The sequence below is a fragment of the Georgenia satyanarayanai genome, assembly GCF_023715365.1.
In the GTDB taxonomy this organism is placed as follows: Bacteria; Actinomycetota; Actinomycetes; order Actinomycetales; family Actinomycetaceae; genus Oceanitalea; species Oceanitalea satyanarayanai_B.
This window is the reverse complement of record NZ_JAMBNZ010000004.1, coordinates 1-363,619: the sequence shown is the minus strand read 5'-3', so window position 1 is coordinate 363,619 and position 363,619 is coordinate 1. Positions and strand designations below refer to the sequence as shown.

General features: G+C 72.5%; 335 protein-coding genes, 5 tRNA genes, 1 pseudogene and 2 riboswitches. Of the genes and pseudogenes, 253 read left to right on the top strand and 88 right to left on the bottom strand.

Features of this window, described 5'->3' with window-relative positions:
- Window positions 1–93 precede the first annotated feature (93 nt).
- Both M3148_RS07745 and M3148_RS07740 read right to left on the bottom strand, forming a co-directional pair.
- Entirely contained in the window at window positions 94–1,383 is a 1,290-nt protein-coding gene (locus tag M3148_RS07745) for an isochorismate synthase (protein WP_251304089.1), read from the bottom strand.
- A gap of 11 nt (window positions 1,384–1,394) precedes the next feature.
- Window positions 1,395–2,084: a demethylmenaquinone methyltransferase gene (locus M3148_RS07740; protein WP_251304088.1), complete on the bottom strand. Its 690-nt coding sequence runs from the start codon at window positions 2,082–2,084 to the stop codon at window positions 1,395–1,397.
- Between the two features lie 143 nt (window positions 2,085–2,227).
- Here M3148_RS07740 and M3148_RS07735 point away from each other — a divergent pair, with 143 nt between their 5' ends.
- The 18 genes from M3148_RS07735 to htpX all read left to right on the top strand — a co-directional run bounded on the left by M3148_RS07735 (window position 2,228) and on the right by htpX (window position 23,336).
- A complete protein-coding gene (locus M3148_RS07735) occupies window positions 2,228–3,520 on the top strand; it encodes a geranylgeranyl reductase family protein (RefSeq protein ID WP_251304087.1) in 1,293 nt (430 codons plus the stop codon).
- Between the two features lie 70 nt (window positions 3,521–3,590).
- On the top strand, window positions 3,591–3,950 hold the full coding sequence (locus M3148_RS07730) for an NADH-quinone oxidoreductase subunit A (RefSeq protein ID WP_251304086.1): 360 nt from the start codon (window positions 3,591–3,593) through the stop codon (window positions 3,948–3,950).
- Between the two features lie 10 nt (window positions 3,951–3,960).
- Window positions 3,961–4,515 carry a NuoB/complex I 20 kDa subunit family protein gene (locus tag M3148_RS07725; protein ID WP_251304085.1) on the top strand — a complete coding sequence of 185 codons (555 nt, stop codon included), beginning with the start codon at window positions 3,961–3,963 and terminating at the stop codon, window positions 4,513–4,515.
- Window positions 4,512–5,318 carry an NADH-quinone oxidoreductase subunit C gene (locus tag M3148_RS07720; protein WP_251304084.1) on the top strand — a complete coding sequence of 269 codons (807 nt, stop codon included), beginning with the start codon at window positions 4,512–4,514 and terminating at the stop codon, window positions 5,316–5,318. The genes M3148_RS07725 and M3148_RS07720 overlap by 4 nt, the downstream gene beginning before the upstream one ends.
- Window positions 5,318–6,661, top strand: a complete 1,344-nt coding sequence (locus tag M3148_RS07715) for an NADH-quinone oxidoreductase subunit D (RefSeq protein WP_251304083.1) — start codon at window positions 5,318–5,320, stop codon at window positions 6,659–6,661. The genes M3148_RS07720 and M3148_RS07715 overlap by 1 nt, the downstream gene beginning before the upstream one ends.
- Window positions 6,661–7,482 carry an NADH-quinone oxidoreductase subunit NuoE gene (gene nuoE, locus M3148_RS07710; protein ID WP_251304082.1) on the top strand — a complete coding sequence of 274 codons (822 nt, stop codon included), beginning with the start codon at window positions 6,661–6,663 and terminating at the stop codon, window positions 7,480–7,482. Before M3148_RS07715 ends, nuoE begins: the two co-directional genes overlap by 1 nt.
- A complete protein-coding gene (gene nuoF, locus M3148_RS07705; protein ID WP_251304081.1) occupies window positions 7,479–8,795 on the top strand; it encodes an NADH-quinone oxidoreductase subunit NuoF in 1,317 nt (438 codons plus the stop codon). Before nuoE ends, nuoF begins: the two co-directional genes overlap by 4 nt.
- A complete protein-coding gene (locus tag M3148_RS07700) occupies window positions 8,792–11,428 on the top strand; it encodes an NADH-quinone oxidoreductase subunit G (protein ID WP_251304080.1) in 2,637 nt (878 codons plus the stop codon). The genes nuoF and M3148_RS07700 overlap by 4 nt, the downstream gene beginning before the upstream one ends.
- Window positions 11,425–12,798 carry an NADH-quinone oxidoreductase subunit NuoH gene (nuoH, locus tag M3148_RS07695; RefSeq protein WP_251304079.1) on the top strand — a complete coding sequence of 458 codons (1,374 nt, stop codon included), beginning with the start codon at window positions 11,425–11,427 and terminating at the stop codon, window positions 12,796–12,798. Before M3148_RS07700 ends, nuoH begins: the two co-directional genes overlap by 4 nt.
- Before the next feature lie 91 nt (window positions 12,799–12,889).
- Entirely contained in the window at window positions 12,890–13,516 is a 627-nt protein-coding gene (gene nuoI, locus M3148_RS07690) for an NADH-quinone oxidoreductase subunit NuoI (RefSeq protein WP_251304109.1), read from the top strand.
- Window positions 13,517–13,524: 8 nt separating this feature from the next.
- The gene (locus M3148_RS07685) at window positions 13,525–14,490 is read left to right on the top strand and encodes an NADH-quinone oxidoreductase subunit J (protein ID WP_251304078.1); all 966 of its coding nucleotides are present in this window, start codon (window positions 13,525–13,527) and stop codon (window positions 14,488–14,490) included.
- Window positions 14,487–14,786, top strand: a complete 300-nt coding sequence (gene nuoK, locus M3148_RS07680; RefSeq protein ID WP_251304077.1) for an NADH-quinone oxidoreductase subunit NuoK — start codon at window positions 14,487–14,489, stop codon at window positions 14,784–14,786. Before M3148_RS07685 ends, nuoK begins: the two co-directional genes overlap by 4 nt.
- Before the next feature lie 17 nt (window positions 14,787–14,803).
- Complete coding sequence (nuoL, locus tag M3148_RS07675; protein ID WP_251304076.1) at window positions 14,804–16,762, top strand: NADH-quinone oxidoreductase subunit L; 1,959 nt, start codon at window positions 14,804–14,806, stop codon at window positions 16,760–16,762.
- A gap of 17 nt (window positions 16,763–16,779) precedes the next feature.
- Complete coding sequence (locus M3148_RS07670; RefSeq protein WP_251304075.1) at window positions 16,780–18,369, top strand: NADH-quinone oxidoreductase subunit M; 1,590 nt, start codon at window positions 16,780–16,782, stop codon at window positions 18,367–18,369.
- Window positions 18,366–19,928 carry an NADH-quinone oxidoreductase subunit NuoN gene (nuoN, locus tag M3148_RS07665; protein ID WP_308203224.1) on the top strand — a complete coding sequence of 521 codons (1,563 nt, stop codon included), beginning with the start codon at window positions 18,366–18,368 and terminating at the stop codon, window positions 19,926–19,928. The genes M3148_RS07670 and nuoN overlap by 4 nt, the downstream gene beginning before the upstream one ends.
- The gene (locus M3148_RS07660; RefSeq protein WP_440136908.1) at window positions 19,925–20,929 is read left to right on the top strand and encodes a polyprenyl synthetase family protein; all 1,005 of its coding nucleotides are present in this window, start codon (window positions 19,925–19,927) and stop codon (window positions 20,927–20,929) included. Before nuoN ends, M3148_RS07660 begins: the two co-directional genes overlap by 4 nt.
- Before the next feature lie 164 nt (window positions 20,930–21,093).
- The gene (locus M3148_RS07655; protein ID WP_251304074.1) at window positions 21,094–22,461 is read left to right on the top strand and encodes an FAD-dependent oxidoreductase; all 1,368 of its coding nucleotides are present in this window, start codon (window positions 21,094–21,096) and stop codon (window positions 22,459–22,461) included.
- Window positions 22,462–22,463: 2 nt separating this feature from the next.
- On the top strand, window positions 22,464–23,336 hold the full coding sequence (gene htpX, locus M3148_RS07650; protein WP_251304073.1) for a zinc metalloprotease HtpX: 873 nt from the start codon (window positions 22,464–22,466) through the stop codon (window positions 23,334–23,336).
- 140 nt (window positions 23,337–23,476) lie between these two features.
- Here htpX and M3148_RS07645 read toward each other — a convergent pair whose 3' ends face one another.
- The gene (locus tag M3148_RS07645; RefSeq protein WP_251304107.1) at window positions 23,477–23,980 is read right to left on the bottom strand and encodes a YajQ family cyclic di-GMP-binding protein; all 504 of its coding nucleotides are present in this window, start codon (window positions 23,978–23,980) and stop codon (window positions 23,477–23,479) included.
- A gap of 99 nt (window positions 23,981–24,079) precedes the next feature.
- Here M3148_RS07645 and M3148_RS07640 point away from each other — a divergent pair.
- The 8 genes from M3148_RS07640 to M3148_RS07605 all read left to right on the top strand — a co-directional run bounded on the left by M3148_RS07640 (window position 24,080) and on the right by M3148_RS07605 (window position 27,999).
- Window positions 24,080–24,161, top strand: a tRNA-Tyr gene (locus tag M3148_RS07640).
- Window positions 24,162–24,291: 130 nt separating this feature from the next.
- A tRNA-Thr gene (locus M3148_RS07635) sits at window positions 24,292–24,364 on the top strand.
- A gap of 61 nt (window positions 24,365–24,425) precedes the next feature.
- Window positions 24,426–24,499, top strand: a tRNA-Met gene (locus M3148_RS07630).
- A gap of 52 nt (window positions 24,500–24,551) precedes the next feature.
- Window positions 24,552–24,722, top strand: a complete 171-nt coding sequence (gene rpmG / locus M3148_RS07625) for a 50S ribosomal protein L33 (RefSeq protein WP_251838743.1) — start codon at window positions 24,552–24,554, stop codon at window positions 24,720–24,722.
- 15 nt (window positions 24,723–24,737) lie between these two features.
- A complete protein-coding gene (locus M3148_RS07620; protein ID WP_251304071.1) occupies window positions 24,738–25,211 on the top strand; it encodes an FAS1-like dehydratase domain-containing protein in 474 nt (157 codons plus the stop codon).
- Window positions 25,211–25,627, top strand: a complete 417-nt coding sequence (locus M3148_RS07615) for a MaoC/PaaZ C-terminal domain-containing protein (RefSeq protein ID WP_251304070.1) — start codon at window positions 25,211–25,213, stop codon at window positions 25,625–25,627. The genes M3148_RS07620 and M3148_RS07615 overlap by 1 nt, the downstream gene beginning before the upstream one ends.
- Entirely contained in the window at window positions 25,624–26,844 is a 1,221-nt protein-coding gene (locus M3148_RS07610) for an MFS transporter (protein ID WP_251304069.1), read from the top strand. The genes M3148_RS07615 and M3148_RS07610 overlap by 4 nt, the downstream gene beginning before the upstream one ends.
- 9 nt (window positions 26,845–26,853) lie before the next feature.
- Window positions 26,854–27,999, top strand: a complete 1,146-nt coding sequence (locus tag M3148_RS07605) for a UDP-N-acetylmuramate dehydrogenase (protein WP_251304068.1) — start codon at window positions 26,854–26,856, stop codon at window positions 27,997–27,999.
- Here the strand turns inward: M3148_RS07605 and M3148_RS07600 are convergent.
- Window positions 27,996–29,012, bottom strand: a complete 1,017-nt coding sequence (locus M3148_RS07600; protein ID WP_251304067.1) for an adenosine deaminase — start codon at window positions 29,010–29,012, stop codon at window positions 27,996–27,998. The genes M3148_RS07605 and M3148_RS07600 overlap by 4 nt on opposite strands.
- A 75-nt stretch (window positions 29,013–29,087) precedes the next feature.
- On the opposite strand from M3148_RS07600, the gene M3148_RS07595 reads away from it, so the two are divergent.
- The 3 genes from M3148_RS07595 to M3148_RS07585 all read left to right on the top strand — a co-directional run bounded on the left by M3148_RS07595 (window position 29,088) and on the right by M3148_RS07585 (window position 31,219).
- Window positions 29,088–30,302, top strand: coding sequence for a phosphotransferase (locus M3148_RS07595; protein ID WP_251304066.1), 1,215 nt, complete (start codon window positions 29,088–29,090; stop codon window positions 30,300–30,302).
- 94 nt (window positions 30,303–30,396) lie between these two features.
- Window positions 30,397–30,759 (top strand): hypothetical protein, encoded by a 363-nt coding sequence (locus tag M3148_RS07590; protein ID WP_251304065.1) that lies wholly within the window; start codon window positions 30,397–30,399, stop codon window positions 30,757–30,759.
- Between the two features lie 97 nt (window positions 30,760–30,856).
- A complete protein-coding gene (locus tag M3148_RS07585) occupies window positions 30,857–31,219 on the top strand; it encodes a hypothetical protein (protein ID WP_251304064.1) in 363 nt (120 codons plus the stop codon).
- A gap of 159 nt (window positions 31,220–31,378) precedes the next feature.
- On the opposite strand, the gene M3148_RS07580 is transcribed toward M3148_RS07585, so the two are convergent.
- The 3 genes from M3148_RS07580 to M3148_RS07570 all read right to left on the bottom strand — a co-directional run bounded on the left by M3148_RS07580 (window position 31,379) and on the right by M3148_RS07570 (window position 34,869).
- Window positions 31,379–32,053 carry a response regulator transcription factor gene (locus tag M3148_RS07580; RefSeq protein WP_251304063.1) on the bottom strand — a complete coding sequence of 225 codons (675 nt, stop codon included), beginning with the start codon at window positions 32,051–32,053 and terminating at the stop codon, window positions 31,379–31,381.
- Window positions 32,054–33,559 (bottom strand): sensor histidine kinase, encoded by a 1,506-nt coding sequence (locus tag M3148_RS07575; RefSeq protein ID WP_251304062.1) that lies wholly within the window; start codon window positions 33,557–33,559, stop codon window positions 32,054–32,056. It lies immediately after the preceding gene.
- Between the two features lie 83 nt (window positions 33,560–33,642).
- Window positions 33,643–34,869 (bottom strand): pyridoxal phosphate-dependent aminotransferase, encoded by a 1,227-nt coding sequence (locus tag M3148_RS07570; protein WP_251304061.1) that lies wholly within the window; start codon window positions 34,867–34,869, stop codon window positions 33,643–33,645.
- A gap of 190 nt (window positions 34,870–35,059) precedes the next feature.
- On the opposite strand from M3148_RS07570, the gene M3148_RS07565 reads away from it, so the two are divergent.
- The 42 genes from M3148_RS07565 (at window position 35,060) to M3148_RS07360 (ending at window position 73,989) form a co-directional block, all read left to right on the top strand.
- Window positions 35,060–35,132, top strand: a tRNA-Trp gene (locus M3148_RS07565).
- Window positions 35,133–35,194: 62 nt separating this feature from the next.
- Window positions 35,195–35,464, top strand: a complete 270-nt coding sequence (gene secE, locus M3148_RS07560; protein ID WP_251304060.1) for a preprotein translocase subunit SecE — start codon at window positions 35,195–35,197, stop codon at window positions 35,462–35,464.
- Window positions 35,465–35,512: 48 nt separating this feature from the next.
- Entirely contained in the window at window positions 35,513–36,310 is a 798-nt protein-coding gene (gene nusG, locus M3148_RS07555; RefSeq protein WP_440136907.1) for a transcription termination/antitermination protein NusG, read from the top strand.
- Between the two features lie 92 nt (window positions 36,311–36,402).
- On the top strand, window positions 36,403–36,834 hold the full coding sequence (gene rplK / locus M3148_RS07550) for a 50S ribosomal protein L11 (RefSeq protein ID WP_251304059.1): 432 nt from the start codon (window positions 36,403–36,405) through the stop codon (window positions 36,832–36,834).
- A gap of 106 nt (window positions 36,835–36,940) precedes the next feature.
- A complete protein-coding gene (rplA, locus tag M3148_RS07545; RefSeq protein ID WP_251304058.1) occupies window positions 36,941–37,657 on the top strand; it encodes a 50S ribosomal protein L1 in 717 nt (238 codons plus the stop codon).
- A gap of 299 nt (window positions 37,658–37,956) precedes the next feature.
- A complete protein-coding gene (gene rplJ / locus M3148_RS07540; RefSeq protein WP_251304057.1) occupies window positions 37,957–38,481 on the top strand; it encodes a 50S ribosomal protein L10 in 525 nt (174 codons plus the stop codon).
- A gap of 75 nt (window positions 38,482–38,556) precedes the next feature.
- Window positions 38,557–38,946, top strand: a complete 390-nt coding sequence (gene rplL / locus M3148_RS07535; RefSeq protein ID WP_251304056.1) for a 50S ribosomal protein L7/L12 — start codon at window positions 38,557–38,559, stop codon at window positions 38,944–38,946.
- Between the two features lie 325 nt (window positions 38,947–39,271).
- Window positions 39,272–42,787, top strand: coding sequence for a DNA-directed RNA polymerase subunit beta (gene rpoB, locus M3148_RS07530; RefSeq protein WP_251304055.1), 3,516 nt, complete (start codon window positions 39,272–39,274; stop codon window positions 42,785–42,787).
- A 93-nt stretch (window positions 42,788–42,880) separates the two neighbouring features.
- Window positions 42,881–46,771, top strand: a complete 3,891-nt coding sequence (locus tag M3148_RS07525) for a DNA-directed RNA polymerase subunit beta' (RefSeq protein ID WP_251304054.1) — start codon at window positions 42,881–42,883, stop codon at window positions 46,769–46,771.
- Between the two features lie 279 nt (window positions 46,772–47,050).
- A complete protein-coding gene (rpsL, locus tag M3148_RS07520) occupies window positions 47,051–47,425 on the top strand; it encodes a 30S ribosomal protein S12 (protein ID WP_110852524.1) in 375 nt (124 codons plus the stop codon).
- The gene (gene rpsG / locus M3148_RS07515) at window positions 47,425–47,895 is read left to right on the top strand and encodes a 30S ribosomal protein S7 (protein ID WP_251304053.1); all 471 of its coding nucleotides are present in this window, start codon (window positions 47,425–47,427) and stop codon (window positions 47,893–47,895) included. Before rpsL ends, rpsG begins: the two co-directional genes overlap by 1 nt.
- A gap of 47 nt (window positions 47,896–47,942) precedes the next feature.
- The gene (gene fusA / locus M3148_RS07510) at window positions 47,943–50,045 is read left to right on the top strand and encodes an elongation factor G (RefSeq protein ID WP_251304052.1); all 2,103 of its coding nucleotides are present in this window, start codon (window positions 47,943–47,945) and stop codon (window positions 50,043–50,045) included.
- A 121-nt stretch (window positions 50,046–50,166) separates the two neighbouring features.
- Window positions 50,167–51,360, top strand: a complete 1,194-nt coding sequence (gene tuf / locus M3148_RS07505) for an elongation factor Tu (protein ID WP_251304051.1) — start codon at window positions 50,167–50,169, stop codon at window positions 51,358–51,360.
- 715 nt (window positions 51,361–52,075) lie between these two features.
- Window positions 52,076–52,384, top strand: a complete 309-nt coding sequence (rpsJ, locus tag M3148_RS07500; protein ID WP_110852528.1) for a 30S ribosomal protein S10 — start codon at window positions 52,076–52,078, stop codon at window positions 52,382–52,384.
- A gap of 11 nt (window positions 52,385–52,395) precedes the next feature.
- Window positions 52,396–53,064: a 50S ribosomal protein L3 gene (rplC, locus tag M3148_RS07495; protein ID WP_251304050.1), complete on the top strand. Its 669-nt coding sequence runs from the start codon at window positions 52,396–52,398 to the stop codon at window positions 53,062–53,064.
- A gap of 2 nt (window positions 53,065–53,066) precedes the next feature.
- Entirely contained in the window at window positions 53,067–53,723 is a 657-nt protein-coding gene (rplD, locus tag M3148_RS07490; protein ID WP_251304049.1) for a 50S ribosomal protein L4, read from the top strand.
- Window positions 53,720–54,025 (top strand): 50S ribosomal protein L23, encoded by a 306-nt coding sequence (gene rplW, locus M3148_RS07485; protein ID WP_110852531.1) that lies wholly within the window; start codon window positions 53,720–53,722, stop codon window positions 54,023–54,025. Before rplD ends, rplW begins: the two co-directional genes overlap by 4 nt.
- A gap of 34 nt (window positions 54,026–54,059) precedes the next feature.
- Window positions 54,060–54,896: a 50S ribosomal protein L2 gene (rplB, locus tag M3148_RS07480; RefSeq protein WP_251304048.1), complete on the top strand. Its 837-nt coding sequence runs from the start codon at window positions 54,060–54,062 to the stop codon at window positions 54,894–54,896.
- Window positions 54,897–54,914: 18 nt separating this feature from the next.
- Window positions 54,915–55,196 carry a 30S ribosomal protein S19 gene (rpsS, locus tag M3148_RS07475; protein WP_110852533.1) on the top strand — a complete coding sequence of 94 codons (282 nt, stop codon included), beginning with the start codon at window positions 54,915–54,917 and terminating at the stop codon, window positions 55,194–55,196.
- Window positions 55,197–55,246: 50 nt separating this feature from the next.
- A complete protein-coding gene (gene rplV / locus M3148_RS07470; protein ID WP_110852534.1) occupies window positions 55,247–55,645 on the top strand; it encodes a 50S ribosomal protein L22 in 399 nt (132 codons plus the stop codon).
- Window positions 55,645–56,472 carry a 30S ribosomal protein S3 gene (rpsC, locus tag M3148_RS07465; protein ID WP_251304047.1) on the top strand — a complete coding sequence of 276 codons (828 nt, stop codon included), beginning with the start codon at window positions 55,645–55,647 and terminating at the stop codon, window positions 56,470–56,472. The genes rplV and rpsC overlap by 1 nt, the downstream gene beginning before the upstream one ends.
- A 5-nt stretch (window positions 56,473–56,477) precedes the next feature.
- Complete coding sequence (gene rplP, locus M3148_RS07460; RefSeq protein ID WP_110852536.1) at window positions 56,478–56,897, top strand: 50S ribosomal protein L16; 420 nt, start codon at window positions 56,478–56,480, stop codon at window positions 56,895–56,897.
- The gene (gene rpmC, locus M3148_RS07455; protein ID WP_110852537.1) at window positions 56,897–57,136 is read left to right on the top strand and encodes a 50S ribosomal protein L29; all 240 of its coding nucleotides are present in this window, start codon (window positions 56,897–56,899) and stop codon (window positions 57,134–57,136) included. Before rplP ends, rpmC begins: the two co-directional genes overlap by 1 nt.
- An 8-nt stretch (window positions 57,137–57,144) precedes the next feature.
- A complete protein-coding gene (gene rpsQ, locus M3148_RS07450; RefSeq protein WP_152187619.1) occupies window positions 57,145–57,429 on the top strand; it encodes a 30S ribosomal protein S17 in 285 nt (94 codons plus the stop codon).
- 73 nt (window positions 57,430–57,502) lie between these two features.
- Window positions 57,503–57,871 (top strand): 50S ribosomal protein L14, encoded by a 369-nt coding sequence (gene rplN / locus M3148_RS07445; RefSeq protein ID WP_110852538.1) that lies wholly within the window; start codon window positions 57,503–57,505, stop codon window positions 57,869–57,871.
- Between the two features lies 1 nt (window position 57,872).
- Entirely contained in the window at window positions 57,873–58,214 is a 342-nt protein-coding gene (gene rplX / locus M3148_RS07440; protein ID WP_251304046.1) for a 50S ribosomal protein L24, read from the top strand.
- Window position 58,215: 1 nt separating this feature from the next.
- On the top strand, window positions 58,216–58,782 hold the full coding sequence (rplE, locus tag M3148_RS07435) for a 50S ribosomal protein L5 (protein WP_251304045.1): 567 nt from the start codon (window positions 58,216–58,218) through the stop codon (window positions 58,780–58,782).
- 1 nt (window position 58,783) lies between these two features.
- Entirely contained in the window at window positions 58,784–58,969 is a 186-nt protein-coding gene (locus tag M3148_RS07430; protein ID WP_110852541.1) for a type Z 30S ribosomal protein S14, read from the top strand.
- A gap of 54 nt (window positions 58,970–59,023) precedes the next feature.
- Window positions 59,024–59,422, top strand: coding sequence for a 30S ribosomal protein S8 (gene rpsH, locus M3148_RS07425; protein ID WP_110852542.1), 399 nt, complete (start codon window positions 59,024–59,026; stop codon window positions 59,420–59,422).
- A gap of 18 nt (window positions 59,423–59,440) precedes the next feature.
- The gene (gene rplF, locus M3148_RS07420; protein WP_251304044.1) at window positions 59,441–59,980 is read left to right on the top strand and encodes a 50S ribosomal protein L6; all 540 of its coding nucleotides are present in this window, start codon (window positions 59,441–59,443) and stop codon (window positions 59,978–59,980) included.
- Complete coding sequence (gene rplR / locus M3148_RS07415; protein WP_251304043.1) at window positions 59,980–60,351, top strand: 50S ribosomal protein L18; 372 nt, start codon at window positions 59,980–59,982, stop codon at window positions 60,349–60,351. Before rplF ends, rplR begins: the two co-directional genes overlap by 1 nt.
- Before the next feature lie 34 nt (window positions 60,352–60,385).
- Entirely contained in the window at window positions 60,386–61,063 is a 678-nt protein-coding gene (gene rpsE, locus M3148_RS07410; RefSeq protein ID WP_251304042.1) for a 30S ribosomal protein S5, read from the top strand.
- Window positions 61,063–61,245, top strand: coding sequence for a 50S ribosomal protein L30 (gene rpmD / locus M3148_RS07405; protein ID WP_110852546.1), 183 nt, complete (start codon window positions 61,063–61,065; stop codon window positions 61,243–61,245). Before rpsE ends, rpmD begins: the two co-directional genes overlap by 1 nt.
- Window positions 61,246–61,247: 2 nt before the next feature.
- A complete protein-coding gene (rplO, locus tag M3148_RS07400; RefSeq protein ID WP_251304041.1) occupies window positions 61,248–61,724 on the top strand; it encodes a 50S ribosomal protein L15 in 477 nt (158 codons plus the stop codon).
- Window positions 61,725–61,880: 156 nt separating this feature from the next.
- A complete protein-coding gene (gene secY, locus M3148_RS07395; protein WP_251304040.1) occupies window positions 61,881–63,185 on the top strand; it encodes a preprotein translocase subunit SecY in 1,305 nt (434 codons plus the stop codon).
- Window positions 63,182–63,754 carry an adenylate kinase gene (locus M3148_RS07390; protein ID WP_251304039.1) on the top strand — a complete coding sequence of 191 codons (573 nt, stop codon included), beginning with the start codon at window positions 63,182–63,184 and terminating at the stop codon, window positions 63,752–63,754. Before secY ends, M3148_RS07390 begins: the two co-directional genes overlap by 4 nt.
- On the top strand, window positions 63,754–64,581 hold the full coding sequence (gene map, locus M3148_RS07385) for a type I methionyl aminopeptidase (RefSeq protein WP_251304038.1): 828 nt from the start codon (window positions 63,754–63,756) through the stop codon (window positions 64,579–64,581). Before M3148_RS07390 ends, map begins: the two co-directional genes overlap by 1 nt.
- Window positions 64,582–64,588: 7 nt before the next feature.
- Window positions 64,589–67,063 carry a helix-turn-helix transcriptional regulator gene (locus tag M3148_RS07380; RefSeq protein ID WP_251304037.1) on the top strand — a complete coding sequence of 825 codons (2,475 nt, stop codon included), beginning with the start codon at window positions 64,589–64,591 and terminating at the stop codon, window positions 67,061–67,063.
- A gap of 80 nt (window positions 67,064–67,143) precedes the next feature.
- Entirely contained in the window at window positions 67,144–69,582 is a 2,439-nt protein-coding gene (locus tag M3148_RS17830) for a LuxR C-terminal-related transcriptional regulator (protein WP_285883584.1), read from the top strand.
- A 129-nt stretch (window positions 69,583–69,711) separates the two neighbouring features.
- Window positions 69,712–70,725 (top strand): glycosyltransferase, encoded by a 1,014-nt coding sequence (locus M3148_RS18125; protein ID WP_251304036.1) that lies wholly within the window; start codon window positions 69,712–69,714, stop codon window positions 70,723–70,725.
- A 186-nt stretch (window positions 70,726–70,911) separates the two neighbouring features.
- Window positions 70,912–72,261 (top strand): right-handed parallel beta-helix repeat-containing protein, encoded by a 1,350-nt coding sequence (locus M3148_RS07365; protein WP_251304035.1) that lies wholly within the window; start codon window positions 70,912–70,914, stop codon window positions 72,259–72,261.
- Window positions 72,262–72,381: 120 nt separating this feature from the next.
- Window positions 72,382–73,989, top strand: a complete 1,608-nt coding sequence (locus tag M3148_RS07360; RefSeq protein ID WP_308203223.1) for a lipopolysaccharide biosynthesis protein — start codon at window positions 72,382–72,384, stop codon at window positions 73,987–73,989.
- Here the strand turns inward: M3148_RS07360 and M3148_RS07355 are convergent.
- The 7 genes from M3148_RS07355 to M3148_RS07325 are packed head-to-tail and all read right to left on the bottom strand — an operon-like array spanning window position 73,972 to window position 81,052.
- On the bottom strand, window positions 73,972–74,928 hold the full coding sequence (locus M3148_RS07355) for a glycosyltransferase family 2 protein (protein ID WP_251304033.1): 957 nt from the start codon (window positions 74,926–74,928) through the stop codon (window positions 73,972–73,974). The genes M3148_RS07360 and M3148_RS07355 overlap by 18 nt on opposite strands.
- Before the next feature lie 4 nt (window positions 74,929–74,932).
- Window positions 74,933–75,778: a glycosyltransferase family 2 protein gene (locus tag M3148_RS07350; RefSeq protein WP_251304032.1), complete on the bottom strand. Its 846-nt coding sequence runs from the start codon at window positions 75,776–75,778 to the stop codon at window positions 74,933–74,935.
- Window positions 75,775–77,025 (bottom strand): Coenzyme F420 hydrogenase/dehydrogenase, beta subunit C-terminal domain, encoded by a 1,251-nt coding sequence (locus M3148_RS07345; protein ID WP_251304031.1) that lies wholly within the window; start codon window positions 77,023–77,025, stop codon window positions 75,775–75,777. The genes M3148_RS07350 and M3148_RS07345 overlap by 4 nt, the downstream gene beginning before the upstream one ends.
- Window positions 77,022–78,338 (bottom strand): polysaccharide pyruvyl transferase family protein, encoded by a 1,317-nt coding sequence (locus tag M3148_RS07340; protein ID WP_251304030.1) that lies wholly within the window; start codon window positions 78,336–78,338, stop codon window positions 77,022–77,024. Before M3148_RS07340 ends, M3148_RS07345 begins: the two co-directional genes overlap by 4 nt.
- Before the next feature lie 53 nt (window positions 78,339–78,391).
- Window positions 78,392–78,649 (bottom strand): hypothetical protein, encoded by a 258-nt coding sequence (locus tag M3148_RS07335; RefSeq protein ID WP_251304029.1) that lies wholly within the window; start codon window positions 78,647–78,649, stop codon window positions 78,392–78,394.
- A complete protein-coding gene (locus tag M3148_RS07330; protein WP_251304028.1) occupies window positions 78,646–79,599 on the bottom strand; it encodes a glycosyltransferase in 954 nt (317 codons plus the stop codon). The genes M3148_RS07335 and M3148_RS07330 overlap by 4 nt, the downstream gene beginning before the upstream one ends.
- Window positions 79,586–81,052: a sugar transferase gene (locus tag M3148_RS07325; RefSeq protein ID WP_251304027.1), complete on the bottom strand. Its 1,467-nt coding sequence runs from the start codon at window positions 81,050–81,052 to the stop codon at window positions 79,586–79,588. The genes M3148_RS07330 and M3148_RS07325 overlap by 14 nt, the downstream gene beginning before the upstream one ends.
- A 594-nt stretch (window positions 81,053–81,646) precedes the next feature.
- On the opposite strand from M3148_RS07325, the gene M3148_RS07320 reads away from it, so the two are divergent.
- Together M3148_RS07320 and M3148_RS07315 are read left to right on the top strand one after the other, a co-directional pair.
- The gene (locus M3148_RS07320) at window positions 81,647–82,351 is read left to right on the top strand and encodes a hypothetical protein (protein ID WP_251304026.1); all 705 of its coding nucleotides are present in this window, start codon (window positions 81,647–81,649) and stop codon (window positions 82,349–82,351) included.
- Window positions 82,348–83,820, top strand: a complete 1,473-nt coding sequence (locus tag M3148_RS07315) for an O-antigen ligase family protein (RefSeq protein ID WP_251304025.1) — start codon at window positions 82,348–82,350, stop codon at window positions 83,818–83,820. Before M3148_RS07320 ends, M3148_RS07315 begins: the two co-directional genes overlap by 4 nt.
- Here the strand turns inward: M3148_RS07315 and M3148_RS07310 are convergent.
- Complete coding sequence (locus tag M3148_RS07310) at window positions 83,774–84,694, bottom strand: glycosyltransferase (protein WP_251304024.1); 921 nt, start codon at window positions 84,692–84,694, stop codon at window positions 83,774–83,776. The genes M3148_RS07315 and M3148_RS07310 overlap by 47 nt on opposite strands.
- A 240-nt stretch (window positions 84,695–84,934) precedes the next feature.
- On the opposite strand from M3148_RS07310, the gene M3148_RS07305 reads away from it, so the two are divergent.
- From M3148_RS07305 to M3148_RS07235, 15 genes are all read left to right on the top strand, one after another.
- Entirely contained in the window at window positions 84,935–90,436 is a 5,502-nt protein-coding gene (locus M3148_RS07305; protein ID WP_251304023.1) for a VWA domain-containing protein, read from the top strand.
- 521 nt (window positions 90,437–90,957) lie between these two features.
- Window positions 90,958–93,198, top strand: a complete 2,241-nt coding sequence (locus M3148_RS07300) for a DUF7507 domain-containing protein (RefSeq protein WP_251304022.1) — start codon at window positions 90,958–90,960, stop codon at window positions 93,196–93,198.
- 84 nt (window positions 93,199–93,282) lie between these two features.
- Complete coding sequence (locus tag M3148_RS07295; protein WP_251304021.1) at window positions 93,283–93,921, top strand: alternate-type signal peptide domain-containing protein; 639 nt, start codon at window positions 93,283–93,285, stop codon at window positions 93,919–93,921.
- An 82-nt stretch (window positions 93,922–94,003) separates the two neighbouring features.
- Window positions 94,004–94,591 (top strand): signal peptidase I, encoded by a 588-nt coding sequence (locus M3148_RS07290; RefSeq protein ID WP_251304020.1) that lies wholly within the window; start codon window positions 94,004–94,006, stop codon window positions 94,589–94,591.
- Entirely contained in the window at window positions 94,588–95,205 is a 618-nt protein-coding gene (locus tag M3148_RS07285; protein ID WP_251304019.1) for an alternate-type signal peptide domain-containing protein, read from the top strand. The genes M3148_RS07290 and M3148_RS07285 overlap by 4 nt, the downstream gene beginning before the upstream one ends.
- Window positions 95,202–95,906, top strand: coding sequence for a hypothetical protein (locus M3148_RS07280; protein ID WP_251304018.1), 705 nt, complete (start codon window positions 95,202–95,204; stop codon window positions 95,904–95,906). The genes M3148_RS07285 and M3148_RS07280 overlap by 4 nt, the downstream gene beginning before the upstream one ends.
- A complete protein-coding gene (locus M3148_RS07275) occupies window positions 95,903–96,643 on the top strand; it encodes a hypothetical protein (RefSeq protein WP_251304017.1) in 741 nt (246 codons plus the stop codon). Before M3148_RS07280 ends, M3148_RS07275 begins: the two co-directional genes overlap by 4 nt.
- 329 nt (window positions 96,644–96,972) lie before the next feature.
- Window positions 96,973–97,194, top strand: coding sequence for a translation initiation factor IF-1 (gene infA / locus M3148_RS07270; RefSeq protein ID WP_110851913.1), 222 nt, complete (start codon window positions 96,973–96,975; stop codon window positions 97,192–97,194).
- 58 nt (window positions 97,195–97,252) lie between these two features.
- The gene (gene rpmJ, locus M3148_RS07265) at window positions 97,253–97,366 is read left to right on the top strand and encodes a 50S ribosomal protein L36 (RefSeq protein ID WP_110851912.1); all 114 of its coding nucleotides are present in this window, start codon (window positions 97,253–97,255) and stop codon (window positions 97,364–97,366) included.
- A 137-nt stretch (window positions 97,367–97,503) separates the two neighbouring features.
- Window positions 97,504–97,878, top strand: coding sequence for a 30S ribosomal protein S13 (rpsM, locus tag M3148_RS07260; RefSeq protein WP_251304016.1), 375 nt, complete (start codon window positions 97,504–97,506; stop codon window positions 97,876–97,878).
- 73 nt (window positions 97,879–97,951) lie between these two features.
- Complete coding sequence (gene rpsK, locus M3148_RS07255; protein WP_251304015.1) at window positions 97,952–98,359, top strand: 30S ribosomal protein S11; 408 nt, start codon at window positions 97,952–97,954, stop codon at window positions 98,357–98,359.
- A gap of 135 nt (window positions 98,360–98,494) precedes the next feature.
- Window positions 98,495–99,511 carry a DNA-directed RNA polymerase subunit alpha gene (locus M3148_RS07250; RefSeq protein WP_251304014.1) on the top strand — a complete coding sequence of 339 codons (1,017 nt, stop codon included), beginning with the start codon at window positions 98,495–98,497 and terminating at the stop codon, window positions 99,509–99,511.
- A gap of 30 nt (window positions 99,512–99,541) precedes the next feature.
- Entirely contained in the window at window positions 99,542–100,159 is a 618-nt protein-coding gene (rplQ, locus tag M3148_RS07245; RefSeq protein WP_251304013.1) for a 50S ribosomal protein L17, read from the top strand.
- Between the two features lie 241 nt (window positions 100,160–100,400).
- Window positions 100,401–100,652, top strand: coding sequence for a PqqD family protein (locus tag M3148_RS07240; protein WP_251304012.1), 252 nt, complete (start codon window positions 100,401–100,403; stop codon window positions 100,650–100,652).
- 19 nt (window positions 100,653–100,671) lie between these two features.
- A complete protein-coding gene (locus M3148_RS07235) occupies window positions 100,672–102,537 on the top strand; it encodes an ABC transporter ATP-binding protein (RefSeq protein ID WP_251304011.1) in 1,866 nt (621 codons plus the stop codon).
- Here the strand turns inward: M3148_RS07235 and M3148_RS07230 are convergent.
- From M3148_RS07230 to M3148_RS07215, 4 genes are all read right to left on the bottom strand, one after another.
- The gene (locus tag M3148_RS07230) at window positions 102,525–103,481 is read right to left on the bottom strand and encodes a hypothetical protein (protein WP_251304010.1); all 957 of its coding nucleotides are present in this window, start codon (window positions 103,479–103,481) and stop codon (window positions 102,525–102,527) included. The genes M3148_RS07235 and M3148_RS07230 overlap by 13 nt on opposite strands.
- Complete coding sequence (locus tag M3148_RS07225) at window positions 103,478–103,927, bottom strand: lasso peptide biosynthesis B2 protein (RefSeq protein WP_251304009.1); 450 nt, start codon at window positions 103,925–103,927, stop codon at window positions 103,478–103,480. The genes M3148_RS07230 and M3148_RS07225 overlap by 4 nt, the downstream gene beginning before the upstream one ends.
- Window positions 103,924–105,102: an asparagine synthase-related protein gene (locus tag M3148_RS07220; protein ID WP_251304008.1), complete on the bottom strand. Its 1,179-nt coding sequence runs from the start codon at window positions 105,100–105,102 to the stop codon at window positions 103,924–103,926. The genes M3148_RS07225 and M3148_RS07220 overlap by 4 nt, the downstream gene beginning before the upstream one ends.
- Before the next feature lie 86 nt (window positions 105,103–105,188).
- Window positions 105,189–105,341, bottom strand: coding sequence for a lasso RiPP family leader peptide-containing protein (locus M3148_RS07215; protein WP_251304007.1), 153 nt, complete (start codon window positions 105,339–105,341; stop codon window positions 105,189–105,191).
- Window positions 105,342–105,636: 295 nt separating this feature from the next.
- Between M3148_RS07215 and M3148_RS07210 the strand changes: the two genes are divergently transcribed.
- A complete protein-coding gene (locus tag M3148_RS07210) occupies window positions 105,637–106,776 on the top strand; it encodes a nucleotidyltransferase domain-containing protein (RefSeq protein WP_251304006.1) in 1,140 nt (379 codons plus the stop codon).
- Window positions 106,777–107,117: 341 nt separating this feature from the next.
- Entirely contained in the window at window positions 107,118–107,855 is a 738-nt protein-coding gene (locus tag M3148_RS07205; protein WP_251304005.1) for an alpha/beta fold hydrolase, read from the top strand.
- Here the strand turns inward: M3148_RS07205 and M3148_RS07200 are convergent.
- A complete protein-coding gene (locus M3148_RS07200) occupies window positions 107,833–108,630 on the bottom strand; it encodes an ROK family protein (protein WP_251304004.1) in 798 nt (265 codons plus the stop codon). The two genes, M3148_RS07205 and M3148_RS07200, sit on opposite strands and share 23 nt — an antisense overlap.
- Window positions 108,631–108,657: 27 nt before the next feature.
- Here M3148_RS07200 and M3148_RS07195 point away from each other — a divergent pair, with 27 nt between their 5' ends.
- From M3148_RS07195 to M3148_RS07170, 6 genes are all read left to right on the top strand, one after another.
- Complete coding sequence (locus M3148_RS07195; protein ID WP_251304003.1) at window positions 108,658–109,548, top strand: tRNA pseudouridine synthase A; 891 nt, start codon at window positions 108,658–108,660, stop codon at window positions 109,546–109,548.
- Between the two features lie 49 nt (window positions 109,549–109,597).
- Window positions 109,598–110,068 carry a DUF5709 domain-containing protein gene (locus M3148_RS07190; RefSeq protein ID WP_251304002.1) on the top strand — a complete coding sequence of 157 codons (471 nt, stop codon included), beginning with the start codon at window positions 109,598–109,600 and terminating at the stop codon, window positions 110,066–110,068.
- A 224-nt stretch (window positions 110,069–110,292) separates the two neighbouring features.
- On the top strand, window positions 110,293–110,736 hold the full coding sequence (rplM, locus tag M3148_RS07185) for a 50S ribosomal protein L13 (protein WP_251304001.1): 444 nt from the start codon (window positions 110,293–110,295) through the stop codon (window positions 110,734–110,736).
- Window positions 110,737–110,780: 44 nt separating this feature from the next.
- Window positions 110,781–111,272 (top strand): 30S ribosomal protein S9, encoded by a 492-nt coding sequence (gene rpsI, locus M3148_RS07180; protein WP_251304000.1) that lies wholly within the window; start codon window positions 110,781–110,783, stop codon window positions 111,270–111,272.
- Window positions 111,273–111,506: 234 nt separating this feature from the next.
- Window positions 111,507–112,859, top strand: a complete 1,353-nt coding sequence (gene glmM, locus M3148_RS07175) for a phosphoglucosamine mutase (RefSeq protein WP_251303999.1) — start codon at window positions 111,507–111,509, stop codon at window positions 112,857–112,859.
- A gap of 96 nt (window positions 112,860–112,955) precedes the next feature.
- Entirely contained in the window at window positions 112,956–113,654 is a 699-nt protein-coding gene (locus tag M3148_RS07170) for a DedA family protein (protein WP_251303998.1), read from the top strand.
- On the opposite strand, the gene coaA is transcribed toward M3148_RS07170, so the two are convergent.
- Window positions 113,651–114,622 carry a type I pantothenate kinase gene (gene coaA, locus M3148_RS07165; RefSeq protein WP_251303997.1) on the bottom strand — a complete coding sequence of 324 codons (972 nt, stop codon included), beginning with the start codon at window positions 114,620–114,622 and terminating at the stop codon, window positions 113,651–113,653. The genes M3148_RS07170 and coaA overlap by 4 nt on opposite strands.
- A 92-nt stretch (window positions 114,623–114,714) precedes the next feature.
- On the opposite strand from coaA, the gene glmS reads away from it, so the two are divergent.
- The 8 genes from glmS to rimI all read left to right on the top strand — a co-directional run bounded on the left by glmS (window position 114,715) and on the right by rimI (window position 122,309).
- Window positions 114,715–116,565 carry a glutamine--fructose-6-phosphate transaminase (isomerizing) gene (gene glmS / locus M3148_RS07160; protein ID WP_251303996.1) on the top strand — a complete coding sequence of 617 codons (1,851 nt, stop codon included), beginning with the start codon at window positions 114,715–114,717 and terminating at the stop codon, window positions 116,563–116,565.
- Window positions 116,562–116,915, top strand: a complete 354-nt coding sequence (locus tag M3148_RS07155) for a holo-ACP synthase (protein ID WP_308203222.1) — start codon at window positions 116,562–116,564, stop codon at window positions 116,913–116,915. The genes glmS and M3148_RS07155 overlap by 4 nt, the downstream gene beginning before the upstream one ends.
- A 157-nt stretch (window positions 116,916–117,072) precedes the next feature.
- Complete coding sequence (locus M3148_RS07150) at window positions 117,073–118,614, top strand: NAD(P)H-hydrate epimerase (RefSeq protein ID WP_251303995.1); 1,542 nt, start codon at window positions 117,073–117,075, stop codon at window positions 118,612–118,614.
- A gap of 31 nt (window positions 118,615–118,645) precedes the next feature.
- The gene (gene alr, locus M3148_RS07145; protein WP_251303994.1) at window positions 118,646–119,794 is read left to right on the top strand and encodes an alanine racemase; all 1,149 of its coding nucleotides are present in this window, start codon (window positions 118,646–118,648) and stop codon (window positions 119,792–119,794) included.
- Window positions 119,791–120,312, top strand: a complete 522-nt coding sequence (tsaE, locus tag M3148_RS07140) for a tRNA (adenosine(37)-N6)-threonylcarbamoyltransferase complex ATPase subunit type 1 TsaE (RefSeq protein ID WP_251303993.1) — start codon at window positions 119,791–119,793, stop codon at window positions 120,310–120,312. The genes alr and tsaE overlap by 4 nt, the downstream gene beginning before the upstream one ends.
- On the top strand, window positions 120,309–121,115 hold the full coding sequence (locus M3148_RS07135) for a hypothetical protein (protein ID WP_251303992.1): 807 nt from the start codon (window positions 120,309–120,311) through the stop codon (window positions 121,113–121,115). Before tsaE ends, M3148_RS07135 begins: the two co-directional genes overlap by 4 nt.
- Before the next feature lie 31 nt (window positions 121,116–121,146).
- Entirely contained in the window at window positions 121,147–121,851 is a 705-nt protein-coding gene (gene tsaB, locus M3148_RS07130) for a tRNA (adenosine(37)-N6)-threonylcarbamoyltransferase complex dimerization subunit type 1 TsaB (RefSeq protein WP_251303991.1), read from the top strand.
- Window positions 121,848–122,309 carry a ribosomal protein S18-alanine N-acetyltransferase gene (rimI, locus tag M3148_RS07125; protein WP_251303990.1) on the top strand — a complete coding sequence of 154 codons (462 nt, stop codon included), beginning with the start codon at window positions 121,848–121,850 and terminating at the stop codon, window positions 122,307–122,309. Before tsaB ends, rimI begins: the two co-directional genes overlap by 4 nt.
- 3 nt (window positions 122,310–122,312) lie before the next feature.
- On the opposite strand, the gene M3148_RS07120 is transcribed toward rimI, so the two are convergent.
- A complete protein-coding gene (locus M3148_RS07120; protein WP_251303989.1) occupies window positions 122,313–122,921 on the bottom strand; it encodes a malonic semialdehyde reductase in 609 nt (202 codons plus the stop codon).
- 97 nt (window positions 122,922–123,018) lie between these two features.
- On the opposite strand from M3148_RS07120, the gene tsaD reads away from it, so the two are divergent.
- The gene (tsaD, locus tag M3148_RS07115) at window positions 123,019–124,062 is read left to right on the top strand and encodes a tRNA (adenosine(37)-N6)-threonylcarbamoyltransferase complex transferase subunit TsaD (RefSeq protein WP_251303988.1); all 1,044 of its coding nucleotides are present in this window, start codon (window positions 123,019–123,021) and stop codon (window positions 124,060–124,062) included.
- 99 nt (window positions 124,063–124,161) lie between these two features.
- Here the strand turns inward: tsaD and M3148_RS07110 are convergent, their stop codons facing one another.
- A complete protein-coding gene (locus M3148_RS07110) occupies window positions 124,162–125,298 on the bottom strand; it encodes a glutamate--cysteine ligase (protein ID WP_251303987.1) in 1,137 nt (378 codons plus the stop codon).
- A 57-nt stretch (window positions 125,299–125,355) separates the two neighbouring features.
- Window positions 125,356–126,564, bottom strand: a complete 1,209-nt coding sequence (locus tag M3148_RS07105; protein ID WP_251303986.1) for a class I SAM-dependent methyltransferase — start codon at window positions 126,562–126,564, stop codon at window positions 125,356–125,358.
- Window positions 126,565–126,760: 196 nt separating this feature from the next.
- Between M3148_RS07105 and groES the strand changes: the two genes are divergently transcribed.
- The gene (gene groES / locus M3148_RS07100) at window positions 126,761–127,057 is read left to right on the top strand and encodes a co-chaperone GroES (protein WP_152187742.1); all 297 of its coding nucleotides are present in this window, start codon (window positions 126,761–126,763) and stop codon (window positions 127,055–127,057) included.
- Between the two features lie 72 nt (window positions 127,058–127,129).
- On the opposite strand, the gene M3148_RS07095 is transcribed toward groES, so the two are convergent.
- Window positions 127,130–127,420, bottom strand: coding sequence for a WhiB family transcriptional regulator (locus M3148_RS07095; protein ID WP_251303985.1), 291 nt, complete (start codon window positions 127,418–127,420; stop codon window positions 127,130–127,132).
- A 280-nt stretch (window positions 127,421–127,700) separates the two neighbouring features.
- Here M3148_RS07095 and M3148_RS07090 point away from each other — a divergent pair, with 280 nt between their 5' ends.
- The 4 genes from M3148_RS07090 to M3148_RS07075 all read left to right on the top strand — a co-directional run bounded on the left by M3148_RS07090 (window position 127,701) and on the right by M3148_RS07075 (window position 132,485).
- The gene (locus M3148_RS07090) at window positions 127,701–128,579 is read left to right on the top strand and encodes a MerR family transcriptional regulator (RefSeq protein ID WP_251303984.1); all 879 of its coding nucleotides are present in this window, start codon (window positions 127,701–127,703) and stop codon (window positions 128,577–128,579) included.
- 43 nt (window positions 128,580–128,622) lie between these two features.
- On the top strand, window positions 128,623–130,131 hold the full coding sequence (guaB, locus tag M3148_RS07085; RefSeq protein ID WP_251303983.1) for an IMP dehydrogenase: 1,509 nt from the start codon (window positions 128,623–128,625) through the stop codon (window positions 130,129–130,131).
- A gap of 67 nt (window positions 130,132–130,198) precedes the next feature.
- Window positions 130,199–131,659 (top strand): NAD-dependent succinate-semialdehyde dehydrogenase, encoded by a 1,461-nt coding sequence (locus M3148_RS07080; protein WP_251303982.1) that lies wholly within the window; start codon window positions 130,199–130,201, stop codon window positions 131,657–131,659.
- Window positions 131,660–131,756: 97 nt separating this feature from the next.
- A complete protein-coding gene (locus M3148_RS07075) occupies window positions 131,757–132,485 on the top strand; it encodes an exonuclease domain-containing protein (RefSeq protein ID WP_251303981.1) in 729 nt (242 codons plus the stop codon).
- A 70-nt stretch (window positions 132,486–132,555) separates the two neighbouring features.
- Here the strand turns inward: M3148_RS07075 and M3148_RS07070 are convergent, their stop codons facing one another.
- Window positions 132,556–132,972, bottom strand: a complete 417-nt coding sequence (locus M3148_RS07070) for a ubiquinol-cytochrome c reductase iron-sulfur subunit (protein WP_251303980.1) — start codon at window positions 132,970–132,972, stop codon at window positions 132,556–132,558.
- A 38-nt stretch (window positions 132,973–133,010) separates the two neighbouring features.
- Here M3148_RS07070 and M3148_RS07065 point away from each other — a divergent pair, with 38 nt between their 5' ends.
- The 4 genes from M3148_RS07065 to aspA all read left to right on the top strand — a co-directional run bounded on the left by M3148_RS07065 (window position 133,011) and on the right by aspA (window position 137,380).
- Entirely contained in the window at window positions 133,011–134,141 is a 1,131-nt protein-coding gene (locus M3148_RS07065; protein ID WP_251303979.1) for a GuaB3 family IMP dehydrogenase-related protein, read from the top strand.
- Window positions 134,142–134,149: 8 nt separating this feature from the next.
- Window positions 134,150–134,419 (top strand): HPr family phosphocarrier protein, encoded by a 270-nt coding sequence (locus M3148_RS07060; protein WP_251303978.1) that lies wholly within the window; start codon window positions 134,150–134,152, stop codon window positions 134,417–134,419.
- Window positions 134,420–134,504: 85 nt separating this feature from the next.
- Window positions 134,505–135,863: a class II fumarate hydratase gene (locus M3148_RS07055; RefSeq protein ID WP_251304104.1), complete on the top strand. Its 1,359-nt coding sequence runs from the start codon at window positions 134,505–134,507 to the stop codon at window positions 135,861–135,863.
- Window positions 135,863–137,380, top strand: a complete 1,518-nt coding sequence (gene aspA / locus M3148_RS07050; protein ID WP_251303977.1) for an aspartate ammonia-lyase — start codon at window positions 135,863–135,865, stop codon at window positions 137,378–137,380. Before M3148_RS07055 ends, aspA begins: the two co-directional genes overlap by 1 nt.
- Before the next feature lie 103 nt (window positions 137,381–137,483).
- Here the strand turns inward: aspA and M3148_RS07045 are convergent, their stop codons facing one another.
- The 3 genes from M3148_RS07045 to M3148_RS07035 all read right to left on the bottom strand — a co-directional run bounded on the left by M3148_RS07045 (window position 137,484) and on the right by M3148_RS07035 (window position 143,359).
- Complete coding sequence (locus tag M3148_RS07045; protein ID WP_251303976.1) at window positions 137,484–138,671, bottom strand: acetate/propionate family kinase; 1,188 nt, start codon at window positions 138,669–138,671, stop codon at window positions 137,484–137,486.
- Window positions 138,668–140,740, bottom strand: coding sequence for a phosphate acetyltransferase (gene pta / locus M3148_RS07040; RefSeq protein WP_251303975.1), 2,073 nt, complete (start codon window positions 140,738–140,740; stop codon window positions 138,668–138,670). The genes M3148_RS07045 and pta overlap by 4 nt, the downstream gene beginning before the upstream one ends.
- A 129-nt stretch (window positions 140,741–140,869) precedes the next feature.
- A complete protein-coding gene (locus M3148_RS07035; protein ID WP_251303974.1) occupies window positions 140,870–143,359 on the bottom strand; it encodes a phosphoketolase family protein in 2,490 nt (829 codons plus the stop codon).
- 113 nt (window positions 143,360–143,472) lie between these two features.
- On the opposite strand from M3148_RS07035, the gene M3148_RS07030 reads away from it, so the two are divergent.
- Window positions 143,473–144,303 (top strand): SURF1 family protein, encoded by an 831-nt coding sequence (locus M3148_RS07030; protein WP_251303973.1) that lies wholly within the window; start codon window positions 143,473–143,475, stop codon window positions 144,301–144,303.
- Between the two features lie 17 nt (window positions 144,304–144,320).
- Here M3148_RS07030 and M3148_RS07025 read toward each other — a convergent pair whose 3' ends face one another.
- Window positions 144,321–146,117 (bottom strand): glycerophosphodiester phosphodiesterase family protein, encoded by a 1,797-nt coding sequence (locus M3148_RS07025; RefSeq protein WP_251303972.1) that lies wholly within the window; start codon window positions 146,115–146,117, stop codon window positions 144,321–144,323.
- 179 nt (window positions 146,118–146,296) lie between these two features.
- Between M3148_RS07025 and M3148_RS07020 the strand changes: the two genes are divergently transcribed.
- Complete coding sequence (locus M3148_RS07020) at window positions 146,297–146,788, top strand: DUF1269 domain-containing protein (RefSeq protein WP_251303971.1); 492 nt, start codon at window positions 146,297–146,299, stop codon at window positions 146,786–146,788.
- Between the two features lie 65 nt (window positions 146,789–146,853).
- On the opposite strand, the gene M3148_RS07015 is transcribed toward M3148_RS07020, so the two are convergent.
- A complete protein-coding gene (locus tag M3148_RS07015) occupies window positions 146,854–148,587 on the bottom strand; it encodes an ABC transporter ATP-binding protein (protein ID WP_251303970.1) in 1,734 nt (577 codons plus the stop codon).
- On the bottom strand, window positions 148,587–150,359 hold the full coding sequence (locus tag M3148_RS18285; RefSeq protein WP_251303969.1) for an ABC transporter ATP-binding protein: 1,773 nt from the start codon (window positions 150,357–150,359) through the stop codon (window positions 148,587–148,589). Before M3148_RS18285 ends, M3148_RS07015 begins: the two co-directional genes overlap by 1 nt.
- Before the next feature lie 107 nt (window positions 150,360–150,466).
- Here M3148_RS18285 and M3148_RS07005 point away from each other — a divergent pair, with 107 nt between their 5' ends.
- From M3148_RS07005 to M3148_RS06990, 4 genes are all read left to right on the top strand, one after another.
- A complete protein-coding gene (locus tag M3148_RS07005; RefSeq protein ID WP_251303968.1) occupies window positions 150,467–150,886 on the top strand; it encodes a DUF3817 domain-containing protein in 420 nt (139 codons plus the stop codon).
- A 2-nt stretch (window positions 150,887–150,888) separates the two neighbouring features.
- On the top strand, window positions 150,889–152,502 hold the full coding sequence (guaA, locus tag M3148_RS07000) for a glutamine-hydrolyzing GMP synthase (RefSeq protein WP_251304103.1): 1,614 nt from the start codon (window positions 150,889–150,891) through the stop codon (window positions 152,500–152,502).
- Window positions 152,499–153,680 (top strand): glycosyltransferase family 4 protein, encoded by a 1,182-nt coding sequence (locus tag M3148_RS18280; RefSeq protein ID WP_251303967.1) that lies wholly within the window; start codon window positions 152,499–152,501, stop codon window positions 153,678–153,680. Before guaA ends, M3148_RS18280 begins: the two co-directional genes overlap by 4 nt.
- Before the next feature lie 207 nt (window positions 153,681–153,887).
- Window positions 153,888–154,406 (top strand): aromatic ring-opening dioxygenase LigA, encoded by a 519-nt coding sequence (locus M3148_RS06990; RefSeq protein WP_251303966.1) that lies wholly within the window; start codon window positions 153,888–153,890, stop codon window positions 154,404–154,406.
- Between the two features lie 190 nt (window positions 154,407–154,596).
- Here the strand turns inward: M3148_RS06990 and M3148_RS06985 are convergent, their stop codons facing one another.
- Both M3148_RS06985 and M3148_RS06980 read right to left on the bottom strand, forming a co-directional pair.
- A complete protein-coding gene (locus M3148_RS06985) occupies window positions 154,597–154,806 on the bottom strand; it encodes a hypothetical protein (protein ID WP_251303965.1) in 210 nt (69 codons plus the stop codon).
- Window positions 154,803–156,392 (bottom strand): PspC domain-containing protein, encoded by a 1,590-nt coding sequence (locus M3148_RS06980; RefSeq protein WP_251303964.1) that lies wholly within the window; start codon window positions 156,390–156,392, stop codon window positions 154,803–154,805. The genes M3148_RS06985 and M3148_RS06980 overlap by 4 nt, the downstream gene beginning before the upstream one ends.
- A gap of 147 nt (window positions 156,393–156,539) precedes the next feature.
- Between M3148_RS06980 and M3148_RS06975 the strand changes: the two genes are divergently transcribed.
- Together M3148_RS06975 and M3148_RS06970 are read left to right on the top strand one after the other, a co-directional pair.
- Window positions 156,540–157,784, top strand: coding sequence for an ATP-binding protein (locus tag M3148_RS06975; protein WP_251303963.1), 1,245 nt, complete (start codon window positions 156,540–156,542; stop codon window positions 157,782–157,784).
- Between the two features lies 1 nt (window position 157,785).
- Window positions 157,786–158,460, top strand: a complete 675-nt coding sequence (locus M3148_RS06970) for a LuxR C-terminal-related transcriptional regulator (RefSeq protein WP_251303962.1) — start codon at window positions 157,786–157,788, stop codon at window positions 158,458–158,460.
- A gap of 107 nt (window positions 158,461–158,567) precedes the next feature.
- Here M3148_RS06970 and M3148_RS06965 read toward each other — a convergent pair whose 3' ends face one another.
- The 4 genes from M3148_RS06965 to M3148_RS06950 all read right to left on the bottom strand — a co-directional run bounded on the left by M3148_RS06965 (window position 158,568) and on the right by M3148_RS06950 (window position 160,450).
- Entirely contained in the window at window positions 158,568–158,801 is a 234-nt protein-coding gene (locus M3148_RS06965; RefSeq protein WP_251303961.1) for an OmpA family protein, read from the bottom strand.
- Window positions 158,802–158,836: 35 nt separating this feature from the next.
- Window positions 158,837–159,175 carry a hypothetical protein gene (locus tag M3148_RS06960; RefSeq protein ID WP_251303960.1) on the bottom strand — a complete coding sequence of 113 codons (339 nt, stop codon included), beginning with the start codon at window positions 159,173–159,175 and terminating at the stop codon, window positions 158,837–158,839.
- Window positions 159,176–159,180: 5 nt separating this feature from the next.
- Window positions 159,181–159,816, bottom strand: a complete 636-nt coding sequence (locus M3148_RS06955; RefSeq protein WP_251303959.1) for a hypothetical protein — start codon at window positions 159,814–159,816, stop codon at window positions 159,181–159,183.
- 76 nt (window positions 159,817–159,892) lie between these two features.
- On the bottom strand, window positions 159,893–160,450 hold the full coding sequence (locus M3148_RS06950) for a hypothetical protein (protein WP_251303958.1): 558 nt from the start codon (window positions 160,448–160,450) through the stop codon (window positions 159,893–159,895).
- Between M3148_RS06950 and M3148_RS06945 the strand changes: the two genes are divergently transcribed.
- Entirely contained in the window at window positions 160,443–160,655 is a 213-nt protein-coding gene (locus tag M3148_RS06945; RefSeq protein WP_251303957.1) for a hypothetical protein, read from the top strand. The two genes, M3148_RS06950 and M3148_RS06945, sit on opposite strands and share 8 nt — an antisense overlap.
- On the opposite strand, the gene M3148_RS06940 is transcribed toward M3148_RS06945, so the two are convergent.
- Together M3148_RS06940 and M3148_RS06935 are read right to left on the bottom strand one after the other, a co-directional pair.
- On the bottom strand, window positions 160,633–161,088 hold the full coding sequence (locus M3148_RS06940) for a protein kinase domain-containing protein (protein WP_251303956.1): 456 nt from the start codon (window positions 161,086–161,088) through the stop codon (window positions 160,633–160,635). The two genes, M3148_RS06945 and M3148_RS06940, sit on opposite strands and share 23 nt — an antisense overlap.
- A 116-nt stretch (window positions 161,089–161,204) precedes the next feature.
- Window positions 161,205–161,738, bottom strand: coding sequence for an RNA polymerase sigma factor (locus tag M3148_RS06935; protein WP_251303955.1), 534 nt, complete (start codon window positions 161,736–161,738; stop codon window positions 161,205–161,207).
- 64 nt (window positions 161,739–161,802) lie between these two features.
- Between M3148_RS06935 and M3148_RS06930 the strand changes: the two genes are divergently transcribed.
- The 12 genes from M3148_RS06930 (at window position 161,803) to M3148_RS06880 (ending at window position 174,243) form a co-directional block, all read left to right on the top strand.
- On the top strand, window positions 161,803–162,591 hold the full coding sequence (locus M3148_RS06930; RefSeq protein WP_251303954.1) for a class I SAM-dependent methyltransferase: 789 nt from the start codon (window positions 161,803–161,805) through the stop codon (window positions 162,589–162,591).
- Between the two features lie 9 nt (window positions 162,592–162,600).
- Window positions 162,601–162,945: a hypothetical protein gene (locus tag M3148_RS06925; RefSeq protein WP_251303953.1), complete on the top strand. Its 345-nt coding sequence runs from the start codon at window positions 162,601–162,603 to the stop codon at window positions 162,943–162,945.
- A 7-nt stretch (window positions 162,946–162,952) separates the two neighbouring features.
- A complete protein-coding gene (locus tag M3148_RS06920; protein WP_251303952.1) occupies window positions 162,953–163,438 on the top strand; it encodes a DUF456 domain-containing protein in 486 nt (161 codons plus the stop codon).
- A 40-nt stretch (window positions 163,439–163,478) separates the two neighbouring features.
- Window positions 163,479–165,926, top strand: a complete 2,448-nt coding sequence (pcrA, locus tag M3148_RS06915) for a DNA helicase PcrA (protein WP_251303951.1) — start codon at window positions 163,479–163,481, stop codon at window positions 165,924–165,926.
- Between the two features lie 170 nt (window positions 165,927–166,096).
- Window positions 166,097–167,977, top strand: a complete 1,881-nt coding sequence (locus M3148_RS06910; protein WP_251303950.1) for an acyltransferase family protein — start codon at window positions 166,097–166,099, stop codon at window positions 167,975–167,977.
- On the top strand, window positions 167,970–168,563 hold the full coding sequence (locus tag M3148_RS06905) for a DNA-3-methyladenine glycosylase I (protein ID WP_308203220.1): 594 nt from the start codon (window positions 167,970–167,972) through the stop codon (window positions 168,561–168,563). Before M3148_RS06910 ends, M3148_RS06905 begins: the two co-directional genes overlap by 8 nt.
- A 73-nt stretch (window positions 168,564–168,636) precedes the next feature.
- The gene (locus tag M3148_RS17800) at window positions 168,637–168,768 is read left to right on the top strand and encodes a hypothetical protein (RefSeq protein WP_285883540.1); all 132 of its coding nucleotides are present in this window, start codon (window positions 168,637–168,639) and stop codon (window positions 168,766–168,768) included.
- A 175-nt stretch (window positions 168,769–168,943) separates the two neighbouring features.
- Complete coding sequence (locus tag M3148_RS06900) at window positions 168,944–169,549, top strand: class I SAM-dependent methyltransferase (RefSeq protein WP_251303949.1); 606 nt, start codon at window positions 168,944–168,946, stop codon at window positions 169,547–169,549.
- A gap of 32 nt (window positions 169,550–169,581) precedes the next feature.
- Complete coding sequence (locus M3148_RS06895; RefSeq protein WP_251303948.1) at window positions 169,582–170,541, top strand: aldo/keto reductase; 960 nt, start codon at window positions 169,582–169,584, stop codon at window positions 170,539–170,541.
- 171 nt (window positions 170,542–170,712) lie between these two features.
- Complete coding sequence (gene sucC, locus M3148_RS06890; protein WP_251303947.1) at window positions 170,713–171,873, top strand: ADP-forming succinate--CoA ligase subunit beta; 1,161 nt, start codon at window positions 170,713–170,715, stop codon at window positions 171,871–171,873.
- Window positions 171,874–171,889: 16 nt separating this feature from the next.
- Entirely contained in the window at window positions 171,890–172,810 is a 921-nt protein-coding gene (sucD, locus tag M3148_RS06885) for a succinate--CoA ligase subunit alpha (RefSeq protein ID WP_251303946.1), read from the top strand.
- Window positions 172,811–172,968: 158 nt separating this feature from the next.
- Window positions 172,969–174,243 carry a cell division protein PerM gene (locus M3148_RS06880; protein WP_251303945.1) on the top strand — a complete coding sequence of 425 codons (1,275 nt, stop codon included), beginning with the start codon at window positions 172,969–172,971 and terminating at the stop codon, window positions 174,241–174,243.
- Between the two features lies 1 nt (window position 174,244).
- On the opposite strand, the gene M3148_RS06875 is transcribed toward M3148_RS06880, so the two are convergent.
- Both M3148_RS06875 and M3148_RS06870 read right to left on the bottom strand, forming a co-directional pair.
- On the bottom strand, window positions 174,245–174,793 hold the full coding sequence (locus tag M3148_RS06875; RefSeq protein WP_251303944.1) for a type 1 glutamine amidotransferase domain-containing protein: 549 nt from the start codon (window positions 174,791–174,793) through the stop codon (window positions 174,245–174,247).
- Between the two features lie 74 nt (window positions 174,794–174,867).
- Window positions 174,868–175,281 (bottom strand): hypothetical protein, encoded by a 414-nt coding sequence (locus M3148_RS06870; RefSeq protein WP_251303943.1) that lies wholly within the window; start codon window positions 175,279–175,281, stop codon window positions 174,868–174,870.
- Between the two features lie 38 nt (window positions 175,282–175,319).
- On the opposite strand from M3148_RS06870, the gene purN reads away from it, so the two are divergent.
- The 4 genes from purN (at window position 175,320) to purH (ending at window position 180,353) form a co-directional block, all read left to right on the top strand.
- Entirely contained in the window at window positions 175,320–175,928 is a 609-nt protein-coding gene (gene purN, locus M3148_RS06865; RefSeq protein WP_251303942.1) for a phosphoribosylglycinamide formyltransferase, read from the top strand.
- 4 nt (window positions 175,929–175,932) lie between these two features.
- Window positions 175,933–176,499: a DUF6434 domain-containing protein gene (locus tag M3148_RS06860; protein ID WP_251303941.1), complete on the top strand. Its 567-nt coding sequence runs from the start codon at window positions 175,933–175,935 to the stop codon at window positions 176,497–176,499.
- A 105-nt stretch (window positions 176,500–176,604) separates the two neighbouring features.
- A complete protein-coding gene (locus tag M3148_RS06855) occupies window positions 176,605–178,605 on the top strand; it encodes a hypothetical protein (RefSeq protein WP_251303940.1) in 2,001 nt (666 codons plus the stop codon).
- A gap of 59 nt (window positions 178,606–178,664) precedes the next feature.
- A riboswitch (ZMP/ZTP riboswitch) is annotated at window positions 178,665–178,754 on the top strand.
- Window positions 178,755–178,784: 30 nt separating this feature from the next.
- Complete coding sequence (gene purH, locus M3148_RS06850) at window positions 178,785–180,353, top strand: bifunctional phosphoribosylaminoimidazolecarboxamide formyltransferase/IMP cyclohydrolase (protein ID WP_308203219.1); 1,569 nt, start codon at window positions 178,785–178,787, stop codon at window positions 180,351–180,353.
- Window positions 180,354–180,560: 207 nt separating this feature from the next.
- Here the strand turns inward: purH and M3148_RS06845 are convergent, their stop codons facing one another.
- Window positions 180,561–181,814 carry an NAD(P)/FAD-dependent oxidoreductase gene (locus M3148_RS06845; RefSeq protein ID WP_251303938.1) on the bottom strand — a complete coding sequence of 418 codons (1,254 nt, stop codon included), beginning with the start codon at window positions 181,812–181,814 and terminating at the stop codon, window positions 180,561–180,563.
- A gap of 23 nt (window positions 181,815–181,837) precedes the next feature.
- Here M3148_RS06845 and M3148_RS06840 point away from each other — a divergent pair, with 23 nt between their 5' ends.
- From M3148_RS06840 to M3148_RS06780, 13 genes are all read left to right on the top strand, one after another.
- Window positions 181,838–182,104, top strand: a complete 267-nt coding sequence (locus M3148_RS06840) for a hypothetical protein (RefSeq protein WP_251303937.1) — start codon at window positions 181,838–181,840, stop codon at window positions 182,102–182,104.
- A gap of 51 nt (window positions 182,105–182,155) precedes the next feature.
- Window positions 182,156–183,490 (top strand): hemolysin family protein, encoded by a 1,335-nt coding sequence (locus M3148_RS06835; RefSeq protein WP_251303936.1) that lies wholly within the window; start codon window positions 182,156–182,158, stop codon window positions 183,488–183,490.
- 113 nt (window positions 183,491–183,603) lie between these two features.
- A complete protein-coding gene (locus M3148_RS06830) occupies window positions 183,604–184,821 on the top strand; it encodes an NADP-dependent isocitrate dehydrogenase (RefSeq protein WP_251303935.1) in 1,218 nt (405 codons plus the stop codon).
- A gap of 22 nt (window positions 184,822–184,843) precedes the next feature.
- Entirely contained in the window at window positions 184,844–185,824 is a 981-nt protein-coding gene (locus M3148_RS06825; protein ID WP_251303934.1) for a malate dehydrogenase, read from the top strand.
- Window positions 185,825–185,971: 147 nt separating this feature from the next.
- A complete protein-coding gene (locus M3148_RS06820) occupies window positions 185,972–186,703 on the top strand; it encodes an AIM24 family protein (RefSeq protein WP_251303933.1) in 732 nt (243 codons plus the stop codon).
- A 103-nt stretch (window positions 186,704–186,806) separates the two neighbouring features.
- The gene (pulA, locus tag M3148_RS06815; RefSeq protein WP_251303932.1) at window positions 186,807–192,848 is read left to right on the top strand and encodes a pullulanase-type alpha-1,6-glucosidase; all 6,042 of its coding nucleotides are present in this window, start codon (window positions 186,807–186,809) and stop codon (window positions 192,846–192,848) included.
- Between the two features lie 131 nt (window positions 192,849–192,979).
- The gene (gene purU / locus M3148_RS06810) at window positions 192,980–193,837 is read left to right on the top strand and encodes a formyltetrahydrofolate deformylase (protein ID WP_251303931.1); all 858 of its coding nucleotides are present in this window, start codon (window positions 192,980–192,982) and stop codon (window positions 193,835–193,837) included.
- A 247-nt stretch (window positions 193,838–194,084) separates the two neighbouring features.
- A complete protein-coding gene (locus M3148_RS06805) occupies window positions 194,085–194,582 on the top strand; it encodes a GNAT family N-acetyltransferase (RefSeq protein WP_251303930.1) in 498 nt (165 codons plus the stop codon).
- An 18-nt stretch (window positions 194,583–194,600) separates the two neighbouring features.
- Window positions 194,601–194,689: riboswitch (ZMP/ZTP riboswitch) on the top strand.
- A 51-nt stretch (window positions 194,690–194,740) separates the two neighbouring features.
- Window positions 194,741–196,039: a serine hydroxymethyltransferase gene (gene glyA, locus M3148_RS06800; RefSeq protein ID WP_251303929.1), complete on the top strand. Its 1,299-nt coding sequence runs from the start codon at window positions 194,741–194,743 to the stop codon at window positions 196,037–196,039.
- Complete coding sequence (locus tag M3148_RS06795) at window positions 196,036–196,911, top strand: bifunctional methylenetetrahydrofolate dehydrogenase/methenyltetrahydrofolate cyclohydrolase (RefSeq protein ID WP_251303928.1); 876 nt, start codon at window positions 196,036–196,038, stop codon at window positions 196,909–196,911. The genes glyA and M3148_RS06795 overlap by 4 nt, the downstream gene beginning before the upstream one ends.
- On the top strand, window positions 196,908–198,107 hold the full coding sequence (locus tag M3148_RS06790; RefSeq protein WP_251303927.1) for an MFS transporter: 1,200 nt from the start codon (window positions 196,908–196,910) through the stop codon (window positions 198,105–198,107). The genes M3148_RS06795 and M3148_RS06790 overlap by 4 nt, the downstream gene beginning before the upstream one ends.
- A gap of 101 nt (window positions 198,108–198,208) precedes the next feature.
- Window positions 198,209–200,704, top strand: coding sequence for a gamma-glutamyltransferase (gene ggt, locus M3148_RS06785; protein ID WP_251303926.1), 2,496 nt, complete (start codon window positions 198,209–198,211; stop codon window positions 200,702–200,704).
- Window positions 200,705–200,785: 81 nt separating this feature from the next.
- Entirely contained in the window at window positions 200,786–201,601 is an 816-nt protein-coding gene (locus tag M3148_RS06780; protein WP_251303925.1) for an exodeoxyribonuclease III, read from the top strand.
- Window positions 201,602–201,729: 128 nt separating this feature from the next.
- On the opposite strand, the gene galK is transcribed toward M3148_RS06780, so the two are convergent.
- From galK to M3148_RS06765, 3 genes are read right to left on the bottom strand one after another with little or no spacing between them, the layout of a single operon-like run.
- Window positions 201,730–202,962 (bottom strand): galactokinase, encoded by a 1,233-nt coding sequence (galK, locus tag M3148_RS06775; protein WP_251303924.1) that lies wholly within the window; start codon window positions 202,960–202,962, stop codon window positions 201,730–201,732.
- Window positions 202,959–204,155 carry a galactose-1-phosphate uridylyltransferase gene (gene galT, locus M3148_RS06770; protein ID WP_251303923.1) on the bottom strand — a complete coding sequence of 399 codons (1,197 nt, stop codon included), beginning with the start codon at window positions 204,153–204,155 and terminating at the stop codon, window positions 202,959–202,961. Before galT ends, galK begins: the two co-directional genes overlap by 4 nt.
- Complete coding sequence (locus M3148_RS06765) at window positions 204,148–204,984, bottom strand: DeoR/GlpR family DNA-binding transcription regulator (protein WP_251303922.1); 837 nt, start codon at window positions 204,982–204,984, stop codon at window positions 204,148–204,150. Before M3148_RS06765 ends, galT begins: the two co-directional genes overlap by 8 nt.
- 272 nt (window positions 204,985–205,256) lie before the next feature.
- Here M3148_RS06765 and M3148_RS06760 point away from each other — a divergent pair, with 272 nt between their 5' ends.
- Window positions 205,257–206,543, top strand: a complete 1,287-nt coding sequence (locus M3148_RS06760; RefSeq protein WP_251303921.1) for a YihY/virulence factor BrkB family protein — start codon at window positions 205,257–205,259, stop codon at window positions 206,541–206,543.
- A gap of 63 nt (window positions 206,544–206,606) precedes the next feature.
- Here M3148_RS06760 and M3148_RS06755 read toward each other — a convergent pair whose 3' ends face one another.
- Genes M3148_RS06755 through M3148_RS06745 form a run of 3 tightly spaced genes read right to left on the bottom strand, consistent with a single transcriptional unit; the run spans window position 206,607 to window position 210,034 of the window.
- A complete protein-coding gene (locus tag M3148_RS06755) occupies window positions 206,607–207,350 on the bottom strand; it encodes a succinate dehydrogenase/fumarate reductase iron-sulfur subunit (RefSeq protein ID WP_251303920.1) in 744 nt (247 codons plus the stop codon).
- Window positions 207,347–209,320: a fumarate reductase/succinate dehydrogenase flavoprotein subunit gene (locus M3148_RS06750; RefSeq protein ID WP_251303919.1), complete on the bottom strand. Its 1,974-nt coding sequence runs from the start codon at window positions 209,318–209,320 to the stop codon at window positions 207,347–207,349. Before M3148_RS06750 ends, M3148_RS06755 begins: the two co-directional genes overlap by 4 nt.
- 21 nt (window positions 209,321–209,341) lie before the next feature.
- Window positions 209,342–210,034, bottom strand: coding sequence for a succinate dehydrogenase cytochrome b subunit (locus M3148_RS06745; protein WP_251303918.1), 693 nt, complete (start codon window positions 210,032–210,034; stop codon window positions 209,342–209,344).
- A gap of 103 nt (window positions 210,035–210,137) precedes the next feature.
- On the opposite strand from M3148_RS06745, the gene M3148_RS06740 reads away from it, so the two are divergent.
- The 11 genes from M3148_RS06740 (at window position 210,138) to deoC (ending at window position 221,696) form a co-directional block, all read left to right on the top strand.
- Window positions 210,138–211,232 carry a mannose-1-phosphate guanylyltransferase gene (locus M3148_RS06740; protein WP_251303917.1) on the top strand — a complete coding sequence of 365 codons (1,095 nt, stop codon included), beginning with the start codon at window positions 210,138–210,140 and terminating at the stop codon, window positions 211,230–211,232.
- A gap of 20 nt (window positions 211,233–211,252) precedes the next feature.
- Window positions 211,253–212,539, top strand: a complete 1,287-nt coding sequence (locus tag M3148_RS06735; RefSeq protein ID WP_251303916.1) for an amidohydrolase — start codon at window positions 211,253–211,255, stop codon at window positions 212,537–212,539.
- Window positions 212,540–212,691: 152 nt separating this feature from the next.
- Window positions 212,692–213,816, top strand: a complete 1,125-nt coding sequence (locus M3148_RS06730; RefSeq protein WP_251303915.1) for a BMP family lipoprotein — start codon at window positions 212,692–212,694, stop codon at window positions 213,814–213,816.
- Window positions 213,817–213,934: 118 nt separating this feature from the next.
- The gene (locus M3148_RS06725; RefSeq protein ID WP_251303914.1) at window positions 213,935–215,512 is read left to right on the top strand and encodes an ABC transporter ATP-binding protein; all 1,578 of its coding nucleotides are present in this window, start codon (window positions 213,935–213,937) and stop codon (window positions 215,510–215,512) included.
- Complete coding sequence (locus M3148_RS06720; RefSeq protein ID WP_440136906.1) at window positions 215,509–216,813, top strand: ABC transporter permease; 1,305 nt, start codon at window positions 215,509–215,511, stop codon at window positions 216,811–216,813. Before M3148_RS06725 ends, M3148_RS06720 begins: the two co-directional genes overlap by 4 nt.
- Window positions 216,810–218,087: an ABC transporter permease gene (locus M3148_RS06715; RefSeq protein ID WP_251303913.1), complete on the top strand. Its 1,278-nt coding sequence runs from the start codon at window positions 216,810–216,812 to the stop codon at window positions 218,085–218,087. The genes M3148_RS06720 and M3148_RS06715 overlap by 4 nt, the downstream gene beginning before the upstream one ends.
- A gap of 42 nt (window positions 218,088–218,129) precedes the next feature.
- Window positions 218,130–218,537: a cytidine deaminase gene (locus M3148_RS06710; protein ID WP_251303912.1), complete on the top strand. Its 408-nt coding sequence runs from the start codon at window positions 218,130–218,132 to the stop codon at window positions 218,535–218,537.
- Window positions 218,538–218,629: 92 nt separating this feature from the next.
- A complete protein-coding gene (locus M3148_RS06705; RefSeq protein WP_251303911.1) occupies window positions 218,630–219,919 on the top strand; it encodes a thymidine phosphorylase in 1,290 nt (429 codons plus the stop codon).
- Between the two features lie 91 nt (window positions 219,920–220,010).
- Window positions 220,011–220,718 (top strand): hypothetical protein, encoded by a 708-nt coding sequence (locus M3148_RS06700; protein ID WP_251303910.1) that lies wholly within the window; start codon window positions 220,011–220,013, stop codon window positions 220,716–220,718.
- Window positions 220,719–220,792: 74 nt separating this feature from the next.
- The gene (locus M3148_RS06695) at window positions 220,793–220,999 is read left to right on the top strand and encodes a hypothetical protein (RefSeq protein ID WP_251303909.1); all 207 of its coding nucleotides are present in this window, start codon (window positions 220,793–220,795) and stop codon (window positions 220,997–220,999) included.
- A 37-nt stretch (window positions 221,000–221,036) separates the two neighbouring features.
- On the top strand, window positions 221,037–221,696 hold the full coding sequence (deoC, locus tag M3148_RS06690) for a deoxyribose-phosphate aldolase (RefSeq protein ID WP_251303908.1): 660 nt from the start codon (window positions 221,037–221,039) through the stop codon (window positions 221,694–221,696).
- Between the two features lie 88 nt (window positions 221,697–221,784).
- Here the strand turns inward: deoC and M3148_RS06685 are convergent, their stop codons facing one another.
- Window positions 221,785–222,420, bottom strand: a complete 636-nt coding sequence (locus tag M3148_RS06685) for an O-methyltransferase (protein ID WP_251304100.1) — start codon at window positions 222,418–222,420, stop codon at window positions 221,785–221,787.
- Window positions 222,421–222,546: 126 nt separating this feature from the next.
- On the opposite strand from M3148_RS06685, the gene sigE reads away from it, so the two are divergent.
- From sigE to M3148_RS06665, 4 genes are read left to right on the top strand one after another with little or no spacing between them, the layout of a single operon-like run.
- Window positions 222,547–223,107 carry an RNA polymerase sigma factor SigE gene (gene sigE, locus M3148_RS06680; RefSeq protein ID WP_251303907.1) on the top strand — a complete coding sequence of 187 codons (561 nt, stop codon included), beginning with the start codon at window positions 222,547–222,549 and terminating at the stop codon, window positions 223,105–223,107.
- Window positions 223,104–223,940 (top strand): zf-HC2 domain-containing protein, encoded by an 837-nt coding sequence (locus M3148_RS06675; RefSeq protein WP_251303906.1) that lies wholly within the window; start codon window positions 223,104–223,106, stop codon window positions 223,938–223,940. Before sigE ends, M3148_RS06675 begins: the two co-directional genes overlap by 4 nt.
- Window positions 223,941–223,977: 37 nt before the next feature.
- Window positions 223,978–225,648 carry a S1C family serine protease gene (locus M3148_RS06670; protein ID WP_251303905.1) on the top strand — a complete coding sequence of 557 codons (1,671 nt, stop codon included), beginning with the start codon at window positions 223,978–223,980 and terminating at the stop codon, window positions 225,646–225,648.
- Between the two features lie 21 nt (window positions 225,649–225,669).
- Window positions 225,670–225,987: a twin-arginine translocase TatA/TatE family subunit gene (locus M3148_RS06665; protein ID WP_251303904.1), complete on the top strand. Its 318-nt coding sequence runs from the start codon at window positions 225,670–225,672 to the stop codon at window positions 225,985–225,987.
- 111 nt (window positions 225,988–226,098) lie between these two features.
- Here M3148_RS06665 and M3148_RS06660 read toward each other — a convergent pair whose 3' ends face one another.
- From M3148_RS06660 to M3148_RS06650, 3 genes are all read right to left on the bottom strand, one after another.
- Window positions 226,099–227,220: an Mrp/NBP35 family ATP-binding protein gene (locus M3148_RS06660; protein WP_251303903.1), complete on the bottom strand. Its 1,122-nt coding sequence runs from the start codon at window positions 227,218–227,220 to the stop codon at window positions 226,099–226,101.
- 94 nt (window positions 227,221–227,314) lie between these two features.
- On the bottom strand, window positions 227,315–227,812 hold the full coding sequence (locus M3148_RS06655; protein ID WP_251303902.1) for a DUF1003 domain-containing protein: 498 nt from the start codon (window positions 227,810–227,812) through the stop codon (window positions 227,315–227,317).
- The gene (locus M3148_RS06650; RefSeq protein ID WP_251303901.1) at window positions 227,805–229,103 is read right to left on the bottom strand and encodes a magnesium transporter MgtE N-terminal domain-containing protein; all 1,299 of its coding nucleotides are present in this window, start codon (window positions 229,101–229,103) and stop codon (window positions 227,805–227,807) included. The genes M3148_RS06655 and M3148_RS06650 overlap by 8 nt, the downstream gene beginning before the upstream one ends.
- Before the next feature lie 108 nt (window positions 229,104–229,211).
- On the opposite strand from M3148_RS06650, the gene M3148_RS06645 reads away from it, so the two are divergent.
- Window positions 229,212–229,934, top strand: coding sequence for a general stress protein (locus M3148_RS06645; RefSeq protein ID WP_251303900.1), 723 nt, complete (start codon window positions 229,212–229,214; stop codon window positions 229,932–229,934).
- Window positions 229,931–230,734, top strand: a complete 804-nt coding sequence (locus M3148_RS06640; protein WP_251303899.1) for a sugar phosphate isomerase/epimerase family protein — start codon at window positions 229,931–229,933, stop codon at window positions 230,732–230,734. Before M3148_RS06645 ends, M3148_RS06640 begins: the two co-directional genes overlap by 4 nt.
- A 117-nt stretch (window positions 230,735–230,851) precedes the next feature.
- Here the strand turns inward: M3148_RS06640 and M3148_RS06635 are convergent, their stop codons facing one another.
- A complete protein-coding gene (locus tag M3148_RS06635; RefSeq protein ID WP_251303898.1) occupies window positions 230,852–232,186 on the bottom strand; it encodes an APC family permease in 1,335 nt (444 codons plus the stop codon).
- An 87-nt stretch (window positions 232,187–232,273) separates the two neighbouring features.
- Between M3148_RS06635 and M3148_RS06630 the strand changes: the two genes are divergently transcribed.
- Genes M3148_RS06630 through M3148_RS06620 form a run of 3 tightly spaced genes read left to right on the top strand, consistent with a single transcriptional unit; the run spans window position 232,274 to window position 235,284 of the window.
- Window positions 232,274–232,426: a hypothetical protein gene (locus M3148_RS06630; protein ID WP_251303897.1), complete on the top strand. Its 153-nt coding sequence runs from the start codon at window positions 232,274–232,276 to the stop codon at window positions 232,424–232,426.
- Between the two features lie 12 nt (window positions 232,427–232,438).
- On the top strand, window positions 232,439–233,656 hold the full coding sequence (locus tag M3148_RS06625) for a zinc-dependent alcohol dehydrogenase (RefSeq protein ID WP_251303896.1): 1,218 nt from the start codon (window positions 232,439–232,441) through the stop codon (window positions 233,654–233,656).
- Complete coding sequence (locus M3148_RS06620; protein WP_251303895.1) at window positions 233,653–235,284, top strand: NAD-dependent epimerase/dehydratase family protein; 1,632 nt, start codon at window positions 233,653–233,655, stop codon at window positions 235,282–235,284. Before M3148_RS06625 ends, M3148_RS06620 begins: the two co-directional genes overlap by 4 nt.
- Window positions 235,285–235,395: 111 nt before the next feature.
- On the opposite strand, the gene M3148_RS06615 is transcribed toward M3148_RS06620, so the two are convergent.
- Window positions 235,396–236,910: an aminopeptidase P family protein gene (locus M3148_RS06615; RefSeq protein WP_251303894.1), complete on the bottom strand. Its 1,515-nt coding sequence runs from the start codon at window positions 236,908–236,910 to the stop codon at window positions 235,396–235,398.
- Between the two features lie 137 nt (window positions 236,911–237,047).
- Here M3148_RS06615 and M3148_RS06610 point away from each other — a divergent pair, with 137 nt between their 5' ends.
- Window positions 237,048–237,827 carry a PHP domain-containing protein gene (locus M3148_RS06610; RefSeq protein WP_251304099.1) on the top strand — a complete coding sequence of 260 codons (780 nt, stop codon included), beginning with the start codon at window positions 237,048–237,050 and terminating at the stop codon, window positions 237,825–237,827.
- A complete protein-coding gene (locus tag M3148_RS06605; protein ID WP_251303893.1) occupies window positions 237,824–238,447 on the top strand; it encodes a MarC family protein in 624 nt (207 codons plus the stop codon). Before M3148_RS06610 ends, M3148_RS06605 begins: the two co-directional genes overlap by 4 nt.
- A 28-nt stretch (window positions 238,448–238,475) precedes the next feature.
- Here the strand turns inward: M3148_RS06605 and M3148_RS18275 are convergent, their stop codons facing one another.
- The 3 genes from M3148_RS18275 to M3148_RS06590 all read right to left on the bottom strand — a co-directional run bounded on the left by M3148_RS18275 (window position 238,476) and on the right by M3148_RS06590 (window position 241,724).
- On the bottom strand, window positions 238,476–239,348 hold the full coding sequence (locus M3148_RS18275; protein ID WP_251303892.1) for a copper resistance D family protein: 873 nt from the start codon (window positions 239,346–239,348) through the stop codon (window positions 238,476–238,478).
- 111 nt (window positions 239,349–239,459) lie between these two features.
- The gene (locus M3148_RS06595; RefSeq protein WP_251303891.1) at window positions 239,460–239,975 is read right to left on the bottom strand and encodes a hypothetical protein; all 516 of its coding nucleotides are present in this window, start codon (window positions 239,973–239,975) and stop codon (window positions 239,460–239,462) included.
- A gap of 117 nt (window positions 239,976–240,092) precedes the next feature.
- On the bottom strand, window positions 240,093–241,724 hold the full coding sequence (locus tag M3148_RS06590; RefSeq protein ID WP_440136905.1) for a DEAD/DEAH box helicase: 1,632 nt from the start codon (window positions 241,722–241,724) through the stop codon (window positions 240,093–240,095).
- A 234-nt stretch (window positions 241,725–241,958) separates the two neighbouring features.
- On the opposite strand from M3148_RS06590, the gene M3148_RS06585 reads away from it, so the two are divergent.
- Window positions 241,959–242,618 (top strand): ferritin-like fold-containing protein, encoded by a 660-nt coding sequence (locus M3148_RS06585; protein WP_251303890.1) that lies wholly within the window; start codon window positions 241,959–241,961, stop codon window positions 242,616–242,618.
- A 1-nt stretch (window position 242,619) separates the two neighbouring features.
- Here M3148_RS06585 and M3148_RS06580 read toward each other — a convergent pair whose 3' ends face one another.
- A complete protein-coding gene (locus M3148_RS06580; RefSeq protein ID WP_251303889.1) occupies window positions 242,620–242,841 on the bottom strand; it encodes a DUF3107 domain-containing protein in 222 nt (73 codons plus the stop codon).
- A gap of 150 nt (window positions 242,842–242,991) precedes the next feature.
- Here M3148_RS06580 and M3148_RS06575 point away from each other — a divergent pair, with 150 nt between their 5' ends.
- From M3148_RS06575 to prfB, 7 genes and pseudogenes are all read left to right on the top strand, one after another.
- On the top strand, window positions 242,992–246,234 hold the full coding sequence (locus M3148_RS06575) for an ATP-dependent DNA helicase (RefSeq protein WP_251304097.1): 3,243 nt from the start codon (window positions 242,992–242,994) through the stop codon (window positions 246,232–246,234).
- The gene (locus M3148_RS06570) at window positions 246,231–249,494 is read left to right on the top strand and encodes an ATP-dependent helicase (protein ID WP_251303888.1); all 3,264 of its coding nucleotides are present in this window, start codon (window positions 246,231–246,233) and stop codon (window positions 249,492–249,494) included. The genes M3148_RS06575 and M3148_RS06570 overlap by 4 nt, the downstream gene beginning before the upstream one ends.
- 3 nt (window positions 249,495–249,497) lie before the next feature.
- A pseudogene (locus M3148_RS06565) lies at window positions 249,498–249,927 on the top strand (organic hydroperoxide resistance protein).
- Between the two features lie 68 nt (window positions 249,928–249,995).
- Complete coding sequence (locus tag M3148_RS06560) at window positions 249,996–251,210, top strand: multidrug effflux MFS transporter (RefSeq protein WP_251303887.1); 1,215 nt, start codon at window positions 249,996–249,998, stop codon at window positions 251,208–251,210.
- On the top strand, window positions 251,207–251,341 hold the full coding sequence (locus M3148_RS17790) for a hypothetical protein (RefSeq protein ID WP_285883518.1): 135 nt from the start codon (window positions 251,207–251,209) through the stop codon (window positions 251,339–251,341). Before M3148_RS06560 ends, M3148_RS17790 begins: the two co-directional genes overlap by 4 nt.
- A 10-nt stretch (window positions 251,342–251,351) precedes the next feature.
- A complete protein-coding gene (locus tag M3148_RS06555) occupies window positions 251,352–251,954 on the top strand; it encodes a LysE/ArgO family amino acid transporter (RefSeq protein WP_251303886.1) in 603 nt (200 codons plus the stop codon).
- A 49-nt stretch (window positions 251,955–252,003) separates the two neighbouring features.
- Window positions 252,004–253,125 (top strand): peptide chain release factor 2, encoded by a 1,122-nt coding sequence (gene prfB, locus M3148_RS06550; protein WP_251303885.1) that lies wholly within the window; start codon window positions 252,004–252,006, stop codon window positions 253,123–253,125.
- Window positions 253,126–253,141: 16 nt separating this feature from the next.
- On the opposite strand, the gene M3148_RS06545 is transcribed toward prfB, so the two are convergent.
- The 5 genes from M3148_RS06545 to M3148_RS06525 form a co-directional block, all read right to left on the bottom strand.
- Window positions 253,142–254,383 carry a sensor histidine kinase gene (locus M3148_RS06545; protein WP_251303884.1) on the bottom strand — a complete coding sequence of 414 codons (1,242 nt, stop codon included), beginning with the start codon at window positions 254,381–254,383 and terminating at the stop codon, window positions 253,142–253,144.
- 4 nt (window positions 254,384–254,387) lie between these two features.
- A complete protein-coding gene (locus tag M3148_RS06540; protein ID WP_251303883.1) occupies window positions 254,388–256,520 on the bottom strand; it encodes an MMPL family transporter in 2,133 nt (710 codons plus the stop codon).
- Window positions 256,521–256,585: 65 nt separating this feature from the next.
- Complete coding sequence (locus tag M3148_RS06535) at window positions 256,586–257,224, bottom strand: response regulator (protein WP_251303882.1); 639 nt, start codon at window positions 257,222–257,224, stop codon at window positions 256,586–256,588.
- 37 nt (window positions 257,225–257,261) lie between these two features.
- A complete protein-coding gene (locus tag M3148_RS06530) occupies window positions 257,262–258,941 on the bottom strand; it encodes a DHA2 family efflux MFS transporter permease subunit (protein WP_251303881.1) in 1,680 nt (559 codons plus the stop codon).
- 30 nt (window positions 258,942–258,971) lie between these two features.
- Window positions 258,972–259,466 (bottom strand): DUF2871 family protein, encoded by a 495-nt coding sequence (locus tag M3148_RS06525; RefSeq protein WP_251303880.1) that lies wholly within the window; start codon window positions 259,464–259,466, stop codon window positions 258,972–258,974.
- Window positions 259,467–259,665: 199 nt separating this feature from the next.
- On the opposite strand from M3148_RS06525, the gene ftsE reads away from it, so the two are divergent.
- Genes ftsE through M3148_RS06510 form a run of 3 tightly spaced genes read left to right on the top strand, consistent with a single transcriptional unit; the run spans window position 259,666 to window position 262,749 of the window.
- Window positions 259,666–260,355: a cell division ATP-binding protein FtsE gene (ftsE, locus tag M3148_RS06520; protein ID WP_251303879.1), complete on the top strand. Its 690-nt coding sequence runs from the start codon at window positions 259,666–259,668 to the stop codon at window positions 260,353–260,355.
- A gap of 5 nt (window positions 260,356–260,360) precedes the next feature.
- Window positions 260,361–261,275, top strand: coding sequence for a permease-like cell division protein FtsX (ftsX, locus tag M3148_RS06515; protein ID WP_251303878.1), 915 nt, complete (start codon window positions 260,361–260,363; stop codon window positions 261,273–261,275).
- A 1-nt stretch (window position 261,276) separates the two neighbouring features.
- A complete protein-coding gene (locus M3148_RS06510) occupies window positions 261,277–262,749 on the top strand; it encodes a M23 family metallopeptidase (RefSeq protein ID WP_251303877.1) in 1,473 nt (490 codons plus the stop codon).
- 67 nt (window positions 262,750–262,816) lie between these two features.
- Here M3148_RS06510 and M3148_RS06505 read toward each other — a convergent pair whose 3' ends face one another.
- The 4 genes from M3148_RS06505 to M3148_RS06490 all read right to left on the bottom strand — a co-directional run bounded on the left by M3148_RS06505 (window position 262,817) and on the right by M3148_RS06490 (window position 269,363).
- Window positions 262,817–263,413, bottom strand: a complete 597-nt coding sequence (locus M3148_RS06505; RefSeq protein WP_251303876.1) for a GDSL-type esterase/lipase family protein — start codon at window positions 263,411–263,413, stop codon at window positions 262,817–262,819.
- A 79-nt stretch (window positions 263,414–263,492) separates the two neighbouring features.
- Complete coding sequence (locus tag M3148_RS06500) at window positions 263,493–267,341, bottom strand: multifunctional oxoglutarate decarboxylase/oxoglutarate dehydrogenase thiamine pyrophosphate-binding subunit/dihydrolipoyllysine-residue succinyltransferase subunit (RefSeq protein WP_251303875.1); 3,849 nt, start codon at window positions 267,339–267,341, stop codon at window positions 263,493–263,495.
- A 166-nt stretch (window positions 267,342–267,507) separates the two neighbouring features.
- Window positions 267,508–268,623, bottom strand: a complete 1,116-nt coding sequence (locus M3148_RS06495) for a sensor histidine kinase (RefSeq protein WP_251303874.1) — start codon at window positions 268,621–268,623, stop codon at window positions 267,508–267,510.
- Window positions 268,620–269,363 carry a response regulator transcription factor gene (locus M3148_RS06490; protein ID WP_251303873.1) on the bottom strand — a complete coding sequence of 248 codons (744 nt, stop codon included), beginning with the start codon at window positions 269,361–269,363 and terminating at the stop codon, window positions 268,620–268,622. The genes M3148_RS06495 and M3148_RS06490 overlap by 4 nt, the downstream gene beginning before the upstream one ends.
- A gap of 241 nt (window positions 269,364–269,604) precedes the next feature.
- Between M3148_RS06490 and M3148_RS06485 the strand changes: the two genes are divergently transcribed.
- The 6 genes from M3148_RS06485 (at window position 269,605) to M3148_RS06455 (ending at window position 276,100) form a co-directional block, all read left to right on the top strand.
- Window positions 269,605–270,918, top strand: coding sequence for a hemolysin family protein (locus tag M3148_RS06485; protein ID WP_251303872.1), 1,314 nt, complete (start codon window positions 269,605–269,607; stop codon window positions 270,916–270,918).
- Window positions 270,915–271,961 (top strand): hemolysin family protein, encoded by a 1,047-nt coding sequence (locus M3148_RS06480; protein ID WP_251303871.1) that lies wholly within the window; start codon window positions 270,915–270,917, stop codon window positions 271,959–271,961. Before M3148_RS06485 ends, M3148_RS06480 begins: the two co-directional genes overlap by 4 nt.
- A 112-nt stretch (window positions 271,962–272,073) precedes the next feature.
- On the top strand, window positions 272,074–273,192 hold the full coding sequence (locus tag M3148_RS06475; RefSeq protein WP_251303870.1) for a M23 family metallopeptidase: 1,119 nt from the start codon (window positions 272,074–272,076) through the stop codon (window positions 273,190–273,192).
- 108 nt (window positions 273,193–273,300) lie between these two features.
- Window positions 273,301–274,626, top strand: coding sequence for a M23 family metallopeptidase (locus tag M3148_RS17785; protein WP_285883512.1), 1,326 nt, complete (start codon window positions 273,301–273,303; stop codon window positions 274,624–274,626).
- Window positions 274,611–275,468, top strand: coding sequence for a glycerophosphodiester phosphodiesterase (locus tag M3148_RS06460; RefSeq protein ID WP_440136904.1), 858 nt, complete (start codon window positions 274,611–274,613; stop codon window positions 275,466–275,468). Before M3148_RS17785 ends, M3148_RS06460 begins: the two co-directional genes overlap by 16 nt.
- Before the next feature lie 41 nt (window positions 275,469–275,509).
- Window positions 275,510–276,100: a TetR/AcrR family transcriptional regulator gene (locus tag M3148_RS06455; RefSeq protein WP_251303868.1), complete on the top strand. Its 591-nt coding sequence runs from the start codon at window positions 275,510–275,512 to the stop codon at window positions 276,098–276,100.
- A gap of 29 nt (window positions 276,101–276,129) precedes the next feature.
- Here the strand turns inward: M3148_RS06455 and M3148_RS06450 are convergent.
- Window positions 276,130–276,202: transfer RNA gene (locus M3148_RS06450), tRNA-Arg, on the bottom strand.
- A gap of 162 nt (window positions 276,203–276,364) precedes the next feature.
- On the opposite strand from M3148_RS06450, the gene M3148_RS06445 reads away from it, so the two are divergent.
- From M3148_RS06445 to M3148_RS06390, 12 genes are all read left to right on the top strand, one after another.
- A complete protein-coding gene (locus tag M3148_RS06445; RefSeq protein ID WP_251303867.1) occupies window positions 276,365–277,249 on the top strand; it encodes a hypothetical protein in 885 nt (294 codons plus the stop codon).
- Between the two features lie 42 nt (window positions 277,250–277,291).
- Window positions 277,292–278,941 (top strand): arginine--tRNA ligase, encoded by a 1,650-nt coding sequence (argS, locus tag M3148_RS06440; RefSeq protein ID WP_251303866.1) that lies wholly within the window; start codon window positions 277,292–277,294, stop codon window positions 278,939–278,941.
- Window positions 278,938–280,308: a diaminopimelate decarboxylase gene (gene lysA, locus M3148_RS06435; RefSeq protein ID WP_251303865.1), complete on the top strand. Its 1,371-nt coding sequence runs from the start codon at window positions 278,938–278,940 to the stop codon at window positions 280,306–280,308. The genes argS and lysA overlap by 4 nt, the downstream gene beginning before the upstream one ends.
- 248 nt (window positions 280,309–280,556) lie before the next feature.
- Complete coding sequence (locus M3148_RS06430) at window positions 280,557–281,882, top strand: guanine deaminase (RefSeq protein WP_251303864.1); 1,326 nt, start codon at window positions 280,557–280,559, stop codon at window positions 281,880–281,882.
- Window positions 281,879–283,315, top strand: a complete 1,437-nt coding sequence (locus M3148_RS06425) for an NCS2 family permease (RefSeq protein WP_251303863.1) — start codon at window positions 281,879–281,881, stop codon at window positions 283,313–283,315. Before M3148_RS06430 ends, M3148_RS06425 begins: the two co-directional genes overlap by 4 nt.
- 271 nt (window positions 283,316–283,586) lie before the next feature.
- Window positions 283,587–285,053: a xanthine dehydrogenase small subunit gene (locus M3148_RS06420; RefSeq protein WP_251303862.1), complete on the top strand. Its 1,467-nt coding sequence runs from the start codon at window positions 283,587–283,589 to the stop codon at window positions 285,051–285,053.
- Complete coding sequence (gene xdhB / locus M3148_RS06415) at window positions 285,050–287,440, top strand: xanthine dehydrogenase molybdopterin binding subunit (RefSeq protein ID WP_251303861.1); 2,391 nt, start codon at window positions 285,050–285,052, stop codon at window positions 287,438–287,440. The genes M3148_RS06420 and xdhB overlap by 4 nt, the downstream gene beginning before the upstream one ends.
- On the top strand, window positions 287,440–288,246 hold the full coding sequence (gene xdhC, locus M3148_RS06410) for a xanthine dehydrogenase accessory protein XdhC (RefSeq protein WP_251303860.1): 807 nt from the start codon (window positions 287,440–287,442) through the stop codon (window positions 288,244–288,246). Before xdhB ends, xdhC begins: the two co-directional genes overlap by 1 nt.
- 431 nt (window positions 288,247–288,677) lie before the next feature.
- Entirely contained in the window at window positions 288,678–291,050 is a 2,373-nt protein-coding gene (pucD, locus tag M3148_RS06405) for a xanthine dehydrogenase subunit D (RefSeq protein ID WP_251303859.1), read from the top strand.
- A complete protein-coding gene (locus M3148_RS06400; RefSeq protein WP_251303858.1) occupies window positions 291,050–291,976 on the top strand; it encodes an FAD binding domain-containing protein in 927 nt (308 codons plus the stop codon). The genes pucD and M3148_RS06400 overlap by 1 nt, the downstream gene beginning before the upstream one ends.
- Entirely contained in the window at window positions 291,967–292,446 is a 480-nt protein-coding gene (locus M3148_RS06395; protein WP_251303857.1) for a (2Fe-2S)-binding protein, read from the top strand. Before M3148_RS06400 ends, M3148_RS06395 begins: the two co-directional genes overlap by 10 nt.
- 20 nt (window positions 292,447–292,466) lie before the next feature.
- Window positions 292,467–293,561, top strand: coding sequence for an XdhC family protein (locus M3148_RS06390; RefSeq protein WP_251303856.1), 1,095 nt, complete (start codon window positions 292,467–292,469; stop codon window positions 293,559–293,561).
- A 118-nt stretch (window positions 293,562–293,679) separates the two neighbouring features.
- On the opposite strand, the gene M3148_RS06385 is transcribed toward M3148_RS06390, so the two are convergent.
- From M3148_RS06385 to M3148_RS06360, 6 genes are all read right to left on the bottom strand, one after another.
- Window positions 293,680–294,681, bottom strand: coding sequence for a CobW family GTP-binding protein (locus M3148_RS06385; protein ID WP_251303855.1), 1,002 nt, complete (start codon window positions 294,679–294,681; stop codon window positions 293,680–293,682).
- Complete coding sequence (locus M3148_RS06380; RefSeq protein WP_251303854.1) at window positions 294,681–296,063, bottom strand: UbiD family decarboxylase; 1,383 nt, start codon at window positions 296,061–296,063, stop codon at window positions 294,681–294,683. The genes M3148_RS06385 and M3148_RS06380 overlap by 1 nt, the downstream gene beginning before the upstream one ends.
- Entirely contained in the window at window positions 296,060–296,686 is a 627-nt protein-coding gene (locus M3148_RS06375; protein ID WP_251303853.1) for a UbiX family flavin prenyltransferase, read from the bottom strand. The genes M3148_RS06380 and M3148_RS06375 overlap by 4 nt, the downstream gene beginning before the upstream one ends.
- Window positions 296,683–298,146, bottom strand: a complete 1,464-nt coding sequence (locus tag M3148_RS06370) for a nucleobase:cation symporter-2 family protein (protein WP_251303852.1) — start codon at window positions 298,144–298,146, stop codon at window positions 296,683–296,685. Before M3148_RS06370 ends, M3148_RS06375 begins: the two co-directional genes overlap by 4 nt.
- 355 nt (window positions 298,147–298,501) lie before the next feature.
- Window positions 298,502–299,209 (bottom strand): GntR family transcriptional regulator, encoded by a 708-nt coding sequence (locus M3148_RS06365; RefSeq protein WP_251303851.1) that lies wholly within the window; start codon window positions 299,207–299,209, stop codon window positions 298,502–298,504.
- Between the two features lie 147 nt (window positions 299,210–299,356).
- Window positions 299,357–300,373 carry an amidohydrolase family protein gene (locus M3148_RS06360; protein ID WP_251303850.1) on the bottom strand — a complete coding sequence of 339 codons (1,017 nt, stop codon included), beginning with the start codon at window positions 300,371–300,373 and terminating at the stop codon, window positions 299,357–299,359.
- A 364-nt stretch (window positions 300,374–300,737) separates the two neighbouring features.
- Between M3148_RS06360 and M3148_RS06355 the strand changes: the two genes are divergently transcribed.
- The 4 genes from M3148_RS06355 (at window position 300,738) to moaA (ending at window position 305,622) form a co-directional block, all read left to right on the top strand.
- Window positions 300,738–302,126 carry an amidohydrolase family protein gene (locus M3148_RS06355; protein WP_251303849.1) on the top strand — a complete coding sequence of 463 codons (1,389 nt, stop codon included), beginning with the start codon at window positions 300,738–300,740 and terminating at the stop codon, window positions 302,124–302,126.
- Between the two features lie 121 nt (window positions 302,127–302,247).
- Window positions 302,248–303,621, top strand: coding sequence for a uracil-xanthine permease family protein (locus M3148_RS06350; RefSeq protein ID WP_251303848.1), 1,374 nt, complete (start codon window positions 302,248–302,250; stop codon window positions 303,619–303,621).
- A 222-nt stretch (window positions 303,622–303,843) separates the two neighbouring features.
- A complete protein-coding gene (locus M3148_RS06345) occupies window positions 303,844–304,422 on the top strand; it encodes a nucleotidyltransferase family protein (protein WP_251303847.1) in 579 nt (192 codons plus the stop codon).
- Between the two features lie 177 nt (window positions 304,423–304,599).
- Window positions 304,600–305,622 carry a GTP 3',8-cyclase MoaA gene (gene moaA / locus M3148_RS06340; protein ID WP_251303846.1) on the top strand — a complete coding sequence of 341 codons (1,023 nt, stop codon included), beginning with the start codon at window positions 304,600–304,602 and terminating at the stop codon, window positions 305,620–305,622.
- Between the two features lie 61 nt (window positions 305,623–305,683).
- Here moaA and M3148_RS06335 read toward each other — a convergent pair whose 3' ends face one another.
- Window positions 305,684–306,139, bottom strand: a complete 456-nt coding sequence (locus tag M3148_RS06335) for a SufE family protein (protein ID WP_251303845.1) — start codon at window positions 306,137–306,139, stop codon at window positions 305,684–305,686.
- A gap of 8 nt (window positions 306,140–306,147) precedes the next feature.
- Complete coding sequence (locus M3148_RS06330; protein ID WP_251303844.1) at window positions 306,148–306,900, bottom strand: IclR family transcriptional regulator; 753 nt, start codon at window positions 306,898–306,900, stop codon at window positions 306,148–306,150.
- A 243-nt stretch (window positions 306,901–307,143) separates the two neighbouring features.
- Here M3148_RS06330 and uraD point away from each other — a divergent pair, with 243 nt between their 5' ends.
- The 11 genes from uraD to allB all read left to right on the top strand — a co-directional run bounded on the left by uraD (window position 307,144) and on the right by allB (window position 320,069).
- A complete protein-coding gene (gene uraD, locus M3148_RS06325) occupies window positions 307,144–307,647 on the top strand; it encodes a 2-oxo-4-hydroxy-4-carboxy-5-ureidoimidazoline decarboxylase (protein WP_251303843.1) in 504 nt (167 codons plus the stop codon).
- Window positions 307,644–307,982 (top strand): hydroxyisourate hydrolase, encoded by a 339-nt coding sequence (uraH, locus tag M3148_RS06320; protein ID WP_251303842.1) that lies wholly within the window; start codon window positions 307,644–307,646, stop codon window positions 307,980–307,982. Before uraD ends, uraH begins: the two co-directional genes overlap by 4 nt.
- A gap of 65 nt (window positions 307,983–308,047) precedes the next feature.
- On the top strand, window positions 308,048–308,980 hold the full coding sequence (pucL, locus tag M3148_RS06315; protein ID WP_251303841.1) for a factor-independent urate hydroxylase: 933 nt from the start codon (window positions 308,048–308,050) through the stop codon (window positions 308,978–308,980).
- Window positions 308,981–309,017: 37 nt separating this feature from the next.
- The gene (locus M3148_RS06310) at window positions 309,018–310,754 is read left to right on the top strand and encodes a nucleobase:cation symporter-2 family protein (RefSeq protein WP_251303840.1); all 1,737 of its coding nucleotides are present in this window, start codon (window positions 309,018–309,020) and stop codon (window positions 310,752–310,754) included.
- A gap of 67 nt (window positions 310,755–310,821) precedes the next feature.
- On the top strand, window positions 310,822–312,267 hold the full coding sequence (locus tag M3148_RS06305) for an NAD-dependent malic enzyme (RefSeq protein WP_285883492.1): 1,446 nt from the start codon (window positions 310,822–310,824) through the stop codon (window positions 312,265–312,267).
- Window positions 312,264–313,526 carry a DUF6986 family protein gene (locus M3148_RS06300; protein ID WP_251303839.1) on the top strand — a complete coding sequence of 421 codons (1,263 nt, stop codon included), beginning with the start codon at window positions 312,264–312,266 and terminating at the stop codon, window positions 313,524–313,526. Before M3148_RS06305 ends, M3148_RS06300 begins: the two co-directional genes overlap by 4 nt.
- A gap of 125 nt (window positions 313,527–313,651) precedes the next feature.
- A complete protein-coding gene (locus M3148_RS06295; protein ID WP_251304095.1) occupies window positions 313,652–314,455 on the top strand; it encodes a hydroxypyruvate isomerase family protein in 804 nt (267 codons plus the stop codon).
- Between the two features lie 30 nt (window positions 314,456–314,485).
- Window positions 314,486–315,364: a 2-hydroxy-3-oxopropionate reductase gene (locus M3148_RS06290; protein WP_251303838.1), complete on the top strand. Its 879-nt coding sequence runs from the start codon at window positions 314,486–314,488 to the stop codon at window positions 315,362–315,364.
- Between the two features lie 23 nt (window positions 315,365–315,387).
- The gene (gcl, locus tag M3148_RS06285) at window positions 315,388–317,163 is read left to right on the top strand and encodes a glyoxylate carboligase (RefSeq protein ID WP_251303837.1); all 1,776 of its coding nucleotides are present in this window, start codon (window positions 315,388–315,390) and stop codon (window positions 317,161–317,163) included.
- A 1-nt stretch (window position 317,164) separates the two neighbouring features.
- Entirely contained in the window at window positions 317,165–318,313 is a 1,149-nt protein-coding gene (locus tag M3148_RS06280) for a glycerate kinase (RefSeq protein ID WP_251303836.1), read from the top strand.
- A gap of 106 nt (window positions 318,314–318,419) precedes the next feature.
- Window positions 318,420–320,069 (top strand): allantoinase AllB, encoded by a 1,650-nt coding sequence (gene allB / locus M3148_RS06275; protein ID WP_251303835.1) that lies wholly within the window; start codon window positions 318,420–318,422, stop codon window positions 320,067–320,069.
- 22 nt (window positions 320,070–320,091) lie between these two features.
- Here the strand turns inward: allB and M3148_RS06270 are convergent, their stop codons facing one another.
- Window positions 320,092–320,934 carry a bifunctional allantoicase/(S)-ureidoglycine aminohydrolase gene (locus M3148_RS06270; protein WP_251303834.1) on the bottom strand — a complete coding sequence of 281 codons (843 nt, stop codon included), beginning with the start codon at window positions 320,932–320,934 and terminating at the stop codon, window positions 320,092–320,094.
- Between the two features lie 127 nt (window positions 320,935–321,061).
- On the opposite strand from M3148_RS06270, the gene bcp reads away from it, so the two are divergent.
- From bcp to thrB, 6 genes are all read left to right on the top strand, one after another.
- Window positions 321,062–321,535 (top strand): thioredoxin-dependent thiol peroxidase, encoded by a 474-nt coding sequence (bcp, locus tag M3148_RS06265; protein ID WP_251303833.1) that lies wholly within the window; start codon window positions 321,062–321,064, stop codon window positions 321,533–321,535.
- A gap of 35 nt (window positions 321,536–321,570) precedes the next feature.
- On the top strand, window positions 321,571–323,160 hold the full coding sequence (aceB, locus tag M3148_RS06260; RefSeq protein WP_251303832.1) for a malate synthase A: 1,590 nt from the start codon (window positions 321,571–321,573) through the stop codon (window positions 323,158–323,160).
- Window positions 323,161–323,315: 155 nt separating this feature from the next.
- Window positions 323,316–323,858: a hypothetical protein gene (locus tag M3148_RS06255; RefSeq protein ID WP_251303831.1), complete on the top strand. Its 543-nt coding sequence runs from the start codon at window positions 323,316–323,318 to the stop codon at window positions 323,856–323,858.
- Window positions 323,859–323,949: 91 nt separating this feature from the next.
- The gene (locus M3148_RS06250) at window positions 323,950–325,251 is read left to right on the top strand and encodes a homoserine dehydrogenase (protein ID WP_251303830.1); all 1,302 of its coding nucleotides are present in this window, start codon (window positions 323,950–323,952) and stop codon (window positions 325,249–325,251) included.
- Window positions 325,251–326,327, top strand: a complete 1,077-nt coding sequence (gene thrC, locus M3148_RS06245) for a threonine synthase (RefSeq protein WP_251303829.1) — start codon at window positions 325,251–325,253, stop codon at window positions 326,325–326,327. Before M3148_RS06250 ends, thrC begins: the two co-directional genes overlap by 1 nt.
- Window positions 326,328–326,329: 2 nt before the next feature.
- Window positions 326,330–327,226: a homoserine kinase gene (gene thrB / locus M3148_RS06240; RefSeq protein WP_251304094.1), complete on the top strand. Its 897-nt coding sequence runs from the start codon at window positions 326,330–326,332 to the stop codon at window positions 327,224–327,226.
- Window positions 327,227–327,244: 18 nt separating this feature from the next.
- On the opposite strand, the gene M3148_RS06235 is transcribed toward thrB, so the two are convergent.
- Genes M3148_RS06235 through M3148_RS06220 form a run of 4 tightly spaced genes read right to left on the bottom strand, consistent with a single transcriptional unit; the run spans window position 327,245 to window position 330,133 of the window.
- Entirely contained in the window at window positions 327,245–327,841 is a 597-nt protein-coding gene (locus M3148_RS06235) for a hypothetical protein (RefSeq protein ID WP_251303828.1), read from the bottom strand.
- Window positions 327,838–329,562, bottom strand: coding sequence for a hypothetical protein (locus tag M3148_RS06230; protein ID WP_251303827.1), 1,725 nt, complete (start codon window positions 329,560–329,562; stop codon window positions 327,838–327,840). The genes M3148_RS06235 and M3148_RS06230 overlap by 4 nt, the downstream gene beginning before the upstream one ends.
- Complete coding sequence (locus tag M3148_RS06225) at window positions 329,559–329,867, bottom strand: hypothetical protein (protein ID WP_251303826.1); 309 nt, start codon at window positions 329,865–329,867, stop codon at window positions 329,559–329,561. Before M3148_RS06225 ends, M3148_RS06230 begins: the two co-directional genes overlap by 4 nt.
- A complete protein-coding gene (locus M3148_RS06220; protein WP_251303825.1) occupies window positions 329,864–330,133 on the bottom strand; it encodes a hypothetical protein in 270 nt (89 codons plus the stop codon). Before M3148_RS06220 ends, M3148_RS06225 begins: the two co-directional genes overlap by 4 nt.
- Window positions 330,134–330,507: 374 nt before the next feature.
- Here M3148_RS06220 and rho point away from each other — a divergent pair, with 374 nt between their 5' ends.
- The 4 genes from rho to prmC all read left to right on the top strand — a co-directional run bounded on the left by rho (window position 330,508) and on the right by prmC (window position 334,910).
- The gene (gene rho / locus M3148_RS06215; RefSeq protein WP_251304093.1) at window positions 330,508–332,472 is read left to right on the top strand and encodes a transcription termination factor Rho; all 1,965 of its coding nucleotides are present in this window, start codon (window positions 330,508–330,510) and stop codon (window positions 332,470–332,472) included.
- Between the two features lie 132 nt (window positions 332,473–332,604).
- The gene (gene rpmE, locus M3148_RS06210) at window positions 332,605–332,814 is read left to right on the top strand and encodes a 50S ribosomal protein L31 (RefSeq protein ID WP_251303824.1); all 210 of its coding nucleotides are present in this window, start codon (window positions 332,605–332,607) and stop codon (window positions 332,812–332,814) included.
- Window positions 332,815–332,971: 157 nt separating this feature from the next.
- Window positions 332,972–334,063 carry a peptide chain release factor 1 gene (gene prfA / locus M3148_RS06205; RefSeq protein WP_251303823.1) on the top strand — a complete coding sequence of 364 codons (1,092 nt, stop codon included), beginning with the start codon at window positions 332,972–332,974 and terminating at the stop codon, window positions 334,061–334,063.
- On the top strand, window positions 334,056–334,910 hold the full coding sequence (gene prmC, locus M3148_RS06200; RefSeq protein WP_251303822.1) for a peptide chain release factor N(5)-glutamine methyltransferase: 855 nt from the start codon (window positions 334,056–334,058) through the stop codon (window positions 334,908–334,910). Before prfA ends, prmC begins: the two co-directional genes overlap by 8 nt.
- On the opposite strand, the gene M3148_RS06195 is transcribed toward prmC, so the two are convergent.
- Window positions 334,870–335,232, bottom strand: a complete 363-nt coding sequence (locus M3148_RS06195; protein WP_251303821.1) for a VanZ family protein — start codon at window positions 335,230–335,232, stop codon at window positions 334,870–334,872. The genes prmC and M3148_RS06195 overlap by 41 nt on opposite strands.
- A gap of 51 nt (window positions 335,233–335,283) precedes the next feature.
- On the opposite strand from M3148_RS06195, the gene M3148_RS06190 reads away from it, so the two are divergent.
- The 16 genes from M3148_RS06190 (at window position 335,284) to M3148_RS06115 (ending at window position 348,929) form a co-directional block, all read left to right on the top strand.
- Window positions 335,284–335,970, top strand: coding sequence for an L-threonylcarbamoyladenylate synthase (locus M3148_RS06190; RefSeq protein WP_308203217.1), 687 nt, complete (start codon window positions 335,284–335,286; stop codon window positions 335,968–335,970).
- Window positions 335,967–337,079, top strand: a complete 1,113-nt coding sequence (locus M3148_RS06185) for an MraY family glycosyltransferase (protein ID WP_251303820.1) — start codon at window positions 335,967–335,969, stop codon at window positions 337,077–337,079. The genes M3148_RS06190 and M3148_RS06185 overlap by 4 nt, the downstream gene beginning before the upstream one ends.
- Window positions 337,076–337,510: a hypothetical protein gene (locus M3148_RS06180; RefSeq protein ID WP_251303819.1), complete on the top strand. Its 435-nt coding sequence runs from the start codon at window positions 337,076–337,078 to the stop codon at window positions 337,508–337,510. The genes M3148_RS06185 and M3148_RS06180 overlap by 4 nt, the downstream gene beginning before the upstream one ends.
- A 355-nt stretch (window positions 337,511–337,865) precedes the next feature.
- A complete protein-coding gene (gene atpB, locus M3148_RS06175; protein ID WP_251303818.1) occupies window positions 337,866–338,663 on the top strand; it encodes a F0F1 ATP synthase subunit A in 798 nt (265 codons plus the stop codon).
- 85 nt (window positions 338,664–338,748) lie between these two features.
- Window positions 338,749–338,958: an ATP synthase F0 subunit C gene (gene atpE / locus M3148_RS06170; protein ID WP_413452315.1), complete on the top strand. Its 210-nt coding sequence runs from the start codon at window positions 338,749–338,751 to the stop codon at window positions 338,956–338,958.
- Window positions 338,958–339,542 carry a F0F1 ATP synthase subunit B gene (locus tag M3148_RS06165; RefSeq protein ID WP_251303817.1) on the top strand — a complete coding sequence of 195 codons (585 nt, stop codon included), beginning with the start codon at window positions 338,958–338,960 and terminating at the stop codon, window positions 339,540–339,542. The genes atpE and M3148_RS06165 overlap by 1 nt, the downstream gene beginning before the upstream one ends.
- Window positions 339,542–340,357, top strand: coding sequence for a F0F1 ATP synthase subunit delta (locus M3148_RS06160; RefSeq protein WP_251303816.1), 816 nt, complete (start codon window positions 339,542–339,544; stop codon window positions 340,355–340,357). Before M3148_RS06165 ends, M3148_RS06160 begins: the two co-directional genes overlap by 1 nt.
- A 58-nt stretch (window positions 340,358–340,415) precedes the next feature.
- Entirely contained in the window at window positions 340,416–342,050 is a 1,635-nt protein-coding gene (atpA, locus tag M3148_RS06155; RefSeq protein ID WP_251303815.1) for a F0F1 ATP synthase subunit alpha, read from the top strand.
- Window positions 342,051–342,052: 2 nt separating this feature from the next.
- Window positions 342,053–342,946: a F0F1 ATP synthase subunit gamma gene (locus tag M3148_RS06150; RefSeq protein ID WP_251303814.1), complete on the top strand. Its 894-nt coding sequence runs from the start codon at window positions 342,053–342,055 to the stop codon at window positions 342,944–342,946.
- A gap of 45 nt (window positions 342,947–342,991) precedes the next feature.
- Window positions 342,992–344,464, top strand: coding sequence for a F0F1 ATP synthase subunit beta (gene atpD / locus M3148_RS06145; RefSeq protein ID WP_251303813.1), 1,473 nt, complete (start codon window positions 342,992–342,994; stop codon window positions 344,462–344,464).
- A gap of 3 nt (window positions 344,465–344,467) precedes the next feature.
- Window positions 344,468–344,758: a F0F1 ATP synthase subunit epsilon gene (locus M3148_RS06140; protein WP_251303812.1), complete on the top strand. Its 291-nt coding sequence runs from the start codon at window positions 344,468–344,470 to the stop codon at window positions 344,756–344,758.
- A gap of 11 nt (window positions 344,759–344,769) precedes the next feature.
- Window positions 344,770–345,186 carry a DUF2550 domain-containing protein gene (locus tag M3148_RS06135; RefSeq protein ID WP_251303811.1) on the top strand — a complete coding sequence of 139 codons (417 nt, stop codon included), beginning with the start codon at window positions 344,770–344,772 and terminating at the stop codon, window positions 345,184–345,186.
- Between the two features lie 85 nt (window positions 345,187–345,271).
- Entirely contained in the window at window positions 345,272–345,967 is a 696-nt protein-coding gene (gene nucS / locus M3148_RS06130) for an endonuclease NucS (RefSeq protein ID WP_251303810.1), read from the top strand.
- A 36-nt stretch (window positions 345,968–346,003) separates the two neighbouring features.
- On the top strand, window positions 346,004–347,215 hold the full coding sequence (locus M3148_RS06125) for an N-acetylglucosamine-6-phosphate deacetylase (RefSeq protein ID WP_251303809.1): 1,212 nt from the start codon (window positions 346,004–346,006) through the stop codon (window positions 347,213–347,215).
- Window positions 347,215–348,645 (top strand): GH1 family beta-glucosidase, encoded by a 1,431-nt coding sequence (locus M3148_RS06120; RefSeq protein WP_251303808.1) that lies wholly within the window; start codon window positions 347,215–347,217, stop codon window positions 348,643–348,645. The genes M3148_RS06125 and M3148_RS06120 overlap by 1 nt, the downstream gene beginning before the upstream one ends.
- Complete coding sequence (locus M3148_RS06115; RefSeq protein WP_251303807.1) at window positions 348,645–348,929, top strand: hypothetical protein; 285 nt, start codon at window positions 348,645–348,647, stop codon at window positions 348,927–348,929. Before M3148_RS06120 ends, M3148_RS06115 begins: the two co-directional genes overlap by 1 nt.
- Window positions 348,930–349,084: 155 nt before the next feature.
- On the opposite strand, the gene M3148_RS06110 is transcribed toward M3148_RS06115, so the two are convergent.
- Entirely contained in the window at window positions 349,085–350,620 is a 1,536-nt protein-coding gene (locus M3148_RS06110) for an HNH endonuclease signature motif containing protein (RefSeq protein WP_251303806.1), read from the bottom strand.
- A 256-nt stretch (window positions 350,621–350,876) separates the two neighbouring features.
- Between M3148_RS06110 and M3148_RS06105 the strand changes: the two genes are divergently transcribed.
- From M3148_RS06105 to M3148_RS06090, 4 genes are all read left to right on the top strand, one after another.
- Window positions 350,877–351,830: a carbohydrate ABC transporter permease gene (locus M3148_RS06105; RefSeq protein WP_285883614.1), complete on the top strand. Its 954-nt coding sequence runs from the start codon at window positions 350,877–350,879 to the stop codon at window positions 351,828–351,830.
- Window positions 351,830–352,777, top strand: coding sequence for a carbohydrate ABC transporter permease (locus M3148_RS06100; protein WP_251303805.1), 948 nt, complete (start codon window positions 351,830–351,832; stop codon window positions 352,775–352,777). Before M3148_RS06105 ends, M3148_RS06100 begins: the two co-directional genes overlap by 1 nt.
- Window positions 352,778–352,832: 55 nt before the next feature.
- Window positions 352,833–354,209, top strand: coding sequence for an ABC transporter substrate-binding protein (locus M3148_RS06095; RefSeq protein WP_251303804.1), 1,377 nt, complete (start codon window positions 352,833–352,835; stop codon window positions 354,207–354,209).
- Between the two features lie 64 nt (window positions 354,210–354,273).
- Entirely contained in the window at window positions 354,274–355,083 is an 810-nt protein-coding gene (locus M3148_RS06090) for an alpha/beta fold hydrolase (RefSeq protein ID WP_251303803.1), read from the top strand.
- 14 nt (window positions 355,084–355,097) lie between these two features.
- Here M3148_RS06090 and M3148_RS06085 read toward each other — a convergent pair whose 3' ends face one another.
- Together M3148_RS06085 and M3148_RS06080 are read right to left on the bottom strand one after the other, a co-directional pair.
- Window positions 355,098–355,523, bottom strand: a complete 426-nt coding sequence (locus M3148_RS06085) for a hypothetical protein (protein ID WP_251303802.1) — start codon at window positions 355,521–355,523, stop codon at window positions 355,098–355,100.
- 63 nt (window positions 355,524–355,586) lie between these two features.
- On the bottom strand, window positions 355,587–356,663 hold the full coding sequence (locus tag M3148_RS06080) for a YihY/virulence factor BrkB family protein (protein WP_251303801.1): 1,077 nt from the start codon (window positions 356,661–356,663) through the stop codon (window positions 355,587–355,589).
- An 88-nt stretch (window positions 356,664–356,751) separates the two neighbouring features.
- Between M3148_RS06080 and M3148_RS06075 the strand changes: the two genes are divergently transcribed.
- Window positions 356,752–357,240 carry a GNAT family N-acetyltransferase gene (locus M3148_RS06075; protein ID WP_251303800.1) on the top strand — a complete coding sequence of 163 codons (489 nt, stop codon included), beginning with the start codon at window positions 356,752–356,754 and terminating at the stop codon, window positions 357,238–357,240.
- Between the two features lie 6 nt (window positions 357,241–357,246).
- Here M3148_RS06075 and M3148_RS06070 read toward each other — a convergent pair whose 3' ends face one another.
- Together M3148_RS06070 and M3148_RS06065 are read right to left on the bottom strand one after the other, a co-directional pair.
- Window positions 357,247–358,380: a calcium:proton antiporter gene (locus tag M3148_RS06070; protein WP_251303799.1), complete on the bottom strand. Its 1,134-nt coding sequence runs from the start codon at window positions 358,378–358,380 to the stop codon at window positions 357,247–357,249.
- 184 nt (window positions 358,381–358,564) lie between these two features.
- Window positions 358,565–360,121, bottom strand: coding sequence for a hypothetical protein (locus M3148_RS06065; RefSeq protein WP_251303798.1), 1,557 nt, complete (start codon window positions 360,119–360,121; stop codon window positions 358,565–358,567).
- A gap of 198 nt (window positions 360,122–360,319) precedes the next feature.
- On the opposite strand from M3148_RS06065, the gene M3148_RS06060 reads away from it, so the two are divergent.
- The 3 genes from M3148_RS06060 to M3148_RS06050 are packed head-to-tail and all read left to right on the top strand — an operon-like array spanning window position 360,320 to window position 363,619.
- The gene (locus tag M3148_RS06060) at window positions 360,320–361,612 is read left to right on the top strand and encodes a hypothetical protein (RefSeq protein WP_251303797.1); all 1,293 of its coding nucleotides are present in this window, start codon (window positions 360,320–360,322) and stop codon (window positions 361,610–361,612) included.
- Entirely contained in the window at window positions 361,609–362,667 is a 1,059-nt protein-coding gene (locus M3148_RS06055) for a hypothetical protein (protein WP_251303796.1), read from the top strand. The genes M3148_RS06060 and M3148_RS06055 overlap by 4 nt, the downstream gene beginning before the upstream one ends.
- Before the next feature lie 40 nt (window positions 362,668–362,707).
- Window positions 362,708–363,619 (top strand): tetratricopeptide repeat protein, encoded by a 912-nt coding sequence (locus M3148_RS06050; protein ID WP_251303795.1) that lies wholly within the window; start codon window positions 362,708–362,710, stop codon window positions 363,617–363,619.

The following is a 363,619-nucleotide window of genomic DNA, read 5'->3' as shown; positions in this document are numbered from 1 at the left end:
CACCCCACACCGCATATGGGTGAAAATCGCGGCCGACGCTGAGCGACGACGGCGACTTTCACCCATATGCGGTGTGGGGTGGGGGCGGGCGGGTCAGGTGGTGGTGAGGGCGCTGCGCATGGGGCGGAGCTTGGCCTCGGACTCGCGGACCTCGGCGGCCGGGTCGGAGGCGGCGACGATGCCGCAGCCGGCGAACAGGCGCACCGAGCGCGGGCCGGTGACCTCCCCGGAGCGCAGCGCGATGCCCCACTCGCCGTCGCCGTCGGCGCCCATCCAGCCGACGGGGCCGGCGTAGCGGCCGCGGTCCATCCGCTCGGTCTCGGCGAGCACCTCGACGGCGCGCGGTGTCGGCGTCCCGCCGACGGCGGCCGTCGGGTGCAGCGCCGCGGCGAGCGCGAGCGAGCTCGGCGAGGTCTGCCGGTCGACGACACCGGTGACGTCGCTGGCCAGGTGCATGACGTTGGGCAAGTGGAGGACGAAGGGTGAGTCGGGCACGTTGAAGCTCGAGCAGTACGGCCCCAGCGCCTTGGCGACGGACTGGACCGCGAGCTCGTGCTCGCCCAGGTCTTTGGAAGAGCGGGCGAGCTGGGCCGCGTGACGCAGGTCGGCGGCGTCGTCGCCGGTGCGCTGGATCGTCCCGGCGAGCACCCGGCAGGCCACGAGGCCCTGGTCGCGCCGCACGAGCAGCTCGGGGGTCGCGCCCACGAGCCCGTCGACGGCGAAGGTCCAGCACGTCGGGTACTGGTCGGCGAGGTTGAGCAGGAGGTGGCGGACGTCGACGTCGGCGCTCGTGCGGGCCACGACGTCGCGGGCCATGACCACCTTCTCCACCGTGCCGGCCCGGATCGCCTCGACGACCTCGGCCACCGCCTCCTGCCACTGCGCGCTCGTGAGGGCGCCGTCGGTGAAGGTGACCTCGCCGGGCGCGGTGACGGGCGCGACGTCGCCGCGGCTGTGGGCGAGGGAGGGGTTCGGGCCCAGCCCCGCCGGGCCGACGACGGTGAGCCAGCTGCGGCCCTCGCGTCGGCCGACGACGACGCGCGGGACGACGAGCGTGCCGCCCGCCTCCGAGCGGCGGGAGAAGGCGAAGGAGCCAAAGGCCACCGGTCCGGTACCCGGCACCCGGACGGCGTCGCGCACGACCATCGCGTCGGCTGTCCGGCGCCACCACGCGTCCGCGTCGATCATTCGCGTCGCGCCGGAGGTGTCCACGCGGGCGGCCACCCCCCAGCCGACGAGCCCGTCGCCGCGCCGGACCCAGCTCGCCGTCGTCGTGACGTCGGGGCGGGGGAGGAGGTCGAGGAGGCCGCCGGGGTCCTCGACCGGGACGGTCCGGGCGAGCAGCGGGACGGGCGCCGGGTCCCCGGCGGGTGCGGACGACATCGTGGCCGTCCTCAGCGGGTCGCGCGGTGCAGCGCGACGATGCCGCCGGAGAGGTTGCGGTAGCCCACCGAGCGCCAGCCAGCGCCGGCCACGAGACCGGCCAGGCCGCGCTGGTCGGGCCAGTCGGTGATCGACTCGGCGAGGTAGCCGTAGGCGTCGGTGTTGGAGGACACCAGCCGCGCCACCCGGGGGAGCACCTGGGTGAGGTAGAAGCTGTACAGCACGCGGAAGGGCGCGAAGGTCGGCCGGGAGAACTCGCAGATGACCAGGCGCCCGCCCGGCCGCGTCACGCGCCGCATCTCCCGCAGCGCGAGGTCGGTGTCGACGACGTTGCGCAGCCCGAAGGAGATCGTCACGACGTCGAAGGACTCGTCGGCGAAGGGCAGCCTCGTCGCGTCACCCGCGACGAAGCTGAGGTCGGGCCGGCGGCGCTTGCCCACCCCGACCATGCCGGTGGAGAAGTCGCACGGGACGACGGCGACGCCCGCGTCCGCGTACGCCTCGCTGGAGGTGCCGGTGCCGGCCGCGAGGTCCAGGACGCGCATGCCCGGCTCGGCCGCGACCGCGCGCCGGGTGGCCACGCGCCACGCGCGGTCCTGCCACAGGGAGAGGATGTCGTTGGTCACGTCGTAGCGCTTGGCCACGGCGTCGAACATCCTCGCCACCTCACGCGGCTGCTTGTCCAGGTCGGCTCGGCTCATGGGGGCATTGTCCCAGGGTGGGCCCCCCGCGCCTGGTTAGGTCACCCTAAGCGGTTAGCGCGTCGCGAACTTTGTAGACTGCTGTTGCATCACCGCGCCGTTCTGGACGTCGGTGGGCACCATGACGAACCAGGAGAGGTGACGTGCGCGCAGCCCACGATGACGCCGACGTCATCGTTGTCGGCGCAGGCCCCGCCGGATCGGCCACCGCGCACTACCTCGCCCAGACCGGTCTGGACGTCCTCCTCCTCGAGAAGGCGACCTTCCCGCGCGACAAGATCTGCGGTGACGGCCTCACCCCGCGCGCCGTCGCCGAGCTCATCCGCATGGGCGTGCCCACCGAGGAGTCCGACGGCTGGATCCGCAACTGGGGGCTGCGCACCTACGGTGGCGGCCACCGCATCGAGATCCCGTGGCCCGAGCTCGCCGAGATGCCGTCCTACGGCCTGGCCCGCTCGCGGATGAACCTCGACGAGACCCTCGCCCGGCACGCCGCCGCCAGCGGTGCGCGGCTGCTCGAGGGCGTGGCCGTCACCGGCCCCGTGCGCCACGAGCGCTCGGGCCGCATCCTCGGCGTCACCACCCGCTCGGTGGACGCCAAGGGCCGACGGACGGGGGAGGAGCGCTCCTACCGCGCGCGCATCGTCGTCGACGCCGGGGGCGTCTCGGCGCGGCTGGCCACGACGATGGGCATCGAGAAGAACGACAACCGTCCCATGGGCGTCGCGATCCGCACCTACTTCACGAGCCCGCGCCACGACGACCCGATGATGGAGTCGCACCTGGAGCTGTGGGACGGGGAGCCGGGCCGCTCGAACCTCATGCCGGGCTACGGCTGGATCTTCGCCCTGGGCGACGGCACGGTCAACGTCGGGCTCGGCTCGCTCAGCTCCACCGCCAAGCCCACGAAGCTCGACTACAAGGGCCTGTTCGCAACGTGGATGCGGAACGCACCCGCCGAGTGGGAGTTCACGCCCGAGAACCAGGTGGGCGAGCTGCGCAGCGCCGCCCTGCCGATGGCCTTCAACCGCAAGCCGCACTACTCCCAGGGAATGCTGCTCGTCGGTGACTCCGGCGGCATGGTCTCGCCCTTCAACGGCGAGGGCATCGCCTATGCGATGCAGTCCGGCCGGATCGCCGCCGACGTCGTCTCCCAGGCGCTGGCCCGGACCACGCCCTACGCGATGGAGAAGGCGCTGCGGACCTACCCCGCGATCCTCGCCGACGAGCTGGGCGGCTACTTCACGATGGGCCAGGTCTTCGCCCGCCTCATCGAGCGGCCGGAGATCATGCGCGCCTGCGTGAAGTACGGTCTCCCACGGCCCGTCCTCATGCGTTTCGTCATGAAGCTCCTGTCCGACGGCTTCGACCGCCGCGACGGGGACTGGATGGATAGGCTCATCGCGGCACTGAGCAGGGCGGTGCCGGCATCGTGAGGCAGCGAGACGGACACCCGAGCAGCCGGAGGGCCACGCCCCCCGCGCACCGAGCAACCACGGAGGCACGATGAACCCCTTCGTCCCCATCCTCGTCATGGCGGCGGCAGCTGCCGCACTGGCGATCGGCGGCCTCGCGGCGAGCGCGGTCATCGGGCCCAAGCGCTACAACCGGGTCAAGGTCGCGAACTACGAGTGCGGTGTGGAGGCCACCCCGCGCGCCACGGGCGCCGGCCGCTTCCCCATCAAGTACTACCTCGTGGCCATGACCTTCATCGTCTTCGACGTCGAGGTCATCTTCCTCGTGCCGTGGGCCATCGCCTTCAGTGAGCTGGCCGCCTTCGGCCTCGTCGCCGCGCTCGCTTTCATCGCCATCATCACCGTGCCTTTCGCCTACGAGTGGCGGCGCGGCGCCCTTGAGTGGGACTGAGGAGGACAACATGGGTCTGGAAGAGAAGCTCCCAGCGGGGTTCATGCTCACGACCGTGGAGAAGGCCGTCGGGCTGGCCCGCAAGGGCTCGATGTGGCCGGTCACCATGGGCCTGGCGTGCTGCGCCATCGAGATGATGGCCGCGGGCACCCCGCGCTTCGACATCTCCCGCTTCGGCATGGAGGTGTTCCGCGCGTCCCCGCGTCACGCCGACCTCATGATCGTCTCGGGCCGCGTGAGCCAGAAGATGGCGCCCGTCGTCCGGCAGATCTACGACCAGATGGCCGACCCCAAGTGGGTCATCTCCATGGGCGTGTGCGCCTCCAGCGGCGGCATGTTCAACAACTACGCGATCATCCAGGGCGTCGACCACCTCGTGCCCGTGGACATCTACCTGCCCGGCTGCCCGCCGCGGCCGGAGATGCTCATCAACGCGATCATGGCGCTGCACGACCAGGTCAAGCACGAGCCCCTCGGTGCCAACCGTGAGGCCGTGGCCCGTGCGGCGGAGGAGGCGGCGCTGGCCGCCACTCCCACCCACCAGATGAAGGGGCTGCTGGCATGAGCGAGCGCGAGGACGAGAAGACGTCCGCCGCCGACGTCGTCAAGCCGGGCATCGGCGAGACGGGTGCGCAGTCGACGACCGAGGCGGCCCTCGAGGCCGCCGGGCAGAACATCCCCGCCGGCCCCGTCGGCGGGCGCCGCGAGCTGGAGGTCGTCGACGTCCGCCGCGGCATGTTCGGTGTCCACGGCAGCGGAGACACCTCCGGCTTCGGTGGCCTCGTCGCCACCGTCGCGATGCCGACGGCCGCCGAGCGGCCCTACGGCAGCTGGTTCGACGAGGTCGTCGACATCCTCGTCGAGCTCCTGGAGGCCGACGGCGTCGACCCGGACAGCGCGATCGAGAAGGTCGTCGTCGACCGCGGCGAGCTGACGATCTTCCTCGCCCGCGAGCACCTGCGCCGCGTGGCCCAGTGGCTGCGTGACGACCAGGACCTGCGCTTTGAGCTGTGCATGGGCGTCTCCGGTGTCCACTACCCGGCCGACGTCGACCGCGAGCTCCACGCCGTCTACCACCTCATCTCCCTCACCCACGGCCGCCAGCTGCGCCTGGAGGTCGCCGTCGCCGACGCCGACCCCCACGTGCCGACGATCGTCGACATCTACCCCGGCAACGACTGGCACGAGCGGGAGACCTGGGACCTCATGGGGATCGTCTTCGACGGTCACCCCTCCCTCGCGCGGACCGCGATGCCCGACGACTGGGTCGGCCACCCGCAGCGCAAGGACTACCCGCTGGGCGGGATCCCGGTCGAGTACAAGGGCGGGACGATCCCGCCGCCCGACACCCGGAGGTCTTACAGCTGATGGCCGAGCACACGAACCTGCACGCCACCGGGCCTGCGCTCGACTCGCAGACCGGCCCCGAGTTCACCGCCGACGGCGGTGACTGGGCGGCCATCGCCGCCGAGGCCGAGCGCCTGGGCGAGGAGCGCATCGTCGTCAACATGGGGCCGGTGCACCCCTCGACCCACGGCGTGCTCCGGCTCATCCTCGACATCGAGGGTGAGACGATCAACGAGCTGCGCGTCGGTACCGGCTACCTGCACACCGGTATCGAGAAGAACATGGAGTACCGGAACTGGACCCAGGGCGTGACGTTCTGCACCCGCATGGACTACGTCGCCCCGCTGTTCCAGGAGGCCGCCTACTGCCTCGGCGTGGAGAAGCTCCTCGGCATCACCGACGAGATCCCGGCGCGCGCGACCCTCATCCGGGTCCTCGTCATGGAGCTCAACCGGATCGCCTCGCACATCGTCGCGATCGCCACGGCCGGTAACGAGCTGGGTGCCACGACGATGATGACGATCGGCTTCCGCGCCCGCGAGGAGATCCTGCGGATCCTCGAGCACATCACCGGCCTGCGGATGAACCACGCCTACATCCGCCCCGGCGGCGTGGCGCAGGACATCCCGGCCGACACGGTCGAGATGGTCCGCGAGCTGCTCCCCAAGGTGCGCCGCGACATCGGTGAGCTCCAGGACCTCACGATGGCCAACCCCATCTACAAGCTGCGGCACGAGGACGTCGGCCACATCTCCCTGGCCGCCGGCCTGGCCCTCGGGCTCACCGGCCCCGCGCTGCGCGCCTCGGGCTACCCGCTCGACATGCGTCGTATCGCGCCGTACTGCGGCTACGAGACCTACGACTTCGACGTCATCACCGACGACAGCTGCGACGCCTTCGGGCGCGTCAAGGTCCGCTGGGCCGAGTGCTACGAGTCGATGAAGATCGTCGACCAGGTCCTCGAGCGCCTCGAGGCCACCCCCGGCCCGGTCATGGTCGCGGACAAGAAGGTCGCCTGGCCGGCCCAGCTGTCCATCGGCAGCGACGGCCAGGGCAACTCCCTGGACCACATCCGCGAGATCATGGGCACCTCGATGGAGTCGCTCATCCACCACTTCAAGCTCGTCACCGAGGGCTTCCGGGTCCCGGCCGGGCAGGTGTACCAGTCGATCGAGCACCCGCGCGGCGTCCTGGGGGTCCACCTCGTCTCCGACGGCGGGACGCGGCCCTACCGAGCCCACTTCCGTGACCCGTCCTTCTCCAACCTGCAGTCGACGTCGATCATGAGCGAGGGTGGCCAGCTGGCCGACGTCGTCGTCACGCTGGCCTCGATCGACCCTGTCCTGGGAGGGGTGGACCGCTGATGAGCGTCGTCACCACGTACGCACCCGAGGTGGAGGAGCGGCTGCGCGGCGAGGCCGGGCAGATCATCTCCCGCTACCCGCAGGCACGCTCGGCCCTGCTGCCGATGCTGCACCTCATCCAGTCCGAGGACGGCTACGTCAGCGCCCGCGGCATCGCGCTGTGCGCCGAGCTCCTCGGCCTCACCCGCGCCGAGGTCTCCGCGGTCGCGACCTTCTACACCCAGTACAAGCGCCACCCCAACGGCCAGTACACGGTCGGGGTGTGCACGAACGCGCTGTGCGCCGTCATGGGCGGCGACATCATCTACGACAAGGTCTCCGAGCACCTGGGCATCGGCCACGACGAGACCACCGAGGACGGCGTCATCACCCTCGAGCAGGTCGAGTGCAACGCGGCCTGCGACTACGCGCCCGTCGTCGTCGTCAACTGGGAGTTCTTCGACAACCAGACCCCGACGTCGGCCATCGGCCTCGTCGACGAGCTGCGGGCCGGCCGTCCGGTCAGCCCCACGCGCGGGGCGGCGACCGTCGGCACCTTCAAGGAGATCTCCCACGTCCTGGCCGGCTTCGACGACGGCCGCGCGGACGAGGGCGTGGGCGCCGGTCCGGCGACCCTCGCCGGGCTGCAGCTGGCTCGCGAGCGCGGCTGGACCGCCCCCGCGACCGACGAGGCCCGAGGCGGCGGCGCCGTCGAGGGCGGGACCGTCCCCAACCCCTACGGCAGCGCCGAGCGCCCGCCGACAACCCCTGACGACACCGATCCGGCGGGCAAGCGTGGCCCGGCCGGCGAGGGCGCCACGGCCGAGGAGGGCAAGCAGTGAGCCAGACGCAGCTGACTCCGATCCTGTCGGACATCTGGGACGCCGAGCGCTCCTGGAGCCTGGAGACCTACCGCTCCCGCGGCGGCTACCAGGCCCTGGCCACGGCCATGGACATGGCCCCGGGCGACGTCGTCGAGACCGTCAAGGGCTCCGGCCTGCGCGGCCGCGGCGGCGCCGGCTTCCCCACCGGCCTCAAGTGGTCCTTCCTCCCGGCTCCCGACGGCGGTCCCCGCTACCTCGTCGTCAACGCCGACGAGTCCGAGCCGGGCGCCTGCAAGGACGTCCCGCTCATGTTGGCCAACCCGCACGCCCTCATCGAGGGCGTGGCGATCACGTCCTACGCCATCGGCGGCAACCACGCGTTCATCTACCTGCGCGGGGAGGTGGTCCACGTCTACCGCCGCCTCCTGGCCGCGGTCCGCGAGGCCCGCGAGGCCGGTCTCATCGGCACGAACCTCGGCCCGAACGGCGACTACAGCCTCGAGATCACCGTCCACGCCGGCGCCGGCGCCTACATCTGCGGTGAGGAGACGGCGCTGCTCGACTCCCTCGAGGGCCGCCGCGGCCAGCCGCGGCTCAAGCCGCCGTTCCCGGCGGTCGCGGGGCTCTACGCCCGTCCCACCGTGGTCAACAACGTCGAGTCGATCGCCTCGGTCCCCGGGATCCTGCGCGGGGGCACGGACTGGTTCTCCTCGATGGGCACCGAGAAGTCCGCCGGCCACGGCCTGTTCTCCCTGTCCGGGCACGTTGCCCGGCCCGGGCAGTACGAGGCGCCGCTCGGCATCACGATGCGCGAGCTCATCGACATGGCTGGTGGGATCCGCGCCGGGCACCGCTTGAAGTTCTGGACCCCCGGTGGTTCCTCGAGCCCGATCCTCACCGAGGAGCACCTCGACGTCCCGCTCGACTACGAGTCCGTGGGGGCGGCGGGCTCGATGCTCGGCACCCGTTCGCTCATGGTCTTCGACGAGACCGTCTCGGTGGTCCGCGTCGTCTCCCGCTGGACGGACTTCTACCAGCACGAGTCCTGCGGCAAGTGCACCCCCTGCCGTGAGGGCACGTACTGGATGAAGCAGGTCATGCACCGGCTCGAGGCCGGCAAGGGCCTGCCCACCGACATCGACCTCCTCCTCGACGTCTCGGCGAACATCGCCGGACGCTCCTTCTGCGCCCTCGGCGACGCGTCCGCCGTCCCGATCCAGAGCGGCATCAAGTACTTCCGCTCGGAGTTCGAGGCCGGCACGCACACCGCCGCCCGCGAGCTCTTCCCGTACGAGGCCTCGGCCGTGTTCTCCGAAGTAGGTGCCCGATGACGACGACGGCTTCCACTCCCGCGACGACGGAGCAGCGCGACCTCCTCACCGTCACCATCGACGGCGTCGAGGTCGACGTCCCCAAGGGCACGCTCGTCATCCGGGCGGCCGAGCAGGTCGGGATCCAGATCCCGCGGTTCTGCGACCACCCCCTCCTCAAGCCCGCCGGCGCCTGCCGCCAGTGCCTCGTGGAGGTCTCCACCCCGGACCGTGAGGGCAACCTTCGCGCGATGCCCAAGCCGCAGACCTCGTGCACGCTCGAGGCCACCCCCGGCATGGTCGTGGCGACCCAGCACACCTCCGCCGTCGCCGACAAGGCGCAGCACGGGATGATCGAGTTCCTCCTCGTCAACCACCCGCTCGACTGCCCCGTCTGCGACAAGGGCGGGGAGTGCCCGCTGCAGAACCAGGCGATGACGAACGGCCGGGCGACCTCCCGCTTCGTCGACATCAAGCGCACCTTCCCCAAGCCGCTGAAGATCTCCAGCGAGATCCTCCTCGACCGCGACCGCTGCATCCTGTGCCAGCGCTGCACCCGCTTCTCCGACCAGATCGCCGGTGACCCGTTCATCGCGCTCCAGGGCCGGGGCGGTGGCACGCCGGGCCGCGACGTCCACGCGACGCACGGCTCGCAGATCGGCACCTTCGACGCCGACGTCCTCGACTTCGCCTACGAGGGCGGGGAGGCGCCGCACCGCACGGACCGCGGCCTCAGCGGCCCCGTCGAGGGTGAGCCCGGCGTCCTCGTCGGCCTGTCCGCCGGCCCGGTCGGGGTCGCCGAGACCGACACGACCGGTCGCCCCTTCTCCTCGTACTTCTCCGGCAACACGATCCAGATCTGCCCGGTCGGCGCGCTCACCTCTGCGACGTACCGCTTCCGCGCGCGTCCCTTCGACCTCATCTCCACGGAGTCCGTCGCGGAGCACGACGCCGGTGGCTCGGCCATCCGCGTCGACCACCGCCGCGGCGTCGTCGTCCGCCGCCTCGCCGGTGACGACGCCGAGGTCAACGAGGAGTGGATCACCGACAAGGACCGCTTCGCCTTCACCTGGCAGTCGGCCCCCGACCGCCTGGAGTACCCGCTCGTGCGGGACGAGGACACCGGGGAGCTCGTCGAGACGAGCTGGTCCGAGGCGCTGCACCTGGCCGCCCGCGGCCTCGAGCGCGCCCGCGGGAACGGCGGCGTCGGCGTCCTGCCCGGCGGCCGCCTCACCCTCGAGGACTCCTACGCGTGGTCCCGCTTCGCCCGGACCGTGCTCGGCACCAACGACGTCGACCACCGGGCCCGGCCCTCCTCCGCCGAGGAGGCCGACTTCCTCGCGCGCCGGGTCGCCGGCGCCCCGATGGACGTCACCTTCTCCGCGCTCGAGCACGCCGGGCACGTCCTGCTCGTCGGCCTGGAGCCCGAGGAGGAGAGCGGGACGATGTTCCTGCGCCTGCGCAAGGGTGTCCTCGCCGGCACCGTCGCGGTGAGCACCGTCGCCCCCTTCGCCACCCGCGGCACGACCAAGCTGCGCGCCTCGCTGCTGCCCGCCGTCCCCGGCGCCGAGGCAGCCGTGCTCGACAGCATCGCGCCCGACTCCACGGAGGTCGCCGCCGCCGCGGTGGCCACCGCGCTCACCGAGCCCGGCGCCGTCGTCCTCGTGGGCGAGCGGGCCGGTGCGCTGCCCGGCGTGCTCACCGCCGTCGAGCGTCTCGTCGACCGCACCGGTGCGCGCCTGGCCTGGGTGCCGCGCCGTGCCGGAGAGCGGGGCGCCGTCGAGGCCGGGCTGCTGCCGGGCCTGCTGCCCGGCGGACGGCACGTGTCCGACGCCGAGGCCCGCGTCGACGTCGCGGCCGCCTGGGGCCTGGACCGGCTCCCCTCCGCCGCCGGCCGCGACCTCACCGCCATCCTGGAGGACACCGGGGCCGGACGCCTCGGCGGGCTCCTCGTCGGCGGCGTCGAGCTGCGCGACCTGCCCGACCCAGCCCTCGCGCGGCGCGCGCTGTCCGCCGCCGGGTTCGTCGTCCAGCTCGAGGTGCGCCGCAGCGAGGTCACCGAGCACGCCGACGTCGTGCTGCCGGTCGCCCCGCCCGTCGAGAAGGGCGGCACCTTCGTCAACTGGGAGGGACGTCGCCGGCCCTTCGGGCAGGTGCTCGTCTCCCACCAGATGGCCGACCAGCGTGTCCTGGACGCCCTCGCCGCCGAGATGGGCACGACCATGGGCTGCGGCACGCTCGCCGACGTCCACGCCCAGCTCACCGAGCTCGCCGGTTGGCAGCCCGCCCAGGTGCCCGTCCCCGCACCGGTCGGCGCCGCGCCGGCCCCCGCGGTGGGCGAGCACCAGGCGGTCCTGGCCACCTGGAAGCTCCAGCTCGACGCCGGTCGCGGCCAGGACGGTGAGCCGCACCTCGCGGGCACCGCCCACCGCCCCGTCCTGCGCCTCTCGGCGGGCCGCGCGGCCCGCCTCGGCGCCGTCGACGGGGCCGCGGTCACCGTTCGCGGCCGGGCCGGTAGCATCACCCTGCCGCTGGCCGTCACGACGATGTCCGACGACGTCGTCTGGGTCCCGGAGAACTCCCCGGGGTCCCACGTGCACGAGATGCTCGGCGCGGGCGCCGGCTCCCTCGTCGACCTGGAGGTGACGCGATGATGTTCGCGCCCATGGTGGTCAGCGACCCCACGGCCGCCCCGACCGCCGACTTCAGCAACGACACCTGGTGGATCTGGGTGATCAAGGCGGTGGCGATCATCGTCATGCTGCTGGTCTTCGTGCTCATCGCCATCTGGGCCGAGCGCAAGGTCCTGGCGCGCATGCAGACGCGGCCCGGCCCCAACGTGCACGGCCCCATGGGGCTGCTCCAGTCGACGGCCGACGCGATGAAGCTGCTCCTCAAGGAGGACATCAACCTCAAGGGCGCCGACCGCTTCGTCTACCTGCTCGCGCCGTTCATCGCCGCGCTGTGCGCCTTCCTCATCTACGCGGTCATCCCCTTCGGGCCCGAGGTGTCGATCTTCGGGATCGAGACCCCGCTCCAGCTCGCCGACTCCTCGGTGTCGGTGCTCTACATCCTCGGCATCACCGCGCTGGGCGTGTACGGCATCGTCCTGGGCGGCTGGTCCTCCAACTCCACCTTCCCGCTGCTGGGCGCCGTGCGCTCCTCCGCGCAGGTCATCTCCTACGAGCTCGCCATGGCGCTGGCCCTCGCCTCGGTCTTCCTCGTCGCCGGCTCCGCCTCGACGTCCCAGATCGTGGAGTCCCAGACCCGCGTGTGGTGGGCGATCATCCTGCTGCCCGCCTTCCTCATCTACCTCGTGTCGATGGTCGGTGAGGTCAACCGCCTGCCCTTCGACCTGCCCGAGGCCGAGGGCGAGCTCGTCGCCGGCCACATGGTCGAGTACTCCTCGATGAAGTTCGCCTGGTTCTTCCTCGCCGAGTACATCAACATGTTCAACGTCTCCGCGGTCGCTGCGACGCTCTTCCTCGGCGGCTGGCGTGCACCCTGGCCGCTGTCGGCGATCAACGACGGCATGTTCAACCAGGGCTGGTGGCCGCCGCTGTGGCTGATCGCCAAGATCTGGCTCGTCATGTTCTTCATGTTCTGGCTGCGCGGCACGCTCCTGCGCTTCCGCTACGACCAGTTCATGAACCTCGGCTGGAAGATCCTCATCCCCGCCGCCCTCGCGTGGCTCGTCGCCGTCGCTGTCGTCCAGGGACTGCTCCAGTTCTCCGACATCGACCTGCGCACGATGCTCTTCGTCCTCGCGGGCTTCTTCGTCGTCGTCCTCGTCCTCACCCTCGTGTGGCCGGAGAAGAAGACGGAGCCCGACGCCGAGCAGACGGCCCCCGCGGGCGCCGACGGTGTGGTCGTCGACTCCGGGTTCGACGCCTTCGCCGGTGGCTTCCCCGTGCCGCCGATGCCGGGCCAGCAGCTCCCGCCCTCCCCGCGGCGCCGCCTCACCGAGGCCGGCACCGCGACCCAGACCAAGTCGGCACCTGCACAGGAGGCCAGCGATGAGTAAGCGGCAGGACCACGAGCCTGGCAAGGAGAACCTGCGCAAGCAGCTTGCCAAGCCCTCCAAGCGCCGGGGGGAGGTCGGCAAGCGGCTCCCCATGGACTACCAGCCCGACAAGAAGGGCCCGGTCGGCGAGCTCCTCGCGCCCGTCGCCGGCTTCGGGGTCACCTTCTCCTCGATGTTCCGTCCCACGGTCACCGAGCAGTACCCCTTCGAGAAGGTGCCGACGCAGCCGCGCTACCACGGCCGCCACCAGCTCAACCGCTACGCGGACGGCCTGGAGAAGTGCATCGGCTGCGAGCTGTGCGCCTGGGCCTGCCCGGCGGACGCCATCCTCGTCGAGGGCGCCAACAACAGCCCCGACGCCCAGTACTCCCCCGGGGAGCGCTACGGCCGCGTCTACCAGATCAACTACCTGCGCTGCATCTTCTGCGGGTACTGCATCGAGGCCTGCCCCACGCGGGCGCTGACGATGGGCAACGACTACGAGCTCACCGGCCCCACCCGTGAGGGCCTCATCTACGAGAAGCAGGACCTCCTGGCCCCGCTCATGCCCGGGATGCTCGCCCCGCCCCACCCGATGGTCGAGGGCGCCGACGACGACACCTACTACCGCGGCGAGGTCACCGGCCCCACCGAGGCACAGGTCGAGTGGGTGCGCGAGAACCGTCCCGAGGACGAGAGCCTGCAGACCGCGCGTCCCGTCGAGGGGGCCCCCGCATGATCCTGCCCATGACACTGGCCGAGACCGGCGTCACGAGCACGGGGGAGGAGGTCTTCTTCTGGATCGTCGCGCCCCTCGCGGTGCTCGCGGCCCTGGGCCTGCTCTTCGCCCGCAAGGCGATGTACGCCGCCATGTGCGTCGTGTTCGTCATGATCGCGCTGGCCGGGTTCTACATCGTCCAGGAGGCGATCTTCCTCGGGGTCGCGCAGATCGTCGTCTACACCGGCGCGATCATGATGCTCTTCCTCTTCGTCCTCATGCTCGTCGGCGTCGACTCCTCCGACTCGGTCGTCGAGACGCTCAAGGGCCAGCGCTGGATCGGCTTTCTCGGGGGTGCCGGGCTCATCGCGCTCGTCGCCGCCGTCGGCCTGCGCGCCGCCCTGCCCGCCCCGCGCGGCCTCGAGGCCGCCAACGCGGACACCAACCCGGTGGGCGTGGCGCGGCTCCTCTTCTCCGACTACGTCGTGGCGATGGAGGTGGCGGGCATCCTGCTCGTCACCGCCGCCGTGGGCGCCGTCGTCCTCACGCGTGCCGAGCGGCTGCGCAAGAAGCGCACCCAGCGGGACGTCGCCGAGGCCAAGATGGCCGCCTATGCCGCGGAGGGCGGGCGCATCCGCAGCCTGCCGGCCCCCGGTGTCTACGCGCGGCACAACGCCGCCGACGTCCCCGCCCTCGGCGCGGACGGCAAGCCGATCGACGAGTCCGTGCCCCGGGTGCTGCGCATCCGTGGCCAGCAGCGCAGCATCGCCTCGGTCAGCCCTGAGCTCGCCGCACAGCTCGCGACGTCCACCAGCTCCCACCCCGGCGACCTGGGTGCGCGCAGCGTCACCCAGTCCGGCATGCCGGGGATGCCCGGCACCACGCCGGCGCCGGGGACCGAGACCGTGGACGGCGAGGTGCCCACGAGCCAGAGCACCGAGGACACCGGCGCGTTGCGTGCGCACGTGCCGGACCAGCAGGAGGAGCAGCGATGAGCCTGGTCAACTACCTGGTCCTGTCCGGGATCCTCTTTTCCATCGGGGCGGTCGCGGTGCTGCTGCGGCGCAACAGCATCATCGCCCTCATGGGGGTCGAGCTCATGCTCAACGCCGCGAACCTCACGCTCATCACCTTCGCCCGGTGGCACGGCAACCTGCACGGTGAGGTCTTCGCCTTCTTCGTCATGCTCGTCGCCGCCGCCGAGGTCGTCATCGGCCTGGCGATCGTCGTCTCCATCTTCCGAACCCGCCGGTCGGCGTCCATCGACGACGTCAACCTGCTCAAGAACTGACGGGGAGCAACGTGCACATGCTGGGAACTCCGGCACTGACCGTGCCCACTGACGTGGTGGACGCCGCCGCGGCAGGCGGCGCGGCCTCCTACGCGTGGCTCATGGTCGCGCTGCCGCTCGCCGGTGCCGCCGTGCTGCTGCTCGCCGGCCGCCGCTCCAACGGTTGGGGCCACTGGCTGGGCGTGCTCGCCTCGGCCGGCTCCTTCGTCGTCGGGCTCCTCGTCGTCCTCCAGCTGTTCGGGCTCGACCCCGAGCAGCGGGTCATGGGGCTGCACCTGTTCACCTGGCTGCCCGCCGGTGACCTCACGGTGGACGCGGGGCTGCGCATCGACCCGCTGTCGATGACCTTCGTCCTCCTCGTCACCTTCGTGGGCACGCTGATCCACGTGTACTCGGTGGCCTACATGGAGCACGACGTCGACCGCCGCCGGTTCTTCGCCTACCTCAACCTCTTCGTCGCGGCGATGCTGCTGCTCGTCCTCGCCGACTCCTACGTGCTCCTCTTCGTCGGCTGGGAGGGCGTGGGCCTGGCCTCCTACCTCCTCATCGGCTTCTGGAACTTCCGCACGGAGTACGCGGTGGCCGCGAAGAAGGCCTTCGTCATGAACCGCGTCGGCGACGTCGGCCTGCTCCTCGCGATGATGATGATGTTCGCCGCCTTCGGCACGGTCGAGTTCGAGGGTGTCTTCGCGGGCGCGCAGGGCGCCAGCACGACGATCCTCACGATCACCGGGCTGTTCCTCCTCCTCGCGGCCTGCGGAAAGTCCGCCCAGTTCCCGCTGCAGGCCTGGCTGGGCGACGCGATGGCCGGCCCCACGCCGGTCTCCGCGCTCATCCACGCCGCGACCATGGTGACGGCGGGCGTCTACCTCATCGTGCGCTCCGCGCCGGTCTTCGACGGTGCGCCCACGGCGCAGCTCGTCGTCGTCATCGTCGGCGCGATCACCCTGGTCTTCGGGGCGGTCGTCGGTGCGGCCAAGGACGACATCAAGAAGGTGCTCGCCGCCTCGACGATGTCCCAGATCGGCTACATGATGCTCGCAGCGGGCCTGGGTCCGGTCGGCTACGCCTTCGCGATCTTCCACCTCGTCACCCACGGCTTCTTCAAGGCCGGGATGTTCCTCGGGGCCGGCTCGGTCATGCACGGCATGGACGACCAGGTCGACATGCGCCGCTTCGGCGGGCTGGGCACGCACATGAAGATCACCTGGCTCACCTTCGGTGCCGGCTGGCTGGCCATCATCGGCTTCCCGGGCCTGTCCGGCTTCTGGAGCAAGGACCTCATCATCGAGGCTGCTTTCGTCGGTGAGGGCTGGCGCCCGTGGGTCTTCGGCACGGTCACCCTCCTCGTCGCCGGGCTCACCGCCTTCTACATGTCGCGCCTGTTCTTCATGACCTTCCACGGCAAGGAGCGCTGGGCGCCCACCCGCGAGGGCACGAAGCAGCACCCGCACGAGTCCCCGCTGCTCATGACGGTGCCGATGGTCATCCTCGCCGTCGGCTCGGTCGGCCTCGGTGCCGTGCTCGCCGCCGGCGACGGCTTCGTCACCTGGCTCGAGCCCGTCACCGGGCACGCCGAGCACCACGAGCCCGTGCTGCCCATCGCGGCCATCATGGCCGCGACGGTCGTCCTCATGGCGATCGGTGTCTTCCTCGCGTGGCGCCAGTACGCCGCGTCCACCGTCCCGGTCGAGGCCCCCCGCGGCTCGGTGCTCACCCGCGCCGCCCGCCGCGACCTCTACCAGGACGCCGTCAACGAAGGAGTGTTCATGCGCCCGGGGCAGTACCTCACCCGCGCCCTCGTCTACGGGGACTCCGCCGTGGTCGACGGCGCGGTCATGGGCCTGGCCCGTGGCACCGCCGGGTCCGGCGGGTGGCTGCGCCGCCTGCAGACCGGCTACATCCGCTCCTACGCCGCGATCATGCTCGTCGGTGTCGTAGCCGCCCTTGCCGTCGTCCTGGCCTCGCGCGGCTGAGCTGGAGGAAGCGACCAATGCAGAACATCAGTGACCTTCCCTGGCTGAGCCTGCTCATCGTCGTGCCGCTCGTCGCGGCCGCGGTGATCTGGCTCGTGCCCGCCCTCCACCGGGTGGCCCGTACCGTCGGCCTCGTCGTCTCCCTCGTCGTCCTCGCCGGCTTCGTCGTCATGGCAAGCGGCTTCGACCTCGGCGCCGCCGCGGAGCACCAGTTCACCGAGCAGCTGTCGTGGATCCCGCAGCTCGGCGTCTCCTACGCCGTCGGGATCAACGGCCTGGGCCTGACGATGGTGGGCCTGTCGGTCCTTCTCGTCCCGCTCGCACTGCTCGCGGCCTGGCGGGAGCAGGAGATCGTGCCCGACGGTGCGGTCGTCGCGCGCCGCCAGGCCGGCTTCGTGGCCCTCGTCCTCCTCCTCGAGGCGACGATGGTGGCCGTCTTCTCCGCCCGTGACGTCTTCCTCTTCTACGTCGTCTTCGAGGCGATGCTCATCCCGGTGTACTTCCTCATCGGGAACTACGGCGGCCCCAAGCGCCGCTACGCCGCGCTGAAGTTCCTCGTCTACTCCCTGGCGAGCGGCCTCGTCATGCTCGTCGGCGTCATCGCCCTCGGCGTCATGGGGCCCGGCGGGGAGCAGGCGTTCCTCATCGACACCCTCGCCGGCACCGATCTCGGCGTGTGGGCCGAGCGGTGGATCTTCATCTCCTTCTTCATCGCCTTTGCGGTCAAGGCGCCGATGTGGCCGGTCCACACCTGGCTGCCCGACGCCGCTCAGCAGGCCTCGCCCGGCACCTCCGCGCTCCTCGTCGGTGTCCTCGACAAGGTCGGCACCTTCGGGATGCTCGCGCTGTGCCTCCCGCTCTTCCCGGAGGCCTCCCGCTGGGCCGCGCCGGTCATCATCGTGCTCGCGGTCGTCTCGATCCTCTACGGCGCCCTCGTCGCCCTGGGGCAGCGCGACGTCATGCGCCTCATCGCCTTCACCTCGGTGTCCCACTTCGGCTTCATCGTCCTGGGCATCTTCGTGCGCGAGGAGGTCGCCCTCACCGGCGCGATGCTCTACATGGTCGCCCACGGCGTCTCGACCGCTGCGATGTTCCTCTTCTCCGGCTTCCTCACCCAGCGCGGTGGCACGCAGGAGATCGCCGCGTACGGCGGCATGCAGCGCGTGACCCCGGTGCTCGCGGGCAGCTGGCTCGTCGCCGGCCTCGCGACCATCGCCCTGCCGGGACTGTCGGGCTTCGTGCCCGAGTACCTCGTCCTGCTCGGCACCTTCCGGGTGAACGTCGTCGCGGCGGTCTTCGCCGTGCTGGCCGTCATCATCGCGGCCCTGTACATCCTGCTGCCCTACCAGCGGATGTTCACCGGACCGCGCAACGAGACCCTCGCGGCGCTGCCGGACCTCGGTGCGCGTGAGAAGTGGGTCGTGGCCCTGCTGATCGCCGGCATGCTCGCCCTGGGCCTCGTGCCCGGGCCGGTCATGGACGCCGTGCGGCCGGTGGCCGAGGAGGCCGCGATCGAGCAGCCCAGCACGCTGGACTCGGCGGCTGTGGCAGGACCTGACGGATCGAGCGACGCCGCAGCCGCGGGCGCCGAGGGGAGCGAGCAGTGAACTTCGTCCCACCGCACATCGAATGGGCGGCGCTGACGCCCGTCCTCATCGTGCTCGGCGCGGGCCTTCTCGGCATCCTCGTCGCGGCCTTCGTGCCCCAGCGGGCACGCCGGGGCACCCAGGTCGCGCTCTCCGCGCTGGCGATTGCCGGCGCGCTCGTCGCCGTCGTCTGGCGCTGGACCGTCGTGACCGTCGACGGCCCCCGGGAGGTGGCCGGGGGCACCCTCATCGAGGACGGTCCCGCCCTCCTCGCCCAGGGGATCATCGCGATCGTCGCGCTCATCGCGCTGCTCGTCATCGCCGACCGCTCCGAGTGGGGCGAGGACGCCTTCGCCGCCCAGGTCGGCACCCGGCCGGGCAGCCCGGAGGAGGCCGAGGCGCAGCGCGCCGGCCTCAGCCAGACCGAGGTCTTCCCGCTCGTCCTCTTCGCGACCGGCGGCATGCTCCTGTTCCCCGCAGCCGGCGACCTCCTCATGATGTTCGTCGCGCTCGAGGTCCTCTCGCTGCCGCTCTACCTCCTCACCGCGATGGCCCGCCGCCGCCGCCTGCTGTCCCAGGAGGCCGCGCTCAAGTACTTCGTGCTCGGTGCCTTCTCCTCGGCGTTCTTCCTCATGGGCGCGGCCCTGCTCTACGGCTTCTCCGGCAGCCTGCGGCTGTCGGAGCTCGCGGTCGCGGTGCCGAGCACCGGTGGCATGGACGGCCTGCTCCTCGCCGGCTCCGTCCTCCTCGTCGTCGGCCTGCTCTTCAAGGTCGGCGCGGCGCCCTTCCACATGTGGACCCCGGACGTCTACCAGGGCGCCCCGACGCCCATCACCGGCTTCATGGCGGCCGCCACGAAGATCGCAGCCTTCGGTGCGCTGCTGCGCTTCGTCTACGTCGTCGTCCCCGGCCTCGGCTGGGACCTCGAGCCGCTGCTGTGGGGGATCGCCATCCTCACGATGGGCGTGGGCACCGTCATCGCGCTCGTCCAGACGGACGTCAAGCGGATGCTCGCCTACTCCTCGATCGCCCACGCCGGCTTCGTCCTCGTCGGCGTCATCGCCCTGGTCCAGGCCGGCATCAGCGCGGTGCTGTTCTACCTCCTCGCCTACGGCCTGGCCACGGTCGGCGCCTTCGCCGTCGTCACCCTCGTCCGTGAGCGTGATGCGGCCGGCAACGTCACCGGTGAGGCCCTGCACCTGTCCCAGTGGGCGGGCCTGGGCCGTCGCAGCCCGGGCCTGGCCCTGGCGATGACGCTGTTCCTCCTGTCCTTCGCCGGCATCCCGCTCACCGGTGGCTTCATCGGGAAGTTCGCGGTCTTCGCCGCCGGCGTCGAGGGCGGGGCGACCGTGCTCGTCGTCGTCGCCGTCCTCGCCAGCGCCGCGGCCGCCTTCTTCTACGTCCGCCTCGTCGTGCTCATGTTCTTCACCGAGCCCGACGGCGAGCGCACGGCCGTCGTCCGCTCCGAGGGCCTCACCTCGGTGGCGATCGCGGTCTGCGCCCTCGGCACCGTGCTCCTCGGTGTCCTGCCCGGCCCGGTGCTCGACCTCGCCGAGCAGGCGGCGACGTTCCTGCCGTGACCGCCTCCATGTTCCAGCTCGGCAACGACGAGCTCAGCGACCGCCTCCTCGTCCGCATGGAGGAGGTGGAGGACCGCCTGCGCCAGGCCGTCACCGGCGCCGACGAGCTCGTCGACGCCCCCATGCAGCACCTGGCTGCGGCGGGCGGCAAGCGCCTGCGGCCGGCCCTCACCCTCCTCACCGCGGAGCTCGGCACCGCCGGGCGCGAGGAGGTCGCGCGGGCGGCCGTCGCCGTCGAGCTCACCCACCTCGCCACCCTCTACCACGACGACGTCATGGACTCCGCCGCCCTGCGCCGCGGGGCCCCGAGCGCGCACGCCGTCTGGGACAACTCCGTCGCGATCCTCACCGGTGACCTCCTCTTCGCCCGGGCCTCCCAGCTCGTCGCGTCCCTCGGGGCCGAGGCGGTGCTCGTGCACGCCGAGACCTTCGAGCGGCTGTGCCTGGGCCAGCTCCACGAGACCCTCGGGCCGCGCAAGGGGGAGGACCCGATCGCGCACTACATCCAGGTCCTCGCGGACAAGACCGGCTCGCTCATCGCCGCCTCGGCGCGTTACGGCGCCGTCTTCAGCGGCGCGGGGGAGGAGCTGGCCGGGGTCCTGGAGCAGTACGGCGAGAAGGTGGGCGTCGCCTTCCAGCTCGCCGACGACGTCATCGACCTCGCCTCGGACTCCGAGACCACCGGCAAGACGCCCGGCACGGACTTGCGCGAGGGCGTGGCCACCATGCCCGTGCTCCTCCTGCAGAGGCGGGCCGCGGAGGGCCGGATCGACCCGCAGGGTGCCGCGGTCCTCGAGAGGCTCGCCAGCGACCTCGGCTCGGACTCCGCGCTGCGCGCCGCCGTCGAGCAGCTGCGGGACCACGACGTCCTCGAGGAGGCTCGCGAGCTGGCCCGCCAGTGGGCCCGCGACGCCGTCGCCGAGCTCGCCCCCCTGCCCGAAGGCCCGGTGAAAGAAGCCCTAAAGGACTTCGCCAGCCTCATGGTCGACCGCCTCGCCTGACCCCTCCCCTCCGCATATGCGGGAAAGCTGCATGCCCTCCGCGCGGAGGGCAGCAGATTTCGCGCATATGCGCCAGGTGGGGTGGTGGGGGGGGCGGCGCGTGCAGCAGCGCATAGACTGGACGGCGGATTTCCCTGCCCGCACTCTCGACCAGACGAGGCTCTGTGACCAAGCCACTGCGCGTTGCGCTCATCGGCGCCGGCCCGGCCGGCATCTACGCCGCCGACATCCTGTCCAAGGCCGGCCTCGAGGTCTCCATCGACCTCTACGAGCGCCTTCCCGCCCCCTTCGGTCTGGTCCGGTACGGCGTCGCCCCCGACCACCCGCGCATCAAGCAGATCATCGTCGCGCTGCAGAAGATCCTCGCGCGCGGCGACATCCGGCTCGTCGGCAACGTCGACGTCGGCACGGACGTCACCATGGAGGAGCTGAGGCAGCACTACGACGCCGTCATCATCTCCACCGGCGCCGACAAGGACGCCCCGCTTCCCGTCCCGGGCATCGACCTGCCCGGCAGCTACGGCGCCGCGGACTTCGTCTCCTGGTACGACGGCCACCCCGACGTGCCGCGCACCTGGCCGCTGGAGGCGCAGAGCGTGGCGGTGCTCGGGGTCGGCAACGTCGCCCTCGACGTCGCGCGCATCCTCGCCAAGCACGTCGAGGACCTCATGCCCACCGAGGTCCCCGCGAACGTCGTCGAGGGCCTGCGTCGAAGCCCGGTGACCGACGTCCACGTCTTCGGCCGCCGCGGCCCCGCCCAGGTGAAGTTCACCCCGCTCGAGCTGCGTGAGCTCGGCAAGGTCCCCGACGTCGACGTCATCGTCTACGAGGAGGACTTCGAGTTCGACGAGGGCTCCGAGGCCGCGATCCGCTCGACCAACCAGACCAAGCAGGTCGTCAAGACGCTGACCGACTGGACGCTGCGCGACCCGGAGGAGCTCACCGCCTCCCGCCGCATCCACCTCCACTTCCTCCACCGGCCCGTCGAGATCCTCGGCACCGACCGCGTCGAGGGCATCCGCACCGAGCGCACCGAGCTCGTCGGGGACGGCACCGTGCGGGGCACCGGCGTCCTCGTCGACACCCCCGTCCAGGCCGTCTACCGGGCGGTGGGTTACTTCAGCTCCCCGATCGACGGCGTCGCCTTCGACCACGTCGCGGGCGTCGTGCCCAACGACGAGGGCCGCGTCATGGACGCGGACGGCGAGATCGTCACCGGTCTGTACGCCACGGGCTGGATCAAGCGCGGACCGGTCGGCCTCATCGGGTCGACGAAGTCCGACGCGCAGCAGACGATCGGCCACCTCGTCGCCGACGTCGAGGCCGGGCGCATCGCGCCGGGCAGGGCGCCGGCCGACCCGGACGCCCTCATCGCCGCCCTCGAGGCGCGCGGTGTGCCGACGACGAGCTGGTCGGGCTGGGAACTCCTGGACGCCTACGAGCGTTCCCTGGGTGAGGCCGAGGGGCGCGAGCGCGTCAAGGTCGTGCCCAGGGACGAGATGACTCGCGTGTCGCGGGGGGAGGAGAGCTGAGGATGGACGGCGGTCGACGGCACCTCAACGGAGTCAAGACCGCGGCGCTCTTCGGCGTCATGTGGGCCGTCCTCCTCGGGATCGGCGGCCTCGTCTCCAGCGGCACCGGCTCCGGTGCCTTCATCTGGGTCTTCGCCCTCATCGGCGTCGGCACGACGTTCTACAGCTACTGGAACTCCGACAAGCTGGCGATCCGCGCCATGGGCGCGCGGCCCGTCTCGGAGGCGGAGGCGCCGGTCATGTACCGGATCGTCCGCGAGCTCTCGACGACGGCACGCCAGCCGATGCCGCGCCTGTACGTCTCGCCCACCGTCCAGCCCAACGCCTTCGCCACCGGCCGCAACCCGCGCAACGCCGCGGTGTGCTGCACGGCGGGCATCCTGCAGATCCTCGACGAGCGCGAACTGCGCGGGGTACTGGGCCACGAGCTCATGCACGTGTACAACCGCGACATCCTCACCTCGTCGATGGCCGCGGCCATCGCCGGGCTCATCACCTCCGTGGCACAGTTCCTCCTGTTCTTCGGAGGGGGCCGGGACCGTGGCGGCAACCCGCTGGCGATGATCGCGACGGCGCTGCTCGCCCCGATCGCCGCCTCGCTCATCCAGCTGGCGATCTCCCGCACCCGCGAGTTCGACGCGGACGAGGACGGCGCCCAGCTCACCGGCGACCCGATGGCCCTGGCCTCGGCCCTCGCCAAGCTCGAGCGGGGCACGGCGGCCGCCCCGCTGCGGCCCGAGCCGCGGCTCGAGGACGTCTCGCACATGATGATCGCCAACCCCTTCCGGGGCGGCGGGAGGACCAAGCTCTTCGCCACCCACCCCCCGATGGCCGAGCGCATCGCCCGCCTGGAGCGGATGGCCGGCTACCGCTGACCTGCGCGAGTGTCGGTGCGCCCCTCTCCCGCCTGCACGTCACCTTGCGCCCGCTATGCGACTGTGCGCCCGGTCAACAGGGGGCACAGTGGTACCAGCGGGGGCACAGTGCGAGGAGGCGGCCGCGGCGCGGGCGAGCCTCAGCGGTAGTTGACGAACTGCAGGGCGGCGTCGATGTCCTCGGCGCCCTTGAGGAGCGCGATGACGGCCTGGAGGTCGTCCCGGTTCTTGGAGGACACCCGCACCTCGTCGCCGGTGATCTGGGTCTTGACGCCCTTGGGGCCCTCGTCGCGGACGAGCTTGGTGATCTTCTTCGCGTTCTCGGAGCTGAGGCCCTCCTTGAGCGTGCCCACGAGGCGGTACTCCTTGCCCGAGGCCTGGGGCTCGTTCTCGCCGGTGTCCAGCGCCTTGAGGGACACCCCGCGGCGGATGAGCTTGCTCTGCAGGACGTCGAGCACCGCGAGGACCCGCTCCTCGGAGTTCGCCCTCATGAGGATCGCGTCCTCGCCGCTCCACTCGACCGAGGCGCCCACGCCCTTGAAGTCGTAGCGCTGGGCAATCTCCTTGGCGGCCTGGTTGACGGCGTTGTCCACCTCCTGGCGGTCGATCTTGCTCACGACGTCGAAGGACGAGTCGGCTGCCATCGGTGGGGTCTCCTTGGGTGCGAGGTGGATCACGCGGGCTCCTGGTTGGGAGCACCCGCTCCGGCTTGGTATTGTTCCACTCGGTCCTGCACGGACCAAGGCGGGTTGCCCGAGTGGCCAAAGGGAGCTGACTGTAAATCAGCCGCGGAATGCTTCGCAGGTTCGAATCCTGCACCCGCCACGTGAGACGGCCCGGATCCCCGCAGATCCGGGCCGTCGTCGTCGGTGGTGACCGTCCGCCGGGGACGTGAGGCAGGCCACGCCTGGGCGATTTCGTCCGAGCCGCCTCAGCATGTACGGTTGTCAGCGCCGCCCCGATAGCTCAGTCGGCAGAGCGTCTCCATGGTAAGGAGAAGGTCAAGGGTTCGATTCCCTTTCGGGGCTCCGATCGACGTCCACGTCGTGCGTCACGTAACATGGCGTGCCGGCCATGGTCGACGATCATGGCGGGGTAGCTCAGGTGGTTAGAGCACACGGCTCATAATCGTGGTGTCGCGGGTTCGAGTCCCGCCCCCGCTACTGAACGACACGGCTCCGGGGCCCCGGAGCCCCGATGAACGCGAGGAATACCGTGGCCAGCAAGTCCAGCGACGTCCGTCCGAAGATCACCCTCGCGTGCGAGGAGTGCAAGGAGCGGAACTACATCACCAACAAGAACCGTCGGAACAACCCCGACCGCCTCGAGGTGAAGAAGTTCTGCCCGCGCGACAACCGCCACACGATCCACCGCGAGACCCGCTGACCGGTCGCTGACCGCGTGAACGAGAGTCCCGACCGCCCCACCAGCGTCAACCTGGCGCTCGTGGGGCGTTCGTACGCCCCCACGGAGACCTACCGCGTCTCCGCCGCGAAGATCGCCGAGATGGCCGCCGCCACCGGTGCCGGCCACCCCGCCCACACCGACCGGGACGCCGCCCGTGAGCTCGGCTACGACGACGTCGTCGCGCCGCCCACCTTCGCCGTCGTCGTCGCCCAGCGCGCCGAGCAGGCCTACATCGCCGACCCCGAGTCGGGGATCGACTTCTCCCGGGTGGTCCACGCGGAGGAGCGCTTCACCCACCACCGCCCCATCGTCGCCGGGGACCTCCTGCGCACCACCGTCCACGTCGACTCCGTCACCGAGCGGGCGGGCATCGCGATGGTGAGCACCCGGGCTGAGATCGCCGACGACGCCGGAACGCCCGTCGCGACCGTCCGCTCGACGCTCGCCGTGCGCGGGAAGGGACGCTGATGGACCTGTCCGCCCTCGCCGTCGGGGACGAGCTGTTCACCCGCACCTACGCCGTCGACCGCGCGCTGCTCGTGCGCTACGCCGGCGCGTCCGGGGACTTCAACCCCATCCACTACAACGAGCGCATCGCCCGCGACGTCGGCCTCGACGGCGTCATCGCCCACGGCATGGCGACGATGGGCCTGGCCGCGGCCGCCGTCGCCGACTGGGCGGGGGACCCGGGCGTCGTCATGGACTACGGGGTGCGCTTCACCCGCCCGATCGTCGTGCCGGACCCCGGTGCGGTCGAGCTCGAGGTGAGCGGGAAGGTGGGCGCCCTGGACGCCGAGGCCGGTACGGTGCGCGTGGACCTCACCGCGCGGGCCGCGGGCGTCACGGTGCTCGCCAAGGCCCACGCCGTGGTCCGGCCCAGGTGAGCGCCACCACCTCGCCCGCCGGCCGGCGCGCGACCGGAGCGGTGCTCGGGATCTTCGCCCTCAACGGCTTCCTCTTCGCCAGCTGGGTCTCCCGCCTGCCCGCCGTCCGTGACGCCCTCGGGCTGAGCCCCGGCGAGATGGGTGTGCTCCTCCTCGTCGGCTCCGTCGGCTCCCTGCTCGCGCTGCCCGCCGGTGGCGCCGTCGCGCAGCGGGTGGGCGCGGCGCTGACCGTGCGTGGTGGGGTCGTCGTCGCGGTCGCGGGCTTCGCGGTCGTCGCGGCGGGGCTGCTCTCCGGCGTCGTCCCGCTGCTCGCGGTGGGCCTGCTCGTCGCGCAGATGGGGATCGCCGCCTGGGACGTCGCGATGAACCTCGAGGGCGGGCTGGTCGAGCACGAGATCGAGCGGGAGATCATGCCCCGCTTCCATGCGGGCTTCTCCCTCGGCACCGTGGCGGGGGCGGTGCTCGGGGCCGGCGCCGCACTCCTCGGGGTGCCGGTGGTCGTGCACCTCGCGACCGTCGCCGTCGCCGTCGTGGTCGGCGGGCTGGTCGCCACCCGCGGCTTCCTCCCCTTCACCCCCGCGCCGCTCGAGACCGGCCGACGCCGCCGCCTCGCCGCCGCGCTCGGCGGGTGGCGCGAGCCGCGCACCCTCCTCGTCGGCGTCATGGTCCTGGCCTTCGCCCTCACCGAGGGCGCCGCCAACGACTGGCTCGCACTCGGCGTCGTCGACGGCTTCGGCACGTCCGACGCCGTCGGCGCCCTCGGCTTCGGTGTCTTCGTCACCGCGATGACGGTCATGCGCCTGGCGGGGGAGCGGCTGCTCGCCCGCTTCGGGCGGGTGGCGGTGCTGCGCGGCACGACCGTCCTCGCGCTCGCCGGCCTCCTGCTCTTCGCCCTCTCCCCGGTGCTGTGGCTGGCGCTCCTCGGCGGGGCGCTGTGGGGCCTGGGCGCCGCGCTCGGCTTCCCCGCGGGCATGAGCGCGGCGGGCGACGAGCCGCTCAGGGCGGCCACCCGCGTCTCGGTCGTCGCCTCGATCGGGTACACGGCCTTCCTCTGCGGCCCGCCGCTCCTCGGTCTGCTCGCCGAGCACGTCGGCTACCGCCGGGCGATGCTCGCGATCGCCGTGCCCCTCGCCGTCGCCTTCCTCGTCGCCCGGGCCGCACGCCCGCTGCCGCAGACGCCGCGACCGCTGGACGCTCCCGCGCCGGGCCACGTCTAGATTGGTCCGGTGAGCACCACCGAGCAGTCCCCGGCCCCGCGGAGCACGCTGGCCGAGCTGACCACCTTCCGCGTCGGCGGGCCGGTGGCCCGTCTCGTCGAGGCGTCGACGGAGGCCGAGTTCGTCGCCGCCGTGCGCGAGGCCGACGAGCAGGGCACCACGCTCCTCGTCCTCGGTGGCGGCTCCAACCTCCTCGCCTCCGACGACGGCTTCGACGGCGTCGTCGTGCGTGACGCGCGCCGAGGCATCCGCACCGAGTCGCAGTACGCGTGTGCCGGCGTCTCGATCACCGTGCCCGCCGGTCACCCCTGGGACGACGTCGTCGCCACCGCGGTCGCCGAGGGCTGGCGCGGTGTCGAGGCGCTCTCGGGGATCCCCGGGTCCACCGGCGCCACCCCCGTGCAGAACGTCGGCGCCTACGGCCAGGAAGTTGCCGAGACGCTCGAGACGGTGCGCGTCTACGACCGCCTCGAGCAGCGCACGCGCACCCTCGTCGTCAGCGAGCTCGGGCTGGGCTACCGCACGAGCGTGCTCAAGCGCTCCCTCACCGACACCCGCGCGGGCGGGGGGCGCACGTGGGGTCCCACGGGCCGGTACGTCGTCCTCGAGGTCGGCTTCCAGCTCGCGCTCGGCTCCACCTCGGCGCCCGTCCGGTACGCCGAGCTGGCACGTGCGCTCGGCGTCGAGCTCGGCGCCCGCGCGCCGGCCGCCGAGGTCCGGCAGGCCGTTCGCGAGCTGCGCCGCGGCAAGGGGATGGTCCTGGACGACGCTGACCCCGACACGTGGTCGGCCGGCTCCTTCTTCACCAACCCGGTGCTCACGGTGGAGCAGGCCGACGCCCTGCTGCCGCCCGACGCGCCCCGCTTCCCGGTCGAGGACCGCTCCCGGCCAGCCTTCGGCGCCACTCAGCCCACGGTCCCGGGCCTGGTCAAGACCTCCGCCGCCTGGCTCATCTCCCGCTCCGGCGTCGAGCGTGGGCAGGGCGACCCTCGGCGCGCCGCGGTGTCGAGCAAGCACGTCCTGGCGCTGACGAACCGGGGCGGGGCGAGCGCCGCCGACGTGGTCGAGCTCGCCCGCACGGTGCGTGACACCGTCCGCGCGCGCTTCGGCGTCGAGCTCGTCCCCGAGCCGGTCCTCCTCGGCGTGAGCCTCTAGGACTCCAGCCAGGCGTCGATCTCGGCCAGCCAGCGCCGCTTGCTCGACTCCGCCGCCAGACTCGCGCGGACCGAGCCGCGGGCCAGCTCGGCGAGGGCGGCGTCGTCCATGCCGTGGTCCTCCCGCGCGATGCGGTACTGGTCGGTGAGGCGGGAGACGAACAGGAGCGGGTCGTCGGCGCTCAGCGCGATCCGGGCCCCCGCCTCGTGGAGGGCCCGCAGCGGGACGTCCGCGGCCGTGGGGTAGACCCCGAGCGCGACGTTGCTCGCCGGGGCCAGCTCGAGCGCGATGCCCGCCTCGGTGACCTTCTCCAGCAGCGCGAGGTCCTCGGCGAGGCGCACACCGTGCCCCAGCCGGGTGGGTCCGAGGTGGGTGAGGACGGAGCGGACGTGGTCGGGACCGAGGAGCTCCCCGCCGTGGGGCAGGCTCGCCAGCCCGGCCTGCCGGGCGATGGTGAAGGCGGGGGCGAAGTCGCTCGTGTCCCCGCGACGCTCGTCGTTGCTCAGCCCGAAGCCGACGACCTCGCCCGGGCCGTCGCCGCTGTGGCGCACCGCCAGCCGCGCCAGCGTGCGAGCGTCGAGCGGGTGGCGGGTGCGCGAGGCGGCGACGACGACGCCGATCTCCACGCCCGTCGTCCGGCTCGCCACCCGGGCCTCGTCCAGGACGATCTCCAGCGCCGGGGTGAGCCCACCGACGAAGGGTGCGTAGGACGTCGGGTCGACCTGGATCTCCAGGCGGCGCGACCCCTCGGCGGCGTCGTCCTCGGCTGCCTCGCGCACGATCCGCCGCATCGCGGCCTCGCTGCGCACGACGGCGCGGGCGGCGTCGTAGAGGCGCTGGAAGCGGAACCAGCCCCGCTCCCCTGCGGGTACCCGCAGCGCCTGCCCGTCGAGCAGGGCCGGCGGGAGACGGATCCCGGCCTCCGTGGCCAGCTCGGCCAGGGTGCTGGGCCGCATCGAGCCGGTGAAGTGGAGATGCAGGTGGGTCTTGGGCAGCGTCGTCATGTCCCGCACGGGCCTGAGTCTGTCACGGACCCGGCGGCGACGACGTGCGGCGCCGCCCCGCCGGGTCGTGGTGGACTGTCCCCCATGGACGAGTCGGTGTCGCAGACCGAGCGGGACGACGTCGCCCTGCTCACCGGCCCCGGGGCGGGGGAGGTGCTGGGGGCGGCGCTCGCGGCCGAGGGCGCCACGCTGGGCCCGTGGCGGGTCCACACGGTGCACCACCGGCCCGGTGCCGGCGTCACTGTCGGCTACACGGTGCGCACCGGCGGCGACGGCCCGGACGACTACCTGTGCGCGACGACGGGCCGCGTCACCGCGCCGGCGGGGGAGGGGCTCGTCCGCCTGGAGAGCGGCGGCAGCGTCATCCACGTGTGGCGCCACCCGGCCGACCCGGAGCTCCCGGCGCTCGCGGCGGCCTGCTCCCCGGCCGCGCTGGCCCAGCGCCTGGGCGTGGAGCGGCAGCCCGCCGTCGAGCTCCTCGCCTACCGCCCGCTGCGCCGCGCGGTCGTGCGGGCGCGGGGGACGGGCCTCACGGACGGGGAGGTCTACGCGAAGGTCGTGCGGCCGCGGGCGCTGCACCAGCTCGCCACCCGCCACCGCGTGGTCACCGCCGCCGGTGTCCCGGCGCCGGAGGTGCTCCACGAGGACGACGACGGCCTGCTTATCATCCGCGCGGGGCGCGGCGCCTCCCTGGCGAATGCGCTGGCGCAGGGGATGGAGCCGGCGCGGGCGCGCGCCGTCCTCGACGACGTCGTCGCCGTCCTCGACCGCCTGCCCGCGGCCGCGCTCGAGCTGCCGCGCCGGCCCGCCTGGGCCGAGCGTTCGGCGCACTACGCCCACGCGGCGAGTGTCGTCCTGCCCGAGCACCGCGCGCGCATCGAGGCGCTCGCCGACGGCGTGGCCGCCGCGCTGGCGAGCACCGACGCCGGTCCCGTCGTGCCCACCCACGGTGACCTCTACGAGGCCAACCTCCTCATGACCGGCGGGCGCGTCAGCACCCTGCTCGACCTCGACTCCCTCGGCCCGGGGCGCCGCGTCGACGACCTCGCCTGCCTCCTCGCGCACGTGAGCGTGCTGCCCCACCTCGCCCCGCGCACCTACCCCGGCGTGCCCGCCGTCCTGGAGACGTGGACCGAGCGGTGCGAGCGGCTCGTGGACCGCGGCGCGCTCCGGGCCCGGGCGGCGGGTGTCGTGCTCTCGCTCGTGGCCGGTGCGCGACGCACGGGCGCGGCGGGGTGGCGCGCCGACGCCGAAGGGCGCCTGGCGGAGGCCGAGAGCTGGCTCGCCGGGGCCAGATGAGAGGCCTCTCATCCGGCCCTCCTCCCCCTCTCATCCGGGCAGGGTGGGCTGATACTCGGGGGTGACAGACACACCCGACGAGGAGGGACGAGCGATGAGCGCACGACGCTGGGTGACGACAGGGGTCCTGGGGGCCCTCGGCATCGGCGGTGCGGTGATGGCCTCGGCCATCACCGATCCACCCGACAGCCAGACGCTGCCCGCTGTGCGGGTGGCCGGTAAGGAGGCCGGCCCGTCCGCCACCCCCGACCCTGGGGCGACCGACCCGTCCTCACCTGCGGCGGGCACGGCGACGCCCGCCACGGACCCCGCGAGCGAGCCTGCGCCGGAGCTCAGCCAGGGGTCCACCCAGCTGAGCGCCCCCACGGCCGTCAGCGCGCCGAGCCCGGTGACCGCACCGTCCCCGGTGACGCCCCCGTCGCCGCAGAGTCCGCAGTCCGCCGACTCCGCCGCCTGATGAGAGTCACCTCATCCCCACCTCCTGAAGGTCTCACGGGCGGCGGGTTGAGTGGGGGACATCAGCCCGCCACCGCGGGCGACGGCAGGAGAAGAAGATGAGCGCACGCAAGAGCTGGATCGTCACCGGAGCCCTCGGCGCCGTCGCTGTCATCGGCGGCAGCGTCGCCAGCGCCACCGCGGACGACTCCGCGACGGCCGCCGGCACGGGCATCGACATCGTCGCCGCCGCGACGGACGCTCCGACGCCGCCGGAGACGGCCGGTCCGGAGGCAGACGCCCGCGCGACGGACCCGGCCTCGCCGACCGCCGGCTCCGCCGTCACCGCCCAGACCGCCGTCAGTGCGCAGACCGCCCAGACGCCGCTCACGCCGCCGAGCCCGGTCACCCCGCCGAGCCCGACGAGCGCCCAGAGCCCGGCCAGCGCACCCAGCCCGGCATCGGCCGACTCCGCCGACTGACCCCGCCCCGCGCACGGGCGCTCCGAATCAGGCCCCCCGTCTCACCCTGCGCCCCACCTCGACCCGCATATGCGCGAAAGTTGCGGCGCAAGGGGTGGCGGAGCGGTTGTTTTTCCGCATATGCGGAAGCGGGCGGGGCCGTTAAGCGGGCGGGGCGGTTCAGCGGGTGGTGTCGACGAGGCGGTAGCCCATGCCGCGCACGGTGACGATGCGCTCGGCGCCGAGCTTCTTGCGCAGGTAGCGGACGTAGACGTCCACGACGTTGGAGCCGGGGTCGAAGTCGTAGCCCCACACCCGGTCGAGCAGCTGCTCGCGGCTGAGGACCTGGCCCGGGTGGGACAGGAACGTCTCGGCGAGGGAGAACTCCCGGGCGGACAGCTCCACCTCCCGGCCGGCGGCGGTCGCGTGCCGGGTGCGCAGGTCCAGGGACAGGTCACCGAAGGAGAGGACGTTCGTCGTCTGGCCGCCCTGCTCGGGCGCGCGCAGGCGCAGCCGGATCCGCGCGAGGAGCTCCTCGAAGCGGAAAGGCTTGGGCATGTAGTCGTCGGCCCCGCCCTCGAGGCCGGCGACGGTGTCGTCCACCGAGGTCCTGGCGGTGAGGATGATGACCGGCAGGGCCGAGCCGGCTTCCCGCAGCCGGCGCAGGACGGTGAACCCGTCCATGTCCGGCAGGCCGATGTCGAGGACGAGGAGCTGGACGTCCCCGGCCAGCGCGAGGACGAGCGTCTCCTGGCCCGTGGTCACCGCCGTCGAGGCGTAACCTGCGGCGCGCAGGCCCTTGGTGATGAAGGAGGAGATGCCGGGCTCGTCCTCGGCGATCAGGATCTGGGACATCTAGCGGGCTCCGTCCTGGTCGGCGCCCTCTGCGCCGAGCTCGTCGGGGTCGACGACGATCTCGTCGTCGGGGATGGGGGCGGGCTGGACGCCCGGTGCCGGCAGGAGCAGCGTGAAGCGCGACCCCCTGCCCGGGGCGGAGGTGACGTCGACGCGCCCCTCGTGGCCGGCGGCGATCGCCGCGACGATCGACAGGCCGAGACCGGAGCCCCCGGCCGGGCGTCGCTGGGGCCCGGTCAGCTGGGCGAAGCGCTCGAAGATCCGGCCCTGCTGCTCGGGCGGGATGCCGATGCCCTCGTCCTCCACCCACAGGGCCAGCAGGCCGTCCTCGAGGCTGGAGCCGAGACGGACCGTGCTGCCGTCGTCGGAGAACTTCACCGCGTTGGCCGCGAGCTGGAGCAGTGCCTGCGTCACGCGCTCGGGGTCGACGTCGACGACGGCCTCGGCGCGGTTCGTCACCCGCCAGCGCCGGTTGCCCAGCTGCCGGGCCTGGTCGAGGACGTTGTCGAGGAGCGTGCCGACGTCCGTCTGCTCGGCCCGCACGAAGTCCGGTGCCTCGGACCGGGCGAGGAGGACGAGGTCGTCGGCGAGCCGGTGCATCCGGTCGAGCTCGCGCAGCGCGAGCGCGCGCGTCTCGGTCGCGTCCTGCTCGTCGCTCGGGTCCATGAGCTCGAGGTGGCCCCGCACGATGGTGATCGGCGTGCGCAGCTCGTGCCCGGCGTCGTCGAGGAGCTGGCGCTGGGAGCCGAAGGCCGTCTCCAGCCGCCCGAGCATGTCGTTGAAGGTCCGGGCGAGATCGGAGAGGTCGTCGTCGCCGTCCACCGGGATGCGGCGGGACAGGTCGGTGTCGCTGATCTGCTCCGCCGTCTCCCGCAGCGTCCGCAGCGGCCGCAGGAGACGGCCGGAGAGGATCCAGGCGACGACGGCGAGGATGAGGAGCGAGACGGCCGCGACGAGCCCGTAGGTGCGGAAGATCCCGCCGATCTCCGCCTGTTCCGCGCTCCGGTCGAACGCGAGGACGATCGCCCCTGGGGTCGAGTCGCCGACCCGCACCGGGACGGCGGCGTAGCGGTACTCCCGCTGGGAGGTCCGCAGCGTGGCGATGACGCTCTGCTCCGACTCCCAGGCGTCGGACACGGCGTGGACGAGCTCGGGGTCCAGGGCCAGGGGCACCCCGATGTCCTGCGTCTGGTAGCGGACGTTGTCGCGGACGAAGGCGATCATGCCCTCGTTGGTTGCCGGCACCTCGCGGCTCATCATCATGTAGAGCAGGCGGTCGGAGTCCTGGAAGGCGCTGCCGGTGTCCGGGTCGACGCCGGTCGCCGCGAGGGTGCGCAGCTCGGTGATCGTCCGGTTGAGGGCGTCGTCGATGTTCCGGTCCACGCGGATGCGCTGCAGGCCCCACGCCGTCCCGCCGGCCGCGACAAGGGCGAGCGCGCTCAGCACGAGCACGGTCGCAAGGATGCGGGTGCGGACCGTGAAGGGGCGACGACGGCGGGTGCTCACCGGACCAGTATCGGGGCCGGGCGTGAGACAGGGATGAGAAGGGCCCGGGCTCCCGCCCGGGCCTCTCTCGTCGCGTGCTCCCGTCAGCCGAGGAGCTCCTGGATGCGCCGAATGCCCTCGACCATGTCCTCGGTGCCCAGCGCGTAGCTCAGGCGCAGGTAGCCGCTGGGGCCGAAGGCCTCACCGGGCACGACGGCCACCTCGGCCTCCTCGAGGATGAGCGCGGCCAGCTCCGCGGAGGTCTGCGGTGTGCGGCCACGGATCGTGCGCCCGAGGACGCCCTCGACGTTCGGGTAGGCGTAGAACGCGCCCCGCGGGGTGGGGACCTCGACGCCGTCGATCTCCCGGAGCATGCTCACCATCGTGCGGCGACGCTCGTCGAAGGCCTCGCGCATCGTCGCGACGGCGCTGAGGTCGCCGGACACCGCGGCGAGGGCGGCGTGCTGGGAGACGTTGGCGACGTTCGAGGTGAGGTGGGACTGGAGGTTCGTCGCCGCCTTGATGACGTCGTTCGGGCCGACCATCCAGCCCACGCGCCAGCCGGTCATCGCGTAGGTCTTGGCGACGCCGTTGAGGACGATCGTCGTGTCGACGAGCTCGGGGACAGCGCGCAGCACGGGGGTGAACACGGCGTCGTCGTACACGAGGTGCTCGTAGATCTCGTCGGTGATGACCCACACGCCGTGCTCGTGGGCCCAGCGGCCGATCGCGGCGGTCTGCTCGGGGGAGTAGACGGCGCCGGTGGGGTTGGACGGCGAGCAGAAGAGCAGCGCCTTGGTCCGGGGCGTGCGGGCCGCCTCGAGCTGCTCGACCGTGACGAGGTAGTCCTGGTCGGTACCGGCGACGACCTCGACGGCGCGCCCGCCGGCCAGCGCGATGGCCTCGGGGTAGGTGGTCCAGTACGGGGCGGGCAGGAGGACCTCGTCGCCCGGGTCGATGATCGCGGCAAACGCCTGGTAGACCGCCTGCTTGCCCCCGTTGGTCACGAGGACCTGGTCCGGGGAGATCTCGTAGCCGGAGTCGCGCAGCGTCTTGGCCGCGATCGCCTCGCGCAGGACGGGCAGGCCCTTGGCGGGGGAGTAGCGGTGGTTGACCGGGTCCTGCGCCGCGGCGACGGCGGCGTCGACGATGTACTGGGGCGTGGGGAAGTCCGGCTCGCCGGCACCGAAGCCGATGACCGGCCGACCGGCGGCCTTGAGCGCCTTCGCCTTCGCGTCGACCGCCAGGGTGGCGCTCTCGGCGATCGCCGCCAGCCGGGCGGAGACGCGCGTGGGGGACGGGGTGCTCGGGGTGCTCTTGTGCTCGCTCACCCGGCTATGGTGGCACGGCCCGCGCGCGCCGTCCCTGGGCGGCCCGTCCCGCGGACGGGAGGCCGCGACGAGCGTCACGGGGAGCCGTATTCGACCAAGCGGCCCCGGACGCGTACACTCGATCCCTGGTGGCTCTCGACCACCGGCTCGACCGCGCGCTGCGACGGTCGGTCGGAGGAGGAAGCCGCGAAGGGCAGTGGCGCAATTGGTAGCGCACCGGTCTCCAAAACCGGCGGTTGTGGGTTCGAGTCCCTCCTGCCCTGCAACAGCGGCGTCGGAACGGCGCCCTCGGCCACGACACCCTGACCAGTGAGGAAGACCGCCTGTGAGTGAGTCCGCGAGCACGACCTCGGGCAAGCCCGAGCGTGCCGGCCGCGCCGGGGACGGGACGACCAAGAAGCGTGGTCTCTTCGCCCGGATCGCGCTGTTCGTCCGACAGGTGATCGCCGAGCTGAAGAAGGTCGTCAAGCCGACCCGCAACGAGCTGTTCACGTTCTTCGTCGTCGTCATCGTCTTCGTGCTGGCGATCATGGCCTACGTGGGCCTTGTCGACCTGGGCTTCGGGCGGCTGGCGCTGTGGGTGTTCGGCGGCTGATCCCGCCCCCGCAGCATCGAACTACGACGCAAGAAAGTTGGTGACCCCGTGACTGAGGAGACCGTGGAGCACACGGCCCCGGACGAGGCTCCTGACGACATCCCGAGCGACCTGCCGGGTGCGGAGGCCGAGAGCGCCGCAGCCGTCGAGGAGAGCGAGGCCGCAGGCGAGGACTCGACCCCTGCCGAGCAGTCGGCCGTCGTCGAGGACTCGCCCGAGGTCGACGCCGAGGACGCCGAGGACGTCTCCCCCGAGGAGGAGTTCCGACGCGAGCTGCGGCTGCTGCCGGGCTACTGGTACGTCGTGCACTCCTATGCGGGCTATGAGAAGCGCGTCAAGGCGAACCTCGAGAACCGCATCCAGAGCCTCAACATGGAGGACTACATCTTCCAGGTCGAGGTCCCGATGGAGGACGTCGTCGAGATCAAGAACTCCCAGCGCAAGCTCGTCACCCGGGTCCGTATCCCTGGCTACGTGCTCGTGCGCATGGACCTGACCGACGAGTCGTGGGGCGCGGTGCGCCACACGCCCGGTGTCACCGGCTTCGTCGGCCACACCCACCAGCCGGTGCCGCTGACCGAGGACGAGGTCTTCTCGATGCTCGCCCCGAGCCTCGCCCCCAAGGAGTCGGCCAAGGCCGCGGCCGGCGGGAGTGCCGCCAGCACCCCGATCGAGGTCGAGTTCTCCGTCGGCGAGTCCGTCACCGTCACCGACGGGCCCTTCGAGACCCTTCCGGCCACGATCTCCGAGATCAGCCCGGAGCAGCAGAAGCTCAAGGTGCTCGTGTCGATCTTCGGCCGGGAGACCCCGGTTGAGCTGTCGTTCTCGCAGGTCGCCAAGATCTGAGCGGACGGCTCCCCGGCGCACGCTTCCTGCTGCGCCGGACCCGCAAGGCGGCGTCGGCGGTCACCGACGCCCAGGAACAATAAGGACGCACCATGCCTCCCAAGAAGAAGGTTGCAGGCCTGATCAAGCTCCAGATCCAGGCCGGCGCCGCGACCCCCGCGCCGCCCATCGGCCCCGCGCTGGGCCAGCACGGCGTGAACATCATGGAGTTCTGCAAGGCGTACAACGCGGCGACCGAGTCGCAGCGCGGCAACGTCATCCCCGTGGAGATCACGGTGTACGAGGACCGCTCGTTCACCTTCGTCACCAAGACCCCGCCGGCCGCCGAGCTCATCAAGAAGGCCGCCGGCGTCGCCAAGGGCTCCGGCACCCCGCACACCGCGAAGGTCGGCTCCCTCACGACGGCGCAGGTCCGCGAGATCGCCGAGGGCAAGATGGTCGACCTCAACGCCAACGACGTCGACGCCGCCGCGAAGATCATCGCCGGCACCGCCCGTTCCATGGGCATCACCGTCTCGGACTGAGGCACCAGGACGCCTCCCGCGTCCGTCGTTCCAGGCGCCTCGGCGCCCCGTGGCAGGGTCCGGCGCGGACCCGCAGACCACGACTGCTCACACTAGGAGAAGCAGCATGACCACGCGCAGCAAGAACTACCGCAAGGCGGCCGAGAAGATCGACCGCTCCCAGGTCTACGCCCCCCTCGAGGCGGTCCGCCTCGCCAAGGAGAGCGCGACCACCACGTTCGACCAGACCGTCGAGGTCGTCTTCCGTCTCGGCGTCGACCCCCGCAAGGCGGACCAGATGGTGCGCGGCACCGTCAGCCTGCCCCACGGCACCGGCAAGTCGGCCCGCGTCCTCGTCTTCGCCGTCGGCGAGCGCGCGGCGCAGGCCGAGGCCGCCGGTGCCGACGAGGTCGGTGGCGACGAGCTCATCGAGAAGGTTGCCGCGGGCTACACGAACTTCGACGCCGCCGTCGCGACGCCGGACCTCATGGGCAAGGTCGGCCGCCTCGGCCGCGTGCTCGGCCCCCGTGGCCTCATGCCCAACCCGAAGACCGGCACGGTGACCATGGACGTCGCCAAGGCGGTCACGGAGATCAAGGGCGGGCGGATCGAGTTCCGCGTCGACAAGAACTCCAACCTGCACTTCATCGTCGGCAAGGTCTCCTTCTCGGAGGAGCAGCTGGTGGAGAACTACGCCGCCGCCCTGGACGAGGTGCTGCGGCTCAAGCCGTCCTCCTCCAAGGGCCGGTACATCGCCAAGGCCACCATGGCCACGACGATGGGTCCGGGTATCCCGCTCGACGCCACCCTCACGCGCAACCTCACCTCGGGCACCCCGTCCTGATCTGAGACCACGCCAGCAGCGCCCCGGCCCGCAAGGACCGGGGCGCTGCTGCGTCTGCGCGTGTGGGGTGGGGCACATCGCGGCCCACGGGCTTGGACCCGGGGCCGCTGCCGGGGTACTGTTGCCTCTGCCCAAGACCGCCGGTCCCCCGTCAGCCATGACGGGTCGAAGTCCGCAGCAGCGGAGCCAGCGCAGGTGATCATGTGACGCCGTCTCGCGACGCGCCCCGTGCACACCCTGCGCGGGGCTTTTTTGTTGCTCGACCTCATCCTCCGGCGGCACGACCGAGAAGGAGGGCCATGGCGAGGCCTGACAAGGTGGCGGCAGTCACCGAGCTCACGCAGCAGCTGCGTGAGGCAAACGCCGTCGTGCTCACCGAGTACCGCGGGCTCAGCGTCGGCCAGCTCAAGGAGCTGCGCCGCTCGCTCGGCACCAATGCCAGCTACGCCGTCGTGAAGAACACGCTGACCTCCATCGCGGCCAAGGAGGCGGGGCTCGAGGGACTCGAGGACCAGCTCACCGGCCCGACGGCGATCGCTTTCGTGACCGGGGAGCCCTCCGAGGCTGCCAAGGGCTTGCGTGACTTCGCCAAGAGCAACCCCCAGCTCGTCATCAAGGGTGGCGTGCTCGAGGGCCGCGCGCTGTCGGCGCAGGACGTCGACACGCTCGCGAGCCTCGAGAGCCGTGAGGTGCTGCTGGGCAAGGCGGCTGGCGCGTTCAAGGCAGCGCTCTACCAGGCTGCATACCTGTTCACCGCGCCGGCCACCCAGGCTGCGCGCACCATCGAGGCCCTGCGCGAGAAGCAGGCAGCCGACGCCGCCTGAGGCTTCGGTACCCCCACCCCACCCTGCTCCACGCAGTACACAGCACAGGGCAGAACAACCAGGAAGGACGCCACCATGGCGAAGCTCACCACCGACGAGCTCATCGAGGCTTTCAAGGAGCTCACCCTCATCGAGCTCTCCGAGTTCGTGAAGCAGTTCGAGGAGACCTTCGAGGTCACCGCCGCTGCTCCGGTCGCCGTTGCCGCGGCCGCCCCGGCCGGCGGCGGCGACGCCGGCGCGGCCGAGGAGGAGCAGACCGAGTTCGACGTCGTCCTCGACGCGATCGGCGACAAGAAGATCCAGGTCATCAAGGAGGTCCGCGCGCTCACGAGCCTCGGCCTCAAGGAGGCCAAGGACCTCGTCGACTCGGCCCCCAAGGCCGTCCTCGAGGGCGTCGACAAGGACACCGCGGACAAGGCCAAGGCGACCCTCGAGGGCGCCGGGGCCACCGTCTCCGTCAAGTGACCTCATAGCTCCACCCGGCGTCACCGCCCGTCACGGCCCGGCACCCCTCGGGGTGCCGGGCCGTCGGCGTTCCCCGCGATCTCCCGGCGCGTCATGACTTCTCCCGCCCGAGGTGATGGCGTATGGTGAGCGGCGTCGGCCAGACCAGGGCCCACAGCGCGACGGTGCGCTGGACATTGCCCTGCGCACGTGTGTATGCTTTCGCTTTGCGCTGACTTCTGCCTGCCTGTCTGCCGCCCCGAACCCTGCCGAGCGCCGGGTCGACGCGACGAGGAGACAGTCCCGACAGCGCAGTGTGCACACAATTCGCAGGGAAGGACCCCCTTTGGCTGCCTCGCGCACCTCTTCTGTTCCCACCGCTGAAGACATCGCCACACGGCTCGCCTCGCGCCGTGTCTCGTTCGCCAAGATCCAGGAGCCGCTCCAGGCGCCCGATCTTCTCGGGCTGCAGACCGAGAGCTTCGACTGGCTCCTCGGCAACCCGGCGTGGCGCGACCGCGTCGCTGCTGCCATCGAGCAGGGCGACAAGAACGTTCCCCGCACCTCGGGGCTGGAGGAGATCTTCGCGGAGATCTCCCCGATCGAGGACTTCGGCCAGTCGATGTCCCTCTCCTTCAACGACCACCGCTTCGAGCCGGCGAAGTACACGCCGGAGGAGTGCAAGGAGAAGGACTTCACCTACGCCGCTCCGCTGTTCGTCACGGCGGAGTTCACCAACTACGAGACCGGCGAGATCAAGTCGCAGACGGTCTTCATGGGTGACTTCCCGCTCATGACCGAGCGCGGCACGTTCATCATCAACGGCACCGAGCGTGTCGTCGTCTCCCAGCTCGTCCGCTCCCCGGGCGTGTACTTCGAGCGCAGCGCCGACAAGACGTCCGACAAGGACATCTTCACGACGAAGATCATCCCTTCGCGCGGCGCCTGGCTCGAGTTCGAGATCGACAAGCGCGACGCCGTCGGGATCCGCATCGACCGCAAGCGCAAGCAGTCGATCACCGTCTTCCTGCGTGCGCTGGGCATGACCGAAGCTGAGATCCGCGAGGAGTTCGCCGACTACCCGGTCCTGCTGGAGACCCTCGAGAAGGACAACGTCAGCACCCAGGACGAGGCCCTGCTCGACATCTACCGCAAGGTTCGCCCCGGCGAGCCGCCGACGGTCGAGGCCGGCCGCAACCTCCTCGACAACTACTACTTCAACTCCAAGCGCTACGACCTCGCGAAGGTCGGCCGCTACAAGGTGAACAAGAAGCTCGGCACGAGCGGTGACCTCACCGAGTCCGTGCTGCGCGTCGAGGACATCAAGGCCGCGGTCCGCTACCTCCTCGCCCTGCACAAGGGCGAGACGGAGTACACGGTCGAGCGCGACGGCGAGCAGGTCACGGTGCGCGTCGAGACCGACGACATCGACCACTTCGGCAATCGCCGCATCCGGTCCGTCGGCGAGCTCATCCAGAACCAGATCCGCACGGGTCTGTCCCGGATGGAGCGCGTCGTGCGCGAGCGCATGACCACGCAGGACGTCGAGGCGATCACGCCGCAGACCCTCATCAACATCCGGCCCGTCGTCGCCTCCATCAAGGAGTTCTTCGGCACGTCGCAGCTGTCGCAGTTCATGGACCAGAACAACCCGCTGGCCGGGCTGACGCACAAGCGTCGGCTCAACGCCCTCGGCCCGGGTGGGCTGTCCCGTGACCGCGCGGCGATGGAGGTCCGTGACGTCCACCCCTCGCACTACGGCCGCATGTGCCCGATCGAGACCCCTGAGGGCCCGAACATCGGCCTCATCGGCTCGCTCGCGACCTTCGCGCGCATCAACCCCTTCGGCTTCGTCGAGACCCCCTACCGTCGCGTCGTCGACGGCCGGGTGACCGACGACGTCGACTACCTCACCGCCGACGACGAGGACCGCTACGTCATCGCGCAGGCGAACGCCAAGCTCGACGACGACGGCAACTTCCGCGAGGAGCAGGTGCTCGTCCGGGCCAGCGGCGGCAGTGGCGAGATGGCCACCGTCCCGCCGTCGGAGATCGACTACATGGACGTCTCCGCCCGTCAGATGGTGTCCGTCGCGACCGCGATGATCCCCTTCCTCGAGCACGACGACGCGAACCGTGCGCTCATGGGCGCCAACATGCAGCGTCAGGCGGTCCCGCTGGTCCGCAGCGAGGCCCCGCTCGTGGGCACCGGGATGGAGCGTCGCGCGGCGGTCGACGCCGGCGACGTCATCACGGCGAGCAAGCCCGGTGTCGTCACCGAGGTCTCCGCGGACTCGATCCACGTGGCCGCCGACGACGGCACGAACCAGGTCTACCGCGTCGCGAAGTTCCGTCGCTCCAACCAGGGCACGTCCTACAACCAGCGCGTGCTGGTCGACGAGGGCGACCGCGTCGAGGTCGGCTCCGCGCTGGCCGACGGCCCGGCGACCGACGACGGCGAGCTGGCCCTGGGCCGCAACCTCCTCGTCGCGTTCATGTCGTGGGAGGGCCACAACTACGAGGACGCGATCATCCTCTCCCAGCGCCTCGTGGCCGAGGACGTCCTGTCCTCGATTCACATCGAGGAGCACGAGGTCGACGCCCGCGACACCAAGCTGGGCGCCGAGGAGATCACCCGGGACATCCCGAACGTCTCCGAGGACGTCCTCGCCGACCTCGACGAGCGCGGCATCATCCGCATCGGTGCCGAGGTCAGCGCCGGTGACATCCTCGTCGGCAAGGTCACGCCCAAGGGTGAGACCGAGCTGACGAGCGAGGAGCGCCTGCTCCGCGCGATCTTCGGTGAGAAGGCCCGCGAGGTGCGCGACACGTCCCTCAAGGTGCCCCACGGCGAGTCCGGGACCGTCATCGGTATCCAGGAGTTCAACGCGGACGAGGACGACGAGCTGCCCGCCGGCGTCAACCAGATGGTGCGCGTCTACATCGCCCAGCGCCGCAAGATCACCGACGGCGACAAGCTCGCCGGGCGCCACGGCAACAAGGGTGTCATCTCCAAGATCCTCCCGGTCGAGGACATGCCCTTCCTCGAGGACGGCACGCCCGTCGACATCATCCTCAACCCGCTCGGTGTGCCCGGCCGCATGAACGTCGGCCAGGTGCTCGAGACCCACCTCGGGTGGGTCGCCAAGCAGGGCTGGGACGCCACCGACGCGCCGCAGGGCGACGGCACGTGGACCGAGAACCTGCCCGAGGGTGCACTGCGCGGAGAGGCCGGGACCCCGGTCGCGACGCCCGTCTTCGACGGCATCCACGAGCACGAGCTCACCGGTCTCCTCGGCCGCACCACGCCCAACCGTGACGGCGAGCGGATGGTCGGCACCGACGGCAAGGCCCGCCTGTTCGACGGCCGCTCCGGTGAGCCCTTCCCCGAGCCCGTCGCGGTCGGCTACATGTACATCCTCAAGCTCCACCACCTCGTGGACGACAAGATCCACGCCCGCTCCACCGGCCCGTACTCGATGATCACGCAGCAGCCGCTGGGTGGTAAGGCACAGTTCGGTGGCCAGCGCTTCGGTGAGATGGAGGTGTGGGCCCTGGAGGCCTACGGCGCCGCCTACGCGCTGCAGGAGCTCCTGACGATCAAGTCCGACGACATCCCCGGACGCGTCAAGGTGTACGAGGCCATCGTCAAGGGCGAGAACATCCCCGAGCCCGGCATCCCCGAGTCCTTCAAGGTCCTCATGAAGGAGATGCAGTCCCTGTGCCTGAACGTCGAGGCCCTGGACGCGGAGGGTAACGCCATCGAGCTGCGTGACGCCGACGAGGAGGTCTACCGGGCCGCCGACGAGCTCGGGATCGACCTGTCGCGTCGTCCCGACGCCAGCAGCGTCGACGACATCTAAGAGGCCGCGGCTGCCGTGACGCCCGTCGTCACGGCAGCCCCGCCGGCCCCGTTTGGATTCCACACGGTGACATACCGAAGGAAGTAGGAAACCTTGCTCGACGTCAATGTCTTCGACCAGCTCCACATCGGCCTGGCCACGGCATCGGAGATCCGTGGTTGGTCCCACGGAGAGGTCAAGAAGCCCGAGACGATCAACTACCGCACGCTCAAGCCCGAGAAGGACGGCCTGTTCTGCGAGCGGATCTTCGGCCCCACCCGGGACTGGGAGTGCAACTGCGGCAAGTACAAGCGCGTGCGCTACAAGGGCATCATCTGCGAGCGCTGCGGTGTCGAGGTCACACGCTCCAAGGTGCGCCGTGAGCGGATGGGCCACATCGAGCTCGCCGCCCCCGTCACCCACATCTGGTACTTCAAGGGCGTCCCCTCGCGCTTGGGCTACCTCCTCAACCTTGCCCCGAAGGACCTCGAGAAGGTCATCTACTTCGCGGCGTACATGATCACCGAGGTGGACCAGGACGGGCGCCACGAGGACCTGTCCAGCCTCCAGAACGAGATGGACCTCGAGAAGCAGGACGTCGAGCGCAAGCGCGACACCGACATCGAGGCCCGCGCCAAGCGCCTGGAGGAGGACCTCGCCGAGCTCGAGCAGGCCGGGGCCAAGGCCGACGCCCGCGAGAAGCTGCGCAAGTCCGCCGAGCGCGAGATGACGCAGATCCGCAAGCGCGCCGACCTGGACCTTGACCGTCTCGACACGATCTGGGACCGGTTCAAGAACCTCAAGGTCGGTGACCTCGAGGGCGACGAGCTGCTCTACCGCGAGCTCCAGGCCCGCTACGGCATCTACTTCAAGGGCTACATGGGGGCCGAGGCCATCCAGAAGCGCCTGGAGACCTTCGACCTGGCCGCCGAGGCGGAGTCGCTGCGCGAGACGATCTCCACGGGGACCGGTCAGCGCAAGACGCGCGCCCTCAAGCGGCTCAAGGTCGTCAACGCGTTCCTCACCACGGAGAACTCGCCGCTGGGCATGGTCCTGGACGCCGTCCCGGTCATCCCGCCGGACCTGCGCCCGATGGTCCAGCTGGACGGTGGCCGCTTCGCGACCTCCGACCTCAACGACCTCTACCGCCGCGTCATCAACCGGAACAACCGCCTCAAGCGGCTGCTCGACCTCGGCGCGCCGGAGATCATCGTCAACAACGAGAAGCGGATGCTCCAGGAGGCCGTGGACTCGCTCTTCGACAACGGCCGCCGTGGCCGTCCGGTCACCGGACCCGGCAACCGCGCGCTCAAGTCGATCTCCGACATGCTCAAGGGCAAGCAGGGACGCTTCCGTCAGAACCTCCTCGGCAAGCGCGTCGACTACTCCGGCCGTTCGGTCATCGTCGTCGGCCCGCAGCTGCAGCTCCACCAGTGCGGCCTGCCCAAGCAGATGGCGCTCGAGCTCTTCAAGCCCTTCGTCATGAAGCGGCTGGTCGACCTCAACCACGCGCAGAACATCAAGGCCGCCAAGCGGATGGTCGAGCGCGCGCGCACCCAGGTGTGGGACGTGCTCGAGGAGGTCATCACCGAGCACCCCGTGCTGCTCAACCGTGCCCCCACGCTGCACCGTCTCGGCATCCAGGCCTTTGAGCCGCAGCTCGTCGAGGGCAAGGCCATCCAGCTCCACCCGCTCGTGTGTGGCGCCTTCAACGCCGACTTCGACGGCGACCAGATGGCCGTGCACCTGCCGCTGAGCACCGAGGCGCAGGCCGAGGCCCGCATCCTCATGCTCTCGAGCAACAACATCCTCAAGCCCTCGGACGGCCGTCCGGTGACCATGCCCACGCAGGACATGATCATCGGCCTGTTCCACCTCACCGGCGACAAGGCCGGCGGCGTGGGGGAGGGCCGGGTCTTCGGCTCGCCCTCCGAGGCGCGGATGGCTTTCGACGCCGGCGAGCTCGACCTCGGCGCGACCGTGCGGATCCGCTTCACCGACCTCGTCCCGCCGCTCGGCTGGACGGCGCCGGAGGGCTGGGAGGAGGGTGACGCGATCATCCTCGAGACCTCCCTGGGCCGTGCGCTGTTCAACGAGGCGCTGCCGATCGACTACCCGTTCGTCAACGGCGTCGTCGGCAAGAAGGAGCTCTCGGGGATCGTCAACGACCTCGCCGAGCGCTACCCGAAGGTCGAGGTGGCCGCGAGCCTGGACGCCCTCAAGGAGGCCGGTTTCTACTGGGCTACCCGCTCGGGCGTCACGATCGCGATCTCCGACGTCGTCGCCCCTGACGCCAAGGCGCACATCCTCGAGTCCTACGAGGAGAAGGCGCAGAAGGTCCAGCGCGAGTACGACCTCGGCCGCCGCAGCGAGGAGGAGCGTCGCTCCGAGCTCATCGACATCTGGACCCAGGCGACCAACGAGGTCGACCAGGCCATGCGGGTGAACTTCCCGGCGGACAACAACATCTTCCGCATGGTGACCTCCGGTGCTCGTGGTAACTGGCACCAGGTGCGTCAGATCGCCGGTATGCGAGGCCTGGTCGCCGACCCCAAGGGTCAGATCATCCCGCGTCCGATCAAGTCGAACTACCGCGAGGGCCTGTCGGTCCTCGAGTACTTCACCGCGACGCACGGCGCCCGTAAGGGCCTGGCGGACACCGCGCTGCGGACCGCCGACTCCGGCTACCTCACCCGTCGTCTCGTCGACGTCTCCCAGGACGTCATCGTCCGCGAGGACGACTGCGGGACCTCGCTGGGGCTGACGCTGCCGATCGCGGAGACGGACTCCTCCGGGGGCCTGCTGCTGCTCGACACCGTCGAGACCAGCGTCTACGCCCGCACACTCGCGCAGGACGCCGCGTCCGACGACGGCACCGTCGTCGCCGAGGCCGGCGAGGACGTCGGTGACGTCCTCATCGCACGGCTCGTCGCAGCCGGGGTCACGCAGGTCAAGGTCCGCTCGGTCCTCACCTGCCAGTCCCGCGTGGGTACCTGCGCCAAGTGCTACGGCCGCTCGCTGGCCACCGGCAAGCTCGTCGACATCGGCGAGGCCGTCGGCATCATCGCGGCGCAGTCCATCGGTGAGCCCGGCACCCAGCTGACGATGCGGACCTTCCACACCGGTGGCGCGGCCTCGGCCGAGGACATCACCCAGGGTCTGCCCCGTATCCAGGAGCTCTTCGAGGCCCGCACCCCCAAGGGTGAGGCGCCGATCAGCGAGGCCGCCGGCCGCGTGAAGATCGACGACTCCGAGCGCACCCGCAAGATCGTCGTCGTCCGCGACGACGGCGGTGAGGACCTGGCCTACCCGGTCTCCAAGCGCGTGCGCCTGCTGGTCGAGGACGGCGAGCACGTCGCCGTCGGCCGCCAGCTCGTCGCCGGCGCCGTGGACCCGAAGAAGGTCCTGCGGATCCTCGGTCCGCGTGCGGTCCAGAAGCACCTCGTCGACCAGGTCCAGGAGGTCTACCGCTCCCAGGGCGTGGACATCCACGACAAGCACGTCGAGGTCATCGTCCGGCAGATGCTCAAGCGCGTCACCGTGCTCGACTCGGGCGAGTCCCGGCTCCTGCCGGGTGAGCTCGCCGAGCGTGGCCGCTTCGAGGACGAGAACCGTCGCACGGTCTCTGAGGGTGGGACGCCGGCATCCGGCCGCCCCGAGCTCATGGGCATCACCAAGGCGTCGCTGGCCACGGACTCGTGGCTGTCGGCGGCCTCCTTCCAGGAGACCACCAAGGTGCTGACCGAGGCCGCGATGAGCGGGCGTCGCGACCCGTTGCTCGGCCTCAAGGAGAACGTCATCCTCGGAAAGCTCATCCCCGCCGGTACGGGCCTGCCCCGCTACCGCAACGTGGACGTCGAGCCGACCGAGGAGGCGAAGGCCAAGGCCTTCTCCCAGCTGGGTTACAGCGAGCTGGACTTCGTCCAGGGCGGCTCGGACCCGATCATGCTCGAGGAGCTGGACTTCGGTCCGGACTCCTTCGGCGTGGACTTCCGCGGCGTGTGACCAGTCCGTGGGGCGGCCGCGGCGCGGCCGCCCCACGGAACGCGTGACGGACGTCAAGCCGCCACGCTTTGACGCAAGAAACTGCGGCAGAGTACGCTACTGGGCGGTGCCCGCGACATCGGGTCCCTCGTGCGTGCTTGTGATCCGCAGGCCCGGCGACACTCCCGAGTGCGGGGGGCAGGGGCCAGCAGACGACCGTCACGCGGTCAGGCCGGCGGCCCACCCGGTGCGCCGGGCGAACATCAAGTGCGAGAAACACAAATCCGAGACGGAGACGTAGTGCCCACGATTCAGCAGCTGGTCCGCAAGGGCCGAAGCGTCAAGACCTCGACGTCGAAGACGCCCGCCCTCAAGGGCAGCCCCCAGCGGCGCGGGGTGTGCACCCGCGTGTACACGACGACCCCGAAGAAGCCGAACTCGGCGCTCCGCAAGGTCGCGCGCGTGCGCCTGTCCAGCGGGATCGAGGTCACGGCCTACATCCCCGGCGTCGGTCACAACCTCCAGGAGCACTCCATCGTGCTCGTCCGCGGTGGTCGCGTGAAGGACCTCCCCGGCGTCCGCTACAAGATCGTGCGCGGCGCGCTCGACACCCAGGGTGTCCGTGGTCGCCAGCAGGCTCGCAGCCGTTACGGCGCGAAGAAGGAGAAGAAGTAATGCCGCGCAAGGGTCCCGCACCTCAGCGGACGCTCGTCGTCGACCCGGTCTACGGCTCGCCGACCGTCACCCAGCTCGTCAACCGCATCCTGCGGGACGGCAAGAAGTCCACCGCCGAGAAGATCGTCTACGACGCCCTCGAGGGTGTTCGCGAGAAGACCGACGGTGACCCCACGGCCGTCCTCAAGCGCGCGCTGGAGAACGTCCGTCCCTCCCTCGAGGTCCGTTCCCGCCGCGTCGGTGGCGCCACCTACCAGGTGCCCGTCGAGGTCCGCCCCTCCCGGCAGACCACGCTCGCCCTGCGCTGGCTCGTCGACTACGCCCGCGCCCGTCGCGAGAAGACGATGACCGAGCGCCTCATGAACGAGATCCTCGACGCCTCCAACGGCCTCGGTGCCGCGGTCAAGCGCCGCGAGGACACCCACAAGATGGCCGAGTCCAACCGGGCCTTCGCGCACTACCGCTGGTAGTTCGTCGCCCTGCCGTCCTGCACGAAATCGACTGAAGAGAGTCTCCTGTGGCACTTGACGTGCTGACCGATCTGACCAAGGTCCGCAACATCGGCATCATGGCGCACATCGACGCCGGCAAGACGACGACCACCGAGCGGATCCTGTTCTACACCGGCATCAACTACAAGATCGGGGAGACGCACGACGGCGCCTCCACGATGGACTGGATGGAGCAGGAGCAGGAGCGCGGCATCACGATCACGTCGGCTGCCACGACCTGCTACTGGCACGACAACCAGATCAACATCATCGACACCCCCGGGCACGTCGACTTCACCGTCGAGGTGGAGCGCTCCCTGCGCGTCCTCGACGGCGCCGTCGCCGTGTTCGACGGCAAGGAGGGCGTCGAGCCGCAGTCGGAGACCGTGTGGCGGCAGGCGGACAAGTACAACGTCCCGCGCATCTGCTTCGTCAACAAGATGGACAAGCTCGGTGCGGACTTCTACTTCACCGTGCAGACCATCAAGGACCGCCTCAAGGCCAAGCCGCTCGTCATGCAGGTGCCGATCGGTGCGGAGTCGGATTTCGTCGGCGTCGTCGACGTCGTCTACAACCGCGCGCTCACCTGGCGCGGCGAGGTCCAGATCGGTGAGGACTACACGATCGAGGAGGTCCCCGCGGACCTCGTCGAGAAGGTGGCCCAGTACCGCGCCGAGCTGGTCGAGGCGGTGGCCGAGGCTGACGAGGAGCTGCTCGAGAAGTACCTCGGCGGCGAGGAGCTGAGCCCCGAGGAGATCAAGAAGGGTGTCCGCGCCCTCACGGTCACCGGCGACGCCTTCCCCGTCTTCTGCGGTACGGCGTTCAAGAACAAGGGCGTGCAGCCCATCCTCGACGCCGTCATCGACTACCTCCCCTCGCCGCTCGACGTGCCGCCCATGGTCGGCCACGCCGTCGGTGACGAGGAGAAGGAGCTGACCCGTCTGCCCAACGAGAACGAGCCGTTCTCGGCACTGGCCTTCAAGGTTGCCGTGCACCCGTTCTTCGGCAAGCTCACCTACGTGCGCGTGTACTCCGGTACCGCCAAGCAGGGCGCCCAGGTCCTCAACTCGACCAAGGGCAAGAAGGAGCGCGTCGGCAAGCTCTTCCAGATGCACTCCAACAAGGAGAACCCGGTCGAGGAGGCCCACGCGGGCCACATCTACGCGTTCATCGGCCTCAAGGACACCACCACCGGTGACACCCTGTGCGCCCAGGACGCCCCCATCGTCCTCGAGTCGATGAGCTTCCCCGAGCCTGTCATCCACGTGGCGGTCGAGCCGAAGACCAAGGGCGACCAGGAGAAGCTGGGCACCGCAATCCAGAAGCTCGCCGAGGAGGACCCGACCTTCACCGTCCGCCTGGACGACGAGACCGGCCAGACCGTCATCGGCGGCATGGGCGAGCTCCACCTCGACGTCCTCGTCGACCGCATGCGTCGCGAGTTCAAGGTCGAGGCGAACGTCGGCAAGCCGCAGGTCGCCTACCGCGAGACCATCCGCCGCAAGGCCGAGAAGGTCGACTACACGCACAAGAAGCAGACCGGTGGCTCGGGCCAGTTCGCGAAGGTGCAGGTCAGCTTCGAGCCCCTCGACACCGCCGAGGGCGAGCTCTACGAGTTCGAGAACAAGGTCACCGGTGGCCGCATCCCGCGCGAGTACATCCCGAGCGTGGACGCGGGCATCCAGGACTCCATGCAGAACGGTGTCCTCGCCGGCTACCCCATGGTGGGTGTCAAGGCGATCCTGCTCGACGGTGGATACCACGAGGTCGACTCCTCGGAGATGGCCTTCAAGATCGCCGGCTCGATGGTGTTCAAGGAGGGTGTCCGCAAGGCGGACCCCGTGCTCCTCGAGCCCGTCATGGACGTCGAGGTGCGTACGCCCGAGGAGTACATGGGCGACGTCATCGGCGACCTCAACTCCCGTCGTGGAATGATCCAGTCCATGACGGACGCGACTGGCATCAAGGTCGTTCGCGCACTGGTGCCGCTGTCGGAGATGTTCGGTTACGTCGGAGACCTGCGGTCCAAGACCCAGGGTCGCGCGGTGTACTCGATGCAGTTCGACAGCTACGCCGAGGTTCCTCGGAACGTTGCCGAGGAGATCATCAAGAAGACCCGGGGCGAGTAAGTCCCACTGGTCGACCAGCAGTACCCCCTTTTCACCAACCGACCCGTAGGGCTTGCTCCCCGACAGGCGCACACGCACCTGACGCTGAGCAGACAACTACCCGAGTCCCAGGAGGACACAAGTGGCGAAGGCCAAGTTCGAGCGGACCAAGCCGCACGTCAACATCGGCACCATCGGTCACGTCGACCACGGTAAGACGACGCTGACCGCGGCCATCTCCAAGGTGCTGGCGGACAAGTACCCCGACCTGAACGCGTTCACCCCGTTCGACCAGGTCGACAACGCTCCCGAGGAGCGTCAGCGCGGTATCACCATCAACGTCTCGCACGTCGAGTACCAGACCGAGGCGCGCCACTACGCCCACGTCGACGCTCCCGGTCACGCGGACTACATCAAGAACATGATCACGGGTGCCGCGCAGATGGACGGTGCGATCCTCGTGGTCGCGGCGACCGACGGCCCGATGGCCCAGACGCGTGAGCACGTCCTGCTCGCCCGCCAGGTCGGCGTGCCCTACGTCCTCGTCGCGCTGAACAAGTCCGACATGGTCGACGACGAGGAGATCCTCGAGCTCGTCGAGGTCGAGGTCCGCGACCTGCTCTCGAGCCAGGAGTTCCCGGGCGACGACGCGCCGGTCGTGCGCGTCTCCGCACTCAAGGCCCTCGAGGGGGACCCGAAGTGGGTCGCCTCCATCGAGGAGCTCATGACCGCCGTCGACGAGAAGGTCCCGACCCCGGTGCGCGACATCGACAAGCCCTTCCTCATGCCGATCGAGGACGTCTTCACGATCACCGGTCGTGGCACCGTCGTCACCGGCCGTGTCGAGCGCGGCGCGCTCAAGGTCAACGACGAGGTCGAGATCGTCGGTATCAAGGAGAAGTCCACCAAGACGACCGTCACCGGCGTCGAGATGTTCCGCAAGCTCCTCGACACCGCCGAGGCTGGTGAGAACGTGGGCCTGCTCCTCCGTGGTACCAAGCGCGAGGAGGTCGAGCGTGGCCAGGTCGTCGTGAAGCCGGGATCGATCACCCCGCACACGAAGTTCGAGGCCCAGGTCTACATCCTGAGCAAGGACGAGGGTGGGCGTCACAACCCCTTCTACTCGAACTACCGCCCGCAGTTCTACTTCCGCACCACGGACGTCACCGGCGTCATCCAGCTGCCCGAGGGCACCGAGATGGTCATGCCCGGCGACAACACCGAGATGACGGTCGACCTCATCCAGCCGATCGCGATGGAGGAGGGCCTCGGCTTCGCCATCCGTGAGGGTGGCCGCACCGTGGGCTCCGGCCGGGTCGTCACGATCCTTCAGTGATCATGCGCTGGGCCTAGACCCAGCACCCAGCACGACCCGAAGGGCCCGGCGAGCACGCTCGCCGGGCCCTTCGGCGTCCCCGAGGCGCCCACTCTTCCCCGCTGACAGCCGGATCCCGCCGCGGCCTGTCCCCGCCCACGCCCTCGCGCCGAGAGCGGGACGTCGCCCGGCACCGCGCCGCGCGCTTCGCCCTCGCACCGGCCGGAGCTCTCCGCCGCCGGCGGCACAGAGGCCTCGGCCGGAGCCCCGCAGTCTGCGCTGGTGTGCGGGCCGGGTCCGGCTGCCGGCGAGGGGATGCAGGACGGCGCAAGGGCGTGAGCGGTGCGGGAGGTCACGCGCCCCGCCCTCGTCAAGGAGGCGCGCGGGCTGGTAGGGTAGATCGGGTCGGGTGAGAGCCCGGCATGCGCACTCGCGGTGACCGCACCACGAGAGCCGACAAGCGTGTCGGAGGGCCGTCTGCCCGCCGATGACCAAGAACACACCGGTGAGGCCGGGGTCGATTCGCCATGAGGCGGTCGGGTCTGGCAGACTGTTCCGGTTGCCTGGGGGCGTGCCCCCGGGTGTCAGGCTGAGTCGGGCCCCGAGCCCTGGCTCCACAAGCAAGCCCAAGGGCCCCGCATCGACGATGCGCCGTGCTCAGGTGTGTGCGCACAGCGCGACACGCCCGAGTGCGGGGGACGGTAACAGAGCGGTACGAGAGAGGTTAGACGACGCCATGGCGGGACAGAAGATCCGCATCAGGCTCAAGTCCTACGACCACGAAGTCATCGACAGCTCGGCGCGCAAGATCGTCGACACGGTGACTCGCGCTGGTGCGACGGTCGTGGGTCCGGTGCCGCTGCCGACGGAGAAGAACGTCTTCGTCGTCATTCGTTCACCGCACAAGTACAAGGACAGCCGCGAGCAGTTCGAGATGCGCACCCACAAGCGCCTCATCGACATCATCGACCCGACGCCGAAGGCCGTTGACTCGCTCATGCGGCTCGACCTGCCCGCCGACGTCAACATCGAGATCAAGCTCTGAGGTTCGCCACAATGACTACCTTCACCAAGCAGGCTGCGAGCAGGCCCGTCACGGCCCTGCTCGGCACCAAGCTCGGCATGACCCAGGTCTGGGACCAGGACGGACAGCTCGTCCCGGTGACCGTCGTGCAGGTGGGCACCAACGTGGTGACCCAGCTGCGGACCCCCGAGACCGACGGGTACAGCGCCGTACAGCTCGCCTTTGGCGAGATCGACCCGCGCAAGGTCACCCAGCCCCTCAAGGGCCACTTCGAGAAGGCCGGCACGACGCCGCGTCGCTTCGTCACCGAGGTCCGCACCTCCGAGTCCGACGGCTACACCGTCGGCCAGGAGCTGCGTGCTGACGCGTTCGAGGCGGGCACCGTCGTCGACGTCATCGGCACGACGAAGGGCAAGGGCACCGCGGGCGTCATGAAGCGTCACGGCTTCGCCGGCGTCGGTGCCTCCCACGGTGCGCACCGCAACCACCGCAAGCCCGGTTCGATCGGCGGGGCCTCGACGCCCGGCCGCGTGTTCCGGGGCCAGCGGATGGCCGGTCGCATGGGCCACAAGCGCCAGACCACCCAGAACCTCACGATCCACGCCGTCGACGTCGAGAGGGGCCTGCTGCTCGTTGCCGGCCCGATCCCCGGCCCGAAGCGCGGCGTCGTCGTCGTCCGTACCGCTGTGAAGGGGGCGTGACCATGGCTGACACCCAGACTGTGGATGTCCTGGACGCCACGGGCAAGAAGTCCGGCACCGCCGAGCTACCCGCCGCGATCTTCGACGTCCCCACGAACGTGCCGCTCATCCACCAGGTCGTCGTCGCCCAGCTCGCCGCCGCGCGCCAGGGCACCGCGAAGACCAAGACGCGGGCCGAGGTCCGTGGTGGTGGCAAGAAGCCGTACCGCCAGAAGGGCACCGGCCGCGCCCGTCAGGGCTCGATCCGTGCGCCGCAGTACGCCGGCGGTGGCGTCGTCCACGGGCCCGTCCCGCGCGACTACAGCCAGCGCACCCCCAAGAAGATGAAGGCCGCCGCCCTGCGTGGCGCCCTCTCGGACCGCGCTCGCGCCGGCCGTCTCCACGTCGTCAGCGAGCTCGTCTCGAACGACGTCCCCAAGACGTCCGCCGCACTCGCCGCGCTGCGCACCATCGTGGCCGAGCGGAGCGCGCTGGTCGTGCTGGCCCGTGGTGACGAGCTCACGCTCAAGTCGCTGCGCAACGTCCCCAGCACCCACCTCATCTGGGTCGACCAGCTCAACACCTACGACGTCCTCGTCAACGACGACGTCGTGTTCACGGCCGCCGCCCTCGAGGAGTTCCTCGGGACCGCCGCGCCGCGCGAGGAGGATGGCAAGTGAGCATCGAGCACAACAAGAACCCCCGGGACGTCATCATCGCCCCGGTGGTCTCCGAGAAGAGCTACAGCCTCATCGACGAGGGGAAGTACACCTTCCTCGTCGACCCGCGCTCGAACAAGACCGAGATCAAGAACGCCGTCGAGGCGATCTTCCAGGTCAAGGTCAGCTCGGTGAACACGGCGAACCGTCAGGGCAAGACCCGGCGGACCCGTACCGGCCTCGGCAAGCGTAAGGACACCAAGCGCGCGATCGTCACGCTGCGCGAGGGCACCATCGACATCTTCGGTGAAGTTGCCGGCTGACGCCGCGCGCTGGAGAGATTGAGGATCGACACCCATGGCAATCCGTAAGTACAAGCCGACGACGCCGGGCCGTCGTGGCTCGAGCGTGGCCGACTTCGTCGAGATCACCCGGTCGCAGCCCGAGAAGTCGCTGGTCCGTCCGCTGAGCAAGAGCGGTGGCCGTAACAGCACCGGTCGTATCACCACCCGTCACAAGGGTGGTGGCCACAAGCGTGCCTACCGCGTCATCGACTTCCGCCGTCACGACAAGGACGGCGTGCCGGCCAAGGTCGCGCACATCGAGTACGACCCCAACCGCACGGCGCGCATCGCGCTCCTGCACTACGCCGACGGCGAGAAGCGCTACATCATCGCGCCGAACAAGATCTCGGTCGGCACCGTCATCGAGAACGGCCCCGGCGCGGACATCAAGCCGGGCAACAACCTGCCGCTGCGCAACATCCCCGTCGGTACGGTCATCCACGCCATCGAGCTCAAGCCCGGTGGCGGCGCGAAGATCGCCCGCTCGGCCGGTGCGTCGGTCCAGCTCGTCGCCCGTGAGGGCACGATGGCCCAGCTGCGGATGCCCTCCGGTGAGATCCGCAACGTCGACTCGCGCTGCCGCGCCACCATCGGTGAGGTCGGCAACGCCGAGCAGTCGAACATCAACTGGGGCAAGGCCGGCCGCATGCGGTGGAAGGGCAAGCGCCCGTCCGTCCGTGGTGTCGCGATGAACCCCGTCGACCACCCCCACGGTGGTGGTGAGGGTAAGACCTCCGGTGGTCGCCACCCGGTCAGCCCCTGGGGTCAGCCCGAGGGCCGGACCCGCCGTCCGAACAAGCCGAGCGACCAGCTCATCGTGCGCCGCCGGCGCACCGGCAAGAAGCGCTGAGAGTAGGAGAGCGACGAGATGCCTCGCAGCCTCAAGAAGGGTCCCTTCGTCGACGGCCACCTGCTCAAGAAGGTGGACACGGCCAACGAGACGGGCTCCAAGAACGTCATCAAGACCTGGTCCCGCAGGTCGGTCATCACGCCCGACTTCCTGGGCCACACCTTCGCGGTGCACGACGGCCGCAAGCACGTCCCGGTCTTCATCACCGAGTCGATGGTCGGCCACAAGCTGGGGGAGTTCGCCCCGACCCGCACCTATCGCGGGCACGACAAGGACGACCGCAAGGCCCGACGCCGCTGAGGCGTCTGGTGACCCAGCAACCCGCACATCCGACAAGTAAGGCAGGAATGATGGAAGCCAAGGCGCAGGCGCGATACGTGCGCGTCACGCCCCTCAAGGCTCGGCGCGTCGTGGACACCATCCGCGGTCAGCGCGCCTCCGAGGCCGTGACCGTGCTGCGGTTCGCCCCTCAGGCGGCAGCCGAGACGGTGCGTAAGGTCGTGGAGAGCGCGATCGCCAATGCTCGCGTCAAGGCCGACCAGGCCGGTGAGGCGTTCGACGAGAACGCTCTCGTCATCAGCGCGGCGTTCGTGGACGAGGGGCCGACGCTCAAGCGCTTCCGGCCGCGGGCCAAGGGCAGCGCGAGCCGGATCCTCAAGCGCACGAGCCACATCACCGTGGTCGTGGGCGACGACAGCAAGGTCGGCGCGAGCTCATCCGCCGCTGGAACGAAGGGGAGGACCCGATAGTGGGTCAGAAGGTCAACCCGACCGGGTTCCGGCTCGGCATCACCACTGACCACCGCTCGCGGTGGTTCGCAGACAGCACCAAGCCCGGGCAGCGGTACCGCGACTACGTCCGCGAGGACGTCGCCATCCGCAAGCTCATGGCCTCTGGTCTCGAGCGCGCCGGCATCTCCAAGGTCGACATCGAGCGCACCCGCGACCGGGTCCGCGTCGACCTCCACACCGCGCGTCCGGGCATCGTCATCGGCCGCCGCGGCGCCGAGGCCGACCGCCTGCGCGGGGAGCTGGAGAAGCTCACGGGCAAGCAGGTGCAGCTGAACATCCTCGAGGTCAAGAACCCCGAGATCGACGCTCAGCTCGTCGCCCAGGGCATTGCCGAGCAGCTCGCCAGCCGCGTGTCCTTCCGTCGTGCGATGCGCAAGGGCATGCAGTCCGCGCAGCGCGCCGGCGCCAAGGGGATCCGGGTGCAGTGCTCCGGCCGTCTCGGCGGCGCCGAGATGTCCCGCTCGGAGTTCTACCGCGAGGGCCGCGTGCCGCTGCACACCCTCCGCGCGAACATCGACTACGGCTTCTTCGAGGCCCGCACCACCTTCGGGCGCATCGGCGTCAAGGTGTGGATCTACAAGGGCGACCAGACCGAGCGCGAGTTCGCCCGCGAGCAGGCCGACGCCACCCCGCGTGGCCGTGGCCGCGCCGGCGAACGTGGCGGCGCCGACCGTCCCCGTGGCCGCCGGCCCGAGGGCGCCCGTGGTCCTCGCCAGGCCGAGCAGACCGAGGGCGCGCCTGCCGAGCAGGCCGCAGCCCCCGCCGAGTCAGGAACGGAGGCCTGAGCGAGATGCTCATCCCCCGGCGGACCAAGTTCCGCAAGCAGCACCACCCCAAGCGCTCCGGCGTGGCCAAGGGTGGCACCGAGATCGCCTTCGGTGAGTTCGCGATCCAGGCTCTCGAGCCCGCGTACGTCACCAACCGGCAGATCGAGGCCGCCCGTATCGCCATGACGCGGCACATCAAGCGTGGTGGAAAGGTGTGGATCAACATCTACCCCGACCGCCCGCTGACCAAGAAGCCGGCTGAGACCCGCATGGGTTCCGGCAAGGGCTCGCCCGAGTGGTGGGTCGCCAACGTCAAGCCCGGCCGCGTGCTCTTCGAGCTGGCCGGTGTCCCCGAGGAGCTGGCGCGCGAGGCCCTGTCCCGCGCGCAGCACAAGCTCCCCATGAAGACTCGTTTCGTGAGCCGTGAGGGTGGTGAAGGCTGATGGCTATCGGTTCCAAGGGCCTGACTCCGTTCGACCTGGACGGGATGACCGACGAGACCCTGGCTGAAGAGCTCGCGAAGGCGAAGGAGGAGCTGTTCAAGCTGCGCTTCTCCTCGGCCACCGGGCAGCTCGAGGACCACGGTCGGCTCAAGGCCGTGCGTCGCGACATCGCCCGCATCTACACCATCGTGCACGAGCGCGAGCTCGGCATCCGCACCGCGCCCAGCAGCGAGAAGTGATCGAGGCCATGAGCGAGAACACCGAAGAGACCACCACGCAGGAGCGCAACGACCGCAAGGTGCGCCGTGGCTACGTGGTGTCCGACAAGATGGACAAGACCGTCGTCGTCGAGGTGGAGGACCGCGTCAAGCACCCGCTGTACGGCAAGGTCATCCGCCGCACGAGCAAGGTCAAGGCGCACGACGAGGCCAACTCGGCCGGCGTCGGCGACCTCGTCCGTATCATGGAGACGCGGCCGCTGAGCGCGACCAAGCGCTGGCGACTTCTCGACATCGTCGAGAAGGCCAAGTAGCCCACCAGCCCCCCATCCGTTCGGCAAGGCTCAGCCCTGGCTGAGAACCGGCTCGACGACAGGAGTACATCGAATGATCCAGCAGGAGTCGCGACTGAAGGTCGCCGACAACACCGGTGCCAAGGAGATCTTGTGCATCCGTGTGCTCGGAGGCTCCGGCCGGCGCTACGCCGGTATCGGTGACGTCATCGTCGCCACCGTCAAGGACGCCATCCCCGGCGGCAACGTCAAGAAGGGCGACGTCGTCAAGGCTGTCGTCGTGCGCGCTGCCAAGCAGCGTCGTCGCCCCGACGGTTCCTACATCCGCTTCGACGAGAACGCCGCCGTCATCCTCAAGGCTGACGGCGAGCCGCGCGGAACCCGCATCTTCGGCCCCGTGGGCCGCGAGCTGCGCGACAAGAAGTTCATGCGCATCGTCTCCCTGGCTCCGGAGGTGATCTGAGATGGCTCGGATCAAGAAGGGCGACCTCGTGGTCGTCATCACAGGCCGCGACAAGGGCAAGCAGGGCCGTGTCCTCGAGGTCGACGTCGAGCGTGACCGCGTCATCGTCGAGGGTGTCCAGCGCATGAAGCGCCACACCAAGGTCGGTCAGTCCGGCCGCGGCGCCAAGACCGGTGGCATCGAGACCATCGAGGCGGCTATCCACGCCAGCAACGTCATGGTCGTCGACCCGGAGACCAAGAAGGGCACCCGGGTCGGGATCCGCACCGAGACGGTCGAGCGCGACGGCGTGGAGCGCACGCAGCGTGTCCGCGTCGCCAAGCGCTCCGGTAAGGACATCTGACATGAGCGAGACCACCACCGCAACGAGCCCGCGCCTCAAGCTGCGTTACCGCGAGGAGATCCTCGGCGCGCTGCGCGAGGAGTTCCAGCACCCGAACGTCAACCAGGTCGCCGGTCTGACCAAGATCGTCGTCAACATGGGCGTGGGGGACGCGGCACGCGACTCCAAGCTCATCGAGGGCGCGATCCGCGACCTGGCTCTCATCACCGGCCAGAAGCCGCAGGTGACGAAGGCCCGCAAGTCGATCGCCCAGTTCAAGCTGCGTGAGGGTCAGCCCATCGGCGCCCACGTCACGCTGCGTGGCGACCGCATGTGGGAGTTCCTCGACCGCCTGCTGTCGATCGCCCTGCCCCGTATCCGCGACTTCCGTGGGCTCTCGCCCAAGCAGTTCGACGGGAACGGGAACTACACCTTCGGTCTCAACGAGCAGTCGATGTTCCACGAGATCGACCAGGACAAGATCGACCGCGTGCGCGGCATGGACATCACGGTCGTCACCACCGCTAAGACCGACGACGAGGGACGCTCGCTGCTCAAGCACCTCGGCTTCCCGTTCAAGGAGAACTGACGTGGCGAAGACCGCCCTGATCCAGAAGGCGAACCGCAAGCCCAAGTTCGCGGTGCGCGCCTACACCCGGTGCCAACGGTGCGGCCGTCCGCACTCGGTCTACCGCAAGTTCGGCCTGTGCCGCATCTGCCTGCGGGAGATGGCCCTTGCCGGCCAGCTCCCCGGCATCACGAAGAGCAGCTGGTAAACGACTACGTCGTAGGTCCCGTAGGAAACCCCGACGAGGAAGGGCCGAGGCCCGATGACAATGACTGACCCCATCGCAGACATGCTGACGCGTCTGCGTAACGCCAACTCGGCGTACCACGAGTCGGTGACCATGCCGTACTCGAAGCTCAAGCAGAACATCGCCGAGATCCTCAAGACCGAGGGCTACATCGCCGGCTGGGACGTCGAGGACGCCCCGGTGGGCAAGAACCTCACGCTCCAGCTGAAGTTCGGCCCCCAGCGCGAGCGCTCGCTCGCCGGAGTGCGCCGCGTGTCCAAGCCCGGACTGCGCGTGTACGCCAAGTCCACCAACCTGCCCCGGGTCCTCGGTGGCCTGGGCGTGGCGATCCTGTCCACCTCCTCCGGTCTGCTCACCGACCGCGAGGCACAGACCAAGGGCGTTGGCGGGGAAGTCCTCGCCTACGTCTGGTAGCCGGGAAGGAGTAGAGACATGTCCCGTATCGGAAAGGTCCCCGTCCCGGTCCCCGCAGGTGTCGACGTCACCATCGAGGGCTCGGTCGTGACCGTCAAGGGGCCCAAGGGCACCCTCAGCCACACCGTTCCCGCCCCCATCGCCGTCGCTCGCGACGACGCGGGTGCGGTCGTCGTGACCCGGCCGAACGACGAGCGCGAGTCGCGTTCGCTGCACGGCCTCACCCGCACGCTCATCGCCAACCTCGTCACCGGTGTCACCCAGGGCTACGAGCGCAAGCTCGAGATCGTCGGCACGGGTTACCGCGCCGTCGCCAAGGGATCCGCCGTCGAACTGGCGCTCGGCTTCTCCCACCCGGTCGTCATCGAGCCGCCGGAGGGTGTGACGGTCACCGTCGACGCCCCCACCAAGCTCACGGTCTCCGGGATCGACAAGCAGCAGGTCGGCGAGCTGGCCGCCAACATCCGCAAGATCCGCAAGCCCGAGCCCTACAAGGGCAAGGGTGTGCGCTACGCCGGCGAGCAGGTCCGCCGCAAGGCCGGAAAGGCAGGTAAGTGATGGCACTGTCCGTCAAGGGCAAGGGCAAGAACGCCGCTCGCGGGCGCCGTCACCTCCGTGTCCGCAAGAAGGTCTCCGGCACGGCCGAGCGTCCGCGCCTGGTCGTCACCCGCTCCTCGCGCCACATGGTCGCGCAGCTGGTCGACGACACGAGCGGCACCACCATCGCGTCCGCCTCGACCCTCGAGGCCGACCTGCGGGCGTCGGACGACGAGAAGGTCGCCAAGGCGCGTCGCGTCGGCGAGCTCGTCGCCGAGCGTGCCAAGGCTGCCGGTGTCGAGACCGCGGTGTTCGACCGCGGCGGCAACCGGTACCACGGCCGCGTGGCCGCCGTCGCCGACGGCGCCCGTGAGGGCGGGCTCGCCCTGTGACCAGCGTGAACGTACGAGAGCAAAGGAACATCTGATGGCTGCACCGCAGCGAAGCAGGACCGGTTCCGGTACCGGCGCCGGCCCCGCCGCCGGCGGCGAGCGTTCCGGCGGTCGCCGGGGCGAGGGCCGTCGCGGCGCCGCCGAGCCGAGGAACGAGTTCATCGAGCGCGTCGTCACGATCAACCGCGTCTCCAAGGTCGTCAAGGGTGGTCGTCGCTTCAGCTTCACCGCTCTCGTCGTCGTCGGGGACGGCAACGGGACGGTCGGCGTCGGCTACGGCAAGGCCAAGGAGGTGCCGGCCGCGATCGCGAAGGGTGTCGAGGAGGCGAAGAAGAACTTCTTCCGCGTCCCGATGATTCAGAAGACGATCCCGCACGCCGTCACCGGTGAGGCCGCGGCGGGCGTGGTCTTCCTGCGCCCCGCCGCCCCGGGCACCGGCGTCATCGCCGGTGGTCCGGTCCGCGCCGTCCTCGACTGCGCCGGGATCCACGACGTGCTGAGCAAGTCGCTCGGCTCGGAGAACGCGATCAACATCGTGCACGCCACCGCCCAGGCGCTGCGCAACCTGGAGCAGCCCGAGTCCGTCGCGGCTCGCCGTGGTCTGCCGCTCGAGCGTGTCGCTCCCGCCATCATGCTGCGCAACCGCGCGGCCGGCGAGGCGCAGGCACGCGAGGAGAAGCAGGCTGACGCTGCCGGGAAGGTCGGTGCGTGATGGCACAGCTCAAGGTCACGCAGACGAAGTCCGCGATCGGCGGCAAGGAGAACCAGCGCCAGACCCTGCGCACGCTCGGTCTGGGCCGGATCGGCCGGAGCGTCGTGCGTGAGGACCGTCCCGAGGTCCGCGGCATGATCACGACGGTGGCCCACCTGGTCTCCGTCGAGGAGGTCAAGTAACCATGGCAGAGTCCAAGCAGACTCCCGAGCAGGCACGCACCCTCAAGGTGCACCACCTGCGTCCCGCCCCCGGCGCCAAGAGCGCCAAGATCCGCGTCGGACGCGGTGAGGGCGGCAAGCGCGGCAAGACCGCGGGTCGCGGCACCAAGGGCACCAAGGCCCGCTACCAGGTGCCGGCCGGCTTCGAGGGCGGGCAGATGCCGCTGCACATGCGGCTGCCCAAGCTCCGCGGCTTCAAGAACCCCTTCCGCGTCGAGTACCAGGTCGTCAACCTCGACCGTCTGTCCGCTCTCTTCCCCGAGGGTGGCTCCGTGACGGTCGACGACCTCGTCGCCAAGGGCGCGGTGCGCTCCGGCCAGCTGGTCAAGGTGCTGGGCAGCGGTGAGGTCACCGTCAAGCTCGACATCGTGGCCAACGCGTGGTCGGTCTCGGCGCAGGAGAAGATCGAGGCAGCAGGCGGGTCCCTGACCAAGGCGTGAGTCGCCGACGAACGGGCGGTCCGGACACCGGGCCGCCCGTTCGTGCTCTCCCGGGACGTGGCACGGGCCACGGTCCGGAACAGGTACAGTACGTTGCGGTCCAGACCGCCGACGCGAGCTATGTCGCCCGCCGTCGTCACCATTGCAGGAGGAAGATTGCTCAGCGCATTCGCCCAGGCGTTCCGTACGCCGGACCTGCGGCGCAAGCTGCTCTTCACGCTGGGGATCATGGCGATCTTCCGCCTCGGGTCCGTCATCCCCACCCCGGGGGTCTCCTACCCGAACGTGCAGCAGTGCCTCGAGGCCGTCGGCAGCACCAACGACCTCCTCGGCCTCGTCAACCTCTTCTCCGGCGGCGCTCTGCTGCAGCTGTCGATCTTTGCGCTGGGCATCATGCCCTACATCACCGCAAGCATCATCACCCAGCTGCTTCGCGTGGTCATCCCGCGCTTCGAGGCGCTGCAGAAGGAGGGCCAGCAGGGGCAGGCCAAGCTCACGCAGTACACCCGCTACCTCACGATCTTCCTTGCCGTCCTCCAGTCGACGACGATGATCACGATGGCCCGCAGCGGCAACCTCATCCCCGGCTGCTCCGTCCCGCTCATCCCCAACGACTCGATCATGACGATCGTCATCATGATCATCGTCATGACGGCGGGCACGGGCCTCATCATGTGGCTGGGCGAGCTCATCACCGAGCGCGGTGTCGGCAACGGCATGTCGCTGCTCATCTTCACCTCGATCGCGGCCGGCTTCCCGTCGGCGCTGTGGTCCGTCGGCGGCGCGGCCAACGGCGTCGCGAACGTGACGATCGTGATCGCGCTGCTCCTCGTCATCACCCTGCTCGTCGTCTTCGTCGAGCAGTCCCAGCGTCGTGTGCCCGTCCAGTACGCCAAGCGCATGGTGGGCCGGCGCATGTACGGCGGGTCGAGCACCTACATCCCGATCAAGATCAACATGGCCGGCGTCATCCCGGTCATCTTCGCCTCCTCGCTCCTCGCGCTGCCGGGTCTGTTCTCCCAGTTCGGCGACCAGACCGAGGGCTGGGTGCAGTGGGTGAGCCTCAACCTCCTGTCGCCCACGGCGCCGCTCTACATGGCGATCTACTTCGTCCTCGTCCTGTTCTTCGCGTTCTTCTACACGTCGATCACCTTCAACCCCGACGACGTCGCGGACAACATGAAACGCTACGGCGGCTTCATCCCCGGCATCCGCGCGGGGCGCCCGACGGCGGAGTACCTCCAGTACGTCATCACCCGGATCACGACGGCGGGCGCGCTGTACCTCGCACTCATCGCGATCTTCCCGGTCATCGTGTTCGCGGCCCTCAACCTGCCCGACACCGTCGGCTTCGCGCTGGGTGGGACCTCGATCCTCATCGTCGTGGGCGTCGGTCTGCAGACCGTCAAGGAGATCGACTCCCAGCTCCAGCAGCGCCACTACGAAGGGTTCCTCCGATGAGCCGCCGCCTCGTCCTCCTCGGCCCGCCCGGAGCGGGCAAGGGCACCCAGGCCACCCGCCTGAGCTCCACACTCGGCATCCCGGCGATCTCCACCGGCGACATCTTCCGCAGCAACGTCGCCGGGCGCACCGAGCTTGGCCAGCGTGCGCAGCGGTACATGGACGCGGGGGAGTACGTGCCCGACGAGATCACCAACGACATGGTCCGGGACCGCCTGGCCCAGCAGGACGCCGCGGACGGCTTCCTGCTCGACGGCTACCCGCGCACCCTGGACCAGGTCCGCGAGCTCGACGCGATGCTCGAGGCGAGCGGGACGTCCCTGGACGCCGTCGTCGAGCTCACCGCGGACGACGAGGTCGTCGTGCAGCGCCTGCTCGGCCGCGCGGCCGAGCAGAACCGTGCCGACGACACCGATGTGGTCATCCGTCGGCGCCTCGAGGTCTACCACGACCAGACCGCGCCCCTGGCCGACCACTACGCCGGGCGCGGGCTGCTCGTGAGGGTCGACGGGATCGGTGCCGTCGAGGAGGTCACCGAGCGCCTGCTCACGGCGTTGAACGCGGGCTGATGCGCGAGCGCATCGAGTACAAGACCCCGGACCAGGTCCGGGTCATGCGCCGCGCCGGCCTCGTCGTCGCCGAGATCCACACGGCGCTGCGGGAGGCCGCCGCGCCCGGGCGGACCACCGCCGAGCTCGACGACGTCGCCCGGCAAGTCCTCGACCGCGCCGGGGCGCGGTCGAACTTCCTCGGCTACCACGGCTACCCGGCGCACGTGTGCATCTCCGTCAACGACGAGGTCGTCCACGGCATCCCGGGGGAGCGCGTCCTCGCCGACAACGACGTCGTCTCCTTCGACTGCGGGGCCGTCGTCGACGGCTGGCACGGCGATGCCGCCTTCACCGTCGTCCTCGGCGAGGGTGACCCGCGCGACCACGCGCTCAGCGAGGCGACGCGCACTGCCATGTGGGACGCCATCGCGGCCCTGGCGGGCGGCGGCCGGCTCGACGTCGTCGGGGAGGCCGTCGAGGACGCCGTCGCCGCGCACGTGGCCGCCGGTCACGAGCCCCTCGGCATCATCGAGGACTACGTGGGCCACGGCATCGGCAGCGCCATGCACCAGCCGCCCGACGTCCTCAACTACCGGGCGTCCAGGCGCGGGCCGAAGCTGCGCCCGGGGATGTGCCTGGCGATCGAGCCGATGCTCACCCGCGGCACCATCGAGACCCGTGTCCTGGCCGACGACTGGACCGTGGTGACGGCGGACGGCGCCCGGGCCGCCCACTGGGAGCACTCCGTGGCGCTCACCGACGACGGCCTGTGGGTGCTCACCGCCGAGGACGGCGGAGCGGCCGAGCTCCAAACACGGAACGTGCGGATCGCCCCTCTGTCATGATAAGGGCATGAATCGCCTGGGGCGGCGGGTTCACGGACCCTTCCCTCGCGCCAGTCGCGCCGCCTACGTGGCGCCGCGAGTCCTGGACGCGTTGGGTTCCCGCGCGCCGCTGACCGTCCTGCGTGGCCCGCGCGGCTTCGGGAAGACGACCGCGCTCGTCGAGTGGCTGACGGGCGAGGACGACGGCGTCCCCACCGTCTACGTCCCCCTCGACGAGGGCTCGCGCCTGGCCCCGGGGTTCTGGGCCACGCTGCGCACGGCACTGACCGCCGCCGACCTCGACGGCTACGGCTCTCCAGAGGCGCAGGACGACCCGGACCGCGCCGCGGTGCTCGGGTCGCTGCTGCGGCGTGAGGAGCCGCTGCGGCTCGTCGTCGACAACTACCACGAGGCCGGTCACCTGGACGGTCGCAGCGAGATCGACGACGAGCTGCTCGAGCTCGTGCGCTCCAGCGCCGCGCTCGAGCTCGTCGTCTGCACCCGCTCCCTGCGGGCGCTGGAGACCACGGGCGCCCTGTCAGTCGACCTCACCGTCGTGCGTCCGGCGGACCTGGCCATGCGGGCCGAGGACGTCCTCGCCCTCGCCGAGCGGCACGGCGTCTCGATGACGGTGGACGGGGCCGCCGATCTCGCGATGGAGCTCGGCGGCTGGCCCGCCGCCGTCCGCACCTGCATCGCGACCGCGGGGGTCGGTGGACGCGAGGCCGCCGTCGACACCGGCACGGTGGACGGCTTCATCGAGACGCTCCTGGCGGACGTGCGGTCGACGGCGCTGCGTGAGTTCCTCATGCGCACCGCCGTGCCCGAGGAGTTCTCGGCGGCGGCGGCGCGCGCGATCGTCCCGGACGGCACCGCCCTGCGAGAGCTGCGCAACCTGCGCGTCGGTGGGCTGCTGCGTGAGCGCGAGACGGTCGAGGGCCTGCGCTACTCCTACCCGCCGGCCATCCGCGACGCCCTCCGCCGGGTGTCCCTTGAGCGCCACCCGCACCTCGAACGGGAGGTGCACATCGCCCTCATGGCCCTCGCGGCGCAGGAGGAGGGTCCCGTCGGGGTCCTCCGCCACGCCGTCCTGGCCCAGGAGTGGGACACGGCGCTGCGCATCATCGAAGAGGAGTGGTCCGCGCTCCTCACCCAGCACCCCCACACGCTCATCGAGATCGCCGGCAGCTTCCCGCGGGAGATCGCCGACGGCGACCCCCGGTTGCAGGTGGTGCGCCGCCACCTGCCCCGGATGGCGCCGGCGTCCGCGGACGAGGCGAGCGAGTGGACACCTGTCCGCCCCCACTTCGTCGTCGCCGCGGTCAAGCAACGGTGGGCGGAGAAGCAGGAGACCACCGACGAGATCCACATCCTCATCCAGTCCGGTCTCGCCGCCGTGTTCGCGGGCGAGCACGAGGCGGCCGCCTACGCCTTCGAGCGGGTCCGGGACCACGGCCTGCGCCACGACGACCGCACCGCCCGGCTGGTGGGCATCGGCGGCATGCTCACCGCCAAGACCTTCCACGGGGAGACCGACCTCGCGCTGCGCCTCCTGGAGGACGAGGAGCTTGCCGACGTGATCGCCGGCGGCGAGGGCGACGAGGTGAGCCGGCTCGTGCGGGTGGGCGGGCGGATCATGCGCGCGATCGCCACCGTCGACGGGATGCGGCCCGAGGTGCACGAGGCCGTGGCGGACATCGTGGAACCGGGACGCCGGGACGAGCTGTGGGCCCTGGCGATCCACGCCCGTGGCCTGTACTCCTCGGTGTACGGGACCCCCGAGGACCAGGCGCGGGTGGTCGGGCAGCTGCGCGCCGCGCTGCGGCACCTCGAGCCCGGCGGCATCGCGGAGTCGACGATCGGCACCCAGCTGGTCGAGCTGCTCGTGGCCGGTGGGATGGTCGACGTCGCCGAACAAGTGCTCGACCGGCTCGTCGACGGCTTCGTCTCCAGCTCCACCCGCGCCTACCTGCTCCACGCCCAGGGGCGCGAGCAGGAGGCCATCGACATTGCTGCCCGCGACCTCGGGGACCGGCGGATGACGGCCCGCAGCCGCCTCATCAACGAGCTCATCATCGCCGCGGCACTCTTCCGGCTCGGCCAGGGAACCGCCGCGCGCCGCCGCTTCGCCCGGGGCGTGCGGATCGCCTACGAGACGGGGCAGCGCCGTCCCTTCGCCCTCATCAGCCCCGAGATCTTCGGCGCGCTCGCGGGCAACGACCCGGAGCTGCTCGCCCTGCGGCCCCTGCCCTCCACCACCGAGGCGCAGCGGCCGCAGGCCGTCCCCTCCGCGCCCGCGGTGCCGAGCGAGCTCAGTGCGCGGGAGCTGCAGGTGCTCGCCGCGCTCCAGGACAGCGCCGGTCCCGCGGGCGTGGCGGCGGCGCTGGGCATGTCGGTCAACACCGCCAAGACCCACCTGCGCCACGTCTACCGCAAGCTCGGCGCCTCCAGCCGGGACGAGGCGCTGGTGCTCAGCCGCGGCCTCGGCCGGGAGCGGCGGTAGCCGTGCGGGCGCGCGCTCACCGGACGCGGCTGCCCCGTGTCCCGAGCGTCTTCTGCCCCCCTCCCGCCGCCGAGGCGGTCATGCGCCACCTGCCCGCGCTCGTCGTGCTGCGCGCGCCGCGCGGCTACGGGAAGACGAGCACGGTCGCGTACTGGTTACGGAGCGGCGAGCTCGATGACAGGTCCGTCGCCTGGCTCACCGTGGTGGACGGCATGGGCGGGGACGACCTGTGGGCCGCCGTCCACGACGCGCTCGTCGGTGCCGACGTCGCGTCCCCCGCATCCGAGCCGGGCCTCGACGCCGTCGACGAGGCGCTGCGGCGGCTTACCCGCCGGCTCGTTCTCGTCATCGACGGGCTGCATCAGGTGACGGACGTGGGCGTCGACCCCGAGCTCGTCGAGCTGGCCCAGGTGCACGAGCTCCTCCACCTCGTCGTCACGACGCGTCTTGAGAGGCCGATCATGAGCATCGGCCCCGCCACGGTGGACGCCACCGTCCTCGGCGTCCCGGAGCTGAGCCTCGGGCCCGCGGAGACTGCGCTCCTCGCCGCGCGGCTGGGCCTGTCCCTGTCCGCGGAGGAGACCGGCCGGATCATCCGCGAGTACGCGGGCTGGCCCGCCCTCGTCCGGGCGGCGCTCCTCGAGACGCGACGGACGAGCGACGGCGGGCTCGTCACGGACGCCGCCGCCATCGCCCGCTACACCGCGCTCATCATCGCCGACCAGGAGCGGGTCGAGTGGCGGGACGTGCTCACGGCGCTGGCCGTGCCCTACCCGATGCGCCCCGGCGACCTCGACGTCCTCGTCGACGACCCCGCGCAGCTGCCGCTCGCCGACGTCGTCATCCACAGCGCCTACACGGACTCCCACGACGACGGCACCTCCTCCTACCCCCACGGACTGCGCCAAGCCCTGCTGGAGAACCTGCGGGCCGACAGCCCAGAGCGCTTCCGAGAGCTCAACCGCCGCCTCGGCAGGCGCCGGCGCGAGCAGCGGCTCGCGGCGGAGGCCCTCACCTACGCCCTGCGCGCCGAGGCGTGGCCGCTGGTCCTCGGGATCCTCGAGGAGCACTGGGCCGAGATGCTCGTCCGGCACCCCGACGCCGTCCAGGCCGCCGTCCGTGCGATGCCCCGTGAGCTCGTGGCTTCCAGCACCCGGCTCGTCGTCGCCCGCGACTACGTGCTCGACCGGGACACGGCCCGCCAGGCGGAGGCGGCGCTCCGCGGCGGCCTGCTCACGCCGGGCAGCCCGCTGCCGGTGCGCTCGCTCACCACCACGCAGCGGCTGGCCCTGCGTTTCGACGGGACGCCCAGCTTCGGGGCCGCGGAGATCCTCCTGGGACGGCTCGACAGCTCGTTGGCCGACGGCGGGCACCCGCAGCACGACGCCGACATCGAGCGGGCCATCCCGGAGCTGCTCACCCAGTGGGCGCTGTCGACGCTCCACGCCAACGACGGCGTCAGGGCCGCCTACGGCTTCGCACTTGCCTGCCACGAGGCGGTCCGGCTGGGTGACTGCGCGGCGGCGCGGGAGGCCGCGCACGGCACGGCGCTCGCGATGGCACTGCTCGGCCACACCCGCAGCGCCGACGCCTGGCGCACCTACGCCGACGGGTTCGCCGCCACCCCCACGAGGCTGGAGGCCGTGGCCCGGCCGCTGTCCCTCACTGTGCTGGCGGGGGTGCGCCTGGCCGGCAGCACGTGGCCGACCGTGCCGGAGCTCGCGGGGGAGCACGGGCTGGCCCCCCTCCTCGAGCTCACGCGGGTCGCGGCGGCGTTCGGCGACATCCTGCACGGGCGCCTCGAGCGCGCCCGCGTCGTCCTCCAGCGCTACGTCACCGACCACGGTCAGGACCAGGCGGAGATCGTCCGGGTCTCAGTGATGGCCCTCCGGGTGGACCTCGCGCTCGCCGAGGGACGGCTCGACCGCGCCGGTGCCCTCCTCGCCGGCGTCCACGACGGCGGTGCGTGGATGCACGCGAGCCGGGCGCGGCACGCCTTCTACGTCGGTGCCTACGCCGAGACCATGCGTCTGACCGAGAACGCCGCCGCCTTCGCGGGCACACGCCCCCGCGTGGGGCTGGAGCTGTTGCTCCTCCACGCGTGCGCGGCCTGGCGCACCGGACAGCGGGAGGCGGCAGTCGACTCCCTCGCCACGGCCGTCGGGCTGGCGTCCGACACCGAGGTGCTGCTGCCCTTCCTCACCGTGCCGCGGGTCGACCTTGAGGCGATCGCGCCCGACGGCTCCTGGACGCGCCAGTTCCTCGACGAGCCGCGCCTGGCCCACACCGACACCGTGTTCCCCGAGCCGTTGCGCGCCGGCCAGCTCAGCGTCGCCGAGCTGCGGGTGCTGCGCGAGCTGGACAGCGACGTCCCGCTCGCCCACATCGGACGGCGCCTGTACCTGTCGGAGTCGACCGTCAAGACCCACGTCCGCCGGATCTACCGCAAGCTCGGGGTCTCGGACAGGACGCACGCGCTCGAGCGCGCCCGGGAGCTGTCCCTGCTCGACGAGGACTGACGCCGGCGGGTCACCCTGCCGCTCATCCCGCACCGACGCGGGGTTCGGGTCCGCATCACCCCGACGTCGCCGGCCGTGGCGCCGTCGCGAGTGGTGGGGTTGACGGGAGCACCCACCAGGGAGGTCGTCGTGACGTTCACCAGTCCAGCGCGTGGTCCCGAGCGAGCCGGCCACGGGTCGCCGGGCAGGACGCTGCTCGTCGCGTCCACCGGTGGTCACCTCGAGCAGCTGTGGCGCCTGCGCAGCAGGCTGCGGCCGGTGCTGAGCGACGTCGAGTGGGTGACCTTCGACGAGGCACAGTCACGCTCGCTCCTGGCCGGCGAGGTGGTCCACCACGTCCCCTACATCCCGCCGCGCGGCTACGGACAGGTCGTGCGAATGATGCCGGAGGCCCGGCGCATCCTGCGCGCCGGACGCTTCGACCGGGTGGTGAGCACCGGTTCGGGCATCGCGCTCCCCTTCCTCTCCGTCGCCCGCGCCCTGGGGATCCGGACCCACTACATCGAGAGCGCCGCCCGGGCGGAGGGGCCGAGCCTCACCGGGCGGATCGTCTCGCGGGTGCCCGGCACCCAGACTTACAGCCAGTACCCACGGTGGGCGGACGAGCGCTGGCAGTACCGGGGCTCGCTCTTCGACGGCTACGACGTCGCCGAGGAGCGTCCGATCATGGCGGCCGGCCGCGTGGTCGTCACGCTCGGGACCATGAAGACCTACGGCTTCCGCCGCGCCCTCGAAGCCGTCTGCCGGGTGCTTCCCGAGGTCCTGGCACCGGACGCCGAGGTGCTGTGGCAGGTGGGGGTCACCGACGCCTCCGGGCTCCCCGTCGAGGGCCGGGCCGACGTGCCGGCCACGGAGCTGCACGCCGCGATCGCGGAGGCGGACCTCGTCGTCGCCCATGCCGGCATCGGCTCGTGCCTCACCGCTCTCGACGCCGGTCGCTGTCCCGTGGTGCTGCCCCGACGGCAGCAGCACGGTGAGCACGTCGACGACCACCAGGAGCTCATCGCGCACGAGCTGGACCGCCGTGGCCTGGCCGTGCGCCGACTCCCCGCCGTGCTGACGGCACAGGACCTGCGGGCCGCGATGGTGCGGCGTGTGCGGGTGGCCGTGGCGCCGCAGACCTTTCTCCTGGACGCGGTGTGAGGAGGTCCACGGCACCGCACTGACCAGGTCGTATGGCCCGTCCAGGGCACCAGCATCGCCATGTCCACACCGTTCTGGTAACGGTTCGGTTACGGTAGTGCGGTCCATGGGGGAGGACTCGGGCGGATTTTCCCCAATGGTTGGCGCCCTCGCGCCGCTGTTCCGCAACCGAGAAAGAGCTACTACATGCGAGTTTCACACGCGCTCATGAGTCTGGCCGTCGCCCTGGGCGGCGTCGGTCTCGTGCCCGGCCCGGCAGCAGCCACCGTCGGGGTTCCCGACGGCGTCGTCCTGGTGCCGTCCGAGAGCCTGACGATCACCGAGCCCGGTACCGTCGTCGACGGTCTCCACGTCGACGGCATGATCTACGTCCGCGCCGACGACGTCACCATCAAGAACACCAAGGTCTCCTACGGGGGCAACCACAGCATCCGTATCGATGCCGACGTGAAGAACACGCGCATCATCGACACGACCGTTGAGTGCGAGAACCCGAGGAAGACGAACGGCATCACCTTCGGCAACTACTACGCCGAGCGCGTGGCCCTCGAGGGCTGCCGCAACGACTTCATGTCGCAGAAGGGCAAGCCCGCGGTTGTCGTCGACAGCACCGTCGACGGTGAGGCCTTCAGCCTCAACGCCGACAAGCGTCCGGACCCGGGCCCGAAGCCCACTCCGACGCCGGGCCCCAAGCCCGAGCCTGCCCCCAAGCCCGAGCCTGCCCCGAAGCCGGAGCCGGCCCCCAAGCCGGAGCCTGCGCCGAAGCCGGACTCGAAGCCCGAGCCTGCGCCTGGTGCGGAGTTCCCGACTGCCAAGACGACGGGTGTTCCCAAGGGGGTCAAGCTCACCCGGTCCGAAGGCATGACCATCACCGAGCCGGGCACGGTTGTGGAGGCCAAGCACATCCGCGGTACCGTCACGATCGCTGCGGACGACGTCACCGTCCGGGACTCGATCGTCGAGGTCGCCACCGACGGGTACCCGATCATGGTCGAGAGCGGCGTCACCGGCGCCCTGATCGAGGACGTCGAGGTCGACAACCTCAACAGCACGGGCATCGGCATCCTCTTCAAGGGGGCCGGGACGGTCCGCGGGGCGAACATCCACTCCGCCGAGGACGGCATCCGGATCGAGGCGGACGACGTCACCGTCGAGCGCACCTTCATCCACAGTCTCCACCGGGTGCCCGGCGGGCACCACGACGCGCTGCAGATCCGCAGGGGTGACGATGTCACCATCCGAGGGAACAACTTCCAGGCGTACCGCCCTGACACGAGGGACCCGATGAACGCGGCGATCCAGATCGGGTCGCTGCTCGGGGACGACCCCATCAGCAACCTGGTCGTGGAGGACAACCTCTTCAACGGCGGCAACTTCACCATCAACGGTGGCCGGAGCGGCGACGTCGACAGCGCCCACTACAGCGGGAACCAGTTCGGTCGCAACTTTCGCTATGACGCCGTGGGCAACCTCGGCGACGCCAGTCGTTGGGACGTCTCGAACGTCTGGCAGGACACCGGCACGTCGGTGCGCTGACCTGTCTCGTACGAGCCGTCGAGGCCGTCCCCGGCGAAGTCGGGGGCGGCCTCAGCCTCTTGGGGCACCCCGCTCACCCCGAGACCAGTCAGCGGTCACCTTGCGGTCGGCCTCGGTGAGGTGGAGGCCCTCACTACGCTAGGACGGTCGGCACACGGGGCGAGGAGGACGACATTGCGGCTCCGGCGAGGCCCTGAGGACAAGGCTGACGCATTGGACCTCGATCACTGGCTGGCTCGGTCCGTCACCCACGGTGAGCTAGGGAAGTCTGCCGCCCGAGGTGTGGCCTGGACGCTGGCGGGCAGCTGGATGAGTGCGGCCGTGCAAGTCGGTACGACGATGGTGCTGGCTCGGCTGCTCACCCCGGCGGACTTCGGCCTCATGGCGATGGCGCTCACACTGACGGCCCTCGTCAACCAGTTCCGACAGCTCGGCCTGAGTCAAGCTGTCGTTCAGCGACCAGACCTCCGCTGGAGCCAGGTCAGCGCCCTGTTCTGGGTCAACACGGCGGTTGGTGTCGTGCTTGCGGGTCTCGTCGCCCTCGGTGGCATCCCGCTCGCGGCTTTCTACGACGAGCCGGCACTCGTCCCCCTGTGCGCGGCCCTCGGAGCCGGGTTCGTCGTGTCCGGGGTGTCGGTCCAGCACGGCGCCCTGCTCAACCGAGCCATGCAGTTCCGCCGGATCTCTCTGCGCAACGTGACCGCCGGGCTGCTCTCGAGCCTGGCCGCGCTCGCGGCGGCACTCCTCGGCCTCGGGGTATGGGCACTCGTCGTGCAGAACGTCAGTGCACTCGTGTTCGCAACAATCCTCAACTGGTGGGCGGTGCCGTGGCGACCGAGTTCGCCACGCCGCCTCGCAGACGCGGCCCCACTGCTGCGGTTCGGCATCCATGTCTCTGTGGCCAACCTCTTCCACACCGTGTCGCGGGAGGGGGACAACGTCGTCATCGGGCGGTTCCTCGACGCCGGCGCGCTAGGCCTGTACACGCGGGCCTACAGCCTCCTCATGCTCCCGTTGCGACAGCTCAAGACCCCCGTCCAGGCCGTCATGGTCCCGACCCTCGCCGCGCTCCAGGAGGAGCCCGGGCGGTACCGGTTGGCCTACCGCACCGCGATCGCGGGGTTGTGCCACGCGGGCATGCCACTGGTCGTCGTCCTGGCCGTCGCCGCGGACGAGGTCATAGCGGTCGTCCTGGGGGACCAGTGGCTCGCGGCGGCACGGATCTTCCAGCTCCTCGCGCTCGCGAGCTTCGTCCAGCTCGTCTCGACGACGACCGGGTGGATCTACACGAGCACGGGTCGGGGCAGACCCTACGTCGCCTGGGCGGTGGTCGGAGGCGTCGTGACGGTGGCGGGCTTCCTTGTGGGCGTGCGCTGGGGTGTGCAGGGGGTGGCGGCGTCGTACGCGGCGACCCAGCTGCTCCTCGTCGTCCCTGGGTTCGCGCTCGCTTGCCGTCACAGCCCGGTCGCCCTTGGCGACCCCTTCCGTGCGATGGCGCGACCGTCCGTCGTCGCGGCTCTCGTCCTCGTCACGACTGCCGGTGTCCGATCCGCGGTCGTGCCCAGGGTGTCCGCGCCGCTCGCTCTCGCGGCAACCGTGGCCGGCGCTCTCGTCGTGTGGGGCGTCGTGATGATGCTCTGGCCCGCGGCCCGCAGGGAGCTCGTCGGACTTGTCGCGTCCCTTCGCCGCCGCCGGGCTGACCGCGAAAGTTCAGCGGGCAGCCACTGAGAGGGCGATGCTGTCGCCTCGCGGACGGACGCCACGCACAAGGGCGCGCGCTGCTTCCCAGCTGGTGGGCCGGCGGGCTCTGAGGCACTCGTTGAGCAGGACGGCGCCGAAGAAGATCGCGCTCGGCGCCCGTCCGTGGCGACTGCGGTACAGGCGCGTGCGGTTGACCGTTGCGAGGCTCCACAGCCACGGTGAGGTGGTCTGCTCCCCGCCGGGGTGGACGACCTCCGCACTGGCGGCCAAGCGGAGCTCGAGTCCGGCGTCGCGTACGCGGAGTGCGAAGTCGGTCTCCTCCGAGTACAGGAAGTACTCCTCGGCCCACGACCCGACCGCGTCGATCGCGCGCCGGGCGACGAACATCGCGGCCCCGGTCGCCCAGTCAGCCCGGGCTCCGTCGACATACAGCGCGGAGTCCGTCATCACCTCCCCGAGAGCGGCGAAGCGGCCTGCCCGGTGCCCACCGAGCAGAGCCTCACCGAAAGCTCGCGCGATGGTGGGTTCTCTCCGGAGCGACGGCTTGAGGCGACCGTCCGCACCGACGATCCGCGGAACCGTGATCCCGGTGCGGTCGTGCTCCTCCGCAGCGCGCGCCAGGATGTCGACGCTTCCCGGTGACGGAACGGCATCGGGGTTGAGGATGTATGCCCCGCGCCGTGGGCGCGTGTGAGCAAGCGCACGGTTGATACCTGCGGCGTAACCGAGGTTGCCGCCAGCCTCCACGACGACGACCCATGGTGCGAGCGAGCGGACGAGGCTCGCTGTGCCGTCCTGTGAGTCGTTGTCGACGACGACCACGGTCGCCGTTCCTGCGCCCGCCAGCGCGCCGGGGAGGGCCTCGAGAAAGCGGTTGACGATGTTCGCGCTGTTGTAGGTGACGACGGCGACGAGGACGTCAGGCTCGTCGCCGGGTCGCGGTGGGTGTGGTGAGGGGACGGTCACGAGCTCACCACCGAGCCGGCTGCCCGATGAGGCGGCGGGTCCGCCGCCGAACCGACGTCAGCCGCTGACGCCAGCCCTCGTAGGAGCGCGGGTCGAGAGAGGCGGTCTGGAGCACGTGTGCGCTGCGCACCAGCTGTGCCGTCCAGTCGGTGACCGTCATGACGCCGTTGGCGCGAGCCGACAGAGGCATGCGGTCCAGCAGGTCGGCGTCGGTCCGGATGAGCGTGTGTTCGGATCGGGGGTCGTCCATATGGTCCTCGGGGAGGAATGGGTAGTAGAAGCCGTTGAGTGCCCCACCCCGGGCCAACCGTATGCAGTAGCGGGTGAAGGCCTCGTCCTCGCGGATCCCCCCGTGCCGGTGAGTGAGCTCGCGCCGCAGGAGGTAGCCGCTGCCTTGGACCCAGAGGTTGCGCATGAGCCGGTGCCCGCCCGCGAGGTCGACGATCTTCCGGGCTGCGAGCTGCGGGTCGACGTCCTCCTCGGGGTGGCGCCAGCTACCGACGACACCGAGGTCGGGGTTCGCCGCGTGAGCGGCGGCAAAGGTGTCGAGCCACCCCGGGCTCACGCGGCAGTCGTCATCGACCTTCGACACGAAGGTGGCGTCCGACTCCTGCCACAGCCAGTTGGTGGGCTCGCGCAGCCGGACGTTCTCGCGGCTGTGGTGGAAGCGGTGCACCCGCGGGTCGTCCCGGTAGGGCCGCAGCGTCTCCAGGGTCGCCTCGTCGTCGCCGTTGTGCCAGAGCCACACGCGGTCACGCTCGCCGAGGGTCTCGAGCAGCCGGGGCAGGCTGAGGTGGAGGTAACCGGCGCTGCGGTAGGTGATCATGAGGACGTCGGCGCGGTGTGTCATGGGGCGCTCGTCTCCGGTCGGTGCAGGCCGCGCAGACGGGCGCGCCGGTAGGTGCCGGCGATCGAGGTGACCTTGCCGCGCAGTGGCAGCCGGAGCCACAGCCGGAACGCCGGCATGTTCTGGTACCTCGGCACCCGCAGGCCCATGAGGCCCATGGTGAGGACCCGCCCCCACACCGCCCCGCGGGTGGCGGCCAGGCTCGGCTGGCTCTGCTCGAGACGTTCCAGGGGGATCGGACCACCGTCGAGGGCGCCGTCCGAGAGGGCTGCGAGCAGCGCTGCGCGCCCGGCCTCGGTCCGTACGACGACGAGTGACCGGCCCGGCTCGTCGGGACCGATCTCGCGGTACCAGGGGTCCCCGACGGACAGGTCGGCGAACTCCCCGGTGTGGTCCGGGCAGATGAGGCAGCGCCACTGGCGGTTCTTCGTCAGCGTCCCGTTCCACGCCTCGGCGTAGGTCATGCTCCGGACCTCACCCGAGGCCGACTTCACCCGGAAGTTCCCGGGCCACCCCTCACCTCGGTAGTCGACGGACACGACGTCCTCGATGTCGGTGCCGAGCGATCGGACCAGGTCCTCCGTCGCCGCCGTGGAGGGCGTCCCTGCGCAGAAGATCGCCACGGTGATGTCGAGGCGCTCCGCCAGTGCAGGCCGGATGGCCGCGACGTTCTGGACGGCGGCGACGTCGCAGGGCTTGCCGACGAACAGGGTGCGGCCGGCGGCGGCCTCGACGAGGTCGAGGCGCTCGCAGGGGCTGGCCGGGGCATACCGGGAGCCGGTGGCCGCCGTGATCGTCGCGTAGGTGGTGTTGCGGACCGTGACGTTGCGAAGCGGGTCCTGCGGATCGGCCTGGACATGGAGCGCCCCGCTCGCGCGCCCACTCGTGACAGCGTGGGCGGCGAGAGCGGTGGCCACCCCGCCCGAGGACCCACGGTGACGCACATCGGGGTCGGTGGACCAGCACTCGTACAGGGCAAGGACCGGCCCCCACTCGCCGTTCAGCGGTGCTCCCTCGAGCGTCTCAGGGCGGTGCTCGAGCCGCCGTCCAGGGCATACCGCGAGCGCGTCGCCACTGAGTGTGCCGGTGGCGGAGCCGTTGACGGAGGCAAGAGGCAGCGGTCGGCGCCCGATGCGGGGCACGTCGTGCATGGTGAGGGCGTCCCCGGCGACGTGGGCGCACGCCCCACACCCCGTGCACAGGTGCGAGGCGACGACCTCCGGGATGGAGCGCGGCAGCTGACCGATCATGTGATCGCACCGGGTGCCGCGTCACGCAACGACGTGACCGCCTTGAGAACCTCGTCGAGCTGGCCGCGGGCGCGGTCGACGACCGCGGGTACACGTTCGCGCAGCACCGCGTGTGCCTGGGCACGTGCGGCGAAGGAGTCGAGAGCCCGCTCCACGGCCTCGGCACCGGCCACGGCCCTGGCGTCCGTGACATGGTCCGCCACGCCGCACGTCCCGAAGACACCCCGCGCCTTGTCGCTGTAGGCGTAGCCGAAGGCGGGGACTGCCGAGCTGAGGGCAGCGATGGTGGCGTGCATGCGTGAACCGGCGAACCACTCGAGCTGCGCGATGCACCACTTCAGCTCTGCGGCCCGCAGTGCTGGTGACAGGCGCCAGACCCGCCCCCGCTCCGACGTGCTCAGTGCCGCCTCGACCTGCGCATGGGCTGCGGCGTCACGTTCTTTCGGGTCGCCGCCGTCCACGTGTGAGACGAGGACGACGACGGCGCCGCGGCGAACGAGGCCGCGGACCAGCTCGGTCATTGTCCTGAGGTAGGGCCCGGCGAGCCCGAAGCGTCCGCCGGTGTCCTCCTCGCGCAACAGACCGCTGACGTTGACGCCGACGACGAGCTCCCCGGAGAGCGCGGCGAAACGTGCCACGGTGCGTGGATCCGGCTCACGCGGCGTGAGCCCGAATGCGACGTCCACACCCAGGCGAAGACGGCTGGTGTCCGCAGACCGCCCGGCGAGGTCGAGCAGCTGCTCGTGGCTCCAGGCGTCGCGCGCGTACGCCACGGTCGAGCGGCGCACGAGCCGCTCGGCACGTCGGCGCCCCTCCACCGTGGTGAACGGACCGAAAGTTTGTGGGAGCAGCACGAGCGGGCGCCCGGCACGCACCGCTGCCTCCTTCGGTGCGCAGATCGCCGCAAGCCGGTGCGCGCCGTAGAGGTCGGTGAAGCTGTCACCTCCGCTGAGATCGAGAAGGGCGTCCGCCCGGGCAAGTCTGGTGACGAAGGGGTTGCCCAGTCCGCCGAGCGCCTGGTCGGCACGGATACGCGCCCAGCTCTCCTGGCGGTGCCAGCGGCGTGAGCGACGGACGCCGAGTCGCTCGACGAGCCCGCCGGTCCACGCGGGGTCCGGACGGACACCCCAGCCGTTGTCGAGGACGGTGAGCCGGCTGACCATTCCTGAGCCGGCGAGGTGGCCGACGACAGAGGTCCCCAGCGCCTCGACACCGCGGTTGTCGTTGTCGAGCGGCGCACCCGCGACCACGAGGTCGAGGTGCCTTGTGGTGTGCTGCTCGGCCGGGGTCGGGGCCGTACGTTGCGCGGTCATTCATCGCCTTCCGTGGGGGACCGGCGCGCCGGTCCGCTGCTCGGTGTGCTGGATCAGGGCAGAGTGAGAACCTCGTGGACGGCGCTGGGGAACGGGCCGGCGATCAGGCCGCGGCCGACCACGTGCAGCCGGCCGTTGGTGACGCCGTCGACCGCCGCGCCGTCGAGCGGACGGGACGGCCTGCGCTTCTGCTCCGAACCGAAGGAGATCTGCTGGCCGTCAGCCGAGGCTGCGGGCACGGCCCCGACCAGGCTCGCAAGGAGGGTGAGGACGACGACGGCGACCGAGCCGCGGGCCGTGGTGCGCATCATGGGAGGCGCTCCGCTCGAGGGGTCGAGGCGGACGTGGCGGAGGTGGTGCGCAGGCCGGCGGGCGGCTCGACGCGCCGGCTGCTCTCGTCCCGCAGCCAGGTGGTGTCGCCGCGGGCCACCGCCCAGCTCGAGCGGGCTCGGGCGAGGGCGGCGGTGGCGAGGAAGACGGTGCCGGCGGGGAGGAGCCCGGGCTCGCGCCGGATGAGAGCGGCGAGGATCGACACGCCGCCGGCACCGCGAAGCGGTGGCGCGTGTGGGTCGCGGGCGAGCTGCCGGTTGCCCGTCATTGCCCGCACCCGGCGGCGCAGGAGATCGCGGTACTCACGCGGCGGGACGATACGGACCTCGGCGGCAGGCACGACACGCAGCTCCTCGGGCGCGAAGCTCATCGCTGCCACGAGGTCGTCCGCCATCGTCTCGCGCCACCCGGCCAGGCGACGGTGTCCGGTCTCGTCCACACCGATGACACCTCGGCCGTAGAGCTCCCGCTCGACACCGGGCAGGCGGCACCACACCGAGTAGTACGCTTGTACCAGCCAACTGGAGGTGGCGAGGTCAAGGTGGCGGCCGGGGCCGACGGCGTGAACCCCGGGCTCACGCAGCGCGGCCCCGAGCATGGTGAGGTCGTCAGCGCTGATGACGACGTCGGCGTCGACGTAGAAACGAGGGAAGCGGGTGACGTGCCGGTCCCCGAGGGCGAGGGCGCGCATCTTCGACGCGACCGGTGTCTCGATGACGTGGACGCCGGGGACTGCCCGGGAGACCTCGGCGGTGGCGTCGGTACAGCCGTTCGCGACGACGACGACCTCGACGGCGGCGCCGCCCGTCGTGAGGGCGTGGAGGAGCCGACCGATGACGGCTGCCTCGTTGTGGGCGGGAACGACGACAGAACCCAGCGCGCCCGCCTCCGTGGACGCGGGGGTCGGCGTGGGGACGTCAGTAGGCGCCATGACCGCTCAGCACGGCGTGGGCCGTGCGCCACAGGATGAGGACGTCCATGCGGACCGACCAGTTGTCGGTGTACCGCAGGTCCAGGCGCACCGACTGCTCCGCCGACAGGTTGGAGCGGCCGCTGACCTGCCACAGTCCGGTGAGGCCGGGCTTGACCCGCAGGCGCTGGCTCACGTCACCGGTGAAGGCGTCGACCTCGGACTGCAGTGCGGGTCGCGGTCCGACGAGGGACATGTCGCCCCGCACGACGTTCCACAGCTGGGGCAGCTCGTCGATCGAGAGCCGCCGCAGCACTCGGCCGACCCGCGTGACGCGCGGGTCCTCGCGGAGCTTGAAGAGCATCCCGTTGCCCTCGTTGCGATCGAGCAGCTCGGCCAGGCGGGCTTCGGCGTCGGTGTGCATCGAGCGGAGCTTGTACATGGCAAAGGGGCGACCGCCCAGACCGACGCGGGTCTGCACGAAGAAGGCCGGCCCGGGCGAGCTGAGACGCACGGCGACCGCGGCGGGCACGATGACGACGGTCGCGGCGAGCAGGAGCAGGCTGCCGAGGACACGGTCGAAGACCGCCTTGGACCACAGCACAGGGCGCGGCGGCGTGAGCGTGACACCGAGCAGCGGGGTCCCGCCCAGGGACTCGAGCCGCAGCCGCCGCGGCACGACCTCGGTGATGGAAGGCAGGACGAGGAGGTCGGTCGCCAGCGGTGCGAGCTGCCAGCCGAGGCGGCGCAGGTCGGCCGCCTCCATCGCGCCGCCCGAGACGACGACGGCGTCGATGTCGAGCGTCCGCACGAGGTCGGGGATGTCGGCGTAGCGGCCGAGAACGGGCGTGCGGCTGTCGATGTCGTCGGTCGTCGGCGTGCAGACCCCGACGACGACGAAACCGTGGGAATGGGCGTCGTCGAGCACGTCGAAGAGGTGGGTCAGACCTTCCGCCGAGCCGACGACGAGAGCGCGCCGCAGGAAGATGCCGCGCGAGCGCAGGCGCCGCAGGACGGGCCGAGCGGCCAGCCGCGCGAGCGCGGCAAGGAAGATCGAGAGTGCCAGCGCCTCGAAGAAGAGGATCCGGGGCACCTGAGCGATGCCGAGGTAGTGGACGACGAGCGAGGCCAGCGCGAGAACGCCGGCGGCCCGCACGAGGCTGGAGAGGTCCTCGGCGGCCGAGGCCGCGCACGCGGCGCGGTAGCCGCGGCACGCCGCCACGGTGAGGACGAAGCCCAGGCCGGCGGCGAGGGCCAGCACGGCGACCATGGCGGCGTCGTGCTCCTGCCGGACGCGCAGCATCACCGCCATCGCGGCGAGGCCGAGATCGGCGAAGGCCAGCGAGACGAGGTAGCGGACTGCCGCGGCGCGCCACGGGAGTCCGGACCTCGCCACGCGCAGCGGCTCACCTGGCACGGCGGTGGGGGGCAGAGCCCGGTCGTCGTCCTGGTAGCGGTCGGTGCGCAGGCTCATCGTGACCACCCCGCGGGAACGGGCGGGTCAAGCAGTGGCTGGGCCGGTGAAGAAGTGGAGGTGGCGGGCCACTGGACGTCAGGAGGGATGTTCACGTGAGAAGTTCGCCCTCCATCGCTCGTCGCAGTCTGAGCCGGTCGGACGGGACGGCGTTGGCTCGCCCGAGCAGCCGTCTCAACATGGCACGGGGGCTCCGGGCCGTTAAGGGTGACCGTCGGATGACATCGTGGGGATGAGGTTCCCCCGGGGGTGACTGGCCGGCCGGGGCCTCGGGACGGCCGCCGAAGCTCACCCCGGGGCTCACCCCGCTCCTCGCCGCCCGATCAGCTCGTCGTCATCCGGCAGGTCGCGGCGAGCGCCGGGGGTCGGGTGCTGTCCTTGTCTCGTGACGGGTGCCACTCCCGACGTGGAGGGTGCCCGCATGGCTCGGCCCAGTCGCTGGCACCGCCCGGTCAGCGACGGGCTGGGGGCCGCCACGGGTCGACGACGGACCGACGCCCGTGATCGGCAGGGCCGTCTGGCCCGACCGGGTGGCCGGCGGGTGGGGACAGCTGTCCCCACCCGTCCCACCCCGACTACGCACCTGGAGGCCAAGTGGACGTCTGGCGGATCACGGTGGCCGCGCTGCGCCGGTGGTACATCTTCCTGCCCCTGCTCGCCCTCACCGCCGGGGCGGTCCAGGTGGTCGGCGCTGGAGTGGCGCCGGAGTACGAGGTGGCGGGCACCGCGCTCATCACACCTGGCAGCGCACCGGCTCCCGTGCCCAACCCCTACGGCGGTGAGCAGCAGGCCACCGCCGCAGTTGCCATCGTCCTCAACAGTGCGGAGATGCGGGCGCGCGCGCAGGCCGAGGGGCTGCTCGCGAGCTACGAGGTGGCAGGCCAGTCACGCAGCACGATCATGACCGTGACCGTGCGCGGTGCTCATTTCGACAAGGCTGCCGCGACCGCCGACTACGTGTTCGGGCTCGCGGTCGAGGAACTCGAGGCGCGGCAGTCCGGCGCAGGGATCCCGCCCGCTGCCCAGTACGGGCTCGACGTCCTCGCGGCGCCTTCTCTCCTGGGCGTCGCCTACGACGGCAAGCTGCAGGTGCAGGCCGTCACCGGACTGCTCGGGGCCAGTGCCGCGCTCGTGGTCGCCGTGCTCTTCGACGACATCGTCGGGCTCGTCCGCCGCCGTCGGGCACGGAGGCGCCCACGTGCAGGGGCGCCGTCCATCGCGCAGGGGCTTCCCGACTGGCCCGAGGACACGGAGCCGGCCGCGGAGTCGCGTCGGGACCGCGACCACGCCCACGCGTGAGCACGCGACTGCGGCGCCGTACGCGCCTGCCCGACGACCTCGACTTCGAGCCGGTGCTGCTGCGCCGCTCGGCCGGTGCGAAGGACTGGCAGCCCGTCCTGCTGCGGCGTCACCGACTCAGCACGCTTGCCCTCCTCCTCGTCTTCCTCGTCCTGCAGTTCCTCATTCCTGCCCGTCTCGTCATCGGCGGGCTGGGGGCGGTCGGGCGCCCCTCCGTTGCCATCGGCATCCTCCTCGCCTTCCTGTGGTGCGTCTGGATGCGCCGCCCCCAGCGACTGCCCGGGGGCCGGCAGCCGGTGCGGTGGCTGCTCGCGGGCTACCTCGCCGTCCAGCTCGTCGGCTACGCGGTCGGCTACGACCGGCTCCTCCCGCAGATCGAGGCGAACAGCGCCGACAGATGGCTGATCTTCACCGTTGCGATGGTCGGCGTGGCGCTCGCGGTCGCCGACGGCCTCGTCACGCGGCGGCAGCTCGACACGCTGCTGCGCACCCTCGTGGTCCTGTCCGCCGTCATGGCGTCCGTCGGGATCCTGCAGTTCTTCCGGATCGTCGACCTCACGCGGTACATCCGCATCCCCGGCCTGCAGCACAACTCCGCCCTCATCGGGGTCGGCGCTCGGGGCGACGTCGACTTCGCGCGGGTGGCGGGCACTGCGAACCACTACATCGAGTTCGGCGTGGTCCTGGCCCTCGTCCTGCCGCTCGCGCTCCACTACGCCTTTTTCGCCCCGCAGGGCCGCGCACGCGTGGGCCACTGGGTGTGCGTCGCGCTCATCGCCTCCGCGATCCCGCTGTCGATCTCCCGCTCGGCGATGCTGACGGTCGCGGTGACGATGGTCCTCCTGGGCGTGGTGTGGCCGTGGCGGCGGCGGTACAACGTGCTCGTCGTCGCAGTCGTCGGCACCGGTGTCTTCCACGTCGTCAACCGAGGGGTGCTGGGCACCATCCGCTCGCTGTTCACCAACATGGACAACGACCCGAGCGTCCAGAACCGGATCGCCGACCAGGGCTTCGTCCGGCGCATGTTCGAGATGCGGCCCTGGCTCGGGCGCGGTGCCGGGACGGTGATACCAGAGCGGTACATCCTCCTGGACAACCAGCTCTACGGCACGCTCCTGGCCGGTGGGATCCTGGGGCTGGCCGCGCTCCTCGCCCTCTTCCTCGTCCCCTACGCCCTCGCCCGCAGCATCCGGCTGAGGGGCAGCACCGAGGAGACCCGCCACCTTGCGCAGGCGCTGGCCGTGGTGATGCCCGGCGGACTGCTCGCCAGCGCAACCTTCGACTCCTTCAGCTTCGCGACCTTCGTCGGCGTCACCGTCGTCGTCATCGGCGCGATCGGCACGCTGTGGCGACTGGAGGCGATGAGCCCGGCGCTGCCCATGCGCGTCGCCGAGCCCACGGACACCGTGGTGACGAGCCCGCTCACCGCGAACCTGCGGGAACGGCTGCGCGCGCCCGCCGGCGCCTGAGCCGGTCCTGGGCCGCGAGCTCGGCAGTGACCCAGGCCGCGACGTAGCGGTGGTACACCTCGCCGACGAGGAAGGCGGCGCGGGCGCGGGTGGAGACGAGCTGCGGTGAGCGGCGTGCTCGGCGGACCGCGCCCAGGGGCGGGACGAGCGAGCGCGCGGCCGGCCAGGGGGCGGGGGAGTCGTGACCGTCGAGGAGGTCGCGTTCGTGGCGGCCGGCAATGACCCGGCGCAGCTTGGTGCGCAGGGCGGCGTAGGAGTCCCGGGCGGGGTGGTGGACGACGGCCTGCGCGCAGTAGACCGTCCGCAGGCCGAGGCGGTTGGCCCGCTGGGCCCACTCGATGTCGGCGCCGGAGCGCAGCTCGGAGCGGAACGGCCCGGTGGCGTCGAAAGCGGCGCGCGTCGTGCACATGTTGGCCGTGACCGAGGCGCCGCTGCGGGACACGTAGGTCTCCTGCGGGAAGGCGTGAACGAGCTCGAAGGCCTCGACCGGGTGGGGACGGGAGGCGTCCCGGGCGTAGACGGCGACGTGCCCGGCGACGATGTCGGCCCCGTCCGCCAGGGCGCGGACCGCCTGCTCGAGCCAGCCCCGCTCCGGCAGGCAGTCGGAGTCGGTGAACGCAAGGACGTCGCCGGTGCTCACGAGTACCGCCGCGTTGCGGGCGGTGTAGGAGCCGCCCGCCGGCTCGGCGACGTACCGGACGCCGGGACGCGCGTCGACGAGCGCCCGGACGGCGGGGTCGTCACCGTTGTCCGCGACGACGACCTCGACGAGCTCGGCGGGGTAGCTCTGCCGATCGAGCGCGTCCAGGCAGGAGGACAGCCGGGGATCGTCCCGGACGGGGACCACCACCGACACCTTCGGCTCTGCGTGCACGCCCACAGTGTGGGGCACGTGGCGGGTGCGCCGGAGACGTTCGCGCAGCCGTTCCCCGCCACCTCTGCGGGCCGGGCCCGAAGGGATCCCCGGGAGAAGGCGGGATAGGCGCGTATGTGATCAGTGTCACTCACCCTGCACGCTCCGAGAATCAGCCGACGGTCATCCCGGCGCACTCCTCCGCGCGCGCGACGCCGGTGGTGGGCTGGCAGCGCCCTACCGATCACAAGGAGCGTCGCCATGCCTAGCCGTCACCGCAGCACCCCATCTCCCTGGCGGCGCAGGTCGCGCAGCCTCCTCGTCGGCCTCACCAGCCTGACGCTCGTCCTCAGCGGCACCGCCTCGCTGGCCACGCCGCGGGACGACGCCGAGGTGGCCGACCTGCTCACCGAGCTCAGCACCGACGCGAGCCTCGAGACGAGCGACACGACGGTCGAGGACCCGACAGCGGAGGAACCCGCTGCCGAGGAGCCGGCCGCGGAGGAGCCCGCAGCCGAGGAGCCGGCCGCGGAGGAGCCGGCCGCGGAGGAGCCCGCGGTCGAGGAACCTGCCGCGGAGGAGCCTGGCGCCGAGGAGCCTGCCGCTGAGGATCCCGCGGCCGAGGCGCCGGCTGCCGACGAGGCGGACCAGGCTGTCACGCCGCTCCTCGTGCCGCCGGGCGACCCGGGGCCGGGTGAGGTCAAGCTCATCGTGAGGTCTGGCGGCGACCGTACCGGGACGGGCGACGAGAACTCGACGGCCACCCCGCTCGAGGGCGTCGACTACGAGTTCTACCGGATCACCGACATCCCGGCGGAGGGTCCGCCGGACGGCGTCCTCGTCGGGCAGTGCACCACCGACGAGACGGGCGAGTGCGGGATTTTCGCCGACCTTCCCGGATCCCTCGGCGACGTCGACGCCTTCTACGCCGTCCAGACCGACGCCCCGGGAGACTGGGTCGCCCCCACGCAGTGGGCGCAGGGCGCCGACTACATCTTCGCGACCGGCCCGATCTTCGCGGACACCCCGGCCGACGACCGCATCATCGAGCTTCCGCAGAGCTACAACGACAGCGTCGCGGAGCCGTTCTGGGCCAGCGTCCGCCCCAACAACGTCGCCCCGCCCCAGTGCGGTCTCGACGTCGCCATGGTTGTCGACCTGTCGAACTCGGTGACCGAGTCGTCCGCGCTGCTGGATCAGTACAAGGACTCCGCCAACGGCTTCATCGAGGCGCTGACCGGCACGCCGTCCCAGGTCGCGCTCTACACCTTCGCGACCTCGGCACCCGCCGACGGCGCGTCCAACACCGGCCTGCCCCTGACGAGCGTGGCCACCCCTGGCAGCGCCTCCGAGCTCACCGCGCGGATCAACGGCTTCACGCCCACCCCCGCCATGGGTGGTGGCACGAACTGGGACCGCGGGTTCCACCAGGTGGCGGAGTCGGACGAGACCTACGACATCGTCCTCTTCCTCACCGACGGACAACCGACCTTCCACCGCGACCGGCAGGGGCCCGGCGACGTCGCGACGATCGCGGAGGTCAACGAGGCGATCCTGTCGGCCAACGCCGTCAAGGCCACCGGCGCCCAGATCATCCTCGTCGGTATCGGCCCCGAGGCACCCCTGCCCGGCGCCACCATCCGCATCCCGCTCGTCTCCGGCCCCACCGAGGGTGTCGACTTCTTCCGGACCGACTTCGACGACCTCGAGCAGACCCTCGTCGACATCGCGTCCGAGAACTGTGCGGGCACGCTCACCGTGGTCAAGGAGGTTGAGGAGCTGGACGGCGATGTCGTCGACGGTGGCCCAGGATGGACCTTCACCAGCCCCACCGAGAGCATCGACCCGGCGTCCGCCACGACGGACGAGACGAGCGCGGTCAACTTCGAGGTGAGCTATCCCGAGGGCGCCCTCAGCCGTGAGGTCACCGTCGCCGAGACCCAGCAGGAGGGCTACGAGCTGGTCCAGGTCGGTGGCGCCAACGCCGTCTGTACCGACTTGACCACAGGCGCTGCCGTCCCGGTCGTGAACGCCGGCGGGCTCGGCTTCACCGTGGACGTTCCCGTCACTGACGTCGTCAGCTGTACCGTCCGCAACGCCGAGGCCCCACCGGACTACGACGACCTCACCGTGGCGAAGACGGCCCAGACGAGCTTTACCCGCGACTGGGACTGGGACATCGAGAAGGTCGCCGAGGAGGACGTCCTCGAGGTGCCCGCGGGTGAGGACGGCACCTTCACCTACGATGTCACGGTGACGCCCGAAGGCCCCGTCGAGTCCGGGTTCACGGTCGCCGGCACCATCACGGTGACCAACTCGAACGACGTCCCCTTCACCGGCGTCAACGTCCTCGACTCCCTGCCCGCAGGAACCTGCACGGTGACCGGCGGGACGGACGCCACGGTGGGTGCCAACAGCTCACTCACCCTCGCCTACTCGTGCACGCCGACCGCGGCCACCGCGGTGACGGCCGGCACGAACACGGCGACCGCGACGTGGAGCACAGCCGCATTCCCCGGCACCTCCGGCACCGCCACCGGCGCGGCCGACTTCGACTTCGCCGACGCGGAGGTCAGCGAGGTCGACCGGTTCGTCACCGTCACCGACTCGAACTACGACCTCAGCACCTACCCCGGCGGCAACACCTTCGACGCAGCCGACGGCGAGGTCGTCCTCACCTACGAGCTCACCTGGCCGAGCACCCCGGGCGAGTGCGTCGAGTTCCCCAACACGGCCACGATCGAGAACGCGACGGGACCGATGTTCGCTCCGCTCGTGGTCAACGAGTCGAGCACCGAGATCGTCACGCTGTGCGCCGGCCTCGACCTCGAGGTCGAGAAGAACGTCGTCGTCTCCTTCGACCGCACCTACCTGTGGGAGATCGACAAGGAGGCCGACGAGACGACGGTGACGGTCGACCCGGACACAGGGACCGCGACCGCCGACTACACCGTCACCGCCACCCCCACGGGGAGCAGTGACGCCGGCTGGGCGATGCAGGGTGCCATCACGGTGGCCAACCCCAACGAGTGGCTCGACATCACCGCCGACGTCACCGACACGGTCGACGTCGGGGGCGGGGCGGTCTGCGCCGTCGCCGACGGCGAGGACGTGCTCGTCGGGGCCGGCGAGACCGTCACCCTCAGCTACACGTGCACCTTCGTCACCCAGCCGTCCTACTCGGGCACGAACACGGCGACCGCCACGTGGGCGGACACCGTGCCGACCCCGAGCACCACGGCCACCGGCACCGCCGACATCGAGGCCGCTGACTGGGCACAGACGCCGATCAACCAGACCATCACCGTCATCGACGACCAGACCGACCCGGCCAACCCGGTGCCACTCGGCCCCGCGACGTGGAACGCGGAGGGCACGCCCACCGTCTTCACCTACTCCCTCGAGCTCGAGGGCACGCCCGGGGCCTGTGTCGAGTACACGAACACGGCGTGGATCGCGCAGACGCAGCAGTCCGCGGAGGAGGTCGTCGAGGTCTGCGTGCCCGACCTCGACGTCGCCAAGCGGGCTGTCTCGGCCGACCAGCTGCCGGGCGGCGACTGGCTGGTCACCTACGAGATCGACGTCGCCAACCCCGAGGACTACGCGGGCGTCTACAGCCTGAGCGACACGCTCGAGTACGGCGGTGGGATCACGCCGACGGCGGCTGCCTGGTTCCCGGCGGGTGACCCCGAGGCCGGCGGTGAGTGGACCGAGCCGGTGGCCGGCAACCCGACGACGGTGCTCGCCACCGACGTCGAGATCGCGGCCGGCGCGACGGACACCTACGTCGTCGTCGTCACCGCCGACGTCGCCGAGGGCGTCATCGGCACCGAGGCCGGCCTGTGCGACGACGAGGAGCTGAGCGAGGGCGGAGGCTTCCTCAACGCCGCCACGCTCACCGTCCTCGACGAGGACGAGACAGTCCGCGCCTGCGCCGAGCCGGTGGCCCCGACGGTCGAGAAGACGCCCGGCGCGCTCGTGGACAACGACGACGGCACCTGGGACGTCAGCTACACGATCGACGTCGCCAACCCCGACGCCGACCAGGCCGTCAGCTACGACCTGTCCGACGAGCTCGACTTCGTCGAGGGTGTCGACATCCTCGACGCGAGCATCGAGCGCGACGGCGCGGTCTACGGCGACTGGGACGGCGTCACGGGGACGGGGGTTGTCACCGGCGTCCTCCTGCCCGCCGCCACCACCCACACCTACACGGTCACCGTGACCGTGAGCCTCACCGACGTCGTCGCGAGCGACGGCGGGCTGCGGGAGTGCGGGCTCAACGGCTCCGACGCCGGGCACGGCCTGTTCAACCTGGCCACCATCACCTCCGGCAACGACGACTACGACGACGACGCGTGCGTGCCGATCCCCGACCCGGACATGTCGGTCGACAAGACCGCCGTCTCCGCGAATCAGCTGCCCGACGGCACCTGGGAAGTCGTGTACGAGGTCGTCGCCTCCAACGACTCGAGCGTCGGCGGGGTCTACGACCTCAGCGACACCCTCGAGTACGGCGAGGGCATCACGCCGCTGACCGCCGAGTGGGCGCTCGAGGGCACGGCCGTCGCGGGGGAGTGGGGCGGCCTGCCCGGGGAGCTCACCACGACCCTGGCCGACGACCGGCCGCTCACCGGTGGTGGCAGCGACACCTACGTCGTCACGGTCACGGCTGCGGTCGCCACCGGCGTCACCGGCGGGGAGGCGGGGCTGTGCAGCGGCGAGGACGGGACCGACGGTGGCGGCTTCCTCAACGCCGCCACCCTCACCGCGCACGGTGAGGACGACACCGACCGTGACTGCCTCCCGCCCGCCCACCCCGACCTCGAGAAGGTCTTCGACTCGGTGGCCGAGCGGGGGGACGGCACCTGGGCGGTCAGCTACACGATCGTCGTCGACAACACCGCGAGCGACGCCCTGGCCTACTACCAGCTGGTCGACACCCCGCGCTTCGCGGAGGGCGTGACGATCCTCGACCAGGAGGCGTGGGACGTCACCGACCCCGAGGACCCGCAGGACCTCGACTGGGACGGTGAGGGGCCGATCCTCGACCTCGTCGCCATCGAGGGCGGGCAGGCCCAGCGCTACGAGGTCACCTTCGTCGTCGAGGTCAGTGCGGGGATCCCGGACGAGAACCTCGTCTGTGACCCGGACGGCACGCCCGGACGCGGCTTCTTCAACCGGGCCGAGCTGCGCAGCGGCAACGACGTCATCCCGGCCGAGGACTGCGGCCCTGTCGGGGAGCCGGCGTGGACGCTCATGAAGAGCTCGGACCCCGTGTCGGGCAGCACCGTCGACCCGGGCGACACGATCACCTACACGGTGACCGCCACCCCGACCGGCGACGTCGACCCGACGGACCTCACGGTCACCGACGACCTCTCCGACGTCCTCGAGCACGCTCGGACCACCGGCGCCATCGAGGCCAGCGTGGGTGATGTCGACTGGGACGGTGAGAACCTCGTGTGGGACATCCCGCGGCTGAGCGAGACGGCGACCCTCACCTACCGGGTCGTCGTCGACGACGACGCCTGGAACGTGCGCCTGCGCAACGTCGTCACCGGGGAGGGAACGCCCCCGCCCGTGTGCATCGAGTGCTCGACGGCGCACATCACCCCGGCGCGCGCGCCGGGGACCGCCCAGGCGGGCACGCCCGGACTGCCGCCGACCGGCGCTGCCGTCGCGGGCGCCGCGCTGCTGGCGGCCCTGCTGACCGCGGGCGGTCTCGCCCTCGGCACGACCAGGCGCCGGAAGGACGCCTGACCCAAGCCGGTGGAGGTCGCTGACACGGCCACCACCTACCCGCACCGCGTCCCCATCGGCACCGCCCGGCAGGTGAGGACGCGGGCGGCCCCTCTGGCCGCCGGGAGCGCACGGCGTTTGTGATCGGCGCCAGGCTCCTCCCGAACCGGCTCGGTGGCCGGCGAACGGGGTCGTCCCCAGGACGGCCCCGTTCGCGCTGTGGTCAGGCAGCCCGTCGACGCAGCGACGCGGGTCGCCATGGACCGTGGCGGTCGAACCGCTCGAAAGGAGGGGGTGAGCGGGAGGGTGACCCCGACGAAAGTCGTAGTGCAGGTCGTTCTTTCGCATGATTCCGGGCCTGTGAAGCTCACGAGGCGGGGAGACGCTTCCCTCGTGCTCACCCCGGAGAGGCCCACGCCAGCCGTGGCTAGCCCGGACATCCCTTCGCGGTCCTCCTCCTGTCACTCGTGGCCGGCCCTCGCGGTGGGTCGTCCGGCTGGTGTGCTTCCCCTCGTCATCGATCACGGGCGGAGCACGACACCATGAAGCACGGAACCTCAACGGGCAGCCGGGCCGGGCGCACCTTGCGCCTCGGCCTGACGGCCCTCGTCAGCCTGGCGCTCGTCGTCGGCGGGACGGGGTCCGTCGCGAGCGGCGAGCCAGGTGCCGGCACGCAGACCGCCGTGACGCCGGCGAGCACCGCCGCGGCCGACGAGCAGCTGCGCGTCGCCCCGGTCGAGGAGCCGGCGCCCGTGGGTCCCGCCCTCGAGGACCCGTCGCCCGCTGCCGGGAAGGAGCCTGCCCTCGCTGCGCCGGCGTCCGGCGCCGAGGAGCCCGCGACCGGCGCGGACGCACCCGCAGTCGAAGAGCCGACACCCGGTGAGCCGGCACAGGAGCAGCCCCCCGCCGCGCTCGCGCCGGCCGCCGGCGGCGCGGCTGGTGCTGTCGCACCGCTGGCCGTCTCCAGCCCGAGCAGCACCTCGGCCGTCATCACCGTGAAGGTGGGCGGCGACCGGACCGCCACCTCCGCCGTCGCCCCGCTGGCCGGCGTGCGGCTGCGCCTCCACGACGGCGGTGCCAACGGCCCGACCCGCGCCGTCCCGGCGAGCTGGGCGACGTGCGTGTCCGACGCGCAGGGCGACTGCAGCTTCGTCGTCCCGCAGACCCAGCAGGCCGTCACGCGCACCGGCGGGTGCATCGCCTGGCGTCAGTGGTGCGTGGAGTACGAGCAGATCGTCGTCTCGCCCGCGGGCGTCAACCTGGACCGTCAGTTCTGGGTCGTGCAGGAGGCCGCCCCCGACGGCTGGTACACCAGCTCGGCGCTCGTCACGGGCGGCGCGGCCGTCCAGGAGGCGACGCCCTACCGCTTCCGGACGGGGACCCAGCTTCGGGCCGGGACCACGTACAGGGCGGGCCTCGACTTCATGACGACCACCGGTGGGAGCACTGACCGGACGGTCTCCGGCGGCCGCTGGCAGAGCTCGCGGGCCAACCCGCAGCTGCCGCAGACCTGCGACGCCGGCATCGACGTCGCACTCATCCTCGACCTGTCCGGCTCGGTGGCCGAGGCTGGCGCCGTCGGGGACCTCAAGGCCTCCGCCATCGCCTTCGCCGAGTCGCTCGAGGGCACCGGCTCCCGGCTGTCCCTCTTCACCTTCGCCGCGAGCGCGCCCCGCTCCACCGGAGCGTCGGGGCGGAACTACCCGCAGCTCATGCCCGTCGACGGGAATCTCGCGACGATCCGCAGCCGGATCAACGCCTACACGGCTGCCGGCGGGACGAACTGGGACCGCGGCATCCACCAGGTCGCCCAGGACCGTCAGCCCTTCGACCTCGCGATCATCATCACCGACGGCCTGGCCACCTACTCCGGCAGCCCCGCCACGGGACCGGGCAGCACGACCCGCCTCGTCGAGACGGAGCAGGCGATCTTCTCGGCCAACGCGCTCAAGGCGGAAGGGACCCGGGTCCTCGCCGTCGGGGTCGGTGACGGCATGGAGGGTGAGGCGCTCAACCTGCGCGCCGTCTCCGGGCCCACCCCCTACGTCCCCGGCACCCCCGCCGGTGCGGCCGACCACGTCCAGACCGAGTGGCGCGAGCTCGCCGGCCTGCTGGAGAACCTCGCCAAGGGCGCCACCTGCCAGGCGACGATCACGGTCGACAAGGTCGCCGAGCCCTACGGCGGGCGGGCCGGGCCGGGAGCCGGGTGGACGTTCGACGCCGCGCGCACCGACGGCAGCGGCACGCTCACCCCGGACGGCGCGCAGGTCACCGGCTCCTCCGGCTCCGTCGCCTACACCGTGCGCTTCACCCGCCCGGACGCGATTGCCGCGACCGTCCGCCTCGAGGAGCACCTCCGGGACGAGCAGCGCTCCGAGGGCTGGGACCTGTCCGACCTCAGCTGCACGGCCAACGGGCAGCCCCTCGCGCTCACCCGCAGCGGCGACGGCACCTCCCTGCGCGTGGCCGTCGGTGACGACGTCACCTGCACCTTCACCAACACCCAGTCCCGCGAGCCGGGCGTCGAGATCGTCAAGCAGGCGTGGGACGTCCCGTCCGCCGCGCAGCTCGACGGTGCCAGCGAGCTGAGCCCCGGCTCCGCCGTCACGACCGGCTCCACCGTCACGTGGACCTACACCGTCCGCAACACCGGCCAGACGGCCCTCACCGACGTCGTCGTCACCGACGACCAGGGCGTGGCCGTCCGGTGCCCACGAGCAGACCTCGCCGTCGGCGCCTCCATGGTCTGCACGGGCTCAGGGCTCGTCACCGCACGCCCCTGACCCTCCCCCAGCTGCCCGGGCCCTCCGCTCGGTCATGGCGGCGCATGCGCCGCCGCCGAACCACCCCTCATAAAGGACATGAACATGAACAAGAAGACCACGGGCCTCGTCGCCGGAGCCGCTGGCGCGGCCCTCCTCATGGGCGGCGCGACCTTCGCGCTGTGGAACGACAGCGCCTGGGTCGACGGTGGCGCGATCACCGCTGGCAACCTCGACGTCTCTGCCGGCGCCGTCTCCTGGAAGGACGTCTCCGAGGACCGCACCCAGGGCAACCACTCGATCAACCTCGACACCTTCCGCATCGTCCCGGGCGACACCATCCAGGGCACCCTGCCCCTGAAGGCGGCCCTCCAGGGCGACAACCTCGTCGCCGAGCTCTCCCTCGACAAGCTCGGTGTGACGGGCAACGAGCAGCTCCTCGCCGAGCTGGCGGAGCACGCCACCTACGAGGTCCGCCTCGACGGCACGACGATCGTCGACGCGACCCCGCTGGCCGAGGCCGAGGCCCTGCGCTTCGCCTCGGCGGACAACTCGCAGAACGTGGCCCCGCTCCCCACGCTGCCCGCCGCGCTCACCGCCACCCCGAACCTCGAGGTCGTCCTCACCGTGACCTTCGACGAGGACGTCGCCGGACGCGACCTCACCCGGGCCAAGGCCACGCTCAAGGACTTCGACGTCGCCCTCACGCAGGTGCGTGACGCGGGAGTCGACGGCGGTTTCTGATCGCCACCGGGTGGGGGTGCGCACCCCCCGGCGTCCCCCCACCCACTCCTCGTCCACGACGACCACCTGAGGAAGGAGCACCATGGCCACGACCGTCGCGGCCCCCGACACGACGCCGGCACCTGCCGAGGCGCCCACCGGCACCTTCTGGCGGGCGGTCCTCAGCGGGACGACCGCCGTCCTGCTCGTCGCGCTCCTCCTCCTCGCCGCCGCCGTCGCCGTCGTCCCCCGCGTGCTGGGCGGCGCGGCACTGACGGTGCTCACCGGCTCCATGGAACCGACCTACTCGCCGGGCGACATGGTCGTGTCGGTCCCGCAGGACCGGTACGAGGTCGGTGACGTCGTCACCTTCCAGCCCGTCGCCGGTGACCCCACGCTCATCACCCACCGCGTCGTCGGCCTCACCCTCGGCGCCGAGACCGCCTACATCACCCGCGGTGACGCGAACGGCGCCGACGACGACCCGGTCTCGGCCGAGCAGGTCATGGGGCGGGTCGTCTACCACGTCCCCTACGTCGGTCATCTCGCAGGTGCGGTGGGTCCCAACCGCGGTGTCGTCGTCACCGCGGTCGCCTGCCTCCTCATCGGGTACGGCAGCTACCTCGTCATCGCAGACTCCCGTGCCGGCCGCCGCCGCGGCCCCGGGCAGATCACCCCAGGAGAGTCGTGACCACTCGCCCCACCCCCCGCCGGGCCCGCCTGCGCCGCGGGTCCCTGCCCCTCGTCGCCGGCGCCGCGCTCCTCGCGGGCGCCACCGGCGCGGGCGGCACCGTCGCCCTCTGGCAGGCCGCCGCCGACATGCCGCTGGGCACCATCACCGCCGGGAACCTCCTCATCGACACGGACGGTGAGACGGTGTGGCACGAGACCTCGGCGGACGTGGCCGGCACCCCCCGGCGCATCGACCCCGACCACTTCCTCGTCCGCCCCGGCGACTCGCTCCTCGTGAGCCAGCGCCTCACCACCGAGCTCGAGGGCGACAACCTGCGCGGCCGGCTCACCGTCGGCTGGGAGCGGGAACCCGCCCTCCCCGACGGCGTCACCGCCACCTACGCGGTGCTCGACGAGGCGGGCGACCCCCTCGTCACCGGCGTCCCGCTCGGCGAGGAGCGGCTGGTCACCCTCGACGACGACGGTCGCGTCCTCACCGTCGAGGTCGCCATCACGCTGGGCGAGGGCACGAGCGACCGCGTCGAGGCGGACGCGGCCGCGCAGCTCACCGACCTGGGGACCGTCGTCGTCGACCTCGAGCAGGTCCGCACCGGAGAGGGCTTCACCTCATGACCACGACCCGCCGCCGCACGGCGGTGACAGCCGCCGTCGCCGGCCTCACCGGCGCCTGCCTCGGCATCGGCGGGGTCTCCCTCGCCCTGTGGAGCGACTCGGCCGAGCTCGGCGGCACCGTCGCCGCCGGCTACCAGTCCTTTGCCGTCGGGACGCCCGGTGCCGCCGACCCGGCACCGACGGGCACCGCGGTGCACACCGTCGGCCCGCGGGAGGCCACCCGCCTCGTCCGTGACGGCGAGCTCGCCGTCGCCGTCGAGGTCGACTCCCTCAGCCAGGGCAACAAGGGTCTGCGCTACGTCGTCACCCCGCCGGAGAGCTGGGGGAGCGGGGTCCTCGGCAGCGCCGACATCGCCCTCTTCCGCGTCGACTCACCGCGCGAGTGCCGCATCCAGGAGCTCACCCCCGAGAGCGTCCCCGAGCCGAGCGGCTACGAGTCCACCCCCGTCCCTGCCACGTACTCCGAGAGCACCGAGCCGGTCCGCGAGTACTGGTGCCTGTACGCCGCCTACGACGGCGCCCCGGAGGTCGGCGAGTACGCCAACACCGCCACCGTCACGGCACGTCCCCCCGCGGGGGCCGACGTCGAGGCGAAGGACACGTGGGGCGCCACCGTCGTCGCCCGGCTCGACCCGGCCGCCGAACCGGTCCACACCATCACCTTCACCTCCACCACCTTCCGTCCCGGGGAGCAGCCGTGAGCCGAGTACTCAGCACCGTCGCCGCCGCGGCGCTCGCCGTCGGCCTCGGCGGGGGCAGCGCGGACGCGGCCGTGCCCTTCGACGAGTCGATCCACCTGTCGTGGGACGGCACCACCTACACGGGCGTGACGACGGAGAGCTTCCTCGGCGCGCCGGTCGCGGTGCCGGGTGACTCCACCAGCCGCACGGTGCTTGTGCGCAACGACGGCCCGGCCACGGGCACGCTGCGCGCCAGCATCGTCAACGTCGACCTCTTCGACCCGTCGTCCCCCGACGTGCACCACGCGAGCGGGGCAGACCTGGGCAGCTTCTACGACGACCTCCTCCTGCGCTGGCCCGGGGGCTCGGCCTCCTTCGCCGAGCTCGACGCGAACGGGGTGACCCCCGTCCTCGAGGTCGAGCTGGACAAGGGCCGGGAGGTGCCCGTCACGGTGGGCTACGAGCTGCCCGCCACCGCCCCCTCGGGCAACCGCGCGAACGTCGCGCCCCGCAGGGCGTCCTTTGACGTCCTCCTCGAGATCGGCGCCGAGCTGCCCGAGACCGAGCCATCGCCCACCGAGACCCCCGAGGCCGGCGTGCCGCCGGAGGCGGGGTCGAGCACGGGACGCCTGCAGGAGACGGGCGCCGGAGTCGGGCCGCTCGTCACGCTCGCCGGGCTCGCCGCCGCGCTCGGCGCGGGACTCGCGGTCCTCGCACGCCGCCGGAGTGAAGCCGCCGGGCAGCCGCCCGGCCACTAGACCACCCCGGCCGGTCTTGCCCGACCGGCCGGGGTGCAGGGTGAGGCAGCGTCGTGCGAACCCCGGTGCTTGTGATCGGTCCCGGGGCGAGCGGCACGACCAGACTCCCCAGCCGGGCGGGGCCGTCCTCGGACGGCCCCGCCCGTGCGCCCCCTGTGAGGGAGGTCATGCACCCGGCTGCAGGCGCGATGTCGTATGATGGAGCGCTGGACGAGCGTGCCTGCCACTTCCCTGCCTGGAACCTGGAGGGACGGGCGTGTTCCACGGTACGCCCCGCCGCCGTCGCGAGACGACGGCGGCCATGCAGGAGAGAAGAGTTAGCGGAGGATATGGCGAAGAAGGACGGCGTCATCGAGATCGAGGGCAGCGTTGTCGAAGCGCTGCCCAACGCGATGTTCCGGGTGGAGCTGAGTAACGGCCACAAGGTGCTCGCACACATCTCGGGCAAGATGCGTCAGAACTACATCCGGATCCTCCCCGAGGACCGGGTCGTCGTTGAGCTGAGCCCGTACGACCTCACCCGGGGTCGCATCGTCTACCGCTACAAGTAACCACTCGACAATCGCCGTCGCGGTGCCCAGTGCGCCGGCGCGGCGGCGGAGGAATGCCATGAAGGTCAAGCCCAGCGTCAAGAAGATCTGCGACAACTGCAAGGTCATCCGTCGTCACGGCCGCGTGATGGTGATCTGCACCAACCTTCGTCACAAGCAGCGTCAGGGCTGATCTGACGACGGCGGCGTCCTGCCGCCACGCGCACCGCTAGCTCCCACGGGAGCAGCCCTCGGCTCGGAGGCCGGGGCCCGTCCGGCTCGGACGGGAGAGTGGTGCGGAAGACCTCCGAGCAGCACAAGGAGCACAAGTTGGCACGACTCGTCGGCGTCGACCTCCCCCGCGAGAAGCGGCTCGAGATCGCGCTCACCTACATCTACGGCGTCGGGCGCACCCGCGCCAAGCAGGCGCTCGAGGCGACGGGCGTCAGCCCCGACCTTCGCGTCAAGGACATGACCGACAGCGACCTGGTCGCTCTCCGTGACTACATCGAGGGCAGCTTCAAGGTCGAAGGAGACCTGCGCCGTGAGGTCCAGGCCGACATCCGCCGCAAGGTGGAGATCGGTTCCTACCAGGGCCTGCGTCACCGTCGTGGACTGCCCGTCCACGGCCAGCGCACGAAGACCAACGCGCGTACCCGCAAGGGCCCCAAGCGCACGGTGGCCGGCAAGAAGAAGGCCCGCTAAGTAGTCCGGTCGCACGTCCCGGCGCTCACCGCGCCGACTGCCACCGGTCCGACGACCAGGAGAGAAGCACCGCATGCCCCCCAAGACCCGCTCGGCGTCCACGGCCCGCAAGCCCCGCCGGAATCAGCGCAAGAACGTCACGCACGGTCACGCGTACATCAAGAGCACGTTCAACAACACGATCGTCACGCTCACCGACCCCAACGGCGCCGTCATCGCCTGGGCGTCCTCGGGCCAGGTCGGCTTCAAGGGCTCGCGCAAGTCGACGCCCTTCGCCGCCCAGATGGCTGCCGAGGCCGCGGCTCGCCGTGCCCAGGAGCACGGCATGAAGAAGGTCGACGTCTTCGTCAAGGGTCCCGGCTCCGGCCGTGAGACCGCGATCCGCTCCCTCACGGCCGCCGGCCTCGAGGTGGGCTCGATCCAGGACGTCACGCCCCAGGCCCACAACGGCTGCCGTCCCCCCAAGCGCCGCCGCGTCTGAGTCCCGTTCCGCACGCCGCCCCACGGGGCGGCGTGCGGCACGAGGCACCGTCTCACCCTCCCGCCGGTCGGACCGATGACCGGCGGGTGCCCTGCACGGCGTCATATAGCGGATGCCTGCTGAAAGGAACACATCGTGCTCATCGCACAGCGCCCCACCCTGACCGAAGAGGTCGTCAGCCCCCAGCGCTCCCGGTTCGTCATCGAGCCGCTCGAGCCGGGCTTCGGCTACACCCTTGGCAACTCCCTGCGTCGCACCCTGCTCTCCTCGATCCCCGGTGCTGCGGTCACGAGCATCCGGATCGATGGTGTCCTCCACGAGTTCACGACCGTCCCGGGCGTGAAGGAGGACGTCACCGAGGTCATCCTCAACATCAAGGGCATCGTCGTCTCCTCGGAGCACGACGAGCCCGTCGTGATGTACCTGCGCAAGCAGGGCCCGGGCGTCGTCACCGCCGGTGACATCACCCCGCCGGCCGGCGTCGAGGTCCACAACCCCGACCTGCACCTGGCGACCATCAACGCCAAGGGCAAGCTCGAGGTCGAGCTGACCGTCGAGCGTGGCCGCGGCTACGTCTCGGCGAGCCAGAACAAGAGCTTCGACTCGGAGATCGGCCGCGTGCCGGTCGACTCGATCTACTCCCCGGTCCTCAAGGTGACCTACAAGGTCGAGGCCACCCGTGTGGAGCAGCGCACCGACTTCGACCGCCTCATCGTCGACGTCGAGACGAAGAACGCGATCACCCCGCGTGACGCGCTCGCGTCCGCCGGCAAGACGCTCGTCGAGCTCTTCGGCCTGGCCCGGGAGCTCAACGTCGAGGCCGAGGGCATCGAGATCGGCCCCTCGCCGACCGACGCCGCCCTGGCCGCGGACCTCGCGCTCCCGATCGAGGAGCTCGGGCTGCAGTCGCGCTCGTACAACTGCCTCAAGCGCGAGGGCATCCACTCCGTGGGTGAGCTCGTGGCCCGCAGCGAGGCCGACCTGCTCGACATCCGTAACTTCGGTTCGAAGTCGATCGGTGAGATCCGGGAGAAGCTGGCTGCTCTCGGTCTCGGTCTCAAGGACAGCCCGGTCGACTTCGACATCTCGCAGGTCGACGACGAGTCGGACTACGAGGGCGACGTCGAGTTCAGCGACGACGCGCGCGACTGACGCCACCAACGATTCACAACAGGAGAGATCATGCCCACTCCCGCTAAGGGCCCCCGTCTTGGTGGCAGCCCCGCCCACGAGCGTCACATGCTTGCGAACCTCGCCACGGCGCTGCTCGAGCACCGCGCCATCACGACGACGGAGCACCGCGCCAAGCGCCTGCGCCCGGTCGTCGAGAAGCTCATCACCCTCGGCAAGCGTGGCGACCTGCATGCCCGCCGCAAGGTGATGGCCACGATCCGTGACAAGGGCGTCGTGCACGACCTGTTCGCGGAGATCGCGCCGGCCATGGCCGAGCGTCAAGGTGGCTACACCCGGATCACCAAGACGGCCCCCCGCAAGGGCGACAACGCCCCCATGGCCGTCATCGAGCTCGTCATGGAGCCGGTGAGCCCCAAGCAGGCCACCGTCCGTGAGGCCGAGAAGGCCGTCGAGCGCGCCGCGAAGGAGGCCACGACGCCCGTCGTCGAGGCTCCCGAGACGACGGTCTCGGACGAGGCTGCCGACGCCGTCGAGGACGCCAAGGCCGAGGAGACGCAGGAGGCCCAGCAGGCCGCCGCGGAGTCCTCCGCCCAGGCCGCGACCGACGCCGCCACCGACGCGCAGGCCGGCGGGACCGACACCGGTCACGCCAACCCGCGCGGCTGACTGACGACCGGCGCCAGCCGGTCCACCTGCTCGGGGAACCCACGAGGTCACCCCGACGAGTCGCGAGGCCCCTCACCCTCACCCGGGTGTGGGGCCTCGCGTGCACCCACGATCGTCCGCCGCACCCCGTGACGCGGTCGACCCCGGCAGTACGCTCGCCAGGACTGCCGGGGCGCGTCGCCGCGCCCGGGCACGGTCCCGGGCGCGCGACAGCGGCCGGAGGGCTCGAGAGGGAGTGCACGTGCAGCTGCGGAGCGAGGGCATCACCTGGCAGGAGATCGACGACGAGCTGGTCATCCTCGACACCGCGCGCTCGGTCTACCTCACGACGAATGTGGCCGGCGCCCACCTGGCCAAGCTGCTGACCGAGGAGCGGTCCGTCGCAGAGCTCGCCGACGCGCTCGTCGCGGAGTACGGGATCGACCGCTCGACGGCCGTGGCGGACGCGTCCGCCTTCGCCGCCGACCTCGCCGCCAAGGGGCTGCTGCGGTGACCAGCCGCGAGGCCGGGCGATGACGTCCGAGCTGCTCGACCCGCTCGACCTCCAGATCGAGAGCCGCAACCAGCGTCGCTCCGTCGGGCGCCTGTGGCAGCTCGTCCGCCGCTCGACGCGCCTTGTCTGGGGTTCGGGACGGCTCTTGTTCGTCGGGCTGCTCGTCGTCCAGGTGGTCGCGGCCCTCGTCCTGGCGGGCCAGGTGCTCGTCGTCGAGTCCTTCCTCTCCGCGGTGCTCGAGCTCGGTCCGGGTGGTGGCGTGCCGAGCGTGCTCGTCGCCGCGACGCTCGGCCTCGCGGGACTCATGGCCGCGGCCGCGCTGCTCGACTCCGTGCGCGGCAGCATGAGCCGCTTCCTCGGGGAGTCCGTGGCCCGGCGCACGTACCAGGACGTGCTTGACGCGGCCACCGCCGTCTCGCTGCGCCACTTCGAGTCGGCCTCCTTCTACGACCGGCTCCAGCGGGTGGAGGCCAGTGCGACGAGCCGGCCCTTCCAGGTGACCCAGGCGCTGCTCGGGATCGTCGGTGGTCTCGCCGCGACGATCGGGGTCGGCGCCGTGCTCGCGGGCATCCACCCGGTGCTGCTGCCGCTGCTCCTGCTCGGCGGGCTGCCGATGATCCTCACCAACCGGCGCGAGAGCCGCCGCGAGTTCCAGTTCACGGTCGCGCAGACGCCGCATCAGCGGCAGCGCTACTACCTCAGCTACCTCCTCACCACGCGCGACGAGGCCAAGGAGGTGCGCGCCTTCGACCTCGGAGGTCCGTTCCGGGAGCGCTTCGACGAGCTCTACGCCCGCTACCTCGCCGACCTCGCCCGCCACCTGCGGCGACGGCTGGCCCTCAGCACCGCCGGGAACCTCGGGTCCGCCGCCGTCCTCACCGCCACCCTTCTCGTCCTCGTCACGCTCATCGGCCGCGGCGCGGTGTCCGTGGCCCAGGCGGGTGCCGCCATCGTCGCGATCAGGATGCTCCAGGGACAGGTGCAGGCCCTGCTGCGTGGCATGCAGTCGATCTTCGAGGCCGGCCTCTTCCTCTCCGACGTCGACCAGTTCATGGACCTGGCGGCCACGGCGCGCGACGAGGAGGAGGGGGACCCGGCGCCTCCAGCCTTCGGTGAGATCACGGTCGAGGACGTCCGCTTCAGCTACCCGGGCAGCGCCACCGAGGCGCTGCGGGGCGTGGACCTGCGCATCCGTCGCGGGCAGGTCGTCGCCCTCGTGGGGGAGAACGGGTCGGGCAAGACGACGCTAGCCAAGATCCTCGCCGGCCTGTACGACCCGAGCGCCGGGGCCGTGCGGTGGGACGGCCGGGACACGCGCACGTACTCGCGGGTCTCGGTGCGCGACCGCGTCGCGGTGATCTTCCAGGACTTCGTCCGGTACGCCTTCACCGCCCGCGAGAACATCGCCTTCGGCCGCGCGGGGAAGTGCGAGGACGCGCGGGTGGCCGAGGCGGCCGGCCGGGCGGGCGCGGCGAGCTTCCTCGAGGCGCTGCCCGCGGGCTACGAGACCATCCTCTCGCGCATGTTCAAGGGCGGACGCGACCTCTCGGGCGGCCAGTGGCAGCGGGTGGCGATCGCCCGCGCCTTCTACCGCGACGCCGAGCTGATGATCCTCGACGAGCCCACCGCGGCCCTCGACCCCCGCGCGGAGAGCGCCCTGTACGAGTCGCTGCGGGCGGTGCTCGCCGGCCGGACCGCGGTGTTCATCTCGCACCGCTTCTCCTCGGTACGCGCCGCCGACGTCATCTACGTCCTCGACCAGGGACGGGTGGTCGAAGCAGGTTCCCACGAGGAGCTCATGGCACGGGAGGGCATGTACGCGGAGCTGTTCCGCCTCCAGGCCGCCGCCTACCTCGGCGAGCCCGGGGTCCCTCAGGCGCGGTAGGCGGGGGCCGGGCGGTCGACCGCCGCCCAGATCGCCGGCGTGATGTCCTCGCGGAACGGCGGCCCCCACGGCACGTGCCCCACGAGGACGGGCACGCTGCGAGCGAGCCAGGAGGCGTGGGTGAAGACCTGCGCGAGGACGGTGGGGTCCTGCCAGCCCATGAGCCGCGGGAAGCTCATGAGCGCGAAGAGAGCGGACTTCGTGTCGAGGGGCTCCAGCTCGAGCCGCCCCTCCCGGTTGGGCCGCGGGATGACGACGGCGCCGAGCGGGACCGCGTCGGTCCCGGGCGAGGGCAGGCCCACGACCGTGCGGCCGTCCGCGCTCGTCCTCGACCGCAGGTCGGTGAGCCCCGCCGTCACGGCCTCGGCGCCCGGGCGCAGGCGCAGCTCGGTCGCCCCGAGGGGCACGAGGGGGACGTCGCCCGTCGTCACCGGGACGACGTCGTCGCTCACGATGCGGGCACCCTGCGCGCACAGGAGGGCGGCGAGGGTGCTCTTGCCCATCCCGGAGTGCCCGAGGAAGGCGACGGCGTTCCCGTCCCGCTCGACGGCGCTCGCGTGGAGGACGGCGTGGCCTCGCAGGTAGAGCTGGAGGGCGAGCAGGGTCCCCGTCGTCATGATGGCCCGCATGCCCGGGGCGGTGCCGTGGACGAGGTGGAGGGTCACCTCGGACAGGTCGGGGCTGATGGCGAAGTCGCAGACGCCGTGCACGCGCAGGAGGACCGAGCCGTCCTGGCCGCGGGTCGCCGTGTACCAGCGGTCCGGGGCGGTGCCGAAGTCGAGGAGGACGGTGCCCGGAGGGGTCCGCCGGTCCTCGGCCATGGGCGCTCCGTCGACGACGGTGACGTCCACCCGCGAGCCCGTGCGCGCGGAGCGGTGCTGGTGGAGCGCGAAGTCGGCCGCGACGGTGAGGCCGTAGAGGCGCTGGGGCGGTTCGGGGCTCATGCGGGGACTCCGGTCGCCAGGGTACGGAAGCTCTCGACGCCGTCGGGGTCGACGACGATCCCGTCCACCTCGAGCCAGGCGTGCGCCTTGACCTCGCCGTCGACCTTCTGGACGCCGATGCGGACGGCGTGCTCGCGGTGCCGCAGCACGTGCGCGCCGAGGAGGGCGCGGCGCAGGCAGGTCCCGTTGAAGGGGCGGTGCCGCAGCACACGCCACGTGACGTCGAGCCGCTCGCGCTCGTCCGGGGTCAGTCGGATGAGGCGCGGGTCGGCGCGCCGGCCGGCCGTGCCGTCCAGGACGAGCCGCACGCGCAGCAGCCGGGCGAGCCGGGGCAGCGGCAGGGTACGCAGGCCGATCTCGACGAGGGCCGCGAGTGCCGCCGCGCGGGCGGCGCGGACCCACGTGCGGGGATGGCGGCGCAGCAGGGTGCGGACCTCGCGGATCACGGGGCGTGCTCCACGGCCGTCGGGATGCCGTGGGCCTGTGCCCAGGCGAGGTGGAGCAGGAAGTCCGCGGCAGGATGGGGGTCCTCCTCGAGCCACGCGGCGCGCAGGGCGGCGGGGTCGACCCAGTCCGGGTCGAGGCCGGCGCCCTCCCAGGCCCGGGCGAACGCACGCTCCTCCGGACCCCAGCGGGTGGAGTTGAAGGAGGCCTTGGACCGGCGGCTGAGCACGCGGTCGGGCAGGACGTCGTGGAAGAGCCGCCGGAAGATCGCCGTCCGGTCGCCCCAGCCGAGCGGGCCGGCCTCCGCCGCCAGGGCGTCGACGAACCTGAGGTCCGCGAAGGGGGTGACGGGCCGGGAGCCGTACTCGGCGATCCCGGCGTCGACGTTGGCCATGGCCACCGCCATGGGGCGGGAGCGCAGCGCCTCCCGGGTTGCGCGGTCCCAGCGCAGCGGCTCCTGGGCCAGTGTGGTGACGCGCGTGAGGTACTCGGCCGCGGCTGCCGGGCGCAGCCACGGAGGGCTGATCGAGGCGGCCTGGGCGCGGACGTCGCGGCGGCGCAGGACGTTCGGACGGGCCGCGCGCAGGCCGTGGCGCAGGTACCGGCGGCGGGGGCGGGTGAGGGCGAGGGCGTCACGCACCGCGCCCATCCGCTGCCCGTCGAGGACGGCGTCACCGCCCTCCCCGGAGATGACGACGCCGGGGTCGAGGTGGCGGTAGACGGCTCCGTGCAGCTGGACGGCCTCGGGCCACACCGGGCCGTGCCGGCGCAGTGCAGCGGTGGCGACCTCGCCGAGGAGGCGCTGCTCGCCGTCGAAGTCGAGGACGAGGTGGTCGTGGAGGTCGAGGTGCTCGAGGACGAGCTCCTGCCAGGCGGTCTCGTCGGACTCCGGTGCGGCGGGGTGACGGACCGTCACCGCGACGGGTTCGGCCAGGCCGTGCCGACGGGCGAGGCGCACGGTGAGGGCGAGGAGGGCGGAGGAGTCGCGCCCACCGGAGAACAGGACGTGGCACGGCGGCGTGGACAGCGCGTCCAGCAGGATCGCCTCGAGGGTGGCCCGGGCCCCGAGCCCAGTGTGCTCGACGACGACGGGCACGGTGCTGGCCTCGGGCAGGGCCAGGAGGGTCTCCGCCCGGGTGAGGCTGGTGAACGTCGCCTGTGCCGTCGGTGCGCTCACGCGGGTGGCCTCTCCTCGGGGACGCGGGTGGACGTGCCGCGGGCCGGACGGTCCCGCTCGGACCGTTCGACCCGCAGCGGGCGTGCTCAGCGGGAGCCGACGGGCGGGTTCGGGTTCTTGGGGTCGCCCCAGATGTCGAACCAGACGGCGTTGTCCCTCTGCGGGCCTGTGGGGACCTTGCCGAGCGTGAGGTCGCGGACGCTGCCGACCTCCGTCATGCGGGGTGCGTCGTACTTCATGTCCTTACTCCTTCGTGAGCGATGAGCCATGACGCCCGGACGGGCCGTGTGGTCGGCGGACGGGGGTGCGGTGCCGCCGACTGGGACCGAGCCTAGGGACGGGCCCCGGCCTTGACGACGGTTGTCGCGCGTGAACGTGGGTGACCCCCGGATGACGCGTCCGGGACGCCGTGCTCACCCGGACGCTCACCCCGGGCACGACGGCGAGCGTCCGGCAATCACGCCGTCCCACACCCGGGCCGTCGCTACGCTCCCGGTAGCGCCGGATCCGGCGGCGGGCGAGGACGGGAACGGCATGACGCGCAGGAACCATGGCCGGGCGGTCGGCGAGCTCCTCCGCGCCGTGTGCCGTGACGGCGGCGACGTCACGGCCACCGCCTCGCTGCCGGCCGGTTCCGTGGTGGCGGCCGCCCGCCACCACCGGGTCTCGCCGCTCGCCCACGTCCGCCTGCGGGAGACGGCCCCGGCGGTGGCCGAGGTGCTGCGGGCGGACCGGGACGCCGCGAAGTCGCTCCACATCCGTGCCGGGATGCTCCTCGCGCACGTGTCCGAGGTGCTCGCCGACATCCCCTGGGTCGTCTTCAAGGGGCCGGTCCTGTCCGAGCTCGCCCACCCCGTGCCCGGCGTGCGGCCCTACGGCGACCTCGACCTGCTCGTCGCGCCGCAGGACCTGCGAGCGGCCAGCCGGGCCCTGCTCGGGGCCGGGTGGGAGGTGGGCGACTACGAGGACATGCTCCGCAACCCCCAGACCCCGGGCGAGATGCACTGGTTCACCCCCGCGGGGATCCAGGTCGACCTCCACTGGGCGATGATCAACATGGGCTCGCGGCGCCGGCTCTTCCGGATCGACACCGACGCGCTCCTCGCGCGGCGGCGCCGGGTGCGCATCGGCCTGGGCCAGGCGTGGGCGCTGGACGAGACGGACGCCCTCGTCCACGTCACGCTGCACGCCGCCCTTGCGGGGGCCAACCGGCTCGCCTGGATGGTCGACGTCGACCAGCTCAGCCGTCAGGTCGAGGAGTGGCGGGAGGTCGCGGCACGCGCCACCGAGTGGGGCGCCCAGGCGCACGTGGCGCTCGCGCTGCGGCGGGCCACGGCGACCCTCGGCACCCCGGTGCCCGCGGACGTCTACCGGATGCTGGGGACGTCCCTGCCGCTGCGTGCGATCCTCGACGCCGTCGACCGGCTCGTCCCGGTGGAGCGGCAGCGCCGCGACTCCTCGCCCTCTCGCCTCGTGGCCCGGGCGGTACGCCCCGGCGCGCTGCGCACCGTCGCCCAGGTGGCGCGGAACGCGGGTCAGGGGGTCGTCGACCGGCTCACGCCGCGCGCGGGTGCCGCCGCCGCCCGGGTGACGGCAGGTGAGGAGGCCCTCGAGGTCTACCTCCGGGCGGTGGAGGACAGTGCGGGGACAGGAGCCTCACCGGTCTCCCGGTGAGGCCCTCGTCCGGCAGCGGGGGCCCGACCGGCGGGTGCGGGCCTGTCGACGGCTGGTCCGGCCCGGCGACGCCGGACCGGACGGAGTTGTCCTTTTTCGGGCCCGGCGTCTGGCGACCGAGCGTGAGCCCGTGGCCGGTGCCGACGTCCTCAGACCGAGGTGCGGTGCAGGCCCTCCGTCCTCCGCTCGTGGGTGGCAGGGTGGCTGGTGGCGGCCCGGGCACCGGTGTGAGCAGGACGTGACGGGCCACCGGACGCGGCTGGGTGGGGCAGGGCGCTGGCCCTGGGTGATCCTGGCCGGCGGCCCGACGTCGCCACCGCCGTGCGTGGCAGGGTGGGCCCGTGAGCCGTGTCTCGGTCGTCCTCGTCCACGGGATCCGCGCGTCCCGCACGATGTGGCGGCCCCAGCTCGCCGCGCTCGAGGAGGCCGGCGTGCCGGCCCTCGCCCCGGACCTGCCCGGCCACGGGGAGCGTGCGGGGGAGCCCTTCACCGTCGACGGCGCCCGCGCGGCGGTCGAGGAGGCGGCCCGCGCGGCCGAGGGCGCCGTCGTCGTCGTGGGCCTGTCCCTCGGTGGCTACCTCACCCTGGACTGGGCGGCGCGGACCGGGCAGCGGGTGGTGGGCGTGCTGGCGGCGGGGTGCTCCACGCAGCCGCGCGGCCCCGGCCTGACCGCCTACCGGCGGGTCGCCGCGCTCATCGCGCGCCTGCCCGACGGCGGCCGGTGGCTCAACGACACCCTCGCGCGGGTGGCGCTGCCGCCCGCGGCGCTCGCGGACCTCCACGACGGCGGCATGGAGCTCGGGGTGATGGACGCGGCGCTCGCCGCCGTCGGCGGCCTCGACCCGATCGCCGACCTGCGGGCCATCGACGCGCCCGTGCGGCTCGTCAACGGCCGCTGGGACCACTTCCGCACCCAGGAGCGGCGCTTCCTCGCCGCCTCCCGCGACGGGCGCCTGGAGATCGTCCCCGGGGCCAGCCACCTCGTCTCCCTCGTGCGTCCCGAGGAGTTCAACAGGATCATGCTCGACCTCGTCGAGGAGGTCGCACCCGGCTCGGTCAGGACCGCCCGCTCGGCGTGATCCCGCCCAGCTCCCAGGCCCGCACCCCGCCGACGATCCCCGCGCTGTTGGGGACGATGACGACGTCGTCGCCCAGCCGGTCCAGGGTCGGACCGGTGATGCGGCGCGAGTTGCCGCCACCGAGGTAGAGCCGGTCCCACAGGACCACCGGCCGCAGGGAGTCGACGACCTGCCGCACCCGCCGCGACCACATCGCGTCCCCCAGCCGCAGCCGCTCGTGCTCGCCGATGTACTCGTCGTAGGTGAGGCCCCACCGGGCCTGTGCCCGCGAGAGCTCGAGGTGCGGGGCCAGCCGGCCGCCGTCGAACAGGGCGTTGCCCAGGCCCGTGCCGAGGGTGACGACGAGCTCGAGCCCGGCGCCGGCGACGACGCCCGCACCGTGGACCTCCGCGTCGTTGAGGAGCAGCACCGGCATGCCGAGCTCGGCGCTCAGTGCCTCCTGGAGGTCGAGGTTCTCCCACGCCTCGACGAGGTCGGGCAGCACCTTGGTCCGGGGCCCGGCGCGCGTGACGTAGTGCGGGGTCGTGACGACGACGCCGTGCCGGATCATCCCCGGCATTCCCACCGTGGCGCGCTCGGCGGGCGGCAGCTGGTCGGCCAGGGACCGGATCGTGTCGACGAGCCGCTGCGGTGGCAACGGGTAGGGCGTGGCCGCCCGGACCGGCTGAGCGTGCATCGTGCCCGCCGCGTCGAGCACCGAGGCCTTGATCCCGCCGCCCCCGCAGTCGACGGCGAGCGTGGTCGGGCCGCGGCGCGCGGTGCTCAGTGGGTCCACCCGAGGGACGGTACTAGCCTGCGAGGCGTGAGCGCTGCCCCCGAGGACGAGACGGTCCGGCTGCGGCTGGACCTCCGCTACGACGGCACGGACTTCGCCGGGTGGGCTACCCAGCCCGGTCTGCGGACCGTCCAGGGGACCCTGGAGGAGGCACTGACCACCGTCCTGCGCCTGCCGGCGCCCGCACGGCTGACCGTGGCCGGGCGCACCGACGCCGGGGTCCACGCGCGCGGTCAGGTGGCCCACCTCGACGTGCCCGCCGCCGCGTGGCGGGCGGTGCCAGGGCGCAGCGAGCGCCCGCCCGAGGAGGCCCTCGCCTCCCGCCTCGCCGGCGTCCTCGGCCGGGACGCGCGCCCGCGCGGGGCGGCTGACGTCGTCGTCCACGGCGTGCGGGTCGCACCGCCCGGCTTCGACGCCCGCTTCTCCGCCGTGTGGCGGCGCTACGCCTACCGCGTGGCCGACACCCCGGCGGCCCGCGACCCGCTGCGGCGCCGTGACGTCCTGTGGCACGGGCGCCCGCTCGACGTCGCCGCCATGGACGTCGCCGTCCAGTGGCTGCGCGGGGAGCACGACTTCGCCGCGTACTGCAAGCCCCGCGAGGGGGCCACGACGATCCGTACCCTCGAGGAGCTGCGCTGGGAGCGGCGGGCCGACGGACTGGTCGTCGCGACGGTCCGCGCGGACGCCTTCTGCCACTCCATGGTGCGCGCGCTCGTCGGCGCGAGCCTCGCCGTGGGGGAGGGGCGCCGGCCCGTGGACTGGCCCGCCGCGGTCCTCGCGGCCGGGCGCCGGGACCCCGGGGTCACCGTCGCGGCGGCCCACGGGCTCACCCTCGAGGAGGTCGGCTACCCCGCCGACGAGGAGCTCGCCACCCGGGCCGCGCAGGCGCGCAACGTCCGCACCCTCCCCGCCCGGTAGGCGCGGCCCTCCCCGTGCGGCACCGCCGCGGCGGTGGCAGCCTGGACGGATGAGCGAGTCTGAGAACACCCCGGCGACCAGCGCCGACGCTGCCATCCCCAGCGACAGCGAGGGCGACACCGACCAGCTGACCAAGGAGGACACCCTCGAGCGCCGTGGCGTCGACGACCTTCTCGAGGAGGGCTACTCCCCGCCCGAGCGTGACCCGCTGCGCGGCCAGAACCTCACCCAGGCCGAGCTCATCGAGGGGGACACCCTCGCCGAGCGTCTCGACACCGAGGAGCCCGAGGTGTGGGACGAGGCCCAGGAGCCGGACCCGGACCGCGAGGCGGACCGTGCCGGCCGCATCGAGGCTGTCTCCGAGGAGGCCGTCGGCCCGCTGGGTGAGCGCGAGCAGGGCATGATGGCCCAGGACGTCGGCATCGCCGGTGGCGCCGCGACGGCCGAGGAGGCCGCCATGCGCATCCGCGAGGAGGACGACCCCATCGGACTCACCGGTGAGGGCGGCACGCCCGGCTGACCCGCGTGGCACGTCTCACTCGGGCCGCCGTCCGCCGCCTTTGACCCAGCGCGGCGGACGGCGGTACTCTTGGATGTCGTTGTGCATCCCTTTGCGCTCCCCGGTGCTCCCACTCGCCGGCGCAGCGGCGCGGATGCGCTCAGCGAGCACCACCAGACCATGGACGGCCCAGTGCGCCAACGCGCACGATGCCGCCCTCGATGAGAGAAACGAAGGCTACGCCCGTGCGCACGTACACACCGAAGCCCGGCGACGTCGAGAAGAACTGGTACGTCATCGACGCTACCGACGTCGTCCTCGGCCGACTGGCGACCCACGTCGCCACCCTGCTCCGTGGGAAGCACAAGCCGAGCTTCGCACCGCACGTCGACAACGGTGACTTCGTCATCGTCATCAACGCGGAGAAGGTCGCCCTCACCGGCAGCAAGCTCGACGACAAGATGGCCTACCGTCACTCGGGTTACCCGGGCGGCCTCAAGGCCACGAGCTACGCCCAGCTCCTCGAGCGCTTCCCGGAGCGCGCGATCGAGAAGGCCGTCCGCGGCATGGTTCCCAAGACGACCCTCGGTCGCGAGCAGCTCAAGAAGCTCAAGGTCTACGCAGGCCCGGAGCACCCCCACGCCGCGCAGCAGCCGCAGGCCTTCGAGATCACCCAGGTTGCCCAGTAGTCCGCAAGGACTCGGCAGCCTCTCACCAGGACACGAGGAGAACTGTGGCTGAGACCACTCCCGAGATCGAGCTGGACGACGAGAACGTCCCCAGCAGCTACACCACCGAGACCGACGCACCCGCCGCGGGTGCCGGTCAGAGCATCACCGCCCCCGGGCAGGCGCTCGGCCGCCGCAAGGAAGCGGTTGCGCGCGTCCGACTCGTCCCCGGGTCGGGCCAGTGGACCATCAACGGTCGCTCGCTCGAGGACTACTTCCCCAACAAGCTCCACCAGCAGCTGGTGAGCTCGCCGTTCTCGCTGCTCGACATCGAGGGCCGCTTCGACGTCGTCGCGCGGATCCACGGCGGCGGCATCTCCGGCCAGGCCGGTGCGCTGCGCCTCGGCGTGGCTCGCGCCCTCAACCTGATCGACGAGGACTCGAACCGTCCGGCGCTCAAGAAGGCCGGGTTCCTCACCCGCGACGCCCGCGCGGTCGAGCGCAAGAAGGCCGGCCTCAAGAAGGCCCGTAAGGCCCCGCAGTACTCCAAGCGCTGATCCAGCGCTGGCAGGAACGGCCCCGTCGTCAGGCGGGGCCGTTCCGCGTCCCGGCCCTCGTCTCTCCTCTCCACTGGTCCGCATATGCGGGAATTCTGCGGTCGCGCGCGGCTGAGGGCGGCAGAATTTCCGCATATGCGGACAAGGGGGGGAGGGTGGGAGGAGGGGGGGGTGGGGACTGACCTGGCACCATGGGATCGGCACAACGACCTATTGACGTGAGGAACACAGCCAATGCCCCGAATGTTCGGAACCGACGGCGTGCGCGGGCTCGCCAACCGCGACATCTCCGCGGAGCTCGCCCTCGGCCTCGGAGCCGCAGCGGCGCGGGTCCTCACCGTGGCCGCCGGCGCGGAGGGACGCCGTCCCCGCGCCGTCATCGGCCGCGACACCCGCATCTCCGGGGACTTCCTCTCCGCGGCCCTGGCCGCCGGGCTCACGAGCGCGGGCGTCGACGTCGTCGAGGTCGGCGTGCTGCCCACCCCGGGCGTGGCCCACCTGACGGCGACGACCGACGTCGACCTCGGCGTCGTCATCTCCGCCTCGCACAACCCCATGCCCGACAACGGCATCAAGTTCTTCGCCCACGGCGGCTTCAAGCTCGAGGACGCCATCGAGGACGCCATCGAGGCGAGCCTCGGCGCCGCGTGGGACCGCCCGATCGCCGACGGCGTCGGCCGTATCGAGGAGGACGCGCGGGCCGCGGACCGCACCTACATCGACCACCTCGTCGCCGCGACCGGCCGGCCGCTCGAGGGGCTGCGGATCGCCATCGACTGCGCCAACGGCGCCGCCAGCGACATCGCCCCGCTCGCGCTGCGGGAGGCGGGTGCCGACGTCGTCGTCATCAACGCCTCGCCCGACGGCCGCAACATCAACGACGACTGCGGCTCCACCCACCCCGAGCAGCTGCAGGCCGTCACGGTCGCCTCCGGCGCTGCCTTCGGTGTCGCTTTCGACGGCGACGCCGACCGCTGCATCGCCGTCGACCACGAGGGCACGATCGTCGACGGCGACCAGATCATGGGCATCCTCGCCACCGCGTTCAAGGAGCATGGCCGGCTCGCCGAGGACACCCTCGTCGTCACGGTGATGAGCAACCTCGGCCTCATCCTCGCCATGCGCGAGGCCGGGATCCGCACGGTCCAGACGGCGGTCGGTGACCGCTACGTCCTCGAGGCGATGCGCGCCGGCGGCTTCAGCCTCGGCGGCGAGCAGTCCGGCCACATCATCGCCAGCGACCACGCGACCACCGGCGACGGCCTCCTCACCGCGCTGCTCCTCGCCGCGCGCGTCGTCGAGACAGGGCGCTCGCTCGCCGAGCTCGGCTCGATCGTCACCCGCCTCCCGCAGACGCTTGTCAACGTGCCCGACGTCGACAAGGTGCGCGCCGGCACCGACGAGGGGCTGCGCGACGCCGTCGCCGCCGCCGAGCAGCGCCTGGGCGACACCGGCCGCGTCCTGCTCCGCCCGTCGGGCACCGAGGCGCTCGTGCGCGTCATGGTCGAGGCCGCCACCCAGGAGGAGGCCGACGCCGTCGCGGGGGAGCTCGCCGACGTCGTCCGCGCGCGCGTCGCGCTCGGCTGACCCGGGGGCCGCCTCAGGGTGATCCCCGGTGACACCGGGGCACCCGGCACGGTCTAATGGTCCGGTGACAGGAACCGGTGCCCGATGACGGCGGCCATGGCGGCGATCGAGGCCTGGGTGCTCGGCATGGCCGACTCCCCGTGGCTGCTCGTCGCGGTCCTCGTCCTGGCGACCATCGACGGGTTCTTCCCGCCGGTGCCCAGCGAGTCGATCGTCATCGGCGTCGCCGTGCTCGCGATGACGGGTGACGGGCCCAGCCTGTGGCTGCTCGTCCTCGTGGCGGCGGTGGGCGCATTCGCCGGGGACCTCATCGCCTACACGATCGGCACCCGGGTGCCCATCGACCGGCTGCGCATCTTCCAGGGCAGACGTGGCAGGGCCAGCCTCGGGTGGGCCCGGCGCGCCCTGGCCCAGCGGGGCACCGTGCTCATCCTCTCCGCGCGCTTCGTCCCGATCGGGCGGGTGGCGGTCAACATGACGGCCGGTGCGGTCCACTTCCCCCGCCCGCGGTTCATCCTCATCGCCGCGATCGCCGCCGTCGTGTGGGGCGGGTACTCCACGCTCCTGGGGATCGGCGCCGGCGTCTTCCTCCACGACCACCCGCTCGTGGCGATCGCCGTCGGCGTCGCCGGCGGGGTGGTCATCGGGTTCGTCGTGGACGCCCTCCTGCGGTGGGTGCACCGGCGGTTCGGCGGCAAGCTGCCCGAGAGCCTGGAGGTGCTCGCCCCGGACTACGTGGCCGCGCCGGACCCCGCCGAGCCGCGCCGCGACGAGCGCACGAGCACGCCCGGCTAGATCTTGCGCAGGCGCATCCGGTGCATGCGGTGGTCGCCGGACTTGGTGAGCACCAGGGAGGCGCGCCCACGGGTGGGCAGGATGTTCTCCTCGAGGTTCGGCTCGTTGATCGAGCCCCAGATCCGGGTGGCCGTCTCGACGGCCTCCTCGTCGCTCAGCGCCGCGTAGCGGTGGAAGTAGGAGCGGGGGTCGGCGAAGGCCGTCTCGCGCAGCGACAGGAAGCGGTTGACGTACCAGCGGCGCACGTCGCTCGTCCGCGCGTCGACGTAGATCGAGAAGTCGAAGAAGTCGCTCACCGCGAGGCTGGGCGCGCCGTCGGACGTCGTGCGGGCGGGCTGCAGGACGTTGAGGCCCTCGACGATGAGGACGTCGGGGCGGTGCACGGTGATCTCCCGGCCCGGCACGATGTCATAGGTGAGGTGGTCGTAGACCGGGGCGGTGACCTCGGGGACGCCGGACTTCACCGCACTGAGGAAGCGGAGCAGCGCGCGCTGGTCGTAGGACTCGGGGAAGCCCTTGCGGGACATGAGGCCCCGGCGCTCGAGCTCGGCGTTGGGGTGGAGGAAGCCGTCCGTCGTCACGAGGTCCACGCGCGGCATCCCCGACCAGCGGCGCAGCATCTCCCGCAGCAGCCGCGACGTCGTCGACTTCCCGACGGCGACCGAGCCGGCCACCCCGATGACGAAGGGCGTGCGGCCCATCCGCTCCCCGAGAAAGGTCGAGGTCACCGAGCCGAGACGGCGGGAGGAGGCGACGTACAGCGACAGCAGGCGGGACAGCGGCCGGTAGACCGTGTCCACCTCGATGAGGTCCACGGGGTCGCCCAGGCCGCGGAGCCGGTCGATGTCCGCCGAGGTGAGCGGCTGGGGGGTCGCGGCCGACAGCCGGCTCCACGCCGCGCGGTCGAACTCGAGGAAGGGGGAGGTGGCCGGCTGCGTCGCCGACGTCGCTGCCTGCGGGGACGTCACTCCACCAGTCTGGCGCACGGCAGCCGGTGGTGCGCACCGCCGTCGGCCCGGCGCGTGCGTGAGGCAGACCACCGGCAAGTACGCTGGAGACCATGTGCGGAATCGTGGGAGCAGTGTCCGTCGCGGCCGCGGCCACCCCGCCTGTCGACGTCGTGCTCGACGGCCTCGCCCGTCTCGAGTACCGGGGCTACGACTCCGCGGGCATCGCCGTCGTCGCCGACGGCGCCCTCGTGGTGCGGAAGAAGGCGGGCAAGCTCCGGGGGCTGCTCGACGAGCTCGAGCGGGAACCGCTGCCCGCCACGCAGGCGGCGATCGGGCACACGCGCTGGGCCACGCACGGCGCGCCGACCGACGAGAACGCCCACCCGCACCTGTCCGGCGACGGGCGCCTGGCGCTCATCCACAACGGCATCATCGAGAACTTCGCCGCGCTCCGGAAGGAGCTCCTCGCCGAGGGCGCCACCTTCGCCTCGCAGACCGACACCGAGGTCGTGGCCCACCTCCTGGGCCGCACCTACGCGGGCGACCTCACCGCCGCGATGCTCGAGGTCACCAAGCGCCTCGATGGCGCCTTCACGCTCCTCGCCGTCCACGCCGACCACCCGGGCACGATCGTCGCCGCCCGCCGCAACTCCCCGCTCGTCATCGGGCTTGGCGACGGCGCGAACTACCTGGGCTCCGACGTCGCCGCCTTCGTCTCGCAGACGAAGTCCGCGCTCGAGGTCGACCAGGACCAGGTCGTCACCATCACCGGGGACTCGGTCAGCGTCGTCGACGCCGCCGGGGAGCCCGTGGAGCCGCGCGCCTTCACCGTCGAGTGGGACGCCGCGGCGGCCGTCAAGGGCGGCTTCGCCTCCTTCATGGACAAGGAGATCCACGACCAGCCGCAAGCCGTGGCCGACACGCTGCTCGGGCGCACCGACGAGCTCGGGCGCCTCAAGCTCGACGAACTGCGCATCGACGAGACGATCCTGCGGAGCATCGACAAGATCATCGTCGTCGCGTGCGGTACTGCCGCCTACGCCGGGCACGTGGCGAAGTACGCGGTCGAGCACTGGTGCCGCATCCCGGTCGAGGTCGAGCTCGCCCACGAGTTCCGCTACCGCGACCCGGTCGTCAACGAGAAGACCCTCGTCGTGGCGATCTCCCAGTCGGGGGAGACGATGGACACGATCATGGCGGTGCGCCACGCCCGCGAGCAGGGCTCCAAGGTGCTCGCCGTCGTCAACACCTACGGCTCGACCATCGCCCGCGAGTCCGACGCCGTGCTCTACACGCACGCCGGGCCGGAGGTCGCCGTCGCCTCGACGAAGGCCTTCATCGCCCAGATCACCGCGACCTACCTGCTCGGCCTGTACCTCGCCCAGCTGCGCGGCAACAAGTACATCGACGAGGTCGCCGACTACCTCACCGAGCTCGGCCGCATCCCCGCGAAGATCGAGGAGGTCCTCGCTCGCCAGGAGCAGGTCCGCGAGGTCGCTCGCGCGATGAAGGACACCACCTCGGTGCTCTTCCTCGGGCGCCACGTCGGCTTCCCGGTGGCCCTCGAGGGTGCGCTCAAGCTCAAGGAGCTCGCCTACATCCACGCCGAGGGCTTCGCGGCCGGCGAGCTCAAGCACGGTCCGATCGCGCTCATCGAGGAGGGCCAGCCGGTCTTCGTCGTCGTGCCGACCCCGCGCCGTCCCACCCTGCACGCCAAGGTCATCTCCAACATCCAGGAGATCCGGGCCCGTGGCGCGCGCACCCTCGTCATCGCCGAGGACGGTGACGAGGACGTCACGCCCTACGCCGACGTCGTCTTCCGCTACCCGCCCACGCCCACGCTCATGGCCCCGCTCGTCTCCGTCGTCCCGCTGCAGATCTTCGCCGGCGAGCTGGCCAGCGCCAAGGGCTACGACGTCGACCAGCCGCGCAACCTCGCCAAGTCCGTCACCGTCGAGTGAGCATCGTCGGGGTGGGCATCGACGTCGTCGACGTCGAGCGCTTCATGCGGACGCTCGAGCGCACGCCGCGGCTGCGGGAGAAGCTCTTCACGCCCGAGGAGCGCGAGCTGCCGCCCGCCTCGCTGGCGGCGCGCTTCGCGGCCAAGGAGGCGATCGCCAAGGCGCTCGGCGCGCCGGGCGGGATGTCGTGGCAGGACTGCACGGTGGAGCGGGTGGTCGGCGGCGCGCCCGTCGTCCACGTGCGCGGCTCGGTCCTCGCGCGGGCCGAAGAGCTGGGGATCCGGACCTGGCACCTGTCCATCTCCCACGACGCCGGGATCGCCTCCGCCATGGTCCTCGCCGAGCGCTGAGCCGCCCGCCCCGCCTCTCCGCCGACAGCTGAGGTGTTCCTGGCAGTGGGAACTCACCCCGTCCGCGCTGGATGCCGCGGGTAACAACTCAGCTGTCGGCGGTGGGAGGGGGCCTGGCTCGGCGGCGGGGTCCGGGGGCACGGGACACAATGAGGGCATGATCCGTGCGTACGAGGCCGAGACGGTCCGGGCGGCCGAGGCGCCGCTGCTCGCCTCCACCGCGACCGACGAGCTGATGAAGCAGGCCGCCTTCGCCGTCGCCACCGAGGTGCTGCGCGAGCTGCGCCGCCTCGAAGCGCGCCGGAGCGGGAGCACGGTCCTCCTCCTCGTGGGCGGCGGCAACAACGGCGGGGACGCCCTGTACGCCGGCGGCTACCTCGCGCGGCGGGGGCTGCAGGTCGTCGCCGCGCTGTGCACGGACCGGCCGCACGAGCGTGGTCTCACCGCGGCCCGCAGCGCCGGCGTGCGTGTCCGCCCCCTTCTCGACGAGGACGGCCGCCCGCGCGGCGAGGAGCTCGCCGTCCTCGCCGACCGCGCCGGTGTGTGGGTCGACGGACTCACCGGCACCGGCGGCCGCGGCGGCCTGCGCGAGCCCCTCGCCGGCATCGTCACCGCCCTCGAGGACCGGCGTTCCCTCATGCCGGACGAGCCGACCGTCGTCGCCGTCGACGTCCCCTCGGGCATCGGCGTCGACGACGGCACCGTCCCCGGCCCGGTCCTGCGCGCCGACGTCACCGTGACGATGGGCGCCGCCAAGCCTGGCCTGCTCCTGCGGCCCGCGGAGGCGCTGGCGGGGCGCGTCGTCGTCGTCGACCTCGGCCTGGCCCCGCACCTCGGTGAGCCGGCGCTGCGCCGCCTCACCCCGGCCGACGTCGCCGACCTGCTCCCCGCGCCCGTGGCGACCGATCACAAGTACACCCGGGGGGTGCTCGGTCTCGTCGCCGGCTCGACCACCTACCCGGGCGCCGCCGTCCTCGCCGCCGCCGGCGCCCTGCGCACCGGGCTCGGCATGGTCCGCTACCTCGGCCCGGACGCCGTCGCGCGGGTCATCCACGGGCGCTTCCCCGAGGTCGTCGTCGGTGGCGGACGCGTCCAGGCCTGGGCCCTGGGCAGCGGCATCGACCCCGACGACGACGCCCGGGCCGACGACGTGCGCGACACCCTCCGGCGCGCCCTCGCCGACGGCGTCCCCGCCGTGCTCGACGCCGGCGCCCTGACGCTCGCGCCCGACCGGCTCACCCCCACCACCGTCCTCACCCCGCACGCCGGGGAGCTGGCCCGGCTGCTCACCGCCCGCGGGGAGGGGACCGACCGCGCCGACGTCGAGGCCGCACCCCTCGAGCTGGCCCGCCGGGCCGCCGCGCTCACCGGCGCTGTCGTCCTCCTCAAGGGACCGACCACCGTCGTCGCCGCCCCGGGCGGCGCCGCGCTCAGCCAGTCGGACGGCACGCCCTGGCTCGCCACCGCCGGCACCGGCGACGTCCTCGCCGGGGTGCTCGGCGCCCTGCTCGCCGTCCGCGGGGAGGACCTCACCGACGGCCAGGACCCCGACGGCACCCTCACCGCCGAGCTCGCCGCCGCCGCGGCCCTCGTCCACGGCCGCGCCGGGACCCGCGCCTCGGCCGGCGGACCCGTCACCGCCCTGCAGGTCGCCGACGCGGTCCCCGGGGTCGTCGCCGCGCTGCTCGCGGACCGCTGAGGCCGCGCGGCGCCGTGGCAGACTCGGCACCGTGAGCTACTACCCGGCACGGGCGGTCGTCGACCATGCCGCCATCCGCGCGAACGTCGAGCGGTTGCGGGCCGTCGCGGGCGCCGCGGAGGTCATGGCCGTGGTCAAGGCGGACGCCTACGGGCACGGGATCGTCCCCGTCTCGCGCACGGCGCTGGCCGCCGGTGCGACGTGGCTGGGTGTGGCCCAGCTCGGCGAGGCCCTCGAGCTGCGCGCGGCGGGCGTCGACGCGCCCCTCCTCACCTGGATCTACGGCCCCGGGGCCCCGCTCGCCGAGGCGCTGGCCGCGGACCTCGACCTCTCTGCGTCGGCACCGTGGGCCCTGGACGAGCTCGCGGCCGCCGCCCGCGTCACCGGCCGCGCCGCCCGCGTCCACCTCAAGGCCGACACCGGCATGGCCCGCGGCGGCGCCCGGCCCACGCAGTGGGCCGAGCTCGTCGACCACGCGGCCCGTCTCGCGGCGGAGGGCACCGTCGACGTCGTCGGCGTGTGGTCCCACCTCGCCCGCGGTGACGAGCCGGCCGAGCCGACGACGGCCACGCAGCTCGCGGCCTTCCGTGACGCCGTCGCCACGGCCGAGCGGGCGGGGCTGCGGCCCGACGTCCGGCACCTCGCCGCCTCCTCCGGCACCCTCTTCCACCCCGACACCCACCTCGACCTCGTCCGCCCCGGCGTGGCCCTCTACGGGCTCTCGCCCGCCCCCGACGTCGCCGACGCCGTCGCCCTCGGCCTGCGTGCCGCCATGCGGCTGGAGGCGGAGGTCGTCCACGTCAAGGACGTGCCCGCCGGCACCCCCGTCGGCTACGGCCACACCTACACGACGCCGTCGGCCGCGCGGCTCGCGCTCGTCCCCCTCGGCTACGGCGACGGCATCCCCCGCCACGCCGGCAACGCGGGGCCGGTACGCGTGGGCCGGCACCGCGGCCGGGTCACCGGGCGGGTGAGCATGGACCAGGTGGTCGTCGACCTCGGGCCCGACGGCGCGGACGTGTCGGTCGGTGACCGCGCCGTGCTCCTCGGTGACGCCCGCGACGGCGACCCGACGGCGCAGGACTGGGCCGACGCCGCCGGCACCATCAGCTACGAGATCGTCACCCGCCTCGGCAGCCGCATCCCCCGCACCCACGTCTCGCAGGAGGACCCCTCATGACCACCTGGCAGCCCGCCGACCCCGATGCCACCCGCGAGCTCGGGCGCCGCCTCGCCGGCGTCCTGCGCGCCGGCGACCTCGTCGTCCTCACCGGGGACCTCGGCGCCGGGAAGACGACCCTCACCCAGGGCATCGGCGCCGGGCTGGGCGTGCGCGGCCAGGTCGCCTCACCCACCTTCATCATCGCGCGCGCCCACCCGAGCCTGGGGGAGGGGCCCGACCTCGTCCACGTCGACGCCTACCGCCTCCAGTCCCTCGCCGAGGTCGACGCCCTCGACCTCGACAGCTCCCTGGAGGACTCCGTCACCGTCGTCGAGTGGGGCGAGGGCATGGTCGAGGGGCTGGCCGAGGACCGGCTCGAGATCATGGTCGCCCGCCCGCGCGGCGGCCTGCGGGACGCGGACGAGGTTGCCGACGCCGGTGCCCGCACCGTGACGATCCACGCCCACGGGCCCCGGTGGGAGGGCGTCGACCTCGCCGCCGCCCTCGACGCGGACGCGGCCGGGACCGTCCGGTGACCAGGCGCCGGCTGGCCGGGCTGCTCCTCGCGGCCGCGGTCCTGCTCCACCCGGCCGCTGCCACCGCCGCGACGGACGCGCCGAGCGAGCCCGCGCCCGGCGCCCCGGCCACCGACGTGCCCGCCGAGGTCTCCGCCTGGTTCGCCGAGGAGGGCGACGACGCCGTCGCCGACCTCGGTGAGGACCTCACCCTCAGCGCCCCCCGCCGGGTCGCGACGTGGAACGACGCGTACGTCGCCGGCGAGGAGCCCGACGTCCCGGCCGCCCCCGTCGAGGAGTGGGTCGCGGCCGTCGTCCGGCGCACCGCCGAGACGCCCGAGCCGGTGGCGGTGGTCCGCGCAGGCGCGGCGGGCGGCCCGCTCGAGCTGCTTGACGTCACCGAGGACACCGAGCTCGCCGGCGCCCTCCAGAAGATCCCCTCCGGCACGGTCCTCATCCGCGACGACACCGTCGAGGGCTGGTTCGGCCTGCTTGACGGGGAGGTGTGGCCACTCACCGAGGGGGCGCGCAGCGTCCTCCAGGGCGCCCTGCCCGCCGAGGTCTTCCAGGACTTCCTCGCCGCGTGGCGCGGGGAGTCGCCGCCCGCGGCGGTGCCAAGCACGTCCGAGGGGGAGGAGGACACCCTGTCCCCACTCGTCCCGATCGGAGTCATCGTGCTTGCCGGTGCGGGGATCGCCATCCTGCTGGTACGCCAGTACCGCCAGGCCGACTCGCGCATCGCGGCCGACGTCCACGCCGGGATGGCGCCGCCGCCCGAGGACACCGACGCCGACGGCCCGCGCCCGGAGCAGCCCGGCGGGTGACCGCCGCCGACGGCGGACTACGCTGGGTGCCGTGCGAACCCTGTGCATCGACACCTCCGCCGGCAGTGCGGTCGCCCTCCACGACGACGACGCCGGCGTGCTGGCCCGCGCCCGCAGCGCCGACCACCGCGGCCACGCCGAGCGCCTCTCCGCGCTCGTCGCCGAGGTTCTCGAGACCGCGGGGCTGAGCGCCTCCGACGTCGACCGCGTGGCCGTCGGCACCGGGCCGGCGCCCTACACCGGCCTGCGGGTCGGTCTCGTCACCGCCCTCACCTTCGCCCGTGCCCGCCGGATCCCGGTCCACGGCGTCAGCAGCCTCGACGTCCTCGCGCGCCAGGTCCTCGACGTCCGCCCAGGCTCCACCGTCCTCGTCCTCGGGGACGCGCGGCGCAAGGAGGTCTACTCCGCCCGCTACCGCGCGCTCGGGCAGGACGACGTCGAGGTCCTGTCCGAGCCGCGCGTGGGGCCCGCCGCCGAGCTCGCCGAGGACCCGCTGGACGCGGCGGTGGACGAGGGGCCCGTCGTCGTCGCCGGTCCTGGCGCCCTCCTGTACGCCGACGTCCTGCCCCCCACCCCCGGCACGCCGGACGAGGTCGACGCCGCCGTCCTGGCCCGCGTCGTGCGCGCCCGGCTGGCGCGCGCTGAGGCGGGGGAGGAGGTCGCGCTCGGCACCGAGCCGCTGTACCTGCGCCGCCCCGACGTCACCCCGGCGGCGGCGCGCAAGCGCGCCTCGTGATCCTGCGGCCGCTGCGGGAGGACGACCTCGACCGGGTCATGGAGCTCGAGCGCGCGCTCTTCGGGCAGGGGGCGTGGTCGCGGGCGGCCTACCGGGAGGAGCTGGGCCACGCGGGCCGGTACTACGTCGCGGCGGAGAGCGACGGCGTCGTCGTCGGCTACGCGGGCATCGCGCTGGGGGAGGACAGCGAGGTCATGACGGTGGGGGTGGCCGCCGCCCACCGCGGCCGCGGCACCGGTGCCGCGCTGCTCGCCGACCTCCTCGAGCAGGCGCGTGCCGCGCGGGCCCGCCACGTCTTCCTCGAGGTCCGGGCGGGCAACCTGGGCGCGCAGCGGCTCTACGAGCGCGCCGGCTTCGTGCCGATCGGGACGCGGCGGCGCTACTACGGCGACGAGGACGCCGTCGTCATGCGCCTCACCCTGCGCTCTGGTCAGGGCGACCTCACGGCCGCCCCGTAGCCCTCAGAGGACGACGGCGGCGGTCTCGAAGTCGAGACGGCCGGCGCGCGGGCGCACCGCCCCGGGCTCCGCGCTCGCACCGTGGCCGACGTTGAGCACCGCGAGGGTGCGCCAGCCGGACTCGGCGAAGAGCTCGGCGTCCACGCCCGCCGCGTCGAGGCCGGTCATCGGGCCCACGGCCAGCCCGGCGGCGCGCAGCCCGAGGATGAGGTAGCCGAGCTGGATGAGCCCGTTGGTGCGGGCGAAGGACTCCCGGAACTCCGGGTCGCCCGCCATCTTCTCCCGGGCACCGGCGCGGTGCGGGGCGAGAAGCTCGAGGTGCTCGTGGAAGGCGGGGTCGCAGGCGGCGACGACGGTGAGCGGCGCCGCCAGGGTCTTGGCCTTGTTGCCCTCGTTGAGGTGGGCCACGAGGCGCTCGCGAGCGGCGGGGGACTCCACCACCGCGAGGCGCAGCGGCTGCCCGTTCATCGCCGTCGGCGCCCAGCGAACAGCCTCGTAGACCTCGCGCACGAGCTGCACGTGGACCGGCTCCGGGGTGAAGGAGTTGGTCGTGCGCGCGTCGTGGAAGATCGCGCGCGGCAGGTCGGTCACGGGGGTCATCTCGGTGGTCATGTGCACGGCAACCTCCCGGGCGCGGGGAACCATCCGCCCGGGTGCTGTGAGGTCAGCCACAGGTGTTGCCGGGTGGTGGGCGCATTACCCTGTGGGGGTGAGCCAACCCCTGGTCCTCGGCATCGAGACGAGCTGCGACGAGACCGGCTTCGCGCTGGTGAGAGGCCGCGAGCTGCTCGCCGACGTGACGGCCTCCTCCATGGACGAGCACGCGCGCTTCGGCGGGATCGTCCCGGAGGTCGCCAGCCGCGCGCACCTCGAGGCCTTCGTCCCCACGCTCGACGCCGCGCTCGACGCCGCGGGCTGCCGCCTCGAGGACGTCGACGCCGTCGCCGTCACCGCCGGCCCGGGCCTCGTCGGGTCCCTCACCGTGGGGCTCGCCGCCGCGAAGTCGCTCGCGCTGGCGCTGGACCGGCCGCTGTACGGCGTCAACCACGTCATCGGGCACATCGCCGTGGACGAGCTCGTCCACGGCGCCTTCCCCGACCACTTCGTCGGGCTCGTCGTCTCCGGCGGGCACACCAGCCTGCTCGAGGTGCGCGACGTCGCGACCGACGTCGTCGAGCTCGGGCAGACCCTCGACGACGCCGCCGGTGAGGCCTTTGACAAGGTCGGCCGCCTGCTCGGCCTGCCCTACCCCGGCGGCCCGCACGTCGACCGCCTCTCCCAGCAGGGGGACCGCACCGCGATCCGCTTCCCTCGCGGCCTGTCCAAGGGCAAGGACGTGGTTCGCCACCCCTACGACTTCTCCTTCTCCGGCCTCAAGACGGCCGTCGCCCGGTACGTCGAGGGCGTCGAGGACGCCGGGGAGGAGCTCCCCGCCGCCGACGTCGCCGCCTCCTTCTCCGAGGCCGTCGCCGACGTGCTCGTGAGCAAGACCCTCGCCGCGTGCCAGCGGACGGGCACGCAGACGGTCGTCATCGGCGGCGGGTTCTCCGCGAATTCGCGGCTGCGCGAGCTGGCCGCCGAGCGCGGCGCGGAGCACGGCATCGAGGTGCGCATCCCGCCGATCCGCTACTGCACGGACAACGGCGCGATGATCGCGGCCCTGGGTTCGGCGATGCTCCGCTCGGGCGTGGGCCCCTCCGCGTGGGACATCCCCGCCGACTCGGGCATGCCGCTCACCACCGTCCGCGCCTAACTCGTTTGCGTCGCACTTTCCACTCCTCCGGGGGTGACGGAAAGGGCGCGACAAGAGCGAGAAGTGCGACGTAAGTGGCGGCGGCAGGCGCCGCGCCGCTCAGAGGGGGCGGCCGGCTCTCATCTCCGCCACGAGGGAGGCGACGACGGCGTCGAGGTCGCCGTCGTGGCGGCGTGCCACACGGCGCTGACGCTGGTAGGACGCCCCCTTGGTGAGGATCGTGCGGATGCCGCCGAGCTCCTCGAGGCAGCCTAGGCGCTCGGCGACCGGCTCCAGCCGGGGGAGCAGCTCGGTGACGGCCTCGCTGACGAGCTGCTCGTTGCCGGCGGCGTCGAGGATGACGATCGCGTCCATGCCGTAACGCGCCGAGCGCCACTTGTTCTCCTGGAGGAACCACTGGGGCATCCGGGGCAGCTCCTCGCCGTTGTCGAGCATGGTGGAGAAGTGCTCGACGAGGCAGTGGACGAGCGCCGCGAGGGCGAGGACCTCGGTGAGGTTGGAGGCGCCGTCGAACACGCGCATCTCCAGGGTGCCCAGGTGCGGCGCGGGCCGGATGTCCCAGCGGATCTCGCCCAGTGAGTCGATGACGCCGGTGTGGAGCATGTCCCCGGCGTAGGCCTCGAGCTCGTGCCACTCGTCGAAGACCTGCGGCAGCCCCGCCGTGGGCAGCTGCTGGAACAGGAGCGCGCGGTTGGAGGCGTAGCCCGTGTCGCGTCCTGCCCAGAACGGGGAGGAGGAGGCCAGGGACTGGAGGTGCGGTAGGTAGCACAGCACCGCCCGCAGGATGGGCAGCACCTTGCGCCGGTCCTCGATGCCGACGTGCACGTGGACGCCGTAGATGACCATCTGGCGGCCCCACCACTGCGTCCGCTCGATGAGGGTCGCGTAGCGCTCCTTGTTCGTCACCCGCTGGAAGTCGTAGCGGGCGAAGGGATGCGTGCCCGCGCACATGAGGTCCACGCGCAGCGGGTCGAGCACGGCGCGCAGCTCCTCGACGGTGCGCGCGAGGTCCGCGCCCGCCCCGCGCACCGTCGTCGCGACACCGGAGACGACCTCGATGGTGTTGAGGAGGAGCTCGGGGTGGATGTGGGGGTGCGCGTCCGCGCCGGGCGGGCGCACCGCCTCGAGGACGGTGGGGGCGACCTGTCGCAGGTCGCCAGAGTCGACGTCGACGAGGGCGAGCTCCCACTCGATCCCCACCGTCGATCGCGCCGACGGGGCGAAGTCGATCTCCATGGGGACATGATGCCGTCCGCGGGCGCGATGCGCCGCCACGGCGGCCACCGCCGTGGGCTAGTCGGGGGCCGTGACCGGCTCGACGACGATGACGCTCTGCCGGCCGGCGAGCCGGGTGAGGACGACCGTCGCGGCGTTCGGGCCGCTGGGGGAGAGCTGTCGGCGCAGCTGCCCGGGCTCGACGGCGGTGCCGCGCTTCTTGATCGTCACCGTCCCTATCTGCCGGTCGCGCAGGTAGGCCCGCAGCGTCTTGAGCGCGAAGGGGAAGGAGTCGAGCACCCGGTAGGCGGTGAGGAACGGGGAGTGCACGAGCCGCGGCCCGGTGAGGTAGGCGATGGACTCGGCCACCAGGCCCGCGCCCACCTCGTCCCCGGCGAGGGCGACGAGACCGGCTCGGATGACCGCGCCGTCGGGCTCGTAGAGGTAGCGGTCCAGGTCCCGCACCTGGCCCGCCCGCAGGGGGGCGTCGGCGGCCTCCACCTCCGAGGTGAGACGGTGTGCGCGGCCCGCGCGGTCCAGGACGAGGGCGCTGCGCCCCGGCCCCTCCGGAGCGAGCGGCCCGAACCACAGGCCCGCCTCGACGACGTCCCCCGCCACGCTCACCCACTGGGCGTGCGCGTCGGCGGGCAGGGCAGTGTGCGGGATGCCCGGGGCGACCTTGAGGCCGAGGGCGGGCACCCGGTCGCGCAGCGCGAGGACGTCGTCGAGCGACGGGGAGTAGGCGGAGGGGTCGAAGATGCGGCGGCCGCCGCGGGTGCGCCGCGCGGGGTCGGCGAAGACGGCGTCGACGCCGTCGAGGTCGGTGGCGAGCGCGTCACCGTGGACGACGGTGACCTCGGGGAAGTGGCGCAGGTTGACGGTCGCGACGGCTGCGGTGAGCTCGTCGAGCTCGACGGCGAGGACGGGCAGCCCGAGGCCGCCCAGTGCCATCGCGTCCCCGCCGATGCCGCAGCCGAGGTCGGCGACGCGGGTGGAGCCGGCCGCGGAGAAGCGGGCGGCGTGGTGCGCGGCGACGGTGAGCCGGGTGGACTGCTCGAGGCCCGCCTGGGTGAAGACCATCCCGTTAGCGAACTCCCCGAACTTGGCCCGCCCCTTGGCGCGCAGCCGCGACTGGGTCATCGCGGCGGCGACGAGCTCGGGGTCCAGACCCCGGTCGCGCAGCGCCGTCGAGAGGGTGAGTGCGGTCGTCTCGTCGTAGGGCGGCAGCTGGCCGAGCAGGGCCCAGCCCTCGGGGGAGAGCAGCTTGCTCAGCGCACTGGCGTCCACCACACGATCGTAGGCGCCCGACTCGTTGGCACTCACCTTGACCGAGTGCTAACGCGGGCATAGATTTGGGCGTGCGACGGCCCTCGGGCCCCGCGACTGCACCAGAACCACGGGCCGACCCCCGCGACGGCGGCCCGCCGGCCATGGTGCGACTGACCTTGTTCCGTTACTCACCTAAGCGAAGGGGAGGTCCGCAGTGTCGGTCTCCATCAAGCCCCTCGAGGACCGCATCGTCGTGCAGACCCTCGAGGCCGAGCAGACCACCGCGTCTGGCCTCGTCATCCCGGACACCGCCCAGGAGAAGCCCCAGGAGGGCTCCGTCGTCGCCGTCGGCCCCGGCCGCGTGGACGACAAGGGCAACCGCGTCCCCGTGGACGTGGCCGTGGGTGACGTCGTCATCTACAGCAAGTACGGCGGTACCGAGGTGAAGTACGCCGGCGAGGAGTACCTCATCCTCTCCGCGCGCGACGTTCTCGCCGTCGTCGAGAAGTGACGTCCTCCTAGGACAAGCGAAGGGCCCCGGTCGCAAGACCGGGGCCCTTCGTCGTACGACGGATGTGGCGCGTCAGCTGGCGCGGCGCAGCGGGGTGGAGAGGATCTGCTGGCGGTCGTCCTCGGACAGACCGCCCCACACGCCGTAGGGCTCGCGGACCTTCAGTGCGTGCTCACGGCACTGCTGGATGACGGGGCACTCGGCGCACACGGCCTTGGCCGCCTCGTCGCGGCGGCGCCGGGTGCCACCCCGCTCGCCCTCGGGGTGGAAGAAGAGGTTGGGGTCGGCCTCGCGGCACTTGCCCTGGTACTGCCATTCCCAGAGGTCCATGACCGGTCCGGGAAGCCTGCTGAGCTCTGCCATCGTCGTACTCCTTCACATCCGTGCTGCGCGACCTCGGTGCCGCGGGGCCAATGAGGAAGAACCTAGCAACCGATGCATGCATTGTTCAAGCCCCTCGCGAAAGTAGTTCAGGAAACGATCCGCTAACGGGCATCGACCGCGCCGCGAGCGGGGCAGCCGTGCCGGTCGGTGCGCTCCTGGCGCGGCGGACGTGCCCGGACCGCCGGCCGGGTGCAGAATCGAGGCCGACGAAGGAGGACTGGTGGCTCGAGCGACCCCCGGATCGGGCGGGGACTCCCGGATGGACGCTGCACCCCTCACCGTGGCGGCCGTTGCCCGGACCTTGGGCGTGGCCGCGTCGACCCTGCGCACGTGGGACCGCCGGTACGGCCTGGGCCCCTCCGCGCACCAGGCCGGCAGCCACCGCCGGTACACGCCCGACGACGTCGCCCGCCTCCAGACGATGCGGCGCCTCACCCTGCGCGGGGTCGCGCCGGTCGACGCCGCCCGCATCGCCACCGAGTCCGGCACGGGTGACCCTCGCGGCGGGGAGGACGCCGGCCCCGCGGAGGAGACCGACGACGGCTCGCTCGCGCTGGACCCGCTCACCCTGGCCGCGGCCGCCGTCGAGCCGGACCTGCGGCGCGTCCACCGGATGCTCAGCCGCGCCACCCGGGAGGCCGGCGTCGTCGCCGTCTGGACCGACCTCGTGCGGCCCGCGGCGGAGATGGTCGACCAGGGGCGCCACCGCCTCGGCGAGCGGCCCGGCAGCGACCCCCACGGCGTCATGCGCCTCGGTCTGATGCAGGCGATCCGCGACCTCGCCGCGTCCGGTCCGGCGCCGGTGCGGATCCTCACCGCCGTCGCCGACCGCGTGCCGGCGCACGTCATCGCCGGCGGGCTGGCGGAGGCCGGGGTAGGGGCGCTCGTCGTCCCGGCCGAGCACCTGCCCGAGGGCCCCGGACAGCTCCCCTGGTTGCCCGAGGGCGAGGCGACCGCGCTCGCGGTGATCGGTAACCCGCCGGGTGCGGAGGAGGTCGCCACCCAGGCCTCCGAGCGCGGCGACGTCGACGTCTTCCTCCTCGGCGACGCGAGCCCTTCGCTGTGGCTGCCCCACGTGCACCGCGTGCGGACCGCCGCGGCGGCAGTGGCGGAGATCGCCGCCGCCGTCCGTGACTAGACCCACCTCCACCACCTGCCGCTCGCGCACGTAGGATCGGGGTGTGAGCGACTTCCACGTGACGGACCCCTTCGGCTTCACCGGCCTGACCTACGACGACGTCCTCCTGCTTCCCGGGCCCACCGACGTCATCCCGTCCGAGGTGGACACGACGGCGCGGCTGACCAAGGAGATCTCCCTGCGCGTGCCGCTGCTCTCGGCGGCCATGGACACCGTGACCGAGGCGCGCATGGCGATCGCCATGGCGCGCCAGGGCGGCATCGGGATCCTGCACCGCAACCTCTCGATCGAGGCGCAGGCGCAGCAGGTGCAGACCGTCAAGCGTTCGGAGTCGGGCATGATCACCGACCCCGTCACGGTCGGGCCCGGCGCCACCCTCGCGGAGCTCGACGCGCTGTGCGCGCGCTACCGCGTCTCCGGCCTGCCGGTCGTCGACGAGCGGGGCGTGCTGCTCGGCATCATCACCAACCGCGACACCGCCTTCATCGACCGGGCCGAGTTCGAGGGCCGCCTCGTGCGCGACGTCATGACGCCGATGCCGCTCGTCACCGGCCCTGTGGGGATCAGCCGCGACGACGCCGCCTCGCTGCTCGCCCGGCACAAGATCGAGAAGCTGCCGCTCGTTGACGCCGACGGCGTGCTCCGGGGGCTCATCACCGTCAAGGACTTCGTCAAGTCCGAGCAGTACCCCCTCGCCACCAAGGACGACGAGGGCCGCCTGCGCGTGGGGGCGGCGATCGGCTTCTTCGGCGACGCGTGGGACCGGGCGACGGCCCTCGTCGAGGCCGGTGTCGACGTCCTCGTCGCCGACACCGCCAACGGTCACGCCCGCCTGCTGCTCGAGATGGTGACGCGGCTCAAGAAGGACCCCGCAACCAGCCACGTCCAGGTCATCGGCGGCAACGTCGCCACGCGCGAGGGCGCGCAGGCACTCGTCGACGCCGGCGCGGACGCCGTCAAGGTCGGCGTGGGGCCCGGCTCGATCTGCACCACGCGCGTGGTCGCCGGCGTCGGCGTCCCGCAGGTCAGCGCCATCCACCTCGCTGCCCAGGCGTGCAAGCCGGCCGGCGTCCCGGTCATCGGCGACGGCGGCCTGCAGTACTCCGGCGACATCGCCAAGGCGCTCGTCGCCGGAGCGGACACCGTGATGCTCGGCTCCCTCCTCGCCGGCTGCGACGAGAGCCCCGGGGACCTCGTCTTCGTCAACGGCAAGCAGTACAAGCACTACCGCGGCATGGGCTCCCTCGGGGCCATGGCCTCCCGCGGCCGGGTGTCCTACTCCAAGGACCGCTACTTCCAGGCGGACGTCGACACCGACGACAAGATCGTGCCCGAGGGTATCGAGGGCCAGGTGCCCTACCGCGGTCCGCTCTCCGCGGTGGCCTACCAGCTCATCGGTGGCCTGCACCAGTCGATGTTCTACGTCGGTGCGCACGATCTCGTGCAGCTGGCGGAGAAGGGCAAGTTCGTGCGGATCACCTCCGCGGGGCTCAAGGAGTCCCACCCGCACGACGTCCAGCTCACGGTCGAGGCGCCCAACTACACCCGCTGAGGCGTCGCCCGCACGTGCCGGGGGCCGGCCCATATGCTGGGAGCACTTCCGAAGGACGAGGTGCCCGATGCCGCTGACCCCCTCCGCACTCCTGGAGACCACCCCGACGACGCTGCTCGTCGGAGGTGCCTGGCGTGACGCGGAGGGCGGCGCGACCTTCGACGTGCACGACCCTGCCACCGGCGAGGTGATCGCCGCGGTCGCGGACGCGTCGGCCGCGGACGGCGCCGCCGCGCTGGACGCCGCCTCGGCCGCCCAGGACGCCTGGGCGGCGACGCCGACGCGTGAGCGCGCGGAGATCCTGCGCCGGGCCTTCGACCTGGTGACGGAGCGCGCCGAGGAGCTCGCCACCCTCATGACGCTGGAGATGGGCAAGCCGCTCGCCGAGTCGCGCGGCGAGGTCACCTACGGCGGGGAGTTCCTCCGGTGGTTCTCCGAGGAGGCCGCGCACGTCAACGGGCGCTACCAGACGGCGCCCGAGGGCACGCTGCGCATCCTCACCACCAAGCGCCCGGTGGGACCCTGCCTGTTCATCACCCCGTGGAACTTCCCGCTCGCGATGGCGACGCGCAAGATCGCCCCGGCGCTCGCCGCCGGCTGCACCGTCGTCCTCAAGCCGGCCGCCCTCACGCCCCTGACCGCCCTGGCCCTCGGCCAGGTCCTCCTGGACGCCGGCGTCCCCGACGGCGTCGTCAACATCGTCCCGACCTCCAGCGCGCGTACCGTCACCGGCCCGCTCCTCCAGGACCGGCGGCTGCGCAAGCTCTCCTTCACCGGCTCCACCGAGGTGGGCCGGGCTTTGCTCAAGGAGGCCGCCGACAACGTGCTGCGCACCTCGATGGAGCTCGGCGGCAGCGCGCCGTTCATCATCTTCCAGGACGCCGACCTCGATGCCGCGCTCATCGGCGCCCGCCAGGCGAAGTTGCGCAACATGGGCGAGGCCTGCACGGCCGCCAACCGTTTTCTCGTGCACGAGTCCGTCGCCGAGGAGTTCGCGCGCCGGCTCGCTGAGGACTTCGCCGGCCTCATGGTCGGTCCGGGGATCGAGGAGGGCACCGACCTCGGCCCCCTCGTCTCGGAGAGCCAGCGCGACGGCGTGCACGAGCTCGTCGCCGCAGCCCGCGACGCCGGAGCGCGCGTGCTCACGGGCGGGGAGCCCGTCGACGGGCCGGGGTACTTCTACCGGCCCACCGTGCTCACCGACGTCGCCCCTGACAGTCCGGTGATGGCCAACGAGATCTTTGGTCCGGTCGCCCCGGTGGCGACCTTCCGCGACGAGGACGAGGCCGTCCGCCTCGCCAACGACTCTGAGGTCGGGCTGGCCGCCTATCTGTTCACCACTGACCTCTCCCGGGTGCTGCGGCTCAGTGAGCGCCTGGAGGTGGGCATGGTGGGCGTCAACACCGGCCTCCTCTCCAACGCGGCCGCGCCCTTCGGTGGGGTCAAGCACTCCGGGCTCGGCCGTGAGGGGGGCGCCGAGGGCATCGAGGAGTTCCTCGAGACCGTCTACGTCGCCCTGCCGGTGTGACCCGCCGCGTGGCTCGTCCGGGGATGTCGGTGGTCTCTGGCACCGTGGACGACATCGACGACGCCGCGCGGGAGCACGGCACCCGGGAGGAGCGGACATGCACACGTGGACGGCGGGTCCCTTCCTCGGTTTCGACACCGAGACCACCGGCGTCGACCCGCACCACGACCGGATCGTGACGGCGGCCCTCGTCAGGCGTGACGCCCGTGGCACCCGGCAGCGCACCTGGCTCATCGACCCCGGCGTCGAGATCCCCGCGCCCGCCAGCGCGATCCACGGCATCACGACCGGCCGTGCTCGCGCCGAGGGCGCCGCACCGGCGGACGCGCTGGAGGAGATCGCGGCCGAGCTCGTGCGGGCCGTCAAGGACGGCGTGCCGGTCGTCGCCTACAACGCCTGCTTCGATCTCACGCTGCTCGAGCACGAGCTCGCGCGCTGGGCGCTGCCCACCCTCGCCGAGCGGCTCGGCGGCACGCCCGCGCTCGTGCTCGACCCCCTCGTCATGGACCGTGCCCTCGACCACGAGCGCTCCGGCACCCGCAGGCTCGGCGACCTGTGCGTGCACTACCGGGTGGAGGTCCCCGAGGACCTCCACACGGCGGAGGTGGACGTCCTGGCCACCCTCGGCGTGCTCGACTCCCTGCTCGGCTCCTTCCCCGAGCTTGGCGCCCGCGAGCTGGCCGACCTCCACGAGTGGCAGCGCGGGCACCACCGCGACTGGGCGAGCCGCGTCAACGCCCGCCGGGCCGCCGAGGGGCTCGGCGGCCCCGACGTCGACCTCGAGTGGCTCCCCACTGCGGAGCAGGCACACGTCCAGCCGGTGTAGCGGCGCCGTCAGCCGAGGCGGCGGCGCAGCGCTGCCCTCACCCCCCTGGGGGGCAGGGGCAGGGGCGGCGTTACGCGGTGACGACGGCGCCGGACTCGATGCGCACCTTGACCCGGGGGAGGGGCTCCTCCGCCGGGCCCTGGACCACGGTGCCGTCGGTGGGGTCGAAGCGCGAGCCGTGGCACGGGCAGGCGAGGTCCGTCGTCTCCCGGCGCACGGTGCAGCCCTGGTGGGTGCACACGGCGCTGAGCGCGACGACCTCCTCCTCGGTGACCCGCGTGACGACGACCTCGGCGCCCTTGCGCGTGCGGACCCCGACCGACTCACCGACCGGGATCTCCTCGAGCCCCACCAGGCGCTCCCCGGCCTCCGGCGGCGGCGCGTCCTCCTCGCCCGAGCACGCGGCGAGCGTCAGCGCCGCCGCGCCGGCGCCGGCCCAGGTGAGGACCTGCCGGCGGGAGGGACCGTGGGGGTGCGCGCAGACCATGGGCCGCAATCTACCGACCGCCGGGTAACCTGGCGCCTGTGAGCAACGAGATCGAGATCGGCCGAGGCAAGCGGGGACGACGGGCCTACTCCTTCGACGACGTCGCGGTGGTGCCCTCGCGCCGCACGCGCGACCCCCAGGACGTCTCGGTGGGCTGGCAGATCGACGCCTACTACGTCGACATCCCCGTCCTCGCGGCGCCGATGGACTCGGTGATGAGCCCGGCGACGGCGATCCTCCTCGGCGAGCTCGGCGGCATCGGGGTCCTGGACCTCGAGGGCCTGTGGACGCGTTACGAGGACCCCGAGCCCCTCTTCGAGGAGATCGCCACCCTCGAGGGCGCAGCCGTCACCCGGCGCATGCAGGAGATCTACTCCCAGCCGATCGTCCCCGAGCTCATCACCCAGCGACTCCACGAGATCCGCGCCGCCGGCGTCACCGTGGCCGGCAAGCTCTCCCCGCAGAGCACCCAGCAGCACTGGCGCACGGTCGTCGAGGCGGGCGTGGACCTCTTCGTCATCCGCGGGACCACCGTCTCCGCCGAGCACGTCTCCTCCACGGCCGAGCCGCTCAACCTCAAGCGCTTCATCTACGAGCTCGACGTGCCCGTCGTCGTCGGTGGCGCCGGCACCTACACCGCGGCGCTCCACCTCATGCGCACCGGTGCGGCCGGCGTCCTCGTCGGCTTCGGCGGCGGCGCCGCCCACACGACCCGCACCTCGCTGGGGATCCACACCCCGATGGCCACCGCCGTCGCCGACGTCGCCGCCGCGCGCCGCGACTACCTCGACGAGTCGGGCGGCCGCTACGTCCACGTCATCGCCGACGGCGGTGTGGGCCGCTCCGGCGACCTCGTCAAGGCCGTCGCGTGCGGGGCCGACGCCGTCATGCTCGGCTCCTCCCTGGCCCGCGCCCAGGAGGCGCCCGGGCGCGGCTGGCACTGGGGCTCAGAGGCCCACCACCCGCAGCTGCCGCGCGGTGAGCGGGTGCGCGTGGGGACGGTCGGTTCCCTCGAGCAGATCCTCCACGGGCCCAGCGGCACCCCCGACGGCACCGTCAACCTCATCGGCGCCCTGCGCCGGGCGATGGCCACGACCGGCTACTCCGACCTCAAGGAGTTCCAGCGGGTCGAGGTCGTCGTCTCCCCCTACACCCCCAACAACCGGTAGGAGTTCCCATGGCAGAGCGCACCGTCACCATCGGCTCGAAGGTCGGCCTGCACGCCCGCCCGGCGTCCCTCTTCGTCAAGGCGGCCGGCGAGTCCGGCGTCCCGGTGAAGATCGCCAAGGAGGGTGGCACCCCCGTCGACGCCGCCAGCATCCTCGGGGTCATGACCCTGGGAGCGAAGTACCAGGAGAACGTGGTCCTCACCGCCGAGGGTGAGGGAGCCGAGGAGGCCCTCGACTCCCTCGCCGAGCTGCTGAGCAAGGACCTGGACGAGAAGTAGCGCCCACCGCAGCACCCGTACCCGCCAACCAAGCTTTGGAGCAGCAGTGACGCAGGACGAAGCCTTCCGCATCGAGCACGACACCATGGGGGAGGTGCGGGTCCCGCGGGGCGCCCTCTACAGCGCCCAGACGCAGCGCGCCGTGGAGAACTTCGCGATCTCCGGCACGCGCCTGTCGCGGCACCACATCGCTGCCCTCGCGCAGGTCAAGCGTGCCGCCGCGCTCGCCAACGCCGAGCTCGGGGTCCTCGAGGAGGACCTCGCGCGAGCCATCGCCGAGGCCGCCGAGCAGGTCATCGCCGGCGAGCACGACGAGCACTTCCCGGTGGACGTCTTCCAGACCGGCTCGGGCACGTCGTCGAACATGAACACCAACGAGGTCGTCGCGAACATCGCGAGCACGCTCCTCGGGCGCAGCGTCCACCCCAACGACCACGTCAACGCCTCGCAGTCCTCCAACGACGTCTTCCCGTCCTCGATCCACATCGCCGCCACGGCCGCCGTCGTCCACGACCTGCTGCCCGCGCTCGACACACTCGCCGGGTCCCTGGAGCGCAAGGCCGAGGAGCTCGCCGACGTCGTCAAGTCCGGCCGCACCCACCTCATGGACGCCACGCCGGTGACCATGGGCCAGGAGTTCGCCGGCTACGCCACCCAGCTGCGCTACGGCATCGCCCGCGTCGAGGCCGCCCTGCCGCGACTGGCCGAGCTCGCGCTGGGGGGCACCGCCGTCGGGACGGGGATCAACGCGCCGGCCGGCTTCGCGCCGTCGGCCATCGTGAAGATCGCCGAGAACACGGGCCTGCCCCTCACCGAGGCGACCAACCACTTCGAGGCGCAGAGCGCCCAGGACAGTGCGGTCGAGATGTCGGGCGCGCTGCGCACCGTGGCGGTCTCGCTCGTCAAGATCTGCAACGACCTGCGGTGGATGGGCTCAGGACCCAACACCGGGCTCGGCGAGATCGCCATCCCCGACCTCCAGCCGGGCTCGTCGATCATGCCCGGCAAGGTCAACCCGGTGATCCCCGAGGCCATGCTCATGGTGTGTGCGCAGGTCATCGGCAACGACGCGACGATCGCCTTCGCCGGCGCCTCGGGCTCCTTCGAGCTCAACGTCATGCTGCCGGTCATCGCGCGCAACCTCCTCGAGTCGATCACCCTGCTCGCCAACGCGAGCGTCGCGCTCGCCACCCGCACGGTCGACGGCATCACCGCGAACGTCGAGCGGGCCCGCGCCCTGGCGGAGTCCTCCCCGTCCATCGTCACGCCCCTCAACCGGGTCATCGGCTACGAGGCCGCCGCGGCAATTGCCAAGCACGCCGTGAAGAACGGCACGACGGTCCGCGAGGCCGTCGAGGAGCTGGGCTACGTCGAACGCGGGGAGATCACCGCCGAGCAGCTCGACGGTGCGCTCGACGTCGTCGCGATGACCCGCCCGAGCTGATGGCCGCCACCCGCACCGAGGAGGACCTCCTCGGTCAGCGCGAGATCCCCGACGACGTCTACTGGGGCGTCCACACGCTGCGCGCGGTCGAGAACTTCGCCCTGTCCGGCACCCGGGTGCGCGACCTGCCCGACCTCGTGCGCGGGATGGTCCTGGTCAAGAAGGCGTCCGCGCTCACCAACCGGGACCTGCGCACCCTGCCGGTGGACATCGCCGACGCCATCATCGGGGCGTGCGACGAGATGCTCGAGGCCGGGCGCTGCCTGGACCAGTTCCCCGTGGACGTGTACCAGGGTGGGGCCGGGACCTCGGTCAACATGAACGTCAACGAGGTCATCGCCAACCTCGCCCTCGAGCGCCTGGGCCTGCCCAAGGGGCGCTACGACGTCGTCCACCCCAACGACCACGTCAACAAGAGCCAGTCGACCAACGACGCCTACCCCACGGGCCTGCGCATCGCGACCCACCAGGCGGTCGAGCGGCTCAAGGCGCGGCTGGAGGCGCTCGCGGGCACCCTCGGCCGCAAGGGGCACGAGTTCTCCCGCGTGCTCAAGATGGGCCGCACCCAGCTGCAGGACGCCGTGCCGATGACGCTGGGCCAGGAGTTCAGCGCCTTCGCCGCGCTCCTCGGCGAGGAGCTGCTCAACCTCTCCCGGCAGCAGGCACTGCTGCTCGAGGTGAACCTCGGGGCGACGGCGATCGGGACCGGGCTCAACACCCCGCCCGGGTACACGGTGCGGGCGGTCGCCCACCTCGCGGAGGTCACCGGCCTGCCGGTCGTGCGCTCGGAGAACCTCATCGAGGCGACGTCCGACGCCGGCGCGTACGTCTCGATGCATGCCGCGCTCAAGCGGGTGGCGGTCAAGCTCGACAAGATCTGCAACGACCTGCGGCTGCTGTCCTCCGGCCCGCGCGCCGGCCTGGGTGAGATCAACCTGCCCGAGATGCAGGCCGGGTCCTCGATCATGCCGGCGAAGGTCAACCCGGTCATCCCCGAGGTCGTCAACCAGGTCTGCTTCAGCGTCATGGGCAACGACACGACCGTGACGATGGCGGCGGCCGCCGGCCAGCTCCAGCTCAACGTCATGGAGCCGGTGATCGCGACGGCGCTGTTCGAGTCGATCTCGCTGCTCACCCGCGCCTGCGACACCCTCGACCGGCGCTGCGTCGCCGGCATCACCGCCAACGAGGAGGTGTGCCGCCGCAACGTCATGAGCTCGATCGGGCTCGTCACCTTCCTCAACCCCATCATCGGGCACCACAACGGGGACCGGGTGGGCCGCGAGGCCGCCCGCAGCGGGCGGGGCGTGCGCGAGATCGTCCTGGAGTGGGGGCTGCTCACCGAGGCGGAGGTGGATGATGTCCTCTCGGTGGAGAACCTCATGCGCCCGCGCTACCGCGGCACCATCTACGGCGAGGACCCCGCGGTCATCGCCCCGACGGCCGACGAGGTCACCGGCGACGAGGAGTCGACCGAGGGCGGGGAGCTCGAGGAGGAGTCGACGGCGGGGGGCTGAGCACCGCGTCCGCCCCGGCGAGGACACACATCCGGTCACGGGCAACCGCTTCCCGGACCCCTCCAGGTGACCCGATGTGCGTATGCGACGACGCAGGCGGCTCTCAGATGAGAGCGACGACCTGGCGGGCGATCTCCTGCTCTTCCTTGGTGGGGACGACGAGGACCGTCACGCGCGAGCGGTCGGTCGAGATGACCTTGGGCCCGCTCATCCGGCCGCTGTTGCGCGCGGGATCGAGCTCGATGCCGAGGAACTCCAGCCCGCTCAGCGCCTCCGCGCGGACGATCTCGTCGTTCTCGCCGATTCCGGCGGTGAAGGACAGGACGTCCAGGCCGCCCATGACGGCGGCGTAGCCACCGACGTACTTGCGCAGCCGGTGGGCGTAGACGTCGAGTGCGAGCCGGGCCCCGGCGTCGCCGGCCGCGACGAGCTCGTGGACCTCGCGCATGTCGTTCTTGCCCGACAGGCCCTTGAGGCCCGAGCGCCGGTTGAACAGGTCGTCGATCTCGTCGATCGTGAAGCCGGCGTTGCGGCTGAGGTGGAAGATGACGGCAGGGTCGATGTCGCCGGTGCGGGTGCCCATGACCAGGCCCTCCAGCGGCGTCATCCCCATCGAGGTGTCCACGGCGCGCCCACCCGAGACGGCGGAGGCCGAGGCCCCGTTGCCGAGGTGGAGGACCACCTGGCGCAACTCCTCCAGCGGCCGCCCGACGACGGTCGCGGCCGTGCGGGAGACGTACTGGTGGGAGGTCCCGTGGGCGCCGTAGCGGCGCACCCGGTAGCGCTTGGCCACCTCGCGGTCCAGGGCGTAGGTCGCGGCGGCGTCGGGCAGGTCGGAGAAGAACGCGGTGTCGAAGACCGCGACGTGCGGGACGCCCGGGAGCAGCTCGCGCGCCACCTGGATCCCGCGCAGGTTCGGGGGGTTGTGGAGCGGGGCGAGCGGGATGAGCTCCTCGATGTCGGCGAGGACGTGGTCGACGACGAGGGCCGCCCCGGAGTAGCGGGCCCCGCCCTGGACCACGCGGTGCCCGACGGCGACGATCCCGGCGGCGCCCAGGTCCGGGCCCACCTCGGCGAAGAGCTCCAGGACCCGGCGCAGGCCGGCGCCGTGGTCGGGGACCGGCTCGGTGAGCCGCGTGTCGACGCCCTCGAAGGTGTGCCGCAGCAGCCCCGCGTCCTCCCCGATGCGCTCGACGAGCCCCGAGGCGACGACGACGCCCTCCTCGGGCTCGATCAACTGGTACTTGATCGAGGACGAGCCGGAGTTGATGACAAGGACGGTGCTGCTCACTGCTGCTCCTCGCTGGCCTGCGCCTGGATGGCGGTGATGGCCACGGTGTTGACGATGTCCTGGACCAGGGCGCCCCGGGAGAGGTCGTTGACCGGCTTGTTGAGGCCCTGGAGGACCGGCCCGATCGCTACCGCACCGGCCGAGCGCTGCACGGCCTTGTAGGTGTTGTTTCCGGTGTTGAGGTCGGGGAAGACGAACACGGTCGCCTTGCCCGCGACCTCGGACTCCGGCAGCTTCGTCTGAGCCACGGAGGCGTCCACGGCGGCGTCGTACTGGATGGGGCCCTCGACGAAGAGGTCGGGCCGGCGCTCGCGGACGAGCTCGGTGGCCGCCCGCACCTTGTCGACGTCCGCGCCGCTGCCCGAGGTTCCCGTGGAGTAGGACAGCATCGCGATGCGCGGGTCGATGCCGAACTGGGCGGAGGTCTCGGCGGAGGAGATCGCGATGTCCGCGAGCTGCTCGGCGTCGGGGTCGGGGTTGACGGCGCAGTCGCCGTAGACGAGCACCCGGTCGGCCAGGCACATGAGGAAGACCGAGGACACGATCGACGTGCCCGGCCGCGTCTTGATGATCTCGAAGGAGGGCTTGATGGTGTGCGCGGTCGTGTGCTGCGCACCGGAGACCATGCCGTCCGCGTAGCCGAGGTGGACCATCATCGTGCCGAAGTACGAGACGCTCGGCAGGACCTCCAGCGCCCGCTCCACCGTCATACCGCGGTGGGAGCGCAGACGCGTGTACTCCTCGGCGAACGGCTCGAGCAACTCGCTCGTGCGCGGGTCGACGATCTGGGCGGCCTCGATGTCCAGGCCCAGGTCGCTTGCCCGGTCGCGCACGGCGCTCTCGTTGCCGAGGAGCGTGAGCTCGGCGACGCCGCGGGAGAGCAGCGTGCTCGCGGCCCGCAGGATGCGGTCGTCGGTGCCCTCGGGCAGGACGATGTGCTTGCGGTCCCCGCGCGCCCGCTCGAGGAGCTCGGACTCGAACATGAGCGGGGTCACGACCGAACTACGCGGCACGTCGAGGGCCGCGAGGACGGCCTCGCCGTCGACGTTGCGCTCGAAGGCGCCCAGCGCGAGGTCCCGCTTGCGCTGGCTGCCGCGGGAGATGAGGCCCCGGGTGGTCGAGGCGATCCGCGCCGACTCGTAGGTGTTGTGCTCGGTGGTGACGATCGGCAGGGAGCGACCCAGGCCCTCGACGAGCATGCGGACCTCGGCGTTGGGCTCGTAGCCGCCGTTGAGGACGATCCCGGCGAGAGAGGGGAAGTTCTGGGAGGCGTGAGCGGCGGCGAGCGCGATGAGCACCTCGGAGCGGTCCCCGGCCGCGATCGCGAGCTGGCCCTCCTTGAGCCGCTCGAGGATGTGCTCGACGTTCATCCCGCACACGAGGATCGACTCCGCCTCGCGGGTGAGGAGCGCCTCATCCCCGGCGATGACGGTGCCGTCGAGCGCCTGGACGAGGTCGGCGATCGTCGCGGCCGACAGGAGCGGGATCTCGGGGAAGGTCCACACGGGCACGTCGAGGACGGCGACGGCGTCGCGCACCTCCTCGATGCGCTCGGTCTCGCAGCGGTTGACGGCGACGGCGGCGACGGTCGCGTGGTCCGAGCGCAGCTCGGCGGCGGCGATGTCGACGACCTGCTGGATCTCCTCGGTCGTGCGGCCCAGGGCGCTCACGGTGAGGAGGACCGGGGCACCGAGGTTCGCGGCCGCGCGCCCGTTGAAGGAGAGCTCGGCCGGGCCGGCGACGTCGGTGTAGTCCGAGCCGACGATGACGACGATGTCGCTGCGCTGCCCGACGGCGTGGAAGCGTTCGACGATCCGCGTGAGGGCCGCCGTCTCGTCGGCGTGGACGTCGTCGTAGGTGACGCCGACGCAGTCCTCGTAGGCGAGGTCGACGCCGTCGTGGGACAGGAGCAGCTCCAGGACGTTGTCGGGCTCGTCGCCGGCGTGGACCACCGGCCGGAAGATGCCCACACGCTCCACCCGCCTCACGAACAGGTCGACCAGACCCAGCGCGATGGTCGACTTCCCGGTGTCACCCTCCGGTGAGGCGATGTAGATGCTGCGCGCCACTTCGTCTCCTCTCAGTGCTGCTTCGGGCGGCCACCAGGCTCGCGGCCACGTGTCAGTCTCTCCCGGTGGCCGCGGGAGCACCTGGGACTTTGTCCCGGTTGGTCGTGTGTGCCCGGCCACGTCCCGGGCTCACGCGTTGTCGCCGCCGGTGTCGTACTGCGGCCCGCCCTCGGCGGTGGCCGTCTCCCCGACGTCGGGCCACTGCCACTCGGCCACCTCGGGGATGTCGGTGCCGTGCTCCCGGGTGTAGCGGCGCGCGGCGAGGCGGGCGTCGGCCATCCGCTGGCGCAGGCCCGCGTACCGCGACCCCAGGCCCGGCACCCGGTCGATGACGTCCATGACGAGGTGGTACCGGTCGAGGTCGTTGAGCATGACCATGTCGAAGGGCGTCGTCGTCGTGCCCTTCTCCTTGTAGCCGCGGACGTGGAGGTTGGCGTGGCCGGAGCGCCGGTAGGTGAGTCGGTGGATGAGCCACGGGTAGCCGTGGTAGGCGAAGATCACCGGCCGGTCGGTGGTGAAGACGGTGTCGTAGTCGCGGTCGCTCATCCCGTGCGGGTGCTCCTTCTCGTCCTGCAGGCGCATGAGGTCGACGACGTTGACCACCCGCACCCGCAGCTCCGGCAGGTGGCGCCGCAGGAGGTCGGCGGCGGCGAGCACCTCGATGGTGGGGATGTCACCGGCGCACACGAGGACGACGTCGGGCTCCTGGCCCTCCTCCTCCGTGCCGGCCCACTCCCAGATGCCCACGCCGCGGTGGCAGTGGTCCTGCGCCTCCTCGATGGTGAGGAAGTCGGGCCCCGGCTGCTTGCCGGCGACGACGACGTTGACGTACTGGCGGGTACGCAGCACGTGGTCGTAGGTCGCGAGCAGCGTGTTCGTGTCCGGCGGCAGGTAGACACGCACGATGTCGGCGCCCTTGTTGACGACGTGGTCGATGAAGCCCGGGTCCTGGTGGGAGAAGCCGTTGTGGTCCTGGCGCCACACGTGGGAGGACAGGAGGTAGTTGAGCGAGGCGATGGGCCGGCGCCACTCGAGTTCGTCGGTGACCTTGAGCCACTTCGCGTGCTGGTTGACCATCGAGTCGACGATGTGGATGAAGGCCTCGTAGGAGGTGAACAGGCCGTGGCGGCCGGTGAGGAGGTAGCCCTCGAGCCAGCCCTGGCACTGGTGCTCGGAGAGGACCTCCATGACGCGGCCGGCGCGGACGAGGTGCTCCTCGTGGTCCGCGGGCACCATGTCGGCGTTCCACTGCTTGCCGGTGACGTCGTAGACGGCCTGGAGCCGGTTGGAGGCCACCTCGTCCGGCCCGAAGAGGCGGAAGTTGTCCGGGTTGCGGCGGATGACCTCGGTGAGCCACTGGCCGAGCACGCGGGTGGCCTCGGTGACCGCGCCACCGGGGGCGGGGACGTCGACGGCGAAGTCTCGGATCTCCGGCAGGCGCAGGTCCTTGAGGAGCAGGCCGCCGTTCGTGCTCGGGTTGTCGCTCATCCGCAGCTGGCCGGCGGGGGCGAGGGCGGCGACGTCACCGGCGAGCCGGCCGTCGTCGTCGAAGAGTTCCTCGGGCCGGTAGCTGCGCATCCAGCCCTCGAGGACCTCCATGTGCTCGGGGGTGTCACGGGCGCTGGACAGGGGCACCTGGTGGGAGCGCCAGGAACCCTCGACCTGCTGACCGTCGATGACCTCCGGGCAGGTCCAGCCCTTGGGGGTGCGCATGACGATCATCGGCCACAGCGGCCGCTCGACCTCCTCCGGGTCGCTCTGCGCGGCCCGCTGCTTGATCTCGGCGATCTCGTCGAGGACCTCGTCGAGCAGCGCGGCGAAGCGGCCGTGGACGGAGGCCGGGTCCTCGTCGTCGAAGCCGGCGGTGAAGACGTAGGGGCGGTGGCCGTAGCCCCGCATGAGGTCGGTGAGCTCATCCTCCCCGATCCGGGCCAGCACCGTGGGGTTGGCGATCTTGTACCCGTTGAGGTGGAGGACCGGCAGGACGACGCCGTCGGTGCGGGGGTTGACGAACTTGTTCGAGTGCCAGCTCGTGGCGAGCGGGCCGGTCTCCGCCTCGCCGTCACCGACGACGGCGAGGACGAGGAGGTCGGGGTTGTCGAAGGCGGCGCCGTAGGCGTGGGACAGGGCGTAGCCGAGCTCCCCGCCCTCGTGGATGGAGCCGGGCGTCTCGGGCGCCACGTGGGAGGGGATGCCGCCGGGGAAGGAGAACTGGCGGAAGAGCCGCCGCAGGCCCTCGGCGTCCTGGGTGATGTCGGAGTACACCTCGGAGTAGGTGCCCTCGAGGTAGGTGTTCGCCACGAGGCCGGGCCCGCCGTGGCCGGGGCCGGTGATGTACATCATCGGCTGCTCGCGCTCCTGGATCGCCCGGTTGGCGTGGGCGTAGAGGAAGTTGAGGCCCGGGGTGGTGCCCCAGTGGCCGAGGAGGCGGGGCTTGACGTGCTCGGTGCGCAGCGGCTCGCGCAGCAGCGGGTTGTCGAGCAGGTAGATCTGGCCGACGGACAGGTAGTTCGCCGCGCGCCACCAGGCGTCGATCCGGTCGAGGGTCGCGTCGTCCGGGGCGGGGCGGGCCCGGCGGCGCCAGGCGTTGGTGGTGGCGGGGACGGAGGCAGTGCTCATGCGGATACTCCCTGTGTCAGTAGTCACCGCCCAGCCTTCCGGTTCCCGGAGGCCGCAGCCACCGGAGAAGGTCCTAGGCCGGTGCCCCCGGCACGGCGAACTACCCTGGTGGCGTGTCCACCACCGCCCAGCGTCCCCGGGCCGACGCCCGAGACTGGCTGCGGGCCGCGACGACACGGCGGATGCTCGTCCTCCTGCTGCTCGTCGTCGTCGTGGCCGCGGTGTGCACGCGCCTGGGCTTCTGGCAGCTGGACCGGGCCGGGATCCGCGGTCAGGAGGCGGCGCGCATCGAGCGCGAGGAGCTCATGGCCGCGCCGGCCGCGCCGATCGCCGAGGTGCTCGCCCCGCAGAGCGCGTTCGGGGTTGAGCACTTCGGACGGCGGGTCAGCCTCGAGGGGTCCTTCGACCCCGAGCAGCAGGTGCTCGTGCCCGGCCGCAACGTCGGCGGGCGGGAGGCGCTCATGGTCGTCACCGCGTTCCACGTCGACGGCGGCCCGCACGACGGCGCGATCATGCCGGTCCTGCGCGGCTGGCTCCCGGACGGGATCGCCGACCGGCTCGAGGCGGGCGGAGCGGGGGCGGAGGTCACCGCGCCGCCGCCTCCGACGGCGCGGCTGGAGATCGTCGGGGTGCTCAGCGACTCCGAGGCCGCGGGGGAGCCCGGCCTGCCCGAGGGCTTCGCCGGCGGCATCAGCGCCGGGGAGCTCGCCCAGGTGTGGGGCACCCCGATGTACAGCGCCTACCTCGTGCTCGAGGAGCCGGCGCAGCCCGGCGGACTGGCGCCGGCACCCTCACCCGTCGAGGAGCTCGACGCCGACCCCAACGTCCAGAGCCTGGCCTACGCGGTCGAGTGGTGGGCCTTCGCCCTCTTCGCGGTGGTCTTCTGGGTCAAGGTGCTGCGCGACGACGTCCGTGAGTCACGCCTGGCCTCGACCGGCCGGTAGTCACCGGCCCGGCGGCCTCAGCTGACGAGCGAGCGGATGAGGTCGGACAGGCGGTCCGACACGCCGGTCTCCGCGGCGACGACCCCGCGCTGCTCCAGGGCGACGCTCGGGGACGGGGTGATGACGCCGTCGACGCCGTCCCGGACGAAGGCCCGCACCCGCCGCGGCTCCGTCACGGTCCACAGGAACAGCTGCACGCCGGCGGTGTGCGCCTGGCGCAGGAGGTCAGGGGTGTAGGAGCTCTGCTCCAGGGTGAGGAAGTCGGCGGCGCCGGGGTCGAGGCGGCCCCGGGAGAAGGCCACGACGCCCCCGGTGGTGACGTGGGGGAAGCGGGTCTCGATCTCGGCCACGGTCGCACGGTCAAAGGCCTGGACCAGGGACGTGCCGACGAGGTCGTGGGCCTCGAGGACGGCGACGACGTCACCGACCAGGTCACCGCGCTCCCGCCCGTGTCTCTTGATCTCCACGAGCAGCGGGACGCCCAGCTCGGCGGCCCGTTCGGCGAAGGCGGCGAAGGTCGGGATGGTCGACTCGTGACCGGCCTGCCGGACGGTCGTGGCGGTGAGCTCCTCGGTGGTGAGGTCGGCGACGTCCCGGTTCACCCCCGCGATCCGGCGCAGGTTGGTGTCGTGGACCACGACCAGCCCGCCGTCGGCCGCCTGGAGGACGTCGAGCTCGACGACGTCCGCGCCGAGCCGGGCCGCCGCCTCCAGCGACTCGAGGGTGTTCTCCACGGCGCCGTAGGTCGCGCCGCGGTGCGCGATGACAAGCGTGACCCGACTGGGGTCGGTGGTGCGGAGGCTCGCCGCGCCGGCGACACCCGTCCCGGTGGCGAGCACCGCCACGAGGACCCCCGCGAGCGCCCCGCGAGCTCTTGCGCGACCGGGAGGCACCGGGCCGGCAGGCGCCGGCGGCGGGCCGGGGACCATGCCGAGCAGCAGCAGCGCGACAAAGGCCGCGACCAGGCCGCCACCGCCGAGGAGGACCACCTGGGCGATGGCGAGGGCGGCGCCGGCGACGACCGGTGACGCGGCGGGCAAGAGGGCGTCCGACAGGCGCGTGACGGCGACGGCCGCGGTGGCGAGGGCCGCGACGCCGGCGGCGGCGACGAGCCACAGCGCCGCCACGGCGAGTGCGAGCCGGGTGACCCGTCCGCGGGTCGCCCGCCAGCTCGCGGCGTAGGCGCCGGCGGGGGTGAGGCCGGTGCTGAGCACGAGGGTCGGGACGAGCAGCAGACGGAGGTTGGCGTACCCGAGGAGGGCGCCGGCGCCGAGCCAGGCGGCCGTCCCGAGCGGCGTCTTCTGCAGCTCGCCGCCGATGAAGGCGGGCACCTCGAGCGGCCGGACGAACGAGGCGCCCAGCGCGAAGCCACCGAGGGGCGCGAGGACGAGCAGGTAGAGCGCGAGCAGCCCGAGCTGTGGTCCCGCCGAGCGGACGAGGACGGCAGCGCCCTGGCGGGCGAGCTCCGGCACGTGCGTCACCCGGCCGTCTGCCAGCCCGCGGGCGAACAGGACGAACGCCGCGTGCTGGAGCAGCGCCGCCGACGTGGCGACGACGGTGAGCGCGACGAGGAGCAGGACCGCTGCCGGGTGCCGCAGCACCTGGCCGAGGCTGGCCTCGGTCAGCGTGGGCACCCCTGCGGCACGCAGCGCGGCGGCGAGGAGCAGGCCGACCACCGGCCCGGCGACGAGGGCGGTGAGGAGCTGGAGGGTGACGGCGACGCGCAGCCAGGCCCGCCAGTGCGTCACGAGGACACGCAGCGCGGTCCCGGCAGCGAGCCCGCGCCCGCCGGGGACCGGTACGTCACCGGTCATGACGCGGCGCCCGACGCGCCCGGCACCGGTGCGACCACACGCTGCACGGTCATCCCCTGCCTCCGTCCTACCGAGCCGTTGCTCCGGTCACCCGCCGCTCCCCCTTCCCGGGGGTACCGTCCCGGCCGGCCCGGTGGAAGGGTGGGGACCGACCGTGTTCCGTGAGAAGGAGCGCCGCGATGTCAGAGCTGATCATCCTCGGCTACGACGACCACGTCACTGCCCGACGTGCCTACGACAAGGTCCTGGACCTGGAACGGGACTTCATCGTGGAGCTCGCCGGGCTCGCGCTCGTCCGCGTCGACGACGACGGCGAGAAGCACGTCGACACGCCGTCGAACGTCGTCTGGGCCTCCACCGCCTCGGGAGCCCTGTGGGGGGGGGGGGGGGCGATCTTCGGCCTCCTCTTCCTCGTCCCGGGCTTCGGTCTGCTCGTCGGCGGCGCGCTCGGCGCGCTGACCGGCAGGCTCGGCAGGTCCGGGATCAACCGGAGCTTCCAAGATCGCGTGCAGGGGCTGCTCGATCCCGGCAAGGCAGCCGTCGTCGTCATGGCGCGGAAGGTCACCGAGGACAGGTTCGCCGCGGCGATGGGCGACTTCGGTGGGACGGTCCTCAAGACCTCGCTCTCCGAGGCGGACGAGCGGGAGCTGGCGGAGGAGCTGGCCGGCTGAGGCAGGAACAGCTCAGCTCTCGGCGAAGGGGGGATGACCCCGCGGCGACAGCTGAGCTGTTCCGCTCACTCCTGCTGCCAGGACTGCCAGAGGGAGGCGTACTCGCCGCCGGCGGCGACGAGCTCCTCGTGCGGGCCGATCTCGGCGATGCGGCCGGCGTCCATGACGGCGACGCGGTCGGCGTCGTGCGCGGTGTGCAGGCGGTGGGCGATCGCCACCACCGTACGGCCGGTGAGCAGCGCGGACAGAGAGCGCTCCAGGTGCCGGGCCGCGCGCGGGTCGAGCAGCGAGGTCGCCTCGTCGAGCACGAGCGTGTGCGGGTCGAGCAGGACGAGCCGGGCGAGCGCGAGCTGCTGGGCCTGCGCCGGTGTGAGCGTCGCACCTCCCGAGCCGACCGCCGTCCCCATGCCATCGGGCAGCGCCGCCACCCAGTCCTGGGCGTCGACGGCATGCAGGGCGCGAGCGAGCTCGCCGTCGTCGGCGTCGTGCTTGGCCAGCCGCAGGTTGTCCGCGACCGTCCCGACGAAGACGTGGTGCTCCTGGGTGACGAGCGCGACGTGCCGGCGCAGCTCCTCCTCGGGCAGGTCGACGAGCGGCACGCCGTCGATCGTCACGCGCCCGCCGGTGGGCGGGTGGATGCCGGCGAGCATGCGCCCGAAGGTCGACTTCCCGGCTCCGGACGGACCGACGATCGCCAGCCGTTCCCCGGGGGTGAGGGTGAGGTCGATGCCGTGGAGGACGTCCTCGCCGTCGCGGTAGGCGTAGCGCACCTCGCGGGCGCGCACGTCCTCGCGCTCGGGCCGCGCGGGTCCCGCCTCGCGGTCCGGCGGCACGAGCTCGATACCGACGATCCGCGCGAGGCTCGCCGTCGCCACCTGGATCTCGTCCACCCACATGAGCAGCTCGAAGAGCGGGCCGCGGATCTGGATGACGTACAGCGCCACGGTGGTGACGGCGCCGAGGGTGACGAGGCCCGCGCCCACGAGGTGCGCGCCCCACAGCACGACGGCGGCCACCGGCAGCGCGAAGGACGTGACGAGCCAGAAGAACACCGACATCCGCAGCCGCAGCGTCACCTTCTCGGTGTTCCACGCCGCGGCGACGACGGCGTCGGCCCGACGGCGGCGCTGGTGGCCCAGGGCGAGCGCGTCGACCGTCGCGGCGTGCTCGACCGACTCGGTGAGCACCCCGTTGAGGTCGGCGTAGGCGGCGGCGTTCTCCCGGTAGGCGGGGGCGGAGCGGCGCAGGTAGCGGCGGGTGGCGAGCGCGAGCACCGGCAGGCCGACGAGCATCGCCAGCGCGACGAGCGGTGAGGCGAGCAGCGCCGCCCCGAAGGTGAGGACGATCGTCGTCGTCGTCACGAGGACCCGCGGGACGCCGAAGCGCACCGCCCACTGGACCCGGTCGATGTCGTTGGTCGTCCGCCCGAGCAGGTCACCGGTGCCGGCGCGCTCGACGGTGGACAGCGGCAGATGGGTGACGCCGGAGAGGAAGCGCTCACGCAGCTCGGCGAAGACCTCCTCACCGAGAACCATCGCGCTGCGCTGGGCGTAGCGGGTGACGAGCGCCTGGAGGACGACGACCCCCACGAGCCACAGCGCGACCGTGTCGACGTGGCGGCGGGTGGTGCCGGCGACGACGGCGTCGACGAGACCGCCGAGCAGCCACGGCAGGGCGAGCGCGGCGACCGCGGCCAGGCCCTGGAGAACGACGACGGTGGCGAGCGGGCGCCGGTAGGAGCGCAGCAGCCGCCCGGCGAAGGCGCGCACGCGCCGGGAGTCGGCGACGGGGAGCTGCATCAGACCACCTCCGTGGTGAGAGACCGGCCGACGACGGCGTGATAGGCCTGCGCGTCCGGCTCGCCGGCCGCGGCGCGGGCGAGGAGCTCGCGGTGGCGGCCGCGGGCGTGGACGGCGCCGTCGTCGAGGAGGACGACGTCGTCGGCGTGCTCGAGGACGAGCGGGGAGGCGGTGAGGACGACGGTGGTCCGGCCGCGGCGGTACTCGCCCAGGCGGGCGGCGATCCGCGCCTCGGTGTGGGCGTCGACGGCGCTGGTGGGCTCGACGAGGACCAGCACCTGCGGCTCGGTGAGGAGCGCGCGGGCGAGCGCGACCCGCTGCCGCTGGCCACCGGACAGGGAGCGGCCCTTCTCGGTGATCTCCCCGTCCAGCCCCTCGGGCAGCGACTCGAGGACATCGTGCGCGTCGGCGGTGTCGAGGGCGTGCAGGAGGGTGGCGTCGTCCAGGCCGTCCTCGCGGGCGTCGAGCGCCGCGCGCAGCGGGCCGGTGAACAGCTGCGGGGTCGAGGAGGCGACGACGACGCGGTGGCGGACCTCGGAGAGGGGCAGCTCGCGCAGCGGCACGCCGTCGAGCAGGACCTCCGCGGTGCTGTGGTCGTCCAGGCGCCCGAGCCGGCTCGCCACCGCCTCGGCCTCGCCGGGCCGGGGGGTGACGACGGCGGTGAGCCCGCCCGGTCGCGGCGCGAGCCCGGTGAGCGTGTCGACGAGCGCGCCGGGCGTGGACGGGACGGCGGGGCGGGGCAGCGAGTCGGCCGCCTCGGACTCCGCCAGCGTCCCGGCCTCGGGGGTCACCGACAGGACACCGGTGATCTTGCGGGCGGCGACGCGTCCCCGGGTGAGGAAGTTGATGAACTGGGTGACCCAGCGCAGCGGCTCGGACAGGTAGGCGGTGAAGCCGTAGAAGGTGACGAGCTGCCCGGGGGAGATCTCCCCGGTGATCGCGAGCCGGGCCCCGAGCCACACGATGCAGGCGACGAAGAGGCCGGGCAGGAGGATCTGGAGCGCCTCGAGCACCGAGGACAGCCCGGCGACCCGCACGCCGGCCCGCCGCACCCGCTGGGACTGGGCGCGGTAGCGCTCGGCGAAGGCGTCCTCACCGCCGATGCCACGCAGGATTCGCAGGCCGGAGACGGTGTCGGTCGCGAGCGTCGCGAGCCGTCCGGCGGCGTCGCGCTGCTCCTTCTGCCGGGCCTGGAGCGGCTTGATGAGGAAGGAGACGACGACGGTGACGACGGGCAGCCCCAGCGCGACGACGATCCCGAGCGTGGGGGACTGCTGGAGCATGTAGCCGGTGACGGCGAGGTAGCCGACGAGCCCGCCGACGAAGGCGGGCAGCAGCTCCAGGACGTTGCCGACCTGGAAGGAGTCGTTGGCGACGGCGCTGACGACCTCCCCGGTGGGCAGCTCCTCACCGATCGCCGGGCCGGTCCGCGTGACGTGGTGCCCCACGAGGCGCGAGACGCTGAAGGCGCCGTGCAGCCAGCCGCCGACCTCGGCGGCGTGGCCGACGCTCGTGGCGACCGCGCTGAGGAGCCCGATCCCCACGAGGGTGAGGGCCAGCCACAGGAGCCGGGTGGAGACGCCGCCGTCGAGCCCGCTGTCCAGGGCGGTGCCCAGGACGAGCGGCACCGCCGCCCCCGCGAGGGAGACGACGGAGGCGAGGAGGCAGCCGATGAGGAGGGTGGGCCAGGCTCCGCGGGCCGCCCAGGCGAGGAAGGCCGTGGGCGCACCGAGAGGGGGATGACCGGGGTGGCCGGCCGGGACGTCGAGCACGGCCTGAGCCTAGGTGTCGCCGAGGACACCGGGCAGCCTGTTTTCCGTCGTCAGCGGCTCCTGAGACACTGGGGAGGAGCTCGCAGGGGCGGGCGCAAGGAGGACGCATGAGCGAGGACACCACCGCCGCACCGGGCACCGCCCCGGGTGCGGCCCTGCGGGCGGAGCGCGAGCGCAAGGCCCGCGGGGCCTGGACGTTCTACCGGGCCATGGCATTTGTCACAGGCGTCATGCTGCTGCTGCTGTGCGTGGAGATGGTCCTGGTCTACCTCATCGGGGTGGGGCCGGAGGTCGAGTCGTGGATCGGGTGGATCCCCTTCGCGCACGGCTGGATCTACGTCGTCTACCTCGTCAGCGTCCTCAACCTGTGGTCCGCCATGCGCTGGGGCCTGGGCCGGATGGCGGCCCTTGTCGTCGCCGGGGTCGTCCCGGTCCTGTCCTTTGTCATGGAGCACCGCGCCAAGGGCTGGTTGGAGGCCGACCTCCCGGGCGTGGTCGCCCGGCGCGCGGCTACGCTGGCGAGGTGAGCATGAGCGACGCCCCGACCGACGCCCCCACCACCGCCGAGCGCGCGGCCACGCCGCAGCCCGTCCTCGTCGTCGACTTCGGCGCCCAGTACGCCCAGCTGATCGCGCGCCGCGTGCGCGAGGCCGGGGTGTACTCCGAGATCGTCCCCCACACCATGGCGGTCGAGCGGGTCCTGGAGAAGGACCCCGCCGCCATCATCCTGTCCGGTGGGCCCGCCTCGGTGTACGCCGAGGACGCCCCCGGCGTGGACCCCGCGCTCTTCACCGCCGGCGTCCCGGTCCTCGGCATCTGCTACGGCTTCCAGGCGATGGCCTCCGCACTCGGCGGCACCGTCGCCCGCACCGGGGACCGCGAGTACGGCGCGACCGTCGTCGAGCTGCGCGGCGAGGGGTCCCTCCTCCAGGGCACGCCCGAGCGCCAGCAGGTGTGGATGAGCCACGGCGACGCCGTCCACGAGGCACCGGAGGGCTTCGAGGTCCTCGCTACCTCCCCGGGCGCGCCCGTCGCGGCCTTCGAGGACCGCGGCCGGCGGCTCTTCGGGGTGCAGTGGCACCCCGAGGTCAAGCACTCCGACTTCGGCCAGGCCGCCCTCGAGCGCTTCCTCTACGACGGCGCCGGCCTTCAGCCGACGTGGACCGCCGGCAACGTCATCGCCGAGCAGGTCGCCGCGATCCGCGAGCAGGTCGGTGACGCGCGCGTCATCTGCGGCCTGTCCGGCGGCGTGGACTCCTCCGTCGCCGCCGCGCTCGTCCAGAAGGCCGTCGGTGACCAGCTCACCTGCGTCTTCGTCGACCACGGCCTGCTGCGTGCCGGTGAGGCCGAGCAGGTGGAGCAGGACTTCGTCGCCGCCACCGGCGTCAACCTCAAGGTCGTCGACGCCACCGAGCAGTTCCTCTCCGCGCTCGCCGGGGTCACCGACCCCGAGACCAAGCGCAAGATCATCGGCCGCGAGTTCATCCGCACCTTCGAGGCCGCCGCCCGCGAGATCGTCGAGGAGGCCGGCCGGGCCACCGAGGAGGCAGAGGTCCGCTTCCTCGTCCAGGGCACCCTCTACCCCGACGTCGTCGAGTCCGGCGGCGGTGAGGGCGCGGCGAACATCAAGTCCCACCACAACGTCGGTGGTCTGCCGGACGACCTCCAGTTCGAGCTCGTCGAGCCGCTGCGCACGCTGTTCAAGGACGAGGTCCGCGCCGTCGGGCTGGAGCTCGGCGTCCCGGAGGGCATCGTCTGGCGCCAGCCCTTCCCGGGCCCGGGCCTGGGCATCCGCATTGTCGGCGCCGTCGACGCCGAGCGGCTCGCCGTGCTGCGCGCCGCGGACGCGATCGCCCGCGAGGAGCTCACCGCCGCCGGCCTGGACCGCGACATCTGGCAGTGCCCGGTGGTCCTCCTCGCCGACGTCCGCTCCGTGGGCGTCCAGGGCGACGGCCGCACCTACGGCCACCCCATCGTGCTGCGCCCGGTCAGCTCGGAGGACGCGATGACCGCCGACTGGTCGCGCCTGCCCTACGACGTCCTGGCCCGCATCTCCAGCCGCATCACCAACGAGGTCCCCGAGGTCAACCGCGTGGTCCTGGACGTCACGAGCAAGCCGCCGGGCACCATCGAGTGGGAGTGAGGGTCCTCCACGTCTCGGACTGCTTCCCGCCTCGTACGGGGGGCATCGAGACGCAGGTCCACGACCTCGCGGTCTCCCAGGCTCGGGCCGGCCACGACGTCCACGTCGCGACGGCGACGCCGGGGACCGACGGTGCCCGTCGCGCCACCCGCGTCCTGGGATCGGGCGTGCGCGTGCACCGGATGGCCTCGGCGCTCACGCTCGGCCTGCCGGTGAACCCGCGCGGTGCGTGGCTGCTGCGGGAGGCCGTCGAGCGGCTGCGTCCCGACGTCGTCCACGTCCACGCCGGCGTCGTGTCGCCCTTCGCCCTGGACGGCGTGACGGCCGCCCGCCTCACCGGGGTGCCGCTCGCCATCACGTGGCACTGCATGCTCGACGGCGTCGTCACCGGCTTCGGGGCGCTCGCCCGGCGCAGCGAGACGCTGCGCTCGCGGGCCGCGGTCTCCGCGGTGTCAGGCGTCGCGGGGGAGCGGGTCGCGCGGATGCTCGGACGGCAGGACGTCTCGGTCCTGCCGAACGGCCTCACCGTCGCCGACTGGCGCCCGGCCGCGCTGCCGCGCACCCCCGACGGCACCCTGCGCCTCGTCGCCACCCAGCGACTGGCGCCGCGCAAGCGTCCGGCACCGCTCGTCGAGATCGTCGCCGCTGCCGACCGCCGCCTCGGGCGGAGCCCGGAAGGGGCGCCGCGCGTCCACCTCACCCTCATCGGCGCGGGCCCCGAGGAGCGCCGCGTGCGCGCTCTCGTCGAGCGGCTCGGGCTCGGGGACGTCGTCACCCTCACCGGTGGCCTGCCCCGGGAGGAGCTCGTGGCGCGCTACGCCGGGGAGGACGTCTTCGTCGCCCCTGCCCGGCTCGAGGCCTTCGGCATCGCCGGGCTCGAGGCGCGCGCGGCCGGGCTGCCCGTGGTCACCGGCCGCGGCACCGGACCCAGCGAGTACGTCACCGACGGCGTCGACGGGCTGCTCACCGCCGACCGCGCCGACGGGCTGGACGACGCCGCCGCCGACTTGGCGCTCACCGACGCCGTCGTCCGGCTCGCCGAGGACGCGGCGCTGCTGCGCCGTCTGCGCGAGCACGCGCACGCGACGCCCCCGCCCTTCGACTGGGCCGACGTCCGCGGCGCTTGCGATGCGCTCTACGCACACGCCCTGGACATGCGGGCCCGACCGCCCCGCTGACCTTCACCGAGCGGCCGGGGCGCGCAGCGACGCGCCCCTGGAGAGGGGTGGGTCCCCGAGCGTGACGCGGGTCACGGCGCCCTCCCGGCTCGGCGGCGCCGGCCTGGGACCATGGGCCCGGAATCGGACAATCCGGAATGCCAGGATTGTTCTCAGAAGCCCAGCACGGGCCTCACGGCAACTGAGCCACTGTGAAAGGACCACACCATGAGCACGACCCGCCGCACCGGTATCGCCCGCATCGCCGGCCTCCTCGCCATCGTTGCCGGAGCCATCTTCATCATCGCCGGCGGCGTCACCTGGGGAATGGTCACCAGCCAGCTCAAGGCGGAGAACATCACGGTCCCCGAGGACGCCGCGTTCCTCGCCGGTGCCGAGGTCCAGGGACCGTTCAGCGCCTACGCCCAGGCCGACATCATCAACACCCACGCGCTGCACGCCACGAACGGGGCCACCTACGCCGAGCTCGGTGCCCTCGCCGGTGAGGCCGAGGCCGCCGGTGACACCGAGGCCGCCGCCGAGTTCCAGGGGCAGCGCGAGACGATCATGAACGCCTCCTTCCTCCGCGCCTCGCTCTTCACCTCGGTCGTCTCCTACGGCGTCGCCGCCCTCGTCATCGGCCTCGGTGCCCTCCTCATCGTCATCGGCCTGGGCATGAACCAGCTCGCCAAGGCCCCCGCCGCCGTCGAGCCGGCCCGTGAGCCGGTCCGCGTGCCCGTCGCCTAGCACTCCCGCACCAGTCGCCGAGAGCCGGACTCCTCCACGAGGAGCCCGGCTCTCGCCATGTCCGCCCGGCCCCCGCCACTCCTCTCACACCGAGAGCCGAATTCCTCCCTGGTCCGAAGAACCCCTTTCGTCGAGAGCCGGATCCCTGGCTTTGGGAGGGATCCGGCGGTCGGCCGGGGTGGGGGCGCGGTCAGTCGGAGCGGGTGAGGAGGGCCTTGACGAGCAGGCCCACACCGGCGAGGGCGAGGAGCGCGATGAGCGCGGCCTGGAGGTCGACGGTGAGGCCGGCGCCGACGCCGAGGACGCAGAGCCCGAGCAGGAGCAGGATGGTCCCCCAGACGACGGTCCCCACGCGGGGCCCGCGGTGGACGGGCGACGGGTCGGTGTAGCTGTCGGTCATGACGTCTCCTCGATGTAGAGCTGGCCGAAGGTGACCGCCGCGTCGACGACGATCTCCGGGCCGCGGCCGTCGCCCTCCTGGACGAGGGTCGTGCTGACGCCGGCGCCGTCGGCGATGCGGTCGCGGCCGTCCGGGTCGCGCGAGGGCAGCCCGGGGCCGGACCAGTCGTCGCTGAGCGGGCCGACGATCTCACCGGCCGTGACCGCGGCGTTGACCGTGACGTCGGCGTCCTCGGGGACGACGAGGGTGAGGTTGCCGAAGGTCACGCTGACGGGGAGGGTCGCGTCCTCCTCGAGGTCGGTGAGGTCGACGACGAGCTCACCGGCGACGAGCGAGTAGCCCGCCTCCGCCTCCCGCGCCGTCCGAGGCGCCCACGTGGGGTCCCCGGCCCAGGTGGTCGCGTCCGCCCCGAAGCGGGCGAAGCCGGGCAGCGTGGCCGCCGCTGCGGCGGCGGGGACCATGACGAGCGCGACGAGCAGGGCGACGACGCCGATCCCGCCCTGGCTGCGGCCGCGCAGGCCGCTGACGAGGACGCCGGCGCCGAGGACGGCGAGGGCACCGCCGCCGCCGATGAGCCACGGGTTGGCGTCGAGGGCACCCTGCTGGTGGGCGAGGGCGACGCCGGCGGCGCCGAGGAGGCAGATCGCCAGGACGAGGTTCGTCGTGCGGGCCCCCGGTCCGGGGACGGGCGGGCGCGGCGGGACGGGTGGCTGCGGCGGGGGTGTGTGCCCGCCGCTCCACCCGGCGCCGCCCCAGCCGCCCGCACCGCCGGCGTCTGAGCCGCCGTGCCAGGCGGCGCTGCCCTGCCAGCCCGCACCGCTGCCGTGCCAGCCGCCCTCACCCGGCGCGGTGGTGCCGGGCTCTGCCGGCTCCGCGGGCTCGGCGCGGCCGGGCACGTCCTCGGTCGTCGTCCCGGTGGCCGCGGACAATGGGCGCGTGGCGGACTCGATCATCGGCAGCGTGGGGGAGTCGGTCACCTCCGTGGAGGAGGCACTCTCTCCGGTGGCCGGGGCAGTGGTCTGGGGCATGGCGTCCTCCGGGACGTCGTAGGCGGGCCGCGGCGGGGCGGGCGGGGGCGGGGCGGTGTCCGGGCCGGCCGCGAAGGGGGGCGGGGTGCCCGGGGCGGGCGGCGTCGTCGTCGTGTCGCGGTCCTTGCTGACGATGACGAGGACGACGAGCGCCACGACGGCGAGCACCCACGGGGCGGACCACCAGGCCGCGCCCCACCAGAAGACCGGTCGGCTCAGGCCGATGACGAGGACGGCGGCGGCGCCGGCGAGGGCGATGTCGAACCTCCCGCGCACCGCCTCCTCGAGGTGGATGCGGCCGTCGGTCTCCTCGGGGAGCAGCGCCCAGGCGAGGCCGTAGAGGACGAGCCCGAGGCCACCGAAGAGCGTGACGACGACGAGGAGCCCACGCACGAGCAGCGGGTCCAGGCCGTAGCGCCGGCCGATGCCGGCGGCCACGCCCCCGGCCCAGCGGTCGGTCGAGCGCCAGATGCCGAGGCGGCGGACGGAGTCGAAGAAGCCGACCGACGGCGGAGACGGTGGTGCGGGTGGGGTGTGCGGTGCGCTGTGGCCGTTCATGGGACCAGCAAAGCGTGCGCGGGCGGCGCCGGGTATCGGGGAGACCCCTGATCCGCCCCCGGCCGGCACCACCCGGACCCCGGGGGCGCCCCTGGTCCTGGACCGCGGGACTCCCGGTGCGGCCCCGTGGCGTGTGACGATCGGGCCGTGACGACCTTCCTCCGCGAGCGGCTGCCCCTGCGCCGGCCGCCGGCCGGTCAGCGGATCGGCGGCGTGTGCGCCGGCCTGGCGGCCCACCTCGGTCTGCCCGTGGCGCGGGTGCGCCTGGCCATGCTGCTGTCGGTGCTCGCGTTCGGGGCCGGGATCGTCCTCTACGGCTGGCTGTGGGTGCTGGTGCCCAGCGGCGACCCGGAGGATGCCGCCGAGGCCGCGCACCCGGCGGCATCCGTGCGCCTGGCGCCCCGGCTGCGGAAGATGGGCAGCGTCGTCCCGGCGACCGACGTCGTCGTCGGCCTGCTCCTGCTCCTCGCCGCCGGCGCGGTGCTCCTGTGGCGGGCGGACGTGCCGCTGCCCAACGAGTGGCTGGTGCCGCTCCTCGTCGTCGTCGGCGGCGCTGCCCTCGTCTGGACCCAGCTCGACGCGTCGCTGTCCGGGCAGGACGCGGCGCCCGCGCCCCGGTGGCACCGGGTGGCACGCGTGGGCGGCGGGCTGCTCCTCGCCGTCGTCGGCATCGTGCTCCTGCTCGGTCGCGGGCTGGGGGCCGATGAGCTCCTCTCCGGGATCCTTGCGAGCACCGCCATCCTCGTGGGCGTGGCCGTCGTCCTCGCGCCGGTGTGGTTGCGGCTCGTGCGCGACCTCAGCGCCGAGCGCAGCGCCCGCGCACGGGAGTCCGAGCGCGCCGACATCGCCGCCCACCTGCACGACTCCGTCCTCCAGACGCTCTCCCTCATCCGCGCCCGCGCCGACGACCCCGACCAGGTGGCCCGGCTCGCCCGCGCGCAGGAGCGCGAGCTGCGGCAGTGGCTCTACTCCGACCGGCCCACCGCGGGCACCTCGGTGGCTGCCGCGCTGCGGGAGGTCGCCGCCGAGGTCGAGGACCAGCACGGGGTGGTCGTCGACGTCGTCACCGCCGGCGACCGGCCCCCGCACGCGACGACCGAGCCGCTGCTGGCCGCCACCCGGGAGGCGCTGCGCAACGCCGTCGTCCACGGCGCGCCGCCCGTGTCCCTGTACGTGGAGGTCGGTGACGGCGCGACGGAGGTCTTCGTCCGCGACCGGGGACCCGGCTTCGACCTTGCCGCGGTGCCGCCTGACCGGCACGGGGTGCGCGACTCGATCGTCGGCCGCTTGGAACGGCACGGCGGCAGTGCGACGATCCGTACGGGACCGGGCAGCGGCCTGGAGGGTACGGAGGTCGTGCTGCGGATGCCCGAGCCGGCGACAGGGGAGTGACATGAGCACGACACCAGAGGACGGTCGGCTGCGGGTCGTCGTCGTCGACGACCACGCCCTCGTACGCAGCGGGGTGCGCAGCGAGCTCGAGGCGCACGCCCCGGACCTGCGGATCGTCGGGGAGGCAGCGGACGTGGAGTCCGCCGTCGCCGTCGTCCACGAGACGCGGCCCGACGTCGTCCTCCTCGACGTCCACCTGCCCGGCGGCCGCGGCGGGGGCGGCATCGACGTCATCACCGGCTGCCGCGACGTCCCGACCCGCTTCCTCGCGCTGTCCGTGTCGGACGCCAGCGAGGACGTCGTCGGGGTCATCCGCGCCGGCGCTCGCGGCTACGTGACCAAGGCGATCACCCCGACCGAGCTCGCCGACGCCGTGCGCCGGGTGGCCGGCGGGGACGCCGTCTTCTCCCCGCGGCTGGCCGGCTTCGTCCTCGACGCCTTCGGCACCGCCGCCAAGGACATCGCCACGACCGACGACGAGCTCGACCGGCTCTCCGCCCGTGAGCAGGAGGTCATGCGCCTCATCGCCCGCGGGTACTCCTACAAGGAGGTGGCCAGCGAGCTGTTCATCTCGATCAAGACGGTCGAGACCCACGTGTCCGCGGTGCTGCGCAAGCTCCAGCTCTCCTCCCGCCACGAGCTCACCCGCTGGGCAGCGGTGCGGCGGCTCATCTGACCACCCGGCCCCCCCCACCCGCCTGGGCCGCACATCCGGTCACCGAGACGCACATCCGAAACGGCCCGGGCCGTACCGGATGCGGCCCAGACGAGGGGCATCGAGGGTCAGCCGGTGTAAACGATCTCGACGCGACGGTTGGCGGCATGGACGGTGGGGTCGTCCGGCTCGCCGGCGGCGCGCGGCTCGGTGTCGCCGCGACCGGAGACCTCGAGCCGGAGGTCCGGACGTTCCGCGCTGAGGGCGGCGGCGACCGCCTCCGCGCGGTTCTCCGAGAGCTCCTGGTTGTCGAAGTCCTGCCCGTGGGGCTGCTGGGTGTCGGTGTGCCCGACGCCCCCCACGCTCGCGCCCTCCGGGACGTCCGCGACGAGGTCGGCTATCCGCGAGGCGGCGTTCGGGGGAGCTCCCAGGTGTTCTCGCGGAAGAGCAGGTCGGTCGACAGCGCGATGGTCGTCTCCCCGTCATCGCGCGTGACGTCGTCCTCCAAGGACAAGACGTGGACGCTCGGGTCGAACACCCGGACCGAGCCGGCCGGGTCGAAGACGCGGACCGAGTCGTGGAGCACCTGGCGGCTCAGCCCGCCCGACGGCGGCGGGGGCGGTTCCTGCTCGCTGAGGTCGGCGGAGGCGGCGCCAGTACCGGCGAGCATGAGGCCGCCGGCGAGACCGGCGACGAGCAGGCCGTGCAGCGCGCGGCGCGGTGTGGAGCGACGCATCCCGCTCACCGCTCGATCGCCACGTCGTCGAACTCGACCATGCCGACGCCCACGCTGAGTGTGTCGATGTCGTCCTCGGGAGCGGCGAAGTAGGCCCAGTACCGGAGGGTCTCGCCACTGGCGGCCCGCAGGCCGCTGTTGGTCGTGTTCGTCGCCCACTCCTCGGTCCCGTCCCGCAGGAGCGTGTACTGCTTGAGGTTCACCCGGTCGTTGAGCACCGGCGCGAGCCGGTTCTGGTTGTTGAGCGAGTAGATGTTGTAGCTGCCGTCGCCCTGGAAGTCCGGGGTGAAGGACAGCTCGAGGCGCATGGCCTCGCCCTCGACCCGCAGCGAGTGGAGGCCGACGGTCACCGTGGCGTCGTCGCGCTCGTCGGCGCCCGGCAGCGCGTAGACGACGGTGTCGAGCGCGTCCTCCGGGCCGACGATCCGCTCGGCGGGGTCCGTGTCCCGACCGTCGGTCGCCGTGTCGGCCGGCTCCGCGGCCGACTCCTTCGGTTCGCCGGTCTCGGCGGCCGGAGCGGACGTGGTCTCCGGCGGGGTGTCGAAGTCGGCCGGCGTGTCGGCGTCGCAGGCGGCGAGCACCGAGGCGCCGGCCAGGGCAAGGGCGGCTGCCGCGAGCGAGCGACGGAGGGCCGTGGTCATGGGGTTCTCCTTCTGAGGGGTCGCACATGAGTCGTACGCGTCCGACGGTGAGTTGCACGGCCGACTGTGAGATCGGTCACTCGCGGACCGTGAGGTGGTGGACGGACTCGAGGTCGGTGCCGTCGGGAGCGCGGGCGCGCAGCACGACCCGCGCGCTGCCAGGGGAGCGGGCCGTGGTCGACACGCTGGGTGCGTCGACCACGTGGTCGCCGCTCGGCATGGTCCACACCCAGCCGTCAACGCCCTCGACCACGGCCGTGAAGGTTGCGTGCTCGCCGACGGTGATCTCGCCCGGCCCGTCGATCGTGATGGCGGCGGCGCCGGAGCTGTCTTCGGCGCCGAGCCCGCCGGCGAGCTGGACACCCCCGACGAGGCCGGCGACGGCCGCGAGCAGCACGGCCAGCGCGACACCGAGCGGGGCGCGGCGCCGTCGCCGCGGCGCAGGGGCGGTGGTCGGGGTGGCAGGTTCCACCGTCACCGGCGGAACTGCAAGTGCCGACTCCACGTCGGCGAGCCAGGCCCCGACGTCGGGGTGTCGGTCGTCCGGGTGGTGCGCCGTGCTGCGACACACGGCGGCGTCCAGGGCAGGCGGCAGCGCAGCACCCTCGCACAGCCACAGGAGGAGCGTGGACATCGCCCACAGGTCAGCGCGGGTGTCGACCGACGCCGGGGCCGTCCTGCTCGGGAGGCCGGAAGCCGGCGGTCCCGCCCGCGACGGTAAGTCCGGAGTTCAGCGCGAGGTCCTTGCACATCCCGAGGTCCGCGAGGACGAGCCGCTCGTCGGGACGAACCACCTGCGCCGGCGGGCCGAGCTCCTCACCGGCCGGGAGGGTGAGTGAGGAGGATGTTTCCAGGGCTGAGGTCACGGTGGACGAGGCCGCCCGCGTGCACCGCGCCGACGGCGGCGGCCAGCGACCGCGCCACCGCGAGCACGTCCTGCCGGCCCGCCGTCCAGCCGTGGCCGCGCAGCTCGGCGACCCGGCCGGCGAGCGTGCCGCGGTCTGCGTGCTCGAGGACGAGGTAGGGCTGCTGCCGGTCCGTCTCCCCGATGTCGTGGACGGCGACGACGTGCGGGCTGCTCACCCGGCGCAGGCTGCGACCCTCGGCGATGAAGCGCTCGCGAACCTCGGGGTTGAGGCTGTGGTTCTCTGCAAGCACCTTGAGGACGACGACGTCCTCGAGCCGCTCGTCGATGGCGCGGTGCACGGTCACGAAGGACCCGACGCCGATGACCCCCTCGAGGCGGTAGCGCCCGATCCGCTCGACCGTCACCGGCGCCCGGCCCCGTCGGTGGGCTCGCGCAGCGCGGCTGCGACGAGGGCACGGCCCCGGGAGACCTGCGCCTTGACCGTGCCGACGGGGCGCTCGAGGCGTGCGGCGACCTCCTCTTAGGTCAGCCCCTCGACGTCGCGCAGCGTCACTGGCTCGCGGTAGTGGTCGGGCAGCCCGGCGAGGACGGCCCGCACGGTGGCGCGGGTGGCGATCATCGAGCTCATCCGCTCCGCAGGCCCGAGCTCTCCCGGGGGCAGCGGCGAAGCGGCACGCTGACGCCGGAGGTGGTCGACGACCCGGTTGCGCGCGATGCGGTGCACCCACGTCGTCAGCCGGCTGGTCCCCGCGAAGGAGGCCACGGAGCCGGCGACGGAGATGAGGGCGTCCTGGGTGACGTCGTCGACGGCGGAGTGGTCGAGCAGCGCACCGGCGACGATCCGGCGCACGATCCCTGAGGCGTCGAGGCGCTCGACGAGCAGCTCGACCGCGAGTGTGGAGCCGGTGTCACCGGCTGCGGCGAGGGTGGCGAGCTCGTCGAGGACGTCACCGTCGTCGGCGGGGACGCTGTCCAGGGCCAGCCGCGCGCGGAGGGCGTCGCCGTCCGAGACCGCTCGCTGCAGCGCGTGCGGCACCGCGTCGTCCATGGGCATGTCCCTCAGGTTAACGGGGCGGCGGGTGGCTGCCGCCGACGACGGCGCCGGTCTAGCCTGAGGCATGGACGTGCGTCAGGTCGCGTGGCGGAGCCTGTACGAGCTCCTCGGGTCGCGGGTGCGCAGGCCCGAGTGGGCCTTTATGAATTACGGCTACGCCCCTCTCGACCCCCGGCAGGAGACGCTGGCGCTCGGGCCCGCCGACGAGCCGGACCGCATGTGCATCCAGCTCTACGACCACGTCGTCGGGGACGTGGACCTGCGGGGTGCCGACGTCCTGGAGGTCGGCTGCGGGCGGGGTGGCGGCTCCTCGTTCCTCGCTCGCTACCGCGCGCCGCGGACGGTGACGGGTGTGGACCTCTCCCGCGCCGGGATCGCGCTGTGCCGGCGCTACCGGCACGCCCCGGGCCTCAGCTTCGTCCAGGGCGACGCCCTCGACCTGCCATTCCCGGACGACTCCTTCGACTCCGTCGTCAACGTCGAGTCCTCCCACTGCTACCCCTCGGTGGAGACCTTCCTCGCGGAGGTCCACCGGGTGCTACGACCGGGCGGCAACCTCCTCTTCGCCGACCTGCGGGGAAAGGTGGCGATGGCGGAGCTCGAGGCCACTCTGAGGACGAGCCCGTTGGAGGTGGTCGACATGCGGGACATCACGCCGAACGTCTGCACGGCCCTCGAGGTCGACGACGACCGCCGGCGGGCGCTCATGGACGCATGGATCCCGCGCCCCTTCCACCGGCCCCTCGAACGGTTCGTCGCCGTCGAGGGGAGCAGCACCCACGCGCGGTTCAGGGCCGGTGAGAACCGATACGTGAGCGCCCGGCTCGTCAAGACGACGACGGCGCTCATCTAGGCTGGCGGCATGACCTTCCTCTACTATCTCCTCCTCTTCCTCCACCTCGTCGGTTGGGCCATCGTCCTCGGCGGGACCGTGACCAACCTGCGCACGCCGCGCCTGGCGCCGGGCGTCCTGCACGGCGCGCTCACCGCGCTCGTCACCGGCATCCTCATGACCGGCGTCGCCGAGATGGGGGACGGGCTGCCCGACCTCAACTACATGAAGATCGGCATCAAGCTCGTCGTCGCCGTCGTCGTCACCGCCCTCGTCGTCGTCGCGAGCCGCAAGAAGGAGCCGAGCCGCGCGCTCATCGGCTCGATCGCCGCGCTCACCACCCTCAACATCGCCATCGCGGTGCTGTGGCGCTGACCCGCTGATGGGCGTCCTCGGCGAGGCGATCGTCCTCATCGTCGTCATCATCGGGCTCGTCGGCGCCGTCGTGCAGGTGGTCCCGGGCGGCGGGTTCCTCGTCGGGGCCGCCGCCGTGGTGTGGGCGATCGTCACCGGCGGCACGGTCGGGTGGACGGTGGGGACGATCGCGGTGATCGCCGTCGTCGGCGCGGAGATCGGCAAGTACGTCCTCGCCGGGCGCTACCTCGGCAAGGGCGGCGTGCCGGCCCGCACCCTGGTGGTCGGGGCGGCGCTCGGCGTCGTCGGCTTCTTCGTCATCCCGGTGATCGGCCTGCCGATCGGCTTCGTCGCCGGCGTCTACGCCGCCGAGAGCACCCGCCTGCGCGACCAGCGCGAGGCGTGGCGCTCCACCGGCCGGGCGATGCGGGCCGTCGGCCTGGCGATCCTCGTGGAGCTGAGCGGGGCACTCATCGCGACCGGCGCCCTCCTCATCGGCATGTGGCAGACCTGACGGCGGCGGTGTCGGTGGCAGGACCTACCCTGGAAGGGCCATGACCTCCCTCTTCGACAACCTGCCCGGGCTCATGGGCGGGAACCTGCCGCCCCTCCCCGCCGCCGTCCCCCCGCGCGAGGACGACGCGCCCTCCACCGTCCCCGTGTCGCCGCGCCAGGCGGACCTGCTCGAGGGTCTCAACCCGCAACAGCGCGCTGCCGTCGTGCACGAGGGCGGGCCGCTGCTCATCGTCGCGGGCGCCGGCTCGGGCAAGACCCGTGTCCTCACCCACCGCATCGCCGGTCTGCTCGCCACCGGGCGCGCCCGGGCGGGGGAGGTGCTGGCCATCACCTTCACCAACAAGGCCGCCGCGGAGATGCGCGAGCGGGTCACCGAGCTCGTCGGCCCGGTCGCGCGGCACATGTGGGTCTCCACCTTCCACTCCGCGTGCGTGCGGATCCTGCGCCGGGAGCACGCCACCCTCGGCCTACGCTCGAGCTTCTCGATCTACGACGCCGCGGACTCCCAGCGCCTCATGGCACTGGTCATGCGCCAGCTCGACCTCGACCCCAAGAAGTTCCCCCCGAAGACCTTCTCCCGCAAGGTCTCCGACCTCAAGAACGAGCTCGTCGACCCGGACTCCTTCGCCGCCGAGGTCAGCGAGGGCAACGCCTTTGACACCGCGCTCGCCGAGGCCTACCGGCAGTACGACGCGCGGCTGCGCCAGGCCCACGCCCTGGACTTCGACGACCTCATCATGCAGACGGTCAACCTGCTCCAGGCCTTCCCGCACGTGGCCGAGCACTACCGCCGCCGGTTCCGCCACGTGCTCGTCGACGAGTACCAGGACACCAACCACGCGCAGTACGTCCTTATCCGGCAGCTCGCGGGCGTCGAGGGTGACGACGCCGGGCTCCCGCCGGCCGAGCTCACGGTCGTCGGTGACGCCGACCAGTCGATCTACGCCTTCCGCGGCGCGACGATCCGCAACATCCTCGAGTTCGAGGCGGACTACCCCGAGGCGACGACCATCCTCCTCGAGCAGAACTACCGCTCCACGCAGAACATCCTCACCGCCGCCAACGCGGTCATCTCGCGCAACCCGAACCGCCGCGCGAAGAACCTGTGGACCGACAGCGGCGCCGGCGCGGAGGTGGTCGGCTACGTCGCGGACTCCGAGCACCAGGAGGCCCGGTTCATCGCCGAGGAGATCGACCGCCTCGGCGACTCCGACGGCGTACGCCCCGGCGACGTCGCCGTGTTCTACCGCACCAACGCCCAGTCCCGGGCGCTGGAGGAGGTGCTCGTCCGCGTCGGCATCCCCTACAAGGTGGTCGGCGGCACGCGCTTCTACGAGCGCAAGGAGATCAAGGACGCCCTCGCCTACCTGCGGGCCGTCGCCAACCCCGACGACGCCGTCAACCTCCGTCGCATCCTCAACGTCCCCAAGCGCGGGCTCGGGGAGCGGGCCGAGGCGATGCTCGCGGCCCACGCCGAGCGCGAGCGCATCTCCTTCGGCGGGGCGATCGAGCACGCCGCGGCTCCCGCCGGCGCGGCCCCCGAGGTCCTGGGCCTCGCCACCCGCGGGCGCACCCAGGTGCGCGGCTTCCACGAGCTCATGACCGGCCTGCGCGACATGCTCGCCGCCGGAGCCGGTCCCGCCGAGATCCTCGACGCCGCCCTGGACCGCTCCGGCTACCTCGCCGAGCTCCGGGCGAGTGAGGACCCGCAGGACGCCACCCGGGTGGAGAACCTCGCCGAGCTCCACGCGGTGGCCGCCGAGTTCTCCCAGAGCGACCCCGAGGGTGACCTCGGGGACTTCCTCGAGCGGGTGGCGCTCGTCGCCGACTCCGACCAGATCCCCGACGACGACGCCGCCAACCAGGGGCAGGTCACCCTGATGACCGTCCACACCGCCAAGGGCTTGGAGTTCCCAGTCGTCTTCGTCACGGGCCTGGAGGACGGCACCTTCCCGCACCAGCGCTCGCTCACCGACGAGGACGAGCTCGCCGAGGAGCGACGCCTGGCCTATGTCGCGCTCACCCGCGCCCGCAAGCGCCTCTACCTGTCGCGCGCCGCGGTGCGCACCGCCTGGGGCATGCCGCAGCAGCTGCCGCCGAGCCGCTTCATCTCCGACATCCCCGAGGAGCTCCTCGACTGGCGTCGCGCCGAGTCCTCCACCGACGCCCTGCGCGGCGGTGGCTGGGGCTCCGGCGGCCTCGGCTACGGCGGCGGGCGTCCCGCCGGGGGCAGCGGTGCGCGCAGCGGCCCGGTGCGCACACGCCGCAGCGACCCGGAGACCCCGAGCTTCGGCTCGGCGGCCCCGCGCCCGGCGGGCGACATCCCCGGCTTCGACATCGGTGACAAGGTCACCCACGACTCCTACGGCCTGGGCACCGTCGTGGGCCTCGAGGGCTCCGGCTCCAGCGCCGTCGCCCAGATCGACTTCGGCGGCGGCCAGGTCAAGCGCCTCCTCCTGCGCTACGCCCCGGTGACCAAGCTCTAGCCCCCGCCCTCTGTGTGCCCGCCGACAGCGCTCGGCGCAAAAAAGGGGGGCGGCGCGCGCGCCGGAGGAGTCCGGCTGTCGGCGCGGGTGGGAGCTGGTGCGGCGCGGCTCCCACGGAGCCGGGCGCGGCGGACCTAGCCTGTGCCCGACACGACTGTCGAGGAGGGCGGATGGCTCAGACCGCCGCGCCGGCTCGCCCCGGGCGCACCTACACGACCTCCCGTCGTGCCCCGGCCACCACGACCGCGCGGGCCGGGCACATCCACGGCCTGGACGGCCTGCGGGCGCTCGCCGTCGGCGCGGTGCTCGTCTACCACCTGCGGCCCACCTCGCTGCCCGGCGGCTTCCTCGGGGTCGACGTCTTCTTCGTCATCTCCGGCTTCCTCATCACCACCCTGCTCCTGCGCGAGCTCGGCAAGAAGGGCCGGGTGGACCTCCCGCGCTTCTGGCTGCGGCGCGCCCGGCGGCTGCTGCCGGCACTCGTCAGCGTCGTCGTCGTGAGCGTGAGCCTGGCGGCGATCGCGGGCGGTGACCTGCTCGTCAACGTCGGCCGGCAGGTGCTCGGGGCGCTCACCTTCTCCAACAACTGGCTCGAGGTCGGCGCGGGCTCGAGCTACTTCGCCCAGACCTCACCGCTGCTCTTCGTCAACTTCTGGTCCCTCGCGGTGGAGGAGCAGTTCTACCTCCTGTGGCCGCCGCTGCTCGGGCTGCTTCTCGCGCTCACGAGCACCGGCCGGCAGCGGGTGCGCGTCGCGCTCGCCGTCGCCGCCGTCTCCGCGCTCCTCATGGCGGTGCTCTACACGCCGGGGCAGGACGCGACCCGGGTCTACTACGGCACCGACACCCACCTGTTCGGGCTGATGATCGGGGTGGCGCTCGCCTTCGCCTGGGCCTCCCCGCGCAGCTGGCTGCACTCCGCGGCGTGGCAGCGCTGGCGTCAGCCCGCGGCGCTCGTCGCCATGGCCGGACTGCTCGCCCTCATGACGGTCCTCCACGAGGGCTCGGCGCTCACCTTCCGCGGCGGCATCCTCACCGCCTCGCTCCTCACCGCGGTGCTTGTCGCGGCGCTCCTCGGGCCGGTGGGCCTCTACCAGCGGCTGCTGCAGATGCCGCCGGTCGCGTGGGTGGGGGAGCGGTCCTACGGCATCTACCTGTGGCACTGGCCGCTCATCCTCGTCCTCACCGAGCTGATGCCCGCCACCACCTACGACTCCGCGCTCAGCTGGACCACCCGGGGGCTGGCGCTCGTCCTCACGCTGGTCGTCGCCGGTGCCTCCTACCGCTGGCTGGAGATGCCGGTGCGCCAGGAGGGCTTCCGCGGGGTGTGGCGCCGCTGGCGCAGCGCCCTGCGCGGCGGCCGGCGCGCCGCCCAGGTGGTCGGTGGCGCCGCCGTCGTCCTCCTCGTCACGACCGCCGTCGCGGTGGCGACAGCACCGACGACGTCGCTCACCCAGCAGCAGATCGAGGCCAACGAGGAGCTCGTCGCCGCCTCCGCCGCCGAGAGCGAGGCGCCCGAGCCGCTGCCCGCCGACTGGACCGTGCCCGCCGGCGACGAGATCAGCGGCTTCGGCGACTCGATCATGGTGACGAGCGCCCACGGGCTCACCGCCCGCTGGCCCGAGGTCGCGCTCGACGCGAAGTCCAACCGCCAGTGGCCCGACGGGCTGGCCGCGATCGAGCAGGCCGTCGAGCAGGGCACGGTGCGCCGCGCCGTCGTCCTCGACTTCGGGACGAACGCGGGGGTCGGCGAGCCCGCGGTCGTGCGGGCGGCGCTGGACGCGCTCGGCCCGGGCCGGATGGTCGTCGTCGTCAACCTCTACGGCGGCTCGTACTGGGTCCCGGAGGCGAACGCGGCGCTCGCGGACGTCGTCGCCGACTATCCCAACGCGATCGTCGCCGACTGGTACGCCGCCATCGACGCCGAGCCGGGGAAGCTCCAGTCCGACGGCATCCACCCCGACATCGAGGGGGGTCACCTGTACGCCGAGGTCGTCGCCGAGGCCTTCACCGAGCTCTCCGAGCGCCTGCTGGCGCAGACCGCCGGTGAGTGACCTCGTCGTCGGCGAGGACGGCCTCGCCCGCCCGGCGTGGGCGGCGGCCAACCCCCTGCTGCGCGAGTACTACGACACCGAGTGGGGCATGCCGGTGCGCGGCGAGCGCGGGCTCTTCGAGCGCCTCAGCCTCGAGGCGTTCCAGTCCGGGCTCTCGTGGGCCACGATCCTGCGCAAGCGACCCGCCTTCCGTGCTGCCTTCGCCGACTTCGACCCCGACGCCGTCGCCGCCTTCGACGACGACGACGTCACCCGCCTCATGGCCGACGCCGGGATCGTCCGCAACCAGCGCAAGGTCGACGCGACGATCGCCAACGCCCGCGCGACCGTCGCGCTGCGCGCCGACGGCGGACTGCCCGCGTTCGTCTGGTCCTTCCAGCCGGCCGAGACGCCAAGACCGCGGACCTACGCCGAGGTCCCCACGACCTCGCCCGAGTCCGTCGCGCTGGCCAAGGCGCTCAAGGCGCGCGGCTTCCGCCACGTGGGCCCGACGACGATGTTCGCTCTCATGGAGGCCGTCGGCATCGTCGACACCCACCTCCTGGGCAGTCACCGTCGGGGTTCCTCAGGGGTCTGGCCCAGCTGAGGCGGCTTCCGGGATGCAGGGCCGGAGCCGCGGTCCTAACGTCGGGTCGAGCAGCCGGACCGAGGAGAGAACCGTGGGACGAAAGACGCCGGAGACGACGCGCGACGTGCCGGAGGCGGACGCCGCCGAGCGCGAGAACGAGACCTCGAGCCTCGAGCGGGCCGGGGAGGACGTCGAGGAGCTCGTCGAGCACCGTCTGGACTAGCCGGGACGGTGCCCGGCCCGGCCTGGTGCGCGGCGCCGGCCCGGACCGGCGGGCATGTGCCACAAAGGCGCCGGCTGCGTGTCGGCACGCCGGGCGACACGCCGGTGCCGAGGCCCGCGGCAGCCCGTGGGCGCCGCTTTGTGGCACATCCTTGGTCGGGGGAGAGGATGGGGGCATGAGCGAGCAGAGCAAGTGGGTCCAGATGACCCAGGCCAACCCGCAGCACTCGCACTGGTACGTCGAGCGCTTCCGGACGATGGCGGAGTCCGGGGCGGACGTCGTCGGCGAGGCGCGGCTCATCGACGCGATGGTGCCGCGCGGGGCACGGGTCCTGGACGCCGGCTGCGGCCCGGGACGTCACGGCGGCTACCTCGCCGGGCTCGGACACACCGTCGTCGGCGTCGACGTCGACCCGGTCCTCATCGCCGCGGCGCAGGAGGACTTCCCGGACGCGACGTGGGTGGTGGAGGACCTCGCCGAGCTCGACCTGCCCGCGCGGGGCATCGCCGAGCCCTTCGACGCGATCCTCTGCGCCGGCAACGTCATGACCTTCCTCGCGACGAGCACCCGGCGCGAGGTGCTGCGCCGGATGGCCCGCCACCTGGCCCACGACGGGCGCGCTGTCATCGGCTTCGGCGCCGGCCGCGGCTACGACTTCGACGACTTCCTCGGCGACGCCGTCGCCGCCGGGCTGGTGGCCGACCACCTGCTGTCCACCTGGGACCTGCGCCCGGCCGCCGAGGACTCCGACTTCCTCGTCGCGGTGCTCCGCCGCGCCTGACCCGCCCCGCACCCACCACCCGAGAGGACTCCATGACCGAGACCACCACCGCCCTGCCCGTCGGCAGCTCCGAGCTGCACGTCTCCCCGCTCGGCCTGGGCACCAACACCTTCAACGACCCTGGTGACCAGAAGCAGTTCCACGCGGTGCTCGACGGCTTCGTCGAGCGCGGCGGCACCTTCATCGACACCGCCGACATGTACTCCTACTGGGTGCCGGGCAACTCCGGCGGGGAGTCCGAGGCGATCATCGGCCAGTGGGTGGCCGACCGCCGCAACCGCGACGACGTCGTCATCGCCACCAAGGTCTCCGGCAAGCCGGACCTGCTGGGCCTGTCGCCCGAGACGGTCGTCCGCGGCGCCGAGGACTCCCTGCGCCGCCTCCGCACCGACCACATCGACCTCTTCTACGCCCACTACCAGGACGACGAGACGCCCGTCGTCGAGAGCGCCGCGGCCTTTGACCGCCTCGTCACCGAGGGCAAGGTCCGCGCCGTCGCGCTGTCCAACTTCTCCGTCGCTGCCATCGAGGAGTGGTTCCGGGCCTGCGAGGAGAACGGCTTTGCCAGGCCCGTCGCCCTCCAGCCGCGGTACTCCCTCGTTTCCCGCGAGTACGAGATCGGTCTGGCCGGGGTCGCGCAGCGCCTGGGCATGTCCGTCTTCCCCTACCAGGTCCTCGCCGGCGGCTTCCTCACCGGCAAGTACCGCACCGAGGCGGACACCGAGGGTCGGACCCGCGGCGCCGCCGTCAAGCGCTACCTCACCCCGGAGGGGCTGCGGGTCCTCGACGTGCTCGACGCCGTCGCCCGGGAGCACGTCACCGACCCGGCCTCCGTCGCGCTCGCGTGGGCGACGGCGAACGGCAAGGTCACCGCCCCGCTCGCCGCCGCGACGACCCCTGCCCAGCTCGACCAGCTCTTCGCCGCGGTGGTCCTGGAGCTCACCGCGGAGCAGGTGCAGCGCCTGGACGAGGCCTCCGCCAACTTCGTCTGAGAACGACCGGACGCGCCCTGGCCCCGGGCCGGGGGCACGCCTCCGTGCCGTCGGGACCGGAGCCCCGGCGGAGCTGCGCCCGGTGCGCCTCCCACCGCGACGCCGGGTACAGTGGACGGAGATGTCTCGATGTCGAGGCATTCCGAGAACGTCGATGAGAGGACTGACCTGGTGGACCTTTTCGAGTACCAGGCACGGGACGTGTTCGAGAAGCACGGGGTACCCGTCCTGGGCGGGATCGTGGCGACCACGCCGGCGCAGGCGCGTGCCGCGTCCGAGAAGCTGGGCGGGGGGACCGTCGTCGTCAAGGCGCAGGTCAAGACCGGCGGCCGGGGCAAGGCGGGCGGCGTCAAGCTCGCCCACAGCCCGGAGGAGGCCGAGGCGCGTGCAGCCGAGATCCTCGGCATGGACATCAAGGGCCACACCGTCCACCGCGTGATGATCGCCGAGGGCGCGAAGATCGCCGAGGAGTTCTACTTCTCGGTGCTCCTGGACCGCGCCGAGCGCCGCTACCTGGCCATGGCCAGCGTCGAGGGCGGCATGGAGATCGAGCAGCTGGCCGTCGAGCGCCCCGAGGCGCTGGCCCGCGTGGCCGTCGACCCGGTCGTCGGCATCGACGAGGCCAAGGCCAGGGAGATCGTGCAGACCGCCGGCTTCGCCGCCGACGTGGCCGACGCCGTCGCGGACGTCATCCAGAAGCTGTGGACGGTCTACGCGAGCGAGGACGCGACGCTCGTCGAGGTCAACCCGCTCGTGCGCACCGAGGACGGCGCGATCATCGCGCTGGACGGCAAGGTGACGATCGACGAGAACGCCGCCTTCCGGCACCCCGAGCACGCCGAGCTCGAGGACAAGGACGCCGCCGACCCGCTCGAGGCCAAGGCCAAGGAGCTGGGCCTCAACTACGTCAAGCTGGACGGCGAGGTCGGCATCATCGGCAACGGCGCGGGCCTCGTCATGAGCACCCTCGACGTCGTCGCCTACGCGGGCGAGCAGTACGGCGTCGGCCCGGCGAACTTCCTCGACATCGGTGGCGGCGCGAACGCCGAGGTCATGGCCAACGGGCTGGACGTCATCCTCGGTGACGAGCAGGTCAAGAGCGTCTTCGTCAACGTCTTCGGCGGCATCACCGCGTGCGACCAGGTCGCCAGCGGCATCGTCCAGGCGCTGGAGATCCTCGGCGACTCCGCCACCAAGCCGCTCGTCGTCCGCCTGGACGGCAACAACGTGGTCGAGGGACGTCGCATCCTCGACGAGGCCAACCACCCGCTGGTCACCATGGTGGACACGATGGACGACGCCGCGGCCAAGGCCGCCGAGCTCGCGAAGTAAGGGACGGGACAACAGCATGTCGATCTTCCTCGACGCGAACTCGCGCGTCATCGTCCAGGGCATGACCGGTGCCGAGGGCCAGAAGCACACCCGCCGGATGCTCGGCTCGGGCACCCAGGTCGTCGGTGGCGTCAACCCGCGCAAGGCCGGCACGAGCGTCGACTTCGACGTCACCCCCATCGGCCCCGGTGCCGAGGAGCGGACCGCCGGCACGGTCTCCGTGCCGGTCTACGGCACCGTCACCGAGGCGATGGAGGCCACCGGCGCGGACGTGTCGGTCGTCTTCGTCCCGCCGGCCTTCACCAAGGCCGCCGTCATCGAGGCCGTCGACGCCGGCATGCCGCTCGTCGTCATCATCACCGAGGGCGTCCCGGTGGCCGACACCGCCGAGTTCTTCACCTACGCCGAGAGCAAGGGCGTGCGGCTCATCGGCCCCAACTGTCCCGGCATCATCAGCCCCGGGAAGTCCAACGTCGGCATCACGCCGGCCGACATCACCGGCCCGGGCCGCATCGGCCTCGTGTCCAAGTCCGGCACGCTGACCTACCAGATGATGTTCGAGCTGCGGGACATCGGCTTCACCACCGCCATCGGCATCGGTGGGGACCCGGTCATCGGGACCACGCACATCGACGCCCTCGCGGCCTTCGAGGCGGACCCCGACACCGAGCTCATCGTCATGATCGGCGAGATCGGCGGCGACGCCGAGGAGCGGGCCGCGGCGTTCATCAAGGAGAACGTCACCAAGCCCGTCGTCGGGTACGTCGCGGGCTTCACCGCTCCCGAGGGCAAGACGATGGGCCACGCCGGCGCCATCGTCTCCGGCTCCTCCGGCACGGCCGAGGCGAAGAAGGAGGCCCTCGAGGCCGCCGGCGTCAAGGTCGGCAAGACGCCGAGCGAGACCGCGCGCCTGGCCCGGGAGCTCCTTCAGGGCTGAGCCCACCGCACCACCGACGGCCCGCCGCGCCCCCGCGCGGCGGGCCGTCGCGCGTCCCGGCACCCCGACGACGGCGTGAGGCAACGGATCGGACACATCGCCACGACACGCCGCCGCCTTCGCGCGCCCGCGCCGCCCGGTCACCGACGATGGGGCAGATGACGACGACGGTCCACCCCCAGGTGAGCGGCCCCGCCCGCCGCGCGCCCCGGCTCCCCGAGGCCTGGCTGCGTGCCACCCTGGCGGGCATCGAGGCCGCGATCATCAGCTGGCTGCTCGTCGTCGTGCCGACCGTCGCGACCTACGTCGCCACCGCCGCCGCACCCCTGCTCGGCGAGGCCACCTGGACCGACGCGGCGGCCATCGGCACCGGCGTGTGGCTGCTCGGCCACGGCGCCGCGGTCGACGTCGGTGAGGCGGGCGCCGTCTCCCTCGCCCCGCTCGGCACGAGCCTCGTCAGCGCCGCCCTCGTCTACGGCGGCGCCCGGCGGGCGCGGCTGCGCCGGCCGGCCACCGCGGCCTTCGCGCTCGGCGGTTTCGTCCTCAGCGTCCTCGGGCTGTCCGCCGTCGTCCCCGGGCCGGCCGCACGGCCGGCGGTCGCGCTCGTGGCCCTCGTCATCGGCGGCGGCGCGCTGTTCCTCGCGCTGTGGCGCGCGCGCACGCCGCGGCCCGCGTGGTGGCTGCGTCTGCGCGAGGCCGTACCGGACTGGGCGCGCGCCGGCGTCCGGGGCGCCTGGCTGGCCGTCGCCGGCCTCCTCGCCCTCGCCGTCCTCGTCCTCGCCGTCGGGCTCGTCAGCGGGATCGTCACCGTCCTCGAGCTCCACGAGGCGCTCGCGCCGGGCCGCCTCGGCACCGTCGTCCTGCTCCTCGGCCAGCTCGCCTACCTGCCGACCATGGTGGTGTGGGCCCTCGCCTGGCTGTGCGGACCCGGCTTCGCCGTCGGGCAGGGGACGCTCTTCTCCCCGAGCGAGGTCGTCGCGGCCCCGCTGCCGGCCTTCCCCGTGCTCGGGATCCTGCCCGAGCCGGGGGCGCCGGGGCTCGGTCTCGTCGTCCTCGTCCCCGTCCTCGTCGGCGCCGCCGTCGGGGCGTGGCTGCACCGCAGCCGCTTCCAGGAGCGCTGGTGGCAGGCGGCGCTCAGCGGCGTCGTCGCGGCCGCGACCCTCGCCGTCCTCGGTGCGCTCCTCGCCGTGGCCGCCTCCGGCAGCATCGGGCCGGGCCGGCTCGCGACCGTCGGCGTCCCCGCCCCCGCGCTCGCCGGTGCCCTCGCCTGGCAGACCGCCGCGGGCGCCGTCGTCGTCCTCCTCGCCCTGCACCCGCAGGTCCACGCCGCCGTCGGGCGCGGCAGCCGTGCCGTCCGGGCGCGGGTGAGCCGCAGGAACGACGACGGCGGCGCAGGCTCCGCGCCCACGCCGCCGTCCGACTCTCCCGAGTAGGTCAGGCCGTCTGGCCCTCGTGCTCGCCCTCGCCGATCTCCTCGACGAGCTTGTCGCAAAAGGCCGGGAGGTCGTCCGGCGTGCGGCTCGAGACGAGCCCGGCGTCGACGACGACCTCCTCGTCCACCCAGGTGGCCCCGGCGTTCCTGAGGTCCGTCCTGAGGCTGGGGTAGGACGTGAGCGTGCGACCCTCGAGGACCTCGGCGTCGGTGAGGATCCAGCCGCCGTGGCAGATGACACCCACGGGCTTGTGCTGGTTGAAGATCTCCCGGACGAACGCGACGGCAGCCTCGTCCATGCGGAGCTTGTCCCCGTTGACGACGCCGCCGGGCAGGACGAGGGCGTGGAAGCGGTCGGGGGTGGCCTCGGCGGTCGTGAGGTCCACCTGCTGCTCGTGACCGTTCTTGCCGGTGATCGTGCCCGACTCCGGGGAGACGAGGACGGCCTCGGCGCCCTGGGACGTCACGGCCTCCCAGGGCACGGTGAGCTCGGAGTCCTCGAAGCCGTTGGTCGAGAGGAACGCGACGGTCTTGTTCGTCAGCTGGGCCATGGGTGTGCCTCCTTGGGTCTGGGGTTCGCCGTCCACGCTAGGAGCGTTCGGGCCATCCCGCTTCCCGAGGGGCGTCAGGGCCGCAGGAGCATCCGTTGGGCGCGGTCCTCCAGACCGCTGAGGCAGGCGGCCTCCGCCTGGTGGGTGAGGGCGCGGTCCAGGCAGGCGTAGAAGTCTGCGTACACCGGCCAGAGCAGGGCCTGCAGACCGGTGAGGAGCACCATCGCGGCCGCGATGCCGAGGCCGACGACGACGAGTACGACCATCGCCCCGCCCACCCGGGCGCGCCGCAGCCGCACGAGCCCGACGACGCCGAGCACGAGGGCGAGCAGCCCGAGCAGCCCCGGGACGAGCGGCAGCGGCCACGGCGGGCGGGTCACCGACAGCCACAGGCCGACGAGCAGGACGACGGAGAACCAGAGCACCGGACGCGTCGCGGCACGCACCGCCTCGTCGCTGAGGGGCGCAGCGGGCTGGTCGCGGGACATGCGCCCAGTGTTCCATTCCGGCCCATTACCCTCGGCACGTGCCCACACGAGTCGTCGTCCTCATCTCCGGCGGGGGATCCAACCTCGCCGCCCTCCTCGACGCGGCCCGGGACCGGGGCTACGGCGTCGAGGTCGTCGCCGTGGGGGCCGACCGGCCCTCCGCCGGCGGGCTCGCGCTCGCCGAGCAGGCCGGGATCCCGACCTTCGTCGAGCGCCTTGCCGACCACCCCGACCGTGAGTCCTGGGACCGCGCCCTTACCGCCGCCGTCGCGGCCGCGGAGCCCGACCTCGTCGTCTCCGCCGGCTTCCTCAAGCTGTGCGGCCACCACTTCCTCGCGCGCTTCGGCGGGCGCTACCTCAACACCCACAACTCCCTGCTGCCCGCCTTCGCCGGGATCAACGGCCCGCGCGACGCCCTCGAGTACGGCGTGAAGATCGCCGGGGCCACGCTCTTCGTCGTCGACGAGGGCGTGGACACCGGCGCGATCGTCGCCCAGGTCGCCGTGCCCGTCCACGACGACGACACGGTCGACTCCCTCACCGAGCGGATCAAGGTGGCCGAGCGGGCCCAGCTCGTCGAGCAGGTGGGCCGCCTCGCCCGCCTCCCGTGGCGGGTCGAGGGCCGGCGCGTCGTCGTCGACGGCTGAGCCGGTGGACGAGACCAGACCGGCGCTCACGGCCGTGCGCAGCGGCGCCGAGCTGCGCCGCTGGTACTGGCTGCGCGCCGAGCTTCAGGACCTTGCCGGCGCGCTCGGCCTGTCCCGCAGCGGCGGCAAGGAGGAGCTGCTGCAGCGCCTGAGCGCGGCCCTCGACGGCGAGCCGGTGCCCGCGCCCGCCCGCCGGAGGCCGGCGGCGCGCCAGCTGACCGCGCCCGTCGGGCCACGGACCGTGATCCCCGACGGGCAACGGTGCAGCCAGGTGCTGCGCCACTTCTTCACGGCCGAGGTAGGACCCGCGTTCCGCTTCGACGAGCACATGCGCGAGTTCATCGCCCAAGGCGAGGGACGCACGCTCGCCGAGGCCGTAGAGCACTGGCACCGGACCCGTGAGGTGCAGACCGGGAAGATCGGGCGGCAGTTCGAGTACAACGGCTTCACGCGCGCGTGGTTCGCCGCGCACCCGGGCGGCACGCAGCCGCAGTGCCTCGAGGCGTGGCAGCGGTACCGGGCGCTGCCCGTCGACGCGCGTGACCGGGAGGCGGGGCCGGGCGTGCCGTAGGACGGTCCCGCCGAAGGGGCAGCGCAGGCTGCCCTCACGACGACCTCGCCGGTCTGGCACGGCGCGCCGGGCAGGCTCACGGTGGACCCGGCGGAGGAGGTCGGTGTGGTGGTGCAGCAGCGCGCGCCCGACGGCGTCAGGCAGTCATCTGCGCGCCGACCTGACGCACGCCCTCGAGGAGCTGCCCAGTTCCGCGACGCCCGGACCGGCTCGCCGACGAGAGACGCGCGGACCTCGTCCGCCGCGCTGCTCCAGCTGCAGACCCTCGCCGGGAACCGTGCCGTCGGCGCCGTGCTCCAGCGCCAGACGGGCCCGACGCCCGTGGGCAAGGATGTCCCCGGGCTGCCCGAGCACGTTCTCGCCCAGGTCGAGCAGCACCTCGTCACGGGGTCCGCAAGCAGCGCCCAGGCGGCGATCGACCTTGTCGTGGGGGTGCTGGCGGCCCGGGCGGAGGTCGACCTCTCGCTCATCGAGGGACGCCGGATGCGCTTCGACCCGACGCTCACCGACGAGGGCCACACCCGGCAGTGGGCCAGGCCGGCCCGGGGCGGCGGCTTCCACCCGCTGCCGTCCACCGTGCGGATCGGTCCACCGGCGCTCGTCAACGTGGCCTGGCTGTACTCCGCGGTCATCCACGAGTACCGGCACGCCGAGTCCTTCCAGGTGGCGAGGTCGGACCCCTTCAAGGAGGTCGACGCCTACCTCCACAACATCGAGCGGGCGGACGAGGCGGGCCTGGACGGCGGGGAGGTCCTCGAGCTGTGGAGCCGTCTGGGGGAGGAGTGGGCGGACGTCCCCGAGCACCTGCGCCCCCTCTACGCGGACCGCTACGCCGCGGCGGGGACGACGGTCCGGCGGATCGCCGGGACCGCGGCGCCGGCCGTGCAGCGCACCCCGTCGGCGGACGAGTGCTCGGTCGGTGCCACGGTGCTGGTGGACGCGGCACGGCCCGGGGCCTCACGGTGCATCACCGAGGACGACCCGGAGTTCCGAGCGAACTACATCGACAACAACATCGTCCTCGCCACCGGTCTGTGCCTGCCCGGGACCACCTGGGAGACCATCGACCACGCCAGCGTGCCGACGATCGTGCTGACGTACCGGGACGGCCGGACGCTGTCGGTCCCGGTCACGGACGTGCCACTGCTCGGTGGCTCGCGAGGGCGGGACAACCGCTGGGTGACCGCGAGCCGGCCGCTGGCCCGGTACGAGAGGCGCAGCGACGGCTTCATCTACCCCGTCCGGGAGGCGGGACCGACGTCGTACGTCGCGTACGGCGACACCGCCAACATCACCTCGCTCCGTGCGGGCCTGCACGAGACGATCGAGGAGTTGCAGGCCCTCTTCACACTCATGGAGCTGGGGGCGACCTTCGCCGGCGCCGTCGCCGCCCTCGGCGGATCACTGTCGCCCGCCCGCGGTGGGTCACCCGCCCGCGGGCGCATCACCTCCCTCGGCGCCCCCAACACCGGCGGCAGGATCCGCTTCCGGCCGCAGCCGGGTGCCGGGACGACGGCACCACGGCCACCGGTCGGGGGCCGTCCGTCCGTCGGCAGCCCGACGACGCCTCCGACCACCCGGCGGACGTCGCCGAGCGGCGGGTCCGAGCCCTCGCACAAGGCGCAGCAGGGCAAGGCGAGGACGGTCAAGGCCGGCAAGCGCGGCGAGGAGGGACCCGACCGTCGACTGACGTCCGGCACGCCCGACAAGCCCGCCAAGGCGAGGAAGCCGACCAGGACCACCGAGTCCGGCGACGGTCAGCCGGATGAGCGGACGGCCGCCGAGCGGGACTGGGACAAGGCCGAGGCAGAGGCCCGGCGACAGCGGGGCACCGCTGACAAGCCCGCGACGACCGAGCACGGTGCACTGCGGGAGCAGCAGCGGGGGGCGCTGACAGCCGCGGACCGTGGCCGGCTCGACGCGGCGCTGCCGCGGACCCAGGGCGACGGCGCCACCGTCAAGGTGGCCCGCCAGAAGGGCGGCGGCTACCTGGTCCACGTGACCAACGCGGACGGCCACACGGTCACCCTCATGCGGGACAAGAGCCGCACCGAGGTGCAGCGGCTCTCCGAGAACTACGGCTGGAGCCCGCCCTTCGACGACTGAGCTCCGCGCTACCGACCGCCCCGCCGGCCGTTGGTCGAGCTCCGCGGCACGCTAGACTCGGCCCCGGCCGTGACTGGCGCAGAGGTGGAGTCACCACCGGGAAGCGGCCGGAAGTCCCCTGCAGGGTGCCGCCCGCCTGGGTGCCCGGGTCCGATACCAGCGAACCCAGGAGTGACCTCGTGACCGACTCGCGTCCCGTCCGCCGCGCCCTCGTCTCCGTCTACGACAAGACCGGCCTCGCGCCGCTCGCCCAGGCGCTGCACGCCGCCGGCGTGGAGATCGTCTCCACCGGCTCCACCGCCCGCACCATCGCCGAGGCCGGCGTCCCGGTGACCCCCGTGGAGGAGGTGACCGGCTTCCCCGAGTGCCTCGACGGCCGGGTCAAGACCCTCCACCCGCGCGTCCACGCGGGGATCCTCGCCGACCTCCGCAAGGACGCCCACGTCCGCGAGCTCAAGGAGCTCGGCGTCGCGCCCTTCGAGCTCGTCGTCGTCAACCTCTACCCCTTCACCGACACCGTCGCCTCCGGCGCCGCGCCCGAGGAGTGCGTCGAGCAGATCGACATCGGCGGGCCGACCATGGTGCGCGCCGCCGCGAAGAACCACGCGAGCGTCGCCGTCGTCGTCGACCCGTCCGGGTACGACGACGTCGCCGCGGCCGTCGCCGCCGGCGGCTTCACCCTCGAGCAGCGCCGCCACCTCGCGGCCGCGGCCTTCCGGCACACGGCCGACTACGACGTCGCCGTCGCGTCGTGGATGGGCAGCGTCGTCGCGCCCGACGACGAGAGCCGCTTCCCGGCGTGGACCGGTGCCACCTGGCAGCGGGCCGACGTCCTGCGCTACGGCGAGAACCCGCACCAGGCGGCCGCGCTGTACCGCTCCGGCCGGCCGGGGATCGCGCAGGCCGAACAGCTGCACGGCAAGGCGATGAGCTACAACAACTACGTCGACGCCGACGCCGCGTGGCGGGCCGCGCACGACCACGCCGACCCCGCCGTCGCGATCATCAAGCACGCCAACCCGTGCGGCATCGCCGTGGGCGCGACGATCGCCGCCGCCCACGCCGCCGCGCACGCCTGCGACCCGGTCTCCGCCTTTGGTGGCGTCATCGCCGCCAACCGGCCGATCACGGCCGAGGCGGCCGCCCAGATCGCCCCGGTCTTCACCGAGGTCGTCGTCGCGCCGGCCTTCGAGCCGGAGGCGGTGGAGATCCTCAGCGCGAAGAAGAACATCCGCTTGCTCGTCGTGCCCGAGGGCAGCGGGTCCGGGCTGGAGATGCGTGCCGTCAGCGGCGGGCTGCTCGTCCAGGCCAGCGACCTCGTCGACGCGCCCGGCGACGACCCGAGCGGCTGGACCTTGGCCGCGGGCGAGGCCGCCGACCCGGCCACGCTCTCCGACCTCGCCTTCGCGTGGCGCTCGGTGCGGGCCGTGCGGTCCAACGCCATCCTCCTCGCCGCCGGTGGCGCGAGCGTGGGCGTGGGCATGGGGCAGGTCAACCGGGTCGACTCCTGCCGTCTCGCCGTGGAGCGGGCCAACGCGCTGGGGGAGGGGAGCGAGCGCGCCCGCGGCGCCGTCGCGGCCTCCGACGCCTTCTTCCCCTTCGCCGACGGCCTCCAGGTGCTCCTCGACGCCGGCGTGCGCGCCGTCGTCCAGCCTGGCGGCTCGATCCGCGACGAGGAGGTCGTCGCGGCGGCCCAGGCGGCCGGCGTCACGATGTACCTCACCGGCACCCGTCACTTCGCGCACTGACGGCCGGCGGGGGCGGCGGGCCGTCGTCCCGCCGCCGGGGATCTGCGCACAGGTTCGCGACACGCCCCCGACACGCCGGGACAGCTGTCGCGGACGGGCCCTGCCCGGGGACCTGTGCGCAGATCCCCGACAGCACCCCACCTCGAGAGCCCACCGACCGCTGACCGCGAGCGCGGCGAGCGGTCCGGCAGGTCGGGCGGGGCGGGGCTACGTGAACGTCTTGCGGAGGGGGATGGCCGGGTCCGCGGCGGCGAGGGGGTCGACGACGGGGTGCTCCGGGGCGGAGAGCGCCCTGCGGAGCGCACCGACGTCGCGCGGGCGGTCCACGGTGAGTCCGGCATGCAGGCGCGGGACGCCCTCGGCGTCGGTGACGACGTACAGCGCGGTCCACGGACCCGCGCCCGGCTCGCCGCGCAGCACGACCTCCGCCCCCGGCGGCACGTGCCCGACGACCGTGAGCTCGTGGCCGAGCTGGGTGGAGAAGACGTAGGGGGCCGGGTCCGGCGCCGGGCCGTCCGCCGCGCCCAGCAGGTCCGCGACGAGCGCAGCGGGATGGGACAGGGCGCCGTCCCAGTGCGCTCCGGGCACGATGCCGTCGCGCGGGGAGTGGCGGTCCGCGCAGTCCCCGACCGCCCGGACGGACGCCGGCCCGCCGCGCACCCGCCCGGTGAGGTCGACGGGCACCGCGCCGCGCGCGGTGAGGGGCAGGGAGCCGGACAGCCACGCCGTGCTGGGGCGGACCCCGACCGCGGCGACGACGACGTCGGCCGCCACCCGCGAGCCGTCGGCCAGCCCCACGCCACTCGCGTCCGCGGTGGTCACCGTCGCGCCGCAGCGCAGCGCGATCCCGCGCTCCGCGTACCAGGGCACGAGCAGCTCCCCGACCCGCGGGCCGAGCACGTGCCCGAGCGGCACCGGGCCGCCCTCGAGGACCGTGACGTCCACGCCGGCCGCCGCGGCGACCGTCGCGAGCTCGGCACCGACCCAGCCCGCGCCGATGACGGCGAGCCGGGCACCCGGCCGCAGCAGCTCCCGCAGCCGCGCGGCATCGTGGAGGTCGTGGAGGGTGAGGACGTCGCTCCATCCCGGCACGACGACGGGGCCGGCCCCGGTCGCGACGACGGCGACGTCGGCCGCCACCTCGCGCGTCCCGTCCGGACCCGCGACGGTGAGGCGCGCGCCGTCGTCGCCGGCGTCGAGGGCGACGGCGCGGTGACCGGTGAGGAGCTCGTCGGCGAGCGCGGTGAGCTCGCCGTAGCCCTCACCGGCGAGGTCGACCGGTGCGGTGCGGGTGAGGAGCTCCTTGCTCAGCGGGGGACGGTCGTAGGGCGCAGCCCGCTCCTCCCCGACGACGGTGAGGCGGCCGGTGAAGCCCTGGCCGCGCAGCTCGGCGGCCGTCCGCAGGCCGGCCAGCCCGGTGCCGACGACGGCCACCCGGGTGGGGAGGGGAGGGAGGATCACGGCCCCACGGTAGCCTCGTCGCCATGGACTCCACGCGCGGCGCAGGCACGGCGGTGCTGTGGCTCGTCGTCCTCGGCACGCTCGCCGCGGGCGTGACGGCGGTGCTCGTCGACGTGCCCTCGGCCGCGCTCGTCCTCGCGGCGCTGTGCGTCATGCTCGCCGTCCTCCGCGGCACCGACCGCGGTGTGCCGCCCGCCTTCCGGGCCCGCTCCACCGCCTTCGACGTCACCCTGCTCCTCGTCGCCGCCGCCGCGCTCGCCGTCCTCGCCCCGGCCGGCAACCTCATCTGACTGCCCCGGGCCGCCCCGTGCGGCGGGCGACCCTCCTGGGACAATGGTCCGATGACCGACCTCGTCGTCGACATCTCCCTCGTCTTCGCCTTCGTCCTGCTCGGCGGCGTCTTCGCCGCCTCCGAGATCGCACTCGTCTCCCTGCGCGACAGCCAGGTGCGCGCGCTCGCCGACAAGGGCGGCCCCGGTGCCCGGGTGGCGAGGCTGACCGAGGACTCCAACCGCTTCCTGTCCTCCGTGCAGATCGGCGTCACGCTCGCCGGCTTCTTCTCCGCGTCCTTTGGCGCCGCGCAGATCGCACCGCAGCTCGCGCCCGCGCTGGAGAACCTCGGCCTCGGCAGCGGGGTCGCGAGCACCGTCGCCTTCGTCGGCACGACCGTCCTCATCTCCTACCTGTCCCTCGTCTTCGGTGAGCTCGTGCCCAAGCGGCTGGCGATGCAGAGCGCCGAGCGCTTCGCCGTCGTCGTCGCGACACCGCTGGACTGGATCGCGACGGCGATGCGGCCCGTCATCTGGCTGCTCGGCGCCTCGACCAACCTCGTCATGCGTCTGCTCGGGCGGGACCCGCACGAGCAGCGAGAGGAGATCGGTGCGGAGGAGCTGCGCTCGATGGTGGCCCGGCACGAGTCGATCGGGGCCGTGGAGCGGGACATGGTCGTCGACATCCTTGCCGTCGGGGACCGGGGCGTGGAGGAGATCATGACGCCCCGCACCGAGGTCGAGTTCCTCGACGCGGACCTGCCGGTGGGCGACGCGCAGGCGCTGGTCGCCACGCTCGAGCACTCGCGCTACCCCGTCCGCGGCCGCAACGACGACGACGTCCTCGGCTTCATCCACGTGCGCGACCTCATCAGCATCCGCCCCGGCGCCCGCGTCGTCGGCGACCTCGTGCGCCAGGTCCCCTTCTTCCCGACCGGCAAGCGGGTCCTCTCCGCGCTCACCGACATGCGCACGCAGAACGCGCACCTCGCCGTCGTCGTCGACGAGTACGGCGGGACCGACGGGATCGTCACCCTCGAGGACGTCGTGGAGGAGTTCGTCGGGGAGATCAACGACGAGTACGACCGTCCGAAGCCCGGTGCGCGGACGCGCGGTGACGTCGGTGACGTCGCCGGGCTGCTCGGGCGGGCGGACATCACCAAGGTCCTGGACCGCGAGCTGCCCGAGGGCCCCTTCGACACCCTCGCCGGCTTCGTCGTCACCCGCCTGGGCCGCATGCCGGCGGTGGGCGACGCCGTCGAGTGGGAGGGCCTGACCCTCACGGTCGCGGCCCTCGACGGGCGGCGCGTGGACCGCCTCCACGTCCGGGCCACCGAGGAGGCCGACGACGACGGCGCCACCGCCGTCGCCGGTGCGGACCCGGGGGTGGCCGGCCAGCACCCGTAACGGAGGTGTGGCCCATTTATCTCGATGTCGAGTAATCTTGGTGGCGGTGCCGGCGCCCCGGCGCCGAGGACCCCGAGCACACACCCTCGTGGTGGTCAGGAGAGCGCAGCAACATGGCGAAGATCAAGGTCGAGAACCCCGTCGTCGAGCTCGACGGCGACGAGATGACGCGGATCATCTGGCAGTTCATCAAGGACCGCCTCATCCACCCCTACCTGGACATCGACCTCAAGTACTACGACCTCGGGATCCAGCACCGCGACGCCACCGACGACCAGGTGACGATCGACGCCGCCCACGCCATCCAGCAGTACGGCGTCGGCGTCAAGTGCGCGACCATCACCCCCGACGAGGCCCGCGTGGCCGAGTTCGGCCTCAAGAACATGTGGCGCTCGCCCAACGGCACCATCCGCAACATCCTCGGCGGCGTCATCTTCCGCGAGCCGATCATCATCTCCAACATCCCCCGCCTCGTGCCGGGCTGGACCAAGCCGATCATCATCGGCCGCCACGCCCACGCCGACCAGTACAAGTCGCAGAACTTCAAGGTCCCCGGCCCCGGCACCGTGACGATCACCTACACCCCCGACGACGGCAGCGAGCCCATGGAGCTCGAGGTCGCCAAGTTCGGTGAGGACGGCGGCGTCGCGATGGGCATGTACAACTACAACAACTCGATCGCCGACTTCGCCCGCTCGTCCTTCTCCTACGGCCTGCAGCGCGGCTACCCCGTCTACATGTCGACGAAGAACACGATCCTCAAGGCCTACGACGGCGCCTTCAAGGACATCTTCGAGGAGATCTTCGAGGCCGAGTTCAAGGAGCAGTTCGACGCCGCGGGCCTCACCTACGAGCACCGCCTCATCGACGACATGGTCGCGGCGGCCATGAAGTGGGAGGGCGGCTACGTCTGGGCCTGCAAGAACTACGACGGCGACGTCCAGTCCGACACCGTCGCCCAGGGCTTCGGCTCGCTCGGACTCATGACCTCCGTGCTCATGTCCCCGGACGGGCGCACCGTGGAGGCCGAGGCCGCGCACGGCACGGTCACCCGCCACTACCGCCAGCACCAGGCCGGCAACCCGACCTCGACGAACCCGATCGCCTCGATCTTCGCGTGGACGCGGGGCCTGGCCCACCGCGGCAAGCTCGACAACACCCCCGAGGTCACCGGCTTCGCCGAGACCCTCGAGGACGTCATCATCAAGACCGTCGAGTCGGGCAAGATGACCAAGGACCTCGCCCTGCTCGTGGGCCAGGACCAGGAGTGGCAGACGACCGAGGGCTTCCTCGCGTCGATCGACGAGAACCTCGCCGCCCGTCTCGGCTGACGGCCCGAAGGAGACAACGCTCATGAACCAGCCCGTCAACGTCACCGTCACCGGGGCCGCCGGCCAGATCGGCTACGCCCTGCTCTTCCGCATCGCCTCGGGCCAGCTCCTCGGCCCGGACACCCCCGTCCGGCTGCGCCTCCTGGAGATCCCCCAGGGCGTCAAGGCCGCCGAGGGCACCGCGATGGAGCTGGACGACTGCGCCTTCCCGCTGCTGTCCGGCATCGACATCTTCGACGACGCGAACGCCGCCTTCGACGGCGCGAACGTCGGCCTGCTCGTCGGGGCGCGGCCCCGCACGGCCGGCATGGAGCGCGGGGACCTCCTCGAGGCCAACGGCGGGATCTTCGGCCCGCAGGGCAAGGCGATCAACGACAACGCCGCCTCCGACATCCGCGTGCTCGTTGTCGGCAACCCCGCCAACACCAACGCGCTCATCGCCCAGCGCCACGCCCCGGACGTCCCGGCCGAGCGCTTCACCGCGATGACGCGCCTGGACCACAACCGGGCGCTGAGCCAGCTCGCGCAGAAGACCGGCACCGCGGTGAGCGAGATCGAGAACCTCACGATCTGGGGCAACCACTCCGCCACCCAGTACCCCGACGTCTTCCACGCGACGATCGGCGGCCGTCCGGCCACCGAGCTCGTGGACGAGGCCTGGCTGGACGGGGAGTTCATCCCCACCGTCGCCAAGCGTGGCGCGGCCATCATCGACGCCCGTGGTGCGTCGTCGGCGGCGTCCGCCGCCAACGCGGCCATCGACCACGTCCACGACTGGGTGCGCGGCACCGGCTCCTCCTGGACCTCGGCCGCGATCCCGTCCGACGGCTCCTACGGTGTGCCCGAGGGGATCATCTCCTCCTTCCCGGTGCGCTCGACCGGTGGTCGCTGGGAGATCGTCCAGGGCCTGGAGGTGGGCGACTTCTCGCGCCAGCGGATCGACGCCTCGGTCGCCGAGCTCGTCGGCGAGCGGGACGCCGTGCAGGAGCTCGGCCTCATCTGAGCAGACCGACCGAGGGCCGGGAGGGGACACCCTTCCCGGCCCTCGGCGTCTTCCGGCGAACCTTGAGGCTTCGCGCCGAAAAGGCTCCCGTGCCCGTGCGCGGGGCCACTAGGCTGCGGCTGCCAGCCACACGCGCGGAGGAGAGCCATGCCCATCCACGGGACGTTGTTCAGCGACTTCCAGGAGACGGCCGCGCGGGAGCCCTTCGTCCTGCAGAACAAGAAGCTTCTCAAGATCCAGATGGGCTACGGCCCGGTGTGGGCTAAGTCCGGCTCGATGGTCGCCTACCAGGGCGACGTCCACTTCCAGAACAAGGGCTCCGGCGGCCTGGGCCGCATCATGAAGTCGGCGATGACCGGCGAGGGCGTGAGCATGATGGAGTGCACCGGCCAGGGCGAGCTCTTCGTCGCCGACGGCGCCGCCGACGTCCAGGTCTTCTACCTCGAGAACGACATGGTCTCGGTCAACGGCGCCAGCGTGCTCGCCTTCTCCTCCTCCATCGAGTGGGACATCCACCGTCTCCAGGCCCGCGGGGCCGCGATGGCGGGCGGGCTGTACAACGTCTCCTTGCGGGGCACCGGCTACGTCGCCGTCGCCACCCAGGGCGAGCCGGTGGCCCTCGACGTCGCCAGCGCCCCCACCTTCGCCGACGCCCAGGCCGTGGTCCTGTGGACCGGCGGCGTCAGCGCCGACATCCGGGTCGACACCGGCGGGCTGTCCTCGCTCGTGCGCGGAGGCACGGGGGAGACCTTCCAGATGGCCTTTGGCGGGCAGGGCTACGTCATCGTCCAGCCGAGCGAGACGGTCGTCAGCGGCGGGCACCAGGAGAACCGCACGAAGAGCAGCGGCGGCGGGCTCGGGGGCCTCTTCGGCGGCTGAGGGAGGCGGCGCCCCGGGCGCGCCGTGAAACAATCTGCAAGCCTTGCACGGGGCTTTCAGGCGGGGCTACGCTGCGGTCATCATCCGGAGACGAGGGAGTCCCATGTCCGCGAGATCTGCCCGCCCGCGCGCCGCCGTCGCCACTCTTGCAGCCGCCGGGCTGCTCGCGTCAGGCCTGGCCGCCGCCAGTACCGTGCCGGCAGCGGCCGACGACGCCGTCGTCGTGCTGGCCGGGGACCTGCAGTCCGAGCTCGGCTGCCCCGCCGACTGGGACCCCGGGTGCACCGGTGCCGCCCTGGAGGCGACCGGCACCGAGGGCGTCTACTTTGCCGAACTCACCGTCCCCGCCGGGCGCTGGGAGTACAAGGTCGCCGTCGGCGGGACCTGGGACGAGGCCTACGGCGTCGGAGGAGGGGACACCAACTACGCCCTCGACCTCGCCGGACCGGCCGACATCCGCTTCACCTTCGACCGCGCCGACGGCCTCCTCGCGCTCGAGGTCCTCGGCCTCGAGGAGGGCTACACCGACGCGGACGCCGCGCTCGTCGCCGAGCCCGTCCGCCAGCCCGGTGCGGACGAACAGTTCTACTTCGTCATGACCGACCGCTTCGCCGACGGCGACGCGGCCAACAACACCGGTGGCACCGACGGCGGCCGCCTCGACCACGGCTTCGACCCCACCGACAAGGGCTTCTACAACGGCGGTGACATCGCCGGCCTGCACGAGAACCTCGACTACATCCAGGGCCTGGGCACGACGGCGATCTGGCTGACGCCGTCCTTCAAGAACCGCCCCGTCCAGGGCGAGGGCGAGAACGCCTCCGCCGGCTACCACGGGTACTGGATCACTGACTTCACCCAGATCGATCCGCACCTCGGCACCAACGAGGAGCTCGAGGCGCTCATCGACGACGCCCACGACCGCGGGATCAAGGTCTACTTCGACATCATCACCAACCACACCGCCGACGTCGTCGACTACGCGGAGGGCGAGTACGGCTACGTCGACACGGCCACCTCCCCCTACCGGGACGCCGACGGCGAGGTCTTCGACCCGGGCACCTACGCCGGCACCGACCAGTTCCCCGAGCTCGACGCCGAGACCTCCTTCCCCTACACCCCCGTCGTCGAGGAGGGCATGGAGGACGTCAAGGTCCCCGAGTGGCTCAACGACGTCACGCTCTACCACAACCGCGGGAACTCGACGTGGGAGGGGGAGTCGGTCACCTACGGCGACTTCGACGGGCTCGACGACCTCATGACCGAGCACCCGACCGTCGTCGACGGCTTCATCGAGGTCTACCAGGACTGGATCGACCTCGGCATCGACGGCTTCCGCATCGACACCGCCAAGCACGTGAACTTTGAGTTCTGGGAGGAGTGGACCGCCGAGGTCCTCGACCACGCCCGCGCCCAGGGCAACGAGGAGTTCTTCATGTTCGGCGAGGTCTACGACGCCGACGCCCGCCTCCTGTCCCCGTACGTGCGCGACACCGACATGAACGGCGTCCTCGACTTCGCCTACCAGTCGGCCGCGGTCAGCTACGCCAAGGGCTTCACGGCCGCGGGCCTGTCCGGGCTCTTCGCCGCGGACGCGTACTACACGACCCCGCGGACGAGCGCCCACGACCTGCCGACCTTCCTCGGCAACCACGACATGGGCCGCGTCGGCTTCTTCCTCCAGGGCTCCGGCGACGAGCGCGAGCGCTCGATGCTCGCCCACTCCCTCATGTACCTCACCCGCGGCCAGCCGGTCGTCTACTACGGCGACGAGCAGGGCTTCGTCGGCCAGGGCGGGGACAAGGACGCCCGTCAGTCGCTCTTCGCCAGCCAGGTGCAGCAGTACCAGGACGAGGAGACGCTGGACGGCGAGCCGATCGGCGCGCAGGACCGGTACGACACCGACGCGCCCCTCTACACGCACATCGCCGGGCTCGCCGAGCTGCGCTCGAGCACCCCGGCGCTCGCGACCGGCGCGCAGGTCGAGCTCCACGCCGACGACGGCGCCGGGGTCTACGCCTTCGCCCGGGTGGACCGGGAGGAGCGGCGCGAGCACGTCGTCGCCGTCAACAACCGCACCGCCGCGGCCACGGCCACCTTCACCACCCTCACGCCCGGTGCCACCTACACCTCCCTGTACGGGGACCACGCCACCGTGACGGCGGACGCGACGGGGGCGGTGACGCTCAGCGTGCCCCCGCTGTCCGCCGTCGTCCTCGTCGCCGACGGGACCGTGGGCGCGCCTGCGGAGCCCGGCGACATCACGCTCTCACCCGCCCAGGGCGGCCGCCTCGACGGCGTCGCCCCCGTCGGCGCCGACGTCGCCGACGACGTGTGGGCGGAGACCTCCTTCGCCTACCGGCTCGTCGGGGCTGAGGAGTGGACCGCGCTCGGCACCGCCGAGGGCGATGCGCCGCGGGTCTTCCACGACGTCTCCGGGCTGCCGACCGGCACGCTCGTCGAGTACCGCGCCGTGTCCGTGGACGCCGCGGGGAACCGCAGCGCCGCCTCGACGGTCGGCTCGGTGGGCCAGGCGGTGGACGGCACCGCGCCGGAGCAGCCGGGCGGTGACCTCGTCACCGTGCCGGGCAGCCACAACGCCGCCATGGGCTGCCCCGGTGACTGGCAGCCCGACTGCGAGGCCGCGTCCCTCGCCCTCGGTGAGGACGGCGTCTACTCCGCGACCTTCGACCTGCCCGCCGGCAGCTACGAGTACAAGGTCGCCGTCGGCGGCAGCTGGGACGTCAACTACGGGGCCGGGGGCGTGCCCGGCGGTGACAACGTCACCTACACCCACGGGGGCGGGCCGATCACCTTCTTCTACGACCCGGTGACCCACCTCTTCGCGAACACCGCGGAGGGCCCGGTCATCACCCTGCCCGGCAGCTTCCAGAGCCAGGTCGGGTGCCCCGGCGACTGGCAGCCGGACTGCATGGCCACGTGGATGACCGACCCCGACGGCGACGGCACCTACACCTGGGAGACGGCGGGGCTCGCGACCGGCAGCTACGAGGTCAAGGTGGCCCACGGCCGCAGCTGGGACGAGAACTACGGCGCGGGCGGCGTCCTCGACGGCCCGAACGTCACGTTCAGCGCCACGGGCGGCGAGCTCGTGTCCTTCAGCTACGACCTCGAGACCCACGTGCTCACCGTCGAGGCGACCGACCCGCCCCTGGCCGGCACCGGTCAGCTCGCCGCGCACTGGCTCGACGAGACGACCATCGCGTGGCCGGCCTCCCTCGTGCCCGCCGGCACCGACCTCGCCGAGCTCGAGTGGTCCCTGCACCACGCCGCCGCGGGTGGCATGGAGGTCCTCGACGGGGAGGTCGACGGCGCTGACGGCTCCGCGGAGCTCACCCTCGTGGGACAGGGACTGCCGGAGGCGCTCGCCGAGCGCTTCCCACACCTCGCCGAGCACCTCGCCCTGCGCGTGGAGGGCCTGAGCACCTCCGAGGTGCAGGAGCTCCTCACCGGTCAGGTGCAGGTGCTGCAGCGGCAGGGGGAGGTCGTCTCGGCCTTCACCGGGCTGCAGGTCCCCGGAGTGCTCGACGACCTCTACGCGGACGCGGCCGCGGGCCGCACGCTCGGGGTCGAGTGGGGTGAGGACGGCGCGCCGTCCCTCGCCCTGTGGGCGCCCACCGCCACCGACGTCGATCTCCACCTGTGGGCCCAGCCGCAGGCAGGAGCTGGCGCCGCGGCCGCCGTCACCGGCGAGCCCGAGGTCCTCGACATGTCCCGCGCGGACGACGGCACGTGGACCGTCGAGGGCGAGCCCGGCTGGGAGGACGCGGCCTACCGCTTCGCCGTCACCGTCTACGCCCCCAGCGTGGACGAGGTCGTCACCAACGAGGTCACCGACCCCTACGCCGTCGGGCTCACCGAGAACTCCACCCACTCTGTGCTTGTCGACCTCGACGACCCGCGCTGGGCGCCGGAGCTGTGGGCCGACACCCCGCGGCCGGTCGTCGAGCGGCCGGTGGACCGCACGATCTACGAGCTGCACGTGCGCGACTTCTCGATCAGCGACGAGACCGTGCCCGAGGAGCTGCGCGGCACCTACCGCGCCTTCGCGCAGGAAGGCAGCGACGGGATGCGCCACCTGCGCACGCTCGCCGAGGCCGGGATGAACACCGTCCACCTCCTGCCGACCTTCGACATCGCCACGATCGAGGAGGACCCGGCGGCACGCACCGAGCCGGACGTGCCCGACGCCGCACCGGACTCCGAGGAGCAGCAGGCCGCCGTCAGTGCCGCCCGCGACCTCGACGGCTTCAACTGGGGCTACGACCCGTGGCACTTCTCGACGCCCGAGGGCTCCTACGCCGTCGAGCGGGACGGCGGCAGCCGCACGGCCGAGTTCCGCACCATGGTCGGCGGCCTGCACGCCGCCGGGCTCCAGGTCGTGCTCGACGAGGTCTACAACCACACGAGCGCCTCCGGGCAGGACGAGCGGTCCGTGCTCGATCGGGTGGTCCCCGGCTACTACCACCGGCTCAGCGCCACCGGCAGCGTCGAGACGTCCACGTGCTGCCAGAACGTCGCCACCGAGCACGAGATGGCCGAGAAGTTCATGGTCGACTCTGTCCTCACCTGGGCCACCGACTACGGGGTCGACGGCTTCCGCTTCGACCTCATGGGCCACCACTCGCGCGACAACATGCTGGCCGTCCGCGACGCGCTGGACGCCCTCACCCTCGAGGACGACGGCGTGGACGGTGAGTCCGTCTACGTCTACGGCGAGGGCTGGAACTTCGGGGAGGTCGCCGACAACGCCCGCTTCGAGCAGGCGACCCAGGGCCAGCTCGACGGGACCGGCATCGGAACCTTCTCCGACCGGCTGCGCGACGCCGTCCGCGGCGGCGGGCCCTTCGACGAGGACCAGCGCACGATCCAGGGCTTCGGCTCGGGCTCCTTCACCGACCCGAACGCCGTCGCCGAGGGGACGCCGGAGGAGCAGGCGGCGCGACTGGCCCACCAGACCGACCTCGTGCGGCTCGGGCTGGCCGGCAACCTCGCCGGCTACTCCTTCCTCACCGCTGCCGGTGAGGAGCAGACCGGCGCGGAGATCGACTACAACGGCCAGCCCGCCGGGTACGCCACCCAGCCCGACGAGGTCGTCACCTACGTCGACGCCCACGACAACGAGACGCTGTTCGACAACCTCGCGCTCAAGCTTCCGGTCGAGACCTCGATGGGGGACCGGGTGCGGATGAACACGCTGTCGCTGGCGACGACGGCGCTCTCGCAGACGCCGTCGTTCTGGCACGCGGGGACCGACCTGCTCCGCTCGAAGTCGCTGGATCGCAACAGCTACAACTCCGGTGACCACTTCAACCGGCTCGACTGGTCGATGCGGACGAACAACTTCGGCGTCGGCCTGCCCCCGGCGGAGGACAACGCCGCCGCCTGGGACGTCATGCGCCCCCTCCTGGCAAACCCGGACCTGCGCCCGGAGCAGGCCGACATCGAGCAGTCCACCGCGATGGCCCAGGACCTCCTCGAGCTGCGGTTCTCCACCGAGCTGTTCCGGCTCGGGTCGGCCGAGCTCATCGAGGAGAAGGTGACCTTCCCGGGCTCGGGGCCGGACGCGACGCCCGGCCTGCTCGTCATGGCGGTGGACGACACCGCCGGGACCGAGGATGTCGACGCCGCCCTCGACGGCGTGCTCGCGGTCTTCAACGCCTCCCCGGAGGCGGTCACCGAGCAGGTGGACGGCTTCGCGGGACGGGCGCTCGCGCTCTCGCCGGTGCAGGTGGACGGCGCCGACGACGTCGTGCGGGAGACCGTGTGGGACGCCGAGACCGGCAGCGTGACCGTGCCGGCCCGCACCGTCGCGGTGCTCGTCGAGGCGCAGGACCCGGTCGACCCGACGGACCCGCCGGTCGACCCGACCGACCCGCCGGTCGACCCGACGGACCCGCCGGTCGACCCGACCGACCCGCCGGTCGACCCGACGGACCCGCCGGTCGGCCCGCCGTCGGGCGGCGGCGACGGCGGCCCGGAGAGCGACGACGGCCGGCCCGGCGCAGGGCCCGGCGGGAAGCTGCCGCAGACCGGTGCCGGCCTCGCCGTGCCGGTGGTGGTCGCGCTGCTCCTGCTCCTCGCGGGCGCGACGCTCGTCAACCGGCGGCGCCGGCTCGGCTGAGCACGCCGCTGCGCACGGCGTGTGGGTTCCGGGTCCTGAGGGGACCCGGGACCTACACGTCGTCGCGACCAGCGGGCCGGGGAACGGACCGTTGCCCGGGCGGGCCGGCGCGGTCGGCTAGCCTCTGGCGGGTGAACACCGACGGCGACCTCCACCTCGTCCTGTCCCTCTCGTGCCCCGACCGGCCCGGCATCGTCAGCGCCGTCGCCGGGCTCCTGGCCGAGCACGGCGGGAACATCACCGAGTCCCAGCAGTTCGGCGACCCCTCCACCGGACTCTTCTTCATGCGCGTTCAGGTCCAGACCGGCGCGCCCCGGGAGGAGCTCGAGGCGGCGCTCGCCGAGCTCGCCGGACGCTTCAAGATGACGTGGCACCTGGACGTCGTCGGCCGTCCGCTGCGCACGCTCGTCCTCGTGTCCAAGGCGGCGCACTGCCTCGCCGACCTCGCCTACCGCCAGCGCAACGACCGCCTGCCCATCGACGTCGTCGGGGTCGTCTCCAACCACACCGTCCTCGGGGACCTCGCCCGGTTCTACGACTACGACTTCCACCACGTGCCGGTCACCGCCGACACCAAGCCGCAGGCCGAGGCGCGGCTGCTCGAACTCGTCGAGGAGCAGGACGTCGAGCTCGTCGTCCTTGCCCGCTACATGCAGGTGCTCTCCGACGACCTGTGCCGCCGCCTCGAGGGGCGGGTCATCAACATCCACCACTCCTTCCTGCCGAGCTTCAAGGGCGCCCGTCCCTACGCCCAGGCCCACGCGCGCGGCGTCAAGCTCATCGGTGCCACCGCCCACTACGTCACCGCGGACCTCGACGAGGGCCCGATCATCGAGCAGGACGTCGAGCGGGTGGACCACGGCGACGACGAGCGCGAGATGGTGGCCCTCGGCGAGGACGTCGAGCGCAGGGTCCTCGCGCGTGCGGTGCGCTGGCACGCCGAGCACCGCGTCCTGCGCGACGGCGCCCGCACCGTCATCTTCCGCTGACCCCGAGCTCGGTCGCGCCCGCCCCTCCCCGCCGACAGCTGGATTGCGCCGGGCGCCTGCCCCCAACCGCTGGGCGCAATCCGGCTGTCGCGAGGGGTGTTCCCCTCCTGCGCCGACAGCCGGATTGCTCCAGGTGCACGACGGTCACCGCCTGGCGCAATCCGGCTGTCGGCGGGAGGGGGGCTGGGAGGGGGATCGCGGGGTGGACGAGTACGCGCCTGCGGGGGGACGGTGCAAGGATGGCGGCATGGACGACGTTCGCATCGATGTGGTCGACGACGACGCCGCCGGCGAGCTGCTGACGGTGCGGCGGGCGGCCTTTGTCACCGAGGCCCAGCTCTACGGCGACCCCAGCATCCCTGCCCTCACGCAGACCCTCGAGGAGCTGCGCGCCGACCTGCAGCGCCCGGAGGTCGTCACCCTCGGAGCCTGGATCGGCACCCGGCTCGTCGGCTCGATCCGCGTGGAGCTCGAGGGCGAGCGGGCCAACCTCGGCCGCCTCGCCGTCGTCCCGGACCTCCAGGGCCAGGGCCTGGGCACGCAGCTGCTCATGTCGGTCCTCGAGTACCTGCCGGAGCAGACCAAGGAGGTCTGGGTCTTTACCGGCCAGGACTCCAAGCAGAACCTGTCGATGTACGCCAAGCACGGGTACGAGCACCAGTACGACCAGCACACCGGTGACCTCACCTACGCCTACCTGCGCCGCATCCTCGGCGAGGAGGAGCCGGCCGAGCACCAGGGCTGAGCCGGAGCGGGTAGAGTCTGTCCCTGTCGCGACTGGCGCCAGAGGTGGATCACCACCGGGGAGCGACGAACCACGCAGACCTCAGGTCGCCCGCCTGGGCCGAGGGTCACCGGCAACGCGCGCTCCGGCGCGCACCCAGTGAGACATGCGGAGGAACGATGAGCCAGCCCACCGACACGCGCCCGGTCGCCGACCAGGCCCTCGCCGAGCTCGACCCCGAGATCGCCGCCGTCCTCGACGGCGAGCTCACCCGCCAGCGGGAGACGCTGGAGATGATCGCCAGCGAGAACTTCGTCCCGCGCGCCGTCCTGCAGGCGCAGGGCTCGGTGCTGACGAACAAGTACGCCGAGGGCTACCCCGGCAAGCGCTACTACGGCGGGTGCGAGCAGGTCGACATCGCGGAGAACCTCGCGATCGAGCGCGCGAAGTCGCTGTTCGGCGCCGCGTACGCCAACGTCCAGCCCCACTCCGGCGCCACCGCCAACGCCGCGGTGCTCCACGCCATCGCCCGCCCGGGGGACAAGGTCCTGGGCCTGTCCCTGCCGCACGGTGGCCACCTCACCCACGGCATGAAGATCAACTTCTCCGGCCGTCTCTACGACATCGCCGCCTACGGCGTCGACGAGCAGACCCACCGCATCGACATGGACCAGGTGCGCGAGCAGGCCCTCGCCGTGCGCCCCAAGGTCATCATCGCCGGCTGGTCGGCCTACCCGCGCCACCTCGACTTCGCCGCCTTCCGGGCGATCGCGGACGAGGTCGGCGCGTACCTGTGGACCGACATGGCCCACTTCGCCGGGCTCGTCGCCGCCGGCCTGCACCCCAACCCGGTGCCGCACTCCGACGTCGTCTCCACGACCATCCACAAGACCCTCGGCGGCCCCCGCTCGGGCATGATCCTGTCCCGTGACGCCGAGGACCTGGGCAAGAAGCTCAACTCCGCGGTCTTCCCGGGCCAGCAGGGCGGCCCCCTCATGCACGTCATCGCCGCCAAGGCCGTGGCGCTCAAGGTCGCCGCCGGCGAGGAGTTCGCCGACCGTCAGCGCCGCACCCTCGAGGGCGCGCGGATCATCGCCGAGCGCCTCATGGCCCCGGCCGTCGCCGAGGCCGGCGTCTCCGTCGTCACCGGCGGCACCGACGTCCACCTCGTCCTCGTCGACCTGCGCAGCTCCGCCCTCGACGGCCAGCAGGCGGAGGACCTTCTCCACACCGCCGGGATCACGGTCAACCGCAACGCGGTGCCCTTCGACCCGCGCCCGCCGCGCGTCACCTCCGGCCTGCGCATCGGCACGCCCGCCCTGGCCACCCGCGGCTTCGGGGCCGCGGAGTTCACCGAGGTCGCCGACATCATCGCCACCGCCCTCACCGAGGGCACAGCGGCGGACGTCACCGCCCTGCACGCCCGCGTCACGGCGCTCACCGACGCGTTCCCGCTGTACGAGGGCCTGCAGCAGTGACCGCACGCGTCCTGGACGGAAAGGCCACCGCCGCGCAGATCAAGTCCGAGCTCGCCACCCGCGTCGCCGCGCTGCGTGAGCGCGGCATCGTGCCCGGGCTGGGCACGGTGCTCGTGGGCGAGGACCCGGGCTCGCGCAGCTACGTCGCGGGCAAGCACCGCGACTGCGCCGAGATCGGCATCGAGTCGATCCGTGTCGACCTGCCGGCCACGGCCACCGAGGAGGAGATCCTCGCGGCCGTGGACCGGCTCAACGCCGACCCCGCCTGCACCGGCTACATCGTCCAGCTCCCGCTGCCCGCGGGCGTGGACACCAACGCCGTCCTCGAGCGCATCGACCCGGACAAGGACGCCGACGGCCTGCACCCGACGAACCTCGGCCGTCTCGTCCTGCGCGTCAAGGAGCCGGTCACCAGCCCGCTGCCGTGCACCCCGCGCGGCGTCATCGAGCTGCTCGACCGTCACGACGTCGACCTCGCGGGCAAGCATGTCGTCGTCGTGGGCCGCGGGACCACGGTGGGGCGCAGCATCGGCCTGCTCCTCACCCGCCGCGAGGTCAACGCGACCGTCACCCTCACCCACACCGGCACCCGTGACCTCGCCGCGCACGTGCGCCAGGCCGACGTCGTCGTCGCCGCTGCCGGGGTGCCCGGGATCGTCACGGCGGACATGGTGCGCCCCGGAGCCGCGGTGCTCGACGTCGGCGTGAGCCGCGTCGAGGACCCCGACACCGGCAGGGCACGCCTGCGCGGGGACGTCGCCGACGGCGTCGCGGACGTCGCCGGGTGGCTCTCGCCCAACCCGGGCGGGGTCGGTCCGATGACCCGCGCGATGCTGCTCGCCAACGTCGTGGACTCGGCCGAGCAGTCGTGACGTCGCTGCCACGGCCGCGGCGCGCCGCCGTCGCGGCCGTGGTGGCCGTCCTCCTCCTGGGCATGTGCCTGCGCGCCCCGGTGACGGCCGTGGGGCCGCTCATCGACCGCATCGGCGCCGACACCGGTCTGGGCCCGACGGCACTCGGCCTGCTCGGAGCGCTGCCCGTCCTCGGCTTCGGGGTCGGCTCGGTGCTGGCGCACCGTCCGGCCGTGCGTTTCGGGCTCGAGCGCGTCATCGCCGTTGCGCTCCTCGCGCTCGCGGCTGCACTCGTGGTGCGCTCGCTGCCGGTCCCCGGCGCGCTGTGGCTCGGTACCGCCGTCATCGGCCTCGCCATCGCGGCAGGCAACGTCCTGGCCCCTGCCGTCGTCAAGCGCGACCAGCCTCACCGCATCGCCCTCGTCACCGCGTGCTTCACCGCTGTCATGACCACGACGGCGGCGGTCGCCTCCGGCATCGCCGTCCCCGTCTCCGACGCCTGGGGCGGCGGGTGGCGTCAGCCGCTGGCGGGTTTCGCCGTCGTCGTCGGTGTCGTCGCCGTCATCTGGGGCGTGCGGGCGGTGCGGGCCGGACCGGCGACGGCCCCGGACCCGCCTGCGGCCGTGAGCGCCGGGCCGCCGGCCGTGACGATGTGGCGCAGCCGCAGCGCCTGGCTGGTCAGCCTGTTCATGGGCCTGCAGTCGGCGAGCTTCTACATCCTCGTCAACTGGCTTCCCACCATCGAGGCGTCCCTGGGCCTGGACCTTCGCACCGCCGGCTGGCACCTGTTCGTCTACCAGGTGGTCGGCATGCTCTCGGGCTTCGGGGTCACCGTGCTCATGCGGCGGCGCACCGACCTGCGCGGGCTCGGCGTGGCGGTGGGGCTGTGCATGACGGTGGCCATGGTCGGCCTGCTCCTCGCACCCGGGATCGCCGTGGTGTGGGTGGTCCTCGCCGCCGTCGCGTCCGGCAGCTCCCTCGTGCTGGCGCTCAGCCTCTTCGGGCTGCGCACCGCACACGCCCGCGAGACCGCGCAGCTCTCGTCCATGGCGCAGGCGATCGGCTACGTCGTGGCAGCCTGCGGGCCGCTGGTGGCCGGGTGGATCGGCGGCACGGTGGCGTGGGAGCTGGTCCTCGTCCTCACGGCTGTCATCGCACTCGCCCAGGCGGTCGTCGCACTGGGCGCGGGCCGGCCGGGCCTCGTGCTCGACCGCTGAGGCACGCACGAACCACCCGCCAGTCATCCTTCTCGACGATGTCCCCGGCGGAGGGACCCCCGTAGCATCCACGGACGGTCCCTACAGCACGGAGGACAACGATGTCGCACCACGCGAGACGGCCGCTCCGGCCGGGCACCCTCACCCTGGCGCTGACGGCGGCACTCGTCGCCGGCGCTGTCCCGGCGGCCCACGGCCTGCCGCAGGAGCACGACAGGGAGGCGACCGCCACCGGCTACGACGGCGCGGTCGCCTCCCTGGACCCCTATGCCTCGGCCGCCGGCCTGGAGGTGCTGCGCGAGGGCGGGAACGCCGTCGACGCCGCCGTCGCCGCCTCCGCCGCGCTCGGCGTCACCCGCCCCTACGACGGCAGCATCGGCGGCGGCGGCTTCTTCGTCCTCTACTCCGCCGACACCGGTGAGGTGACGACGATCGACTCCCGCGAGGAGGCGTGGGCGGCGATGGAGCCGGACGTCTTCCTCGAGGACGGCGCGCCCATCCCCTTCGCCGAGCGGCGCGTCTCGGGACTTTCCCAGGGCGTGCCCGGACTCGTCCGCGGGTGGGAGCTGGCGCTGTCGCAGTACGGGACGAAGCCGCTCGCCGAGGTGCTGGAGCCGGCCGTGCGGCTGGCCGACGACGGCTTCGTCGTCGACGCCCAGTACGAGTCGCGGACCGCGGACAACCTCGAGATCTTCCAGGACTTCACCTCGAGCACCGAGACCTTCCTCGTCGACGGCGAGGCGCCCACGGAGGGCACCGTCATCGCCAACGAGGAGCTCGCCGACACCTACCGCCTCCTCGGCGAGGAGGGCGCCGACGTCTTCTACGAGGGCGAGATCGCCGAGGCGATCGTCGCGACGAACACCAACCCGCCGCTGGCCGATGGCGCCGAGCGCCCGGTCCGGCCCGGGGAGATGACCCTCGCGGACCTCGCCGGCTACGAGGCGCTCGAGCAGGAGCCCACGGTCGTGGACTACCGCGGGCTGGAGGTCTACGGGATGGCGCCGCCCTCGAGCGGCGGCTCGACGGTGGGGGAGGCCCTCAACATCCTCGAGGGCTTCGACCTGTCCGGCATGGCCGAGGAGGAGGTCCTCCACCACATGGCCGAGAGCTCGGCGCTCGCCTTCGCCGACCGCAACGCCTACGTCGGTGACGAGGCGTTCCTCGACGTGCCCCTCACCGGCCTGCTCTCCCAGGGCTTCGCCGACGAGCGGCGCGAGCTCGTCGGCCCTGAGGCGCAGGCCCGGCCTGTCCCGGCCGGGGACCCGTGGCCCTACGACGACGGCGCGGGCGCGGCCGCGTCCGCCGGGTCCGCGGAGGGGCACGGCTCGACGACGCACCTCACGGTCGCCGACCGGTGGGGCAACGTCGTGAGCTACACCTTCACGATCGAGCAGATCGGCGGCAGCGGGATCGCCGTGCCCGGGTACGGATTCCTCCTCAACAACCAGCTCACCGACTTCGAGCCCGACCCCGAGCACCCCGCCAACGCGCCGGAGGGCGGCAAGCGGCCGCGCAGCAGCATGGCACCGACGATCGTGCTCGACGACGGTGCCCCTGTCGCCGCCTTCGGCTCACCCGGCGGGTCGACGATCATCACGACGGTGCTCCAGGTGGCGATCAACCACCTCGACCTGGGCATGTCGCTGCCCGAGGCCATCGCCGCTCCGCGGCTGTCCAGCCGCAACGGCGGGGCGAGCGAGGCGGAGGCCGCGATCGCCGGCACCGCGCTCGGTGAGGCACTCCGTGCGCGGGGCCACACGGTCAACGAGGTGGCCACGCTCGGCAACGTCACCGGTATCGCCTTCCTGCCGGACGGGCGCCTGCAGGCCGCAGCAGAGCCGAGGCGCTCCGGTGGGGGCAGCGCGATGGTCGTGCGGACCGGGCAGCCGGGCCCGCGGCCGCCGGAGCCGGAGTACGGCTTCTTCCTCAGCAACGGCTGGGGCGGCGGCGCCGCGGACGTGGCCTTCGCCTACGGCCGGCACACCGACGAGGTCCTCATCGGTGACTGGGACGGGGACGGCACCGACACGATCACGGTGCGGCGGGGCGCGCGCTACTACGTGGGCAACGACCTGAGGGGCGGTCCGGCGGAACGGGAGATCGTCTACGGCCGCGCCGACGACCACGTCCTCGTCGGCGACTGGGACGGGGACGGCACCGACACGTTGGCGGTGCGCCGCGGCAGGACCTACCACGTGAAGAACTCGCTGACCGGCGGGCCCGCGGACGTCGTGACCGACTACGGGCGCCCGGACGACGAGGTGCTCGTCGGTGACTGGGACGGCGACGGGGACGACACCGTCACCGTGCGCCGCGGCGCGACCTACCACGTGAAGAACGACCTCCGAGGTGGGGCCGCCGACACCGTCGTCACGTACGGCCGGGCCGGTGACGTCACGCTCACGGGTGACTGGGACGGCAACGGGACCGACACCCTCGCCGTGCGGCGCGGGCGCGTCTACCACGTCGTCAACTCCCTGCGCGGGGGGCCGGCGGAGCGGGTGGTGGCCTACGGCCGCGAGGGCGACGAGGTCTACGTGGGCGACTGGGACGGCAACGGCACCGACACCCTCGGCCTGCGCCGCACCCCGTAGCAGCGGCCGGCCCCGCAGCCGCACCGGCTGCGGGGCCGGGCCGTTTTCGGTCCAGCCGGTGGCCGAGGTGAGAATGGCCGGATGCTGAGAATCGCCACCGTCAACGTCAACGGGATCCGCGCCGCCGTCCGCAAGGGCATGGACACGTGGCTCGCGGACCGCTCGCCCGACCTGCTCCTCCTCCAGGAGGTCCGCGCCCCCGACGACGTCGTCCACGACCTCCTCGGGGAGGGCTGGCACGTGGCCCACCAGGCCTGCGACATCAAGGGCCGGGCCGGGGTGGCCGTCGCGTCCCGGCTGCCCGCCACGGCGGTGCGGGTGGGCCTGGGCGACGACGAGCCGCCCGTCGACACCGGCCGCTGGGTGGAGATGGACGTCGAGCTGCCGGGCAGCGACCGTCGGCTCACCCTGGTGTCCGTCTACGTCCACTCCGGGACGGCGAACGAGCCGGAGCGGATGGCCGCGAAGTATGCGCACCTGGACAAGGTGACCGCGCGGCTGACCACGCTCTCTGAGCAGGCGGCGGCGGGGGAGCGGGACGTCGTCGTGGGCGGGGACGTCAACATCGTCCACCGGCCCGTCGACATCAGGAACTGGAAGAGCAACCACAACCGCACGTCCGGCGTGCTCGACCAGGAGATCGCTTACCTCGACCGCTGGTTCGACGCCCTCGCCTACGTCGACCTCGGTCGCCGCCTCGGCGGGGAGGGCCCGGGCCCCTACACGTGGTGGTCGATGCGCGGGAAGGCCTTCGACAACGACGCCGGCTGGCGGATCGACTACCTGCTGTCCTCGCCCGGTTTCGCCGAGCGGGCCCGCACGGCGACGGTCGACCGTGCCGCCGCCTACGACCAGCGCTTCTCCGACCACGCCCCGCTCGTCGTCGACGTGGACTGAAAGCTCCCACTCACGCCGACAGCTGGGTCTCGCCCTGCGAGCTCCCGGCAGAGTCCAGCTGTCGGTGCGGAGGGAGGTGGCGTCGGCGTCGCCTGACACCCCACCAACCGGCGCGAGAGGGGCGCGGCTCAGGCGGTGCGGGCGGCGGGGGCGCTCGCGGGGGCGAGGAGGAAGGCCGGTGCGGCGAAGCCGGCCGCGGCGAAGGCCGCGCCGACCTCCCCTGCCACCCGCTCGGCCTGCCCGGCCGGGAGCAGGGCGATCGCGGAGCCGCCGAAGCCGCCGCCGGTCATCCGGGCGCCGTGGGCGCCGGCAGCCGTCGCGGTCTCCACCGCGAGGTCGAGCTCGGCGCAGGAGATCTCGTAGTCGTCGCGCATCGAGACGTGCGAGCCCACCATGAGCGCGCCGAGCGCCGCCGCGCGGGCGGGGTCGAGCGGCCCGGCGTCGAGCTCCTCGGCGAAGCGGGCGACGCGCTCGATCTCGGTGACGACGTGGCGCACCCGCCGCTGGACCACCGGGTCGGCCAACGAGGCCAGGGCGGCGTCGAGGTCCTCGACCTCGCGCAGCGTCGTCACGCCGAGCTGCCGGGCGGCGCGCTCGCAGCTGTCGCGGCGCTCGGCGTACTGGCCGTCGACGAGCGCGTGCGGGGCGCGGGTGTCGATGACGAGCAGCTCCAGCCCCGCCGCCTCGAGCGCAAAGGGGACCTGCCGGGTGGAGCCGTCGCGGCAGTCGAGGAGCAGGGCCCGGCCCTCCTCGGCCCGCAGCGAGGCGGACTGGTCCATCCCGCCGGTCGGTGCCCCGGCAACCTCGTTCTCCGCACGCACGCAGGCGGCCGCGAGACGGGCCCGTCCGGCGTCGTCAGCCGCCAGGCCCAGCCCCCACAGCTCGTCGAGCGCGATGGCGACGGCGCACTCGAGCGCCGCCGAGGAGGACAGGCCGGCGCCGTAGGGCACGCAGCTGTCCACGGCGGCGTCGAAGCCGGTCACCCGCTCGGCGGGGACGAGGCCCTCGGCGACCAGCGCCCAGGCGACGCCGACCACGTACGCCGGCCAGCCCTCGACCGCACCCGGCGAGCCCACCGGGCCGACGCCGTCGAGGTCGATCGTGCGCACGCCCGGCTCCTGTCCGGAGGTGAGCCGCACGGTGCGGTCCTCCCGGCGGCGTACCGCGACGTAGGTGCGGTGGGGCAGGGCGATCGGCAGGCACAGGCCGCCGTTGTAGTCGGTGTGCTCCCCGATGAGGTTGACGCGCCCGGGGGCCGCCCACACGCCGTCGGCGGGCTCGGGACCGAGGGCGGAGGCGAGGAGGTCACGGGCCCGGCGGGCGCCGGCGTCGGCGGTCCAGGCAGGGGCGAGGACGCTCACGCCATGACCTCCCGCAGCCGGTCGGCGATGCGCTCGGGGGTGGTGTCGGAGACCCACGCGCCCATGCCGGACTCGGAGCCGGCGAGGTACTTGAGCTTGCCGGGGGCGCGGAGGACGGAGAAGAGCTGCAGGTGCAGACGCAGGTCCTCGCGGCCCTCGTTGACCGGGGCCTGGTGCCACGCGGAGATGTAGGGCAGCGCGATGGCCCGCGGCTCGCCGTCGTCGCCCTCGGTCACGAAGTACTGGTCCCCGGCGCGCAGGAGCCGCAGGTAGATACCGGCGAGGTCGGTGCGCTCCTCGTCCGTGAGGGCGGGCAGGTCCGGGACGTCGCGGCGCGGGGCGAGGTGGATCTCGACGGGCCAGCGCGCGGCGGCCGGCACGTAGGCGGCCCAGTGCTCGGACTCGGCGACGACGCGGCGACCGGAGCGCAGCTCCGCGTCCAGAACGTCGCGCAGGAGATTGCGGCCGGTGGCGGCCCGGTGCTCGCGCGCCTGGCGCAGCATCGTCGCGGTGCGGGGGGTGAGGTAGGGGTAGGCGTAGATCTGCCCGTGCGGGTGGTGGAGGGTCACGCCGATCTCACGGCCGCGGTTCTCGAAGCAGAAGACCTGCTCGACGCCGGGGAGCGCGCCGAGCTCGGTGGTGCGGTCGGCCCAGGCCTCGACGACCGTGCGCATGCGGCGCTCGTCGAGCGTGGCGAGGGAGGCGTCGGGGTCGGGGGAGAAGCAGATGACCTCGCAGCGGCCGGCGGCCGGGCGGACGGGCCACAGCGGCTCGCCGTCGAGGTGGGTGACGACGTCCTCCTCGCCGGGGACCTGGACGAGGGAGGGGAAGCGGTTCTCGAAGACGACGACGTCGTAGTCGTCCGCGGGGATGTCGCCGTCGGTGTACGCCGCGCCGGGACGGGCCGGGGCGAGCGGGTTCGCGTCCGCCGGGGGCAGGTGCGTGCGGTTCATCCGGTGGGTGGCCATCGGGACCCACTCACCGGTGAGGACGTCGTAGCGCATCTGCGGGCCGGTGAAGGGCTGCGGCTCGCCGTCGGGACCGGCCACGGGGCCGAACCGGTCCGGCAGCGGGCGAGGGTCGTCCAGGCGCCGGGTCGCGCCGCCGGAGACGTAGGGCTCGGAGTCGTCGAAGTAGAGGATCTCGCGGCCGTCGGCGAGCGTGCCTCGGGTCTTGCGGACGGTGTCAGTCATCGGAAGCGATCTCCAGGGAGAAGTCGTGCGTGGCGGCTGCGGCGAGGGTCTCCTCGTCCGGCTGTACGTCGGTGACGAGGGCGGCGAGGTCCTCCGCCCGGCAGAAGGTGCGCAGTCCGCGCACGCCCCACTTGCTCGAGTCCAGGACGGCGACGGCGCTGCGGCCGGTCGCGAGCAGCGCCGAGTTCGTCGACGCCTCCTGGAGGTTGGGTGTCATGAGGCCGATGGCGGGGTCGAAGCCGTGCGCGCCGAGGAAGACCCAGTCGACGCGGACGTCGCGCAGGTAGTCGACGGTGGCCGGCCCGACGAGCGCGTCCGAGGGGGTGCGCTCCCCGCCGGTGAGGACGACGGTGGGCGCCGGGCGGCCGGCCTCGCGCGCCTGCATGGCGGCCTGGTGGAGGACGTCGGCGGCGGGCAGGGAGTTGGTGATGACGGTGAGCGTGGCGAAGTGGGGCAGCGCCGTGAGGGCGCGGGCGACGGCGAGGGTGGTGGTGCCCGCCGAGAGCGCGACGGCGTCCCCCGCCTCGACGCGCGAGGCGGCGAGCGTGCCGATGCGCGCCTTCTCGCCCGTGTGCTGCCCGGCCTTGAGGGCGAAGGCCGGCTCCTGTGCGGAGCGGCTGGGGGCGACGGCGCCGCCGTGCACCCGGGCGACGAGCCCGCGCCGGACGAGGCTGGTGATGTCCCGGCGGATCGTCATCTCCGAGACGCCGAGCTGGTCGACCATCTCGGCCACGCGCACGCCCCCGTGCTGGTTGACCGCGGCCAGGATCTGCTGCTGCCGCTGCCGGGCGAGCAATGGTGGTGGCGCCTCGGAACGCTCGGTGTCCATGCGCCCAGTGTGCCAGAAAACTCCCCATAATCGAACATGACCGATCATCGGAGGCGGCACGAACATGCTCTCGTCCCGCTGTGCGCCCGACGGAGGTTACCGTGCCGCCCGTCGACGGGCAGCACGGTGCCTCAGCGGGCGCATGGTGAGGAGTGGAGCCCGTGCAGGGGCGCCCCGAGGCGGGCGCGAAGCCTGGACGCGCGGGGCCGGCGCGGTGGGTCCGCGGGGTCTGCTGATGCCGGGCGGGGGGTTCGTCCCTAGGCTTGCGGGCCATGAGCACCGCTGCCGAGGACCGCCCGTCGCTGGGGGAGCGCGTCACCGCGCTCATGTCGCGCTGGGAGCATTCCCGGCCCGGCCGCGGGCTGGCCCGGTACGCCAAGACGAACGGCGGCCTGCTCGCCGGCGGCATCACCTACTCGGCGCTGTTCTCGATCTTCGCGGCGCTCACGATCGGCTACACGATCTTCATGACCGTGCTCGGCAACAACGCCGAGCTGCGCGAGACCGTGCTGCAGAGCGTGGACGACGCGCTGCCCGGCATCATCGACACGGGCAGCAACGGGGGCCTGGTCAACCCCGACGACCTCGTGCTCAGCACGGCGCTCAACCCCGCGAGCATCGCGGCCGTCGGCGTGCTGCTGTGGACGGCGATCTCCGTCATGGGCGCGCTCAAGCGCTCGATCCGGATGATGTTCGGCATCGTCACGCCCAAGGAGAGCCCCGTCCTCACCCGGGTGCGCGACCTCGGCGGCTTCCTCATCCTCGCCCTCGCGGTCGTGACGACGGCGGCACTGGGCATCGCCGCGGGCGCTGCCGGGCAGTGGCTGCTCGACAGCGTGGGGATCGAGGGCACCTTCGCGTCCGTGGCGCTGCGCGTCCTCGGCTACCTCGTCGCCCTCCTCGTCGACGGTGCGGTGTACGTCCTGCTCTTCCGGGTGCTCGCCGGGGTGCACGTGCCGCGCCGTGACCTCCTCGTCGGGGCGCTGCTCGGCGCGGTGGCCTCCACGGTGCTCCGGCTCTTCGGGACCACCCTCGTCGGCGGCGCCGACAACCCGCTGCTCGCCACGGCCGCCGCCCTCATCACCCTGCTCCTGTGGGTCAACCTCCTCGCTCGCGTCACGCTGATGATCGCGGCGTGGACCGCCAACCCGCCGGCCCCGCCCAAGCCGGACGAGCCGGGCGCGACGAACTTCGACGAGCACCCCAACTACGTCACGCTCTCGGCGCCGGGCACCCTCGCCTGGGACTACGACGCGACGACGGGGACGGTGCAGGCCGCCGAGAAGCTCCGGGAGGAGACCCTCGTCGCCGACCTCGAGCGGCTCGGGGAGGAGGGCGAGGAGGTGCTCGCGCTGCGCCACGCGCAGGACGAGCAGGACGAGTGGAACGAGCGGATGGCCGTGGAGGCTCGCGCCCGGGAGGCGTACTGGGGTGGCCTCGTGGGCCGGGCACGCGAGTGGAACCGCCGCCGCCTGGGCCGGCGCCACGAGACCAAGGACGCTTACGCCGACCGCTCGGCGCGACGCCGTAGGGCTCGCGGCGAGACCCGCCGCCGGTAGTACGACGAACGGCCACCCGCTGCCCCTGAGGACGCGCGGAGTGGCCGGTCGTGAGGGCTGGGCTCAGACGCCGTTGCGCAGCGCCGTCCGCAGGTCGAAGTTCAGCTGGTTGATCGTGTCCAGCGGGATGCCCTTGGGGCACACGGCCGCGCACTCACCGATGTTCGTGCAACCACCGAAGCCCTCGGCGTCCTGCTGGGCGACCATCGACACCACGCGCCCGAGCCGCTCCGGCTGACCCTGGGGCAGCTTGCCGAGGTGGGTGACCTTGGCGGCGGTGAAGAGCATCGAGGAGCCGTTGGGGCAGGCCGCGACGCAGGCGCCGCAGCTGATGCAGGCGGCCGCCTCGAAGGCGGCGTCGGCGTCGGCCTTGGGCACCGGGGTCGCGTGGGCGTCCGGGGCCGCGCCGGTGTTGGCGGAGATGAAGCCGCCGGCCTGGATGATCCGGTCAAAGGCCGAGCGGTCGACGACGAGGTCCTTGATGACCGGGAAGGGGTCCGCGCGCCACGGCTCGACGGTGATGGTGTCGCCGTCCTTGAAGGAGCGCATGTGGAGCTGGCAGACCGTGGTGACCTCCGGCCCGTGCGCGATGCCGTCGATCATGAGGCCGCACATGCCGCAGATGCCCTCGCGGCAGTCGTGGTCGAAGGCCACCGGCTCCTCGCCCTGACCGATGAGCTGCTCGTTGAGGACGTCGAGCATCTCGAGGAAGGACATGTCCTCGGAGACGTCGTCGAGCCGGTAGTCGACCATCCGGCCGCGGGTGGCGGCGTTGGCCTGACGCCAGACCTTGAGGGTGATTCTCACTTGTAGCTCCGCTGCTTCATCTCGACGTACTCGTACACGAGGTCCTCCTTGTGGAGCACGGGTGCCTCACCGGTCCCCGTCCACTCCCACGCCGCCACGTAGGCGAACTCGTCGTCGTGGCGCAGCGCCTCGCCGTCCTCGGTCTGGCTCTCCGCGCGGAAGTGACCGCCGCAGGACTCGCGGCGGTGCAGCGCGTCGATGCACATGAGCTCACCGAGCTCGATGAAGTCGGCGACGCGTCCGGCCTTCTCCAGGGACTGGTTGAAGTCGTCGGCCGCGCCCAGGACCCGTACGTCGCGCCAGTACTCCTCGCGCAGCGCCCGGATCTTCTCGATGGCGGTCTGCAGGCCCTCGGCCGTGCGCTCCATCCCGCAGTACTCCCACATGATGTGCCCGAGCTCCTTGTGGAAGGAGTCGACCGAGCGCGTGCCGCCGGCGCTCATCAGGCGGTCGATGCGGTCCTGGACCGACGCGCGGGCCTCGACCACCGCGGGGTGGTCCTCGGCGACCTTCTCGAAGGGCCCGCCGGCGAGGTAGTCGTTGATCGTGTTGGGCAGGACGAAGTACCCGTCGGCCAGGCCCTGCATGAGCGCGGAGGCGCCCAGCCGGTTCGCGCCGTGGTCGGAGAAGTTCGCCTCACCGGTGACGAAGAGCCCGGGGACGTTGGACTGGAGGTCGTAGTCGACCCACAGCCCGCCCATCGTGTAGTGCACGGCCGGGTAGATGCGCATCGGCACCTCGTAGGGGTTCTCCCCGGTGATGCGCTGGTACATGTCGAAGAGGTTGCCGTACTTCGACTCGACCGCCTTGCGGCCCATCCGCTCGATCGCCTCGGCGAAGTCGAGGTAGACACCGCGACGCACGCCGTCGACCGCCGGGCCCACGCCACGGCCGTCGTCGCACACGTTCTTCGCCTGGCGGGAGGCGATGTCGCGGGGGACGAGGTTGCCGAACGCCGGGTAGGTGCGCTCGAGGTAGTAGTCGCGGTCCTCCTCGGGGATGTCCCGCGGGTCCTTGTCGCAGTCCTCGGCGCGCTTGGGCACCCAGATGCGGCCGTCGTTGCGCAGCGACTCGCTCATGAGCGTGAGCTTGGACTGGTAGTCCCCGGAGACCGGGATGCACGTCGGGTGGATCTGCGTGTAGCAGGGGTTGCCGAACAGGGCGCCCTTGCGGTGCGCGCGCCAGATCGCCGTCGTGTTGGAGCCCATGGCGTTGGTCGACAGGTAGAAGACGTTGCCGTAGCCGCCGGTGGCGAGGACGACGACGTCGGCCAGGTGCGTCTCGATCTCACCGGTCACCATGTCGCGGACGATGACGCCGCGGGCGCGGCCGTCGATGACGACGAGCTCGAGCATCTCGTGGCGCGTGTACATCTGGACCGTGCCGGCGGCGATCTGTCGCTCCAGGGCCTGGTAGGCGCCGATGAGGAGCTGCTGGCCGGTCTGGCCGCGGGCGTAGAAGGTGCGGGAGACCTGGACGCCGCCGAAGGAGCGGTTGTCGAGCAGGCCGCCGTACTCACGGGCGAAGGGCACGCCCTGGGCGACGCACTGGTCGATGATGTTCGCGCTGACCTCGGCGAGGCGGTAGACGTTGGACTCCCGGGAGCGGAAGTCGCCGCCCTTGACGGTGTCGTAGAAGAGCCGGAAGGTCGAGTCGTTGTCGTTGCGGTAGTTCTTCGCCGCGTTGATGCCACCCTGCGCGGCGATCGAGTGCGCCCGGCGCGGGGAGTCCTGGTAGCAGAAGGACTTCACCTGGTAGCCGGCCTCGCCCAGCGTGGCGCCGGCGGAGGCGCCGGCCAGACCGGTACCGACGATGATCGCGCTGATCTTGCGCCGGTTGGCGGGGTTGACGAGGCGGGCGCCGAACTGGCGCTCGCGCCAGCGGCGCTCGACAGGGACGGTGGTCGGGGCCTTGGTGTCGGCGATCGGGGCGCCCTCGCGGTAGAGGCCGTCGATGAGCTGGTCGGTCATGGGATGCACTACTCCGCGGGTCTAGACGAGCCCGAAGGCGATGGCGAGCGGCGGGACGAGGAAGCCGACGACGACGAGGATCGCGACGGCCAGGGCTACTGCCTTGATCATCGGCTGGCGCGTGCGGTTGGACCAGCCGAGGGTCTGCGTGGCGCTCCAGATGCCGTGGCGCAGGTGCATGCCCAGGGCCACCATCGCGACGACGTAGATCGCGACGAGCCACCACGTCTCGAAGGCGGCGACGAGGCGGTCGTAGGGGCTGTCGAAGGAGCCGCCGACCTCGATCGTCAGGGTCGTGAACTGCAGGATGTGGAAGACGATGAACAGGAGCAGGGCCAGGCCGCCCCACATCATCGTCCGCGAGGACAGGCTCGAGGACACCGACTTCTTCATCACGTACCTCTGCGTGCGGGCCGCGCGCTTGCGCCGCGTGAGCACGGTCGCGGACCACACGTGGAGCACGAGGCTGACGATGAGGCCCAGGCGCATGACCCACAGGAAGCCGGACTCCGGCAGCATCGGCTCGCCGAGCACCCGCAGGTGGTGGGCGTAGTCGTCAAAGGCCTGCTGCCCGGACAGCGCCTTGAGGTTGCCGTACATGTGGGCCAGCACGAAGAGCAGGAAGATGACGCCGGTGACCGCCATGACGAGCTTGAGGGCGACCGACGTGCGGCGGCCCTTGACCTGCCGCGCTGCAGTATGAGTGGTGGACACACGAGCATGGTATCCACGTCGTGGACATTCTCGGGACCATGGGCCCGGGACACGGGCACACGTGTCCGGCAGGGAGGACGGTCCCGCTGTCTAGGCTGCCGCCATGAGTTCTGACCCGATTCCCGGCTTCCACGCCGTCGTGCCCGCCGGCGGCGCCGGCACCCGGCTGTGGCCGCTCTCACGCCGCGCGCACCCCAAGTTCCTCCTCGACCTCACCGGCAGTGGGCGCACGCTCCTCCAGGGCACCTGGGACCGGCTCGCGCCCCTGGCCGACGGCGTCACGGTCGTCACGGGTGAGGCGCACGCGGCCGCGGTGCGCGAGCAGCTCCCGGACCTGGCCGGGCACGCGCTCCTCGCCGAGCCCTCGGGCCGGGACTCGATGGCCGCGATCGGGCTCGCGGCGGCGCTCCTGCGCGAGCGGCACGGCGACGTCGTCGTCGGCTCCTTCGCCGCCGACCACCTCGTGCGCCGGCCCGAGGCCTTCGCTGCCGCTGTCCGCGAGGCCGTCGCGGCGGCGCGCGCCGGGTACGTCGTGACGATCGGGGTGGAGGCCGACCATCCCTCGACCGCCTTCGGCTACGTCGAGTCCGGGGCGCCCCTCGGGGTCGCGGGTGCCCCCACCGCGCTCCACGTCGCCTCCTTCGCCGAGAAGCCCGACGCCGAGACGGCCGCCGCGTACCTGGCCACCGGGCGGTACCGGTGGAACGCGGGCATGTTCGTCGTGCGCGCCGAGGTGCTGCTCGAGCACCTGCGCCGGCTCCAGCCCCCGCTGCACGACGGCCTCCTCGCCATCGCCCGCGCCTGGGACGGGCCGGACCGGGACGAGGTCCTCACCCGCGAGTGGCCGCGCCTCACCCGCATCGCCATCGACCACGCCGTCGCCGAGCCCGTCGCCGCGGACGGCGGGGTGGCGGTCGTGCCCGCGGAGCTCGGCTGGGACGACGTCGGGGACTGGCGCTCGCTCGCGACGCTGCTCCCCGCCGGCCCCGACGGCGTGCGGACGCTGGGCGAGGGCCGCGCCCTCGCCGCCGACAGCGCCGGCGCCGTCCTCGTCCCGGCCACCGGCCGGCTGGTCGCGGTGCTCGGAGTCCCGGGCGCCGTCGTCGTCGACACGCCCGACGCGCTGCTCGTGACGACGACCGCCCAGGCCCAGCGGCTCAAGGAGGTCGTCGACGTCCTGCCCGACGCGCTCCGCTGAGGCGCGCTAGGGTCGCTGAGGTGAAGGACGTCCCCCAGGCTGACCGCATCGTCGAGCTCGCTGCCGAGCTGGAGCAGGAGCTGGTCGCGATCCGGCGCCAGATCCACGCCAACCCCGAGCTGGGCTGGATGGAGCAGGAGACGACCACCCTCCTGTTCGACCGGCTCACCGCCGCGGGCCTGTCCCCGCGCCGCACCAAGGGCAGCGGGCTGGTCTGCGACATCGGCCCCGACCCGCGCGAGCGGGGACGACGGCGGATCGCCCTGCGAGGTGACATCGACGCGCTGCCCGTGCCCGAGACCACCGGGCTGCCCTTCCGCTCCCGCCGCCAGGGCGTCTCGCACGCCTGCGGCCACGACGTCCACGCCAGTGCCGTCCTCGGGGCCGGCCTCATCCTCGCGCGCCTCGAGGAGGAGGGGCAGCTGCCCGTCGGTGTGCGCCTCATCCTCCAGCCCGCCGAGGAGGTCCAGCCGAGCGGCGCCAGGGAGCTCCTCGACCAGGGCGTCCTCGACGGTGTCGAGCAGATCTACGCCCTGCACTGCGCGCCGAAGATCGCCTGCGGAAAGATCGGCTCACGCATCGGCCCGATCACCGCGGCGTCGGACAACGTCACCGTGACCGTCCGGTCCGCCGGCGGACACACCTCACGCCCGCACCTCACCGGTGACGTCGTCTATGCCCTGGGGCACATCATCACCCAGCTGCCCGCCGTGCTCGACCGGCGCCTGGACCCCCGCTCCGGGGCCAACCTCACGTGGGGTGCGGTCAACGCGGGCCGGGCGCCGAACACCATCCCCTCGGTCGGCAGCGTCACCGGGACGCTGCGCTCGCTGGACGTCGAGACCTGGGAGCGGGCCGGCACGCTCGTCGACGACGTCGTCGCGGACCTCCTGTCCCCGCTCGGGGTCGAGGTGGAGCTCAAGCACCAGCGCGGCATGCCGCCCGTCGTCAACGACGAGCAGTGCGTGCGGCTGCTCGACGGCGCCACCCGGGAGGTCGTCGCCGACGACGCCGTCGTGCTCACCGAGCAGTCGCTGGGCGGGGAGGACTTCGCCTGGTACCTCTCGCGCGTGCCCGGGGCGATGGTGCGACTGGGCACCCGCGCGCCCGGCGGGGCGGCGCACGACCTCCACCAGGGCGACCTCGTCGTGGACGAACGCGCGATCAGCATCGGGGCGCGGGTGCTGGCCCGCACCGCGCAGCGTGCCGGCTACGAGCCGCGGGTCGCGGCGCAGCCCCGGCCCGGCTCCCGGGGCGGCGCGCCCGTCCTGTCCGGCCGCGGGCCCGCGGCCGTGCGCGCGCGTTAACAACGTTTGTGTAACAGAACATAGACACATCTCACCATGCGGCCACTCTCGCGGCCGCGGAGGCTTACAGTCGGCCGTACGCAGCCGATAGGTCGCGGTGGACGCCTCCATCGTCCGCCGACCCCGGCCTCAACCATCCCCAGGAGACAAGCGTGAAGAAGACGATCTACGCGACCGCTCTCGTGGCCGTCGCCACGCTGGCACTCGCGGCGTGCGGCGACGCGCCGGAGGACGACAGCACCGAGCCCGCCGGCGAGGCCACCACCGAGGCGACCACCGGGTCCGCCGAGGAGGTCGACTACCTCGCCTGCCTCATCTCCGACCAGGGCGGCTGGGAGGACCAGTCCTTCAACCAGTCGGCCATGGAGGGCGGCATGCGCGCCGAGGAGGAGCTCGGGATCCAGCTCAACGACGCCGAGTCGCAGTCGGACGCCGACTTCGGCCCGAACGTCGACTCCATGGTGCAGCAGGGCTGCGACATGACCATCGGTGTCGGCTTCCTCCTCGAGGACCCGATCCAGACGGCCGCCGAGGCCAACACGGACGTCAACTTCGGCCTCGTCGACGCGACGTTCTCCGACCCGGGTGAGGGCGCCGATGCCGCCCCGGTGCCGGTCGAGCTGCCCAACGCCGCGCCCATCATCTTCAACACGGCCGAGGCCGCCTACCTCGCGGGCTACGTCGCCGCGGGCATGAGCGAGACCGGCACGGTCGCGACCTTCGGTGGCCTGCCGATCCCGTCCGTCAACATCTTCATGGACGGCTTCGTCGACGGCGTCGCGAAGTTCAACGAGGACAACGACGGCGACGTCCAGGTTCTCGGCTGGGACAAGGAGGCGCAGGACGGCACGTTCTCCGGCGGCTTCGAGGACCAGGGCCAGGGCCAGGCGCTGACCGAGCAGTTCATCGCCCAGGGCGCCGACGTCATCATGCCGGTCGCCGGCCCCGTCGGCCTGGGTGCGGCCGCCGCCGCCGAGAGCGCCGGCAACGTGTGGGTCGTCGGTGTCGACTCCGACTGGACCGCCTCCACCGACTACGCCGACATCGTCCTGGCCTCGGTCGTCAAGGAGATCGGGGCGGGCGTCTTCGAGACCATCAAGTCCGGCCTCGAGGGCAGCTTCACCGGCGAGCCCTACATCGGTGACCTCGCCAACGGCGGTGTCAGCCTTGCCACCGGCAGCGCGGACATCCCGCAGGAGCTCCTCGACCAGGTCGAGGCCCTCCAGGAGCAGATCGTCTCGGGCGAGCTCGCCGTCGAGACCGTCAACGCTCCCTGACCCACCACGCGCAGTGACGGCCCGGCCCGTGGCCGGGCCGTCACCGTCTGCCCGCCAGGACGCCGCGGCGTCCACCCCTCCGGCCGCGTCGCCGCGGCCCGCTACCGATGGAGCGGATGTGAAGCTCGAGCTTCGCGGCATCACCAAGCGCTTCGGCCCCCTGGTCGCCAACGACCACATCGACCTCGTCGTGGAGCCCGGGGAGATCCACGCGCTGCTCGGTGAGAACGGGGCCGGCAAGAGCACGCTGATGAACGTGCTCTACGGCCTGTACGACCCGGACGAGGGGCAGATCCTCCTCGACGACGAGCCCGTCACCTTCTCCGGCCCCGGCGACGCCGTCGCCGCCGGCATCGGCATGGTCCACCAGCACTTCATGCTCGTCCCGGTCTTCACTGTCGCCGAGTCGGTCGCCCTCGGCTACGAGCCGACCGGGCCCCTGGGCATCATCAGCCGGCGCGAGGCACGCAAGCGAGTCAAGGAGATCTCCGACCGCTTCGGCTTCGACGTCGACCCCGACGCCGTCATCGAGGACCTGCCCGTCGGCGTGCAGCAGCGCGTGGAGATCATCAAGGCCCTCTCCCGCGAGGCCAAGGTGCTCATCCTCGACGAGCCGACGGCGGTGCTCACGCCCCAGGAGACCGACGAGCTCATCGCGATCATGCGCCAGCTCAAGGCCGAGGGCACCTCGATCGTCTTCATCACGCACAAGCTGCGCGAGGTCCGGGCGATCGCCGACTCCATCACCGTCATCCGCCGCGGCACGGTCGTCGGCGAGGCGAGCCCCGCGAGCTCGGAGACCGAGCTCGCCTCCCTCATGGTCGGGCGCTCGGTGAGCATGGCCGTCGACAAGGACCACGCCGCACCGGGGGAGGAGTCCTTCGTCGTCACCGACCTGTCGGTGCTCGACGGTAAGGGGCAGGTCGCCGTCGACCGGCTCGACCTCACCGTGCGGCACGGGGAGATCGTCGTCGTCGCCGGTGTCCAGGGCAACGGCCAGACCGAGCTCACCGAGACGATCCTCGGACTCGTCGAGCCGGTCTCCGGCTCGATCGTCCTGGACGGCAAGGAGCTCGTCGACGCCTCCGTCAAGCAGCGGCTGCGCGCCGGCATCGGCTTCGTCCCCGAGGACCGCTCCACGGGCGGGGTCATCGCCGGCTTCACCGTGGCCGAGAACTTCATCCTCGACCTGTACGACACCGCGCCCTTCGCCGCCTTCGGCAGTCTCAAGCCCGCTGTCGTCGAGGACAACGCCCACAGGCGCGCCGAGCAGTTCGACGTGCGCCTCACCTCGGTGCACGACCCCATCTCCACGCTGTCCGGCGGTAACCAGCAGAAGGTCGTCATCGCGCGCGAGATGTCCCGCCCGCTGCGCCTGCTCGTCGCCTCCCAGCCCACCCGCGGCGTGGACGTCGGGTCGATCGAGTTCATCCACAAGGAGATCGTCGCCGAGCGGGACAAGGGCACCCCGGTGCTCATCGTCTCGACCGAGCTCGACGAGGTCATGGCCCTGGCCGACCGCATCGCCGTCATGTACCGCGGGCGGGTGGTCGGCGTCGTCCCCGGTGACACCGACCGCGACGTCCTCGGCCTCATGATGGCCGGCGTCCCCTACGAGGAGGCGCTGTCCCAGGCCGCCCAGCACCGCACCGCGATGTCCGCGGCGGACGACATGAGTGAGGAGACCGCGCCGTGACCGAGGACGAGACCCGGCGCCCCGCCGAGCACCCCGGTGACATCATCGCCCAGGCGGAGGAGTCCCCGGCGTCGGCCCGGCAGGTGCCGGACGGGGAGCCCCGCACCCGCACCGCGCAGTTCGTCCGGGACATCCTCTCGGGCGGCTGGCTCGTCACCGCCTTGGCGATCGTCGTCGCGCTCGTGCTCAGCGGCATCCTCATCGCCGCCGCCGACACCCGCGTTCAGGACACCGCCGGCTACCTCTTCGCCCGCCCGATGGACTTCGTCGGTGCCGTGTGGGACGCGGTCTCCCGGGCCTACGCCGCGCTCTTCCGCGGCTCGATCTTCGACTACCAGGCGGAGACCTTCACCCGCGCGATCCGCCCGCTGACGGAGACGCTCGTCTTCTCCGTGCCGCTGATCTTCACCGGTCTGGGCATCGCCATCGCCTTCCGCGCCGGGATGTTCAACATCGGTGGCCAGGGCCAGATCATCGTGGGCGCGATCCTCGGTGGCTGGATCGGCTTCTCCCTCGAGCTGCCCGTCGTCCTCCACGTCGTCCTCGCCGTCCTCGGCGCGGTGCTCGGTGGCGCGATCTGGGCGGGCATCGCCGGTGTCCTCAAGGCCCGGACCGGGGCCAACGAGGTGATCGTCACGATCATGCTCAACAACATCGCGGTGTACCTCATCGGCTGGGTCCTCACCCAGCCCGCGTTCCAGCAGAGCGGCTCGGCGCTGCCGCGCTCGCCCAACGTGCGCGACACCGCGCTCTACCCGCTGCTGCTGGGGGAGGGCTTCCGCCTCCACTTCGGCTTCATCCTCGCCATCCTCGTCACCGCCGCCGTGTGGTGGCTGGTGGAGCGCTCGACCTTCGGCTTCGAGCTGCGAGCCGTCGGCGCCAACGCCGAGGCCGCCCGCACGGCGGGTGTCTCCGTCGCCAAGGTGACGATCGTGGCCCTCGTCATCGCCGGTGGCCTCAGCGGCCTGGGCGGGTCGGCGCAGGTGCTCGGCACCGAGCAGATCCTCACCGCCGGTGTCGCGGCGTGCTACGGCTTCGACGCGATCACCGTGGCACTGCTCGGGCGCGCCACCCCGTGGGGCACCTTCGCCGCGGGCCTGCTCTTCGGGGCGCTCAAGGCCGGTGGCTTCCTCATGCAGTCCACCACCCCGACCCCGATCGACATCATCCTCGTCGTCCAGTCGGTCATCGTGCTGCTCATCGCGGCCCCGCCCCTCGTCCGGGCGATCTTCCGCCTGCCGGCACCGGACCGTTCGCGCGGGAAGTCCACCGTGCTCGCCGCCAAGGAGGCCTCGGCATGAGCCACTCCACGCTCACCCGCCCCGACGCCCGTGACTCCGTGGTGCTGCCGCCCGTCAAGTGGCGCGGTCCAGGCTTCATGGCCGTCTTCACGCTCATCTCCCTGCTCGGCTTCACGCTGTTCACCGAGTCGGGCACGACGACCTTCCGCACCGCCACGGGTGGGGAGCTCGCCGAGATCCCCAACACCGAGGTCCCGACCGTCCCGGCGCTGTGGGTGCTCACCCTCGTCATGGCCGCCGTCACGGGCTACGCGGCGTACCGCGCCACGCGTCGCCAGCCGCTGGGCTGGTGGCCGCCGGCGCTCTTCGGTGCCGCCTTCGTCCTCGCCTTCCTCACCTGGCAGGGCATCGGGGGCACCATCCCGGTGACCTCCCTGCTCACCGGCGCGCTCGCGCTGTCCGTGCCGCTCGTCTTCGGTGCACTGTCCGGGGTGATGTGCGAGCGCTCGGGCGTCATCAACATCGCGATCGAGGGCCAGCTGCTCGGTGGCGCCTTCCTCGCGGCGATCGTCGCCTCGATGACGACGAGCCCCTACCTCGGCGTCGTCGCCGCGCCGATCGCCGGCGCGCTCGTCGGTGTCCTGCTCGTCTTCTTCAGCGTGAAGTACTGGGTGGACCAGATCATCGTCGGCGTCGTGCTCAACGTGCTCGTCCTCGGTGTCACGAGCTTCTTCTTCTCCACCGTGCTCAGCGAGAACCCCGGGCTCAACCAGCGCCAGCGGCTGCCCTCCCTGCCGGTGCCGCTGCTCTCGGACATCCCGGTCATCGGCCCGGTGCTGTTCGACCAGAACATCCTCGTCTACCTCATGTACGCCGCCGTCGTCGCGCTGCAGCTCTTCCTGTTCCGCAGCCGGTGGGGCCTGCGGGTGCGTGCGGTCGGCGAGCACCCCAAGGCCGCGGACACCGTCGGCATCGACGTCATCCGCACGCGCTGGGTCACCCCGATCCTCGGCGGCGCGCTCGCCGGGCTGGGTGGCGCCTTCTTCACGGTGGGCTCGGGCCTCGCGTTCGGACGCGACATGTCCGCCGGGAACGGCTTCATCGCGCTGGCGGCGATGATCCTCGGCCGGTGGAACCCGCTCGGCGCGCTCGCCGCGGCCCTGCTCTTCGGCTTCTCGCGCAACCTTGCGAACATGCTCAGCGCGATGGGCGGCAGCGGCATCCCCGGGGAGTTCCTCCTCATGCTGCCCTACGTCGTGACGATCTTCGCCGTCGCCGGCTTCGTCGGCCGGGTGCGCGCACCCGCCGCGGAGAACATCCCCTACGTCAAGTAGCCCGCCCGCTCGCGCAGCGCACCCACCAGGAGGAAGCCCGAGATGACCGACGACGCCACCTGGGAGCGCCTGCGCGAGCTGGCACGGGGGATGGTCGCCCGCGCCTACGTCCCCTACTCCACCTACCCCGTGGGCGCGGCCGCGCTCGTCGACGACGGCCGCACCGTCACCGGCTGCAACGTCGAGAACGCCTCCTACGGCATCGGCCTGTGCGCCGAGTGCGGCCTCGTCTCGGCGCTGCACGCCTCCGGCGGCGGTCGGCTCGTCGCCTTCACCTGCGTGGACGGTGAGGGGCGGGTCATCGTGCCCTGCGGCCGTTGCCGCCAGCTGCTGTGGGAGCACGGCGGGCCCGAGCTTCTCGTCGAGACGCCCACCGGCATCCACCGGGTGACCGCGCTCCTCCCCGAGGCCTTCGGCCCCGGCCACCTCGAGGAGTGGACGGCCCGGTAGGGCGGTCCCACGGCGGCGGAGCGTCGCCGGTCCCGCGGGCGCGTCCCGCCCCGCTGTCGGCGCCCCTGGGCGCCTCGTCCTAGGGTGTCACCATGACCGAAGCCTTCGATGTCGTCGACCTCATCCGGACCAAGCGCGACGGCGGCGGCCTCGCCGCCGCCGAGATCGACTGGGTGATCGACGCCTACACCCGCGGCATCGTCGCCGACGAGCAGATGTCGGCGCTGGCGATGGCGATCTTCCTGCGCGGCATGGACCGCGACGAGATCTCCCGCTGGACCGCCGCGATGATCGCCTCCGGCAGCCGCATGGACTTCTCCGGCCTGTCCCGCCCCACCTCCGACAAGCACTCCACCGGCGGCGTGGGGGACAAGATCACCCTCCCGCTCGCCCCGCTCGTCGCCGTCTTCGACGTCGCCGTGCCCCAGCTCTCGGGCCGCGGCCTCGGCCACACCGGCGGCACCCTCGACAAGCTCGAGGCCATCCCCGGCTGGCGCGCCGACCTCGACAACGACGCGATCCTGCGCCAGCTCGAGGACGTCGGCGCGGTCATCTGCGCGGCCGGCACCGGCCTGGCCCCGGCGGACAAGAAGCTCTACGCGCTGCGCGACACCACGGGCACCGTCGAGGCCATCCCGCTCATCGCCTCCTCGATCATGAGCAAGAAGATCGCCGAGGGCACCGACTCCCTCGTCCTCGACGTCAAGGTCGGTTCCGGCGCCTTCATGAAGGACATCGACGCCGCCCGCGAGCTCGCCCGCACCATGGTGGCCCTCGGCAGCGACGCCGGCGTGCGCACGACGGCCCTCCTCACCGACATGTCCACCCCGCTCGGCCTCACCGCGGGCAACGCCCTCGAGGTCCGCGAGTCCGTCGAGGTGCTCGCCGGTGGCGGCCCCTCCGACGTCGTCGAGCTCACCGTCGCGCTGGCCCGCGAGATGCTCGACGCCGCCGGCCGCACCGACGCCGATCCTCGCGCGGCGCTCGAGGACGGCCGCGCCATGGACGTGTGGCGCCGCATGATCAGCGCCCAGGGCGGGGACCCGGACGCGGCGCTGCCCACGGCCAAGGAGACCGAGACGCTCACCGCCGAGGCCGACGGCGTCGTGGGCCGCCTGGACGCCTACGCCGTCGGCGTCTGCGCGTGGCGCCTGGGTGCGGGCCGTGCCCGCCAGGGCGACGCCGTCCAGGCCGGCGCGGGCGTCGAGCTGCACGTCAAGCCGGGCGACACCGTCCGCGCGGGCCAGCCGCTGCTCACCATGCACACCGACACCCCCGAGCGCTTCGACCGGGCCCGGCAGGCCCTCGAGGGCGGGATCGACATCGGTGCGGGCGACGGCGCGGCCAAGGGGGACGTCGTCCTCGAGAAGATCGCGGGCTGACGTGGCACCGTCGTCGTGGCACAGGTGGCAGCTGACGGCACCGCTGGCGGCGCTGAGCCGGCCCGTGCGCACGCCCTCCCGCGTGCCTCACGTGACCGAGGGACCGGCTGCCGCGGCGGGCACCGGCGTCACCGAGCCCGCGGACGGGCTGCCCGTCCTCCTCGGCGGTGCCCGGGCCCGGCAGGTCGACGGGACGACGTGCGGCTCGGCCGTGCTCGTCATGCTCGCCGCCACCGGTGACCCGGCCCTCGCGCAGTGGCTGGAGACGGGGGGGCCGCCCGCCGGCCCGCGCCCGCCGGAGGTGCCCGAGGAGGACGTCGCCGGCGGCGCGGAGGAGCGCTTCGCCGCCGCCCAGCAGCGGGTGAAGGCCGCGACGGGCCGGCGCGCCCTCGGTCCGCTGCCCTGGCCCACCAGTCTCGGCACGCCGCCGTGGACCGCGGCGCGCGAGGCCCGCTTCCCCGGGCTGCGCTACCGGGTGCGTCCGGTCGACGACACCACCGAGGACGGCGCCACGGTGCTCGGGCTGGTCGAGGGCGCCAACCGGCGCGGGCACCCCGTGCCGCTGTACACGGGCGGGGACGTGCGCGGCGGCCTCGCCCACGCCGTCCCGCGCCACGTCGTCCTGGCCGTCCCCCCGCCGCCCGGGGCCGCGGTCCCCGGCACGCTGCGCGTCTACGAGCCCTCGCGCGGAGCGGTCTTCACCGTGCGGTCCGCGGACCTGCTCGGCCGGACCGAGGCGATGCCCGCGCTCGGCGGCTGGACGCACGTCGTCGCCGCGCTGCTGCCCGTCCCCGCCTGAGCCGCCCACCCTGCACGTCGCCCGCCGACGGGCCACACTGGGAGGCCCGTCCAGTGACCCGAGAGAGGGAGACGATGAGCAACCCCGTGAGCCCGCCCCCCGCCGAGGACCTGCCCGACCCCGAGGAGGCTGTGGCCGCCCTCGACCCCGAGACCGGTGAGGACTACGACCCGCCCGAGGTCGTCGACCCCGACCGCGAGGCCGCCGAGGCCGACCAGCTCGAGCAGGTCATCGAGGTCCCTGTCGACGACGACGACCCCGCCGAGGGCCCGGAGGCGTAGCGGATAGGCTCGGTCCACCGAGTCCAGGAGGAAGTACATGACCACCCGTCACGCCGTCGCCCAGATGATCGACCACACGCTGCTCAAGCCCGAGGCCACCCGCGAGCAGGTCGCGGCGCTCGTCGAGGACGCCCGCGAGCTCGGCGTCCTCGCCGTGTGCGTCTCGCCGTCCCAGCTGCCGCTGGAGGACGCCGAGGGCCTCGTGGTCGCCACCGTCTGCGGCTTCCCCTCCGGTGCTCACCACAGTGAGGTCAAGGCGGCCGAGGCCGCCCGCGCGGTCGCCGACGGCGCCGACGAGGTCGACATGGTCATCAACCTGGGCGAGGCGCTCGCCGGGAACTGGGCCGCCGTCGAGGCGGACATCGCGGCGGTCCGCGCGGCCGTGCCCGCTCCCGCCGTCCTCAAGGTCATCATCGAGTCCGCCGCCCTGGACGACGAGCAGATCATCGCCGCCTGCCGGGCCTCGGAGTCGGCCGGCGCGGACTTCGTCAAGACGTCCACCGGCTTCCACCCCACCGGGGGCGCCAGCGTCCACGCCGTCGAGCTCATGGCCCGCACCGTCGACGGCCGCCTCGGGGTCAAGGCCTCCGGCGGCATCCGCGACGCCGCCGCCGCGCAGGCGATGATCGAGGCCGGCGCCACCCGCCTCGGCCTGTCCGGCTCAGCCCCCATCCTCGCCAGCCTCCCCGACGCCTAACCCCCCAAAGTCCGCATATGCGGGATTTCTGCGGCTCGAGCGCACGCCCGGCCGCAGAAATCCCGCATATGTGGGGTGGTTGGGCGGGTTAGCGGCGCCGGACGGCGGCGAGGAGGCCGGTGCCCGAGGGGAGCAGGGCCGCGGTGAGACGCTCGTCGGCGCGCACCGCCTTGCCCAGCTCGCGCATCGCGACGGTCGACTCGTCCCGGCGGGCGGGGTCGGCCACGCGGTCGTGCCACAGGGTGTTCGTCACGGCGAGCACGCCGCCCACCCGCAGCATCCGCGTCGCCTGCTCGACGTAGTCGGCGGCCTCGGAGGGGTCGGCGTCGACGAGCACGAGATCGTAGGCGTTGTCCGCCATCCGGGGCAGCACGTCCATGGCGCGCCCGGAGATGAGGCGGGTACGAGCCGACTTCACGCCCGCCGCGGTGAAGGCCTCACGGGCGGCGCGCTGGTGGTCGGTGTCGACGTCGATGGTCGTGAGGACGCCGTCCGGGCTCATCCCCCCGAGCAGCCACAGCCCGCTCACGCCCGTGCCCGTGCCGATCTCGACGACGGCGCGCGCTCCGGCGGCGGCCGCCAGCAGTCGCAGCGCCGCACCGGTTCCCGCGCTCACGGCCGTGGCGCCGAGCTCCTCGGCACGACGGCGGGCGGCGGCGGTGACGTCGTCCTCCGGGACGAACTCCTCGGTGTAGGCCCAGCTGAGGGCCTTCTCGGCAGCGATGGTGGTGCCTCCTGGGTGCGCACGGACGAGGGTCGCCCTGATCGTAGCGCCCGCCGCTCCGCTCCCAGGTGCTCCCCAGGTTCGCTCCGTATCCTGGCCTCCAGACCGCACGGAAGAGGCCGCCGCATGACCGCTCAGGACGAGACACCGTGGACCGTGCCGTCGTGGGAGGAGATCGTGCGTGACCACTCCGCGCGGGTCTATCGCCTCGCCTACCGGCTGACCGGCAACAAGGCCGACGCCGAGGACCTCACCCAGGAGACCTTCATCCGGGTGTTCCGCTCGCTGCACTCCTACCAGCCCGGCTCCTTCGAGGGCTGGATCCACCGCATCACGACCAACCTCTTCCTCGACGGCGTCCGCAAGCGCTCCCGCGTCCGCCTCACCCACCTCGGGGAGCACGCCGAGGACGTACCCGCCTCGCACGAGCAGCACGACCTGCACCGCCGCTACGAGCACGGGCACGTCGACCCGGACATCCAGGAGGCCCTGGACGCGCTGCCGCCGAAGTACCGCGTGGCCGTCGTCCTGTGCGACGTCGAGGGCCTGTCCTACGAGGAGATCGCCGCGACCCTCGGGATCAAGATGGGCACGGTGCGCTCACGGATCCACCGCGGCCGCGCCATGCTCCGCGACCGCCTCGGCCACCTGCGCCCCGGCACCGTGGACAGCGAGGTGCTCTCGTGAACCACCTCGGGTCCCGGGTCGCCCCGCTCGTCGACGGCCAGCTGCCCGCCGCCGAGGCCGAGGAGCTCCTCGCCCACGCCGCCGTCTGCGCGCGCTGCCACTGGCTGCTCGGCCAGGAGCGCTCCTCGCGGACGATGCTCAGCCAGGCGTGGGACGTCGAGCCCGGCCCCGAGCTCACCGCGCGCCTGCTCGCACTGTCGCCGGGCCCGGAGGAGCCTGCGCCGCGTGGGCGACGTCTCCTGCTCGCGGTGGTGGGTGCAGGCGGGCTCGCGGCTGCGTGCGCCGTCGGGCTCGTCGTCGTCGGGAGCATGTCCGAACCGCAGGCGGACCCGCACGCCATCCTCGACGTCGTCTCCGGCAGCGTCGGTGAGCGTCCCACGGAGCTGAGCGACGCGGGCGGCGAGGTGAGCGGGGACGTCGTCGCGTGGATGGCCGAGCACGGGTGGAGCGCGCCCGAGTCGCTGCCCAGCGGCATGCGGGTCGTGGACGTCGCCGTCCACGAGACCGCGGGCGGTGAGGTGCTCGAGGTCGAGATCGCCGGGGCCATGGCGCACGTGCGGATCCTCCAGCAGCGCGGCGTGCTGCCGGGCGAGGCCGCCGAGCAGCTGCAGACCGGGCTCGTCGGCCAGCGGGACGCGTTCTTCCTGCCCAGCGGGGTCCACGACCTCGCCCTGCAGAGCGAGGACTGCGTCGTCGTCGTCCTCGCCGCTCCGGACGATGCCCCCGCCAGCGACGCCATCCTCGCCGCCCTGCCCGACGGCGACTACGACACCTCGGTCGGTGCTCGGTTCTCGCGCGGCTGGGACACCGTGACGGAGTGGGCGCTGGGCTGAGGCGGCCCGCGCCCCGATCTGGGAGGAGACTGTGCCCATGAGCGAGCGACCCGACGAGCACGAGCACGGCTACCCGCCCTCGCCCGCGCCCCGGCCCGAGCCGTACAGCGTGGACGAGGTGGCCGACGACGGCGCCCCCGCGACGCAGTGCCTCGCCGCACCACCGGCCGGCACCCCCGAGCCGGAGCAGCCCGGCGACGAGCGCCGCGAGGAGTCGTCCCGCGACGACGCCTGGTGGCGGCCCAGCGCCCCCGCACCGCAGCCGCCGTCCCCCGCCGACACCGGCCACGACGGCCAGCGGCTGCCGTGGTCCTCGCCCGACGGCGCGTGGCCCCTCACCCGCGGACAGGGCTACGCGTCGGCGTCCGCGCCGGCCTCGCCCCCCAGCGCTACGACGGCCGGCTATGCGCCGGCGTCCGCGCCCACGGACCAGGCGGGCTACACGTCCGCACCCACGAACCAGGAGGGGGCCCCGGCCCCCGGCTACGCCCCGGCGGCCGCGCCCACGGGCGGTGCCTCGCCGGCCCAGCCCTACGCGTGGCCCGCGCCCGGCTCGTGGTCGGGTGGAGCGCCCGCCGAGGCCGCCGCCGGCCGGCAGCCCCGCGGGCGGCGCCGGCGGGGAGTGGGGGCCGGCGTCGTCGTCCTCCTCGTCCTCGTCGCCCTGCTTGCAGGGCTCGTCCTCGGGGCGCTCGGTGCGCGGTGGCTGTGGCCCTCGACGTCCTCCGGCTCGGCGCTGCCCGCCTCGGGCAGCACCGTGTCGACGAGCCGGGCACCGGAGTCGGTCGCGGGCATCGCGGCCGCCGCGCTGGAGAGCACGGTGTTCATCGAGGTCTTCGGCGGGGACACCGCCTCCAGCGGCAGCGGGATGGTGCTGCGCGAGGACGGCTACCTCGTGACGAACAACCACGTCATCGACGCCGCGGCGGACGGCGGCGGCACCGTCGCCGTCACCCTCGCCGACGGCGCCCAGCTGCCCGCCGAGATCGTCGGCCGCACCGCCGACTACGACCTCGCCGTCCTCAAGGTCGACCGGGACGGGCTGACGCCGCTCCAGCTCGCGGACTCCGACGCCGTCGTCGTCGGGGACCCCGTCGTCGCCGTCGGCGCCCCGCTCGGCCTGGAGGGCACGGTGACGAGCGGGATCATCTCCGCCCTCAACCGCCCGGTCCAGGCCGGCGGATCGGGGGAGGGCGCCTCGTTCATCAACGCGATCCAGACCGATGCCGCCATCAACCCGGGCAACTCCGGCGGGCCGCTCATCAACACGGCGGGTGAGGTCATCGGCATCAACACGGCGATCGCCCAGGCGGGCGGCCAGCAGACCGGGAGCATCGGCCTCGGCTTCTCCATCCCCTCCAACCAGGTGCGCCGGACCGCCGAGCAGATCATCGAGACCGGCCGGGCGACGTACCCCGTCATCGGGGTCGCGCTCGACACCCGCTACCAGGGCGAGGGCGTGCAGGTGCTCGAGGACGGCGCGGGTGCCTCGACGCCCGCCGTCACGCCCGGCGGGCCGGGGGACGAGGCCGGCATCGAGCCGGGTGACGTCATCACACACTTCGACGGGCAGCCGGTGACGACGCCCTCCGAGCTCATCGTCGCGGTCCGCTCCCGCGCGCCGGGCGACACGGTGGTCCTCACCGTGCGACGCGACGGCGGGGAGGAGCGCGAGGTCGAGGTCGTCCTCGACGAGGCCGGGAGCGACTAGCGAGCGGCCTATCCTGGGGGCGTGCCGATCAACGGGTCCGAGCTAGCGGTCATCGCGCTCCTCGCGGTCGTCCTCATCGGTCCCGAGCGGCTGCCGGAGTACGCGCAGCAGCTCGGGCGGCTGGTGAGGAACCTGCGCCGGCTCACCACGGACACGACCGACCGAGTGCGCGCCGAGCTGGGCCCCGAGCTCGGCGACCTCGACCTGCGCTCGCTCGACCCGCGCCAGTACGACCCGCGGCGCATCGTCCGCGACGCCCTGCGCGAGGACGACGAGCGCCCGGCGCGGGCCCCGAGGGCGCCCGGAGGCCGGGCCCCCTTCGACGACGAGGCAACGTAGGGCGGCACGTTCCCGCATCGCCTTGAGGGCCCGCTTGCGTCGTCCTTCCCGGTCAGCGCTCGCGACAGTCCCCACCCCTGAGGGAGCCGAAGGGGCGACCGACCGGCAGCGTCAGAGCGGGCTGATGCCCAGGGAGCGTCCGGCGAGACCGCGGGCCCGCTGGCTCAGGCGCTTGGCGACGCCGCGCAGGGCATCGGCGGCGGGGGAGTCGTCGTCCTGGACGAAGGGCCGCCCGGAGTCCCCTCCCTCGCGGAGCTTGATCTCCAGCGGCACCTGGGCGAGCAGGGGGACGTCGTAGCCGAGGCCGGCCGAGAGGTTGTCGGCCACCTGCTGGCCGCCGCCGGAGCCGAAGAGCTCCACGCGCTGGCCGTCGGGCTGCTCGAGCCACGACATGTTCTCGATGACCCCGACGACGTGCTGGTTCGTCTGCCCGGCCAGGGACCCGGCGCGCTCGGCCACCTCCGCGGCCGCGGACTGCGGCGTGGTGACGACGAGGAGCTCGGCGTTCGGCAGCAGCTGGCCCACGGAGATCGCGATGTCACCGGTGCCGGGCGGCAGGTCGAGGAGGAGGACGTCGAGGTCGCCCCAGAAGACGTCGGCGAGGAACTGCTGCAGCGCGCGGTGGAGCATCGGCCCCCGCCACACGATCGGACGCCCGGGAGGGGCGAACATGCCGATCGAGATAACCTTCACGTCACCGGCGACCGGCGGCAGGATCATGTCCTCGACCTTGGTGGGAGCGTGCTCGACGCCGAGCATGCGGGGGATGGAGAAGCCGTAGATGTCGGCGTCCACGACGCCCACCTTGAGGCCCTCGGCGGCCATCGCGGCGGCAAGGTTGGCCGTGACGGAGGACTTGCCCACCCCGCCCTTGCCCGAGGTGACGGCGTAGACACGGGTGAGGTTGCCCGGCTCGGAGAACGGGATGGTGGGCTCGGCGACGCCGCCGCGCAGCTGGGAGCGCAGCGACTTGCGCTGCTCCTCGCTCATGACGCCCATGTCGACGCGCACGTCGGCGACGCCCTCCACCCGCTGGGCGGCGGCGGTGACGTCCTTGGTGATCGTCGAGCGGAGCGGGCAGCCCGCGGTGGTGAGGTCGATCCCGACGACGACGTCGCCGCCGTCGACCTCCACGGACCGCACCATGCCGAGCTCGGTGATGGGGCGGCGGATCTCGGGGTCGAGAACCTTTTCCAGCTCGGTGCGGATCGCTTCGACGGTGGGGGCAGACATACCCCCATGGTAGGTCGCCGCAGGGCGGGGTCCAGCGGCCCGAGGTCCCTGTGACCGCTCGCACCCGACGGCGGCAGGCGCCTGCGGGGGGCCCTCAGTGGGCGCGTTCGCGCTCCTCGTCCTCCTCCCGGAGCTCCTCGAGCACACTGCGCAGCTCGGAGCGCACGAAGTCGCGGGTGGCGACGTCACCGAGCGCCAGACGCAGGGCGGCAAGCTCACGGGCCAGGTACTCGGTGTCGGCGAGGTTGCGCTCGGCGCGCTGCCGGTCCTGCTCGGCGGTCACCCGGTCGCGGTCGTCCTGCCGGTTCTGGGCCAGCAGGATGAGCGGGGCCGCGTAGGACGCCTGGAGCGAGAGCATGAGGGTGAGCGCGGTGAAGCCGAGCGCCGCAGAGTCGAAGCGCAGCGGCTCGGGCCCCCACGTGTTCCACGAGAGCCACACGACGACGAAACCCGTGAGGTAGACGAGGAAGCGCGGCGTGCCGGTGAAGCGGGCGATGGCCTCGGCGGTGCTGCCGACGGCGTCGGAGTCGACCCGGGGCCGGCGCAGCCAGCGTCGGCGGGTGGGCAGTGGCGTGTCGAGCCGCTCAGCCATGGGCACTCCTCGTCATCGCGGTGTCGGTCGCCTCGGTGTCGGCGTCACGCCAGTCGTCGGGCAGCAGGTGGTCCAGGACGTCGTCGACGCTCACCGCGCCCAGCAGGCGGCGCTCCTCGTCGACGACGGGGAGCGCGGTGAGGTTGTACGTCGCCAGCAGACGGGTGATCTTGCCGATGCCCGCGTGCGGCCCGACGGTCTCGATGTCGCTGTCGAGCATCGAGCCGAGCTGGGCGCTGGGCGGCTCGCGCAGCGCGCGCTGGATGTGGACGACGCCGAGCAGCCGCCCCGAGGGGGTCTCCAGCGGTGGACGCACGACGAAGACCATCGTGGCCAGCGCCGGGGTGACGTCCAGGCGCCGGGCGCTGGCGAGCGCGGCGGCGACGGTCGCCTCCGGGGGCAGGATGATCGGCTCGGTCGTCATGAGGCCGCCGGCGGCGCGCTCCTCGTAGGCGATGAGGCGGCGCACGTCCTCGGCCTCCCCGGGCTCCATGAGGTCGAGCAGGGAGCGGGCGACGTCGGGCGGGAGCTCGTTGACGAGGTCGGCGGCGTCGTCGGGCTGCATGACGTCGAGGACGTCGGCGGCGCGGTTGGCGTCCAGCCCCGAGACGATCGCCACGCGGTCGTCCTCGCTCAGCTCCTCGAGGACGTCGGCGAGGCGGTCGTCGGACAGCTCGGCGGCGACCTCGATCTGCCGGTCCGGCGGGAGGTCGTGGAGGACGTCGGCGACGTCGGCGGGCTTGAGGTCCTCCATCGTCGACAGCAGGGTCGTGGCGGGCTGGGGTCCGGCGTCGCCGGAGAGGTCGACGACGTCGCCGACGTCGACGATGAGCTGCTCCCCGCGGCGGCGCCGCAGCCCCCGGCTCGCCCCGCTGCGCTCGACGAAGAGCTGGGTGACGAGCCAGTCGCGGTTGCGCTGCTGCTCGATCGCGACGTCGGTGATGACGGTGGGGCCGCTGCCGTCGGCCATCGTCACCCGCCGGTCGACGAGCTGGCCGACGACGAGCGTCTCGCTGGCACGCTGGGAGAAGCGGCGGATGTTGAGCAGACCGGTCGTGATGACGGCCCCGGTGCTGATGCTCACGACCCGGCTCAGCGGGAGGAACACCCGGCGCTTGCCGGGCACCTCGACGACCAGGCCCACCGCCCGTGGCAGCGAGCTCGTGCGGACGAGCACGACGACGTCGTGCACCTTGCCGACCGGGTCGCCGAGCGGGTCGAAGACGTTGGTCCCCGCCAGCCTGCCGACGAAGACCCGGGTGGGCGCGCTCCTGCTCGCGGGTGTACTCACGCCGCCAGCCTAAGAGCAACGACCCCGGCCCGCCGCGCCCGTCATCGTCCGGGGCCGCGGCCGGGGGCGCGCGTAGCGGACCGAGGGCGGACGGGAGACAATCGGCCCATGGCCTTCTCCAGCAGCAGGGGTGGCGTGCCCCCGACGCCGACCCTCCCCACCGGCGTCCAGATCGCCGCCTTCGACACCTACCTCGAGGCCCAGCGTGCTGTCGACCTCCTCTCCGACAAGGAGTTCGAGGTCCAGCACACGACGATCGTCGGCACCGACCTGCGCATGGTCGAGCGCATCACCGGACGCCTGTCCTACCCGCGGGTGGCGCTCGCGGGCGCGATGTCCGGCGCGTGGTTCGGCCTCTTCGTCGGCCTCCTCTTCGGGCTGCTGTCCGAGGGCAGCACCCTCGTCATGCTCCTGCCCGCGCTCGTCATCGGCGCGGCCTTCGGCATGCTCTTCGCGCTCGTCTCCTACGCCTTCACCGGTGGCAAGCGCGACTTCACGTCCTCCAGCCAGGTCGTCGCCAGCCGCTACGCGCTGCTCTGCGAGCAGAGCCGCGTGGGCGAGGCGATGCGCCTCCTCGGTGAGGCCGGCATCCGCACCCGCGTGGGGACCGACGCCACGTGGCAGCAGCCGGCGCCCGCCGTCCCGCCCGCCGCCGGCTCCTACAGCGCCCAGCAAGCCCCGCAGCCCGGCCCGGTCGGCGCGCCGCCCGCGGACGCGCCGCCCCAGGCGCCCGCGCGCAGCTTCACGCCGCTGGAGGACGAGCACGGCAACCCCCGGTACGGGCAGCGGCGGCCCGCGGCGCCGCAGGACGGCGAGGAGCGCACTTCGTGAGGGTCCCCCCGATCCTCCTGTCCACGTCCTCGTGCTACCCCAGCAGCACGGAGTCCTGCTTCGCCGACGCCGCGCGGCTCGGCTACGACGGCGTGGAGGTCATGGTCTGGAAGTGGCCCGAGACGCGTGACGCGCGGCGGCTGAGCGAGCTGGCCGAGACCTACGGCGTGCCCGTCATGTCGATCCACTCGCCCACCCTGCTGCTCACCCAGCGCGTGTGGGGCACCGACCCGTGGGGCAAGATCGACCGCTCCGTCGAGCTCGCCGAGGCGGTGGGTGCGGAGGCCGTCGTCGTGCATCCGCCCTTCCGCTGGCAGCGCGACTACGCGGCGGGCTTCGTCGAGGGCATCGCCCGCCGCCAGGCGGCGACGGAGGTCAAGCTCGCCGTCGAGAACATGTTCCCGTGGAAGGCACGGGCCAAGGACGGCTCGCGGACCAAGGAGCGCCACGCCTACCTGCCGCACTGGGACCCCGTGGGCCTGGGCTACGAGCACGTCACCCTCGACCTGTCCCACGCGGGTGTGGCCGGGCAGGACTCCCTCGAGGTCGCGCGACGGCTGGGCGGGCGCCTGGCTCACCTCCACCTCACCGACTCCACCGGCTCCAACCGGGACGAGCACCTGGCGCCCGGCCGGGGCAGCCAGCCCTGCGAGGAGGTGCTGCGCGCCCTGCCCGAGCTCGGCTTCACCGGTTCGATCGCCGTCGAGGTGACCACCCGCAAGATGAAGCCGGACGAGCGGGAGGCGGCGCTCGTGGAGTCGCTCGCCTTCGCCCGCGAGCACCTGCCCAGCCTCGCCTGACCGCGGCTGCCGGTCGGCCCCGCCGTCGGCGATCCGCACCGAGTCCCCGACACGTCCCGCGAGACGCCCGGGAGTGGCCCGGCCCGGACGCCCGGGCCGGGCCACTGCCCTCACGCGTCAGCGGGAACGGTCGGCGGGACCGGCCTCGGCGCGGTCGGTGTCGCGCACCCCGCGGGTGACGAAGTACAGCACGACGCCGATCGCGACCATCCCCAGGCCGAGCAGCCACACCTGCAGGGACTGCTGGCTCAGCAGCACGGCGCAGGTGATGAGCGCGAGGACCGGCAGCACCTTGGGCGTGCGGAAGTGGTCGTGCTCGACGGAGTCCTTGCGCAGGACGAGCACCGCGAGGTTCGTGCTGACGAAGACGATGAGCAGGAGGAGCACGACGGTCTCGGCGAGCATCGCGAGATCCCCGATGATCGTGAGGCCGGCCGCGACCACCGTCGTCACGACGATCGCGAGCCACGGGGTGCGGCGGTTGGGCAGCACCTTGGTGAGCACCGAGGGCAGCAGGCCCTCGTCCGCCATGCCGTAGACGAGCCGGCTCGACATGATCATCGTGAGCAGCGCGCCGTTGGCGACGGCGACGAGCGCGATGACCGAGAACAGCCAGTCGGGGACGCCCACACCGGTGGCCTCGACGACGTCGAGCAGCGGGCTGGAGGAGCCGGACAGGTCCTCCGGCGGCATGATGAGCGCCGATCCGATGCCGATGAGGGCGTAGACGATGCCGGCGACGCCGAGGGCGCCGAACAGGGCGCGCGGGTACACGCGGCTGACGTCCTGGACCTCCTCGGCGACGTTGGCCGAGACCTCGAAGCCGACGAAGGAGTAGAAGGCGAGCAGGGCGCCGGCGAGGATCGCCGTCCCGGCACCGGTCCCCGGCGGGAGCTCGACGAGACGGGCCGGGTCGCCTTGCCCGCTGCCCGCCGCGATCGCGACGGCGACGATGACGAGGACGAGGCCGGACACCTCGATGACCGTCATGACGACGTTCGAGCGCACCGACTCCTTGATCCCCCGCGCGTTGAGCAGGGCGAGGAGGACGAGGAAGACCGGCGCGGCGATGCGGGTGGGCACGTCGACGAAGGTGGCGAGGTAGTCGCCGGCGAAGGCGATGGACAGGCCCGCGGCGCTCGTCACGCCGGCGGCCAGCATGGAGAAACCGACGACGAAGGAGACGATGGGCCGCTTGAAGGCGCGCTGGGCGAAGATCGCCGCACCGCCGGCCTTGGGGTACTTCGTGACGAGCTCGGCGTAGCTCGCAGCGGTGAGTAGGGCCATGAGCAGGGCCACCATGAGCGGGGCCCACATCATGCCGCCGGACTCGGCGGCCAGCTCCCCCACGAGCGCGTAGATCCCCGCGCCGAGGACGTCACCGAGGATGAAGAGGAACAGGAGCGCGGGCGTGATGCGTCGCGCGAGACGGGTGGTGTCCGCGGAGGTCATCGCCACAGGATCGAGCCGGTGGGGGGACTCGGCAAGCGGGGCGTCCTCGGCGTGCGAGCCCTGCGGGCCGGTGGAATGGTGAGAAGCATGAGCGAGAACACACCGAACCCGTCCGAGCAGCCCTACGACCCCGCCAAGGACCCCGACGCCGACCCCGAGCAGCTGGAGCACGAGGAGCCCTTCGACCAGCCCTCGCAGGCGGAGGGCGACGACACCGCCGGCCCCACCTCCTCGAGCTGACGGGAGGCACCTGTGCGCGCACTCACCTGGCAGGGCCGGGAGAAGGTCAGCGTCGAGGACGTCCCCGACCCCCGGCTGCAGCACCCCACCGACGCGATCATCAGGATCACCTCGACTGCGATCTGCGGGTCGGACCTGCACCTGTACAGCGTGCTCGGCCCCTTCCTCGACTCCGGCGACGTCCTCGGCCACGAGCCGATGGGCATCGTCGAGGAGGTCGGCAGCGAGGTCACTTCGCTCAAGGCCGGTGACCGCGTCGTCGTCCCCTTCGTCATCGCCTGCGGCTCCTGCTGGATGTGTTCGCAGGGTCTGCACTCCCAGTGCGAGACCACGCAGGTACGCGAGCACGGCAAGGGTGCCTCCCTCTTCGGTTACACCAAGCTCTACGGCCAGGTGCCGGGCGGGCAGGCCGAGTACCTGCGCGTGCCCTTCGCGGACGTGGGCCCCGTCGTCGTGCCCGACGACGGCGAGCCGGACGAGCGCTACCTCTACCTCTCCGACGTCGTCCCCACCGCCTGGCAAGCCGTCGAGTACGCGCAGGTGCCACCCGGTGGCACGGTCGTCGTCCTCGGGCTGGGACCGATCGGGCAGCTGAGCGCCCGGATCGCCCGCCACCGCGGCGCCGAGCAGGTCATCGGTGTCGACCTCGTCCCCGAGCGGCTGGAGATGGCCCGCCGCCACGGCATCGCCACCATGGACCTGCGCGGGGTCGACGACGTCGCCGCCGCCGTCCGCGAGCTCACCCACGGGCGCGGCGCGGACTCCGTCATCGACGCCGTCGGCATGGAGGCGCACGGCTCACCCGTGGCCAAGGGCGTGCAGGCCGGTGCCGGGATGCTGCCCGACGCTCTCGCGCGGCCCCTCTTCACCAAGGCCGGCATCGACCGGATGGCCGCGCTGCACGCGGCCGTCGAGATCGTCCGCCGCGGCGGCACGATCTCCCTGTCCGGCGTGTACGGCGGCGCCCAGGACCCGATGCCGATGCTCGACCTCTTCGACAAGCAGGTGAACCTTCGGATGGGCCAGGCCAACGTCCACCGCTGGATCGGTGACGTCCTGCCGCTCGTGAGCGACTCGGCCGACCCGCTGGGCGTGCTCGACCTGCGCACCCACCGGATCTCCCTCGAGGACGCCGCCCACGGCTACGACATCTTCCAGCGCAAGGACGACGGCGCGATCAAGGTGGTCCTCGACCCGGCGATGCCGTCGAGCCAGGCGGGTGCGCGATGAGGGTCGCGGTCGTCGGCGCCAGCGGCAACAGCGGCACCGCGCTCCTCCACGCCCTGCGCGAGGAGGCGCAGGTGACCGAGGTCGTCGGCATCGCCCGACGGCGCCCGGACGACACCGCCGCGCCCTACGACGTGGCCCGGTGGGAGCAGGTCGACATCGCCGCGCCGGTGGCGCTCGCCGACGGCGAGGACTTCGTCGTCGACGAGCTGGCCCGGGCGCTGGAGGGCGTCGACACCGTCGTCCACCTCGCCTGGCTCATCCAGCCCAACCACGAGCGGGACCTGCTCCGGCGCGCCAACGTCGACGGCACCCGTCGCGTCGTCGAGGCCTGCCTGCGGGCAGGGGTGGGCCACCTCGTCGTCGCGTCGTCGGTGGGCTCCTACTCCCCGGTGGACGACGACGAGCGGCGTGACGAGTCGTGGCCCGCCCACGGCAGCGCGACGACCTCCCACTACGCCGTCGACAAGGCCGCCCAGGAGCGGATCCTCGACGAGGCAGAGGCCGCCGGGCTGTCCGTGGCCCGGGTGCGGCCCGCGCTCGTCTTCGACGCGGACGCCGGCGCCGAGATCATGCGCCTGTTCCTCGGCGCGCTCGTCCCGGCGGCGCTCCTGCGCCCCGGCGCACTGCCCTTCCTCCCGCTGCCCGCCGGGCTACGGCTCCAGGTGGTCCACGGGGACGACCTCGCCGACGCCTACCGCCGCATCATCGTCCAGGGCGCGACCGGTGCCTTCAACATCGCCACCGAGCCGGTCCTCACCGGCACGGACCTCGCCGAGGTCCTCGACCACGGCCGAGTCATCGAGGTGCCGCCGGCGGCGCTGCGGCCCGTCGTCTCCCTCGCCTGGCAGGCGCGTGCGCTCGCGGCCGACGCCGGCTGGCTCGACATGGCGATGAACGTCCCCCTCATGGACACGACCCGGGCCCGCACCGAGCTTGGCTGGGAGCCGAGGGGCGAGGCGAAGGAGACGCTGCGCGAGCTCCTCGTCGGCATGGTCGAGGGCCAGGGCACCCCGAGCCCCCAGATGCGGCCGCGCGAGAGCTGGCCCCAGGACCAGCTCCCGCCGGGCTCGGTCCCCGCGGACGGCGTCATCGCCGGGGCCGAGGAGGACTCCGCCGCGCACCGGGTGCCGGCGCACCTGGAGCGCGACATCCTCGGGCTGTACCTCTCCGACCACCTCACCGGTGCGACGGCCGGCCTGGAGCGCTCGGAGCGGATGGCCGCGGACTACGCGGACACCGACCACGGCGAGGAGCTCGCCCGGGTGGCGCTGGAGATCCGCGAGGAGCGCGAGCTGCTCGTCGACCTCATGGACTCCCTGTCCCTCAGGCGCCGCCCGCACCGGCAGGCGGCGGCGTGGGTGGCCGAGCGTGCGGGCCGGCTCAAGGTCAACGAGCGGCTCAGCGGCTCACCGATGACCCCGGTGCTCGAGTCCGAGCTCATGCGCAGCGCCGTCATGGGCAAGCTCGGCCTGTGGCAGACGCTCGTCGAGCTCTCACCGGACCTCGGGCTGCCCGCCCCGATGTTCGAGGCGCTGGCCCAGCAGGCCCGGGACCAGGCCGAGACCTACGAGCGCTTCCACCAGCACATCATCGGCACGGCCTTCCGCCGCCAGGGCGAGACCGAGTAGCCCCCGCCCCACCCCCCCGTTCGCATATGTCGGAAAATCGCGGCCCGCAGAACGCGCGGGCCGCGATTTTCCGACATATGCGGGGGAGGGGAGGGGGAGAGGGGGAGAGGGCTAGCGCTCGAGGAGGCTCGCCATCCAGGTCTCGACGTCGTCGGCCGTCCGGGGGAGGGCGGCGCTGAGGTTCTCCACTGTCCCGTCCTCGCGGACGAGGACGTCGTCCTCGATGCGTACACCGATGCCGCGCAGCTCCTCGGGGACGGTGAGGTCGTCGGCGCGGAAGTACAGGCCCGGCTCGATCGTGAAGACCATGCCCGGCTCGAGCTCGGCGTCCAGGTACATCTCCCGGCGGGCCTGCGCGCAGTCGTGGACGTCGATGCCGAGGTGGTGGCTCGTGCCGTGGACCATCCAGCGCCGGTGGAACTGGCCCTCCTCGGAGAGGGACTCCTCCGCGGTCCCCGGCAGCAGGCCCCAGTCGGCCAGGCGGTGGGCGAGCACCTCCATGGCGGCGGCGTGGAGGTCCCGGAAGCGGACGCCCGGCTCGGCCGCGCGCGCGAAGGCGGCATCGGCGGCGTCGAGCACCGCCTGGTAGACGCGGCGCTGCGGCTCGGTGAAGACGCCGTCCACCGGGATCGTGCGGGTGACGTCGGCGGTGTAGAGGGACTCGACCTCCACCCCGGCGTCGATGAGCACGAGGTCCCCGGGACGGACGGCGCCGTCGTTGCGGATCCAGTGCAGCGTGTTGGCGTGGTTGCCGGCGGCGGCGATCGTGTCGTAGCCGACGGCGTTGCCGTCCTCACGGGCGCGGGCGCCGAAGATGCCCTCGATGACGCGCTCGCCGCGGTGGTGGGCCAGGACACGGGGCAGGGAGCGCACGACGTCGGCGAAGCCCTCGGCGGTGGCGGCGACGGCCTTGCGCATCTCCTCGACCTCGAAGGCGTCCTTGCGCAACCGCAGCTCGGACAGCGCCTCGGCGAGGACGGCGTCGGCCGCCTCCGTCTCCTGCTGGCCGGTGCGGGCGGTCTCGACGTGCGCCTGGACGGCGGCGTCGACACCGCGCACGACGCGCAGCTGGACCCCGCCCGCCCCGGCGTCCTTGGCGAGCTCGTCGGCGAGGGAGTCGATGTGGGCGGTCCGCAGCCCGGTGAGGGCCGAGACCTCCTCCAGGCTGGGCCGCTGCCCGACCCACAGCTCCCCGTAGCGGGAGTCGGCGAAGAACTCCTCGGTGTCCTTGCCCGCCCGAGGACGGAAGTAGAGGACGGCCTCGTGGGTGGCGGCGTCGTCGTCGGTGGGGTGCAGGACGAGGACGGCGTCGGGCTCCTCGTCGGTGCCCAGCCCGGTGAGGTGGGCGAAGGCGGAGTGCGGCCGGAAGCGGTAGTCGGTGTCGTTGGAGCGGGTGACGAGCGTGCCGGCCGGCAGGACGAGACGCTCGCCAGGGAACTGGGCGCCGAGGCGCTCGCGGCGGGCGGCCGCGAAGGGCGCCGCGGGGCTCTCCTCGGGCAGGGTCGGCGGCCGCTCCTCCCAGCCCGAGGCGATGAACGCCCGGAAGGCGGGCGACGAGGGGCGCTGGGAACGGTTCGACCCGCGCTCGCTCAACGGCTGGTTGTCCTGACGGTCCGTGACGCTCATGTGCCCATCGTCGCACGCACGCGGCGCCCGCCGCCGGGCGCCCAGGCCGTACCCTGGGCCTCGTGCTCGCCCGCCCCGCCGTCGACCTCCACACCCACTCGAGCCTCTCCGACGGCACCGAGCGGCCGGCCGTCCTCATGGCCGCCGCGGCCGCCGCCGGCCTCGACGTCGTCGCCCTCACCGACCACGACACGTGGGACGGGTGGGGGGAGGCCGCCGCCGCCGTCGAGCGCACCGGGGTTGCCCTTGTCCGCGGCGCGGAGATCTCCACCTCCGCCGGCGGGATCAGCGTCCACCTCCTGTCCTACCTCCACGACCCCGCCGCCCGCGGCCTCGGCACCGCCGTCGCGCGTGCCCGCGACTCCCGCCTGGGCCGTGCCCGCCGGATGGTCGAGCGCCTGGCCCTGGACTTCGAGCTCACCTGGGCGGAGGTCGAGGCCCTCCTCGAGCCGGGCGGCACGGTGGGACGCCCCCACATCGCCGACGCGCTCGTCGCCCGTGGGTACGCCACCGACCGCTCGGCCGCCTTCACCGAGATCCTCCACGCCGAAAGCCCGTACTACGTGCGCTACGACGCCCCGGACGCCGCCGCGGCGGTCGAGCTCGTGCGCCGGGCCGGCGGCGTGCCCGTCATGGCACACCCGCGCGCCGGGGCCCGCGGCCGCGTCGTCGAGGACGTCGTCATCGAGGAGATGGCCGCCGCAGGCCTCGCGGGACTCGAGGTGGACCACCGCGACCACGACGACGGCGCCAAGGCCCAGCTCCGCGACCTCGCCTCCTCCCTCGGCCTGTTCGTCACCGGCTCCAGCGACTACCACGGAACCGGCAAGCCCAACCGGCTCGGTGAGCACCTCACCGACCCCGCGGTGCTGGAGCAGATCGAGGGCGAGGGCTACCTGCCGGTGGTCCGCCCGTGAGCGCGGTGCTCGACGTCGGGCTGCTCGCCACGACCTTCTTCACGCTGTTCGTCATCATGGACCCGCCCGGGACCGTGCCGATCTTCCTCGCGCTCACCTCGACGAGCACCGCCAAGGAGCGCAAGCGCGCGGCGCGGCAGGCGACCGTCGTCGCCCTCGGGGTCATCACCGTGTTCACGGTGCTCGGGCCCTACATCCTCGACTTCCTCGGCATCTCCGTGCCCGCCCTGCAGCTCTCCGGCGGTCTGCTGCTCCTCCTCGTCGCGATGGAGCTGCTCACCGGCAAGGCGGAGGAGCCGCAACCCGCCGGGGGCGGCAAGGTCAACGTCGCGCTCGTGCCCCTCGGCACGCCGCTGCTCGCCGGGCCGGGCGCGATCGTCGCCGCCATGCTCGCGGTGCAGGACGCCGACGGCCCCACCGGCTGGTTCGCCATCGCGCTGGCGATCATCGGCGTCCACATCTGCCTGTGGCTGGCGATGCGCTTCTCGCTCGTCATCCACCGCGTCCTCGGCGACGGTGGCACGACCCTCGTCACCCGCCTCGCCGGCCTGCTCCTCGCGGCGATCGCCGTCCAGCTCATGGCCGACGCCGTCTTCTCCTTCATCGACGCCCACGCCTGAGGACGCTCAGCGCGCTGAGCCCGAGCCCCTACCCGGTGGGGCTCTGGGAGACGAGGACACCGGTGAGCGCCACCGCGAGGAGAAGGAGCCACGCCTCGGTGCCCACGGTGCGGCGCAGGCGGGCGCGGGCGCCGTCGTCGTCCCCGATGCGCGGGACGAGCCGGTAGCGGTTCCACCCGGCGATGACGACGACGAGGCCGACGACGGCGACCTTCGCCAGGAGGGTGAGGCCGTAGCCGGTGCCGGTGAGCGCGTCCAGACCGGGCAGGATCCGCCAGGCGAGCACCGTGCCGGTCCCGCCGAGCGCGAGCACCACCCACAGGGCCGCGGTGGAGAAGCGGCCCACGGTCCGGGCGGCGGCGCCGGCGGGAGCGGAGCTGCGCAGGGTGATGACCAGCCCCAGGACGCCGCCGAACCACACGGCACCGGCGAGCACGTGGACCGCGTCGCTGCCGAGGACGAGCCAGGCGGGCCCGAAGGAGCGGCTGTGGCCGGCGAGGGGCAGCGAGAGCAGGGCGAGGGCGGCGCCGGCGCACGTGAGCGCCCGGCCCACCGGGGTGGCGCCGGTGCCGAGCGCGAGGACGAGCCCCACGAGGGCGACGACCGTCGCCAGCCCCACCGGCGTGCCGGTGAGCGTGTCCCACAGGGTGCCCGGGTCGACGAGCCCGGAGACGCCCGCACCGGTCCGCCATGCGCCGTCGGCGGCGAGGTACAGGAGAAGGCCGCCGAGCGCGGCGGCCGCGACGAGGGTGGTGAGCCGCTGGACCGGCGCGTCGACGAGGCGCGCCCCGGGGTCGAGGAGCACGGTGCGGAAGAGGACCAGACCGCTCGTGCCGAGGATCCCGAGGTAGACGAGGACCTGCGCCCCCTGGTGGAGGAGGTCGACGAGCTGGACCGTCACGGGACCACGGCCGCGGTGGCCGGGAGTGGACGTGTCATGGGTGTGCCTTCCGGTTCGGTCCCGGACGTGCGGACGCACGGCCGGGGAGGTCGCCGGTGGGGCGACCAGGGCTCAGCTGCGAACCGGGAGCGGAGGGGCGCGTCCGGTGGCCGCGCCGGTGGCGGGGACCACCGGCGGCACCGGGCGTGAGACGGCGACGGCCGTGCGGGGCGGGGCGGGGACCGGCCGCGGGGTGAGGCGGCGGCTGCGGACGACGCGCGCGAGGCCTGCGCGCAGCAGGGCCTGCCCGTGCCGCAGGACGAGGGCGGTGAGGACCGTGGCGAGGACGTGGGTCGCCACCATCGGCAGCGGGAGACCGTGGCCGTGGGCGGCGTGGTGCGCGCCGGACTGGAAGGTGAGGTGGAGGACGACCTGGGCGACGGCGAGCAGGACGAGCAGGCGGTCCGGCCGCAGCGGGCAGCGGGTGAGGGGGAGCGAGGCCGCCGTGCACACCGCGGCCAGGCCGGCCAGGGTCGAGGCCGCGGGCGCGGCGCCGCCGGCGAGCAGGTGGAAGGCGAGGGAGAGCACGACGACGAGCGCGGCGGACGACAGTGCCCGACCCGCGCGTGCTGCCCCCGTTGACCGCATCCGGGCACGTTAGCGAACCTGCGTGACAAAAGCCACACACTGTCCACCGGAAGTGAATGCTGAGACGGCAACGCCCCCGCCCGGGGATCCGGACGGGGGCGCGGCGTGCGTGGTGGGTCAGCCCTCGCTGGCACCGCTCGGCTTGCGGGTGCGACGGCGGCGACGGCGCTCCTGGCCCTCGCGCGGCGCCTCGGCGCCCTGGCTGCCGGTGGCGCTGCTGCGACCGGCGTCGGCGCGTCCGCCGCCGTTGCGCCCGCCGCGGCCCGGGCCGCCCTGGCCGCCGCCGTGCGGGGCCCGGGTGCCCCGGCCGGCGGACTTGCCGGTCTCCCCGAGGTCCTCGAGCGTCTCCGCCTGCAGCCCCGCGCGGGTGCGGGCGCTGCGCGGCAGCCGCCCGGTGATCCCGGTGGGGATGCTGAGGTCGGAGTACAGGTGCGGGGAGGTGTGGTAGGTCTCCGGCGGCTCCTCCAGGCCCAGGCCGAGGGTCTTGTTGATGAGCCCCCAGCGCGGCATGTCGTCCCAGTCGACGAAGGTCACGGCGGTGCCGGAGAGCCCGGCGCGGCCGGTACGCCCGATGCGGTGGAGGTAGGTCTTCTCGTCCTCGGGGCACTGGTAGTTGACGACGTGCGTGACGTTGTCGACGTCGATGCCGCGGGCGGCGACGTCGGTGGCGACGAGGACGTCGACCTTGCCGGAGCGGAAGGCGCGCAGCGCCTGCTCGCGGGCGCCCTGGCCGAGGTCGCCGTGGATGGCCGCGGAGGCGAAGCCGCGCTCGGCGAGCTCGTCGGCGACCTTCGCGGCGGTGCGCTTGGTGCGGGTGAAGACGATGGTGAGGCCGCGGCCCTCGGCCTGGAGGATGCGCGAGAGCATCTCGACCTTGTTGAGGGCGTGGGCGCGGTAGACGATCTGCCGCGTCGACTTGACGGTGTGGCCGTCGTCGCCCGGGTCCTGTGCGCGGATGTGCGTGGGGCGCGTCATGTACCGGCGGGCCAGGGCGACGACGGCGCCGGGCATGGTCGCGGAGAAGAGCATGGTGTGGCGGGTGGCCGGGGTGCCGGCGAGGAGGGTCTCGACGTCGGGCAGGAAGCCGAGGTCGAGCATCTCGTCGGCCTCGTCGAGCACGACGGTGCGCACCCGTGAGAGGTCGAGGAGGCGCTGCTTGAACAGGTCGATCATCCGGCCGGGGGTGCCGACGACGACCTCGACGCCCTTCTGGAGCGCCTCGATCTGCGGCTCGTAGGCGCGTCCGCCGTAGACCTGGGCGACCCGCAGCGACGGGCGGCGGCGGGAGGCGACGACGAGGTCCCCGGCGACCTGGACGGCCAGCTCACGGGTGGGGACGATGACGAGCGCCTGCGGCTTGCCGGGGTCGGGCAGGGTGTCCCAGCCCTCCTCGCCGGGGGCGACGACGTTCTGCAGCGCCGGGATGCCGAAGCCGAGGGTCTTGCCGGTGCCGGTCTTGGCCTGGCCGATGATGTCGTGGCGGCTCAGCGCGACGGGCAGGGTGAGCGCCTGGATCGGGAAGGGGTGGAGGATGCCGTCGTCCGCGAGCGCGTCGACGATCGCCTGGTCGACGCCGAAGTCCGCGAAGGTGCGCTCCGGGGCGAGGGCCTCGTTGCTCGCGTCGGTGATGTCGGCGTCGATCGTGTCGATGCCGGCTGCGTCGAGGGCGGCGGTGTCGACAGCGGTGGAGACGTCGATGCGGCCGTCGTCGGCCGAGGGCGTGATCACGCCCGAGGAGGTGTCAGTCACGAGTGGTACCTATCCGGTTGTGGCGGGGCGGCGGGTTCGCCGGCAGCAGCGCCTGGTCGTGGCAGCCGATCGTGGGCATTCGCGCCGCGTGGGCGGCAGGGCTCTGATATACGTGACGACCGGTCAACCGTATGAACCGTGCCAGTGTAGCGCCAGGGGCCCGGCATGCGCCCGATGGTGGGCGGGCGCACAGCCGCGGCAGGGCCGGGGCGGTGCCGGAACTAGGCTGGACGCATGCCGAGCCCAGAGCCGTCCGCCCCCGCCCTCGACCGCCCCGAGCAGGTGGTGACCGTGCTCGGGCTCGTGGCCGCGAGCCGGCTCAGCGCCTTCGACTGGCTGGCGGCCGACGCCCTGCACGCCCCGCGCACGCGGGCACGGGTGGCGGTCGCGCGGCTCGCGTCCGGCCAGCTCGGCGCCTACGACGCGCTCTCCCGCAGCGCCGAGGAGCACGGTGGCGACCTCACCGACGCCGCCGCGCCCTACCTGGCGCTGCTCGACGGGATCGGGCAGCGCACGCGCTCGGACGACTGGCGGGAGCGGGTGGTGCGCACCGTCGTCGCCGGCGGCATGGTGCGGGACCTGGCCCGGACGGTGGGCGAGCACCTGCCCGAGCCCGTCCGCGGCGTCGTCGCCGACGCGCTCGCCGGGCAGGGCCTCACCGGCCTCGTGGCGGCCGAGGTCGCGCAGGCGACCGCCGGCGACCCGGCGCTCGCGGCCCGGCTCGCGCTGTGGGGCCGCCGGGTGGCGGGGGAGGCGCTGGGCGCCGTCCAGCCGGTGCTCGACGTCGTCGAGTCGGCGGGAGCGGCGGACCTCGCCGCCCTGGCCGCCCCGGCGGTGGGAACGATCTCCGCGGGCCACGCCCGCCGCATGGAGCGGCTGGGCCTGGCCGCGTAGGTCAGACCCCGAAGCCGACGCGGCGGGGGGTCTCGGAGCCGAAGCGGACGTAGCCGAGCGCGCCGCCGGGGACGAGCACCTGGGCACCGTTCTCGTCGGTGAGCTCGAGGGTGGTGCCCGCGTCCAGCGCCGCCTTGACGACCCCTCGCAGCTCCTCCGCGGACAGCGGGGAGTCGATCGTGATCTCGCGGGCGACGTCACGCACGCCGATGGTGATCTCCAAGGTGTTCCGCTCCTTGCTGGGGCGGCCGGGGCCGCGGCTGACAGGATGTCGACCCATCGTAGGCGCGCCGGACCAGGCCGGCCGACCGGGTTCGCCGACGGCGTGACCGCCGATGTCGGTGGCCCGTGGTTCCATCGACGCGTGACACAGATGGCGGTCCGGCTCAGCGTCCCGGCGGCGCGCGCCGCGGTGGACCTGGACGCCGACCAGATGCGTGTCGTCACGCGGCCGGCCGGTGCCGGGAACCTCCTCGTCGTCGGCGCCCCCGGCAGCGGGAAGACGACGACGGCGGTGGAGACCTTCCTCGCCCGCGCCGGGTCCTGCGCCGCGCTGGGCAGCCACCCGCTGAGCAGCCCCGCCCTCTTCCTCGCCCCGTCGCGGCGCGCCGCCGACCGCGTCCGCGACGCCGTCGGCACCCGGCTCCTCGGGGAGGGCGGCAGCACCCGCGGCCTGGTCCGCTCGGTCGCCTCCTTCGCCTACGCCGTCGTCCACGCGCGCGCCACGGCGCTGCGCCAGCCGCCCCCCACCCTCGTCACCGGCCCGCAGCAGGACGCCGCCCTCGCCGAGCTGCTCGCCGGGCACGCCGACGGCCTGGGCCGTGACCCGCGCTGGCCCGCCGGCATCGGGCCGGAGACCCGCGCCCAGCCCGCCTTCCGCAACCAGCTGCGCGACCTCCTCACCCGCGCCGTCGAGCTGGGCCTGAGCCCGGAGGAGCTCGCGAGCCTGGGCCGCCGCGCCGGCCGGCCGGAGTGGGAGTCGGCCGCCGTCGTCCTCGGGGAGTACACCGACGTCACCGTGCTGGGGGAGACCCCGGCCGACCGCGGCGCCCGCTACGACGTCGCCGCCGTCGTCGACGTCGCCACCCACGCCCTGCGCACCTGGCGCGAGGACCTGCCCGACCTCGCCCCGCCCCGCTGGGGCACGATCGTCGTGGACGACTACCAGGACGCCACGCTCGCCACGGCGCGTCTGCTCCACGCGCTGGCCGACGACGGCGCCGAGCTCGTCCTGCTCGGTGACCCGGACGCCGGTGTCCAGGGCTTCCGCGGCGGGACGCCGGCGCTCGTGGGCCGGGCGGTCACGCGCGAGGCGATCGGCGGCTTCGACGCCGATCGTGAGGTCCTCGGCACGGTGTGGCGCGGCACGCCCGCGCTCCGGGAGGTCACGCGGCGGGTGACGAGCGAGATCTCAGTCGTCGGCGGCGCGCGCCACCGCGGCGCCCCGCACGCCGAGGTCCGCGAGCCCGAGCCCCGCCCGGACGAGCCGCCCCGCGGCGTCGAGACCGCGGTCCTGCGCAGCCCCAGCCAGCAGGCGGCGCACGTCGCCCGGCGGCTGCGCGAGGAGCACCTGCACCACGGCACGCCGTGGTCGCAGATGGTCGTCGTCGTGCGCTCCACGGGCCAGGTCGCCGGGCTGCGCCGTCAGCTGCGCGAGGCCGGGGTCCCGGTCGCGCAGGAGGGTGCGCGCCAGGCGCTGCGCGAGGAGCCCGCCGTGCGTCCACTCCTCACCGCGGTGCGCGCGGTCACCGGCGCGCTGGACGCCGAGGCCGCCGTCGCGCTCCTGTGCTCCCCGCTCGGCGGGATGGACTCGGTGTCCCTGCGCGGCCTGCGGCGCTCCCTGCGTGGTGCGGTCGCGGCCGAGCTGCCCGAGGGCAGCGCCCCGGTGGCCGTGCGGGCCGCCACCGACGAGCTCCTCCTCGAGGTCCTCGCCGACCCGGTGCGCGCCGCGCACCTGCCCGGCCCCCACCGCGCCGGCCCGGTGCGCGTGAGCCGCGTGCTGGCCGCCGGCCGTGCCGCCCACGAGCACGGCGGCGGTGCCACCGAGGTGCTGTGGGCGCTGTGGGACGCCGCCGGGCTCGCCGAGCCGTGGCGCCGGCGTGCCCTCGCCGGAGGCGCCACCGGGGAACGCGCCGACGCCGACCTCGACGCCCTCATGGCCCTCTTCCGCGCCGCCGAGCAGTTCGACGAGCGGCACGCCGGGGCGGGGCCGGCCGGCTTCGTCGCCGAGGTGCTCGCCCAGGACATCGCCGCCGACACCCTCGCCGCCCAGGGGCAGCGCCGCGAGACGGTCGCGATCCTCACCCCGGCCGGCACCGGCGGCGGGCAGTGGGAGGTCGTGGTCCTCGCCGGCCTCCAGGAAGACGTGTGGCCCGACCTGCGCCTGCGGGACACGCTGCTCGGGGCGGGCGAGCTCGCCGACATCGCCTCCGGCCGGCGCGAGCCGGGCACGCCCGCGGCGCGCAGCCAGGCACGCCGCGACGTCCTGGACGACGAGCTGCGCATGCTCGCCGTCGCCGTCTCGCGCGCCACCCGCCGGCTCGTCGCCACCGCCGTCCTCGACCTCGACGACCGCCCCTCCTCCTTCCTCGAGCTCCTCGGCGCCGACTCCGCCGAGGAGGCGGCCGGCCCCGTCCCGCCCGCCCTCGACCTGCGCGGGCTCGTCGCCGAGCTGCGGGCCGCCCTGGACTCCGAGCTCCTCGCCCAGGCGCGTGGCGCTGCCCGGTCCGACCGGTACGAGGCGGCGGCCGTGCTCCTCGCCCACCTCGCCGCGCGGGAGGTCCCCGGCGCGGATCCGCAGGAGTGGCACGGCCTGGCCACGGCGAGCAGCACCGCGCCGCTCCACGGCCCCGACCAGCAGGTGCCCGTCACCCCCTCCACCGTCGAGACCGCCGACCGCTGCCCGCTGCGCTGGGCCCTGCAGACCGCGGGCGGCCGGCGGGAGGACTCCCTGGACCAGTCGCTAGGCAACCTCGTCCACGACATCGCCGCCGAGCACCCGCACGGCACCCTCGAGGAGCTGCGCGAGGCCCTCGAGGCCCGCTGGTCCTCCCTCGGCCTGGGCGAGGGCTGGGTGGGGCGGCGCTCGCGGGCGGAGGCCGAGCTCATGGTCGAGCGCCTGGCGCACTACGTGGCCGGGGTCCCGGGGGAGGTCGACGTCGAGACCGCCTTCACCGCGGACGTCGGGCGCGCCCGGCTGGTCGGGCGCATCGACCGCGTCGAGCGCCTCGGCCCGGCCGGGGACGGCGACGGCGAGGTCGTCCGCGTCGTCGACCTCAAGACCTCCAAGAACCCGGTGAGCGAGGAGGAGGCCCGCACCAACGCGCAGCTGGCCACCTACCAGGTCGCCGTCGAGGCCGGGGGGCTCCCCGGCGCGGGGGAGTCGGCCGGGGCGCGGCTCGTCTACCTCGGCACGGGCAAGGCCGGTGCCACCGAGCGGCGCCAGGTCCCGCCGCGGGAGGCCGAGGACCCGGCCTGGGCGCACGCGCTCGTCGCCCGGGTCGCCGACACGATGTCCGGCGCCCGCTTCGAGGCGCGCGTCAACCCCGGCTGCAGCCACTGCCCGGTGCGGCGCAGCTGCCCGATCCAGAGCGAGGGACGACAGGTGACCCAGTGACCGAGATCCTCACCCCCGTCCAGCACAGCCCCGCCGACATCGCCCGCGCGCTCGGCCAGCACGTGCCCACCGAGGAGCAGCAGGCCGTCATCGAGGCCCCGCTCGCGCCGCAGCTCGTCGTCGCCGGGGCCGGGTCGGGCAAGACCGAGACGATGTCCGCGCGCGTCGTCCACCTCGTCGCGAACGGGCAGGTGCGCGGCGACGAGGTCCTCGGCCTCACCTTCACCCGCAAGGCCGCCGCCGAGCTCTCCGACCGCGTCCGGCTGCGCCTACGCCAGCTGCGGCGCGCGGGTCTGCTCGCCGTCGAGGACGCCCGCATGGACGTCGACCGCCCCACCATCGCCACCTACAACTCCTTCGCCGCGGACATCGCCAAGGAGCACGCGCTGCGCATCGGCATGGACCCCGACGCCCGGCTCGTCACCGAGGCCGGTGCCTGGCAGCTCGCCGACGGCGTCGTCCAGGGCTGGCACGAGGCCCTCGACGTCGACGCCACGCCCGGCTCGGTCACCGAGGCGGTGCTCTCCCTGTCCGGGGCGCTCGCCGAGCACCTCCTGTCTACCGACGACGCCCGCGAGCAGCTCGAGCAGCTCATCGGCTCACTCACCGACGCCACGCCGTCGGGCCGGACCAAGGAGCCCTACGCGGACACCCGCAAGACGGTCGGTTCCCTGCGCGAGCGGCTGGCGGTCCTCGACCTCGTCGACGCCTATGCCCGCGCCAAACGGGAGCACGGCGTCATGGACTTCGCCGACCAGGTGGCCATGGCGGCGCGCATCGCCGAGACCGTGCCCGCCGTCGGGCAAGCGCTGCGCGAGCAGTACCCCCTCGTCCTGCTCGACGAGTACCAGGACACGTCGGTGGCCCAGCTGCGGCTGCTCTCCTCGGTCTTCGGCGGCGGCCACGCGGTCACCGCCGTCGGTGACCCGAACCAGGCGATCTACGGCTGGCGAGGGGCCGCCGCCGCGGCGCTCGCGGACTTCCCCGCCCAGTTCCCCAGCCTGGGCCGCGCGGGCCAGGAGCACACCCCCACCCGCTACCTGCGCACCTCGTGGCGCAACGACGCCCGCATCCTCGCCGTCGCCAACCGCGCGTCCGGGCCGCTGCGCCTGCCGGCGGACTCCGGGCCGGCCCCGGTGGAGGTGCCCGAGCTCGTCGCGCGCCCGGGTGCGGAGGAGGGCCGGGTGCTCGCCGGCTACGCCGAGTCGGTCGAGGACGAGGTCGCCGGCATCGCCGACTTCTTCGTCGAGCGCTGGGCCCCGGAGCAGACGGCCGCCGTGCTGTGCCGCACCCGCTCCCAGTTCACCGGCGTCGTCGAGGCGCTGCGCGCCCGCGACGTCCCGGTCGAGGTCCTCGGCCTCGGCGGGCTGCTCGCCGCGCCGGAGGTCGTCGACGTCCGTGCCGCCCTCGAGGCCGCCCACGACGCCTCGCGCGGGGACTCCGCCATGCGGCTGCTCACCGGCGCCGGGCTCGGCGCCGCCGACCTCCACGTCCTCGGCGCCTGGGCGCGCTCCCTCGCCGCGGCCACCGGCGCCAAGGGGGAGGCGAGCGTCGTCGAGGCCGTCGACGAACCGCCCGCCCCGGGGTGGCGGGCGCCGTCGGGCGCCGCGATGACCACCGACGGGCTGCGGCGGGTCCGGCGCCTGGGGGACCTCCTGCGCCAGGTCCGCTCGCTCAGCTACCTCTCCCTGCCCGAGGTCGTCGCGCACACGATCACGCTCATGGGCCTGGACATCGAGGTCGCCGCGCGCGCCGGCCGCGTGCCTGCGCACGCCCGCGGCAACCTCGATGCCTTCGTCGACGTCGCCGCCTCCTTCGCCGCGGATACCGGGGGCCTGGGCACCTTCCTCGGCTGGCTCGACGCCGCCGAGGAGCGCGAGCGCGGCCTCGAGCCGGTCGACGCGGACCCCGAGCCCGGCGCCGTCCAGGTGCTCACCGTCCACGCCGCCAAGGGCCTGGAGTGGGACGTCGTCGCCGTGCCGGGGATGGTCGAGTCCCAGTTCCCCAGCTACAAGGGGCGCCCCTCGGCCGACGGCGCGGTGAGCTCCGCCGGCTGGCTCACCGACCGCACCGCGCTGCCCTACCCGCTACGCGGGGACGCCGAGAGCCTGCCCGCCCTCGACATCCCCCCGGCGCCCACGCACGCCGACGTCCGTGACGCCCTCGCCCAGCTCCGGCGCGACGGCGGCCGGCACGCCGTGGGAGAGGAGCGGCGCCTCGCGTACGTCGCCGTCACCCGGGCCCGGCACACCCTGCTCCTCACCGGCTCGTGGTTCCGCACCGGCAAGACGCCGTTGCCGCCCTCGCGCTTCCTCACCGAGGCGCGGGACGCCGGGCTCGTCGAGGAGTCACCCCTCGGCTGGACCGCGGAGCCGGCCGAGGACGCCGTCAACCCGAGCCTCGAGCGCGTCGTGGCCGCCACGTGGCCCCTCGACCCGCTCGGTGAGCGGCGGGAGCGGCTCGAGGCGGCCGCCGTCGCCGTCGGCACCGCCACCGGGCTCCCGGCGGAGCGCTCGGGTGACGTCGCCCGCTGGGCGCGCGACGCCGAGCTCCTCCTCCGCGAGCGCGAGGAGTCCCGCGCCGCCGGGCTGGAGGTCTCCCTCGGCACGCACCTGTCCGCGTCCGGGGTCGTCGGGCTCGCCCAGGACCCGCACGCCTTCGCCCTCGAGCGCCGCCGGCCCATGCCCAGTGCGCCGAGCGAGCACGCCAGCGTCGGCAACCTCTTCCACGCCTGGGTCGAGGAGTACTACGGCGCGCCCAGCCTGCTCGACGTCGAGGGGGCCGACGCCCTCTTCGGTGCGGAGGAGCCAGGGGAGCCGGGGGAGCCGCGGGCGGGCGCCGCCCCGGACCTCGAGGCGCTCAAGGGCACCTTCACCACCTCGGCGTGGGCCACGCGCCGCCCCGTCGCGGTGGAGGTCGACCTCGAGACGGCGGTGGCCGGCACGGTGGTCCGCTGCCGGATCGACGCCGTCTTCGACGACGAGCAGGGCCTGCACGTCGTCGACTGGAAGACCGGCGCGCCGCCCCGGGACGCCCACACCCTCGCGGCCCGGGAGCTCCAGCTCGCCCTCTACCGCCTCGCCTGGTCACGGCGGACCGGCCGGCCGCTGGAGGAGATCGGCGCGGCGTTCTACTACGTCGGCGCCGACCGCACCCTGGAGGCCGGGCGGCTGACGGAGGAGGAGATCGAGCGCCGCCTCGGCTCGGCCCTCGCCCAGCTGACGGGCGACCGGTCCACCGGCGTGCGAGGCGGTCGCTGACCGATGGTGGGGTGGTCGAAGCCCACCGCTGAAGCACTGTCCACCGGCGCCGGCCGCGACGGCCGCGTGAGCACCCCCGACGGCCGCCTCGACCTCGACATGGCCGTCTCCAAGGAGATGGGCGGCTCGCGGGAACGGCGCCAACCCTGAGCCCCTCCTCGCCGCGGGCTTCGCTGCCTGCTTCCACTCCGCCCTGCAGGGCGTCGCCCGCCAGACCGGGGTCGACGTCCAGGGTTCGACCGTCGGCGGGCGCGTCGACATCGGCAGACGCGCGGACGGCGGCTTCGGCCTCGCCGTCACCCTCGAGGTCGCGCTCCCGGAGCTGCCGCACGAGGAGGCCCAGCAGCTCGCCGACAAGGCCCACGAGGTCTGCCCCTACTCCCACGCCACCCGCGGCAACATCGACGTCACCGTCACCGTCTCGGACGACTGAGTCAGGAGTCACACCGCCGTTGCGGACCTCGACTCGGGCGAGCCCCGGCGGTGGTGCACGATTGTCCGGTGACCAACCTCGCCCCACGGTCCCCGCGGCCCAGTGCGAAGTTCATCCTCCTCGTCGGCGTCATGGCCGCGCTGCCCGCGGTCACCACCGACATGTACCTCCCGTCGCTGCCCGTCGTGGCGACCGAGCTCGACACGACGCCCGCCCTCGTCCAGGGCACCATCACCGGCGTCCTCATCGGCGGTGCGCTGGGCCAGCTCCTCGCCGGCCCGCTGTCCGACCGCTTCGGCCGGCGCCGCCCCGTGATGGTCGGCGTCCTGCTCCACGTCATCGCCTCGGTGCTGTGCATCTTCGCGGCCGGCATCGTCCCGCTGCTCGTCCTGCGCGTCATCCAGGGCATCGGGAACGCGGCCGCGACGACGACGGCGATGGCCGTCATCCGCGACCGCTACAGCGGGGCCACCGCCTCGGCGATCCTCTCCCGGCTCATGCTCGTCATCGGCATCGCGCCCCTGCTCGCCCCGACGGCGGGCAGCCTCGTCGCCGACATCGCCGGCTGGCGCGCCGTCTTCGGTGTGCTCGCCGCGCTGGGCGTGGCGCTCATGCTCTCCATGTGGCGCTTCCTGCCCGAGTCCCTGCCCCCGGAGCGACGCCGCAGCGAGGGGGTGGGCGGGGCGCTGCGCGGCTACCGGGTGCTGCTGCGCGACCGGCAGTTCGTCGCGCTCGCGATCCTCCCAGGCCTGGGCCTGGGCGCCCTCATGAGCTACGTCGCGGGCTCGCCCTTCGTCTTCCAGGAGCAGTACGGGCTCGGGGAGACCCAGTTCGCGCTCCTCTTCGCCCTCAACGGCATCGGCCTCGTCCTCGGCGCGCAGGTCAACGCCGCCATCGTCCAGCGCTTCGACCCGCTCCACATCATGCGGGTGGCGGTGCCGATCGCGCTCGTGCTCGCCGTCGCCCTCTACGTCATCGCCTTCCGCGACATCGCCGGACTCGTGGGGATTGTCGTCCCACTCTGGCTGCTCCTCGCCGTCAACTCCGTGGTGCCGCCCAACGCGAGCGCCCTCGCGCTCAGCCGCCACGGCGAGCGAGCAGGCTCCGCAGCCGCGCTCATCGGTGCCGCCCAGGCCGGTCTCGCCGGGGTCGTGAGCCCGCTCGTCGGCGTCCTCGGTGAGGACGCCGTCGCGATGGCTACGGTCATCATCGGGGTCATGGTGCTGGCCTTCATCGTGCTGGCCATCGGGACGCCTGCCTACAGACGGAAGGAACGGCGATGAGCGACCTGCCCCCGGAGCTCCGTGACGACGGCGACCGGCACCGGCCCGTGCAGCCCCTGTGGTGGCGGGTGGCGACGGCCGTCATCGCCGTCGTCCTCATCGCGATGGTCGTCATCGCCTACACCTTCTGAGCCGCCGGCCGTGCTCAGCGTCGCGCTGACCGGGCTCGTCACCGGGCTGTCCCTCATCGTCGCCATCGGCGCGCAGAACGCCTTCGTCCTGCGCCAGGGCCTGACCCGCAGGCACGTCGGTCTCGTCGTCGCCATCTGCGCGCTGTCCGACGCACTGCTCATCACGGTCGGGGTCAGCGGCGTGGGCTCGGTCGTCGCCGGCAACCCGGTGCTCCTCACGGTGCTGCGGTGGGCCGGGGCGGCCTACCTCACCGCCTACGGGCTGCGCTCCATGCGCGACGCCCGCCGCCCGCAGACGCTCGAGGCGCGCGAGGCCGGCCCGGCCACCCGCCGCCAGGTGGCTCTCACCGCCCTCGCCCTCACCTACCTCAACCCGCACGTGTACCTCGACACCGTCCTGCTGCTCGGCTCGATCGGGAACCAGCACGGCGAGGTGGGGCGGTGGTGGTTCGCGGCCGGGGCCGTCGCAGGCAGCGTCACCTGGTTCACCGCCCTCGGCCTCGGGGCCCGCGCCGCCGCCCCCGCGCTGCGCCGCCCCGGCACCTGGCGGGTGCTCGACGCCGTCATCGGGGCCGTCATGGTCGCCCTCGCCGTGGGGCTCGTCGTCGGCTGAGCGGCAGCCGTGACTCCTGGGCGCGCGCCATCGCGTAGCCTGGGTGACCGTGGCCATCGACTTCCCGAACGAGATCCAGCACCTGCGCTCCACCTACCGTGCCATCAGCGCGGTGACGGACCCGGACGCCCTGCGCGCGCAGATCGCCGAGCTCTCCGAGAAGGCCGGCGCCCCCGACCTGTGGGACGACCAGGACGCCGCCCAGGCGGTGACCAGCCAGCTCTCCCACGCCCAGGCCGAGCTCAGCCGCGTCGAGCGGATGGGCCAGCGCATCGAGGACCTCGAGGCGCTCGTCGAGCTCGGTGAGGAGGAGGACGGCGCGGACGCCGACGCCTTCCTCCACGATGCCGAGGCCGAGCTCACCGCCATCCGCAAGGACCTCGAGGACCTCGAGGTCCGCACCCTCCTGTCCGGGGAGTACGACCAGCGCGAGGCCGTCGTGACGATCCGCGCGGGTGCCGGTGGGGTCGATGCCGCCGACTTCGCCGAGATGCTCATGCGCATGTACCTGCGCTGGGCCGAGCGGCACGGCTACCCGACCAAGGTGCTCGACACGTCCTACGCCGAGGAGGCCGGCCTCAAGAGCGTGACCTTCGAGGTCAAGGCGCCCTACGCCTTTGGCCACCTCTCCGTCGAGGCCGGCACGCACCGCCTCGTGCGGATCTCCCCCTTCGACAACCAGGGCCGGCGGCAGACCTCCTTCGCCGCCGTCGAGGTCATCCCGCTCATCGAGCAGACCGACCACGTCGAGATCCCCGAGTCGGAGATCAAGGTCGACGTCTTCCGCTCCTCCGGCCCGGGCGGCCAGTCGGTCAACACGACCGACTCCGCGGTGCGCATGACCCACATCCCCACCGGGATCGTCGTCTCGATGCAGAACGAGAAGTCCCAGATCCAGAACCGCGCCGCCGCGCTGCGCGTCCTGCAGTCCCGCCTGCTCCTCGTGCGCCAGCAGGAGGAGAACGCCGCGAAGAAGGCGCTCGCCGGCGACGTCAAGGCGAGCTGGGGCGACCAGATGCGCTCCTACGTCCTGCAGCCCTACCAGATGGTCAAGGACCTGCGCACCGAGCACGAGCAGGGCAACCCCTCGGCCGTGTTCGACGGCGAGATCGACGACTTCATCGAGGCCGGCATCCGCTGGCGCAAGCAGCACGAGGGTGACGACGCCTGACCTCACCGCGAGCGCGTCACTCCGTGCCGGGCCTCCCGAGGGGCACGGACGCGCTCACCGCGGTACCCGCGCCGGGCTCGGACTCCACCTGGAGGTCGCCGCCGAGCTCCCGGAGGCGCTCGCGCGATGCACGCAGGCCGTAGCCGCTGCCCGCTGAGGGCGCCGTCTCCGCCACCGTCGCCAGGTCGAAGCCGCGGCCGTCGTCGACGACGTCGAGGCGCACCGACGTGTCCGCCTCCGCCAGCGTCACCACGGTGCGGCGGGCCCCTGCGTGGCGCCTGACGTTGGCCAGCGCCGCCTGAGCGGTCCGGAGCAGCGCGACCTCGACGACGAGCGGGAGCGCGTGCACGTCCCCCTCCACCCGCAGCTCCGTCCGCACGCCCGTCTCGTCCTCGAACCTCGAGGCGATCCTTCGCAGGGCCTCGTGCAGACCCGACTCCAGGGTGGCGGGCGCCAGTGCTGCGACCACCCGGCGGGCCTCGTCCAGGTGTTCCCCGGCGCTGCGCTCGATCTGGCCGAGCAGGCGCCGGTGCTCGCCGGGCTCCTCGGTGGCGCCGCTCGCCCGGGCCAGTAGCAGGATGGAGAAGAACCCCTGGGCCAGCGTGTCGTGGATGTCGCGGGACAGACGCGTCCGCTCGGACAGGACACCGGCTTCCCGCTGGGTCGCGGCAAGCTCGGCGTGGAGCACCTCCGCCTCCTCCTGGGCCGCGTACAGGGAGCTGACGAGCCGTTGCCGCTCGACGCTGTCCCGCACGACGGCGTGCACCCCGCGGGACAGTGCGACGGCGAAGGTCCCGCCGACCACCGGACCGACGACCCCGGCGACGGTGAGCTCACCCGCGTGCCACGGGCCCATCACGACTGCGGCGAGGACCAGCAGACTCACCGGGACTGCGACGCGCAGAGGGAGCAGGTGGCCGGCGAGGAGCCACAGCGAGAAGGCCACCCACACCATCTCCGGTGAGACGACGACCGTCACCAGCCAGCAGAGCACGAGCCCCAACAGCCACCACCCGCCCGTCCCGAGCGCCCGGACGGGGCGGTCCTCCAGGGGGCTGGTGACGAGCAGGTCGACATGGGTGTCGGCGGAACGCGCTCCCGCGGCGTACCACAGCACCAGGAGGGCGACGGACAGCAGCAGCGGGCCGGACACGGACGCAGTGCTCAGCGCCCGGCCCACGCACACGGCGGTGAGCACCGCGAACAGGGCGTGCTGGACCAGCACGAGGCGTCGGATGGTCATGACAGGGCCGCTCATCCCGTCATCGTGACAGGGCGTGCTCCGTGGCCGCCACGTCGACGTCGTCAGAGCCGACGGCGTGGGACGGGCGGCTGGGCCACCAGAAGCGCTCGCCCAGGACGGTGATGAGGGCGGGCACGAGCAACGTGCGCACCACGAGGGTGTCGACGACCACGCCCAGGCTGACGATGAGGCCGAGCTGGCCCAGCGTCACCAGTGGCAGGATGCCGAGTGCGGCGAAGACCCCGGCGAGGACGATCCCCGCACTGGTGATGACGACGCCCGTGGTCCTCACACCGTGCACGACGGCGGCGCGCGTCCCGACCTGCGCGGCCTCGTGGCGCACCCGGTGGACGAGGAAGATCGTGTAGTCGATGCCCAGGGCGACGAGGAAGAGGAACGCGAGCACCGGGACCGGTGTGTCCAGGGCAGGGAAGCCGAAGAGCTGGCGGCCCAGCCAGGCGCCGGCACCGATGGTGGCGAGAGTGCTGGCGATGTTGATCCCCAGGAGCACCACCGGTGCGACGAGGGACCGCAGCAGCAGGGCGAGGGTGAGCGCGACGACGGCGAGGACGAGCGGGGCGATGAGCCACAGGTCGGACTCGGCGCCGGCCCGGACGTCCACGTCGGTCGCCGGGGCGCCACCGACCAGTGCCTCGGCGCCCGGCACTCCGTGGACCGCCGCACGCAGGTCCTGCACGACATCACGCTCGTGCTCCGAGCCGGGGGCGGCGTCGCTGATGACGGACAGGGTGGTGATGTCCCCGGCGGTGGAGGGCGCGGAAGCACCGACGCCGACGGACCGGACCCCGGAGACGGCAGCCGCGGCCTGCTCGACCGCGTCGGCGTGCTGCGTCCTCGCGACGACGAGCAGCGGCTGGGCGGAGCCGGCGGGGAAGTGCTCGGCGATGGTCTCCAGGCCGTCGGCGGACTCCGCCGCGACCCGGAAGCGTTCGGTCTGGCTCAGGCCGACCTCGGTACCGATCAGACCGGTGGCCATGACGGCGAGGAGCACCGCGCCGGCGCCGAGCACCTGCCAGGGACGACGCGCCACCGCCGTCGCCACGGCGCCCCAGGGGTCGCGGCGCAGCGACGGGCGGGCATCGGCCGTGACGGAGGTACCTGCGTCGTCGCCGGCAGCCGGCCGCGGGACGAAGGGCCAGAAGGCGCCCCGGCCGACCACGGCCAGCGCTGCGGGCAGGGCGAGCAGGGCGGCGGCGAGCGCCACCAGCAGCCCCACGGCGGCGGCGACACCGATGCCCCTGGTCCCCGGGATCGTGGCGAGGACGAGAGTCGCCAGGGCCAGGACGACGGAGATGTTGCTGGCCAGGATCGCGGGGACGGTCCCGCGCCAGGCGACAGCCAGTGCCTGCCGGTGGTCCTCGTGCCTGCGCAGCTCCTCGCGGTAGCGGGAGATGAGGAGCAGCGCGTAGTTCGCGCCCGCCCCGAAGACGAGCACGCTGATGATGCCGGCGTCGAAGTTGAGGTCGAGAGCCGCTCCCAGGCGCGCCGTGAGGACCGCCGCGACCTGGTCGGCGAGGCCGACGACGGCGACGGGCACGAGCCACAGCACCGGGGAGCGGTAGGTGAGCAGGAGCAGCAGCGCGACGATGCCGACCGTGATGAGGAGCAGCCGCACGTTCGCGCCGTCGAAGGAGGCGGCGAGGTCCGCGCCGAAGGCCGGACCGCCGGTCGTCTCCACGGTGAGCGTGTCCGGCAGCTCTGCCGCCACGGTCGTGCGCACCTCGTCGACGAGCTCGCGCAGGGCGCCGCTGTCCTCGCCGTCGACCGAGACCGGGACCTGGAGCAGGGCGGCCAGGCCGTCGCTGCTGGGGATCGGTCCGGCGACGTCACCGGTCGTCGGCAGCTGGCCACCGAGCCGTCCGAGCATGCCGAGGTCCTCTTCCGTGAGGGCGGTGCCGTCGGCGCGGGTGGTCACCAGCACGAGGTGCTGCACGTCGGCGCCGGGAAGCTCGGCGAGCAGCTCACCTGCGCGAGCCGACTCCGAGGCCGGAGGGGCGGCGCCGTGGTCGTTGACGACCTCGGCGCCGCGGAGCCCACCGATGACGGCGACCGCCAGCAGCAGTGAGCAGATCAGGGTGATCCAGGCGCCGCGGCGGCTGGTCAGGTGGCGAGGGAGGGAGGTGAGGAGCACGTCTCGAACCTACGAGCGCGCCGTGGCCGGTCTCGACCCCGCCACCTCGACCCTTCGGTTGACCCTCAGTCGATGAGGCCGGCCGACCGGGCGGCGGCCACCGCGGCAGTCCGGTTGTCCACGCCGAGCTTGGCGAAGGCATGGTTGAGATGGGTCTTGACCGTCGCCTCGCTGATGAAGAGCTCGCGCGCGGTCTCCTTGTTCGAGCGCCCCCGCGCGACGAGCGTGAGCACCTCCAGCTCGCGTGCGCTCAGGCCGGCCTGGCGGCTGCGCATGGTGGCGACGACCCGCTCGGTCAGCTCAGGGCTGAGGACCGACTCCCCCGCCCGGGCCCGGTGGATCGCCGTGACGATCTCCTCCGGTGCGGCGTCCTTGAGCAGGTAGCCGGCCGCGCCGGCCTCCACGGCCCGCACGATGTCAGCGTCGTGGTCGAAGGTCGTGAGGATGAGGACGGCCGGTGCCCCGGGCCCCAGCGCGCCGACCGCCTTGGCGACCGCGACGCCGTCGAGCCCTGTGCCGAGGCGGAGGTCGCACAGCACGACGTCGGGGCGGGCGCTCGCGACCATCACGAGCGCGCCCGCCCCGTCGGCTGCCTCACCCACGACGTGGAGCCCGGGCTGGGCGTCCAGCAGCGCGCGCAGCCCCGCGCGGACGACGGGGTGGTCGTCGACGACGAGGACCCGGACGGGTGGGACGGGCGTCACCGGTCGTCCTCGGTCCCGCTCGCAGCGCGCAGCGCCGTCACGACGTCGCCCTCCTCCTGGTGTCCTGCGGACCTCGGGCGGCCGCAGCGACGCGCGTGGCGGCGACCAGCCCGAGCAGGAGGAAGGCTCCGGCGACCCCGAGCGCGCCGCGGGTGGCGTCCGCGAAGCCGGTGGCCAGCGCGTCGACGACCTCGGGGCCCTGGGCGCCGAGGTCGCTGCTGGTGCCCTGGGCCCGCAGACCCGAGATGAGGTTCCCGGCGGACGCGCTGGTGGCCTCCGCCAGCTGGGTCGACTGCGCCGCGGGGAGCCCGACGTCCTCCAGCGCGCTGGGCACGGTGGTGCTGAGCATGACGGCGAGGGCGGCCCCGACGACGGCGGTGCCCAGCGCGGAGCCCACCTGACGGACGGTCGACTGGGTGGCCGAGCCCTGCCCAGACTCCTCGGGCGGGACCTCGCCGAGCGTCGTGCCGGTCAGCTGGGCGGAGGCGAGCCCGAGGCCGACCCCGTAGACGACGAGCGCCGCGGCCACCAGCCACGGCGACACCGTCGCCGACGTGAGGAGAGCCACGCCGGCGACGCCGACCAGCTCCAGCACCAGGCCGATGACCACGACCTGCGGGGCGCCGACGCGGGCGGCGAGGTGGCGCGCTGAGGCCCCGGAGACGAAGGCGCCCAGCGCCATCGCGGCGAGCACGAGTCCCGCGCCCATCGTCGACAGTCCCAGCGCGTTCACGAGGAACAGCGGGAGGACGAAGATGATGCCGAACTCGCCCACCGCGACCGCCATCGCGGCGGTGTTGCCCCAGCGAAAGGTGGGGATGGCGAACAGCGAGAGGTCCAGCAGCGCGGAACGGCGCACCCGGGCGCGGTGCTGCTCCCACAGGATGAGGCCCGCCAGCAGGGCCAGCGCTCCGACGACGAGCACCGGCACGGGCGAGACGGGGGCACTTCGTGGCCAAGTCAGACCGAGCAGCTGTGCATCGGCCTGCGGGCGCCACCACCCCAGCGACTCGCCCTCGATGAGGCCGAAGACGAGCGCACCGAAGCCGAGCGCGGACAGGACCAGCCCCACCACGTCCAGTCCGGGGACGTCGATGCGGGTCCGCGTCTCCGGGACCCACAGATAGGCGCCGACGATGACGAGGACGCCCACCGGCAGGTTGACGAGGAAGATCCAGGGCCAGGTGAACGACGTCGTCAGCCAGCCCCCGAGCAGCGGACCGATGGCCGCGGCGCCGGAGATCACCGCGCCCCACACCCCGAACGCCGCTGCCCGGTCGCGACCGCGGAAGGTCGCGTTCACGGTGGACAGGGTGGCGGGCAGCACTGCCGCCGCCCCGACGCCCTGGACGAGGCGCCCCCCGATCAGCGCGCCGGCGTCGCCGGCGGTTGCTGCGACGAGGGAACCCACGAGGAAGAGCAGCACCCCGGCGACCAGGAGGCGGCGCCGGCCGAGACGGTCGCCCAGCCGGCCGGCGGTCAGCAGCAGCGCGGCCAGGACGACGGCGTAGGACGCGGTCACCCACTGCGCGGTGCTGAGGTCCAGGCCGAGATCGGCGACGATGTCGGGTATGGACACCGCGACGATCGTGCCGTCGATGACGACCATCGACAGGGCGACGGCCAGCACCACCAGGGCCCGCCACCGGTCGGGGGACGCGGTGTCGTCCGGCTCGTCCTCCGCAGCGGACCTGCCTGTCGGTGACGTGCCCTTCATCTCGCTCCCCTGGTCACGATGTGCGGCCGCTCAGGACGCGGCGCCATCACCCACGACGGTGCCCGCATCGGCCGTCCGCGGCAAGGCGTGGTCGCCTCGCGCTCGCACGGCGCGGTCCAGCGCGAGGAAGAGCAGGACGAGTGCAGCGGTCAGCACCGTGTGGCCCAGGCCCGAGACACCGGCGAGGGCGGGGGAGTCGAAACCAGGGGTGTCGCTCACCTGCATCGTGCCCTTGACGAGCATGCCGATGCTCGTCAGTCCCAGGCCGACCTGCCACAGCCACACGGCCCAGCGGAACCGTGAGTCGGTCTGGAGCGAGGGCAGCTGCGCCGCGAGCGCGAGGAGCACGAGGAGCATCACCGTCCCCAGCACCAGCGTATGGGTGTGGACGACGGCGAGCTGGGTGCCGGCGATCTGCCGGGTGCCGGCCAGCCCGTAGTGCTTGGTCATCTCCCGGTAGAAGAGCCCGCTGGCGAGACCGATCCCGGTCCATGCCGCGGACAGACGAACGAGCAACTTGAGCATGCGAACAACCTTTCTCCTGGGTACCGCCCACGCTAAGGAGCCGCGGGCGCCGGTCCCACCGCCCGGCGTCATCCCTTCGGTTGACTCCCTGCCCCCTCGAGCCGGCGGCGTGTCGTGGGCCGGCGTGGGCACCGGCGTGCCTACTCTCGACAGAGGCCAGAGTTCCGCCTTCCCCCACTTCCGAGACTGGCCGCAGAGCATGATTCGATTCGAGAACGTCTCCAAGGTGTACGCCAGGGGCGCGCGACCCGCGCTGGACCAGGTGACCCTGGAGATCGAGCGCGGCGAGTTCGTCTTCCTCGTCGGCCAGTCCGGCTCCGGGAAGTCGACCCTCCTGCGCCTCGTCCTGCGCGAGGAGCGCGCCACGTCGGGTCAGGTCTTTGCCCTGGGCCGGGACCTGTCCACGGTCTCCCAGTGGCGTGTGCCCCAGCTGCGCCGCCAGATCGGCATGGTCTTCCAGGACTTCCGGCTGCTGCCGAACAAGACGGTGTTCGACAACGTCGCCATCGCCCTGCAGGTCATCGGCAAGCCCCGCCACCACGTGCTCACCACGGTCCCGGAGGTCCTGGAGACCGTCGGCCTGGAGGGCAAGGAGAAGCGCATGCCGCACGAGCTGTCCGGCGGTGAGCAGCAGCGCGTGGCCATCGCCCGCGCATTCGTCAACCGGCCGGCGATCCTGCTGGCAGACGAGCCCACCGGCAACCTCGACCCGACGACGTCGATCGGGATCATGCGGCTGCTCGACCGGATCAACCGGATCGGCACGACGGTGGTCATGGCCACGCACGACGACGAGATCGTCGACCAGATGCGCAAGCGCGTCATCGAGCTCGAGGACGGCCGGACGGTGCGCGACCAGTCGCGCGGCGTCTACGGTGCGGCGAGGTAGGGGCCATGAGACTTCGCTTCGTCCTCTCCCAGCTCGCCTCTGGGCTGCGGCGCAACGTGTCGATGACGATCTCCGTCGTCCTCGTCACCTTCATCTCCCTCGTCTTCGTCGGCGCCGCCGCGCTGCTGCAGATGCAGATCGGCAACATGAAGGACGACTGGTACGACCGCGTCGAGGTCTCCGTCTTCATGTGCCCGCAGGACTCCGCGGTGCCCACCTGCGCCACGGGTGAGGTGAGTGACGACCAGCTCGCCGACATCGAGGAGCTCCTCGCCTCCGAGGCGCTCGCCCCCTACGTCGACGAGGTCTTCTTCGAGACCAAGGAGGAGGCCTACGCGGCCTTCCAGGAGCAGATGCCGGACACGGTGTGGACCCAGTCCCTCACCCCCGAGCAGATGCAGGTCTCCTTCCGGATCAAGCTCGTCGACCCCGAGCAGTACCAGGTGGTCGCCGACGAGCTCACCGGCCGGCCCGGTGTCGAGGACGTCGTGGACCAGCGCGCGCTCCTCGAGCCGCTCTTCCTCATCCTGGACCGCGCCACGCTCCTCGCCGTCGCCCTCGCCGGCGTCATGATCGTCACCGCGGTCCTCCTCATCACGACGACGATCCGGCTGTCGGCGATGAGCCGACGGCGCGAGACGTCGATCATGCGGCTCGTGGGCGCCTCCAACCTGTTCATCCAGCTGCCCTTCATGCTCGAGGGCGCGCTCGCCGCGCTCGCCGGTGCGGCACTCGCCGTCGGCGGGCTCTGGCTCGCCGCGCGCTACCTCGTCGAGGGGTGGTTGGCCACGGAGTTCCAGTGGGTGCAGTTCGTCGACACCGGCGACGTCCTGCTCATCGCGCCGCTCCTGGTCGCTGCCGCCATCCTGCTCGCCGGCATCAGCTCGCTGGTGTCACTGAGCCGTTACACGAGGGTCTGACATGACGAGCTCCCGTAGTCCCCGCCGCCTCCGCGCGCTGCTGTCCGCGACGCTCGCCGTCGTGCTTCTCGCCGGTGGCAGCTCCGCCGTCGCCGACTACGACGACGAGATCCGCGAGTACGACCGCCAGCTGCGCCAGCAGCAGGAGGAGCGTGAGGAGCTCGCCCGCGACCGGGAGGCGCTGGAGTCCCGGCTCGAGGGCACCAACGCAGACCTCGCCACCGCTTACCTCGCCCTCGAGGACGCCAACGCGCGCCTCCCGCTGGCCGAGGCCGCACTGGCCGAGGCGCAGGACGCCCTCGCGGCGGCCGAGCGCGAGGAGCAGGCGGTGGCCGACCGCCTCACCCTCGCGGAGAGCGAGCTCGGGGACCTGGGCGAGCAGCTCGCCGAGGGGGACGCGCAGATCGAGTCGACCCGCTCGTCCATCGGTGAGCTCGCCCGCAGCACCTACCGCGGCGGGGCCTCCCTGAGCGGGCTGTCGGTCGTCCTCAACGCGGAGTCGAGCGAGGAGTTCATCCGCCAGACGGCGATCGTGGACACCGCGGTGCGCACCCAGACGAAGGTCATCACCGACCTCGAGACCATCACCGCCGTCAACCGTAACCGCGAGCTGCGCCAGCAGGCGGTGCGCGACCGCATCGACGAGCTCCACGCGCAGGCCGAGGAGGCCGTGGCCGCCGCCGACGAGGCACGGGCCACTGCCGACGCGCACCGCCAGGAGATCGTCGAGATCCAGGAGCAGCAGACCGCCCTGGCCGCCGAGCTCGAGGCGCTGCAGGGCCGGCTCAACGAGGACCTCGCCCGGAAGGAGGCCGACGACGACCGCCTCGCGGGCATCATCGCCGGCATCGAGGCGGACCGTGCGGGCACCGTCGCCGAGCGGGAGGCCGAGCGGCGCGAGCAGGAACGCCGGGAGCGGGAGCGCCGCGCGGCCGCCGCACAGAGCAGCAGCGGGTCCAGCGGTGGCTCCGGCGGTGGCTCGAGCGGTGGCGGCTCGTCCTCGGGCGGTGGCGGCGGCTCCTCCAACGGCGGGGGTGGCAGCAGCTCCGGCTCGATGATCCCGCCGGTACCCAACCCGATGTACGTCACCTCGCCCTACGGCATGCGCATGCACCCGCTCGCCGGCTACGAGTGGTTCCACGCCGGCGTGGACGTGCGCTCCGCGTGCGGCAACCCGCAGGTCGCGGCCGCGAGCGGCACGGTGAAGGCGACCATCCCCGCGCCGGGCAACGCCTCCCACGGCAACCAGGTCATCATCGACCACGGGACGATGAACGGCAGCGGCTACGTCACGGTGACGAACCATCTCAGCCGCTTCAACGTGCGCGCCGGGCAGTGGGTCGACAAGGGCGACGTCGTCGGCTACACCGGCATGACCGGCAACGTCACCGGCTGCCACGTCCACTTCGAGGTGTGGAAGGACGGCTCGACGATCAACCCGATGAACCTCCCGGGCTGGATCCGCAGCAACTAGAACCCACATGTGCCGAGAGCCGGATTCCTCCGCGGAGGAATCCGGCTCTCGGCGCAAGGAGGGGTGGTCAGGCGGGGTGGGGGAGGCCCAGCCAGTCGTGCCAGCCGTTGTGGAGCACGAGCCACGCGAGGAGGCCGTAGCCCGCCTGGCCCGGGTGCACGCCGTCGCCCGCGGCGACGTCGGCCAGCCACTGGTCGTGGGTGCGCAGCGGCGCAAAGGTCTCGACGTAGCGGACCTGACGGCGGGTGGAGACGTCCGCGTAGGCGTCCGAGAGGGCGCCGAGCGCGTCTGCGTCCACCCCGGGACGGGGCGGGGGGCCGACGACGAAGATCTCGACCTGCTGCGAGCGGGCGCTGTCGAGGATGTTGGCGAGGTTGAGGCGGCTGCGCGCCAGCGACAGGCCCGCGGTGAGGTCGGCGGAGCCGAGGGCGACGACGAGCCGGTTGTCGCTGCCGGGGGCGAAACGACGCTGGCACTCGCTCTCCCAGCGTCCCGACAGGGCGGTGGACGTCTCGTCCGGCACCGCCAGGGAGGTGACGAAGAGCGGGTCCTCGCTGCCGGTGCGGGCGACGACGCGCCCCACCCAGCCGAGCCCGCGGGCGTCTCCCATCCCCGCCGACAGCTCGTCGCCGACGACGCAGATCCGCACGTCCCTCTCGCTCACCCTGGCTCCCTTCTCGTCAGTGCCCTGAACCTACCGCGGGCCGGCCCCGAGGGGGCCGGCCCGCGTCGCGCCGCTCCGGTCAGCCGAAGGCCGACTCCAGGAGCGTGGCCTGCTGATCCTTGTGGACGCGGCCCGCGCCCGTGGCCGGCGAGGCGGCCGCCGGACGGGAGACGAGGCGCAGCTCGCGCCCGCCGAGGGCCTCGCCGGAGAGGTGGTCGGACAGGAAGGTCCACGCGCCCTGGTTGGCCGGCTCGTCCTGCACCCACACGACCTCGGCGCCCGGGTAACGCTCGAGCTCGGCGCGCACGGCGTCCTGGTCCAGCGGGTAGAGCTGCTCGAGCCGGATGATCGCCGTGGACGTCGCGCCCGTCTTCTCCCGGTGCGCGGCGAGGTCGTAGTAGACCCGACCGGAGCACAGGAGCACGCGGCTGACGTCGCCCCGGGCACCGCCCTGGTCGCCGATCACCGTCCGGAACGTCCCGCTGGTGAAGTCCTCCAGCGGGGAGGCCGCCGCGCGCAGGCGCAGCAGCTGCTTCGGGGTGAAGGCGATGAGGGGCACCCGCGGCCGGTTGTAGGCCTGGCGGCGCAGCATGTGGAAGTGGTTCGCCGGCGTGCTGGGCTGGGCCACGATCATGTTCTCCTCCGCGCACAGCTGGAGGAAGCGCTCGATGCGGCCGGAGGAGTGGTCCGGGCCCTGGCCCTCGTAGCCGTGGGGCAGGAGCAGGACGAGCGAGGACCGCTGGCCCCACTTCTGCTCGGAGGAGGAGATGAACTCGTCGACGACGATCTGCGCGCCGTTGACGAAGTCACCGAACTGGGCCTCCCACAGGACGAGCGCGTCGGGCCGCTCCACCGAGTAGCCGTACTCGAAGGCCATCGCGGCGTACTCCGACAGCGAGGAGTCGTACACCCAGAACTTCGCCTGGTCCCCGGTGAGGTACATGAGCGGGGTCCACTCGGCGCCCGTCTCGGCGTCGTGGAAGACCGCGTGGCGCTGGACGAAGGTGCCGCGGCGGGAGTCCTGCCCGGCCAGGCGCACCGGCGTGCCCTCCATGAGGAGGGAGCCGAAGGCGAGGATCTCCCCGAACCCCCAGTCGATCTCGCCCTCGCGGGACATGACCTCGCGCCGCTCGAGGAGCTTGGCGAGCTTGGGGTGGACCGAGAAGCCCTCCGGCGGGCGCACGTGCGCCGTGCCGATACGGCCGAGCACGGGCTCGGGCACGGCGGTCTGCCAGCCGACCATCGTGCCGGCGTCCACCTGCTGCGACTCGGGCAGCTCGAGCCCGGCGACCTGCTCGTCCTCGCGGACGGGCGGGCGCCAGCCCACCTCGCGAGTCTCGGTGAAGGCCTTCTCGAGCTCGGACTGGTACTCGTACAGCGCCTGCTCCGCCTGCTCCGGGGTGATGTCCCCGCGGCCGACGAGCGCCTCGGTGAAGAGCTTGCGGGTGCTGCGCTTGTTCTCGATGAGGGAGTACATGACCGGCTGGGTCATCGAGGGGTCGTCGCCCTCGTTGTGCCCGCGGCGGCGGTAGCACACGAGGTCGATGATGACGTCCTTGTGGAACTCCTGCCGGTAGGCGTAGGCCAGCTCCGCGACCCGGGCCACGGCCTCGGGGTCGTCCCCGTTGACGTGGAAGATCGGGATCTGCAGACCCTTGGCGACGTCGGTGGGGTAGTGGGTGGAGCGGGAGCTCGCCGGACCGGTGGTGAAGCCGATCTGGTTGTTCACCAGGACGTGCACGGTGCCGCCGGTGCGGTAGCCGCGCAGCTGGGAGAGCTGGAGGGTCTCGGTCACCACGCCCTGGCCGGCGAAGGCCGCGTCGCCGTGGATGAGGATCGGCAGCACGGAGAAGCCCTGCTGGCCGAGGTCGATGCGGTCCTGCTTGGCACGCGTGACGCCCTCGAGGACGCCGTTGACGGCCTCGAGGTGGGAGGGGTTGGCCGCGAGGTACACGCGCGTCTGCTCCCCGGTGTGCGCGGTGAACTCACCGACCGTGCCGAGGTGGTACTTGACGTCCCCGGAGCCCTGGATGGTCCGCGGGTCCTGGTTGCCCTCGAACTCCGAGAAGACCTGGGCGTAGGACTTGCCCGCGATGTTCGCGAGGACGTTGAGGCGGCCGCGGTGGGCCATGCCGATGGCAACCTCGTCCAGGCCGTCGCGCGCGGCGCCGGTGAGGATGGTGTCGAGCATCGGGATGAGCGACTCCCCGCCCTCGAGGCTGAAGCGCTTCTGCCCGACGTACTTCGTCTGGAGGAAGGTCTCGAAGGCCTCGGCCTGCCCGAGCTTGCGCAGGATCTGCAGCTGCTCCTCGGGGGAGGGCTTCTGGTACGGCGTCTCGAGCCGCGCCTGCATCCAGCGCCGCTCGACCGGGTCCTGCAGGTGCATGTACTCGATGCCGATGGTGCGGCAGTAGGTGTCGCGCAGCATGCCGAGGATGTCGCGGAAGGGCAGCCGGCTGGTGCCGGCGAAGCCGCCCGTGGGGAAGGTGCGGTCCAGGTCCCACAGCGACAGCCCGTGGTTGGTGATGTCGAGGTCGGGGTGACGGCGCTGACGGTAGGTCAGCGGGTCGGTGTCGGCCATGAGGTGGCCGCGCGAGCGGTAGGAGTGGATGACCTCGGCGATCCGGGCAGGCTTGCCCATCTCGGTCTCCGGGTCGACGTGGACGTCGCGCTGCCAGCGGACCGGCTCGTAGGGAACGCGCAGCGAGGCGAAGACGCGGTCGTAGAACCCGTCCTGGCCGAGCAGCTTCTCCTCGAGGATGCGGAGGAACTCCCCGGACGCCGCACCCTGGATGATGCGGTGGTCGTAGGTGGAGGTGAGCGTGAGGATCTTCGAGACGCCGGCGCGGGCGAGGGTCTCCTCGGAGGCGCCCTTGTACTCGGCCGGGTAGTCCAGCGCCCCGACGCCGACGATCGTGCCCTGCCCGACCATGAGCCGCGGCATCGAGTGGACGGTGCCGATCGTGCCGGGGTTGGTGAGCGTGATCGTCGTGCCGGCGAAGTCGTCGACGGTGAGCTTGTTGTTCCGCGCCTTGCGGACGAGCTCCTCGTAGGCGATCCGGAACTGGCCGAAGTCCATCGTCTCGGCGGCCTTGACCGACGGGACGAGGAGCTGACGCGTGCCGTCGGGCTTGGGCAGGTCGATGGCGAGGCCGAAGTTGACGTTCGACGGCTGGTTCATCGCCGGCTTGCCGTCGATCTCCGCGTAGGAGGCGTTCATCTCCGGCAGCTTGCCCAGCGCCTCGACGACGGCGTAGCCGATGAGGTGCGTGAAGGAGATCTTGCCGCCCCGCCCGCGGGCGAGGTGGTTGTTGATGACGATCCGGTTGTCGACGAGGAGCTTGGCCGGGACGGCGCGCACGCTCGTCGCGGTGGGCACCTCGAGGCTGGCCTCCATGTTCTTCACGACGCGCGCGGCGGGGCCGCGCAACTTGACCGTGCCGTCGGCGGGGGCCTCGACGCGCTGACGGGAGGCGGGGGTGGAGGTGTAGCCGGCGACGGCGGGCTGGGCGGACGCCTCGGGTGCTGGCTCCTGCGCCACGGTCTCGGCGACCTTGCGGGCCTGCGGCGCGGGCGCCGGGTTGCCGGCCGTCGTGTCCGAGCCGGGCACGGACGAGGGCCGGGCCTCGGCGGCGCTGCTCGTCGAGCGGGCCTCCGGTGCGGGGCTCGGGTCGGCGGCGGGCGCATCCTCGCGGTCGCTCGTGCCGGCGGAGGGGGGCTGCTGCGGTGCGGACGGCTGGGTCGAGGGCTGCTGAGCGGCCCGGCCTTCGACGGCGCCGTTGCCGGGCTGGTAGTCCTTGAAGAAGTCCCACCACGCCGGGTCGACGAGCTCGGGGTCCTTCTTGTACTGCTCGAACAGCTCCTCGATGAGCCATTCGTTCGTGCCGAAGGCAGCGGCCGTGGGGTCAGGGTGCTCCTGAGTGGACACTTCGGGGATCGCCCTCTTCCGAGACGTGTGTGGATGGAGGAGAAAGTGCCCTTCAAGAGTAGGCGATACGGACGCGTCGGACGGAGCCGGAAGGGCCGATCGGGCCATATCAGGCGTCCAGCTCGCGGAGCTCGGACGTCAGTCCCAACCGGCGGTCAAGGCCGTGTCAGGCGGGGCCCTGCATCGTCCCCGCGGACCGTGGCAGCCGGGGGCCGCGGGTGGGCAGGCGCAGCCGGACGGTGGCGCCCTCGCCGGCCTGGGAGTCGGCGACCTCGATGGTGCCGCCGTGGATCGCCACCGCCCACCGGGAGATCGCCAGCCCCAGCCCCGTACCGCCCGTGCTCGCCCGCCCGGTGAGCGCGGGGCTGTTGCCGCGTTGGAAGCGCTCGAAGACCCGTTCCCGGTCGGCGGGCGGGATACCGGCACCGGAGTCGACGACGTCGATGACGACGTCCCCGCGCAACGCCGCCGAGGACGCCCGCACCGACACGAGCGTGCCCGACGGCGTGTGCCGGACGGCGTTGTCGAGCAGGTTGGCCAGCACCTGGGAGATCCGGACGGGGTCCACCCGCAGCCGCAGCTCGGCCGGCTCCACGGTCACCTCCCACCGCACGTCCCGGCCCGCGGCACTGGCGGCGGCGGCCGCCTCTGCGACGGCCTCGTCCACGAGCGTCCGCACGGCGACGTCCTCGAGCTCCAGCCCCACGACGCCCGCCTCCACCCGCGACAGGTCGAGGAGGTAGCCCACGAGCCGGCCCAGCCGCTGGGTCTGGCGCAGCGCCCCCTCCAGCGCCTCGGGGGAGGCGGGCACGACACCGTCGGCGAGGTTCTCCAGCTGGGCCTGCAACGCGGCCACCGGGGTGCGCAGCTCGTGGGAGACGTTGGCGACGATCTCCCGGTGGGCGGTGTCGACGGACGCGAGGTCCTCGGCCATCTGGTTGAAGGCGCGCGCGAGCTCGCCGACCTCGTCGCTGCTCGTCGCGGTCACCCGGCGCGAGTAGTCACCGCGCGCCATCGCGCGCGCCGCGGCCGTCATCTCCCGCAGCGGGGACGTCATGCCGTGGGCCAGCACCTGGGTGACGACGAGGGCCGAGACGATGGCGAGCGGGAAGGTCCGGGTGGGGCCCAGCTCGTGGCGCAGCCCCAGCCAGGTGAGGAAGGCGGCCGCGGTGACGGTGACCGCCACGAGCACGCCGAGCTTGATCTTGAGGGAGCCGAAGCGGTCGAGTGGGCGCGACATCCGCAGGCCCCCGCGGGCGTGCCGCGCGCCCGGGCCGCTCACCGTGCCTCCGTGGCGTCCTCGGTCGGTTCCAGCGCGTAGCCGACGCCGTGGACGGTGCGCACGAGGTCGGCGCCGAGCTTGCGGCGCAGCGCCTTGACGTGGGAGTCGACCGTGCGGGTGCCGGACGCGTCGGCCCAGTCCCACACCTCCGCGAGCAGCTTCTCGCGGGAGAACACCGTGCGGGGGCTCGCGGCAAGGCACACGAGGAGGTCGAACTCCGTGGGGGTGAGGTGAGCCTCGGAGCCGCCGCGGCGCACCCGGCGCTGGTTGCGGTCGATCTCGAGGTCACCGAGGACGAGCGGGGCCTCGCCGGGCTCACCGCTGTCCTCCACGGCCGTGCGGCGGGCACGCTCGGCGCGGCGGAGCAGCGCCTTGAGGCGGGCGAGCAGCTCGCGCATGGAGAAGGGCTTGGTCATGTAGTCGTCGGCCCCGACGCCGAGGCCCACGAGGATGTCGGTCTCGTCGTCGCGCGCGGTGAGCATGAGGACCGGCACCTCGCGCTCGGCCTGGATCCGGCGGCACACCTCGAGGCCGTCGAGCCCGGGCAGCATGACGTCGAGGACGACGACGTCGGGCAGGAAGGTCCGTGCCGCGGCCACCCCGCCGGGGCCGTCCCCGGCGATCTCGACGCGCCAGCCCTCGGCGGCCAGCCGGTGCGCGATCTGCGCCGCGATGTCCGGCTCGTCCTCGACGACGAGCACCCGGGTGGCATCGGTGGTGGGGGGACCGGTGTGGGCCATGGGTGCACTCTGGCACACCGGTGTCCCCCAGAACCCTCGCGCGCACCGGCTGCCGGTATCGTGTCCGCACTATGGCGCAGCAACAGACCAGCCCGCTCGAGGTCCCCGGCACCGCCGCGGGACCGGACGCGGAGCCCCCGAGTCCCGAGGCGGACGCCGAACCCCGACATCCGGAGGGCGACGCGGACGCCGAGCCCCCGAGTCCCGGCGGCCTCCCCACCCTCCAGCCAGGGGCGTGCGGGTGCTGACCGAGTGGCTGCTCGTCCTGCTGGGCGTGGCGCTCACCGCCGGCACGGCCGTCTTCGTCGCGGCCGAGTTCTCCCTCGTCGCGATGGACCCGGCCACCGTCGACCGGCGCGTGGCCGCCGGCGACAAGCGTGCCCTCGGCGTGCAGCGGGCCCTGCAGCACCTGTCGACCGAGCTCTCGGGCGCGCAGGTGGGCATCACGCTCACCACCGTCCTGCTCGGCTACACCGCGCAGTCGGCCCTCGTCACGCTGCTGAGCGGCCCGCTCGGCTCCACCGGCCTGGCCACCGCGGCCGCCGGCGCGACCGCCGTCGTCGTCTCGCTCGTGCTCGTCAACGGCTTCTCCATGCTCTTCGGGGAGCTCGTCCCCAAGAACCTCGCCCTCGCCGACCCCTTCGCGACGGCGGGTGTCGTCGCCCCGCTGCAGCGGGGCTTCACCCGCGTGCTGCGCCCGGTCATCTCCCTCCTCAACGGCAACGCGAACGCGATCCTGCGCCGCTTCGGCGTCGAGCCGGTCGAGGAGCTCGCCGGTGGCCGCTCCGCCAGCGAGCTCACCGCGCTCGTGCGCCGCTCGGCGGAGCAGGGGACGCTCGACATCGGCACGGCCACGCTCCTCACACGCTCCATCGGGATCGGGGCGCTCACGGCCGTCGACGTCATGACCGACCGCGTGCGGATGACGGCGCTGCCGCGCACGGCGACGGCGGCCGACGTCGTCTCCACCGCCCGCCGCACCGGCCACTCCCGCTTCCCCGTCCTCGGTGACGACGACGACGACGTCGTCGGCCTGGTCAACCTGCGCCGCGCCATCGCCGTGCCCCACGACCGCCGCGGCGACGTCCCGGTGACGGCCGGCAGCCTGATGATCCCGGCACCGCGTGTCCCCGAGACCCTCGGCCTCGCCGCGCTGCTCGTCTCCCTGCGCGACGACGGCATGCAGATGGCGGTGGTGGTCGACGAGTACGGCGGCACGTCCGGCATCGTCACGCTCGAGGACGTCGTCGAGGAGATCGTCGGCGAGGTGTCCGACGAGCACGACCGCCGCCGCGCCGGTGCCCACGAGACGGCCGACGGCAGCTGGGTCGTCCCCGGCGTCATGCGCCCCGACGAGCTCGCGCACCTCGCCCGTCTCGTCGTCCCCGACGACGGGCCCTACGAGACGCTCGGCGGCCTCGTCATGGCCCGGCTCGGGCGCATCGCCGAGGTCGGTGACGAGGTCGAGCTGCCCGGCGTCGTCCTGCGCGTGGAGATCATGGACGGCCGGCGCATCGAGCGCCTGCGCGCACGCGCGACGGAGCTGGACGCATGAGCTCGGGAACCGCTCTGCTCGTCGGCCTCGTCCTCCTCGTGGCCAACGCCTTCTTTGTCGGCGCCGAGTTCGCGATCATGTCCGCGCGGCGCAGCAGGGTCGAGCCGCTCGCGGAGACCTCCCGCCGCGCCCGCACGGTGCTGTGGGCCATGGAGCACGCGACGCTCATGATGGCCTGCGCCCAGCTCGGCATCACCGTCTGCTCCACGGGGATCGGTGCGGTGGCCGAGCCGGCCATCGCCCGCCTCGTCGAGGGCCCCCTCGTGGACCTCGGGCTGCCCGCGGCGTCCGCGCACGTCGTCGGCTTCGCCGTGGCGCTCGCGCTCGTCATCTACCTCCACGTCGTCGTCGGGGAGATGGTGCCGAAGAACCTCGCTGTCACCAGCCCGGAGAAGGCGGCGATGTGGTTCGGGCCGCCGCTCGTCCTCCTCTCCCGCGTCCTGTCCTCGCTCATCCGTGCGCTCAACGAGCTCGCCAACCTCGTCCTGCGGCTCTTCGGTGTCGAGCCGAAGAACGAGGTCACCTCGGCCTTCACCGCCGAGGAGGTGGCCGCGATCATCGAGCGCTCGCAGCGGGAGGGCGTGCTCCAGGACGAGCTCGGGCTGCTGTCCGGGGCGCTGGAGTTCTCCGAGAAGAACGCCGCCGAGGTCATGGTCGCCGATGAGAACCTCGTCACCCTTGAGGAGGGAACGACTCCCGAGGCCTTCGAGGTGGCGGTCGCGCGGACGGGTTTCTCGCGCTTCCCGGTGCGCAACCTCCAGGGTGCGGTCCACGGGTACCTCCACATCAAGGACGTCCTCTACGCCGAGGGCTCCCTCCGCGCCCAGCCAGTCCCGCGCTGGCGGGTGCGCGCGCTGCCCGGAGTGGCGCCAACAGACGAGATCGAGGAGGTCCTGGCGGTCATGCAGCGCACGGGGACACACCTCGCCGGGGTCGGGCTGCCCGGTGGCCCGACGGTCGGTGTCGTCTTCCTCGAGGACATCCTCGAGGAGCTCGTCGGTGAGGTGTCTGACTCGATGCAGCGCCACAGCGCCGCCTCCTGAACCACTCGTGCACAGGGCGCGACGCGTTTGTGGACTCGGCGCCACGGGTGTCGTTACTGTTTCGTGACACGCCGGGTCCGCCCGGCGCCCCTCCATCCACCGAAAGGTTCCTATGCCCGCGCGCGCCTCGATGCCCCCCACGGCACCGATGACGCGACGGCAGCTACGGGAGGCGGAGCGCTGCGCCGGCCAGCTCGCCGTCCGCGAGGCGGCCGCCCGCGCGGCGTCCGCGCTCACCGGCTCGCTCGTCGCCACCGTCCCGCTCGACGGCACCGTCGGCCGCGTGGGCCAGGCCCGGCACGTGGTGACCGCCTCGCAGGACGCCACGACCGCCCCCGCGGACGCGCAGGGCAGCACGCCCGCCCGCACGCAGTACCGCAGCCGCGCCGAGCTGCGCGCCGCGGAGCAGGCCTCCGCGCGCCGCCCGGTCCGCGGGCACGCCCCCCGCTGGATGCCCCGTGCGGCCGTCCTCGGCGCGCTCGGCGCCGCGACGATCGTCGCCCCGCTCGCGGGCTTCGTCGGCACCGACCACGGTGCCGCCGAGGAGCTGCCCGCCGTCGCCACCGTCCCCGCCGGTGAGACCGTCCTCGACGCCCTCGACGCCGCGGCCTCCCGGCTCGACTCCGACGCCGCCGGCAGCACCGCAGCCCTCCTCGCCGACTCCAGCGCCTCCGCCCGCGCGCTCGTCCAGAGCTCGCGCAGCGTCGACCGCGACGCCGCGGTCTGCAGCGCCCTCACCGGCAGCGGCGCCAACGGTGCCGGCGCCGCGCTCGGGGCCGAGCGCATGGCCATGCCCCTCGCCGTCGGCACCTACACGCAGAGCTCCCTGTACGGGAACCGCGTGCACCCGATCCAGGGCACGTGGTCCAAGCACGAGGGTCTCGACTTCGCCGCCCCCCTCGGCACGCCCATCCACGCGGTCGCCGACGGCGTCGTCGTGCACGCGGGCGAGGGCCTGGACGGGCGCTCGAGCATGCTCGTCATCGTCGAGCACGAGATCGACGGCCAGACCTTCTTCAGCTGGTACGTCCACATGTACGAGGACGGGGTCTTCGTCACCGAGGGCCAGCAGGTCCGCGGCGGTGAGGTCATCGGCGAGGTCGGCAACAACGGCAACTCCACCGGCCCCCACCTCCACCTCGAGATCCACCTCGACGAGTCCGGGACGACGACGGACCCCGGCGCGTTCCTCGCCGACCACGACGCCGTCATGGTCTCCGCCGACTGCTGACGACGCTGCCTTCCGGTCTGCCCGATGGGCGGATGGACCCGGGCCTGTGACCTCGGTTACGCTGGGCCGGCTGCGTGCCTGCGCGGCCGAGATCGCAAGGGGACGTGGATGTCACTGACTGCAGGGGGGATGCCGGCGCCTACCGCCGACGCTCCTGCGACCGGTCTCGGCGGGCTGGCTCGGCTCCGGCGCGCGGGACTGGTCGGCTGCGCCGCCCTCCTCGTCGGAACCACGGCACTGACGACCGCCGGGACGGCGGTGCCGAGCCCCACGAAGGTGCCCGGCGGTGCGTTCGTCACGGCGAACCTCACCCTTGAGGCCGAGCCCGTGGATGCTTTCGGCCTCGGCCTCGGCCTCGGCGGCGGCCTCGGCGGCGGTGTCACGCTCGTCGCCGAGTCGGTGGCCACCCTCAAGGCGCACACCGACCCCTTCACCGACTCCCCGCTGTGCGCGAGCTACCCGGTGGCCCCGGGTACCTACCGGGTGACCTCGCCCTACGGCTACCGCACCCACCCGATCTTCGGCAGCTACTCGCTCCACACGGGCGTGGACTTCGCCGCCCCGCTCGGCACGCCCATCCACGCCGTCACCGACGGCACGGTCGTCTACACCGGCGCCGGGCGCCTGGGCCGCTCCAGCGAGCTCGTCATCATCGAGCACACGGTGCGGGACACGACCTTCTACAGCTGGTACGTCCACATGTACCCCGACGGCGTCTTCGTCGAGCCCGGGCAGCACGTGCGTGCCGGTGAGGTCATCGCGGAGGTGGGGAGCAATGGCAACTCCACCGGCCCGCACCTCCACTTCGAGATCCACACCTCCGACGCCGGCCTCGGACTGACGAAGACCCCGGTCACCCGGACGTCCACCGCCATGGTCCTCAGCGCGGTCCCGAGCCCCGGCGTGCCGTCCGACGACGCGTCGGAGGATCCCTCGAAGGACCCGACGGACGACGCCTCGGAGGACCCCTCGAAGGACCCGACGGACGACGACTCAAAGGACCCCTCGAAGGACCCGACGGACGACGCCTCGGAGGACCCGTCGGAGGAGCCCACGGAGGACCCGTCGGAGGAGCCCACGGAGGACCCGTCGGAGGAGCCCACGGAGGACCCGTCCGAGGAGCCGTCGGACGACCCGTCCGAGGAGCCCACGGACAAGCCGTCGGAGCAGCCCTCGGAGGAGCCCTCGGAACAGCCGAGCGAGATCCCCAGCCCGGAGCCGAGCGGGACGCCCAGCGCGGAGCCCACGGAGGACCCCTCGAAGGAGCCCACCGAGGAGCCGTCCGAGGAGCCCAGCGACGAGCCGAGCGCCTCCGAACCCCGGCCCCGCAACCCCTTCCCCACCCGGGCCTACGGCACGACCGTCGACCCCCTGCCCTTCCTCGCCTCGCTCGGTCTCACCCTGGTCGCCCCGAGCCAGTGCACGGCCTCCTGAGCGGCGGCCGCGCCGGAGGGACCCCGTACCTCGACCGGCACGGCCCGGCCGCGCTCGCGCACCGTGGGGGAGGGGCGGAGGTGCCCGAGAACTCCCGCGCCGCTCTCGCGCACGTCGAGGCCCTCGGCTACCGCTACTTCGAGACCGACGTCCGCTGCACCGCGGACGGCGTCGTCGTCCTCCACCACGACCCGACGCTCGACCGGACCACCGACGGTCACGGTCCCCTCTCCGCGCTCACGTGGGAGCAGGCGTCGCGGCTGCGGGACCGCGCCGGCGGCTCCCTCGTCCGGCTCGACGAGGCGCTACGGGACTTCCCGGCCCTGCGCCTCAACATCGACCTCAAGGAGGACGGCGTCGTCGGCCCGGCGCTCCGCACGATCGCCGAGGCGGGAGCGGGTGACCGTGTGTGCCTCGCCTCCTTCTCCGACCGCCGGGTGCAGGTCGTGCGCCGGGCCACCCAGGGGCGCGTCGCCACGAGCCTGGCCCGGCAGGAGACCGCCCGGCTCGTCGTCGCCGCGACGCTCGGTGCCCCAGCGCGCGGCGTCCCCACGCCGTCGGGCACGACGACGGACCGTGCCGTGTGCGTGCAGGTGCCCGTGCGCCACCGCGGCGTCCCGGTCGTCACCCCCGCCTTCGTCCAGCGTGCACACCGCCTGGGCCTGGAGGTCCACGTGTGGACCATCGACGACGCTCCCACGATGCACCGGCTCCTCGACCTCGGTGTCGACGGGCTCGTCACCGACCGCCCCACGGTGCTGCGCAAGGTCCTGCGCGCCCGTGGCGAGTGGGACGACGACGCCCAGGAGGGCAGCTCCGCGCGCGCCTCGGCCCGTATGTGAACAGGCCCCTGCCGGGGGTCGGGGTGGGGCACAATGTGGCGATGACCCTCCACGAGTCGCACACCGACCCGCGCACGCGGCGCACGCTGGCGCTCCTGGAGCGCGCCATGACCACCCTCCTCGAGGACCAGTCGATCAGCGAGATCAACGTCTCCGAGCTGTGCCGGGTGGCCGGGATCCACCGGACCACCTTCTACAAGCACTTCTCCTCTGTCGCGGAGTTCGCGGCCTACATGTTCTCCTCGCTCATCAACGACCTCGCCTCGGTCGACGTGGCCAGCCTGCCGGACGAGATCGACCAGGTGACCGAGACGTACCGCGGCGCGCTCGCGGGGATGCTCGACCACGTCGCCGGGAACCGTCCCTCCTACCGGCGGCTCTTCGCCAGCGACGGCGACCACCAGTTCCAGCGCATCGTCGCCGACGCGATGGCCGAGCGGGCCCTGGAGGCGCACCGCCGCCTCGCCGAGCGCGGGCGCGTCATCGACATCGACGAGAGGACGGCCGCGCAGATGGTCGGCGCCGCCTGTGCGGCGGCGGTCGGGGTGTGGGCGGAGCAGGACACGACCGACTCCGCCACACGCTCGCGGGAGATCATGTCCGGCCTGCCGATGTGGTGGCCCTCGGCCTGACCGGGCCGCCCGTCCCCGGGCAGCATGAGTGCCCCCGACTGGACTCGAACCAGCGACCTTCTGCTCCGGAGGCAGACGCTCTATCCACTGAGCTACAGGGGCACGACGCTCGGCGATGCTATCAGGGGCGGCGGGCCATCCTGACATCGGCCGGACGTGGCGCCCGCCACGTCCGGCGGGCGTGGGGCGACAGGGGGAGGATGAGGTCCTAGGGTGGACGCCGCACTTCCCAGGCGTACCCGCGCCGGACGTGAAGGAGACGACATGAGCCAGCAGCCGCCCACGGGCCCGACGCCCGAACCGTCCGACGACGACGCCCCCCGCACCCCCGACGAGGGCGAGGGCTTCGCGCGCTCGCCCTACGACGCGCCGCACACCCAGCCCGCGGACGCGACCGCCGCCTACCCGGCCGCGGGCTACGGCCAGGCCCCCGACCCCGGCCGCACCATCTACTCCGACGCGAGCACCACCGAGCCGGACCCGGAGCCCGAGCCCGACGGCGGGCGCCCGCGCTGGGTGCTGCCCGCCGTCATCGCCGTCGTCGTCCTCCTCGTGGCCGGCGGCATCGCCGCGGCGCTGCTCCTGGGCGGGGACGACGAGGACCCGGCGGCGTCGCCGACCCCGACGGCGGAGGCGACGACCACGCCCGAGCAGACCGAGGAGCCCACGGAGCCGGCCACCACGCAGGAGCCGACCGACAAGCCCACGGCGGAGCCGAGCGCGACGACGGATGAGCCCACCGAGGAGCCATCCTCCGAGCTGCTCGCCGACCTCGACGAGACCGTCTCCGTCGGAGACCTCACCTTCGAGCTCTCCGAGGAGGGCTTCACTCCCGACGACAGTGTGGGCGGCGCGGTCGAGGCCTACCGCGGCAGCTACGTCAGCGGCGACGAGACCATCGAGATGCGGGCGAGCCTGTGGCCCGACAACGGGGCCGCCGACGCCTTCGCCGCCGAGATGGTCGAGGCCGTCGACGGCGAGCAGGTCGACACCGGTGACACCTACACCAACCAGACTGGCACCTTCTGGGCCTTCTTCCTCGAGGACGAGCGCGGCCGCTACATCTGGACCACCGACCGCGGCCACGTCCTGGAGATCACCGGTAGCGCCGACTACGTGAGCCAGTTCTACGCGAGCCTGCCGCTGTAGTCCGCGGGCGGGAGGGGATCGCGGCACTTGTACCCTGGTTCGGTGACTCCGACCGAACTCGCCGCGCTCATCCGCTCCTGCCTCCTCGACGCCGTCGCCGACGGCACCCTGGCCCTCTCCGCCGAGGAGATCGGCGAGGTCAAGGTCGAGCGGCCGCGACAGCGGGAGCACGGGGACTGGGCGACGAACGTCGCGATGCAGCTGGCGAAGAAGGCCGGCACCAACCCCCGTGCTCTCGCCGAGATGCTCGCCGAGCGCCTCGGCGGCGCCGCGGGTGTCGCGGAGGCCTCCGTGGCGGGCCCCGGCTTCCTCAACATCCGCCTGGAGGCCGGTGCCGCCGGTGAGCTCGCCCGCTCGATCGTCGAGACGGCGGAGGCCTACGGCCGCAACGAGGCGCTCGCGGGCCACGTCGTCAACCTCGAGTTCGTCTCGGCCAACCCGACCGGCCCCCTCCACATCGGCCACACCCGGTGGGCGGCGCTCGGTGACGCCCTCGTCCGGCTGCTCCGCGCCTCCGGTGCCGACGTGACGCCGGAGTACTACATCAACGACGCCGGTGCCCAGATGGACAAGTTCGGTGCCTCGGTCCTCGCCCGGGCCGCCGGCACCGAGGTGCCCGAGGGCGGGTACCGCGGTGAGTACGTCACCCAGCTCGCCCAGAAGGTCCTCGCCCAGCGCCCCGACCTTCTCCAGCTGCCCGAGGACGAGGCCGTCGCCGTCGCCCGGGAGACCGGCTACCGGCTCCAGCTGGGCGAGATCCAGCAGGTCCTCGCCGAGTTCGAGGTCCACTTCGACGTCTACTTCTCCGAGCGCGAGCTGCACGGCAGCGGCGCCGTCGAGACCGCCGTCGCCCGCCTGCGCGAGCAGGGGCACGTCTTCGACGCCGACGGCGCCGTCTGGCTGCGCACCACCGACTTCGGTGACGACAAGGACCGTGTCCTCGTCCGCGCCGACGGCACCCCCACGTACTTCGCCGCGGACGCCGCGTACTACCTGTCGAAGAAGGACCGTGGCTTCCCCGAGAAGATCTACCTCCTGGGCGCCGACCACCACGGCTACGTCAACCGGCTCAAGGCGATCGCCGCCTGCGCGGGCGACGACCCCGAGGTCAACATCGAGGTCCTCATCGGCCAGCTCGTGTCCGTCGCCGGGGCGCGGCTGAGCAAGCGCGCCGGCAACATCATCGAGCTGAGCGACCTCATCGGGTGGATCGGCACCGACCCGGTCCGCTACACGCTCGCGCGCTTCCCCGCCGACTCCCCGCTGAGCCTGGACGGGGAGAAGCTGCGCGAGAAGAACATGGACAACCCCGTCTACTACGTCCAGTACGCGCACGCGCGCATCCGCAACGTCAGCCGCAACGCGGAGCAGCACGGCGTGCGTCGCGAGGACGCCTTCGACCCCACGCTCATCGGCAGCGAGGCGGACAGCGTCCTGCTCGGGCACCTCGCCGGCTTCCCCGAGCTGGTGGCCCGCGCCGCCCGGCTGCGCGAGCCGCACCGCGTGGCCCGCTACCTGGAGGACCTCGCCGCGGCCTACCACCGCTGGTACGACCAGAGCCGGGTCTCCCCGCGCGGGGAGGACCCGGTCGAGGACGTCCACCGCACCCGCCTGTGGCTCAACGACGCCACCGGCCAGGTCATCGCCAACGGCCTGCGCCTCCTCGGCGTCTCGGCCCCGGAACGCATGTGAGCGCCCCGACGACGGCGCCCGAGCCGTCCGCCGCGGACCCCCGCACCCCGTGGTCGGGCTCGGTCCGCCGCACCGCCGAGGGCAGCCTCGAGGTCGGCGGCCTGGACGTGCGTGACATCGCCGCCGAGCACCGCACCCCCGTCTACGTCCTCGACGAGGCGGACCTGCGCGGTCGGGCCCGCGCCTTCGTCACCGCCTTCGCCGAGGCCTTCGCCGACCTCGCCGGCGCGGACGTCTACTACGCGAGCAAGGCCTTCGCCTCGGTGGCCGTCGACCGCTGGGTGCACGAGGAGGGCATGCACGTGGACGTGTCCACGGGCGGTGAGCTCGCCGTGGCGCTTCGGGCCGGGGTGCCGGGTGAGGCGATCGCGCTGCACGGCAACAACAAGTCGACCGCCGAGCTCGAGCGGGCGCTGCGGGCCGGGGTGGGCCGCATCGTCGTCGACTCGCTCGGCGAGATCGAGCACCTTGCCGACCTCGCCGGGCGGCTCGACCTGCCCGCGCCCGTCATGGTGCGCGTCACCACCGGCGTGCACGCCGGCGGCCACGACTTCATCGCCACCGCCCACGAGGACCAGAAGTTCGGCCTGTCGCTCACGAGCGGTGCAGCGCGCGCCGCCGTCGACGCCGTCCTCGCACGCCCCGAGCTCGTGCTCCTGGGGCTGCACTCCCACATCGGCTCCCAGATCCTCGACCTGTCCGGCTTCGAGGTCGCCGCCGGCGCCCTGCTGCGCCTGCGCGCCGAGGTCGCCGCGCAGACCGGCACGCTCATGCCCGAGGTCGACCTCGGCGGCGGCTACGGCATCTCCTACACGGGCGCGGACCTCCCGCCCACGCCCGCGCAGATCGCCCCCGCGCTCGCCGACGTCGTGCGCCGCGTGTCCGCCGAGCTCGCCACCCCTCCGCCGCGCGTGTCGGTCGAGCCGGGACGCGCCGTCGTCGGTCCGGCCGGCCTCACCCTCTACCGTGTCGGCACGGTCAAGCCGGTGACGACGGAGGACGGCACCGAACGCCGGTACGTCTCCGTCGACGGCGGGATGAGCGACAACATCCGCACCGCCCTCTACGACGCCGCCTACACCGCCGCCGTCGCGAGCCGCCGCAGCGAGGCGCCCGCCGTCGTCTCCCGCGTCGTCGGCAAGCACTGCGAGAGCGGCGACGTCGTCGTGCGTGACGTCCTCCTCCCCGACGACGTCACGGCCGGTGACCTGCTCGCCGTACCCGCCACGGGCGCCTACGGGCGCTCGATGGCCTCGAACTACAACCTGCTGCCGCGGCCGGGTGTCCTGGCGGTGGGCGCCGGGAAGGCACGGTTCATCGTCCGCCCGGAGACCGAGGACGACCTCCTCGCGCTCGAGATGGGCTGAGCCGGGGGCGTCAGGGCGGCTCGGTCGCGGCTCACTGATGCCGATCCACAATGTGGAACTCGGCTTTCGAAACGGTTGCCGGGCCGCCCGGGTGCCGATAGTGTGCGGTACGCCGCGGTCGTCGTTCGGCATGGATAACCTCACGACCCGGCGCACGCGCTCGCGAAAACCATGCCTCTGTCTGCGCGGTCCAGACCGCGCAGACAGCAGCAATGTCGCTGTGAGGCTGGCGAGGGAATGAGTGCGCCATGACGATCATCCGTGCCACCGTGCTGGACACACCGGGGACGCTCGGGGACCCCGACGGGCTGCGCTCCGGGGAGGACGTCGCGCTGGTGGTGCGCAACGGCACCATCCTCGCGCGGACCGATGTCCCGAGCGCACGGGCGGCGTACCCGCAGGAGGAGGTCCTCGACCTCCGGGACGGTGTGCTGCTCCCCGGCTTCGTCGACACCCACGTCCACTACCCGCAGGTGCGCGTCATCGGTGGCCTGGGGATGACGCTGCTCGACTGGCTGCGGGAGTGCGCGCTGCCGGAGGAGGCCCGCCTGGCAGACCAGGGCTACGCGCGCGGCGTCGCCCGTGACTTCCTCGGCGGGCTCCTCGGATCGGGGACGACGACGGCACTCGTCTTCGGCTCGCACTTCGCCGGGGCCATGGACGCCCTCTTCGCCGAGGCGGTGACGACGGGGCAACGGATCACCTCCGGCATGGTGCTCAGCGACCGGATCCTGCGCGGGGAGCTGCTCCAGAGCCCCGCCGCTGCCCTGGAGGCGAGCGAGGCACTGGCGCGGCGCTGGCACGGCCGCGGCCGACTGCGCTACGCCGTCACCCCCCGCTTCTCCCTGTCGACGACCGAGGAGATGCTCGAGGTCTGTGCCGAGCTGCTCACCGAGGACCGGTGGTTCACCAGTCACCTCAACGAGAACCCGGCCGAGGTCGCCGAGGTCGCCCGACTCTTCCCCACGTCGATCGACTACCTCGACACCTACGCACGGCACGGACTGGCGACCGAGCGCTCCGTCTTCGCGCACAACGTCCACCCGACCGACCGGGAGCTGGACGTGCTCGCCGGTGCGGGCTGCGCCGTCGCCCACTGCCCGTCGTCCAACTCGGCCCTCGGCAGCGGGCTCTTCCCGCTGCGCCGGCACCTCGATGCGGGCGTGCGGGTGGCACTGGGCTCGGACGTCGGTGCCGGCACCGGCTTCTGCCTCCTCAAGGAGGGCCTCCAGGCCTACTTCGTGCAGCAGCTCCTCGGTGGCGAGGGAGCGCCGCTCGCCACCGCGGACCTCCTCCACCTCGCCACCCGTTCGGGCGCGCTCGCGCTCGGGATGGGACAGGACGTCGGAGACCTCTCACCCGGCAGGCAGTTCGATGCCGTATGGGTCCGGCCGCGGCCGGACGGGACGCTGGCCATGACGATGCGTCACGCCACCGACCCGACCGACGCCCTCGCCAAGATCTTTGCCCTCGGTTCGCCCGCTGACATCGCCGGTGTCTGGGTGGGCGGGCACGAAGCGTTCCGCGCCCGGCCAACGACGGCCGGCGTGACAACACCACAGGAGGCACCATGAGCACGACCAAGGAGAACAGCCGCGCTGACGAGACGCGGGTCCAGGCGCCTGGCCCTGGCTCGACCGGACGAGGTGTCAAGGGGGCGCTCGACCGCTTCTTCGGGGTCACGGCTGCCGGCTCGACCTTCCCCCGGGAGGTCCGCGCCGGGATCGTGACCTTCTTGACCATGAGCTACATCATCGTCGTCAACCCCCAGGTGCTCGGCGTCGCCATCGACGTGCCCAATGCGCCGGTCCAGATCCTCATGACGACGGCGATCGCGGGTTGTGTGGGTTGCCTGGTGATGGGGCTCATCGCGCGTTACCCCTTCGCCCAGGCGCCGGGAATGGGCCTGAACGCCTTCTTCTCCTACACCGTCGTCCTGGGGATGGGCGTGCCGTGGCGCACGGCGCTGGGCGCGGTCTTCATCTCCGGGGTGCTGTTCGTCGTCCTCAGCGTGGTCGGTGCCCGTCGGGCCATCGTCATGGCGATCCCGCAGAGCCTGAAGTTCGCCATCATGGCGGGTATCGGGACGTTCCTGGCTTTCCTTGGTCTGCGGAGCGCCGGCATCGTCGTGACGGACGAGGCGACCCTGGTGACGCTCGGTGACCTCAGTGCCCCGACAGCCTGGGTCGCGATCGTGGGACTGCTCGTCACTGCCGTCCTGCTCCAGCTCAAGGTCAAGGGGGCGCTGCTCTGGGGCATCCTTGCGAGCTCGGTCCTGGCGATCGTCACGAGCGCCCAGGTCTACGGGGGTGGTGAGGACGGTGGGCTCCGCGCCTTCCCAGGGTTCACCGACGGGCTCGTGGCCATGCCGGTCTGGCCCTCCGAGCTGGTCGGTCAGCTCGACCTCGCCGGGGCCCTCGGTCTGGGACTGTTCACCGTCGTCTTCACCTTCTTCTTCGTCGACTTCTTCGACGCGACGGGCACGCTCACCGGCCTCACCCAGAAGATGGGCTACCTCGACGAGCGCGGCGACATGCCCCGCGCGAAGACGACCTTCGCCATGGACGGGGTGGCGACGATGTTCGGCGCCTTCATGGGGACCTCGACCACCGGCACCTACGTGGAGAGCGCCTCAGGCATCCAGGACGGCGGTCGGACCGGCGTCACCTCGACCGTCACCGGGTTGCTGTTCGCCGCGGCGATGTTCCTGTGGCCGTTGACCGGGGCCATCCCCGGAGCGGCGACGGCGCCCGCGCTCATCCTCGTCGGCGCCATGATGATGGACGGGATCCGGCACATCGAGTGGGACGAGATCTCCGAGGGAGTGCCCTCGTTCCTCGCGATCATCGCCATGCCGCTGACGTTCTCCATCGCCAACGGCGTGAGCCTCGGGGTGATCAGCTACTGCGCGATCAAGGCGCTCACCGGTGGACTGCGCAAGGTCCACCCGGTGCTCTACCTCGTCGCGGCACTGCTCGCCGTCAGGTACGTCTTCTTCGCCGTGTGACCAGACCGAGGCGGGCGCCGGCGCACGGGCTCCGGCGTCCGCCGCCACGGACAGGGCGTTGCGTCTGATGTCCGCCATGTGAAAATTTGATTTCGATTACCTTGCCGTGGGGAGAACCGGGGAGTAGTGTCGCTGTCTACCGCGCTGTCGTTCGGCATGGATACCTAGCAGCCCGGTGGTCGACCAGAACAACAAAACCATGCCTCTGCCCGGCAGTCCTCACGGGATGCAGCGGAGCACCTGTAAAGCCCGACTCGACGAGGAGTGAGCAATGGGGCGCATCGAGGTGACCGTCAACGGACGGTCCCGGGAAGTTGTCAACTGTGGCACCTACACGAACCTGCTCGACTGGTTACGTGCCGAGGGGCTGACCGGCGCGAAGGAGGGGTGCGCCGAGGGGGAGTGCGGTGCCTGTGCGGTGCTCGTGGCACGTCCGGACGGCGCGGGCGGGAGCCGGTGGACCTCGGTCAATGCCTGCCTGCCCCCGGTGATGGCGTTCGACGGGCAGGAAGTCGTGACCGCAGAGGGGCTGGGCAAGGCCGGTGGCGCCTGCGTCGAGCAGGACCTGCACCCCGTCCAGCGTGAGATGGCCGAACGGGGCGGGTCGCAGTGCGGGTACTGCACCCCGGGCTTCGTGTGCGCCATGGCGGCCGAGTACTACCGCCCTGAGCGGGCGACGGCGCCGCAGGATGCGGGAGGCCACACGGGACCCAACGGTTTCGACCTCCACGCGCTGAGCGGGAACCTGTGCCGCTGCACCGGCTACCGTCCCATCCGCGACGCCGCCTACGCGCTCACGGAGCCTGCAGGCGGCGACCCGCTGGCCGAGCGGCGTGAGCAGCCGGCACCGCCGCCGCGCCACACCCGACACGCCTCCGACGGCACCCGGTTCTCCCGTCCGCAGACTCTCGCCGAGCTGCTCGAGCTGCTCGACGAGCAGCCCGACGCAGTCGTCGTCGCGGGCGCCACCGACGTGGGGGTGGAGCTCAACCTGCGGCACAGCCGACCGCGGCAGATCATCGCTGTCGACCGGCTCGAGGAGCTGCGTGGGCTGACCGTCGCTGAGGACCACATCCAGATCGGCGCGGCGCTGACTCTCTCGGAGATCGAGCGCGCGCTGGCCGGGCGGGTGCCGATGCTGGCCGAGCTGTTCCCACAGTTCGCCTCTCGTCTCATCCGCAACGGGGCCACGCTGGGCGGCAATCTCGGCACGGCCTCCCCCATCGGGGACGCGGCTCCGGCGCTGCTCGCGCTGGGTGCCGACCTCGTCCTCGCGGGCCGGCAGGGGGAGCGCACGATCGCGCTCGCTGACTACTTCACGGGCTACCGACGGACCCGCAAGGAGCCGGGGGAGATCATCCGGGCGGTGCGGATCCCGCTTCCGCTGGCCGAGCACTCGGCCTTTTACAAGGTCGCCAAGCGACGCTTCGACGACATCTCCAGCGTTGCCATCGCCATTGCGGCCAGCATCGAGGAAGGAACCGTCCGCGCTGTGCGGATCGGCCTCGGAGGTGTGGCGGCCACCCCGTTGCGCGCGCGGGCCACCGAGGAGGCCCTTGTCGGCACCAGGTGGAGCCAGGAGACGGTCATGACTGCGGCGGCGATCATGGCGCAGGAAGGCACGCCACTGGACGACCACCGGGCGAGCTCGCGGTACCGCAGCGCGATGCTCGAGCAGGCCCTGCTGCGCTTCTACGCCGAGAACGAGCAGAGCGAGACACTGGAGGTGGCACGATGAGGCCCTTCGCCGATCGTCCCGAGGGTGCTGTGGTCGGGCGCGCCGTTGCGCACGAGAGTGCGGCCGAGCACGTCAGTGGCAGCGCCCTCTACACCGATGACCTCGTGCTGCGCAGCCGAGACGTCCTGCACACCTGGCCGGTGCAGGCTCCGCACGCTCACGCCCGCGTGACCGCCCTGCGCACGGAGGCAGCCCTGCAGGTGCCCGGTGTGGTGCGCGTGCTCACCGCCGCGGATGTGCCCGGCGTCAACGACGCAGGCACCAAGCACGACGAGCCGCTCTTCCCCCACGAGGTCATGTACTACGGCCACGCCGTGTGCTGGGTGCTGGCGGAGACTCTGGAGGCTGCACGTCTCGGTGCCGAGGCCGTGGAGGTCGAGTACGAGCGGCTGCCCTCGGTGCTCACCCTCAAGGAGGCGATCTCGGCCGAGCAGTTCCAGGGCATCCGCCCCACGATCACCCGGGGAGACGCCGCAGCAGCACTCGCCGGAGCGGCTCACCGCGTGCGCGGGGAGTTCGAGTTCGGCGGCCAGGAGCACTTCTACCTCGAGACGCACGCGGCCCTTGCCCACGTCGACGAGGGCGGTCAGGTCTTTGTCCAGTCCTCCACGCAGCACCCCTCCGAGACCCAGGAGATCATCGCGCACGTGCTCGGCCTGCACAGCCATGACGTGACCGTGCAGTGCCTGCGCATGGGCGGCGGCTTCGGCGGCAAGGAGATGCAGCCGCACGGGCTGGCGTCCGTGGCGGCCCTTGGTGCGGTCCTCACCGGCCGGCCGGTACGGATCCGGCTCAACCGCACCCAGGACATGACGATGACCGGGAAGCGTCACCCCTTCCACGCGAGCTGGGAGATCGGTTTCGACGAGGAGGGGCGCATCCAGGGGCTCGTGGCGACCTTGACCGCTGACGGCGGGTGGTCCCTGGACCTGTCCGAGCCCGTCCTCACCCGGGCCATGTGTCACATCGACAACGCCTACTTCCTGCCCAACGCGGAGATCCACGGACGGATCGCCAAGACCAACAAGACCTCCCAGACGGCTTTCCGCGGCTTCGGGGGACCGCAGGGGATGCTCGTCATCGAGGACATCCTGGGCCGTTGTGCGCCGCTGCTGGGGCTCGACCCCGCCGAGCTGCGGCGCAGGAACCTCTACGTGCCCGGCCAGTCCACCCCCTACGGCCAGCCGGTGCGTCACGCCGAGCGCCTGGCCGAGCTGTGGGCCCAGGGTCTGGAGCGCGCTGACCACGGTGCCCGCCGTCGGTGCGTCGCGGAGTTCAACGCTGCCCACCGCCACCGCAAGCGCGGCCTGGCCATCACGCCGGTGAAGTTCGGCATCTCCTTCAACCTCACCGCGTTCAACCAGGCCGGCGCGCTCGTCCACGTCTACAAGGACGGCTCGGTCCTCATCAACCACGGCGGCACCGAGATGGGGCAAGGTCTGCACACGAAGATGCGGCAGGTCGCGGCCACGGCGCTCGGGGTGCCGCTGAGCAGTGTCCGGCTCGCTCCCACCCGCACGGACAAGGTGCCCAACACCTCGGCGACCGCGGCCAGCTCGGGAGCCGACCTCAATGGCGCAGCGGTGCGCAACGCCTGTGACCAGATCCACGACCGCCTCGCCGAGGTGGCGGCGCGCACGCTCGACATCCACCCCGACGACGTCCGGTTCGTCGACGGCAAGGTGACCGGGCTCGGCTTCCACGACTCGGTGCTGACCTTCTCCGACGTCGTCGACAAGGCCTACGCCCAACGCATCCCGCTCTTCGCGGCCGGGTTCTACCGCACCGAGGGGCTGCACTGGGACTCCAGCCGCATGCAGGGCGAGCCCTTCAAGTACTTCGCCTACGGCGTGGCCGTCTCGGAGGTCGAGGTCGACGGGTTCACCGGCGCCTACCGGTTCTTACGCACCGACATCGTCTACGACGTCGGGGACAGCCTGTCCCCGCTGATCGACGTCGGGCAGATCGAGGGCGGATTCGTCCAGGGCGCCGGCTGGCTCACGCTCGAGGAGCTGCGCTGGGACGAGTCCGACGGCGAGCACCGCGGGCGGCTCTCCACCCAGGCCGCCAGCACCTACAAGCTGCCGAGCTTCTCGGAGATGCCCGAGGAGCTCAACGTCCACCTTTTCGAGCGAGCTGCCGAGTCCGGGGTCATCTACGGGTCCAAGGCCGTGGGAGAGCCCCCGCTCATGCTGGCGTTCTCGGTGCGCGAGGCCCTGCGCGCGGCGGTGGCAGCGTTCGGGACGGAGGGGCAGGAGGTGCTGCTCCCGAGCCCGGCCACACCCGAAGCGGTCTTCTGGGCCGTCGAGGCGGTGCGCGACCACGCTGCGCCGGTCCCGCGTCAGGGGGCCGGGGCGGTGCGGCGAGAGCCGGTGCCGACGGCGTGATGGACTGGCTGGCCGCTGCCGTGCACCTGCGGGCGACCGGCCGGCCCGGGGTGCTGGTCACGGTCGCGCAGGTGCGCGGGCACGCTCCGCGCGAGCAGGGGGCCAAGATGGTGGTGTCCGCCGAGGACGCCTGGGACAGCATCGGCGGGGGCAACCTCGAGGCCACCGCCACCGACCGGGCACGCGAGATCCTCGACGACGGCACCACCGAGCCGCAGACCATGGTGATGTCGCTCAACGAGCATGCCGTCACCGCCCACGGCAACCAGTGCTGCGGGGGCGAGGTGACGCTCCTGCTCGAGCCCTTGCGTTCCCGTGCCACGGTGGCGGTCTTCGGCATTGGCCACGTCGGTCTGGAGCTGGCGCAGATACTGGCCCGGCTGCCGGTCGCGCTGCACCTGGTCGACAGCCGCGCGGACCAGCTCACCGGCGAGCGCCTCGGGGGCGTCGTGGGGCCCGCCGACGTCCACGTCCACCACGCGCCGGCCCCGGAGACCGTCCTGGGTTCCCTGCCGACCGGCTCGCACGTGCTCGTCATGACCCACGACCACGCCGAGGACCTCGTCCTGTGCGATGCAGCCTTGACCCGCGGCGACCTGGCCGGCGTGGGGCTCATCGGTTCGCGGGTGAAGTGGTCGCGTTTCCGCAAGCGCCTGCGCGAGGCCGGCCACGACGACGCCGCGATCGCCACGATCGCGTGTCCCATCGGGATTCCAGGCGTCGTGGGAAAGTCCCCTCCGGTGATCGCGATCAGCGCCGCAGCCGCACTGGTGCAGTCCCTGGAGTCCGACCCTGCGCGCCAGTGACACCCCCGCCGGCAGCGGGGGGCGGGGGAGGCTGGGCGCGTGACCCGCAGGTCGCGCGCGTGGAGGGGTGGCCGAGCACAGGGGTGGGCGATATGATTGCGCGTGGAGTGGGTGCGCCAACGCAGGAGCACTCACTGTGCCGTCGAGGCAATGGCGGCAACCCGTAGGTGCACTGTTCCGCGGCCGGGGTGGGAACGTTCGACCCCGAGGAGGTACGGAAGAGGAGTACCGCGACCCGGTCTCCTCGATGTCTCGACCCAACGCCCTGATGCCCGGGGGCCGCCACGATGCGCGTGCCAGGGGGCACCTCAACCGGTGTGTGTGCAAGCGACGGCGCTGACGTGGCTCCCACGGGGGCAGCAGCGACGCAGCCATGAGCACAGCCGGCACCGGCGCACGCATCTCGCCGGTGGTCCATGAAGGAGATCATCATGACGTCCCCGCCACGGAGTTCCGCCCTGCTGAGCGCCACGGAGTCGCGAACCGGCTCCGGTATCGGTGTCAGCGCACCACGCCCGGACGGCCCTTTGAAGGTCACCGGCCAGTTCGCCTACTCCTCCGACCTCAGCGTCGACGGCGAGGTCTTCGGCGTCACCGTCCGCAGCCCGCACCCGGCGGCCGCCATCAGGAGCATCGACGTCTCCCGCGCCCTGGCAGTGCCGGGGGTGCACGCCGTCCTCACCCATGAGGACGTGCCCGGCGCCAAGACCTACGGCATGAAAGTCTCGGACCAGCCGGTGCTCGCCATCGACCGGGTCCGGTACGAGGGCGAGCCGGTGGCGCTCGTCGCCGCCGACGACCCAGTCCTGGCCGCGCAGGCCGCCAGACTCGTCGATGTCGTGTACGAGCCCTGGGAGCCGCTCCTGGACCCGGGGAGCGCCGCCGACCCGGGCCAGCGCGTCGTGCACGAGGACTGGGCAGGCGGCAACGTCATCCGGGACCTGACGATCAGGCACGGGGACATGGACGCCGCGCGAGCCGCGGCCGACGTCGTCGTCAGCGACACCTACGAGGTCGGCATGCAGGACCAGGCCTTTCTGGGGCCCGAGTCCGGCCTGGCGCTGCCCGGCGAGGACGGCGGGGTGGACCTGTACATCTCCTGCCAGTGGCTGCACACCGATCGCAAACAGATGGCGCCCTGCCTCGACCTTCCCGAGGACAAGGTGCGCCTGCACATGGCCGGCATCGGTGGCGCCTTCGGCGGCAAGGAGGATCTCTCGGTCCAGCTGCATGCCTGCCTCATCGCCCTGCACCTCAACCGACCGGCCCGCATGGTCTACGACCGGCGCGAGTCGTTCTACGGCCACGTGCACCGCCACCCCGCCACGATGCGTTTCGAGCACGGCGCCAAGAAGGACGGCACCATCGTCTACGTCAAGGTGGACGTGCTCATGGATGGTGGGGCCTACACCTCCACCTCCCAGGTGGTGCTGGCCAACTGCTGCTACTTCGTGGCGGGGGCCTACGACGTCCCCAACGCGGAGATCAACGGCCGCGTCGTGTACACCAACCACCCGCCCTGCGGAGCCATGCGCGGCTTCGGTGCCGTCCAAGGCATCTACGGCGTCGAGTCCAACATGGACAAGCTCGCGAAGGCGCTCGGCATGGACCCCATGGAGCTGCGGCTGAAGAACGCGATGGTCGAGGGCACCGTCCTGCCCACCGGCCAACCGGTGGACGGTCCCGTCCCGGTGCGAGAGCTGCTGGAGGCCGTGCGTGACCGTCCCCTGCCGCCCGCGCGCGTCGGTGCGGCTGACCTGCGTGACCTGCCCGGGGGCGTCTCCAACACCACCCACGGTGAAGGGGTGCGCCGCGGTGTGGGTTACGCCATCGGCATCAAGGCCATCGGCTACTCGGGCGGCGTCGACGACGTGTGCACCGCGCGGGTCAGTCTCAGCGTGGCCGGCGGAGCGCCTATCGCCTCGGTGCACACCGCTGCCGCCGAGATGGGCCAGGGCGTCACGACCCTGCAGGCGCAGGCGGTGACCACCGAGCTCGGGGTGGAGCGCGTCGTGGTGCTGCCTGCGAACACGCTGATCGGCGACGCCGGCTCGGCCTCGGCCTCGCGGATGTCCTGGATGTCCATGGGCGCGGTCACCGGTGCCTGCGCCCAGGTCCGCGCGCAGGTCCTCGAGCGCGCTGCCACCCGGCTGGGCATCCCCGCGGCCGGCCTCGCGCTGGAGGACGGTGTCGTCGTGGAGCTCACGAGCGGCGCAGCGTGCATGTCCCTGGCCGAGGCCGTCGGCACCGAGACGATCGAGGGCCACCACGTCTACCGGCACCGGCCCACCGAGCCCATCGACCCGGAGACAGGACAGGGGAACGCGCACATCGCGTTCGCCTTCTGCGCGCACCGCGCGGTGGTGGACGTGGACGTGGAGCTCGGCCTCGTCAAGGTGGTCGAGCTCGCCACCGCCGAGGACGTGGGCAAGGCGCTGAACCCGATGGCCGTGGAGGGCCAGATCCACGGTGGCAACGCCCAGGGCCTGGGTCTGGCGGTGATGGAGGAGCTGCTGTTCAGCCCGGAGGGCAAGCTCCTCAACCCCTCCTTCACCGACTACCTCATCCCCACGATCCTGGACGTGCCACCGATGCCCGTGGACATCTTCGAGTTCCCGCACCCGGACTCCCCGTACGGGCTCAACGGCGTCGGGGAGCCGCCCAACCTGTCCTCCACACCGGCAGTCCTCAACGCGCTACGTGATGCCACGGGCCTGGACCTGGTGCGTGCGCCCGTGCGTCCGGAGCACATCGTCGACGTCGACGAGGGTGTTCAGGTGACCGTGGCAGCGAGGAGTGCCTGATGAACTTCTTCCAGCCGACCACCTGGGACGAGGCACTGCAGGCACGTGCACAGACGCCAGGTCTGCTGCCGATCGCCGGTGGCACCGACCTGATGGTGGAGTTCAACTTCGATCACCGCCGGCCGGCTCCCCTCATGGACATGACCCGGCTGGAGGATGCCGGCCGATGGTGGCGGGAGGGCGAGCGGATCCGCCTCGGCGCCGCCGTCCCGTACACCCGGGTGCTGTCCGAGCTCGGCCGGGACCTGCCCGGCCTGGCGATCGCCTCGCGCACCGTGGGCTCCCCGCAGATCCGCAACCGCGGCACCGTCGGCGGGAACCTCGGCGCCGCCTCGCCGGCCGGCGACAGCGCGCCCACGCTCATCGCCACCCGCGCCGAGGTGGAGATCCGCGGGGTCGACGGCACCCGGCACGTCCCGGTCGCCGACTTCTTCACCGGTGTCAAGCGCAACTGCGTGGCCTCCGACGAGCTCATCGTCGCGATCTGGGTTCCCACCGACACCGGCCCCCAGCAGTACTCCAAGATCGGCACCCGCAACGCCATGGTCATCTCGGTGGCCAGTGTCGCGCTCACCCTGCACCCGCGCGCCGGCCGGGTGGGCATCGGCATGGGCTCGGTGGGCCCCACCCCGCTGCAGGCCGTGGCCGCCGAGGAGTTCCTGGCCGGCACGCTCGACGAGGGAGGGTACTGGCACTCCCGGGCGGAGCTGCCCGAGAGCCTGGTCGCCGAGTTCGGACGACAGGTGGCCGGCTGCACCGCTCCGATCGACGACGTCCGCAGCACCGCCGGCTACCGCCGCAGCGCCGTCGGTGTGATGGCGCGACGCACGTTGAGCTGGGCGTGGTCGGAGTATCGACACGGTGACCGGCGGCCGACCGGCTGCCGAGCAGGTCGGGACGGAGAAGGGATGACGACATGCGAGTGACAGCCACGATCAACGGGGTCGAGCGGGAGGTCGAGGACGTCCGCCCTACCGAGAGCCTGCTGGACATGCTGCGCGACCGCGTCGGCCTGCCTGGCGCCAAGGGCGCCTGCGAGCAGGGGGAGTGCGGTTCCTGCTCGGTCTATGTCGACGACGTCCTCGTCTGCTCCTGCCTGATCGCAGCTCCTCAGGTGCAGGGGCGGGACATCATCACCGTGGAGGGCATCGCCGACGGCGAGGACCTGCACCCGGTCCAGGAGGAGTTCATCAGGTGCGGCGCCGTGCAGTGCGGCTTCTGCACCCCCGGACTGGTGGTCGCGGTGCACGACCTGCTGCGCCGCAACGCCCACCCCGACGATGCCGAGATCCGTGAGGCGTTGGCCGGCAACCTGTGCCGGTGCACCGGCTACGAGAAGATCCTCCAGGCCGTGCACGCCTCCGCCGACCGGCAGGCCGCCCGCGCGGCCGACTGAGCGCGAGGGACGGGAGCACGGTGCTGAGCATCGTCGAGGAGCTGCAGTCATGGCGGGGGCGTTACGCGCTGGCCACGGTGGTCGACGTCGAGCGCTCAGCCCCGCGCCGCCCCGGCGCGGCCATGGCCATGTCCTCCACCGGGGCGGTCCAGGGCAGCGTGTCCGTGGGCTGCATCGAGTCCGACCTGTTCGCCCGCTGCGAGCAGGTGCTGGCCGACGGCCAGGTCCAGACCGTGCGCTACGGCGTCGGGGATGATCTGGCCCTCGGTCCGGGGATGACCTGCGGTGGGGAGATCGAGGTGTTCATCCAGCGCCTGGACCCCGCCGACCTCGACCTGCGGGCCGTCGTGGAGGCTCGGCGCTCGCAGAGCCACGCCGCCCTCGTCACGGAGCTCGACGGGTCCGCGGCGGGACGCGTGCGTCTCGTGCGCCCGGACGGGTGGGTCGAGCCGCGGGAGCAACGGGCCTGGGACCTGGCCCGGGAGGCCGGCGCCGACGGCACCGTCATCGTGGCGGGGCGCCGGCTGTTCGTCGAGCTCATCACCCCCCGGCCCCGACTCATCGTGATCGGCGCGGTGGACTTCGCCGGGGCGATCGCCGACGTCGCCAGTCTCGTCGGCTTCCACGTCACCGTGTGCGACGCCCGACCCGCGTTCGCCACGGCCGAGCGGTTCCGCAGCGCGGACGAGGTGGTGGCCGCCTGGCCGCAGCAGTACCTCGCCGACATCGAGATCGCCTCGGACACCGCCATCTGCGTCATCACCCACGACGCGCGGTTCGACGAGCCGGTCATCGAGGTGGCCATCCGGTCACCTGCTGGCTACATCGGCGTCATGGGCAGCCGCCGGACTCATCACGACCGCCTGGACCGCCTGCGTCGGCGTGGCCTGGGCGACGAGGACCTGGCGCGGCTGCACTCGCCGATCGGCTTGGACCTGGGCGGCATCACGCCGCACGAGACCGCTGTGTCGGTCGTCGCGGAGATCATCGCCACTCGCCGCCGGGGCAGCGGTGTCCCCCTGGGCCGCAGCGGCGGCCCGATCCATCGGGACCGGTCCGTCTCGGTCGAGGGAAGCCGTCGCCTCGGCGGCACCCGACCGGCTCGCCGGCCGTAGGTGCTCCTGCTGTCGTGCAGCCTGGTGCCGGGGTACCGCGCGCGCCCCGCAGGAAGAAGGCACGTGGCGGCGGCCCACCTCATCGCTGCCGCCGCCACGTGCCGGTCTGTGGGACCGTCTAGACGGTCGCGCTCTCTCGGACGAGGCATCCGCGCAGGCCCTGCTCCAGCTGGTCCCGGTCGAGCTGTCGGCCGATGAACACGACCGCCGACCTCTCCGGCGGGGTGCCACCCAGGTGGGCCGGACTGACGTCGTAGAGCTGGTGGATGCCCTGCACCAGGTAGGGCACGTCCTCACCGGCGACGTGCACCACCCCCTTGAGGCGGTACAGGTTGTCCCCGTGGTGCTGGGTGTAGTGCGTCAACCACTGGCGCAGCGCGTCCAGGTCGAAGACGCCGTCGAGCTGGACGGACTCCGAGCTCAGTGTCTGGTCGTGCTGGTGGTCCTCCGTCTCGAGCCAGTCGCTCATCCCGCCCCGCGCCCTGTTCTGGTTGAAGGCCGCGCCGCCGAGGATCTCCTCGAGGTTCACCGCGGAGTAGGTGGAGGTGAGGATCTCCGCCTCGTCGTTGATCTCGCGCACCCGGCGAGTGACCGACTCCACCACCGACTCGTCCACCAGGTCCACCTTGTTGATGACGATCCGGTCGCCAAAGGCGATCTGGTCGCTGGCCTGGTTGCCGACGCCGTCCACCTGCGTCTCGTCCAGGTGCCGCTCGATGTGCTTGGCGTCGACCAGGGTGACGATCGCGTCCAGGGAGAAGTGCGCGGCGATGGTCTCGTCCACGAAGAAGGTCTGAGCGACCGGGTTGGGGTCGGCCATGCCGGAGGTCTCGATGATGATGCGGTCGAAGTCCTCCTTGCGTCCGATGAGAGTGGTGAGGATGTCGATGAGGTCGGTGCGGGCGGTGCAGCACAGGCAGCAGCCGTTGCTCATCTCGATGATCTTCTCGTCACCCCCGATGACCAGCGCGTTGTCGATCGGGATGTCTCCGAACTCGTTCTCGATCACCGCGATGCGGATGCCGTGCTCCACGGTGAGGATGTGGTTGACCAGAGTGGTCTTGCCGGAGCCGAGGAAACCGGTCAGGACGGTCACGGGGATCTTCTTCTGGGTGGTCATCAGCTGCCTCCGTAGATGGTGTCGAGCAAGGTGCGGGCCTGGGTCCTGGCGTGCGTGGAGACGACGATGCGATCGCCGTGGAAGCTGGGGCCGCGGGTGGCGTCCAGGGCCAGCCGCGAGGTGGTGCCGTCGGCGCCAGAGGACGGGTCCAGCGGGGAGCCCGGCAGCCCGTCGATGACGAACAGGTCCTGGTGCGGCTGGAAGTGGGTGGCCAGTGCCCACAGCACCTCCGAGTCGTTGGTCACGTCCACGTCGGCGTCCACGGCGATCACCGTCTTGAGGTACGGGTCCCAGCCGAGCAGGCCCAGCATCACCTGTCGGGCCGCCCCGGGCCGTCGCTGGTCCAGTGCCACGTAGGCATGGAAGTGGGTGCCGGAGGTCGGGTAGTGCAGGGCCGTGACGTCGGGGAACCGGGCCTTGAGCTTGTGCGCCATCTCCGCCTCGCGCGGGATGCGGGCGAGGTTGAGGTGCTCGTCGGTGTTGCCCCCCTCGACGTCGATGAGCATGGCGTCGCGTCGGCGCATGATCGTCTCGACGCGCAGCACGTTGTTGGTGGAGCGGTTGGAGGAGTAGCCCGAGAACTCGCCGAACGGGCCCTCCTCGGCGCGTGCCTCCGGGTCGATGGTGCCCTCGAGCACGATCTCCGCCCAGGCGGGCACCTTGATGCCGTGCACGGGCGTGCGCACCACCTCCAGGGCCTGCCCGAACAGACCGCCGGCGACGGCGCGCTCGTCCTCCTCGTAACCGATCCGGGAGGAGGCGGCGAGCATGAACAGCGGGTGCCCACCGATGACCATGGCCACCGGCATCGACTCGCCTCGCTCCGCGTGCTTCTGCAGCATCCTCCACAGGTCCCCGCGAGAGTGCAGGCTGGTGGCCAGCTCGTTGGGCGAGTGGATCATCGAACGGTGGTAGCTCATGTTGCCGACGCCGCTGTCCGGGTCCTCGGCCACGATGATGCCGCTGGTGACGTAGGGAGCCTTGTCGGAGGCGAAGTGGGTGAGCATCGGCACGGTGTGCAGGTCCACGTCCTCACCGCGCTGGACGATCTCCTGGATCGGGCCGGACTCCACCTCCTGCGGCGGGATCGGTTTGCTGGCCCGGCGGTGGTACTCCTCGTGCAGCTGGTCGGGACCGACGCCCAGCATCCGGGCGATCCGGGTACGTGAGGCGAAGACGTTGCTCAGGACCGTGGCGTCGACCCCGTCGACGTGGCGGCACAGGAGCATCGGGTCCTTGCGCTCGCTCGCCAGCTCGTAGATGAGGCCGGTGACGCCCTCGTCCGCGGACACCGGCTGGTCGATGTCCAGCACGTCCTCGGGATGGGCGCCGGCGTAGTCGCGCACGAAGTCGTGGGCGTCCTGGCTTGGCGAGATGGTCATCGTGCGTCTCCTTCAGGGGTCTGCCAGCGGGGGTAGAGGTCGTGCTCGATCCCGAGCTGGTCGAGGACCTTCCCGGTCAGGTGCGCGAGGAGGTCGTCGATCGAGGTGGGCCGCTGGTAGAACGCGGGCGTGGGGGGCAGCACCGTGGCGCCGGCCTCGGTGACGGCGACCATGTTGCGCAGGTGGATGAGGCTCAGTGGCGTCTCGCGGGGCAGCAGCACCAGCGGCCTGCGCTCCTTGAGGACGACGTCGGCCGCGCGGGTGACGAGGTCGGCGGAGAACCCGTGGGCGATACCTGCCAGGGTCTTCATCGAGCAGGGCGCCACGACCATGCCCATCGTCTGGAAGGAGCCCGAGGCGATCGAGGCGGCGATGTCGTGCCGCTTGTAGACGACGTCGGCGAGGTCGGCGACCTGGCCCGAGGTCATCCCCGTCTCGAGCTCGATGGTGCGGTGGGCTGCACCCGAGATGACCAGGTGGGTCTCCACGGTGCCGAGGTGACGCAGCGCGCGCAGCAGGCCGATGCCCAGGTGCGGTGCGCTGGCCCCCGTGATGGCGATCACCAACCTGGGGCGCGAGGTGCCGGACGCGGTGGCGGTCGCGGGCGAGGCGGAGGGCGTCATGTGCGTGGGTCCTGTCCTGTGTGCACCGACGTGGGCGTGCGCGCTGTGTCGGCCGAGTCCGCCGAGGGCGTGTCGTCGCCGGTGGAGCTCTCGAACCCGGTCGCCTCCTTGGTGTGGCGGCTGAAGAGCAGGTTGAGAACGACGGCCACGAACGTGCCCATGGCCACACCGGAGTGCAGGATCGCGTTCATGGAGTCGGGCATCTGGCTGTAGAAGTGGGGCGCTGCCACCGGCACGAGCCCGAAGACGACCCCGAACATCACGATGAGCGTGTTCCCCGGCTTGTCCAGGTCCACCTTCGCCAGGATCTGCATGCCGGCAAGGATCAGCACGCCGAAGGTGACGGCGGCCGCGGCACCCACCACGGGGCTGGGGATGGAGGCCATGACCTCGCCCACGGGTTGAAAGATGCCGAGCATGATGAGGATGATGCCGCCGGCCACCACGGGAAAGCGCGAGCGCACGCCCGTGAGCTTGAGCAGTCCGATGTTCTGGCCGAACGTGGTGTAGATGAACCCGAAGAAGAAGCTCGACAAGGTGGTGGCCAGCGCGTCTACCCGCAACAGCCGGGTGATGTCCTGGGGCGTGACCTTGACCCCGGTGACCTCACCGACGGCCAGGCCCTGACCGGATGCCTCCACGGTGATCACCAGGATGATGATCAGGAAGATGATGATCGACGGCACGTGGAACACGAAGCTGCCGAACTCGAACGGTGCGGTGAAGCCGACGAGCGGGGCCTGCCCCACGTTGCTCACCAGTGTCGAGGGGTCGATGACCCAGCCGACGGCGGTGGCCAGGACGATGGCGAGCAGGATCGAGAGCTGGCCGAGGAATCCCTTGAGGGTGCGGTAGAAGACCGCCATCAGCAGCAGTGTGAAACCGGCCAGCGCCAGCTTGTCCAGGTCGCCGTACCCCTCGGCCGTCGGGTCCGAGCCCGCGATCATCCGGAAGCCGACCGGCACCAGGGTGAGGCCGATGAGCAGGATGACGGTGCCGGTCACCACGTGCGGGAAGAACCGGACCAGGGTCCCGAAGAAGGGGGCGAGCAGGAGCCACAGGACGCCGGCCACCAGCACCGACCCCAGGACGGTGCCGATGCCGCGGGACTCGCCGACCATGACCACCGGGACGATGCCCTGGGAGGCGGCGCCCACCACCAGGGGCATCCGGATGCCGAACTTCCACACCCCCAGGGCCTGCAGGACGGTGCCGATGCCGGCCAGCACCAGGTCGATACTCACCAGCGCGGCGATCTGCCGGTCGGTCAGGCCGAGCGCGTGGCCGATGAGGATCGGTACCACCACGACGCCGGCGTACATGACGAGCACGTGCTGGAAGCCGAGAATGGAGGTCTTGCCGAGCGGGAGTCGCTCGTCGACCGCAGCGCGGTCGTCGGTTCCCGTCGCTGACGCACGCTCACTGTTGGCACGAGTTGTTCTTGCCACTGCTTCATTCACCTCAGATCGCCTGATGCCGACCCGTCAGCTGCGGCGGGATCGACGTGCCTGGACGCCTGGGTAGGCGCGGTGAGAACTGGCCGATGCACGAAGCTGGTTGCGACGGTGCAACGATGGCCGGCCGATGATGACTGACCGAGGTAAACATTGCATGTAATCAAACGAGTGTCAACGCCTCGACGCTCGGACGCGACGGGTCAGGCGCAGCCGCCCCGGGCATTGTGGACGGCCCTGCGTGCATGCAGTGTGAGGGGCCACGGTGGGCTCGCAGCGCCAGTCATGCCGACGCGCGGCCGGTGAACGACCTCGGGAGGGCGGCACGCTCGACGCGGGTCGTGCCGGCGCTCGCGGGAGGCTATGTCGCCGCAGCGACAGGGGACGGTGCTGCTCTCAGCGTCTGCAGCAGCCGTACTCGCAGCCGCGAGATGTGCTCTCGGGCGGCTTCCTCGGCGACCTCGGGGGCGCCCGCGGCCATGGCGTCGAGGATGGTCTGATGCTCGCACAGGGCGGCGTGCGCCGCCTCGGAGATGGGCCACAGGGAGTGCATCACCGAGTGCGAACGGTTGACGATCGACTCCAGGATCTCACTCAGGTAGTGGTTGCCTGCCAGGGTGCGGATCGTCCGGTGGAAGGCCATGTCGAGCTGCAGGTGGGCGTCGACGTCGCCACCATCTCGCACCAGCTCCTCGTGCTGTGCGGTGATCTCCCGCAAGCTGTCCACGCCGTCCCTGCTTGCGTTCTGGGTGGCCAGTCGCGCCGCCAGTCCCTCCAGGACCTCACGCACCGCGTACAGCTCGGTGATCTCGTCGACCTCGACCTGGTCCACCACGGCGCCGCGGTTGGGCACGTGGCTGGCCAGCCCGTCGTAGATCAGCCGTTGCACGGCCTCACGCACCGGGGAGCGGCTGACCTCCAGGCGCCGCGCGAGCTCGGGCACACTGAGCGGGGTACCGGGCGGGATCGCGTTGGCGAGGATGGCTGCGCGGATCGCCTCGTAGGTGCGCTGAGCCAGCTGGTCGCGTTCCTTCAGAGGCTCGAGCACAGAGAGGCGAGCGCGGGCCATGGTTCCTACCTGGTCGGGACGTTGCTGCTGATGCCAGTCCGATCCTAGCCCCGGTGTTCCCCCTGACGGCCAACGGCGCCGGTGAGCCGAATGGGACCACGAGGCTCGTGGTCCCATTCGGCTGCGGGGACATGCCCGGGGACGGTCTCAGACGGAGGCTGCGGCGCGCGCCTCGAGCTCGGCCGGCGAGGAGTCGTCGGCCCAGGAGTCAGGCGTGTAGTCCTTGTAGTGCGCCGCGTGGGTGTTCTGGGCAGAAGCCTGGGGGATGTCCCCACGCAGGTAGGCCTGGGCCTCGGCCTTGTCCTTGGGCGGCGGGGTCGGCTGCAGACCGAGGAGCTTGGCCATGTTGTTACCGAGGTAGCCCTCGAGATCGTCCTCGGAGGTGTTCAGCCCCTGGGGCGGCTCGTGGCAGAGCACCTCGAGCTCACGCGCCCACATGCCGGGCTCGTTCGGCGGGGAGTCGGTGCCGAAGACCAGACGGCTCTTCTTCATCTCCTTGGCGAACTCCACGATCCGGGACTGGAGCAGCCACCCCGACTCGCCGTAGACGTTCGGGGAGTCCTGGATCATCCAGAAGGCCTCGAAGCAGTACACGCCACCCGTCTGGATGCCGAAGTGCCCGATGATGAAGTTCACCTCCGGGAACTCCCGGATGATGGGGTAGAACTGCGTCGGGATCGAGTAGGGCCCGTCACCGGTGTGGATGAGCACGGTGATGCCCAGCTCGGCGCACTTGCGCATTGCCGGACGCAGCCAGTCCAGCGCCCGGTCCGGGCGGTAGGAGTGCATGTTCGCGTGGAGCTTCAGCATCTTGTAGCCGTACTCCTTGACGTGGAACTCCAGCTCGGCCGCGCCGTTCTCGGGCCCGAAACGCGGGTTGTAGATGAACTGCCCGATGAAGCGGTCAGGGTACTTCTGGGTCAGTTCGGTCACGTAGGCCATGTACTCCCGGATGCCCTCGCGGCCGGTCTTGTTGCCCTCACGCCACTGGGTGTTTCCCGGAGGCGGCATGATGCACGAGACGTCGACTCGACGCGGCTTGCCGTTGATGTAGAACGGACCGTCCATCATCTCGAGCGTGCGCTCACCGGTGAACGGGGTGCCGGTGTGGCGCCATGCCTCGTCGACGAGGTTGGTCGGGTGGACGTGCGTGTCGATGATCACGAGCTCTCCCTGGGGTTGTGTGCAGAAGGACCCCGGCCGCGACGCACGCACCTTCGGGTGTGCCAGACACCGTCTTTCGCCGGCGTCGTCAGTGCCCGTGGTGAGGCCGACCTTGGCCGCACGCTCGGACAGTCCCAAGTCAAGCACCGCTGCGCCCGGCCGTCAAGAAGTTGCATGCAACACCGTTCCGACATGCCCGTCGACGGCCGGTGCGACAGTCCGAGAAGAATCTGCTCCGGCTCCGGAGTGCGAGAAAAGTCGGTCTGCCAAAGCCCTTGACATCGGCGTGGCCGACGCTAGATTTGCATGCAATCTGGTCAGCGCCGTTGCTGACGGGCTTTCTTCAACGATGAGGAGTGCGAGCGTGGCTCAAGCCGCAGAGTGCGATGTCGTCATCCGTGCCGGCTGGTTGGTGCCGGCAGACGAGGACCGCACGACCATTACCGACGCCGCGATCGCCGTCACCGGAGATCGCATCGTCGCCGTCGGGACCCGTAAGGAGCTCGCGCACTGGCAGGCAGGGCGCGTGATCGACCTGCCCGGGGCGGCCCTCATGCCCGGCTTCGTGGACGGGCACAACCACCTGTTCCAGGCCCTGGCCAAGGGCCTGGGAGAAGGACAGTCGATCTGGCCGTGGCTGTGCAACTTCATGTGGCCCTACGCCATGGAGATGTCGCCCTCCGACGCGCGTGCGGCCGCCCGGCTCGGCGCCGTCGAGGCAGCACGGTCCGGCATCACCACCATCGTGGACAACCACTACGCGCCGACCGACCTGGACACCACCCTCGCGGTGGCCGACGCCATCGAGGACGCCGGGCTGCGCGGCGCAGTGGCCCGGGGGATCCTGGGTCGCCGCTCCGAGGTCGGGGTGAAGCGTGGACAGCCCGAGCCGCTGTACCGCTACGACTCCAGCGACGAGCTCGCCATTACCCGGGAGGCGATCGCCGCCCGTCCGCCCGGGTCGCGCGTGGAGGTGTGGCCGGGGCCGGTGAACCTGAGCTATCTCGACCAGGACCTCATGGCTGCCTCGATCGACCTCGCCCGCGAGCTGGGCACCAAGTGGCACACCCACTGCAGCGAGGGCAGCAAGGACCCGGACACCTACCTGGAGTTCTACGGTGTCCGCCCCGTCGAGTGGCTCGCCCGGGAGGGGCTGCTGGACGCGCGGGCCACCCTGGCCCACGCCATCTGGCTGGACGACGCCGAGCTGGACGCGATTGCCGCGGCGGGTGCCGCCGTCGCCCACAACCCGACGTCCAACGCCTACCTCGCGTCGGGCTCCATGCGCCTGGGCGACATGCTCTCCCGCGGCATCACCGTGGCACTGGGCACTGACGGGCCGAGCTGTGGTCACCGCCAGGACCCGTTCGAGTGCATGAAGCAGGCGATCTCGATCCAGCGGCTGGCCACCTTGGACCCGACCGCCTTGCGGGCCTCCGAGGCTCTGCGCCTCGGCACTGCGCACGGCGGCGACTACACCGGGTTCGACGTCGGGCGCCTGCGAGTCGGCGCGCTTGCCGACATCGTGGCCGTGGACCTGTCCGCTGCCCACACCCAGCCGGTGCACGACCCGCACTCCACGCTCGTGAACTCGGCGGTCGCCAGTGACGTCGTGCTCACCATGGTCGCGGGCAGCATCGTCTTCGCGGACGGTCAGATGCAGACCCTCGACGAGGCTGACGTCATCGCCGAGGCGAACGAGGCCGCCCACCACCTCATCTCACGCAATCCCGCCCTGGCCGGCGTCAGCTGACCAGGGAGCAGTTCCACCACCTCATCACGATTCGCGGCGTTGCCGCTGCCGGACCGCCGTCGTGGCACCGGCTCCACCAGGCCATCTGGCCGAGGCCCGCACATCAGTCTGTGGAGGAACAATGAGTAAGCGCAAAGTCCAGGTCGACGCGGCCAGTGCCGCGAGCCCGGTTCACCCTGTCGATGAGGTGCCACCGCTCCGGCGGGCGGTGCCCTTGGCCCTGCAGCACGTCGTCATCGCCTACGGTGGTCTGATCACCACCCCGATCGTCGTGGGCGGTGCCATCGGCCTGGACACGCCGGCGTTGGCCGCGCTCATCGCGGCCAACCTCGTGGTGGCGGGACTCGTGACCCTCGTGCAGACGCTCGGCATCTGGAAGATCGGTGTCCGCTACCCGGTGGTCATGGGCTCCACCTTCACCGCCATCGGTCCGTCGATCATGATCGGCAACGAGTACGGTCTGCCGGCGCTGTTCGGCGGCACCATCCTGGCGGGCGTGATGACCGTCGTCATCGCCCCGTTCTTCGCCAAGCTGCTGCGGTACTTCCCCCCGGTCGTGACCGGCACCATCATCGGCATCATCGGGATCTCGCTGCTGCCGACGTCCGCGAACCTCATCCAGGGCGAGGAGGGCAGCCCCGGTTACAACACCGTCTCCAGCTTCGTGCTGGCGGCCATCACCGTAGGGATCGTGCTGGCGGTGGACCGGTTCGGCCGTCGCACTTTCAAGCAGGTCTCCATCCTCCTTGCCCTCGTGCTGGGCACCGTCATCGCCGTGTTCATGGGCAAGGCCGACTTCTCCACCGTCGGGGAGTCCGGTGTGCTGTCCGTGCCCTCGCTCTTCGGTGGACTTGGAGCGCCGACGTTCGTCCTGGCGGCGATCGTCCCGCTGCTGATCGTGCAGTTCGTCAACATGATCGAGTCCACCGGTGACACGATGGCGATCGGGGAGATCATCGGCAAGGACACCGGCGAGAAGGAGATCTCCCGCACGCTGCTCGCCGACGGCGTCGGCACTGCGGTGGGTGGCATCTTCACCCCGTTCTCCCTGGTCACCTTCGCCAACAACGTCGGCCTCATCCAGATCACCCGGATGTTCTCCAGGTACGTCGTGGCGCTCGCCGGCGTGTTCCTCATCCTGTTCGGCCTGATCGCGCCGCTCGGTGACATGGCCGCTGCGCTCCCGGCGCCGGTCCTCGGGGGTATCACGGTGGTCATGTTCGGCACCATCGGCGTCGTCGGTATGCGGATCATCGCCAAGGACGACCTGAGCGACTCCCGGAACATCTTCATCGTCGGCATCTCCTTCGGATTCGGCATCATCCCCGTGGGTGCTCCCGACTTCTGGTCCGGCTTCCCCGACATCCTGCAGCCCGTGCTGTCCACCAGCATCGCGGCCGGTGGCATCTCCGCGTTCGTGCTCAACCTCGTGCTCAAGGTGTGGGGCAGCAAGAAGGAGGACGAGGCCCGGGAGAACGCCGTAGCCGAGGTCTGACCCGATGATGTCGAGCATGTGGTGCTCGCGGCTCTGCGGCCGTGTGTCCCGTGTGGGTACGGCGACCCGGTGGGCTACGCCGATCGGGTACCGCGCGTGCTGAGCAGTGACCACACGGGAGACACTCTGCGCCGTGACCAGAAGGGATGCCTACGTGAACGACACGGCGCTGGCGAACCCGGTGCATCGACGCCGCCCTGCGGAGATCGGCAGCGAAGCGCGTTGAGACACGCCGGACTGGTCCTGGCCGCCGGTAGCGGCTCGCGCTTCGGGCGGCCCAAGGCCGAGGTGGGCTACGACGGCCGAACCCTGCTCGACCGTGCGGTGGACGCCTGCAGGTCGGCGGAGCTGCGCCCCGTCGTCGTCGTCCTGGGAGCACGCATCGCCCCGCGAGTGCGGCTCGCGCTCCCCGCTCACGTCGACACCGTGACGAACACTCAGTGGCGTACCGGCATGGCCTCTTCGCTTCGCACGGGCCTCCTCCACCTCACCGACGAGACGGACGCCGACGCTGCGGTGGTGACCCTGGTCGACACGCCGTCCGTGGGCGCCGAGCACCTCCTGCGGGTCCGTCGCGTGCTCGACGCCGCGCGCCCGGCGGCTGTCGCGAGCTACGGCGGCGCCTGGCGGACCCCGGTCGCTCTCGGTCGTGGCCTGTGGCCGAGCGTGGTCGCGTCCGTGTCAGGGGATCGTGGCGCCGGCCCGTGGCTGCGCAGCCATCCCGAGCTCGTCATCCCTGTCGAGTGCGGGGACCTCGGCCCGTGGACCGACATCGACACACCGGAGGACCTGCCGCGATGATGGTGCCCCGATCCTTGGCCGAGTGGCAGCGCGGTCACCGGAGCCGATCTGCAGGGCGGCTGCGCCAGTGTGCGCTGCTCGATCGTCACACAGTGGAAGGAGTGCTCTGATGGCCGTGACCGGCAAGGAGCGGAGAGCCGACGGAGCGACCGGCAGTCACACGTGGGTGGGGTCGGCATGAGCGTGTCGATCTCCCCCGAGCTGCGCCGGCCGCTGGTCGATCGCTTCGGGCGCGTCCACACCGACCTGCGCATCTCCCTCACCGACAAGTGCTCCCTGCGGTGCACGTACTGCATGCCGGCCGAGGGCGTGCCGTGGCTGCACCGCGACTCCATCCTCACGACCGACGAGCTCGTCCGGGTGGCCGAGGTCGCCGCGGCGCTCGGGATCGCCACGGTCCGGCTCACCGGCGGCGAGCCGCTGCTGCGCAGGGACGTCGTCGACGTCGTCGCCCGCATGTCCCGGATCGAGGGCCCGGGCGGGCCCCTGGAGCTGTCGATGACCACCAACGGGATCCTCCTGCCGGAGCTGGCCGACGATCTCGCGGCCGCCGGGCTTGAGCGGGCCAACATCAGCCTCGACACGCTGCGGGCGGACCGGTTCCGCGAGCTCACGCGGCGGGACAAGTTCGCCGAGGTCCTCGCGGGGGTCGAGGCGGCGCAGGCCTCGGGGATGTCCCCGATCAAGATCAACGTCGTGGCGATGCGGGACGTCAACGACGACGAGATCGTCGACCTCGCTCGCTTCGCCGTCGAGCGGGGTCTGGAGCTGCGCTTCATCGAGCAGATGCCGCTGGATGCCGGGCACATCTGGTCGCGGGTCAAGATGGTCACCGGTGAGGAGATCCTCGACCGGCTCGCCACGGAGTTCACCCTCACCCCGCTGCCGGGCCGCGCGTCGGCCCCCGCCGAGCGCTTCCTCCTCGACGACGGGCCCACGAGCGTGGGCGTCATCCGCTCGGTGACCAAGCCGTTCTGCGGGACCTGTGACCGGGTGCGGATCACCGCCGACGGTCAGCTGCGCAACTGCCTGTTCTCCCGGGAGGAGTCCGACCTCCTCACCCCGCTGCGCGACGGTGGCACCGACGACGACCTCGCCCGCGTGCTCCACCGCTGCATCACCGGCAAGCTCCCGGGGCACGGGATCAACGACCCCGGCTTCCTCCAGCCCGACCGTCCGATGAGCGCCATCGGCGGCTGACGCAAGGCCTGCTCACGGGTGACGCCGGATGCTGGAGCGTCGCTCCGGCTACGGAGGCTGGTCAGCCGCGGCAGTCCGTCAGCACGGCAACCTGGCGTTGCACCCGCGCCAGGAGGGCCGTGAGGCCGCCCAGGCGCAGCGGGCTCACCACGCCTTCCAGACCCAGGAGAGCGGGCATGGTGGGGGGCACGGCAAGCACCTCGTCCGCACGCGCGCCGTCGAGCGAGGTGTGCAGCGCTCCGGCGAAGCCCCGTGTGACAGGCGCGTGCACGGGTGCCGAGAAGTGCAGGTGCACGACGGCGTCGTCCCCGCCGCCATCGAGCTCCACGAGCACGGACAGCGGCGACTGGCACTCGGTCACCGGCTCGAACAGCTCAGGGCGTGCGCGTAGGCGCTCGGGAAGCACAGGCAGCTCGTCGCCGAGCTCGACAAGCAACTGCAGGCGCTCAGGGACGCTGAGGGCGGTGAGGTCGGCGACCAGCTCGGCGAGCCGCGCGGGGAGGCAGGGGTGTGGCACCGCGCGGTTCATCCCACGGAGAGCAGCTCGGTGGAGATGTCGGCGGCCACCGCGCGGAGCTGGGGGAGGGCCGCCTCGCCGAAGTCGTAGGTGACACGGGCAGCAGGCCCGGAGACCGACAGTGCCGTCGGCGTGGGCGCTCCCGGGACCGGGACCGCGAAGCAGCGGACCCCGATCTCCTGTTCCCCGTCGTCCACCCCGTAGCCCTGCTCGCGCACGCGAGCCATCTCCTCCAGCAGCGCGGCGAGCGTCGTGATGGACCGGTCGGTCGCCGGCGGCATCCCCACCCGTCCGACGATCTGCTCGATGGTCTCGTCGGAGAGCTGGGCCAGGACCACCTTGCCCACGCCCGTGCAGTGGCAGTAGACGCGCCGGCCCAGCTCGGTGAACATGCGCATCGAGTGCGAGGAGGCCGCCTGCGCGACGTAGACCACCATGTCCCGGTCGATCATCGCCAGGTTCGCGCTCTCTCCCAGCTCGCGCGCGAGCCGCTCGAGATGTGGCCGGGTCCCGACGCCGAGCTGACGCCCGGCACTCTCGCCCAGACGGATGAGCCGTGGCCCGAGGGTGTAGCGGCGGGAGGGGAGCTGTCGCGCATAGCCACGGACCACCAGCGTGCGCATGAGCCGGTGGATCGTGGGGAGCGGCAGCTGTGACGCCTCCGCGAGCTCGCTCAGCGCGGCCGAGCCGCCCAGGTCGGTCAGCACCTCCAGGAGATCGACGGCACGGTCGACGGACTGGACGGTCGTAGCAGTGGACATCGAGCTCCCTCACAGCGTTGCCGGCCGCGGCCAGCACGGCGGCGGTTCGCTCCTGCTTCCGCAGGTTGGAAGAACTGTACCGCCTAGTGGTGTTCTTGTGGGCGCCCCCGCAGGTGGGGAGTTGCGCCGCGTCGGGCCCGACTCTCTGTTCCCTCACCTCTTGACAAGGTAGCAGGGCCGGTCTTACGTTCATCGTACGGAAGCAAACTTTCATGTGATGGAAGTAAGGGGCTCACTCGATCGATGAAGATCACCACTTTGGACACCTTCAACACCGCGCCGGAACGGCCGGCCAGGGACCTGCTCCTGGCCTGCGTGGCCGTCCCCCGATGGGCCGAGGCAATCGTGGCCGGCCGGCCCTACGCCGACCTCGACGCGCTCCTCCGCACTGCTCGCACAGCGGCCTCGCCGTGGACGAACGAGGAGATCGACGCCGCCATGGCACGCCACCCGCGCATCGGTGAACGCGCGACGGGTGAGGGTGCCGACGCGGAACACTCGCGGCGGGAGCAGTCCGGCGTCGACACCACGGATGCCTCGACCGCCCAGCGACTCCTTGAGGGCAACCGCGCCTACGAGGAGCGGTTCGGCCACGTCTTCCTCATCCGCGCTGCGGGCCGCAGCAGTGCCGACATCCTGGCCGCGCTCGAAGCGCGCCTGGCCAACGATCCCGACACCGAACGCCAGATCACCGCCGACCAGCTGCGCGAGATCGCAGTCCTTCGCCTCCGGGGAGAGCTGTCATGACCTCACACATCACCACCCACGTCCTGGACGCGGTGACCGGAGTTCCGGCCGCCGGTGTCGAGGTGTCCCTCTCCCGCGTGGAGGGCGACAGCATCACGGTTCTCGCCACCGGCGTGACCAACCAGGACGGACGCAACCGCGAGCTCGGACCGCAGCGACTGCAGCCCGGCGTCTACCGGATGCGGTTCGCGACCGGCGAGTACTTCGCCGCGCGCAACCTTCCGACCTTCTACCCGGCAGTGAACATCGACTTCACCGTCGAGGAGGGGCAGGACCACTACCACGTCCCCTGCCTGCTCAGCCCGTTCGCCTACTCGACCTACCGGGGTAGCTGAACCACCCGGGCCGGCGCAGCCGGTCCGTCAGATCCGTCGCACACCTACCGAAGGAGCTAGTAACCATGAGCGACACGACCCAGCAGAGCGGGGCCATCGTCCTCGGCGACAACCAGTACGGCAAGGCAGAGGTCCGGGTCATGAAGGTCGACCGGGACCAGGCGCGCCACCGCATCACCGAGCTGTCGGTCACCTCCCAGCTGCGAGGAGACTTCACCGCGGCCCACGTCGAGGGCGACCAGGGCCTGGTCGTCCCCACGGACACGCAGAAGAACACGATCTTCGCCCTGGCCAAGGACGGCATCGTCTCGCCGGAGAACTTCGCCATCCGGCTCTCGGACCACTTCACCGGGGAGTTCGACTGGGTGGCCGGCGGGCGCTGGGAGGTCAAGGAGTACACGTGGGAGCACATCCCCTCCTCCCTGACGACCAACGTGAGCAACGGCGAGCACGACCACGCCTTCGTCAAGGGCGGGACCGAGACGCGGACCGCCGTCGTGCAGCGCGACGGCGACGAGGTCTTCGTCGTCGCGGGCCTCGAGGACCTGCGGGTGCTGAAGTCCACCGGCTCGGAGTTCCACGGCTTCCCCAAGGACCGCTTCACGACCCTGCAGGAGACGACGGACCGGATCCTCGCCACGGCGGTCACCGCCCGCTGGCGGTACGCGAGCCTCGACGTCGACTACAACGCCGCCTACGACGACGTGCGTCACCTCCTGCTCGAGACCTTCGCCGACGTCCACTCCTACGCGCTCCAGCAGACCCTCTTCGAGATGGGCAGGCGGACGCTGGAGGCCCACCCGGAGATCGCGGAGATCAAGTTCTCCATGCCCAACCTTCACCACTTCCTCGTGGACTTCGCGCCCTTCGGCCTGGAGAACCCCAACGAGGTCTTCTACATCGCCGACCGACCCTACGGCAAGATCGAGGCCGAGGTCCGACGCGAGGGTGCGCCGACGGAGCCGCGCGCCTGGGACACCGTGACCGGCTTCTGCTGAGCCGTCGCCACCCGCCCGTCCACCAAGGAGCAGCGACATGAGTTCGACGACTGCGGCGCGCACCGCGCCCGACGTGCCCATCGGGCAACGTCCCGAGGATGAGAAGTACCCCATCGGCCGCACGTACCTCTACGGGCTGCAGCACATCATGACGATGTACGGCGGGGTCATCGCCCCGCCGCTCATCGTGGGTCAGGCCGCCGGCCTGAGCAGTGCACAGATCGGCATCCTCGTCTCTGCGGCACTGCTCGTCAGTGGTGCCGCCACCATCCTGCAGACGATCGGCATCCCGTTCTTCGGGTCCCAGCTGCCGCTCGTGCAGGGTGTCTCGTTCGCGTCGGTCTCCACCATGGTGGCCGTCGCTACCGGGGACGGTGGTCTGCCGGCCGTCTTCGGCTCGATCATCGTCGCCGGCGCCATCGGCCTGGCGATCAGTCCCTTCTTCGCGCAGATCATCCGCTTCTTCCCACCGGTCGTGACCGGGACGATCATCACGGTCATCGGCATCTCACTGCTGCCGGTCGCGGTGCGGTGGATGATGGGTGGCGACGCCACGGCCGACAGCTGGGGCTCCGTCGCCAACGTCACGCTGGCGATCGTCACGCTGGTCATCGTGCTGGCGCTGAGCCGCTTCCTCCAGGGGACGATCTCGCGCCTGTCGATCCTGCTCGGCCTCGTCATCGGGACGCTCATCGCGCTGCCGTTCGGGATGGCCGACTTCACCACGGTCGGCAACGGGCCGAACGTGGCGCTGCCCTCCCCGTTCGAGTTCGGCATGCCGGTCTTCCAGGCCGGCGCGATCATCTCGATGACCATCGTCATCCTCGTCATCATGACCGAGACGACGGCGGACATCATCGCGGTCGGTGAGATCCTCGGCACCAAGGTCGACGCCCGCCGCGTGGGGGACGGCCTGCGGGCCGACATGATCGCCACCACCTTCGCCCCGGTGCTCAACACCTTTCCGGCCTCGGCGTTCGCACAGAACGTCGGTCTGGTCGCCATCACGGGGATCAAGTCGCGGTGGGCGGTGGCTGCCGGTGGATCGGTGCTCTTCGTGCTCGGACTGCTGCCGGTCCTCGGTCGTGTCGTGGCCGCCATCCCGATGCCCGTCCTCGGCGGTGCGGGCATCGTCCTGTTCGGCTCCGTGGCCGCCTCGGGCATCCGCACGCTGTCGCGGGTGGAGTACGACGGCAACCTCAACCTCACCCTGGTCGCGGTCGCGATCTCCTTCGGCGTCATCCCGATCGCGGTGCCCGAGTTCTACGCCCAGTTCCCCGAGTGGGTCGGCATGATCTTCCACTCCGGCATCTCGGCCGCCTCCGTCGTCGCCGTGCTGCTCAACATCCTGTTCAACGAGGTGCGCTCGGGTCGGCGGAAGAACCCGTCGGTCTTCACCGCCGCGAGCACGGCCCGCCTGGTCGTCGCGGAGGAGCAGGAGCGCCGCCGCCACGAGTACTACGCACGGCTCGACGCCCAGCGCCGGGCGGAGCACAAGGCGCGTCTTGACGCCGACGTCACGGCACGCGTGCGACAGGGTCACGGGCGACGCTCCGGGTCCCTGTCCGCCAACGACCTCGACGCCGACGGCGTGCCCGACATCCTGCAGATCCGCCGCAGCTCTCGGGAGGCCGTCACCGGACGGTCATGGCGGCGCGGCACCCCCGACGACGTGCCCGCCGGTCCTGCGCCGGTCTCCGGCGCTGCCACCCTGGCGGACCGCAGGAGCCCCGACCGGCCCGACCCGCACACGACCCTGAACACCGGCCCCTGACCGTGTCGCCGGCCCGCTGCCGGGCCGGCGACACGCCCCCACACCGAACCCAGCGCAAAGGAACGACATGGCCCTGCCCAGTCCGAGCTACACCATCACGATGCGGGTCGAGGCGCCGGCGACACAGCGCGCGACCAGCGAGATCGTCCACGAGGCCACCACGGCGGGGGCCTCGGTCATGGGCGTGGACATCGCGCAGTCGCACGGCGACAAGCTGCTCGTCGACCTCACCTGCGACACGATCGACGCCGAGCACGGTGAGCGGGTCGTCGCGGCGCTCAACGCCCTGCAGGACGTGCATGTCCTGAAGATGTCCGACTCGACGTTCCTCATGCACCTCGGTGGCAAGATCGAGGTGACGCCCAAGGTGCCGCTCAAGACCCGCCGTGACCTCTCCCGTGCCTACACGCCCGGGGTCGCCCGCGTCTGCCTGGCGATCGCCGACCGCCCGGAGGACGCGCGGCGGCTGACCATCAAGCGCAACACCGTGGCCGTCGTCACCGACGGCACCGCCGTGCTCGGCCTCGGCGACATCGGTCCGAGCGCGGCGATGCCGGTCATGGAGGGCAAGGCCGCCCTGTTCAAGGAGTTCGCCAACGTGGACGCCTGGCCGCTGGCGCTGGACACCACGGACACCGAGGAGATCATCCGCGTGGTCAAGGCGATCGCGCCGGGCTTCGGCGGGATCAACCTCGAGGACATCTCCGCCCCCCGGTGCTTCGAGATCGAGGCGCGCCTGCGGGAGGAGCTCGACATCCCCGTCTTCCACGACGACCAGCACGGCACCGCGATCGTCGTCCTCGCCGCGCTCATCAACGCGCTGCGGGTGACGGGCAAGGCGATCGAGGACGTGCGCATCGTCGTGTCCGGGGTCGGCGCGGCGGGCTCGGCGATCATCCGCCTCCTCATGGCCCAGGGGGCGCGGGACATCATCGGCTTCGACCGCCACGGTGCGCTCACGGTCCAGACCGCGGGGGAGGACACCCACCGGCAGTGGATCGTCGAGCACACCAACCCGAGCGGCTTCGAGGGCACCCTCAAGGAGGGGCTGAGCGGCGCGGACGTCTTCGTCGGGGTCTCGGCCGGCAACATCCTCACCGGTGAGGACATCGCCCGGATGAACGACGGTGCGGTCGTCTTCGCGCTCGCCAACCCCACCCCGGAGGTCGACCCGATCGACGCCGGGCAGACCGCGGCGGTCGTCGCGACCGGCCGCAGCGACTACCCGAACCAGATCAACAACGTGCTCGCCTTCCCCGGGCTCTTCCGCGGGCTGCTGGACGCCGGGGCGTCCCAGATCACCGACGAGATGCTGCGCGTCGCAGCGGTCGCCATCGCCGGGGTGGTCGGGCCCGAGGAGCTGAACTCCGCCTTCATCATCCCCGGCGTCTTCGACACGCGAGTGGCAGAGGCCGTGGCCGAGGCCGTCAAGGCGGAAGGTCTGAAGGAAGTGGCCGCACGCGGGGTCGAGCCCGAGGACTACGACCTGCTCACCCAGCGGATCGCACGATGAGGCGCTCCCTCGACGAGGCCACCCTGGCCGCGGTCGAGGACCACCTCGCCGCGACCGACGAGACCCTGGCCACCGCCTACCCGGGCGACGACGGCAGCCGCCAGCCCGTCCACACGGTCTACGTCCCCGCGGACCTCTACCGCGAGGGGGTAGCGGCCGAGTGGGGGCGGGCGGCGCGTGACCTGCTCGCCGCCAACGGCGGCACCGACGCGCTGCTCGACGCGGTCGGGGTGCGCGAGGACCTGGTCGCGGACGTCGCGGCACGCGTGGAGGACAAGCTCCTGCGCGAGCCCGTGGAGGACCTGCGGGTCGACTTCGAGGACGGCTACGGCGACCGGGGCGACGAGGACGAGGACCGCGTCGTCGCCGCCGTGGTCGACGGTCTGCGCGCCGAGCTCGAGTCCGGCACTGCCACCCCCTTCCTCGGGATCCGCTTCAAGTGCTTCGAGCGCGACACCCGCGCCCGTGGCCTGCGGACCGTGGACCTGTTCGTCGGCAGGCTCGCGGCGGGCGGGGCGCTGCCCGACGGCCTGACCCTCACGCTGCCGAAGGTGACGACGCGCGAGCAGGTCGAGGCGATGGTCATGGTCTGCGAGCGGCTCGAGCACGCCGCCGGCCTGCCGTCCGGCCGGCTCAGGTTCGAGGTGCAGGTCGAGACGCCGCAGGCGATCCTCGGCCCCACGGGCGTCGCCACGGTCGCCACGCTCGTCCACGCCGGCGCCGGACGCGTGAGCGGGCTGCACTACGGCACCTACGACTACTCCGCGTCTCTCGGCATCGCCGCTGCCTACCAGACGCTCGACCACCCGGCTGCCGACCATGCCAAGGCGGTCATGCAGCTCGCCGCGGCGGGTACCGGTGTCCGGCTCTCGGACGGCTCGACCAACGTGCTCCCGGTCGGTGAGCCTGCCCAGGTGCGTGCGGCGTGGGCCAACCACGGGCGTCTGGTGCGCCGTTCGCTGGAGCGTGGGTACTACCAGGGCTGGGACATGCACCCCGGGCACCTGCCCAGCAGGTTCGCCGCGACCTATGCCTTCTACCTGGAGGGATTCGCACCTGCCGCGGCGCGGCTGAGGGCGTACACCCACGGGGAGAAGGGGGCGGTCATGGACGAGCCGGCCACTGCCCGGGCCCTGGCCTGGTTCCTCCGGCGGGGCGTGGACTGCGGCGCTCTGGACGCCCAGGAGGTTCTCGACCGGGCGGGCACGGACCCCGGCCGGATCCTGGGCGCCACGCATCACGGCGCTGCGCGGGCGTGAGGGGCAGCAGCCCTCGCGGTAGCCCTTGACCGGGGTCCCACGCCGCACTAGTGTTTCGTATAGAGAAAGTCGCCTTCCACGTAGCGAAAGAGAGAGCCGTGACCGAGAACGCGCAGTCGCCGGAGATCCCCTACACCGTCAACTGCTCCATCCTGCTCACCGAGCTTCCGCTGGCCGAGCGTCCGGCTGCCGCGCGGGCCGCCGGCTTCGCCGGCGTGGAGCTGTGGTGGCCCTTTGCCAACGCGACGCCCGCGGACGACGAGGTTGACGCCTTCGTCGCGACACTCCGCGACGCCGACGTGCAGCTCACCGGGCTCAACTTCGCCGCCGGCGACATGCCCGGTGGCGACCGCGGCCTCGTCTCCTGGCCCGCGCGGTCCGCCGAGCTGCGGGACAACCTCGACGTCGTCGCCCGGATCGGGGAGCGGACGGGCTGCCGCTCGTTCAACGCCCTGTACGGCAACCGCGTCGAGGGTGCCGACCCCGCGGCGCAGGACGCCCTCGGTGCCGAGAACCTCGCCCTGGCCGCGCGGGCGGTCGAGCGCGTGGGTGGCACCGTCCTCCTCGAGCCGGTGTCCGGTGCCCCCGCCTACCCGCTGCGGACCAGCGCCGACGTCATCGCCGTGCTGGACCGGGTCGGTGAGGAGCACGGCGCGACGAACCTCGGCCTGCTCTTCGACGTCTACCACCTCGCGGTCAACGGCGCCGACGTCGACGCCGAGCTGGCCGCGTATGCCGCACGGGTCGCCCACGTCCAGGTCGCCGACGCCCCCGGCCGCGGCGCGCCGGGCAGCGGCGAGCTGCCGATCGAGCGCTGGGTCGCCGACCTCCGCGCCGCCGGCTACGCCGGACCCGTGGGGCTGGAGTACAAGTCCGCGGACACCGACCCCTTCGCCTGGCTGCCGCGCGAGCAGCGCAGCAGCCACTGACCGCACACCACCTCACGGACAGGGAGTCCAATGAGCACCATCGCCTTCATCGGTCTCGGCATCATGGGCAGCCCCATGGCCGTGCACCTGCAGCACGCCGGCCACGACGTCGTCGGGTACAACCGCACCCCCGACAAGGCCGAGCCGCTCGTCGCCGCGGGCGGACGCGCGGCGGCATCCGTGGCCGAGGCCGTCCGTGACGCCGACGTCGTGGCCATCATGGTCCCCGACTCGCCGGACGTCGCCGAGGTCCTCACCTCCGACGCCGGCGTCCTCGCCAGCGCCCGACCGGGCACGCTCGTCGTCGACTTCTCCTCGATCCGCCCCGACGTCACGGTCGACCTCGCCCGCGAGGCCACCGAGCGTGGCTTCCGCTACCTCGACGCCCCCGTTTCCGGTGGCGAGGCCGGCGCGAAGAACGCCGCACTGTCGATCATGGTCGGCGGGACCGCCGAGGACTTCGCCTCCGCCCGCGAGCTGTTCGACGCGGTCGGCAAGACGGTTGTTCACGTCGGTCCGAGCGGTTCCGGGCAGACCGTCAAGGCGGCCAACCAGCTCATCGTCGCGGGCCACATCGCCCTCCTCGCCGAGGCGGTCGTCTTCCTCGAGGCCTACGGGGTCGACACCCGTGCCGCCATCGAGGTGCTCGGTGGGGGACTGGCCGGCTCTGCGGTGCTCAACCAGAAGGCCGCCAAGATGCTCGCCCGCGAGTTCGACCCCGGTTTCCGGATCGACCTGCACCACAAGGACCTGGGCATCTTCACCACCGCTGCCCGCGAGCAGGGCGTCATCGCGCCGGTCGGCGCCCTCGTCGCCCAGCTCATGGCCTCCGCACGCGCTGCCGGTGAGGGGTCCCTCGACCACTCCGGCCTCTTCCACACGATCGCCCGCCTGTCCGGGCGCGAGTGACCCACCCCGACAAGGAGACTTTGATGCCCCGGATGAGAGCAGTCGACGCCGCCGTCGCCATCCTCGAGAAGGAGGGCGCCACGCAGACCTTCGGTCTGCCCGGCGCCGCGATCAACCCGTTCTACGACGCCATGCGCCGCCACGGCGGCGTGTCCCACGTCCTCGCCCGTCACGTCGAGGGCGCCTCGCACATGGCCGACGGCTACACGCGCGCTGCGCACGGCAACATCGGCGTGTGCATCGGCACCTCGGGCCCCGCCGGCACCGACATGATCACCGGCCTGTACGCCGCGTGGGCGGACTCGATGCCGATCCTGTGCATCACCGGCCAGGCGCCCGTGGCGAAGCTGGACAAGGAGGACTTCCAGGCCGTCGACATCGCCTCGATCGCCGCGCCGGTGACGAAGATGGCCAAGACGGTCCTGGAGGCAGCACAGGTTCCCGGAGTGTTCCAGGAGGCGTTCCGGCTCATGCGCTCGGGCCGGCCTGGCCCCGTGCTCATCGACCTGCCCATCGACGTCCAGCTCGCCGAGATCGACTTCGACCCCGACTCCTACGAGCCGCTGACGGTCCAGCGACCCGCCGCCTCGCGCGCCCAGGTCGACCGCGCCCTGGACATGCTGCTCGCCGCGCAGCGCCCGCTCATCGTCGCAGGCGGGGGCGTGGTCAACGCCGGCGCCGAGGCCGAGCTCGTCGAGCTCGCCGAACGGCTCGGCGTGCCCGTCGTGCCCACCCTCATGGCCTGGGGGGCCATCGCCGACGACCACCCGCTGGCCGCCGGCATGGTCGGGATCCAGACCTCGCAGCGGTACGGCAACGCGACCTTCCTCGAGTCCGACTTCGTCCTCGGGGTCGGCAACCGGTGGGCCAACCGCCACACCGGCGGGCTGGACACCTACCGCCGTGGCCGCACCTTCGTCCACGTCGACGTGGAGCCCACCCAGATCGGTCGGGTGTTCGCCCCGGACTACGGCGTGGTCTCCGACGCGGGCGCATTCCTGCGCACCGCCCTCGAGGCGGTCGGCGAGCGCGCCGCAGGCGGTGGGCTCCCGGACTACTCCGAGTGGGTCTCCTCGGTCCAGCAGCGCAAGCGCACCCTCCAGCGCAAGACCCACTTCACCGAGACGCCGATCAAGCCGCAGCGCGTCTACCAGGAGATGAACCGCGCCTTCGACCGGGAGACCGTCTACGTGACGACGATCGGCCTCTCCCAGATCGCCGGCGCGCAGTTCCTCCACACCTACGCCTCGCGGCACTGGATCAACGCTGGGCAGGCCGGCCCGCTCGGCTGGACAGGACCGGCGGCACTGGGGGTGGCCACGGCACTTCCGGAGAAGAACGTCGTCGCCCTGTCCGGTGACTACGACTTCCAGTTCATGATCGAGGAGCTCGCGGTCGGGGCGCAGCACAACCTGCCCTACGTCCACGTCGTCGTGAACAACGCCTACCTCGGACTGATCCGCCAGTCCCAGCGGGCCTTCGAGATGGACTACCAGGTCTCCCTCGCCTTCGAGAACATCAACTCCACCGAGACCGGTGGCTACGGCGTGGACCACGTCAAGGTCGCCGAGGGCCTGGGGTGCAAGGCGTTGCGGGTCACCGACCCGGAGGACATCGCCGCGGCCCTGGGCAAGGCCCAGGCGATGGCGCAGGAGCTGCGGGTGCCCGTCGTCGTCGAGGTCATCCTCGAGCGGGTGACCAACATCGCCATGGGTGTCGAGCTGGACGGCGTCAACGAGTTCGAGGACCTCGCGCTGTCGGCCGAGGACTCGCCGACCGCCATCGCGATGCTGGACTGACATGGCTCCGCGCGTGCTCCTCGCCCCCGACAAGTTCAAGGGTTCCCTCAGCGCCGCCCAGGTCGCCGCGCACCTCGCGGCGGGCCTGCGGGCGGCCGTACCCGGCATCGCCGTGGACGAGCTGCCCGTGGCCGACGGGGGCGAGGGCACCGTCGAGGCGGCGCTCGCAGCCGGGTACGACGCGGTCACGCTGAGTGCGACCGGGCCGCTCGGCGCACCCGTCGCCACCCGGTACGCGCGCCGGGGGACGACGGCCGTCCTTGAGATGGCGGCCGTCTCCGGCCTGGAGATGGTCGACCCGGACACGACGACGGCGCGCAGCGCCACCTCCCGCGGGCTCGGTGAGCTCCTCGTCCACGCGCTCGACGACGGTGCGGCCACCGTCGTCATCGGCGTGGGCGGGTCGGCGAGCACCGACGGTGGTGCCGGGATGCTGGCCGCCCTCGGCGCACGGCTCACCGGTCCGGCCGGCGGTCTGCCCGACGGTGGCGGGGCGCTGGGCGACCTTGTCTCCATCGACCTGTCCGGCCTGCACCCGCGGCTCGTCGACGCGCGGATCGTGCTCGCCAGCGACGTCGACAACCCGCTCCTGGGTCCCGTCGGCGCCGCGGCGGTCTACGGACCGCAGAAGGGCGCCGACCCCCGGGCCGTCGCCGAGCTCGAGGGGGGACTCGCCACGTGGGTCACCGCCCTGGAGACGGCTGGTGTGGGGGGAGCGCGCGCACTCGCCGAGCAGCCGGGAGCGGGCGCTGCCGGGGGAGTGGGCTACGCGTGCCTGCTCCTCGGCGCGGTGCGACGCGCCGGCGTCGAGGAGGTCCTGGAGCTCACCGGTTTTCACGAGCGGCTTGCCGGCGCGGACCTGGTGATCACCGGCGAGGGGAGCCTGGACGAGCAGTCGCTGCACGGCAAGACCCCGGTGGGGGTCGCCGCGGCCGCCGCGGCGGCGTCGGTACCGGCGGTCGCCGTGTGCGGCCGCACCACGCTCCCGCCCGAGCGGGCCGCCGCGGCCGGTCTCGTCGGCGTCTACGCACTCACGGACATCGAGCCCGACGTCGCCCGCTGCATCGCCGAGGCGGGCCCGCTCCTCGAGCACCTCGCCGCACGGGTGGCCGGTGACCGGCTCGGCTCCACCACCCCGCACATCCCCTGACCGCCGACCCCGCGCGGCCCACGACGACCTGTGGTGAGCGGCGTGGGCGCGCTGCGCCGGCGAGCCCGGACGGCACGGCATGAACCGTCTTCCGAGGAGATCCCAGATGAGTGACAACGAGCAGCCGGACACGGACGAGACGGCCGGCCGCGAGGAGGCCGGCGAGCGGGCGTCCCGCGGCGCGGACGCTGCCGTGTCCCCGAGCGAGCTCGCCCGCGACAACGCGGCCTCCTCGGTGACCAAGCCCGGACCGGGAGCTGTGGCGTCCGAGGCGGAGGAGGCCCGTCAGCAGGCGGTCAGCGACGACGTCAACGACCCCGAGCGTGTCCGCGTCCAGATCCGGGACTTCCGCCGCCGGCACGGTCTGGAGGACAGTGAGGGCACGGTCACCGGGGCGGTTCCCGGACGTCCCCGCGACGGGAGCCGCTTCGACCTCGTGGTCCGCGGGCAGCGGGTCCAGTGCGGCGCCGGTTTCCAGCCCCGCGAGGTCGGGGTGGTGGACGGCCGGATCGCCGCGATCGAGCCGCTGGGCTCGGGCCTGGAGGGGGAACGCGTCGTCGAGCTGAGCGATGACGAGACGCTGATCAGCGGTCTTGTCGACGCCCACGTCCACGTCAACGAGCCCGGCCGCACGGAGTGGGAAGGCTTCGCCAGCGCCACCCGCGCGGCGGCCGCCGGCGGCGTCACCACCATCCTGGACATGCCGCTCAACTCGATCCCCTCGACCGTCAACGCACCGGCACTGGAGTACAAGCGGCTCGTTGCCGCGCCGCAGGCGTTCGTCGACGTCGGCTTCTGGGGCGGCGCCATCCCCGGCAGCAAGTCCCACCTGCGCGAGCTCCACGACGAGGGTGTCTTCGGCTTCAAGTGCTTCCTCCTGCACTCGGGCGTCGACGAGTTCCCCCACCTGGAGCCGGACGAGCTCGAGGAGTACCTCAAGGAGCTCACCGGCTTCGACGCCATGATGATCGTCCACGCTGAGGACTCCCGGGCCATCGACCGGGCGCCCCACGCCGAGGGCGACCACTACCGGCGCTTCCTCGACTCCCGCCCGCGGGGCGCGGAGAACCTGGCGATCGCGGAGGTCATCGAGCGCACCCGGTGGACCGGGGCACGCGCCCACGTCCTGCACCTGTCCTCCTCCGACGCGCTGCCGATGATCCGGACCGCCAAGCGTGATGGCGTCGACATCACGGCCGAGACGTGCCCGCACTACCTCACGCTGCTGGCCGAGGAGATCCCGAACGGCGCCACCGCCTACAAGTGCTGCCCGCCGATCCGTGAGGTCGACAACCGGGAGCTGCTCTGGGAGGGCCTGCTCGACGGGACGATCGACTACATCGCGAGCGACCACTCACCCTCCACCCTCGACCTCAAGGACCTCGCGGGCGGGGACTTCGGCGTCGCCTGGGGAGGCATCTCCTCCGTGCAGCTCGGTCTGGCGGTCGTGTGGAGCGAGGCCCGGCGCCGAGGCATCGGCCTGGAGCAGGTCGTGGAGTGGATGTCGGCCCGGCCGGCCGCACGGGCGGGCATGACCCGCAAGGGCAGGGTCGCCCTCGGCTTCGACGCGGACCTGGTCGTCTTCGCCCCCGACGACACGTTCGTCGTCGAGGCCCGCCGGCTCCACCACCGCAACCCCATCACCCCCTACGAGGGCAGGGCGCTGTCCGGAGTGGTGCGCCAGACCTTCGTGCGCGGCACCGAGGTCGACTTCCGGACGCCGCACGGCCGACTCATCCGCCGCGGTGAGGCCTGAGCGGAGCTGCGACGCCTGGGCCTCAGCGGTGCATGCCGCCGAGGCCCAGGCGGACATGACGGTTGACGTCCTTGTACAGCAGGTACCGGAACGGCCTCGGCCCCCCGGCGTAGCAGGCCTGGGGGCAGAAGGCGCGCAACCACATGAAGTCACCGGCCTGCACCTCGACCCAGTCCTCGTTGAGCCGGTACACCGCCTGCCCCTCCAGGACGTACAGCCCGTGCTCCATCACGTGGGTCTCGGCGAACGGGATGAGGCCACCGGGCTGGAAGGTCACGATCGTCACGTGCATGTCGTGCCGCACGTCGTTCGGGTCGACGAAACGGGTGGTCGCCCACTTCCCGTCGGTGTCGGGCATCGGCGTGGGGGCGACGTCCTGCTCGTTGGTCACGAAGGACTCGGGCACGTCCACACCTTCTACCCGCTGGTACGCCTTGCGGATCCACATGAAGCGCACCGGCTCCGCGGCGTGGTTGCGGACCGTCCACTGCTCGCCGGGGGCGAGGAAGGCGTAGCCGCCCGGCGCCATCGCGTGGTGCTCGTCCCCGCGCACGGTCAGCGTGAGCTCGCCCTCCATGACGAACAGGACGGCCTCGGCGCCGGGATCGTCCTCGGGGCTGTCGGAGCCCCCGCCCGGCGACACCTCCATGAGGTACTGCGAGAAGGTCTCCGCGAAGCCGGTGAGCGGCCGGGCGAGCACCCACAGGCGGGTGCCCTCCCACAGCGGCAGGTTCGAGGTGACGATGTCCCGCTGGGTGCCCCGGGGGATGACGGCGTACGCCTCGCGGAACATCGCCCGGTCCGTGAGGAGATCGGTCTGGGGCGGGTGGCCACCGTGGGTGGCCCAGTAGGTGCGCTCAGCCATGACTGGCTCCTTCTCTGGTGACGGAGGACGGCGACGTCCCCGTGATGGTCGCACGGAAGTGTCCCGGGGGCGATGGCATAAACCGTACAGTGGAACTACACTTCCGTACAACGAAAGGAAAGGTGCCATGCCACGACTCACCGCGGGCGATTCTGCGCCCGACTTCACCCTGCCCGCCGCCGACGGGTCTCCCGTGACCCTCAGCGAGGTCCTCGCCGGCGCCGAGCGCGGCGCCGTCGTGTACTTCTACCCGAAGGCCGGCACGCCGGGCTGCACGACCGAGGCCTGCGACTTCCGGGACAACCTGGGCTCGCTCGCCGCGGCCGGCTACGCCGTCGTCGGCATCTCCGCCGACCCGCCGGAGGACATCCAGGCCTTCGTCGAGGCCGAGCGCCTCACCTTCCCGCTGCTCTCGGACGCCGACCACGCCGTCTCGGACGCCTACGGCACGTGGGGTCCGAAGACGGTCGGGGAGCGGACCTTCGACGGGGTGCACCGCTGCACCTTCGTCATCGGCACCGACGCCACCGTGCGCAGCGCGCAGTACGACGTCGAGGCCCACGGACACGTCGCGGCCCTGCGCGACCAGCTGAGCGCCTGAACCGACCGAGAAGACACGAGACAAGGAGAACCGCCGTGGACCTGCCCGAGGGCCTGACCATCACCGTGCAGCCGGGGGAGCGTGACACCGAGGTGCTCACCCCCGACGCGCTCGACCTCATCGTCACGCTGCACCGCCGCCTGGGCGCGCGCCGCCACGAGCTCCTCGCAGCTCGGCAGGAGCGGCTGCGCCGCATCGCCGACGGAGGGACGCTCGACTTCCTGCCGGAGACGGCGCACATCCGTGAGGACGACTCCTGGCGAGTGGCCGCCCCCGCTCCCGGCCTCGTCGACCGACGGGTCGAGATCACCGGGCCGACGGACCGCAAGATGGCGATCAACGCCCTGAACTCGGGCGCGAAGGGATGGCTCGCGGACCAGGAGGACGCGAACACCCCGCGTTGGAGCTCGGTCGTCGGCGGACAGCTCAACCTGCTCGACGCGATCAACCGGACGATCGACTTCACGGCGCCCGACACGGGCAAGGAGTACAGGCTGCGGCCCGACGACGAGCTGCCGACCATCATCATGCGGCCCCGCGGGTGGCACCTGCCCGAGAAGCACATCCTCGTCGACGGCAAGGAGACGTCCGGCTCGCTGGTCGACTTCGCGCTCTACGTCGCCACGGCCGGCCGTCGGCAGGTCGAGAAGGGGATGGGTCCCTACTTCTACCTGCCGAAGATGGAGTCCCACCTGGAGGCACGGCTCTGGAACGACGCCTTCGTCCTCGCACAGGACGCACTGGGCATCCCGCAGGGCACCATCCGCGCCACCGTGCTCATCGAGACACTTCCGGCCGCCTTCGAGATGGAGGAGATCCTCTACGAGCTGCGGGACCACTCCGCCGGCCTGAACGCCGGACGCTGGGACTACCTCTTCTCGGTGATCAAGACCTTCCGCACCCGCGGGGCGGAGTTCCTGCTGCCGGACCGGAACCAGATCACCATGACCGTGCCGTTCATGCGTGCCTACACCGAGCTGCTCGTGCACACCTGCCACAAGCGCGGGGCCCACGCGATCGGCGGCATGGCGGCCTTCATCCCGAGCCGGGACACGGCCGCCAACGAGCAGGCCTTTGCCAAGGTGCGCGCGGACAAGACGCGGGAGGCCGGGGACGGCTTCGACGGCTCGTGGGTGGCCCACCCCGGGATGGTCGAGGTGTGCAAGGAGGTCTTCACCTCGGTCCTCGGTGACCGGCCGAACCAGATCGACCGCACCCGCGAGGACGTCCACGTCACCGCGGCGGACCTGCTCGACGTCGCCTCCACGCCCGGGACGGTCACCGAGGAGGGACTGCGCTCGAACATCTCCGTGGGGATCCAGTACCTGCACGCGTGGCTCGGTGGGCTGGGTGCCGTGGCGATCTTCGACCTCATGGAGGACGCCGCCACCGCGGAGATCTCCCGCTCGCAGGTGTGGCAGTGGCTGCACAACCGCATCACGCTCGCAGACACCGGGAAGCAGGTGACCCGGGCGCTGGTCGAGCGGCTGGTCGAGGAGGAGGTGGCCAAGCTGCCAGGCGACGCCGCCGACTACGAGGAGGCACGCTCGACCTTCCTCGACGTGGCCGTCGCCGACGACTACGTGGACTTCCTCACCTTGCCCGCCTACGAGCGGATGGACTGAGCGGGGTCCCACCGCCCGGAGCGCGCGCAATGGTGCGCGTTCCGCCGGCGCCAGCGGGCGCTCCGCACGCTCGGTGCGCCCGCCGGCCGCCCGTACAGTCGTCCCCGAGCGTGGCACCGGTCCGGTCCTGCGCCACGACCCCGGGAGCCATCACCGTGACACGTCCGACCACCGCCCTTCACCGCGCCAGCGCCGCCTCGGCGGCAGTGGCGCTGGCACTCGCCCTGGGAGCCTGCGGTGGCGAGGAGGAGCCGGCGGACGAGCCCGCCACCACCGAGGACGCCACGGCGGCCACTGCCGAGGCCCCCACCACCGAGGAGGCCTCCGCCGACGAGGCGACCGAGGACGAGCCCGCCGCGCACGGACTGACGGTGACCGCTGAGGGCCGGGGGATCATCCTGCTGACCGTGACGGAGGGCGAGGCCCCGGGCGACGCGGCGCCCCTCGAGGGCAAGCTCATCTCGGGCCCTGGCGGCTGCCTCGCTCTCCAGCCGGGCGGGCAGCCGGAGCTGCTGCTCTTCGCCGCCGACGCCGAGCTCCTCCAGGCACCTCCTCGGGTGAGCGTGGACGGCACCGAGACCGAGCTCGGCCAGGCGCTGACGCTGGATGCCACCGCCGTCCCGCTCGCGGACGTCGAGGGAGTCCCGCAGCAGTGCTCCCAGGGCGCGGCGCCGTCCGCCTGGGTGGTCGGCGACTGACGCGACGGCCGACGCCGAGGACTGGACCCCGTCACCGGCACCGGGCGGGCACCCCTATCCTGACCGCGGCACCGAGGAAGAGGAGTTGTCGATGAGTGAGCGGGCGCTGCGCGTCGCCGTGCTCGGGTGCGGGACCGTGGGGACCGAGGTGGTGCGGCTGCTGACGGAGCAGGCAGGCGACCTCACCGCGCGGACCGGGGCCCGGCTCGAGGTCGTGGGCATCGCGGTGCGGGACACCACCGTTCCCCGGGCCGACGTCGTCGACACCCGGCTGCTCACCACCGACGCGACGGGCCTCGTCCGCGACGCGGACCTCGTCATCGAGCTCATGGGCGGCATCGAACCTGCCCGCAGCCTCGTGCTCGAGGCGATCTCGGCCGGCGCGGGCGTCGTCACCGCGAACAAGGCCCTGCTCGCCGCCCATGGGCCCGAGCTCTACGAGGCCGCCGAGGAGCGCGGGGTCGACCTGTACTTCGAGGCCGCCGTCGCCGGTGCTGTCCCCGTGGTGCGCGGGGTGCGCGAGTCCTTCGCCGGGGACCACGTGCGGCGCGTCGTCGGCATCGTCAACGGCACGACGAACTTCATCCTCGACGAGATGACCTCCCGCGGCGTCGGCTTCGGCGAGGCGCTCGCCGACGCGCAGGCCCTCGGCTACGCGGAGGCCGACCCGACCGCGGACATCGACGGCCACGACGCCGCCGCGAAGATCGCCATCCTCGCCTCCCTCGCCTTCCACACCCGGGTGAGCATCGACGACGTCCCCGTCGAGGGGATCCGCTACGTCACCGCCGGCGACGTCGAGGCCGCCACCCGCGGCCACCACGTCATCAAGCTGCTCGCCGTCGCCGAGCGGCGCACCACCGCGGCCGGGGAGGGCATCTCGGTGCGGGTCCACCCCGCGCTGCTGCCGCGCGAGCACCCGCTGGCCGCGGTCCACGGCGCCTACAACGCCGTCGTCGTCGACACCGAGGCCGCGGGCCGGCTCATGTTCTACGGGCAGGGTGCCGGCGGGGCCCCGACGGCGTCCGCCGTGCTCGGCGACGTCGTCGCGGCCGGGCGCAACCGCGTCTCCGGCGGACGCGGCCCGGCCGAGTCGCGCTACGCGGACCTCCCGCTGCTCGGCGGCGACGAGGTGACGACGCAGTTCCAGCTGCGCCTCGAGGTTGCCGACGTGCCCGGCGTGCTCGCCCAGATCGCGGGCACCTTCGGCGAGAAGGGCCTGTCGATCCAGACCGTGACGCAGGAGCAGGCGCACGCCGCCGACGGCGCCGCCGTGCTCGTCGTCGTCACGCACCGCGCCAGCGAGGCCGCGCTGGCAGCGACGGCGGACGCCGTCGCCCGTATTCCGTCGGTCAAGCGCGTGCTGGCCGTGACCAGGGTGGAGGACGTCTGATGGCGCACCAGTGGCGAGGCGTGATCACCGAGTACGCCGACCGGCTGCCGATCGAGCCCGGTGACCCCGTCGTCACCCTCGGCGAGGGCGGGACGCCGCTCGTCGCGGCGCCCGTGCTCAGCGAGCGCGTCGGCGCGCGGGTCCACGTCAAGGTGGAGGGCGCCAACCCCACCGGCTCCTTCAAGGACCGCGGCATGACGATGGCCATGTCGAAGGTCGCCGCGACGGACACCGAGATGGTCGTGTGCGCGTCCACCGGCAACACCTCCGCCTCCGCCGCCGCCTACGCCGTGCGCGCCGGCCTGCGCTGCGCCGTCGTGCTGCCCGCCGGGAAGATCGCCGCCGGCAAGCTCGCCCAGGCGATCGTCCATGGCGCCGAGCTCGTGGCCGTGGACGGCAACTTCGACGACTGCCTGCGGATCGTCCGCACGCTTGCCGAGGACTACCCGGTCGCGCTCGTCAACTCCGTCAACCCCTTCCGGCTCCAGGGGCAGAAGACCGCCGCCTTCGAGGTCGTCGACGCCCTCGGTGACGCCCCGGACATCCACGTCCTGCCGGTCGGCAACGCCGGAAACATCTCGGCCTACTGGATGGGCTACCGCGAGTACGCGACCGATGCCCCGGGCCTGCCGGCACGCGCCACCCGCACCCCGCAGATGTGGGGCGTTCAGGCCGAGGGCGCCGCGCCCCTCGTCAAGGGCGCACCCGTGGAGCACCCCGAGACCGTCGCGACGGCGATCCGCATCGGCAACCCGGCGTCCTGGACGCTGGCAGAGGCTGCGCGCGACGAGTCCGGCGGCTGGATCGACGCCGTGAGCGACGCGCAGATCCTCGACGCGCAGGCGCTCCTCGCCCGCGAGGTCGGCGTCTTCGTCGAGCCTGCCTCCGCGGCGAGCGTCGCCGGCCTGCTCCAGGCCGCCGAGCGGGGCCTGGTCCCCGCCGGCGCGACGATCGTGTGCACGGTGACCGGCAACGGCCTCAAGGACACCGCCACCGCCCTCGGCAACGCGGACATCGACCCCGAGGTCGTCGCGCCGCAGGCCGCGGCCACGGCGGCAGCCCTCGGGCTCGCGTGACGATGGGCCGGCTCGCGCACGACACGGTGCGGGTACAGGTCCCCGCCACCAGCGCCAACCTCGGACCCGGCTTCGACGCCCTGGGCCTGGCGATCGACGTCGTCGACGACATCGCCGTGCGCGCGACGACCGGTCTCACCCACGTCACCGTCTCCGGCAGCGGCGCCGGCGCGCTGCCAGAGGGGGAGAACCACCTCGTCGTCCGCGCCGTCCGCGCGGCGCTCGACCACGCCGGCGCCCCGCAGGCCGGACTCGAGCTGCACTGCCACAACCGCATCCCGCACGGGCGCGGGCTGGGCTCCTCGGCGGCCGCCGTCGTCGGCGGGCTCGTCGCCGCCCGCGGGCTCGTCGCGGATCCCGAGGCGCTCGACGACGACACGATCCTCGCGCTCGCCACCGAGTTCGAGGGGCACCCGGACAACGCGGCGCCCGCGATCCTCGGCGGCGCCACCGTCGCGTGGTCGCAGGACGGCCGCCCGCGCGCCGCCCGTCTGCGGGTGGGGGAGCACGTGCGCCCCACCGTCCTCGTCCCACCGGGGGAGCTGCTCACCGGCACCGCCCGCTCGGTGCTGCCGCGGCAGGTGCCCCACGAGGACGGTGCCTTCAACGCCGGGCGGGCAGCGCTGCTCGTCCTCGCGCTCGCCGAGCGTCCCGACCTCCTGCTCCCCGCCACCGAGGACCGCCTCCACCAGCGACAGCGCGCCGTCGTCATGGAGGAGTCGCTGCGCGTCATCGACACGCTGCGCGAGCTCGGGCTGCCCGCGGTCGTGTCCGGGGCCGGGCCCAGCGTCCTCACGCTCACCCGCGCCGACGACGCCCACGTCGCGGCCTTCACCCGTCACGGGTGGCGGGTCCTCACCCCCGCCGTCACGCGCGGCGCCCGGCTCGTCGTCGCCTGACGCGGCGCGCCGCCCTGCTCAGGGGGCCGGTGGGGTCGACTGCTCGACGAGCCCGGCCGGGACCGCGCCGTGCCAGCACGCGGCATCGGGCAGCATCGTGCGCGTGGTCTCCCATGGGTCGGCGCCCTCCTCGGCGCGTGGCACCGTCACCTCCACCGTCCGCGCGCCGTCGCGGGTGTCGAGTCGGGCGAGCGCGACGAAGTGGCCGCCGTCGGCGTCGAGCTCCTTGACCAGCGCCGTGCCCGCCCGGGTGGGCGCGCAGACCGAGTAGACGATCTGCCAGCCGTCGGCCACCCAGGGCTCGACGGCCTCCCGCAGCCAGCCCGCGGTGGCCTCCCAGCTGCGCTCGGGCAGCTCCTCGCTGCCGTGGAGCGTCGAGCGGACGGTCCCCGGCAGGCACTGCGCGTCCGTCGCGCAGGAGCGTTCGCCGCCCTCGCGGACCTCGAGCCCGTCCACCGGCACCGCCGCCTCGACGGCGGCCAGACGGGCGGCGTCGACGCCCGCACCGGCCGGCGGGGACGTGGACGGGGAGGGCGAGGGGGACGGCGCGCTGTCGCAGCCACCGACGAGCGCGGCGAGGAGGAGTGCCACTGCGGCGCGGCGGCGGGCGCTCACGGGAGGTAGTAGCCGTCGTGGACGAAGAAGCGGTCGGCGCCGAAGATGCTCTCGACGACCTCCGGCGGCAGGACACCGGCGGCCATGTCCTCGGCGCTGACGGTCCACACCCCGGTGTTCGGCTCGTAGACCTGGTAGCTGCCGTTCTCGTGCCCGACGACGAGCAGCTGGTGGCCACCGTTGTTGTCCGGGTCACCGAGGTCGCCGACGGTGACGGAGATGGCGACGGGCTGCCCGGCGTCCACGGTGCGGGTCATCTCGGCCAGCGACTCGGCGTCGTCGGCGGTGAGCGTGGTGCCCGTGACGGACTCCGTGCCGGTGCGGACGCTGCCGGGCTCGTCCATCGGGTCGTCGCCCAGGCTCCACTGCAGGTCGGGGTCCCCCTGGTTGATGTAGTTGCGCGCCTCGACCTGGAGCAGCCGGAACCGCTCCGCCGGGGTCAAGCCCTGGAGGTCCGCGGGTGCGACGTTCTCGAGGACCTCGGGCCAGTACCCGTCGACCGGCTCACCGGTCGCGATGACGAGCGCGAGGAAGGGGTCGGTCTGGCCGGCGAGGAGGAGCAGGTCGGTGGACGCGCACGTGGGGCCCTCCTGGTCGTACTCCTCCCCGCCGACGTCGAGGACGTTGTGGCTGCCGGGGACGCCGGGCTCCGCGGCGCCCGCGGCGTCGGCGAGGTCGAGGCCGGCGACCTCGGAGATGACCTCCCGGCCCTCCGGGGTGGCGGTCAGCGCCTTGAGGCGGCTTGCCAGCGCGAGCACGGCGGCCAGGGGGGCGCCGGTGGCGAGCGCGGACATGACCAGCGCGGGGACGCGGCCGTCCGCGGTGCCCGACATCGCCGCGAGGAGCTCCTCGCGCTCCCTGTCCGTCAGGGAGTTCCACCGCTCGGTGAAGTGGGCCCACTCGGTGTCGGAGAGGATCGAGGCGTCCGGCTGGTCGGGGCTGGAGCTGTAGTGGGAGGTCATGAGGTCGAGCGGGGTGAGGCCCGCGGGCACCGGGGCGCCGCCGGCGATCACCCCGCCCACACGGGCGTAGCCGTTGGCGTCACCGAGCGCCACCTCCGTCGGCCCCACCATGTCCTGGAGGGCGCCGAGGGCGGTGCGGTAGTCGACGACGGCGGAGAACACCTCGCGCAGCGCCTCCAGCGCCGAGCCGGCGATCTCCCGCGCCGTGTCGAAGTCGTCGTGGAAGGGGGAGTCCCAGCCGAAGATGCCGTGCATGGCGCCGAAGTCGGGCACGTGGATGCCGGCGAGGGTCGACCTGCCCCCCTCGGCCCGGGTCTGCGCGGCGGTCTGGGCCTGGGTGAGCTCGTCGAGGGCGTCCGCGTAGGTGGACAGGTGCTGGGCGACGAGCTCCTGGCCCTGCGCCTCCTGGCGCAGGCTGGTGAGGGTCGCGGAGATCGTCTCGCCCACGGCCGTGCCGGTGACGCCGACGAGGCCGGCGGGCAGCGCGACGGAGGACACCGCGGACAGGGAGTCGGCGGCGGACGCGCAGCTGACCGCGTCGGAGCGGAAGCCCGCGACGACGTCACGCAGCGCAGCGGGATCGGCGTCGAGCGTGGCGGACACGGCCGCGCACCCGCGCTCGGCAGCCGTCTGCGCGAGCCCGACGGCGTGGTCGAGGGTGTCGATCAGCGTCCCGGCATCGGCTTGGAGGGCGTCGTAGGCGTCGCTCCGGGCACCCTCGGCGTCGTCGAGGCCCTCGAGGAGCTCGGCGATGGTCATCGGGTGCCCCCCTCGGCGTCGGCCACCGGGACGGAGGTCGTGCCGACGACCTCCTGCGCGTCGGCGACGGCACGCAGCCACACGCGGACCGCGGCGTCGTCGTCACCGGCGGCGAGGCGCGCGCGGATGCCGCCCGCGAGCAGCCGTGACCCGTCGGGACGGGTGAGCATCTCGTCGCCCAGCCGCAGCACGGACGCGGCCCCGGCGGTGCGCACGACGGCGGCGACCTGCCGGGTCGCGGTCGGCGCGACCGCTGCGGCGTTGAGCCGGCGGGCGAGCGCGACCGCCTCGCGCGGCCCCGTCACGGACCCTCCCCGGCCGCGGCGGTCGCGAGGGACTCGTCGACGGCGGTGAAAGTCTCCAGCGCGGCGACGAGGAAGTCGGCCAGCGCGGTGAGCGCGGCGTCCTGCGTGGTGAGCTCGGCGGCCCAGGTCGTCTCCGTCGTCGTCAGCGCCGCGGAGAGCTCCTGCCCGGCGACGGCGGTGTCGGCGACCGCGCCGGCACGGGGTGTCAGCATGATGCCCCTCAGGGCCGCGACGATCCGGTTGACCTCCTCGGCGTCGACCTCCACTGGCTGCCCCTTTCCGGATCGGTTGCCACGACGTGTCGCCTGAATGATTGCCGGTGGCGCCGGAGCGGGGCAATGGGCAGAAGTCCCCGGTCGCGGAGCCCGGCCGTCCTCGCCGGCCGTGGACGCCCGACTGCTACACTGGACGCGCCTCGGCGCCGTCGGGCTGTGATCCCACGTGGGTGTCCAGCCCCTGGGCCGCGGCACCCTCCCCCCGATCTCCTGCCGCTGTCTGCGGTCGTGGTCGTGCGGAGTGATCACCCCGGACGTCGTCCGGGCTCACCCGGCCTCAGGTCCTGGGGCCCGAGGGAAGGAACCTCGTGACAGAACAGCGTGACGCCACCACGGCCCCCGCCGGCGGTGGCTCGCTGAGCACCATGAAGCTGGCCGAGCTGCAGTCGCTCGCCGCCGGCATGGGACTCAAGGGGACCACCCGGATGCGCAAGAGCGACCTCGTCGCCGCCATCCGCGAGGCCCGCGGGAGCTCGAGCGGCGCCGGCGCCGCGGCGCCCGCCGCCGGGGCCCCTGGCGCGGCGCCCGCCGCCGAGGTCGCTACCGGCCTCTCCACCGACGCGCCCGCCACCGCGCCCCGTCGCGGGCGCAGTCGCCGTGTCTCCGCCGAGGCCGGCCAGCCCCGCGTGGGCGGCGACACCGCTGAGCAGCCCGCGCTCCCCGTGGCCGAGGTCGCGGAGAACGACGGCGAGCGGCAGCGCCCGCCCCGCCGCGAGCGTCCGCAGGCCGAGCAGCATGACCGTGGGCAGACGGAGCAGCGTGAGCGTGCGCAGGCCGAGCAGCATGACCGCGGGCAGACGGAGCAGCGTGAGCGTGCGCAGGCCGAGCAGCATGACCGCGGGCAGACGGAGCAGCGTGACCGTGCGCAGACGGAGCAGCGTGAGCGTGCGCAGGCCGAGCGGCGCGAGCGGGCGCAGGCGGACCAGCTGGAGCAGCCCCCGGCGCGCCAGCAGCGTGAGCCGGTCGACCGCGAGCGCGCTGTCAAGGCGCTCGAGGCGATCGAGTTGCCCGCGCCGCGTGACGAGGTCGATGACCGCCGGGAGGACGCGCGCCGTGCCGACCAGCGCCGCGCCGTCGAGCCGGAGACCGACCGCACCGGTCGCAACCGCCGTCGTAACCGGGACCGCAACCGCAAGCGCCGGCCGGGCACGAGCGACATGCCGGGCTTCGACGAGCTCGAGGTCACCGAGGACGACGTCCTGCTCCCCGTGGCGGGCATCCTCGACATCCTCGACAACTACGCCTTCGTCCGCACGAGTGGCTACCTGCCCGGGCCCAACGACGTCTACGTCTCGCTCAACCAGGTGAAGAAGCACGGCCTGCGCCGCGGGGACGCCGTCACCGGCGCCGTCCGTCAGCCGCAGGACGAGCAGCAGCGCCAGAAGTTCAACGCGCTGGTCCGGCTCGACTCCGTCAACGGTGCCCCGGCCGACCGCGCGCGCCAGCGTCCGGAGTTCTCCAAGCTGACGCCGCTCTACCCGCAGGAGCCGCTGCGCCTGGAGACGGTCTCCTCCGCGATGACCGGCCGGATCGTCGACCTCGTCGCCCCCATCGGCAAGGGCCAGCGCGGTCTCATCGTCGCTCCGCCCAAGGCGGGCAAGACGATCGTCATGCAGCAGATGGCCAACGCGATCACGACGAACAACCCCGAGGTCCACCTCATGGTCGTGCTCGTGGACGAGCGGCCCGAAGAGGTCACCGACATGCAGCGCACGGTCAAGGGTGAGGTCATCGCCTCGACCTTCGACCGGCCGGCCTCGGACCACACGATCGTCGCGGAGCTCGCCATCGAGCGCGCCAAGCGTCTCGTCGAGCTGGGACAGGACGTCGTCGTGCTCCTCGACTCGATCACCCGCCTGTCGCGCGCCTACAACCTCGCCGCCCCCGCCTCCGGCCGCATCCTGTCCGGCGGCGTGGACGCCTCGGCGCTCTACCCGCCCAAGCGCTTCTTCGGCGCGGCCCGCAACATCGAGAACGGCGGCTCGCTCACCATCGTCGCATCGGCGCTCGTGGAGACCGGCTCGAAGATGGACGAGGTCATCTTCGAGGAGTTCAAGGGCACCGGGAACATGGAGCTGCGCCTGTCGCGGTCGCTGGCCGACAAGCGGATCTTCCCGGCGGTGGACGTCAACGCGTCCGGCACCCGCCGCGAGGAGCTGCTCCTGTCGCCCGAGGAGCTGAGGATCGTGTGGAAGCTGCGGCGCGTCATGAGCGCCCTGGACCAGCAGCAGGCGGTCGAGCTGCTCCTCGGCAAGATGCGCGAGACGCGCTCGAACGCCGAGTTCCTGCTCACCGTGCAGAAGACCACACCCGGGATGGGCAACGACTGACCGCACCGGCCCTCCGGCCGTGGGAAGATTTCTGCACGCCGCGGCGTTCTGGCACGATGGAACGTCGACTTCCGGTTCACGGCACGTACCGCGCGGGCCGACCCGGGAGCGAAGCACACCAAGGAGACACACATGAAGCAGGGCATCCACCCCGAGTACGTCACCACCATGGTGACGTGCACCTGTGGGAACACGTTCGAGACCCGCTCCACCGCCACCAGCGGCGAGATCCACGCTGACGTCTGCAGCGCCTGCCACCCCTTCTACACGGGCAAGCAGAAGATCCTCGACACCGGTGGTCGAGTCGCGCGCTTCGAGCAGCGGTACGGCAAGCGCAAGTAGTCGTCGTCCAGCGCCGGTGGGAGGAGTCCCACCGGCGCTGTCGTCTGCCCACCCCCACGCCCCCCCCCGCGCTCTACGCATATGCGGGATCGGTACGGTGTCAGGGCGAGTGGGACTGCGTTTTTCCGACATATGCGAAGGGGTGGTGGGGGGCGGCATGAGTGAGGACTTCGCGGCCGTCGAGCCGATGCTGGCCGAGCACGCCGAGATCGAGGCGGCGCTGGCGGATCCCGGCGTCCACGCGGACGCCGGCAAGGCCAAGCGGCTGGGGCGGCGCTACGCCGAGCTCACCCGCGTCGTGTCCGCCTACACCGCCTGGCGCCGGGCCACCGACGACGCCGAGGCGGCCGCCGAGCTCGCCGAGGTCGACGAGTCCTTCGCCGCCGAGCTGCCGGCCCTCCGCAAGGCCGCCGACGACGCCGCCGAGCACCTCCGTGCCGTCCTCGTCCCCCAGGACCCCGACGACGGCCGCGACGTCATCCTCGAGATCAAGGCGGGGGAGGGCGGGGAGGAGTCCGCGCTCTTCGCCGGCGACCTCCTGCGCATGTACCTGCGCTACGCCGAGCGCCGCGGCTGGTCCACCCAGCTCATCAGCGCCACCGAGTCCGACCTCGGCGGCTACAAGGACGTCGCCGTCGCGGTGAAGTCCCGCGGCACCCTCGACGACCCCGCAGGCGGCGTGTGGGCCAGCCTGAAGTACGAGGGCGGGGTCCACCGGGTCCAGCGCGTGCCCGTCACCGAGTCCCAGGGCCGCATCCACACCTCCGCGGCAGGCGTGCTCGTGCTCCCCGAGGCGGAAGACCCCGGCGAGGTCGAGATCGACCAGAACGACCTCCGCATCGACGTCTACCGCTCCTCCGGGCCCGGTGGGCAGAGCGTCAACACGACCGACTCCGCCGTCCGCATCACCCACGTCCCCACCGGGATCGTCGTGTCGATGCAGAACGAGAAGTCCCAGCTGCAGAACCGCGAGCAGGCGATGCGCGTCCTGCGTGCGCGGCTGCTCGCCGCCCGCCAGCAGGAAGCCGCCGCGGCCGCCTCCGCCACGCGCCGCTCCCAGGTGCGCACGGTCGACCGCTCCGAGCGGATCCGCACGTACAACTACCCCGAGAACCGGATCGCGGACCACCGCACCGGGTTCAAGGCCTACAACCTCGACCACGTGCTCGACGGCGACCTCGCGGCCGTCATCGCCTCCGCCGTCGAGCTGGACGCCGCCGAGCGGCTCGCCGCCGCCGCCCATGCCTGAGGCCGCCGTCGGGGTCTCCTGGCGCGAGGCCGTCCGCGGTGCGCAGGCGCTGCTCGCCGAGGCCGCGGTGCCCTCGCCCGGCGTCGACGCGCGGCTCCTCGCCGAGCACGTCCTCGGCGGCCCGCTCGTCACGGCGGGACGGCCGAGCGCGGACCAGCTCGCCGCCTTCGCCGTCCTCGTCGACCGCCGCCGGCGCCGCGAGCCGCTCCAGCACCTCACCGGGGAGATGTTCTTCCGCCACCTGCGCCTCGTCAGCGAACCGGGTGCCTTCGTCGTGCGGCCCGAGACCGAGCTCGTCGCCGAGGAGGCCATCACCGCTGCCGGGCAGGTGAGCGCCCCGCGCGTCGTCGACCTGTGCACCGGCTCCGCGGCGATCGCGCTCGCCGTCGCCACGGAGGTACCGACGTCCACCGTCTGGGCGGTCGAGCTGAGCGCGGAGGCGCTCGCGGTGGCCGCCCGGAACGTCGCCGACCTCGCCCCGCACGTCACGCTCGTCGCCGGCGACGCCGCGACGGCGCTGCCGGAGCTGGACGGCACGGTCGACGTCGTCGTCTCCAACCCGCCCTACGTGCCGCCGGACGCCGTCCCGCAGGACCCTGAGGTCCGCGACCACGACCCCGACCTCGCCCTCTACGGCGGCGGGGCGGACGGCCTCGAGGTGCCGCGCGCCGTCCTGCGCTCGGCGGCCCGCCTCCTGCGCCCGGGCGGGACCGTCGTCATGGAGCACGCCGAGGTCCAGGCCGCCGCGGCGCGGGAGGCCTGCGCCGGGACCGGGGCGTTCACCGACGTGCGGACCGTGCGCGACCTCACCGGCCGGAACCGGATGGTCGTCGCCCGGCGCGTGTGACCCGCGCCGCCACGGCCCACCCCAGGGCCACGCCGACGACGTCGGCGAGCACGTCCCACGGGTCGCCCGAGCGCGCCGGCAGCAGGACGTGCTGGACGACCTCGCTCACCACCGCGTGCGCGAGCGCCAGCGGCACCCCCCACCGCGCCGGCAGCCCCGCCCACAGCGCCGCGCCGACGACGAGCGCGAAGACACCGACGTGCACGACCTTGTCCGCGCCCGGGAAGAGGTCCGGACCGTCGCCCGGCACCCGCGGGACGTACAGCGCCGCGAGGTGGACGAGGAGCGCGAGGGCGAGGACGGTCCGCCGGACGTGGGTCATGGCCGGTGAGGATGTCATCCCTCCACCGGTGCCCGTGGGAGGATCCGGTACGTGAGCGTGTACGACTGCACCCAGCCCGCGACCCGTGACGAGGGCGTCGACGCCGCGGCCACCGCCCTCTCCACCGGCGGCCTCGTGGTGCTGCCGACCGACACCGTCTACGGCATCGGCGCGGCCGCCTTCGACCCCGGCGCCGTCGCGGCCCTCCTCGCCGCCAAGGGCCGCGGGCGCCAGAGCCCGCCGCCCGTCCTCGTCCCGGCGGCCGCCACGGTCGCCGGGCTGGCCACCGACGTGCCGGCCGCCGTCCACACCCTCCTCGAGACCTTCTGGCCCGGACCGCTCACCGTCATCTGCCGCGCCCAGCCCACCCTCGCGTGGGACCTCGGCGACACCGGCGGCACGGTCGCCCTGCGCATGCCCGACGACGAGGTCGCCCTGGCCCTCCTCGCCCGGACCGGGCCGCTCGCCGTCTCCAGCGCCAACCGTCACGGCCGCCCCGCCGCGACGACCGTCCTCGAGGCCGCCACCGCGCTCGGTGATCGCGTCGAGGTCTACCTCGACGGCGGGCCCTCCCGCGGGGGAGTGGCCTCGACGATCATCGACGCGACCGGCCCCACGCTGCGCATCGTGCGGGCCGGGGCGCTGAGCCTGGACGAGCTCACCGCCGTCGTGCCCGAGATCACCGACGTCGAGCGGCCCGGGCCCGACGGCGCTAAGGACGGTGCCGTCGGGCCGTGAGGGTCTACCTGCTCGTGATGCTCGTCGCGGCCGTCGTCACCTTCATCGCCACGCCCGTGGCGCTGCGGGTCGCCCGGCTGACGAATGCGCTGACCCCGGTCCGCGCGCGCGACGTCCACACGGTGCCCACCCCCCGGCTGGGCGGGCTGGCGATGCTCGCCGGCTTCGCCGTCGCGCTCCTCCTCGCCTCCCGCGTCCCCTTCCTCGACGGCGTCCTCGACTCCGGCCAGCCGTGGGCGATCCTCGGCGGTGCGGCGCTCGTCTGTCTCCTCGGCGTCGCCGACGACATCTGGGACCTCGACTGGATGACCAAGCTCGCGGGCCAGGTCCTCGCCGCGGGACTCATCGCGTGGCAGGGCGTCCAGCTCATCACCTTCCCGGTCTTCGGGCTCACCATCGGCTCGGCGCGGCTGTCCCTCGTCGCGACCATCCTCGTCGTCGTCGTCGCGATGAACGCCGTGAACTTCGTCGACGGCCTCGACGGCCTCGCCGCGGGGATGATGGCGATCGGGGGGCTGGCCTTCTTCGGCTACACCTACCTCCTCACCCGGACGGAGACGCCGGGGGACTACTCGAACCTCGCGACGGTGCTCATCGCCGCCGTCGTCGGCACGTGCCTGGGCTTCCTCCCGCACAACTTCCACCCCGCGCGCATCTTCATGGGCGACTCCGGGTCGATGTTCCTCGGCCTCACCGTCGCGGCCGCGGCGATCACCGTGACCGGCCAGATCGACCCCGGCGGCGCCACCGTGGGCCAGGTGCTGCCCGTCTTCGTCCCGATCCTCCTTCCGGTGGCGGTCCTCCTGCTGCCGCTGCTCGACATGACGCTCGCCGTCCTGCGCAGGCTGCGCGCCGGGCAGTCGCCCTTCAAGCCCGACCGCATGCACCTGCACCACCGCCTCCTCTCGTGGGGCCACAGCCACCGCCGTGCCGTCCTCGTCATGTACCTGTGGACGACGGTCTTCTCCTTCAGTGCCGCCGCGCTCGTCGTCCTCGACGGCGGCACGGTGCTGGTCGCCACCGGCGTCGCCGTCGTCCTCGCCCTGCTCGTCACCGTCGGCAAGCTCCCCGGGCTGCGCCGTTCCCGCCACGCCAAGGAGTCCGCATGACCGCCCCGTCCCCCCTGCGCACGATGTTCCGCACCGCGCTGCGCCAGATGGCCGTCCTCCTCGTGGTCCTCGGCGTCGGCAGCTGCGTCGTCGGCTACCTCGTGGCGGGCATGCCGGGACTGTGGGGCGGGGTGCTCGGCACCGGCCTTGTCGCCTTCTTCACGCTCACGACGGCGGTCGTCATGGTGGCGACGGCGGACCGGCCCCTGTACGTGGCCAGCGCCGCGCTCGTGGGGAGCTGGCTGGCGAAGGTCGTCGTCGTCTTCGTCGTCCTCCTCGTCGTGCGGGGACGCGACTTCTACGACCCGGTCGTCTTCTTCGCCACCCTCGTGCTCGCGATCCTCGGCTCGGTGGCGATCGAGATGTCCGCGGCCCTCAGGGCGCGGGTGCCGAACGTCGACCCGTCCGCGCGGGAGAGCGACGGCGTCTGAGGCGTTCGCGCTGTGGCCTTGCTCACGGCGCGGGCCGCGGGCGGCGCGAGCCGGCACGGGCCCCGGTGGGGCCGCGCCGGCGCCCACGACACCGGCAGAGGGCGGGTGTGCCGCGGCGTACCCGGCGTGACCTGCACGGTGACCGGGCGCACGGTGCTGCGGCACCCAGGCGACCTCGCCGGCGGGGGGCGGGACGAAGGTCCGCGCGCCTCACGGCTGCTCGTGCGGGGTCCTGGGCGGTCCTGCGCATACGTTAGGCTTGAGCCGATCCTGACAACGCGGTCACTCACCGCACATCCCGACCGACTCTTGGGGGTCCGCCCTGTCTGCCGCCGCGACTCTCCTCCCCCTGGCCGTGGGCGTCCCGAGCGCCGCCGGTGAGGGCGAGGGCTTCCACGCCCCGACGCTGCAGGGCGAGTTCTTCCCCGGCGCGTTCCTCTTCGAGGGCACCCCCTTCGAGTTCAACCGCATCATGCTCGTGCGCGTCGTCGCCACGCTGCTCATCGTCACCGTCTTCTGGCTCGCTGCCCGTCGCGCCAGGCTCGTGCCGGGCCGGTTCCAGGGCGCGATCGAGATGGCTCTCGACTTCGTCCGGGTCAGCATCGCCGAGGAGGTCCTCGGCAAGGAGAGCGGACGGCGCGCCACGGCGCTGCTCACCGTGATCTTCTTCGGCGTCTTCGCCATGAACATCACCGGCGTCATCCCGCTGCTCAACATCGCGGGCTCCTCGGTGATCGGCGTGCCCCTCGTCTTCGCGGTCATCGCCTACGTCGGCTTCATCGTCGCCGGGGTGCGGTCCCAGGGCGCGGGCGGCTTCCTCAAGTCCTCGCTCTTCCCGCCCGGCGTGCCGAAGTTCCTCTACGTCATCCTCACGCCGATCGAGTTCCTCTCGACGTTCATCCTGCGGCCGATCACGCTGACGATCCGACTCCTCGCGAACATGCTCGTCGGCCACCTCCTGCTCGTGCTGTGCTTCGGTGCCACCCAGTTCCTCTTCTTCGAGGCGGCCGGTGGGCTCAAGCTCCTCGGGTCGGTCACTCTCGCGGCCGGCTTCGCGTTCACGATCTTCGAGATCTTCATCGCGGCACTTCAGGCCTTCATCTTCACGCTCCTCACCGCTGTGTACATCCAGCTGTCCGAGGACGCGCACTGACCTGACCGACGACCCGGTCATGAGGACCGCGTCATCACCCAACGTGCCGGGCATGGGCCTGGGACAACAACGGAAGGAACACCCCGTGGAAATCACTGGTGACATCGCCACCATCGGTTACGGCCTCGCGACGATCGGCCCCGGTATCGGTCTGGGACTTCTCGTCGCCAAGACCCAGGAGGCCACGGCCCGTCAGCCCGAGGTTGCCGGCCCCCTCCGTATCAACATGTTCATCGGTGCGGCCCTCGTCGAGGCGCTCGGCCTGATCGGCTTCGCCGCGGGCTTCGTGTTCTGATGCTGTCCACGGCCCTGGTCCGAGCGGCGGAAGAGGGGGGACAGAACCCCATTTTCCCGGCGGACTACGACATCATCTGGTCGATCGTCTGCATCGCGATCATCGCCTTCTTCTTCGTCTGGAAGATCCTCCCGGTCTTCAACCGCATCCTCGACGAGCGCACCGAGAAGATCGAGGGTGGCCTGAAGGCCGGCGAGAACGCGCGGGCCGAGGCCGAGGAGCTGCGTGCCGAGATCGAGCGCGAGCTCACCCAGGCGCGGGTCGAGGCCGCCCGTGTCCGCGAGCAGGCGCAGGAGGACGCGAAGGTCATCGCGGCCGACGTCCGGGCCCAGGCCCGTACGGACGCCGAGCGGATCGTCGAGAGCGCTCACCGGCAGATCGAGGCGGAGCGTCAGCAGGCCGCCGCGTCCCTGCGCACGGACATCGGTGCGCTGGCGACCACCCTCGCCGAGCGCATCGTCGGTGAGTCCCTGGCCGACGAGCAGCGTCGTCAGCGTGTCATCGACCGCTTCCTCGACGAGCTCGACTCCCAGACCGAGCTTGTCCCCGGCGGGGAGAAGGTCGGCGGGGCGGCGGAGGCGTGATGCGAGCGAGCAGCCAGGCCGCACTGCGTGCGGCGAGCGAGCGGTGGGAGGTCGCCCTCCGCGAGGCGGGCGAGCGCGGGCGTGAGCTCGGCACCCAGCTCTTCGAGGCGGCCGACACGCTGGCGACCTCCGGCTCGCTGCGGCGGGCGCTGACGGACCCGGCACGGACCGGTGACGCCAAGGCGCGCCTCGTCGGTGCCCTGTTCGACGGCAAGGTCGCCCCCGAGGCGGTCGACCTGCTCGCCGGGATGGTCCGCTCGCGGTGGTCCGCGGACGAGGACCTCGGCGCCGCCGTCGAGGAGCTCGCCACCGCCTCGGTGCTGTCCGCCGCGCAGTCGCGCGGCGTGCTGCTCGAGGTCGAGGAGGAGCTCTTCCGCACCGAGCGGCTGCTCGCCTCCGACCGGGAGCTGCGCGCGGCCCTCGCCAACAGGGACATCGCTCCCGAGCGACGAGCCGCCCTGATCGACTCCCTCATCGCCGAGCGCGCCAGTGCCGAGACCCGCCTCATCGTGCGGCGTCTCGTCACCACCCCGCGCGCCGGCTCGCTCGCCAGCGCCCTGCGGCGCGTGGGTGAGCTCGCGGCCGCCCGGCGTGACCGGGTCGTCGCGAACGTGACGGCGGCCTCGCCGCTCACCCAGGCGCAGGAGGCCCGGCTCGCCGAGATCCTTCAGCGCGCCTACGGCAGCGCCGTCCAGGTCAACGTGGGCGTCGACCCGCAGGTCCTGGGCGGGATGCGCATCCAGGTGGGCTCCGAAGTCATCGACGGCACCACGCTCACCCGCCTGCAGGACGCCCGACGCCGCTTCGCCGGCTGACCCACCCCCGCACCACTTGACGAACCGCGACCACAGTCGCCAAGGAGAAGGAACCGCAATGGCCGAGCTGACGATCAAGCCCGAGGAGATCAGGGCGGCGCTGGACAGCTTCGTCGACTCCTACCAGCCGACCGAGGCCGTGGGGGAGGAGGTCGGGCGCGTCACCGTCGCCGGTGACGGCATCGCGCGTGTCGAAGGTCTGCCCGGCACGATGGCGAACGAGCTGCTCCGCTTCGAGGACGGCACCCTGGGCCTCGCCCTCAACCTCGACGTCCGGGAGATCGGCGTCATCGTCCTCGGTGAGTTCACCGGGATCGAGGAGGGCCAGGCCGTGCACCGTACGGGCGAGGTGCTCTCCACCCCCGTGGGTGACAACTTCCTGGGCCGCGTCGTCGACCCCACCGGCAAGCCGATCGACGGGCTGGGCCCGATCGAGGCCGAGGCCATGCGCGCCCTGGAGCTCCAGGCGCCCGGCGTCATGCACCGCAAGAGCGTCCACGAGCCGCTCCAGACCGGCATGAAGGCCATCGACTCGATGATCCCGATCGGTCGTGGCCAGCGTCAGCTCATCATCGGCGACCGTGGCACCGGCAAGACCGCCATCGCCGTCGACACGATCCTCAACCAGAAGGCGAACTGGGACAGCGGCGACCCGACCAAGCAGGTCCGCTGCGTCTACGTCGCGATCGGCCAGAAGGGCTCGACCATCGCCTCGGTGCGTGGCCGCCTCGAGGCGGCCGGCGCGCTGGAGTACACGACGATCGTCGCTGCTCCCGCTTCCGACCCGGCCGGCTTCAAGTACATCGCCCCCTACACCGGCTCGGCCATCGGGCAGCACTGGATGTACCAGGGCAAGCACGTCCTCATCGTCTTCGACGACCTGTCCAAGCAGGCCGAGGCCTACCGCGCCGTGTCGCTGCTGCTGCGCCGCCCGCCGGGCCGTGAGGCCTACCCGGGTGACGTCTTCTACCTGCATTCCCGTCTGCTCGAGCGCTGCGCGAAGCTCTCCGACGAGCTGGGCGCGGGCTCGATGACCGGCCTGCCGATCATCGAGACCAAGGCCAACGACGTGTCGGCGTACATCCCGACCAACGTCATCTCGATCACCGACGGCCAGATCTTCCTCCAGTCCGACCTCTTCAACTCCGACCAGCGCCCCGCCGTCGACGTCGGTATCTCGGTGTCCCGCGTCGGTGGTGACGCGCAGGTCAAGGCGATGAAGAAGGTCTCCGGCACGCTGAAGATCACCCTCGCGCAGTACCGCTCGATGGCGGCCTTTGCGATGTTCGCCTCGGACCTCGACCCGACCACGCGCCAGCAGCTGACCCGCGGCGAGAAGCTCATGGAGCTGCTCAAGCAGCCCCAGTACTCGCCCTTCCCGGTCGAGGACCAGATCGCCTCCATCTGGGCCGGCACCAACGGCTACCTCGACGACGTCGAGACCAGCCACGTCCGCCGCTTCGAGAAGGAGATGCTCGACCACCTCCGCCGCTCGACCGACGTCCTCCAGACGCTCGCGACGACCGGCAAGCTCGAGAAGGAGACCGAGGACGCGATGCGCTCCGGCATCGAGGACTTCCGCAAGGGCTTCCTCGCCGGGGACGGCACGCTGTCCTCCGAGCCGGCCGCCCCCGAGGCCGACCCGCTGGTCGAGACCGAGCAGGAGCAGATCGTCGCCGAGAAGCGGGGCTGAGCGTGGGGGCCCAGCAGCGCGTCTACAAGCAGCGGATCCGCTCCACGCAGACGCTGAAGAAGATGTTCCGTGCGATGGAGCTCATCGCCGCCTCGCGGATCGGTCGCGCCCGCGACCAGGCGACCAAGGCCAGCCCGTACGCCGTCGCGCTCACCCGCGCGACGTCGGCGGTGGCCGCGCACGCGCACGTCGGTCACCCGATCCTGCGTGAGCGCACCGACACGAACCGCGTCGCGGTGCTCGTCCTGGCCGCCGACCGCGGCATGGCCGGCTCCTACACGGCCAGCGTCCTGCGGGCCGCCGAGCAGCTCACCGAGCGGCTCACGGACGAGGGCAAGGAGATCGACCTCTACGTCGTCGGGCGTCGCGGGATCGGCTACTTCACCTTCCGCGGCCAGCGGATCGTCAAGAGCTGGGAGGGGCAGTCGGACAAGCCGGACGCTCAGCTCGCGCGCGACATCTCCGAGACGCTCCTCGAGGCCTTCCTCGCGCCGGCCGACGCCGGCGGCGTAGGCGAGCTGCACATCGTCTTCACGAAGTTCGTCTCCATGGTCAGCCAGGAGCCCTTCGTGCGTCGGATGCTGCCGCTGGAGATCGTCGAGGGCGTGGCCGAGGCCGGCGCCAAGCCGCTGCCGCTGTACGAGTTCGAGCCGTCCCCCGACGCCGTCCTCGACCAGCTGCTGCCGCTGTACGTGCGCAGCCGCATCTACAACGCCCTCCTGCAGGCAGCCGCCTCCGAGCTGGCGAGCCGGCAGCGGGCCATGCACACCGCCGTCGAGAACGCCGAGGACCTCATCGCCACGTACACGCGGCTGGCGAACTCCGCACGACAGGCCGAGATCACTCAGGAGCTCACCGAGATCGTCTCGGGAGCCGACGCACTGGCAGCGAGCTGAACGTGCGTACCCAGTCCACTGCCGCCCGCATCGAAGGAAACTGACATGACTGCCACGACGACCGACTCCAGCACCGAGCAGGCCGCGCCCGGCGTCGGCCGCATCGCCCGGGTCACCGGACCGACGATCGACGTCGAGTTCGCCCCCGACGAGATCCCCTCGATCTACAACGCGCTCGTCGCGACGGTGGACAAGTCCACCATCGGCCAGGGCGAGGGCATGCTCGAGATGACCTTCGAGGTCAACCAGCACCTTGGTGACAACCTCATCCGCGCGGTCGCCCTCAAGCCGACCGACGGCCTGGTCCGTGGCATGCAGGTGCGCGACACCGGCAGCCCGATCACCGTGCCCGTCGGCGACATCACCAAGGGCCACGTGTTCGACGTGACCGGTCAGCCGCTCAACCTCAAGGAGGGCGAGACGCTCGAGGTCACCGAGCGCTGGCCCATCCACCGCAAGCCCCCGAGCTTCGACCAGCTCGAGTCCAAGACCCAGATGTTCGAGACGGGCATCAAGGTCATCGACCTCCTCACCCCGTACGTCCAGGGTGGGAAGATCGGTCTCTTCGGTGGTGCGGGTGTCGGCAAGACGGTCCTCATCCAGGAGATGATCCAGCGCGTGGCGCAGGACCACGGTGGTGTGTCGGTGTTCGCCGGCGTCGGTGAGCGCACCCGTGAGGGCAACGACCTGATCATGGAGATGGAGGAGGCCGGCGTCTTCGACAAGACTGCGCTCGTCTTCGGCCAGATGGACGAGCCGCCGGGCACGCGTCTGCGCGTGGCCCTCTCCGCGCTGACGATGGCGGAGTACTTCCGCGACGTCCAGCAGCAGGAGGTGCTGCTCTTCATCGACAACATCTTCCGCTTCACGCAGGCCGGCTCCGAGGTCTCCACGCTGCTGGGCCGCATGCCCTCCGCGGTGGGGTACCAGCCGAACCTCGCCGACGAGATGGGCATCCTCCAGGAGCGCATCACCTCCACGCGCGGCCACTCGATCACCTCGCTGCAGGCGATCTACGTCCCCGCCGACGACTACACCGACCCGGCCCCGGCGACGACCTTCGCCCACCTGGACGCCACGACCGAGCTCTCGCGTGACATCGCCTCGCGTGGTCTCTACCCGGCCGTGGACCCGCTGACCTCGACCTCCCGCATCCTCGACGCGCAGTTCGTGGGCCGCGAGCACTACGAGGTCGCCATCCGCGTGAAGTCGATCCTCCAGAAGAACAAGGAGCTCCAGGACATCATCGCGATCCTCGGTGTCGACGAGCTCTCCGAGGAGGACAAGGTCACCGTCAACCGGGCCCGTCGCATCGAGCAGTTCCTCTCGCAGAACACCTACACCGCGGTGAAGTTCACCGGTGTCGAGGGCTCGACCGTGCCGGTGGCCGAGACCGTCGAGGCCTTCCGTCGCATTGCCGACGGCGAGTACGACCAGGTCCCCGAGCAGGCCTTCTTCAACATCGGTGGCATCGAGGACCTCGAGCGCAACTGGTCGAAGATTCAGAAGGAGTCCTGACCCGTGGCCCTCACGGTGCAGATCGTGGGTCCTGACCGGACCCTGTGGAGCGGGGACGCGGCCTCGGTCAGCGTCCCCGCCGCGGACGGCGTGCTGGGCATCCTGCCCGGCCGCCAGCCGGTGCTTGCCGTGCTGCGGCCGGGCAAGGTCACCATCAGCCAGGCGGGGGGCGCCTCGGAGTCGGTGGACATCCACGGTGGGTTCGTGTCGTGCGACGACGACGACGTCATGATCGTCGTCGACGAGCAGGACGAGCGGCGCGCGGACCACGCCGAAGCCGCCGTCGAGCACTAGGAGCGGCCGCTGTGGGCTGGACGTGGCTGCTGTGGCTGCTCGTCCTGCTCGCCGTGCTCGCGCTGCTGGTCGGGCTGTGGATGCTCGTGCGCGTGCGAGCGTTGGGACGGGTGGTCGGTTCCTTCTCCTGCGCGTGGCGCGCCGCCGAGTCCCAGGACTGGTCGAGCGGGGTGGCCGTGTACGGGGTGGAGCGGATCGACTGGTACCGGATCCTCTCCCTGCGCCCCGGCCCGGCAGCGCGGTGGCGGCGCAGCGAGCTCGTCATCGAGCCGGGACGCCGGGTGCTGCCCGGCAGTGCGTGGGGGGCGGTGGAGGTGGAGTGCCACGTCGGTGGTGACAGCTTCTCCCTCGCGCTCGAGGGCGACGCCCTGGCGGGCCTGACGAGCTGGCTCGAGTCCAGCCCGCCCGTCGACCGCGGCGCCGCCTGACCCGCCCTCGCTTTCTGCAGCGCCCCAGCTCCTGCATCGCCGAGAGCTGACTTATTACTCGCGACGTCGTCGGAGGTAACCCCACGTGCGCACCGTCATCGCCCGCTGCTCGGTGGACTACACCGGCCGGCTCGACGCCCACCTCGCCCTGGCCACCCGCCTCCTCATGGTCAAGGCCGACGGCTCGGTGCTCGTCCACTCCGACGGCGGCTCCTACAAGCCGCTCAACTGGATGAGCCCGCCGTGCCGGCTCGAGGTCGGGCAGCCCGAGGCCGAGGACGCCGCCGCGGGTGTCCAGGAGGTCTGGACGGTCCAGAACACGAAGACCGACGACCGGCTCGTCGTCAAGATCCACGAGGTCGTGCACGACGGCACCTACGACCTCGGGGTCGACCCCGGCCTCGTCAAGGACGGCGTGGAGGCCCATCTCCAGGTGCTCCTCGCCGAGCAGATCGAGCTGCTCGGCCCGGGCCACCGTCTGGTCCGCCGCGAGTTTCCGACGGCGATCGGCCCGGTCGACATCCTCGCCCGCGACCCGCAGGAGCGGGCGGTGGCGGTGGAGATCAAGCGCCGCGGCGAGATCGACGGCGTGGAGCAGCTGACCCGCTACCTCGAGCTGCTCAACCGTGACCCGCACCTCACGCCGGTCCAGGGCGTCTTCGCGGCCCAGGAGATCAAGCCCCAGGCGCGCGTCCTGGCCGAGGACCGCGGCATCCGCTGCGTCGTCCTGGACTACAACGCCATGCGCGGCCTCGACGACCCCGACACCCGCCTGTTCTGAGTGCCCGCGCCTCGCGGCGGTTGGCATGATGGGGGGATGAGCACTGCCTCCCCGCGCGTGGTCCGCGGACGTGTCGTCACCCCCACCGCCGTCCTGGACGACGGCGCCGTCGCGTGGGAGGACGACCGCCTCACCTGGGTCGGGAACGCCGGTGAGGCACCCGCCGCGCTGCGCGAGGCCGTCGCCGCCGCCACGCCCGTCGACGGTTACGTCCTGCCGGGCCTCGTCGACCTCCACTGCCACGGCGGTGGCGGGGCCAGCTTCCCGGACGCCGAGGACCTCGACACCGCGCGCGTCGCCGTCGCTGAGCACCTGCGCCACGGCACCACCTCCCTCGTCGCTTCCCTCGTCACCGCGGCGCCGCAGGTCCTGCGCCAGCGCACCGGCGTCCTCGTCGCGCTCGCCGAGGCGGGGGAGATCGCCGGTATCCACTACGAGGGCCCCTTCATCTCCGCCGACCGGTGCGGCGCCCAGAACCCCGCCGCGATCCAGCAGCCGGACGCCGCGTTCACCCGCGAGCTGCTCGCCCTCGGCCGCGGCCACGTCGTCACGATGACCCTCGCCCCCGAGGCCGCCGGCGTCACGGGGGAGGACGGCGTCGCCGGCGCGCTCGCCGCGGGCGGCGCGCTGCCCTCCTTCGGCCACACCGTCGCCACCGCCCCGCAGGCGCGTGCCGCCGTCGTCGAGGCCGGGCGGATGCTCGCCGACGCGCCCGCCGCCCGGTCCGCGCGCCCCACGGTCACCCACCTGTGCAACGGGATGAACCCCATGCACCACCGCGAGCCCGGCCCCATCCCCGAGTTCCTCGCCGCCGCCGCCGACGGCCGCCTCGTCATCGAGCTCATCGCCGACGGCACCCACCTGGACCCCTCCCTCGTGAGGAGCTTCATGGAGATCGCCGGCCGGGAGAACGTCGCCCTCGTCACCGACGCGATGGCCGCCGCCGGCATGCCCGACGGCGACTACCAGCTCGGCTCGCTGGCCGTCACCGTCGCCGACGGCGTCGCGCGCCTCACCGGCGGCACCTCGATCGCGGGCGGCACCGCGCACCTCATCGACGTCGTCCGCACGACCGTCGCCGGGGGAGTGGACCTCGTCGACGCCGTGTACTCGGCCGCCACCACCCCTGCCGCCGTCCTCGGCGACGACGGCGTCGGGGCGCTCGAGGCGGGCCGGCGAGCCGACGTCGTGGTCACCGATGCCGACCTGCGGCCCGTGCGCGTCGTCAAGGGAGGGGTGGAGCTGTGATGTGGGAGGACTTCCGCTGGGGCGTGGCCACGGCCGCCTACCAGGTCGAGGGCGCGGCCCGGGAGGATGGGCGCGGACCGTCGATCTGGGACACGTTCTCCCACACGCCCGGGCGGGTGCAGGGTGGTGACACGGGCGACGTCGCCGTCGACCACTACCGCCGCTGGCGCGAGGACGTCGCGCTCATGTCCCGGCTCGGGGTGCAGGCCTACCGCCTGTCGATCTCGTGGCCGCGGGTCCAGCCCGGCGGCCGCGGCCCCCTGAACCCTGAGGGGGTGGCCTTCTACCGCGCGCTCCTCGACGAGCTGCGCGCCCGCGGTATCGCGCCCGTCGTCACGCTGTACCACTGGGACCTGCCGCAGGAGCTGGAGGACGCCGGCGGCTGGCCGAGCCGTGACACCGCCTACGCCTTCGCGGAGTACGCCCGTCTCATGGCGCGTGAGCTGGGTGACCGCGTCGCGCTGTGGACCACCCTCAACGAGCCGTGGTGCACCGCCTTCCTGGGCTACGCCTCCGGCGTCCACGCCCCGGGGCGCACCGAGCCGGCCGCCGCCCTCGCCGCGGCGCACCACCTCAACCTCGCCCACGGTCTGGCGACGGTCGCCATTCGCGAGGAGCTCGGGGAGGACACCCCCGTCTCGATCTCCCTCAACCTCCACGTCACCCACCCCGCCGACCCGGAGTCCGGGCCGGACCTCGAGGCCGTCGCGCAGGTCGACGCCGTCGGCAACCACGTCTTCCTCGGCCCGGTCATGGACGGCAGCTACCCCACGCGGCTGCTGCGTGACACCGCGCACCTCACCGACTGGTCCTTCGTCCAGCCCGGCGACCTCACCATCACGCGCCAGCGGCTGGACGTCCTGGGCCTCAACTACTACTCGACCCAGCTCGTGCGCCGGCACGTCGGTGCGGGCGCCGCCCCGCGCGCCGACGGGCACGGCGCAGCGAACGCCTCGCCGTGGGTGGGCACGGAAGAGGACGTCGAGTTCCTCCCCGTCGACCCGCCGCACACGGCGATGGGCTGGAACATCCGCCCCGAGGCCCTGGAGGAGCTCCTCCTCGCCCTCGACAACGCCTACCCCGACCAGCCGCTCATGGTCACCGAGAACGGCGCCGCCTTTGACGGCGACGTGCCGGTGGACGGCCGCGTCCACGACACCGCGCGCGTGGCCTACCTCCACTCCCACATCGCTGCCGCCCTGCGGGCCCGGGAGGCAGGCGTGGACCTGCGCGGCTACCTCGCGTGGTCCTTCGTCGACAACTTCGAGTGGGCCTACGGCTACTCCAAGCGCTTCGGCATCGTCCACGTCGACCTCGACTCCCAGCAGCGCACCCCCAAGGACTCGGCGCTGTGGTACCGCGAGCTCATCCGCTCCGGGCGACTGCCCGGCGTGGAGGAGGCCGCGGCGCTGCCGCCGCTGGAGGGCTGATGGCCCGCGCGCGCCGGGGACGCAAGCGCCCCTACGGGGACGCCCACGTCCCGCTGGACCCCGACCGTCTCGGCGGCGTCGTCCGCAGCGAGACGGGCCCGCAGGGGGAGACGTACACGGTGCGCACCGTGCGCGGCGGGGAGAAGTCCTACCGCTGCCCCGGGTGCCAGCAGCTCATCCCGCCCGGGACCGGCCACGTCGTCGCGTGGCCCACCGAGGCGCTCCTCGGACCAGGGCTGGAGGAGCGCCGCCACTGGCACACCGCCTGCTGGGCCCGCCGCTGAGGCGCGCCGCCCGCCGGCACGCCGCATTCTTGACGACGGGCCGAGGCGCGCCAGCCGCTCGCACACCCCGTTGCTGGTGCCGCCGCTGAGGCGTACGCCACCCGCCGGCACACCCTGCCCGCTGGCGCTGCGGCTGAGCCCACAGGCTCAAGTGCTCAACGTGGCAGGTACGCGTCCCACAGGGGCTGGGCCACGGCGGGGGAGAGGGGACGCGGCGGCGGCGCCCCGCGGATCGTGGCCACGGCTCCACCACCCTTGGCCGCCGTGGGTGACGTGATCCTCACGTCGGCGGACCGTCCTCCCGGTGGACCGGCGGTCACCCCAGCTGCCTGTGGAGCAGCCGGCGAGATCGTGACACCGGGTGCGTCGGGCAGGAGCGGCCCAGGGTCCCCTCTGGCGGAGGTGCCGATGTGGCGGCCGTCGCGGTGGTGGAAGTCGAAACCGTCCGGGAGCGTCGTGATGACGACGTCGAGCTCGTGGACCCGGTGGTGGTGGTAGCTGCAGAGCGTGATGCCCTCGGCGAGGCTCGTGCGCCCGCCCCGGGAGAACCAGGTGATGTGGTGGACCTCGGACCAGGACGCGCGCCGCCGGCAGCCAGGCCACCTGCAGTGGCGGTCGCGGGTGGTGATCGCCCGCCGGAGCTCCTTGGTGTAGGTGCGCTGGGTCCGGCCGACGTCCAGGGGCACCCCCGCGGCGTCCATGACCATGCGGGTCATCTCGCTGTCGCACATGAGCCGCTCCAGCTCGCCGAGGGGCACGACCGTGCCGTCCTCGAGCTGCCCCGGCGGCACGTCCGGCCAGGGTGGACGTGGCCCGTCGGGACAGGTCGCGAACGTGCGCCGCCGCGCCAGGATGCCGACCCACGTCGCCTCCGGGACGAGCACGGCCAGGTGTGGCCGCACCTGCGCACCGTTGAGGTCCGAGCCCACCTGCAGGGTCCGGCTCGCCATGGTGGACAGGGCGTCGGCCATCCGCTGCTCACGGGTGCGTTCGTCGTCGGCTGTGGGCCGGCCGGTAACGGCCTCCAGCGCGATGCGGAGCTCGTCACCGGCGACGGGGTCGAGGAAGAACTCCCCGGCCACCCCGCCGGCGTGCTGGCGCATGGTGAGGGACCGGCGACGGCGGACGGCCTCGAACTCGGCCTGTGCGGCCGCGGCGTCCACCCGGGCGGCCCAGGCCTTGGCCTCCTTGCCCAGCTCGGGCGCCGTGAGGCCGCGGCTCGTCGCCCGCTCGAGGAGGGTGTCCAGGCCGCCGCCGGCCAGCGCGTCCTGCACCTCGGGGGACGCCTTCTCGCGGAGGCGGGTGAGCGCCCTGGCGTGCTCCAGGGTCACCTCGCCCCGCTCCACCGCCTCGGCGACCGCGGGCATGGCCTCGAGCCCCTCGGCGAGCCGGAGGTCCCCGAGCGCCGCGCCGCGGCCGATGCCGGTCGAGCGCGAGCGGTAGTCGGCGAAGTCCCGGTCCTGCACCGAGCCCCAGCGACCGTCCTTCCTGTGGGCGAGGAGGACCTGGCCCCGGTAGACGGTGAGCTCCTGGATCGCCGCGTCGAGCTCGGCCACGACCGCCTCGAGGTCCTCTCCTGGCCACCCACCGGCGCCCGTCCCGGGAGCGCCCGAGAGGAGGGCCGCCACCCCGGCGCGCGCCTGCCGGGCGAGCGGGGCAGGGCCGGTGGGCGACGTCGTCGTCGTGGTCATGACCGGCACCTCCCCTGGTCGAACGCTTGTACAAAGCGTACGACGTGCCACTGACATCGGGCCCGGGCTGGCTCCCACGCCGCCGCCCGGTGACCGGCCCGCGAAGAAGCGCTTCTCCACCTGTTGCCGGAGCCGTGGTGCGCCGATAGTGTCGCGATCTGGCAAGGGTGCCGGGACGATTGGGCGAAGGGACGACGGATGGCGCCGCACGACGGCACGAGCACGAGCGGACCCTCCGGTGGCTGAGTCCGTCACGCTGGGCGCGGGAGGCTCGCCGTCCGCTGCCGGTCGAACGCGCAAGAGCCGGCGCAACGTGCGCTACAACCGCCGCGAGGCCCTTACCGGTCTCCTCTTCATCTCCCCGTGGATCGTCGGCTTCCTCATCTTCACCGCGGGCGCCATGGTGTGGAGCCTGTTCATCGCCTTCAGCGACTACAACCTCGCCACCGGGGCGATGCGCCCCGTGGGCACCCGCAACTTCGAGAACCTCATCGAGGACCCCCGGGTGGCGACCTCGCTGGCGAACACGCTCTTCTACGCGATCATGCTCGTCCCGCTCGAGATCGTCTTCGCCCTCACGCTGGCCCTCCTGCTGTCCAGGCTGGGGCGGGGCAGCGGCGTCTTCCGCACGATCTACTACCTGCCGAAGATGACCCCGGCCGTCGCGACCGCCGCCGTCTTCTTCCTCCTGCTCAACGGCAACACCGGCGCCATCAACCAGGGCCTCGCCGCGATCGGCATCGACGGCCCGCAGTGGCTCGTCGACCCGGACTGGGTCAAGCCCTCGATCGTCCTCATGTCGCTGTGGGCGGTGAGCGGCACGATGGTCATCTTCCTCGCCGCCCTCAAGAACGTGCCCCAGGAGCTCTACGAGGTCTCCTCGATCGACGGCGCCGGGCCGGTGCGCCAGTTCTTCTGGATCACCCTCCCGATGATCTCCCCGGCGCTGTTCTTCAACGTCATCGTCCTGAGCATCGCCGCGTTCCAGACCTTCGACCAGGCGTACCTCCTGTTCTGGCGCGACCAGAACAACGCCGCCCCGGAGGCCTCGCTCTTCTACGCCGTGTACCTCTTCCAGCAGGCCTTCCGGCAGTTCAACTTCGGCTTCGCCTCGGCGATGGCCTGGCTGATGTTTGTCATCATCATGATCGTCACGGTCATCCAGGTGCGCGTCGGCAACCGGCTCGTCTTCTACGAGGGGCAGCGCTGATGTCGGCTCTCAACTCACCCGAGGCGGTCGTCGCCACCGACCGCATCGCCGACGAGGCGGCCGGCACCGAGCGCTACGGCACCCGACGACGGCGCAGGCCCCCGTTCCGGTTCACGCCCGGCAAGGTCGTGCTGTGGGTGCTCGTCATCCTCTTCACCCTCGTCTTCATGTACCCCTTCGCGTGGCTGCTGGCCGCCAGCCTCAAGCCGCGCGGGCAGGTCTTCGACAACAAGCTCATCCCCGAGACCTTCGTGTGGTCGAACTACGCCGACGTCTGGGAGCAGCTCCCGCTGACGAGCTGGCTGTTCAACAGCCTCGCGATCGCGCTCCTCGCCGCCTCCACCGTGGCGGTCTCGAGCACGATGGTCGCCTTCGGCTTCGCGCACTTCCGCTTCCCGGGGCGCAACGCCCTCTTCGGGCTCGTGCTCGGCACGATGATGCTGCCCGGCGCCGTGACGATGGTGCCGACCTACCTCATCTGGAAGGAGATCGGCCTGCTGGGCACGTGGGCCCCGCTGTGGGCCTTCAACCTCTTCGGCTCGGCGTTCTACATCTTCCTCCAGCGCCAGTTCCTCCTCGGCCTGCCGCGCGAGCTCTTCGAGGCGGCGCGGATGGACGGGGCCAACTACTGGCGGATCTTCTGGCGGATCGTCATGCCGCTGTCGGTCCCCTCGTTCATCATCGTCTTCCTCTTCGAGTTCCAGGCCAGCTGGAACAACCTCCAGGCGGCGCTCATCTACCTCAACGCCGGCGGCGTCGAGGACTTCACCGCGCCCCTCGGCATCGCCTACGCGATGACCCGCTACAGCCCGACGGCGGGCGGCCATGGCGACTACCAGTACGTCATGGTCGCCTCGCTCCTCGTCACCCTGCCGATGCTCGTCCTGTTCGCCTTCGGGCAGCGGTACTTCATCGAGGGCATCGCGACCACCGGCCGCAAGGGGTGAGGCGGTCTCCCCAGGAGCCCCGCCGTCCACCCTCCACCGTGAGAAAGGGAACGACATGAACAGGCGTCACTCCACACTCGTCGCGACAGGGGTGGTCCCGGCCCTCCTGCTCCTCGCGGCCTGCGGCGGTTCCGACGACGGCGGCGGCTCGGGCGACGGCGAGAGCGCCTCCTTCTCCGCCGAGGCCACCGGCGCCATCGACGCGTGGGCCTTCGACAACGCCGACGACGTCGGCCAGGCCCGTCTAGACCACGCCGAGGAGACCCTCACCGAGCTCGACATCCAGCTCGACCCCACGGGCTTCGACGCCCAGAAGTTCACCACCCGCATCGCCAGCGGGGACGTGCCCGACGTCGTCCAGATGGACCGCCGCTACGTCGGCACCTACGCCGCCCAGGGGCTCATCCAGCCCCTCGACCAGTGCTTCGAGGCCCACGAGGTCGTGCCCGACGAGCACTGGTACCCCTTCGTCGTCGACGACGTGCGGTGGCAGGACCAGGTGTGGGCGACCCCGCAGTTCTACCAGCCCCCCGCGGTGCTGCTGAACCGGGACGTCATGAGCGCGGCCGGGGTGGAGGACGAGGCCATCGACACCTCGAACCTCGACGTCCTCCTGCCCGCCGTCGAGGCGATGTACGCCGCGAACGGGAACAACCCGAGCACGCTCGGCTTCGACCCGCAGCCCACCGGCCAGGCCCCGCTGTGGGTGCTCGGCATGGGCGGCTCCCTCACCGACGAGGACGGCGCCCCCACCCTGGACGACCCGGCCAACGTCGTCGCGATCGAGCACGTCAAGGCGATCATCGATGCCCAGGGCGGTTACGCGCCCTACAAGAGCTTCGCGGACTCCTTCGACTTCTTCGGCGAGCAGAACCAGTTCGTCGCCGACCAGGTCGGTGCGCAGATCAACGCGCAGTGGTACCCCAACGTCCTGTCGCCCTACGTCGACCAGGTCGAGCTCGGCGCCGTGCCCTTCCGCGACGCGGACGGGGAGAACTTCTCCGTCGCCGGCGGGACGGCCTTCGTCGTGCCGGTCGGGGCGGAGAACCCGGACGGGGCGTGCGCGTGGATGGTCGAGGTGACCTCCCTCGACGCGTGGACGGCGGCGGGCGAGGCTCGCGCGGCCACCATCGCGGAGGAGGGTGGCGTCAACACCGGGCTGTTCACCGGCTCGCCCGAGGCCGACCAGGCCATCCGCGAGGCCCACGTGCAGCCCTCCGGCAACGACGCCTTCGACCAGGTCATCGAGACCTACTACGAGGTCGTCGAGTACGGGCAGTCCTTCGGCGCCTCGCCGGTGGGCCAGGAGATCACCAACGAGCTGACCAACGCGATGACGGCGGCGCTGCTCGAGGACAAGACGCCCGAGGAGGCGCTCGCCGACGCGCAGGCGACCGTCATGCGGGCCTACGAGAACGTCAGCACCGACTGACCGGTCCTCCCGGGCCGCACGTGACTGCGTGCGGTCCGGGACACCCGCATGCCATGCTCGGAGGATGAGCACCGCACCTCTCGCCCTGCACCGCCACGGGCCGCCGAGCGGACTGCCCCTCGTCCTGCTCCACGGCTTCCCGCTGGACGCGCGCATGTGGGACGACGTCGTCGCGCAGCTGCCCGACGTCCCCGTCCTCACCCTCGACGCTCCCGGCTTCGGCGCCTCCCCGCCTCCCGACGACGTCGCCGCGGCGGTCTCCCGGCAGCCCGGCCCGTCGCTGGAGACCTACGCGGACGCCGTCGCCGCGACCCTGCGCGGCGAGGGGGCCGACCGCGCCGTCGTCGCCGGCCTGTCGATGGGCGGCTACGTCACGCTCGCGCTCGCGGAGCGGCACCGTGGGCTGCTCGCCGCCGTCGGGCTCCTCGACACGCGGGCCGACGCCGACGGCGCCGACGCCCGCGCCAATCGGCTGCGGATGGCCGAGGAGGCTGGGCGCAGCGGCGCGGACGCAGTGGCCGAGATGGTCGACGTCGTGCTGGGGGAGACGACGCGGGCCGAGCGGCCGGAGGTCGTCGACCGCGTGCGCGGGTGGGCGGCGCAGGGGACGCCGGCCGGGATCGCGTGGGCGCAGCGGGCGATGGCCGCCCGGCCGGCCCGGATGAGCGCGCTCGAGGACCTCGAGGTGCCCGGCCTCGTGCTGCGCGGCGCGGAGGACCTCACGAGCACGCAGGAGGCCGCCGAGGCGATGGCGCGGGCCCTGGGTGGTGGGTCCGAGCTCGTCGTCGTCCCCCGCGCGGGGCACATGAGCGCGGTCGAGGACCCGGCCGCCGTCGCGCAGGCGCTCCGGCGGCTGCACGCCTCCGTGGCCTGAGGGGCCCGCCCGGCTCAGCCGAGCGTGCGCCAGCCGGGGAGCAGGCGTTCGAGCGCGTCCGGCAGGTCGATGGACTGCCCGTCCCGGCCGCCGGCACCGAGGACCATGGGTGGCGGGGTGGGCTGCAGCGCGACGCCGCGCAGCCGCTCACGCAGGCCGAGCGGGGCGGTGAGGACGTAGAAGTCGCCGTCGGTGCTCAGCCCTGCGGAGCGGTCGGTCCGCAGGTACCAGCCGGTGAGTGCGCTGCGGGCCTCGCCGCGGCCGCCGTAGCCACGCACCCGCAGGGGCTCGGCCGGAAGCCGGTCGCGGGCGACGGCCGCGAAGTCGCGGAGCAGCCGGGCAGCGCGCTCGTGCTCAGCGCGTTGGCGCTGCTCGAGCATGTCGGCGTGGACGGCCGCGGCCTCCCGCCGCTGCCGCGCCCAGTCGCGCTCGTCGCTCACCGTCCCAGCGTAGACGGCCGCGCCGACGGCCGGCCGGAGGTGCCGGCCGGCCACCGGTCGCGGTCAGCCCTCGCGCTGCGAGCGACGGCTGTCGGACCGGGCGGCGTCCTCGTCCTGGGTCTTGCCGTGGGACAGCCGCAGCGCGCGGCCACGCTCGACGTCCTCCTCGTGCTGCTTGGCCTTCTTGTCCGAAGCCTTGGTGTCGCGCGCCGGCAGCTGGATCTTCTCCTCCGCCTCGATCCCGGCCTGGAGCTCGCGTCCCCGCTCGAGCTCGGCGTCGAACTCGGCACCGAAGAGCAGCGCGAGGTTCATGATCCACAGCCACAGGAGGAAGATGATGATGCCGGCCAGCGCGCCGTAGGTCTTGTTGTAGCTGCTGAAGTTCGCGACGTAGAAGCCGAGAGCGACCGTCGCCAGTGCGGCGACGACGATGGCGATGACGGCGCCGATGCTGACCCACCGGATCTTCGGCTGCTTGACGTTCGGCGCGCCGTAGTAGAGCAGCGTGATGATGAGGATGACGATGAGGAGCAGCACCGGCCACTTCGCGATGTTCCACACGGTCACCGCGGTCGAGCCGAGCCCGATGAGATCACCCACGCTCTGCGCCACGGGTCCGCTGACCACGAGGATGACGATGGCCACCGCGACGAGCAGGAGGAGGATGAGGGTGAGGAGGTAGGTCCACGGGCGCAGCTTCCAGATCGGCCGCCCCTCCGGGATCTCGTAGATCTTGTTCATCGCCTTGGCGAAGGCGGTGACGTAGTTCGACGCCGTCCACAGTGCGACGAGGATGCCGAGGACCAGGCCGATCCCGGGGGCGCCGACGTTGGTGATGCTGTCGATGATCGGTTCGAGCTGCTTGTAGGTGTCCGCGGGAAGGGTGTCCTGCAGCAGCGTGGTGATCTGGCTGGTGCCCTGCTCCCCCTGGCCCACGAGGGCGAGGATCGACGCCAGTGCGATGAGCGCCGGGAAGATCGAGAGAACCGCGTAGTACGTCAGGCCCGCGGCGAGAGTGGTGCAGTCGTCCCGGATGAACTCGCGCAGCGTCTTGCGCAGCACGTACGCCCACGACGGCTTGCGGATGTCAGTGGGGGAGTCCGGCTTGCTCGGGTGCTCGGGCTCGTGGCGGTCGTTCATCGTCACTCCTGTCGTCGCGGTAGGAGCCAGCGTGGGCGCGGCCTGCATGCTCCGCAACCGGGGGCACCGGGTGGCCTACCGTGTGCCCATGGCCGGTCCTCTCCACATTCGCGCGGCGCGTCCCGACGACGCCGCTGCGCTCGCCGTTCTCCACGTCCGCGCCTGGCGCGAGACCTACGCCGAGGAGGTGCCGGAGCACGTCTACGCCCGCATGGAGGAGGAGGGTCCGGACCGCTGGGCGAGGCGCCTGGAGGACCCCGACGCGAGCACCACGTGGGTGGGCACGGCCCGGGAGACCGGCGAGCTCGTCGGCTTCTCCCGCGCCGAGGCCACCGGCACCGGGGAGGTGCGGCCGCTCCTCCTGTCGGGGCTCTACGTCCTCGCTCGCTGGCACGGGCAGGGGCTCGGCCAGGCGCTCCTCGAGCACGCGATCGGCGACGCGCCCGCCTACCTGTGGGTGGCCGAGGGTAACGAACGTGCCCAGCGCTTCTACGAGCGCAACGGTTTCGTCCTCACCGACGAGCGTCGCGTCGAGGAGCGCTTCGGCGGCATCGCCGACCTCCGTATGGTCCGCTAGCCGGCGTCAGGACATGACGGCGACGGCGTAGACGGCGAAGACCGCCAGGTGCGCCGCGCCATGGGTGGCGGTGACGCGTGGCGCGGAGAAGGTCGCCACCGAGAGCAGCAGGCTGACGCCCAGCAGCAGGAGGTTGACCGGCGACTCGGCGAGCACGACGGTCTGCCCGGTGAGCATGCCGATGACGAGGACGGCGGGGATCGTGAGACCGACCGTGGACACCAGGGCGCCGTGGCAGAGGTTGCTCACCCGCTGGACCTCCCCGGCGAGGGCCGCCCGCACGGAGGTGATCGACTCCGGCAGGAAGACGATCATCGCGATGAGGACACCGGCCAGCGCGGTGGGGGCGCGGAGCCGGCCCAGCCCGTCGTCGAGGAGGGCGGCCATGTCGTGGGAGAGCAGGACGATCGGCAGGACGGTCGCGACGAGCAGCCCGGCGCGCAGCAGGAGCTCGGTGCGGTGCTCGGCGACGACGGCGCGGACACCGGTCCGCGCGGCCGTGCCCTCGTGCGGCACCACGCCCGGGGTGACCTCACGGAAGTCGCCGGCCTGGGCGCCGGTCTGGCGGGCGAGGAAGAAGGCGTAGAGCGCCACCGTGACGACGACGACGGGCACCGCCTGCCCCGACGTGTACGCGCCGCCGGTGCCGAGGACGGCCGGGACCGCAAAGGCGAGCGCGACGAGGACGACGAGCATCGCGTGGTACTGCGAGGTGCCGGTCCGGTTGGGCGCGAGGCCGCCGTGCCTGCGCCCGCCGACGAGGAGCGCGAGCCCGATGACCAGGTTGAGGATGATCATCGAGACGGCCATGACGGAGTCGCGGGCGATCGTCGCGTGCTCACCCGGGCCGAGCATGACGGCGGAGATGAGGATGACCTCGATGACGACGATCGAGAGCGTGAGGACGAGGGAGCCGTAGGGGTCGCCCAGACGGCGCGCGAGGTGCTCGGCCTCGTGGACGACACCGAAGGCGCACACGAGGACGACGCCGACGATGGCCGTGAGCGCGGTGACGAGCACCGGCCCGGTGACGGGCGGTTCGAGGAGCGAGCCGGACAGGGCGAGGGCGAGGACGGCGCCCCAGCCGAGCAGCAGCCGCGCGACGGCGGCGGGCGTGAGGATGGAACGGACGGTGGACATGGCCGGGTCCTTCTGACGGGGCCGTCCCCGTAGTCGTGCTGGCGAGCGGGTCGTCCCGGCTCGCGGCGGCAGTCGTTCGCGCCGTGTCCAGGCTAGCCAAGAGCGCTCGCCCGTGCCGGCCTGGTGGGGTCCACCACTGGGTGTGGCTTTCGGGTCCTCAGGGGGACCCGAAGGCCACACCGCGTCAGCGTCGCTCGTCCTCCACGGCGGGGATGACGGCGGTCTCGCCCGAGATGGCGTCCATGACCTCGGTCCGCGGCTCGTGCTCGGACTTCTCCCCGGCCGGCTCCTCGGGGGCCGCGGGCGCGTCGACGTCCTCGACAGCGCTCGCAACCTCGTCGGCCTGCTCGACGACGGCCGCCTCGACGACGTCCGCGTCCTCGGCCGCCGTGACGTCGGCGTCCGTCACCGCGGCATCGCCTGCCTCGGCGTCGGCCGCCTCCGCACCGGGAGCCGCAGCCACGTCGGCGGCGCTCGCACCGGCCGCGACCTGGGCGGCGGCGCTTGCGTCGGTCGCGACCTGGGCGGCGGCAGCCTCGCTGGCGGCGCTTCCGTCGGCCGCGTCGGCGGCGTCATGATGGATCGCGGCGTCGTCCGACAGCCCCGGCACCGCGAGGGTGGCGGGTCCGGCGGGCGTCCGGGTGGCGAGGACGCCGCGGAGCTCGTTGAGGTAGGTGGTGATGTCCTCCCGCTGGCGGGCGAGGTCGGCGATCTCCGCAGCGAGCGTGTCGCGCTCGTTCTGCGCGGCCTCGGCGGCCTCGCGCAGCAGGCGCTCGGACTCCGCGCGCGCCTCGGCGAGGACCTGCTCCGCCTCCTCCCGCGCCTGCTCCACCCGGCGGGCTGCCGCGGCGTCGCCGTCGGCGATGACCGACTCAGTGCGGGCGAGGGCCTGGGCGAGACGCGCCTCGGCGTCGGTGGCCCGGCGCTCGGTCTCCTCGGCCAGCGCGGTGGTGGCGGCGCGGGCCTCGGCCTGGGCCGCGGCGGCGGCGCGCTCGGTCTCCTCGCGCAGCGTCGCGGCCGCGAGCTCGGCGCGGTGACGCAGCTGTTCCGCCTCGGCGCGCGCCTGCTCGAGGACGTTGTGCGCCTCCTGGTGGAGTGCGGTGGCCTCGGACCGAAGACGGGTGGCCTCGGCCTCCGCGGCGGTCCGCAGCTCGAGGACCTCCCGCTCGGCGGTGGCCCGGGTGAGCGCGAGCTCGCGCTCGAGGTCGGCCCGGCGGTGCTGCTCCTCGTCGCGGACGGTCTCCTGCACGCGCGCCGCCTCCCGCTCGGCGGAGGACACGATCTCCTCGGCCGTGCGCTGGGCGACCTCGAGGGCGGAGCCGGCCTGTCGCTGCGCGTCCTCGAGCGTCTCGAGGGACTCGCGGCGGGCGGCGGCGAGCCGCGAGGCGGTCTCGGACTCCGCGCGCTCGGTGAGCTCGGCGGCCCGCTGCTCCGCCGTCGCGACGGCCTGCGCCGCCTGCGCGCGGGCCCGGTCGACGACACCGGCGGACTGCTCCTCCGCGGACCGGAGCAGCTGCTCGATGCGCGCACCCAACCCCGCGTACGTGGGCTGGGCACGCTCGCGCAGCTCGCGCTGTGCCTGGGACAGCTCCCCGGACAGCCGCATGGTGCGCTCGTCGAGCGCCTCCACCTGCTGCCGGGCGCTGCCGAGCGCGGTCTCCAGGGCGTGCACCCGCTGGTCCACCTGCGCGCGGTCGTACCCGCGCATGACCACGGGGAACACGGACTGGTCCTCGCTCATCTGTCCTCCTGCTCAGGGGTCGGCACGCTCGTGCGGGCCGGGGTCAGCGTAACCGGGGCCCCCGACGGGCGACCGGGGCCATACCGAGCCCACGCGGGATCGTCGCACTTTGGTCACAACCTGATAACGCGACCCCCGCCACGGGCGGCGTATCCTGGGGCGTCGCACCCGCGCCCACCTGGGAGGAAGCCGCACCCCGTGACCCGACGCAGACTGCCCCTCATGCTCGCCCTGGCCGGCGTGCTCGTCATCGTGGCCTCCGTGATCGCAGCCGTCGTCGTGCGTTCCTCCGACACCGCGACGCTCACGCTCGGCGAGCGTCCCGACGTGCCCGTCATCGTGAGCGGCCCCGGCGTCCTCGACGCCGTCGGCCCCGACGTCACCGTGCGTGCCACGGCCGGTGACGACGAGCAGGTGGTCCTCGCCATCGGGCGCACCTCGGAGGTCGAGGCCTGGCTCGGCGATGCCGGCCACGTCCGGGTGACGGGCCTGTCCTCCTGGCAGGAGCTCACCACCGAGGTCGTCACCGGTGGCCCGCAGGCTGCCCCCACCGACGCCCCGGCCGAGGAGCCCGCGGAGGAGGCACCCGGACTTCCGGACCCCGCCGGCTCGGACCTGTGGGTCGTGGAGACCGTCTCGACCGGTTCCGCGGAGCTCAGCTGGTCCGACAGCCCTGGCCGCTGGAGCCTTGTCGCCGCGACCGACGGCACCGGCCCCGCGCCGGAGATCGAGCTCGAGTGGGACCGTCAGGTCAGCACCCCGTGGCTCGTCCCGGGGATCGTCGTCGGCGTCCTCGCCCTCGTGGCCGGCGTGACGATGCTCGTGCTCGACGTCCTCGCCCGCCGCGAGCGGGAGCGCCGCGACGCGGCCCGCGCGGAAGGCCCGACGCCGGCGCGCAGCATCACCGACACCGACCCCGGCACCGGTGAGCGCCTCACCCGCCGCCAGATCCGCGAGCTCGAGCAGGCGCTGGCCCGTGAGCGGGTCGAGGCCGACGGCGGAGCGGTGCCTCCGCCCGTCCCGCTCGCGCCCGGGGACAGGGACGTCGCAGGCGCCGGGCCCATCGACGGCACAAGTGCCTCCCCCGCGCCCGACGACGTGACCGGCGCGTGGGAGCCGGCCACTGCCGACGGCGACCTCGCACCCGAGGCGACCGTCGACGGCCTCGCCGACGAGCCCGAGCCGGAGCCTGTCGAGCCTGCGCCGGAGCAGGCCGAGCCCTTCGTGGCCGAGCGGGCCGAGCCCGCCGCGCAGGCCGAGCCCGCCGCGCCGCAGCCGCCCGAGCCGGAGCCGCACGAGCCCACGGTGCCGGCCGCGTCCGCACCTGAGGAGCCGGCAGGCACGCCGGACGGCGACGGCTCACCCGAGGACGACGACGGATACACCCCCGCCCCGCCGTCGTGGCGCTCGGTCTGGGGCTTCGGCGGCACCGCCGGCCCCCCCGCCCCACCCACCCTGCCCATGGACGACGACGGAGAGGAGCGACGATGACCGGCGCCACCCCCCACCCCCGACACAGGGGAGCCCGGCTTGCCGCCGGCGCCGCGGTCACCGCGCTGCTCCTCGCGGGTTGCGCGGAGGATGTCCCGCAGCCCGCGCCCGAGCCGGCCGCCACCGCGCCGCTGCCGGTGCTCGACGAGGACCGCATCGAGCGGATCCTCGCCGACGTCGAGGAGACCGTCGACGAGGCCGACGCCGCGCTCGACCCCGACCTGCTCACCGACCGCGTCACCGGCCCCGCGCTGGCGATGCGCCAGGCGGAGTACCGCCTCAGCGCCGCCTCCGACGGGGAGCGCACGCCCACCCCGCTGACGACCAACAGCCAGGTCGAGGTCGTCGCCGCCACCGACGAGTGGCCCCGCTCGCTCTACGTCGTCTCCCACGTGCCCGACGACGCGAACCTGCCGCTCCTGCTCGTCCTGACCCAGGACGACGCCCGCAGCCAGTACAAGCTGTGGTTCTGGACCACGCTGCTGCCGGGGGCGCAGACCCCGAGCACCGCGCGCCCCGACGCCGGCAGCCCCCAGCTGGCGCCCGACGCCGAGGGGCTGGTCGCCACCCCGCAGGAGACGGTGGCCCGCTACGCCGAGCTCCTGGCCGACCCGGACAGCGAGGTCTCCGCGCTCTTCGCCGAGGACCCCTTCCGCACCGGCTACGCCGAGATCATCTCCGCCCTGCGGAAGACCGTCGAGGTCGCCGGCGAGGTGCGCGCGAGCTACGAGGTGCGTGAGGGCTCCGTCTCGGCCATGCAGACCGCCGAGGGCGGCGCCCTCGTCGTCGGGGTCATCGACGCGCGCCTCACCCTGCGCCGCACGGTCGAGGGCTCGACCCTCGAGGCCGGCGGGGACCTCGGCATCCTCATGGAGCAGGACCCCCGCATCGACAACGAGGCAGGCGCCCACTACCTCGTCCCCGTCGCGTTCTCCGTGCCCCCCGAGGGCAGCGAGGAGCCGGTCGCCGTCCTCGGCGCGACGCAGGTGCTCGCGAACGTCGGCGAGAGCGAGCGGCCCCCCGAGGATGAGGAGGAGGACGGCGGCGAGGGGTAACGTCGTCGTCAGGACCTCACCGCACACAGCAAGGACACCGATGAGCCAGCCCTCGATCAACCTGCACGGAGCCGTTGACCTGTCAGCCCTGGCGCGCCCGCCGCAGCCGGCGGCACCGGCCGGTGCCGCCACGGACGCGCCGATCGTCGTGGATGTCACCGAGGCGACCTTCCAGGAGACCGTCGAGCTGTCGATGCAGGTGCCGGTCGTCGTGGAGGTGTCGGCCGCGTACGCCGGCGGCCCCTCCGCGGTGCTCGCCAAGGTGGCCACGGACTTCGCCGGGCGCTTCCAGCTCGCCCGGGTCGACGTCGAGACCAGCCCGCAGATCGCCCAGGCCTTCCAGGTGCAGGCGGTGCCGACCGTCGTCGCCATCGTCCGCGGCCAGCCCGTCCCGCTGTACCAGGGCGACTACCCCGAGGAGCAGCTGCGCGCCGTCCTCGAGGAGCTGCTGCGCGTCGCCGGTCAGGCCGGGGTCACCGGCACGGTGAGCGGCGTGGACGCCGAGGAGGAGCCCGCCGCACCGGAGGAGCCCCCGCTGCCCCCGCTCCACGCGGAGGCGCTGGAGGCGATCGAGCGTGAGGACTACGCGGCCGCCGCCGACGCCTACCGCCGCGCGCTCCAGGAGAACCCGGCGGACCACGAGGCCACCGCGGCGCTCGCGCAGGTCGAGCTCATCATCCGCACCGCCAGCGCCGGTGGCCTGCAGGCCGTCGCCGACGCCGAGGGGGCGCCCCTCACCGACGTCGCCGCCCACCTCGCGGCGGCCGACGCCGAGGTCGCTGCGGGCCAGCCGCAGGCCGCCTTCGACCGGCTCATCGCCGTCGTCCGGGCGACGGCGGGTGAGGATCGCGAGGAGGCGCGCAAGCGCGTCGTCGAGTACTTCGAGATCGTCGGCAGCACCGACCCCCTCGTGGCCGAGGCCCGCCGCAACCTCGCCAGCGCCCTGTACTGA

Bases quoted from the DNA above. Each gene is read 5' to 3' on its own strand.
- M3148_RS07745 (WP_251304089.1), bottom strand. From the start codon at position 1,383: ATGTCGTCCGCACCCGCCGGGGACCCGGCGCCCGTCCCGCTGCTCGCC.
- M3148_RS07740 (WP_251304088.1), bottom strand. From the start codon at position 2,084: ATGAGCCGAGCCGACCTGGACAAGCAGCCGCGTGAGGTGGCGAGGATG.
- M3148_RS07730 (WP_251304086.1), top strand. From the start codon at position 3,591: ATGAACCCCTTCGTCCCCATCCTCGTCATGGCGGCGGCAGCTGCCGCA.
- M3148_RS07725 (WP_251304085.1), top strand. From the start codon at position 3,961: ATGGGTCTGGAAGAGAAGCTCCCAGCGGGGTTCATGCTCACGACCGTG.
- M3148_RS07720 (WP_251304084.1), top strand. From the start codon at position 4,512: ATGAGCGAGCGCGAGGACGAGAAGACGTCCGCCGCCGACGTCGTCAAG.
- M3148_RS07715 (WP_251304083.1), top strand. From the start codon at position 5,318: ATGGCCGAGCACACGAACCTGCACGCCACCGGGCCTGCGCTCGACTCG.
- nuoE (WP_251304082.1), top strand. From the start codon at position 6,661: ATGAGCGTCGTCACCACGTACGCACCCGAGGTGGAGGAGCGGCTGCGC.
- M3148_RS07700 (WP_251304080.1), top strand. From the start codon at position 8,792: ATGACGACGACGGCTTCCACTCCCGCGACGACGGAGCAGCGCGACCTC.
- nuoH (WP_251304079.1), top strand. From the start codon at position 11,425: ATGATGTTCGCGCCCATGGTGGTCAGCGACCCCACGGCCGCCCCGACC.
- nuoI (WP_251304109.1), top strand. From the start codon at position 12,890: ATGGACTACCAGCCCGACAAGAAGGGCCCGGTCGGCGAGCTCCTCGCG.
- M3148_RS07685 (WP_251304078.1), top strand. From the start codon at position 13,525: ATGACACTGGCCGAGACCGGCGTCACGAGCACGGGGGAGGAGGTCTTC.
- nuoK (WP_251304077.1), top strand. From the start codon at position 14,487: ATGAGCCTGGTCAACTACCTGGTCCTGTCCGGGATCCTCTTTTCCATC.
- nuoL (WP_251304076.1), top strand. From the start codon at position 14,804: ATGCTGGGAACTCCGGCACTGACCGTGCCCACTGACGTGGTGGACGCC.
- M3148_RS07670 (WP_251304075.1), top strand. From the start codon at position 16,780: ATGCAGAACATCAGTGACCTTCCCTGGCTGAGCCTGCTCATCGTCGTG.
- htpX (WP_251304073.1), top strand. From the start codon at position 22,464: ATGGACGGCGGTCGACGGCACCTCAACGGAGTCAAGACCGCGGCGCTC.
- M3148_RS07645 (WP_251304107.1), bottom strand. From the start codon at position 23,980: ATGGCAGCCGACTCGTCCTTCGACGTCGTGAGCAAGATCGACCGCCAG.
- M3148_RS07615 (WP_251304070.1), top strand. From the start codon at position 25,211: ATGGACCTGTCCGCCCTCGCCGTCGGGGACGAGCTGTTCACCCGCACC.
- M3148_RS07595 (WP_251304066.1), top strand. From the start codon at position 29,088: ATGGACGAGTCGGTGTCGCAGACCGAGCGGGACGACGTCGCCCTGCTC.
- M3148_RS07590 (WP_251304065.1), top strand. From the start codon at position 30,397: ATGAGCGCACGACGCTGGGTGACGACAGGGGTCCTGGGGGCCCTCGGC.
- M3148_RS07585 (WP_251304064.1), top strand. From the start codon at position 30,857: ATGAGCGCACGCAAGAGCTGGATCGTCACCGGAGCCCTCGGCGCCGTC.
- M3148_RS07580 (WP_251304063.1), bottom strand. From the start codon at position 32,053: ATGTCCCAGATCCTGATCGCCGAGGACGAGCCCGGCATCTCCTCCTTC.
- rplK (WP_251304059.1), top strand. From the start codon at position 36,403: ATGCCTCCCAAGAAGAAGGTTGCAGGCCTGATCAAGCTCCAGATCCAG.
- rplA (WP_251304058.1), top strand. From the start codon at position 36,941: ATGACCACGCGCAGCAAGAACTACCGCAAGGCGGCCGAGAAGATCGAC.
- rplJ (WP_251304057.1), top strand. From the start codon at position 37,957: ATGGCGAGGCCTGACAAGGTGGCGGCAGTCACCGAGCTCACGCAGCAG.
- rplL (WP_251304056.1), top strand. From the start codon at position 38,557: ATGGCGAAGCTCACCACCGACGAGCTCATCGAGGCTTTCAAGGAGCTC.
- rpsG (WP_251304053.1), top strand. From the start codon at position 47,425: ATGCCGCGCAAGGGTCCCGCACCTCAGCGGACGCTCGTCGTCGACCCG.
- rpsJ (WP_110852528.1), top strand. From the start codon at position 52,076: ATGGCGGGACAGAAGATCCGCATCAGGCTCAAGTCCTACGACCACGAA.
- rplC (WP_251304050.1), top strand. From the start codon at position 52,396: ATGACTACCTTCACCAAGCAGGCTGCGAGCAGGCCCGTCACGGCCCTG.
- rplD (WP_251304049.1), top strand. From the start codon at position 53,067: ATGGCTGACACCCAGACTGTGGATGTCCTGGACGCCACGGGCAAGAAG.
- rplB (WP_251304048.1), top strand. From the start codon at position 54,060: ATGGCAATCCGTAAGTACAAGCCGACGACGCCGGGCCGTCGTGGCTCG.
- rpsS (WP_110852533.1), top strand. From the start codon at position 54,915: ATGCCTCGCAGCCTCAAGAAGGGTCCCTTCGTCGACGGCCACCTGCTC.
- rplV (WP_110852534.1), top strand. From the start codon at position 55,247: ATGGAAGCCAAGGCGCAGGCGCGATACGTGCGCGTCACGCCCCTCAAG.
- rplP (WP_110852536.1), top strand. From the start codon at position 56,478: ATGCTCATCCCCCGGCGGACCAAGTTCCGCAAGCAGCACCACCCCAAG.
- rpmC (WP_110852537.1), top strand. From the start codon at position 56,897: ATGGCTATCGGTTCCAAGGGCCTGACTCCGTTCGACCTGGACGGGATG.
- rpsQ (WP_152187619.1), top strand. From the start codon at position 57,145: ATGAGCGAGAACACCGAAGAGACCACCACGCAGGAGCGCAACGACCGC.
- rplN (WP_110852538.1), top strand. From the start codon at position 57,503: ATGATCCAGCAGGAGTCGCGACTGAAGGTCGCCGACAACACCGGTGCC.
- rplX (WP_251304046.1), top strand. From the start codon at position 57,873: ATGGCTCGGATCAAGAAGGGCGACCTCGTGGTCGTCATCACAGGCCGC.
- rplE (WP_251304045.1), top strand. From the start codon at position 58,216: ATGAGCGAGACCACCACCGCAACGAGCCCGCGCCTCAAGCTGCGTTAC.
- rpsH (WP_110852542.1), top strand. From the start codon at position 59,024: ATGACAATGACTGACCCCATCGCAGACATGCTGACGCGTCTGCGTAAC.
- rplF (WP_251304044.1), top strand. From the start codon at position 59,441: ATGTCCCGTATCGGAAAGGTCCCCGTCCCGGTCCCCGCAGGTGTCGAC.
- rplR (WP_251304043.1), top strand. From the start codon at position 59,980: ATGGCACTGTCCGTCAAGGGCAAGGGCAAGAACGCCGCTCGCGGGCGC.
- rpsE (WP_251304042.1), top strand. From the start codon at position 60,386: ATGGCTGCACCGCAGCGAAGCAGGACCGGTTCCGGTACCGGCGCCGGC.
- rpmD (WP_110852546.1), top strand. From the start codon at position 61,063: ATGGCACAGCTCAAGGTCACGCAGACGAAGTCCGCGATCGGCGGCAAG.
- rplO (WP_251304041.1), top strand. From the start codon at position 61,248: ATGGCAGAGTCCAAGCAGACTCCCGAGCAGGCACGCACCCTCAAGGTG.
- M3148_RS07390 (WP_251304039.1), top strand. From the start codon at position 63,182: ATGAGCCGCCGCCTCGTCCTCCTCGGCCCGCCCGGAGCGGGCAAGGGC.
- map (WP_251304038.1), top strand. From the start codon at position 63,754: ATGCGCGAGCGCATCGAGTACAAGACCCCGGACCAGGTCCGGGTCATG.
- M3148_RS07380 (WP_251304037.1), top strand. From the start codon at position 64,589: ATGAATCGCCTGGGGCGGCGGGTTCACGGACCCTTCCCTCGCGCCAGT.
- M3148_RS17830 (WP_285883584.1), top strand. From the start codon at position 67,144: ATGCGCCACCTGCCCGCGCTCGTCGTGCTGCGCGCGCCGCGCGGCTAC.
- M3148_RS07365 (WP_251304035.1), top strand. From the start codon at position 70,912: ATGCGAGTTTCACACGCGCTCATGAGTCTGGCCGTCGCCCTGGGCGGC.
- M3148_RS07350 (WP_251304032.1), bottom strand. From the start codon at position 75,778: ATGACACACCGCGCCGACGTCCTCATGATCACCTACCGCAGCGCCGGT.
- M3148_RS07345 (WP_251304031.1), bottom strand. From the start codon at position 77,025: ATGATCGGTCAGCTGCCGCGCTCCATCCCGGAGGTCGTCGCCTCGCAC.
- M3148_RS07340 (WP_251304030.1), bottom strand. From the start codon at position 78,338: ATGACCGCGCAACGTACGGCCCCGACCCCGGCCGAGCAGCACACCACA.
- M3148_RS07335 (WP_251304029.1), bottom strand. From the start codon at position 78,649: ATGATGCGCACCACGGCCCGCGGCTCGGTCGCCGTCGTCGTCCTCACC.
- M3148_RS07330 (WP_251304028.1), bottom strand. From the start codon at position 79,599: ATGGCGCCTACTGACGTCCCCACGCCGACCCCCGCGTCCACGGAGGCG.
- M3148_RS07325 (WP_251304027.1), bottom strand. From the start codon at position 81,052: ATGAGCCTGCGCACCGACCGCTACCAGGACGACGACCGGGCTCTGCCC.
- M3148_RS07305 (WP_251304023.1), top strand. From the start codon at position 84,935: ATGCCTAGCCGTCACCGCAGCACCCCATCTCCCTGGCGGCGCAGGTCG.
- M3148_RS07300 (WP_251304022.1), top strand. From the start codon at position 90,958: ATGAAGCACGGAACCTCAACGGGCAGCCGGGCCGGGCGCACCTTGCGC.
- M3148_RS07295 (WP_251304021.1), top strand. From the start codon at position 93,283: ATGAACAAGAAGACCACGGGCCTCGTCGCCGGAGCCGCTGGCGCGGCC.
- M3148_RS07290 (WP_251304020.1), top strand. From the start codon at position 94,004: ATGGCCACGACCGTCGCGGCCCCCGACACGACGCCGGCACCTGCCGAG.
- M3148_RS07280 (WP_251304018.1), top strand. From the start codon at position 95,202: ATGACCACGACCCGCCGCCGCACGGCGGTGACAGCCGCCGTCGCCGGC.
- infA (WP_110851913.1), top strand. From the start codon at position 96,973: ATGGCGAAGAAGGACGGCGTCATCGAGATCGAGGGCAGCGTTGTCGAA.
- rpmJ (WP_110851912.1), top strand. From the start codon at position 97,253: ATGAAGGTCAAGCCCAGCGTCAAGAAGATCTGCGACAACTGCAAGGTC.
- rpsK (WP_251304015.1), top strand. From the start codon at position 97,952: ATGCCCCCCAAGACCCGCTCGGCGTCCACGGCCCGCAAGCCCCGCCGG.
- rplQ (WP_251304013.1), top strand. From the start codon at position 99,542: ATGCCCACTCCCGCTAAGGGCCCCCGTCTTGGTGGCAGCCCCGCCCAC.
- M3148_RS07235 (WP_251304011.1), top strand. From the start codon at position 100,672: ATGACGTCCGAGCTGCTCGACCCGCTCGACCTCCAGATCGAGAGCCGC.
- M3148_RS07230 (WP_251304010.1), bottom strand. From the start codon at position 103,481: ATGAGCCCCGAACCGCCCCAGCGCCTCTACGGCCTCACCGTCGCGGCC.
- M3148_RS07215 (WP_251304007.1), bottom strand. From the start codon at position 105,341: ATGAAGTACGACGCACCCCGCATGACGGAGGTCGGCAGCGTCCGCGAC.
- M3148_RS07210 (WP_251304006.1), top strand. From the start codon at position 105,637: ATGACGCGCAGGAACCATGGCCGGGCGGTCGGCGAGCTCCTCCGCGCC.
- M3148_RS07190 (WP_251304002.1), top strand. From the start codon at position 109,598: ATGAGCGAGTCTGAGAACACCCCGGCGACCAGCGCCGACGCTGCCATC.
- glmM (WP_251303999.1), top strand. From the start codon at position 111,507: ATGCCCCGAATGTTCGGAACCGACGGCGTGCGCGGGCTCGCCAACCGC.
- M3148_RS07170 (WP_251303998.1), top strand. From the start codon at position 112,956: ATGGCGGCGATCGAGGCCTGGGTGCTCGGCATGGCCGACTCCCCGTGG.
- glmS (WP_251303996.1), top strand. From the start codon at position 114,715: ATGTGCGGAATCGTGGGAGCAGTGTCCGTCGCGGCCGCGGCCACCCCG.
- M3148_RS07150 (WP_251303995.1), top strand. From the start codon at position 117,073: ATGATCCGTGCGTACGAGGCCGAGACGGTCCGGGCGGCCGAGGCGCCG.
- tsaE (WP_251303993.1), top strand. From the start codon at position 119,791: ATGACCACCTGGCAGCCCGCCGACCCCGATGCCACCCGCGAGCTCGGG.
- M3148_RS07120 (WP_251303989.1), bottom strand. From the start codon at position 122,921: ATGACCACCGAGATGACCCCCGTGACCGACCTGCCGCGCGCGATCTTC.
- M3148_RS07110 (WP_251303987.1), bottom strand. From the start codon at position 125,298: ATGGAGATCGACTTCGCCCCGTCGGCGCGATCGACGGTGGGGATCGAG.
- M3148_RS07095 (WP_251303985.1), bottom strand. From the start codon at position 127,420: ATGGCAGAGCTCAGCAGGCTTCCCGGACCGGTCATGGACCTCTGGGAA.
- M3148_RS07090 (WP_251303984.1), top strand. From the start codon at position 127,701: ATGGACGCTGCACCCCTCACCGTGGCGGCCGTTGCCCGGACCTTGGGC.
- M3148_RS07080 (WP_251303982.1), top strand. From the start codon at position 130,199: ATGCCGCTGACCCCCTCCGCACTCCTGGAGACCACCCCGACGACGCTG.
- M3148_RS07075 (WP_251303981.1), top strand. From the start codon at position 131,757: ATGCACACGTGGACGGCGGGTCCCTTCCTCGGTTTCGACACCGAGACC.
- M3148_RS07070 (WP_251303980.1), bottom strand. From the start codon at position 132,972: ATGGTCTGCGCGCACCCCCACGGTCCCTCCCGCCGGCAGGTCCTCACC.
- M3148_RS07060 (WP_251303978.1), top strand. From the start codon at position 134,150: ATGGCAGAGCGCACCGTCACCATCGGCTCGAAGGTCGGCCTGCACGCC.
- M3148_RS07055 (WP_251304104.1), top strand. From the start codon at position 134,505: ATGGGGGAGGTGCGGGTCCCGCGGGGCGCCCTCTACAGCGCCCAGACG.
- aspA (WP_251303977.1), top strand. From the start codon at position 135,863: ATGGCCGCCACCCGCACCGAGGAGGACCTCCTCGGTCAGCGCGAGATC.
- M3148_RS07035 (WP_251303974.1), bottom strand. From the start codon at position 143,359: ATGAGCACTGCCTCCGTCCCCGCCACCACCAACGCCTGGCGCCGCCGG.
- M3148_RS07025 (WP_251303972.1), bottom strand. From the start codon at position 146,117: ATGACCGGTGACGTACCGGTCCCCGGCGGGCGCGGGCTCGCTGCCGGG.
- M3148_RS07020 (WP_251303971.1), top strand. From the start codon at position 146,297: ATGTCAGAGCTGATCATCCTCGGCTACGACGACCACGTCACTGCCCGA.
- M3148_RS07015 (WP_251303970.1), bottom strand. From the start codon at position 148,587: ATGCAGCTCCCCGTCGCCGACTCCCGGCGCGTGCGCGCCTTCGCCGGG.
- M3148_RS07005 (WP_251303968.1), top strand. From the start codon at position 150,467: ATGAGCGAGGACACCACCGCCGCACCGGGCACCGCCCCGGGTGCGGCC.
- guaA (WP_251304103.1), top strand. From the start codon at position 150,889: ATGAGCGACGCCCCGACCGACGCCCCCACCACCGCCGAGCGCGCGGCC.
- M3148_RS06990 (WP_251303966.1), top strand. From the start codon at position 153,888: ATGAGCACGACCCGCCGCACCGGTATCGCCCGCATCGCCGGCCTCCTC.
- M3148_RS06985 (WP_251303965.1), bottom strand. From the start codon at position 154,806: ATGACCGACAGCTACACCGACCCGTCGCCCGTCCACCGCGGGCCCCGC.
- M3148_RS06980 (WP_251303964.1), bottom strand. From the start codon at position 156,392: ATGAACGGCCACAGCGCACCGCACACCCCACCCGCACCACCGTCTCCG.
- M3148_RS06970 (WP_251303962.1), top strand. From the start codon at position 157,786: ATGAGCACGACACCAGAGGACGGTCGGCTGCGGGTCGTCGTCGTCGAC.
- M3148_RS06960 (WP_251303960.1), bottom strand. From the start codon at position 159,175: ATGCGTCGCTCCACACCGCGCCGCGCGCTGCACGGCCTGCTCGTCGCC.
- M3148_RS06955 (WP_251303959.1), bottom strand. From the start codon at position 159,816: ATGACCACGGCCCTCCGTCGCTCGCTCGCGGCAGCCGCCCTTGCCCTG.
- M3148_RS06950 (WP_251303958.1), bottom strand. From the start codon at position 160,450: ATGTCCACGCTCCTCCTGTGGCTGTGCGAGGGTGCTGCGCTGCCGCCT.
- M3148_RS06935 (WP_251303955.1), bottom strand. From the start codon at position 161,738: ATGCCCATGGACGACGCGGTGCCGCACGCGCTGCAGCGAGCGGTCTCG.
- M3148_RS06930 (WP_251303954.1), top strand. From the start codon at position 161,803: ATGGACGTGCGTCAGGTCGCGTGGCGGAGCCTGTACGAGCTCCTCGGG.
- M3148_RS06925 (WP_251303953.1), top strand. From the start codon at position 162,601: ATGACCTTCCTCTACTATCTCCTCCTCTTCCTCCACCTCGTCGGTTGG.
- M3148_RS06920 (WP_251303952.1), top strand. From the start codon at position 162,953: ATGGGCGTCCTCGGCGAGGCGATCGTCCTCATCGTCGTCATCATCGGG.
- pcrA (WP_251303951.1), top strand. From the start codon at position 163,479: ATGACCTCCCTCTTCGACAACCTGCCCGGGCTCATGGGCGGGAACCTG.
- M3148_RS06910 (WP_251303950.1), top strand. From the start codon at position 166,097: ATGGCTCAGACCGCCGCGCCGGCTCGCCCCGGGCGCACCTACACGACC.
- M3148_RS06900 (WP_251303949.1), top strand. From the start codon at position 168,944: ATGAGCGAGCAGAGCAAGTGGGTCCAGATGACCCAGGCCAACCCGCAG.
- M3148_RS06895 (WP_251303948.1), top strand. From the start codon at position 169,582: ATGACCGAGACCACCACCGCCCTGCCCGTCGGCAGCTCCGAGCTGCAC.
- sucD (WP_251303946.1), top strand. From the start codon at position 171,890: ATGTCGATCTTCCTCGACGCGAACTCGCGCGTCATCGTCCAGGGCATG.
- M3148_RS06880 (WP_251303945.1), top strand. From the start codon at position 172,969: ATGACGACGACGGTCCACCCCCAGGTGAGCGGCCCCGCCCGCCGCGCG.
- M3148_RS06875 (WP_251303944.1), bottom strand. From the start codon at position 174,793: ATGGCCCAGCTGACGAACAAGACCGTCGCGTTCCTCTCGACCAACGGC.
- M3148_RS06870 (WP_251303943.1), bottom strand. From the start codon at position 175,281: ATGTCCCGCGACCAGCCCGCTGCGCCCCTCAGCGACGAGGCGGTGCGT.
- M3148_RS06840 (WP_251303937.1), top strand. From the start codon at position 181,838: ATGGACTCCACGCGCGGCGCAGGCACGGCGGTGCTGTGGCTCGTCGTC.
- M3148_RS06835 (WP_251303936.1), top strand. From the start codon at position 182,156: ATGACCGACCTCGTCGTCGACATCTCCCTCGTCTTCGCCTTCGTCCTG.
- M3148_RS06830 (WP_251303935.1), top strand. From the start codon at position 183,604: ATGGCGAAGATCAAGGTCGAGAACCCCGTCGTCGAGCTCGACGGCGAC.
- M3148_RS06825 (WP_251303934.1), top strand. From the start codon at position 184,844: ATGAACCAGCCCGTCAACGTCACCGTCACCGGGGCCGCCGGCCAGATC.
- M3148_RS06820 (WP_251303933.1), top strand. From the start codon at position 185,972: ATGCCCATCCACGGGACGTTGTTCAGCGACTTCCAGGAGACGGCCGCG.
- pulA (WP_251303932.1), top strand. From the start codon at position 186,807: ATGTCCGCGAGATCTGCCCGCCCGCGCGCCGCCGTCGCCACTCTTGCA.
- M3148_RS06805 (WP_251303930.1), top strand. From the start codon at position 194,085: ATGGACGACGTTCGCATCGATGTGGTCGACGACGACGCCGCCGGCGAG.
- glyA (WP_251303929.1), top strand. From the start codon at position 194,741: ATGAGCCAGCCCACCGACACGCGCCCGGTCGCCGACCAGGCCCTCGCC.
- ggt (WP_251303926.1), top strand. From the start codon at position 198,209: ATGTCGCACCACGCGAGACGGCCGCTCCGGCCGGGCACCCTCACCCTG.
- M3148_RS06780 (WP_251303925.1), top strand. From the start codon at position 200,786: ATGCTGAGAATCGCCACCGTCAACGTCAACGGGATCCGCGCCGCCGTC.
- galT (WP_251303923.1), bottom strand. From the start codon at position 204,155: ATGACTGACACCGTCCGCAAGACCCGAGGCACGCTCGCCGACGGCCGC.
- M3148_RS06765 (WP_251303922.1), bottom strand. From the start codon at position 204,984: ATGGACACCGAGCGTTCCGAGGCGCCACCACCATTGCTCGCCCGGCAG.
- M3148_RS06760 (WP_251303921.1), top strand. From the start codon at position 205,257: ATGAGCACCGCTGCCGAGGACCGCCCGTCGCTGGGGGAGCGCGTCACC.
- M3148_RS06750 (WP_251303919.1), bottom strand. From the start codon at position 209,320: ATGACCGACCAGCTCATCGACGGCCTCTACCGCGAGGGCGCCCCGATC.
- M3148_RS06740 (WP_251303917.1), top strand. From the start codon at position 210,138: ATGAGTTCTGACCCGATTCCCGGCTTCCACGCCGTCGTGCCCGCCGGC.
- M3148_RS06715 (WP_251303913.1), top strand. From the start codon at position 216,810: ATGAGCCACTCCACGCTCACCCGCCCCGACGCCCGTGACTCCGTGGTG.
- M3148_RS06710 (WP_251303912.1), top strand. From the start codon at position 218,130: ATGACCGACGACGCCACCTGGGAGCGCCTGCGCGAGCTGGCACGGGGG.
- M3148_RS06705 (WP_251303911.1), top strand. From the start codon at position 218,630: ATGACCGAAGCCTTCGATGTCGTCGACCTCATCCGGACCAAGCGCGAC.
- M3148_RS06695 (WP_251303909.1), top strand. From the start codon at position 220,793: ATGAGCAACCCCGTGAGCCCGCCCCCCGCCGAGGACCTGCCCGACCCC.
- deoC (WP_251303908.1), top strand. From the start codon at position 221,037: ATGACCACCCGTCACGCCGTCGCCCAGATGATCGACCACACGCTGCTC.
- sigE (WP_251303907.1), top strand. From the start codon at position 222,547: ATGACCGCTCAGGACGAGACACCGTGGACCGTGCCGTCGTGGGAGGAG.
- M3148_RS06670 (WP_251303905.1), top strand. From the start codon at position 223,978: ATGAGCGAGCGACCCGACGAGCACGAGCACGGCTACCCGCCCTCGCCC.
- M3148_RS06660 (WP_251303903.1), bottom strand. From the start codon at position 227,220: ATGTCTGCCCCCACCGTCGAAGCGATCCGCACCGAGCTGGAAAAGGTT.
- M3148_RS06655 (WP_251303902.1), bottom strand. From the start codon at position 227,812: ATGGCTGAGCGGCTCGACACGCCACTGCCCACCCGCCGACGCTGGCTG.
- M3148_RS06645 (WP_251303900.1), top strand. From the start codon at position 229,212: ATGGCCTTCTCCAGCAGCAGGGGTGGCGTGCCCCCGACGCCGACCCTC.
- M3148_RS06635 (WP_251303898.1), bottom strand. From the start codon at position 232,186: ATGACCTCCGCGGACACCACCCGTCTCGCGCGACGCATCACGCCCGCG.
- M3148_RS06630 (WP_251303897.1), top strand. From the start codon at position 232,274: ATGAGCGAGAACACACCGAACCCGTCCGAGCAGCCCTACGACCCCGCC.
- M3148_RS06620 (WP_251303895.1), top strand. From the start codon at position 233,653: ATGAGGGTCGCGGTCGTCGGCGCCAGCGGCAACAGCGGCACCGCGCTC.
- M3148_RS06615 (WP_251303894.1), bottom strand. From the start codon at position 236,910: ATGAGCGTCACGGACCGTCAGGACAACCAGCCGTTGAGCGAGCGCGGG.
- M3148_RS06610 (WP_251304099.1), top strand. From the start codon at position 237,048: ATGGCCGCCGCGGCCGCCGCCGGCCTCGACGTCGTCGCCCTCACCGAC.
- M3148_RS06595 (WP_251303891.1), bottom strand. From the start codon at position 239,975: ATGCGGTCAACGGGGGCAGCACGCGCGGGTCGGGCACTGTCGTCCGCC.
- M3148_RS06585 (WP_251303890.1), top strand. From the start codon at position 241,959: ATGCCGAGCCCAGAGCCGTCCGCCCCCGCCCTCGACCGCCCCGAGCAG.
- M3148_RS06575 (WP_251304097.1), top strand. From the start codon at position 242,992: ATGGCGGTCCGGCTCAGCGTCCCGGCGGCGCGCGCCGCGGTGGACCTG.
- M3148_RS17790 (WP_285883518.1), top strand. From the start codon at position 251,207: ATGAGCGACCTGCCCCCGGAGCTCCGTGACGACGGCGACCGGCACCGG.
- M3148_RS06545 (WP_251303884.1), bottom strand. From the start codon at position 254,383: ATGAGCGGCCCTGTCATGACCATCCGACGCCTCGTGCTGGTCCAGCAC.
- M3148_RS06530 (WP_251303881.1), bottom strand. From the start codon at position 258,941: ATGAAGGGCACGTCACCGACAGGCAGGTCCGCTGCGGAGGACGAGCCG.
- M3148_RS06525 (WP_251303880.1), bottom strand. From the start codon at position 259,466: ATGCTCAAGTTGCTCGTTCGTCTGTCCGCGGCATGGACCGGGATCGGT.
- ftsE (WP_251303879.1), top strand. From the start codon at position 259,666: ATGATTCGATTCGAGAACGTCTCCAAGGTGTACGCCAGGGGCGCGCGA.
- ftsX (WP_251303878.1), top strand. From the start codon at position 260,361: ATGAGACTTCGCTTCGTCCTCTCCCAGCTCGCCTCTGGGCTGCGGCGC.
- M3148_RS06510 (WP_251303877.1), top strand. From the start codon at position 261,277: ATGACGAGCTCCCGTAGTCCCCGCCGCCTCCGCGCGCTGCTGTCCGCG.
- M3148_RS06490 (WP_251303873.1), bottom strand. From the start codon at position 269,363: ATGGCCCACACCGGTCCCCCCACCACCGATGCCACCCGGGTGCTCGTC.
- M3148_RS06480 (WP_251303871.1), top strand. From the start codon at position 270,915: ATGAGCTCGGGAACCGCTCTGCTCGTCGGCCTCGTCCTCCTCGTGGCC.
- M3148_RS06475 (WP_251303870.1), top strand. From the start codon at position 272,074: ATGCCCGCGCGCGCCTCGATGCCCCCCACGGCACCGATGACGCGACGG.
- M3148_RS17785 (WP_285883512.1), top strand. From the start codon at position 273,301: ATGTCACTGACTGCAGGGGGGATGCCGGCGCCTACCGCCGACGCTCCT.
- M3148_RS06455 (WP_251303868.1), top strand. From the start codon at position 275,510: ATGACCCTCCACGAGTCGCACACCGACCCGCGCACGCGGCGCACGCTG.
- M3148_RS06445 (WP_251303867.1), top strand. From the start codon at position 276,365: ATGAGCCAGCAGCCGCCCACGGGCCCGACGCCCGAACCGTCCGACGAC.
- M3148_RS06430 (WP_251303864.1), top strand. From the start codon at position 280,557: ATGACGATCATCCGTGCCACCGTGCTGGACACACCGGGGACGCTCGGG.
- M3148_RS06425 (WP_251303863.1), top strand. From the start codon at position 281,879: ATGAGCACGACCAAGGAGAACAGCCGCGCTGACGAGACGCGGGTCCAG.
- M3148_RS06420 (WP_251303862.1), top strand. From the start codon at position 283,587: ATGGGGCGCATCGAGGTGACCGTCAACGGACGGTCCCGGGAAGTTGTC.
- xdhB (WP_251303861.1), top strand. From the start codon at position 285,050: ATGAGGCCCTTCGCCGATCGTCCCGAGGGTGCTGTGGTCGGGCGCGCC.
- xdhC (WP_251303860.1), top strand. From the start codon at position 287,440: ATGGACTGGCTGGCCGCTGCCGTGCACCTGCGGGCGACCGGCCGGCCC.
- pucD (WP_251303859.1), top strand. From the start codon at position 288,678: ATGACGTCCCCGCCACGGAGTTCCGCCCTGCTGAGCGCCACGGAGTCG.
- M3148_RS06400 (WP_251303858.1), top strand. From the start codon at position 291,050: ATGAACTTCTTCCAGCCGACCACCTGGGACGAGGCACTGCAGGCACGT.
- M3148_RS06395 (WP_251303857.1), top strand. From the start codon at position 291,967: ATGCGAGTGACAGCCACGATCAACGGGGTCGAGCGGGAGGTCGAGGAC.
- M3148_RS06385 (WP_251303855.1), bottom strand. From the start codon at position 294,681: ATGACCACCCAGAAGAAGATCCCCGTGACCGTCCTGACCGGTTTCCTC.
- M3148_RS06380 (WP_251303854.1), bottom strand. From the start codon at position 296,063: ATGACCATCTCGCCAAGCCAGGACGCCCACGACTTCGTGCGCGACTAC.
- M3148_RS06375 (WP_251303853.1), bottom strand. From the start codon at position 296,686: ATGACGCCCTCCGCCTCGCCCGCGACCGCCACCGCGTCCGGCACCTCG.
- M3148_RS06365 (WP_251303851.1), bottom strand. From the start codon at position 299,209: ATGGCCCGCGCTCGCCTCTCTGTGCTCGAGCCTCTGAAGGAACGCGAC.
- M3148_RS06350 (WP_251303848.1), top strand. From the start codon at position 302,248: ATGAGTAAGCGCAAAGTCCAGGTCGACGCGGCCAGTGCCGCGAGCCCG.
- moaA (WP_251303846.1), top strand. From the start codon at position 304,600: ATGAGCGTGTCGATCTCCCCCGAGCTGCGCCGGCCGCTGGTCGATCGC.
- M3148_RS06330 (WP_251303844.1), bottom strand. From the start codon at position 306,900: ATGTCCACTGCTACGACCGTCCAGTCCGTCGACCGTGCCGTCGATCTC.
- uraD (WP_251303843.1), top strand. From the start codon at position 307,144: ATGAAGATCACCACTTTGGACACCTTCAACACCGCGCCGGAACGGCCG.
- uraH (WP_251303842.1), top strand. From the start codon at position 307,644: ATGACCTCACACATCACCACCCACGTCCTGGACGCGGTGACCGGAGTT.
- pucL (WP_251303841.1), top strand. From the start codon at position 308,048: ATGAGCGACACGACCCAGCAGAGCGGGGCCATCGTCCTCGGCGACAAC.
- M3148_RS06310 (WP_251303840.1), top strand. From the start codon at position 309,018: ATGAGTTCGACGACTGCGGCGCGCACCGCGCCCGACGTGCCCATCGGG.
- M3148_RS06305 (WP_285883492.1), top strand. From the start codon at position 310,822: ATGGCCCTGCCCAGTCCGAGCTACACCATCACGATGCGGGTCGAGGCG.
- M3148_RS06300 (WP_251303839.1), top strand. From the start codon at position 312,264: ATGAGGCGCTCCCTCGACGAGGCCACCCTGGCCGCGGTCGAGGACCAC.
- M3148_RS06290 (WP_251303838.1), top strand. From the start codon at position 314,486: ATGAGCACCATCGCCTTCATCGGTCTCGGCATCATGGGCAGCCCCATG.
- gcl (WP_251303837.1), top strand. From the start codon at position 315,388: ATGCCCCGGATGAGAGCAGTCGACGCCGCCGTCGCCATCCTCGAGAAG.
- M3148_RS06280 (WP_251303836.1), top strand. From the start codon at position 317,165: ATGGCTCCGCGCGTGCTCCTCGCCCCCGACAAGTTCAAGGGTTCCCTC.
- allB (WP_251303835.1), top strand. From the start codon at position 318,420: ATGAGTGACAACGAGCAGCCGGACACGGACGAGACGGCCGGCCGCGAG.
- M3148_RS06270 (WP_251303834.1), bottom strand. From the start codon at position 320,934: ATGGCTGAGCGCACCTACTGGGCCACCCACGGTGGCCACCCGCCCCAG.
- bcp (WP_251303833.1), top strand. From the start codon at position 321,062: ATGCCACGACTCACCGCGGGCGATTCTGCGCCCGACTTCACCCTGCCC.
- M3148_RS06250 (WP_251303830.1), top strand. From the start codon at position 323,950: ATGAGTGAGCGGGCGCTGCGCGTCGCCGTGCTCGGGTGCGGGACCGTG.
- thrC (WP_251303829.1), top strand. From the start codon at position 325,251: ATGGCGCACCAGTGGCGAGGCGTGATCACCGAGTACGCCGACCGGCTG.
- thrB (WP_251304094.1), top strand. From the start codon at position 326,330: ATGGGCCGGCTCGCGCACGACACGGTGCGGGTACAGGTCCCCGCCACC.
- M3148_RS06230 (WP_251303827.1), bottom strand. From the start codon at position 329,562: ATGACCATCGCCGAGCTCCTCGAGGGCCTCGACGACGCCGAGGGTGCC.
- rho (WP_251304093.1), top strand. From the start codon at position 330,508: ATGAAGCTGGCCGAGCTGCAGTCGCTCGCCGCCGGCATGGGACTCAAG.
- rpmE (WP_251303824.1), top strand. From the start codon at position 332,605: ATGAAGCAGGGCATCCACCCCGAGTACGTCACCACCATGGTGACGTGC.
- prfA (WP_251303823.1), top strand. From the start codon at position 332,972: ATGAGTGAGGACTTCGCGGCCGTCGAGCCGATGCTGGCCGAGCACGCC.
- prmC (WP_251303822.1), top strand. From the start codon at position 334,056: ATGCCTGAGGCCGCCGTCGGGGTCTCCTGGCGCGAGGCCGTCCGCGGT.
- M3148_RS06195 (WP_251303821.1), bottom strand. From the start codon at position 335,232: ATGACCCACGTCCGGCGGACCGTCCTCGCCCTCGCGCTCCTCGTCCAC.
- M3148_RS06180 (WP_251303819.1), top strand. From the start codon at position 337,076: ATGACCGCCCCGTCCCCCCTGCGCACGATGTTCCGCACCGCGCTGCGC.
- M3148_RS06165 (WP_251303817.1), top strand. From the start codon at position 338,958: ATGCTGTCCACGGCCCTGGTCCGAGCGGCGGAAGAGGGGGGACAGAAC.
- M3148_RS06160 (WP_251303816.1), top strand. From the start codon at position 339,542: ATGCGAGCGAGCAGCCAGGCCGCACTGCGTGCGGCGAGCGAGCGGTGG.
- atpA (WP_251303815.1), top strand. From the start codon at position 340,416: ATGGCCGAGCTGACGATCAAGCCCGAGGAGATCAGGGCGGCGCTGGAC.
- atpD (WP_251303813.1), top strand. From the start codon at position 342,992: ATGACTGCCACGACGACCGACTCCAGCACCGAGCAGGCCGCGCCCGGC.
- M3148_RS06125 (WP_251303809.1), top strand. From the start codon at position 346,004: ATGAGCACTGCCTCCCCGCGCGTGGTCCGCGGACGTGTCGTCACCCCC.
- M3148_RS06120 (WP_251303808.1), top strand. From the start codon at position 347,215: ATGTGGGAGGACTTCCGCTGGGGCGTGGCCACGGCCGCCTACCAGGTC.
- M3148_RS06115 (WP_251303807.1), top strand. From the start codon at position 348,645: ATGGCCCGCGCGCGCCGGGGACGCAAGCGCCCCTACGGGGACGCCCAC.
- M3148_RS06110 (WP_251303806.1), bottom strand. From the start codon at position 350,620: ATGACCACGACGACGACGTCGCCCACCGGCCCTGCCCCGCTCGCCCGG.
- M3148_RS06100 (WP_251303805.1), top strand. From the start codon at position 351,830: ATGTCGGCTCTCAACTCACCCGAGGCGGTCGTCGCCACCGACCGCATC.
- M3148_RS06095 (WP_251303804.1), top strand. From the start codon at position 352,833: ATGAACAGGCGTCACTCCACACTCGTCGCGACAGGGGTGGTCCCGGCC.
- M3148_RS06090 (WP_251303803.1), top strand. From the start codon at position 354,274: ATGAGCACCGCACCTCTCGCCCTGCACCGCCACGGGCCGCCGAGCGGA.
- M3148_RS06080 (WP_251303801.1), bottom strand. From the start codon at position 356,663: ATGAACGACCGCCACGAGCCCGAGCACCCGAGCAAGCCGGACTCCCCC.
- M3148_RS06075 (WP_251303800.1), top strand. From the start codon at position 356,752: ATGGCCGGTCCTCTCCACATTCGCGCGGCGCGTCCCGACGACGCCGCT.
- M3148_RS06070 (WP_251303799.1), bottom strand. From the start codon at position 358,380: ATGTCCACCGTCCGTTCCATCCTCACGCCCGCCGCCGTCGCGCGGCTG.
- M3148_RS06065 (WP_251303798.1), bottom strand. From the start codon at position 360,121: ATGAGCGAGGACCAGTCCGTGTTCCCCGTGGTCATGCGCGGGTACGAC.
- M3148_RS06055 (WP_251303796.1), top strand. From the start codon at position 361,609: ATGACCGGCGCCACCCCCCACCCCCGACACAGGGGAGCCCGGCTTGCC.
- M3148_RS06050 (WP_251303795.1), top strand. From the start codon at position 362,708: ATGAGCCAGCCCTCGATCAACCTGCACGGAGCCGTTGACCTGTCAGCC.